General features: G+C 54.6%; 422 protein-coding genes, 9 tRNA genes, 3 rRNA genes, 1 other RNA gene, 8 pseudogenes and 1 other annotated feature (1 of these 444 running past the window's edge). Of the genes and pseudogenes, 271 read left to right on the top strand and 172 right to left on the bottom strand.

The window, feature by feature from the left end; all coding sequences use genetic code 11:
* Positions 1–240 precede the first annotated feature (240 nt).
* The 4 genes from HV242_RS18935 (at position 241) to HV242_RS18920 (ending at position 4,338) form a co-directional block, all read left to right on the top strand.
* The gene (locus tag HV242_RS18935) at positions 241–1,566 is read left to right on the top strand and encodes a PTS sugar transporter subunit IIC (RefSeq protein ID WP_020883770.1); all 1,326 of its coding nucleotides are present in this window, start codon (positions 241–243) and stop codon (positions 1,564–1,566) included.
* A 7-nt stretch (positions 1,567–1,573) separates the two neighbouring features.
* Positions 1,574–3,001, top strand: a complete 1,428-nt coding sequence (locus HV242_RS18930) for a glycoside hydrolase family 1 protein (RefSeq protein WP_050737350.1) — start codon at positions 1,574–1,576, stop codon at positions 2,999–3,001.
* A 90-nt stretch (positions 3,002–3,091) separates the two neighbouring features.
* Positions 3,092–3,865, top strand: a complete 774-nt coding sequence (locus HV242_RS18925) for a GntR family transcriptional regulator (protein ID WP_014171459.1) — start codon at positions 3,092–3,094, stop codon at positions 3,863–3,865.
* Positions 3,862–4,338, top strand: a complete 477-nt coding sequence (locus tag HV242_RS18920) for a GNAT family N-acetyltransferase (RefSeq protein WP_014171458.1) — start codon at positions 3,862–3,864, stop codon at positions 4,336–4,338. The genes HV242_RS18925 and HV242_RS18920 overlap by 4 nt, the downstream gene beginning before the upstream one ends.
* On the opposite strand, the gene galR is transcribed toward HV242_RS18920, so the two are convergent.
* Positions 4,299–5,315: an HTH-type transcriptional regulator GalR gene (galR, locus tag HV242_RS18915; RefSeq protein WP_020883772.1), complete on the bottom strand. Its 1,017-nt coding sequence runs from the start codon at positions 5,313–5,315 to the stop codon at positions 4,299–4,301. The two genes, HV242_RS18920 and galR, sit on opposite strands and share 40 nt — an antisense overlap.
* Positions 5,316–5,739: 424 nt before the next feature.
* On the opposite strand from galR, the gene aas reads away from it, so the two are divergent.
* Both aas and lplT read left to right on the top strand, forming a co-directional pair.
* Entirely contained in the window at positions 5,740–7,899 is a 2,160-nt protein-coding gene (aas, locus tag HV242_RS18910; protein ID WP_020883773.1) for a bifunctional acyl-ACP--phospholipid O-acyltransferase/long-chain-fatty-acid--ACP ligase, read from the top strand.
* On the top strand, positions 7,892–9,085 hold the full coding sequence (lplT, locus tag HV242_RS18905) for a lysophospholipid transporter LplT (RefSeq protein WP_025203340.1): 1,194 nt from the start codon (positions 7,892–7,894) through the stop codon (positions 9,083–9,085). Before aas ends, lplT begins: the two co-directional genes overlap by 8 nt.
* 78 nt (positions 9,086–9,163) lie before the next feature.
* Here lplT and HV242_RS18900 read toward each other — a convergent pair whose 3' ends face one another.
* The 4 genes and pseudogenes from HV242_RS18900 to HV242_RS24355 all read right to left on the bottom strand — a co-directional run.
* Positions 9,164–10,204, bottom strand: a complete 1,041-nt coding sequence (locus HV242_RS18900) for an NADP(H)-dependent aldo-keto reductase (protein ID WP_047956049.1) — start codon at positions 10,202–10,204, stop codon at positions 9,164–9,166.
* A 132-nt stretch (positions 10,205–10,336) separates the two neighbouring features.
* A complete protein-coding gene (locus HV242_RS18895) occupies positions 10,337–10,555 on the bottom strand; it encodes a YgdI/YgdR family lipoprotein (RefSeq protein WP_020883776.1) in 219 nt (72 codons plus the stop codon).
* 128 nt (positions 10,556–10,683) lie between these two features.
* Positions 10,684–11,376 (bottom strand): DNA mismatch repair endonuclease MutH, encoded by a 693-nt coding sequence (gene mutH, locus HV242_RS18890; protein WP_032678891.1) that lies wholly within the window; start codon positions 11,374–11,376, stop codon positions 10,684–10,686.
* Positions 11,377–11,530: 154 nt separating this feature from the next.
* Positions 11,531–11,596, bottom strand: a pseudogene (locus tag HV242_RS24355) (hypothetical protein); the annotation flags it as partial.
* Between the two features lie 463 nt (positions 11,597–12,059).
* On the opposite strand from HV242_RS24355, the gene rppH reads away from it, so the two are divergent.
* From rppH to recD, 12 genes are all read left to right on the top strand, one after another.
* The gene (gene rppH, locus HV242_RS18885; protein ID WP_013098553.1) at positions 12,060–12,590 is read left to right on the top strand and encodes an RNA pyrophosphohydrolase; all 531 of its coding nucleotides are present in this window, start codon (positions 12,060–12,062) and stop codon (positions 12,588–12,590) included.
* A 12-nt stretch (positions 12,591–12,602) separates the two neighbouring features.
* Positions 12,603–14,849, top strand: coding sequence for a phosphoenolpyruvate--protein phosphotransferase (gene ptsP / locus HV242_RS18880; RefSeq protein WP_014171450.1), 2,247 nt, complete (start codon positions 12,603–12,605; stop codon positions 14,847–14,849).
* Positions 14,850–15,062: 213 nt separating this feature from the next.
* Positions 15,063–15,938 (top strand): prolipoprotein diacylglyceryl transferase, encoded by an 876-nt coding sequence (gene lgt, locus HV242_RS18875; RefSeq protein WP_014171449.1) that lies wholly within the window; start codon positions 15,063–15,065, stop codon positions 15,936–15,938.
* A 6-nt stretch (positions 15,939–15,944) separates the two neighbouring features.
* Entirely contained in the window at positions 15,945–16,739 is a 795-nt protein-coding gene (gene thyA, locus HV242_RS18870; protein WP_050737245.1) for a thymidylate synthase, read from the top strand.
* 185 nt (positions 16,740–16,924) lie between these two features.
* Positions 16,925–17,389 (top strand): prepilin peptidase-dependent protein, encoded by a 465-nt coding sequence (locus HV242_RS18865; RefSeq protein ID WP_032680368.1) that lies wholly within the window; start codon positions 16,925–16,927, stop codon positions 17,387–17,389.
* Entirely contained in the window at positions 17,380–17,940 is a 561-nt protein-coding gene (locus tag HV242_RS18860; RefSeq protein ID WP_050737244.1) for a prepilin peptidase-dependent protein, read from the top strand. Before HV242_RS18865 ends, HV242_RS18860 begins: the two co-directional genes overlap by 10 nt.
* Positions 17,937–18,338: a DUF2509 family protein gene (locus tag HV242_RS18855; RefSeq protein ID WP_050737243.1), complete on the top strand. Its 402-nt coding sequence runs from the start codon at positions 17,937–17,939 to the stop codon at positions 18,336–18,338. The genes HV242_RS18860 and HV242_RS18855 overlap by 4 nt, the downstream gene beginning before the upstream one ends.
* Positions 18,323–18,646 (top strand): prepilin-type N-terminal cleavage/methylation domain-containing protein, encoded by a 324-nt coding sequence (locus tag HV242_RS18850; RefSeq protein ID WP_014171443.1) that lies wholly within the window; start codon positions 18,323–18,325, stop codon positions 18,644–18,646. Before HV242_RS18855 ends, HV242_RS18850 begins: the two co-directional genes overlap by 16 nt.
* A 12-nt stretch (positions 18,647–18,658) precedes the next feature.
* Entirely contained in the window at positions 18,659–22,033 is a 3,375-nt protein-coding gene (gene recC / locus HV242_RS18845) for an exodeoxyribonuclease V subunit gamma (RefSeq protein ID WP_050737242.1), read from the top strand.
* 139 nt (positions 22,034–22,172) lie between these two features.
* Positions 22,173–25,055, top strand: a complete 2,883-nt coding sequence (ptrA, locus tag HV242_RS18840) for a pitrilysin (RefSeq protein WP_050737241.1) — start codon at positions 22,173–22,175, stop codon at positions 25,053–25,055.
* Complete coding sequence (gene recB, locus HV242_RS18835) at positions 25,052–28,594, top strand: exodeoxyribonuclease V subunit beta (protein ID WP_050737240.1); 3,543 nt, start codon at positions 25,052–25,054, stop codon at positions 28,592–28,594. The genes ptrA and recB overlap by 4 nt, the downstream gene beginning before the upstream one ends.
* The gene (gene recD / locus HV242_RS18830) at positions 28,591–30,411 is read left to right on the top strand and encodes an exodeoxyribonuclease V subunit alpha (protein ID WP_050737239.1); all 1,821 of its coding nucleotides are present in this window, start codon (positions 28,591–28,593) and stop codon (positions 30,409–30,411) included. The genes recB and recD overlap by 4 nt, the downstream gene beginning before the upstream one ends.
* 34 nt (positions 30,412–30,445) lie before the next feature.
* Here recD and argA read toward each other — a convergent pair whose 3' ends face one another.
* On the bottom strand, positions 30,446–31,777 hold the full coding sequence (argA, locus tag HV242_RS18825) for an amino-acid N-acetyltransferase (protein WP_020883786.1): 1,332 nt from the start codon (positions 31,775–31,777) through the stop codon (positions 30,446–30,448).
* A 227-nt stretch (positions 31,778–32,004) separates the two neighbouring features.
* Here argA and amiC point away from each other — a divergent pair, with 227 nt between their 5' ends.
* Positions 32,005–33,258, top strand: coding sequence for an N-acetylmuramoyl-L-alanine amidase AmiC (gene amiC / locus HV242_RS18820; protein WP_020883787.1), 1,254 nt, complete (start codon positions 32,005–32,007; stop codon positions 33,256–33,258).
* Between the two features lie 88 nt (positions 33,259–33,346).
* Here the strand turns inward: amiC and HV242_RS18815 are convergent.
* The 3 genes from HV242_RS18815 to HV242_RS18805 form a co-directional block, all read right to left on the bottom strand.
* Positions 33,347–33,423, bottom strand: a tRNA-Met gene (locus HV242_RS18815).
* A 44-nt stretch (positions 33,424–33,467) separates the two neighbouring features.
* Positions 33,468–33,544, bottom strand: a tRNA-Met gene (locus tag HV242_RS18810).
* A 44-nt stretch (positions 33,545–33,588) separates the two neighbouring features.
* Positions 33,589–33,665, bottom strand: a tRNA-Met gene (locus HV242_RS18805).
* Positions 33,666–33,874: 209 nt separating this feature from the next.
* Between HV242_RS18805 and mltA the strand changes: the two genes are divergently transcribed.
* Together mltA and tcdA are read left to right on the top strand one after the other, a co-directional pair.
* Positions 33,875–34,972 carry a murein transglycosylase A gene (gene mltA / locus HV242_RS18800; protein WP_050737238.1) on the top strand — a complete coding sequence of 366 codons (1,098 nt, stop codon included), beginning with the start codon at positions 33,875–33,877 and terminating at the stop codon, positions 34,970–34,972.
* A 76-nt stretch (positions 34,973–35,048) separates the two neighbouring features.
* On the top strand, positions 35,049–35,855 hold the full coding sequence (gene tcdA / locus HV242_RS18795; protein ID WP_006811804.1) for a tRNA cyclic N6-threonylcarbamoyladenosine(37) synthase TcdA: 807 nt from the start codon (positions 35,049–35,051) through the stop codon (positions 35,853–35,855).
* Here the strand turns inward: tcdA and csdE are convergent.
* Together csdE and csdA are read right to left on the bottom strand one after the other, a co-directional pair.
* Positions 35,846–36,292 (bottom strand): cysteine desulfurase sulfur acceptor subunit CsdE, encoded by a 447-nt coding sequence (csdE, locus tag HV242_RS18790; protein WP_050737237.1) that lies wholly within the window; start codon positions 36,290–36,292, stop codon positions 35,846–35,848. The two genes, tcdA and csdE, sit on opposite strands and share 10 nt — an antisense overlap.
* Positions 36,292–37,497, bottom strand: a complete 1,206-nt coding sequence (gene csdA / locus HV242_RS18785; protein ID WP_050737236.1) for a cysteine desulfurase CsdA — start codon at positions 37,495–37,497, stop codon at positions 36,292–36,294. Before csdA ends, csdE begins: the two co-directional genes overlap by 1 nt.
* A 202-nt stretch (positions 37,498–37,699) precedes the next feature.
* On the opposite strand from csdA, the gene HV242_RS18780 reads away from it, so the two are divergent.
* From HV242_RS18780 to rlmM, 4 genes are all read left to right on the top strand, one after another.
* Positions 37,700–37,927 carry a YgdI/YgdR family lipoprotein gene (locus HV242_RS18780; protein ID WP_003862759.1) on the top strand — a complete coding sequence of 76 codons (228 nt, stop codon included), beginning with the start codon at positions 37,700–37,702 and terminating at the stop codon, positions 37,925–37,927.
* 349 nt (positions 37,928–38,276) lie between these two features.
* On the top strand, positions 38,277–39,194 hold the full coding sequence (gcvA, locus tag HV242_RS18775) for a glycine cleavage system transcriptional regulator GcvA (protein WP_014171433.1): 918 nt from the start codon (positions 38,277–38,279) through the stop codon (positions 39,192–39,194).
* Between the two features lie 39 nt (positions 39,195–39,233).
* Complete coding sequence (locus HV242_RS18770; RefSeq protein WP_008499646.1) at positions 39,234–39,629, top strand: DUF423 domain-containing protein; 396 nt, start codon at positions 39,234–39,236, stop codon at positions 39,627–39,629.
* Positions 39,622–40,722 (top strand): 23S rRNA (cytidine(2498)-2'-O)-methyltransferase RlmM, encoded by a 1,101-nt coding sequence (gene rlmM / locus HV242_RS18765; protein WP_020883791.1) that lies wholly within the window; start codon positions 39,622–39,624, stop codon positions 40,720–40,722. The genes HV242_RS18770 and rlmM overlap by 8 nt, the downstream gene beginning before the upstream one ends.
* Before the next feature lie 57 nt (positions 40,723–40,779).
* Here rlmM and xni read toward each other — a convergent pair whose 3' ends face one another.
* From xni to queF, 5 genes are all read right to left on the bottom strand, one after another.
* Positions 40,780–41,535 carry a flap endonuclease Xni gene (xni, locus tag HV242_RS18760; protein ID WP_014171431.1) on the bottom strand — a complete coding sequence of 252 codons (756 nt, stop codon included), beginning with the start codon at positions 41,533–41,535 and terminating at the stop codon, positions 40,780–40,782.
* A gap of 112 nt (positions 41,536–41,647) precedes the next feature.
* The gene (locus tag HV242_RS18755; RefSeq protein WP_047356689.1) at positions 41,648–43,015 is read right to left on the bottom strand and encodes an L-serine ammonia-lyase; all 1,368 of its coding nucleotides are present in this window, start codon (positions 43,013–43,015) and stop codon (positions 41,648–41,650) included.
* A gap of 65 nt (positions 43,016–43,080) precedes the next feature.
* Positions 43,081–44,376, bottom strand: coding sequence for an HAAAP family serine/threonine permease (locus HV242_RS18750; RefSeq protein WP_020883794.1), 1,296 nt, complete (start codon positions 44,374–44,376; stop codon positions 43,081–43,083).
* A gap of 514 nt (positions 44,377–44,890) precedes the next feature.
* Positions 44,891–46,255 carry a nucleotide 5'-monophosphate nucleosidase PpnN gene (gene ppnN / locus HV242_RS18745; RefSeq protein WP_014171428.1) on the bottom strand — a complete coding sequence of 455 codons (1,365 nt, stop codon included), beginning with the start codon at positions 46,253–46,255 and terminating at the stop codon, positions 44,891–44,893.
* Positions 46,256–46,371: 116 nt separating this feature from the next.
* On the bottom strand, positions 46,372–47,214 hold the full coding sequence (gene queF, locus HV242_RS18740; RefSeq protein ID WP_020883795.1) for an NADPH-dependent 7-cyano-7-deazaguanine reductase QueF: 843 nt from the start codon (positions 47,212–47,214) through the stop codon (positions 46,372–46,374).
* A gap of 69 nt (positions 47,215–47,283) precedes the next feature.
* On the opposite strand from queF, the gene syd reads away from it, so the two are divergent.
* The 8 genes from syd (at position 47,284) to HV242_RS18700 (ending at position 55,680) form a co-directional block, all read left to right on the top strand.
* Complete coding sequence (syd, locus tag HV242_RS18735) at positions 47,284–47,829, top strand: SecY-interacting protein (RefSeq protein WP_050737235.1); 546 nt, start codon at positions 47,284–47,286, stop codon at positions 47,827–47,829.
* A gap of 630 nt (positions 47,830–48,459) precedes the next feature.
* Positions 48,460–48,789 carry a YqcC family protein gene (locus HV242_RS18730; protein WP_047956040.1) on the top strand — a complete coding sequence of 110 codons (330 nt, stop codon included), beginning with the start codon at positions 48,460–48,462 and terminating at the stop codon, positions 48,787–48,789.
* Positions 48,786–49,571, top strand: coding sequence for a tRNA pseudouridine(65) synthase TruC (gene truC, locus HV242_RS18725; protein ID WP_014171422.1), 786 nt, complete (start codon positions 48,786–48,788; stop codon positions 49,569–49,571). The genes HV242_RS18730 and truC overlap by 4 nt, the downstream gene beginning before the upstream one ends.
* A 15-nt stretch (positions 49,572–49,586) precedes the next feature.
* Positions 49,587–50,036, top strand: a complete 450-nt coding sequence (locus tag HV242_RS18720) for a flavodoxin (RefSeq protein ID WP_014171421.1) — start codon at positions 49,587–49,589, stop codon at positions 50,034–50,036.
* A gap of 372 nt (positions 50,037–50,408) precedes the next feature.
* On the top strand, positions 50,409–51,764 hold the full coding sequence (locus tag HV242_RS18715; RefSeq protein WP_020883799.1) for an MFS transporter: 1,356 nt from the start codon (positions 50,409–50,411) through the stop codon (positions 51,762–51,764).
* Entirely contained in the window at positions 51,764–53,104 is a 1,341-nt protein-coding gene (locus HV242_RS18710) for an enolase C-terminal domain-like protein (RefSeq protein WP_025203355.1), read from the top strand. Before HV242_RS18715 ends, HV242_RS18710 begins: the two co-directional genes overlap by 1 nt.
* A 15-nt stretch (positions 53,105–53,119) precedes the next feature.
* Complete coding sequence (gene gudD, locus HV242_RS18705; protein ID WP_050737234.1) at positions 53,120–54,457, top strand: glucarate dehydratase; 1,338 nt, start codon at positions 53,120–53,122, stop codon at positions 54,455–54,457.
* Between the two features lie 77 nt (positions 54,458–54,534).
* Positions 54,535–55,680, top strand: a complete 1,146-nt coding sequence (locus tag HV242_RS18700) for a glycerate kinase (RefSeq protein ID WP_025203356.1) — start codon at positions 54,535–54,537, stop codon at positions 55,678–55,680.
* Positions 55,681–55,726: 46 nt separating this feature from the next.
* Here the strand turns inward: HV242_RS18700 and barA are convergent, their stop codons facing one another.
* A complete protein-coding gene (gene barA / locus HV242_RS18695; RefSeq protein WP_050737233.1) occupies positions 55,727–58,486 on the bottom strand; it encodes a two-component sensor histidine kinase BarA in 2,760 nt (919 codons plus the stop codon).
* Positions 58,487–58,543: 57 nt separating this feature from the next.
* Between barA and rlmD the strand changes: the two genes are divergently transcribed.
* The 5 genes from rlmD (at position 58,544) to eno (ending at position 66,228) form a co-directional block, all read left to right on the top strand.
* The gene (gene rlmD, locus HV242_RS18690; protein WP_050737232.1) at positions 58,544–59,842 is read left to right on the top strand and encodes a 23S rRNA (uracil(1939)-C(5))-methyltransferase RlmD; all 1,299 of its coding nucleotides are present in this window, start codon (positions 58,544–58,546) and stop codon (positions 59,840–59,842) included.
* Positions 59,843–59,893: 51 nt separating this feature from the next.
* A complete protein-coding gene (relA, locus tag HV242_RS18685; RefSeq protein ID WP_014171414.1) occupies positions 59,894–62,125 on the top strand; it encodes a GTP diphosphokinase in 2,232 nt (743 codons plus the stop codon).
* 69 nt (positions 62,126–62,194) lie between these two features.
* Positions 62,195–62,986, top strand: coding sequence for a nucleoside triphosphate pyrophosphohydrolase (gene mazG, locus HV242_RS18680; protein ID WP_032680388.1), 792 nt, complete (start codon positions 62,195–62,197; stop codon positions 62,984–62,986).
* Between the two features lie 223 nt (positions 62,987–63,209).
* Positions 63,210–64,847 carry a glutamine hydrolyzing CTP synthase gene (gene pyrG / locus HV242_RS18675; protein WP_014171412.1) on the top strand — a complete coding sequence of 546 codons (1,638 nt, stop codon included), beginning with the start codon at positions 63,210–63,212 and terminating at the stop codon, positions 64,845–64,847.
* A gap of 82 nt (positions 64,848–64,929) precedes the next feature.
* On the top strand, positions 64,930–66,228 hold the full coding sequence (gene eno, locus HV242_RS18670) for a phosphopyruvate hydratase (protein WP_014885045.1): 1,299 nt from the start codon (positions 64,930–64,932) through the stop codon (positions 66,226–66,228).
* A gap of 52 nt (positions 66,229–66,280) precedes the next feature.
* On the opposite strand, the gene HV242_RS18665 is transcribed toward eno, so the two are convergent.
* Positions 66,281–67,390 (bottom strand): SDR family oxidoreductase, encoded by a 1,110-nt coding sequence (locus HV242_RS18665; RefSeq protein WP_044857973.1) that lies wholly within the window; start codon positions 67,388–67,390, stop codon positions 66,281–66,283.
* Between the two features lie 359 nt (positions 67,391–67,749).
* On the bottom strand, positions 67,750–68,574 hold the full coding sequence (locus HV242_RS18660; protein ID WP_020883807.1) for a MurR/RpiR family transcriptional regulator: 825 nt from the start codon (positions 68,572–68,574) through the stop codon (positions 67,750–67,752).
* 166 nt (positions 68,575–68,740) lie between these two features.
* Between HV242_RS18660 and HV242_RS18655 the strand changes: the two genes are divergently transcribed.
* Genes HV242_RS18655 through queE form a run of 3 tightly spaced genes read left to right on the top strand, consistent with a single transcriptional unit; the run spans position 68,741 to position 71,733 of the window.
* Positions 68,741–70,300, top strand: coding sequence for a maltose/glucose-specific PTS transporter subunit IIC (locus tag HV242_RS18655; RefSeq protein ID WP_020883808.1), 1,560 nt, complete (start codon positions 68,741–68,743; stop codon positions 70,298–70,300).
* On the top strand, positions 70,300–71,007 hold the full coding sequence (locus HV242_RS18650) for an N-acetylmannosamine-6-phosphate 2-epimerase (protein ID WP_050737230.1): 708 nt from the start codon (positions 70,300–70,302) through the stop codon (positions 71,005–71,007). The genes HV242_RS18655 and HV242_RS18650 overlap by 1 nt, the downstream gene beginning before the upstream one ends.
* 54 nt (positions 71,008–71,061) lie before the next feature.
* Complete coding sequence (gene queE / locus HV242_RS18645) at positions 71,062–71,733, top strand: 7-carboxy-7-deazaguanine synthase QueE (RefSeq protein ID WP_020883810.1); 672 nt, start codon at positions 71,062–71,064, stop codon at positions 71,731–71,733.
* Between the two features lie 28 nt (positions 71,734–71,761).
* On the opposite strand, the gene queD is transcribed toward queE, so the two are convergent.
* Positions 71,762–72,124: a 6-carboxytetrahydropterin synthase QueD gene (gene queD / locus HV242_RS18640; protein WP_014171404.1), complete on the bottom strand. Its 363-nt coding sequence runs from the start codon at positions 72,122–72,124 to the stop codon at positions 71,762–71,764.
* Positions 72,125–72,430: 306 nt separating this feature from the next.
* Between queD and cysJ the strand changes: the two genes are divergently transcribed.
* Genes cysJ through cysH form a run of 3 tightly spaced genes read left to right on the top strand, consistent with a single transcriptional unit; the run spans position 72,431 to position 76,698 of the window.
* A complete protein-coding gene (cysJ, locus tag HV242_RS18635) occupies positions 72,431–74,236 on the top strand; it encodes an NADPH-dependent assimilatory sulfite reductase flavoprotein subunit (protein WP_050737229.1) in 1,806 nt (601 codons plus the stop codon).
* Positions 74,236–75,948 (top strand): assimilatory sulfite reductase (NADPH) hemoprotein subunit, encoded by a 1,713-nt coding sequence (gene cysI / locus HV242_RS18630; protein WP_014171402.1) that lies wholly within the window; start codon positions 74,236–74,238, stop codon positions 75,946–75,948. The genes cysJ and cysI overlap by 1 nt, the downstream gene beginning before the upstream one ends.
* A 15-nt stretch (positions 75,949–75,963) precedes the next feature.
* Positions 75,964–76,698: a phosphoadenosine phosphosulfate reductase gene (cysH, locus tag HV242_RS18625; RefSeq protein ID WP_014171401.1), complete on the top strand. Its 735-nt coding sequence runs from the start codon at positions 75,964–75,966 to the stop codon at positions 76,696–76,698.
* A 54-nt stretch (positions 76,699–76,752) separates the two neighbouring features.
* Here the strand turns inward: cysH and HV242_RS18620 are convergent, their stop codons facing one another.
* Positions 76,753–77,796 (bottom strand): aminopeptidase, encoded by a 1,044-nt coding sequence (locus HV242_RS18620; protein ID WP_063858419.1) that lies wholly within the window; start codon positions 77,794–77,796, stop codon positions 76,753–76,755.
* Positions 77,797–78,042: 246 nt separating this feature from the next.
* Here HV242_RS18620 and cysG point away from each other — a divergent pair, with 246 nt between their 5' ends.
* The 13 genes from cysG to rpoS all read left to right on the top strand — a co-directional run bounded on the left by cysG (position 78,043) and on the right by rpoS (position 89,122).
* On the top strand, positions 78,043–79,392 hold the full coding sequence (cysG, locus tag HV242_RS18615) for a siroheme synthase CysG (RefSeq protein WP_160890560.1): 1,350 nt from the start codon (positions 78,043–78,045) through the stop codon (positions 79,390–79,392).
* A 9-nt stretch (positions 79,393–79,401) separates the two neighbouring features.
* Positions 79,402–80,310, top strand: a complete 909-nt coding sequence (cysD, locus tag HV242_RS18610) for a sulfate adenylyltransferase subunit CysD (RefSeq protein ID WP_006811770.1) — start codon at positions 79,402–79,404, stop codon at positions 80,308–80,310.
* A 9-nt stretch (positions 80,311–80,319) separates the two neighbouring features.
* Complete coding sequence (gene cysN / locus HV242_RS18605) at positions 80,320–81,744, top strand: sulfate adenylyltransferase subunit CysN (RefSeq protein WP_014171398.1); 1,425 nt, start codon at positions 80,320–80,322, stop codon at positions 81,742–81,744.
* A complete protein-coding gene (gene cysC / locus HV242_RS18600) occupies positions 81,744–82,349 on the top strand; it encodes an adenylyl-sulfate kinase (protein WP_014171397.1) in 606 nt (201 codons plus the stop codon). Before cysN ends, cysC begins: the two co-directional genes overlap by 1 nt.
* A 58-nt stretch (positions 82,350–82,407) precedes the next feature.
* Complete coding sequence (locus tag HV242_RS18595) at positions 82,408–82,734, top strand: DUF3561 family protein (RefSeq protein WP_014171396.1); 327 nt, start codon at positions 82,408–82,410, stop codon at positions 82,732–82,734.
* 166 nt (positions 82,735–82,900) lie between these two features.
* Positions 82,901–83,212 carry a cell division protein FtsB gene (gene ftsB / locus HV242_RS18590; protein ID WP_008499609.1) on the top strand — a complete coding sequence of 104 codons (312 nt, stop codon included), beginning with the start codon at positions 82,901–82,903 and terminating at the stop codon, positions 83,210–83,212.
* Positions 83,213–83,231: 19 nt separating this feature from the next.
* Positions 83,232–83,942 carry a 2-C-methyl-D-erythritol 4-phosphate cytidylyltransferase gene (gene ispD / locus HV242_RS18585; protein WP_050737225.1) on the top strand — a complete coding sequence of 237 codons (711 nt, stop codon included), beginning with the start codon at positions 83,232–83,234 and terminating at the stop codon, positions 83,940–83,942.
* A complete protein-coding gene (gene ispF, locus HV242_RS18580; protein WP_014171394.1) occupies positions 83,942–84,421 on the top strand; it encodes a 2-C-methyl-D-erythritol 2,4-cyclodiphosphate synthase in 480 nt (159 codons plus the stop codon). Before ispD ends, ispF begins: the two co-directional genes overlap by 1 nt.
* Positions 84,418–85,467 carry a tRNA pseudouridine(13) synthase TruD gene (gene truD / locus HV242_RS18575; protein WP_014171393.1) on the top strand — a complete coding sequence of 350 codons (1,050 nt, stop codon included), beginning with the start codon at positions 84,418–84,420 and terminating at the stop codon, positions 85,465–85,467. Before ispF ends, truD begins: the two co-directional genes overlap by 4 nt.
* Positions 85,448–86,209 carry a 5'/3'-nucleotidase SurE gene (gene surE / locus HV242_RS18570; RefSeq protein WP_020883819.1) on the top strand — a complete coding sequence of 254 codons (762 nt, stop codon included), beginning with the start codon at positions 85,448–85,450 and terminating at the stop codon, positions 86,207–86,209. The genes truD and surE overlap by 20 nt, the downstream gene beginning before the upstream one ends.
* Positions 86,203–86,829 carry a protein-L-isoaspartate(D-aspartate) O-methyltransferase gene (locus tag HV242_RS18565; protein WP_020883820.1) on the top strand — a complete coding sequence of 209 codons (627 nt, stop codon included), beginning with the start codon at positions 86,203–86,205 and terminating at the stop codon, positions 86,827–86,829. Before surE ends, HV242_RS18565 begins: the two co-directional genes overlap by 7 nt.
* A gap of 116 nt (positions 86,830–86,945) precedes the next feature.
* On the top strand, positions 86,946–88,070 hold the full coding sequence (nlpD, locus tag HV242_RS18560; protein ID WP_020883821.1) for a murein hydrolase activator NlpD: 1,125 nt from the start codon (positions 86,946–86,948) through the stop codon (positions 88,068–88,070).
* Between the two features lie 59 nt (positions 88,071–88,129).
* Positions 88,130–89,122 (top strand): RNA polymerase sigma factor RpoS, encoded by a 993-nt coding sequence (gene rpoS, locus HV242_RS18555; protein WP_013098493.1) that lies wholly within the window; start codon positions 88,130–88,132, stop codon positions 89,120–89,122.
* A 52-nt stretch (positions 89,123–89,174) separates the two neighbouring features.
* Here the strand turns inward: rpoS and HV242_RS18550 are convergent, their stop codons facing one another.
* Both HV242_RS18550 and HV242_RS18545 read right to left on the bottom strand, forming a co-directional pair.
* Positions 89,175–89,552: a DUF4440 domain-containing protein gene (locus HV242_RS18550; protein WP_050737224.1), complete on the bottom strand. Its 378-nt coding sequence runs from the start codon at positions 89,550–89,552 to the stop codon at positions 89,175–89,177.
* Positions 89,549–90,757 (bottom strand): MFS transporter, encoded by a 1,209-nt coding sequence (locus HV242_RS18545; RefSeq protein ID WP_050737223.1) that lies wholly within the window; start codon positions 90,755–90,757, stop codon positions 89,549–89,551. The genes HV242_RS18550 and HV242_RS18545 overlap by 4 nt, the downstream gene beginning before the upstream one ends.
* A 107-nt stretch (positions 90,758–90,864) precedes the next feature.
* Here HV242_RS18545 and HV242_RS18540 point away from each other — a divergent pair, with 107 nt between their 5' ends.
* Entirely contained in the window at positions 90,865–91,752 is an 888-nt protein-coding gene (locus tag HV242_RS18540) for a LysR family transcriptional regulator (RefSeq protein ID WP_032678860.1), read from the top strand.
* Here the strand turns inward: HV242_RS18540 and HV242_RS18535 are convergent.
* Complete coding sequence (locus HV242_RS18535; RefSeq protein WP_020883824.1) at positions 91,749–92,156, bottom strand: MarR family winged helix-turn-helix transcriptional regulator; 408 nt, start codon at positions 92,154–92,156, stop codon at positions 91,749–91,751. The two genes, HV242_RS18540 and HV242_RS18535, sit on opposite strands and share 4 nt — an antisense overlap.
* A gap of 171 nt (positions 92,157–92,327) precedes the next feature.
* Between HV242_RS18535 and HV242_RS18530 the strand changes: the two genes are divergently transcribed.
* The 3 genes from HV242_RS18530 to HV242_RS18520 are packed head-to-tail and all read left to right on the top strand — an operon-like array spanning position 92,328 to position 94,594.
* The gene (locus HV242_RS18530) at positions 92,328–92,930 is read left to right on the top strand and encodes a non-oxidative hydroxyarylic acid decarboxylases subunit B (protein WP_014171383.1); all 603 of its coding nucleotides are present in this window, start codon (positions 92,328–92,330) and stop codon (positions 92,928–92,930) included.
* Positions 92,920–94,347: a non-oxidative hydroxyarylic acid decarboxylases subunit C gene (locus HV242_RS18525; protein WP_014171382.1), complete on the top strand. Its 1,428-nt coding sequence runs from the start codon at positions 92,920–92,922 to the stop codon at positions 94,345–94,347. The genes HV242_RS18530 and HV242_RS18525 overlap by 11 nt, the downstream gene beginning before the upstream one ends.
* 10 nt (positions 94,348–94,357) lie before the next feature.
* Complete coding sequence (locus HV242_RS18520; RefSeq protein WP_014171381.1) at positions 94,358–94,594, top strand: non-oxidative hydroxyarylic acid decarboxylases subunit D; 237 nt, start codon at positions 94,358–94,360, stop codon at positions 94,592–94,594.
* Between the two features lie 97 nt (positions 94,595–94,691).
* Here the strand turns inward: HV242_RS18520 and mutS are convergent, their stop codons facing one another.
* Together mutS and HV242_RS18510 are read right to left on the bottom strand one after the other, a co-directional pair.
* The gene (gene mutS / locus HV242_RS18515; RefSeq protein ID WP_050737222.1) at positions 94,692–97,253 is read right to left on the bottom strand and encodes a DNA mismatch repair protein MutS; all 2,562 of its coding nucleotides are present in this window, start codon (positions 97,251–97,253) and stop codon (positions 94,692–94,694) included.
* A 113-nt stretch (positions 97,254–97,366) separates the two neighbouring features.
* Positions 97,367–97,597: a SymE family type I addiction module toxin gene (locus HV242_RS18510; protein ID WP_032678858.1), complete on the bottom strand. Its 231-nt coding sequence runs from the start codon at positions 97,595–97,597 to the stop codon at positions 97,367–97,369.
* A gap of 174 nt (positions 97,598–97,771) precedes the next feature.
* Between HV242_RS18510 and HV242_RS18505 the strand changes: the two genes are divergently transcribed.
* Positions 97,772–98,116, top strand: coding sequence for a nitrous oxide-stimulated promoter family protein (locus HV242_RS18505; RefSeq protein ID WP_050737221.1), 345 nt, complete (start codon positions 97,772–97,774; stop codon positions 98,114–98,116).
* Positions 98,117–98,182: 66 nt separating this feature from the next.
* On the opposite strand, the gene flhA is transcribed toward HV242_RS18505, so the two are convergent.
* The 6 genes from flhA to hypA all read right to left on the bottom strand — a co-directional run bounded on the left by flhA (position 98,183) and on the right by hypA (position 103,931).
* Positions 98,183–100,255: a formate hydrogenlyase transcriptional activator FlhA gene (gene flhA / locus HV242_RS18500; protein ID WP_020883827.1), complete on the bottom strand. Its 2,073-nt coding sequence runs from the start codon at positions 100,253–100,255 to the stop codon at positions 98,183–98,185.
* Between the two features lie 63 nt (positions 100,256–100,318).
* Complete coding sequence (gene hypE / locus HV242_RS18495) at positions 100,319–101,329, bottom strand: hydrogenase expression/formation protein HypE (protein WP_044865615.1); 1,011 nt, start codon at positions 101,327–101,329, stop codon at positions 100,319–100,321.
* The gene (gene hypD / locus HV242_RS18490; protein WP_020883829.1) at positions 101,326–102,447 is read right to left on the bottom strand and encodes a hydrogenase formation protein HypD; all 1,122 of its coding nucleotides are present in this window, start codon (positions 102,445–102,447) and stop codon (positions 101,326–101,328) included. The genes hypE and hypD overlap by 4 nt, the downstream gene beginning before the upstream one ends.
* A gap of 3 nt (positions 102,448–102,450) precedes the next feature.
* Positions 102,451–102,723 (bottom strand): HypC/HybG/HupF family hydrogenase formation chaperone, encoded by a 273-nt coding sequence (locus HV242_RS18485; RefSeq protein WP_014171373.1) that lies wholly within the window; start codon positions 102,721–102,723, stop codon positions 102,451–102,453.
* Positions 102,714–103,577: a hydrogenase nickel incorporation protein HypB gene (hypB, locus tag HV242_RS18480; protein WP_063858416.1), complete on the bottom strand. Its 864-nt coding sequence runs from the start codon at positions 103,575–103,577 to the stop codon at positions 102,714–102,716. Before hypB ends, HV242_RS18485 begins: the two co-directional genes overlap by 10 nt.
* A 3-nt stretch (positions 103,578–103,580) precedes the next feature.
* Positions 103,581–103,931 carry a hydrogenase maturation nickel metallochaperone HypA gene (hypA, locus tag HV242_RS18475; RefSeq protein ID WP_014171370.1) on the bottom strand — a complete coding sequence of 117 codons (351 nt, stop codon included), beginning with the start codon at positions 103,929–103,931 and terminating at the stop codon, positions 103,581–103,583.
* 210 nt (positions 103,932–104,141) lie between these two features.
* Between hypA and hycA the strand changes: the two genes are divergently transcribed.
* The 9 genes from hycA (at position 104,142) to hycI (ending at position 112,005) form a co-directional block, all read left to right on the top strand.
* Positions 104,142–104,606, top strand: coding sequence for a formate hydrogenlyase regulator HycA (hycA, locus tag HV242_RS18470; protein ID WP_063858415.1), 465 nt, complete (start codon positions 104,142–104,144; stop codon positions 104,604–104,606).
* Positions 104,607–104,676: 70 nt separating this feature from the next.
* Positions 104,677–105,285, top strand: coding sequence for a 4Fe-4S dicluster domain-containing protein (locus tag HV242_RS18465; protein ID WP_014171368.1), 609 nt, complete (start codon positions 104,677–104,679; stop codon positions 105,283–105,285).
* Positions 105,282–107,096, top strand: a complete 1,815-nt coding sequence (gene hycC / locus HV242_RS18460; protein ID WP_063858414.1) for a formate hydrogenlyase subunit 3 — start codon at positions 105,282–105,284, stop codon at positions 107,094–107,096. Before HV242_RS18465 ends, hycC begins: the two co-directional genes overlap by 4 nt.
* 1 nt (position 107,097) lies before the next feature.
* Positions 107,098–108,021 (top strand): respiratory chain complex I subunit 1 family protein, encoded by a 924-nt coding sequence (locus HV242_RS18455; protein ID WP_025203376.1) that lies wholly within the window; start codon positions 107,098–107,100, stop codon positions 108,019–108,021.
* 15 nt (positions 108,022–108,036) lie between these two features.
* Positions 108,037–109,746 carry a hydrogenase large subunit gene (locus HV242_RS18450; RefSeq protein ID WP_014171365.1) on the top strand — a complete coding sequence of 570 codons (1,710 nt, stop codon included), beginning with the start codon at positions 108,037–108,039 and terminating at the stop codon, positions 109,744–109,746.
* A gap of 94 nt (positions 109,747–109,840) precedes the next feature.
* Complete coding sequence (locus HV242_RS18445; RefSeq protein WP_014171363.1) at positions 109,841–110,383, top strand: formate hydrogenlyase complex iron-sulfur subunit; 543 nt, start codon at positions 109,841–109,843, stop codon at positions 110,381–110,383.
* Complete coding sequence (locus HV242_RS18440; protein ID WP_063858413.1) at positions 110,383–111,150, top strand: NADH-quinone oxidoreductase subunit B family protein; 768 nt, start codon at positions 110,383–110,385, stop codon at positions 111,148–111,150. The genes HV242_RS18445 and HV242_RS18440 overlap by 1 nt, the downstream gene beginning before the upstream one ends.
* Positions 111,147–111,557, top strand: a complete 411-nt coding sequence (locus tag HV242_RS18435) for a formate hydrogenlyase maturation HycH family protein (RefSeq protein WP_020883837.1) — start codon at positions 111,147–111,149, stop codon at positions 111,555–111,557. The genes HV242_RS18440 and HV242_RS18435 overlap by 4 nt, the downstream gene beginning before the upstream one ends.
* The gene (gene hycI / locus HV242_RS18430; RefSeq protein WP_063858412.1) at positions 111,550–112,005 is read left to right on the top strand and encodes a hydrogenase maturation peptidase HycI; all 456 of its coding nucleotides are present in this window, start codon (positions 111,550–111,552) and stop codon (positions 112,003–112,005) included. Before HV242_RS18435 ends, hycI begins: the two co-directional genes overlap by 8 nt.
* An 87-nt stretch (positions 112,006–112,092) precedes the next feature.
* On the opposite strand, the gene HV242_RS18425 is transcribed toward hycI, so the two are convergent.
* Positions 112,093–113,517 carry a 6-phospho-beta-glucosidase gene (locus HV242_RS18425; protein WP_063858411.1) on the bottom strand — a complete coding sequence of 475 codons (1,425 nt, stop codon included), beginning with the start codon at positions 113,515–113,517 and terminating at the stop codon, positions 112,093–112,095.
* An 18-nt stretch (positions 113,518–113,535) separates the two neighbouring features.
* A complete protein-coding gene (gene ascF / locus HV242_RS18420; protein WP_063858410.1) occupies positions 113,536–114,987 on the bottom strand; it encodes a PTS cellobiose/arbutin/salicin transporter subunit IIBC in 1,452 nt (483 codons plus the stop codon).
* Between the two features lie 214 nt (positions 114,988–115,201).
* On the opposite strand from ascF, the gene HV242_RS18415 reads away from it, so the two are divergent.
* From HV242_RS18415 to HV242_RS18400, 4 genes are all read left to right on the top strand, one after another.
* Positions 115,202–116,215, top strand: a complete 1,014-nt coding sequence (locus HV242_RS18415; RefSeq protein ID WP_020883840.1) for a LacI family DNA-binding transcriptional regulator — start codon at positions 115,202–115,204, stop codon at positions 116,213–116,215.
* A gap of 134 nt (positions 116,216–116,349) precedes the next feature.
* Positions 116,350–116,895, top strand: a complete 546-nt coding sequence (gene hydN / locus HV242_RS18410) for an electron transport protein HydN (RefSeq protein ID WP_023308960.1) — start codon at positions 116,350–116,352, stop codon at positions 116,893–116,895.
* A 6-nt stretch (positions 116,896–116,901) separates the two neighbouring features.
* Positions 116,902–119,124 (top strand): carbamoyltransferase HypF, encoded by a 2,223-nt coding sequence (gene hypF, locus HV242_RS18405; RefSeq protein ID WP_181616857.1) that lies wholly within the window; start codon positions 116,902–116,904, stop codon positions 119,122–119,124.
* Between the two features lies 1 nt (position 119,125).
* Positions 119,126–120,148: a HoxN/HupN/NixA family nickel/cobalt transporter gene (locus HV242_RS18400; RefSeq protein ID WP_059306139.1), complete on the top strand. Its 1,023-nt coding sequence runs from the start codon at positions 119,126–119,128 to the stop codon at positions 120,146–120,148.
* Between the two features lie 121 nt (positions 120,149–120,269).
* Here HV242_RS18400 and norW read toward each other — a convergent pair whose 3' ends face one another.
* Positions 120,270–121,403 (bottom strand): NADH:flavorubredoxin reductase NorW, encoded by a 1,134-nt coding sequence (gene norW, locus HV242_RS18395; protein ID WP_063858408.1) that lies wholly within the window; start codon positions 121,401–121,403, stop codon positions 120,270–120,272.
* Positions 121,400–122,839, bottom strand: a complete 1,440-nt coding sequence (gene norV, locus HV242_RS18390) for an anaerobic nitric oxide reductase flavorubredoxin (protein WP_063858407.1) — start codon at positions 122,837–122,839, stop codon at positions 121,400–121,402. The genes norW and norV overlap by 4 nt, the downstream gene beginning before the upstream one ends.
* A gap of 187 nt (positions 122,840–123,026) precedes the next feature.
* On the opposite strand from norV, the gene norR reads away from it, so the two are divergent.
* Positions 123,027–124,541 carry a nitric oxide reductase transcriptional regulator NorR gene (gene norR, locus HV242_RS18385; RefSeq protein WP_063858437.1) on the top strand — a complete coding sequence of 505 codons (1,515 nt, stop codon included), beginning with the start codon at positions 123,027–123,029 and terminating at the stop codon, positions 124,539–124,541.
* On the opposite strand, the gene gutQ is transcribed toward norR, so the two are convergent.
* The 7 genes from gutQ to srlA all read right to left on the bottom strand — a co-directional run bounded on the left by gutQ (position 124,538) and on the right by srlA (position 129,443).
* Positions 124,538–125,503 (bottom strand): arabinose-5-phosphate isomerase GutQ, encoded by a 966-nt coding sequence (gene gutQ, locus HV242_RS18380; protein ID WP_020883846.1) that lies wholly within the window; start codon positions 125,501–125,503, stop codon positions 124,538–124,540. The genes norR and gutQ overlap by 4 nt on opposite strands.
* Entirely contained in the window at positions 125,496–126,269 is a 774-nt protein-coding gene (gene srlR / locus HV242_RS18375) for a glucitol operon DNA-binding transcriptional repressor SrlR (RefSeq protein WP_014171348.1), read from the bottom strand. Before srlR ends, gutQ begins: the two co-directional genes overlap by 8 nt.
* Positions 126,270–126,332: 63 nt before the next feature.
* A complete protein-coding gene (gene gutM / locus HV242_RS18370) occupies positions 126,333–126,692 on the bottom strand; it encodes a transcriptional regulator GutM (RefSeq protein WP_020883847.1) in 360 nt (119 codons plus the stop codon).
* 61 nt (positions 126,693–126,753) lie between these two features.
* On the bottom strand, positions 126,754–127,533 hold the full coding sequence (gene srlD / locus HV242_RS18365; protein WP_014171346.1) for a sorbitol-6-phosphate dehydrogenase: 780 nt from the start codon (positions 127,531–127,533) through the stop codon (positions 126,754–126,756).
* Positions 127,534–127,548: 15 nt separating this feature from the next.
* A complete protein-coding gene (gene srlB / locus HV242_RS18360) occupies positions 127,549–127,911 on the bottom strand; it encodes a PTS glucitol/sorbitol transporter subunit IIA (RefSeq protein WP_020883848.1) in 363 nt (120 codons plus the stop codon).
* A gap of 12 nt (positions 127,912–127,923) precedes the next feature.
* Positions 127,924–128,883, bottom strand: coding sequence for a PTS glucitol/sorbitol transporter subunit IIB (srlE, locus tag HV242_RS18355; RefSeq protein WP_014171344.1), 960 nt, complete (start codon positions 128,881–128,883; stop codon positions 127,924–127,926).
* Positions 128,880–129,443, bottom strand: coding sequence for a PTS glucitol/sorbitol transporter subunit IIC (gene srlA / locus HV242_RS18350; protein WP_014171343.1), 564 nt, complete (start codon positions 129,441–129,443; stop codon positions 128,880–128,882). The genes srlE and srlA overlap by 4 nt, the downstream gene beginning before the upstream one ends.
* Positions 129,444–129,717: 274 nt before the next feature.
* On the opposite strand from srlA, the gene mltB reads away from it, so the two are divergent.
* From mltB to HV242_RS18255, 19 genes are all read left to right on the top strand, one after another.
* Positions 129,718–130,818 (top strand): lytic murein transglycosylase B, encoded by a 1,101-nt coding sequence (gene mltB / locus HV242_RS18345; RefSeq protein WP_168769595.1) that lies wholly within the window; start codon positions 129,718–129,720, stop codon positions 130,816–130,818.
* Between the two features lie 242 nt (positions 130,819–131,060).
* On the top strand, positions 131,061–131,714 hold the full coding sequence (locus HV242_RS18340; protein WP_044866114.1) for a metal ABC transporter ATP-binding protein: 654 nt from the start codon (positions 131,061–131,063) through the stop codon (positions 131,712–131,714).
* Positions 131,711–132,571, top strand: coding sequence for a metal ABC transporter permease (locus HV242_RS18335; RefSeq protein WP_025203390.1), 861 nt, complete (start codon positions 131,711–131,713; stop codon positions 132,569–132,571). The genes HV242_RS18340 and HV242_RS18335 overlap by 4 nt, the downstream gene beginning before the upstream one ends.
* A gap of 14 nt (positions 132,572–132,585) precedes the next feature.
* Positions 132,586–133,464, top strand: coding sequence for a metal ABC transporter substrate-binding protein (locus HV242_RS18330; protein ID WP_020883853.1), 879 nt, complete (start codon positions 132,586–132,588; stop codon positions 133,462–133,464).
* Positions 133,465–133,594: 130 nt separating this feature from the next.
* A complete protein-coding gene (pncC, locus tag HV242_RS18325) occupies positions 133,595–134,092 on the top strand; it encodes a nicotinamide-nucleotide amidase (protein ID WP_020883854.1) in 498 nt (165 codons plus the stop codon).
* A gap of 89 nt (positions 134,093–134,181) precedes the next feature.
* Positions 134,182–135,240 (top strand): recombinase RecA, encoded by a 1,059-nt coding sequence (gene recA, locus HV242_RS18320; RefSeq protein ID WP_047366622.1) that lies wholly within the window; start codon positions 134,182–134,184, stop codon positions 135,238–135,240.
* 68 nt (positions 135,241–135,308) lie between these two features.
* Positions 135,309–135,809, top strand: coding sequence for a recombination regulator RecX (recX, locus tag HV242_RS18315; protein WP_014171334.1), 501 nt, complete (start codon positions 135,309–135,311; stop codon positions 135,807–135,809).
* Between the two features lie 131 nt (positions 135,810–135,940).
* Complete coding sequence (gene alaS, locus HV242_RS18310) at positions 135,941–138,568, top strand: alanine--tRNA ligase (protein WP_025203392.1); 2,628 nt, start codon at positions 135,941–135,943, stop codon at positions 138,566–138,568.
* A 241-nt stretch (positions 138,569–138,809) separates the two neighbouring features.
* Entirely contained in the window at positions 138,810–138,995 is a 186-nt protein-coding gene (csrA, locus tag HV242_RS18305) for a carbon storage regulator CsrA (RefSeq protein WP_000906486.1), read from the top strand.
* A gap of 343 nt (positions 138,996–139,338) precedes the next feature.
* A tRNA-Ser gene (locus HV242_RS18300) sits at positions 139,339–139,431 on the top strand.
* A gap of 4 nt (positions 139,432–139,435) precedes the next feature.
* Positions 139,436–139,512: transfer RNA gene (locus HV242_RS18295), tRNA-Arg, on the top strand.
* A 64-nt stretch (positions 139,513–139,576) separates the two neighbouring features.
* Positions 139,577–139,653 (top strand) — tRNA-Arg (locus HV242_RS18290).
* A gap of 161 nt (positions 139,654–139,814) precedes the next feature.
* Positions 139,815–139,891: transfer RNA gene (locus HV242_RS18285), tRNA-Arg, on the top strand.
* A 158-nt stretch (positions 139,892–140,049) separates the two neighbouring features.
* Positions 140,050–140,126 (top strand) — tRNA-Arg (locus tag HV242_RS18280).
* Positions 140,127–140,259: 133 nt separating this feature from the next.
* A complete protein-coding gene (yqaB, locus tag HV242_RS18275) occupies positions 140,260–140,826 on the top strand; it encodes a fructose-1-phosphate/6-phosphogluconate phosphatase (RefSeq protein ID WP_014171331.1) in 567 nt (188 codons plus the stop codon).
* Positions 140,823–141,251 carry a YqaA family protein gene (locus HV242_RS18270; protein WP_032678833.1) on the top strand — a complete coding sequence of 143 codons (429 nt, stop codon included), beginning with the start codon at positions 140,823–140,825 and terminating at the stop codon, positions 141,249–141,251. The genes yqaB and HV242_RS18270 overlap by 4 nt, the downstream gene beginning before the upstream one ends.
* An 83-nt stretch (positions 141,252–141,334) precedes the next feature.
* Complete coding sequence (gene gshA / locus HV242_RS18265; protein ID WP_014171329.1) at positions 141,335–142,879, top strand: glutamate--cysteine ligase; 1,545 nt, start codon at positions 141,335–141,337, stop codon at positions 142,877–142,879.
* A 152-nt stretch (positions 142,880–143,031) separates the two neighbouring features.
* On the top strand, positions 143,032–143,547 hold the full coding sequence (luxS, locus tag HV242_RS18260) for an S-ribosylhomocysteine lyase (protein WP_032680415.1): 516 nt from the start codon (positions 143,032–143,034) through the stop codon (positions 143,545–143,547).
* Positions 143,548–143,601: 54 nt separating this feature from the next.
* Positions 143,602–144,366, top strand: a complete 765-nt coding sequence (locus tag HV242_RS18255; RefSeq protein WP_050737212.1) for an AraC family transcriptional regulator — start codon at positions 143,602–143,604, stop codon at positions 144,364–144,366.
* Here HV242_RS18255 and leuA read toward each other — a convergent pair.
* The 13 genes from leuA to HV242_RS18190 form a co-directional block, all read right to left on the bottom strand.
* Positions 144,363–146,012, bottom strand: a complete 1,650-nt coding sequence (gene leuA, locus HV242_RS18250) for a 2-isopropylmalate synthase (RefSeq protein WP_063858697.1) — start codon at positions 146,010–146,012, stop codon at positions 144,363–144,365. The two genes, HV242_RS18255 and leuA, sit on opposite strands and share 4 nt — an antisense overlap.
* Before the next feature lie 96 nt (positions 146,013–146,108).
* On the bottom strand, positions 146,109–147,656 hold the full coding sequence (emrB, locus tag HV242_RS18245; RefSeq protein WP_020883860.1) for a multidrug efflux MFS transporter permease subunit EmrB: 1,548 nt from the start codon (positions 147,654–147,656) through the stop codon (positions 146,109–146,111).
* 16 nt (positions 147,657–147,672) lie between these two features.
* Complete coding sequence (gene emrA / locus HV242_RS18240) at positions 147,673–148,845, bottom strand: multidrug efflux MFS transporter periplasmic adaptor subunit EmrA (protein WP_020883861.1); 1,173 nt, start codon at positions 148,843–148,845, stop codon at positions 147,673–147,675.
* Positions 148,846–148,972: 127 nt separating this feature from the next.
* Positions 148,973–149,503, bottom strand: coding sequence for a multidrug efflux transporter EmrAB transcriptional repressor EmrR (gene emrR, locus HV242_RS18235; RefSeq protein WP_014171323.1), 531 nt, complete (start codon positions 149,501–149,503; stop codon positions 148,973–148,975).
* A 314-nt stretch (positions 149,504–149,817) separates the two neighbouring features.
* Complete coding sequence (locus HV242_RS18230) at positions 149,818–151,002, bottom strand: MFS transporter (protein WP_014171322.1); 1,185 nt, start codon at positions 151,000–151,002, stop codon at positions 149,818–149,820.
* Between the two features lie 149 nt (positions 151,003–151,151).
* The gene (gene proX / locus HV242_RS18225) at positions 151,152–152,150 is read right to left on the bottom strand and encodes a glycine betaine/L-proline ABC transporter substrate-binding protein ProX (RefSeq protein WP_014171321.1); all 999 of its coding nucleotides are present in this window, start codon (positions 152,148–152,150) and stop codon (positions 151,152–151,154) included.
* Positions 152,151–152,159: 9 nt separating this feature from the next.
* Positions 152,160–153,224 (bottom strand): glycine betaine/L-proline ABC transporter permease ProW, encoded by a 1,065-nt coding sequence (proW, locus tag HV242_RS18220; protein ID WP_014171320.1) that lies wholly within the window; start codon positions 153,222–153,224, stop codon positions 152,160–152,162.
* Positions 153,217–154,419, bottom strand: coding sequence for a glycine betaine/L-proline ABC transporter ATP-binding protein ProV (gene proV / locus HV242_RS18215; RefSeq protein WP_020883862.1), 1,203 nt, complete (start codon positions 154,417–154,419; stop codon positions 153,217–153,219). Before proV ends, proW begins: the two co-directional genes overlap by 8 nt.
* Before the next feature lie 333 nt (positions 154,420–154,752).
* Positions 154,753–155,712, bottom strand: a complete 960-nt coding sequence (gene nrdF, locus HV242_RS18210; protein ID WP_050737210.1) for a class 1b ribonucleoside-diphosphate reductase subunit beta — start codon at positions 155,710–155,712, stop codon at positions 154,753–154,755.
* A gap of 9 nt (positions 155,713–155,721) precedes the next feature.
* Positions 155,722–157,866 (bottom strand): class 1b ribonucleoside-diphosphate reductase subunit alpha, encoded by a 2,145-nt coding sequence (gene nrdE / locus HV242_RS18205; RefSeq protein WP_050737209.1) that lies wholly within the window; start codon positions 157,864–157,866, stop codon positions 155,722–155,724.
* Positions 157,839–158,249 (bottom strand): class Ib ribonucleoside-diphosphate reductase assembly flavoprotein NrdI, encoded by a 411-nt coding sequence (gene nrdI, locus HV242_RS18200; RefSeq protein ID WP_047366128.1) that lies wholly within the window; start codon positions 158,247–158,249, stop codon positions 157,839–157,841. Before nrdI ends, nrdE begins: the two co-directional genes overlap by 28 nt.
* A complete protein-coding gene (nrdH, locus tag HV242_RS18195) occupies positions 158,246–158,485 on the bottom strand; it encodes a glutaredoxin-like protein NrdH (RefSeq protein ID WP_020883865.1) in 240 nt (79 codons plus the stop codon). Before nrdH ends, nrdI begins: the two co-directional genes overlap by 4 nt.
* 252 nt (positions 158,486–158,737) lie before the next feature.
* Complete coding sequence (locus HV242_RS18190; RefSeq protein ID WP_050737208.1) at positions 158,738–159,064, bottom strand: DUF883 domain-containing protein; 327 nt, start codon at positions 159,062–159,064, stop codon at positions 158,738–158,740.
* 160 nt (positions 159,065–159,224) lie between these two features.
* Between HV242_RS18190 and HV242_RS18185 the strand changes: the two genes are divergently transcribed.
* Complete coding sequence (locus HV242_RS18185; protein ID WP_006811693.1) at positions 159,225–159,569, top strand: DUF2002 family protein; 345 nt, start codon at positions 159,225–159,227, stop codon at positions 159,567–159,569.
* 32 nt (positions 159,570–159,601) lie between these two features.
* Here the strand turns inward: HV242_RS18185 and alaE are convergent, their stop codons facing one another.
* Entirely contained in the window at positions 159,602–160,051 is a 450-nt protein-coding gene (gene alaE / locus HV242_RS18180; RefSeq protein ID WP_020883866.1) for an L-alanine exporter AlaE, read from the bottom strand.
* Between the two features lie 493 nt (positions 160,052–160,544).
* Here alaE and stpA point away from each other — a divergent pair, with 493 nt between their 5' ends.
* Positions 160,545–160,949 (top strand): DNA-binding protein StpA, encoded by a 405-nt coding sequence (gene stpA, locus HV242_RS18175; protein ID WP_044858472.1) that lies wholly within the window; start codon positions 160,545–160,547, stop codon positions 160,947–160,949.
* Between the two features lie 38 nt (positions 160,950–160,987).
* On the opposite strand, the gene HV242_RS18170 is transcribed toward stpA, so the two are convergent.
* The 3 genes from HV242_RS18170 to HV242_RS18160 form a co-directional block, all read right to left on the bottom strand.
* Positions 160,988–161,167 (bottom strand): YodC family protein, encoded by a 180-nt coding sequence (locus HV242_RS18170; RefSeq protein WP_014171310.1) that lies wholly within the window; start codon positions 161,165–161,167, stop codon positions 160,988–160,990.
* Between the two features lie 79 nt (positions 161,168–161,246).
* A complete protein-coding gene (locus HV242_RS18165) occupies positions 161,247–161,768 on the bottom strand; it encodes a rhodanese family protein (protein ID WP_014171309.1) in 522 nt (173 codons plus the stop codon).
* 9 nt (positions 161,769–161,777) lie between these two features.
* A complete protein-coding gene (locus tag HV242_RS18160) occupies positions 161,778–162,077 on the bottom strand; it encodes an ArsR/SmtB family transcription factor (RefSeq protein WP_014171308.1) in 300 nt (99 codons plus the stop codon).
* Positions 162,078–162,256: 179 nt separating this feature from the next.
* Between HV242_RS18160 and HV242_RS18155 the strand changes: the two genes are divergently transcribed.
* On the top strand, positions 162,257–162,415 hold the full coding sequence (locus tag HV242_RS18155; RefSeq protein WP_063858695.1) for a YqaE/Pmp3 family membrane protein: 159 nt from the start codon (positions 162,257–162,259) through the stop codon (positions 162,413–162,415).
* On the opposite strand, the gene HV242_RS18150 is transcribed toward HV242_RS18155, so the two are convergent.
* Positions 162,412–163,341: a LysR substrate-binding domain-containing protein gene (locus HV242_RS18150; protein ID WP_050737207.1), complete on the bottom strand. Its 930-nt coding sequence runs from the start codon at positions 163,339–163,341 to the stop codon at positions 162,412–162,414. The genes HV242_RS18155 and HV242_RS18150 overlap by 4 nt on opposite strands.
* A 320-nt stretch (positions 163,342–163,661) precedes the next feature.
* On the opposite strand from HV242_RS18150, the gene HV242_RS18145 reads away from it, so the two are divergent.
* The 6 genes from HV242_RS18145 (at position 163,662) to HV242_RS18120 (ending at position 171,277) form a co-directional block, all read left to right on the top strand.
* Positions 163,662–164,267, top strand: coding sequence for an ankyrin repeat domain-containing protein (locus tag HV242_RS18145; protein ID WP_047366136.1), 606 nt, complete (start codon positions 163,662–163,664; stop codon positions 164,265–164,267).
* A gap of 106 nt (positions 164,268–164,373) precedes the next feature.
* Positions 164,374–165,915 (top strand): acyl-CoA synthetase FdrA, encoded by a 1,542-nt coding sequence (fdrA, locus tag HV242_RS18140; RefSeq protein ID WP_050737206.1) that lies wholly within the window; start codon positions 164,374–164,376, stop codon positions 165,913–165,915.
* Positions 165,915–167,330, top strand: coding sequence for a YlbE family protein (locus tag HV242_RS18135; RefSeq protein WP_050737205.1), 1,416 nt, complete (start codon positions 165,915–165,917; stop codon positions 167,328–167,330). Before fdrA ends, HV242_RS18135 begins: the two co-directional genes overlap by 1 nt.
* A gap of 11 nt (positions 167,331–167,341) precedes the next feature.
* Positions 167,342–168,886 carry a permease family protein gene (locus HV242_RS18130; RefSeq protein WP_050737204.1) on the top strand — a complete coding sequence of 515 codons (1,545 nt, stop codon included), beginning with the start codon at positions 167,342–167,344 and terminating at the stop codon, positions 168,884–168,886.
* A gap of 44 nt (positions 168,887–168,930) precedes the next feature.
* Positions 168,931–169,881 carry a carbamate kinase family protein gene (locus HV242_RS18125; RefSeq protein WP_025203405.1) on the top strand — a complete coding sequence of 317 codons (951 nt, stop codon included), beginning with the start codon at positions 168,931–168,933 and terminating at the stop codon, positions 169,879–169,881.
* Positions 169,882–169,897: 16 nt separating this feature from the next.
* On the top strand, positions 169,898–171,277 hold the full coding sequence (locus HV242_RS18120) for an amidohydrolase family protein (RefSeq protein WP_050737203.1): 1,380 nt from the start codon (positions 169,898–169,900) through the stop codon (positions 171,275–171,277).
* An 18-nt stretch (positions 171,278–171,295) separates the two neighbouring features.
* Here HV242_RS18120 and HV242_RS18115 read toward each other — a convergent pair whose 3' ends face one another.
* On the bottom strand, positions 171,296–172,216 hold the full coding sequence (locus tag HV242_RS18115) for a LysR substrate-binding domain-containing protein (protein ID WP_032680431.1): 921 nt from the start codon (positions 172,214–172,216) through the stop codon (positions 171,296–171,298).
* A gap of 281 nt (positions 172,217–172,497) precedes the next feature.
* Here HV242_RS18115 and HV242_RS18110 point away from each other — a divergent pair, with 281 nt between their 5' ends.
* From HV242_RS18110 to HV242_RS18090, 5 genes are all read left to right on the top strand, one after another.
* Positions 172,498–173,829 carry an MFS transporter gene (locus HV242_RS18110; protein ID WP_050737202.1) on the top strand — a complete coding sequence of 444 codons (1,332 nt, stop codon included), beginning with the start codon at positions 172,498–172,500 and terminating at the stop codon, positions 173,827–173,829.
* A gap of 36 nt (positions 173,830–173,865) precedes the next feature.
* A complete protein-coding gene (locus HV242_RS18105) occupies positions 173,866–174,615 on the top strand; it encodes an SDR family NAD(P)-dependent oxidoreductase (protein ID WP_014171297.1) in 750 nt (249 codons plus the stop codon).
* Between the two features lie 12 nt (positions 174,616–174,627).
* Complete coding sequence (locus HV242_RS18100; protein WP_050737201.1) at positions 174,628–175,473, top strand: transketolase; 846 nt, start codon at positions 174,628–174,630, stop codon at positions 175,471–175,473.
* A complete protein-coding gene (locus tag HV242_RS18095) occupies positions 175,473–176,471 on the top strand; it encodes a transketolase family protein (RefSeq protein ID WP_020883880.1) in 999 nt (332 codons plus the stop codon). The genes HV242_RS18100 and HV242_RS18095 overlap by 1 nt, the downstream gene beginning before the upstream one ends.
* A 73-nt stretch (positions 176,472–176,544) precedes the next feature.
* Positions 176,545–177,279 carry a class I SAM-dependent methyltransferase gene (locus tag HV242_RS18090; protein ID WP_063858694.1) on the top strand — a complete coding sequence of 245 codons (735 nt, stop codon included), beginning with the start codon at positions 176,545–176,547 and terminating at the stop codon, positions 177,277–177,279.
* Here the strand turns inward: HV242_RS18090 and HV242_RS18085 are convergent.
* Positions 177,273–177,875 carry a short chain dehydrogenase gene (locus HV242_RS18085; RefSeq protein WP_025203409.1) on the bottom strand — a complete coding sequence of 201 codons (603 nt, stop codon included), beginning with the start codon at positions 177,873–177,875 and terminating at the stop codon, positions 177,273–177,275. The two genes, HV242_RS18090 and HV242_RS18085, sit on opposite strands and share 7 nt — an antisense overlap.
* Positions 177,876–177,972: 97 nt before the next feature.
* Here HV242_RS18085 and HV242_RS18080 point away from each other — a divergent pair, with 97 nt between their 5' ends.
* From HV242_RS18080 to HV242_RS18070, 3 genes are all read left to right on the top strand, one after another.
* On the top strand, positions 177,973–178,881 hold the full coding sequence (locus tag HV242_RS18080; RefSeq protein WP_050737199.1) for a LysR family transcriptional regulator: 909 nt from the start codon (positions 177,973–177,975) through the stop codon (positions 178,879–178,881).
* Positions 178,882–178,947: 66 nt separating this feature from the next.
* A complete protein-coding gene (locus HV242_RS18075) occupies positions 178,948–180,129 on the top strand; it encodes an aminotransferase-like domain-containing protein (RefSeq protein ID WP_044868553.1) in 1,182 nt (393 codons plus the stop codon).
* Positions 180,130–180,214: 85 nt separating this feature from the next.
* The gene (locus HV242_RS18070; protein WP_063858693.1) at positions 180,215–180,733 is read left to right on the top strand and encodes a DUF6622 family protein; all 519 of its coding nucleotides are present in this window, start codon (positions 180,215–180,217) and stop codon (positions 180,731–180,733) included.
* 2 nt (positions 180,734–180,735) lie between these two features.
* On the opposite strand, the gene HV242_RS18065 is transcribed toward HV242_RS18070, so the two are convergent.
* Positions 180,736–181,155 (bottom strand): hypothetical protein, encoded by a 420-nt coding sequence (locus HV242_RS18065; RefSeq protein ID WP_050737197.1) that lies wholly within the window; start codon positions 181,153–181,155, stop codon positions 180,736–180,738.
* 69 nt (positions 181,156–181,224) lie between these two features.
* On the opposite strand from HV242_RS18065, the gene HV242_RS18060 reads away from it, so the two are divergent.
* Complete coding sequence (locus HV242_RS18060; RefSeq protein ID WP_230941209.1) at positions 181,225–181,983, top strand: AraC family transcriptional regulator; 759 nt, start codon at positions 181,225–181,227, stop codon at positions 181,981–181,983.
* Here HV242_RS18060 and nudI read toward each other — a convergent pair.
* The 5 genes from nudI to HV242_RS18035 all read right to left on the bottom strand — a co-directional run bounded on the left by nudI (position 181,955) and on the right by HV242_RS18035 (position 198,583).
* Positions 181,955–182,380 carry a nucleoside triphosphatase NudI gene (gene nudI, locus HV242_RS18055; protein WP_049023133.1) on the bottom strand — a complete coding sequence of 142 codons (426 nt, stop codon included), beginning with the start codon at positions 182,378–182,380 and terminating at the stop codon, positions 181,955–181,957. The two genes, HV242_RS18060 and nudI, sit on opposite strands and share 29 nt — an antisense overlap.
* 170 nt (positions 182,381–182,550) lie before the next feature.
* Positions 182,551–183,720, bottom strand: a complete 1,170-nt coding sequence (locus HV242_RS18050) for an HlyD family efflux transporter periplasmic adaptor subunit (protein ID WP_086462978.1) — start codon at positions 183,718–183,720, stop codon at positions 182,551–182,553.
* A 10-nt stretch (positions 183,721–183,730) separates the two neighbouring features.
* On the bottom strand, positions 183,731–185,929 hold the full coding sequence (locus HV242_RS18045) for a type I secretion system permease/ATPase (RefSeq protein ID WP_063858692.1): 2,199 nt from the start codon (positions 185,927–185,929) through the stop codon (positions 183,731–183,733).
* A complete protein-coding gene (locus HV242_RS18040) occupies positions 185,926–187,329 on the bottom strand; it encodes a TolC family outer membrane protein (protein ID WP_014171284.1) in 1,404 nt (467 codons plus the stop codon). The genes HV242_RS18045 and HV242_RS18040 overlap by 4 nt, the downstream gene beginning before the upstream one ends.
* 79 nt (positions 187,330–187,408) lie before the next feature.
* Positions 187,409–198,583 (bottom strand): BapA/Bap/LapF family large adhesin, encoded by an 11,175-nt coding sequence (locus HV242_RS18035; RefSeq protein WP_160890555.1) that lies wholly within the window; start codon positions 198,581–198,583, stop codon positions 187,409–187,411.
* A gap of 768 nt (positions 198,584–199,351) precedes the next feature.
* Here HV242_RS18035 and HV242_RS18030 point away from each other — a divergent pair.
* Genes HV242_RS18030 through HV242_RS18020 form a run of 3 tightly spaced genes read left to right on the top strand, consistent with a single transcriptional unit; the run spans position 199,352 to position 201,202 of the window.
* Complete coding sequence (locus tag HV242_RS18030; protein WP_032678808.1) at positions 199,352–199,879, top strand: tetratricopeptide repeat protein; 528 nt, start codon at positions 199,352–199,354, stop codon at positions 199,877–199,879.
* A 7-nt stretch (positions 199,880–199,886) separates the two neighbouring features.
* The gene (locus tag HV242_RS18025; RefSeq protein ID WP_020883892.1) at positions 199,887–200,417 is read left to right on the top strand and encodes a sigma-70 family RNA polymerase sigma factor; all 531 of its coding nucleotides are present in this window, start codon (positions 199,887–199,889) and stop codon (positions 200,415–200,417) included.
* The gene (locus HV242_RS18020) at positions 200,414–201,202 is read left to right on the top strand and encodes an anti-sigma factor family protein (RefSeq protein ID WP_020883893.1); all 789 of its coding nucleotides are present in this window, start codon (positions 200,414–200,416) and stop codon (positions 201,200–201,202) included. Before HV242_RS18025 ends, HV242_RS18020 begins: the two co-directional genes overlap by 4 nt.
* Here the strand turns inward: HV242_RS18020 and HV242_RS18015 are convergent.
* The 4 genes from HV242_RS18015 to HV242_RS18000 form a co-directional block, all read right to left on the bottom strand.
* Positions 201,194–201,751 (bottom strand): YceI family protein, encoded by a 558-nt coding sequence (locus tag HV242_RS18015; RefSeq protein WP_020883894.1) that lies wholly within the window; start codon positions 201,749–201,751, stop codon positions 201,194–201,196. The genes HV242_RS18020 and HV242_RS18015 overlap by 9 nt on opposite strands.
* A 68-nt stretch (positions 201,752–201,819) precedes the next feature.
* Positions 201,820–202,056, bottom strand: a complete 237-nt coding sequence (locus tag HV242_RS18010; protein ID WP_237766312.1) for a cupin domain-containing protein — start codon at positions 202,054–202,056, stop codon at positions 201,820–201,822.
* 195 nt (positions 202,057–202,251) lie between these two features.
* Positions 202,252–202,608 carry a hypothetical protein gene (locus tag HV242_RS18005; RefSeq protein WP_014171277.1) on the bottom strand — a complete coding sequence of 119 codons (357 nt, stop codon included), beginning with the start codon at positions 202,606–202,608 and terminating at the stop codon, positions 202,252–202,254.
* A gap of 220 nt (positions 202,609–202,828) precedes the next feature.
* Complete coding sequence (locus tag HV242_RS18000) at positions 202,829–203,269, bottom strand: transthyretin-like family protein (RefSeq protein ID WP_050737194.1); 441 nt, start codon at positions 203,267–203,269, stop codon at positions 202,829–202,831.
* Positions 203,270–203,715: 446 nt separating this feature from the next.
* On the opposite strand from HV242_RS18000, the pseudogene HV242_RS24425 reads away from it, so the two are divergent.
* The 3 pseudogenes from HV242_RS24425 (at position 203,716) to HV242_RS17985 (ending at position 205,231) form a co-directional block, all read left to right on the top strand.
* Positions 203,716–204,429 (top strand): annotated as a pseudogene (locus HV242_RS24425) (capsid protein).
* 2 nt (positions 204,430–204,431) lie between these two features.
* Positions 204,432–204,649: pseudogene (locus tag HV242_RS17990) on the top strand (ogr/Delta-like zinc finger family protein).
* Positions 204,650–204,677: 28 nt separating this feature from the next.
* Positions 204,678–205,231: pseudogene (locus HV242_RS17985) on the top strand (phage polarity suppression protein).
* A gap of 206 nt (positions 205,232–205,437) precedes the next feature.
* Here HV242_RS17985 and HV242_RS17980 read toward each other — a convergent pair.
* From HV242_RS17980 to HV242_RS17905, 16 genes and pseudogenes are all read right to left on the bottom strand, one after another.
* Entirely contained in the window at positions 205,438–207,213 is a 1,776-nt protein-coding gene (locus HV242_RS17980; protein ID WP_050737192.1) for an ATP-binding protein, read from the bottom strand.
* Positions 207,201–208,355, bottom strand: a complete 1,155-nt coding sequence (locus HV242_RS17975; protein WP_050737349.1) for an SIR2 family protein — start codon at positions 208,353–208,355, stop codon at positions 207,201–207,203. Before HV242_RS17975 ends, HV242_RS17980 begins: the two co-directional genes overlap by 13 nt.
* 4 nt (positions 208,356–208,359) lie before the next feature.
* A pseudogene (locus tag HV242_RS17970) lies at positions 208,360–209,554 on the bottom strand (integrase domain-containing protein).
* Between the two features lie 373 nt (positions 209,555–209,927).
* Complete coding sequence (locus HV242_RS17965) at positions 209,928–210,905, bottom strand: DUF4928 family protein (RefSeq protein ID WP_109262282.1); 978 nt, start codon at positions 210,903–210,905, stop codon at positions 209,928–209,930.
* Positions 210,905–212,269, bottom strand: coding sequence for a DNA cytosine methyltransferase (locus HV242_RS17960; RefSeq protein ID WP_247185028.1), 1,365 nt, complete (start codon positions 212,267–212,269; stop codon positions 210,905–210,907). Before HV242_RS17960 ends, HV242_RS17965 begins: the two co-directional genes overlap by 1 nt.
* A gap of 229 nt (positions 212,270–212,498) precedes the next feature.
* Positions 212,499–212,573 (bottom strand): annotated as a pseudogene (locus tag HV242_RS17955) (type IV toxin-antitoxin system YeeU family antitoxin); the annotation flags it as partial.
* An 18-nt stretch (positions 212,574–212,591) separates the two neighbouring features.
* Positions 212,592–212,813 carry a DUF987 domain-containing protein gene (locus HV242_RS17950; protein ID WP_181616856.1) on the bottom strand — a complete coding sequence of 74 codons (222 nt, stop codon included), beginning with the start codon at positions 212,811–212,813 and terminating at the stop codon, positions 212,592–212,594.
* Positions 212,814–212,821: 8 nt separating this feature from the next.
* The gene (locus HV242_RS17945) at positions 212,822–213,304 is read right to left on the bottom strand and encodes a JAB domain-containing protein (RefSeq protein WP_181616855.1); all 483 of its coding nucleotides are present in this window, start codon (positions 213,302–213,304) and stop codon (positions 212,822–212,824) included.
* 8 nt (positions 213,305–213,312) lie between these two features.
* Positions 213,313–213,771, bottom strand: coding sequence for an antirestriction protein (locus HV242_RS17940; RefSeq protein ID WP_181616854.1), 459 nt, complete (start codon positions 213,769–213,771; stop codon positions 213,313–213,315).
* Between the two features lie 85 nt (positions 213,772–213,856).
* Positions 213,857–214,093, bottom strand: a pseudogene (locus HV242_RS17935) (DUF905 domain-containing protein).
* Between the two features lie 77 nt (positions 214,094–214,170).
* The gene (locus tag HV242_RS17930) at positions 214,171–214,581 is read right to left on the bottom strand and encodes a hypothetical protein (RefSeq protein WP_181616853.1); all 411 of its coding nucleotides are present in this window, start codon (positions 214,579–214,581) and stop codon (positions 214,171–214,173) included.
* Between the two features lie 66 nt (positions 214,582–214,647).
* Positions 214,648–215,085, bottom strand: coding sequence for a hypothetical protein (locus HV242_RS17925; RefSeq protein ID WP_181616852.1), 438 nt, complete (start codon positions 215,083–215,085; stop codon positions 214,648–214,650).
* 41 nt (positions 215,086–215,126) lie between these two features.
* Complete coding sequence (locus HV242_RS17920) at positions 215,127–215,663, bottom strand: DUF4339 domain-containing protein (protein ID WP_181616851.1); 537 nt, start codon at positions 215,661–215,663, stop codon at positions 215,127–215,129.
* A 25-nt stretch (positions 215,664–215,688) separates the two neighbouring features.
* Positions 215,689–216,399 carry a DeoR family transcriptional regulator gene (locus tag HV242_RS17915; RefSeq protein WP_181616850.1) on the bottom strand — a complete coding sequence of 237 codons (711 nt, stop codon included), beginning with the start codon at positions 216,397–216,399 and terminating at the stop codon, positions 215,689–215,691.
* Between the two features lie 208 nt (positions 216,400–216,607).
* Complete coding sequence (locus HV242_RS17910; protein WP_181616937.1) at positions 216,608–217,432, bottom strand: DUF932 domain-containing protein; 825 nt, start codon at positions 217,430–217,432, stop codon at positions 216,608–216,610.
* A 96-nt stretch (positions 217,433–217,528) separates the two neighbouring features.
* Positions 217,529–218,392 carry a GTPase family protein gene (locus HV242_RS17905; RefSeq protein WP_181616849.1) on the bottom strand — a complete coding sequence of 288 codons (864 nt, stop codon included), beginning with the start codon at positions 218,390–218,392 and terminating at the stop codon, positions 217,529–217,531.
* A gap of 404 nt (positions 218,393–218,796) precedes the next feature.
* Between HV242_RS17905 and HV242_RS24560 the strand changes: the two genes are divergently transcribed.
* The 3 genes from HV242_RS24560 (at position 218,797) to HV242_RS17890 (ending at position 225,712) form a co-directional block, all read left to right on the top strand.
* A complete protein-coding gene (locus HV242_RS24560; protein ID WP_019106758.1) occupies positions 218,797–219,021 on the top strand; it encodes a hypothetical protein in 225 nt (74 codons plus the stop codon).
* Position 219,022: 1 nt separating this feature from the next.
* Positions 219,023–224,134, top strand: coding sequence for a hypothetical protein (locus HV242_RS17895; RefSeq protein WP_181616848.1), 5,112 nt, complete (start codon positions 219,023–219,025; stop codon positions 224,132–224,134).
* A 720-nt stretch (positions 224,135–224,854) separates the two neighbouring features.
* Positions 224,855–225,712, top strand: coding sequence for a DUF2971 domain-containing protein (locus HV242_RS17890; protein ID WP_181616847.1), 858 nt, complete (start codon positions 224,855–224,857; stop codon positions 225,710–225,712).
* A 532-nt stretch (positions 225,713–226,244) separates the two neighbouring features.
* Here the strand turns inward: HV242_RS17890 and HV242_RS17885 are convergent.
* Positions 226,245–226,883 carry a poly-gamma-glutamate hydrolase family protein gene (locus HV242_RS17885; protein ID WP_201796831.1) on the bottom strand — a complete coding sequence of 213 codons (639 nt, stop codon included), beginning with the start codon at positions 226,881–226,883 and terminating at the stop codon, positions 226,245–226,247.
* A gap of 122 nt (positions 226,884–227,005) precedes the next feature.
* A complete protein-coding gene (locus HV242_RS17880) occupies positions 227,006–227,974 on the bottom strand; it encodes a hypothetical protein (RefSeq protein ID WP_181616846.1) in 969 nt (322 codons plus the stop codon).
* A gap of 946 nt (positions 227,975–228,920) precedes the next feature.
* Here HV242_RS17880 and HV242_RS17875 point away from each other — a divergent pair.
* The 3 genes from HV242_RS17875 to HV242_RS17870 all read left to right on the top strand — a co-directional run bounded on the left by HV242_RS17875 (position 228,921) and on the right by HV242_RS17870 (position 232,740).
* Positions 228,921–231,596 (top strand): TrlF family AAA-like ATPase, encoded by a 2,676-nt coding sequence (locus tag HV242_RS17875; RefSeq protein ID WP_071701240.1) that lies wholly within the window; start codon positions 228,921–228,923, stop codon positions 231,594–231,596.
* Between the two features lie 298 nt (positions 231,597–231,894).
* Entirely contained in the window at positions 231,895–232,455 is a 561-nt protein-coding gene (locus tag HV242_RS24555) for a DUF6338 family protein (protein ID WP_220131404.1), read from the top strand.
* A gap of 27 nt (positions 232,456–232,482) precedes the next feature.
* Entirely contained in the window at positions 232,483–232,740 is a 258-nt protein-coding gene (locus HV242_RS17870; protein ID WP_181616845.1) for a hypothetical protein, read from the top strand.
* Between the two features lie 268 nt (positions 232,741–233,008).
* Here the strand turns inward: HV242_RS17870 and HV242_RS17865 are convergent, their stop codons facing one another.
* The 3 genes from HV242_RS17865 to HV242_RS17855 form a co-directional block, all read right to left on the bottom strand.
* A complete protein-coding gene (locus HV242_RS17865) occupies positions 233,009–233,707 on the bottom strand; it encodes an inovirus Gp2 family protein (RefSeq protein WP_181616844.1) in 699 nt (232 codons plus the stop codon).
* A gap of 257 nt (positions 233,708–233,964) precedes the next feature.
* Complete coding sequence (locus HV242_RS17860) at positions 233,965–235,479, bottom strand: YfjI family protein (protein ID WP_181616843.1); 1,515 nt, start codon at positions 235,477–235,479, stop codon at positions 233,965–233,967.
* A 26-nt stretch (positions 235,480–235,505) separates the two neighbouring features.
* Positions 235,506–235,718 (bottom strand): AlpA family transcriptional regulator, encoded by a 213-nt coding sequence (locus HV242_RS17855; protein ID WP_013365117.1) that lies wholly within the window; start codon positions 235,716–235,718, stop codon positions 235,506–235,508.
* A 125-nt stretch (positions 235,719–235,843) separates the two neighbouring features.
* Here HV242_RS17855 and HV242_RS17850 point away from each other — a divergent pair, with 125 nt between their 5' ends.
* Positions 235,844–236,725: a hypothetical protein gene (locus HV242_RS17850; protein ID WP_181616842.1), complete on the top strand. Its 882-nt coding sequence runs from the start codon at positions 235,844–235,846 to the stop codon at positions 236,723–236,725.
* Positions 236,726–236,788: 63 nt separating this feature from the next.
* Here HV242_RS17850 and HV242_RS17845 read toward each other — a convergent pair whose 3' ends face one another.
* The 13 genes from HV242_RS17845 to HV242_RS17795 form a co-directional block, all read right to left on the bottom strand.
* Positions 236,789–238,030 (bottom strand): integrase, encoded by a 1,242-nt coding sequence (locus HV242_RS17845; protein WP_181616841.1) that lies wholly within the window; start codon positions 238,028–238,030, stop codon positions 236,789–236,791.
* Between the two features lie 363 nt (positions 238,031–238,393).
* Positions 238,394–239,566, bottom strand: coding sequence for a site-specific integrase (locus HV242_RS17840; protein WP_181616840.1), 1,173 nt, complete (start codon positions 239,564–239,566; stop codon positions 238,394–238,396).
* A complete protein-coding gene (locus HV242_RS24340) occupies positions 239,521–239,730 on the bottom strand; it encodes a hypothetical protein (protein WP_000050710.1) in 210 nt (69 codons plus the stop codon). Before HV242_RS24340 ends, HV242_RS17840 begins: the two co-directional genes overlap by 46 nt.
* Positions 239,720–240,031 carry a hypothetical protein gene (locus HV242_RS17835; RefSeq protein ID WP_181616839.1) on the bottom strand — a complete coding sequence of 104 codons (312 nt, stop codon included), beginning with the start codon at positions 240,029–240,031 and terminating at the stop codon, positions 239,720–239,722. Before HV242_RS17835 ends, HV242_RS24340 begins: the two co-directional genes overlap by 11 nt.
* Positions 240,032–240,134: 103 nt before the next feature.
* Positions 240,135–240,548: a hypothetical protein gene (locus tag HV242_RS17830; RefSeq protein WP_181616838.1), complete on the bottom strand. Its 414-nt coding sequence runs from the start codon at positions 240,546–240,548 to the stop codon at positions 240,135–240,137.
* Positions 240,545–240,712, bottom strand: coding sequence for a ParE family toxin-like protein (locus HV242_RS24550; protein ID WP_458309220.1), 168 nt, complete (start codon positions 240,710–240,712; stop codon positions 240,545–240,547). The genes HV242_RS17830 and HV242_RS24550 overlap by 4 nt, the downstream gene beginning before the upstream one ends.
* Positions 240,713–240,737: 25 nt before the next feature.
* Positions 240,738–240,992, bottom strand: coding sequence for a hypothetical protein (locus HV242_RS17825; protein ID WP_181616837.1), 255 nt, complete (start codon positions 240,990–240,992; stop codon positions 240,738–240,740).
* A complete protein-coding gene (locus HV242_RS17820) occupies positions 240,985–241,350 on the bottom strand; it encodes a hypothetical protein (RefSeq protein ID WP_181616836.1) in 366 nt (121 codons plus the stop codon). Before HV242_RS17820 ends, HV242_RS17825 begins: the two co-directional genes overlap by 8 nt.
* On the bottom strand, positions 241,343–241,534 hold the full coding sequence (locus HV242_RS17815) for a hypothetical protein (RefSeq protein ID WP_181616835.1): 192 nt from the start codon (positions 241,532–241,534) through the stop codon (positions 241,343–241,345). The genes HV242_RS17820 and HV242_RS17815 overlap by 8 nt, the downstream gene beginning before the upstream one ends.
* Before the next feature lie 107 nt (positions 241,535–241,641).
* Positions 241,642–242,028 carry a S24 family peptidase gene (locus tag HV242_RS17810; RefSeq protein ID WP_181616834.1) on the bottom strand — a complete coding sequence of 129 codons (387 nt, stop codon included), beginning with the start codon at positions 242,026–242,028 and terminating at the stop codon, positions 241,642–241,644.
* 62 nt (positions 242,029–242,090) lie between these two features.
* On the bottom strand, positions 242,091–242,309 hold the full coding sequence (locus tag HV242_RS17805; RefSeq protein WP_181616833.1) for a hypothetical protein: 219 nt from the start codon (positions 242,307–242,309) through the stop codon (positions 242,091–242,093).
* The gene (locus tag HV242_RS17800) at positions 242,309–242,521 is read right to left on the bottom strand and encodes a hypothetical protein (RefSeq protein ID WP_181616832.1); all 213 of its coding nucleotides are present in this window, start codon (positions 242,519–242,521) and stop codon (positions 242,309–242,311) included. The genes HV242_RS17805 and HV242_RS17800 overlap by 1 nt, the downstream gene beginning before the upstream one ends.
* A gap of 196 nt (positions 242,522–242,717) precedes the next feature.
* Entirely contained in the window at positions 242,718–243,383 is a 666-nt protein-coding gene (locus tag HV242_RS17795; protein WP_044257027.1) for a LexA family protein, read from the bottom strand.
* Between the two features lie 108 nt (positions 243,384–243,491).
* Between HV242_RS17795 and HV242_RS17790 the strand changes: the two genes are divergently transcribed.
* The 39 genes and pseudogenes from HV242_RS17790 to HV242_RS17605 all read left to right on the top strand — a co-directional run bounded on the left by HV242_RS17790 (position 243,492) and on the right by HV242_RS17605 (position 273,979).
* Entirely contained in the window at positions 243,492–243,719 is a 228-nt protein-coding gene (locus HV242_RS17790; protein WP_181616831.1) for a helix-turn-helix transcriptional regulator, read from the top strand.
* 12 nt (positions 243,720–243,731) lie between these two features.
* Complete coding sequence (locus HV242_RS17785; protein ID WP_181616830.1) at positions 243,732–244,643, top strand: helix-turn-helix domain-containing protein; 912 nt, start codon at positions 243,732–243,734, stop codon at positions 244,641–244,643.
* A 15-nt stretch (positions 244,644–244,658) separates the two neighbouring features.
* Positions 244,659–245,540, top strand: coding sequence for an ATP-binding protein (locus tag HV242_RS17780; protein ID WP_181616829.1), 882 nt, complete (start codon positions 244,659–244,661; stop codon positions 245,538–245,540).
* On the top strand, positions 245,537–246,916 hold the full coding sequence (locus HV242_RS17775) for a replicative DNA helicase (RefSeq protein WP_181616828.1): 1,380 nt from the start codon (positions 245,537–245,539) through the stop codon (positions 246,914–246,916). The genes HV242_RS17780 and HV242_RS17775 overlap by 4 nt, the downstream gene beginning before the upstream one ends.
* 27 nt (positions 246,917–246,943) lie before the next feature.
* A complete protein-coding gene (locus HV242_RS17770; protein WP_181616827.1) occupies positions 246,944–247,726 on the top strand; it encodes an antitermination protein in 783 nt (260 codons plus the stop codon).
* A gap of 273 nt (positions 247,727–247,999) precedes the next feature.
* Positions 248,000–248,425, top strand: a complete 426-nt coding sequence (locus tag HV242_RS17765; RefSeq protein WP_181616826.1) for a tellurite resistance TerB family protein — start codon at positions 248,000–248,002, stop codon at positions 248,423–248,425.
* Positions 248,422–248,577, top strand: a complete 156-nt coding sequence (locus HV242_RS17760) for a DUF3927 family protein (protein ID WP_181616825.1) — start codon at positions 248,422–248,424, stop codon at positions 248,575–248,577. The genes HV242_RS17765 and HV242_RS17760 overlap by 4 nt, the downstream gene beginning before the upstream one ends.
* A 111-nt stretch (positions 248,578–248,688) precedes the next feature.
* Positions 248,689–249,075, top strand: a complete 387-nt coding sequence (locus tag HV242_RS17755) for a phage holin family protein (protein WP_096152268.1) — start codon at positions 248,689–248,691, stop codon at positions 249,073–249,075.
* Complete coding sequence (locus tag HV242_RS17750; RefSeq protein ID WP_116363844.1) at positions 249,062–249,343, top strand: phage holin family protein; 282 nt, start codon at positions 249,062–249,064, stop codon at positions 249,341–249,343. The genes HV242_RS17755 and HV242_RS17750 overlap by 14 nt, the downstream gene beginning before the upstream one ends.
* Positions 249,343–249,972, top strand: a complete 630-nt coding sequence (locus HV242_RS17745; protein WP_181616824.1) for a glycoside hydrolase family 19 protein — start codon at positions 249,343–249,345, stop codon at positions 249,970–249,972. Before HV242_RS17750 ends, HV242_RS17745 begins: the two co-directional genes overlap by 1 nt.
* Positions 249,973–249,979: 7 nt before the next feature.
* Positions 249,980–250,255 carry a hypothetical protein gene (locus HV242_RS17740; RefSeq protein WP_181616823.1) on the top strand — a complete coding sequence of 92 codons (276 nt, stop codon included), beginning with the start codon at positions 249,980–249,982 and terminating at the stop codon, positions 250,253–250,255.
* Positions 250,206–250,397 (top strand): hypothetical protein, encoded by a 192-nt coding sequence (locus tag HV242_RS24330; protein ID WP_249417851.1) that lies wholly within the window; start codon positions 250,206–250,208, stop codon positions 250,395–250,397. The genes HV242_RS17740 and HV242_RS24330 overlap by 50 nt, the downstream gene beginning before the upstream one ends.
* A gap of 32 nt (positions 250,398–250,429) precedes the next feature.
* On the top strand, positions 250,430–250,717 hold the full coding sequence (locus HV242_RS17735) for a hypothetical protein (RefSeq protein ID WP_181616936.1): 288 nt from the start codon (positions 250,430–250,432) through the stop codon (positions 250,715–250,717).
* Between the two features lie 333 nt (positions 250,718–251,050).
* The gene (locus HV242_RS17730; protein WP_181616822.1) at positions 251,051–251,989 is read left to right on the top strand and encodes a hypothetical protein; all 939 of its coding nucleotides are present in this window, start codon (positions 251,051–251,053) and stop codon (positions 251,987–251,989) included.
* 15 nt (positions 251,990–252,004) lie between these two features.
* Positions 252,005–253,462, top strand: coding sequence for a glycosyltransferase family 2 protein (locus tag HV242_RS17725; protein ID WP_181616821.1), 1,458 nt, complete (start codon positions 252,005–252,007; stop codon positions 253,460–253,462).
* Positions 253,444–254,125 (top strand): annotated as a pseudogene (locus HV242_RS17720) (hypothetical protein). Before HV242_RS17725 ends, HV242_RS17720 begins: the two are co-directional and overlap by 19 nt.
* Positions 254,037–254,387: an HNH endonuclease gene (locus tag HV242_RS17715; protein ID WP_181616819.1), complete on the top strand. Its 351-nt coding sequence runs from the start codon at positions 254,037–254,039 to the stop codon at positions 254,385–254,387. The pseudogene HV242_RS17720 and the gene HV242_RS17715 overlap by 89 nt, the downstream one beginning before the upstream one ends.
* A 157-nt stretch (positions 254,388–254,544) precedes the next feature.
* Positions 254,545–255,042 (top strand): phage terminase small subunit P27 family, encoded by a 498-nt coding sequence (locus HV242_RS17710; protein ID WP_181616818.1) that lies wholly within the window; start codon positions 254,545–254,547, stop codon positions 255,040–255,042.
* Entirely contained in the window at positions 255,042–256,778 is a 1,737-nt protein-coding gene (locus HV242_RS17705; protein WP_063624116.1) for a terminase large subunit, read from the top strand. The genes HV242_RS17710 and HV242_RS17705 overlap by 1 nt, the downstream gene beginning before the upstream one ends.
* The gene (locus HV242_RS17700; protein WP_181616817.1) at positions 256,778–258,082 is read left to right on the top strand and encodes a phage portal protein; all 1,305 of its coding nucleotides are present in this window, start codon (positions 256,778–256,780) and stop codon (positions 258,080–258,082) included. The genes HV242_RS17705 and HV242_RS17700 overlap by 1 nt, the downstream gene beginning before the upstream one ends.
* 13 nt (positions 258,083–258,095) lie before the next feature.
* Complete coding sequence (locus HV242_RS17695) at positions 258,096–258,944, top strand: head maturation protease, ClpP-related (protein ID WP_181616816.1); 849 nt, start codon at positions 258,096–258,098, stop codon at positions 258,942–258,944.
* Positions 258,945–258,953: 9 nt separating this feature from the next.
* Entirely contained in the window at positions 258,954–260,165 is a 1,212-nt protein-coding gene (locus HV242_RS17690) for a phage major capsid protein (RefSeq protein WP_181616815.1), read from the top strand.
* Between the two features lie 39 nt (positions 260,166–260,204).
* Complete coding sequence (locus tag HV242_RS17685) at positions 260,205–260,513, top strand: DUF7210 family protein (RefSeq protein ID WP_181616814.1); 309 nt, start codon at positions 260,205–260,207, stop codon at positions 260,511–260,513.
* Entirely contained in the window at positions 260,513–260,839 is a 327-nt protein-coding gene (locus HV242_RS17680) for a head-tail connector protein (RefSeq protein WP_040091735.1), read from the top strand. The genes HV242_RS17685 and HV242_RS17680 overlap by 1 nt, the downstream gene beginning before the upstream one ends.
* 9 nt (positions 260,840–260,848) lie before the next feature.
* Positions 260,849–261,187, top strand: a complete 339-nt coding sequence (locus tag HV242_RS17675; protein ID WP_181616813.1) for a phage head closure protein — start codon at positions 260,849–260,851, stop codon at positions 261,185–261,187.
* Positions 261,184–261,633 carry an HK97-gp10 family putative phage morphogenesis protein gene (locus HV242_RS17670; RefSeq protein ID WP_181616812.1) on the top strand — a complete coding sequence of 150 codons (450 nt, stop codon included), beginning with the start codon at positions 261,184–261,186 and terminating at the stop codon, positions 261,631–261,633. The genes HV242_RS17675 and HV242_RS17670 overlap by 4 nt, the downstream gene beginning before the upstream one ends.
* Complete coding sequence (gene gp17 / locus HV242_RS17665; RefSeq protein ID WP_059290927.1) at positions 261,630–261,977, top strand: tail completion protein gp17; 348 nt, start codon at positions 261,630–261,632, stop codon at positions 261,975–261,977. The genes HV242_RS17670 and gp17 overlap by 4 nt, the downstream gene beginning before the upstream one ends.
* A 53-nt stretch (positions 261,978–262,030) precedes the next feature.
* The gene (locus HV242_RS17660) at positions 262,031–262,501 is read left to right on the top strand and encodes a phage tail tube protein (protein WP_061382656.1); all 471 of its coding nucleotides are present in this window, start codon (positions 262,031–262,033) and stop codon (positions 262,499–262,501) included.
* Positions 262,502–262,555: 54 nt separating this feature from the next.
* Positions 262,556–262,957, top strand: coding sequence for a phage tail assembly chaperone (locus HV242_RS17655; RefSeq protein WP_108647421.1), 402 nt, complete (start codon positions 262,556–262,558; stop codon positions 262,955–262,957).
* A 23-nt stretch (positions 262,958–262,980) separates the two neighbouring features.
* Positions 262,981–263,244: a phage tail assembly protein T gene (locus HV242_RS17650; RefSeq protein WP_181616811.1), complete on the top strand. Its 264-nt coding sequence runs from the start codon at positions 262,981–262,983 to the stop codon at positions 263,242–263,244.
* Between the two features lie 34 nt (positions 263,245–263,278).
* Positions 263,279–266,560, top strand: a complete 3,282-nt coding sequence (locus HV242_RS17645; RefSeq protein WP_181616810.1) for a phage tail tape measure protein — start codon at positions 263,279–263,281, stop codon at positions 266,558–266,560.
* A gap of 2 nt (positions 266,561–266,562) precedes the next feature.
* The gene (locus HV242_RS17640; RefSeq protein WP_181616809.1) at positions 266,563–266,901 is read left to right on the top strand and encodes a phage tail protein; all 339 of its coding nucleotides are present in this window, start codon (positions 266,563–266,565) and stop codon (positions 266,899–266,901) included.
* Positions 266,898–267,656, top strand: coding sequence for a phage minor tail protein L (locus HV242_RS17635; RefSeq protein ID WP_175068057.1), 759 nt, complete (start codon positions 266,898–266,900; stop codon positions 267,654–267,656). The genes HV242_RS17640 and HV242_RS17635 overlap by 4 nt, the downstream gene beginning before the upstream one ends.
* A 1-nt stretch (position 267,657) precedes the next feature.
* Positions 267,658–268,368: a C40 family peptidase gene (locus HV242_RS17630; RefSeq protein WP_181616808.1), complete on the top strand. Its 711-nt coding sequence runs from the start codon at positions 267,658–267,660 to the stop codon at positions 268,366–268,368.
* Between the two features lie 29 nt (positions 268,369–268,397).
* Positions 268,398–268,808 carry a hypothetical protein gene (locus tag HV242_RS17625; RefSeq protein ID WP_220131401.1) on the top strand — a complete coding sequence of 137 codons (411 nt, stop codon included), beginning with the start codon at positions 268,398–268,400 and terminating at the stop codon, positions 268,806–268,808.
* Between the two features lie 56 nt (positions 268,809–268,864).
* Positions 268,865–269,455: a tail assembly protein gene (locus tag HV242_RS17620; RefSeq protein ID WP_181616806.1), complete on the top strand. Its 591-nt coding sequence runs from the start codon at positions 268,865–268,867 to the stop codon at positions 269,453–269,455.
* Between the two features lie 53 nt (positions 269,456–269,508).
* A complete protein-coding gene (locus HV242_RS17615; RefSeq protein ID WP_181616805.1) occupies positions 269,509–273,045 on the top strand; it encodes a TipJ family phage tail tip protein in 3,537 nt (1,178 codons plus the stop codon).
* The gene (locus tag HV242_RS17610) at positions 273,039–273,341 is read left to right on the top strand and encodes a hypothetical protein (protein WP_016042153.1); all 303 of its coding nucleotides are present in this window, start codon (positions 273,039–273,041) and stop codon (positions 273,339–273,341) included. Before HV242_RS17615 ends, HV242_RS17610 begins: the two co-directional genes overlap by 7 nt.
* Positions 273,338–273,979 carry a hypothetical protein gene (locus tag HV242_RS17605; RefSeq protein ID WP_181616804.1) on the top strand — a complete coding sequence of 214 codons (642 nt, stop codon included), beginning with the start codon at positions 273,338–273,340 and terminating at the stop codon, positions 273,977–273,979. Before HV242_RS17610 ends, HV242_RS17605 begins: the two co-directional genes overlap by 4 nt.
* Here the strand turns inward: HV242_RS17605 and HV242_RS17600 are convergent.
* Entirely contained in the window at positions 273,944–274,306 is a 363-nt protein-coding gene (locus HV242_RS17600; protein WP_181616803.1) for a hypothetical protein, read from the bottom strand. The genes HV242_RS17605 and HV242_RS17600 overlap by 36 nt on opposite strands.
* Positions 274,307–274,432: 126 nt before the next feature.
* On the opposite strand from HV242_RS17600, the gene HV242_RS17595 reads away from it, so the two are divergent.
* Positions 274,433–275,719: a phage tail fiber protein gene (locus HV242_RS17595; protein ID WP_181616802.1), complete on the top strand. Its 1,287-nt coding sequence runs from the start codon at positions 274,433–274,435 to the stop codon at positions 275,717–275,719.
* A gap of 29 nt (positions 275,720–275,748) precedes the next feature.
* Positions 275,749–276,552 carry a phage tail fiber protein gene (locus HV242_RS24545; protein ID WP_181616801.1) on the top strand — a complete coding sequence of 268 codons (804 nt, stop codon included), beginning with the start codon at positions 275,749–275,751 and terminating at the stop codon, positions 276,550–276,552.
* On the opposite strand, the gene HV242_RS24540 is transcribed toward HV242_RS24545, so the two are convergent.
* Both HV242_RS24540 and HV242_RS17580 read right to left on the bottom strand, forming a co-directional pair.
* The gene (locus tag HV242_RS24540; protein ID WP_181616800.1) at positions 276,518–277,180 is read right to left on the bottom strand and encodes a phage tail fiber protein; all 663 of its coding nucleotides are present in this window, start codon (positions 277,178–277,180) and stop codon (positions 276,518–276,520) included. The genes HV242_RS24545 and HV242_RS24540 overlap by 35 nt on opposite strands.
* Positions 277,181–277,330: 150 nt before the next feature.
* Positions 277,331–278,056 (bottom strand): tail fiber domain-containing protein, encoded by a 726-nt coding sequence (locus tag HV242_RS17580; RefSeq protein ID WP_181616799.1) that lies wholly within the window; start codon positions 278,054–278,056, stop codon positions 277,331–277,333.
* A gap of 136 nt (positions 278,057–278,192) precedes the next feature.
* Between HV242_RS17580 and HV242_RS17575 the strand changes: the two genes are divergently transcribed.
* A complete protein-coding gene (locus tag HV242_RS17575) occupies positions 278,193–278,747 on the top strand; it encodes a recombinase family protein (RefSeq protein ID WP_181616798.1) in 555 nt (184 codons plus the stop codon).
* A gap of 43 nt (positions 278,748–278,790) precedes the next feature.
* Here the strand turns inward: HV242_RS17575 and HV242_RS17570 are convergent, their stop codons facing one another.
* The 3 genes from HV242_RS17570 to smpB form a co-directional block, all read right to left on the bottom strand.
* Complete coding sequence (locus HV242_RS17570) at positions 278,791–279,054, bottom strand: DinI family protein (RefSeq protein WP_181616797.1); 264 nt, start codon at positions 279,052–279,054, stop codon at positions 278,791–278,793.
* Positions 279,055–279,324: 270 nt separating this feature from the next.
* Positions 279,325–279,688, bottom strand: a transfer-messenger RNA (tmRNA) gene (gene ssrA, locus HV242_RS17565).
* A gap of 89 nt (positions 279,689–279,777) precedes the next feature.
* Positions 279,778–280,260, bottom strand: a complete 483-nt coding sequence (gene smpB, locus HV242_RS17560) for an SsrA-binding protein SmpB (RefSeq protein WP_008502505.1) — start codon at positions 280,258–280,260, stop codon at positions 279,778–279,780.
* Between the two features lie 156 nt (positions 280,261–280,416).
* Here smpB and HV242_RS17555 point away from each other — a divergent pair, with 156 nt between their 5' ends.
* Both HV242_RS17555 and HV242_RS17550 read left to right on the top strand, forming a co-directional pair.
* On the top strand, positions 280,417–280,854 hold the full coding sequence (locus HV242_RS17555) for a type II toxin-antitoxin system RatA family toxin (RefSeq protein WP_024908332.1): 438 nt from the start codon (positions 280,417–280,419) through the stop codon (positions 280,852–280,854).
* Entirely contained in the window at positions 280,844–281,131 is a 288-nt protein-coding gene (locus HV242_RS17550) for an RnfH family protein (protein WP_020883907.1), read from the top strand. Before HV242_RS17555 ends, HV242_RS17550 begins: the two co-directional genes overlap by 11 nt.
* 99 nt (positions 281,132–281,230) lie before the next feature.
* Here the strand turns inward: HV242_RS17550 and bamE are convergent, their stop codons facing one another.
* From bamE to nadK, 3 genes are all read right to left on the bottom strand, one after another.
* The gene (gene bamE / locus HV242_RS17545; RefSeq protein ID WP_014171256.1) at positions 281,231–281,569 is read right to left on the bottom strand and encodes an outer membrane protein assembly factor BamE; all 339 of its coding nucleotides are present in this window, start codon (positions 281,567–281,569) and stop codon (positions 281,231–281,233) included.
* 138 nt (positions 281,570–281,707) lie between these two features.
* A complete protein-coding gene (gene recN / locus HV242_RS17540; RefSeq protein ID WP_063858808.1) occupies positions 281,708–283,369 on the bottom strand; it encodes a DNA repair protein RecN in 1,662 nt (553 codons plus the stop codon).
* A gap of 85 nt (positions 283,370–283,454) precedes the next feature.
* Positions 283,455–284,333, bottom strand: coding sequence for an NAD(+) kinase (gene nadK / locus HV242_RS17535; RefSeq protein ID WP_020883909.1), 879 nt, complete (start codon positions 284,331–284,333; stop codon positions 283,455–283,457).
* Positions 284,334–284,455: 122 nt separating this feature from the next.
* Here nadK and grpE point away from each other — a divergent pair, with 122 nt between their 5' ends.
* Complete coding sequence (gene grpE / locus HV242_RS17530; RefSeq protein WP_020883911.1) at positions 284,456–285,049, top strand: nucleotide exchange factor GrpE; 594 nt, start codon at positions 284,456–284,458, stop codon at positions 285,047–285,049.
* 51 nt (positions 285,050–285,100) lie between these two features.
* Here the strand turns inward: grpE and HV242_RS17525 are convergent, their stop codons facing one another.
* Together HV242_RS17525 and HV242_RS17520 are read right to left on the bottom strand one after the other, a co-directional pair.
* The gene (locus HV242_RS17525) at positions 285,101–286,387 is read right to left on the bottom strand and encodes an HlyC/CorC family transporter (RefSeq protein WP_032670206.1); all 1,287 of its coding nucleotides are present in this window, start codon (positions 286,385–286,387) and stop codon (positions 285,101–285,103) included.
* A gap of 18 nt (positions 286,388–286,405) precedes the next feature.
* Positions 286,406–287,197 carry a cytochrome C assembly family protein gene (locus HV242_RS17520; protein ID WP_003863130.1) on the bottom strand — a complete coding sequence of 264 codons (792 nt, stop codon included), beginning with the start codon at positions 287,195–287,197 and terminating at the stop codon, positions 286,406–286,408.
* A 166-nt stretch (positions 287,198–287,363) separates the two neighbouring features.
* Between HV242_RS17520 and ffh the strand changes: the two genes are divergently transcribed.
* The 7 genes from ffh to HV242_RS17485 all read left to right on the top strand — a co-directional run bounded on the left by ffh (position 287,364) and on the right by HV242_RS17485 (position 292,853).
* Positions 287,364–288,725 carry a signal recognition particle protein gene (ffh, locus tag HV242_RS17515; RefSeq protein WP_014171250.1) on the top strand — a complete coding sequence of 454 codons (1,362 nt, stop codon included), beginning with the start codon at positions 287,364–287,366 and terminating at the stop codon, positions 288,723–288,725.
* A gap of 190 nt (positions 288,726–288,915) precedes the next feature.
* Positions 288,916–289,164: a 30S ribosomal protein S16 gene (gene rpsP, locus HV242_RS17510; RefSeq protein WP_014171249.1), complete on the top strand. Its 249-nt coding sequence runs from the start codon at positions 288,916–288,918 to the stop codon at positions 289,162–289,164.
* A gap of 15 nt (positions 289,165–289,179) precedes the next feature.
* The gene (gene rimM, locus HV242_RS17505; RefSeq protein WP_032670210.1) at positions 289,180–289,719 is read left to right on the top strand and encodes a ribosome maturation factor RimM; all 540 of its coding nucleotides are present in this window, start codon (positions 289,180–289,182) and stop codon (positions 289,717–289,719) included.
* Positions 289,720–289,750: 31 nt separating this feature from the next.
* Positions 289,751–290,518: a tRNA (guanosine(37)-N1)-methyltransferase TrmD gene (gene trmD, locus HV242_RS17500; RefSeq protein ID WP_014171247.1), complete on the top strand. Its 768-nt coding sequence runs from the start codon at positions 289,751–289,753 to the stop codon at positions 290,516–290,518.
* Positions 290,519–290,561: 43 nt separating this feature from the next.
* Positions 290,562–290,909: a 50S ribosomal protein L19 gene (gene rplS / locus HV242_RS17495; RefSeq protein ID WP_002914145.1), complete on the top strand. Its 348-nt coding sequence runs from the start codon at positions 290,562–290,564 to the stop codon at positions 290,907–290,909.
* Between the two features lie 131 nt (positions 290,910–291,040).
* Positions 291,041–291,445 (top strand): DUF2946 domain-containing protein, encoded by a 405-nt coding sequence (locus HV242_RS17490; RefSeq protein ID WP_014171246.1) that lies wholly within the window; start codon positions 291,041–291,043, stop codon positions 291,443–291,445.
* A gap of 37 nt (positions 291,446–291,482) precedes the next feature.
* Entirely contained in the window at positions 291,483–292,853 is a 1,371-nt protein-coding gene (locus HV242_RS17485; RefSeq protein WP_020883915.1) for a PepSY-associated TM helix domain-containing protein, read from the top strand.
* A 2-nt stretch (positions 292,854–292,855) separates the two neighbouring features.
* Here HV242_RS17485 and HV242_RS17480 read toward each other — a convergent pair whose 3' ends face one another.
* From HV242_RS17480 to HV242_RS17465, 4 genes are all read right to left on the bottom strand, one after another.
* Complete coding sequence (locus HV242_RS17480) at positions 292,856–293,341, bottom strand: OmpA family protein (protein ID WP_020883916.1); 486 nt, start codon at positions 293,339–293,341, stop codon at positions 292,856–292,858.
* A gap of 12 nt (positions 293,342–293,353) precedes the next feature.
* Positions 293,354–294,574: a diguanylate cyclase DgcN gene (gene dgcN, locus HV242_RS17475; protein WP_020883917.1), complete on the bottom strand. Its 1,221-nt coding sequence runs from the start codon at positions 294,572–294,574 to the stop codon at positions 293,354–293,356.
* On the bottom strand, positions 294,567–295,055 hold the full coding sequence (locus tag HV242_RS17470; protein ID WP_020883918.1) for a YfiR family protein: 489 nt from the start codon (positions 295,053–295,055) through the stop codon (positions 294,567–294,569). Before HV242_RS17470 ends, dgcN begins: the two co-directional genes overlap by 8 nt.
* A 201-nt stretch (positions 295,056–295,256) precedes the next feature.
* Positions 295,257–295,631: a DUF2799 domain-containing protein gene (locus HV242_RS17465; protein WP_020883919.1), complete on the bottom strand. Its 375-nt coding sequence runs from the start codon at positions 295,629–295,631 to the stop codon at positions 295,257–295,259.
* Between the two features lie 214 nt (positions 295,632–295,845).
* Here HV242_RS17465 and aroF point away from each other — a divergent pair, with 214 nt between their 5' ends.
* The 3 genes from aroF to HV242_RS17450 are packed head-to-tail and all read left to right on the top strand — an operon-like array spanning position 295,846 to position 298,981.
* Complete coding sequence (gene aroF / locus HV242_RS17460) at positions 295,846–296,916, top strand: 3-deoxy-7-phosphoheptulonate synthase AroF (protein ID WP_020883920.1); 1,071 nt, start codon at positions 295,846–295,848, stop codon at positions 296,914–296,916.
* Between the two features lie 10 nt (positions 296,917–296,926).
* Entirely contained in the window at positions 296,927–298,048 is a 1,122-nt protein-coding gene (gene tyrA, locus HV242_RS17455) for a bifunctional chorismate mutase/prephenate dehydrogenase (protein ID WP_014171239.1), read from the top strand.
* 60 nt (positions 298,049–298,108) lie between these two features.
* Entirely contained in the window at positions 298,109–298,981 is an 873-nt protein-coding gene (locus HV242_RS17450; RefSeq protein WP_014171237.1) for an SMP-30/gluconolactonase/LRE family protein, read from the top strand.
* Here the strand turns inward: HV242_RS17450 and pheA are convergent.
* The 4 genes from pheA to bamD form a co-directional block, all read right to left on the bottom strand.
* Positions 298,978–300,138: a bifunctional chorismate mutase/prephenate dehydratase gene (gene pheA / locus HV242_RS17445; protein WP_020883922.1), complete on the bottom strand. Its 1,161-nt coding sequence runs from the start codon at positions 300,136–300,138 to the stop codon at positions 298,978–298,980. The two genes, HV242_RS17450 and pheA, sit on opposite strands and share 4 nt — an antisense overlap.
* A gap of 29 nt (positions 300,139–300,167) precedes the next feature.
* Positions 300,168–300,293, bottom strand: a sequence feature (Phe leader region).
* Positions 300,245–300,292: a pheA operon leader peptide PheL gene (pheL, locus tag HV242_RS17440; RefSeq protein WP_001386991.1), complete on the bottom strand. Its 48-nt coding sequence runs from the start codon at positions 300,290–300,292 to the stop codon at positions 300,245–300,247. Its footprint overlaps the feature before it by 48 nt.
* A gap of 103 nt (positions 300,294–300,396) precedes the next feature.
* The gene (raiA, locus tag HV242_RS17435) at positions 300,397–300,738 is read right to left on the bottom strand and encodes a ribosome-associated translation inhibitor RaiA (RefSeq protein WP_003863162.1); all 342 of its coding nucleotides are present in this window, start codon (positions 300,736–300,738) and stop codon (positions 300,397–300,399) included.
* A 267-nt stretch (positions 300,739–301,005) separates the two neighbouring features.
* Positions 301,006–301,743 (bottom strand): outer membrane protein assembly factor BamD, encoded by a 738-nt coding sequence (bamD, locus tag HV242_RS17430; RefSeq protein ID WP_013098339.1) that lies wholly within the window; start codon positions 301,741–301,743, stop codon positions 301,006–301,008.
* 131 nt (positions 301,744–301,874) lie between these two features.
* On the opposite strand from bamD, the gene rluD reads away from it, so the two are divergent.
* From rluD to HV242_RS17390, 8 genes are all read left to right on the top strand, one after another.
* Positions 301,875–302,855, top strand: coding sequence for a 23S rRNA pseudouridine(1911/1915/1917) synthase RluD (gene rluD / locus HV242_RS17425; RefSeq protein WP_014171235.1), 981 nt, complete (start codon positions 301,875–301,877; stop codon positions 302,853–302,855).
* A complete protein-coding gene (gene yfiH / locus HV242_RS17420; RefSeq protein ID WP_020883923.1) occupies positions 302,852–303,583 on the top strand; it encodes a purine nucleoside phosphorylase YfiH in 732 nt (243 codons plus the stop codon). The genes rluD and yfiH overlap by 4 nt, the downstream gene beginning before the upstream one ends.
* Before the next feature lie 129 nt (positions 303,584–303,712).
* Positions 303,713–306,286 (top strand): ATP-dependent chaperone ClpB, encoded by a 2,574-nt coding sequence (clpB, locus tag HV242_RS17415; protein WP_032680474.1) that lies wholly within the window; start codon positions 303,713–303,715, stop codon positions 306,284–306,286.
* Positions 306,287–306,736: 450 nt separating this feature from the next.
* A 16S ribosomal RNA gene (locus HV242_RS17410) occupies positions 306,737–308,276 on the top strand.
* 85 nt (positions 308,277–308,361) lie between these two features.
* Positions 308,362–308,437 (top strand) — tRNA-Glu (locus tag HV242_RS17405).
* A 192-nt stretch (positions 308,438–308,629) separates the two neighbouring features.
* Positions 308,630–311,535 (top strand): 23S ribosomal RNA (locus HV242_RS17400).
* A 63-nt stretch (positions 311,536–311,598) separates the two neighbouring features.
* A 5S ribosomal RNA gene (rrf, locus tag HV242_RS17395) occupies positions 311,599–311,714 on the top strand.
* Together the 16S, 23S and 5S rRNA genes with 1 tRNA gene alongside form the textbook arrangement of a ribosomal RNA operon.
* A 255-nt stretch (positions 311,715–311,969) precedes the next feature.
* Complete coding sequence (locus tag HV242_RS17390; RefSeq protein WP_020882991.1) at positions 311,970–313,265, top strand: MFS transporter; 1,296 nt, start codon at positions 311,970–311,972, stop codon at positions 313,263–313,265.
* Here HV242_RS17390 and HV242_RS17385 read toward each other — a convergent pair.
* From HV242_RS17385 to trxC, 5 genes are all read right to left on the bottom strand, one after another.
* Entirely contained in the window at positions 313,262–313,585 is a 324-nt protein-coding gene (locus HV242_RS17385; RefSeq protein ID WP_050737176.1) for a YfiM family lipoprotein, read from the bottom strand. The two genes, HV242_RS17390 and HV242_RS17385, sit on opposite strands and share 4 nt — an antisense overlap.
* Positions 313,586–313,630: 45 nt before the next feature.
* Positions 313,631–314,986: a CDP-diacylglycerol--serine O-phosphatidyltransferase gene (gene pssA, locus HV242_RS17380; RefSeq protein WP_020882993.1), complete on the bottom strand. Its 1,356-nt coding sequence runs from the start codon at positions 314,984–314,986 to the stop codon at positions 313,631–313,633.
* 110 nt (positions 314,987–315,096) lie between these two features.
* The gene (locus HV242_RS17375) at positions 315,097–317,760 is read right to left on the bottom strand and encodes a bifunctional acetate--CoA ligase family protein/GNAT family N-acetyltransferase (protein WP_025203442.1); all 2,664 of its coding nucleotides are present in this window, start codon (positions 317,758–317,760) and stop codon (positions 315,097–315,099) included.
* A 35-nt stretch (positions 317,761–317,795) separates the two neighbouring features.
* Entirely contained in the window at positions 317,796–318,494 is a 699-nt protein-coding gene (gene tapT, locus HV242_RS17370; RefSeq protein WP_032680476.1) for a tRNA-uridine aminocarboxypropyltransferase, read from the bottom strand.
* Between the two features lie 69 nt (positions 318,495–318,563).
* The gene (gene trxC / locus HV242_RS17365) at positions 318,564–318,983 is read right to left on the bottom strand and encodes a thioredoxin TrxC (RefSeq protein ID WP_014171226.1); all 420 of its coding nucleotides are present in this window, start codon (positions 318,981–318,983) and stop codon (positions 318,564–318,566) included.
* Between the two features lie 204 nt (positions 318,984–319,187).
* Here trxC and HV242_RS17360 point away from each other — a divergent pair, with 204 nt between their 5' ends.
* Positions 319,188–320,288 (top strand): tRNA/rRNA methyltransferase, encoded by a 1,101-nt coding sequence (locus tag HV242_RS17360; protein ID WP_044867784.1) that lies wholly within the window; start codon positions 319,188–319,190, stop codon positions 320,286–320,288.
* 46 nt (positions 320,289–320,334) lie between these two features.
* On the opposite strand, the gene ung is transcribed toward HV242_RS17360, so the two are convergent.
* On the bottom strand, positions 320,335–321,024 hold the full coding sequence (gene ung / locus HV242_RS17355) for a uracil-DNA glycosylase (RefSeq protein WP_025203444.1): 690 nt from the start codon (positions 321,022–321,024) through the stop codon (positions 320,335–320,337).
* 314 nt (positions 321,025–321,338) lie between these two features.
* Here ung and grcA point away from each other — a divergent pair, with 314 nt between their 5' ends.
* Positions 321,339–321,722 (top strand): autonomous glycyl radical cofactor GrcA, encoded by a 384-nt coding sequence (gene grcA / locus HV242_RS17350; RefSeq protein WP_013098327.1) that lies wholly within the window; start codon positions 321,339–321,341, stop codon positions 321,720–321,722.
* A 52-nt stretch (positions 321,723–321,774) separates the two neighbouring features.
* Here the strand turns inward: grcA and srmB are convergent, their stop codons facing one another.
* Entirely contained in the window at positions 321,775–323,103 is a 1,329-nt protein-coding gene (gene srmB, locus HV242_RS17345; RefSeq protein ID WP_020882998.1) for an ATP-dependent RNA helicase SrmB, read from the bottom strand.
* 132 nt (positions 323,104–323,235) lie between these two features.
* On the opposite strand from srmB, the gene trmN reads away from it, so the two are divergent.
* Positions 323,236–323,973 carry a tRNA(1)(Val) (adenine(37)-N(6))-methyltransferase TrmN gene (gene trmN / locus HV242_RS17340; RefSeq protein ID WP_032680478.1) on the top strand — a complete coding sequence of 246 codons (738 nt, stop codon included), beginning with the start codon at positions 323,236–323,238 and terminating at the stop codon, positions 323,971–323,973.
* Here the strand turns inward: trmN and nadB are convergent.
* The gene (gene nadB / locus HV242_RS17335) at positions 323,958–325,577 is read right to left on the bottom strand and encodes an L-aspartate oxidase (RefSeq protein WP_020883000.1); all 1,620 of its coding nucleotides are present in this window, start codon (positions 325,575–325,577) and stop codon (positions 323,958–323,960) included. The two genes, trmN and nadB, sit on opposite strands and share 16 nt — an antisense overlap.
* A 424-nt stretch (positions 325,578–326,001) precedes the next feature.
* Here nadB and rpoE point away from each other — a divergent pair, with 424 nt between their 5' ends.
* The 11 genes from rpoE to acpS all read left to right on the top strand — a co-directional run bounded on the left by rpoE (position 326,002) and on the right by acpS (position 335,373).
* Positions 326,002–326,577: an RNA polymerase sigma factor RpoE gene (gene rpoE, locus HV242_RS17325; RefSeq protein WP_006176728.1), complete on the top strand. Its 576-nt coding sequence runs from the start codon at positions 326,002–326,004 to the stop codon at positions 326,575–326,577.
* 31 nt (positions 326,578–326,608) lie between these two features.
* On the top strand, positions 326,609–327,259 hold the full coding sequence (gene rseA, locus HV242_RS17320; RefSeq protein WP_025203448.1) for an anti-sigma-E factor RseA: 651 nt from the start codon (positions 326,609–326,611) through the stop codon (positions 327,257–327,259).
* Positions 327,259–328,212, top strand: coding sequence for a sigma-E factor regulatory protein RseB (gene rseB, locus HV242_RS17315; RefSeq protein WP_014171218.1), 954 nt, complete (start codon positions 327,259–327,261; stop codon positions 328,210–328,212). The genes rseA and rseB overlap by 1 nt, the downstream gene beginning before the upstream one ends.
* Positions 328,209–328,685, top strand: a complete 477-nt coding sequence (gene rseC, locus HV242_RS17310) for a SoxR-reducing system protein RseC (protein ID WP_050737175.1) — start codon at positions 328,209–328,211, stop codon at positions 328,683–328,685. Before rseB ends, rseC begins: the two co-directional genes overlap by 4 nt.
* A gap of 185 nt (positions 328,686–328,870) precedes the next feature.
* Positions 328,871–330,670 (top strand): translation elongation factor 4, encoded by a 1,800-nt coding sequence (gene lepA / locus HV242_RS17305; RefSeq protein ID WP_014171216.1) that lies wholly within the window; start codon positions 328,871–328,873, stop codon positions 330,668–330,670.
* Between the two features lie 15 nt (positions 330,671–330,685).
* Positions 330,686–331,660, top strand: coding sequence for a signal peptidase I (gene lepB / locus HV242_RS17300; protein WP_014171215.1), 975 nt, complete (start codon positions 330,686–330,688; stop codon positions 331,658–331,660).
* Positions 331,661–331,882: 222 nt separating this feature from the next.
* Complete coding sequence (rnc, locus tag HV242_RS17295; RefSeq protein ID WP_003860711.1) at positions 331,883–332,563, top strand: ribonuclease III; 681 nt, start codon at positions 331,883–331,885, stop codon at positions 332,561–332,563.
* Positions 332,560–333,465 (top strand): GTPase Era, encoded by a 906-nt coding sequence (gene era, locus HV242_RS17290; RefSeq protein ID WP_014171212.1) that lies wholly within the window; start codon positions 332,560–332,562, stop codon positions 333,463–333,465. The genes rnc and era overlap by 4 nt, the downstream gene beginning before the upstream one ends.
* Before the next feature lie 11 nt (positions 333,466–333,476).
* Entirely contained in the window at positions 333,477–334,184 is a 708-nt protein-coding gene (recO, locus tag HV242_RS17285; RefSeq protein WP_014171211.1) for a DNA repair protein RecO, read from the top strand.
* A 77-nt stretch (positions 334,185–334,261) separates the two neighbouring features.
* Positions 334,262–334,993 (top strand): pyridoxine 5'-phosphate synthase, encoded by a 732-nt coding sequence (gene pdxJ / locus HV242_RS17280; protein WP_014171210.1) that lies wholly within the window; start codon positions 334,262–334,264, stop codon positions 334,991–334,993.
* A complete protein-coding gene (gene acpS, locus HV242_RS17275) occupies positions 334,993–335,373 on the top strand; it encodes a holo-ACP synthase (protein WP_014171209.1) in 381 nt (126 codons plus the stop codon). The genes pdxJ and acpS overlap by 1 nt, the downstream gene beginning before the upstream one ends.
* Here the strand turns inward: acpS and HV242_RS17270 are convergent.
* A complete protein-coding gene (locus HV242_RS17270; RefSeq protein WP_020883006.1) occupies positions 335,370–335,630 on the bottom strand; it encodes a YfhL family 4Fe-4S dicluster ferredoxin in 261 nt (86 codons plus the stop codon). The genes acpS and HV242_RS17270 overlap by 4 nt on opposite strands.
* A 56-nt stretch (positions 335,631–335,686) precedes the next feature.
* The gene (locus tag HV242_RS17265; RefSeq protein WP_014171207.1) at positions 335,687–336,535 is read right to left on the bottom strand and encodes a MurR/RpiR family transcriptional regulator; all 849 of its coding nucleotides are present in this window, start codon (positions 336,533–336,535) and stop codon (positions 335,687–335,689) included.
* A 118-nt stretch (positions 336,536–336,653) separates the two neighbouring features.
* On the opposite strand from HV242_RS17265, the gene murQ reads away from it, so the two are divergent.
* The 4 genes from murQ to tadA are packed head-to-tail and all read left to right on the top strand — an operon-like array spanning position 336,654 to position 340,123.
* Positions 336,654–337,547 (top strand): N-acetylmuramic acid 6-phosphate etherase, encoded by an 894-nt coding sequence (gene murQ / locus HV242_RS17260; protein WP_050737174.1) that lies wholly within the window; start codon positions 336,654–336,656, stop codon positions 337,545–337,547.
* A gap of 11 nt (positions 337,548–337,558) precedes the next feature.
* Positions 337,559–338,920, top strand: a complete 1,362-nt coding sequence (locus HV242_RS17255) for a PTS transporter subunit EIIC (protein WP_050737173.1) — start codon at positions 337,559–337,561, stop codon at positions 338,918–338,920.
* 3 nt (positions 338,921–338,923) lie between these two features.
* On the top strand, positions 338,924–339,559 hold the full coding sequence (gene yfhb / locus HV242_RS17250; protein ID WP_020883009.1) for a phosphatidylglycerophosphatase C: 636 nt from the start codon (positions 338,924–338,926) through the stop codon (positions 339,557–339,559).
* Between the two features lie 24 nt (positions 339,560–339,583).
* Positions 339,584–340,123 carry a tRNA adenosine(34) deaminase TadA gene (tadA, locus tag HV242_RS17245; protein ID WP_020883010.1) on the top strand — a complete coding sequence of 180 codons (540 nt, stop codon included), beginning with the start codon at positions 339,584–339,586 and terminating at the stop codon, positions 340,121–340,123.
* On the opposite strand, the gene mltF is transcribed toward tadA, so the two are convergent.
* Positions 340,011–341,561 carry a membrane-bound lytic murein transglycosylase MltF gene (gene mltF, locus HV242_RS17240; protein ID WP_050737172.1) on the bottom strand — a complete coding sequence of 517 codons (1,551 nt, stop codon included), beginning with the start codon at positions 341,559–341,561 and terminating at the stop codon, positions 340,011–340,013. The two genes, tadA and mltF, sit on opposite strands and share 113 nt — an antisense overlap.
* 267 nt (positions 341,562–341,828) lie before the next feature.
* Between mltF and purL the strand changes: the two genes are divergently transcribed.
* The 5 genes from purL to glnB all read left to right on the top strand — a co-directional run bounded on the left by purL (position 341,829) and on the right by glnB (position 350,182).
* Complete coding sequence (gene purL, locus HV242_RS17235; protein ID WP_050737171.1) at positions 341,829–345,716, top strand: phosphoribosylformylglycinamidine synthase; 3,888 nt, start codon at positions 341,829–341,831, stop codon at positions 345,714–345,716.
* 534 nt (positions 345,717–346,250) lie between these two features.
* Positions 346,251–347,678, top strand: a complete 1,428-nt coding sequence (gene qseE / locus HV242_RS17230; protein WP_025203453.1) for a two component system sensor histidine kinase QseE/GlrK — start codon at positions 346,251–346,253, stop codon at positions 347,676–347,678.
* A 1-nt stretch (position 347,679) separates the two neighbouring features.
* A complete protein-coding gene (qseG, locus tag HV242_RS17225; RefSeq protein WP_050737170.1) occupies positions 347,680–348,429 on the top strand; it encodes a two-component system QseEF-associated lipoprotein QseG in 750 nt (249 codons plus the stop codon).
* Positions 348,426–349,763 (top strand): two-component system response regulator GlrR, encoded by a 1,338-nt coding sequence (gene glrR, locus HV242_RS17220; RefSeq protein ID WP_014171196.1) that lies wholly within the window; start codon positions 348,426–348,428, stop codon positions 349,761–349,763. Before qseG ends, glrR begins: the two co-directional genes overlap by 4 nt.
* Before the next feature lie 80 nt (positions 349,764–349,843).
* Positions 349,844–350,182, top strand: coding sequence for a nitrogen regulatory protein P-II (glnB, locus tag HV242_RS17215; protein WP_003860685.1), 339 nt, complete (start codon positions 349,844–349,846; stop codon positions 350,180–350,182).
* Positions 350,183–350,277: 95 nt separating this feature from the next.
* On the opposite strand, the gene hmpA is transcribed toward glnB, so the two are convergent.
* Positions 350,278–351,468, bottom strand: coding sequence for an NO-inducible flavohemoprotein (hmpA, locus tag HV242_RS17210; protein WP_025203455.1), 1,191 nt, complete (start codon positions 351,466–351,468; stop codon positions 350,278–350,280).
* Positions 351,469–351,772: 304 nt separating this feature from the next.
* Here hmpA and glyA point away from each other — a divergent pair, with 304 nt between their 5' ends.
* Positions 351,773–353,026 (top strand): serine hydroxymethyltransferase, encoded by a 1,254-nt coding sequence (glyA, locus tag HV242_RS17205; RefSeq protein ID WP_020883014.1) that lies wholly within the window; start codon positions 351,773–351,775, stop codon positions 353,024–353,026.
* A gap of 54 nt (positions 353,027–353,080) precedes the next feature.
* Here glyA and HV242_RS17200 read toward each other — a convergent pair whose 3' ends face one another.
* Positions 353,081–353,503, bottom strand: coding sequence for a DoxX family protein (locus tag HV242_RS17200; protein WP_014171191.1), 423 nt, complete (start codon positions 353,501–353,503; stop codon positions 353,081–353,083).
* Positions 353,504–353,676: 173 nt separating this feature from the next.
* Between HV242_RS17200 and HV242_RS17195 the strand changes: the two genes are divergently transcribed.
* On the top strand, positions 353,677–354,816 hold the full coding sequence (locus tag HV242_RS17195; RefSeq protein WP_032678696.1) for a 3-phenylpropionate MFS transporter: 1,140 nt from the start codon (positions 353,677–353,679) through the stop codon (positions 354,814–354,816).
* On the opposite strand, the gene csiE is transcribed toward HV242_RS17195, so the two are convergent.
* On the bottom strand, positions 354,817–356,094 hold the full coding sequence (csiE, locus tag HV242_RS17190) for a stationary phase inducible protein CsiE (RefSeq protein ID WP_014171189.1): 1,278 nt from the start codon (positions 356,092–356,094) through the stop codon (positions 354,817–354,819).
* Between the two features lie 125 nt (positions 356,095–356,219).
* On the opposite strand from csiE, the gene HV242_RS17185 reads away from it, so the two are divergent.
* Entirely contained in the window at positions 356,220–356,858 is a 639-nt protein-coding gene (locus HV242_RS17185) for a DUF1007 family protein (protein ID WP_047955965.1), read from the top strand.
* Entirely contained in the window at positions 356,849–357,829 is a 981-nt protein-coding gene (locus HV242_RS17180; protein WP_025203459.1) for a nickel/cobalt transporter, read from the top strand. The genes HV242_RS17185 and HV242_RS17180 overlap by 10 nt, the downstream gene beginning before the upstream one ends.
* A gap of 52 nt (positions 357,830–357,881) precedes the next feature.
* Here HV242_RS17180 and suhB read toward each other — a convergent pair whose 3' ends face one another.
* Positions 357,882–358,685, bottom strand: a complete 804-nt coding sequence (gene suhB, locus HV242_RS17175) for an inositol-1-monophosphatase (RefSeq protein WP_020883019.1) — start codon at positions 358,683–358,685, stop codon at positions 357,882–357,884.
* 130 nt (positions 358,686–358,815) lie between these two features.
* Between suhB and trmJ the strand changes: the two genes are divergently transcribed.
* The 11 genes from trmJ (at position 358,816) to sseB (ending at position 367,491) form a co-directional block, all read left to right on the top strand.
* A complete protein-coding gene (gene trmJ, locus HV242_RS17170; protein WP_032669904.1) occupies positions 358,816–359,544 on the top strand; it encodes a tRNA (cytosine(32)/uridine(32)-2'-O)-methyltransferase TrmJ in 729 nt (242 codons plus the stop codon).
* 165 nt (positions 359,545–359,709) lie between these two features.
* Positions 359,710–360,201 (top strand): Fe-S cluster assembly transcriptional regulator IscR, encoded by a 492-nt coding sequence (gene iscR, locus HV242_RS17165; RefSeq protein WP_020883021.1) that lies wholly within the window; start codon positions 359,710–359,712, stop codon positions 360,199–360,201.
* Between the two features lie 119 nt (positions 360,202–360,320).
* Positions 360,321–361,535: a cysteine desulfurase gene (gene iscS, locus HV242_RS17160; RefSeq protein WP_020883022.1), complete on the top strand. Its 1,215-nt coding sequence runs from the start codon at positions 360,321–360,323 to the stop codon at positions 361,533–361,535.
* A 23-nt stretch (positions 361,536–361,558) separates the two neighbouring features.
* Positions 361,559–361,945: a Fe-S cluster assembly scaffold IscU gene (iscU, locus tag HV242_RS17155; protein ID WP_003860661.1), complete on the top strand. Its 387-nt coding sequence runs from the start codon at positions 361,559–361,561 to the stop codon at positions 361,943–361,945.
* A gap of 13 nt (positions 361,946–361,958) precedes the next feature.
* Entirely contained in the window at positions 361,959–362,282 is a 324-nt protein-coding gene (gene iscA / locus HV242_RS17150) for an iron-sulfur cluster assembly protein IscA (protein WP_003860659.1), read from the top strand.
* A gap of 76 nt (positions 362,283–362,358) precedes the next feature.
* Positions 362,359–362,874, top strand: a complete 516-nt coding sequence (gene hscB, locus HV242_RS17145) for a co-chaperone HscB (protein WP_050737169.1) — start codon at positions 362,359–362,361, stop codon at positions 362,872–362,874.
* A gap of 14 nt (positions 362,875–362,888) precedes the next feature.
* Complete coding sequence (gene hscA, locus HV242_RS17140) at positions 362,889–364,739, top strand: Fe-S protein assembly chaperone HscA (RefSeq protein ID WP_020883023.1); 1,851 nt, start codon at positions 362,889–362,891, stop codon at positions 364,737–364,739.
* 1 nt (position 364,740) lies between these two features.
* A complete protein-coding gene (gene fdx, locus HV242_RS17135; protein WP_014171179.1) occupies positions 364,741–365,076 on the top strand; it encodes an ISC system 2Fe-2S type ferredoxin in 336 nt (111 codons plus the stop codon).
* 1 nt (position 365,077) lies between these two features.
* A complete protein-coding gene (gene iscX, locus HV242_RS17130; RefSeq protein WP_014171178.1) occupies positions 365,078–365,278 on the top strand; it encodes a Fe-S cluster assembly protein IscX in 201 nt (66 codons plus the stop codon).
* Positions 365,279–365,331: 53 nt separating this feature from the next.
* Positions 365,332–366,618: an aminopeptidase PepB gene (pepB, locus tag HV242_RS17125; protein WP_020883024.1), complete on the top strand. Its 1,287-nt coding sequence runs from the start codon at positions 365,332–365,334 to the stop codon at positions 366,616–366,618.
* A 96-nt stretch (positions 366,619–366,714) separates the two neighbouring features.
* Entirely contained in the window at positions 366,715–367,491 is a 777-nt protein-coding gene (sseB, locus tag HV242_RS17120) for an enhanced serine sensitivity protein SseB (protein WP_050737168.1), read from the top strand.
* 17 nt (positions 367,492–367,508) lie between these two features.
* On the opposite strand, the gene HV242_RS17115 is transcribed toward sseB, so the two are convergent.
* The 4 genes from HV242_RS17115 to HV242_RS17100 all read right to left on the bottom strand — a co-directional run bounded on the left by HV242_RS17115 (position 367,509) and on the right by HV242_RS17100 (position 372,142).
* Positions 367,509–368,279 carry a MurR/RpiR family transcriptional regulator gene (locus HV242_RS17115; RefSeq protein WP_014171175.1) on the bottom strand — a complete coding sequence of 257 codons (771 nt, stop codon included), beginning with the start codon at positions 368,277–368,279 and terminating at the stop codon, positions 367,509–367,511.
* On the bottom strand, positions 368,279–369,127 hold the full coding sequence (gene sseA / locus HV242_RS17110) for a 3-mercaptopyruvate sulfurtransferase (RefSeq protein ID WP_050737167.1): 849 nt from the start codon (positions 369,125–369,127) through the stop codon (positions 368,279–368,281). The genes HV242_RS17115 and sseA overlap by 1 nt, the downstream gene beginning before the upstream one ends.
* A gap of 90 nt (positions 369,128–369,217) precedes the next feature.
* Positions 369,218–370,585, bottom strand: coding sequence for a 6-phospho-alpha-glucosidase (locus HV242_RS17105; protein WP_014171173.1), 1,368 nt, complete (start codon positions 370,583–370,585; stop codon positions 369,218–369,220).
* Between the two features lie 12 nt (positions 370,586–370,597).
* Positions 370,598–372,142, bottom strand: coding sequence for a PTS transporter subunit EIIC (locus HV242_RS17100; protein WP_047743081.1), 1,545 nt, complete (start codon positions 372,140–372,142; stop codon positions 370,598–370,600).
* A gap of 285 nt (positions 372,143–372,427) precedes the next feature.
* Here HV242_RS17100 and HV242_RS17095 point away from each other — a divergent pair, with 285 nt between their 5' ends.
* The 13 genes from HV242_RS17095 (at position 372,428) to HV242_RS17035 (ending at position 392,065) form a co-directional block, all read left to right on the top strand.
* The gene (locus tag HV242_RS17095; RefSeq protein WP_050737166.1) at positions 372,428–377,380 is read left to right on the top strand and encodes an alpha-2-macroglobulin family protein; all 4,953 of its coding nucleotides are present in this window, start codon (positions 372,428–372,430) and stop codon (positions 377,378–377,380) included.
* 1 nt (position 377,381) lies between these two features.
* Positions 377,382–379,706 (top strand): peptidoglycan glycosyltransferase PbpC, encoded by a 2,325-nt coding sequence (pbpC, locus tag HV242_RS17090; RefSeq protein WP_050737165.1) that lies wholly within the window; start codon positions 377,382–377,384, stop codon positions 379,704–379,706.
* A gap of 156 nt (positions 379,707–379,862) precedes the next feature.
* Positions 379,863–380,294: a nucleoside-diphosphate kinase gene (gene ndk, locus HV242_RS17085; RefSeq protein ID WP_003860625.1), complete on the top strand. Its 432-nt coding sequence runs from the start codon at positions 379,863–379,865 to the stop codon at positions 380,292–380,294.
* A 169-nt stretch (positions 380,295–380,463) separates the two neighbouring features.
* A complete protein-coding gene (locus HV242_RS17080; protein ID WP_014171168.1) occupies positions 380,464–381,630 on the top strand; it encodes a bifunctional tRNA (adenosine(37)-C2)-methyltransferase TrmG/ribosomal RNA large subunit methyltransferase RlmN in 1,167 nt (388 codons plus the stop codon).
* Positions 381,631–381,923: 293 nt separating this feature from the next.
* Entirely contained in the window at positions 381,924–382,940 is a 1,017-nt protein-coding gene (gene rodZ / locus HV242_RS17075) for a cytoskeleton protein RodZ (RefSeq protein ID WP_014171167.1), read from the top strand.
* Positions 382,941–382,966: 26 nt separating this feature from the next.
* Positions 382,967–384,085 (top strand): flavodoxin-dependent (E)-4-hydroxy-3-methylbut-2-enyl-diphosphate synthase, encoded by a 1,119-nt coding sequence (gene ispG / locus HV242_RS17070; protein ID WP_014171166.1) that lies wholly within the window; start codon positions 382,967–382,969, stop codon positions 384,083–384,085.
* An 81-nt stretch (positions 384,086–384,166) separates the two neighbouring features.
* The gene (gene hisS / locus HV242_RS17065) at positions 384,167–385,441 is read left to right on the top strand and encodes a histidine--tRNA ligase (protein ID WP_020883031.1); all 1,275 of its coding nucleotides are present in this window, start codon (positions 384,167–384,169) and stop codon (positions 385,439–385,441) included.
* Between the two features lie 13 nt (positions 385,442–385,454).
* Positions 385,455–386,075 (top strand): YfgM family protein, encoded by a 621-nt coding sequence (locus tag HV242_RS17060; RefSeq protein WP_020883032.1) that lies wholly within the window; start codon positions 385,455–385,457, stop codon positions 386,073–386,075.
* Positions 386,076–386,085: 10 nt separating this feature from the next.
* The gene (bamB, locus tag HV242_RS17055) at positions 386,086–387,264 is read left to right on the top strand and encodes an outer membrane protein assembly factor BamB (protein WP_014171163.1); all 1,179 of its coding nucleotides are present in this window, start codon (positions 386,086–386,088) and stop codon (positions 387,262–387,264) included.
* A gap of 112 nt (positions 387,265–387,376) precedes the next feature.
* A complete protein-coding gene (der, locus tag HV242_RS17050; protein WP_020883033.1) occupies positions 387,377–388,849 on the top strand; it encodes a ribosome biogenesis GTPase Der in 1,473 nt (490 codons plus the stop codon).
* Positions 388,850–389,149: 300 nt separating this feature from the next.
* Complete coding sequence (locus tag HV242_RS17045; protein WP_025203468.1) at positions 389,150–390,691, top strand: peptide MFS transporter; 1,542 nt, start codon at positions 389,150–389,152, stop codon at positions 390,689–390,691.
* Positions 390,692–390,756: 65 nt separating this feature from the next.
* Entirely contained in the window at positions 390,757–391,791 is a 1,035-nt protein-coding gene (locus HV242_RS17040; protein WP_047743072.1) for a Gfo/Idh/MocA family oxidoreductase, read from the top strand.
* 52 nt (positions 391,792–391,843) lie between these two features.
* A complete protein-coding gene (locus HV242_RS17035; protein ID WP_025203470.1) occupies positions 391,844–392,065 on the top strand; it encodes a zinc ribbon domain-containing protein in 222 nt (73 codons plus the stop codon).
* On the opposite strand, the gene HV242_RS17030 is transcribed toward HV242_RS17035, so the two are convergent.
* From HV242_RS17030 to xseA, 3 genes are all read right to left on the bottom strand, one after another.
* Entirely contained in the window at positions 392,062–392,412 is a 351-nt protein-coding gene (locus HV242_RS17030; protein ID WP_020883037.1) for a protealysin inhibitor emfourin, read from the bottom strand. The genes HV242_RS17035 and HV242_RS17030 overlap by 4 nt on opposite strands.
* Positions 392,413–393,432, bottom strand: a complete 1,020-nt coding sequence (locus HV242_RS17025) for a M4 family metallopeptidase (protein WP_014171157.1) — start codon at positions 393,430–393,432, stop codon at positions 392,413–392,415.
* A gap of 72 nt (positions 393,433–393,504) precedes the next feature.
* A complete protein-coding gene (gene xseA / locus HV242_RS17020) occupies positions 393,505–394,878 on the bottom strand; it encodes an exodeoxyribonuclease VII large subunit (RefSeq protein ID WP_047743070.1) in 1,374 nt (457 codons plus the stop codon).
* 162 nt (positions 394,879–395,040) lie between these two features.
* On the opposite strand from xseA, the gene guaB reads away from it, so the two are divergent.
* Entirely contained in the window at positions 395,041–396,507 is a 1,467-nt protein-coding gene (guaB, locus tag HV242_RS17015) for an IMP dehydrogenase (RefSeq protein ID WP_020883040.1), read from the top strand.
* Between the two features lie 67 nt (positions 396,508–396,574).
* A complete protein-coding gene (guaA, locus tag HV242_RS17010; RefSeq protein WP_014171154.1) occupies positions 396,575–398,152 on the top strand; it encodes a glutamine-hydrolyzing GMP synthase in 1,578 nt (525 codons plus the stop codon).
* A 57-nt stretch (positions 398,153–398,209) separates the two neighbouring features.
* On the opposite strand, the gene HV242_RS17005 is transcribed toward guaA, so the two are convergent.
* Complete coding sequence (locus HV242_RS17005) at positions 398,210–399,040, bottom strand: MurR/RpiR family transcriptional regulator (RefSeq protein ID WP_044868301.1); 831 nt, start codon at positions 399,038–399,040, stop codon at positions 398,210–398,212.
* Between the two features lie 278 nt (positions 399,041–399,318).
* On the opposite strand from HV242_RS17005, the gene HV242_RS17000 reads away from it, so the two are divergent.
* The 10 genes from HV242_RS17000 to iolB all read left to right on the top strand — a co-directional run bounded on the left by HV242_RS17000 (position 399,319) and on the right by iolB (position 412,437).
* The gene (locus HV242_RS17000) at positions 399,319–400,824 is read left to right on the top strand and encodes a CoA-acylating methylmalonate-semialdehyde dehydrogenase (RefSeq protein ID WP_050737164.1); all 1,506 of its coding nucleotides are present in this window, start codon (positions 399,319–399,321) and stop codon (positions 400,822–400,824) included.
* An 11-nt stretch (positions 400,825–400,835) separates the two neighbouring features.
* A complete protein-coding gene (gene iolD, locus HV242_RS16995; protein ID WP_047356610.1) occupies positions 400,836–402,761 on the top strand; it encodes a 3D-(3,5/4)-trihydroxycyclohexane-1,2-dione acylhydrolase (decyclizing) in 1,926 nt (641 codons plus the stop codon).
* A 300-nt stretch (positions 402,762–403,061) separates the two neighbouring features.
* Entirely contained in the window at positions 403,062–404,048 is a 987-nt protein-coding gene (iolG, locus tag HV242_RS16990; RefSeq protein ID WP_047356609.1) for an inositol 2-dehydrogenase, read from the top strand.
* 31 nt (positions 404,049–404,079) lie between these two features.
* A complete protein-coding gene (locus HV242_RS16985; RefSeq protein WP_020883045.1) occupies positions 404,080–405,009 on the top strand; it encodes a sugar ABC transporter substrate-binding protein in 930 nt (309 codons plus the stop codon).
* 54 nt (positions 405,010–405,063) lie between these two features.
* The gene (locus HV242_RS16980; RefSeq protein ID WP_014171148.1) at positions 405,064–406,611 is read left to right on the top strand and encodes a sugar ABC transporter ATP-binding protein; all 1,548 of its coding nucleotides are present in this window, start codon (positions 405,064–405,066) and stop codon (positions 406,609–406,611) included.
* Between the two features lie 11 nt (positions 406,612–406,622).
* Positions 406,623–407,651 carry an ABC transporter permease gene (locus tag HV242_RS16975; protein ID WP_014171147.1) on the top strand — a complete coding sequence of 343 codons (1,029 nt, stop codon included), beginning with the start codon at positions 406,623–406,625 and terminating at the stop codon, positions 407,649–407,651.
* An 8-nt stretch (positions 407,652–407,659) separates the two neighbouring features.
* Entirely contained in the window at positions 407,660–408,793 is a 1,134-nt protein-coding gene (locus HV242_RS16970; RefSeq protein WP_020883047.1) for a Gfo/Idh/MocA family protein, read from the top strand.
* A gap of 12 nt (positions 408,794–408,805) precedes the next feature.
* Entirely contained in the window at positions 408,806–410,710 is a 1,905-nt protein-coding gene (locus HV242_RS16965; protein WP_032680495.1) for a bifunctional 5-dehydro-2-deoxygluconokinase/5-dehydro-2-deoxyphosphogluconate aldolase, read from the top strand.
* Positions 410,711–410,724: 14 nt separating this feature from the next.
* Positions 410,725–411,615, top strand: coding sequence for a myo-inosose-2 dehydratase (gene iolE / locus HV242_RS16960; RefSeq protein WP_047743065.1), 891 nt, complete (start codon positions 410,725–410,727; stop codon positions 411,613–411,615).
* A gap of 9 nt (positions 411,616–411,624) precedes the next feature.
* On the top strand, positions 411,625–412,437 hold the full coding sequence (iolB, locus tag HV242_RS16955) for a 5-deoxy-glucuronate isomerase (RefSeq protein WP_044867668.1): 813 nt from the start codon (positions 411,625–411,627) through the stop codon (positions 412,435–412,437).
* A gap of 41 nt (positions 412,438–412,478) precedes the next feature.
* Here the strand turns inward: iolB and HV242_RS16950 are convergent, their stop codons facing one another.
* Entirely contained in the window at positions 412,479–413,696 is a 1,218-nt protein-coding gene (locus HV242_RS16950; protein ID WP_047743061.1) for an MFS transporter, read from the bottom strand.
* A gap of 113 nt (positions 413,697–413,809) precedes the next feature.
* On the opposite strand from HV242_RS16950, the gene HV242_RS16945 reads away from it, so the two are divergent.
* Positions 413,810–414,256 carry a winged helix-turn-helix transcriptional regulator gene (locus HV242_RS16945; RefSeq protein ID WP_040018117.1) on the top strand — a complete coding sequence of 149 codons (447 nt, stop codon included), beginning with the start codon at positions 413,810–413,812 and terminating at the stop codon, positions 414,254–414,256.
* A gap of 45 nt (positions 414,257–414,301) precedes the next feature.
* Here the strand turns inward: HV242_RS16945 and HV242_RS16940 are convergent, their stop codons facing one another.
* The 3 genes from HV242_RS16940 to HV242_RS16930 form a co-directional block, all read right to left on the bottom strand.
* Positions 414,302–415,045, bottom strand: a complete 744-nt coding sequence (locus HV242_RS16940) for an alpha/beta fold hydrolase (RefSeq protein ID WP_047743058.1) — start codon at positions 415,043–415,045, stop codon at positions 414,302–414,304.
* An 11-nt stretch (positions 415,046–415,056) separates the two neighbouring features.
* On the bottom strand, positions 415,057–415,524 hold the full coding sequence (locus HV242_RS16935; protein ID WP_020883054.1) for a DUF6130 family protein: 468 nt from the start codon (positions 415,522–415,524) through the stop codon (positions 415,057–415,059).
* A 111-nt stretch (positions 415,525–415,635) separates the two neighbouring features.
* Positions 415,636–416,829 carry an MFS transporter gene (locus tag HV242_RS16930; protein WP_047356604.1) on the bottom strand — a complete coding sequence of 398 codons (1,194 nt, stop codon included), beginning with the start codon at positions 416,827–416,829 and terminating at the stop codon, positions 415,636–415,638.
* 97 nt (positions 416,830–416,926) lie between these two features.
* Here HV242_RS16930 and HV242_RS16925 point away from each other — a divergent pair, with 97 nt between their 5' ends.
* Positions 416,927–417,817, top strand: a complete 891-nt coding sequence (locus tag HV242_RS16925) for a LysR family transcriptional regulator (protein ID WP_044866186.1) — start codon at positions 416,927–416,929, stop codon at positions 417,815–417,817.
* Here the strand turns inward: HV242_RS16925 and HV242_RS16920 are convergent.
* Positions 417,814–417,984 (bottom strand): YfgG family protein, encoded by a 171-nt coding sequence (locus tag HV242_RS16920; RefSeq protein ID WP_020883056.1) that lies wholly within the window; start codon positions 417,982–417,984, stop codon positions 417,814–417,816. The genes HV242_RS16925 and HV242_RS16920 overlap by 4 nt on opposite strands.
* A gap of 370 nt (positions 417,985–418,354) precedes the next feature.
* Here HV242_RS16920 and HV242_RS16915 point away from each other — a divergent pair, with 370 nt between their 5' ends.
* On the top strand, positions 418,355–420,595 hold the full coding sequence (locus tag HV242_RS16915) for an EAL domain-containing protein (protein ID WP_047356603.1): 2,241 nt from the start codon (positions 418,355–418,357) through the stop codon (positions 420,593–420,595).
* Positions 420,596–420,599: 4 nt separating this feature from the next.
* On the opposite strand, the gene ppx is transcribed toward HV242_RS16915, so the two are convergent.
* The 4 genes from ppx to purM all read right to left on the bottom strand — a co-directional run bounded on the left by ppx (position 420,600) and on the right by purM (position 426,107).
* Positions 420,600–422,138: an exopolyphosphatase gene (gene ppx, locus HV242_RS16910; RefSeq protein WP_020883058.1), complete on the bottom strand. Its 1,539-nt coding sequence runs from the start codon at positions 422,136–422,138 to the stop codon at positions 420,600–420,602.
* Between the two features lie 3 nt (positions 422,139–422,141).
* Positions 422,142–424,202: a polyphosphate kinase 1 gene (gene ppk1, locus HV242_RS16905; RefSeq protein ID WP_014171133.1), complete on the bottom strand. Its 2,061-nt coding sequence runs from the start codon at positions 424,200–424,202 to the stop codon at positions 422,142–422,144.
* A gap of 229 nt (positions 424,203–424,431) precedes the next feature.
* Positions 424,432–425,073 (bottom strand): phosphoribosylglycinamide formyltransferase, encoded by a 642-nt coding sequence (gene purN / locus HV242_RS16900; protein WP_014171132.1) that lies wholly within the window; start codon positions 425,071–425,073, stop codon positions 424,432–424,434.
* Positions 425,070–426,107 (bottom strand): phosphoribosylformylglycinamidine cyclo-ligase, encoded by a 1,038-nt coding sequence (gene purM / locus HV242_RS16895; protein ID WP_020883059.1) that lies wholly within the window; start codon positions 426,105–426,107, stop codon positions 425,070–425,072. The genes purN and purM overlap by 4 nt, the downstream gene beginning before the upstream one ends.
* A 266-nt stretch (positions 426,108–426,373) precedes the next feature.
* Between purM and HV242_RS16890 the strand changes: the two genes are divergently transcribed.
* From HV242_RS16890 to HV242_RS16875, 4 genes are all read left to right on the top strand, one after another.
* Positions 426,374–427,804, top strand: coding sequence for a 6-phospho-beta-glucosidase (locus tag HV242_RS16890; RefSeq protein ID WP_020883060.1), 1,431 nt, complete (start codon positions 426,374–426,376; stop codon positions 427,802–427,804).
* A gap of 165 nt (positions 427,805–427,969) precedes the next feature.
* Positions 427,970–428,596: a uracil phosphoribosyltransferase gene (gene upp, locus HV242_RS16885; protein WP_020883061.1), complete on the top strand. Its 627-nt coding sequence runs from the start codon at positions 427,970–427,972 to the stop codon at positions 428,594–428,596.
* An 86-nt stretch (positions 428,597–428,682) separates the two neighbouring features.
* On the top strand, positions 428,683–429,972 hold the full coding sequence (uraA, locus tag HV242_RS16880) for a uracil permease (RefSeq protein WP_014171128.1): 1,290 nt from the start codon (positions 428,683–428,685) through the stop codon (positions 429,970–429,972).
* 95 nt (positions 429,973–430,067) lie between these two features.
* A complete protein-coding gene (locus HV242_RS16875; protein ID WP_212479862.1) occupies positions 430,068–430,769 on the top strand; it encodes a DnaA inactivator Hda in 702 nt (233 codons plus the stop codon).
* A 56-nt stretch (positions 430,770–430,825) separates the two neighbouring features.
* Here HV242_RS16875 and HV242_RS16870 read toward each other — a convergent pair whose 3' ends face one another.
* From HV242_RS16870 to celB, 3 genes are read right to left on the bottom strand one after another with little or no spacing between them, the layout of a single operon-like run.
* Complete coding sequence (locus HV242_RS16870) at positions 430,826–432,247, bottom strand: leucyl aminopeptidase family protein (RefSeq protein WP_050737162.1); 1,422 nt, start codon at positions 432,245–432,247, stop codon at positions 430,826–430,828.
* Positions 432,244–433,203 carry a N(4)-(beta-N-acetylglucosaminyl)-L-asparaginase gene (locus tag HV242_RS16865; RefSeq protein ID WP_063858278.1) on the bottom strand — a complete coding sequence of 320 codons (960 nt, stop codon included), beginning with the start codon at positions 433,201–433,203 and terminating at the stop codon, positions 432,244–432,246. The genes HV242_RS16870 and HV242_RS16865 overlap by 4 nt, the downstream gene beginning before the upstream one ends.
* 3 nt (positions 433,204–433,206) lie before the next feature.
* On the bottom strand, positions 433,207–434,526 hold the full coding sequence (gene celB, locus HV242_RS16860; RefSeq protein ID WP_014171124.1) for a PTS cellobiose transporter subunit IIC: 1,320 nt from the start codon (positions 434,524–434,526) through the stop codon (positions 433,207–433,209).
* A 145-nt stretch (positions 434,527–434,671) separates the two neighbouring features.
* Between celB and HV242_RS16855 the strand changes: the two genes are divergently transcribed.
* Complete coding sequence (locus HV242_RS16855; protein ID WP_050737161.1) at positions 434,672–435,496, top strand: helix-turn-helix domain-containing protein; 825 nt, start codon at positions 434,672–434,674, stop codon at positions 435,494–435,496.
* Here the strand turns inward: HV242_RS16855 and arsC are convergent.
* Positions 435,493–435,849 (bottom strand): arsenate reductase (glutaredoxin), encoded by a 357-nt coding sequence (gene arsC, locus HV242_RS16850; RefSeq protein ID WP_047356597.1) that lies wholly within the window; start codon positions 435,847–435,849, stop codon positions 435,493–435,495. The genes HV242_RS16855 and arsC overlap by 4 nt on opposite strands.
* Before the next feature lie 18 nt (positions 435,850–435,867).
* Positions 435,868–437,331, bottom strand: a complete 1,464-nt coding sequence (gene bepA / locus HV242_RS16845; RefSeq protein WP_020883065.1) for a beta-barrel assembly-enhancing protease — start codon at positions 437,329–437,331, stop codon at positions 435,868–435,870.
* Positions 437,332–437,552: 221 nt separating this feature from the next.
* On the opposite strand from bepA, the gene HV242_RS16840 reads away from it, so the two are divergent.
* A complete protein-coding gene (locus HV242_RS16840; protein WP_047356596.1) occupies positions 437,553–438,614 on the top strand; it encodes an AI-2E family transporter in 1,062 nt (353 codons plus the stop codon).
* Positions 438,615–438,738: 124 nt separating this feature from the next.
* On the opposite strand, the gene bcp is transcribed toward HV242_RS16840, so the two are convergent.
* Both bcp and HV242_RS16830 read right to left on the bottom strand, forming a co-directional pair.
* Positions 438,739–439,209, bottom strand: a complete 471-nt coding sequence (gene bcp, locus HV242_RS16835; protein WP_014171119.1) for a thioredoxin-dependent thiol peroxidase — start codon at positions 439,207–439,209, stop codon at positions 438,739–438,741.
* Complete coding sequence (locus HV242_RS16830; RefSeq protein WP_047356595.1) at positions 439,209–439,778, bottom strand: glycine cleavage system transcriptional repressor; 570 nt, start codon at positions 439,776–439,778, stop codon at positions 439,209–439,211. Before HV242_RS16830 ends, bcp begins: the two co-directional genes overlap by 1 nt.
* A gap of 145 nt (positions 439,779–439,923) precedes the next feature.
* Between HV242_RS16830 and dapA the strand changes: the two genes are divergently transcribed.
* The 6 genes from dapA to ypfH all read left to right on the top strand — a co-directional run bounded on the left by dapA (position 439,924) and on the right by ypfH (position 446,407).
* Positions 439,924–440,802, top strand: coding sequence for a 4-hydroxy-tetrahydrodipicolinate synthase (dapA, locus tag HV242_RS16825; protein WP_014171117.1), 879 nt, complete (start codon positions 439,924–439,926; stop codon positions 440,800–440,802).
* Positions 440,803–440,818: 16 nt separating this feature from the next.
* The gene (gene bamC / locus HV242_RS16820) at positions 440,819–441,853 is read left to right on the top strand and encodes an outer membrane protein assembly factor BamC (protein ID WP_020883067.1); all 1,035 of its coding nucleotides are present in this window, start codon (positions 440,819–440,821) and stop codon (positions 441,851–441,853) included.
* A gap of 109 nt (positions 441,854–441,962) precedes the next feature.
* A complete protein-coding gene (gene purC, locus HV242_RS16815; protein ID WP_008501631.1) occupies positions 441,963–442,676 on the top strand; it encodes a phosphoribosylaminoimidazolesuccinocarboxamide synthase in 714 nt (237 codons plus the stop codon).
* A gap of 119 nt (positions 442,677–442,795) precedes the next feature.
* Positions 442,796–443,665, top strand: a complete 870-nt coding sequence (ypfJ, locus tag HV242_RS16810; protein ID WP_020883068.1) for a KPN_02809 family neutral zinc metallopeptidase — start codon at positions 442,796–442,798, stop codon at positions 443,663–443,665.
* Positions 443,665–445,638: a tRNA(Met) cytidine acetyltransferase TmcA gene (locus tag HV242_RS16805; RefSeq protein ID WP_050737160.1), complete on the top strand. Its 1,974-nt coding sequence runs from the start codon at positions 443,665–443,667 to the stop codon at positions 445,636–445,638. The genes ypfJ and HV242_RS16805 overlap by 1 nt, the downstream gene beginning before the upstream one ends.
* Positions 445,639–445,711: 73 nt before the next feature.
* Positions 445,712–446,407, top strand: coding sequence for an esterase (gene ypfH, locus HV242_RS16800; protein WP_047356593.1), 696 nt, complete (start codon positions 445,712–445,714; stop codon positions 446,405–446,407).
* Positions 446,408–446,443: 36 nt separating this feature from the next.
* Here the strand turns inward: ypfH and HV242_RS16795 are convergent, their stop codons facing one another.
* From HV242_RS16795 to HV242_RS16785, 3 genes are read right to left on the bottom strand one after another with little or no spacing between them, the layout of a single operon-like run.
* A complete protein-coding gene (locus tag HV242_RS16795) occupies positions 446,444–446,641 on the bottom strand; it encodes a YpfN family protein (RefSeq protein ID WP_014171111.1) in 198 nt (65 codons plus the stop codon).
* Between the two features lie 24 nt (positions 446,642–446,665).
* Positions 446,666–447,793 (bottom strand): succinyl-diaminopimelate desuccinylase, encoded by a 1,128-nt coding sequence (gene dapE / locus HV242_RS16790; RefSeq protein WP_047356592.1) that lies wholly within the window; start codon positions 447,791–447,793, stop codon positions 446,666–446,668.
* Between the two features lie 10 nt (positions 447,794–447,803).
* The gene (locus HV242_RS16785) at positions 447,804–448,154 is read right to left on the bottom strand and encodes an ArsC family reductase (RefSeq protein WP_050737159.1); all 351 of its coding nucleotides are present in this window, start codon (positions 448,152–448,154) and stop codon (positions 447,804–447,806) included.
* A 387-nt stretch (positions 448,155–448,541) separates the two neighbouring features.
* On the opposite strand from HV242_RS16785, the gene ypfM reads away from it, so the two are divergent.
* Positions 448,542–448,601, top strand: coding sequence for a protein YpfM (gene ypfM, locus HV242_RS16780; RefSeq protein ID WP_015572204.1), 60 nt, complete (start codon positions 448,542–448,544; stop codon positions 448,599–448,601).
* Between the two features lie 109 nt (positions 448,602–448,710).
* On the opposite strand, the gene acrD is transcribed toward ypfM, so the two are convergent.
* Together acrD and narQ are read right to left on the bottom strand one after the other, a co-directional pair.
* Entirely contained in the window at positions 448,711–451,824 is a 3,114-nt protein-coding gene (gene acrD, locus HV242_RS16775) for a multidrug efflux RND transporter permease AcrD (RefSeq protein ID WP_020883072.1), read from the bottom strand.
* Between the two features lie 142 nt (positions 451,825–451,966).
* Positions 451,967–453,661 (bottom strand): nitrate/nitrite two-component system sensor histidine kinase NarQ, encoded by a 1,695-nt coding sequence (narQ, locus tag HV242_RS16770; protein WP_047356590.1) that lies wholly within the window; start codon positions 453,659–453,661, stop codon positions 451,967–451,969.
* A gap of 152 nt (positions 453,662–453,813) precedes the next feature.
* Between narQ and aegA the strand changes: the two genes are divergently transcribed.
* The 3 genes from aegA to HV242_RS16755 all read left to right on the top strand — a co-directional run bounded on the left by aegA (position 453,814) and on the right by HV242_RS16755 (position 457,600).
* Positions 453,814–455,790 carry a formate-dependent uric acid utilization protein AegA gene (gene aegA, locus HV242_RS16765; RefSeq protein ID WP_047356589.1) on the top strand — a complete coding sequence of 659 codons (1,977 nt, stop codon included), beginning with the start codon at positions 453,814–453,816 and terminating at the stop codon, positions 455,788–455,790.
* Between the two features lie 67 nt (positions 455,791–455,857).
* Positions 455,858–456,448 carry a GDP-mannose pyrophosphatase NudK gene (gene nudK, locus HV242_RS16760; RefSeq protein ID WP_020883075.1) on the top strand — a complete coding sequence of 197 codons (591 nt, stop codon included), beginning with the start codon at positions 455,858–455,860 and terminating at the stop codon, positions 456,446–456,448.
* A 108-nt stretch (positions 456,449–456,556) separates the two neighbouring features.
* Positions 456,557–457,600 (top strand): DUF1176 domain-containing protein, encoded by a 1,044-nt coding sequence (locus tag HV242_RS16755; protein ID WP_020883076.1) that lies wholly within the window; start codon positions 456,557–456,559, stop codon positions 457,598–457,600.
* Here the strand turns inward: HV242_RS16755 and tkt are convergent.
* Positions 457,597–459,585 carry a transketolase gene (gene tkt / locus HV242_RS16750; RefSeq protein WP_025203492.1) on the bottom strand — a complete coding sequence of 663 codons (1,989 nt, stop codon included), beginning with the start codon at positions 459,583–459,585 and terminating at the stop codon, positions 457,597–457,599. The genes HV242_RS16755 and tkt overlap by 4 nt on opposite strands.
* Before the next feature lie 19 nt (positions 459,586–459,604).
* Positions 459,605–460,340, bottom strand: partial view of a transaldolase gene (gene tal, locus HV242_RS16745; RefSeq protein ID WP_014171101.1) — the 3' portion only. Its footprint extends 215 nt past the window's final position; 736 of the gene's 951 nt are visible here — the last part of the coding sequence; its start codon lies beyond the right edge, outside the window; the stop codon is at positions 459,605–459,607.

Here is a 460,340-nt window from a genome sequence, read left to right as displayed (position 1 = left end):
CGATGCGGGAAGGGCAAAACTTCCAGCACGATCACGCTTTTAGGTAACGATCGGTCAGTTCGAAATACCGGGTTTTAAGTGGTATGCCAAAATCGATATAAACCGCATTTTGGAATACCTGTTACGTCGTTGAGAGCTTAATCACAGAACAAAACCCGACATGAAGCTATTTTTGGTATGCCAATAGTATCCGGCTGTACACCTTATCCAATAAAAGCCCTTTTACTGAGGTATTACCCTATGGCATTACAGGAAAAACTGATCGACGCTCTGGGCAGTTTTGCCACAAAATTCAACAGTTATCGCTATATCATGGCGATCAAGTCTGCCTTTATTACCTTAATGCCGGTCATCATCGTTGGGGCATTCTCTGTCTTGATCTCCAATATGGTACTGGATCCGAAAAATGGCCTGGCGAGCTTCCAGTCCCTCTCTTTTCTCGCCACGCTAAAACCCATCACCAGCGCGCTCAATTACGCCACCCTGAATTTCCTTAACATTGGCGCGGTGTTCTTAATCGGTATCGAACTGGGCCGCATCAACGGGATCAAATCCTTATTCCCTGGCCTGCTGGCGGTGATCTGCTTTATCTGCGTGACGCCGACCACCGTCGAGATGCTGGTGGATGGTGAAATGCACGTGGTGAAAGACGTGCTGCTGCGTCAGTTCTCTGATACCCGTAGCCTGTTCCTCGGCATGTTTATCGCGATTCTGTCGGTAGAAATTTACTGCTGGCTGGAAAACCGCAAGGGGCTGAAGATCAGGATGCCGGACACCGTACCGCCAAACGTGGCGGCATCGTTCTCCGCACTGATCCCGGCGATCATCACCACTACCGCGATTGCCACATTGGGTTTCGTCTTCCATCAACTCACCGGCATGTATCTCTATGACGCGGTCTATCAGGTGGTGCAACAGCCGCTGGAGCGCGTGGTGCAAAGCCTGCCGGGCATTCTGCTGCTGATGTTTGTCGCACAGCTTTTCTGGGTGATTGGTATTCACGGCAACCAGATGATCAAGCCGATCCGCGAGCCGCTGCTGTTAGGCGCCATCACCGTTAATATGAGCGCCTTTGAGCAGGGCAAAGAGGTGCCGAATATCATCACCATGCCGTTCTGGGATGTGTACATGAGCATCGGCGGGTCGGGGCTGACCATCGGCCTGCTGATCGCGGTCATGATTGCCACCAAACGCAAAGAGATGAAAGAGATCGCCAAGCTTTCCATTGGTCCGGGGCTCTTTAACATCAACGAGCCGGTGATCTTCGGCATGCCAATCATGCTTAACCCGATCCTCGCCATTCCTTTCATTATCACGCCGCTGGTGACCGGCTCTATCGGTTACTTTGCCACCGTAACCGGCTTTGCCGGTAAAGCCGTGGTGATGGTGCCGTGGACCACGCCGCCGCTGATCAACGCCTGGCTCTCCACTGCCGGATCGATGGGGGCGGTCATCACTCAGCTTATCTGCATTGTGACTGCCGTCATTATCTACCTGCCGTTTGTGAAGATTGCTTCACGACGTGCCGAACAGGCCGCGCTGCAACAGGCGACCGACAATGCATGAGGATGTGATGACGACAAAACAGATAACCATTCCGCAGGATTTCATTCTGGGCGCGGCCGCGTCAGCCTGGCAAACCGAAGGCTGGAGCGGCAAAAAGGCGGGGCAGGATTCGTGGATCGATCTCTGGTACAAAAACGATCGCCACGTCTGGCACAACGGCTATGGCCCGGCGGTGGCGACCGACTTTATCAACCGCTTTCGCGAGGATGTGGCGCTGATGAAGCAGGCGGGGCTGACGCACTACCGAACCTCGATTAACTGGTCACGTTTTTTAACCGACTATGAAAAAGTGACGGTGGACGAGGAGTACGCCGCCTATTACGACGCGTTGTTTGATGAGATGCACCGTCAGGGTATTGAGCCGATGATCTGCCTCGAGCATTACGAGCTGCCGGGCGTGCTGCTTGACACTTACGGCGGCTGGGCTTCAAAGCAGGTTGTCGAGCTGTTTGTCCGCTATGCGGAAAAAGTCTTTGAACGCTACCACGGTAAAGTCACCCGCTGGTTTACCTTCAATGAACCGATCGTGGTACAGACCCGCGTTTATCTCGATGCGCTGCGCTGGCCCTACGAGCAGAATACCGGTAACTGGATGCAGTGGAACCACCATAAGGTTCTGGCGACGGCAAAGGTTGTGCAGCTGTTTCGCGCCAAAGGGTACCCTGGCTCGGTTGGCTGTATTCTCAACCCCGAAGTCACCTATCCCCGCTCGTGCGCGCCGCACGATGTTAACGCCGCAGAGAAGTACGATCTGTTCTATAACCGCGTATTTCTCGATCCGCTGGTGCACGGGCGCTACCCGTCAGAACTGTTTACGCTGCTGGAACAGCATCAGGTGGCGTGGGACTACACCGCAGAAGAGCTGGAACTGATTGCGCAGAACACCGTCGATGAGCTGGGGATAAACCTCTATTACCCGCATCGGGTGAAAGCGCCGTCTCGTGCCTGGCACCCGGAGACACCGTTCCACCCGGCGTACTACTACGAACCGTTCGAACTGCCAGGACGGCGAATGAATAAATCCCGCGGCTGGGAAATCTACCCCCGCATTATCTACGATATGGCGATGCGGATAAAAAATGACTACCGCAACATCGACTGGTTCGTGGCGGAGAGCGGGATGGGCGTGGAGAACGAAGCGCAGTTTCGCAACAGTGACGGGGTCATTGACGACGAGTACCGCATTGCGTTCATTCGCGAGCACCTCTATTACACGCTGCTGGCGCGGGAGGAGGGGGCAAACTGTCATGGCTATATGCTGTGGGCCTTCACGGACAACGTATCGCCGATGAACGCCTTCAAAAACCGCTACGGGCTGATTGAGATCGATCTCGATAACAATCGCGCCAGGCGGGCGAAAAGGTCGGCGAGCTGGTTCCGGCAGCTGCGCGATGCGCGCGTGCTCACGCTCCCGGTCGATGATGAATGGAAGTAAGCGAAAACCATGCTGGTTCTGGTAAAATAGCGCACAAACTGGCCGGGAGGACGCCCGGCCTGCGCATTAACTGAAAAAACAGGTGAAAACGTGGATAAGGCTGTCATCCTGCCGGAAAAAAAACAGTACCAGGAAATTGGCGAGGATTTACGGGCGCAAATTATCCAGGGGCACTATCCCGTAGGTTCCCGTCTGCCGCCCGAGCGAAATATTGCTGAGAAGTACGGCGTAAGCCGTACCATCGTGCGTGAGGCATTGTTGATGCTGGAGCTGCAGGGCACGGTGGATATCCGCCAGGGGTCTGGCGTTTATGTGATGCGCATTCCTGAAGAACACGAAAACGAAGAAGAACGTTTTCTGAACAGCGACGTCGGCCCCTTTGAGATCCTGCAGGCGCGCCAGCTCCTCGAAAGCAACATCGCCGCGTTTGCTGCCAAAATGGCGACACGCGCAGACATCGACAATCTGCGCCGTATTATTGAGCAGGAGCAGCGCGCCATTGCCGCCAACGATAACAGCCAGGACAACAATAAAATGTTTCACCTGGTGCTGGCGGGGGCAACGCAAAACCAGATGCTGCTGGCAACGGTAGAGAGTATCTGGCACCACATGGACAGCAGCCCGCTGTGGCAGCAATTCAATGGGCATATCGCCAGCCGTGCATACCGCCTGAAATGGCTGGGCGACAGGCAAACTATCCTCGCGGCGCTGCGTCGTCGTGACGTGATGGGCGCCTGGCAGGCGATGTTCCAGCATCTGGAAAATGTGAAAAAGAGCTTACTTGAACTCTCCGATGAAGATGCGCCGGATTTTGACGGTTATCTTTTTGAATCTGTGCCCGTGTTTCAGGGGAAGCTGGTGTGACTATTCTGCCTCTCTATGCCGCGCCTCAGTATGCGGAACAGGTAACTGACTGGATCTGGCAGGCGTTCGGTGACGGGCTTACGCGGGCGTTTTTCCAGAGCATCGTTGAACACAGCCAGACGCCGGGCGCGTTACCGTTGACCTTTATTGCTCTGGAGGGCGAACAGCTTCTGGGTACGGTCGGGATCTGGCGCTGCGATTTAATCACCCGACAGGATCTTTGTCCGTGGCTGGCTGCGCTGTACGTTGATGAAGCGGCGCGTGGTAACGGACTGGCGGGAAAACTGCAGCAGCATGTTATCGCCTATGCCGCACAGGCCGGGTATCACGAACTGCATCTGTGGTCTGCCTGCCGCGACTTCTACGAACGTTACGGCTGGCAGTACATTGGCGATGCGCTCGAATACCCGAACAAAACGGTACATCTGTATCGCTATTCCTCTCCCGCTTCTGCTGGCGAACCTACAGAGTGACGGCGGACTAAGGTGGGGCTGAACAGGTGGGTGATATCCGGTGGCTGGCGTTGTTCGGCCAGCGCCAGTGCCAGCTCCGCAGCCTGCGTTGCCATTGTGATAATCGGGTAACGTACGGTGGTCAGGCGGGGACGCACGTAGCGGGACACCAGCACATCATCGAAGCCAATGAGTGAAATTTCTCCCGGCACCTCGATTCCGTTGTCATTTAACACCCCCATTGCCCCGGCGGCCATCGAGTCGTTATAGCTGGCAACCGCCGTGAAATTCCGTCCACGCCCCAGCAGCTCTGTCATTGCCTGTTCGCCGCCACTCTCATCTGGCTCGCCGTAGGCCACCAGCCGGTCATTACACGGCAAACCGTTTTCGCGCAGGGCATCGTAGTAGCCCTGCAGGCGATCTTCGGCATCGGAAATCGGGTGATTGGAGCAGAGATAACCAATGCGGGTATGGCCCTGCTGAATCAAATGGCGGGTAGCAAGCCAGGCGCCGTAGCGGTCGTCGAGTGCCACGCAGCGTTTCTCAAAACCGGGAATAATTCGGTTGATGATCACCATGCCGGGGATCTGCTTCATCAGATGAATGAGTTCAGCATCGGGGATCATTTTGGCGTGAACAACCAGCGCAGCGCAGCGGTGGCGCATCAGCTGTTCGATAGCCTGGCGTTCTTTTTGTTCGTTGTGATAGCCATTGCCGATCAGCAGAAAATTGCCGGTCTGATAAGAAACCTGTTCAACCGCTTTTACCATAGCGCCGAAAAACGGGTCAGACACATCGCCCACCACCAGTCCGATGGTTTCAGTAGACTGTTGGGCAAGGGCGCGGGCGTTGGCATTCGGATGGTAATTCAATGATTCCATGGCGTTTTGCACCGCCTGGCGTGATGCGTCACTGGCTTTAGGGGAGTCGTTAATCACGCGCGAGACGGTCGCCACGGAAACACCAGCCAGACGGGCCACATCCTTTATTGTCGCCATTACATACCTTCTTAGTGGGGGTAAGCGTTTACACACGAAATAGTGTTGCGGAAAAGCGCCGTGCATTCAAGGGGCGCGGGGTTTCGCCCTCCACAAACGTGACGCAGCACAACCCTGGCCGTGTAATCGTTACACGGCCAGTCATGTCTGAATAATGTCAATCTGAACCTTTAGTTACACTTTGCCTCAGGCTGTTGCGATTGTCCGATGGCGAGGATGAGGGGGAGATTGATAGAGTCGAGATCCCAGAGGTATTGATTGGTGAGAATTCTTAGTACGGTTTCGTACTCTTCTCTTGCACCAACCTGCGCGGATGCGCAGGTTTTTTTTCGCCTCAACTTTGCAGTCGCTCCCGTATCACTTCTCGTGTAATCTGCCACCATTTACTATCAACCCTTCACACTGGCTGGCAAAGGGAGTTGAGATGCTTTTTGGGTTCTTCCGTACACTCTTCCGTATTCTCTTTCGCATTCGCGTCACTGGCGATGCTCAGGCGCTTCGCGGCGAACGCGTTCTTATCACACCAAACCATGTTTCCTTTATCGACGGCATTCTGCTGGCGCTATTTCTGCCCGTGCGTCCGGTGTTTGCGGTTTATACCTCCATCAGCCAGCAGTGGTACATGCGCTGGCTCACGCCGCTGATTGATTTTGTGCCGCTCGACCCGACCAAACCGATGATGATTAAACATCTGGTGCGTCTGGTGGAGCAGGGGCGTCCGGTGGTTATTTTCCCGGAAGGGCGCATCTCGGTGACCGGTTCACTGATGAAAATCTACGACGGCGCCGGGTTTGTCGCGGCGAAGTCAAAAGCAACCGTGGTGCCACTGCGTATTGAAGGGGCGGAGCGCTCCTATTTCAGCCGTCTGAAAGGGCTGGTAAAGCAGCGCGTGTTCCCAAAAATTACGTTGCATATCCTGCCGCCAACGTCGTTACCGATGCCTGACGCGCCCCGTGCACGCGATCGCCGTAAAATTGCCGGAGAGATGCTGCACCAGATTATGATGGAAGCGCGTATGGCGGTTCGCCCGCGCGAGACGCTGTATGAATCCCTGCTGTCGGCACAGCACCGCTACGGCGCGAAGAAAAACTGCATCGAAGACATCAACTTTACCCCGGATACCTATCGCAAGCTGCTGACCAAAACATTGTTCGTGGGCCGTATTCTTGAGAAGTACAGTCAGCAGGGCGAAAAGATTGGCCTGATGCTGCCCAACGCAGGCATCAGTGCGGCGGTGATTTTTGGAGCCGTTTCCCGTGGCCGTATTCCGGCGATGATGAACTACACGGCGGGCGTGAAAGGGCTGACCAGCGCCATCACGGCAGCGCAAATCAAAACCGTCTTTACCTCCCGCCAGTTCCTCGACAAAGGCAAACTGTGGCATCTTCCTGAACAGCTTACCCAGGTACGCTGGGTCTTCCTGGAAGATCTTAAAGCGGACGTGACGACAGGCGACAAACTGTGGATTTTTGCTCATCTGCTGATGCCGCGTCTGGCCCAGGTGAAACAGCAGCCGGAAGACGACGCGATTATCCTCTTCACCTCTGGCTCTGAAGGCAACCCGAAAGGCGTCGTCCACAGTCACAAGAGTATTCTGGCGAACGTTGAGCAGATCAAAAGCATTGCCGACTTTACCGCGAAAGACCGGTTTATGTCAGCGCTGCCGCTGTTCCACTCGTTTGGTCTGACGGTGGGGCTTTTCACGCCGCTGCTGACCGGTGCCGAAGTCTTCCTTTATCCAAGCCCGTTGCATTACCGCATTGTGCCGGAGCTGGTGTATGACCGTAACTGTACCGTGTTGTTTGGAACCTCAACCTTCCTCGGGAACTACGCGCGTTTCGCCAATCCGTATGACTTCTTCCGCGTGCGCTACGTGGTTGCTGGCGCGGAAAAACTGCAGGAGAGCACGCGACAGATCTGGCAGGACAAATTTGGTTTGCGCATCCTCGAGGGGTATGGCGTGACAGAGTGTGCGCCGGTGGTCTCTATCAACGTGCCAATGGCGGCGAAACCGGGGACAGTAGGCCGAATTCTGCCTGGGCTGGATGCTCGTCTGCTGGCGGTGCCTGGTATTGAAGACGGCGGCCGTCTGCAGCTGAAAGGGCCAAACGTGATGAACGGCTATCTGCGCGTGGAAAACCCCGGCGTGCTGGAAGCACCGACCGCAGAAAACGTTAATGGCGAGATTGAAACGGGCTGGTACGACACCGGCGATATTGTACGTTTCGATGAGCAAGGCTTTGTGCAGATCCAGGGGCGTGCAAAACGCTTTGCCAAGATTGCGGGTGAAATGGTCTCGCTTGAGATGGTTGAACAGCTGGCATCGGGCGTCTCCGCCGACAAGATGCATGCCACGGTTGTGAAGAGTGATGCAAGTAAAGGCGAGGCGCTGGTGCTGTTCACCACCGACAGCGAGCTTAAGCGCGACCAGTTACTGAGCTATGCCCGCGAGCACGGCATTCCGGAGCTGGCGGTACCTCGTGATATTCGCTACCTGAAACAGCTTCCGGTGCTCGGCAGCGGTAAGCCCGACTTCGTGACCCTCAAGGGCATGGTTGAACAGGCGGAACAACATAATGCGTGAGTCAGTACACACTAACACCTCTCTGCGCTCAAAAGGCATGATGGCGGTGATTGCCGCCCAGTTCCTTTCCGCCTTTGGCGATAACGCGCTGCTGTTTGCCACGCTGGCACTGCTCAAGGCTGAGTTTTACCCCGACTGGAGTCAGCCGGTTCTGCAGATGGTGTTTGTGGGCGCTTACATTATCTTTGCACCGTTTGTCGGACAGGTTGCGGACAGCTTCCCGAAAGGCCGGGTAATGATGTTTGCCAACGGCCTGAAACTGCTGGGAGCCGCCAGCATTTGTTTTGGTTTCAATCCGTTTATTGGCTATACGCTGGTCGGCATTGGTGCCGCAGCCTACTCCCCGGCGAAGTATGGCATCCTCGGGGAGCTGACCACCGGTGATAAGCTGGTGAAAGCCAATGGGCTGATGGAGTCCTCCACCATTGCGGCAATCCTGCTTGGCTCCGTCGCAGGCGGTGTCCTCGCTGACTGGCACGTGCTGGCGGCCCTCGGCGTGTGTGCCGTGGTGTACGGTGGCGCGGTAGTCGCTAACCTGTTTATTCCGAAACTGCCGGTGGCGCGTCCGGGGCAATCCTGGCGCTTTAAGCCGATGACTGGCAGCTTCTTCAATGCCTGCCGCGTACTGTGGCGTAACGGTGAAACGCGATTCTCTCTGATGGGCACCAGCATGTTCTGGGGCGCTGGCGTTACGCTGCGCTTCCTGCTGGTGCTGTGGGTGCCGGTGGCGCTGGGGATCACGGACAACGCGACGCCAACCTACCTTAATGCGATGGTGGCGATCGGGATTGTGGTGGGCGCGGGGGCAGCGGCAAAACTGGTGACGCTCGACACCGTTGCTCGCTGCATGCCGGCAGGGATACTGATTGGCGTTGCGGTGCTTTTTTTCGCGCTGCAACACGCGTTATTGCCAGCCTACGTACTGCTGATCCTGATTGGTATTCTGGGAGGCTTCTTCGTGGTGCCACTGAATGCGCTATTACAGGAGCGTGGCAAGCAGACGGTCGGGGCGGGCAATGCTATTGCGGTGCAAAACCTCGGTGAAAACCTGGCGATGCTGCTGATGCTGGGCCTGTATTCGCTGGCGGTTAAAGCCGGTGCGCCTGTGGTAGGGATTGGCGTCGGGTTCGGTGGATTGTTCGCGCTGGCGATTGCCGGCTTGTGGGTCTGGCAGCGCCGCCGCTGATTCGGGTCGTCTTCAGCGCCTTTTCACAAGCGGGTGCAAACATTAAAAACGGCAACAGAGGTTGCCGTTTTGCTTTTTTTACGGTGCCGGATAGGTATAAACCTGATGCACCGCGTCAATCTCCGCCAGCACGTCCTCGCTCAGGTCCAGATGGAAACTCTCAATGTTGGTTTTCAACTGTTCCATCGTCGTTGCGCCCAGCAGGGTGCTGGCCACAAACGGCTGACGGCGTACGAAGGCCAGTGCCATCTGGGCAGGATCGAGCCCGTGGCGCTTCGCAATATCAACGTAGGCCGCGACGGCTTTCTGCGTCTGCTCGCCGCTATAGCGGGTAAAGCGGCTGAAGAGCGTATTACGCGCGCCGGCTGGCTTCGCACCGTTCAGGTATTTACCCGTCAGCGTACCAAAGCCCAGGCAGGAATAGGCGAGCAGCTCAACCTCTTCATATTGCGTCACTTCGGCCAGACCCACTTCGTAACTGCGGTTGAGCAGGCTGTAGGGGTTCTGGATGGTGACAATGCGCGGCAGATCGTGTTTATCAGCCAGGTGCAGGTAGCGCATAACGCCAAAAGCCGTTTCGTTAGACACGCCGATGTAGCGGATTTTGCCCGCTCGCTGGCATTCGGTCAGTGCTTCCAGCGTTTCAAGCAGCGTAACGGCGGGAGCACTTTCGTTCCAGCTGTAGCCGAGCTTACCAAAGCAGTTGGTTGGACGCTGCGGCCAGTGTACCTGGTAGAGATCAAGATAATCGGTTTGCAGACGCTTCAGGCTGGCATCCAGCGCGGCACGGATATTCTTGCGATCGAGGATCTGGTTTGGGCGGATCCCGGCATCGCTGTTACGCGCAGGGCCGCTGACTTTCGAGGCGACAACCAGTTTTTCGCGATTGCCGCGTTTTGCCAGCCAGTTGCCGACGTAGGTTTCGGTAAGCCCCTGCGTTTCCGGGCGTGGAGGAACAGGGTACATCTCTGCGACATCAATCAGGTTAATGCCCTGGCTGACGGCATAATCGAGTTGTGCATGGGCATCGGCTTCGCTGTTTTGTTCACCAAATGTCATCGTGCCCAACCCCAGTTGGCTTATCTCCAGAGAGCTGTGGGGGATACGGTGATAATGCATAGCCGGCTTCCTTCAATAGACATGTAGACCGCGTCAGGAACCTCCCGACAAAGGAATATAAACATGGCAGAGGGGAAGCAAAAGGGGAAGAAAAAAATCAAAAAGGCCAGCAAGGTACTGACCTCTCTCTGTTTATCGCTCGATAATTTGCGAGACTTCGTCGCGATTGATCTGCATTTTATTCCCGGACTGATCGCGATAGCTGACCAGGCCGGTGTCATCATCGACTTCCGGCTTGCCGTCTGTCAGGATCATCCGGCCATCTTTTGTCGCCATCACGTAATCGCTGCTACAGCCCGATACTGCAAACGCTAATCCGACTGCTGAAATTAACACTGCCCATTTTTTCATCGTTATCGTCCTCACCTGGCTCGTATCAAATCATAGTGTAGTAATAACCCGATATTTCGACAGGAGGAAGCGGTAAAATCTTAAAAACCAGGTGATTATGTTTGAGAGCTCTCAAAATAAGTAAAAAACTACGTTTTGAGTAAGAAATGGCGAGCAAGGAGCGCCCCGGTAAAGTTCTTTTTGAGATAAAAACCACGTGGCAATGTCAGTATCGGCTCGCCCCGGGCACCGATTGCTTCCGTGAGCGCTTTACTGTTCGCCGCCTTTGGCCGCAGCTGTAACACCTCTCCGTGTCGGGCGGTGATGCGCTCAACCTGACCGAGGACAATCATATCCATCAGCTCTTCCCAGTCCAGACGCAGCTGATGCTCTTCATCTTCATCCGGACTCCACAGCAGCGGTGCGCCAACCCGGCGTTCAGCCAGCGGGATCTGACGTTCTCCTTCTACGGGGACCCAAAGCACGCGCTTCAGTTTATGGCGAACGTGACTGGTTTCCCACGTCACACCAGTATTCCCGGTTAACGGTGCAACGCAGACAAATGTCGTTTCCAGGGGCTTCCCAAGGCTATCGATGGGAATGGTTTTTAACTCTACGCCCAGGGCGGCGAAATCCTGCTCCGGTTTACTCCCTGCGCTTGCACCCAACCACAGCTCCAGCAGCATGCCGATCCAGCCTTTATCCCGCTTCAGATCCTGAGGGATCGGCAGGCCAGCCATTGCCGCCAGCTCGCCAAGCGAAAAGCCAGCCAGACGCTGCGCCTGCTGTAGCAACTGGGTTTCGCTGGACGGCGGTGAAAGCAAGGGTAAAAGCGAATGCATGAAGGTAACCTTTTGATTAAAAAATACACTAAGAAATTGTCCCCTGTGGATAGAGTTTAACTTTTTCTGTACGAATATGCCATGTGTATGATTTATAGGTTTTTTTAGCACGCTAAAAATGGATGGCGAAGGACAAAAATTCGGTTGTTCAATTCTGGTCACTGACAATGAACAGGATCTTACACCATGTTATCCACAGAAAAGTGGGATAACTGGGCATAACCCTGACTACTGTTTCAATTTACAGCCTTGACGTGGGACGAAAATCCAATTTTCAAACAAATTGTGCCTAACTTATTGGCACAATCTGTGGATAAAACCGACGCTGTTCGATCTTTCATCAGCACAACGATCCCTGATGTGATGATCGTCACGCTTAAGCGGTGTGGGTCGGTTTTATTACGATTAACTTTATGAAAATAATGATTTTATTTTTTATTGGTAATGGAGGGAGATTGACGGCGGCTGAGGTTGTTCATCGGTAATCAGACACTTCTTCACAACTATATCCACAGAAAAGGTGAATAAAATTCCCCTCAGAGCTGCTCATCTGTTTATAACTCTGCCTGTATTTGTGAGTTATTCAAATGTTATTAGGTTGCAGCCCTGTAAGAGAGTGGTTTACCGCCTCCCTGTAGTGTGAAACAATCATTCATATATAAGGTTTAGTTTGGGGTAGTCCGGTGATTGATGACGATGGCTACCGCCCGAACGTAGGAATAGTAATTTGTAATCGTCAGGGCCAGGTGATGTGGGCCCGTCGATATGGTCAGCACTCCTGGCAGTTCCCGCAAGGCGGGATCAACCCGGGAGAGTCCCCAGAACAAGCGATGTACCGGGAGCTGTTTGAAGAGGTTGGTTTAAGCCGAAAAGATGTTCGCATCCTGGCTTCGACCCGCAACTGGTTGCGTTACAAGTTACCGAAACGTTTGGTGCGTTGGGACACAAAGCCGGTTTGTATCGGCCAGAAACAAAAATGGTTTCTACTGCAGTTGGTGGGCAACGATTCAGATATCAATATGCAAACCAGCAGTACGCCGGAGTTTGATGGCTGGCGTTGGGTGAGCTATTGGTATCCTGTTCGTCAGGTCGTGTCATTTAAACGCGATGTTTACCGTAGGGTGATGAAAGAGTTCGCAAGTGTTGTTATGCAGCTTCAGGAGATCCCGCCTAAGCCGCAGAGCGCACCTGCCTGGCGACGTAAAAGAGGTTAAGCTACGCAAATCATGCTCACCCGCTTGCGAGAAATAGTCGAGAAGGTGGCCAGTGCGCCGCGTCTGAATGAGGCGCTGAACATTCTGGTTACCGACATCTGTCTTGCGATGGAGACCGAAGTCTGTTCGGTGTATCTGGCCGACCACGATCGGCGTTGCTATTACCTGATGGCGACCCGTGGTTTGAAAAAGCCACGTGGACGCACCGTAACGCTCGCGTTTGATGAAGGTATCGTTGGTCTGGTTGGGCGACTCGCCGAACCTATCAACCTTGCCGACGCGCAAAAACACCCCAGCTTTAAATATATCCCCTCCGTAAAAGAAGATCGTTTCCGCGCCTTCCTGGGCGTGCCGATTATTCAGCGCCGTCAGCTGCTTGGTGTGCTGGTGGTACAGCAGCGTGAGTTGCGTCAGTACGATGAAAGCGAAGAGTCTTTCCTCGTCACGCTGGCCACGCAGATGGCCGCGATCCTCTCCCAGTCCCAGTTGACGGCACTGTTTGGTCAGTATCGCCATACGCGTATTCGCGCGCTTCCGGCGTCGCCGGGCGTCGCTATCGCCGAAGGCTGGATGGACGCCACCCTGCCGTTGATGGAGCAGGTGTACGAAGCCTCAACGCTTGATGAAGCGCTTGAGCGTGAGCGTCTCACCGCCGCGCTGGAAGAGGCGTCGAATGAGTTTCGTCGCTACAGCAAGCGCTTTGCCGCTGGGGCGCAAAAAGAGACGGCGGCCATTTTTGACCTTTACTCGCACCTTCTCTCCGATGCACGTCTGCGCCGCGAGCTTTTTGACGAAGTCGACAAAGGTGCGGTTGCGGAGTGGGCGGTTAAAAAGGTCATCGAAAAATTTGCCGAGCAGTTTGCGGCACTGACCGACGGTTACCTGAAAGAGCGGGCCGGTGATTTACGCGCCCTGGGGCAGCGTTTACTGTTCCATCTTGATGACACTATTCAGGGCGCGAATGCCTGGCCAAAACGTTTTGTGCTGGTTGCCGATGAACTCTCCGCGACAACGCTGGCTGAACTGCCTCATGACCGCCTGGCGGGCGTAGTGGTACGCGATGGCGCGGCGAACTCGCACGCGGCCATTATGGTGCGTGCGCTGGGAATTCCCACCGTTATGGGGGCGGATATCCAGCCATCGGTGCTGCACCGACGCACCCTGGTGGTCGACGGTTATCGCGGTGAGCTGTTGGTTGATCCTGAGCCGGTTCTGCTTCAGGAATACCAGCGCCTTATCAGCGAAGAGAATGAATTAAGCAAGCTGGCAGAGGATGACGTTAATCTGCCCGCGCAGCTCAAAAGCGGCGAGCGAATCAAAGTCATGCTCAACGCAGGTTTAAGCCCCGAGCATGAAGAGAAGCTCGGCAGCCGCATCGACGGTATCGGCTTATACCGCACCGAAATCCCGTTCATGCTGCAAAGTGGCTTTCCCTCTGAAGAGGAGCAGGTCGCGCAGTATCAGGGCATGCTGCAGATGTTTAACGACAAACCGGTCACCCTGCGCACCCTTGATGTCGGGGCAGATAAACAGCTGCCGTACATGCCGATCAGTGAGGAAAACCCGTGCCTGGGCTGGCGTGGGATACGCATTACGCTCGATCAGCCTGAGATCTTCCTGATCCAGGTGCGTGCCATGCTGCGCGCGAATGCGGCGACGGGTAACCTCAGCATTTTACTGCCGATGGTCACCAGCATTGATGAGATTGACGAGGCGCGGCGTCTGATTGAGCGTGCCGGTCGTGAAGTCGAAGAGATGATTGGCTATGCGATCCCCAAACCACGAATTGGGGTGATGCTTGAAGTGCCGTCAATGGTCTTTATGCTGCCGCAGCTGGCTAACCGTGTCGACTTTATCTCGGTCGGTACCAATGACCTGACGCAGTATATTCTGGCCGTCGACCGTAACAACACGCGTGTTGCCAGCATCTATGACAGCCTGCACCCTGCGATGATCCGGGCGTTAGCGATGATCGCGCGAGAAGCCGAACAGCACGATATTGATTTGCGCCTGTGTGGTGAAATGGCCGGAGATTCGATGTGCGTTGCAATCCTGATTGGGCTGGGGTACCGCCACCTCTCCATGAACGGCCGTGCGGTTGCCCGCGTGAAGTACCTGCTGCGGCATATCGATATTGAGGATGCCCGCGAGCTGGCTGAACGCAGTCTTGAAGCGCAGCTGGCCGCCGAAGTGCGTCATCAGGTGGCTGCTTTCATGGAGCGACGCGGTATGGGCGGCCTGATTCGCGGCGGTCGCTAATACGTACTTTTCCCCTCACTCCGTCCTCGTCCTTTGTTACAGGGCGGCGGTGAGGATATAACACACTCCTCTATACACATCTTTTACATCTCTGGCGCATCCTCCGCGTCCGCCTTATGCTATGATTCGCAACTTTGGAGCCTCTGCTAACAGCAGAATCGCATTTCTACCGCTGTCCACTTTCAGCGGAATAACAACATCTTGTGGTGACAGATGAACAGTGGTTATCTGCATTTTCCGGAATTTGATCCGGTCATTTTCTCAATAGGACCTGTTTCGCTTCACTGGTACGGTCTGATGTACCTGGTCGGCTTCATTTTTGCCATGTGGCTTGCTGGCCGTCGCGCCAGTCGTCCCGGCAGTGGCTGGACCAAAAACGAAGTCGAGAACCTGCTGTATGCAGGCTTCCTTGGCGTGTTCCTGGGCGGCCGTATTGGGTATGTTCTGTTCTATAACCTCCCGGTATTCCTGAACGATCCACTCTACCTGTTCCGCGTCTGGGATGGCGGCATGTCCTTCCACGGCGGGCTGATTGGTGTGATCCTGGTGATGGTGATTTTTGCCAAACGCACCAAGCGCAACTTCTTCCAGGTGTCAGATTTTATCGCGCCACTGATCCCGTTTGGTCTGGGAGCAGGACGTCTGGGCAACTTTATCAATGGTGAGCTCTGGGGACGTGTCGACCCGAGTGTCTCCTTTACCATGCTGTTCCCGGGTTCGCGTGCAGAGGACATGGCGCTGCTACCGTCTCATCCTGAGTGGCAATCCCTGTTCGATACTTACGGTGTTCTGCCGCGCCATATGTCTCAGCTTTACGAGCTGGCGCTGGAAGGCGTGGTGCTGTTTATCATCCTGAATCTCTTTATCCGTAAACCGCGTCCGATGGGGTCTGTCTCCGGTCTGTTCCTGATTGGCTACGGTGCATTCCGTATCATCGTCGAGTTCTTCCGCCAGCCGGATGCACAGTTCACCGGCGAATGGGTACAGTACATCAGCATGGGGCAGATCCTCTCCATTCCGATGATTGTCGCGGGTGTCATTATGATGATTTGGGCGTATCGTCGTCGTCCACAGCAACAACTTTCCTGAGGAACCATGAAACAGTATCTTGAACTGATGAAAAAAGTGCTCGATGAGGGCACGCCGAAAAATGACCGTACCGGTACCGGCACGCTCTCCATTTTTGGCCACCAGATGCGCTTCAATCTGCAGGAAGGTTTTCCGCTGGTGACGACAAAGCGCTGCCACCTGCGCTCGATCATTCATGAACTGCTCTGGTTCCTGCAAGGCGATACCAACGTTGCGTATCTGCATGAAAACAACGTCTCTATCTGGGACGAATGGGCAGATGAAAACGGCAACCTGGGCCCGGTGTACGGTAAGCAGTGGCGCGCATGGCCTACGCCGGATGGCCGCCATATTGACCAGATCACCACCGTGATGAACCAGTTGAAAAACGATCCGGACTCGCGCCGTATTATTGTTTCCGCCTGGAACGTCGGCGAGCTGGACAAAATGGCACTGGCACCGTGCCATGCGTTCTTCCAGTTCTATGTGGCAGACGGTAAGCTCTCCTGCCAGCTCTATCAGCGCTCCTGCGACGTGTTCCTCGGCCTGCCGTTCAACATTGCCAGCTATGCGCTGTTAGTGCATATGATGGCGCAGCAGTGCGATCTGGAAGTGGGCGATTTCGTCTGGACCGGTGGGGATACCCATCTCTACAGCAACCATATGGAACAGACGCATCTCCAGTTGACCCGCGAACCGCGCGCCTTGCCTAAGCTGATTATCAAACGCAAACCGGAATCCATTTTTGATTACCGCTTTGGCGATTTTGAGATTGAGGGTTATGACCCTCATCCAGGCATCAAAGCGCCCGTCGCTATCTGAGGCCGTCAATCGTGACATAACCGGTGCTGTTTAGCGCCGGTTTTTTTTTCGCCTTCTTCCCGCTTTCCGACGCGTTATCCAGAACGTATGCAACGCACTGCAACCGCTTAACTTTCCTTGATAAGGGCTCGTAAAACGGTCATCCGTAGCTCGTCAATTCCAGGCCATTTCGCCACACTCCCGGCATGAAAAAAGAGAACGGTTTTACGCTTATCGAAACCCTGGTGGCTATCTCGCTGGTGGTCATTCTCAGCGCCTCCGGGCTATATGGCTGGGACAACTGGCAACGGCAGCAACGGCTCTGGCAAACCGCCGGGCAGGTGCGTGATTACCTGGTCTTTCTGCGTAATGACGCAAACCGGCACAACCGTGACCACCAGGTCACACTGCGACGCGACAGGGGCGTCACCTGTCTGATGAGCGCATTCGTGCAGGGCTGTGATAAAGGCAGTCCGTTTGTATTTATTCCCCTGTGGCCGGAGGTCACGGTAAGTGAAATAACGCCGTTATTTGGCTTCTATGGACTCAGGGATACGGCATGGGCAGGGCGAATACGCCTGCAAAGTCGTGCAGGAGAATGGCTCGTCATTGTCTCGAATGGAGGGCGAATCAGGATGTGCAATGTCACAGGAGAAGGTTCATGTCCCTAAACCAGCAGGGTTTCTCACTGATGGAAGTTCTGATTGCCACGGCGATCAGCAGTCTGTTACTGATAAGCGCCTCGCGCTTTTTACCGGGCTTGCAGCGGGCTGTTTTACAGCAGTCCGGTCAGCGGGAGCTTGAGGAGGAGGTGTGGCAACGCCTTTTTTCCCTCGGCAAACAGCTTCAGCGTGCGGGGTATTGCGCCGGAAACTGTGCGGGGCAGGGACTGACGATCGGCAGGCAAGGTCGCTGTGTCATTGTACGATGGGATGCAAACAGTAACGGTAACTGGGATAGCTCGTCTTCGGAAAACGACAGTACAGGTTTTCGTCTGGAATCAGGTGCACTGGAGACCCTGCATGGGGCGACCTCGTGTGAGGGTAAAGGATGGGAGAAACTCACTGACCCCAACAGGCTTCTCATCCAGCACTTTGTGGTGAGTCAAGTTGAGCATGCGGGGTTTGCCCCCCAGCTGAATATTGAAATGACCGCCCTTCGTCAGGGCGAGCAGGGGGGGGCTTGTCAGGCTTTTTATGGCGTAACGGGGTACAACCTGTGAACCGGCAGCGCGGAATGTCCTCGCTGGCGCTGGTATTACTTTTACTGGTGTTGGGCACGCTGATCCTCACCGGCCTCAATCAGCAGCTGACCACGTTTAGCGCACTGGTGGGCGGTGAGAGCCGCTCGGTTCAACAGCAGGCATCCGTGCAGTCAGCGCTTGAATGGGGACGCGTTCAGAGCTGGTTATCTGAGCCTGAGATCCAGTGCAAAAAGGTATCGGCGTGGCGAGTTTGCCTGCGGCTACTGAATGAAACGTGTGTGCTGCTTATCGCCGGGAGTGATGACCTGCTGCTATGGCGCAGAGGCGAAATCATCGACGGTAAGATCCATTTCTCGCCACACGGCTGGAGTGATTTTTGTCCGCTTAAGGAGAGTGCGTTATGCCAGCTGCCGTGAGCAGAGAAAAAGGCTTTAGCATGGTTGAGGTACTACTGGCGATGATGCTGCTGGTGATGATTGTCACGGCACTGTCGGGTTATCAGCGGGCACTGGCGACGCGGTTCTCTATGTTTAATCAGTATCGTCAGCTCTGGCACCATGCCTGGAATCAGTCTCAGCTTTCAACAATTGCTCTCCCGGCAGGCTGGCAGGTCAGTCGGGGGCAGACAACACTCTCTGGATGTGTCAGCATCACGGTTACACTTATTTCTCCTCTGGGGCGGCGCGGCGAGATGACGCGTCTGCATTGCCCGGTTAGCCAGTAGTCGGGAGCGTCTATGTTAAGGGTCTACCACTCAAATCGTCTGGATGTGCTGGAAGCGCTGATGGAATTTATCGTTGAGCGCGAGCGGCTTGACGATCCTTTTGAGCCAGAAATGGTGCTGGTGCAGAGCACCGGTATGGCGCAGTGGCTGCAGATGTCGCTTTCGCGTAAATTCGGCATTGCCGCAAATATCGATTTCCCGCTGCCCGCGAGTTTTATCTGGGAGATGTTTGTCCGCGTGTTGCCGGACATCCCGGAACAGAGTGCCTTCAACAAGCAAAGCATGAGCTGGAAGCTGATGGCATTGTTGCCGGACATGCTGCAGCATGATGAATTCGTCATGCTACGCCACTACCTCAATGACGACACCGATAAACGCAAGCTGTTCCAGCTGGCATCGCGCACCGCCGATCTCTATGACCAGTATCTGGTGTATCGCCCGGAATGGCTGACTCGCTGGGAAGCGGGCGAGCGGGTCGACGGGTTACCGGAGGCGCAAGTCTGGCAGGCACCGCTCTGGAAAGCGCTGGTGGAACACACTGAGAAACTCGGCCAGCCGAAGTGGCACCGTGCAAACCTCTACCAGCGGTTTATCTCCATACTGGAAAACAGCGCTGAGCGACCAGCCCGGCTGCCCTCTCGCGTGTTTATCTGCGGCATCTCGGCGCTGCCACCGGTGTATTTGCAGGCGCTGAGTGCGCTGGGTAAACACATCGACATACATATCCTCTTTACCAATCCGTGTCGCCAGTACTGGGGCGACATTCAGGATGAACGCTGGCTTTCGCGGCTGGTGTCTCGTCAGAGACGACGCCTGTTTGAAGAGCGTACCGTGCCACTGTTTAAAGACAGCGCGTCTGCCGCACAGCTATTTGATGAGCACGGCATTCAAAATCTGCCGAACCCGCTGCTTGCCTCCTGGGGAAAGCTGGGCCGTGACTACATTCACATGCTCTCAGACATCACGTCGTCAGGCGAAGGGGATGTGGATGCCTTCGTCGAGATCGCTCCGGATAGCCTGCTGCATAATATCCAGCTCGACATTCTGGATCTCGAAAACCGCGCCGTCATGGGCGTTACGGCGAAAGAATTTGAACGCAGCGACAGTAAGCGCAAGCTGGACGGCGACGATCGCAGCGTCACGATCCACGTTTGCCACAGCCCGCAGCGCGAGGTTGAAGTCCTTCACGATCAACTGCTGGCGATGCTGCAGGACGATCCTGAGCTGACGCCACGTGACATTGTGGTGATGGTGGCGGATATCGACAGTTACAGTCCCTTTATTCAGGCTGTTTTTGGGAGTGCGACAGGTGAACGCTACCTGCCGTACGCCATTTCTGACCGACGGGCCCGCCAGTCTCATCCGGCCTTGCAGGCCTTTATTACTTTGCTTTCATTACCGGATAGCCGGTTTATCTCCGAAGATGTCCTGGCATTACTGGATGTCCCAGTCCTGGCCGCACGTTTCAATATCAATGAAGAGGGGCTGCGTTACCTTCGTCAGTGGGTTAACGAGTCCGGGGTACGCTGGGGCATTGATGATGACAACGTTCAGGCGTTCGAGCTTCCTCCTACCGGCCAGCACACCTGGCGGTTTGGCCTGACGCGTATGCTGCTGGGCTATGCGATGGAAAGCAGCCAGGGCGAGTGGAATGAAGTCCTGCCCTACGATGAGTCCAGCGGGTTGATCGCTGAGCTGGTCGGTCATTTAGCTTCCCTGCTGATGCAACTTAACCGCTGGCGGCTCGAGTTGATGCAGCCGCGTCCACTGGATGCGTGGCTCCCGATATGCAGGGCGTTGCTCAATGATTTCTTCCTGCCGGACAGTGATACCGAAGCCGCTATGGCGCTCATTGAAACGCAGTGGCAGGCAATCGTCGAAGAGGGCGTGAGTTCCCACTATAACGAGGCTATCCCGTTGTCATTGCTGCGCGATGAGCTGACGCAACGGCTCGATCAGGAGCGAATTAGCCAGCGTTTCCTGGCAGGCCCAATCAATATTTGCACCCTGATGCCAATGCGTTCTATCCCGTTCAAAGTGGTGTGCCTGCTCGGAATGAATGACGGTATATACCCACGCGCCCTGGCGCCGCTGGGTTTTGATCTGATGAGTGCGAATCCAAAGCGGGGCGATCGTAGCCGTCGCGACGATGACCGCTATCTCTTCCTTGAGGCGCTCATTTCGGCTCAACGTCAGCTGTATATCAGCTATATCGGCCGCTCTATCCAGGACAACAGCGAGCGCTTTCCTTCTGTTCTGGTGCAGGAACTGGTGGATTATATCGGGCAGAGCCACTATCTGGCGGGGGATGAAGCCCGTAACTGTGATGAAAGTGCGCAGCGAGTGAAGGCGCATATCACCCGCTTCCATAGCCGCATGCCGTTTGACCCGGTGAACTACGTGGTCAGCGATCATCAGAGCTATGCCCACGAATGGCTGCCTGCGGCGAAAAAAGAGGGGAGAGCGCATACCGATTTCATTCAGGAGCTTGATCCTCGCCCGATAGACACCCTGACCTTTGAACAGCTTCAGCGGTTTTGGGGGCATCCGGTACGCGCTTTCTTCCAGCAACGGTTGCAGGTCAATTTCCGTTCTGAAGAGAGTGAAATTCCTGATGCAGAGCCGTTTACGCTGGAAGGGCTGGAGCGGTATCAGTTAAACCTGCAGTTGCTGAACGCGCTGGTTGAAGAGGAAGATGCCGACAAGCTTTACCGCCGCTACCGTGCTGCGGGGCAGTTACCCTACGGGGCGTTCGGAGAAATTGTCTGGGAGGCGCAGCGCCAGGAGATGGAAGCTCTGGCAGAACGCGTGAGGGAATGCCGGCAACCCGGAACCAGTCTTGAAATCGATCTCAACTGCCAGGGGGTGCAGCTCACGGGCTGGCTAACTCAGGTACAGCCGGATGGGCTCCTGCGCTGGCGTCCTTCCATGCTTAGCGTTTCACAAGGTTTGCAACTCTGGCTCGAACATCTTGTCTACAGTGCTGGCGGCCATAAAGGCGAAAGCCGTATTTTTGTCCGCAAAGAGGGCGAATGGCGCTTTCCGCCGATGGACGCAGAGCAGGCGTTACGTTATTTATCCTTGTACGTTGAAGGCTATCTGCGGGGAATGAATAAACCGCTCCTGCTACTGCCCGAGAGCGGTGGCGCCTGGATAAAAGCTTGTTATGACGCACAGAATGATGCCATGTTAACGGATGACGCTTCACTGCAGAAAGCACGGAGTAAATTCATGCAGGCGTATGAAGGTAACATGATGGTGCGCGGCGAAGGTGAGGATGTCTGGTATCAACGTTTATGGCGAACGCTTGAGCCTGAATACTTCGAGGCTATCACGGAAGAAGCACAACGCTACCTGTTACCGTTGTTCAAATTTAATCAGTCCTGAGTGCTGTATAAAAATTGCGCAGCATGGGGTGTTCATTTATGATGCACTTCTTATCACGGACTGATGTACCCAAAGAAAGAGATGTTGGTGAGTCCAGCACGCAGTTTGTTAATGATGTAGCCGTGATAAAGAGGTCGTAATGCCAGGCAGCACCTTGTTCAAAGCGTTTGTTTTGTTTGTCGCCCTTTGGGCACCTTTCACTCAGGCAGGCTCCGGTTGGCAACCCATTCAGGAAACTATCCGTAAGAGCGAAAAAGATACCCGTCAGTATCAGGCTATTCGCCTTGATAACGGGATGACTGTGCTGCTGGTTTCCGATCCGCAGGCGGTAAAATCCCTGTCGGCACTGGTGGTGCCGGTTGGGTCGCTGGAAGATCCGGAAGCCCACCCTGGGCTTGCACACTATCTGGAACATATGACGCTTATGGGTTCCAAAAAATACCCACAGCCAGATAGCCTGTCCGAATTTCTCAAAATGCATGGCGGCAGCCACAACGCCAGCACGGCGCCGTACCGTACAGCCTTCTATCTCGAAGTTGAGAATGATGCGCTGGGAGGTGCAGTGGATCGTCTGGCGGATTCTATCGCGGCTCCCCTGCTGGATAAAAAATACGCTGACCGCGAACGCAATGCCGTTAATGCTGAACTGACCCTTGCCCGTACGCGAGACGGGATGCGCATGGCGCAGGTGAGTGCAGAAACCATTAACCCGGCGCACCCGGGATCGCGTTTTTCCGGTGGTAACCTGGAGACGCTGAGCGATAAACCGAACAGCCCGGTGCTGGATGCCCTGCATGCTTTTCGCGATAAATACTACTCCGCCAATCTGATGAAAGCGGTCATCTACAGCAACAAACCGTTGCCTGAGCTGGCAAGCATGGCGGCACAGACGTTTGGCCGGGTACCGAATAAAAATATCGACCTGCCGCAGATAAACGTTCCTGTGGTCACGGACGCGCAAAAAGGGATCGTTATCCACTACGTTCCTGCACTGCCGCGTAAAGTGTTACGCGTTGAGTTCCGCATTGATAACAATACGGCGCAGTTTCGCAGCAAAACCGATGAACTGGTCACCTACCTGATTGGCAATCGTAGCCCGGGAACACTTTCTGACTGGCTGCAAAAACAAGGGCTGGTGGAAGGTATCCGTGCCGACTCCGATCCGGTTGTGAACGGCAACAGCGGCGTGCTGGCGATCTCCGCCACCCTGACTGACAAAGGTCTGGCTCACCGTGATGACGTCGTGGCGGCTATCTTCAGCTATCTCTCTTTGCTGCGCGATAAAGGCGTCGATAAACGCTACTTTGATGAACTGGCGCACGTGCTGGATCTCGATTTCCGTTATCCGTCCATTACCCGCGACATGGATTACGTTGAATGGCTGGCGGATACCATGATCCGTGTGCCGGTGGAACATACCCTCGACGCGGTCAATATTGCCGACCAGTATGACGCCGACGCGGTAAAAGCCCGCCTGGCGATGATGACGCCGCAGAATGCCCGCGTCTGGTATATCAGCCCGAACGAACCGCATAACAAAATGGCCTATTTTGTCGATGCCCCTTACCAGGTGGATAAAATCAGTGACCAGACCTTCGCCAACTGGCAGAAAAAGGCCGGTGAGATCGCGCTTAAATTGCCGGAGCTGAACCCCTACATTCCGGATGATTTCTCGCTGATTAAAACCACGAAAGCCTATCCGCACCCGGAACTTATCGTTGATGAGCCGACGCTGCGCGTGGTGTATACGCCAAGCCGCTATTTCGCGAGTGAACCGAAAGCCGATGTGAGCGTGGTTCTGCGTAACCCAAAAGCAATGAACAGCGCTAAAAATCAGGTGATGTTTGCGCTCAATGACTATCTTGCCGGTATCGCACTCGATCAGCTTAGCAATCAGGCGGCCGTCGGCGGGATAAGCTTCTCGACCAACGCCAATAACGGTCTGATGGTCAATGCCAACGGCTACACCCAGCGTCTGCCGCAGCTGTTCCAGGCGTTACTGGAAGGTTATTTCAGCTATACCCCGACGGAAGAGCAACTTGAGCAGGCCAAATCCTGGTATGCGCAGATGATGGATTCTGCCGAGAAGGGTAAAGCGTATGACCTGGCGCTCATGCCGACGCAAATGCTTTCGCAAATTCCCTATTTCCAGCGCGAAGATCGCCGGGCGCTACTGCCCTCTATCACCTTAAAAGATGTGCTGGCGTATCGTGATGCGCTGAAAACGAACACGCGTCCGGAGTTCCTTATCGTCGGAAACATGAGTGACGTACAGGCTAAAACACTGGCAGAAAATGTCCGTACGCAGCTTGGTTCGAAAGGCGACGAGTGGTGCCGCAACCAGGACGTACTGGTTGAGAAAAAACAGAATGTGATTTTTGAAAAGGCGGGTAACAGCACGGATTCTGCCCTGGCCGCTGTGTTTGTACCCACGGGTTATGATGAATTCACCAGTACCGCGCAGAGTGCGGTGCTGGGGCAGATTATTCAGCCGTGGTTCTACAACCAGCTGCGTACAGAAGAGCAGCTTGGTTACGCGGTCTTTGCCTTCTCCATGAACGTGGGTCGCCAGTGGGGGCTGGGCTTCCTGCTGCAAAGCAGTGATAAACAGCCTGCTTATCTCTGGCAGCGTTATCAGGCATTCTTCCCACAGGCGGAAGCGAAGCTGCGGGCGATGAAGCCGGAGGAGTTTGCTCAGATTCAGCAGGCCGTCATCGCGCAGGTGATGCAGCCGCCGCAGACGCTGGGTGAAGAAGCATCACAACTGAGCAAAGATTTTGATCGCGGTAATCTGAAATTTGATTCGCGTGATAAAGTAGTGGCCGAGATAAAACAGCTGACGCCGCAGAAGGTTGCTGATTTCTTCCACCAGGCGGTGGTTAAACCGCAGGGAATGGCGATTCTGTCGCAGATTTCCGGTAGTCAGAACGGGAAAACGGACTACGTTAACCCGAAAGGCTGGACGATCTGGAAGAGCGTCAGCGCCCTGCAGCAATCTATGCCCTGGAGTAAGAAAGAATGACCGATACCGCTGAGCCCCTTAATCCCTTACGTTTACCCCTACAGGGTGAACGATTGATTGAAGCCTCAGCGGGAACGGGAAAAACCTTCACCATCGCCGCGCTCTATCTGCGTCTTCTGTTAGGGCTTGGTGGTAACGCCGCTTTTCCACGTCCGTTAAGCGTGGAAGAGCTGCTGGTGGTCACCTTCACCGAGGCCGCTACCGCTGAGCTGCGCGGTCGTATTCGTGCCAATATTCATGAGCTGCGCATTGCCTGTCTGCGCCAGACCACGGACAACCCTCTCTACGCCAGCCTTCTTGAAGAGATTGCAGATAAGCAGCAGGCCGCCCAGTGGCTGCTTTTGGCGGAACGGCAGATGGACGAAGCGTCCGTTTTCACCATTCATGGTTTTTGTCAGCGCATGCTGAGCCTGAATGCGTTTGAATCCGGAATGCTGTTTGAACAGCAGCTCATTGAAGATGAATCTGTGCTTCGCTATCAGGCCTGTGCGGATTTCTGGCGTCGCCACTGTTACCCTTTATCGCGCGATATCGCTGAAGCGGTCCATGCGTTGTGGAAAGGTCCCGAAGAGCTTCTTCGCGCTATCGACCGTTATCTTCAGGGCGAAGCGCCGGTTATCAAATCTCCGCCACCTGCAGACGAAACGCTGGCTTCACGTCATGAAAAGATTGTCGGAAAAATTGCTGCGCTCAAGCAACAATGGAATGCGTCCGTCGGTGAGATTGAGGCGATCATCGAAAACTCCGGGATCGACCGACGTAAATTTAACCGCGGCAACCAGGGTAAATGGATCGAGAAGATCAGCGCCTGGGCGCAGGAAGAGACGCGCGGTTATCAGCTTCCGGACGCGCTGGAGAAATTCTCGCAGCGTTTTTTGATTGAGCGGACTAAAGCCGACGGCATTGTGCCTGAGCATCCTCTGTTTGTTGCGATTGAATCGCTGCTCGCTGAGCCACTTACGCTCAATGACCTGATGATCACCCGCGCCATGACGGAAATTCGCGAAGCCGTATCACGTGAGAAACGTCGCCGTGGCGAACTGGGTTTTGACGATATGTTGAGCCGCCTTGATGCGGCGCTGTGCAGTGAAAACGGCGAAGCCCTTGCCTGCGCGATCCGTACCCGCTTCCCGGTAGCGATGATTGACGAATTTCAGGATACGGACCCTCAGCAGTACCGTATTTTCCGCCGCATCTGGCGACAACAGCCCGACACCGCGCTGTTGCTAATCGGCGATCCGAAACAGGCCATTTACGCCTTCCGCGGTGCGGATATTTTCACCTACATGAAGGCCCGCAGTGAGGTAGAGGCGCACTATACGCTGGATACCAACTGGCGCTCTTCCCCGGGCATGGTGCAAAGCGTCAATGCGCTGTTTAGCCGCATGGATACGGCGTTTATGTTCCGTGAGATCCCCTTTCAGCCGGTAAAGTTTGCCGCAAAAAATAGCTCGTTGCGTTTCGAATTCAACGGGGTGACGCAGCCAGCCATGAACTTCTGGCTGCTGGACGGTGAAGGCTGTGGCGTCGCGGACTATCAAAATGCCATGGCCCAGCATTGTGCCGCGCAGATCCGTGACTGGCTCAGCGCTGGTGCGCATGGCGAGGCGCTGTTGTGGAAGGAAAATGAGTCAGCCCCCGTGAAGGCGTCTGATATCACGGTGCTGGTGCGCAGTCGTCAGGAGGCGTCGCTGATCCGCGATGCGCTTACCCTGCTGAACATCCCGTCCGTGTACCTCTCAAACCGTGACAGCGTTTTTGAAACCCTGGAAGCACAGGAGATGCTGTGGCTGCTTCAGGCCGTGCTGTCCCCGGAGCGCGAAAGTACGCTTCGCAGCGCACTAGCCAGCGCAATGCTCGGTCTGAACGCCCGTGACATTGATGCACTCAATAATGACGAAGCCGCATGGGATGCGGTGGTCGAAGAGTTTGTTCACTACCGTGAGCGATGGCAGAAGCGCGGTGTGATGGCGATGGTGCGCGAGCTCATGGCGAAGCGACACCTTGCGGAGAATATGCTCGCGACAGCAGGCGGTGAACGCCGTCTGACCGACATTTTACATATCAGTGAGCTGTTGCAGGAGGCGGGCACGCAGCTTGAAAGCGAACATGCTCTGGTGCGCTGGCTGGCGCAACAGATTGCCGACCCAAACAGCAACGCCTCCAGCCAGCAGATGCGTCTTGAGAGTGATAAACATCTGGTACAGATCGTCACGATTCACAAGTCGAAAGGCCTGGAGTATCCGCTGGTCTGGCTGCCGTTTATCGCCAATTACCGTGTGCAGGATCAGGCCTTTTACCACGATCGCGAGTCGTTCGACGCGGTGCTCGATCTCAGTAAAGCGGAGTCCAGCGTTGAGCTGGCCGAGGCCGAACGTCTGGCGGAAGATTTACGCCTGCTCTACGTGGCATTGACCCGTTCGGTCTGGCACTGCAGCCTGGGCGTGGCGCCGCTGTTCCGCCGTCGTGGCGACAAGTCGGGGGAGAGCGATTTCCACCTGAGCGCGCTGGGGCGACTCATTCAGCTCGGCGAGCCCAAAGATGCTGCCGGATTGCGCCAGTGCATCGAGTCGCTGTGCGGCGAGCATGTTGCCCTGCACATTCCGTCGCCACCCGATAACAGCCGCTGGCAGATGCCGGACTGGCGGGAATCTGAACTGGAAGCCCGGCAGATTCTGCGCACCATTGCCGACGACTGGCGCGTTACCAGCTACTCCGGGTTACAGCAGCACGGGCAGAGCATTGCGCAGGACCTGATGCCAAAGCTGGATATTGATGCCGCCGGAGCCGGTAGCGTGCCGGTTGAGCCTGCGCTTACGCCGCATCAATTTCCACGCGGCGCGTCACCGGGAACCTTTTTGCATAGCCTGTTTGAAGAGCTGGATTTTACCCAGCCTGTCTCTGACGAATGGGTCCTGAAGATGTTACAGAGTGGGGGCTATGATGCACAATGGCAGCCGGTCCTCACCGAGTGGATCCGCGCTATTCTGCACGCCCCGCTCACGGCAGAGGGCCTCTCTCTCAGCCAGTTGACCGCCAAAGATAAACAGGTGGAGATGGAGTTTTACCTTCCCATCGCCAGCCCGCTGCGGGCTGACGCGCTTGATGCGGTGATCCGCGAGTATGACCCGTTGTCCGCCGGTTGCCCGCCGCTGAACTTCCGCCAGGTGCAGGGGATGTTAAAAGGCTTTATCGACCTGGTTTTCCGTCACGAAGGGCGCTACTACCTGCTGGATTACAAATCAAACTGGCTGGGTGAGAACAGCGAAGCCTACACCCAGCAGGCGATGGCATCCGCCATGCAAATGCATCGCTACGATCTGCAGTACCAGCTCTACACTCTGGCGTTGCATCGTTATCTGCGCCATCGCATTGCTGAATACCGTTACGAAGAGCACTTTGGTGGGGTGATTTACCTTTTCCTGCGCGGTGTGGATGCGGCTGACCCGCGTTCAGGTATCTTTAGCACACGCCCGCATGCGGCACTGATTGAGAAAATGGATAACTTATTTGCAGCAAACACGGAGGAAGTGGCATGACGATGCAGGAATTGTTGCTGGAAGCGGTAGAACAGCGACTACTGCGCCACCTGGACGTACAGTTCGCCATGATGGTGTCAGGTGATGAGCCTGCCGTGATGCTCGCCGCTGCCATCCTGAGTAAAGACGCAGGGGAAGGGCATGTTTGCCTGCCGCTTTCGCGTCTGGCGATGGATGAGAAAATGCCCGCGACCCTGCAGTCCTGCTTTGCTCTGCTGGGAGAATCCGTGGACTGGCCGACGGTGTTGCACCGTTCGCCTGCCGTCAGCGCAGCCGATAGCCAGACCCCCATGATCCTGACGGGCGATCGTTTGTATCTCAACCGACTGTGGCGTAATGAACTGGCGGTCGCGCGTTTTTTCAGCGAGACCAATGCGCCTCTTCCCTGCGATGAAGACCAACTGCGGCAAACGCTGGATACCTTGTTTACCTCTGTTGAGGCGACAGACTGGCAGAAAGTGGCGGCGGCCGTGGCCTTAACACGGCGGATCTCCGTCATCTCTGGCGGCCCGGGAACCGGTAAAACCACCACCGTGGCCAAACTGCTTGCCGCCCTGATTCAGTTATCAGGTGAGCAAAAGTGCCGTATTCGTCTGGCGGCCCCTACCGGCAAAGCGGCGGCGCGCCTGACCGAGTCGTTAGGTGGTGCGCTGCAGAAGTTGCCACTCACCGGGGAGCAGCTTGCCTTTTTCCCAAACGAAGCCAGCACGCTGCACCGGCTGCTGGGCGCTCAGCCGGGAAGCCAGCGTCTGCGTTATCACGCCGGTAACCCGTTGCACCTGGATGTGCTGGTGGTGGATGAGGCGTCAATGATCGACCTGACGATGATGGCGCGGTTGATTGATGCTCTGCCAGCGCACGCCCGCGTCATTTTCCTGGGCGATCGCGACCAGCTTGCCTCGGTGGAAGCCGGGGCGGTGCTGGGAGATATCTGCACTTATGCAAGCCTGGGATATACCGCTGAACGCGCTGAGGAGCTGTCCCGTCTGACCGGCTGTTCGCTCGCCAGTGAAAACCATTCCCTGGCGGGGGCGCTGCGCGACAGCCTGTGCCTGCTGCAAAAAAGCTACCGTTTCGGCAGCGACTCGGGCATCGGTCAGCTGGCTTCGGCTGTGAACAGAGGCGACCGGCACACGACCTGTGCGGTATTTGACGGTCAATTCACCGATATCGAGAAAAAATCGCTGCAAACCGGGGAAGAGTATCAGGCGATGCTTGATGACGCCCTGCAGGGGTATCAGCGTTTTCTGACGGGTGTACAACAGCAATGCACGCCGGCACAGGCGCTCGCCGCCTTTGGCGAGTATCAGCTACTGTGCGCACTGAGGGAAGGGCCATTTGGCGTAAGCGGTCTGAACGACAGGTTCGAACAGTTGCTGGGCCAGAAACGCAAAATCCACCGCACCCCGCACTCGCGCTGGTATGAGGGACGCCCGGTGATGATCGCCCGCAACGATAGCGCGCTGGGGTTGTTTAACGGGGATATCGGGATTGCCCTCGATCGTGGACTGGGGCTGCGCGTCTGGTTCCAGATGCCGGATGGAAGCGTGAAGTCCGTTCAGCCCAGCCGCCTGCCTGAACATGAAACGGCCTGGGCAATGACGGTGCATAAGTCTCAGGGCTCCGAGTTCAACCATGCGGCGCTGATCCTGCCGACGCAGCTTTCGCCCGTCATTACCCGCGAACTGATTTATACCGCCATTACGCGCGCGCGTCAGCGCCTGTCGCTGTATGCCGATGAACGTGTGCTGCTACAGGCGATTGCCACCCGCACGGAACGTCGAAGCGGCCTGAGCGCGATATTTGAATCCCTTTAAGCGATAGCCCCCACCGGGTGGTGAGGGCTTCGTATTATCCCAGATCGGCCATCAGCACTTTTGACCGGCGCTGATAGTTGTACATCTCTTTCTTACTCTCCGGCAGTGATTCAATGTCCACCGGTGTAAATCCACGCTCCTGGAACCAGTGAATGCTGCGCGTAGTCAGCACGAACAGCTTGTTCAGCCCCATCTGACGCGCCTGAGCCGCCACGCGCTCAAGCAGCATTTCACCCCGTGAAGAGCTCCGGTAGTCAGGATGCACCGCCACGCAGGCCATTTCTCCGATCTGCTCTTCCGGGAACGGGTAGAGAGCGGCGCAGGCAATGGTCAGGTTATCGCGCTGAATAATGGTGAATTTGTCGATCTCCATCTCCAGCTGTTCGCGGGAGCGCCGAACCAGAATGCCCTGCTGTTCCAGTGGGCGAATCAGCTCCAGAATTCCGCCGATATCATTGATGGTGGCGCGACGGATCTGCTCCGCGCTCTCCATCACAATCTGGGTGCCGATACCATCGCGGGAGAACAGTTCCTGCAGCAGGGCACCGTCTTCCTGATAGCTGATCAGGTGGCTACGGCGTACGCCGCTGCGGCAGGCCTTCACGGCACCGCGCAAAAAACGCACGGTACCCGAGTGGTAATCCCCTTCGGCTTCCAGCGCTTCCACGCGAGCCTGGGCCTCATTCGGGAAGAGCTCTGGCACAATCACCCCTTCATCATTCACGACGCCCTGGGAAGAGCAAAACCCAATCATTTTCTCCGCCTTCAGCTTGATGGCCAACTGAGTGGCAATCTCTTCTGAGGTGAGGTTAAAGCTTTCACCGGTTACGGACACTGCCACAGGCCCCATCAGCACGATGGCACCGCTGTCCAGCTGGCGGTGAATGGCCTCTTCATCGATACGACGAATACGTCCGCTATGGCAATAGTCCACGCCATCGTCCACGCCGAGAGGCTGAGCGATGATAAAATTGCCGCTCACAACGTTGATGTGCGCGCCCTGCAGCGGTGTGTTGTTAAGGCTCATCGACAGGCGAGCGGTGATATCCAGCTGCAGCAGACCCGCCGCCTGTTTCACCAGCTCAAGGGTTTTCGCATCCGTGACGCGGGTATGTTTATGGTAAATCGGCTCGTGGTGATGCGCGGCCAGGTTGGCATCAATCTGCGGGCGCGCGCCATACACCACAACCAGGCGGATCCCGAGGCTGTGCAGCAGGCCAATGTCATTGACGATGCTGGAAAAGTTTTCATGCTCAATGGCTTCGCCGCCGAGCATGATGACAAACGTTTTTCCCCGATGGGCGTTGATATAGGGAACAGAATGGCGGAATCCCTGGACCAGTTCGGTTCTACGTTCCTTCACCATGACACAACCCTTAATGAATGTTTATTCGTAATTTCTGTATTTTTATTCGATTGTGGCCGTGTGTGCAAGCCTAAATTTTCTGCGACCCACAGAAATTGATAAGTAATCCGTGCGTTAGCGTATGAATGTTTACCCTTTTATAGATGACAGTTTATGCGTCATTCGTTAAAGTTTTCGGTCAATTTAGCGATTTTGTAAATCAATCACTTTTCTTGCTCGGGAGAAGCATGTCGGGATCCAATTCAGCAATAAGCCGCCGCCGGTTGTTAAAAGGGGCAGGGGCGATGTGGTTGCTTAGCGTCAGCCAGGTGGGTCTTGCCGCCACCAGTCAGGTGGTGGCGGTGCGCGTCTGGCCGTCGTCGACCTATACACGCGTTACGGTAGAATCCAATCGGGTACTGAAATATAAGCAATTTGCTCTCAGCAATCCTGAACGTGTGGTGGTGGATCTCGAAGGTGTTAACCTCAACTCTGTGCTTAAGGGAATGGCGGCGCAGATCCGCGGCGACGATCCGTTTATCAAATCGGCGCGCGTGGGTCAGTTTGATCCGCAAACCGTGCGCATGGTGTTTGAGCTGAAGCAAAACGTTAAACCGCAGCTGTTTGCCCTGGCGCCTGTTGCGACGTTCAAAGAGCGTCTGGTCATGGATCTCTATCCGGCGAATGCGACGGATATTCAGGATCCGCTGCTGGCATTACTGGAAGACTACAACCAGGGCAACCTGGAGAAGCAGGTGCCACCGGCCCAGAGCGGTCCGCAGCCCGGAAAAGCAGGGCGCGATCGCCCGATTGTGATCATGCTGGATCCTGGCCATGGCGGCGAAGACTCGGGCGCAGTGGGGAAATATCGTACCCGGGAAAAAGATGTGGTGCTGCAAATCGCCCGCCGGCTGAAGGCGCTGATCGATAAAGAAGGCAATATGCGCGCCTATATGACGCGAAACGAAGATGTCTTTATTCCACTGAAAGTCCGCGTGGCGAAAGCCCAGAAGCAGCGTGCAGACTTGTTCGTCTCGATCCATGCCGATGCGTTTACCAGCCGCCAGCCGAGCGGTTCGTCGGTGTTTGCGCTCTCGACTAAAGGGGCAACCAGCACCGCCGCAAGATTCCTGGCTGACTCTCAGAACGCCTCGGACCTGATTGGCGGCGTGAGCAAAAGTGGCGACCGCTATGTCGACCACACCATGTTTGATATGGTGCAGTCGCTGACCATCACCGACAGCCTGAAATTTGGTAAAGCGGTGCTGGGCAAGCTAGGCAATGTTAATAAGCTGCACAAAAACAGCGTTGAACAGGCCGGGTTCGCGGTGCTGAAGGCCCCGGATATTCCGTCGATTCTGGTCGAGACCGCGTTTATCAGTAACGTGGAAGAGGAGCGTAAGCTCAGGACGGCAAAATTCCAGCAGGAAGTGGCAGAGTCGATTCTGGCAGGGATCCGGGCGTATTTCTCAGATGGGGCGACGCTGGCAAGGCTTGGGTAGTTGAGTGCGCCGGGTAACCGCCCGGCAGTTTCACACACCGCAGATACAAAAAAACACCCTGAAGGGTGTTTATTGTTTTTAGAAGTGTTGGTTGCGGGGGCCGGATTTGAACCGACGACCTTCGGGTTATGAGCCCGACGAGCTACCAGGCTGCTCCACCCCGCGTCCGTCTTTCTACTCTTGTAGAAACTTACTTCTTCAAATTTGATTGGTTGCGGGGGCCGGATTTGAACCGACGACCTTCGGGTTATGAGCCCGACGAGCTACCAGGCTGCTCCACCCCGCGTCCGTCTTCCTACTGTCGTAGAAGATACTTCATCAAATTTTAATTGGTTGCGGGGGCCGGATTTGAACCGACGACCTTCGGGTTATGAGCCCGACGAGCTACCAGGCTGCTCCACCCCGCGTCCGTGGAAGCGCACTATACTCGGTTAGGTTTGTGATGCAACCCCTTTTTCACATAAATCATTAACTTTGTATGTAAATTGAACGGCGCTGCGATATTTGGACTATTTTTTGCTCAGAATTTGCCAAAGGGCATGTGATTCCGTTTCTTTAGAACAGTGGGTTTGTTATCTTCATCACGCGGTAATGGGCAACTTTAAGACGAGATATAATGAAAGGACGTTGGGCGAAGTATCTAATGACAGGGGCAATGGTAGCCATTCTTGCGGCCTGCTCTTCTAAACCGACCGATCGCGGTCAACAGTATAAAGACGGGAAGCTATCCCAGCCTTTCTCTTTAGTTAATCAACCTGATGCCGTTGGCGCACCGATCAACGCCGGAGACTTTTCCGAGCAGGTTTACCAGATCCGCAACGCGTCGCCACGTCTGTATGGCTCACAGAGTAGCGTTTATAACGCGGTACAGGACTGGCTACGCGCGGGCGGTGATACGCGCAATATGCGCCAGTTTGGTATCGACGCCTGGCAGATGGAAGGGGCGGATAACTATGGCAACGTCCAGTTTACCGGTTACTACACCCCGGTTATCCAGGCGCGACACACGCGTCAGGGCGAGTTCCAGTATCCCATTTACCGAATGCCGCCTAAACGCGGTCGTCTGCCGTCCCGCGCTGAGATCTACTCCGGTGCGCTGGGCGAAAACTACGTTCTGGCCTACAGCAACTCGCTGATGGACAACTTCATCATGGATGTTCAGGGCAGCGGCTATATCGACTTTGGCGATGGCTCCCCCCTGAACTTCTTTAGTTATTCCGGTAAAAACGGTCATGCCTATCGCAGCATTGGTAAAGTGCTGATCGACAGAGGCGAAGTGAAAAAAGAAGACATGTCGATGCAGGCGATCCGCGAGTGGGGTGAAAAACACAGCGAAGCCGAAGTGCGTGAGCTGCTGGAACAGAACCCGTCGTTTGTCTTCTTTAAACCGCAAAACTTTGCGCCAGTGAAAGGGGCGAGTGCCGTTCCACTGATTGGCCGCGCCTCGGTAGCTTCGGATCGTTCTATTATTCCTGCGGGCACCACGCTGCTGGCGGAAGTGCCTCTGCTGGATAACAACGGCAAATTTAACGGTCAGTACGAGCTACGTCTGATGGTCGCGCTGGATGTCGGCGGTGCGATTAAAGGTCAGCACTTCGATATTTATCAGGGCATTGGCCCGGATGCGGGGCACCGTGCAGGCTGGTATAACCACTATGGGCGCGTATGGGTGCTCAAGGCAGCCCCTGGCAGCGGTAACGTATTCAGCGGCTGATTGTGGTATTCTGAGTCGTACTGAATTAACAGAGAAGGGTGAGGAATAACCTCACCCTTTTGACATCTGAGGTTTTATGTCTGTAGTAATCAGCGATGCCTGGCGTCAGCGTTTTGGCGGCACGGCACGTCTATATGGTGAAAAAGCCCTGCAGCTGTTTGCGGATGCGCATGTCTGCGTCGTGGGGATTGGCGGTGTTGGCTCCTGGGCGGCGGAAGCGCTGGCGAGAACCGGCATTGGCGCGATCACGCTGATTGATATGGATGACGTTTGCGTCACCAACACCAACCGTCAAATCCATGCCCTGCGCGATAACGTCGGGCTGGCGAAATCTGAGGTGATGGCGGAGCGTATTCGCCTGATTAACCCGGAATGCCGCGTGACGGTGATCGATGACTTTGTGACGGCAGATAACGTCGCCGAATACATGAGTAAAGGCTACAGCTATGTCATCGACGCTATCGACAGCGTGCGTCCAAAAGCGGCGTTGATTGCCTACTGTCGGCGTTACAAGGTTCCTCTGGTTACCACCGGGGGGGCTGGTGGGCAAATCGATCCCACGCAGATTCAGGTGGCCGATTTGGCAAAGACGATTCAGGACCCGCTGGCGGCCAAGCTGCGCGAGCGCTTAAAAAGCGATTTTAACGTCGTGAAAAACAGCAAAGGCAAGCTGGGCGTTGACTGTGTCTTTTCCACTGAAGCCCTGGTCTACCCGCAGGCTGACGGTTCGGTGTGTGCGATGAAAAGCACGGCGGAAGGGCCAAAAAGGATGGATTGTGCCTCAGGCTTTGGTGCGGCCACCATGGTGACCGCCTCTTTCGGCTTTGTTGCAGTCTCTCACGCCCTGAAGAAAATGATGGCGAAGGCGGAACGTCAGGCCTGAGCCTGACGCGCGGCCTCCTGTACTGCCTCACTGAGTGCGACCAGGCCCTGACCGCGCGAGGCGCTGAGCTGCGCCCGTAGCCCCAGTTCATCGAACAATGCCAGCGGCGAGTGCGTCTGCAGCTCCGCCGCGCTTTTCCCTTCCACGGCGGTTAATAGTACCGCCAGCAGCCCGCGAACGATACGCCCTTCGCTGTCGCCAAAGAAATGCAGTTTTTCACCGGATACCGTGCATCCCAGCCAGACGCGGTTCTCGCAGCCGGAAATCTCTTTCGCCTGCGCTTTGCGTTCGTCTGACAGCGCCGGCAACTGCTTGCCGAGCAGGATCAGCTGGCGATATTTGTCTTCCCATTGTAACAGCGGGGCGAAAGTCTGTTTTAAGGTCTCTTCTGTGATGACCGTGCCAAACGGATGTTCGGCTAACGCTGAACTCGTCATTAATCCACCAGTATTTCAAGGGCGCGGTCAACGGCATCAACCAGCGCATCCACATCGCTTTGCGTATTATACGGCGCAAACGACGCACGCAGCGTACCGCTAACACCCAGCGCGGCCAGTAATGGCTGCGCGCAGTGCTGGCCGGCACGCAGGGCAATGCCATACCCGGCAAGCAGCGTAACCATATCGCTATGATGAACGCCAGCAAAATCAAAGGCCAGCAGGCTTGAGTCCTGCACGCGGAACGATCGAAAACCCGGACGTTTCTGCAGCGCTTCTTCTGCAAGCGTCGCCAGACCCCGGCTCCAGCGTTCTGCCTGAGCGATATCCGTTTCAGCCAGCCATTCAAGCGCGGCACTCAGGCCGATGACGCCTGCGACGTTCGGCGTTCCGGCTTCCAGACGGTAAGGGACATCCTGAGTTTTAAAGCCCTCAAAGGTCACCTCGGTGATCATTTTGCCTCCCCCAAGCCATGGCGTCATTTGCGCCAGCAGGGCCGGTTTTCCGTACAGCACCCCGATCCCGGTTGGGCCATACAGCTTATGTCCTGAGAAGGCATAAAAATCAATATCCAGCTTTTGTACATCAGCGGGGAAATGCACCACGCCCTGGGCACCGTCGACCATCACCACCATGTCGTTAGCGTGGGCCACGTCGATGGCCAGAGCCAGATCCGGGCAACCCCCTGTGACGTTCGACATTTGTCCGAGTGCCAGAATGCGGCTGCGGGGGGTAATGAGCTCAGATAAGCGCGCTACGTCTGGCAGAAGATCTGCACCCAGCGGCAGTTTCACAATGCGCGCGCCCGTTTGCTCAGCCACCATTAGCCACGGAACCAGGTTGGCGTGATGTTCTGCCTCGCTGACAATAATTTCATCGCCGGGCTTAAGCCGCGGGCGCGCATAGCACTGGGCCACCATGTTAATGGCTTCAGTTGTGCCTCGCGTCCAGACGATGTTTTTCCCGCTTTCGGCGTTGATCAGGCGTGCGACCTGATCGCGTGCGGCTTCATAGCGCGCGGTTAATCGCTGTGCTTCGGCAAACTGGCTACGGTGCACGTTCCCGGCGCTCAGGCTGTAGAACTGCTGCGTCGCCTCAATGACTACCTGAGGCTTAAGGGCGGTGGCTGCGCTATCAAGGTAAATACCGGCATCGGCCAGCGCCGGGAACTGTGCGCGAAACTGCGCGGGACTGAAAGCGTTCATGGAATTCCTCATCTCAATAGTGAGATCGTCGCGCAATTTCATCGGCAGGGCAAGGAGGTTGATATCTATCAGATTTGTCTGCTAATCCTCACTTATCCTGGCGACTCTGAAAAAGCAGGTTATGCTAAATAAGGTTAGGTGAATGTTTAAGCCTGTTATAAATCGATGTTTGAATAGCATTAATTGCTAAAGGAGAATAAGCATGAAAAAGACAGCCGCCATTATCTCTGCCTGTGCGTTGACCTTTGCCCTGAGCGCCTGTTCCGGTAACAACTACGTAATGCATACTAACGATGGCCGTTCTATCGTCTCTGAAGGGAAACCGACAACCGATAACGACACCGGTATGATTTCTTATAAAGATGCGAACGGGAACAAGCAGCAGATTAATCGCACTGACGTGAAGGAAATGAAAGAAATCGAGCATTAATCGATCGCAGGCGAAAAAAAAGCACCGCAAATTGGCGGTGCTACATTAATCACTATGGACAGACAGGGTAAATGTACAGGAAGTGAAAAATTGGTAGCGTTGCTACCGTGGTCTGAATCGCAGACCAATTGCAAACACAACAACACAACATCACAACCGTAAGCCAAAAGCCCTTCAGAACACGCATTCCGAAAAAAGCTCTTCGTTCCGGCTCAGGAAGTGCCGCCACTATAGGTATTTGCTGGTAGTTCCTCAACGGACAAATTATAATGGCTCAGATAAAAAAAACTAATAGGTTAAACATTGTTTCCTGTTTGTTAAATCTCGTTAACATCTAAGCCAGATAACCATGTCGAAGCGATTGCCACCCCTAAATGCATTACGTGTTTTTGATGCAGCAGCACGTCACCTGAGTTTCACGCGCGCAGCCGATGAGCTTTTTGTGACACAGGCCGCAGTAAGTCACCAAATCAAGTCTCTGGAGGATTTCCTGGGCCTTAAGCTGTTCCGTCGGCGCAACCGTTCATTACTGTTGACCGAAGAGGGGCAGAGCTATTTTCAGGATATTAAAGAGATTTTTTCCCAGCTCACGGAAGCCACGCGCAAGCTGCAGGCCCGCAGTGCAAAAGGCGCGCTGACGGTAAGTTTATTACCCAGTTTTGCCATTCAGTGGCTGGTGCCAAGACTCACAAGCTTTAACTCAGCTTATCCGGGAATCGACGTTCGAATCCAGGCGGTGGACCGTCAGGAAGACAAGCTGGCCGATGATGTGGACGTCGCCATTTTTTATGGCCGCGGTAACTGGCCAGGCTTGCGTGTCGAAAAATTATACGCAGAATATCTGCTGCCGGTCTGTTCACCGCTGCTCTTAACGGGCGAAAAGGCGCTGAAGACCCCCGCTGACCTGGCGCGACATACGCTTTTACATGATGCTTCTCGCCGTGACTGGCAAACTTATACCCGTCAATTAGGTCTTAATCATATAAACGTGCAGCAGGGCCCCATTTTTAGCCACAGCGCAATGGTGTTACAGGCTGCCATTCACGGGCAAGGCGTGGCGTTGGCGAATAACGTCATGGCGCAGTCCGAAATTGAGGCAGGCCGTCTGGTTTGTCCATTTAATGATGTGCTGGTCAGCAAGAACGCGTTTTATCTGGTTTGTCATGACAGTCAGGCAGAACTGGGTAAAATAGCCGCTTTCCGACAGTGGATTCTGGCGAAAGCGGCGAGTGAGCAAGAAAAATTCCGCTTCAGGTATGAACAGTAACTTTTGTGTGCCGGGCACGCATCACTTTAGGATTTAAACATGACCAGCCGATTCATGCTGATTTTTGCCGCGGTGAGTGGCTTTATTTTTGTTGCACTGGGCGCCTTTGGCGCACATGTATTAAGCAAGTCGTTGGGGGCGGTAGAAATGGGCTGGATCCAGACCGGCCTTGAATACCAGGCATTCCACACGCTGGCGATTTTTGGGCTGGCGGTGGCAATGCAGCGCCGCATCAGCATCTGGTTTTACTGGAGCAGCGTATTCCTGGCGTTAGGCACCGTGTTGTTCAGCGGTAGTCTGTACTGCCTGGCGCTTTCGCATTTACGCCTGTGGGCGTTTGTTACACCTGTTGGCGGCGTCAGCTTCCTGGCAGGTTGGGTATTAATGTTTATCGGAGCCATCCGTCTGAAACGCAAGGGCGTTGTTCATGAATAAGGTTGTTTTATATTGTCGCCCGGGGTTTGAGAAAGAGTGCGCCGCGGAAATTACTGATAAAGCGGCGAAGCGCGAAGTCTTTGGCTTTGCACGCGTTAAAGAAAATGCCGGCTACGTCGTATTCGAGTGCTACCAGCCTGAGGATGCGGATAAACTCGCGCGTGAGCTGCCGTTCAGCTCCCTGATCTTCGCTCGCCAGATGTTTGTCGCCGGTGAACTGCTAAAAGATCTTCCGCCGGAAGACCGCATCACGCCGGTCGTGGGTATGCTGCAGGGCGTCGTGGAAAAGGGTGGCGAGCTGCGTGTTGAAGTCGCGGATACCAACGAAAGCAAAGAGCTGATGAAGTTCTGCCGTAAGTTCACCGTACCGCTGCGCGCTGCACTGCGTGACGCAGGCGTGCTGACAAACTACGAAACGCCAAAACGTCCGGTGGTGCATATATTCTTTATCGCCCCTGGCTGCTGCTACACGGGTTACTCCTACACCAATAACAACTCTCCCTTCTTCATGGGCATTCCGCGTCTGAAATTCCCTTCAGATGCGCCAAGCCGTTCTACCCTGAAGCTGGAAGAGGCGTTCCACGTGTTTATCCCGGCGGATGAGTGGGATGAGCGTCTGGCGAACGGCATGTACGCGGTCGATCTCGGCGCGTGTCCGGGCGGCTGGACCTATCAACTGGTGAAACGCAACATGTGGGTCTCTTCGGTTGATAACGGCCCGATGGCCCAGAGCCTGATGGATACCGGACAGGTCACCTGGCTGCGTGAAGATGGTTTCCGCTATCGTCCCACCCGCAACAACATCTCCTGGATGGTGTGCGATATGGTTGAGAAGCCAGCAAAAGTGGCCGCGCTGATGGCCTCCTGGCTGGTGAACGGCTGGTGCCGTGAGACTATCTTTAACCTCAAGCTGCCGATGAAAAAGCGCTATGAGGAAGTCTCGCAAAACCTGGCCTATATCCAGGCGCAAATGGATGAGCACGGCATTAACGTGGAGATTCAGGCGCGCCAGCTGTATCACGACCGCGAAGAAGTGACGGTGCACATTCGTCGCTGGTGGGCTGCTGTCGGCGGACGTCGCGACGAGCGATAATACGCGTTACATTGCCCGGTGGCGTTTTGCTTGCCGGGCGATTCATCTGAAAACGATTTAACGTTCTAAGCGCAACTGCTGCAAGTTCCCGTCCAGCTGCAAATCCGTCTGTAACGTCGCCACATCCCGGCAGATAAAGGCCATCTCTTTATGCGCCTCCAGCTTTTTGCGCCATTTTTCGGGGACCTCGTCCAGCCTGGCGTAAATCCCTTCCAGACTCTGAAAATCTGTCAGCAGTTGGGCGGCACTTTTCGGCCCGATGCCTGCCACTCCCGGAACCTTCGAGCTGCTTATTCCGGCCAGCCCCCAGTAGTCAGGAAGTTGTTCCGGCGAGACGCCAAACTCACTGGCGATAAAGGGGGCATCAAGCCAGCGCTTCTGGAAGTAATCGCGAATGCGGACGGTGGGCGAAAGCAGCTGGCAGTAGCCTTTATCGGTTGAGACGATGGTGGCCTGATGTCCGGCGCTCGCGACCTTGACGGCTAACGTGGCAGCCAGATCATCGGCTTCATTGCCATGGGCTCCCCAGCAGGGAACGCCGCGCTGTTCAAAGGCGGCGCGAATGGCCGGCATTTCGGCATGCAAATCGTCAGGCATTGGTGCGCGCCCGGCCTTGTAGTCGGGAAGGCGCTGGTGTCGCCAGCCGCTGTTACGCGCTTCGTCATCAAAAACGGCAACCACATGGGTCGGTTCGCTATGGCGGATAAGTTGCTCCAGCGCGTGCAGACACGTGTCCTTACAGGGCGTACCTTGCACCGCATGGATCCGGCGAATGAGGTTGAGCGCATCGACGATAAGCAAATGAACAGCCACAGATAATCTCCCTTCTGTTTAATGGGGGAAGGGTAACATTGTCAGCGGTGGGAAACTATGTGCGGTGGGGAAAACAGGAAGAAGCCTCGCAAAACGAGGCTTCCTGAAAGGCTTAATCGCAGGTCACGATCTTCATCGCCAGGCCGCCGCGAGATGTTTCGCGGTATTTGGCGTTCATATCTTTACCTGTTTCGTACATGGTTTCGATAACTTTATCGAGGCAAACGCGCGGTTCACTGGTACGACGCAGCGCCATACGTGCGGCGTTGACCGCCTTCACGGAGGCGATGGCGTTACGCTCGATGCAAGGCACCTGTACCTGTCCGGCAACCGGGTCGCAGGTCAGACCCAGGTTATGTTCCATGCCGATTTCAGCCGCAATACAGACCTGTGTCGGGCTTGCGCCCAGCAGTTCTGCCAGACCCGCCGCAGCCATGGAGCAGGCGACGCCAACTTCACCCTGACAGCCTACTTCTGCACCGGAAATGGAGGCGTTCATCTTGTACAGTGAACCAATCGCACTGGCGACCAGCAGGTAGCGTGCCAGCGAGTTGGCGTTCACTTCGCGGATAAACTTGTCGTAGTACGCCAGTACCGCCGGAACGATACCGCAGGCGCCGTTAGTCGGTGCTGTCACCACGCGGCCACCCGCAGCGTTCTCTTCGTTTACCGCCAGCGCGAACATATTGATCCAGTCAACGACCGCCATGGGGTCCGTGGTCGTTTTGTCGGTGCTCACGAGCATCCGACGCAGCGCTGCCGCACGGCGTGGTACGCGAAGCTTACCGGGCAGAACGCCTTCGGTAGTGATCCCGCGTTCGATACCGCCGCGCATGACTTCCCAGACGCTGGTGAAGTGCTGCTCCAGCTCCGCTTTGCTGTGCAAGGCCAGCTCGTTTTTCATCATCAGGCCGGAAAGGGAGAGACCCGTTTCCTGGCAGTGACGCTGAAGATCCGCCGCGGTTTTGTACGGATAAGGCACGTCAACGGAGGATGTGCTGGTTTCACCAAAGTGGTCTTCGTCGACGATAAACCCGCCGCCGATAGAGTAGTAAGTCTGGCTGTATACCACTTTGTCGCCTGCCAGTGCGGTAATACGCATCCCGTTTTCGTGCAGTGACAGGTTGTCAGCATGGAAATTCATGCAATGATCAACCGGGAATTCCACTTCATGTTCGCCATTTGCCAGCAGCAGGCGACCGTGGGTATTGACGTCCTGGATGAAACCAGGGATCGCATCAATATCAACGGTATCCGGCAGGTTTCCTGCCAGGCCCATGATAATGGCGATATCGGTATGGTGGCCCTTACCTGTCAGGGAGAGAGAGCCGTACACATCGACAACCACGCGGGTTACGTCGTGCAAAATGCCGCGCGCAATCAAGTCATCCGTGAACTGCTTACCGGCTTTCATTGGTCCGACGGTGTGAGAGCTGGAAGGACCAATACCGATTTTGAAAATATCGAATACGCTAATCATGATGCGTCCATTGCTTTCAGTCAGAGGGGGAGGAGTGCGCCGTCCTGAGACGGCGCGGGTGATAATCAGAACATGGTGTACAGGGAGTAGAAGATTGCGGAGATAGCGATAAGCCCCATGATAACCACGAAGATATTGCTAATCTGACCGCTATACTTGCGCATGGCAGGTACTTTCTGAATCGCGTACATCGGCATCAGGAACAGAATCATCGCGATAACCGGGCCGCCCAGGGTTTCAATCATGCCCAGGATGCTTGGGTTCAGCGTGGCAACTGCCCAGGTGGTGACCAGCATGAACAGCGCGGTCATCTTGTTCAGTTTGTTGACTTCAATGCTCTTGCCTTTACCGCGCAGAGATTTAATCACCATACCGTTGAAGCCTTCACGTGCGCCCAGGTAGTGGCCGAGGAAGGATTTGGTAATGGCGATGATCGCGATGATAGGTGCCATCCACGCGATGACCGGTGCGTTAAAGTGGTTCGCCAGGTAAGACAGAATGGTGATGTTCTGCTCTTTCGCTGCCGCCAGATCCGCCGGGGAGAGGCTCAGTACGCAGCTGAAGACGAAGAACATAACGGTCAGCACCATCATGATGTGTGCACGCGCCAGGATGCTGGAGCATTTCTTCTCTGCACCGTCGCCGTACTCTTCACGCTTCGCCACGGCGAAGGAGGAGATGATCGGTGAGTGGTTAAAGGAGAATACCATCACCGGGATCGCCAGCCACAGGGTCATCAGCAGGCCGTTACCGGTTGCAGATGCGCTGCTCAGGGAGAGCGTTTCCAGCGCGGCACCGTGCCACTGTGGAATCAGATACAGCGCCAGTACCATCAGTGCAGCCACAAACGGGAACACCAGGATGCTCATCGCTTTCACGATCATCTGCTCACCGAAACGGACAATGGTCATCATGCCCACAATCAGGATCAGAGACAGAATGGCACGCGGTGGTGGCGTCATGTGCAGCTGGTGCAGCATGAAGCTTTCAACGGTGTTAGTGATTGCAACGCTGTAAACCAGCAAAATAGGGTAAATCGCGAAGAAGTAGAGCAGGGTAATCAGTTTACCTGCGCCCACGCCGAAATGTTCTTCAACGACTTCAGTAATGTCTTCGCCAGGATTTTTACCGGACAGCACGAAGCGGGTCAGGCCGCGGTGCGCAAAGTAGGTCATCGGGAAGGCAATGATAGCCATGATGATCAGCGGAATCAGACCGCCGACGCCTGCGTTAATAGGAAGGAACAATACACCAGCGCCGATAGCTGTGCCGTAAAGGCCAAGCATCCACATGGTATCTGATTTGCGCCAACCACTTCGGGATTCAATCGAAGCAACGGTGCTGGTTTGAGTGGTTTCCATCTGTATCTCCTGGAGGAAGCAAATTGTCAGGTTTGTAGTCAAATCCGATGAAAAAGTGCCTGACGGTAATATGAAATTCGTTCAGTGACGGTTTTTTAATAATTTTCGCCCGTAACTATTGGCGGGCGGAAAGATACATTCTCGTTATGAATCTATCAGTGATCCCGATCCCAATTGCAATAATCCACTTTTGATGTGGGCATCTTTAGACCATTTATCTATTAAAAAAACATCGAAGAGGATTTACGGGCGCGAAGGCTACCATCAACAACATGTGAGCTAAAAGAGCACCCGCGAAGATAGGTGTCTTACGCTGTAAAGAAATGGGTTTTTAGGATTTTCTGGCAGGTAATTTAGTTTAAGGCTGATAATTTACGGTTGTAAAAACGAGGTAATCGTTTGCGTGGCATCAGAGTTTGTAAAAGGTATAAGCAATATCTATGAGTTGTTTCGGTAATAAAAAAGCCGGGCCCCACAGCATCGTGACCCGGCTTTTATCAGGAGAGTGAAAATGTTACGTGCAGATTTCGTAGCAAGGAATGTACGCTGACCCGGGTAGCTTCATGCGGTGCTGGGCAACAAAGCCCTGCAGCATGTCATCCATGCGGCGCATCATTTCGCGATCGCCATGGATCTTATACGGACCATACTTCTCAATAGCACGGATACCCATCTCTTTCACGTTACCCGCCACGATGCCGGAGAAGGCGCGTCGCAGGTCGGCAGCCAGGACTTCTACCGGCTGGTCCGGGTACAGTTTCAGGTTGGCCATGTTTTCGTGGGATGGTTCGAACGGGATCTGCAGGTCCGGCGCGATGCGGATTGACCAGTTAAAGCTGTAGGCATCTCCGGTATCGCGACGGTTCTCTTTTACCAGCGGCATCGCTTTTTTCATCTGACGCGCCACTTCTGCCGCATCGTCAATGATGATGCGATAGTGACGACGCGCGGTTTCCCCCAGCGTATGCACGATAAACTCGTCCAGTACGCGGAAGTAGTCAGCGCTCTCTTTCGGCCCGGTCAGGATCAACGGCAGAACCTGATCTTTGTTAGCCGGGTTCATCAGAATACCCAGCAGGTAGAGCAGCTCTTCTGCGGTTCCCACGCCGCCCGGGAAGATGATTATCCCGTGGGCGATACGGACAAACGCCTCGAGGCGCTTCTCGATATCCGGCATAATAATCAGTTCGTTAACCAGCGGGTTAGGTGGCTCAGCGGCGATGATCGACGGCTCGGTCATGCCGATAAAGCGCCCTTCTTTGTAACGCTGCTGAGCGTGTCCCACTGCCGCGCCTTTCATTGGCGCTTCCATCGCCCCGGGACCACAGCCGGTACAGATATTCAGCTCACGCAGGCCGAGCTGGTTTCCCACCCGACGGGCATAGAGATATTCGGTTTCGTTAATCGAGTGACCACCCCAGCAGACGACCATATTAGGGGCTTCGCCCACGTGCAGGGCGCGGGCGTTACGTAAAATGGAGAACACCAGATTGGTGATATGTACAGAGCTTTCCAGGTCGAGATGCTGGAAGCGGCCCGCGTTGTGGATCTGCCCGTTAACAAACAGGATGTCACGCAGCACGGCAAACAGGTTGGCCTGAAGGGAGCGAATGATGCGCCCGTCCACAAAGGCCTCTTCCGGCGGGTTGATCACTTCAAGTTTCACGCCACGCTCGCGGCGCAGCACGTTGATATCAAAGCTTTCGAAGCGGGACAGCAGCTCTTTACTGTTGTCGGTCAGGCTTCCGGAGTTCAGTACGGCAAGTGAACAGTTACGAAACAATTGATAAAGATCGCTGCTGGCCGTGCGTTTAAGCATGTCCACTTCCAGCTGCGACAACATATCCATTGAGCCAAGAGGGCTAATATGTGTAATCAAGTGAGCTCCTTACGGGACGATTATCGTCTTTCCCTGTTGATTACAATAGCCCTGGCTTACGACGTTTCACAACCTAAAGCGCGGAATAGACCGCGCATATTGCGAAAATATTTAGGTTACTGGCGTACAAGACGGCCGGTGGCAGGCACAAAGTCCGTGTTGGTGCGCCATGGATTGATATCCAGACCACCACGGCGGGTGTAGCGCGCATAAACGCTTAACGTTTCGGGATGACAGAAACGCTGAATATCATTAAAGATGCGCTCCACGCACTGCTCGTGGAATTCGTTGTGATGGCGGAACGACACCAGGTAGCGCAGCAGTTTTTCCCGGTCAATCTTCGGACCGCGATACTGGATCTGCACGGAGCCCCAGTCCGGCTGATGGGTGATCAGGCAGTTGGATTTCAGTAAATGACTTACCAGCGTCTCTTCAACGGTCTTTCCGCTTGCCGCATTTTCGAGGTAATCGGTACTGAATTCGTAATTATCCACTGCGATATCCTGATCGTCGATGCAGGTGCCGTTGAAGTGGGCAACCGGCTGCCCTTCCAGCTCATTCAGACGATAGAGTGACACGCTCACCTTGCCCTGTGCGCAGGCGCTTAAATCCCGCTCCAGGGTATGCTGAACCTCTTCCTGGCTGTCGAATTTGGTCTGGTTAAAGCTGTTGAGATAGAGCTTAAAGCTTTTGGATTCCACCAGGTTCTGGCTGGCATAATCCAGTTCAACATGGCCCACTGCGACCTGCGGCAGACCGCGGGCGTTGAGCCAGGAAAGCTCGTACAGCGTCCAGATATCACCGCCAACAAACGGCAGCGCGTCAGCGCGCAGGCCCAGAGGATCGCGATTCAGACTGCGCGGTACGCCCTGCAGCAGGCTTGCATCGTAGGTGTCGCGGTAATCGGTCGATTTACCCAGCGTTAAGCCCGTTAACGCCTGATGATTTTCGTAAGACATGTTTCATAGCCACTTTACAGGTACACTTATGGGCTGAGTTTATCCTGTCTTACAAGAAGAGAGAAATCGGTGGACATCGAAACTGCAAATGCCCTCATTGCCTTCACGACCCGCTATTGCGATGCATGGCATGAAACGCACGGCACTTGGCCGCAAAGCACTGACTTATATGGCGTACCTTCGCCGTGTATTATCTCTTCTCCGGATGATTACGTTATCTGGCAACCGCAATCCCCGACGGGTGAGCAAAATGTAAATGCGGTTGAACGGGCAATGGACATTGTGGTACAACCAGCGGTTCACGCGTTTTATACCACGCAATTTGCAGGGGATATGCCTGCGCGATTTGCTGGTATCACGCTGACGCTGTTGCAGACCTGGAGTGAAGACGATCTGCAGCGTGTTCAGGAAAACCTGATTGGTCATCTGGTCACGCAAAAACGCCTTAAGCTTTCTCCGACGCTCTTTATTGCCACGCTGGACAGTGAACTGGACGTTATCTCTGTCTGCAACCTGTCTGGTGAAGTGGTTAAAGAGACCATCGGTACCCGCAATCGCGAGACTCTCGCCCCCTCACTTGCGGAATTCCTTACCCGACTTGAGCCACTTCTGTAATCCACGATGCTATCGCGCGTGTGAGAGATCTCTTACAGAGTTGTGAGAGATCGCTGGATCATTCAGTATTGCCTTATTTAATTAAGATTAACATTACTCTATTTTTCAATATGTTAATGAGGTATCGCCGCATCCGGGGGGGCACGGGACGGCTTACAGCGCTGCCAGCATGGGTTGTAAGACGAAGCAGAATAGCGGATTCTAGTTGTGTCGACAGGACGCCGACACGAGAAACGAACATCAGGATGATGGCGTTTCTCACCAGGAACACGTCAGGATGACGCTGCAGGAAGGCTTCTGGATGAAGCAAAAGGATCGCGCAGGATGCGTAAGGGACACCTCCAGGAAGGGAGAATGAGAGCCGGTCAGGATGGTCGGTGGGTCAGGATGGCCAGGACGTTTCAGGATGAAACAAACACATCAGGACGATGTGAGCAGGATGCGCAAGGTGAAGGATGACCAGGCCTTCGGGCTTCAGGAAAAGTTGTCACGGATGAGCAGGGAGCACGAATTGTAGCTGGATTGCTGCGGAACGAACCGGGAGCACTGTTTTTACAGTGCTCCCTTTTTTTATTTCTGTCTCCTGCAATGCTATGCTGCGCGCCGTTCACTTTTTCAGTTGAGGTTACTATGACGCAACACGATAGCGTTCGTGCCCGGTTGCACGCCATCGAGGCATTATTGCGCCAACATCAGCTGTGGCAGGAGACCGCGCCGCAGCCAGAAGCCTTCGCAAGCACTCAGCCGTTCTGTCTGGATACGCTGGCACCGTTCGAATGGCTCCAGTGGGTATTAATTCCGCGCATGCACGCGCTGCTCGACGGCGGCCACCCGCTGCCGCAGGCGTTCGCTGTTGCGCCTTATTATGAAATGGCGCTGGACGCGACCCACCCTACGCGCGATGTCATGCTGATTGAGCTGGAAAAGCTGGATGCTGTGTTTGCCGGTGAAGATGCATGACGCTTGAGATCCTCTATCAGGATGAGTGGCTGGTCGCGGTAAACAAACCGTCTGGCTGGCTGGTGCACCGAAGCTGGCTGGACCGCGATGAAAAAGTGGTGGTGATGCAAACCGTGCGCGACCAGATTGGTCAGCACGTCTTTACGGCTCATCGTCTCGACAGGCCAACCTCCGGTGTGTTGCTGATGGGGCTTTCCAGCGAAGCGGGCCGCCTGCTGTCGCAGCAGTTTGAACAGCACCAGATCCAGAAACGCTACCACGCGATCGTTCGTGGCTGGCTGACGGAGAGCGCCACGCTCGATTATCCTCTGGTGGAAGAGCTGGACAAAATTGCCGATAAATTTGCCCGCGATGACAAAGGCCCGCAGCCTGCCGTGACGGATTACCGCGGCATGGCGACCACGGAAATGCCGGTGGCAACCAGCAAGTTTCCGACCACCCGCTACAGTCTGGTTGAGCTGTTGCCCAAAACCGGGCGCAAACACCAGCTCCGCCGTCACCTGAAACATCTGCGTCATCCGATTATTGGTGACAGCAAGCACGGCGATTTGCGCCAGAACCGCAGTGCTGCCGAACATTTTGGCTGCGACCGTCTGATGCTGCATGCCAGTGAACTGAGCCTGACGCACCCGTTTACCGGCGAACCGCTGACTCTCCATGCGGGGCTGGACAACGTCTGGATGCAGGCCCTGTCACAGTTTGGCTGGCTGGGGCAACTCCCCGAAAATGAAAGGGTTGAGTTTGTATCGGGCAACGTCCAGGATGAACAGCAAGCGCAATAATCAAGGAAATACATCATGGCTGAAGTGGGCATTTTTGTCGGCACAATGTACGGCAACTCGCTGCTGGTAGCAGAAGAGGCTGAGGCGATACTCGCAGGCCAGGGCCATAAAGCCACGGTCTATGAAGACCCGGAGCTGGCAGACTGGGAAAAGTACAAAGATAAATACATTCTGGTGGTTACCTCCACTACCGGGCAGGGCGATCTGCCGGACAGCATCGTGCCGCTTTTCCAGGCAATCAAGGATCAGCTTGGCTATCAGCCGGATGTTCACTACGGCATCATTGCTCTGGGCGACAGTTCTTACGCCAATTTCTGCGGCGGTGGTAAGCAGTTCGATGCGCTTTTGCAGGAACAGAGCGCGCAACGCGTCGGTGAGATGTTGCTGATTGATGCAGGTGAACACCCTGAGCCAGAGAGTGAATCGAACCCGTGGGTTGAACACTGGGCAACGCTGCTTAAATAACCCTCTGGCCGGGCAGCCCTTCGCATACCCGGGCCCCCGCGCCCACGTGGCGCGAGCGCAAACACAAAACGGTAACGTCGGTTACCGTTTTGCTTTTCTCCCGCCTTCCGGCGAATTCCGTGAACTACCTTCCACTGCTTTGGGCTTATGCCCCAAACAACTTCTCATTGACCCCTCAATGTTGTGTTCATGCACGGTGAGGGACAGAGGCACTTCTCCCTATACTTTTCCGGTCAGTCATCAAAAAGGCAGTGCGCACTATAAAACGGCATCAAGCCGTACCAAAACTGCCAAATACTAACCCTCATTCTGGTTACCCTACCGGTGCTGTACAGAATGAACTGGCGAGAGCCTGGATTCAGGAGTGCAACAATGAGTACATTAAGCCACGCGGCGAGCAGCGCTGAGAAGCGCACAAATGCGCGCTACTGGATAGTGGTGATGCTGTTTATCGTCACATCCTTTAACTATGGTGACCGTGCCACGCTGTCGATTGCCGGTTCTGAAATGGCAAAAGACATTGGTCTTGATCCGGTTGGCATGGGCTACGTTTTCTCCGCATTTTCATGGGCCTACGTTATCGGCCAAATTCCTGGCGGCTGGCTGCTTGATCGTTTTGGCTCCAAACGCGTCTATTTCTGGTCCATCTTCATCTGGTCGGCATTTACCCTATTGCAGGGCTTCGTCGATGTGTTCAACGGATTTGGCATCATCGTTGCGCTCTTCACCCTGCGCTTCCTGGTGGGCTTAGCCGAAGCACCTTCCTTCCCCGGTAACAGCCGTATTGTGGCGGCGTGGTTCCCGGCGCAGGAGAGGGGAACGGCGGTAGCAATTTTTAACTCTGCGCAATACTTTGCGACGGTGATCTTTGCCCCCATTATGGGCTGGCTGACGCATGAAGTGGGCTGGTCACATGTCTTCTTCTTTATGGGTGGGCTTGGGATCATCATTAGCTTCGTCTGGCTGAAAGTGATCCACGAACCGAACCAGCATCCCGGCGTGAATAAAAAAGAGCTGGAGTACATTGCTGAAGGCGGGGCGCTGATCAACATGGATCAGAAATCCGCAAAAGCAAAAGTGCCGTTCAGCCAGAAATGGGCGCAGATCAAGCAGCTCGTCGGCTCGCGCATGATGATCGGCATCTATCTGGGCCAGTATTGCATTAACGCCTTAACTTACTTCTTTATCACCTGGTTCCCGGTTTACCTGGTGCAGGCGCGTGGGATGTCGATCCTGAAAGCGGGCTTTGTGGCCTCAGTCCCGGCTATCTGCGGTTTTGTAGGGGGCGTGCTGGGGGGCGTGATTTCCGACTGGCTGATGCGTCGTACAGGCTCTTTGAATATTGCGCGTAAAACGCCGATTGTGCTCGGCATGCTGCTCTCCATGACCATGGTGTTCTGTAACTACGTCAGCGCTGAGTGGATGATTATTGGCTTTATGGCGATGGCCTTCTTCGGTAAAGGGATCGGTGCCCTCGGCTGGGCAGTCATGGCGGATACCGCACCGAAAGAGATCAGCGGCCTGAGCGGTGGACTGTTCAACATGTTTGGCAACATCTCCGGGATTGTGACCCCCATTGCCATCGGCTACATCGTGGGAACCACCGGCTCCTTCAACGGCGCGCTGATTTACGTTGGCGTACACGCGCTGGTGGCGGTCCTGAGCTACCTGGTTCTGGTGGGTGATATCAAGCGCGTGGAACTTAAACCTGTAGTGGAGCGCGGCTGATGACGACTCAATCAAGCCCGGTGATTACCGACATGAAGGTCATACCGGTGGCCGGACAGGACAGTATGCTGCTCAACATCGGTGGCGCACATAACGCCTGGTTTACCCGCAATATCGTGGTGCTGACGGACTCCGCGGGCCACACCGGCGTTGGGGAAGCGCCGGGTGGCGAGGTTATCCACCAGACGCTGGTAGACGCCATTCCGCTGGTCGTCGGGAAAGAGGTAGCTCGCCTCAATAACGTGGTGCAGCGGGTGCACAAGGGCAATCAGTCGGCAGACTTTGACACGTTCGGCAAAGGCGCCTGGACGTTCGAACTGCGCGTCAACGCTGTCGCCGCGCTGGAGGCTGCGCTGCTTGATTTACTGGGTAAGGCGCTGAAGGTCCCGGTCTGCGAACTGCTGGGGCCAGGAAAACAGCGCGACGCGGTGACGGTGCTCGGTTATCTGTTTTACGTTGGCGATCGCAATAAAACCGACCTGCCTTATCTGGCGCATTCCCCTGGCGACCACGAGTGGTATCACCTGCGTCACCAGGAGGCACTTTCCGGTGAGGCGGTGGTTCGGCTGGCGGAAGCCGCGCAGGATCGCTACGGATTTAAAGATTTCAAGCTGAAAGGCGGCGTATTGCCCGGCGAGCAGGAGATTGAAACTGCCCGCGCGCTCAAAAAACGCTTCCCGGATGCGCGCATCACGGTGGATCCGAACGGTGCATGGCTGCTGGATGAGGCCATTGCCTTATGCAAAGGGCTGGACGACGTGTTGACCTACGCGGAGGACCCGTGCGGGGCTGAGCAGGGCTTCTCTGGCCGTGAAGTAATGGCGGAATTCCGGCGTGCCACCGGTCTACCGGTGGCCACTAATATGATCGCCACCAACTGGCGTGAAATGGGCCACGCGGTGATGCTGAACGCGGTCGATATTCCGCTGGCGGACCCGCATTTCTGGACACTCTCAGGTGCCGTTCGCGTCGCACAGCTCTGCGACGACTGGGGACTGACCTGGGGTTGTCACTCCAACAACCATTTCGACATTTCGCTGGCGATGTTTACGCACGTTGGCGCGGCGGCTCCGGGCAACCCGACCGCCATTGATACCCACTGGATTTGGCAGGAGGGAGAAGCCCGCCTGACGAAAGAACCGCTGGTAATCAAAAATGGCAAGATTGCCGTACCAGATGCACCGGGGCTGGGCGTTGAGCTTGACTGGGATCAGGTTCATCACGCACATGAGGCGTATAAAAAACTGCCAGGTGGCGCGCGTAACGACGCGGGGCCGATGCAGTACCTGATCCCCGGCTGGACATTTGATCGTAAGCGCCCTGTTTTTGGACGTCACTGATAAAAGGATTGAACGATGAGTACTTTTACTACCCCTGTAGTCACTTCCATGCAGATCATTCCGGTCGCCGGCCATGACAGCATGTTGATGAACCTGAGCGGAGCGCATGCGCCGTTTTTCACCCGCAATATTGTCATTATCAACGATAACTCCGGGCATACCGGCGTCGGTGAAATCCCCGGTGGTGAGAAGATCCGCAAAACGCTGGAAGAGGCCGCTCCGCTGGTGGTGGGAAAAACGCTGGGCGAATATAAAAATATCCTCAATACCGTGCGAAGCACCTTCGCTGACCGTGATGCCGGCGGTCGTGGCCTGCAAACCTTCGACCTGCGAACCACCATTCACGTGGTCACCGGTATCGAAGCCGCGATGCTGGATCTGCTGGGCCAACACCTGGGCGTTAACGTTGCGTCGCTGCTGGGCGAAGGTCAGCAGCGCAGTGAAGTGGAAATGCTGGGCTATCTGTTCTTCGTTGGCGACCGCACGCTGACGCCGCTGCCGTACCAGAACCAGGCGGATGAAAAATGTGACTGGTACCGACTCCGCCACGAAGACGCGATGACCCCGGATGCGGTGGTGCGCCTGGCGGAAGCCGCGTACGAAAAATATGGCTTTAACGATTTCAAACTGAAGGGCGGCGTGCTTGCGGGTGAACAGGAGGCGGAAGCCATTACCGCACTGGCAAAACGTTTCCCGCAGGCGCGCGTCACGCTCGACCCGAACGGTGCCTGGTCTCTGGATGAAGCTATCCGCATTGGTAAACAACTGAAAGGCGTGCTGGCGTACGCGGAAGATCCGTGCGGGGCTGAGCAGGGCTTCTCGGGCCGTGAAGTGATGGCGGAATTCCGTCGCGCCACCGGTTTACCCACCGCGACCAATATGATTGCCACCGACTGGCGTCAGATGGGGCACACCCTGTCGTTACAGTCTGTCGATATTCCGCTGGCAGACCCCCACTTCTGGACGATGCAGGGGTCGGTGCGTGTGGCACAGATGTGTCATGAATTTGGCCTGACCTGGGGCTCGCACTCCAATAACCACTTTGATGTCTCGCTGGCGATGTTCACCCACGTGGCCGCTGCCGCACCGGGCACGATCACCGCTATCGATACCCACTGGATCTGGCAGGAAGGTAATCAGCGTCTGACCAGAGAGCCATTTGAGATCAAAGGAGGCATGGTGCAGGTGCCAACCACGCCCGGTCTGGGCATTGAGCTGGATATGGATCAGGTGATGAAAGCCCACGAGCTGTATCAGAAATATGGCCTGGGGGCACGCGACGATGCGATGGCCATGCAATATTTGATACCTGACTGGAAATTCGACAATAAACGTCCGTGCATGGTACGATAAACGCATTGGGACCGCTCCCATGAGCGGTCGTTTACGTGGTGTATGCTTAACGTAATGACTATGCGTAAGGATGGCTTATGAAGATTGTTATCGCACCGGATTCGTATAAGGAAAGCCTGAGTGCCCTTGAGGTAGCCACCGCGATTGAGCAGGGTTTTCGCGAGATTTTCCCCGCAGCTGACTTTGTGAAATTGCCGGTCGCCGATGGTGGAGAAGGTACCGTAGAAGCTATGGTGGCGGCGACGCAGGGGCGCATTGTCCATGCCTCTGTCTCAGGCCCGCTGGGTGAGCCTGTGGACGGGTTCTATGGCATCTCCGGTGACGAACAGAGCGCGTTTATTGAAATGGCGGCGGCAAGCGGTCTGGAGCTGGTCGCGCCTTCGCAACGCAATCCCCTTCTTACCACCTCCTGGGGGACCGGCGAGCTTATCCGGCACGCGCTGGATGCGGGCGTTAAGCATATTATTATTGGTATTGGCGGCAGTGCCACCAATGACGGTGGTGCCGGCATGGTGCAGGCGCTGGGGGTAAAGCTGCTGGATACCAACGAGCAGCCCCTTGGACAGGGGGGCGGCGAGCTGGCAAAACTGGCCCGTATCGACCTGAGCGGGCTGGATAACCGTCTGGCGGAGTGCCGGATTGAAGTCGCCTGTGACGTCACTAATCCGCTCACCGGAGACGAAGGGGCATCCGCGGTCTTTGGCCCGCAAAAAGGCGCCACGCCGGAGATGATTGTGACCCTGGATAACGCCCTGGCGCATTACGCGCAGGTCATTGCCCGGGATCTGGATATCGACGTCATCAACCTTGCCGGCGGCGGTGCGGCGGGTGGGATGGGGGCGGCACTCTACGCTTTCTGCGGTGCGCAGCTTCGTCAGGGGATTGAGATTGTCACCGATGCGCTGCATCTGGCAGAGCAGGTGGCTAACGCCGATCTGGTGATTACGGGAGAAGGGCGCATCGACAGTCAGACGATCCACGGCAAAGTGCCGGTGGGCGTCGCGAAGGTGGCTAAACGCTTTAATAAACCGGTCATCGGTATTGCGGGTAGCCTGACGGCGGATGTCGGGGTGGTACATAATCACGGCATCGACGCGGTATTCAGCGTGATTTATACCATCTGTTCGCTGGAGGACGCGCTGGAAAATGCCAGCGACAATGTGCGGATGGCCGCACGCAATATCGCTGCAGTGCTGAAAGTGGGGCAGGCGTTCAGGCTCTGAACGGCGGGCAATCCTGTTTGCCCTCTCCCGGCGGGAGAGGGCAACGCTAGTTACCTAACACCTTCATGGCTTCCCGCGTCACATTATCCATCTCGTCCAGCAGCTCCAGAAATTCCGGTTCAAGCTCTGTTTCCGGCGTGCCCGCGCGAAGCTGTTGCTCCAGCAACTGGCAGAGATTCTTCAGCCGCGGCACACCGCTGTAGCCGCAGCTACCGTGCAGCTTATGAATGGCTTCCAGCAGATCTTCCGGGTTTTCACCCACCAGCTGCTCTTCGACCTTATTACGAATTTCCGGCAGAAACGCGACCAGCATTTGCAGCATGTCGCGGGCCAAATCAGGCTTACCCGCCGCCTGGCGCAGCGCAAGCTGCCAGTCAAAGGTGGCGTTTTGATTGACGCTGATTTCCACCGGTTCGGACGATACCGTGTACGTTCCGCCGATATGCCCCGGCTTATAGCGTAACAGCAGGCTATGCAGCTTCTCTTCGTCGATAGGTTTGGCCAGATAATCATTCATTCCGGCACTCAGCAGCTTCTCTTTCTGACCGGCCATCGCGTGGGCGGTGACCGCAATCACTGGCGTTTGCTGCTGATGCGGGAGCTGACGGATCAGCTCGCAGGCACGAATGCCATCCATGCCGGGCATCTGAATATCCATCAGAATTAAATCGAACTGCATCTGTTTCGCATGCTCAACCGCCTGCGCACCGCTGGCACACAGCTCTACGTGCTGAACCTGATCTTCAAGCAACACGCCAATCAGCTTCAGGTTGGCCGGATTATCATCCACCGCCATTACGCTCATCGGCAATTTTTGCTCATCGTCAATCAGCGGCAGAGCGTGCTGGCTCAGACGACAGTATTCCGTCAGTGCTGGCAGCAGGCGGGTCGCGGTAAGTGGCTTAAGCAGGCAGGCGGCGGCCCCGTCATTTTTTAACTCTTCTGCATTGATCTGGGCATGACACGGCAGGGCCAGCAGCAGGTAGTCGGTCATCGATGCGGCTTTCGCCAGCCGTTCCTGTTGCATGGTGAGCTCGCCGGTAAAGGTGACCGGGACCCCCAACAGCAGGATGTCGTAATGCTCCACGGCAAGCGCTGAGAAGGTAGGGCTGTAGATCACCTCCAGCGGCGTGGTGCTTAAGATATCAAGCGTACACTGCGCCGCTGCGGCGTTCGGCTCAACGTAGGCAAGGCGCATTCCTTTCAGGCAATTGGTTACCGGACCGTCGGTCAGCACGTTCGGGTTAAGGTCCAGATTAATATGGAACCAGAACGTGGAGCCCCGGTTTGGCTGGCTGTGGAAAGAGATATCTCCCCCCATCTCCTTAACCAGTTTCTGTGTGATAACCAGACCCAGCCCCGTGCCGCCATGACGTCTGGAAATACTTGCATCGGCCTGACGAAACGCCTGGAACAGACGGGACTGATCCCGCTCCGGAATACCGATGCCGGTATCGCGGATCTGAACTTCAATCTGAACCTTGTTATTACTGATGGAGCGCTTTTCCACCAGAATATCAATGTTGCCGCTTTCGGTGAATTTGATGGCGTTACCGACAAGGTTTGTAATCACCTGCTGCAGGCGCAGCGGGTCGCCAATGACGTTATCCGGCACGTCATTTTTAATGTTGAGCGTCAGCTCCAGGCCTTTATCGTGCGACGAGTGTGCGAGCAGCGTCACCACTTCATCGAGCGTGCTGCGCAGCGGGAATGGGATGCTCTCCAGGATCAGCTTGCCGGCTTCCAGCTTGGAGAAGTCCAGCACGTCGTTGATGATCGCCAGCAGGTTGTTGGCCGAGCGCTCAATGGTGTGCAGATGATCGCGCTGGGTTGGGTTCAGCTCGCTTTTTAGCGTCAGACGGGTAAAGCCAATCACGCCATTGAGCGGCGTACGCAGCTCGTGGGACATATTCGCGAGGAACTCGGATTTGATACGTGCGGCTTCCTGCGCGCGTTTTTTCGCCAGATCCAGCTCAACGTTCTGAATCTCCATCTGCTCCAGGGTTTCGCGCAGGTCAGAGGTCGCCTGGTCGACGTTGTGCTGCATCTCTTCGTGATACGCTGCCAGCGACATCGCCATCGAGTTAATGCCGTTTTTGAGCATATCGAGCTCGCCCAGCATAAACCCTTCCACCCGGCTGTCGAGCTGGCCCCGGCGAATGCGGTCGACGGTGTTAACCATGTTGCGAATGGGCCCCGTCACGTCACGCATCAGGCGCCAGCCGAAGATAAGTGCTATCCCGATACAGAACAGCATCATAACGCCGGAGATGAAAATTTCTTTGTATTGCTGCAGACGCACCGACTTGAGATCCAGCTCCAGCGCCACATATCCGAGCATATTGTCGCTGGATTTGGCGTCAGACTGGGCGGATTCATCGGGTGAATAGCTTTCCGAAATAATCGGGGTGCGCAGGATCATGATATCGCCGCGGCGCAGCACGGTGAGGTGGCGCGGGAAGGGCGTACCGTCAGGAATTTTCAGGGCCGCTGGATCCAGATGAAAATTCGAGGTGACAAAGAGGCGGTTATGCTCGTCGTAAACGGAGATGGCACGCACGATATCCGAATGACGGCGGTGCAGCACGCTGATTAACTGACCTATCGATTCGCGGTTTTGCAGGTTCATCCCATACTCACTGGAGACGGCCAGCGGTTCGATAATGCTGGCACCGGCATCTTCCAGTTGCCGCTGCAAATCGTTATAGCGGTGCACCACAAAAAAGATACTCAGCAGCAAACCGATGAGAACGGTGGGGGCGAGGATCAAAATCATCATGCGCGCGCGCAGGCTGTAGTTGGTCATGGCGTTCCGTTATGGGACAATTAGGATAATTATGTTTATGTGAGAAAAATCTCGGCGATGGCGCAATTCTACTCTGCAAAGCGACGCGTGACGACGCGTCAGATCATAACTGTTGAAGCCACTGACCTCGATCCCTTTGGCCAGGGGGTTGCGCGTCATAATGGTAAGACACTGTTTATAACAGGTTTACTGCCAACAGAACGAGCAGAAATTACGCTGACGGAAGATAAACGCCAGTTTGCACGCGGGCAGGTTAAGCAGCGTCATAACGATAGCCCGGACCGCGTGAAGCCTCGCTGCCCGCATTTTGGCGTCTGCGGTGGCTGCCAGCAACAGCATGTCAGCACAGAATTACAGCAAAAAAGTAAAAGCAGCGCCCTGGCCCGCCTGCTTAAGCACGACGTCAACGAGATCATCGCCGACCAGCCCTGGGGCTATCGTCGTCGCGCGCGTTTGAGCCTGAGCTATCAGCCAAAAACTGAGCGGCTGGAGATGGGGTTTCGCAAAGCCAGCTCCAGCGATATCGTCGATATCAGGCAGTGCCCCATTTTGGTGCCCCGTCTTGAGGCATTGCTTCCTGACGTGCATGCCTGCCTCTGCGGACTGGACGGCGTTCGCCACCTCGGGCACGTCGAACTGGTCATGGCCAACAATGGCCCGCTAATGGTGCTGCGCCACACCGCGCCGCTGTCGACAAAAGATCGCGAAAAACTGGAACGCTTTTCGCATTCCCACGAGCTGGCGCTTTTCCTTGCCCCCCAAAGCGAGATACTTGAGCAACTGACAGGCGAAGCGCCCTGGTATGCGTCAAACGGGCTACGCTTAACGTTCAGCCCGCGCGATTTCATTCAGGTAAATGATGGCGTCAATCAGCAAATGATTGAGAAAGCGCTGATATGGCTGGATGTGCAGAAGAGCGATCGGGTACTTGACCTGTTCTGCGGAATGGGCAATTTCACGCTGCCTTTGGCCCGGCAGGCGGCAAGCGTTGTGGGTGTCGAAGGCGTTGAGGCGCTGGTGGCTAAAGGGCAGGAGAACGCACGACAGAACGGCTTGCAAAATGTGACATTCTTTCACCAAAATCTTGAGGAAGATGTGACACAGCAGCCGTGGGCGACGCAGGGATTTGACAAGATTCTTCTCGACCCGGCGCGCGCAGGTGCGCCGGGTGTAATGCAACATATAATTAAACTCGCGCCCAGGCGCGTGGTCTATGTTTCCTGTAACCCGGCAACGCTTGCCCGAGACAGTGAGGCATTAATCCGTGCGGGTTACCAGATTCAGCGTCTGGCAATGCTGGACATGTTCCCGCACACTGGGCATCTGGAATCGATGGTGTTGTTTGAGCACATCTAATTAGTTTGGCTTGTCGACTTCGACAGGCCCTGGTCCCTAAAGGAGAGGACAATGGTTGCGGTAAGAAGTGCACATCTTAATAAAGCTGGGGAGTTTGACCCACAAAAATGGATAGCAAGTCTGGGGATTTCCAGCCAGCAGTCGTGTGAACGCTTAACCGAAACCTGGGCCTACTGTCAGCGCACCACTCTGGGGCATCCTGACGCCGAACTGTTATTGTGGCGCGGCGTGGAGATGGTTGAAATCTTATCCATGCTGAACATGGATATCGAAACGCTGCAGGCCGCGCTTTTGTTCCCTCTTGCCGATGCGGATGTCGTCACTGAAGACGTGCTGCGCGACAGCGTCGGGCAATCCGTCGTGGCGTTGATCCACGGCGTACGGGATATGGCGGCAATCCGCCAGCTCAAAGCCGCACATACCGATTCCGTCTCCTCGGAGCAAGTTGATAACGTTCGCCGGATGCTGCTGGCCATGGTGGACGATTTCCGCTGCGTGGTCATCAAGCTCGCTGAACGCGTTGCCCACCTGCGCGAAGTAAAAGATGCGCCGGAAGACGAGCGCGTACTGGCCGCGAAAGAGTGTACGAACATCTATGCACCGCTGGCGAACCGCTTAGGGATTGGTCAACTGAAATGGGAGCTGGAGGATTACTGCTTCCGTTACCTGCACCCGGCAGAATATAAGCGGATTGCAAAACTCCTGCACGAGCGCCGCATTGACCGCGAGCACTATATTGAGGAGTTCGTCAGCGGATTGCGCCAGTCGATGAAAGAAGAGAATGTGCGGGCCGAAGTCTATGGTCGACCCAAGCACATCTACAGCATCTGGCGCAAAATGCAGAAGAAACATCTCGCCTTTGATGAGCTGTTTGACGTGCGCGCCGTGCGCATCGTTGCGGAGCGTCTGCAGGATTGCTACGCCGCGTTAGGGATAGTACATACTCACTTCCGCCATCTGCCGGATGAGTTCGATGACTATGTCGCGAACCCGAAACCTAACGGCTATCAGTCTATTCATACCGTGGTGCTGGGGCCTGGCGGCAAAACGGTCGAGATTCAAATTCGTACCAAACAGATGCACGAGGACGCTGAGCTTGGCGTCGCGGCGCACTGGAAATACAAAGAGGGGACGTCAGGTGGCGTGCGCTCTGGTCATGAAGACCGCATTGCCTGGCTGCGTAAGCTGATTGCGTGGCAGGAAGAGATGGCGGATTCCGGCGAAATGCTGGATGAAGTGCGAAGCCAGGTCTTTGACGACCGGGTCTACGTCTTTACGCCGAAAGGTGACGTGGTCGACCTGCCAGCAGGCTCCACGCCGCTGGACTTTGCCTATCACATCCACAGTGATGTGGGGCACCGCTGTATCGGGGCGAAAATCGGCGGACGTATCGTACCGTTTACCTATCAGTTGCAGATGGGCGACCAGATTGAAATCATCACGCAGAAGCAGCCTAACCCGAGCCGTGACTGGCTTAACCCGAACCTGGGCTATGTCACCACCAGCCGCGGGCGCTCAAAAATTCACGCCTGGTTCCGTAAGCAGGATCGTGACAAGAACATTCTTGCTGGTCGCCAGATCCTCGACGACGAGCTGGAACATATCGGCATAAGCCTGAAAGAGGCCGAGAAATTCCTGCTGCCACGCTACAACTTCAACGAGCTGGATGAATTGCTGGCGGCGATTGGCGGCGGTGATATCCGTCTTAATCAGATGGTGAACTTCCTGCAGGCGCAGTTCAACAAGCCAAGCGCGGCGGAGCAGGATGCGGCGGCGCTGAAGCAGCTGCAGCAGAAAACCTATGCGCCACAACAGCGCAGCAAAGACAATGGCCGCGTTGTGGTGGAAGGGGTGGGTAATCTGATGCACCACATTGCCCGCTGCTGCCAGCCAATCCCGGGTGATGATATCGTTGGCTTTATCACTCAGGGACGCGGGATTTCCATTCACCGTTCAGACTGCGACCAGCTTGCTGAGCTGCAGTCGCATGCACCGGAACGTATTGTGGAAGCGGTCTGGGGCGAGAGCTACTCGGCGGGGTACTCGCTGGTGGTTCGCGTCACCGCAAACGACCGTAGCGGCCTGCTGCGTGATATTACGACCATTCTCGCGAACGAAAAGGTCAACGTGCTGGGCGTGGCCAGCCGCAGCGATACGCGCGAGCAGCTTGCCACCATCGATATGACCATCGAAATCTACAACCTGCAGGTGCTGGGCCGCGTGCTTGGCAAACTGAACCAGGTCCCGGATGTGATTGACGCACGTCGTCTGCACGGCGGGTAAGCCCACCTTTCTGTAAGCCGGGTAAGGCGTAGCCTTTACCCGGCATTTATTTTTAATCAGGACAGAATTATGACCCAAATTGACCGCCTGCTTGGCATCATGAAACGCCTGCGCGATCCGGAAAACGGCTGCCCGTGGGACAAAGAGCAGACTTTCGCCACCATCGCCCCGTACACCCTCGAAGAGACCTATGAAGTGCTGGACGCCATTTCACGCGAGGATTTTGACGACCTGCGTGGCGAACTGGGTGACCTGCTGTTCCAGGTGGTGTTCTATGCGCAAATGGCGCAGGAAGAGGGGCGTTTTAACTTCGACGACATCTGCGCTGCCATCAGCGACAAACTGGAACGCCGTCATCCGCATATCTTTAGCGATGCCACCGCAGGCGATAGCGCGGAAGTGCTGGCGCGCTGGGAACAGATTAAAAGCGCCGAGCGCGCGGAGAAATCCCAGCACTCGGCACTGGATGACATCCCCCTGAACCTGCCTGCGCTGATGCGGGCGCATAAAATTCAGAAACGCTGCTCCGCGGTTGGCTTTGACTGGACGTCTCTTGGCCCGGTGCTGGAAAAAGTGCATGAAGAGATCGACGAAGTGATGCACGAAGCGCAACAGGCCGTGGTAGATGAAGCAAAGCTTGAAGAAGAGATGGGCGATTTGCTGTTCGCGACCGTCAACCTTTCTCGCCATCTGGGTGTAAAAGCGGAAACCGCCCTGCAAAAAGCCAACATTAAGTTCGAACGACGCTTTCGCGAAGTTGAGCGGATTGTGGCCTCGCGCGGCCTGGAAATGAGCGGAATTGACCTCGATGCGATGGAAGAAGTCTGGCAAGAAGTAAAACGCCAGGAAACTGATCTCTAACGAAATTTTGCGATCAAGCGCAATTTGTGTGATTTTTTAAATGACAAGCGCTTGATTTGCGTCAAAAACATTTACCCAAAAGGGGCTATTTTCTCACTCCTTATGTTTGTCATTGGCTGGACAGGAGACGGAGAATGAAAGTTTGTGGCGCTCGCCGTGTTCGGGTATACTACTTTCCCGTCCTGGTTATTCCATCGTTTCACCCTAACTTCTCAGGTTCAGCATGACAACGAACTATATTTTTGTGACCGGCGGGGTCGTATCCTCTCTGGGTAAAGGCATTGCCGCAGCCTCCCTCGCAGCCATTCTTGAAGCCCGTGGCCTCAATGTGACCATGATGAAACTGGATCCGTACATCAACGTCGATCCGGGCACCATGAGTCCAATCCAACACGGGGAAGTGTTCGTTACTGAAGACGGCGCTGAAACCGATCTGGATCTTGGCCACTACGAGCGTTTCATCCGCACTAAAATGACCCGTCGTAACAACTTCACGACAGGCCGTATCTACTCCGACGTTCTGCGTAAAGAGCGCCGTGGTGATTATCTTGGTGCTACCGTTCAGGTTATCCCACACATCACTAACGCTATCAAAGAACGCATTATTGCGGGCGGCGAAGGCCACGACGTGGTGCTGGTTGAAATCGGCGGTACCGTGGGTGATATCGAATCCCTGCCATTCCTGGAAGCGATTCGTCAGCTGGCGGTTGATATTGGCCGTGAAAACGCGCTGTTCATGCACCTGACGCTGGTGCCTTATATGGCAGCCGCAGGTGAAGTGAAAACCAAACCTACTCAGCACTCCGTTAAAGAGTTGCTCTCCATCGGTATTCAGCCAGACATCCTGGTTTGCCGTTCCGATCGCGCGGTTCCGGCGAACGAACGCGCGAAAATTGCATTGTTCTGTAACGTGCCGGAAAAAGCCGTTATTTCAATGAAAGATGTCGATTCCATTTATAAAATCCCGGGCCTGTTGAAATCACAGGGCCTGGACGATTATATTTGTAAACGATTCAGCTTGAACTGTCCGGAAGCTAACCTGTCTGAATGGGAACAGGTTATTTACGAAGAAGCGAATCCGGCTGGCGAAGTGACTATCGGCATGGTTGGCAAGTACATTGAACTGCCAGATGCCTATAAGTCAGTTATCGAAGCGCTGAAACACGGTGGTCTGAAGAACCGCGTCTCCGTTAACATCAAGCTGATTGATTCGCAGGATGTTGAAACGCGTGGCGTTGAAATTCTGAAAGATCTGGATGCAATCCTTATCCCTGGCGGCTTCGGCTACCGTGGTGTAGAAGGCAAGATCGCCACCGCACGCTATGCGCGTGAAAACAATATTCCATACCTCGGTATCTGCCTGGGTATGCAGGTTGCGCTGATCGAATTTGCGCGCAACGTAGCGGGAATGGAAAACGCGAACTCTACGGAATTTGTGCCAGACTGTAAGTACCCTGTCGTGGCGCTTATCACTGAATGGCGCGACGAAGAAGGTAACGTCGAAGTCCGTACCGAGAAGAGCGACCTGGGTGGCACGATGCGTCTTGGCGCACAGGCCTGCCAGCTGTCTGACGATAGCGTCGTTCGCAAGCTGTATGGCGAGCCGGTTATCACCGAACGTCATCGTCACCGCTATGAAGTCAACAACATGTTGTTGAAACAAATTGAAGCTGCGGGTCTGCGTGTTGCGGGCCGCTCCGGGGATGATCAGTTAGTCGAGATCATCGAAGTGCCAAACCATCCGTGGTTTGTCGCCTGCCAGTTCCACCCGGAATTTACTTCAACGCCACGTGACGGGCATCCGCTGTTTGCAGGCTTTGTGAAAGCCGCCAGCGATTACCAGAAGCGTCAGGCGAAGTAAAAAAAGTTAGAACGGCAACGCGTACCCCTGGTACGCGTTGTTTGTCTGGAGTTTTAGTTTAACTTGTACTGAGGAAAATCTAATGTCCAAAATCGTTAAAGTCATCGGTCGTGAAATCATCGACTCCCGTGGTAACCCGACCGTTGAAGCCGAAGTTCACCTGGAAGGTGGTTTCGTCGGTATGGCAGCTGCTCCGTCAGGTGCTTCTACTGGTTCCCGCGAAGCGCTGGAACTGCGCGATGGCGACAAATCCCGTTTCATGGGCAAAGGCGTACTGAAAGCTGTTGGCGCCGTAAACGGCCCTATTGCTCAGGCAATCATTGGCAAAGACGCTAAAGACCAGGCTGGCATCGACAAGATCATGATCGATCTGGACGGTACTGAAAACAAATCTAACTTCGGTGCTAACGCAATCCTGGCCGTTTCCCTGGCGAACGCCAAAGCTGCAGCGGCTGCTAAAGGTATGCCACTGTTCGAACACATCGCTGAACTGAACGGCACTCCAGGCAAATACTCCATGCCTGTACCGATGATGAACATCATCAACGGTGGTGAGCACGCAGACAACAACGTTGATATTCAGGAATTTATGATTCAGCCAGTTGGCGCGAAATCCCTGAAAGAAGCAGTACGTATGGGTTCTGAAGTGTTCCACAACCTGGCTAAAGTTCTGAAAGCTAAAGGGATGAACACTGCTGTTGGTGACGAAGGTGGCTATGCGCCAAACCTGGGTTCTAACGCAGAAGCACTGGCTGTTATCGCTGAAGCGGTTAAAGCAGCAGGCTACGAGCTGGGCAAAGACATCACTCTGGCGATGGACTGTGCAGCGTCTGAATTCTACAAAGACGGTAAATACGTTCTGGCTGGCGAAGGCAACAAAGCGTTCACCTCTGAAGAGTTCACTCACTTCCTGGAAGACCTGACCAAACAGTACCCAATCGTTTCTATCGAAGACGGTCTGGACGAATCTGACTGGGATGGCTTCGCATACCAGACTAAAGTACTGGGCGACAAAATCCAGCTGGTGGGTGACGACCTGTTCGTAACCAACACCAAGATCCTGAAAGAAGGCATCGAGAAAGGCATCGTTAACTCCATCCTGATCAAATTCAACCAGATCGGTTCTCTGACCGAAACGCTGGCTGCGATCAAAATGGCGAAAGACGCTGGCTACACCGCTGTTATCTCTCACCGTTCTGGCGAAACTGAAGACGCTACCATCGCTGACCTGGCTGTTGGTACCGCGGCTGGCCAGATCAAGACCGGTTCTATGAGCCGTTCTGACCGTGTTGCTAAATACAACCAGCTGATTCGTATCGAAGAAGCACTGGGCGAAAAAGCACCATACAACGGTCGTAAAGAGATCAAAGGCCAGGCATAATCGCTAAGCCTTAAAATGAAAATGCCAGTCGCAAGACTGGCATTTTTTTTGGCTATTTAAAATCGACCGCCATTTGTTCCGGAATGGTCAGCCCCTGAGTGGTTTGCACGCAGCGGGCAATATAGTCCGTAAAGCGGGGTGGCTTAGGCATGCCCATGCTAAGCAGCTTATCATTGCTGAAGCGCACGTTGAGTGTGGCAAAAGCACCGTATAAACGCATTGCTTTCAGCATCAGGCGCTCGTTGCACGGCCCAAAAATATCCTTCAGTTCGCGGCGCATTCTGACCAGCGTTTCGTAACTCACCTGAGCGTATCGATCTCCGACAGGGGCTTTCTCCAGCGCCTGCGCCATTGCCTTATCAATATCAGCAAAGCGAACGCTGTTCTCTTCCCCGGCAGAAATATGTACCACTTCCCCTGAACGTGCATCACTGGTAAGCAGCATTAACAGCGCGTCGGCACAATAGTCCACCGGAACGACATCGATTTTGTCTTCCATCGAACACATGAATTTTTGCAGCATTAACCCCATGCTAAAGACCCAGAAAATACTGCTTGAAGGCGTGCAGCCGTGACGGGTATGGCCGACGACGATGGACGGGCGGGCGATGAGCAGCGGCAGATCAGGACAGTGCTGGCGCATCAGCTGTTCAATGGTGGATTTCGAATAGGTATATTCCACCAGATGCTCGGCGTTCTCTCTGAATTCTGCACTTTCGGCGACCAGCGAATCCTGCTCCGGCGTGCAGGACATCGCCGTGCCAACGTGCAGGAAGCGCTGTAGGGTCGACACCCGTTCCATGCGGCGCGCCAGCGCCAGGGTTCCCTCGACGTTCACCTTCCAGATAAGCGGATTGTTGCCAAATGACGCGACGGCCGCGCAGTTAACGACATGCGTCACCTGTTCAAGGCGCGGATCGTTCAGGAAGGCTTCCGGCTGGCTGAGATCGCCAATGAGGATATTCTCCACGCTCAGCGAGGCCAGTGCATGCTCAGGCACGTTGAACTTACGCATATTCTCCTGCACTCGCGCCAGCCCACCTTGCGGGTCGCTGGCGCGCGCAAGCAGAAGTAAATTTACGGCGCTCTCGCCGGTCAGGATTTTTTCAAGTACTGCACCACCCAGAAATCCGGTCACGCCTGTAATCAGTAAGGTTTTCATTGATACCGTCTCATTATGATTGATGAGGCGGATTGTAGGCGGGCGAAAGTAAACGGCGTTTAAATAAAAAAATGGCCAGCCTTACCGTTTCTTAAGCTTATTTTAAGGTAAGGAATTCAGGGGATGAGATTGGACATTGCAGGAGGGAAGAAAATTCAATTTATCAAGATATTTATTTTAACTTACTGATTTGTATATTATAAACGTGCTTCCTGTGTCGTGGGAATATTAAGTCAAAATGTAATTATAAAAATACTTTGTAACATCATTCATTGATGCGGTAAATAATTTAACGGATGCTTAAGTACACTTAAAATAACGAACTCGCAGGCTATTGATATATAGCCTGCGAAGGTTTTTTACAGCAACAGAGGAAGCGTTGCGCTGGCGGTTTGTTGGCTGACCTCGCCGTAATGACCGTCTATTGCAATAAGGGAGTGGGTAAGCAACTCGACCAGCAGCATAACACCCACTTTGGCATTGAGTGCGCCTGCGCTAAGCGGCCCCTCGGGTTTGGCTGCAACCAGTAGCATATCGCTAAGGGACGCCAGCGGGCTACGCGGCGTATTGCTGAGCGCCAGCACGGGGACGCCACGTTTGCGCGCAAGTTTTACGACGTGAAGTAAATCCCGTGTTGAGCCTGAACTGGAGATGGCTACCACCAGCGACGCTTTAGAGAGGGTGGTCGCATTCATGGCTGCACGGTGCATATCGCTGAAGAGCTGCACAGGTTTGCCCAGGCGCAACAGCTTATAATGCAGATACTCGCCGAGGATCGCACTGGCAGCGACCCCATAAATCTGGACTGACTGCGCCTGATGCAGCGCCTGTGCCGCCTTTTCCAGCAGTGCTCTGTCGAGCAGTCTGGCGGTATCCTGCAGAGCCTGTACAGACTCTTCCACTACGCTATCAATTTCATCGCCGGCCTGACGCTCTGGCTGACCCTGCTGAATGTCCAGCGCAAGCGCCATTTTGAATTCCGTGTACCCCTTACAGCCCAGTGTGCGGCAAAGACGCGTCACGCTGGCCTCGCTGGTATGACTTTCGCGCGCCAGCTCAGTGATCGTCAGGTAAAGCACCCGGGCAGGATCGTTGAGGACAAACTCACCCAGTTTTCGTTGCGTTGGGCTGTACCCGGAAGCCTCCTGGCGTAGCTTCAGCAGCAGGTTTTCATGGTCTGACATGCGAGATCCTTAATGCATTCTTCTGTCGACTAGTGTGGCGGAAAGCGGGGGAAAGATGCCAGTCATTTCGAAAAAGTATGATCGTCCTCCTGGTTATTGATGATAATTTTCACTATTAATGATTAATGTGGTAAAAATTTTCATCCATACACGAGGGGATGAAAAAATGATGCAAATGTTCAGTGGGGCTTCTTCTGGCGGATGGTTTGAGAAAGCGCAGCGCTTTGGCAAATCATTTATGTTGCCCATCGCCGTCTTGCCCGCGGCGGGTTTGTTGCTGGGGATTGGAGGCGCGTTATCAAATCCCAATACCCTCACGGCCTACCCGTTTTTAGATGTTGCGTGGCTGCAGGCCATCTTTACCATTATGAGCAGTGCCGGTTCGATTGTGTTCGCCAACCTCTCGGTGCTGTTTGCTGTCGGGGTCGCCGTCGGGCTGGCAAAAAATGATAAAGGAACCGCAGGGCTGGCGGCATTGCTCGCTTTTCTGGTGATGAATGCCACCATCAATGCGCTGCTGATCCTGACCGGAAAACTGGCACTTGAGAACCCGGGTGCCGTAGGGCAGGGAATGACGCTGGGGATCCAGACGCTGGAAACCGGCGTATTTGGTGGCGTCGTCATCGGGCTTGTGACCTGCGCGTTACATCATCGGTTCAATAAAATCGCGCTTCCGCAGTTCCTGGGTTTCTTTGGCGGTTCACGTTTTGTACCGATCGTCAGCTCGCTGGCGGCAATACTTGTCGGGGCATTAATGACCGTCATCTGGCCGCATTTCCAGAAGCTGATCTTCGGTCTGGGCGGGCTTGTGGATGCCACCGGTTATCTGGGAACGATGCTGTACGGTTTCATTTTGCGCATGCTCGGGCCGTTTGGTTTACACCACATCTTCTATCTTCCCTTCTGGACGACCGCGCTTGGCGGCAGCGAGATCGTTAACGGTCAGCTTGTCGAAGGTACACAGCGGATCTTCTTCGCCCAGCTTGCTGACCCGACAACACGCCAGTTTTATGAAGGCACGTCGCGCTTCATGTCCGGACGCTTCATCACGATGATGTTTGGTCTGCTGGGTGCCTGCCTCGCGATGTACCACACGGCAAAGCCGGAGAACAAAAAACGCGTCGCGGGGCTGTTACTTTCGGCGGCATTGACCTCGTTCCTGACGGGGATTACTGAACCTATTGAGTTCTCATTCCTTTTTGTTGCACCGGTGCTGTACGTCATTCACGCCCTGTTTGACGGGCTGGCGTTTATGCTCGCCCATATTTTACACATCACTATCGGGCAAACCTTCTCAGGCGGTTTTATCGACTTCGTGCTGTTCGGCATTCTCCAGGGCGAGGCCAAAACCCACTGGATGTTCGTACCGCTGGTAGGGGTGCCGTGGTTCTTCCTTTATTACTTTACGTTCCGTTATCTGATTAATCGCTTTGATTTTGCCACGCCGGGGCGTGAGAAAGAGGCGATGGCGGATGAAGTGACCTTTTCGCAGAGCGAGCGTGCCGTTGCAGTGATCGCCGGGTTAGGTGGCAAAGACAATCTCGAAGAGGTGGACTGCTGCGCGACGCGTCTTCGCGTCACGGTGAAGGATGGCAGCAAAGTGAATGAATCGGCGCTGAAAGCGACCGGCGCGCGCGGCGTTATCGTCCGCGGCAACGGTGTTCAGGTCATTTATGGGCCGCATGTCACGATTATTAAAAACGAAGTGGAAGAGATCTTATCGTAATGAAAACTGTACTGGATAACCTGAAGGGAAAATTGGTCGTCTCCTGCCAGGCGCTGGAGAATGAACCTCTGCATAGCGCGTTTATTATGTCACGAATGGCGCTGGCCGCCGCGCAGGGTGGGGCGGCAGCGATCCGTGCCAATAGCGTGGTGGATATCGAAGCCATCAAGCAGCAGGTAGCGCTGCCGGTTATCGGCATCATCAAACGCGATTATCCGGATAGTGAGGTGTTTATCACCGCCACGATGAAAGAAGTGGATGAGCTGATGACGGTTTCTCCGGAAATCATTGCCCTGGATGCGACTGCGCGACAGCGCCCTGGCGGCGAAGACCTGGCGACGCTGGTCGCGCATATTCGCACGCGGTACCCGTCGGTATGCCTGATGGCGGATATTTCCTCAACAGAAGAGGCCGTGACGGCGCAGGCGCTGGGTTTTGATTGTGTGGGGACCACGCTTTACGGTTATACGGCAGAAACCGCAGGCCATGCGCTACCGGACAATGACTGCGCGTTTCTGAAAGAGGTGCTGTCTGCCGTCGACATTCCCGTGGTGGCCGAAGGCAACGTCGACATACCTGAGCGGGCGGCGAGGTGCCTGGAACTTGGTGCCTTTATGGTCGTTGTCGGCGGGGCCATCACCCGTCCACAGCAAATTACTGCGCGGTTTATGGCAGCGATTGGCGCTCAAAGCACCGATGGAGCATGACCATCTGACGGGGATCTGCGATACTTATCGTTTATCCCCTTAACTGAGATGACTATGCAGTACCCGATTAACGAGATGTTCCAGACCCTGCAAGGCGAGGGTTACTTTACCGGCGTTCCCGCCATCTTTATTCGATTACAGGGATGCCCGGTTGGCTGTGCCTGGTGTGATACCAAACATACGTGGGATAAACTCGCAGATCGGGAAGTGTCGCTGTTTAGCATTCTGGCTAAAACCAAAGAGAGCGATAAGTGGGGCGCGGGAAGTGCGGAAGATCTGCTGGCGATCATTGGCCGTCAGGGCTGGACGGCGCGCCATGTGGTGATTACCGGGGGTGAACCCTGCATCCACGACCTGACGCCGCTGACCGAGCTGCTCGAAAAGAACGGCTACAGCTGTCAGATTGAAACCAGCGGCACGCATGAAGTGCGCTGTTCTCACACCACCTGGGTGACGGTTTCGCCGAAAGTTAACATGCGCGGCGGCTACGATGTTCTCTCTCAGGCGCTGGAGCGTGCTGATGAGATTAAACACCCGGTTGGCCGCGTGCGTGATATCGAAGCGCTGGATGAACTGCTCGCCACGCTGACGGATGAAAAGCAGCGGATCATCGCGCTGCAGCCTATCAGCCAGAAAGAGGATGCCACGCGCCTGTGTATTGAAACCTGTATTGCCCGCAACTGGCGGCTGTCGATGCAGACGCACAAGTACCTGAACATCGCCTAAAAAAAAGCCCGGATATTCCGGGCTTTTTTTACTCACCGCGATAGATACAGCCTGCGGTGCAGGTCTCTTTGATCATCACCGCGCTCAGCAGAGGCACCTGCGGTTTCATCTGATCCCAAATCCATTTAGCCAGCACTTCACTGGTCGGGTTTTCAAGGCCCGGGATATCATTCAGATAGTAGTGATCCAGACGATCGTAGGTCGGCTTGAATGCCGCCTTCAGCTCGGCAAAGTCCATGATCCAACCGGTATGCGGATCGACGTCACCGGTTATCTCAAGACGCACCATAAACGAGTGCCCGTGCAGACGGCCACATTTATGCCCTTCAGGAACATGCGGAAGGTGGTGGGCGGCTTCGAAGGTGAAATCTTTAAACAGTGTGGTGGACATTATTGCTCTCAGTAATGCGGAAAAAACCGCCGCATAGTACCGGAAAGCACAATTTTTATCATTAACTAAAACGGCTCTGTTGCCGCAACGTGGTGCATACGAGAAAGGACTACTGTTTTATGATTAAATTTCAATGGGTTAGTTAATCGTTTTTATCGTTAAGAACGATAACTAAAACAGGTTAGTCCATTTGGTTATTTATTATTTCCATCCCTTCTTTAATTGTTATTATCCTCGCCGTTAACCTTATCTTCAGTTTGGATTTATTCGCTTAAAGTCCGCTTGGCTACTGGAACATAACGACGCATGACAACACAGGCCCCACCTTCAAATTTGCTTCCCCTGAACCCGGAGCAACTGGCGCGCCTTCAGGCTGCCACCTCTGATTTTTCTCCCACCCAGCTTGCCTGGGTCTCCGGCTATTTCTGGGGAATGCTTAACCAGCAACCGGGCGCTGTGGCTGCTGCACCGGCAACTGCGGTAGAAATTCCGGCGATTACGCTGATTTCTGCCTCGCAGACGGGCAATGCTCGCCGTGTGGCCGAAGCGCTGCGCGACGACCTGCTGGCCGCCAAACTGAACGTGAACCTGGTGAACGCCGGGGACTATAAATTCAAACAGATCGCGTCCGAAAAACTGCTGGTGGTGGTGGCTTCAACCCAGGGTGAGGGTGAGCCGGCTGAAGAAGCGGTGGCCCTGCATAAATTCCTGTTCTCGAAAAAAGCCCCAAAACTGAACGGGACGGCGTTCGCCGTGTTTGGCCTGGGCGACACCTCCTACGAATTTTTCTGCCAGTCCGGTAAAGATTTCGACAGCAAACTGGCGGAACTGGGCGCTGAGCGCCTGCTGGACCGCGTTGATGCGGATGTGGAATACCAGACCGCCGCCGCTGAATGGCGTGCGCGCATCGTTGACGTGCTGAAAGCGCGCGTGCCGAAAGAGACCCCAGCGCAGGCTGCCGTCACCGCGGCGGGTGCAGTCAATGATATTCACACCAGCCCGTATACCAAAGAGGCACCGCTGGCAGCGAGCCTGGCGGTTAATCAGAAAATTACCGGTCGCGCCTCTGAGAAAGACGTGCGGCATATTGAAATCGATCTCGGTGATTCCGGTCTGCGTTACCAGCCGGGCGATGCACTTGGGATCTGGTACCAGAACGATCCGGCGCTGGTTAAAGAGCTGGTTGAACTGCTGTGGCTGAAAGGCGATGAGCCTGTCACCGTCGACGGTAAAACGCAGCCGCTCTCTGAGGCGCTGCAGTGGCATTTCGAGCTGACGGTCAACACGCCAAACATCGTTGAAAATTACGCCACCTTAACGCGCAGTGAATCGCTGCTGCCTCTGGTGGGGGATAAGGCGAAGCTGCAGCATTACGCCGCGACGACGCCGATTGTCGATATGGTGCGTTTCTCTCCGGCACAGCTGGATGCGGATGCGCTAATTGGCCTGCTGCGTCCGCTGACGCCGCGCCTCTACTCCATTGCCTCTTCGCAGGCCGAAGTGGAGAGCGAAGTGCATATCACCGTGGGCGTGGTGCGTTATGACATCGAAGGCCGTGCCCGTGCGGGCGGGGCATCAAGCTTCCTGGCCGATCGCGTGGAGGAAGACGGTGAAGTGCGCGTGTTTATCGAGCACAACGACAACTTCCGTCTGCCTGCGAACCCGGAAACGCCGGTCATCATGATTGGGCCGGGGACCGGTATTGCGCCATTCCGCGCCTTTATGCAGCAGCGCGCTGCAGATGAGGCGCCGGGTAAAAACTGGTTGTTCTTCGGCAACCCGCACTTTACGGAAGATTTCCTCTACCAGGTTGAGTGGCAGCGTTACGTCAAAGAAGGTGTCCTGACACGCATCGACCTGGCCTGGTCCCGCGATCAGCAAGAAAAAGTATACGTACAAGACAAACTGCGCGAACAGGGCGCAGAGCTGTGGCGCTGGATCAATGACGGTGCCCACATTTATGTCTGCGGCGACGCCAATCGCATGGCGAAAGACGTTGAGCAGGCATTGCTGGAAGTGATTGCCGAATTCGGCGGTATGGATGCCGAAACGGCGGATGAATTTTTAAGTGAGCTGCGCGTTGAGCGCCGTTATCAGCGAGATGTCTACTAATGAGCGAAAAACATCCAGGGCCACTGGTGGTCGAAGGTAAACTGACAGACGCCGAGCGCATGAAGCTGGAAAGCAACTATCTGCGCGGCACCATTGCTGAAGATCTGAATGACGGTCTCACCGGCGGCTTTAAAGGCGACAACTTTCTGCTGATCCGTTTCCACGGTATGTATCAGCAGGACGACCGTGATATCCGCGCCGAACGTGCAGAACAGAAGCTGGAGCCGCGTCATGCGATGCTGCTGCGCTGCCGTCTTCCGGGCGGGGTGATCACCACGAAACAGTGGCAGGCGATCGATAAGTTTGCGGGTGAAAATACCCTTTATGGCAGCATCCGTCTGACCAACCGTCAGACCTTCCAGTTCCACGGCATTCTGAAGAAGAACGTGAAGCCGGTACACCAGATGCTGCACTCTGTCGGGCTGGACGCGCTGGCCACGGCCAACGACATGAACCGTAACGTGCTCTGCACCTCGAACCCGTATGAGTCCGAGCTGCACGCCGAAGCCTATGAGTGGGCGAAGAAGATCTCTGAGCACCTGCTGCCACGCACCCGCGCCTATGCGGAGATCTGGCTCGATCAGGAAAAAGTGGCCACCACCGACGAAGAACCGATCCTCGGCCAGACCTATCTGCCGCGTAAGTTCAAAACCACCGTGGTGATCCCGCCGCAGAACGATATCGATCTGCACGCCAACGACATGAACTTCGTGGCGATTGCCGAAAATGGCAAGCTGGTGGGCTTTAACCTGCTGGTGGGCGGCGGTCTCTCCATCGAACACGGTAACAAGAAAACCTATGCCCGCACCGCAAGCGAGTTTGGTTTCCTGCCGCTGGAGCACACGCTGGCCGTGGCTGAAGCGGTTGTCACCACGCAGCGCGACTGGGGTAACCGTACGGACCGTAAAAACGCGAAAACCAAATACACCCTGGAGCGCGTGGGCGTAGAGACGTTCAAAGCGGAAGTGGAGCGTCGCGCGGGGATTAAGTTTGAGCCGATCCGTCCGTATGAATTTACGGGACGTGGCGATCGTATTGGCTGGGTCAAAGGCATCGACAATAAATGGCATCTGACGCTGTTTATTGAAAACGGCCGTATTCTTGATTATCCGGGCCGCCCGCTGAAAACCGGTCTGCTGGAAATTGCGAAGATCCATAAAGGTGAATTCCGTATCACCGCTAACCAGAACCTGATCGTTGCCGGCGTGCCGGAAAGCCAGAAAGCGAAGATTGAGAAACTGGCGCGCGACCATGGGTTGATGGACGCGGTGAAGCCTCAGCGTGAAAACTCAATGGCCTGCGTGTCGTTCCCGACCTGCCCGCTGGCGATGGCGGAAGCAGAGCGTTTCCTGCCGTCATTCACCGATAAGGTGGAAGCGATTCTGGAAAAACACGGTATTCCGGACGAGCATATTGTTATGCGTGTCACCGGCTGCCCGAACGGCTGTGGCCGTGCGATGCTGGCCGAGCTGGGTCTGGTGGGTAAAGCGCCGGGTCGCTATAACCTGCACCTCGGCGGCAACCGTATCGGAACGCGTATTCCACGCATGTTCCGTGAGAACATCACCGAGCCGGAAATTCTTGATTCTATCGACGAGCTTGTCGGGCGCTGGGCGAAAGAGCGCGAAGCGGGTGAAGGCTTCGGCGACTTTACGGTGCGTGCGGGCATTATTCGCCCGGTGCTCGATCCCGCAAGGGATTTCTGGGAGTAAACACGAGAGGTAATTATGTCCGTACTCGATCTAAACGCCCTAAATGAACTGCCAAAAGTCGATCGCATTCTGGCGCTGGCAGAAACCAATGCGCAGCTTGAAAAGCTCGACGCCGAAGGCCGCGTGGCATGGGCCCTGGAAAACCTGCCGGGTGATTATGTGCTCTCGTCAAGTTTTGGTATTCAGGCTGCGGTGAGTTTGCATCTGGTGAACCAGATTCGTCCGGACATTCCGGTGATCCTGACCGATACCGGCTACCTGTTCCCGGAAACCTACCAGTTTATCGATGAGCTGACGGACAAGCTCGGGCTGAACCTGAAAGTCTACCGCGCGGAGCAAAGCGCGGCCTGGCAGGAGGCGCGGTATGGCAAGCTGTGGGAACAGGGTGTTGAGGGCATTGAGAAATACAATGAGATCAACAAGGTCGAGCCGATGAACCGGGCGCTGAAAGAGCTTAACGCGCAGACCTGGTTTGCGGGGTTACGCCGCGAGCAGTCCGGAAGTCGCGCCACGCTCCCGGTGCTGGCGGTTCAGCGCGGGGTGTTTAAAGTGCTGCCGATCATCGACTGGGATAACCGTACGGTGTACCAGTACCTGCAAAAACACGGACTGAAATACCACCCGCTCTGGGACCAGGGTTATCTGTCCGTGGGCGATACCCATACCACGCGTAAATGGGAACCGGGCATGGCGGAAGAAGAGACGCGATTCTTTGGACTCAAGCGTGAGTGCGGATTGCACGAAGGGTAAATTCTGTTCCCTTTTCCCTCACCCTCTAACAAAGGGTGAGGGAAATGTTCTGTTCTACGCTTTCCCTGCTTTTGCCAGCTCTTTCACCAGCGGCAGCATCACTTTAACCACATCCCGACTGCGGTGTTCAACTCGCTGCGGCAGTGCGCTATCAATATGCTGCTGATTATCCAGTAGCACGTTATGCCAGCTCGTCCCGTCCGGGAAAGCCTTCGATTTCACCCGCTGCTGATAACCGTCTTTCTTACCCAGCATCCAGTTAGTGGCTTCCACGTACAGAACAGGAATGCCCGCTTTATCGAACACTTCACCATCATTACAGCAGCCGGTTCCGCGAGGATAACCGGGATTCCCGCCCGGGTTGCTGGTGGCATACACCCCATGGCTGCGGGCAATCGCCAGCGCGCGGTCGCGCGTCAGTTTACGCACGGTACCCGGCGTACTCTGTCCGCTGTTGAAATAGAGCTTATCGCCGACGATCAGATTATCGAGGTTAATCACCAGCAGCGTATTTTTCCTCTCCTCGGCACTCATGCGTTTCAGGAGATTCTCCGCGCCAAGTTTTCCCTCTTCTTCACCGCTGGTGGCAACGAAACGGATCCCGTATTGGGTTGGAATGTCTTTCATTCGCTCTGCCAGCTCGAGCATCACGCCCAGACCCGCCGCGTTATCGTCCAGTCCCTGTAACGTCAGCCCGCCGAGATTATTGTCGGTATCGGCGTCGCTCATTGGCGCGTAGGTGTCCAGGTGCGCCATGATAATGATCTGTTCCGCCGCGCTACCTTCATGCGCCGCAATGACCGTACTGCCGGTCACGTTATGCCAGTTTTTTGTTTTATTGCGCGAGGTATAGACGTAGCGGCTGTGAAACGATCGGATATCGCTCTGGTAACCCATGTCAGCAAATTGCTGGCGAATATAATCGGCGGAAAGCATTTCCGCTGGCGTGCCGGTCATACGACCCGGAAAGACGGTCGCAATATGCCGCGCCTGCATATTCGCGATTTCACCATAGGGCTGATTTTTTGCCTGGGCCGGAAGGATAAAGCAAACGCCGAGCGCCAGGGCAGCGATACGGTGGCGCGTTGCGGAAAACATAGTGAGTCCTTAAAAACAGAGCAAAATTTTAACCCGCCTAGTATGAAACTGTGATCGACCATACACAATTTGAATTGCTCTTAAATGCCCGAAAATTCGCGTGTTAAGCACTTTTTGATCTTTGCTTTTCCACGGCGTTATTCCATTGAGTAACTACTCATTCCAATTCGTAATTTCATTCGATCTAAGCCGCCCCCTATAGTCCCACTATTCCTTGTTGTTAGTGAGTTGTAGCTTGTGGACTATCTGCCCCTTTTTGCCGCGATAAAAGACAGACCTGTGCTGGTAGTCGGCACCGGTGAGGTTGCCGATCGCAAAATCGCGTTTCTGCAGCGAGCGGGGGCGCAGGTACGGGTAGTCGACGAGGCGGATTTCGACGAGTCGCAAATCGACACCGTGGTGCTGGTGATTGCGGCAACCTATAACCGTGAGCTCAACCGCCGTATTTCAGAGGCGGCTCAGGCCCGTCACCGTCTGGTGAACGTGGTGGACGATCGGCCGCTGTGTTCGTTTATCTTCCCGTCGATTGTTGACCGTTCGCCATTGCTGGTGGCCATCTCCTCCGGCGGGACCGCGCCGGTGCTGGCACGCGTGCTGCGGGAAAAAATTGAAGCGCTTTTGCCTACCAGCCTTGGGCGGATGGCGGAGAAAGCGAGCTTCTGGCGTAACCATCTGAAAACGCGCCTGACCAGCGTGACGGAACGCCGTCGCTTCTGGGAGCGCGTGTTCCGCGGCCGATTTGCCAGCCTGATGCATGCCGGAAATGAAACGGCGGCGCAGCAGATCCTCAAAGATGAGCTGGATAACCCTGGCAGTAGCGGCGGCGAGATCATTCTGGTCGGTGCGGGGCCGGGTGATGCCGGGCTGCTGACCCTGCGCGGCCTGCAGGTGCTTCAGGATGCCGATGTGGTGTTCTACGACCATCTGGTCACCGACGGGGTGCGCGAATTGATTCGCCGTGACGCAGAACAAATCTGCGTTGGCAAACGGGCGGGCGAGCACTCTGTACCGCAGCATGACACCAACCAGATGCTGGTGGCGGCGGCAAAAGCGGGCAAAACGGTGGTGCGGCTTAAAGGTGGCGACCCGTTTATCTTTGGTCGCGGCGGGGAAGAGCTGCAGGCGGCGGCTGAAGCGGGCGTGCCGTTCCAGGTCGTCCCGGGTATCACGGCGGCTTCCGCAGTGACGGCCTACGCCGGTATACCGCTTACTCACCGCGATTATGCCCAGAGCGTGACCTTTGTCACGGGCCATTACAAGGCGGACAGCACCCCGTTTGACTGGTCGCATCTCGCCCAGAGTCGTCAGACGCTGGCTATCTATATGGGCACGATGAAGGCGGCGGACATCAGTGAACAACTTATTCAACACGGTCGAGAGGCAACCACGCCGGTCGCCGTAATTTCTCGCGGCACGCGCGTCGATCAGCATGTGGCTATCGGTACGCTACAGGATCTTGCCACCCTGGCGAAAGAGGCCCCTATGCCCGCGCTTATCGTGGTAGGGGAAGTGGTGCACCTGCACAGCACACTCGCTTGGTTTCAACATACAACAGACTCAGAGGGGTTTGGCTCCTCTGTGGTGAATCTGGCTTAAGGAACGGTTATGGACCAAAAACGACTTACTCACCTGCGGCAGCTCGAAGCGGAAAGTATCCATATTATCCGCGAAGTGGCAGCCGAATTCTCTAACCCGGTGATGATGTATTCCATCGGTAAAGATTCCAGCGTGATGCTACACCTGGCGCGTAAAGCGTTTTACCCGGGTACGCTGCCGTTCCCGCTGCTGCACGTTGATACCGGCTGGAAATTCCGTGAAATGTATGAATTCCGCGACCGTACGGCAAAAGCCTACGGCTGCGAACTGCTGGTGCATAAAAACCCGGAAGGGGTGGCGATGGGCATTAACCCGTTCGTGCACGGTAGTGCCAAACACACTGACATCATGAAAACCGAGGGGCTGAAGCAGGCGCTGAACAAATACGGTTTTGACGCGGCCTTCGGCGGCGCACGCCGTGACGAAGAAAAATCCCGTGCGAAAGAGCGTATCTACTCTTTCCGCGACCGCTTCCACCGCTGGGATCCAAAAAACCAGCGTCCGGAGCTGTGGCATAACTACAACGGACAGATCAACAAGGGCGAAAGCATTCGCGTGTTCCCGCTCTCCAACTGGACCGAGCTGGATATCTGGCAGTACATCTATCTGGAAAATATCGAGATCGTGCCGCTGTACCTGGCCGCTGAACGTCCGGTGCTGGAGCGTGACGGCATGCTGATGATGATCGATGACGATCGCATCGACCTGCAGCCAGGCGAAGTGATCAAAAAACAGATGGTGCGTTTCCGTACCCTCGGCTGCTGGCCATTGACCGGTGCCGTGGAGTCCAGTGCGCAGACGCTGCCGGAGATCATTGAAGAGATGCTGGTGTCGACCACCAGTGAGCGACAGGGCCGCGTGATTGACCGCGACCAGGCAGGCTCCATGGAGCTGAAGAAACGTCAGGGTTATTTCTAAGGAGCCGCCATGAACACGACCATTGCTCAACAAATTGCCAATGAAGGCGGCGTAGAAGCTTATCTGCACGCGCAACAACACAAAAGCCTGCTGCGCTTTCTGACCTGCGGCAGCGTCGATGACGGGAAAAGCACGCTGATCGGCCGTCTGCTGCACGACACGCGACAGATTTACGAAGATCAGCTCTCTTCCCTGCACAACGACAGTAAACGTCATGGTACCCAGGGCGAAAAACTCGACCTGGCGCTGCTGGTGGACGGCCTGCAGGCCGAGCGCGAGCAGGGCATCACTATTGATGTGGCGTATCGCTATTTCTCCACCGAGAAGCGCAAATTTATTATTGCCGACACCCCGGGGCACGAGCAGTACACCCGTAACATGGCGACCGGTGCGTCTACCTGTGAACTGGCGATCCTGCTGATTGATGCCCGTAAAGGGGTACTGGATCAGACTCGTCGCCACAGCTTTATCTCCACGTTGCTGGGGATCAAACACCTGGTGGTGGCGGTCAACAAAATGGATCTGGTGAACTTCAGCGAAGAGAAGTTTGATGAGATCCGCCAGAGTTACCTGACGTTTGCTGAACAGCTGCCGGGTAACCTGGATATTCGCTTTGTGCCGCTCTCTGCGCTGGAAGGCGACAACGTGGCTTCCCAGAGCGCGAACATGCCGTGGTATAGCGGCCCGACGCTGCTCGAAGTGCTGGAAACCGTGGAGATCCAGCGCGTGGTCGACACCCAGCCGATGCGCTTCCCGGTTCAGTACGTTAACCGTCCTAACCTTGATTTCCGCGGTTTCTCCGGCACTCTCGCGTCGGGCACCGTGGCGGTCGGGCAGCGCGTTAAAGTTCTGCCGTCTGGTGTGGAATCCACCATCAGCCGTATCGTCACCTTTGATGGCGATCTGCCGCAAGCCGGCGCGGGTGAAGCGGTCACGCTGGTATTGAAAGATGAAATTGATATCAGCCGCGGCGATCTGCTGGTGGACGCTCAGGAGACGCTGGCAGCGGTGCAGGGGGCTTCCGTTGATGTGGTGTGGATGGCTGAACAACCGCTGACCGCCGGTCAGAGCTACGACATTAAAATCGCGGGTAAGAAAACCCGTGCCCGCGTGGACGGTATCCAGTTCCAGGTGGACATCAATAACCTGACCCAGCGCGATGTCACCGAGCTGCCGCTGAATGGCATTGGTCTGGTCGACGTGACCTTTGACGAGCCGCTGGTGCTGGATCCCTACCAGCAGAACCCGGTAACGGGTGGGCTGATCTTTATCGATCGCCTCTCCAACGTGACCGTGGGTGCCGGTATGGTGCGTGAGCCAAATGAACAGGCTACGGTAGCCTCTGAGTTCAGCGCTTTTGAGCTGGAGCTGAATGCGCTGGTGCGTAAGCACTTCCCGCACTGGGGTGCGCGCGATCTGCTGGGAGGCAAGTAATGGCCGCCCATGATGAGAACGTCGTCTGGCATCCTCATCCGGTCACCGTCGCGCAGCGCGAGAAACTTCACGGTCATCGTGGCGTGGTACTGTGGTTTACCGGGCTATCCGGCTCTGGTAAATCCACGGTAGCGGGCGCGCTGGAAGAGGCGCTACACCAGCAGGGGGTCAGTACCTACCTGCTGGATGGCGACAATGTGCGCCACGGCCTGTGCAGCGATTTGGGCTTCAGCGACGACGATCGTAAAGAGAATATTCGCAGGGTGGGGGAAGTGGCCAGCCTGATGGCGGATGCCGGGTTAGTGGTACTGACCGCGTTTATCTCACCGCATCGTGCCGAACGCCAGATGGTGCGCGAGCGCGTCGGGCAGGATCGCTTTATCGAAGTGTTTGTCGATACGCCGCTGGAAATTTGCGAAGCGCGCGATCCCAAAGGGCTGTATAAGAAAGCGCGTGCGGGAGAGCTGCGAAACTTCACCGGTATTGACTCGGTGTACGAAGCGCCTGAATCGCCTGAAATTCACCTGGAAGGTCAACAATTGGTAACAAATTTAGTAAGCCAATTATTAGACCTGCTCAGACGGGACGATATTATCAGATCCTGAGACGGTATCGTTCGGGAGCTGTCTTCCCGAACGATGAGTCACGGTCACAGGATCAGCTATGCGCAACAGTGAGAACTACATTATTACCACCGGGTCGGAGCCGTTAGCGACCGACGACGAGACGACCTGGTCCTTTCCTGGGGCCATAGTCGGCTTCGTCTCGTGGTTGCTGGCCCTGGGCATCCCTTTTCTTATCTACGGCGGTAATACGCTGTTCTTCTTTCTCTATACCTGGCCTTTCTTCCTGGCGCTGATGCCTGTGGCGGTTGTCGTCGGTATTGCGCTGCACTCGCTGCTTAATGGCAAACTCCTTTACAGTACCGTGGTCACGATTGTGACGGTGGTTCTGATGTTTGGTCTGTTATTTTTGTGGCTCATGGGCTAACTTCAGCCATAATTCAAACCGTAAACAACTGTGTGACGATATTGAGCAAGGCGATTCTGCGGAAAAAATGTGGTACATTTGCCCGCGATGTTGCGGCATCTCTGTTACCCCGGCAAAAAGATCTGGGGGCGTTTTGGGATGATGATGCCGTTTTTCAGGGGGCAGGATGGGTAAACTAACGCTGCTGTTGCTGGCTTTGCTGATCTGGCTGCAATATTCGCTGTGGTTCGGTAAAAACGGACTGCACGACTATAGCCGGGTAAGCGATGACGTCGCGGCTCAGCAGGCAACAAACGCCAAACTTAAGGCGCGAAACGATCAACTCTTTGCTGAAATTGATGACCTCAATGGTGGGCAAGAGGCGATTGAGGAACGCGCACGCAATGAACTCAGTATGACTAAGCCGGGCGAAACTTTTTATCGTCTGGTTCCGGATGCGTCTAAACGCAATCAGGGCTCAGCACAAAACAATCGATAATCAGGCCCAGGATTACGACATGGCAGTAACTTTTTCGGACGTATGCGCCGTGGTGCCGGCTGCGGGTTTTGGCCGGCGCATGCAGACAGAATGTCCCAAGCAATACCTCTCTATTGGCGATAAAACGATCCTCGAACACTCTGTGGCGGCGCTGCTGGCGCATCCGCGGGTGACGCGCGTGATTATCGCTATCAGCCCGGGTGATGCGCGTTTCGCGCAGTTACCGCTGGCAAATCATCCGCAGATTACCGTTGTTGACGGCGGCGCCGAGCGTGCCGATTCCGTGCTGGCGGGCATTCAGGCCGCCGGTGATGCACCATGGGTTCTGGTCCATGACGCTGCCCGTCCGTGCCTGCATCAGGATGACCTTGCGCGCCTGCTGGCGCTTAGCGAAACCAGCCGGGTAGGCGGTATTCTTGCCGCCCCGGTACGCGACACCATGAAGCGCGCTGAGCCGGGCAAGCAAGCTATCGCGCACACCGTTGAGCGCGTCGATTTATGGCACGCGCTGACCCCCCAATTTTTCCCCCGCGAATTACTTCACGACTGCTTAACGCGTGCGCTTAAAGAAGGTGCGACCATCACGGACGAAGCCTCGGCGCTGGAGTATTGCGGTTTCCATCCTGAGCTGGTTGAAGGACGCGCTGATAATATAAAAGTGACGCGTCCGGAAGATTTACAGCTCGCGGAATTTTATCTTACCCGTTCGACCCATCAGGAGAAGGCATAATGCGAATTGGACACGGTTTTGATGTACACGCCTTTGGCGGAGAAGGCCCAATTATCATTGGCGGCGTACGCATTCCTTATGAAAAAGGGCTGCTTGCGCATTCTGATGGCGACGTAGCATTACATGCCCTGACCGATGCATTGCTGGGTGCTGCGGCACTGGGCGATATCGGTAAGCTGTTCCCGGACACTGACCCGGCCTTCAAAGGTGCGGACAGCCGTGCGCTGCTGCGTGAAGCCTGGCGTCGTATTCAGGCGAAAGGCTACACCCTCGGCAACGTGGATGTGACGATCATCGCTCAGGCCCCCAAAATGCTGCCGCATATCCCGCAGATGCGCGTGTTCATTGCAGAAGATCTGGGTTGCCACATGGATGATGTTAACGTCAAAGCGACGACGACAGAGAAACTGGGCTTTACCGGTCGTGGTGAAGGGATTGCCTGTGAGGCCGTGGCGCTGCTGGTGAAGGCAAGCCAATGACGGACTTCGACAACCTGACCTGGCTGCACGGTAAACCGCAGGGGAACGGGCTGCTGAAAGCCAGCCCTGAAGATTTTGTTGTGGTGGAAGACCTGGGATTCGCGCCGGATGGCGAAGGCGAACATATCCTGGTACGCATTCTGAAAAATGGCTGCAATACCCGTTTTGTGGCCGATGCGCTGGCAAAATTCCTCAAAATTCATGCCCGCGAAGTGAGCTTTGCCGGGCAGAAAGATAAACACGCCGTCACCGAACAGTGGCTCTGCGCGCGCGTGCCGGGTAATACGATGCCTGATTTAAGCAAATTTGAGCTTGAGGGCTGTAAGGTACTGGAATACGCACGCCATAAGCGCAAACTGCGTCTGGGCGCGTTGAAGGGCAACCATTTTACGCTGGTACTGCGTGAGATTTCGGACCGTGACGATGTGGAAAAACGCCTGAACGCTATCAATGCGTGCGGCGTACCAAACTATTTTGGCGCACAGCGCTTTGGTATCGGCGGCAGCAACCTGCTCGGCGCACTGCGCTGGGCGCAAAGCGATGCCCCGGTTCGCGACAGGAATAAACGCAGTTTTTGGTTGTCGGCGGCCCGCAGTGCGTTGTTTAATCAGATTGTGAGCGAACGGCTGAAAAAACCGGACGCGAATCAAGTTGTTGTCGGCGATGCGCTACAATTAGCGGGACGCGGGAGCTGGTTTGTGGCAACGGCTGAAGAAATGGCCGATGTGCAGTCGCGCGTGGATACTCAAACGCTGATGATTACCGCAGCCTTGCCCGGCACGGGCGACTGGGGTACGCAGGGCGATGCGCTGGCTGCTGAGCAGTCTGCCGTCGCTGATATGCAGGCATTACAAACACTGCTGGTGCGGGAAAAAGTCGAGGCGGCACGCCGTGCGATGCTGCTCTATCCGCAACAGTTGAGCTGGAACTGGTGGGACGACGTAACCGTCGAGTTACGCTTCTGGCTGCCGGCAGGTAGCTTTGCCACCAGTGTTGTCAGGGAACTTATCAACACGTCGGGTGATTATGCGAATATTGCTGAGTAACGATGACGGGATCCATGCGCCGGGTATACAGACCCTGGCGAAACACCTTCGCGAATTTGCGGAAGTGCAGGTCGTGGCACCCGATCGTAACCGCAGTGGAGCGTCTAACTCTCTGACGCTGGAGTCGTCGCTTCGCACCTTTACCTTTGAAAATGGTGATATCGCCGTCCAGATGGGCACGCCGACCGACTGCGTTTTTCTGGGCGTGAACGCGCTGATGCGCCCGCGCCCGGACATCGTCGTCTCCGGTATTAACGCCGGGCCCAATCTTGGCGACGATGTGATTTACTCCGGAACCGTGGCCGCCGCCATGGAAGGGCGCCATCTGGGGTTCCCTGCGTTGGCCGTTTCGTTAAACGGCCACACGCACTACGACACGGCGGCAGCGGTGACCTGTTCTCTCCTGCGGGCGCTCAATCGCGAGCCGCTGCGTACCGGGCGCATCCTCAATATTAACGTGCCGGATCTGCCGCTGAGTGAAATCAAAGGCATTCGCGTAACGCGTTGCGGAAGCCGACACCCGGCTGACCAGGTGATCCCGCAGCAGGATCCGCGTGGCAATACGCTTTACTGGATTGGTCCTCCTGGCGACAAGTGTGACGCCGGACCGGATACCGACTTTGCCGCCGTTGATGAAGGATATGTCTCGGTTACGCCGCTGCATGTAGATTTAACCGCGTATAGTGCGCATGATGTGGTGTCGGGTTGGCTGGATCGCGCAGGAGTGAACGCGCAATGGTAAGCAAACGTGTACAAACTCTTCTGGAACAGCTACGCGCTCAGGGGATCCGCGACGAGCATGTGCTCGACGCGCTCGCCCAGGTGCCGCGTGAGAAATTTGTAGACGAGGCGTTTGAACACAAAGCGTGGGAAAACGTGGCGCTGCCTATCGGGCAGGGTCAGACGATTTCACAGCCTTACATGGTGGCGCGTATGACGGAGCTGCTGGAGCTCACGCCCCATTCGCGCGTGCTGGAAATTGGCACCGGGTCGGGGTACCAAACCGCGATCCTGGCGCATCTGGTGCACCATGTCTGCTCCGTTGAGCGTATTAAAGGTTTGCAGTGGCAGGCGCGTCGTCGCCTGAAACAACTTGATTTACATAACGTTTCGACACGACACGGTGATGGATGGCAGGGTTGGCAGGCACGCGCCCCGTTTGACGCGATCATCGTGACGGCTGCTCCACCTGAAATTCCCGCTGCTCTGTTATCGCAGCTGGATGAAGGCGGCATTCTTGTTCTGCCTGTCGGGGACGAGCAACAGCTCCTGAAGCGCGTTCGTCGGCGTGGCGGCGAGTTTATTATCGATACCGTGGAAGCCGTGCGCTTTGTTCCTCTGGTAAAGGGGGAGTTGGCCTGAGACTCAGAATTATCCAGGGTTATTAAGGCAAATTCAGCGTATGGTGTGGCGCGAAAGATTCGTGTCATCACGGTAAATTTTAAGTCACTGGTAGTTAACACATTCCTGGGGGATAAATGAGCGCGGGAAGCCCTAAATTCACCATCAGCCGTGTTGCGGCATTATCACTGGTTTCGCTCTGGCTGGCAGGCTGTACAAGTTCTAATAATGCACCTGCGCCCGTCAGTTCCGTGGGGGGATCCAGCAGCTCGGGTAACACGTCCAGCGGAATGTTGATCACGCCTCCGCCTAAAATGGGCACTGCTGCGGCACAACAAAATCCGCCCATTCAGCCAATGCAGCCTCCTGTTACGCAGCCAACACAGGTTCAGCCAGTGGAACACCCTGTGCAGACTCAAAATGGCCGCATAGTGTATAACCGCCAGTATGGGAACATTCCGAAAGGTAGCTATACCGGTGGGAGCACCTATACCGTAAAACGCGGCGACACGCTGTTCTATATTGCGTGGATCACCGGGAACGATTTCCGTGACCTGGCGCAGCGTAATAACGTCCAGGCCCCGTATGGTCTGGAAGTCGGCCAGACGCTCCAGGTGGGCAATGCGACGGGTACGCCGCTCACGCCTGGCAACACCGTTTCAGCGGCCGATGTCACTGCGCAAAATAACAGCGTTAAGCCTGCACAAAAATCCACCACGGTGGTTGCTTCACAACCGGTAATTACGTATTCTGAGGATTCAGGTGATCAGACTGCTAACAAAATGTTGCCGAATAATAAAGGGACTGCGACTGTTGTCACAGCACCGACTACGGCACCTGTGGTTAGCTCTACTGAACCGACTGCCAGCAGTATGACCTCCAGTTCGCCAATTTCTGCATGGCGCTGGCCAACTGACGGCAAGGTTATCGAAAACTTCTCTTCCTCCGAGGGAGGAAATAAAGGGATCGATATCGCAGGGAATAAGGGACAGGCTATTATCGCGACCGCAGACGGTCGTGTTGTATATGCCGGTAACGCTCTGCGCGGTTACGGTAATCTTATTATCATCAAACATAACGATGATTACCTGAGTGCCTACGCCCATAACGACACAATGCTGGTCCGGGAACAACAAGAAGTTAAGGCGGGGCAAAAAATCGCTACCATGGGTAGCACCGGCACCAGTTCTACACGCTTGCATTTTGAAATTCGTTACAAGGGGAAATCCGTAAACCCGCTGCAGTATTTGCCGCAGCGATAAGTTGACGGGGCATGCCAGCCAGGGTGTCTCGTTCAGGGATCACGGGTAGGAGCCACCTTATGAGTCAGAATACGCTGAAAGTTCATGATTTAAATGAAGATGCGGAATTTGATGAGAACGGAGCAGAGGCTTTTGATGAAAAAGCCTTAGTAGAAGAGGAACCCAGTGATAACGATTTGGCTGAAGAAGAGCTGTTATCGCAGGGCGCCACACAGCGTGTACTGGACGCGACTCAGCTTTACCTTGGGGAGATTGGTTACTCCCCACTGTTAACGGCCGAAGAAGAAGTCTATTTCGCACGTCGTGCTTTGCGTGGTGATGTTGCCTCGCGCCGTCGCATGATTGAAAGTAACTTGCGTCTGGTCGTGAAAATTGCCCGTCGTTACGGCAATCGAGGTCTGGCTCTGCTGGATCTGATTGAAGAGGGCAACTTAGGTCTCATCCGCGCAGTTGAGAAGTTTGACCCGGAACGCGGGTTCCGTTTCTCAACCTACGCGACCTGGTGGATTCGTCAGACCATCGAACGGGCGATTATGAACCAAACCCGTACGATTCGCCTGCCGATTCACATCGTCAAAGAGTTGAACGTCTATCTGCGTACTGCGCGCGAGTTGTCCCATAAACTGGACCACGAGCCAAGCGCGGAAGAGATCGCCGAACAACTTGATAAACCGGTTGATGACGTAAGCCGTATGCTGCGTCTCAACGAGCGCATTACCTCCGTTGACACCCCGTTGGGTGGCGACTCCGAAAAAGCGCTGCTGGACATCCTGGCCGATGAAAAAGACAACGGTCCGGAAGACACCACGCAGGACGATGACATGAAACAGAGCATCGTCAAATGGCTGTTCGAACTGAACGCCAAACAGCGTGAAGTGCTGGCACGTCGTTTCGGTTTACTGGGGTATGAAGCTGCAACACTGGAAGACGTCGGCCGCGAAATTGGCCTGACCCGTGAACGTGTTCGTCAGATTCAGGTTGAAGGTCTGCGTCGCCTGCGTGAAATCCTGCAGGGACAAGGTCTGAATATCGAAGCGCTGTTCCGCGAATAAGCAATCTTTCATCAAAAAAGGCCCGTCGTGAGACGGGCCTTTTTCTTTTGCGTTACGGTTGTGCCGTTTCGTGCAGCAAACGCCACGTTATCTTGCCATCCTTCTGATTGAGCACGGCGGTTGACCAGCGCACATTGACGGGCTGATCCGGGCGAGTTTGCGTTTCCCGGTAGTGAAGCACTGCGCCGTTGGCCCACGTCTGTAGCGTCGTTATCTCATCAAGAACAATCTCCAGACCAGGACGGCTGCCGCGCTGAAGGTCCAGGAAACCGACAAGCGCGTTATAGTCAAAATGGACGCCACCTGGGGTGAGCATCATAAAATCCGGCTGAAAGTGGGCAAGCAGGGCGTCAACATCCCCTTCGCCCTTACCCAACCAGTTCTCCAGCTTAATGTGAACGTCGATAATGTCCTGTTCGAAATGGGTCATGGTTTCTCCTGTTGCACCTCTGAAAGCACCTGCGTGTTGTTAAGACGAAAGACGTACACGACGGGCAGTAATGTGATGGCCGCAGCAACACTAAACATCCAGTGCCATGCGGCGAGCGGCGTGAAAAACGCCAGTGTCAGGTTCAGCACCTGCGAGAGCAGGAATGCCCCGGCAAAAAAACTGATCTGACGATTAAGATTCCATAGCGCGCTGGCGTCAGGCATATCGTCGCGCGCCGTCGTTAAAAATGCGCTGCTTTGCGCCGTACTGCTGCAAAGACTGCCGCCCGCGCCCATTAACGTAAACGCGATGCCAGGTAACAACACTGTGGTAGTCGGGCTGACGTTAAGCAGCAGTAAAACGCCCAGCGCCTGTAACAGGCAACCCACGACAATGAGAGGCCGGGGACCCACGCGGTTAAAATAACGTCCGGTCGCGGTGATCGCCATAAACGAGGCCAGAGACCATGGCAGCATCAGCATCCCCGTTGCGGCAGGTGTCATGTGCGCCTCGCTCTGAAGATAATACATCCCCGTGACGTTCACCCCAATAAACATGCCGGGTACGCACAAATAGACAAGCATGGAAAAACGCAGCAGCGGGTCGGCCAGCAGGGGCAGGTTTAACAGCCTGCTCGCTTTCACGGGGGCCCTCTCATTCTTAAGCCACACGCAGGCCAGGAAAAACGTCACGGCGGCGACAGGCGTTGTGGCAAAAAATATCCATCGCCAGCTGAGTGCCTGAACCAGCACTCCCCCCACGGCGGGTGAGCATGCAGGCGCAAGCAATGCAACCAGCATGACCGCTGAGGAGAGCCTGGCACGCTCATGGGGTTTAAACTGTTGCCAGGTCAGCGCCTGTCCGACCGGGATCAGTAACCCCCCTCCCATGCCCTGCAACACTCGCCAGGCAATCATGCTCTCAAGTGAGGATGACAAACCTGCCGCAACGGAGGCGGCGCTAAAGAGAAAAAGCGAAAGCAGAATGACATGCTTCGGCCCGAGCCTGCGCGTCAGCAGGGTGCTGAAGGGGATGACGAGTGTCAGACCGGCAACATAGCCGTTACTGACCCAGGCAAGCGATGAGGGCGTGGCGTTGAACGCCTCAGCCATTGCCGGGAAAGCGACGCTGGCGATAAACATATTAATTAAATCAAGAAAAAAGCCCAGCAGATAGACAACGGCGACTTTGCTGCGATACGACATGGCGGCACCTCCAGTGAGGGGCGTATCGTATCGGGCAGGGAGGTACGGATAAACGTTATAAAGCGCGATATACTGTCAAAAAATTTTTGACAGTAATAGGGCTGACCATGATTAATTTGCAGCGTACCGCGATGTTTGTCGCCGTCGCAGATACCGGCAGTTTCACCGCCGCAGCAGAGGCAATGGGGCTGACAAAAGCGGTGGTCAGCTTCAATATCCGCCAGCTGGAAGATGAACTGGGTGTCACCCTGTTGCTGCGTTCCACCCGTCGACTGACGTTAACCGAGGCAGGGAGGCTTTTCCATCAACGGAGCGTCGCGCTTTTAAAGGACGCGGAACGCCTGAAGGACGACGTCCGTGCAAACCACGCAGGTCTCACGGGGGAGTTGCGGATCACCACCACACCGGAGTACGGCTCGCAGGTTGTGGTCCCGTTACTGGCTGAGTTTAGCCAGCAACACCCGGACCTTCGCGTGCGTCACGTTTCGTCTTCACTGCATGCCGATTTGATTTCAGAGCGCTTTGATGTCGCCATCCGGCTGGGAACCCTTGCCGATTCACGCTATCACGCGGCACTGATAACGCAGTTCACTATTTTCCCCGTAGCGACGCCCGGCTGGCTGCGTAACCATCCTGTAGAATCGCTTGAACAGCTGGCGAAAGCTGACTGGATTATTCATGAGCGCTTAGCCTCGCCGCTGCGCTGGCAGGTGAACGATGCCTGCGGTGAGCCCGCCACGCTGGAAATTAAAAAAGCACCGCGTTTGTTTGCGGACAGTGCTCAGGCGCTGATGGCTTTTGCGCTCGCGGGATGCGGTGTGGCGCTGTTGCCGGAGTGGCTGGTGCGCCATGCGCTTGATGACGGCAAGCTGGTGTCGGTTTTACCGGAATATACCTTTGCGCGGCAGGGCATCTATGCGGTTTATCCCGATGCCCCGCATGTGCCCGCGAAAGTGCGCACCTTTATCGATTTTATGCGCACCCGGGTTAACTAGTCGCGCATCATTTTTTTGACGAGTGCGGAGAATTGCGCCCGCTCGTCGTTGCTCAGCCGCCCTAAAAACGCCTCATCCACGTCATTGCCGAGCGGTTTACAGCTGGCAAGCAGCGCTTCACCTTCCGGCGTCAGAAAGACGAAACGACGGCGCTTGTCCGCCGGATCGTGCTCGCGTTTTACCAGTCCACGCGCCTCCATGCGGCTCAGCATCTCCGCGAGCGTCGCCTTTGTGCTGACCGCCACTTCTGTCAGAGCAACTTGCTCAATCCCCGGATTTTCGGCAATAGACCGCAATACCGCGTACTGCGGTTTGGTCAGTTCCGGCAATGCATGTTGCCAACGGGCAGTATGCTGTTGAAAAAGCTGGCGTAACAGGTGAAACGCCTCTTGTCTCAGTTCCATGAACACTCCGACGAAAAATTCTCTCCCTATGATAGCCGCTCTTGCCCAGGATTTTAACGCGGCAATTTTTAGCAATTAATGTGATCGTGTACGAACAATGTTGTCAGAAACAGGATCCGGGAGTAACGTACCTAACATGTTCGTATGCGAACGAATTAATTGAGGTGCTGAATGAGATTGATAGTTGGAATGACGGGCGCAACGGGCGCGCCGCTGGGCGTAGCGTTGCTGCAGGCATTACGTGACATGCCGGAGGTGGAGACCCATCTGGTCATGTCGAAATGGGCAAAAACCACCATTGAGCTGGAGACACCCTACACCGCACAGGATGTGGCTGCGCTGGCCGATGTTGTCCATAGCCCGGCCGATCAGGCTGCCACTATCTCATCCGGCTCGTTTCGCACCGACGGCATGATCGTCATTCCCTGCAGTATGAAAACTCTGGCAGGCATTCGCGCAGGCTACGCCGAAGGACTGGTGGGCCGTGCGGCAGATGTGGTGCTGAAAGAGGGGCGCAAACTGGTGCTGGTTCCTCGTGAAACCCCGCTCAGCACCATTCATCTCGAGAATATGCTCGCACTGTCCCGTATGGGCGTGGCAATGGTGCCGCCGATGCCCGCGTATTACAACCACCCGCAGACCGCCGACGATATCACCCATCACATTGTGACCCGCGTGCTCGACCAGTTTGGTCTGGAGCACAAAAAAGCGCGCCGCTGGAACGGGTTGCGGGAAGCAAAACATTTTTCACAGGAGAATAAAGATGGCATTTGATGATTTGAGAAGCTTCCTGCAGGCGCTCGATGAGCAAGGGCAACTGCTAAAAATTGAAGAAGAGGTGAATGCAGAACCGGACCTGGCCGCGGCAGCCAATGCCACAGGCCGTATTGGTGACGGCGCACCGGCGCTGTGGTTCGATAATATTCGCGGGTTTACCGATGCCCGGGTGGTAATGAACACCATTGGTTCCTGGCAGAATCACGCCATTTCTATGGGACTGCCCGCGAACACCCCCGTCAAAAAACAGATTGATGAGTTTATTCGCCGCTGGGATAAATTCCCCGTCACGCCAGAGCGCCGTGCAGATCCCGCCTGGGCTCAAAATACGGTGGAGGGTGAAGGCATTAACCTTTTCGACATCCTGCCGCTGTTCCGTCTGAACGACGGTGACGGCGGTTTTTACCTCGACAAAGCGTGCGTCGTTTCGCGCGATCCGCTTGATGCGGATAACTTCGGCAAGCAGAACGTCGGTATCTATCGCATGGAAGTGAAGGGAAAACGCAAGCTGGGTCTGCAACCGGTTCCGATGCACGATATCGCCCTGCATTTGCATAAAGCGGAAGAGCGCGGTGAAGATCTGCCGGTCGCGATTACGCTTGGCAATGATCCGATTATTACACTTATGGGCGCGACGCCGCTGAAATACGATCAATCTGAGTATGAGATGGCCGGTGCGCTGCGCGAAAGCCCCTATCCCATTGCGACGGCACCGCTGACCGGCTTTGATGTACCGTGGGGATCTGAAGTCATTCTGGAAGGGGTGATTGAAGGCCGCAAGCGCGAAATCGAAGGACCCTTTGGTGAGTTTACCGGGCACTACTCTGGTGGCCGTAACATGACGGTGGTGCGTATTGATAAAGTGTCTTACCGCACAAAACCCATTTTTGAATCCCTCTACCTCGGCATGCCGTGGACCGAAATTGACTACCTGATGGGCCCGGCTACCTGTGTACCGCTCTACCAGCAACTGAAAGCAGAATTTCCGGAAGTGCAGGCGGTCAATGCCATGTATACCCACGGTTTGCTGGCGATTATCTCCACCAAAAAACGCTACGGTGGCTTTGCCCGCGCAGTCGGCTTACGTGCTATGACCACGCCGCACGGCCTGGGCTACGTGAAGATGGTGATTATGGTGGATGAAGACGTTGACCCGTTCAACTTGCCGCAGGTGATGTGGGCGCTGTCCTCGAAGGTGAACCCGGCGGGCGATCTGGTGCAGTTGTCGAATATGTCGGTACTTGAACTGGACCCGGGCTCCAGCCCGGCAGGCATTACCGACAAACTGATTATTGATGCCACCACGCCTGTTGCACCCGACAACCGGGGCCACTTCAGCCAGCCGGTGCAGGATTTACCTGAAACCAAGGCCTGGGCCGAAAAACTGACTGCGATGCTGGCTGCACGCCAATAAGGAGGAAAAGATGATATGTCCACGTTGTGCTGATGAGCATATTGAGGTGATGGCAACATCACCGGTGAAAGGGGTCTGGACTGTCTATCAGTGCCAGCATTGTCTGTATACCTGGCGAGACACGGAACCGCTACGCCGGACCCACCGCGATCATTATCCGCAAGCGTTTCGCATGACGCAGAAGGATATCGATGACGCACCACAGGTGCCGACGATCCCGCCGTTACTGGCCGACGATAAGCGCTAAAAAAAGCCGGGAGGCGGTTTCGCCTTACCCGGCCTGTATGTTTAAGATACCGCTACTTCCCGGCAGGCCCGGTAAGCATTGCGCCACCGGGTGCAGACTACACCAGGCTTTTCAGGCGATAAATCCACTCCAGCGCCTGACGCGGTGTGAGCGAGTCCGGATCGAGATTTTCCAGCGCCTCAACGGCCGGTGACGTCTCTTCAGCCGGGGCTAGCAACGACATTTGCGTGCCATCAATCTGCGTGGCCGCGGCATTCGGTGACAGGCTCTCCAGCTCACGCAATTTCTGGCGCGCACGTTTGATCACCTCTTTTGGAACCCCCGCCAGCGCGGCCACGGCCAGGCCATAGCTCTTGCTCGCGGCACCATCCTGTACGGTGTGCATAAAGGCGATGGTATCGCCGTGTTCCAGCGCATCGAGGTGGACGTTTGCCACACCTTCCATCTTTTCTGGCAACTGTGTCAGCTCGAAATAGTGGGTTGCGAACAGCGTCATTGCCTTGATCTTATTGGCAAGGTTTTCAGCGCAGGCCCATGCCAGTGACAGACCATCATAGGTTGATGTTCCGCGCCCGACTTCGTCCATCAACACCAGGCTGTATTCGGTCGCATTATGCAGAATATTGGCGGTTTCGGTCATCTCCACCATAAAGGTTGAGCGACCGCTGGCCAGATCGTCCGCTGCCCCGACACGGGTAAAGATACGGTCGATAGGGCCAATCTCCACTTTTTGCGCAGGAACGTAGCTGCCGATATAGGCGAGCAGAGCGATAAGCGCTGTCTGGCGCATATAGGTACTTTTACCGCCCATGTTTGGACCGGTAATGATCAGCATTCTTCTCTGTGGCGACAGGCTTAGCGGGTTGGCGATGAACGGCTCGTTCAGCACCCGTTCCACAACCGGATGACGGCCTTCGGTGATGCGAATACCGGGTTTATCGGTAAAGGTCGGGCAGGTGTAGTTCAGCGTTTCAGCGCGTTCTGCCAGGTTGACCAGCACGTCCAGCTCTGCCAGCGCACTGGCGCTTGACTGCAGGTCTGCAAGGTGCGGCATCAGCATGTCGAACAGCTCCTCATACAGCTGTTTCTCCAGCGCCAGCGCCTTGCCTTTCGAGGTGAGAACTTTGTCCTCATACTCTTTCAGTTCAGGGATAATGTAACGCTCAGCGTTTTTCAGCGTCTGGCGGCGCACGTAGTGGATGGGGGCCAGATGGCTTTGTCCACGGCTGATCTGAATGTAGTAACCGTGAACCGCGTTATAGCCCACTTTGAGGGTATCGAGCCCAAGGCGTTCGCGCTCGCGAATTTCCAGCTTATCCAGGTAGTCCGTGGCACCGTCGGCCAGCGCACGCCATTCATCCAGCTCTTCGTTGTAGCCCGGGGCAATTACGCCGCCGTCACGCACCAGAACCGGAGGTGCGTCAATAATGGCGCGTTCAAGCAGCTCGCGCAGCTCGCTAAATTCACCCATGGTTTCACGCAGTTTCTGCACCGGCGCGCTATCCACATCGGCGAGCAGGCTGCGCAATTCCGGCAACTGCTGGAAGGCATGACGCATGCGGGCGAGGTCGCGCGGACGCGCCGTACGCAGCGCCAGACGCGCAAGAATACGCTCCAGATCGCCAATCTGGCGCAGCACGGGCTGCAGTTCACTGTAGCGATCCTGCAACGCGGCAATCGTCTGCTGACGACAGGTAAGCGTCCCGGTATCGCGAATGGGCATATGCAGCCAGCGTTTTAACATACGGCTACCCATCGGCGTCACCGTGCTGTCGAGGACAGAAGCGAGGGTGTTTTCCATGCCTCCGGCCAGATTCTGGGTGATCTCCAGATTACGACGCGTCGCGGCATCCATAATGATGCTGTCCTGCTGCCGCTCCATCGTGATCGAGCGGATATGCGGCAGGGTGGTGCGCTGGGTATCTTTGACGTACTGCAGCAGGCAACCCGCGGCACACAGTCCGCGCGGGGCATTTTCCACACCAAAGCCAATCAGATCGCGGGTGCCAAACTGCAGATTCAACTGCTGGCGCGCGGTATCAATTTCGAACTCCCACAGCGGACGACGGCGCAGACCGCGGCGGCCTTCAATCAGCGCCATCTCGGCAAAATCTTCGGCATAGAGCAGTTCTGCCGGGTTCGTGCGCTGTAATTCAGCCGCCATCGTTTCACGATCTGCCGGTTCACTCAGACGAAAACGTCCGGAGCTGATATCCAGCGTCGCATAACCGAAACCTTTGCCGTCCTGCCACAGTGCCGCCAGCAGGTTATCCTGACGCTCCTGCAGCAGGGCTTCGTCGCTGATCGTACCAGGCGTGACGATGCGCACGACTTTGCGCTCAACCGGCCCTTTTGAGGTTGCCGGATCGCCGATCTGTTCGCAGATGGCGACTGACTCACCCTGATTCACCAGTTTCGCAAGGTAGTTTTCTACCGCGTGATGCGGAATACCGGCCATGGGAATGGGCTCGCCTGCAGATGCGCCACGCCGGGTCAGCGAGATGTCGAGCAGCTGCGACGCACGTCTGGCATCGTCATAAAATAGCTCGTAAAAATCGCCCATACGGTAGAACAGCAAGATTTCCGGATGCTGTGCTTTCAGCTTCAGGTACTGCTGCATCATCGGCGTATGTGCGTCGAAATTGTCGATTGTGCTCATGGAGTTATGATGTCCATTTCTTTGAAAATAATACGCTTTGGGCGGCTCAGTGGCCGTTAGTTCCTTCTATTGTCGCATGAAAAAAAGGTACGGCGCAGAAAAATGTCGCGGCATTACGAGGTGCCTTCCTGCACTAACTCAATGACAATTTTTCCATGCTCAACCCCCACTCTGACCTGCGAATGGGTGGTAAACCCCGCTTTTTCAAGCCAGTCGCCCTTTAAGCTCAGCGCCGCATGCACGCTGTAGCGTTTGGGTATCTTGGTGTTACGGTCTTCATGACGCTTTCTGAAATACCCCACTTTCAAATGACGATAGGATTTGGTGATAGCGATCTTGTGCATACGGCCTCCGGACAACGTGGACAAGGGTCATTCCTGATGCTGTATAAAATACCAGTGATTTACTGCAGGTGTGGGCTTAATACTGGAATCAGCCTTCAGAAAACAGAATGCAACACCTGAAATCAGTAGCTGAAAGGCGTATTATAAATGCACTTTATTATCTGGTGAGCCGTTATGTCCGGAAAACGCATTACACGTGAGAAAGAGACGATCGCGAAAATGATCGCGCTGTTTGAAACACAGTGTCCCCAGGCTTCGCAGGAAGAGGGGCATTATCAGGCGCTGAAAGCGTATGCCAATAAGCGCCTGGATAAATGCGTTTTTGGTGAGGAAAAACCCGCCTGTAAACAGTGCCCCGTTCACTGCTATCAGCCTGCCAGGCGCGAAGAGATGAAGCAGGTGATGCGCTGGGCTGGCCCACGTATGTTATGGCGTCATCCCATCCTGACGGTACGCCACCTGATGGATGACCGTCGCCCGGTGCCGGAATTACCGGAAAAGTATCGCCCGAAAAAGTAACCGTTCAGGCGCTTCGCTGACAACCGTATCCCAACGCCTGCATGCGGGATCTCAGCCAGAATGACGCTACACCAGGCTCTCTTTATCAATCCCGAGACGTTTCATGCGCGAGAGCAGCGTGGTGCGTTTTAGCCCCAGTCGCTGGGCGGCACCTTTCGGTCCGGCCACGACACCGTTAGTTTCTTTCAGCACGCGCATGATCAACTGATATTCGTCTTCACCTTCCTGCGCCACGTCGGTGGCTGTAACCGGGGTTTCGGGCAGGGAAACTTCGGGCAGGGAGAGTTGCAGTACGTTACCGCGCGTCAGCAATACCGCACGTTCAATGACGTTTTCCAGTTCACGCACGTTACCCGGCCACTCCATCGAGGAGAGGGTACGTAGCGTCTCGGCGGGGATACTGTCGATGTTGCGGCCCATCCGGCGGGCTATTTTGGCGGTAAACGCTTTGACCAGTAGAGGGATATCTTCCGGCCGTTCACGCAGGGGCGGCAGGCAGATTGGGAAGACGTTCAGGCGATAATAGAGGTCGCTTCGAAACTCGCGGTCGGCGACCATTTTTTTCAGGTCGCGGTTGGTGGCGGCAATGAGCCGCACGTCAGTCTGGATAAGTTTGTTACTGCCAAGACGTTCAAACTCCTGCTCCTGCAGGACGCGAAGCAGTTTGGGCTGCAACTCCAGAGGCATGTCACCCACTTCATCAAGGAACAACGAGCTTTTGTCCGCCAGCTCGAAACGGCCCAGGCGCTGGCTGCTGGCACCGGTAAACGCGCCGCGTTCGTGGCCAAAGAGATCGCTTTCCAGCAGGCCTGCGGGCATAGCGGCGCAGTTCATCTTCACCATGCGGCGGCTGTTACGGTTGCTGAGGTTGTGGATCGCACGGGCAATCAGCTCTTTACCGGTGCCGGTTTCACCGAGGATCAGCACCGTACTGTCACTTTGCGCCACCATCTCCACCTGTTTCAGCACGCTGTACATGGCATCGCTGCGGCCGATGATTTCGCCAAACTCGCTGTCCACGTTGTTAAGCTGTTCCGTCAGCGCCAGGTTTTCATCCACCAGCCGTTCTTTCAGACGGTGGATCTCCTGATAGGCCAGCGCGTTATCCAGTGCGATGGAGATACGCTCGGCAATCTGGCGCAACAGTTTCAGGTTAGCGGTGGTAAAGACGCCCTCTTCACACTGCGCCAGCTTCAGGACACCAAGCATAGTATTGCCGGACATCAGCGGCAGCAGGCACAGCGTCTGGATTTTATTCCCCCAGGTGTTAAACAGCATCCGCTCATAAGGCGCGAGCGCATCCTGCTCGTTGAGGTTGAGCAGCAGGATCTCTTTGCTTTTAAATACCCGCTCAGAGAGCGTGCCCGCCTCATCCACTTCACTCTGTTCGTGGGCGGGGTTTGCCTCATCAAGATAGTGGGTGGAGTAGATGTTCAGCTTGCCTTTCCGGTGCCCCCGGAGCGCAATACTGATGGCGTCGATTTTGAAATAGTGGTGGATCTCTTTTGAGACTTCGCTGACCAGCTCATCCATATCGAGGCGCGAAAGCACCGCGTTGGTGATGGCCACCAGGATCCGGAAATTGTCACGTTCGCGGCTCAGCAGGTCGTAATCCACATTATTGGTGACGCGGCTTTGAATTTGCTCCGCGACCACGGCCACAATCTGGGTGAAGGTGTGCAGACGCTCGTATTCCGCCTCGCTCCACGGCTGGTCGGTGTGACGAATAAACTCGCAGCCGCCGAAGATATGCCCTTCCACCGCCAGTGGCAGCAGGCTGTAGTGGCCGAAAGGCGGGTATAACTGACTCTGCGCCAGCATCGGCCACGCTTCGCGGAATTCCTCAAAATTGCAGTGCAGCGCCTCCGGGCGGGAAAGAATACGTCGGACAGGACCATGAGCGAGGTAGGTTTCATCCTCGTACTCAAACGCTTTGCCATTGTCGCGCGTTGAATAGTAGCTCGCGCGATGGCTTGCGCTATGCCAGAGCACAATTGCGGCGCTGTCTGCCAGCGCTGATTGCCTGACCAGCCGCGTCAGGGCATCGCTCAGCGCGCCAAGATCGGGCTGCTGTAAAAGTGTGCGCGTAATGTCAAACAGGCCCTGCTGTCCAAGATCGCTCATCGGTGTATACGGCATATTGCTTTCCAATAGAAACTGGCAAAAAAGAGAAAGTCAGTGCTGACCGCTTTTGGCGCGGTTCTAGCAAATGCGGGGTAAAGGTTCCGCGTGCGGCAGATCCAGCGTCCGCTTGACGCCATACAGCCCGGTCAGGCGCACCCCTTTGCGCTCAACCACTTCACCAATCAGCGCAGCCTCTTTACCGAAAGGATGTGCCCGCAGCTGTTCGAGTACGGATTCGGCCGCCGCACGCTCCACGCCAATGACCAGCTTGCCTTCATTTGCAAAGTTTAGCGGGTCGAGCCCGAGGAGTTCGCACAAGCCGCGAACGGCAGGCTTAACGGGCAGCGCGCGTTCAGTGAGTTCAATACCCAGACCGCAGCGTGCCGCGAACTCATGTACCACTGCGTTAACCCCGCCGCGTGTCGCATCGCGCAGGGCTTTCACGCCCGGAAGGGAACGCAGGGTCTGGATAAGCGGGGTCAGTACCGCGCAATCACTGCGTAATTCTCCGTCCAGCCCCAGGCCTTCACGCAGGTTCAGGATCGTCGCCCCGTGGCAGCCCAGCGATCCGCTGACGATCAGCACGTCGCCGACGGCAAGCTGCTGCGCGCCCCAGTGAATGTCGGCAGGGATCGCCCCCATGCCAGCGGTATTGATGAACAGTTTGTCGGCTGCGCCACGCTGGACCACTTTGGTGTCGCCGGTGACAATGGCGATACCCGCCTCGCGTGCCGTGTGCGCCATGCTGCTGACGACCGCAGAGAGCGTCTCCATCGGCAGCCCCTCTTCAAGGATAAAGCCGCAGGAGAGAAAGCGCGGAACAGCGCCGCTGACGGCCACGTCGTTTGCTGTGCCGCAGACCGCGAGCTTGCCGATATCGCCGCCCGGGAAGAACAGCGGGTCAATCACGTAGCTGTCGGTGGAAAAGGCCAGCCTGTCGCCCTGCGCGGTCAGGGTGGAGAGGTCAATGCGGGCCTGATCCTCCTGCTCCGCCAGCCAGGGGTTATCAAACGCGTCCATAAACAGACGGTTAATCAGCTGCTGCATCGCCAGGCCGCCGCTGCCGTGTGCCATTTCAACCGTATTCATGCTTCAGACTCCTGATTGCGATACTGATACCACGCGGCACACGCCCCTTCGGAAGAGACCATCAGCGCGCCAAAAGCCGTTTGCGGGTTACAGGTGTTGCCAAATAACGGGCAGTGATGGGGTTTGCATTTGCCGGTGAGCACTTCGCCACAGCGGGCCCGCGGGTCGTCACACACCTGTTGCGGCTGCGGGCGGAAGTGGGCTTCGGCGTCGAACGACCGGTAGGCTGGCGTCAGGCGCACGCCGGACTCTGCAATCAGCCCCAGACCACGCCATTCGCTGTCGCCCTCGACGCTAAATACCTCGGCTATCGCCTGCTGGGCCACCACATTTCCACTGTCGGGGACGACACGGCGGTACTGATTTTCTACTGCACTCTGGGCTGCTATTTTCTGCTCAACCAGCATGGTCACGCCTTGCAGTAGATCAAGAGGTTCGAAACCAGCCACCACTAAAGGCCGTTCGAACTGTTCAGCGATAAAGCCGTAGGCCGCCGTCCCGATAACCATGCTGACATGGCCCGGCGCCAGAAAAGCGTCAATTCCGTTGTCCGGCTCTTCAAGCAGGCTGCGTAACGTCGGGATGAGCGTAATGTGCTGGCAAAAAAAGAAAAAGTTATCAATGTTGCGGGCTTTGGCCTGCTGCAGCGTGATGGCCGTGGCGGGCATGGTGGTTTCAAAACCAAGCCCGAAAAAGACGACTTTGCGGCCGGGGTTATGGGTGGCCAGCGTCAGGGCATCCATCGGCGAGTACACGATCCTGATATCCGCGCCCCGGGCTTTTGCCTGCAGCAGCGAGCCGTTTTTGCCCGGCACGCGCATCGCATCGCCAAAGGTACAGAAAATCACGTCAGGCTGGTGGGCTATCTCAAGGCAGGCGTCGATGCGTCCCATCGGCAGGACGCACACCGGGCAGCCGGGGCCATGGATAAACTCGATGTTTTCCGGCAGAAGCTGGTCGAGGCCAAATTTAAAGATGGCATGCGTATGCCCGCCGCAGACTTCCATAATACGCAGCGGCTTTTCGGCGGTATAGCTCAGCCGTGCCGCCCGTGTTTTCAGATGTTCAATCAGCTGCATCACCTGCTCAGGCGCGCGATATTCATCAACGTAGCGCATGGTTTACCGCTCCTCGCCGTACAGCAATGCCCCGACATCCGGCTCCACGTCGAACATATTCTGAAGGGCATCGAGCGTGTCGCGGGCCTCCGCTTCGTTGATGATGCTCATGGCAAACCCCACGTGCACCAGCACCCACTGACCGAGGCGTGAGGCGCCGGTTTCGTCGGTGCTGCCGACGAGCGTCAGGTCGACGTCGCGCAATATACCGCACACTTCAACGCGGGCCTGATTCCCGTCAATGGCGTGAATTTGTCCGGGGACGCCTATGCACATCGTTCGCTCTCCAGCCAGTTCAGCCAGGCGTCCATCCCGTCGCCGCGGGTGGCGGACACCAGCATGATGTCAATCTCCGGGTTCACTTCACGGGCATAAGCCATGCATTTATCCACGTCGAAATTCAGGTACGACAGCAGGTCAACTTTGTTCAGCAACATCAGCGAAGCGGCGGCAAACATATGCGGATATTTAAGCGGCTTGTCTTCACCTTCGGTCACCGAGAGCACCGCGACCTTATGTCGCTCACCGAGATCGAAGCTGGCCGGACAGACCAGGTTGCCTACGTTCTCAATAAACAGGATGCCGTTGTCCGCCAGCGGCAAGCGCGGCGTGGCGTCGGCAATCATTTGTGCATCCAGATGGCAGCCTTTACCCGTATTAACCTGAATGGCGGGCGTGCCGGTTTCGCGTATACGCGCGGCGTCGTTCACCGTCTGCTGATCGCCTTCGATCACCGCGCAGGAGATGCGCCCGTTCAGGCGGTGGAGCGTTTGTGTCAGCAGCGTGGTTTTGCCGGAGCCGGGGCTGGAGACCAGGTTCAGGACCAGCTGTTTACGCGTGGCAAAGCGGGCGCGGTTGCGTGCTGCAATCTGGTTGTTTTTATCCAGAACGTTGATTTCCACCTCCAGCATCTGACGCTGGCTGAGCCCCGGCGCGTGGGTACCGGCGATGCCATGCCCGTAATGCAGGTCGCCCGCAGCGGAGTGTCGGGGGGCGAAGGTGATACCGGTTAATGCCGCTGCAGGACGAGGGGCAGGTGAAAAGGGTGCGGAGCGAAACGCGGCGTGAGGACGGTGTTCATCCCCTTCTATATACAGGTTGCCTTCAGCGCAACCGCAGGTACTACACATATTTTACTCCTTCTCGATTTCGAGACGTTGGATCTGCATGCCGTCATCCGCCACGATGCGAAGCTCGCTGCTCTGGCACTGCGGACAGCGCTGAACCTTCGATGAAAGCAGAGTGACGTATTGCTGACACTGCGCGCACCAGCACTCCGCCTGCTGTTCTTCAATATGAAGTTCACAGCCTTCCGCCAGCGTGCCGCGGCACACCAGCTCAAAGCAGAAGGTCAGGGCGCTGGTTTCAACGCAGGAAAAGGCCCCGACCTGTAGCCAGACGCCGGTGACGCGTTTTGCATTGTTTGCCCGCGCCTGCTGTTCAATTAACTCGACGGCCCGCTGGCAGAGGGTGATTTCGTGCATGACGCCTCCTTAATGAATTGCCCCGATAATGCAATAACGGTGCCAGCTTGATTTTTGTTAAGGCGTGACGATGTCAATGCTGTCGAAATGACACGTCGACACGGCGCGATTGACACGCTTCTTTTGATTAAAATAGTTAAAAATCAATGCATTAAAAACTGGCATGGAATCTGCTTAATAGCCGCTATCTCCATTAACCGGATACCTTTTATGACTATTTGGGAAATTAGCGAAAAAGCGGATTACATTGCGCAGCGCCATCAGCAGTTACAGGAGCAGTGGCACCTTTACTGCAACTCTCTGGTTCAGGGCATCACCCTGTCAAAAGCCCGTCTTCACCACGCCATGAGCTGTACAGCGCAGGGGGATATGCGCTTTGTGCTCTTCGGCCATTTCACGATAAACGTCACCCTGGCCGACACCTTCAACAGCCACACCATTGAGTACTACGTCGAAACAAAAGAAGGTGAAAAACAGTGTCTTGCGAAGGCGCAGCTGATGGCCGACGGGATGGTCGATGGTCACGTCAGTAACCGCGATCGCCAGCAGGTGCTGGAGCACTATCTGGAAAAAATCGCGCCGGTTTATAACGGCCTGTACGCCGCTGTTGAACACGATCTCCCGGTCAACCTGAAACAGCTGATGGATGGAAATACCTCAGCGAACGTGGCCTGACCATTGCGTGTCGAGAAGTGTCGACAAGACAGTTTTTCGTCAAAAATGACTATCACCAGAGGATGACCCGGTGAACCGTTTTGTAATTGCTGACTCGACGGTCTGTATTGGCTGTCGAACCTGTGAGGCGGCCTGTTCGGAAACGCACCGTCAGCACGGGCTACAGTCCATGCCGCGTCTGCGCGTCATGCGTAATGAAAAAGAGTCTGCGCCGCAGCTCTGCCACCACTGTGAAGATGCCCCCTGCGCGGGAGTCTGTCCTGTTAATGCCATCACCCGTGTCGAGGGGGCGGTGCAGCTGAATGAAAGTCTGTGCGTGAGCTGCAAACTGTGCGGCATTGCCTGTCCGTTCGGCGCGATTGAATTTTCCGGCAGCCGTCCGCTGCATATCCCGGCGAATGCCAACTCCCCGAAAGCGCCGCCAGCGCCACCTGCGCCGGCGAAGGTGAGCACGCTGCTTGACTGGGTTCCCGGCGTGCGTGCCGTTGCGGTCAAATGCGACCTGTGCAGCTTTGATGAACAAGGGCCAGCCTGTGTGCGTACCTGCCCGACGAAGGCGCTGATTCTGGTCAATATTCGCGACATCGTTCGCACCAGTAAACGTAAGCGTGAGCTGACCATTAACAGTGATTTCGGCGATCTTTCTCTACTTCAGGCGCTGAACGAGGGGGCGAAATGAACGCGGTGATGATGATTACCAGCGCGGTGGCCTATTTTGCCGCCGCCGCTGTGTTGGCCTTGATCTTCTCTTTCCATAAAACCCTGAGCGGCTGGATAGCCGGTATCGGCGGGGCGGTTGGCAGCGTGATGACGCTGGTGGCCGGTAGCCTCGTGTTAACAGGCGGACAATCCGTCGAAGCGGTGATGCCGCTGATACGGCACACCGTTGAAATTACGCCGCTGAATGCCATCTGGCTGGTGACCTTTGGTCTGTGCGGCGTGTTTATCAGCCTGTTTAATATTGACTGGCACCGCCATCAGCACACACAGCCCAACGGTCTGCTGGTCAATCTGCTGATGGCCGCGGCGGTCTGTACCGTGACTGCCAGCAACCTCGGCGCGCTGGTGGTGATGGCCGAGATCATGGCGCTGTGCGGCGTATTCCTTACGGGCTGTAGCACCTCCGGCAAACTGTGGTTTGCGCTGGGGCGTCTTGGCACGTTGCTGCTGGCACTGGCCTGCTGGCTGGTGTGGCAGCGCTTCGGCACGCTGGACTTCTCCGCCCTTAACGGTCAGTCGCTCGGGAATGATGTCTGGCTCCTTGGCGTGATCGGCTTTGGCCTGCTGGCCGGGATTATCCCGCTGCACGGCTGGGTGCCACAGGCACATGCCCATGCCTCCGCGCCTGCCGCAGCGCTCTTCTCGACGGTTGTCATGAAGGTTGGTCTGTTCGGCATTCTGACGATAACGCTCACCGGTGGGCAGCCACCGCTGTGGTGGGGCGTTGTGCTGCTGGTCGCCGGGATGATCACCGCCTTCGTCGGCGGCCTGTACGCCCTGATGGAGCACAATATCCAGCGTCTGCTGGCGTACCACACCCTTGAGAACATCGGCATTATCCTGCTGGGGATTGGCGCAGGCGTTACCGGGCTGGCGCTCAATCAACCGGCGCTGATTGCGGCCGGCTTTATCGGCGGCCTGTATCACCTGATCAACCACAGCCTGTTTAAAAGCACCCTGTTCCTCGGGGCCGGTAGCGTCTGGTTCCGCACCGGTCATCGCGATATCGAAAAACTCGGCGGCATCGGCAAAAAAATGCCCGTTATCTCTCTGTGCATGCTGGTGGGGCTGATGGCAATGGCTGCGCTGCCGCCGCTGAACGGCTTTGCCGGCGAGTGGATTATCTATCAGTCCTTCTTCGCACTCGGTCAGAGCGAGGTGTTTATCGCCCGGTTGCTCGGCCCGCTGCTGGCGGTTGGGCTGGCGATAACCGGTGCGCTGGCGGTGATGTGTATGGCTAAAGTCTACGGCGTGACCTTCCTGGGTGCACCGCGCACGCGTGAGGCCGAAAACGCCTGCTGTGCACCGGCATTGATGGGGGCGAGCGTTGTCGCGCTGGCGCTGTGCTGCATCGCGGGCGGGGTGGCCGCCCCGTGGCTTCTGCCGCTGCTGGGTAACGCCATTCCTCTGCCGCTCACCACGGCGCATACCACGGTGTCCCAGCCGATGATTGCGCTGCTGCTGATTGCCGCGCCGCTGCTGCCGTTCGTGCTGATGCTGTTCTTCAGACGCGACCGCCTCTCCTCCCGCGCACGCGGTACCGCCTGGGCTTGCGGTTACGCACACGAGCAATCCATGGTGATCACAGCGCACGGCTTTGCCATGCCGGTCAAAGAGAACTTTGCCGCGGTGCTGAAACTGCGGGACTGGCTTAACCCGGTGGGGTGGGTGCCGGGCTGGCAGAGCGCTGCCGTGCCCGTGCTGTTCCGCCGACTGGCGTTGATCGAGCTGGCGGTACTGGTTGTGATTGTGATTTCACGAGGAGCCTGACATGAGTCTGTTACTGGCAATACTTCAGGCGCTGGTGCTATTTGCCATGGCGCCGCTGCTCTCCGGGGTGAGCCGCGTGGCGCGTGCCCGGATGCATAACCGTCGCGGGCCTGGTGTACTCCAGGAGTACCGTGATTTGTTCAAGCTGATGGGACGTCAGAGCGTTTCCCCGGACGCGGCAGGATGGGTCTTTCGCCTGACACCGTTTGTGCTGGCTGGCGTCATGCTCACCATCGCCACGGCGTTACCGGTCGTCACCGTCGGGTCGCCGCTGCCGGTGCTGGGCGATCTCATTACGCTTATCTACCTCTTCGCCATCGCGCGTTTCTTCTTCGCGATTGCCGGCCTCGATACCGGCAGCCCGTTTACCGGGATTGGTGCCAGCCGCGAGGCCATGCTCGGCGTGCTGGTTGAGCCGATCCTGCTGCTCGGCCTGTGGGTCGCTGCGCAGGTCGCGGGGTCAACCCATATCAGCTTTATCACTCATACCGTGTATCACTGGCCCGTGGACCGTTCCCTTCCGTTGCTTTTGGCGCTCTGCGCCTGCGCATTCGCCACGTTTATCGAGATGGGCAAACTGCCGTTCGACCTCGCGGAAGCGGAGCAGGAGCTGCAGGAAGGTCCGTTGACCGAGTACAGCGGTTACGGCTTTGCGGTGCTGAAATGGGGCATCAGCCTCAAGCAGCTGGTGGTGCTGCAGATGTTTGTCGGTGTCTTCTTCCCGTGGGGGCAGATGACGCACTTTTCCGCGGCCGGCCTGGTGCTGGCGGTGGTCGTTGCAGTGCTCAAGCTACTTGTCGGCGTGCTGGTGATTGCCCTGTTTGAGAACAGCATGGCGCGTCTGCGTTTTGTGGCGACGTCGCGCATCACCTGGGCCGGTTTTGGTTTTGCATTTTTAGCGTTCGTCTCCTTGCTGGTGGCGTGATTAAAGAGAGTTTATATGTCTGAAGAAAAGAAAGGTCAGCAGTATCTCGCCGCGTTGCACCAGGCCTTCCCGGGCGTGGTGCTGGAGGAGTCCTGGCAAACCAAAGACCAGATAACGGTGACCGTGAAAGTGAACTACCTGCCGGAAGTGGTGGAGTTTCTTTACTACCAGCAGGGCGGCTGGCTGTCGGTGTTGTTCGGCAACGACGAGCGTCAGCTGTGCGGAAACTATGCGGTTTACTACGTGATGTCGATGGAGCAGGGCGAGAAGTGCTGGCTCACCGTGCGTGTCGAAGTGGATCCCAACAAACCGGAATACCCGTCTGTCACCCCACGCGTGCCCGCCGCCGTCTGGGGCGAGCGCGAAGTGCGCGATATGTATGGGCTGGTCCCGGTTGGGCTTCCGGATGAGCGCCGTCTGGTGCTGCCGGACGACTGGCCAGACGAACTCTATCCCCTGCGCAAAGACAGCATGGATTACCGTCAGCGTCCGGCTCCGACCACCGACAGCGAGACTTATGCGTTCATCAATGAGCTCGGCAGCAAAAAGAACAACGTGGTGCCGATAGGCCCGCTGCACGTCACGTCTGACGAGCCGGGCCACTTCCGCCTGTTTGTCGACGGCGAGAATATTATTGATGCCGACTACCGCCTGTTCTACGTCCATCGCGGGATGGAAAAGCTGGCGGAAACCCGGATGGGATATAACGAAGTGACGTTCCTCTCTGACCGCGTGTGCGGCATCTGCGGGTTTGCCCACAGTACCGCCTACACCACCTCGGTGGAGAACGGCATGGGGATTGTGGTGCCGGAACGCGCGCAGATGATCCGCGCCATCCTGCTGGAAGTGGAGCGTCTGCACTCGCACCTGCTGAACCTCGGTCTGGCCTGTCACTTTGTCGGTTTTGACTCCGGCTTTATGCAGTTTTTCCGCGTACGTGAAGCCTCCATGAAGATGGCGGAGATCCTGACCGGGGCGCGTAAAACATACGGTCTGAACCTGATCGGCGGGATTCGTCGCGATCTGCTGAAAGATGACATGATCCAGACCCGCCAACTGGCGCAGCAGATGCGTCGCGACGTTCAGGAGCTGGTGGATATGCTGCTCAGCACGCCGAACATTGAGCAGCGTACCGTCGGTATTGGCCGACTGGAGCCGCAAATCGCCCGCGATTTCAGTAACGTTGGCCCCATGGTTCGCGCCAGCGGCCACGCCCGCGATACCCGCGCCGATCATCCGTTCGTCGGCTACGGCCTGCTGCCTATGACCGTGCACAGCGAGCAGGGCTGCGACGTTATTTCGCGTCTGAAGGTGCGTATCAACGAGGTCTTCACCGCGCTGAACATGATCGACTTCGGTCTGGATAATCTGCCGGGCGGTCCGCTGATGGTCGAGGGCTTCACCTACATTCCAAACCGCTTCGCGCTGGGGTTTGCCGAAGCCCCGCGTGGAGACGATATCCACTGGAGCATGACCGGTGACAACCAGAAGCTCTACCGCTGGCGCTGCCGTGCGGCAACCTACGCCAACTGGCCAACCCTGCGCTACATGCTGCGCGGCAATACGGTATCCGATGCGCCGCTGATCATTGGCAGCCTCGATCCGTGCTACTCCTGCACCGACCGCATGACGGTGGTGGATGTGCGCAAGAAGAAAAGCCAGGTAGTGCCGTACAAAGAGCTGGAGCGCTACAGCATCGAGCGTAAGAACTCGCCGCTGAAATAGGGGATTTTGTGCAGGCTGATGCCCTCACCCTGACCCTCTTTTTGATGAGAGATCCGGGGTGCGGAGCACAGGCTGCACATAAGCAGGAGTCAACATGTTTACCTTCATCAAAAAAGTGATCAAAACCGGGACGGTGACCAGTCGCTATCCGCTGGAGCCGATGCCGGTCGATAAAAACTTTCGCGGCAAGCCGGAGCACAACCCGCAGCAGTGCATCGGCTGTGCTGCCTGCGTTAACGCCTGCCCGTCAAATGCCCTGACGGTGGAAACCGATCTGAAAACGGGCGAGCTGGCCTGGCAGTTCAACCTCGGGCGCTGCATTTTCTGCGGCCGCTGCGAGGAGGTTTGCCCGACGGTGGCGATCCGTCTTTCGCAGGAGTACGAGCTGGCGGTCTGGAAGAAAGAGGATTTTCTGCAGCAGTCGCGTTTCGCGCTCTGCAACTGCCGTGTCTGCAAACGCCCGTTTGCCGTACAAAAAGAGATCGACTACGCCATCGCGCTGTTGCAGCACAACGGTGATGCCCGCGCGGAGCATCATCGCGAAAGCTTTGAAACCTGCCCGGACTGCAAACGGCAGAAATGCCTGCTGCCGTCGGACCGCATCGATATTACCCGTCATATGAGAGAGGCCAGCTGATGGAAAACCTGATCGGCCCACGCGACGCTAACGGCATTCCGGTGCCGATGACGGTGGAGGAATCCATCGCCAGCATGAAGGCCTCGCTGCTGAAAAACATTAAACGTTCGGCCTATGTGTACCGCGTGGACTGCGGCGGCTGCAACGGCTGTGAGATTGAGATCTTTGCCACGCTGTCGCCCCTGTTCGACGCCGAACGCTTCGGTATTAAAGTGGTGCCTTCGCCGCGTCATGCGGACATTTTGCTGTTTACCGGTGCCGTTACCCGTGCCATGAGATCGCCAGCATTACGTGCCTGGCAGTCCGCACCGGATCCAAAAATTTGTATCTCTTACGGTGCCTGCGGCAACAGCGGCGGCATCTTCCATGACCTGTACTGCGTCTGGGGTGGCACCGATAAAATTGTTCCGGTGGATGTCTACATTCCCGGTTGTCCGCCAACGCCTGCGGCCACGCTGTACGGTTTTGCCATGGCGCTCGGGCTGCTGGAGCAGAAAATACATGCCCGTGAACCGGGTGAACGCGACAACCAGGCTTCCACAATTCTGCACCCGGATATGGTGCAGCCGCTGCGCGTGAAGGTCGATCGCACAGCGCGCCGGCTCGCGGGGTATCGCTATGGTCGCCAGATTGCCGACGATTATCTGCGTCTGCTGAGCCAGGGCGATCATCAGGTCACGCGCTGGCTGGAGGCGGAAAACGATCCTCGTCTTAATGAGATTGTCGCGAACCTGAATCAGGTGGTGGAAGAGGCGCGTATCCGATGAGTGAAACGGTGGTGTTCAGTCAGCTGAGCCGTAAGTTTATTGATGAGAACGATGCCACGCCGGATGCGGCGCAGCAGGTGGTCTATTACAGCCTGGCCATTGGGCATCACCTCGGGGTGATAGATTGTCTCGAAACGGCATTAAGCTGCCCGTGGCCTGACTATCTGGCGTGGATCGCCACGCTGGAGGAGGGCAGTACGGCGCGCCGCAAAATGGAGGGTGTGCCGAAGTACGGTGAGATCGTTATCGACGCCAACCACATTGCGATGCTCGCCAGTGCTTTCGACGCCGCGCTGAGCGTGCAAACCCCGCAGCAGCAGGCCTGGAGCAAAATTTTGCTCAGCATGCTGCATGATATTCATCAGGAGAGTGCCATCTACCTGATGGTGAGGAGATTACGTGACTGATGTTTTACTGTGTGTCGGCAACAGCATGATGGGCGACGACGGCGCGGGCCCGCTGCTTGCACAAATGTGTGCCGCGCATCCGCAGGGCGAATGGGTGGTTATTGACGGCGGCAGCGCACCGGAAAACGATGTGGTGGCGATCCGTGAGCTGCACCCGGACAGGCTGCTGATTGTGGATGCAACCGATATGGGACTTAATCCGGGGGAAACCCGCCTGATTGATCCCGATGACATCGCCGAGATGTTTATGATGACCACCCACAATATGCCGCTGAACTATCTGGTCGATCAGATTAAAGACGACGTGGGTGAGGTATTGTTTCTGGGTATTCAGCCGGACATCGTTGGGTTTTATTATCCGATGACGCCGCCGGTGAAAGAGGCCGTCGAAGAGGTTTACTCCCGGCTTGCCGGATGGCGTGAGGACGGCGGTTTTTCCCGACTGTGAGCAGTGCCGGGTGGTGGTAGCTTCCACCCGGCCTGGACACCCCCTCGCCCGCATCCTGTGGGAGAGGGCGCGGGAGAGAGCAGCAGGCTACGCCAGATCCGCGCCGTTACTTGCAATGACCTTCTTATACCACCAGAATGATTTCTTACGCGTTCTGTCCAGCGTACCGTTGCCCGCGTCGTCGCGGTCAACATAGACAAACCCGTAGCGTTTGCTCATCTCGCCCGTGGATGCGGCCACCAGGTCAATACAGCCCCAGGTGGTGTAGCCCATCAGCGGCACACCGTCTTCTATGGCATCGCCCATCGCACGAATATGTTCGCGCAGGTAGCTGATACGGTAGTCGTCATTAATCTCACCGTGTTCATCCATGACGTCTTTCGCGCCGAGGCCGTTTTCCACCAGGAACAGCGGCTTCTGATAGCGGTCGTACATCATGTTCATGGTGATGCGCAGCCCCAGTGGGTCGATACCCCAGCCCCATTCGCTGACCTGGATGTGTGGGTTGCGCAGGGATTTCACGATATTCGCCGCATTGGTATTACTGGCGTTCATGTCCGCCGACGCGCAGCGCGAGGCGTAATAGCTGAACGACACAAAATCGACGGTGTTTTTCAGCAGTTCATCGTCGCCAGGGTCTTTGACAATCACCACCCCTTTTTCGCGGAACACGCGGGCAGAATAGGCCGGGTAGCTGCCGCGCGCCTGCACGTCGATAAAGAACAGGTTTTCGCGGTCCTTCTCCAGCGCCATCCACACGTCTTCCGGTTTGCAGGAGTAGGGGTAGAAGTTGCCGCCGGCCAGCATGCAGCCGACCTGGTTTTCCGGGTTGACCTCATGGGCGATTTTGGTCGCCAGCGCGCTTGCCACCAGTTCGTGATGCGCGGCCTGATATTTCACCTGATCTTCGTTCTCACCCTCTTCAAACACCAGCCCCGCGCCGGAGAACGGGCTGTGCAGCATGATGTTGATTTCGTTGAAGGTGAGCCAGTACTTCACCAGACCGTTAAATTCTTCGAAACAGGTACAGGCATAGCGGGCAAAGAAATCGACCATCTTGCGGTTGCGCCAGGATCCATACTCCGTGACCAGATGCATCGGTACGTCGAAATGGCACAGGGTGACCAACGGTTCGATGTTGTATTTTTTGCACTCTTCGAACACTGCGCGGTAGAAGGCAATCCCCTCTTTATTGGGCAGCGGCTCATCGCCGTTCGGGTAGAGGCGGCTCCAGGCAATCGAGGTACGAAATACCGTAAAGCCCATCTCCGCCATCAGGGCGATGTCTTCTTTGTAGCGATGGTAAAAATCAATCGCCTCGTGGCTCGGGTAAAACTCGTCGTCACGCAACGTAAAACGTTTTTCCTTACCGACCTTCACCGCCAGACGATTCGCGCCGTGGGGGATCATATCGACCGTCGTCAGTCCTTTGCCGCCTTCACGGTAAGCCCCTTCACTCTGGTTGGCGGCAAGCGCGCCGCCCCATAAAAATCCTTGTGGAAAAACAGACATCTTTACCTCGCTATAAATTTAGACTTGTGCTGCTTTGGCCTGAACCGGAGCGCTCTGCAGGGCGCGTGCTTTCTCAGCGTCGTCTTCGACCGGGATATCTTCAAAACCTAAAATCAGGGTCAGAACAAACGAGAGCACAACCGCCAGCGCCATGACCCCGAATACCCAGACGATGGTCATTGGGTTGGCCGGATCGAAGAACTGTACGCTGGTAAACAGCCCCGGCGCCGCCATTGAATGGCTGGCAAGACCGGCTATGCCAGCCACTGCCCCGCAGATGAAGCCGCTGATAAGGCTCGCAATCAGCGGGCGTTTCAGGCGTACCGCCACACCATAGAGGGCAGGTTCTGAAATGCCTGCCATGATGGCAGAAGCCGCTGCCGCCAGCGCCGTCTGGCGCAGTTCCGGGTTTTTCGTTTTCCATGCCACCGCCAGCGATGAACCGCCGAGCGACAGGTTGGCTCCGATTTCCGACGGCATAACCATTCCCTCTTTGCCCGTCTCGGCAATGGTCTGAATGATCGTCGGCGTAAATACGCGGTGCATCCCGGTCATCACCAGCAGCGGCCAGAGGGCGCCCATAATGGCCACGGAGAGCCAGCCCAGATAGCCGTGAATAGTGTAGACCAGCGCTGAAATCGCGCTCCCGATCCAGATCCCGAGCGGCCCTATCAGCACAATGGCGAGCGGGGCGGCAATCAGAACGATCAGCATCGGTTTAAGGAAGTTTTTCGTGACCGCCGGCGTAATACGATCAACCCAGCGTTCGATGTACGACAGGCACCAGGTCATCACCAGCGCCGGGATGACCGTGTAGGTGTATTTCACTGCCGTCACCGGAATAAAGGCGAATTCAACGTGCTCGCCCTGTGCGGCTTTCGCCATCAGTTCGATAAAGCCCGGATGTACCAGCACGCCCGCGATGGCAATCGCCAGCGACATGTTGGTTTTGAATTTCACTGCGGCAGAGGCGGCGACCATCAGCGGCAGGAAGAAGAACGCGCCATCGCCAATCAGCGTCAGAAGGGTGAGCGTCGGTGCCCCTTTTTCCAGGACGCCGGTCATCTCCAGGATCATTGCCAGCAGTTTGACCATTGAACCGCCGATGATCGCCGGGATCAGCGGTGACATGGTGCCGATCAGCGCATCGAGGATCCCGGCACCGATGCGGCGCAGGGTCATTTTCTGCGGGCCTTCCGGTACGGCAGGCTGCAGGTCGGTGGGCAGCAGGCTTACCACTTCGCGGTAGGCCTGAGACACGGTGTTGCCAATGATCACCTGGCACTGGTTGTCGTTGCGGACCACGCCGAGCACGCCGTTAATGCTTTTCAGGCGCGGGGCATCGGTGAGGCTTTCGTCTTTGAGGACGAAACGCAGTCGCGTCATGCAGTGGGTGACGGCGACGATGTTGTCTCTGCCGCCGAGCGCGCTGACAACGTCATTCGCCAGCGCAGCGTAATTTTTGGCCATCGGATGTAATCCTGTTATCGTTGTGAGAAATGTAGGAAACCGGTTCCACATAATCATCAATAGTTTCTTTGAATGAAACAAGATCACATTTTGTACATTTTTTCATTTCGTGATGATGATCACCTGGAGGGGTAAAAAGCGTGATATCGCCGCTGCGACAATTTTTCTGCAGTGCAGTACACTGCGCCCTGGTAGTTTCAAATGGAAGATTACGATGACCACGATGCTTGAAGTCGCGAAGCGGGCAGGCGTTTCGAAAGCGACGGTTTCCAGGGTATTGTCGGGCAATGGCTACGTCAGCCAGGAGACCAAAGACCGGGTGTTTCAGGCGATTGAAGAGAGCGGCTATCGCCCGAATTTGCTGGCACGAAATCTGGCGACCAAACGTACCCAGACGCTGGGTCTGGTGGTCACCAACACCCTTTATCACGGCGTCTATTTTAGCGAACTGCTCTTTCACGCCGCCCGCATGACGGAAGAGAAAGGGCGGCAGTTGATCCTGGCGGACGGTAAGCACAGTGCGGATGAAGAGCGCGAGGCCATTCAGTATTTGCTCGATATGCGCTGTGACGCGGTGATCATTTACCCGCGTTTCCTGAGCGTGGATGAGATGGACGACATCGTTGAGAAATGCGAACAGCCGATTATGGTCCTTAACCGCCGCTTACGGAAAAACAGCAGTCACAGCGTCTGGTCAGATCATAAAGCCTCCTGCCAGGACGCCGTGTCGCAGCTGATTCAGAAAGGGCACCGGGAGATTGCGTTTATCACCGGTTCGCTGGATTCCCCCACGGGCGTTGAGCGTCTCTCGGGCTACAAAGACGCCCTGGCACAACACCAGATCCCGCTGCGCCCGTCGCTGATTGCGCAGGGGAAATGGAACCCGGCCAGCGGTGCGGCGGCGGTGTCTGAGCTGCTTTCGCGCGGTGAAACCTTTTCGGCGCTGGTGGCGAGTAATGACGATATGGCGATTGGTGCCATGAAACAGCTGCATGAGCGCGGGATCGCCACCCCGGATGCCGTGTCGGTGATTGGCTTTGACGATGTGGCCATCGCCCCCTACATCGTCCCCTCGCTCTCCAGCGTGCGCATTCCGGTGACGGAGATGATCAAAGAGACCATTAGCCGCCTGATCTTCCTGCTGGATGGCGGTGAGTTTAAGTACCAGCAAACCTTCTCCGGCGAGCTTATCCTGCGTGACTCGGTTACTGACGGGCCTCACCGCTGATGTCGACAGCTGTCATCGTCACTTCTGACGATGACAACCCTGCTGTCATTTTATAAACCGCATAAAATCAACAGGTTAATAATTGGCACGGTTTATGTATATCTCCGCGCAGGACTGTAATGCTGGAGAAGCAGATGAACCGTTTTATTATGGCCGATGCCAGTAAATGCATTGGCTGCCGTACCTGTGAAGTGGCGTGTGTGGTTTCCCATCAGGCGGAGCAGGATTGCGCATCGCTCACCCCTGATACCTTTTTACCGCGGATCCACGTCATTAAAGGCGTGAATATCTCCACGGCCGCTATTTGTCGCCAGTGTGAGGATGCGCCGTGCGCTAACGTCTGCCCAAACGGGGCCATCAAACGTGAGAAAGGATTCGTGCATGTGATGCAGGAGCGCTGCATCGGCTGCAAAACCTGTGTGGTTGCCTGCCCGTACGGTGCGATGGAAGTCGTGGTGCGTCCGGTTGTGCGCAACAGCGGCATGGGGCTGAGCGTTCGCGCGGAAAAAGCGGAAGCCAATAAATGCGACCTCTGCTACCACCGTGATGCCGGCCCGGCCTGTATGGAAGCCTGCCCGACGCACGCCCTGGTCTGCGTGGATCGCGACAAGCTTGAGCAGATGAGCGCGGAAAAACGTCGTCGTGCCGCGTTCGACACGTCATCGTCACTGCTGTTTTAAGTCGCGATGGGCGATAACGGCGTACAGTTGCGGGTGCGCGGCAAGGTGCAGGGGGTAGGGTTTCGTCCCTTCGTCTGGCAACTGGCGCATCAGCTACAGCTGACGGGTGACGTTTGTAATGACGGAGAGGGCGTGCTGGTGCGTCTCGCGGGTAATGGGGGGGCCTTTACCGCGAGGCTGCATCAGGACTGCCCACCGCTGGCACGTATCGATGCTGTCGACAGCCAGCCGTTTACCTGGGCAACGGTGCCGCAGGCGTTCACCATTCGCCATAGCGCGGGCGGAGCGATGGACACCCAGATTGTGCCGGATGCCGCTACCTGCCCGGCGTGCCTGGCTGAAATGCGCGATCCCCGAGCGCGGCGTTATCGCTATCCGTTTATCAACTGTACCCATTGCGGTCCACGTTTTACCATCATTCGCGCCATGCCCTATGACCGCCCGGCCACGTCAATGGCGGCATTTCCCCTCTGTGAGCCGTGTGAAACCGAGTACCGCAATCCCGCTGACCGCCGTTTTCACGCGCAGCCGGTAGCCTGTCCGGATTGTGGACCCGAGCTGGAATGGCGCTCGGGCGAGGCTGTTGCCACCCGCGAGTCTGCGCTGAGTGCGGCGGTCCACATGCTCAAAAATGGCGGGATTGTCGCCATCAAAGGGCTGGGCGGTTTTCACCTTGCCTGTGACGCATCCAACGCGCAGGCGGTGGCAACCCTGCGGGCGCGCAAACAGCGCCCGATGAAGCCACTGGCGGTCATGATCCCGCAGGCGGAGGGACTGCCGGAATCAGTGCAAACGCTGCTGCGCTCGCCTGCAGCGCCCATCGTGCTCACGCCAAAAGCATGGTGTTCTCCGCTTCCTGACGCGATCGCGCCAGGGCTGGACACCGTTGGACTGATGCTGCCCGCTAACCCGCTACAGCATGTGCTGATGATGGACTGTCAGCGCGCACTGGTGATGACCTCCGGCAACCTCAGCGGGCGTCCGCCGGCCATCACCTGCCAGCAGGCACTGGATGAACTGGGCGACATCGCTGACGGATTCCTGCTGCACAACCGCGACATCCTGCAGCGTATGGATGATTCCGTGGTGGATCAGGACGGTATGATGCTGCGCCGCGCGCGCGGTTTTGTGCCGGATGCCATCACGCTGCCCGCCGATTTCAGCGCTGTCCCGGCGATGGTGTGCACCGGTGCTGATATGAAAAATACCTTCTGTCTGGTGCGCGGTAACCAGGCGGTACTGAGTCAGCACTTTGGCGATCTGAGTGACGACGGTGTCGAGGCCCAGTGGCGTTCGGCGCTGTCGATGATGCAGCAGATCTATGCGTTTCAGCCGCAGCGCGTGGTATGCGACGCCCATCCGGGCTATCACGCCCGACAGTGGGCGCAAGCCCAGGCTTTGCCGATCGACACCGTGCTTCACCACCACGCTCACGCGGCGGCATGCATGGCAGAAAACGGCTGGCCGCTTGAGGGCGGAGATGTCATTGCCCTGACGCTGGATGGGATCGGCATGGGCGAAAACGGCGCGCTGTGGGGCGGAGAGTGCCTGCGGGTAAACTATCTCGACTGCGAACGTCTGGGCGGTCTGCCTGCGGTTGCGCTGCCGGGCGGAGACAGGGCTGCCATGCAGCCGTGGCGCAATTTACTTGCCCACTGCCTGGCGTTTGTGCCGGACTGGCAGCAGTACCCGGAAACGCGTGACGTTCAGCGGCAAAACTGGCCGCTGCTGGCTACGGCCATTCAGCGCGGTTTAAACGCGCCGCTGGCCTCATCCTGCGGACGTCTGTTCGACGCGGTGGCCTGCGCGCTCGGCATCACGTCAGAAAACCAGAGCTATGAAGGTGAGGCCGCCTGCCGGCTTGAAGCGCTGGCCGCGCAGTGCCACGACGTTCAACATCCGGTTACGCTTCAGGCCGAAAACCTTACGCGCTTCTGGCAACAGTGGCTGAACTGGCAGGCGGAACCCTGCGAGCGGGCATGGGCGTTTCACGATGCGCTGGCGAAAGGGCTGGCGGAGCTTGTCACCTCCCATGCCCGGCGACTGGGGCTTTCCACCGTATGCTTCAGCGGCGGCGTGTTACATAACCGTCTGCTGCGCGCGCGACTGCGCCATTACCTCTCAGACTTCACGCTGCTTTTTCCTCATCATCTGCCGTCAGGTGACGGCGCTATCTCCTTCGGGCAGGCGGTGGTTGCTGCCGCCCGGTCATGTTCACAAAGGATGTAAAATGTTACGACTCTTACGCAATGAACCCCGCGCGGCGTTTCTGCTGCTGGCTCTGGTAATGGCTAATCTTCTGGCATGGGGCTGGGCATGGCAAACCTTCAGCGGCAGTACGGCGCTGATGGCCGCCAGCCTGCTGGCCTGGTGTTATGGACTCCGTCATGCGGTGGATGCCGACCACATCGCGGCCATTGATACCGTCACGCGTAAGATGATGCAGCAGGGTAAACGCCCTTCCGGCGTGGGGGCGTGGTTCTCTCTGGGACACTCCACCATTGTGGTGCTGGCCTCCATTGCCATTGCGGCCACCGCCACGGCGTTTCAGAAGAATATGGCATGGTTTCATGAAACCGGCAGCCTGATTGGCACCGCCGTTTCTGCAACGTTTCTGCTGGCGATGGCGCTGGTCAATCTGGTGATTTTGCGCGGCGTTTGGCGTAATTTTCAGGCGCTGAAGAACGGTCAGGTCACGCGTGACGATATCCCGCTTCCGGCATCAGGCGGAGTCATGAACTGGCTGTTTGGCGCAACGTTCCGCCTGGTGAACAAGAGCTGGCAGATGTACCTGGTCGGTTTCCTGTTTGGTCTGGGGTTTGATACCGCGACGGAAATCGGTGTGCTTGGGATTTCAGCCGCCAGCGCGTCAAACGGGATGTCAGTCTGGTCCATCATGATCTTCCCGGCGCTGTTTGCCAGCGGTATGGCGCTGGTCGATACCCTCGACAATCTGCTGATGGTCGGTGCTTACGGCTGGGCGTTTAATAAGCCGCAGCGTAAGCTTTACTACAACATGACCATAACCGGCACCTCCGTGGTGGTGGCGCTGTTTATCGGCGGGCTGGAAGCTCTGGGTCTGTTGATGGATAAATTTGCCCTCAGCGGAGGCCTCTGGGATCGCATTGGCGCAGTTAATGACAACCTCGGTAACGCCGGGTTCGTGGTGGTCGGGCTGTTCGTTGCCTGCTGGCTGATTTCCATGATCAACTATCGCTGGCGCGGCTACGATGCGCTTGTCGTGCGTTCCTGACGCGGCGTCTGAACATCATTGTCGTTATCTGGCTAAACGACGTTGAAAAAAAAGCCCCGGGACATCGGGGCTGTGGACCATAAAATCCAAAGGTTACGTTAGCGTGGCAGGCGAATCAGCGTTAAGCGGGTAATGATTTCAGCAGAGCGAAAGCCTCTTTCATCCGGTCTTCGCTCACTACAAAGGCGCGCATCTGTCCTTCGCTGTCGCACCCACGAGCCACCATTCCCTGAGGTTCAATGGTGAGTTGCCAGTGCAGATCCGGACGCTCGGTTTCGCCTGCCAGGTGCAGCGGGAGCGCCGGCGTTTTTACTTTTACCAGCATGGCGGGTAATTTCAGTGGCGCACTGCCGCCAGACAGGTTTTTCGCCAGGTACATGGCGCTCAGTTGAATGGGCTGCAGGAAGGGCAGGACCTGTTCGTTAATTTCAGCGCAGTCACCCAGGGCGTAAATATCGGGCTGCGTGGTTTGCAGGTAGCTGTCTACCTTCACGCCACGGCCTGTTTCCGCACCGGCGCGATGCGCCAGCGCCGTTTCCGGACGCAGGCCCGTGGCGGCAACCACCACATCCACCTCAACGCTGCGGCTGCGGTCGAGCGTTGCATGAATCCCACTCCCGGTTTTCTTCAGGCTTTGCAGCTGGGATTTCAGCAGCAGATGTACGCCCATATCGGTCAGACGATGCTGTAAGCGACTACTTACTTCTGCGGGCATCAGCGCCGACAAAATGCTTGCCGCATGGTCGACCAGGGTGACGGTTTTGCCCGCCCGGCTAAAATCCATCGCCAGCTCTGTGCCAATCAACCCTGCGCCGACAATCATCACCCGCTTCGCGTCACGCAGCAGGGTTTCACTGGCCTGATACGCCTGCTGGCTGTTGAGGGTGATCATCAGTTCCCGGCCTTCCACCGGCGGCACAAAAGCAGACGCCCCTGTCGCCAGTACCAGCTTGTCGTATTGCCAGGTTTTGTCTTTTGCTTTCACCACATGGGCGGCGGCGTCGATGTCGGTTATCCAGGTGTGCGGAAATAACCGCAGACTAAACTGTTCCGCGAACGCCCCCGCGGTCTGGCGGGTGAGGTCTTCGGCTCGCTGATTCTGGCTGATAACGTGGCTTAAATCAGGCTTGTTGTACTCGTCCATGCTGTCGGCGGCAATGAGCGTCAACGGCACGCTGGCGTCTTGTTTGCGAATGTTTTTCACCAGCTGGCGGGCGGCAAAGCCCGAGCCGATGATAACGATACCGTGGTTCATTGTGCCTCCGTCGCCAGTTCGTCAAAGACCTCTTTTCCCAGGGAACATTCCGGGCAGAGGAAATTGTCCGGCACGTCGCACCAGGGTGTACCGGGGGCAACATCCTGCAGCGGCTCGCCCTGTGCCGGGTCGTAAATCCACTGGCAGACGCTGCACTGCATGCGAGGGCCACCGTCAGCGACGGCTGTGGCGCAGGCTTGCTGCGGCGCGGGGTTTTTAGCGTTCATGTCGGGGAGCGGCGCGAGCGCCCACTGACGCGCAATGTCACGGCCATGCTGGCGGCACAATTCAAGCGCGTCGATGTCCGGACGCCATTTCGCCTTCAGGCTCATGGACATCTCGAAACCGGCATCCTGCAAACGCGTGGAGAGCCGGTCTACTGCGCCGCCGCTCCAGCCGTGGGAGCCAAATGCACTGGCCCGTTTATTACGAAAGCGCAGGCCGGTCATCTCTTCCACAAGGCCCGCAATTTTCGGCATCATCACGTTGTTCATCGTGGAGGTGCCCACCAGCACGCCCTTGGAGCGGAAGACGTTGGTCAGGATCTCGTTTTTATCGCTACGCGCCACGTTGAAGATTTTCACCGCCACGTTCGGGTCGACTTCGTTAATACCCTGCGCAATGGCGTCCGCCATCATGCGGGTGTTATTAGACATGGTGTCGTAGAAAAGCGTGATACGGTCTTCCTGATAATCCGCGGCCCATTTGAGGTACAGCTCCACGATCTGGGTGGGGTTTTCGCGCCACACCACGCCGTGAGAGGTGGCAATCATATCCACGGGCAGGTTAAAGCCGAGGATTTCGGTGATTTTTGGCGTCACCAGACGGCTGAACGGCGTCAGGATATTGGCGTAGTAGCGCTGACACTGTTCGAACAGCTCGGTTTGATCCACTTCGTCGTTAAACAGGCGCTCGTCACAATAGTGCTGGCCGAAGGCATCGTTGCTGAACAGCACCGCATCGCCGGTCATGTAGGTCATCATACTGTCGGGCCAGTGCAGCATCGGGGTTTCAACGAAGATCAGCTGTTTGCCATTGCCGATATCCAGCGTGTCGCCGGTTTTGACGGTGTGGAAATTCCACTCCGGGTGGTGATGGTGGCCGTTAATCGAGTCGATGGCGTTGGTGGTGCAGTAAATCGGGGTGTCGGGAATGCAGGACATTAACTCGGTCAGCGCCCCGGCATGATCCTCTTCCGCATGGTTAATGATGATGTAGTCGATATCCGCAAGATCGATTTCACTGCGCAGATTTTGCACGAACTCCCGGCTGAATTTGTGATCGACGGTATCGATGAGCACGTTTTTGCCTTCACGGATGAGATAGCTGTTGTAGCTGCTGCCGCGCAGCGTTTTGTACTCCGTTCCGTGGAAGTCACGCACTTCCCAGTCACGTTGACCAACCCAATGAATGTTATTTTTAACCAGAATAGACATAGCAACCTCAATTAATACGGCGTTTTTCAAATAAGATGTCTAGCCTTTATCAAGTTGCGTGCCAGTTTTTCATGTTGATGTTTTTTATGGTTTTTTAATTTTATCATCCGTAATGGGTAGTCAATATGACTATCTGATTTATGGTCATTGTGACAATATGAATGGTCAAAATGACAGTGAGGCGCAGATGAGCTTTTCCGTGGACGTACTGGCAAAAATTGCCATTGAACTGCAAACCGGTATCGGTCATCAGGACCGTTTTCAGCGGCTGATTTCGACGCTGCGCCAGGTGCTGGCGTGCGATGCGTCGGCACTGCTGCGCTACGACGCCCGGCAGTTTATTCCGCTGGCTATCGACGGGCTGGCGCAGGACGTTCTTGGGCGACGCTTCTCCCTGGAAGGCCATCCGCGTCTGGAAACCATCGCGCGGGCCGGTGACGTGGTGCGCTTTCCGGCGGACAGTGATTTGCCCGACCCTTACGACGGGCTGATCCCGGGGCAGGAGAGCCTGAAAGTTCATGCCTGTATCGGTCTGCCGCTGTTTGCCGGACAAAACCTGATTGGGGCATTAACCCTCGACGGCCTGTCGCCGGATCAGTTCGACACCTTTAGCGATGAAGAGCTGCGGCTGATTGCCGCGCTGGCCGCCGGTGCGCTGAATAACGCGCTACTGATCGAACAGCTGGAGAGCCAGAACATCCTTCCCGGCAGCCCGTCGGCGTTTGAACCGGTGGCACACACGGAGATGATTGGGCTGTCACCGGGGATGGTGCAGCTAAAAAAAGAGATCGATATCGTGGCGGCCTCGGATTTAAACGTGCTGATTTTCGGGGAAACCGGCACCGGTAAAGAGCTGGTGGCGAAGGGCATCCACGAAGCCTCGCCGCGCGCGGTCAACCCGCTGGTGTACCTCAACTGCGCCGCGCTGCCGGAAAGCGTGGCGGAAAGTGAGCTGTTTGGTCACGTCAAAGGGGCGTTTACCGGGGCGATCAGCAACCGCAGCGGCAAATTCGAAATGGCGGATAACGGCACGTTGTTCCTCGATGAAATTGGCGAACTGTCGCTGTCGCTTCAGGCCAAACTGCTGCGCGTCCTGCAGTACGGCGATATTCAGCGCGTCGGCGACGATCGCAGCCTGAGAGTCAACGTGCGTGTGCTGGCGGCAACCAACCGTGACCTGCGCGAAGAGGTGTTGGCCGGGAATTTCCGCGCTGACCTGTACCATCGTCTGAGCGTGTTTCCGCTTACCGTGCCGCCGCTACGCGAGCGCGGCGACGATGTGGTGCTGCTGGCGGGGTTTTTCTGCGAGCAATGTCGGTTACGAATGGGGCTTTCCCGCGTGGTATTAAGCCCCGGCGCGCGAGCCCATCTGATGCGCTACGGCTGGCCGGGAAACGTGCGCGAACTGGAACATGCGATTCACCGCGCCGTGGTGCTGGCGCGGGCGACACGTTCGGGAGATGAGGTGGTGATCCACGCGCGGCATTTCGCATTGCGCGATGATACCGCTTCGTTCGTTACGCCTGCCACGCCGGAAATGGCCCATGAGAACCTGCGGGACGCAACGGAAGCGTTTCAGCGTCAGACTATCGCCCGCGCGCTGGAGCAGAATAACCGCAGCTGGGCGGCGTGCGCGCGAGCGCTGGAAATGGACGTCGCCAACCTGCACCGGCTGGCGAAACGTCTGGGACTCAAAGGTTAAATAATCCCGGCCTGGTAGAAATCCTGCAGGTTGATGGCGCCGCACAGCTTGCCGTGCTCATCCACCACCGGCGCGGCGGTGATTTTGCGCTTCATCAGCACCTCTTTGGCTTCGATGGCGCGGCTCTCGGCGTTCAGGGTCAGCCCGCCCCGGGTCATCGCTTCCGAAACCTGGGATTCCAGCTTGCCGCCGCCCACCAGCCAGCGGCGCAGGTCGCCGTCGGTAAACACGCCTTTAACGCTACCGGTTTCATCGCACACCGCCACCAGACCCAGCCCGGTGCGGCTCAGTTCCAGCATCGCATCCATTACGCTGGTGTTGAGTTTGACCTGCGGAATGGCCTCGTCGGTCCGCATCAGATGATGAACTTTATTGAGCAGTCGCGCTCCGAGCGCACCCGCCGGGTGCGAGCGGGCAAAATCTTCTTCGTTAAAGCCGCGTGCCTGCATTACCGCCATTGCCAGCGCGTCGCCCATCATCAGCGTATTCACGGTGCTGGAGGTGGGGGCGAGGTGCATCGGGCAGGCTTCGCGCTCAACGGAGATATCAAGCGTGGCCTTGGCCGCCAGTGCCAGCGGTGAGCGGGATTTACCGGTCATCGCCAGCAGCGCGACCGATTTTTCCTGCAGACGCGGGATGATGAGATCCAGCTCTTTGGCCGAACCGGAGTAGGAGATAAACAGCATCACGTCGCGGCTTTCAATCATCCCCAGATCGCCGTGCAGCGCTTCGGCGGGATGCACGAAGAACGCCGGTGTGCCGGTGCTGGCAAGCGTAGCGGCAATCTTTTTGCCGATATGACCGGACTTGCCGATCCCGGAGACCACCACTTTACCTTCGCACTGGATAATGGTGTTTGCCGCGCGCACAAAATCCTCGCCCAGACGTTCCGGCAGGCGGCTGGCTTCCTGCAGCTCCAGCATCAGGGTCTGGCGGCCTGCGTTTAACAGAAAATCACTCATCTCTCTCTCCGGTTACAATTACGTCGATCCCTTTCTCTTCCAGCGCTTTTTTGAACGCCGGGTCGATACCTGCGTCGGTAATGAGCTTATCGACGCTTTCAAGGCTGCAGACAATGTTGGGACTTTTACGGCCAAACTTCGACGAGTCTGCCATCAAAATCACTTCGCGCGCGGCGTTGCACATCGCTTTGCTGACGCTGAACACCTCGTTAAAGGTCGTCACGCCGGCGTTCAAATCGATACCGTCCGTGCCCATAAAGAGTTTATCAAAGCTGAAGTGTTCAAAGGCGTTTTCCGCCAGTTGACCGTGAAACGACGCAGATTTTTTACGGAACGTCCCGCCGGGCATCAGAATGGTTTGCTCGCTGTCGAACTCCGACAGGGCGTTGACGATGTGCAGACTGTTGGTCATCACCGTGATGTTGTTAAAGCGGCTGAGCATCGGGATCATCTGCAGCACGGTGCTGCCTGCATCAAGGATAATGGAGTCGCCATCATGGATAAATTTTACGGCGGCCTCGGCAATCAGCGCTTTCTGGTGAGTATTGATCAGCGTTTTGTGATCGATAGGCGGGTCGGCTTCATCTTTGTTGAGCATCACGCCGCCGTAGGTTCGGATGACTGCACCAGAGTTTTCGAGCAATACCAGATCCTTTCGTATTGTCGTGCCGGTGGTGTCAAAGTAGTGGGCCAGTTCTTCTACCGAGCATTTTCCCTGCTTTTGCAGATGCTCCAGAATGGCCGCCTGACGCTGACGTGGTTTCATAGGCGCTCAATTCCTTAGGTTGCGAAATGATAATTTCGCAAGCTTATCGCGTTCACAACGAAATTATCCATGTTTCAGATTAAGCGCTAATGATAGAGCATTCTGACAGAGCGAATCATGGGGAAAGATCACATCGGGTTGTAATTCCTGCAGCGATATCCCGTTAATCGCCTGGATTTTCGCCGGGCGGGCAAAAACGGTCATCCCGCGCATGATGAGGGAATCGCAGACCCTATTGTGTTCGTCCAGCGCAATAGCAACCACCACGCGCGGTTTGAAACGCCCGCCGGAACGCCCGACGCCCACGCGCCCTTTCTGACACAGGGCATCAAACGCGCGGTTAAACTGGCGGATTTGCCAGCCGCCAAAGATCAGCTGGCACATCCAGGCGATGGCGGCGACGGTAATGAGTGCGGTAACCATACGAGCTCCTTGTTGTTCCCTCTCCCGAAGGAGAGGGGGATACGGGCATCAGCGTGTTCGATCAGAACATCACCTGCCCGCCGGTGACATTAATGGACTGCCCGGTGCAGTAAGAGGCTTTGGGGCTGGCATAAAACAGCAGCATGTTCAGCACGTCCTGATAATCGCAGCCGCGCTTCAGCGGCACTTTGTCGATGTAATACTGCTCCACTTCCTCCTCTTTCAGCCCGAGCTTGGTGGCATATTGCGGCAGCAGGGACTGGAACATCGGCGATTTCAGCAGGTTGCCCAGCATCAGCGAGTGAACGGTAATGCCATATTCGGCCAGATCGAGGGCCAGAGATTGCGTCAGCCCAACGCCGCCAAATTTCGCCGCGCTGTAACCGGAGTTGTGTTTGCTGCCCACTTTGCCCGATTTCGAGTTGATCTGGATGATGCGCCCCTGAATGCCATCGCGGATCATCAGACGGGAAAACTCGCGTGCGCAGAGGAAATAGCCCACCAGGTTAACCTGCAGGGAGCGGTCGAAGTCCCCCAGTTCGAAATCGCTGATAAAGGCCGCTTTGGCTATTCCTGCGCTGTATACCAGCAGGTCGGTACGGCCAAAAATCTCGTCCACGCCGCGGGCCAGCGCCATTACGCTCTGCTCGCTGGTGGCATCAGCACCAAATCCGTAGGCCATCCCTTCACCCAATTCGGTGTTGATGGTGTCCGCCACGCGTGCGGCTTTTTCACTCTGAATATCCACTACCGCCACGCGGTAACCCTCTGCAGCAAGCCCACGGCAGAGGAACTCGCCTAAGGTTTGTCCCCCACCAATGACAACGGCAACCTGACTCATATCTTTCTCCTTAAATTACGCAACAAACTTCAACGTGCAGCCTGGGGTGACAGCCTGCGGAACCGGGCCATCCACATGAACCGTGCCGGGATATTCCGCCTGCGGCTGGCCATCAAAACGCAGGGTGATATGGCCGAGCTCCCGCAGGTTTTGTCCGGCCACGTCGCCGACGGCGGTCACGGCGTAGCGCGCGTCACCCAACTCCAGCTGGCTCCCGGCCTTCAGCTCGCCGTTCATCTCGCCGTGACAGTGGATAAAGCAAAACTCTTCGATATCCGCGGGCGCACCTTCGCGGAAGGTAATCAGCATCTTGTCGCTGAGCGCATCGGCCGCGCTCTGGCCAATGCGGGTGATGGTGGTCTGGTAAATTACGGTCATCACAGGAACCTCTTATTGGTAAATAAAGCCGGAGACAAACCAGGCAATCAGCACCGTCGGTGCGCCGGTCAGGAAACGGCTGACCAGTACAGACGGCACGCCAACGCGCACGGTGTCCTGGCGCGCTTCTGCCAGCGACAGCCCGACAGGAATGAAATCACACGCCGCCTGGGCATTAATGGCAAACAGGGCGGGCAGAGCCAGATGCGGGGGAATGTTGCCAAGGCCAATCTGCACGCCAATCAGCACGCCGATAACCTGCGCAATGACCGCGCCTGGGCCGAGAAACGGCGACAGCAGCGGGAAGGAGCAGATCAGCGCCAGCGTCACCAGCCCGAGCGGGTGGCTCGCCAGCGGGGCGAGGCCGTGGGCAATCCAGTCGCCCAGACCCGAGGCCATGATGATGCCGATCAGCGCCGAAACGAATGCCATAAACGGCAGAATGGTTTTCAGCACCGTGTCGATGGTGTCGCGCCCGGACTGGAACAGCACGGCCACGGCAGAGCCCATCCCCATTCCGACTTTTGCCAGCAGGCCGTCACTCTGTTCGGTGATTTTTTTACTCGTGTCGTAATCACGCGGGGCCGCTTTCTGAGGGGCAGCAGACCCCTGTGCCAGGTGAATGTTTTCCTCCTTCACGCCGGAGACGTAAATGTCCTCCAGGATGTACTGCGCCAGCGGACCTGATTTACCGGTAGAGTGAATATTCACGGTAGGAATACGCCGCTTGGGGTAGATGCCGCAGCGCAGCGTGCCGCCGCAGTCAATCACCGCCACGCCAATTTCCGCTTCAGGCGGTTCGCCCTCTTTGAAGCCGTCGACCGCTTCCCAGCCGGTCAGCTCACGCAGTTTGTCGACAATGGCCGGACGTGTGCCTGCGGTGATGTAGACAATTTTTTTGCCTTCAGTGGCGTCGAATTCCAGCGGGCCGCCCCAGCCGCCCGTTCCTTTTTCAATACGAATACGGCTCATGCTGCGGCTCCTGAAAGATGGACTTTCTGTTCAAGCTGGATACCCATTTTCTTCTCGAAAATGGCGGTGGTGAGGTCCGTGACCCAGCCGCGGAAAAAGTTGGTGACCAGACCGACCAGCAGATAACTCACCGCCAGCGGACCGAGCGGCAGGCCAAGCGTGGTCAGGCCGCTGGCAATGCCCAGATAGACAAACAGCTCGCCGGGGTTGATATGCGGGAACAGGCCATTCATGGAGTGGCAGCTGTAGGAGGCTGCGGCGTAATAGCTGGGCTTGTACTTTTCAGGCATAAAGCGGCCGAGGCTCAGCGTCATCGGGTTGCAAAAAACAAACGTACCGATGAAGGGCAGAACCAGGTAACGGGAAAGCGGATTGCCGGCGCAGCGCTGGGCAAAGCGTTCAATGCGTTGCTGGCCAATAAAGTTAATCAGCGCGTTCATGATGACCAGCAGGCTAATCAGCAGGGGCAGGATCCCGGTCACCATGCCGGTGAACACTTCTCCGCCTTTCTGAAACAGCCCGATGAACCACTCGGCGCCGTGGGTGATGGTTTCTATCATTCTTCTCTCCTGTGGGGCTTTTTTGTTTTTGTATAACTGAGGCTAATAATAATCACTTTGAAAGGTTTTAAAGTGTTAATTAGATCTCACAATGAAAGAAAAATGGATTATTTTGAAAGTTAATTGCCAATGGGAGTCTTGTGTGGATGAAAATTGCACAGATTTGCGATGGGGAGCGTAAAGATTTGGTGGGGGAGGTGCGTACCACTTCCTTGAGGTGTTGCGGATGCTTTACCATACTGGGTTCTTATCGAACCCGTTAAATGGATGTCACATGTTCAAGCGTCGTTATGCAGCGTTGTTACCTGCGCTTATTCTGCTGTCTGCCTGTAGTAGCAAACCCAAGACCGAAGCCGTGCAGCAAACGGCTGGCGCGCCTTCCGGAGGATTCCTGCTGGAGCCGCAGCATAATATGATGCAGATGGGCGGCGACTTTGCGAATAACCCGGCGGCCGAGCAGTTCATCGATAAAATGGTGAGCAAACACGGTTTTGACCGCCAGCAACTGCATGAAATTCTGTCGCAGGCGAAGCGACTGGATTATGTTCTGCGTTTGATGGATCGCCAGGCACCGACGGCTCAGGTACCGACCGGGCCAAATGGCGCATGGCTGCGTTATCGCAAACAGTTTATTACGCCGGATAACGTGCAAAATGGCGTGGTCTTCTGGAACCAATATGAAGATGCGCTGAACCGTGCGTGGCAGGTGTATGGCGTACCGCCTGAAATCATCGTCGGGATTATCGGCGTGGAAACCCGCTGGGGCCGCGTGATGGGCAAAACCCGTATCCTCGATGCGCTGGCGACGCTCTCCTTCAACTACCCGCGTCGCGCTGAATATTTCTCGTCTGAGCTGGAAACCTTCCTGCTGATGGCGCGCAATGAACAAGATGACCCGTTAGATCTCAAAGGCTCGTTTGCCGGTGCGATGGGCTACGGCCAGTTTATGCCGTCCTCCTATAAGCAATATGCCGTCGACTTTAACGGAGATGGTCATATCAACCTGTGGGATCCGGTGGATGCCATCGGCAGCGTGGCGAACTACTTTAAAGCGCACGGCTGGGTGCCGGGCGGTCAGGTGGCGGTGCAGGCTAACGGCCAGGCACCAGGGCTTGAGAACGGCTTTAAAACCAACTACAGCGTTTCGCAACTGGCCGCTGCAGGCTTAACGCCAACGCAGCCGCTGGGAAATACGCAACAGGCGAGCCTGCTGCGTCTGGATGTCGGTACGGGTTATCAGTACTGGTACGGGCTGCCTAACTTCTACACCATCACCCGCTATAACCACAGCACTCACTATGCGATGGCCGTATGGCAGCTGGGGCTGGCGGTGTCACAGGCGCGCGTGCCTGCCGTGTCGCCGTTCAGTCAGTAACGCTTGATGTTCGACCCTCTTCCGCCGGGAGAGGGTTGGGCTGATATCCAGAAACATTTCGCCACACTCCCGTTAATCTCCGCTCATTTACATCCGCATTATCTTTCATTATTGTTATGTTATAACATTTGATGTGGTGATGAGATGTCTACTTCCTTTTTTTCTCTGTCTGCGCCGGTCCGGCTTCTGATGGCGCTGATTGTCTTTATCGGGCTGGCCGTGTGCTGGGCGGTGGCATTGCCATGATTGTGATGAGTCAACTCACGGCGGGTTACGACCGCGAGCCGGTCACGCGTCCTCTTTCCGGGGTGATTGAATGCGGGAGCATGACCGCCATCCTCGGGGCCAACGGCTGCGGTAAATCAACGCTTCTGAAAACCCTCGCCGGGTTTATCCCGCCGGTAAGCGGCCGTTTTCACTGGCAGAAAAAACGCCCGGTAATGGGCTGGCTGGCACAGCGTCATGCCCTGGAGGCGCAATTTCCGCTAACCGTGCAGGATGTGGTCAGCATGGGCTGCTGGCCTGAAGCGTCGCTTTTTTCTGGCCTTCGCCGTGAAATGCGGCTGCGCATTGCCGGTGCGCTTGAGCGGGTGGGGCTTGGAACGATGGCGCTAACGACCATTGATGAGCTCTCAGGCGGTCAGTTTCAGCGCATGCTGTTCGCGCGGGTATTAGTGCAGCAGGCGCCGCTGGTCATGCTCGATGAGCCCTTTACCGGCGTTGATGAAGCTACCTGTAATGTGCTGATGGACCTGATGCTGGAAATGTATATGCAGGGGCAAACGGTGCTTGCGGTGTTGCACGACAGCGAGCGTGTATCGCGCCACTTCCCGCAGACGTTACGGCTGGACGCTGACATTCCCCAGTGGAAAACCGAGCGGGTGAGGGTGGCATGATCTGGCATATCTTTTTTCAGCCTTTTATTGAGTATGGCTTTATGCGCCGCGCGCTGGTGGTTTGCCTGGCGTTGTCCGTCAGTACCACTGCTCTGGGCGTTTTCCTTCAGCTGCGCCGGATGAGTCTGATGGGCGATGCCCTCTCTCACGCCATTTTGCCCGGCGTCGCGGTGGGGTATTTGCTCAGCGGTATGTCGCTGCTGGCCATGAGCGTGGGAGGCTTTATTGCCGGTATTACCGTGGCGCTGGTGGCCGGGCTGGTCAGCCGTCGAACGCCGCTTAAAGAGGACGCCAGTTTTGCCGGGTTCTATCTTGGTTCGCTGGCGCTGGGCGTCACGCTGGTATCACTGCGCGGTTCGAACGTCGATCTTCTGCACCTGCTGTTTGGCTCCATCCTGGCGGTGGATAACGATGCCGCGCTGTTTGTGGCAGGCGTTTGCATGTTCACCCTTATCACGCTGGCGATTTTCTACCGTGGGCTGGTGACCGAGGCCTTTGACACCGCCTGGCTGCAGGTAAACGCCCGCCATGTTCCCGGCTTATTACACGGCCTGTTTCTGGCGCTGCTGGTGCTTAACCTCGTTGCCGGTTTTCAGGTGCTTGGCACGTTGATGGCGGTCGGGCTGATGATGCTCCCTGCGGTAGCGGCACGCTGCTGGGCACGCACTTTACCCGGGCTGCTATTGATGGCGGGTATCAGCGGTATTTTCTGCGCGTGGCTCGGACTCAGTCTCTCCTGGGCCGCCAGCCTGCCCGCGGGGCCGTCCATCGTGCTTACCGCCAGCGCGCTGTTCTTTATTTCCATTTTATTTGGCACGCGCAGCAGGCTGGCTGGCAGCCTGCGTGCGCTTTTTTAACGCAAGGGGAAACGATGAAACGTACGGGATTCGTAGTGGCGCTCGCGCTGGGGATGATGTCGCAAACGGTGATGGCGAAAACGCTCAATGTGGTGACCAGCTTTTCCATACTGGGGGATATGACCCGGGAGGTGGGCGGTGACCATGTGAACGTCACGACGCTGGTGGGGCCGGACGGCGATCCGCATACCTTCGAGCCCTCGCCAAAAGATAGCGCGGCGCTAAGCAAGGCAGATGTTGTGGTGGTCAATGGTCTGGGACTGGAAGGGTGGCTGGATCGCCTGGTGAAAGCCTCCGGGTTCAAAGGCCAACTGGTGGTGGCGTCGCGTGGTGTGCAGACGCATACCCTCGAAGAAGAGGGCAAAACCGTCACTGACCCGCACGCCTGGAACAGCGCGGCGAACGGGGCGCTGTACGCGCAAAATATTCTCAACGGGCTGGTGAAAGCCGACCCAGAAGATAAAACCGCGCTGGAAGCGACCGGAAAACCGTACATCGCGCAGCTTAAGCAGCTGGATAGCTGGGCCAAAACGCGTTTTAGCCAGATCCCGCTGGTGAAACGTAAAGTGTTGACCAGCCATGACGCGTTCGGCTATTTCAGCCGCGCCTACGGGGTGACGTTTATGGCGCCCCAGGGGTTGTCGTCAGAGAGCGAGGCCAGCGCGGCACAGGTCGCTGAGATCATTAATCAGATTAAAGCGGACGGCGTGAAAACCTGGTTTATGGAAAACCAGCTCGACCCGCGGCTGGTTAAACAGATTGCTACAGCCACCGGCGCGCAGCCGGGAGGCGAGCTTTACCCGGAAGCGCTCTCGGCAAAAGGGGGCGTGGCAGAGACCTACGTTAAGGCGTTCCGCCACAATGTTGATACCCTCGCTGACAGCATGAAATAATCCTCGCCACCGCCGGTGCGCTCGCATCGGCTTTTTTCTGAAGCCGCCTCGTAAATCCCGCAGCGCATCCCCATATCTGACGAGAAAGTGCTATCTTGTGCTGCATGTTTTTCTAAGGCCTGGAGCGAGAATGACTGACCATGAATTGATGCAGCTTAGCGAAGTGGTGGGGCTGGCGCTTAAGCAACGCGGGGCGACCCTCACCACCGCGGAGTCCTGCACCGGCGGCTGGGTGGCGAAAGCGATTACCGATATTGCCGGCAGTTCCGCCTGGTTTGAACGTGGTTTTGTGACCTACAGTAATGAAGCTAAAGCGCAAATGATCGGCGTGCGGGAATCTACGCTCGAACAGCATGGCGCGGTCAGCGAGCCGGTGGTGATTGAGATGGCTATTGGTGCGCTCAAAGAGGCGCGCGCGGATTATGCAATATCGATTAGCGGCATCGCGGGCCCGGACGGGGGCAGTGACGTGAAGCCTGTCGGCACCGTCTGGTTTGGTTTTGCTACCGCCAGAGGTGAAGGGATCACCCGCCGGGAGTGCTTTAGCGGCGATCGCGAAAGCGTGCGTCGTCAGGCAACCGTTTATGCATTAAAAACGCTCTGGCAACAATTTCTACAAAATACTTGATACTGTATGACCATACAGTATAATTGCACCAACAGAACAGAAATCCACGGTGAAGCACAGTCGCTTCTCCCGGCATGACAGGAGTAATAATGGCTATCGACGAAAACAAACAGAAAGCGTTGGCGGCAGCACTGGGCCAGATCGAAAAGCAATTCGGTAAAGGCTCCATCATGCGCCTGGGTGAAGACCGTTCCATGGATGTGGAAACTATCTCCACCGGTTCGCTTTCTCTGGATATCGCGCTGGGCGCTGGCGGCCTGCCAATGGGCCGTATCGTAGAAATCTACGGGCCCGAGTCCTCAGGTAAAACAACCCTGACGCTGCAGGTTATCGCTGCGGCACAGCGTGAAGGTAAAACCTGTGCGTTTATCGATGCCGAGCACGCGCTGGACCCTGTTTATGCTCGTAAGCTGGGCGTTGATATCGACAACCTGCTGTGTTCTCAGCCGGACACCGGTGAGCAGGCGCTGGAAATTTGTGACGCGCTGGCCCGTTCCGGTGCGGTTGACGTTATCGTGGTCGACTCCGTTGCCGCTCTGACGCCAAAAGCTGAAATCGAAGGCGAAATTGGTGACTCTCATATGGGCCTCGCGGCACGTATGATGAGCCAGGCAATGCGTAAGCTGGCCGGTAACCTGAAGCAGTCCAACACGCTGCTGATTTTCATCAACCAGATCCGTATGAAAATTGGTGTGATGTTCGGTAACCCGGAAACCACTACCGGTGGTAACGCGCTGAAATTCTACGCGTCTGTCCGTCTGGATATCCGCCGTATCGGCGCGGTGAAAGAGGGTGAAAACGTGGTGGGTAGCGAAACCCGCGTGAAGGTTGTGAAGAACAAAATCGCAGCGCCGTTCAAACAGGCTGAATTCCAGATCCTCTACGGTGAAGGCATCAACTTCTACGGCGAACTGGTTGACCTGGGCGTGAAAGAGAAGCTGATTGAAAAAGCGGGCGCATGGTACAGCTACAACGGCGACAAGATTGGTCAGGGTAAAGCAAATGCAATCTCCTGGCTGAAAGAGAACCCGGCTGCGGCGAAAGAAATTGAGAAGAAAGTGCGTGAGCTTCTGCTGAACAACCAGGACGGTACGCCTGATTTCGTGGTGGATAACGCGAGTGCTGAAGAAACCAACGAAGATTTCTAATTCTCTCGTTTAAAGATGAAGGGCTGCTAATGCGGCCCTTTTTGCATTTCTGAATCAGCAGGTTTTTTATGAGTGAATCGACTTCACGCCGCCCTGCCTATGCACGCTTACTGGACCGTGCGGTACGCATTCTTGCCGTCCGTGACCACAGCGAACAGGAGTTGCGGCGAAAACTGTCGGCCCCCGTCATGAGTAAAAACGGGCCGGAAGAGATTGATGCGACTGCGGAAGATTACGACCGCGTCATTGCCTGGTGCTATGAGCACCGCTATCTGGATGACGAGCGTTTCGCTTCCCGGTTTCTTGCCAGCCGTGGCCGCAAAGGATATGGCCCCGCGCGTATCCGCCAGGAGCTGAACCAGAAAGGGGTCGCCCGTGAAACCATTGAAAAGGCCATGCGCGAATGCGACACAGACTGGTGCGCGCTGGCAAAAGAACAGGCCATTCGCAAGTACGGCGAACCCTTGCCACGTGAATTTTCAGAAAAAGTTAAAATCCAGCGCTTTTTGCTCTACCGCGGCTTTCTGATGGAAGATATTCAGGATATCTGGCGTAATTTTGCGGATTGAACGCATGCGGGATTTTACTTCCCACTAAAGAAAACTTATCTTATTCCCACTTTTTCCAGTAGCTGGTCTGTCCAACGTTTTACCGATACAGGCTTGCTACGACATTTCGTTAGCTTGATTTCAGGATAATTATGAGCAAGAGCACCGCTGAGATCCGTCAGGCGTTTCTCGATTTTTTCCATAGTAAGGGACATCAGGTAGTTGCCAGCAGCTCCCTGGTACCGAACAACGATCCGACTCTGCTGTTTACCAACGCCGGGATGAACCAGTTCAAGGATGTGTTCCTTGGTCTCGACAAACGTAATTATTCCCGCGCCACAACCTCACAGCGTTGCGTGCGTGCGGGCGGTAAACACAACGACCTGGAAAACGTCGGTTACACCGCGCGTCACCACACGTTCTTCGAAATGCTGGGTAACTTCAGCTTCGGCGACTACTTCAAACACGATGCCATTCAATATGCGTGGGAACTGCTGACCGGTGAAAACTGGTTCAACCTGCCGAAAGATCGTCTGTGGGTTACCGTCTATGAAACCGATGACGAAGCCTACGAAATCTGGGAAAAAGAGGTTGGTATCCCGCGCGAGCGTATTATTCGCATCGGTGATAACAAAGGCGCACCTTATGCGTCTGACAACTTCTGGCAGATGGGCGATACCGGTCCTTGCGGTCCGTGCACCGAGATCTTCTACGATCACGGCGACCACATCTGGGGTGGTCCTCCAGGCAGCCCGGAAGAAGACGGCGATCGCTACATTGAGATCTGGAACATCGTCTTCATGCAGTTCAACCGTCAGGCTGACGGTACGATGGAGCCGCTGCCGAAACCGTCCGTTGATACCGGTATGGGTCTGGAGCGTATTGCGGCTGTTCTGCAGCACGTTAACTCCAACTACGAAATTGACCTGTTCAGCACTCTGATTAAAGCCGTTGCGCAAGTGACGGGTGCAACCGATCTGAACAACAAATCGCTGCGCGTTATTGCAGACCATATCCGTTCCTGCGCGTTCCTGATTGCCGACGGCGTGATCCCGTCGAATGAAAACCGTGGCTATGTGCTGCGTCGTATCATTCGTCGTGCTATCCGTCACGGCAACATGCTGGGCGCGAAGGACACCTTCTTCTATAAACTCGTTGGGCCACTGATTGGCGTGATGGGCGCAGCCGGTGATGAGCTGAAACGTCAGCAGGCGCAGGTTGAGCAGGTTCTGAAAACGGAAGAAGAGCAGTTTGCTCGTACTCTGGAGCGCGGACTGGCGCTGCTGGATGAAGAGCTGGCGAAACTTCAGGGCGATACGCTGGACGGCGAAACCGCTTTCCGCCTGTATGACACCTACGGTTTCCCGGTTGACCTGACGGCGGACGTTTGCCGTGAGCGCAACATCAAAGTGGACGAAGCAGGCTTTGAAGCCGCAATGGAAGAGCAGCGCCGCCGTGCGCGCGAGTCCAGCGGTTTTGGTGCTGACTACAACGCGATGATTCGTGTTGATGGCGCATCAGAATTCAAAGGCTACGAAAATCTGGAACTGACTGGCAAAGTGACCGCCCTGTTTGTTGACGGTAAAGCCGTAGACAGCATCAACGCGGGTCAGGATGCGGTTGTCATTCTGGACAAAACGCCGTTCTACGCAGAATCCGGCGGCCAGGTTGGCGATAAAGGCGAACTGAAAGGCAACGGTTTCAGCTTCAGCGTAAGCGACACCCAGAAATACGGTCAGGCGATTGGCCATCAGGGCAAACTGACTGCCGGTTCTCTGAAAGTGGGCGAGGGTGTTCAGGCGAACGTTGATGAAGCTCGTCGTGCGCGCATTCGTCTGAACCACTCAGCTACGCACCTGATGCACGCTGCCCTGCGTGAAGTTCTGGGTACGCACGTTGCACAGAAAGGTTCTCTGGTTAACGATAAAGTGCTGCGCTTCGACTTCTCTCATTTTGAAGCGATGAAGCCGTCAGAAATCCGCGCGGTGGAAGATCTGGTGAATGCGCAGATCCGTCGTAACCTGCCAATCGAAACCCATATCATGGATCTCGAGGCGGCGAAGAAGAAAGGCGCGATGGCACTGTTCGGCGAGAAATACGACGACCGCGTTCGCGTGCTGAGCATGGGCGACTTCTCGACTGAACTCTGCGGCGGGACGCATGCCTCCCGTACCGGCGACATTGGTCTGTTCCGCATTGTTTCCGAATCAGGAACGGCGGCGGGCGTGCGTCGTATTGAAGCGGTAACCGGTGAAGGCGCGATTGCCAGCCTGCATGCGCAGAGCGATCAGCTGCACGACATCGCGCAGTTGTTGAAAGGTGATAGCCAGAACCTGGGCGAGAAAGTGCGCGTTGCGCTGGATCGTACGCGTCAGCTGGAAAAAGAGCTGCAGCAGCTGAAAGAGCAGGCTGCGGCGCAGGAGAGTGCAAACCTCTCCAGCAAAGCTGTAGACATTAAGGGCGTCAAACTGCTGGTCAGCGATCTGGCGGGCGTTGAGCCTAAGATGCTGCGTACTATGGTCGACGATCTGAAGAACCAGCTCGGTTCCACAGTTATCGTGCTGGCGACAGTGGCAGAAGGTAAGGTTTCTCTGATTGCGGGCGTCTCTAAGGATGTGACCGACCGCGTAAAAGCAGGGGAACTGATTGGTATGGTCGCCCAGCAGGTGGGCGGTAAGGGTGGCGGTCGTCCGGACATGGCGCAAGCCGGTGGTACGGATGCGGCGGCACTTCCTGCGGCATTGGCCAGTGTTGAAAGCTGGGTGAGCGCGAAACTGTAATAACTACAAAGCACAAGCAGACGCCATAGCGGTAACGTTATGGCGTCTTGTTCACTGCGCTATCGATAACGATAAAGTCAGGTTGAGTTTGTGTATATCGGCTAAACTTACGTTTAACAGAATGTGATGCCGTGACTGCTTACACTTTACGTGTTTGTCATCGCTTACTTTTTGGCGTTATATGATGGATAATGCCGGGATACAAGAGACCCGACTCTTTTAATCTTTCAAGGAGCAAAGAATGCTGATTCTGACTCGTCGAGTTGGTGAGACCCTCATGATTGGGGATGAGGTCACCGTGACAGTTTTAGGGGTAAAGGGTAACCAGGTACGTATTGGTGTAAACGCTCCTAAAGAAGTATCTGTCCACCGTGAAGAGATCTACCAGCGTATCCAGGCTGAAAAATCCCAGCAGTCCAGTTACTGATATTGTCGCGTCTCGCTGTCGGGCGAGACGCAACCTCTCCCGCCATTTTTCCTGCTTAAAGTTACCGTTTAATTTCAATCGCTCTGTTTTTAACCACTCTCTTACCCTTAACTCGCCTCAACATCACTATTCTGTCATCAGTTTTCTGAGAAGATGCCTGCAAAATCCGCTTATAAAACACCCTCTTTGCGGCTTTTGCATGCGAATTGCGTGTGATTTGTGCAAACGATAAAAGCTTTTGGAAAATTGTTTGACTTATAAGTCCCAGAAAGTAATATATGCGCCACGCAGCGACGAGAAGCTCTTAACGAGTTACTCGGAGCACTCGAAAGAGGCGTTGTGTGGTGAGGTGGCCGAGAGGCTGAAGGCGCTCCCCTGCTAAGGGAGTATGCGGTCAAAAGCTGCATCCGGGGTTCGAATCCCCGCCTCACCGCCATTTTGCATCCGTAGCTCAGCTGGATAGAGTACTCGGCTACGAACCGAGCGGTCGGAGGTTCGAATCCTCCCGGATGCACCATCTATTACTTCATATTGCTTTCGAAGTGATATGAATATCGAGTAGTACAATAGTAAATCCCGATGCATCCGTAGCTCAGCTGGATAGAGTACTCGGCTACGAACCGAGCGGTCGGAGGTTCGAATCCTCCCGGATGCACCATCTTCTCCGAGATAACAGCAAGGCTGTTGTTTCAAGGTCTGCGGGTTAGCCGCAAGCACCAGGGAGGATAACGTTGCTTTAGCAACGGCCCGAAGGGCGAGGCGCAGCCGAGTAATCCTCCCGGATGCACCATTTACTATTTCTGAAAGCAGTACCCTGATGCATCCGTAGCTCAGCTGGATAGAGTACTCGGCTACGAACCGAGCGGTCGGAGGTTCGAATCCTCCCGGATGCACCATCTTCTCCGAGATAACAGCAAGGTTGTTGTTTCAAGGTCTGCGGGTTAGCCGCAAGCACCAGGGAGGATAACGTTGCTTAGCAACGGCCCGAAGGGCGAGGCGCAGCCGAGTAATCCTCCCGGATGCACCATTTACTGTTTCAAAAGCATTTCCCGATGCATCCGTAGCTCAGCTGGATAGAGTACTCGGCTACGAACCGAGCGGTCGGAGGTTCGAATCCTCCCGGATGCACCATCTTCTTTTCTGTACCACTCTCTTTCTCCCTGGTTATTCCTTCGACGTTCCGTCAGCAATCATTTCTCTTTGAGCGACAAAAACCACCGTTTACGATAAAGTAATGCTTTGTTAATCGTTTAGCGAGAGCACGATGTACGCACAGTATGACGGTTTGATCTTCGATATGGATGGCACTCTCCTGGATACCGAACCCACGCATCGTCAAGCCTGGACTGATGTCCTTGCTCGTTACGGTATGCGTTTCGATCTTCAGGCGATGATCGCCCTCAACGGAGCCCCAACCTGGCGTATAGCGCAGGCCGTGATTGAACGTAATCATGCCGATCTCGACCCGCACCTTCTGGCCCGTGAAAAAACCGATGCGGTAAAAGCGATGCTTTTAGATACCGTGCGCCCGTTACCGTTAATTGACGTCGTAAAAGCATGGCACGGGCGTCGTCCTATGTCCGTTGGCACGGGCAGTGAAAGCGCTATTGCGGAAGCGCTGCTCACCCATCTTGGCCTGCGCCATTATTTCTCTGCGGTGGTTGCCGCCGATCATGTTCAAAATCACAAGCCCGCACCGGACACCTTCCTGCGTTGTGCAGAATTGATGGGTGTGCCTGCGGTGAAATGTGTTGTGTTCGAAGATGCTGATTTTGGTATTCAGGCCGCGCGCGATGCCGGGATGGATGTTGTGGACGTCCGCTTACTGTGAGTGACGCGCTGTCACTTTTATCATTATTCGCCAGCAGTTTTTTAAGCGCCACGCTCTTGCCGGGAAATTCGGAAGTGGTGCTGGTGGCGATGCTGTTGTCTGGCGTGAGTCAGCCCTGGTTGCTCGTGTTAATAGCAACAATGGGTAATAGCTTTGGAGGGCTGACTAACGTTATTCTTGGGCGTTTCTTTCCGCTGCGTGAAAAATCGCGCTGGCAGGAAAAGGCAGTCGGCTGGCTAAAACGCTATGGCGCTGCCACGCTGTTATTAAGCTGGATGCCTGTAATAGGTGATTTACTGTGCCTGCTGGCGGGATGGATGCGCATCTCCTGGGGGCCAGTGCTCTTTTTTTTGTGCCTTGGCAAGGCGTTGCGCTATGTTCTCGTGGCATGGGCAACACTACAGGGTATGACGTGGTGGCACTAATTGGTGGAATGAATACGCGACCTTCAATCGTCAACCATTACAATTATGCTGAGTAACAATACTTTGACAGGCGGGAGGTCAATTTGATCCCGGACGTATCTCAGGCGCTGGCCTGGCTGGAAAATCACCCTCAGGCACTGAAGGGTATTCAGCGTGGTCTTGAGCGTGAAACGCTGCGCGTTAACGCGGACGGTAGCTTAGCGACAACGGGTCACCCGAAGGCGTTAGGCTCGGCGCTGACACATAAATGGATCACAACCGATTTCGCTGAAGCGCTGCTGGAATTCATCACGCCAGTGGATGGTGATATTGATCATATGCTAACGATTCTGCGCGACATCCATCGCTACACTGCCCGCAATCTGGGTGATGAGCGTATGTGGCCGCTCAGCATGCCGTGCTATATCGAACAAGGCCAGGAGATTGAACTGGCGCAATACGGCACGTCAAATATCGGTCAGCTGAAAACGCTCTATCGTGAGGGGCTGAAAAACCGCTACGGTGCGTTGATGCAGACCATCTCTGGCGTGCATTACAATTTCTCTTTACCCATGGCGTTCTGGCAGGCGAAGTGCGGCGAAACGGATAAAGACGCGATCTCCGCGGGTTATTTCCGCCTGATCCGCAACTACTATCGTTTTGGCTGGGTCATTCCGTATCTGTTTGGGGCATCGCCTGCGATATGCTCGTCATTCCTGCAGGGGAAACCGACCACGCTGCCGTTCGAGAAGACAGAGTGTGGAATGTACTATCTCCCGTACGCCACCTCTCTGCGTCTTAGCGATCTGGGTTATACCAATAAGTCGCAAAGCAATCTCGGTATTACGTTTAACGAATTGCACGAATATGTGGCAGGATTGAAGCGGGCGATCAAAACGCCGTCGGAAGAGTACGAGAAAATCGGCCTCGAAAAAGACGGTAAGCGCCTGCAGATCAACAGCAACGTGCTGCAGATTGAAAATGAACTGTACGCGCCTATTCGTCCGAAGCGCGTTACGCGCAGCGGTGAAACCCCGTCGGATGCACTGCAGCGCGGCGGGATTGAATACATAGAAGTGCGTTCGCTGGATATCAACCCGTTCTCACCCATCGGCGTTGATGAGCAGCAGGTTCGCTTCCTGGATCTGTTTATGGTCTGGTGCGTACTGGCGGATGCGCCGGAAATGAGTTCAGAGGAACTGCTCTGTACCCGTACCAACTGGAACCGCGTGATTCTGGAAGGGCGCAAGCCGGGTCTGACGCTGGGGATTGGCTGCGAGACAGCGCAGTTCCCGCTGACGAAAGTGGGTAAGGATCTGTTCCGCGACCTGAAGCGTGTTGCCCGGACCATGGACAGCATTGACGGTGGGGAAGCCTATCAAAACGTCTGCGACCAGCTGGTTGAATCGTTTGATAACCCGGAACTGACGTTCTCAGCGCGTATTCTGCGTTCTATGATTGATCAGGGTATTGGCGGCACCGGGCGTTCGCTCTCTGCGGAATACCGCGAGATGCTGAAGCAGGAGCCGTTAGAGATTCTGAGTGAAGCCGATTTTGTGGCAGAACGAGACGCGTCTGTCGTGCGTCAGAAAGAGGTTGAAGCGGCGGATACGGAGTCGTTTGAGGCGTTTCTGGCGAAACAGGCTTAACAGAAAAGAAAAAGGCCACATCGCTGTGGCCAAAATATACATCTCTGAATTCAGGGATGATGATAACAAATGCGCGTCTTTCATATACTCAGACGTGCATTTTGTAGAAGAGTTCAGTTTATTTTAAAAAAAATCACTATTGGAGGTGACGTATGCCGTTATTAGATAGCTTTACTGTCGACCATACCCGTATGGAAGCACCTGCAGTACGTGTGGCGAAGACCATGCACACCCCGCACGGCGACACGATCACCGTATTCGATCTGCGCTTCTGCGTGCCCAACAAAGAAGTGATGCCAGAGAAAGGCATTCACACCCTGGAGCACCTGTTTGCCGGGTTTATGCGTGACCACCTGAACGGTAATGGCGTGGAGATCATCGATATCTCTCCGATGGGTTGCCGTACCGGTTTCTACATGAGCCTGATTGGCCAGCCTGAAGAGAAACGCGTCGCGGATGCCTGGAAAGCGGCAATGGAAGATGTGCTGAAGGTGAAAGAGCAGAACCAGATCCCTGAGCTGAACGTATATCAGTGCGGAACTTACCAGATGCACTCTCTGGAAGAAGCCCAGGAGATCGCGCGTCATATCATCGAGCGTGACGTTCGCGTAAACAGCAACGAAGCGCTGGCGCTGCCAAAAGAAAAACTGCAGGAACTGCACATCTAGTGCACCTTTTCCCTCTCCCTCAGGGAGAGGGTAGGGTGAGGGGTGTTTAACCTCATGACCACGACCTCAACCTTCTCCTTTACCCATCGCCCACTTGTTCCTTATGCCCATGATTACCTTCATGGCGACAGCGAGCCGTGGCATCAGCACGACTGCGCGCAATTGCTGCACACCCTGAGTGGGGTGGTGAGAGTCGATACCGCATCAGGTTGTTGGGTGGTGCCGCCCGGACGTGGCGTCTGGTTACCCGCGGGCACTCCGCACTCTTTGCGTATTACCGGTAACGTTGCGGCGCGTACGCTGTTTATCGATCCCCTGGCGCGAGCCGATCTTCCGGCAACCTGTCAGATAGTCCATATCTCCGGTCTGTTACGCGAACTTATCCTCACCTCGCTGACGCTTGAGGCGTCCTACTCGCCTGGCAGTCGTGATGAGCGCGTATATGAGCTCATTCTGGATGAAATCCGCACGTTGCGGGTGCTGCCGTTTCACCTGCCTGAGCCGGAAAGCGAGCCGTTGCGTACCCTTTGCCAGCAGATCCGGCTGTTGCCGGGGGAAAGCTGGGGCAGCATGCAGGCCGCAAACACGCTTGGTATGAGTGAACGTACGATGAACCGCCATTTTAAGCAGCAGACGGGGTTAAGCTACGGTGAGTGGCTAAGAAGGGCGCGCCTGCTGGAAGCGCTGCTGCGCCTGGGACAAGGTCAGCCAGTGCTACGAGTGGCGCTGGATCTGGGCTACGGCAGCCACAGTGCCTTTACGGCGATGTTTCGCCGGGTGATGGGGATATCACCCAGCGATTATTTCAAAGACAGCTAGCTGACAGCATTGAACAGGGCCTGAAGAGACGCGCGGGCCACGTCGCTGTCAATGCCGACGCCCCAGCGACTGCTACCATCCTGAAACAGACAGCGGATATACGCCACCGAGCGGCTGTCGCTGCGCTCCCCAAGCGTATGTTCGTGATAGTCCTTAATCACAAACGGGGTCGTGACCCAGCGGCTTATACCATTGGCCGCTGCGGATAACAGCCCGTTGCCTTGCCCCTCCAGCTGGCGCATCCCGCCCTGCGTCGTGACGCTTGCCGTCAGATGTAACTGCCCGTCCTGCTGGCTGTCGCTACGGTAAGCGTGCAGGGCAAAGTCCGGCGTCTCTACCAGCCCATAACGTGTGCGGAACAGTTGCCACAGCGCATGCTGCGTCATCTCTTTACCGTGCTGGTCGGTTTCCTGCTGTACGTGCTGGCTAAAGTCCTGCTGCAGGGCGCGGGGTAATTTCAGACCATGGTTTTGTTCGATAAGCCACGCGCTGCCGCTTTTTCCTGACTGGCTGTTAACCCGGATCACCGCTTCGTAGGTGCAACCAATATCCTGTGGGTCAACCGGCAGATAGGGCATCTCCCAGCGTTCGTCAGGCTTGCGGGCATCAAAGCCTTTCTTGATGGCATCCTGGTGTGAACCCGAAAATGCGGTATACGCCAGCCGTCCTGCCCACGGATGGCGCGGATGCACCGGCAGCTGGTTGCAGGTTTCTACCACCTCCACCACGTGATTCATGTCGCTAAAGTCCAGATTCGGGCTAATCCCCTGGCTGTAGAGGTTCATTGCCAGCGTGACCAGGCAGACGTTACCGGTTCGTTCTCCGTTACCAAACAGACACCCTTCGACACGGTCTGCACCGGCCATCAGGGCCAGCTCCGCGCTGGCGACACCGGTGCCGCGGTCGTTATGCGGATGGACGCTGATGCAGACATCGCTGCGGCGGCTGAAATGACGGCAGAAATACTCAATCTGATCGGCATAGACATTCGGTGTACTGACCTCAACGGTGGCCGGTAAGTTGATCACCATCGGGCGTTCGGCGCACGGCTGCCAGATGTCTGCCACGGCTTCGCAAATCGCCAGCGCAAAGTCCGGCTCGGTAAAGCAGAAAGTTTCCGGAGAGTATTCGTATTGCCAGCGGGTGGCGGGATTCTCTTCGCACAGCGTGCGGATAAGACGCGTGGAACGGGTCGCCAGCTCAACGATTTGCGCTTTCTCCATACCGAATACCAGGCGGCGGAACAGCGGGGCGGTGGCGTTATACAGGTGTACCGTGGCCTGCTTCGCCCCGCGCAGCGACGCAAAGGTGCGCAGGATAAGGTCTTCACGCGCCTGGGTTAATACCTGAATGGTGACGTCATCCGGAATGCGGTTTTCGTCGATCAACTGACGCACAAAATTGAAGTCCGTCTGCGAGGCGGAGGGGAAAGCGACTTCGATTTCTTTGAATCCGCAACGCAGTAACAACGCCCAGAACTGCAGTTTGCGGTTGCTGTCCATCGGCTCGGCAAGGGCCTGATTACCGTCGCGTAAATCGGTGGAAAGCCAGCGCGGCGCCTGCGTGAGGCGTTGCTCAGGCCAGCGGCGATCGGGCAGGGAAATAGCAGGTTGAGGTTGGTATTTGTCGGAAGGTGTTTTCAGCATGGTGCGCTCCTGTTGTCTTTTCACTATCGTGAATCGATTTCAGGAGCGCTGCTTTATCGTTACTGACAATCGCTGTCGCGATCTGGACACCGCACGTTAGTGCGCACCGCCGCCACCGCCTCCGGCGCCAAACGGTGGTCGGGCAAACCATACCAGTCCCAGCAGGATGATAAAGATCCCCGCCGATATCCAGAATATCTCGTTTGCCGAGATAATCAGGCCCTGGTTGGTGATCTGCTGGGCGATCCAGCCGGACGCCTGCTGCTCCGTCATTCCCATTCCCTGAAGCTGACTGTACATCTGCTGCGAGTTAGGGTTGAACGGGTTCACCGCTTCGGTCAATTGCGCATGGTGCATCGACTCGCGATTGGTCCAAAGGGTCGTGGTGATCGACGTCCCGATGGAGCCTGCCAGCGTACGCGTAAAGTTCGACAGGCTTGATGCCGCCGCCATGCGCTCAGGCGGTAAGCCGGAAAGCGTAATGGTCGTCAGCGGCATAAAGAAGCACGCCACGGCGAAGCCCTGAATGAACTGCGGCCATGCGGATGCGCCAAAGTCCATGCCCGGCTCGAACGTATACGCGCGCCAGTAGAAGCACACCGCGTACATGATAAAGCTGAAGGTCACCAGCCTGCGCATGTCGAGCTTGTGAGCGAAGCGGCCGATAATCGGCGACAGCAGGACTGGAATTAACCCCACTGGCGCAGAAGCCAAACCTGCCCAGGTTGCGGTGTAGCCATATACCTCCTGCAACAGCTGCGGCAGCAGAACGATTGCGCCGAAGTAGAGCATGTAGGCCAGGCTGATACACAGGCAGCCGATGGTGAAGTTTCGCGACTTAAACAGCGAGAGATCGACGATGGGGTTATCATCCGTCAGCTCCCAGACGATCAGGAAGCTCAGCGATATCACCGCCACAACGGTCAGGATGATAATCTCTGTCGAGTTAAACCAGTCCAGCTCTTTACCCTGATCGAGCATCACCTGCAGGCTACCGATCCCGACCACCAGCAGCGCCAGACCAATGGCGTCAATTCGCCGCTGCTCTGTTCGGGTTTCGCGACCGCGCAGCGTTTGCAGGGTCAGCATCACCACCAGCGCACCAATTGGCACGTTGATGAAGAAGATCCAGCCCCAGTGGTAGTTGTCGCTGATATAGCCGCCGAGGATAGGCCCGCAAATCGGTGCGACAATCACCGTCATTGACCACAGCGCCAGCGCGATAGAGCGCTTAGCGGGCGGATAGTTGTTCAGCAGCAAACTCTGCGACAGCGGAATCAGCGGCCCGGCCACAATCCCCTGAATGACGCGGAAGATGATCAGCATCGTCAGGCTGTTGGACATGCCGCATGCCCAAGAGGCGAGCACGAACAATACCGTTGACCACAGGAACAGCTTCACTTCACCGACGCGCTTCGCCAGCCAGCCGGTGATAGGGATGGAGATGGCGTTTGCCACCCCAAACGAGGTAATGACCCAGGTCCCCTGGCTCAGTGACGAGCCAAGGTTACCGGCGATGGTTGGGATCGCCACGTTTGCGATGGTAGAGTCCAGCACCTGCATGAATGTCGCCAGCGACAGCGCAATGGTCATGATAACCAGTTGCGCCCCCTCCAGCGGTTTTTGCGGCTTTTGCTGTTGCATAACGCTCACCTTCGGATTAACCGGCGTTTGCCTTCACGATGTCATCGATCAGTTTATTGACCGGATCGAGGCTAATTTCACGGGCGTTACTTTCATAAGCCGGGGTGCTGCGCACCTGACTTGCCAGGATCTGACCATCGCGGTTGGCGGTATCAACCGTTACCAGCGTAGAGAGGCCAATACGCAGCGGATGGTCCGCCAGCTGTTTTGCATCCAGTTCAATACGTACGGGCAAGCGCTGAACCACTTTGATCCAGTTCCCGGTGGCGTTTTGCGCTGGCAACAGGGAGAAGGCACTGCCGGTCCCCATATCCAGGCCGACCACTTTCCCGGTGTACTTCACGTCATCACCGTAAATATCGCTGATCACCGTCGCGGTCTGGCCGATACGCATATGGGCAAGCTGCGTCTCTTTAAAGTTCGCATCAACCCACAGGTTGTCCGCCGGAACGACCGCCATCAGCGGCGTGGTTGGGCTAATTTGGGCGCCAGGCTGGACGGAACGACGAGAGACGTAGCCGGTCATCGGGCTGACAATTTTAGTACGCTGCAGGGCAAGCCACGCGTTGCGCACGTCGGTGGCAGCCTGTTGCACGGCAGGCTGGTTTTCCAGGCTGGTGCCCAGCACCATCGCCTGGTTGGCGTTGTACTGTTGAATCGCCACGTCCAGCTGCGCCTGTGCGCTGGCAACGGCATCACGCGCGTGCTGCAGCTCTTCACGGCCAATCAGGTTGGCAGTGCCGAGGGGAACGCGACGGTTCAGGTCGCTCTGCGCCTGCGCCAGTGCGGTTTTCTGCACGTCGATGTTGGCCTGCAGCTGCTTGCTGTTGATCATCAGCTGGCGGGTCTGACGGACGCTGGAGGCCAGCGCGGTCTGGGCTTTTTCAAAAGCCTGTTGGGCGTCGGTCGGATCGAGCGTGACCAATACATCCCCTTTTTGCACAAAATCGGTGTTATCAGCCCAGACTTTCGTCACGCTGCCCGATACCTGCGCCATAATTTGTACCTGGTTCCCTGCCACGTATGCATCGTCTGTCTCTTCAGCATGACGCAATACTAAAAACCAATAGATCCCATATGCCACGGCAATAATAATAAAGAGCAATGTCAGTACAATAAGGGCGCTTTTGCGTTTGCCCTTTTTATTGACCGGTTGCTGCGGGGTAGTGCTCTCCGCATTTGCGCTCATTGTTGTTCTCCACGATCTTCTTATTTTCACATCGGCTGAGCCGAGCTGTTGTCAGAAAGGCCAGCAGTGTGACGTGCTGGCCTGTCGGTTTTCTTATGAGTCTGGGATTGTTGAGCGTGTTGTCGCGTTAGCGCAGCGCCTCTAGAACAGCGCCGTCTTCATCCATCTGGTCCAGACGGGTCAGCAGCTTGCGAGTAATGTGCTCAAGCTGGTCGCGCTCGGTGGTGCTGAGGGCAGACCACAGTTGATGCAGGCAATTATGCTGAGGTGGCAGCACCTCACGCAGGAATTGGTGACCTTTGTCGGTCAGCTGCAGATGCAGGCAGCGGCGATCGTTATCGCTTTCACGGCGTTCAATCCAGCCGCGTTTTTCCAGTTCATCGGCAATACGGGTGGCATTAGTACGGGATGAACCCAGCGCGCAGCTCAGCTCTGACGGCTGAATGCTGTGATTTTCCTGAGACTCCAGCGTAATTAACGCCATAAACAACGTCTCGTTAATCCCTTGAGCTTTCAGCATTTTATTACGATTTTCCAGTAGCTTACCCTGCATGTGCATGCACAGGCGGGTCAGCAGGATCTCCTGATACGGGAAGTCCTCATGACGACTGGCGCGGAATTTAAGCATTTGTTCAATGGGCGTAAACGAACTATCCATTTGGGCATAACCTCATTAATTACAGCCGATATAGTAACGATAGTGACAAATAATGTAAATGAATTATTTGTGCGGTTATATCCGCCAAACTTATGTCACCATCAGAAAGCGCCGGGTAAGTCCGTGACCCGGTGAGCACAGAGAGCGTTGGGAGTGAACCCGCGGAAGAGAGGATGTGAGGACGGGGGTCTGAACTATTCATGCCGGTAGAAAATATGTCACCCACATTAAAATTTCTGGGATAAATGATTACGTTTACATTAACAGACTGCAGGGCCCCTTTACACCCTAAGAGGCCCAAAGCAATGTAAAACTTAGTTAATTACGTCCTGGCGATGGTACCCACGCCACCATACTAGCAGATTCAGCGCGGCGACGATTGCCCCTATCCCGCACACGCCTGACCAACCGGCATGCTGCCACGCCGAGGCTGAAATTAACGAACCCGCTGCGCCGCCAATAAAATAGCTGGTCATGTATCCGGCCGTGAGGCGGTTACGCGCCTCTGGCTTCACGCGGTAGATGACGGTCTGGTTAGTGATATGCACGCCCTGCACGGTGAGGTCGAGTACCAGAATACCGACGATCAGCGCCAGTACAGAGGTATGTCCATACCAGATGGCTGCCCAGGAGAGCAGGAGCAGAACCAGCCCGGCAGAGGTCGTCAGATGGGATTTGCCTTTATCCGCCAGTCCGCCCGCCGGACGCGCGCCCAGGGCTCCCGCAGCGCCCGCCAGACCAAACAGACCAATCACCGCTTCGGAATAATTGAACGGCGGCGCGGCCAGCAGAAACGCCATTGAGGTCCATAAGATGCTGAAGTTGGCGAAGGTCAAACAGCCCAGCAACGCACGTGTACGCAGCAGTTTATCGTGTGTGAAGAGGCTGAAAACGGAGGCGAGAAGCTGCGGATAATTAAGGTGATTTTCCTGCTTCACCTTTGGCAGCCCGCGCCACAGGGCAAGCGCCATCACGGCCATCAGTACGCTCGCCACCCAATACACGGTACGCCAGCCACCAAGACTCGCCAGCAGCCCGGCGACGGTCCGCGCCAGCAAAATCCCCAGCAACAGGCCGCTCATGATTGTTCCCACCACCTTGCCGCGCTTTTCCGGTGAGGCGAGAGTGGCGGCGAGCGGAACCAGAATCTGCGCCACGACGGAGAACAGACCCGTTAACGCGGTGCCGATAATCATCATCGTTAACGAGTGGCTGCTGGCGGTGATCAGCATCCCGCCAGCGGCCAGCAAGGTCATGGAGACAATCAGCATCCGACGTTCAAACATATCGCCCAGCGGCACGAGGAAAAGCAGCCCGGCGGCATAGCCAAGCTGCGCGGCGGTGACAATAAAGCCAGCTGAGCTGGCAGAAAGGTTAAATGCGCGGGCGATAGTATCGAGCAGTGGCTGCGCGTAGTAGTTACTGGCGACTGCCAGACCCGTTGCCACGGACATTAAAAGGATGAGTGCCGGGCTAAGCCCTTGAGTTGTTTTAGTCATCAGGTTCAGGAATCGTGAGTTAAGTGATTATTTTTCCGTGAACCATAATAGCGAATGATTGTGAATGTGGTGGGATTGTTACGTGCTGGATCGTGCGGTTTAGGGGAGTTAACCCTCTCCCGTGGGGAGAGGGCAGGTCTGAAGGGCTCTTATGACTTCTGCGCGTCCATCGCTTCTTTTACCCAGCCATCAAACTGCTGCTGGTGGGCTTTGATCCAGCCATCCACGTGGCCTTTGATGTCAGCTTCGGAGGATTTCCCCGCGTGCATCATCGCGTTCTGGGCGTTGATGTCCGCCAGAGGCAGTTTCATCACCGAGAACAGTTTCGCTGCCGCCGGGTTTTTCTCAGCCCAGGCTTTGTTAGCAACGATATGCATCGTGTTGACCGGGAAGCCATAGTTCATGCCGTTTGGCAGTTTGGTGTCGATATCTTTCTGTTCGCCCGGCAGGGAAGAGAAGGGGACCTGCAGCCACACCACGTCTTTCCCCGGCTTTAGCACGTCGCTCACCCAGTACGGTGTCCAGGTGTAATAGATAACCGGTTTACCCTCTTTGAAGCGGGCAATGGTGTCGGCCATCATCGCCGAGTAGTTACCGTGGCTGACGTCGACCGTTTTCGCCAGGTCAAAGGCTTTGTTCTGGTGATTAATCACCGCCTCACAGCCCCAGCCCGGCGAGCAGCCCATCATGTCAGCTTTGCCGTCACCGTTGGTGTCGAACAGTTTGGCAATCTTCGGATCTTTCAGCTGCTCGATATTGGTGATGTGGTACTGGTCAGCTGTTTTCTTGTCGATCAGATACCCCTGGGCCGCACCGGTCACGAAGGTGCCTTCGCGGTAGAATTTCTTATCCCCGCCGGCGGCGGCATACATATCGTCGTGCAGCGGCTGCCAGTTGACGGCAGTAAAGGTGGCGTCACCGGAGGCAATCGAGGTGTAGCCCACGTTGTAATCCACTTCACTTGGGGTGTTGACCGTATAGCCCAGTTTTTCCAGCGCGCGGCTGACTAACAGCGTCTGGAAGGTCTCTTCTGAAATGGTGCTCTGCACCGGTTGCACGGTAATGCCTTTGCCCGGCAGGTCTGCAGCAAACGTGCTGGTGGAGACAAGGGTGGCAAACGCTGTGGCAAAAAGTACGCGATGTCGCATCGTTGTTCCTTATTTTCTGAATGGGCGGGTGATTAACCCGACAGGGCCGGTGCTATACCAGCGACGGTTGCCGCGACTGCGTGAATCACGACCGACAGCCTGCGTCAGGCGGTCAAGGATGATGGCGAGGATCACAATGCCGACGCCGCCCACGGTGGCCAGTCCCATATCAAGACGACCAATGCCGCGCAGCACCATCTGACCCAGCCCGCCGACGGCGATCATTGAGGCAATCACCACCATGGAGAGGGCCAGCATCAGCGTCTGGTTGACACCCGCCATGATGGTTGGCATCGCCAGCGGAAGCTGAACTTTGAACAGCATCTGGCGCGGGCTGGCACCAAATGAACGCGACGCCTCGATAAGATCGGCCGGTACCTGGTTAATCCCGAGTATCGTCAGACGAATGACCGGCGGCAGGGCGAAGATAATGGTCACCACGACGCCCGGCACGTTGCCGATACCAAACAGCATCACGATCGGCACCAGGTAGACAAACGCGGGGGTGGTCTGCATCGCATCCAGCAGCGGACGAATAATCTTCGCCGCCCGCGGACTGCGCGCCAGCCAGATCCCCATCGGCAGGCCGATAGCGACGCAGAAGAGCAGGGCGGTGAGCACCAGCGCTAAGGTGATCATTGCCTGCGACCAGGCGCCAATCGCGCCGATGGCTATCAGTGAGATCAGCGTGGCGACACCCATGCCAGCGCTGCCAAACTGCCAGGCAATCAGGGAGAAGAGCACAATAGCGACCGGCGCGGGCATGCCGAGCATCAGCTGCTGGAAACCGTTCAGGATGTAATCCACCGGTACGCGGATCCCCTGGAAGACCGGACGGAAGTGAGTCACTACCCAGTCGATCCCCTCCGTGACCCAGCTATCCAGCGGGATCAGCGTCTTATGAAACGGATCCATAATATTGAAGTGCTCTGGCGCAGGGGCCGGTGCACTGTTGAGCCAGTCCGCCGCGCCGCCATCGGTTGGCGCAGGCGTGGAAGACCCCCACGCATCGGCAGATTGAGCAGCGCTGTCCGCCGCCTCGGTGGTTCCCCACGGGTTAGATTGATCAGCCATTGTTTGTCCCCTCGCGATCTAAAGCCTGCAGCAACATGCGTTTTGAGATGATGCCGACGTACTGTTGTTCCTCACTGACTACCGGTACGGCACACGGGGCCTGACCAACGTGAGAGAGCAGCTCGCTGAGCGGCGTTTCGGCGTCCACGGCAAGCGGGGAGTCGATAACCGCCGCATCAATGCCCTGGTTTTCGCTGAGTGCGGTTTTCAGGGAGTCGATGGAAACAATGCCAACAAATTTATTACCGCGTTCGATCAGATAACCGTATTCCCGATCTTCATCCTGCAACAGTTTCAGTGCAGAGCGCGGACCAAAGCCCGGTGTTTTGCGGATAAGACCGTTCGGTGAACGACGGGCGATATCTTTCGCACTAAAGACCTGACTAATATCCACGCCGCGGAAGAAGGTGCGCACATAATCATTGGCCGGATTATTCAGAATTTCATCCGGCGTGCCGACCTGCACCACTTCACCATTTTGCATAATGGCAATACGGTCACCAATACGCATGGCTTCATCAAGATCGTGGGAAATAAAAACAATGGTACGTTGATGTTTAGCCTGTAATTTTACCAGCTCATCCTGCATCTCGGTGCGAATTAATGGATCGAGTGCCGAGAAGGCTTCATCCATTAATAAAATGTCTGGGTTAATGGCTAATGCGCGGGCTAATCCGACACGCTGGCGCATCCCGCCGGAAAGCTCATCCGGGTAGGCATGCGCATAATTCTCGAGGCCTACCTGACGTAATGCATCCAGCGCTTTTTCCTGACGTTCATTAGCGGTAACGCCCGCTAATTCCATGCCAAAGGCGGCATTATCCAGAACCGTCATATGCGGCATCAGCGCGAATGACTGGAACACCATTGCAATCTTCTTTCTGCGCACCTCGCGAAGTTCAGCCTCTGATATTCTGGCGATATCAACGCCATCTATCAGCACCTGTCCACGGGTGGGTTCAATCAGGCGATTGAGAAGGCGAACCATAGTGGATTTACCCGAACCGGATAACCCCATGATGACAAAAATCTCGCCTTCTTCAATGGCCAGACTGGCGTCTTTAACGCCAAGCGACAGCCCGGTTTTTTCCAGAATTTGCTCTTTTGAAAGGCCTTTCTCAATATATTTGAATGCGCGCTGAGGATGCTCGCCAAATACTTTATAAAGATTTTTCACTTCTAATTTAATTGCCATGCAATAGAGAGTGTCCTGTTATTTGTTTATGTCGATATCATTACCATGGTAAATAGTTAACTGGCATTACCCTAACATACTGAGAATCTGAGACAACCCTGGGTTTGCTTATGGCAGGAATTTTGCCGTAAGCGAAACGGCTGAATTTCCCATGAGTAAAGGGCTGAGCGTGGTTTGAATTTTTCTGAATTTTTTGCTTTTGCACAGCGAAATTTCGCCTGAATCGGAGTGATTCAGGCGAATATGAACGGGGAATTACAGTGTAGTTGCCCGTGAAATATTAGGGAGGAAATTGTTAGATTTATATTAAATTAATGAACGTTAATCCGCTCATTAAAAATCCCAGTCCTCATCTTCGGTCTCCACCGCTTTGCCCATCACATACGACGAACCAGACCCGGAGAAGAAATCGTGGTTTTCATCGGCGTTGGGTGACAGTGCCGCCAGGATCGCCGGGTTCACGTCGGCCATTTCCGGTGGGAAAAGCGCTTCGTAGCCGAGATTCATCAGCGCTTTATTGGCGTTGTAGCAAAGAAACGCTTTTACCTCCTCCTCCCAACCGGTACCGGCGTACAATTCTTCGGTATAACTCAGTTCGTTCTCGTACAAATCCATCAGCAAATCGAGGGCAAAACCTTTTAACGCTTCGCGCTTTTCTTCGCTGACGTTCTCCAGCCCTTTCTGATATTTATAGCCGATGTAGTACCCGTGTACGGCTTCATCACGAATGATGAGGCGAATTAAATCGGCGGTGTTGGTCAGCTTGCCGCGGCTCGACCAGTACATCGGTAACCAGAAGCCAGAATAGAACAGGAAGGATTCGAGAAACACGCTGGCAATTTTCTTCTTCAGCGGTTCGTCGGCCTGATAATACTCCAGCACCAGGCTGGCCTTTCGCAGCAATGACTCGCTTTCTTCGCTCCAGGTGTACGCCGCGTCCACATCTTTGGTCTGGCACAGCGTCGAAAAAATCGAGCTGTAGGAGCGGGCATGGACCGCCTCCATAAAGCTGATGTTCGACATCACCGCCTCTTCGTGAGGCGTCAGCGCGTCGGCCATCAGCGCAGGGGCACCGACGGTATTTTGAATGGTGTCCAGCAGCGTCAGACCGGTGAACACACGGATCGTCAGCTGCTGTTCGGCGTGGCTGAGGGTTTGCCAGGCCGGAATATCGTTTGAAAGCGGGACTTTTTCCGGCAGCCAGAAGTTGCTGGTCAGGCGGTTCCACACCTCCAGGTCTTTATCATCCTGAATTTTATTCCAGTTAACGGCACTCACGCGTGACAGTTTCATCCTTTCTCCTTACAGCGCGCAGGACACGCAGCCTTCAATTTCGGTGCCTTCCAGCGCACGCTGGCGCAGGCGAATGTAGTAGAGGGTTTTGATCCCTCTCTTCCAGGCGTAAATCTGCGCCCGGTTGATGTCGCGCGTGGTGGCGGTGTCCGGGAAGAAGAGCGTCAGCGACAGCCCCTGATCCACGTGTTTTGTCGCCTCGGCGTAGGTATCAATAATTTTCTCAGGACCAATCTCATACGCGTCCTGATACAGGGCCAGATTGTCGTTGGTCATAAACGGGGCAGGGTAGTAAACGCGCCCGGTCTTACCTTCCTTGCGGATCTCAATCTTCGACACAATCGGGTGGATACTCGACGTGGCGTGGTTAATGTAAGAGATTGACCCGGTTGGCGGTACGGCCTGCAGATTCTGGTTATAGATGCCGTAACGCATCACATCGTCCCGCAGCTGCTGCCACATCTCGCGGGTAGGCAGGAGAACCCCGGCATCGGCAAAAAGCTGGCGCACTTTGTCGGTTTTCGGCTGCCAGTCTCCTTCCAGATATGGCCTGAAGTACTCACCGCTGGCGTAACGCGACTGTTCAAAGCCCGCAAAGCGCTGGTTACGCTCGCGCGCCAGCATCATTGAGGTATGCAGCGCATGCCAGGTAATGGCGTAAAAATAGAGGTTGGTGAAATCCAGTCCTTCCGGGCTACCGTAGGCGATACCTTCCCGCGCCAGATAGCCGTGGAGGTTCATCTGCCCAAGGCCGATGGCGTGCGAGGCGGCATTACCGGCTTCAATGGACGGCACGCTGCGGATGTGGCTCATGTCTGACACCGCGGTCAGCCCGCGAATGGCGGTCTCCACCGTGCGGCCAAAATCGGGGGAATCCATGGTGTGGGCAATATTCAGCGACCCGAGGTTACAGGAGATGTCTTTGCCGATGTCGGCGTAGTCCAGGTTTTCGTCATACGTAGATGCGCTATTCACCTGCAATATCTCCGAGCAGAGGTTGCTCATATTGATTCGCCCGGCAATCGGGTTCGCACGGTTGACCGTATCTTCATACATGATGTACGGATAGCCGGACTCAAACTGAATTTCGGCCAGCGTCTGGAAGAAATCGCGGGCGTTAATGTATTTCTTACGAATGCGATCGTCGGCCACCAGATCGTGATACAGGGCGCTTATCGCCACATCACCAAACGCTTTCCCGTAAATACGCTCAATGTCGTATGGGGAGAAGAGCGCCATCTCGGCATTTTCTTTGGCGAGTGCAAAGGTGATATCCGGAATCACCACCCCAAGCGACAGGGTCTTAATGCGGATTTTTTCATCGGCGTTTTCACGTTTGGTATCCAGGAAGCGCAGGATATCCGGATGGTGCGCATGCAGATAGACTGCCCCCGCGCCCTGACGCGCCCCCAGCTGGTTGGCATACGAGAAAGCATCTTCCAGCATTTTCATGACCGGAATCACGCCGGAGGACTGGTTTTCGATACGCTTAATTGGCGCACCGGCTTCACGCAGGTTCGACAGCAGAAACGCCACACCGCCACCGCGTTTAGAGAGCTGCAGCGCCGAATTCACCGCGCGACCAATCGACTCCATATTGTCTTCGATGCGCAGCAGGAAGCAGGAGACCAGCTCGCCGCGCTGAGCTTTTCCGCAATTGAGAAAGGTCGGTGTGGCGGGCTGGAAACGGCCGGAGAGCATCTCATCCATCAGGCGTTCTGCCAGGGTTTCATCGCCCTGCGCGAGCGTCAGGGCAACCATCACCACGCGGTCCTCGAAGCTTTCAAGATAGCGTTTGCCGTCGAATGTTTTCAGGGTATAGCTGGTGTAAAACTTCCATGCGCCAAGAAACGTCTGGAAACGAAAACCGCGGCTATGGGCTTGCCCGAACAGCGTCTCCACAAAGGCATGATCGTACCGGGCCAGCACGCGCTCTTCGTAATAGCCTTCCTTGACCAGATAATCGAGACGTTCATTCTGGCTTGCAAAGGTCATGCTGTTGGGGCGGACGTGGGTGGCGATAAACGCCTCCACCGCCTCATGATCTTTGCCAAACTGAATGTGCCCCTCACGGTCATAGAGGTTCAGCATTGCGTTTAATGCGTGGTAATCCGGTATCGCCTGAATTACACGTTCTGCGGTTGTCGTTGCCAAAATTCGTTCACTCCTTTACGCACGTTCTCTACGTCCTGCTGTGTCCCCATCAGTTCAAAACGATAGAGATACGGCACGCCGCATTTTTGAGAAATGACATCCCCGGCACGGCCAAAGGCATCGCCGAAATTGCGATTGCCCGCCGCGATAACGCCGCGAATAAGCTGTCGGTTGTGGGGATCGTTGAGAAAGCGGATCACCTGACGAGGCACGGCCCCCGCGGTGCCACCTCCACCATAGCTCGGGACCACCAGAATGTAGGGGGCGTCTGCCCGGATTCGTTCCCGCTCATTAAGCGGGATACGTATCGCAGGCAGCCCGACGCGCTCAATAAAGCGGAGCGTGTTTTCCGAGCTGCTGGAGAAGTAGACCAGCCCACTCATGCCCTGGCGGCCTGGGCGGCGAGGCGGTTAATCATGTCGGGGCGAAAGCCGGACCAGCTGGTCTCCCCGGCGACGACGACCGGCAGCTGGCGAAAACCTTGCGCCCGCAGGGTATCGGCAGCTTCGGGCTGCAGGTCAATGTTCACCATCTCAAAGGCCACTCCACGGCTTTCCATTGCACGTTTTGTCGCGTGGCACTGAACACAATCGTTACGAGTGTAAATAATAATGCTCATGATTCGTATTTCCATTTAAAATGAGAGAGCGGCGCGAATCATCGCGTCAGGTTGTGTGTATCTTGCTAAAGGGAATACTAGATGTAGTTGTCGTAAGATTCAACCATACAAGATATGGGAATTTCAGATTGATATAGCCCCGATGATGAGCACAGCGGGGCAGGGCGGGCTGTACGGCTTTTTCAGGCGCGCAGGCAAAGAAAAGCCCCGGGGGCTGACGCGACCGGGGCGGATACGGACAGGCTGAGACGACTATTTGCGCAGGCTAAGCAGCGCCCCCACGAAGATACCCACCGCGGCTACCGTACCAAGCGTACAGAGGGGTTTTTCGCGAACGAAGGTATTGGCGCAACTGATGGCATCGCAGGCAGCCTGCGTGGTGCGCGAACGCCTATTCATGCGGGCGCGGGTTTCACGTAGCAAAGACTGAGCCTTACGTTTTGCGGCATCCGCTTCGTCCTTCGCACCGGAACCCCAGGATTTCAGCACTTCTTCCAGCGAGTCCGCTAATTGGCTGACATCGTTACGAATATCCTGCGTGTCGTCGTTAATATCGTTTCGGTTCGGTCTGTTAAACATACGATCCTCCGTAATTTTGCGTTCCCGTTTAGTTTAGTCCAGAAATTTAATATCTGAAGCGCGTCACGCGTTATCTGGCAGTTTATGGAATATTCTGAAAGCCCTGCTAATGCTGAATACTGTAAGGTTGCCGGGCAGGAAAAGATAACGAGGAAAAGATATGTATTTACGACCTGATGAGGTGGCGCGCGTTCTTGAAAAAGAGGGATTCACCATGGATGAGGTGACATCAAAAGCGTATGGATATCGCCGTGGCGAGAATTATGTTTACGTTAATCGTGAAGCAAGAATGGGACGTACCGCTCTCATTATTCACCCGACGCTGAAAGACAGAAGTTTGTCATTTGCTGAGCCTGCCTCGGATATTAAAACCTGCGATCATTATCAGCAATTCCCACTGTATTTAGGTGGTGAAACGCATGAACATTATGGTATTCCGCATGGCTTCAGTTCGCGTATGGCGCTGGAGCGGTTTTTGAAGGGACTGTTTGGCGACGTACAGTAAATCTGCGACTGGCATTCGCCAGTCGCCTCACATCATGCTTTGGCCTGGCTGTACTGGCTGACCTTAAACAGGCGGCGACAGTAGTCGAGAAAATAGCCATACACCGCACCCATCAGCATTGAAATCACGATATTTGAACTGACCGCAGCGACGATTTGATGCCAGTCTGCGCCCACTGTCAGCAGAATAGCCACGTAAACCGGCGACTGGAACGTCACGTATGCCAGAACGTCGGCGAGGTTTTTCACCCACCCTGACGGGCTAATACGACGCGCAAAGCGCATGACCGCATCGCGGTATAATCCGTAAGGCCACGCAATAATAATGTTGACCGGAATTGCCACCAGACGAGAAGAAAGTGACTGCTCAAAGGACATTCCGGAGAGGAAAATTTCGATCAGCATGTTCACGACGGAACAGTAAACAACCATCGCGAAGGTATCCGCTACCGCATGGCGCAGGCGAGATTGCGGTGAGAACATGTCTGAACTCCTTGAGAAGAACACAATAGAAACGATTTTCCCTCAGCGGTTAGTGCTTTAGGTTGGTTTGTCAGGCGTGTATAGCGTATATCTCTGCCTTTGAACTAACAACTAGTTATTAATTTTTATTTAGTCGCGTTTTGTCCACAAAATTCTCTAAAATTGCGTGTTTTTTGTTCGGTTCGTTATAATCTGTCCCTGTCGTCAGTTTTTGTATGTAAATCAATCTGTTGATCTTGAGCGTGTCGAAGCGAACGTTCTGCCCGAACGACGGCAGTGCGGCATGCTTTGATTTGGATTAAATCTAACCGTTTATACTGAGATAAAGATTGAATCCGGCGGTATCGACAGTTATCCGCGGATATTATTAAACGCGATATTTTAAAACATTTACATTTTTAGCAAGACGTGCCCGCGGGTAGATATTCCAGGCGAAATGAATTATTCTCTTGTCGATTTTTCGATTTACCCTAAAGAAAAGGTTTTCAAATATATGTCTTTGACGTTACAGAATCTTAATAATATCCGAACTCTGCGTGCGATGGCGCGTGAATTATCCCTGGACGTTCTTGAAGAAATGCTGGAAAAAGTCAGGGTCGTTGCTGAAGAGAAACGGAGTGAGCTGGCGGAATTAGAGCAACAACGCGCTGAGCAGCAGGAAAAAATTAATGCCCTGCTGGAACTGATGAAAGCTGATGGTATTTCACCGTCCGATCTCCTCGGTTCAGATTTGGCGCAGGCCGGTAAGCCAGCGAAAAAACGTAAACCGCGTGAAGCGAAATATCGCTTTATTGATCTCAACGGTGAAGAGAAAACATGGACCGGTCAGGGGCGTACGCCAAAGCCTATTGCCAATGCACTGGCAAACGGTAAATCACTGGATGATTTTCTGATTTAATCCATGAGCCGGGCGGAGGACTCCGCCCGGTTGCCTGTTTAGCAGACGCCGAAATCACCCTCTTCGGTATACAGGGCCAGGTCTGCGGCCTTCAGGGTAAATTTCTCGCCTTGCTCATTGCTGGCCTGAACCGCCACAACGCTATCGCCGTTCACTTCGAGTACTTTCAGTTTTGGGCCGCCTTTACGCGGTTGCACATAATCACCGACAGAAAACATACTACCTCCTCATCGTTTCAATGATCTTCACCTTAGCCCACGTCTGATGCCGGGTACAGCGTATTTCACCGATTACTGCTTACGAGGTACGCCGGTTCCAGGGCATCACTTTCAGCAGTCTCGCCATTCCGCAAAACCCGGTCAGCCCGGCAAACAGCAGCCCGGCCCCCACAAAGCCGCTCAGCAGGAAAAAGCCGCTGGAGAGCGTAAAGCCCAGCACGACCCCGCACAGGGTGAGCAGCCCGGCGGCAATTTGCACCTGACGCATCAACGGCAGCGGCTGTGACGTGTCTTCCTGCGTGATCAACCCGGCCTGCTTCCACCCCTGAATTCCGCCTTCAACGATAAACGCCTGAGCGGGCGCGGCAGCCTGAGCAAGGCGGGCTGCGTTCGAGGATGTCCGGGCGCCAGACTGGCAGTGAAAAATCACCGTTTCGCCCGCGTGCGTCTCAAGCCCGCCGGGTAAGGTGTCCAGCGGCACGGACCGGGCGGCGGGAATATGCTCGCGGGCATATTCGTCGGGATCGCGAATATCGATCAGTTTTGCACCTTCAGCAACGAGCGCATTGGCCTGCTGGGGTGAAATGAGCGGTAGTGACATGGTGGCTCCTTACGGGCAATAGAGGCTTTTCAGGGTGCTGATCAGCTGATGCACCGCATCGTTTTTAATGAAATACAGAATGCGCTGCGCTTCACGGGTGCTGTCGATAAGCCCCTCTTCACGCATACGCGCCAGATGTTGTGACGTGGCGGATGGGCTAAGCCCCGTCGCCCGCGCCAGATCGCCCGCGCTGGTACCCGGTGCACCGCACAGCATGCAGAGGATCAGCAACCGACGCGGATTGCTCATCGCTTTTAACAGGGCTGCGGCCTGTCCGGCGCTGGCCTGAAGTTGTTCGAGTTCAGTCATGTTAGTTTAGTCTTTTCTTAATTAAGTAAACTCTAAACTAATGGGGAGGATTAAGCCAGTGTCAAAAGCGTAAAAGAGGGTAAAAGGGCGATAAAGAGATGGCGCAGGCCGTTAAACTGGCTACGCTTAGAGAATGTTCTCTTTTTTATTTTCAATTGGTTAGCTTGCACGGAGTCGTTATGGGTTTTTGGCGTATTGTCTTTACTATTATCCTGCCACCGCTGGGCGTGCTGCTCGGCAAAGGGTTTGGCTGGGCGTTTATCATTAACATCGTTCTGACCTTAATGGGCTACATCCCTGGTCTTATTCACGCGTTTTGGGTGCAAAGCAAAAACTAAGTGCGCCACAATAGATCGCTGTATATCCCGGTCAGCACGCCCTGTGGACCAAACTGCTGTTTGATCCAGCGCGTGACCTGGCCGGTCGCCGCATGCTGCGTGGCAAGCAGCATGCGTGAATCCTGACGCGGATTATTGATTCGCCGCGTGACCAGCAGCCCGTCCTCCACCGCCTCGCGGGCCATATACTCCGGTAAAAAACCAATCCCGTCCCCAAGGATCTGACACTGGCATTTGGTGTTGAAGTCGGGCACCAGAATCGCCTCCTGGCCGTGCAGCAGCCAGCCGACCTTCTTGTTTATGGTGTGCGCCGTGTCTTCCACCATGATGTTGGGGTACAGACGCAGCTGGCTTTCGGCTATCGGCTCCGGCACGAAGGCCAGCGGGTGTTCCGGCGCGATGGCGAATACCCAACGGATGGCACCGATCTCGGTGTAATCAATGCCGCCGCCGTCGAGCAGCGTATCCGGTGCGCCAATCGCGATATTGGCCTGGTTGTTGATAATGGAGTCCCAGACGCCGTTGTAGACCTCAGTCGTGACGGTGATCTGGCAGGTAGGAAACTGTTTTTTCAGCACCTGCAGCAGCCGTGCCGTATGGCGTGGGGTGTACAAAAGCTGGTTGATGCAGATGCGGACCCGCGCCTCAATGCCCTGCGAAATGGTGTCTATCCCGCGCTTAATGGCATGAAAATCATTCAGCAGGTCGGTCGCTTTACGGTAAAAGTAAAACCCCGACTCGGTCAGCTCAATGCTGCGCGTATTGCGTACAAACAGCACCACATCCAGCCCGGTCTCCATTCGCTTGATGGTGTAACTGATGGCAGAGGTGGTTACGCCAAGCTCGGTGGCGGCTTTGCTGAAGCTGCCAAAGCGTGCCGCCGTGGTGAAGGCCAGCAGGTTCTCTTCAGTAAAGATGGAATTCATATTACGGCTCCTGTTAGCCATCAGTTTTGAACATATTTTAACAGCGCTGTTACAACGCATATGACGGCGGTCACAGTTCTGATTATTTGCGTCGAGCCGCGTCATGTCAGGCTTCATCAGGCATAAGCAGAATGCTGCCTGAGGCGAATAAAAGCGCTAAAACATAAGTAAAAGATTGCACGGCCGCACATTTTGGCTGAATTGTTGAATTTAACTCAATAATGAATTGACTGTCGATGAATGATTTTTAAGCGGATTCTTTTCTCACCAGGCTGTTGCTATTCTCAGGTCATGAGCAATACATCATGGGGAGTCTGAATATGTCTGCGAACGAACTCGTTACTGAATTTTTGCTGGCGGCAGAGCAGGGCAATATTGACGGGCTAAAAGCCTGCCTTGAAAAAGGTGTCGATATTAATGTCACTCAACGCCAGAAAAGAACGGCCGTTATTATTGCCAGCCTGAAAAAGCATTATGACTGCGTGGCATTTTTAATTGCCGCCGGAGCAGATATTGATCAACAGGATCAGACCTGTTTTAATCCCTTCCTGATTAGCTGCCTGACAAATGATTTAACCCTGCTGCGGATAGTTTTACCCGCCAACCCGGATCTTGATCGCCTGACCCGCTTCGGTGGCGTCGGCATTACGCCTGCCAGCGAGAAAGGGCACGTTGAGATTGTGCGCGAGCTGCTGGAGAAAACCGATATTAACGTCAACCACACCAACTTCGTGGGCTGGACGCCGCTACTGGAAGCGATTGTCCTCAACGATGGCGGCGCGAAACAGCAGGAAATTGTAAAACTGTTACTGGATAACGGCGCAAATCCGCACATGACCGATAAATACGGCAAAACCCCGCTCGAACTGGCGCGGGAAAAAGGCTACCACCAGATAGCAGACCTGCTGCTGGCTGCAGGCGCGTAATTCCTTCGGCCAGCCTTTTCCGGCTGGTCGCTCATTCAGACAGTATTTTACCGACGTGCCTATTGCACGACGGCGGCCCCCTTTTATCCTCATTCAGGAGAAAATAATGCCCACCAAAATCGTCATAAAAAAGAATACTTATTTTGACTCGGTGTCATTGATGTCGGTTTCCACGAAGGCCAATAAATTGCCGGGCGTTGAGCAGGCTTTTGTGGCTATGGCGACAGAAATGAACAAAGGCGTATTAAAAAATCTCGGGCTATTAACGCCGGAATTAGCGGATGCCAAAAACGGCGACTTAATAATTGTGATTAAAGGCGAGGCGGCGAATGACGAAACGCTGGCAGCCATCGAAGCGCTTTTCACCCGCAAGGAGAGCTGCGGGAGCCATGAAGCGCGTTATGCCACCCTTGCCAGTGCGAAAACCCATCGTCCTGAGAGCAACCTGGCGGTGATTTCGGTAAACGGCACGTTTGCCGCCCGCGAAGCACGTCAGGCGCTGGAAAACGATCTCAACGTCATGCTCTTCTCCGACAACGTCAGCCTTGATGATGAACTGGCGCTGAAGCAGCTGGCACACCAGAAAGGGCTGCTGATGATGGGGCCGGACTGCGGCACGGCCATTATCAACGGTACCGGGCTGTGCTTCGCCAATGCGGTGCGCCGCGGACCGATCGGTATTATCGGGGCGTCCGGGACCGGCAGCCAGGAGCTGAGCGTGCGGATCCATGAATTCGGCGGCGGCGTGTCGCAGCTGATTGGCACCGGCGGGCGCGATCTGAGCGAAAAGATAGGTGGCCTGATGATGCTGGATGCCATCGCGATGCTGGACGCTGACGACGCCACCCAGGTGATTACCCTCATCTCTAAACCGCCTGCGCCGTCGGTGGCAGAAAAAGTGCTGGCCCGCGCCCGCACCTGCCGCAAACCGGTGGTGGTCTGTTTCCTCGGTCGTCATCAGCCGCCGGCTGATGAAGGCAACCTGCAGTTCGCCCGTGGCACCAAAGAGGCGGCGCTGAAGGCCGTGCTGTTAACGGGGGTGAAAAAAGAGTCTCTTGACCTGCATCCGCTGAACTGGCCACTGATCGAAGAGGTGCGTGCCCGGCTGACACCCCAGCAGAAATACATCCGCGGCCTGTTCTGCGGCGGCACCCTGTGCGATGAGGCCATGTTCGCCGCGCTGGAGAAGTTCGACGACGTCTACAGCAACATTCAACCCGATCCGGCAAAACGGCTGGACGATATCAACGTCAGTAAAGCCCACACCTTCCTTGATTTTGGAGATGACGATTTCACCCACGGCAAACCGCACCCGATGATCGACCCGACCAACCGCATCAGCCGCCTGTTGCAGGAGGCGCGTGACCCCGAGGTGGGCGTGATCGTGATGGACTTTGTCCTGGGCTTTGGCGCGCACGAGGATCCGGTCGGCGTGATGCTTGAGGCCATAAAAGAGGCGCAGGCGACGGCGAAAGCCGATAACCGTCCGCTGGAAATTCTCGGCTATGTGCTCGGAACCGACCAGGACTCACCGTCCCTGGCACAGCAGTGTCAGCTTCTGACCGAGGCAGGGGTGATCTGGGCGAGCAGCAGCACCAACACCGGATTACTGGCACGTGAATTTGTCTTTAAAGGGGAGACTGCCTGATGACGACCTTATTTAACCAGCCGTTGAACGTGATTAACGTCGGTATCGCGCTGTTCAGTGCGGATCTCAAAAAGCAGCATATCCCCGTGACCCAGCTCGACTGGACGCCGCCGGGGCAGGGGAATTTGCAGGTTGTAGAGGCGCTGGATCAGCTGGCCTTTGCGCCACTGGCTGACAAAATCGCCGCCGCCAATAAGATTGCCCTTGAGCGCATTATCCAGTCCCATCCGGTGCTGGTGGGCTACGACCAGGCAATCAACGTCGTGCCGGGCATGACCCGCACCACCATTCTGCACGCCGGTCCGCCCGTCAGCTGGGAAAACATGTGTGGCGCAATGAAAGGGGCCGTGACCGGGGCGCTGGTGTTTGAAGGGCTGGCACGCGATATCGACGACGCGGAGCGCGTGGCGGCGTCAGGGGCGATCACCTTCTCGCCCTGCCACGAGCACGACTGCGTAGGCTCAATGGCGGGCGTCACTTCGGCATCGATGTTTATGCACATCGTTGAGAACAAAACCTACGGCAACCGGGCGTTCACTAACCTTAGCGAGCAGATGGCGAAGATCCTGCGCATGGGCGCCAACGACCAGAGCGTTATTGACCGCCTGAACTGGATGCGTGACGTGCTCGGCCCGATGCTGCGCGATGCCATGAAAATCATTGGTGAAATCGACCTGCGCCTGATGCTGGCCCAGGCGCTGCACATGGGCGACGAGTGCCATAACCGCAACAACGCCGGCACCACGCTGCTGATCCAGGCGTTGACGCCCGGGCTGATTCAGGCCGGGTATCCGGTGGCACAGCAGCGTGAGGTGTTTGAGTTCGTCGCCAGCAGCGATTACTTCTCCGGCCCGACGTGGATGGCGATGTGTAAAGCCGCCATGGATGCCGCACACGGTATTGAGTACAGCACCGTGGTCACCACCATGGCGCGTAACGGCTACAAGTTCGGCCTGCGCATCTCCGGGCTGCCGGGGCAGTGGTTCACCGGCCCGGCGCAGCAGGTGATGGGGCCGATGTTCGCGGGCTACAGGCCGGAAGACTCCGGGCTGGATATTGGCGACAGCGCCATTACCGAAACCTACGGTATCGGTGGTTTTGCGATGGCCACAGCCCCGGCGATCGTGGCACTGGTGGGTGGCACGGTGGATGAAGCCATCGATTTCTCCCGTCAGATGCGCGAGATCACCCTCGGCGAAAACCCGAACGTCACCATTCCGCTGCTCTCGTTTATGGGCATTCCAACCGCCATCGACATCACAAAAGTCGCGGGCAGCGGCATTCTGCCGGTCATTAACACCGCCATTGCCCACAAAGACGCAGGTATTGGCATGATTGGGGCGGGCATCGTTCACCCGCCGTTTAGCTGTTTTGAAAAGGCGCTGTTGACCTTCCGCGATCGCTACTTTTTATAAGGCATGCATCCATGAAAAACATGAAACTGGAGTGGAAAAGAGGTGACTGGGCGGCGTATTTCGGGTTGATGACCAACAACCTGACCAATTTGCTGACCATGATGGGGCTGCTCATTTTTGTCGTCGGCATCCCGAAGGAGATTGTTTATGGACGCATTGCGCCAGCCTTCGGGCTGGCGGTGCTGGTCGCGAGCGTCTGCTACGCGTGGTTTGGCCTGCAGATGGCGCGCCAGACCGGGCGTACGGATGTCACCGCGCTGCCGTCTGGCCCAAGCGCGCCGTCAATTTTCACCGTGACCTTTCTGGTGCTGATGCCGGTCTACCAGCAAACCGGTGATGCGGATTTCGCTATCCAGATTGGTCTGGTGTGGTGCTTCGTGGAGGCGATGATTCTGGCGGGCGGTTCGTTCCTGGGGGAAACCATCCGCAAGATGATCCCGCGTACCGTCCTGTTGTCGTGCCTGTCCGGGCTGGGCCTGCTGCTGCTGGCGATGAACCCGATGCTGCAGGCGTTTGAGGCACCTACCGTGTCGTTCATCGTGCTGCTGCTGATCTTTATTAACTGGTTTGGTAAAAAGCCGATCTTCGCCAAAATCCCGACCGGCCTGCTCTTGCTGATTGCCGGTACCGCGCTGGCGTGGATCTCCGGTCTGCAAAGCCCGGAGGCCATCAAAGCCTCAATGTCGTCGTTTGGCTTTAACCCGCCGGAAGTGCATGTCGACAGCTTTATGCAGGGACTGCCGCACGCATTACCGTACCTGGCTTCTGCCGTCCCGCTGGGTCTGGCGAACTACATTTTTGACCTGGAAAACATCGAAAGCGCCCACGCGGCGGGGGATGAGTACCCGACCCGCAAGGTGATGCTGGCAAACGGGCTGGCCTCCATGCTCGGGGGTCTGATGGGTAACCCGTTCCCGGTGACGGTTTACGTCGGCCACGCGGGCTGGAAAGCGATGGGGGCCAGCATTGGCTACACGCTGGCCTCCGGTGTGACCATGTTTATCGTACCGCTGTTCGGGCTGGGGGCGTTTATGCTCGCCATCATACCGATGACCGCCATCGTGCCGATTCTGGTGTTTATCGGGGTGGTGACCGCCAACCAGGTAGTAAGGGAAACGCCCAAAGTGGAGGTCCCCGTGATCTTCATCTGCCTGTTCCCGTGGATCGCTAACTGGGCGCTGACCATGATGAACAGCGTGATGGGCGCGGCGGGGACCAGTGCGGCGAAAATTGGCACCGACGTGCTGCACAGCAAAGGTATCTACTACCAGGGACTGGTGCATCTGGGTAACGGCGCACCGCTCGCCAGCATGCTGTGGGGCTGCATCGCTATCTTCGCCATCATCAACAAACCGCTGCGCGGAACCGTGGCCGCCGCCGTTGGGGCGTTGCTGGCGCTGTTCGGCGTGATCCACGCGCCAGTGGTTGGCTTTGCCGAAGGCAGTTCGCTGATGTTTGTCACGGCCTACCTGATGATGGGGGGCATGTTTGTGGTGAAGCATTTTCTTGATAGCCGCGACGCGGTGAGCGCGGCAGCGCCGGTTTCGGAGTCCTGATAATGGCTGATGTCCTCACCCCGCACCATTTCAAAGGAAACACTATGAAAGAGCTCATGGTCGTCGCCATTGGCGGCAACAGCATTATCAAAGATAACGCCAGTCAGTCCATTGAACACCAGTCACAGGCCGTGAAATTGGTTGCAGAGTCAGTGCTGGAGATGCTGGCGTCTGACTATGACATCGTGCTCACTCACGGTAATGGCCCCCAGGTGGGGCTGGATCTGCGCCGCGCTGAAATTGCTCACGAGCGGGAAGGGCTACCCCTCACGCCGCTGGCAAACTGCGTGGCGGATACCCAGGGCGGTATCGGCTACCTGATCCAGCAGGCGCTCAATAACCGCATGGCCGCCCACGGCGAGCAAAAAGCGGTCACGGTCGTCACGCAGGTGGAAGTGGATAAACACGATCCAGGTTTCGCCCATCCCACCAAACCTATCGGCGCGTTTTTCAGTGAGACGCAGCGTGATGCGCTCCAGCATGCCCATCCTGACTGGCATTTTGTTGAAGACGCCGGGCGCGGTTATCGCCGGGTGGTGGCCTCACCGCAGCCGCTGCGTATCGTTGAAGCGGAGGCTATCAAGACCCTGACGCAAAAAGGCTTTGTGGTGATCGGGGCGGGCGGTGGTGGTATTCCGGTGGTGCGCACAGCGCAGGGGGATTACCAGAGCGTCGATGCGGTGATTGATAAGGATCTCTCGACCGCGCTGCTGGCCCGCGAGATCCATGCCGACGTGCTGGTGATCACCACCGGGGTGGAGAAAGTGTGCATCAACTTTGGTAAGCCGGACCAGCAGGCGCTGGATACGGTGAATGTGGCGCAGATGAAACGCTACGTGGCGGAGGGGCACTTCCCGGCGGGCAGCATGCTGCCGAAAATCGTCGCCTCGCTGGCGTTTCTGAACGACGGCGGCAAGCGCGTGATCATCACCTCGCCGGACTGCCTGCCTGCGGCGCTGCGCGGTGAGACCGGTACCCACATTGTGAATGCGTAAGTAAAAGGAAGAGAAGATGAGTGAGAATAAAAGCCGACGCGAGTTTATTAGCCAGAGCGGCAAAATGGTTACCGCCTGCGCCCTGTTTGGCACCACTGGCTCCGTCGCGTATGCTGCAGAGACCGCGAAACCACGTTGTGAGACAGGCAAAACCATGAACATTACCGCCAGACACTACTACCTGGATAACGTGCTGCTGGAGGCCGGGTTCAACGTTGACGGCGGCGTGGCGACAAGCACCCGCACCGAACTGAAAACACTCGAAATTAATGACGGCAAAATTGTCGCCCTGCGTGATAACAAAAGCCATGGCGATGCCACGCTGCCACACTATGATGCAGGCAGTAAGCTGATGCTGCCGGCGATGCGCGACATGCATATTCACCTGGATAAAACCTTTTACGGCGGTCCCTGGCATTCCCTTAACCGCCCGGCGGGCACGACCATTCAGGACATGATCCGTCTTGAACAAAAATTGCTGCCAGAGTTACAGCCTTACACGCAGGAGCGTGCGGAAAAGCTTATCGACCTGATCCAGTCGAAAGGCTCCACTCTCGCTCGCAGCCACTGCAATATTGAGCCGACATCCGGCCTGAAGAATCTGGAAAATCTCCAGGCCGTCTTAGCGCGCCGCAAGCCGGGGTTTGACTGTGAAATTGTCGCCTTCCCGCAGCACGGCTTGCTGTTATCGCACTCCGAAACGCTGATGCGCGAGGCCATGCAGGCTGGCGCACACTACGTGGGCGGTCTGGATCCGACTAACGTGGACGGTGCGATGGAAAAATCCCTCGACACCATGTTCCAGATTGCGCTGGATTATGACAAAGGGGTGGACATCCACCTGCATGAAACCAGCCCGGCAGGCGTCGCGGCGGTGAACTACATGGTAGAGACCGTGGAGAAAACGCCCGCGCTGAAGGGGAAACTGACCATCAGCCACGCCTTCGCGCTGGCCACGCTCAACGAGCAGCAGGTCGATGAAATCGCCACCCGCATGGCGGCGCAGCAGGTGACCATTGCCTCTACGGTGCCGATTGGCACCCTGCATATGCCGCTGAAGCAACTCCGTGACAAGGGGGTGTTCGTCATGACCGGCACCGACAGCGTCATTGACCACTGGTCGCCGTATGGGCTGGGCGATATGCTGGAAAAAGCCAATCTTTACGCCCAGCTCTATATTCGCCCGAATGAACAGACGCTCTCCCGCGCGCTGGGTATCGCCACCGGTGATGTGCTGCCGTTGAACGACAAAGGCGAGCGCGTGTGGCCCAAAGCGCAGGACGATGCCAGCTTTGTGCTGGTGGACGCTTCCTGTTCCGCCGAGGCCGTGGCGCGGATTTCACCGCGTACCGCGACCTTCCATAAGGGCCATCTTGTGTGGGGCAGCGTCTCCTGACGCCACGTCGGGGTATTGCTACAGGTGATACCCCGACAGACGCAGCTCGCGATCAATCCACTCAACAAACTGCTGGATCTTCCAGGTGCGCTCGTTCATGTGCGGCATCACCAGATGATGCGCATTAATGGCGATCCCCGTTTCATCTGGTAGCACCTGCACCAGGGAGCCATCGTTCAGGTGATCGGTGGCCATCATCTTGCTTTCCAGAATAAATCCCAGCCCCATGCGCGCGGCTTCAAAGCTCATGTAGGAACGATCAAAACTCAGGCTGAAGTTGAGCCAGGGGCGGTCGATATTGTGCCAGGCAAACCATTTTTCCCAGTTGACGAGGGTGCTGGTCGACGAGATAAGCGCCTGTGAAAGCAGGTCCTGCGGCGTGTTGACGGGATGTGCGTGCAGATATGCCGGTGAGGCCAGCACCACCAGCGCATCGTTTTTAATGGTCATGACCCTGTAAGCGTCCCAGTCCGGGATGCCGTGGCGAATATCAATATCGATGTTATCGCGTGCAAACTGCAGGTTCTCGTAGGAGCAGGAAAGATTGACCGTAATATCCGGGTATTCACTGCGAAATTTGCCGAGCCGGCGCAATAACCACGTCAGGCCAAACGTTGGTGAAGAGTGAACGCGCAATACCGGATTATCGGCCTCTTTCATCACCTGTTCGGTTGCACGGCCGATGGCGCTCATCGCTGCGGAGACGTCGCGCAGATATTTTTCCCCCGTCGGGGTCAAGGTCACGCCTTTGCCGCTGCGGATAAATAACTTCTTCCCCATCCAGGATTCCAGCGAGGCGATCTGATGACTGACGGCTGACGCGGTGACGTTAAGCTGTTCGGCTGCCAGATGGATACTGAGAGAGTTGGCCACGGCGATAAAGGACTGAATATTTCGCAGCGAGGGTATGGGGAGGGTCTGGCGATCCTGCGCGGGCATGGCTCACTCCTTTTAAACGAGACAATTTTAAAAAACATAACATTGCGGCATCGCGTCAGCAATTTTTACCCGGCTGAATGGATTAAACATGATCCTGTTCACAGTGTTTTATCGATGAATATTGATGAGAGTTACATTTTATTTTTATGACCTGCATCGCGTATCAAATTTATCTCAGCAATAAATGAGTTTTATTGAATGGTGTTTCGTTCGATAGCCGATATATTGACGTTGAACGCATAAATAAAACGACTCACGTTGTTCGAATAATGAGGTAAAACATGTCTCGTATAGAACAAGTTGCCCCCTACATAGCGACAAAGAAAACCACTTACCGTTTCGTTGTACTGGCATTAATTTTTATTGTGTATGCCATTAACTATGCCGACCGAACAAATATTGGTGCTGTACTTCCTTTTATCATCGACGAGTTTCATATCAATAATTTCGAAGCCGGTGCGATCGCCAGTATGTTCTTTTTGGGATACGCCCTGAGCCAAATACCGGCGGGCTTTTTTATCGCCAAAAAGGGCATTCGCGGGATGGTGGCGCTGTCGATATTTGGCTTCTCGGCGTTTACCTGGTTGATGGGGACTGCGACCTCAGTGCTGGGCCTGAAGTTTATCCGCCTGGGGCTGGGGTTAACCGAGGGACCATGCCCGGTGGGGTTGGCATCAACGATCAATAACTGGTTTCCACCAAAAGAGAAGGCCACGGCGACCGGCGTCTATATTGCTGCCACCATGTTTGCCCCCATTCTGGTGCCGCCGCTGGCAGTGTGGATTGCCATGACATGGGGCTGGCGCTGGGTCTTTTTCTCTTTTGCTATTCCGGGGCTGGTCATTGCTGTCCTGTGGTATTTACTGGTACGTACCCGGCCTTCCGAGAGCCCTTTCGTGTCAAAGGCCGAACTGGAGACCATTACCGCAGGTCAGGCGACACCGGATGCCAGACGGGAAAATATCGTGATTTCCCCCGGCTTCTCCCGCCTTGACCGTCTGATCCGCGTACGGGATCTGTCGCCCATCAGCACGGTAAAAGGTCTGTTCACATCGAAAAATATTCTCGGTGACTGTGTGGCCTACTTCATGATGGTCAGCGTGCTGTATGGCCTGTTGACCTGGATACCGCTTTATCTGGTGAAAGAAAAAGGCTTTACGTTCATGAGTATGGGCCTCGTCGCGAGTATGCCGTGTATCGGCGGTTTTATCGGCGCGATTTTTGGCGGCTATGTCTCCGATAAATGGCTCGGGCGCAGGCGTAAACCGACCATGATGTTTACAGCCATCAGCACCGTACTGATGATGGTCATCATGCTGAATATCCCGCAAAGCACCGTTGCGGTTTGTGTCGGCCTCTTTTTTGTTGGTCTCTGTCTGAATATAGGCTGGCCCGCCTTCACCGCTTATGGAATGGCCGTCGCGGACAGCAAAACGTATCCCATCGCCGCATCAATTATTAATAGCGGCGGTAATCTCGGCGGATTTGTTTCGCCGATGCTGGCAGGTTATCTGCTGGATAAAACAGGAAGCTTTAATTCTGTCTTTATTTATTTCGGTATTTGCGCAGCAATTGGATTAGTCATGATTATCTTGCTGGAAGAACCGAAATAATAAATAAAACCTCTCTTACAATACTGGAGTAAATATATGCTTCTGAAAGATAAAGTCGCCGTGATTACCGGCGCGGCTTCTGTGCGCGGTTTGGGTTTCGCCACGGCAAAATTATATGCCGAGCAGGGCGCGAAAGTGGTCATTATTGATTTAGATGCCGAGGCCAGCCAGCGTGCGGCTGCATGTCTGGGTGAAGGGCATCTGGGGCTTGCGGCAAACGTCAGCAACGAGTTGCAGGTGAACGCAGCCATTGAGCAGGTTCTGGGTAAATATGGGCGCATCGACATTCTGGTGAATAACGCCGGGATAACCCAGCCGCTCAAACTGATGGATATTAAGCGCGACAATTACGATGCCGTACTGGATGTCAGCCTGCGCGGTACGCTGCTGATGTCCCAGGCGGTGATTCCCACTCTGCGCGCACAGAAGTCCGGCAGCATTGTCTGTATCTCTTCAGTTTCGGCACAGCGCGGCGGCGGTATTTTTGGCGGCCCGCACTACAGCGCTGCAAAAGCTGGCGTGCTGGGGCTGGCCAAAGCCATGGCCCGTGAGCTTGGGCCGGATAATGTGCGCGTGAACTGCATCACCCCGGGGCTTATCCAGACGGACATCACCGCTGGCAAGCTGAGCGATGAGATGAAAACCGCCATTCTGGCGGGTATTCCGCTCAACCGTCTTGGTGATGCACAGGATGTTGCCCGTGCCGCGCTGTTCCTGGGGAGCGATCTCTCTTCTTATTCCACCGGTATCACGCTCGACGTGAACGGCGGCATGCTGATCCATTAAGGGGAGACGAGAATGACGAATACGACAGTTCAACAGGTTGCCGCGGCCGCGTGGCGCATTCGCCGCTACGCGCTGCGAATGGGCGAAGTACAAGGTCAGGGCTATATCGGTCAGGCGCTGGGCTATGCCGACGTGCTGGCAACTGCGTTTGCGCACGGTATGACCTTCAGGGCTCAGGAGCCGGAGTGGGAAGGCCGCGACCGCTTCCTGCTCTCCCACGGACATTACGCCATTGCGTATTATGCGGCGCTGATCGAGGCGGGGATCGTTCCTGAAGAGGAACTTGAAACCTACGGCTCGGATGACAGCCGCCTGCCGATGTCCGGCATGGCAACGTATACACCCGGCATGGAGATCTCCGGCGGTTCTCTGGGGCAGGGACTCAGCATTGGTGTGGGAATGGCGCTGGGGCTGAAACACAAACAGAGCACGGCGTGGGTAATTAACTCCATGTCTGACGGTGAGCTGGACGAAGGTTCGACCTGGGAAGCCGCCATGTCAGCCGCGCATCATGGGCTCTCGAACCTGATTGTGCTGGTGGACATTAACCGGCAACAGGCGGACGGTAATTCACATAACATCCTCGGTTTTGAGCCGCTGGAAGATAAGTGGACCTCCTTTGGCTGGTATGTACAACGCGTTAACGGTAACGATATCCCCGCGCTGGTGTCGGCGTATGATAATGCCAGACGCTATCCCGAACAACAGCCGCGCGTCATCTTGTGCGACACGCTGATGGGCAAGGGCGTACCTTTCCTCGAGCAGCGTGACAAGAACCATTTTATTCGCGTGGATGCCGATGAGTGGCAAAAGGCGCTCGCCGTGCTCGATGCGAATAAACCAGAAGGAGTCCTGTAATGAGCCAGCCCGTCGAAAATAAACCGCGTTTAACCACCTCCGCCATGATTGCCTCGATTGCAGAGGAAGGGCAGGAAACCCGGGCCGCGCCGTTTGGCCACGCGCTGGTGAAACTGGCGGCTCAACGCCAGAACATTGTCGGCATGACGGCAGATTTATCGAAATATACCGACCTGCATATCTTTGCTCAGGCATACCCTGAACGTTTCTTCCAGATGGGAATGGCGGAACAGCTGTTAATGGGGGCGGCAGGTGGGATGGCCAAAGAGGGCTTTATTCCCTTTGCCACCACCTATGCCGTGTTCGCCACCCGCCGTGCCTACGATTTTATTCATCAGGTCATTGCTGAGGAACACCTCAACGTCAAGATTTGCGCCGCGCTACCGGGGTTGACCACCGGCTACGGGCCAAGCCATCAGGCAACGGAAGATATTGCGATCATGCGCGGCATTCCGGGCATGACCATTATCGATCCTTGCGATGCGATTGACACCGAACAGGCGGTGCCTGCCATTGCCAGCCACGAAGGGCCGGTTTATATGCGTTTGTTACGCGGTAAGGTTCCGGTGGTGCTGGATCAGTACAATTACCGGTTTGAAATAGGCAAAGCCGCGCTGCTGGAAGAGGGCAGTGATGTGCTGATTATCGCCTCAGGGCTGATGACCATGCGCGCACTGGAGGCGGCAAAGCAGTTGCGCAAGGATAATGTCAGCGTTGCGGTACTTCACTCGCCCACGATTAAGCCCCTGGATGAAGCGACCATTCTGGCGCAAGCCGCGAAACCTGGACGTCTGGTTATCGTGGCTGAAAACCACAGTAGCGTTGGCGGGCTTTGTGAAGCCGTGGCGTCGCTGTTGATGCGCCATCGCGTTAACGTCGACTTTGACACCGTTGCGTTGCCGGATGCTTTCCTTGATGCGGGTGCGCTACCGACCCTTCACGCGCGTTACGGGATTTCAACTGCCGCCATGGTGGAGAAGATCCGGCGCAGGCTCTGATTTTCAGACGGGTATGTTGTCAACGGGCGAGGGGTGTTTTACCCTCGCCTCTGTTGCGATAAAGGAGTCCGTCATGGCACAAAACATCTACGACAACCCGGCGTTTTTTGAAGGCTATGCCCGGCTACCGCGTTCGGTGCAGGGGCTGGACGGCGCACCGGAATGGCCTGCGCTGAAAAGCATGCTGCCACCGTTATCCGGCAAGTCAGTTATCGATCTTGGCTGCGGTTACGGCTGGTTCTGTCGCGCTGCACGCGCGCTGGGGGCGGCAGAAGTGACCGGCGTTGATCTCTCCGAAAAGATGCTCGCCCGGGCGGCTGAACTGACGGATGACGCGAAAATTCACTATCAGCGCAGCGATCTGGCATCTCTGGCGTTACCTGAGCACAGCGTTGATTTGATCTACAGTTCACTGGCGCTGCACTACCTGCCGGCGCTGGAGACCCTGTTTGATAAAATCCGGCGGGCGCTTAAACCCGGCGGCAGCCTCGTCTTTTCAATGGAACATCCGATTTACACCTGCGCCACACGTCAGGGCTGGCTAACCGACGACAACGGCGAGCGTTTCTGGGGCGTTAATCGCTATCAGGATGAGGGCGAGCGCGTCAGCAACTGGCTGGCGGACGGGGTGATCAAATACCACCGTACGCTGGGTACCACGCTCAATGCACTTATTAAGGCGGGGCTGACAATAACGGAAGTGAACGAATGGGGACCAACGCAGGCACAAATTGATGCCTGGCCCTCGCTGGCCGAAGAGGCGGAACGTCCGATGCTGGTCCTGATTTCTGCCGCTAAGGCTCAGTAACCCACTTTGTACACCCGTCCATTCTGCACCCCTTCCACGCTGCGACGATAGGCCTGCGCCACCGTTGCGGCGGGAACACTTTCAAAGCCCGGGAAGAAGCCTTCGTACGCTTCCGCTGATTCGGTAAGTACCGTCGGGCTAATCAGGTTGATGCGGATCCCGCGCGGCAGTTCACAGGCCGCGGCGCGGACAAACCCTTCCAGGGCGGCGTTCACCGTGGTGGCATTCACCCCCTGAGCGATAGGCTCATGCGCCACGATCCCGCTTATCAGGGTGATGGAGCCACCTTCATTGAGGTAATGCTGGCCGGTCAACGCCAGACGAACCTGTCCCAGCAGCTTATCCTGCAAGCCCTGGTTGAAATCGCTGTCTTTCATGGTCGCGAGCGGGCCGAAGTGCAGGCCGCCACTGGCAGAGACAATCGCATCCACCGCACCGATGTTTTCAAACAATGCCTGCACGCTGGCCTGAGAGGTGATATCCACCTGGTAGTCGCCCTGCGTGCGACCCACGCGGATCACGTCGTGGCGACGGCTCAGCTCTTCTGTTACCGCACGACCGACCGTACCGCTGGCACCAATAATCACGATTTTCATAGCTGACTCCTTAGGTTGTGAGCCTTCATTCTTTAATAAATCAAAACTCAGATAAACTGGGCTAAAGTTAGAGGATTGCTAACCAGAGGTTTGGAATATGGATAAGCTTCGCAGCATGGAGACCTTCATTGCTGTCGTTGAGAGCGGCAGTTTTACCGGCGCGGCAGGCCGCCTGGAGATGTCGGCGGTGATGGTGGGGAAGTACATTGCGTTGCTGGAGTCTCAGCTCGGCACCCGGCTGCTGGAGCGAAATACGCGGCGTCAAAGTCTGACGGACGCCGGGCGGGTCTATTTCGACGAGGCGAAGCGGGTGCTGGAGCAGGTTTCTATCGCCGAAAGCGCGGTTGAGCGACTGCGTGCCGCCCCAGCCGGGACCTTGCGGGTCACGGCGCCCACCTCGTTTGGCGGTTGTGTGATTGCCCCCCTCACCGCGACCTTTTTGCAGCGCTACCCGGACGTGCGCGTGGAGCTGGATCTGACCAACCGGATGGTGGATCTGGTGGATGAAGGGGTCGATCTGGCCATTCGAATTGGTGACATTCATAACGACGATCTGGTGGCGAAATACCTCTGCCCGTATCGAATGGTGATCTGCGCGGCCCCGGCGTATCTGGCGCGTTACGGCACGCCGCGAACGCCTGCCGATCTGGCGGATCATCTCTGCCTGTCACACACGGTGTGGACCGCACGTAACGAATGGCGGCTGCCGGGGGGTGAAGGCGAGATGAGCTGGAAGCGCGATGCCATTCTGCGCTGCAACGATGGCTATGGGCTACGGATGGCGGCGAGAGCGGGGGCGGGATTATTACTGCAACCCGAAGTGCTGGTGGCAGAAGAGCTGGCGAGCGGCAGGCTGGTGCAGGTGCTGGAGAACTACACGCCTGCGCCACGACCGGTACATTTGCTGTGGCGCCAGGATTTACGTCCGCTACCCAAGCTCACGCAATTTGTCGCGCATATTCTGCAGGGCGCGGAATATTTCGGCCATGCAGTTGAAGAAAAGTAATTATCAAAGCCGCAGACTTATGCTACTAAGATTAGGCACATTATAAAAAAAGAAGGTAAGCAAAGAATGTCTGTGAATAAACTCGCCAGCAGCGCACAGGGCCTGCAATCATCTGCCATCCGTGAATTATTAAAACATAGCAAAATGGCCGGGGTGATTTCGCTGGGTGGCGGTATTCCTAACCCTGCACTGTTCGATCATGAAGGCCTGAAAATTGCCGCTGATGCCGTATTATCACAGCATTTTGGTGAAGCTTTTCAGTACGGTCTGACCGAAGGCATCCCGGGGCTGCGTGAAGAAATTAAGCTCATCTGTGAAGGCCGCGGGATCTCCTGCAAGGCCGATGACGTGGTCATTACGTCCGGTTCGCAACAATCTCTCGACGTGCTGGCGCGGGCGTTAATTAACCCGGGCGATACCGTCGTCGTCGAACGTCCAACGTATCTCGCGGCACTGCAGGTATTTGGTCTGGCACAGGCCAAATTTGAATCCGTGGGCACCGATGGCGACGGAATGAAAGTGGATGAACTTGAAGCACTGGTGGCGAATAAAACCATCAAGGCGGTTTATATTGTTCCGACATTTGGTAACCCGGGTGGGGTAACGCTTTCTGAGGTGCGTCGTAAACAGCTGGTGGAATTATCGAAGCGCTATGACTTCGTTATTATCGAAGACGATCCGTACAGCGAAATTAATTATACCGATGAAGTGTTCCGCCCGTTAATTGCCCATGCCAAAGATATCGGCAATGAAGAGAACGTCGTCTATACTTCGACCTTCTCCAAAATCCTCGCGCCGGGCACTCGTGTGGGCTGGGTGCTGGTACCGGAGTGGCTGAAACGCGCGGTGGTTAATCTCAAGCAAACCACCGATCTGCACACCAGCACGCTGTCACAGCTGATGACCTACGAGTACCTGAAAACCGGTCGTCTGGCCGATCAGATTAAAATGATCCGTGAAGCCTACCGCCAGAAATACCAGACCTTTGCAAATGAACTGGAGGCGGAACTGGGTGATGTCATGACGTTCCATAAGCCGAAGGGTGGAATGTTCCTGTGGGCCAAAATGAACAATGGCATCAACACCACGCGCTGGCTGGAAAAAACGTTAAGCAACGGCGTGGTTTTTGTGCCGGGTGAGTTCTTCTATTGCAATGAGCCAGACCATACGACGCTGCGCATGTCGTTTGTCACGCCAACCGATGAAGAGCTGAAAGAGGCGGTTCGTCGCCTGAAAAAATCGCTGTAACAGACCTGCGCATAATGGCACCTGTGTTGTTATGCGCATTACTTGTGCAGTGCGGCCAGCGCCGCAAGCGTTCATGGTGAACCCCATGTTTGAATTTCTGATCGGTATCCTCACGCACACCCCCGTCTGGGTGTGGGTTCTGTTTATCTTTCTCATCTCCCGCGGCCTCAACGCCCGTAAGCCTGCCACCGTTACGCTGGAAAGGCTGGCCATCATTCCTGCCATCTTTCTTATCTGGGATATCTACGATCTGGTGGTCTATCGCGATCTTACTCTCGCGACGGTGGCCCTTTGGGTTGCGGGAATTGTGGCGGGCGCGACGCTGGGGTATGTGCTGATTAAGCAGACGGTCATCACCCGCACCGACGCGCCGCGCACCCTTTATCGCCAGCCGGACTACACGGCACTGCCGTTTATGATGCTGGCATTTGGGGTGAAATACGTGCTGGGGGTGATGAACGCCCTCTCTCCCCAGACGTTGCAACAGCCCGCCATGAGCGCGCTGGCGATAGTCTCCGGCGGGGTATTTGCCGGGGTGTTTATCGGGAAGTTTACGCGCTATGTAGGGGTATATCTCAGCAGCACACCGCAACCGGCTGAGTAACGTTAGCCCGTTGCATGGGCCAGCGCGCGAGCAGAAGCTTCACCGTTGGCTACTCGCGTGACTTCGTGGATCCGGCAGATTTTTCCTGCGCATAGCGTGGCAAACATATAAACCTCTATTTCAGCCTGATGGCCTTCGGGATACGTGACGGTCACGATATGCCGGTCAGCCAGCAGTGTGTCATGACACCCTATCTGTTCCACGCGGAAGGCGATATCGCGGATCTGCGAACGCACGTGCTCCAGGTGCTGAATAAAGCCAGAATAATCAAGCAAATGACCGTCCGTGATCTGCTGATACGCTGGCGAAAAAACGTCTTTCGGATCAATCTCGCCTTTAAACAGGCCGGTCAGCAAACGGGACATTTCCTCACGCAAAATAGCATTGTCAGACTGGGTAAGCAGGCGGGTGATGATGTTCATGATGACTCCTCGTTGCGTTGAGCCGCCATTATCCTTGACAGACAGAGACGTAGTTTCTGTAATAAGCCAATGAATACCGATTTTCGGCCAAATAACGTGGTCAGCTTTGAGACACTTTTGCATCCAGGTGGATACCATACGCCGTGGCATAGCCATCAGGCCGGTCAGCTCTGGCGGATTACGACGGGTCTGCTGGTTGTCGAAACAGCGTCTGGGCGTTCGGTTGTACCGGCGCAACATATCGGCTGGATCCCGCCTGGTCAGGAGCATGCTGCCTTTTCCGGAAGTGCGATTGACGGTCATGCGATCTATCTGGATCCCGCAGGGTGTGAAGCGCTGCCCGGTGAAACGACGCTTTTCGAACCCGACGAGCTCACCAGCGCGTTGTTTTCACGCTTAAACGCTGAAGGAAGCGGGTACGATACGCGAAAGCTCACCCTGCTGCTGGATGAACTGGCGCGGGGCCGTCAGGTGCGCTATCTGCTGCCCATGCCAGCCGATCCCCGATTAAAGAAGGTAGCCAGCCATCTGATGCTACGTGTGGACGACAACCAGACGGTTGAGCACTATGCCTCCCTTGCGGGAATGAGCGTGCGGACATTCCACCGTCGGTTTAGCGCGGAAACGGGAATGAACGTTGTTAACTGGCGGCAACTTGCCCGCGTAATGCGGGCAATGGAGTGGCTGGCAGCAGGTAAACCGGTTGGCTGGATCGCGCTGTCGTGCGGCTACAACAGTATCAGCGCGTTTATTGAGGTTTTCAGAGCCTTTACCGGCAAAACGCCCGGGCAGTGGGCGCTTAAAGAAGCCCCTTCTGTGCGAAGGTAATGCGCGTGGCTTCGTTCAGATCCAGTGCTTTAAGTGCTTCAGGGCGGACCCAGGCAACCTCCTGAAACTCGTCGTTAAACGTTACCTGCCGATTTGTGCTGATGCAGTCGAAAATCAGGTAAATCATATAAATCTCTTCCGTGGTGCCATCGGCATAGGTTTTCACCCGAATGTCATCGCGAAACGCCCAGGGTTTGACCTCCGTGATCTCCAGCGCGTCGCCCAGCTCTTCGCGAATTTCACGGCGCAGCGCCTGCTCCATGGTTTCTCCCGGCTCCATCCCGCCGCCCGATAATGCCCACTGGCCGGGAAATACGCCGCGGTCATCGGCCATTTTGCACAGCAGATACGCCCCGTCGTTCTGAATGATGGGGCAGACAATAGTTCGTTGACGCATGGTTTCTTCCTGAAAAATGAGTTTGGGCTATTTTAACAGAAGGCGGAAAGGGAAAAGGTAAACGAGGTCAGACTTTCGCCGCTGGCTTAAGCGGTATTGTTGCGGGTTATGGATGCCATGACTCCGGCCCTCTTCCACGAGAGAGGGCCGGAGAAACAAACAGCCAGTGATTAGCGCTCTCGCAGCGCCTCTTTCGCCCGGTTGAACGGCTTGATCATGTAATCCAGCACCGTTTTCTCACCGGTTTTAATGTCCACCGTCGCAATCATCCCCGGCACGATTGAGAAGTGCCTGCCTGCTTTATTCACCAGGTAATCCTGGCTGGTGCGGATAAATACCCGGTAATAGAACACCTCCGGCTTGGCTTCGTCCTGAATGGTGTCCGGCGAAATGGTTTCAACCACGCCGTGCAGCCCGCCATAAATGGCGTAATCGTAGGCGGTGATTTTTACCAGCGCTTCCTGATTCGGATGGATAAAGGCGATATCGCGCGGGGAGAGGCGGGTTTCGATCAGCAGGTGATCGTCCACCGGTACAATCTCCATCAGCTCGCCGTTAGGCGGGATGACGCCACCGATGGTGGTGACTTTGATGTTTTTCACGATCCCGCGCACCGGAGATTTCACCGTTAAGCGGGTCACTGAATCCTCGCGGCCTTTGAGGATCGCCGAGACCATATCCACTTCAGCGTTGGCCTTGGATAACGCCTCGCGGGCCTGAACATAGTACTGGGATCGCACGTCGGTGAGTTTCAGCTCCAGATCGCTTTTCTGCCGCTGCAGGCGCAGTACCTCCACGTGGCTGGCGGCGCCGGTTTTCACCAGACGCTGAGTGATCGCCAGCTCCTTATTCGCAAGATCCAATGCCGCACGCAGCTCCCGCTGGGTATCTTCCAGCTGCGCACGGCGTGAATTATAGAGCCGGGTTTCGGCAGCGGTCAGATCGGTCCACTTCGCCAGCGAAGGGGGAAATTTCAGTGGCAGATCGTTTACCTCGGCGTACAGTCGCACGCTGGAGGCCAGCGAGGCACGGTAGCGCGCCGCGCTTTCACCAACGTTAGATTCTGAACGCGTGGGATCGAGTCGCGCCAGCACTTGTCCGGCCTGCACCTGGTCACCCTCATGGACGTTCAGCTCGGTGAGGATCCCCCCGTCGAGCGACTGTAAAACCTGCTCGCGCGAACTGGGGATCACTTTGCCCGTGCCGGTTGAGACTTCATCCAGCACGCCAAACCACGCCCAGACGCCAAGTACCACGAACATCAGTAAAGAGAAGATAACAATCCGCCGCGCACCGGTGTAGCCGCTTTCGGAGTCGAGCGCATTGTCCAGGTCGTCCATTGCGGCGACGTCACGCTGACTGATTTTCATTTTTCCACTCCCGTCCGGTTGCTGCCTGCTGCTGTTGCTGCTGCATGCGGCTGTTGTTCAGTGCCTGTGCTTTCGGCGCGTCCATCACCAGCATTCCCTCTTTGAGCACCACGACGCGCTCCACCAGTTCCAGCACCGGCACGCGATGCGTGGCGACAATCAGGGTGCGGTTGCCAAGCCAGGCGCTCAGACGCTGGATAAATTCCCGCTCGGTGTGCTCATCGAGCGACGCAGTCGGTTCATCCATCAGCACAATATTGGGGTCGCGAAGCAGCATGCGCGCCAGCAGAATGGATTGCCGCTGGCCGCCGGATAACCCCACGCCGTTCTCCATAATTGGGTAGTCCAAACCCTTCGGCAGTTTCTGCACAAAGCCCGCAGCGCCGGTTAACTCCAGCACCTCGAAAATCTCCTCATCGGTGGCGCGCGGCATGCCGAGGGTGATGTTTTCGCGCAGGGTGCCGTAAAAGAGCCGGGCGTTCTGGGTCATAAAGCCGACGTTACGCCGGACATCGGCGACATCGAGGTGCGGGAGGCTGAAGTTATCGAGCCGCAATTCACCGCCGGCGAGATCCATTCCGCCCGCCATCGCCTGCAGCAGGGTCGATTTTCCGGCGCCGTTACGCCCGAGGATCGCCACTTTTTCACCTGGCTTAATCTCCAGACGGTTAATGCGCAGGGCCATGCGCGGATCTTCCGGGTGATAGCGGAACTGTGCCTGCTCGAAAAGATAGTGACCGCGCAGTACGTCCTGGCGGATCGGCGTCTCCTCACGCTGGTTTTCTGTGGGGAGCTGCATAATGCTGTCCAGTCCCTCTTTCGCCGCTTTGACCTGCTGCCAGCGCGCCAGCACGCCGCACAGGGTAGCCATCGGAGCGATCATGCGTGAGGCCAGCATCGAGGCGGCGACCACCGAACCGGTCGTCAGCGTGCCGTCGATCACCATCGGCGCACCGACCACGATCACCCCGGCATAGACCAGGCTCTGAATCGTCATTCCCCAGCTGATCAGATTCTGGGTCAGTTCACGGGTGCGCAGGCCAGATTCAGCGGTGATCTGGATGTAGCTGTTCCACTGCTGCAAAAAGCGGTTTTCCGCCTGCATCAGCTTTATGTCCTCCAGCCCCTGCACGCTCTCCACCAGCACGGCGTTGCGCAGGGTGGATTCATGCGCCGACTGCTTCGCCAGCTCTGCCAGCTTTTTCTGCAGCAGCAGACCGGGCAGGACCATGATCACCGCGGCGACCGGTGCGATCCACGCCAGTTGGGGAGCGATGATCGCCAGCACCACCACGAACAGGAAAAAGAAGGGCAGATCGACAATTGTGGAGATGGTGGAGGAGGTGACCATCTCGCGGATCTGCTCCAGCTCGCGTAGCTGGGAGATAAAGCTGCCGGTCGAGCGAGGAATGGCGCTGTTGCGCAGCCGCAGGGCGTGACCGAAGACCCGATCCGATACGCGCAGATCGGAGCGTTTGCCCAGCAGATCCATAATGTGCCCGCGTGCCACGCGTAGCACAAAGCCAAACAGGGTGGCGATCAGCACGCCGATGGTCAGGACATACAGCGTCGGGTAGGACTGCGCGGGGATCACCCGGTCATACACCTGCATGGAAAAGACAATCCCCGACAGGGACAGGACGTTAATGAACAGCGCGGCGAGCATTACCCAGCTGTAGGGGCGCAAGTCGCGCATCACCAGCCGGTAAAGCCAGTCCGGACGGTATTTCGAAATATAGGCATCCACGCGGCTGTCTTTCAGCGCGGCCAGTGGGCGCAGGGCAATGACGTGGCGGATGGCGGGCAGCATGGCGGTCATCGAAAGCCGGTTGGTGTAGGTCTGATCGTCGAAAAAGCTGACCTCCAGCGTATCGTGGCCATCGAAATGTTCGATCACGCCGATCCTGCCGTCGTTCATTGCCGCCACGACCGGCAGACGCCAGCTGTTGATCGCCTGCTGATCCGCCGTCAGCAGCTGAAACGACAGCCCTGCTTCACGGGCCAGCTGAGTCAGTGCGGGCACCATCGGTTTGCCTTTTAGCCACGGCGCGCCCGCGAGCAGCGCACCGGGGGAGCAGGCGACGCGGTAGCGCGTGGCGACAAAACCAAAGGCCTGCGCCCACTGCGCCAGGGCCTCATCCGTCATGGTCTCACCTTGCGGGATATCGCGTTGCTTCATGGCTGGATCTCCACGGTCTGGATGGTGCGGTTATCAAGATCGAACGCGTGACGCAATTGCCCGGTGTTATAGAGGCAGTTGAGCTGCAGCTGGTGCAACTGTCCGAGGGTCTGCTGCTGGGTAAAACGCGCCTGATAGACCTCCTGCTCGGCGTTAAGCACATCGAGCAGCGGGCGAGAACCCAGATCCAGATATTGCTGCTGATAGAGTTCACGGGTGCGGGCGCTGAGCGCCTCCTGACGGCCCTGAATCTGCAGCGTGCTCAGCAGGCTTAATACCTGGCTGCGCGACTCCAGCAGCTTCTGGCGTACCTCGAGGCGGGTACGCTGAATGGTGGACTGTGCGGCTTCTACCGCGTGGCCTGCGGCATTACGCCGGGCGGTGAGGCCGCCGCCCTGATAGAGCGGCATCTGCACTTTCACCCATGCAGAGTATTGGGTGCGATCCCGCGTTTCGTTACCCGCATAGCGTTCGTTCAGGTAGTGGCGCACCTCCGGCTCCAGCGAGACGGTCGGTGTCATCTGGGCGTCGGCGTAGTCGAGATTGGCCTGGGCAACGTTAGCCTGCGCCCAGGCGGCTAATACTGCCGGGACCAGGCGATCGTCCGGCTCGGCAATGTCGCAGCTGCGGGCCAGCTTTTGTGGAAAATCGTTGCTGATCGTGTTGAGGGTGTTCCAGCCAAGGAAGCTCATCAAAGTAGCACGGGCGCTGTCGAGGCTGGCCTGGTACTGCATCAACTGGGCGCGCGCGCCTTCGATACGTGCATCGGTCTGCACCACGTCAGAGAGTGAGGTGGCGCCTTCGTCATTACGCTGGCGGGTGAGGGTACCAATCGAGGAGAGCGCCTCAAGCTGCTCTTTGGCGGTGTCGACCATTTGCTGCCAGGTTTGCACCTGCACCATCGCGATGGCGGTATCGTGAGCGATAGTGTCGATGCTGACCAGCACGTTGGCCTGCTGCTGGGCGACGCCGGCACTTTCTGCACGCACCTGGCTTGCCACCTTGCCAAAGTCGTACAGCATTTGTGAGAGGGAGAGCACCAGCGACGGAGTAAAGCCATTATCGTCGCCATCATGGGTATAACCGTTATCCATGCCGGCATTAATTTGCGGATAGTATTTCGATTTGGCGACGTCCACCTCTTCGCTTTGTTGGTAGAGTTTCCCCACGGCTTCACTGATGGCCGGGTGCCAGGTGACGGCGCGGTTGACGGCTTCGCCAAGCTGCAGCGTGCCGGGGGCAGCCTTGCCGACGACAGGCGCCACGCGGCCATTCAGAGAGGGGAGTTCCTGCGTTTCACGGAGTTGTCCGGTATTGATCATCGCCGCCGGCGTCGCGGAGAGGGCGGGCACAGATATCAGGCAGCACGAGAGCCACCAGTAAGGCATCTTCATTCCCATGTCTTATCCCTAATAAAAATGTACTGCTTTATTGTTTATGCCCGGGCGCTGTGCGCCCGGGTCATTTGTGCAGGTGCTATCAGGTAACGATGTGTTGCTGGTTCACTAACTCGTCGTAGGTGGTCTGGACGTTATCCAGCGTCACGAGCGTCGTATTAGTGTAGGTGCTCCCTGAACCATCACGGTCGATGGAGATCACGGTATTGCCATTACTATTAGTAACATGCAGATAATTACCGAGCGTTGAGCTGCTCCCGTTCCAGCCCACCAGCAGATCGCCGATATCGATTTTGTCCCCCTGCGTGAGCGAGAAGTTGGTCCAGTGATCGCCGGCAGTGCTGCTGACGTTGCCCGCGGTGGCGTTGCCTGCGGTGGCGTTCAGCACCTGGTAAATCAGGGTGTCGCCGTAGGCGGTGCCGGTAATGACGTCGTTATGTTCCGAGCTGATGAACTGCGGCGCCATATTGATGGTCAGCGTGGCACTGTCTGTTTTCCCGTCGGCATCTGTCAGGGTGTAGTTGAAGGTCTCCTTCGAGGTGATGGTTGAGAGCGACACCCCGGTGTTGAGGGTGTAGGTGTAGTGGCCGTCCGCAGCAATTGCCAGCGTGCCGTAATGGCCGACGACGTTGACCGTTGCGCTGCCGGTGTACGGATCCAGCGTGGTGGTCACGCCGTTGTAGCCGGTCACGCTGAGGCGGGTATCCACTGAGTGCAACTGATCCATCGCCCCGGCAGAGTCGGTGCCATCGAAGATGTTGCCGTCAACGGTGTGGCCGCTGGTAGAGTCGAACTGGGTCAGCGAGTAGGTGGTGCCGTTCACGCTTGGGGTAATGGTAATGTTCCCCACGCTGAGCCCCGGTACGCTACCGGTATAGCTCAGCGTATAGGTTCCGGCATTCAGATCCAGCCCGGAGAGCGCGATGTCGATATTGCCGCCCAACAGCGAACCGCCGCTGAAGGAGCCGCTGCGAACAACATTCGAACCGTCACTGATTGACCAGTTCACCGTCAGGCCGCCCAATGCCAGCAGCGATGCCACGTTAAAGTGCAGCGACACGTTATGCAGCGCGGTGTTCGGATCCACCACGAAGGTTCCGCTCCCGCTGCCCTGGGTTGATGACAGCAGCGCGGTTGTCCAGCTGGCCGTCCCGACGGTGGTATCCGAGTAGGTCGTCGTGTGATGCACTGAGGTGACGTCCATCGCGGTACTGACATCGTTGACCGCATCCATCGCCCGCGCGGTTGGGGTGATGTTGAGCGATGCCGTATCCTTCGCCCCATTTGGTGCGGTGATGGTATAGACGAACGTATCCGGCGTACTGATCGCGTCAGCACCCACACCGGCTTTCAGGGTGTAGGTGTACTGTCCGGACGCATTGATGCTCAGCGTGCCGTATTCCCCCTGGATGTCGGTCAGGCCGCTGCTGTTCACCGCCACGCCGTTCACTTCTGATACCACCGCGCCGGTTGCGACATCGTTATCCAGCACATCTCCGGTGGTGGTCTCGCCCACGCTCGACACGCTGTAGACATGATCTTCCAGCACGTTCAGCGTGTAGGCGGTCAGGGCGGTGATCCCTGCAGCCGTATTCAGCAGGAAGAGGTACTCCCCGGCAGGCAGGTTCAGCGTCAGCTGAGACGAGGTACCGCCCAGCAACGGCGCACGCAGCCAGCCCGGTTCGACGCGCATCTGCTCGAAGGTCTGCGTCGCGTTATTGAACTTGTAGACATACAGGTCGAATACCGACGCCAGCGCCACACCGCCCACGGAAGCCTGAATGGTCATGGTGCGGGTGGTACCTTCCTCCACGTTATAGATGATCGGATTGCTCAGATCGTCCAGCAGGTTCAGCCCCAGCGTGTTGCCGAGATTGATCCCCACCACGGTAAAGCCGCCCTGCGACGAGGTGCCGTTATTGATTTCATGGACCGAGGTGTCAAAGGTCAGCGAGGCCGTGTCATCTACCGCCACAATACCGTTAGCGGTAGTACCGGCACCCAGCGACAGTACCAGGTTCGCCGACGCGCTGACGCCGTTATGGGTGATGGTGTAGGTGAAGCTCTCTGTCCGGCCTACGACCGAGGCGCTGGTGTCGGTCAGGTTGTAGGTGTAGCTGCCATCGCGGTTAATGGTCAGCGTACCGTACTGGCCCTGAACAACCGTGCCGTCGGCGTTCACGCTGGTGGTGACACCCAGCGCGTTGGTGACAGCAGAGACCGTGGTGCCTGCCGGGGCGTTGTCGCTGCCCGCGGTCGGGTCGGCGTCGAGAATTACGTTACCGTTCAGGCTGGTGTCGCCCGTCACGGTACCGGCGCTGGTTTCTTTCACCGCCACATCGAGGCTGGTGTAGGAGCCGGTCGCCAGCAGGTTAGTGTTATAGCTCAGCACCCGGTAGTCGCCGTTCGCCAGCCCGGTCAGGTTTAGCGATACGCCGGTAGCCCCGAGGGTCAGCAGATCGGCAAACTGGGGTTGTCCGGTATCCACCACGGTAGTCCAGGTACCGTTGACGCTGTCCCAGCGCTGTACCACCAGCTCAAGGGTATTGAGCAGGGAGAGCACCGCACCCGTGGCATTGGCGTTCACCACAATATCCGCATTGCCGCCGCTGCCCACCGTGAAGTCCACCTGGGCAGTATCATTACCCAGCAACGTGAGGACGTTGCCTACGGCACCCACCAGCAGGAAGCCATAATCACTGTACTGGCTGTTGGTGACGGTGGCCGTGGTGCTGATATCCAGCTCTTCGACGTTATTGCTGGCGGAGAGCGGGACGACCGGTGCGAGGGCTGAGCCGGGCTGCGACGTATTACCTGCGGCATCGGTGGCGGTGATCTGCAGCGTCTGACCTTCCGTCTGTTTATTGAGGAAGGTATAGCTGTAGGTGCCGTTGCTGCCCGCGATTGTGGTCACCGTGCTGCCATCGCCAAGACGGATAGAGACGGTGCTGCCTGCCTCCGCGTTACCGGTCAATACGCTACCGTCAGCGTTAAAGGTTCCGGTTGGGGCCGTTGGTGCCGTCAGATCGACAATCACGCTGGTGGCGGAAGAGACCGGGCTGGTGCCCGAACTGTTCGTCGCCGTGGCGGTAAAGGCGTGAGAGCCTTCGCTTAACGCCGGGGTGGTGAAGGTCCAGTTGCCTGAACTATCTGCCACTGCCGTTCCCATCGACACGCCGTTGTTATACAGCGTGACGGTGGTGCCTGGCAGGGCTGTACCACTCAGGGTTGGCGTGGTGTCGTCAGTGGTTTTACCGTTGGTCAGGTTACCGGTGACGGTGCCGACGTTATCGTTGATGGTGGTGATAAGCGGTGCGTTCGGCACCGGCGTCGCAGGGGCAATCACCGACGTGCTGACACCTGCGTTACCCGCCTTATCGGTGGCATAGACCAGCAGTGATTCACCGTTGGTTTGGGCCGGCGTGATTGTCGCGTTAAAGTTTCCGCTGCCGTCAGCCGTCGCGGTACCGAGTACTGTTCCGGTACTGGTGGTGATGGTAACGGTGCTACCCGCTTCGGCGGTCCCGGTGACGTGCGTACCGTTGGTGATCACGGCAAGGCTTGCCGGCACGTTCGGTGCAGTCAGATCCACGGTAATGGTGGTGGTGGCCGATGGCGTACTGGTGTTGCCCGCGGCATCGGTGGCGGTGGCGGTGAAGTTATGCGTGCCTTCCGTCAGTGTGGTGGTGGTTTGCGGTAGCGTCCAGTTGCCGTTCGCATCGGCGGTGACCGTGCCGACAAGCGTCGTGCCGTCATAGATGCGCACCGTCGCGTTGGCTTCGGCGGTCCCGTTCAGCGCTGGACGCGCGTCATTAGTCGGGTTATTGCCGGTTACCGGTCCGGTGATGCTGCCGACATCATCGACAACCGCACTGATGACCGGCGCAGCTGGCGCGGCGGCATCCACGTTGATCACATAGGCGGTGGTCGGGGCGCTGGTATTGCCCGCGGCATCGGTGGCGGTAAAGGTCAGGCTGTGTGACCCGTTGCTCAGCGCCGGAGAAGGGGTAAAGCTCCATGCCCCGCCTGTCGCGACCGCGCTACCAATCTGGACGCCGTTATCGAAAATTTTCACCGTGGCGCCCGCTTCCGCCGTACCCGTGAGGGTAGGCTGCGCGTCGTTAGTCAATCCGCCATTGGCAATCGGCGTAGCCGCATTGCCCACATCATCCACAATGCTGCTCAGCACCGGCAGGGCTGGCGGCGTCGTGTCGATAGTCAGGCTAAAGGCCGCTGACGAAACGCTGGTATTACCCGCTGCATCCGTGGCCTGCGCGGTGAAGCTGTGCGCGCCCGTGGCTAAGGTGGTCGTGAGCAAGATACTCCAGTTGCCACTGGCATCCGCGGTGCCCGTTCCGACAAGCGTTGTGCCTTCGTAGATATTCACAGTCGCAAACGGCTCACTGGTCCCGACAAGCCGCGGCACGGTGTCGTCGGTCGTCTGCCCTGAACTGAGCGGGCCGGTGATGCTGCCCGCATCGTCAACGGCCTGGCTGATAACCGGCGCATTGGGTGCGCTGGTATCAACAACCAGCGTAAAGCCAGGCGACGCCGGGCTGACGTTCCCCGCCGCGTCGGTCGCGGTCGCGGTCCAGGTATGACTGCCATTGCTCAGCGCTGATGACGGCGTAAAGCTCCATGCTCCGGTGCCATCCGCCAGCGCGGTGCCGACCGGCTGTCCGTTCTCATAGATGGTCACCGTGGCGTTGGCTGCCGCGGTGCCCGTCAACGTTGGCGTGGTGTCGTCGGTACTTTGCCCGGAAGTCAGCGGCGTCTGTACGCTGCCTGCGTTGTCTCCCGCGGTCGTGATGGCCGGTGCCGCCGGTGGTGCCGTATCCACTGTCAGGTTAAACGGTGCCGTCGTGCTGCCGGTGTTGCCAGCCGCATCGGTGGCATTGAAGGTGATGGCATGAGGCCCGTCACTCAGGGCGGTGTCAGGCGTGTAGGTCCAGTTCCCCTGAGCATTAACCACCGCGGTGCCAATCTCGTTGCCATCCACAATGATATGCACTGTGGCACCCACTTCGCCCGTACCGTTGAAGGTCGGACGCGCGTCGTTGGTGCTGTTGCCGGTAGTGAGCGTACCGGTGACCGGGCCGACGTCGTCAATCACACTGCTGACCAGTGGCGCAGCAGGGCCTGCTGCATCCACGGTAAAGGCAAAGACCGACGAGTTTGCTGACGCATTGCCTGTCGCATCGGTAGCGTAGGCGCGAAGGAGATAGTTGCCGTCGCCCAGCGGCGTGCTCGGGGTAAAGGTCCAGTTACCACTTCCGTCGACGGTCGCAAGGCCAATTTGCGTACCGTTATTCATGATATGGATTGTACTGCCCGGTTGTCCGGTGCCGCCGATCGTCGGGGTGGTGTCGTTGGTGACTTGCCCGCTGGTGAGGTTGCCGGTCACGCCGCCAGGGGCATTGTCGTTAACCGTATCCAGCGTTGGAACCGTTGGCGCCGTCAGGTCAACCACGACGTTCCAGCCGTTAGACACCTGGCTGACGTTGCCCTGTGGGTCGGTGGCGGTAACGGTGAAGGCGTGAGGCCCTTCGCCGAGCGCGGTGTCAGGAGTGAACGTCCAGGCACCGGTGCCGTCAGCCGTGACCACGGCAATCTGGGTACCGCCGTCGAAAATTTTCACCACGCTGTTCGCTTCCGCCGTCCCCGAAAGGGTTGGCGTCGCGTCATTAGTCGGATCGCCGCTCACAATCGTGGTGGCAGCATTGCCCACATTATCCGTTACGTTGGTGATCGCTGGCGTGGTGGAAACCGTATCAACGACGATGGTGAAGCCTGTCGACAGACCACTTTCATTGCCCGCGGGATCGGTCTCGCGGATGGTCAGAACGTTATTGCCCTCCGCCAGCGCAGGCGGTGTGAAGACCCAGGTCCCCGTATTGCCGACCAGTGCGGTACCCAGCAGGTTTCCGTTGCTGTAAACGGAGATGGTATCGCCCACCGTGCCGGAGCCGGTAAGGGTAGGCTGGTTGTCGTTGGTGGTCTGCCCGTTGGTGAGTTGACCAGTGCCAGGGCCGACATCATCAATCACTGAGCCAATGGTTGGCGTGTCCGGTGCGGTGAGGTCAACGGTGACGGTTGCAACCGGCGAGCGGCCGCTGGTCGAGAGCCCGACCGTCGCGGTCACTTCAAAGGTGTGCAGCCCTTCACCCAGCGCAATCAGTGGGGTATAGCTCCAGTTACCGTCCGCATCAGCAATCACGTTGATCAGCGGAACCGCGATGCCGTCCTGGTAGATGGTGATAATGCTGCCCGCTTCGGCCGTACCCACGAGTGTCGGGGTAATGTCGTTGGTGGTTTTGTCTTTCACGTCGCCGGTGACAGGCGTTTCATCATCATTAATCGCCGTAATGATGGGCACATCCGGAAGATTCGGCAGCGTACCGGTGACGGTGTAGGATGCCTCAGGACTGAGGTTGCCCGCGGCATCGGTCGCGGTCACCGTCAGCACAGCGCCATCCGTTTGGGCTGGGCTGAGCGCGATGGAGAAGGTGCCACCGGTGGCTACGCCTGTACCGAGAACATTACCATTGTTATCGGTTACAGTGATGGTAGCTCCCGCTTCGGCGGTGCCGGTCAATGGAGTACCTTGAGCGGCTATGCCAGTAACCGCGGGAGCAGCCGGATCCAGAGTATCGACGTTAACGCTAAGCGGTGCAGAGCTACCGGACGTATTGCCAGCCGGATCGACCGCGGAGACGGTGAAGGTATGCGGGCCTTCCGCCAGCGTGCTGTCGGCGGTCCAGCTCCAGTTGCCGTCCGGCTGTACCGTTACCGGCACCGTGGATGCTGTACCGTCCACAGAGACGATAACGGTGGTACCCGGTTCGCCGGTGCCCGTGAGGGTCGGCGTGCCATCACGGGTATAAAGCACATTGCTTGTGAGCTGGCTGTCAGACACCGCGTTAATCAGCGGGATTTCTGGCGCAGTGGTATCAACGGTGACGGTGAAGACCGGGCTGAGGCCGCTGACGTTACCTGCAGCATCGACTGCCGCAACGGTGATGTTGAGTGGGCCATCAGTCTGGGTCGGAAGATCGAGAGACCACTCGCCATTGCTGCCGATTTCGACGCGTCCTAGTTCAACGCCATTGTTATAAACGATGACCGTTTCGCCCGCAGGGCCGGTACCGCCCACACCGGGGGTCGTATCCGTGGTAACACCACCGTCTGGCTTACCGCCAACGGCGCTAATGACAGGCGTATCAGGTGCCACGGTATCAACGGTGATAGTGATCCCCGGTGACGCCGCCGAAACGTTACCGGCTTCGTCGGTGGCGGTGGCGGTAAATTCGTGGCTTCCCTCATCAATGCTGGCGTCAGGGCGCCAGCTCCAGTTGCCGTTGCTGTCTACGGTGACGCGACCCACTTCGGTGGCAGGCTGACCATTAATGCTGTCATAAATAATAACCACATCGTTCGCCGTGCCGGTGCCGCTCAGGACCGGACGCGGATCGTTCGTGGTTTCCCCGTCGGCAACCGGTCCGGTTATCTGGCTGACGCTGTCCGTAATCACCGGTGCTGCTGGCGTAGCTGGCGGGTCGGTGTCAATGGTGATGGTCACCGGCTGGGACGGGGCGCTTTCGTTGCCCGCGCCGTCCTTGTTGGTGACGGTCAGGGTGATGTCGTAGGTACCGTTGGCCAGTGGGGTATCCGGTGTCCATGTCCAGTTACCGTTGCTGTCCACCTCGGCGTCACCAATTTTGTCTGTGCCGTTGTAGATAGTCACGGTATCGCCCGGATTGCCGGTGCCGCTCAGCGTCGGCGTGGTATCGCGGGTGGTCTCTCCCGGGTTCAGCGGGGTTTCTGTTGTGCCGCCGTCAGGGTTCACGGTGATTTCTGGCGTCTCCGGCGTGGCGGGTGCCACGGTATCGACCACCAGCACAAACGGGCTGGAGACGGTCGTATTCCCGGCGGTATCGGTCGCATGAACCGTCAGAGAGTGCGAGCCGTTGGTGAGCGGGGTGGTAGGGGTGAAGCTCCAGCCGCCGGTACCGTCGAGTGTGGCGGTACCGAGCAGGGTATTGCCATCATAAAGCGTAATAACCGTACCCGCCGGCGCGCTGCCCTGCAGCAACGGTTGCGTGTCATCCGTGGTGTCGCCGCTGGTGAGCGGGCCCTGAACGTCACCGACGTCGTCGGTTACGGTTGTGATGGTCGCCGCCGGTGGCGGGGTGATATCGACCGTAAAGGTGAAGCCGCCTGACGGCAGGCTGATGTTACCTGCCGCGTCGGTGGTGACGGCGGTCAGGGTATGCTCACCGTTACCAATCGGTGTGCCTGGCGTAAATGTCCACGCGCCGCCGCTACCGACCAGCGCGGTGCCGATATCAACACCGTCCAGACGAATGGTGACCGTTGAGCCCGGTTCGGCAGTGCCGTTGAGTGTCGGGGTTGGATCGTTCGTGATGGCACCTGCGGTGAGCGCGCCTGTGCTTCCCTGAACATCGTCCACCACTTGCGAAATTACCGGTACTTCGGGTGCGGTACCGTCAACAGTGATACTCCAGGCATTTGATGGCCCGCTTGGGTTACCGGCGGCGTCAACTGCCGTTGCGGTCAGCACGTGGCCGCCATCAGCAAGTGGCGAGGATGGCGTGATACTCCATACGCCAGATGCCGGAACGAGTACCGTGCCGATGACCGTGCCGCCGCTGGAGAGCGTGATGGTTGTGCCAGGCTCGCCCGTTCCGTTTATGGTTGGCGTTCGGTCATTAGTGAGCCCGTTCTGGGCGACAGGGCCTGTAGTGGCAGAGGCATCATCGTCCACTGAAACGATAACCGGCGTTTGCGCGGCGGTAATATCCGGCGCAATGGCAGGGGTTGTTGGCCCGGTATTGCCGGCGGGATCGGTGGCATCTGCGGTCAGGGTTTCACCGTTGGCTTTTGGTGGGGTCAGCGTGACGGTGAAGCTGCCGTCGTCATTGGCTTTCGCCTCACCAACCGTGACGCCATTTTCACGGATGGTCACGGTGCTGCCTGGCTCTGCGGTACCTGTCACTTTGGTACCGTCATCTGAGACAACAACGTTATCCGGAGCCAGTGGCGCCGTAGTATCTGGTGCATCGGCTGTAGCGGGCAGGCTGGCGTTACCGCTGCCGTCGGTTGACACGACCGTCAGCACTTCACCGTTGGTCTGTGCAGGACTAATAACCGCCGTAAAGGTGCCATCGCTGTTGGCGGTGGTTTCACCGATGACCGCGCCGTTAGGATCTTTAATGGTGACGGTGCTGCCTGGCTCCGCCGTGCCGCTGACGCTCTGGCCGTTATCTGCCACCTGAAGGTTTCCGGGGGCGACAGGAGGGGTTGTGTCCGTAGCCGTGACGGTCGCAGGTGTGCTCTGGTTACCAGCAGCATCAGACGCCACCACGGAGATCTGCTGGCCGTTAGTTTGCGCCGGCGTTAACGTGGCAACGAAGTTGCCGTTGCCGTCCGTTGTCGTCCGCCCAATTATGGTGCCGTCGCTGCTGGTGATGACAATGCTGCTGTTTGGCTCGGCAGTGCCGGTAATCTGCGTGCCTGCCGGATTAAGCGTGATGTCGGGCGTTTCCGGCGGCGTGGTATCGACAATGAAGTTGATTGGCTGCGACAACCCACTCTGATTCCCGGCAGCGTCGGTGACCTGCACCGTTATTGAGTGAGCCCCCTCCGAAAGCGGTTTGTCCGGTGTGATGCTCCAGGTGCCGTTGGGCTGAACTTTAACGGTCGCAATGGGCACGCCGTTATCGAAAATCGTAATTGTCCCACCGGGCTCTCCTCTCCCTGCAAGAACAGGTTTAGCGGCATCAGTGAACAGGCCGGAGGTAATTGCGCCTTTGATGGCACCCGTGTCATCGTTCAGCACGATGGCGGTTGGCGCAGTTGGTGCGGTGAGATCGATGGTAACGGTGAACACCGGGGAAGCCGGTCCGGTGTTACCGGCGGCGTCGGTTGCCCGGACGGTGAGCTGATGCGTGCTTTCGCTGAGATTGATCGAAGGGGTAAACGTCCAGGTGCCGTTGCTGGCAACGACAGCGGTGCCAATCGCGATCCCGCCGTCATAAATGGTGACCGTAGATCCGGCTTCCGCGGTGCCGGTAAGCTGTGGTCGCTGATCGTTGGTGCTACCACCGTTACTGACCGAGCCGGTGACCGGATTGGTATCGTCTGACACGAGCGTGATGGCCGGCGCTGTGGGGGCGACGGTATCCACCACAAAGGTCACGGCGCCGGAGGCTGGGCTGGTGTTACCTGCCGCGTCGGTCGCGGTGGTGGTAATGGAATGGCTTCCGTTAGCGAGATTTGTACCCGGGGTAAAGGTCCAGTTTCCGCTGGCATCAACCTTGGTCGTGCCAATTGGCTGACCATTATCGTACAGGGTGATGGTACTGCCTGCTTCGCCGAAGCCGCTGAAGGTGGGGCGGGCATCATCGGTACGCTGACCGTTAGTCAGCGGTCCGGTTTCTCCGCCAACGTCGTCATTCACAATTACGATATCGGGCGCATCGGGTGCGGTGGTATCCGGTGCTGTAACATGGCCGGCCTGGCTGGTATTGCCTGATGAGTCGGTTGCTGTGGCGGTAAGTTGCTCGCCATTCGTCAGCGGTGTGCCCAGAACAATGGTGAATTTGCCGTCGCTACCGGTTTTACCCGTGCCGACCAGATTGCCGTCCGCGTCTTTCAGCGTAATCGTACTGCCGGGTTCAGCAGTACCTGTGACAGTTTTACCATCTGAGGAGAATTGAAGGTTGGAAGGCGCATTTGGCGGTGTGGTATCCGGATCGGAAGGATTGCCCGGCGTGCCGGGGTTCGTATTGTCATCATCATCGTCGCCACCCCCTCCGCCGCCGCTGCTTGCCGCGACAGCGATCCCGCCTGCGACAGCAAGACCGCCCAGTACCCATGGCCAGATGGCTGCGCCACCGGTATCACCGCCTGAAGCCGCCAGTAATACGTCCGTGGAGGCGATAGATTCGTAGGTAGCAGCCCCGGTAGGATCTTCAATCCACCACAGCGCACCGTCACTCTCTTCCAGGACCAGTTGACTCACCCCCTCCGCGTCGGTGACGTAGAAATTCTTCAGGGTAATGACCTCGCCAGAGTGCAGCGTGACCACCAGATCGTTACCACTGCGGGCGAAGTGGGAGACATCGGCTCGCTCTACATGAAGCTCAACGATAGAGGAATGGCTCAGCGTAACCTGTGTGCCTTCCGTGGTAGTTTCCACGCCAGTGAGTTTCGATATAACAGAGATTTGGCTCATTTAGGTATTACTCCAGCAGAGTTGTCGTGAACGGCGTGCAAGATGCGCCATCTCTGCGGAAGGTAAAGCACGCCCCCGGCGGAGTTGCTGTTATTTACGCAGCACTCACCGTTATTTTTTTTAGAGCGAACGATGCCCGCCATAATCCAGAGTGGCAACATCAGAGCGAATCTAATTACTCATGAGAGAGAATGTCGTGTATTTGTATTTTTGTGTTGTATAAAACCCTGTAATTAATAGAGGTATTGGTTTTGACGATATAAAAATGATATAGCCAGAAAAGTCTGAATGTGCAAATTAAGCATCTGTAAACACTGTGTGAAGCGTTGAAGGGGGCATTAATTCATAGCTGGCTATTATAATTTAAAAAAGATAACTTGTTGTATTTATTGTATTTTTATTTGTTTGTAAATTGCGGTGTTTTATCATTTACCATGAATAAATATTTAGCAGGGGACTTTTTATAGGATGGCGTTAAACGCTATTGTTTATGCCGGCTTAATGTGCGTTTAAGTTAGGGTAACGTTTTTGATATAACATATATTATGTTGGTAATTAATTAAAAATATATTCTTGTGCGGTGCCGGGATTCTGCTACTGAGAGAAAAATAATAACTAACAGGGAGTAAAGATAAAATATCCCGCTCAACATTTAATGGGGATACGACGTCAACATGATTCTGAGAAAAAAAAGAGGGGCCCGGGAATGAATAAAATGCACCGCTCACGCGTTTACTGACGTCATTCCCATTCACCCTGGAGCCTTTTATGAACACGACCTCTGTGCGTTTGATCCCGGTGCTGATTTTTTCCCTGTTGTCTCCTCTCGCGCTGGCGATGGGCGATAATAGTACCGAGAGTAAAACTCCCGACTGTCCGTCCGGACAGGTGTATGACAGTGCAACTCAGAAATGTGTGCCCGATAAGAGCAGCAGCCTTAGCGATCAGGACAAAACCAACTATGCCTATCACCTTGCTAAAAAAGGCGAGTACCAGGCGGCGCTGAACCTTCTTGATTCGTTAAAAAATAACAACACGGCTGAAGCATGGAACTATCGCGGGTATGCCACCCGCAAACTGGGTCGTACGGATGAAGGTATCGGTTACTACCAGCGTGCGCTGGCTATCGCCCCGGATTATGCCAAAGCCCGTGAATACCTGGGCGAGGCGTGGATGGTCAAGGGACGTCCGGATCTGGCCAAAGAGCAACTGAAAGTGATTGCCGGTATTTGCGGCCAGTCCTGTGAAGAGTACCGTGACCTGCAGGCTGCCATTAACGGACATCCGGAATCCTGATTTTCTCGTGGAGGGAAAACACATCGCTACCCGTGAGGTTCGCCAACAGTTAGCCGCACACCTCTCACGTCTCTGGCGTTATGGGCTGGTGTTGTCGCGAAACAGGGATGTCGCCGAAGAGCTGGTTCAGTCCACCTGCGTCCGCGCGCTTGAAAAAAGCAGTCAGTACATGCCCGGTACGCGTATCGACAGGTGGCTGTTTGCGATATTGCACTCCATCTGGATCTCTGAGCTTCGGGCACGCCATGTTCGTCAGGGGCAGGGGTTTGTCGCCAGCGACGAGCTTCTGGCGCCGGATACCCGTGAAGAGGATGAGACGCACCTGCATTACCTGAAGGTGATGCAGCGCGTCAACGCGCTCCCGGAAGCCCAGCGCAACACGGTTTTTTTGGTGTATGTCGAAGGCTTTACCTATCAGGAAGCCGCGAACACCCTGGCGGTGCCGATCGGTACCGTAATGAGCCGACTGGCGACGGCACGGGCAACGCTGGCAGCGTCTGCCGATGCCTTGCCCCCGGTTAAGGAGAAACGCTCTTGAACGCGCACCGTTTTACAGCGCCCTATAACGATGAGGCTATCGTGGCATGGATAGATGGCGAGATGTGTCATGCCGACGCGCAAAAATTTGAAGAAGAGTTGAGACGTGACGAGCGCCTCTCCGGGCGGACCACCGAGTTAATGAAAAGCAATGCGGATTACCCCGGCGCGTTTGCCGCTATGCTGGATGATGCTCCTCTGGAGAAGATGCAGGCCCGGCTGGCGGAACTGCCCGATCCGAAGCCCGCTACCCCGGTTGGCGTAAGCCGGCGCGCACTCATTGCCGCGTCGGTCAGTTTCCTGGTGGTCGGTTCCGGCGTGGGATATGGGTTGCGACCCGCTTTCGCACCGTCTGATGAAAACGCCCATATTCGTGACCTCGAAGCGCAATACATGTCGCTTTACAGCGTCGAGACATTGCTGGATATGGACAGCGCGCCGCATGTTCTGCAGCGTGGGCTGGAACGGGCAGCGCAGGATATCGGCCTGCAACTTCAGGCGTCACAGCTTATCCTGCATGGAGCAGAGCTTAAAATGGTCCGCATGCTGCGCTATGAAACCACCTCTATCGCGCAAATAGCCTGGATAAATGCCGACTACGGCCCAATGGCGCTGTGTATCTCCCCGACAGAGCAGACAACGACAGCCGCTCAACAGGAACAGCGGCACGACATGAACCTGGTGTGGTGGCAGAAAGCGGGATATCAGTTTGTGCTGATCGGCCGCAACCCGCTCCCACAGTTGCGGGGCAGTGCAGAGCAGCTGCAAAGCCTGATTTCAGGATGACGGGATACCGTTAGCCTGAATCGCAATGGTGATGGCAATCCTGTCATCAACGACCAGCGCAAATTTATCCATGCCGTAGGCCGCGCGCGAAATGGTTGTTGTCGCATCCAGCGTAAGGACCGGCGCGTGCGAATCTTTCACGACGGCGTCCAGAATGACCGGGCGGGCAATGTCGCGTACGGTCAATGTTCCGAACACCCGGAACGTTCCTGAACCCTGAGCGACCACGCGTGAGCTGATAAATTCGATAACAGGGTAACGTTCAGATTCAAAAAACATGTCGCTTTTCAGTTGCCAGGTGAGCAGGCTGTTTGAGGCAACCAGGGTAGCCACGGGAAGGGTGACATGAATATGGTCATCGATATCCTTATCCGGGTTAAGCGTTACGGAACCCGTGACGCCACTGAATCTGGCCCAGGAGAGGATCCCCCCGAAGGCGTGCCAGGATAACCGTATGGCGGTGTTTTCAGTATCAATGGTATAGCTCTGCGGGGCGGCCTGCGCCAGCGGACAGAGCAACACGAACAGAATAACCAGGCGTCGCAGCATCTCAGGATCTCTTTAGGGGTGGCAAGGCGTTAACGCGCAACCCCGGGGATCTATTCGGCTTTTAGGCGTCAGGACGTCTTAATAATATCCACCGAGATCTCGACGGCGGTTACCGGACCCCGGTTTTCCAGCCAGTGGACCGTGTTGTGATCTTCCGGCCAGCCGACACCGGGACCGTAATCAGTCGCAATACCGTTACGATGATCGGTGATGGTTCCTTCAAGGATAAATACGGTGCCGGGCCTGTCGATATGATTATGCACCGGACCAAAGACCGCGCCGGGAGCGAGAGTGACTCTGCGCATGCGAAGCTGGCGCCCGGCCATGCCCGCTATTTCCGGACCCAGATCGACGACGGAGAGTAATTCAACGGTAACGCCCTAGGTTTCAGGTGCGGTGTGTTCGCTGTTCATGATGGAGTCCCCCTGAGACAAGTTTAGTCTGCAGGAAGCAGGGCAGGAGGGAATAAAAAAGGCCGCGTCTGCGGCCTTTCGAAGGGATTACTCAGTGACTTTCTTTTCCAGCTCGCTGGCACCTTCTTTGGTTTTATTCCAGCCTTTCTCAGCACCTTCTTTGGTGGCATCCCACCCTTTCTCGGTACCTTCTTTGGTTTTATGCCAGGCTTTCTGGGAATCTTCGCTGACCTTGCTGCCTAAGTTTTCGGTTTTACCCTCTGCAGCATGCTTCTGTTTCAGCTTCAGCTCTTCGCCTTTATTCTGCTCTTCGTGCAGTTTTTGCTTCGCGTCGTTGGCGTTTGCCTTCGCCGCAGCGACGGTATCGTCAGTTGCATGTGTGGTCGCAGCAAATACTGGGGAAGCCAGCAGAACGGCAGATAATGCGATAATTGTTTTTTTCATAATATCCTCATTTAACGTTATCGGTTATGAGCGTGATTCAGCATGGCACAGACGAAGCGGCGTGGCTTTAGGAAAAAACTGTAATGTTATTTTGGCGTTATACCGTGAAGCGTATTTAGTTACGCAGAGGAATTAATTATTTTCAGGTTCAATACCGTGTACCCGGGGCGTGCATATCCCTATTACGGGTGGCTTTTGGCCATGAGTAAAGTTAATTAACTCACTGAGCTTCGCAAAATATATTTTGACTCTCGCCGCTTGTTGGGGAGAGTTCGCAGAACAGTTTCACGCTGTCGCTCCTGGAATAGCCTGAAAAAGGCCCGCCAAAGCGTTGGGATGTGTAAATATCGCGTTTTTGTCCCTGAGGGTCGATTGTTGTCAGTGTCCAGCTACTCAGGCGATCTTGCGGTCCGACGGGTATAAAAACATGCCAGTCACCCTGCGGTACGAAAGAAAAATACCCGTTATTATCCGTTTGTGTCGTGGCAATGTGTTGGTCGAATTCCACTAACGAAACGGTTACCCGGGGCAGCGGTTTTCCTGCGTTATTCAATGTGCCCTCAATACGAGGGGAGGGATAATCATGGTAAACGCAGCCGCTGAGCAAAAACGTGAGAGCCACGATAGCCAGGCTTGCGATGCGGTTTGAGGACGCTGTCATGGGTGCGAATCCTTTTGCGTTCAGGTGTTTTTCGGTGGCGTGAATGCAGTATACGCGGGTGGCGTAATTTCGGAACTGTAGATTCTGTTAAGGATATTGATTTACTGAGTATTTCCAGACTTATGCCTGGATAAATTGAGCGTGTGAATAGACACTGGCACCTCCAGGAGAATGTAGCTTTACGAGTTAAATAATCAGAACCTCAACTGTTCACCTTTTACCTTACTGTATTATCTATATTTTTATTAAAGGTGAGCATTGGTGAATAGTTATAAGTAAATAAACAAATGGAGAGTAAGGTTTTGCCAGGACCTTTCTCTGGTCAGCCGGGTTTTGAGTGCTGCTTGTGCCAGAACTGCCACAACTGCAATGGATCGAGATGTTGTGTGATGAAGGGCAGAATCATTTGAGGTTGAACATAATTAGAACCTGAATATGAAACAGTCATTACCACCCTGCAGAATGTAGCCGCTCAACAGTCCGTAGAGAGCAGCCAGCGCATCACCGACTTTACTGCGGCCAGAGACATGCACGCGGCCAGCATGCAGGTGCTGAAAGAAATTGATACGTCCATTTAACGCTGTAAGTAAGAACGGCAGACCGCCCTCGATGAGAGCGCAGAAGCGGAACAGGACTGGCGTAGCCGCTTCAGTAACCTGCGCGGCAGTCTCACTCCTGAAATGAAAGCTGAGCCCAGCAGGCGTATCGCCAGCCGCGAGCTGGCCGACGAGTTCACCGGCCTGATTGCGGAACTGGAGACCGACCGGACACGCGCCATGCTGAATGCCTGCTCCACCGGCAATAAATATCGCTCTGTGCATGGCGAAGTGTTTACCGCTTACGCCGGGGCGGAATGGGTTAAAGCTATCAACGCTGTTCCCGTCGCGCTTATTCGCGCTTTCCTACTGCGCATTCGCGCCCTGGAAATGAATGGGGAAAGCGCACCGCAATCTGTGACCATCGGTGAACTGCGTGATGCCTTCAACCGTCAGGGCAGTCTGTGTCACTTCGATATCAAATAGGAGCCGGTCTTATCCGTGACGGGTATGCAGCGGCCGCAAATTACCGGCATGGATATGGAACTGTTACGCAGCCCGCTCAAGCGAACCATGCTCGCCAGAAAACTGGCTGAAAATGGCGAGACAAAAGCGGAGGAGTAAGCATGTTTCACTGTCCGTTCTGCAAAACCAGCGCGCATTCCCGCACCAGTCGGTATCTGTCCGATAACGTCAAACAGCGCTATCACCAGTGCATGAACATCGAGTGCTCGGCCACGTTCCGCACGCTTGAATCTATCGACGGGTTATTCATTCACCGGCGACAGAACCGGTTATCCCTGTACCCGCACCGGCGGCCACCGTTAACCGTGCCGGTGCGTAAGCACGGCTAGTTATCAGGAGAAACATACATGACCACACTGACGTTACAGAAAGTCTTTGAGGCCTGTCAGGTAAACAAATCTGCCTGGCTGCAACGCAGGGATGAACTGACGCAGGCCGAACAGGCATACCACGAACAGCTTGCAGGCAGCGGCCGGAGTCTGCAAACACTGCGCGAGATTATTGACGCGAAAAAATGGGAAATTAATCAGGCTGCTGGTCGCTACATCCGCTCGCATGAGGAGGTGCAGCGCATCAGCATCCGCGACCGATTAAATGATTTTATGCAGGCGCACGGCGCGGAGCTAGCCGCCGCCCTTGCCCTGAGCTGATGAATTATTCCGGGCAACATTCCGCGATTCAGCGCTGCGCCATGCAGCACTCACTCGATTATCTACGCGAGGCGCTACAGCTCTGGCTGTCCGCCGGTGAAAAAATTTATTATTCGGCGCAGGATAATGACATTTTAACGGCCATCGGATTCAGGCCTGACGCGGCTTCGCGCGATGATAGTCGTGAAAAATGCACGCCTGCACAGAACCTGAATTACACCCGCCGTCGTGCAGAACTGGCCGTGCAGTAGCCCGCTTAAAAATCTCCGAAAACCCGCCATTTTTACGTATAAAAGCCATGCATGCATAAGGTGCATGATTTTGCATGCGTTTTACCGACACTGGATCCCCTTCCAGCGCCAGCACTGGCGCGCCCTGAGGTCGGTCATGCACCTGCATTAAAAGCGACCCCTTAAGCGGGCAGGCGGGGCGGGGAGAGCATTGCGCGCCAGAATAATTACCAATATGCATCCAAATCAATAGTATCGCTTTCTGGCGCAAGCTCTTTAGATAACCGCTCAATCTGTATTACTACTGGTGTATGGAAAGCTGTACCAGATAGTACACATGCACCTGACGGTAATGAAGGAATTAGGGAGCGAGATGAGCTATCGAGATTATTTAAAGAATTTTTTAATAAGAATATATCGTTATCATTAACTAAACGATGGAGAAAGTAATTATGTATTTGAGATACAATTGTTGGAGATATATCTGCTGGCCTTTGACTGGAGATGGTTATGAAAAATCCAAACTTGCGACCTTCTTTTATTATTTCTTCAAATAGTTCGAGCCTATAATCTTTCCATGTTTCAGACTCTCTAACCGAACTTTCGGAAAGGATGTTGTGTGCTTCATCAATGATTAAATGGAAGCTTCTTGCTTTTTCTTCAAAACGTTTGTGCTCTAAGAAAGAACATTTAGCAATCATCATTGGTATAGTTTTTTTTATGTCTTGATTGCAATTTTTAAGAGAAATAAATGTTAAAGGTGTGGGGTGAATCTCGACATCGGAAATTATTTCAATGACTTTTTCAAGTGATTTTGTCGATGCATTTATTTTACCAATTAAAGGGCTGATATGTTCATATTGAACGTAGTTCCTCGATACTGACTGTATAAGTTGCAATGTTGCACGTACTGACAATTGCTCAAATGCTGTAAGTCGCTCGGGGTTGATAAAGGTACTTCTGAGTAAAGGGGTGTGCACCAAATACTCTTCAGGTGTGTTTGGATAAAAATTCCCTAAATAGTATTTATTACTCTCCCCTCTTGAAAACCAACTGAATGCTGCAAGTTCTGTACCTATGTTTTCCTCATTATCTGGATTGATGATCTTTATTATGCTACGTAAAACACTTATTGTTTCTCTATGTTGGTTCTGACCAAACATAACTTGTAAGGTTTTCTGAAAATAATCATTTAGTTCTTCTCCGTATTCAACTCTATTTCTAACCAATATGTTCAGAAAGGGTTTTTGTGTCTTTTCAGTTGCAGAGAATAGCACTGATAGCAATTCTGCATCCCAAAACTCAGATTGCTTCAAAAGTAGTTTGTCTTTTCCTGCGACAGCATGTGTATCAAGTTCCACATAAGAACTACAATCTTTGAAAATATTATGCATAGTTCGATATTCACCATTGAAATCGATGAACATGAATCTCGAGTTCGCGAATATTCTATCCTTGTAAGAGGTAAGTAACTCTATATAAAGTTTCGCGAGAGTATTAGATTTCCCGCTTCCCGTATTGCCGAAAATACCCAAGTGAGAATTGAATACACCATTTATTGGTATTCTAATAGGTATGTCTTCTAATAATGATCTTCCTATTGTTATAGACTTTGAATCAACTTTGCCACTAAACGTATAAATAGCGCTGATTAACGAATCTGATGCTAAAAATAGACCGTCTTGAATCATGGGTAGATATTTTATTCCGGGTTGGAAGTTATTATCTTGCACGTACCCTATAATTTTAAGATCTATAAATCTATCATATTTATCTGAATTGGGTTGCTCTGAATTATAATTTTTCTTTTCGATTATTTCTTCACCTTCAATTTTCCCAACTATTTCATGATATCCTTTTTTTATTACTATATATTCATTAATAGACACGCCTCGATATAATTTACCATCGTATATATATGTGGTTTGATAAAGGTTAGGGTTTATCAGGGCCCTGACTGATGTTCCTTTGACTGAAGTTACGGCTCCTATTACAAATTGCATGTTAACCCCCGCAATGAATATTCATTTTTCTTTGGGAATATACATGATATAAATCTCTTGAAATCAATGTTGTTTTCATCGGTATAATCACAAGGCGATATGAAGACAATTTTCTTGCTATTGATTATTTTTTTAATATTCTCTTTGTCTTTTAATTTATAACAAAAAATATAGATAACCAGAGAGGGATTGCTTAAAGATCTTTGGATTATTTCTCTTATATGTTCATCCTTGAAAGAGAATCCGAAGCAAATTAAAATTGTTTGCGGCTTTTCGAGTTCATAACTTAACAGTCGTAAAGATTGGTAATAATGTTGCTGGAAGACAGTTTCTCCAAACTTTGCTTTGGTTGGATTAACAATTGCTAGTTTGTCATATTCATTTCTAAATCTTTGTAATTTATCCTCATCTTCTCGAGAAAGCTCAATAGCGCTTTTAGCGCCATCAAAGAAATATAATTCATCTACCTTTCCTATTGTCTCTTCTATGTTTAAGTAGTGATCTGTTTCAATAGTAAGTTCATCAGGAAGGTTGTCGAGGTAGCGTATGCTAATAGTATCTTCGTTAACTTTATTCCACGATATTGAACCATGCATTTTTATGAGGTTGATAGTAGGTATTTCAAATTTATAAAGGTCATTAGTTCCTTGATGCCATGTGGATGTATGGAAATTACTTATATTAAGGTGACGCGTGTGCAGACCTCTACCTCCATCATTAAATATAAAACTAGTGTTATTCTTTAAAAGTAAGTCAGATGATTTTTCTAAAAAAAGATCATAGTTTGTTGTAAATATGTTTGCTCTGCGTATTTGGTTAGCGCTTTTTTTATCAACCAAAGAAGAAAGGTTTTTAATGAATTTAAGGTAATTGATAAATGTCTTTTTAAATTTTAACTTTTCTTTAAAATTAACTGGGCTTATACAATAACTTTTTGATAAAATGTCAGTGTAGTAAGAGTGATAAATGACGTTTTCGATTTCTTGATATTTTTCGTTGGTAAGTACATCTTCGTACGATATATCCTCCTTAATCCATAAAGTCGGTATATAGCCTGCTGATGCACCAGAGCCAATAAGAAAATTAATATTTTTATCAACTAAATCTGAAGCTTTAAATGCTGTTAGAATATCGTTATTCATATATTCAATTTCCATGTTTATTTTCACAAAAACTTCCCCACCACTTCATCATATCAACTCGATGATCAAGATAAGTTGACCTGTTATAAGCTCTTCTAATCTCATTTTTATCAGTGTGGGCAAGAGCTGCTTCGATTACATCTGCATTGAATCCATGTTCATTAAGAGCTGTACTCGCGATGGCACGTAGGCCATGAGCTACTAATTTACCACCATAGCCAATCCGTTTTAAAGCGGCATTAGCAGTCTGGCTATTCATAGGTTGTTTTGGATCGTTCCTACTAGGGAAAACATGTTCTCGATGACTACTAACTTGTTTAATCACTTCAAGAATATCTAATGCCTGAGGAGACAAAGGAACAATGTGCTCGCGTTTAGCCTTCATTCGCTCGGCAGGAATCGTCCAGAGTTTTGCATCAAAGTCGATCTCTGTCCAGCGAGTGCCAGAAGCCTCCGAAGGGCGAACAAGCGTCAGGAGTTGCCATTCAATCAGACAACGAGTCGAAACAGAGAGATTCGACATCACCAAAGAGCGCTTTAGCTTCGGTAATTCTTCTGGCCGCAGTGTCGGCATATTTTGCTTCTTGGGTTTCTCAAAGGCCATACTTACACCAGATGCAGGGTTAGCATCTATCAGACCGGTGTTAACCGCATAAATCATTATTTCGTTAATGCGCTGCACCAGGCGTCGAACAGTCTCTAGTGCCCCTCGTGCTTTGATTGGCTCAAGTGCTTCAACCAATGTTCGGGCTTTGATTTGCTGAACGGGGATCTCACCAATGGCAGGTAATACATCTTTCTCCAGTGAGCGCCGAATGTCTTTTGCGTAATCAGGGGTAACGCTTTTGCTTTTGAGTTGGAACCAGTTAGCGGCGACCGTTGAAAAAATACTGTCCAGCGCAATTTGCTGCTGTTCCTCTGCAACTTCAGTTTGAACTTGGGGGTCGATGCCATTAGCTAACAAGGCAATCCGCTCTTAACCCTCGGGCATCAGCAAGCGAAAGAGCAGGGAAGGCACCGAGCCCCATCATTGTCCGCTGTTTTGTTACCGGGCGTTGATAACGGAAACGCCAGAGCTTTTTCCCGCTGGTTTTCACTACCAGGAAAAGCCCATCGCCTTCATGAAGCGTTAGATCCTTCTCTAGCGCCTTTGCGCGCAGAACTTCGGCGTTGGTCAGGGGGCGTGTTGTCCGTGCCACTGTGGCCGCTCCTTCCTGAATTGGTATACGTTTTTAGATATACATCCTATGGTATACCTAAACGTATACCAATAATCACCGGATTTAGCCGGATGTTCTCGGACAACGATAGACACAAAAAAGCCCGCAGGGCTTGCGCCATGCGGGCTCTCAGGACTTCATCGGATGACTCTGGTAATCACCGATGGAGAATTTTGGTGGGCTGGCGGAGTCTGAATTGGTTGTGTAATTCTTTGTTTTTTATTGTTTTCTCTTCAATTCAACTTTGCGAAGGGGCCTATAAAGGGGCCTAAAAGAAATTATCATGTATCTGGGGGGAGCGGAGCCATATGAAAATTGGCTCCGAGTGTTAAGGTTCTGTCAGGATAGAGGGCTACTTTTCCCCTAACTCGATCTTCATGCTGAGATCATATTCCACTGTTTCAATGATACGGTTGTAAGCCTCAATAATTTTACTGAGTGAGGCTTTACGACCAGCGGCATTAAACCTTCCAAGTTCAATGACGTTTGATGCTATAAACTGTTCAAACTCCAAGATATCTACACGGCCATCGTATACGCCATTACAAAAATTCTCGAGTAATGTTTCTAATACAAATGCACCCTTAGACGACGTAATTACGAGTGGCTTATAACCTCCTTCCAGGTTTGCGATACACTTGCTCAGCAATGCTTCTGTTGGTAGGTTGGTAACATGTAACACCATGTCTTCATAGTCAAAATCACCACTGCGACTGGAGCCTGAATCGTTCTGATTCGAATGATGATGGGTGACTTTCCCTTCTCCAAGGAGTACATCCAATTTGGCTCCAACCATATGCTGCATCAGTGTACCTACAAATCTGGTACCAGCACCTTCATTTTGTCTATTTTGCGCTTGAGTCAGCAAATGGCGAATAGCTCGACGAACTCCCCATTGGGGATCGATGCTTAAAACAAATGGGCGTCTTTCAAAATACTCTTTGGCCTTATTAATCCAGAAGCATTCACACCGAAATAGATCTATAGAACCGTTGATTTGGTGATAATTATTTAACAACTCAATGTATCCCAGCATGAGTTGCATACTACCACGACTAGTGCGACCACCTTCGCTGGCTAATATTCTTTCAATTCCATGATCAGCCAACACTTTTTGCGTCGCCGGACCCCCTAGCCCTTTTACCTGGCCTTGTTTGCCAGTCTTCCAGTCATCACTATTTAAAGGCCATACTAGGGTTCCGGCCTTTTGCTTCTCAAGTGCATGTCTGTTAATAACCAACAGAGCTGCAATAGGTCCTTTATTCCCATTTACCGAGTTACTTACAGAAAATGCTTCCAGTGCTGAGTCAATTGCAGATGTTGAATTCATTACGCAACCTTTTTCTGAGTCAATACAGCATTGTACGACTCTGAAAGGATTGGTTCAAAGATGAATCTAGAAAGATGGCTAACAACAGGCACAACAACGCCATCTCCAGCAATATGATAAGCATCGTTATAGTTTTCCGGGAGTTTGTAGGTATCAGGCAACCCCATCAAGCGAGCCGCCTCTCTCGGGGAGAGGAGACGTGAGCGAACCTGATCCCCCTCTACGACCAAGATGCTCTGGCGGCTAGAACCGCCCGCAGGTGTACGTAAACATCCGGCAATACCATCGAATCGGACTTCTGCTCGTTGCGCTTTTATACCGTTATCATCTATGCGGGTGCGTTTATAAAGGCCGCCAACTATACGCTGCCCTGACTTCATAGCAGCTTTAACTTTACTGAGATTTGCTTCAGTCATCATTGATAGTAAAAGCTTGGTTTTCTCAGGAGAGTCCCATTTTACCCCTACAGGCTCTTCATCGATTATGTCAGTAAATGTGATTAACCGCTTATCTGGTAGGGGTAAATTCCACCATAACCATAATTCCTGAGCTTTCGCTGATAGTCCGTTGAAAGCCGTAACCATCCGTTCTGGGTGCCATGGAGTTAATGGCGTTTGAGATACGAGTTGTTGTGATAATTCTACTGTCGGATGAACAGCCACAATGAAAACTCGAGGGCGTGACTGGGGTACGAAATGGACAGCATCAATCATCATCGCACCAAAGCGATAACCAGCATCAGATAAAACAGTACCTATTGAGGCGAAATCCTTCCCCTTATTTGACGTCAAAACACCATAGACATTTTCAAGCACAATTATTCTAGGTGCTCTATTTTCTGTCATTAGACTACGCATGAGTCGCCAGAAAGGCCAGAATGTTCCTGAACGGGTTTGAGTCTGGTCATCTTCGCCACCAATACCTTTATATCCGCCTGCGAGAGAGAGGTCCTGGCAAGGGAAAGAAGCCCATACCAAGTCAGCCTGGTCAGGAAGTTGTTTGCTGGTAATCTTATTTATATCTTCAACTAATAAATCTAACCCACCGTGCCAGTTGTTCCTGTAAGCATGTCCTTTCATTGGGCTAAAATCATTAGCAAAGAGGCAATTCCAATGTTCACCCAAACCAGCCCGAGCCATGCCACCTCCGGCAAAAAACTCGTAAAAAGAGGGACCGGATTGATTCATCTGGTCTGGAATAGCTTTCGCGTTTTCCATATCACGTTGAATCTTTTCGTTAATGGCCTCAGTAATCCATGCACTCATCTTGATCTTTCCGCCATCAAGTTGGCATAAACGAGATATGTCATTGTATTGCTCGTTTGTAAGACGGAGACTGGTACGATAGTTTGTTGAGGTGCTCATAAAGTATCCTAATTTTGGCGCCAAATTTTGGCTCCTTCCCTAAAGCATATCGAACTGAGAGAATCTGTCAATTTGAAATGATTCCCTGAACCAATGGCTAAATTTTCGACTAACGTAGCAAAAACAAAATCGCCTACCGCTCCCGGCAGGCGCAGTATGCGATAAATTAAAGAAAAGGAAAGTTCAGAAAGGTGAATCAGGAAGACGGCTCGCAAGATTGAGTAGTGTGGTTCCCCTCCTGCACCAGACGTGCTCCCAGGCGCGGCGAGATATCCCGCTGCAGGCCCCAAGTGATGTTACTCATTACAGTTCTCCACTATTGTCAGTTCGGGGTGATACTCATCAGACAGGTATAAGGTCCGTTGCGGTCTTGGCGGCGTTCGGCGTATACCGCCAGCACGCCGGGAATGTCAGGAACGACCTTACCGGTGTAATGACAGACACTGCCGTACCACTCGTATCTGCCGGTGCAGTATCGAAAAATGCGGGAGGCCGGATGCTGACGGTAAATCGTCATCGCCCGGCGTTTACTGATAATTTTCATGTCATACCTCAAAGCAGACCATGTTCAGCGAACGACAATATCTGCGTACCACCGACGATGAGGTGGTCAGGCACTCGGATATCAACGAGCTGAAGCGCCTGCACCAGACGCTGCGTTATGGTCTTATCTGCCCGGCTGGGCATGGTGTCGCCGGAGGGGTGGTTATGCGCCAGAATCACGGCTGCTGCATTGAAATACAGGGCGCGTTTGACCACCTCACGGGGATGTACCTCGGTGCTGCTGATGGAACCGGCAAACAGGGTTTCGTGGGCAATTAACTGGTTCTGCTGGTTAAGGTACAGCACCATAAACTCTTCGCGCTCCAGCCCAGCCATTTTCAGTTTCAGCCAGTCACGGGCTGCCTGAGTGGAGGTGAATGCCACGCCTGTTTCGCGCAGGTGTCGGTCAAGCAGTGTTAAAGCGCGTTTTATCGTGCGTTGTGCGGTCAGTGGAAGTACCGGAGTCAGTGGGATAAGTGACTGTTCCATCATGAGTATCCTTAATCAATAATGCGCAAAATGGCGCTGGATTCAGGGTGCTGTCGGGCGTAATCCCGCAGGCGGTAATAGTGCTCAGTCATGGCATCGCATTCGGTGCGACAGGCGTGATGGCTGTATTCAATCAGGCAGACAGCGACACCTGCGGCTTCCACACTCATTTCCGCATCATTTCCATTCATGGCGTTGAACAGATGCCATTTTTCGTTACCGTCAGCATCAGGGGCCATAAACGCGCCGCCATTGCTGAGCGTGTAAAAGGACCAGATACCACCGCTGTACTCATCACAGAAGCGCTCCATCCAGGCGAAAATATGGGGTTCCAGCGTGATCCACTGCGGAATAGCACCAAAGTACAGCGGCCAGAAATCGAGACGCTGCTCGTCAGGTACTGGTGTTGCAGTAAGGTCAAATTGAGGTTCATTAGCGGACATCAATTCGCATTGCGTTTGTGTCGTCATGGATATTCTCCGTCAATAAAAACGCCAGCGACGATGGCTGGCGTATGGGAAATAAAGGACATAGAGGGATGATGAATAGGTGTGGTCAGGAGGAGGATGCTCTGAGGATGCCGTACTGTCGGATATAACGGTTAAGCCCTTCACCGGCATCCGGTTCAAAGCACCACGCCCGCCAGATCATTCGACCTTGAGAGTCACGAACCACCAGGCGGAAGTGGCTACCCTAGTCGTCTTCAATGCTGATGTTGTGATACCGGCGGGTAACCGCTTCGGCCTGCTGTCGAGTAAAAGGACCCGGTGGCAGCATGTGAGATTCAGGCATTCGTTGTACCTTAAAAACAAAAGCCCCTGACGCTGATGCGTCAGGGGCTGTGGGAGTTTGCATGTGTAGGGGGATTGTCAGTAACCGGTTTGCACCTTATACAGCCGCAGGGTTTTACTGCCCCGGACAATTTTCACATACAGGGCATTATCTTTCGTGCCTCGCATAAAACCGGCCTGCACATCGCCCTTACAGTCACCACCGTCGTAAGGAATATTGACACCGGTCTGGCGCACCAGGTCGATAACCCCGAAGCTTAAGTCCTCACAGGCCGGGCCCGGCAGGTCCTGAATCAGGGCAAATTTATGGTCGTCGCTGACACCGGTCAGTGAGCACATGGAGGTGTTGATGTCGTTTCCCTGGCACCAGTACTCCTGGCCGGGATTGTCTTTATCCATCAGGCTTGCCGGAAGCTGAGCGGCACCGGCACTGAAGGCGGCAAGTGACAGAATGAGGGCGGGTACAGCAGAGGTCATTATTTTCAGCATGGTTTTCTTCCTGAATTAATCCTGCCCGCTGTCGGGCAAAATGAGGGAGGTTGATATCGGGTGTTATCAGAAGCGCCGGTAGCGAAACAGCTCTTTGCCCTGGTAAAGTGCCACCAGGTCGTCATATTCCGGCTTCTTCTGGTTGGGCTTAAAGGTCACTATCGTGCCCGGACGGCACAGGTCTTTTACGGTGAGCCCAAATTTCTTGTCCGGAGTAATGGTGAATCCCTTCGACACATCGTTGTGCATGATGGTTATCCAGCCCCACAAACCGCCTTCGCAGTCTTTAAAGGGTGAGGAACGCACCGTGACCATCCCGCCCGGACGGTCAACAGACATGGCTTCGCATTTTCCGGTAACCTGACGATGCGCATCACACCAGAAAATGTTCCCTTTGTTATCATTGACGACTGCGGGTAGCGTCCGGTTATAAGGCTGAGCCTGAGCTCCTGTACAGAGTAGAAGGCTGCCGGTAATGCCCAGTATTTTAATCAGTGTTTTCATTACGTTGTTCCTTTTCGGAGTAAGTATCAGATAACGGTGATTCAGGCCCAGACGGTCAGACCCAGCATCACAAGCCATACCCAGAAGTAAGCCGGTTTCTGACCGAGAGTTTTCGCCCGTCGCCACAAATAGAACGGCACCAGCCAGGCCAGTTTGCCGAACGTGGTGGTGTCCACTCCGGCCTTACGAAGGCGTCGTTCATCGAGATACCCCAGAGCGATATTGAGCAGCAGCGTCATAAACCAGTACTGCCCGCCCGAGACGGCCTCATATGCCTCGTCAAAAGACATTCCGTTCAGCCCTGCAGTCCACAGCTCGAGCGCATAACCAATGAAGGGAGCAAATGCCAGCGTCCATACCACTCCACCAGGAATGCAGTTCCCCGGCAGCGCTGGCGGTGTGGTGCTCCGGAGCAGCGCCGAAGCCAGCGGAGTAGCGGAGACCGGCTGCCACTCTGCCATTCCCTGTCGCCACACCAAAGTGGATGCAGTCAGTTCACCGCGCATAATCAGGCTGGTGATGTCGTCTTCGGTCACATTGTCGTGACGTATGCCATTTTTCTCGTAATGCCAGGTCATTGTTTTTCCTTCTTAACAGAGGTAATTAAATCAGTGTGTTGCCCGGCTCCTCCTCAGAGGGCCCAGGAGACAGGACTTCACGGATACAGCTGAAGTGCGGAAGGGCCCGGATAAAGCCCGTCTGTGTGGTTAACTGGCTGAGACGATTTATCGGGGTGAACGTTGTGTTGAGGACTGTCACCGCATGGATGGTCGCCAGAGGATGCACTGTGATATACCCGTTAAGTTCACCAGTGAGGTACCAGCAGCCGTTGAGTGATATCAGGCGGTACGGGGCCAGCCCGTCACAGCGCTCTCCCTCGGCCAGCAGCAGTACCCGCTGGTAGGCGGTAATGGCACTGACGAGACGGTAGAAGACCAGTGAGCTGGCCGGTGACACAGACTGTGGCGGCTGCCATACCAGACACGGCATCCCTCCCGCAGCGAGCAACATGCCCGCCAGACGCCGGTCCAGCCCCGGAAAAATATCGGCCAGTCCGGCCCGGTGCGCGAAGGTCAATGCATCGAGTTCCCCCTGCACGCCTCCACCGGCGCTGCGCAGGCGGCATTGCCCCCGTCGATACTCAAGGTCGAGGTACATCAGCCGTTCACGAAAATCCCGTCGCAGGGTACGGACTGACACACCAAACTCTGCAGCAAGCCGCGTCATGTTCAGCGTTTCACCCGCAACCAGGCGGCTGATTATCAGTGACAGCCTGACAGCCAGCCGGTCGTGACGGCGCTCTGCCTGTGTCATCTCGGATCTCCGTAATAATTAACTGACTGAATATGAAATGATTCTAAAGAGGGGGGCGGACAGGGTATGGACATGGAATGAACTATTTTTTATCTGCCACCGGAGGCAGGCCCGACGCGGTACTCCGTGGAATGCGGTGATAAAACACTCAATCCAATGGAGGTAAAACGGACAGGGAATGTCCCTTCCCAACATGTTGATAACAAGCTCAGGACTGAAACCCACTCAGCATCGCTTCCGCCATCACCCAGAGAGCCCGGTTGAGCTTCACATCACCGTCAATACCGCGCACCGCACGGGTATGCGTTCGTCCGCCTTTCGCACTCCGTCCACTGAGCCCGCCCTTAATCAGGTTCTCCTGAATACGCTGGTATGTGGTCCACAGATCATTGCTCTCATCCTGCCAGCGGCGTGGGGAGAGTATCTGAGGTGCAGTCACCGGCTGGCGGTCCTCACCGAAACGGTACGTCAGTGCAGCCTGTGCCAGAGCCTGTTGTGCAGGCGGGGGCAGTATCAGCGACTGCATGGCATCACGTTTTTCTTCCACACGGTCAAAGATCCCCAGTACTTCATACGCCCCCTCAATCACCTGACTCACGACATCTCCTTTGTGCGGCACCCGCACCTCGCCAAACGACTCACCGCAGACGAGTCCGTTCTGGCACACCGCACGGAATAATCCCGGCAGCATCTGATACGAGCTGGTGCCGTCATGAGAGTTGAGCAGAATGATTTCCGGGACTTGCTTGCCGGTAATTTGCCCCTCCCGACGCAGGCGCAGCATGTGCTTTGTGTGCTCGCGGCGACCTGGGTCACGCACTCTGGTCTGACAGGCAAAGAAGGGCTGAAAGCCTTCACGCTGTAGACTGTCGAGGAGAGAAATCGTGGGTATATATGTGTATCGTTCACTGCGAGATTCGTGTTTGTCTTCGCTGAAAACACTGGGCACTACACGAAATAGCTCTTCGCGGGTTAACGGACGGTCACGACGGATAAGATTTGATGCGCCAAAGCGCGAAGCCAGACGGGTGATAAGCAGACTCCTCATGATGGGAAAATAAAGACAGAAAAGCCCTGCCGCTCAATCGCGACAGGGCTCAGGAAACTACGGGTTAGAAGGGTTAAGTGTTCAGAAGAAGAAATTCCAGACAGCACGAGCGACCGATACCACGATGTCACGTACAGAGTGGATGACTGTCCGAACCGGGGCCGGTATCAGGGGTATGGAACTTACTGTGTCCAACACCGAGCCAACCGTCTCACCAAAATCGTCGCAGGCTTTTTTATTAACGGCATCGGTACGAAGTGGCGCACTGAGCTGTACCGCTACCGGACTACTGGCCTCACGCGGAAGGCAACGAATCATCCGCTCCGCCATGACCCGCAGCCCCCATTGCAAACGTACCGACACCGCGCAGACAGGGTTTACAGGTTGGAACAGCTCATGCAGCAGACAGATTTTGCGGCTGATATTTTGTTTCTGCACTGTAGACAGCTTTTCACCACCGCAAGTGGGTTCAACCTTGTCGGACTGACTGATAACAAACAGCACCTTGTGCCGGTATGTCTCACCAATCACCTGACGGTAAAAGTGTTCATCCACTGCTAGCGCCCGGTCATCGGCCTTAATCAGCCACAGCACCAGGTCGAGCCGGGGAAGTTGTTCACGGTAGAGTGCGGTATATTCAGTATCCCGTAGTTCGGACTCTCCAGCACCGGGTAGGTCCATAATTGTCATATAGCGGTCGCCAACCTGCAGACGAAAGCGCAGAGGTTCACGGGTACAGGCCGCCACATCGCTGACCGGCGATACTTCGCCGACAAACAGGGCATTGCACAGACTACTCTTTCCCGCCCCGGTTTTGCCCATAATGCCGATCACTGGCTCGTAATTTGTGAGCTGCTTTATCTGCTGCAGAATACGCTCTGATACCCACTGTGGCAGGCCAGAAAGCGATTGCTGCAACGACTGAAAACCTTCAGATTTTTTCATCACTGCTCCTCTGAAATGAAAACAAAAACGGCAGAATCATGGGGTTCTGCCGTTAATGGGGTATGTTCAGTTGAATGATATATATCTGAATATTTTTAGAATGCTGATAGGCCGTTCTGTGCAAGAAGCGAACCTTTTTAGACCGTCATTCAATCTTTCAGAGAGCTCAATTCTTCAGAGAGCCATTGTCTTAGAATGTTTATTTTAAATGCTGAACGGCAGACTAAATCGTATCCTCGCTCAGCCTTAAGTTTGTACTGTGGAAACGCAACAACAAGCCTTCCTGCAGCCACATCATCCGCAATCCGAGATCAAAAGCGCTTGTGACAACGCCAAACGAGCACTGTCGGGCGGACTGGTGAAAATCAAAGAGCAGACGAACAAAGAGGCCCGAAAAGCTTCAGGTGGAGGTAGATCGCCTCAAGGCCGAGCTAGAGGCCTACAAGGGAAAGGAAGAACAATGGTTACGCCGCTGGCAGCAAATCGCCTTTCATGTGCGGCAGAAAGGCATACAGATGGCTAGTGTGGATAAAACCTCTACTCAAAGGGCTGAGCTGCCTTATAATACTGAAACCGCGCAGATACTCCGGCCTTTTGATAAAGAAATTCCACCTTCAGGGAGAACATAAAATGAGTCTAGAAATAAAAAAACAAAGTAACCCGTTTTCTACTGGCGGTGGAGGAGTTAATTTCGAAACAAGAGTTCAAGCAGCTTTCGCACTATCCTTATTGACTAAATCTTGTGTTCCTTGTTTGAGTAACTACATGAGGGCTAAAGAGTTAAAATTCCAGAACAAATATGATGGTGTAAATACTGATGATTTTGTATTGACTGCCACAGACAATTCAAATAATGAAAGTAAGATCTTTGCTCAGATTAAACATGAAATAACTATTAGTGGCTCATCAAACTCAGTATTTGCAGAAGTTATAAATAGTGCTTGGGCGGACTTTAAAAGTGTGGGCTTTAAGTCAGAAAGAGATTCTATCGCGTTAATAACAGGTAACTTACCCAAAACTGACATAAATAATACTTTGCCGTTACTTGAATGGGCTAAGTTTTCATCGAACTCAGAAGATTTTATAAAGAAATCTCAAACCCAAGGATTTACCAGCGAAGCAAAACTCGAAAGGTTAGGAATATTTAGAGATCAACTTACTCATGCGAATAACGGGGTGGCTATCTCAGAAGAAGAATTGTGGTCTTTCTTAAAATCGTTTCAGATTTTACCTTTTGACTTAGACGCAGAACATTCAATCGTAGCAAACTTACTTTGTTCATTGATTCAGTGTTACTCAGATGTATTACCTTCTCTAGTCTTAGCTAGACTTGTTTCCTGCGTTCAAAGTTTCAACCAGAATGCGGGGGTTTTAACTCAAAGTAATATACCAGAAGACGTTAAAGGATTATTTAATAAATCAAGCCACTTATATTTCGAGAATGACTTGATAAAGCTTTATGAGCGCAGCAAACATATTTTTGAAGGTATTTCTACAACTATAAATGGACTCCACGTTGATAGGGCAGAACAACTAGCAGCACTATCTAACTGCTATAGAGATAGTGAATTTGTATTTGTTACCGGTGCAAGAGGGGCTGGAAAGTCAGGCGTTGTTAAAGATTTTATCACAACAAAAAATTTAGATGTTCCAGTATTCTACTTAAGAGCTGAAGATTTAGATAAAAGTAACTTAAATGAAGTTTTCACTTCCATGGGAATTACATCTTCTTTGGGAGAAATTGAAAGTCATTTCTCATTGCTTCACGAAAAAGTACTCGTAATAGAGTCCCTAGAAAAAGTTTTAGAACTAAATTATCCAAATACTTTTGTTGAGTTATTGCAATACATTAGAAAACAGTCTGGTTGGACTATCATTGCAACTGGCCGGGACTATGCTTATCAACAATTGTCATTTAATTTCCTACAGCCTTGCTCTATAAATTTTAGCAGCATGAATATTGAAGGGCTTGAAGATAGTCAAGTCGAGCAAGTTTGCGAGCATATTCCAGAGCTAAAATCTTTAGTATCTAATAACTCATTAGTAGAACTACTAAGAATACCATTTTTTATTGAGATTGCTGTAAGAGCTATAAAAAATGGCGCTCAATTTGGGATTGGAGATACTGAAGAAGACTTTAGGGATACAGTGTGGCGGACTGTCGTTGCAAAAGAAGCTGATAGAAAATCAGGGATGCCAGATAGAAGAAGAACAACCTTTATTAAAATAGCAATAGAGAGAGCTAAAAAGATGCTTTTTGGTGTCAGAGCAAGCGGTTTTGACCCGGAAGTAATCGCAAAGTTGGAAGAAGACCATTTGATCTACAGGGATCAAAAATCATCTTGTGTAAGTCCTATGCATGATGTTTTGGAAGATTGGGCTTTAGAAGAGTTCATCGATATAGAGTATTTTGATAATTCTAATAATATTGCAAGCTTTTTGTTAAATATAGGAAATGAACCTGCGATAAGTAGGGCATTCAGGTTATGGCTGTATAGGAAGCTAAAATTTGATGATACAACTAATGAATTCGTAGAAGGTTTATTATCTTCGGACGAGATAGAGAGTTATTGGAAGGACGAGGCAATTTCTGCAATCATGCAGCATGACTCTCCCGGGATATTTCTTAATTCACTCAAGCGTCAGCTTCTTAAAGATGATTGTGCTCTTTTGACACGGTTTTGTTTTATTCTCAGAATAACGTGTCAAAGGCCAATATCTCTACATAACGGACTATTGATAAAAGATAAAAAATCGGGATTGCTCAAATCCCTTTTCCTGAAACCATATGGAGAAGGTTGGGAAGCACTATTCCATTTTATTTATGAGGAAAAAGATAATTTGAGTAGTCCTGTGCGCGCTCAAGTTATTGAATTGATAGATGAATGGACTGGTCTCATTAATATACATGATGAGTTGCCAAAAGCGTCTGAAAAGGTTGGTTTGTTAAGTTTATGGCTCCTTGAAAGGGTTAAAGATTCATATCGTGGTGAGGGGCAAAGAAAAAAAATATTAAATTCTTTATTAAAAGTTTCAACGGCTATTAAAGATGATTTTGATGAATTGATGAAACAGGACGTTTTCACCTCAAAGATAAAGCCTGGACGATTAAGTTATGTTGATGAACTGAGTAGTTTGGCACTTATAGGCTTCAATGTTCCTATGTTGTGTAAGTTTTATCCTGACTTCGTAGTTAAACTTTCAATGCATGAGTGGCTGTTGGAAAAATCCGAAGAGAACGATTATGGCTACGGGTCATATCGTGTAGACGTAGAGGAATCATTTGGGCTAGATACAAAACGAGATTTTTTCCCTGCAAGCGGTGCCAAAGGCCCTTTCAAATATCTTCTTCAATTCAAGCCAAGGCTAGGCTTGGATTTCATTATTAGATTGTGCAATTTGACAGCACAAAAATATTCAGAATCGGATTTTTCTAAAACTCAAGACAATGAAGAAGACACTATTTACGCCTTCGAAACAGTAGCTAAACAAGTCGATATAACCCTGAATGATGGCACAGTAGTTAAACAGTATGCATCTCCCCACCTCTGGAAGGGATATAGAGGGCAGTCTACGTTGCCCTACTTATTACAGAGTGCTCTTATGGCATTGGAGAACTGGTTAGTTGAGCACGTTGAAAATTGTGGTAAGAATAATGAAATAGATTGGATTTTTGATTATGTTCTTCGCTCTAGTAATTCAGTAATGCCTACGTCTGTTTTATCTTCTGTGGCCACAGGCTTCCCTAATAAAGTAGGTAAAGCCGCCTTTCCTTTACTTAAAACTGCTGATTTATACCATTTAGATTTGATTCGAATGACACAAGAAATGGGTGGAAATGAGATGCATTTCTTTGGTTTTAATAGGGATGCAATGTCGAAAATATACCTAGAAGAGAGAAGAGAAGCAGCACTTCGACCATGGAGAAAAGAGTCATTAGAAACCTTATTAACAAGGCTTCAGTTCGTAAATGAGTTAAGGGATGATATTTTAAAAATTGTTGATGAACTGAAAAATGAAGCTACTGCAAGTAATGAAAAAAATCTTCGGTATATGGTGCACAGAGTCGATACAAGGACTTGGGAAGTAGTTGAAGACAAAGAAAATGACAGAGTATTGTTTCAAAGCTCATCAGAGCTTCCGGAAGATTTAAAGCTGGATCAACAAGAATTTAATGTAAAGCACGCAATGGATAACACCGTAACTAGTTTAAAGTTATGGGGTAAAAAACTATTCGATGAGAAATTACTAGAAGAAAAATACTTCTCTTCATATCAGGATGCGTTAATAGCTACTAAGGGATTGCTCAGCGCCCTCCAAAAAGGTGAAGTACACAACTTTGCTGATATGGCGGTTGGCGCAATCACAACTGTTGCAGCGGTTTGTGTTCGTGATGTTCTTTTAGAATTGAGCTACGAAGATAAAAAGTGGTGCTTAGAAATCATCCTAGAATCAATATTCATGCACGCAGACAATATGAATGGGACAGCTGCACATGATAAGACTGATTATTATGGCTCTGGAGCATGCGCATTTGTCTTACCTAAGTTATTTGATTTAGATCTAGATTCAGAACAAATAGAATATTTGAAGTTTGCGTTAGCTACAGCATTAACGCATGAGAACCTGAACGTTAGTGCTTGTGCTGCTAAGGGAGTAAGAGAGTTTCTTTGGTCTAGAGACGCTGAATTAGCATCCCGTTGTATAGGTGGAATAGTTGAGTATGCCAGATTACGAAGGGAAGATAGTGAGGTACGTAGGTTTTATCATTTACAAGGTGCTGAATTGCAAGCCGCACTCGAAAAATGGAATGATCTTTTAACGACTTTTCGTAACGACTTGATTGAGGGAAAGTTTAAGCTTTCAGTTAACGATATATCTTTGGAAAGCCACTGTTCGTGGTTTATTCATTTACCAATGCTAATGGTTCCTTACTGTACTAAGGATGAGATGCAAATTCAGTTGGTCAATAGGTTAATGAGTTTTGTATTTGATACGGAGTATCAAAACCATCGTTCGAGTGATGATGAAAAGATAAATTATGAAATTAAAAAGCAGATTCAAGACTGTCTCTCTGAACATGTTGTTTCTTCAAGAAACAATAACTTCATGCCCTTTAAAGATCTATTGGTGTTAGGGTGTACAAAAGCTCCCGGCTTCATTTATTCTTTAACACTCTCCTATCATGTCGCTGTAGAAAAAGAAGGTGATTATGATGCTATATGGGCACTTTGGTGCCTGTTAGCACCAGAAGCGCACAAGATAGCTTTGAATGATGTTAATGATCGTTATATCGGTTTACAGAATGACCTAAATCAGCTCCTGCGTGGAATGATGTATGCGGATTGCCCTTGGCAAGGACATGAGAATGAAGAGAAAGATATGAAGCGAGGTGCTAAATATTTGCTCGGTTTTGCTAGGCAATCTGCACATAATAGCCATGTGTTTGAAGCCTTGTCTTCATTGATTTATAACTTCTACAACGTATTCTTCGAAGAAGGCATTCTGATTTTAGCTGAGCATTATAGTGCCAATCGACATATTATCGGGAAGCAAGTCAATACAGCATTTTATATAGAAATGGTGGTTGGAAGATTTTTGCAGATAGAAAATCGCGGAACTCTCAGTAGAAGAATGTACGATATATGCCTGCTTCTCTTAACAGGAATTGTAGAAACTGGCTCTGCTAGAGCTTATTACTTACGTGAAGAATTGATTCGTTCTCGAAAGATTTTAGCCTAGAGGGTAACAGTGACAATTTTTTAAAAGATGGTGATGGCTCAGCTGAGTATAAAGAAGCGATTCTTCGATCTTTTATTAGTAAATGACTAGATCAAAAGTTCAGTATGCTCAGACAGATAGGTTCATTGAGCTTTGATGGATTTGCACTGGAAAAGAGGCAAGTCCATCACATCAATGGCCAATGGTATCTCAATAACCACCAAACTGTATCGAGATTAAGGTGATGAGCGAAATTCTGACCTTCGGTTTGATGGTAGGCCAACCGGCATTGCGTAACCTGTGCCTCGCGGGTTCACCTAGAACGCTGTTAGCAATGTCCGCTCCTCGCTCATAACCGTCATACAAATTTTACGATGGCTTAACTCTCTGCTTGAATGTGAACAGCTCAGTCTGAGCACCTTAGCCACCCAAAACCACTGAGCAGGCTCAGGCCAGATTTTGGGCTTTGAGATAAGAGTGTCACCCGGGGTGAAGAGTGGTGAAGAGTCACGGTCTAACTGATCACCGATTAAGCTATTGAAATTTATTACACAAATAGCAAAGGTGAATAGGGTGAACACTTTTCTACAAAATCATTTTTCTATGCTATGTGTTCAACGTTCTGCTTAGAAGAATGATCTCACCCAAATTGCTTGTGTGTAGGAAGGATTTTTGTTTGTTAAATTTACAATAAAAACATATGATTAAGTTGTTTTCATCACTCCTGTGCTAGGTAAAGCTATGTCGTTGATTTTTAAGTATAGAAAGCTATATGACTCTGCAACTATGGAGTTGGATAAATACACGCTAGATATATTGATGAATAATCGAATATTTTTTTCAAAGGCAGAAAATTTTAATGATCCGTATGACTTTTTACCCACAATTAATTTAGCTCCTGAGGCAATCGAACGATATTGCAATGAAGTATTACCGCTTGAAGTTGGAGAAGGTTTTAAGAAGGCTATAGCTTCAACTTCTGAGCAAGAAATTGAAAAGTTGTTTATTGAAAAATTTCGAGATAATTTCGCAGTATTCTGTGCTACGAGAGATCATAAAAATTTTTTAATGTGGTCTCATTACGGTGATAATCATAAAGGAATATGTATCGCATTAAAAACATATAAAAATATCGAAAATAATGACGTGTTGCATGTGGAAACAGACCAGTTTAAAAAAGTCAGGGCCAGGAGTAATGAGACATACTTTCCATTGTTTCCGGTACGGTATAGTAATGTGCGACCACCACAATTCGATTTTGTAGAAAATGTTATTGATAAAAAAGTGCCTGGTTTCACATTGACCAAGTCAAAAGTTTGGGAGTATGAGGATGAAGTTCGTGCAGTTATGTTGATCTCTAATACAGATACCCAATTGGTAAAATTAAAGAAAAACCAAATTGCTGAAGTATTTATCGGTAGTCAAGTACCGAAAGAAATAAAAAATAAGTTAATTGAAAAGCTTGAAGGTAAAGGCATAATTATTAACGAAATGAGGTTATCTCCAACTACTTATGATTTAAGAACGATCGAGATAATAACAAAGTTAGATTGTGAAGGTATTTTGAAACTAATTGAGTATGGGACCGAAGACACCTAACAAAAAATTTAAGAGTGATTCAGCACTCTTGGCATTTTTGTTTTGGGTTGGTTTCAGTGTTTACTGTAATCAAATTGAGTTTCGTGGTTGCGTGCTTCACACCTTAATTGGGCGTTAATGTCCGCTTTTCGCTCAGAGCGGACGGTCTGATTCTTTTGTATACTGTCTGCGGAAACTGTCAGTTCGAGTCCGAGCTAATACACTTAAAGACTATCTCTCAATCTATCGACCTGGAGTTCCCACGGCAGCCCAATCGATTCGCTATTGGGCCTGTGGAACTTCGTACATCACCTCAAGCTTAGTGAGATCGATCACGACAAGATAGTCATAGCCTGTGTTGGCATGCTGGTGATGGTTGAATCGTGTCTGCACTGGTGCCCGAAAGCAATGGATTTTTTGGCTGCTCACAGACGAACGAAGATTTGCCGACAGCCCTATAGCGATTGCTCGCAATCCACAGCAGGGTTTCAGTACATGGTAAGATGGAGAGACTCTAATCGATTTCTTATCCAGGTGAGGCAGAAAATACAAATTAATGACCACATTGACGTAATGCGGATCTTATTGCAAGACCGAAACGCTTCATTTCAGATATATCAGAAATTATCTTATTTCTAAGTCCACGAGATATTTCTAGCTGAACTCCTTGTTTCGAAGATCCACGATTGCAGATATTGTCCTTATCTAAACCTTGAAGCGAACGGTCAGCTTGCCGTTCTGCAAAATATCCGCCTTTAATGAGAGACTCAATTACTACCTGGCAGAGATCACTTGCTAAACCACCAACATTGACGAATAACCCTTCACCAGACTGTCCATGGAAAGTTATAATAAAGCGGGCGGATTCAGCTATAGCTAAACCTTGTGGTTCATCAAATCGCGAACTAGTAATGTGAAGATCAGAATTATTACTTAGTTTAGCTCCTTCGAATAGATAGTAGGTAAGATCATCTCCAGCAATATATCTACAAATTTCTGATGTGCCAGGTTCAATTTTTCCAGCGTGAGGAGCAATCAAAGCTATCGATGAACCATTTTGTCGAAGCTCAATTCGATACGCCCCTCTGGACTCTGATGATGAAAGTTGTTGAAAATTCATATACTTGTCTGCCACGATATAGCGTCTCCTAGATAAATGCCATTGCCACGGTCTAAGCTCCTGAATGACCATGAAACTACCTGAACTTTACACCCACTACTAGCAAAATGAAAAAAAGCGCAAAGAAAAACCACTCACAATTAAAATATACACATCATCGTTAAAAATAGATATATTACGCATCAAATCAGACCTTACTCTTCAAATACTGGTGGAAGTACTGCATGTTTAGTATAAAGAAGCACCGGAAAGTGAGAAATAATAAACTCACAGTCGGAATATCCTTGACTTCTTAATCCTTTTTTTATGAAAGGATAATTCTTGTAAAGTATTGAATTATATGCGGGTTTTAATACATTTATCAATGCAGCCTCAAATTCATTAGTATGCTCTGCATTAATCTTATCTAGATCATAAATACGTTCAAAATTAGAAAGGTCATGATAAATTGGTTTTTTTAGGTTAGAGGAAAAAAAACCATTTGAATCAAAAATACTAGCTACTTCAAGCGATTCAACAGATAAGAGCATTAGTGATATTTCAAATGGTGCATGAGGTAGTAAAGCGTCTAAAGGTCTCTGTAGTGTCATTATTTTTTGAAGTTTCTCATGACCTGTTAGCCTTTGCCATATTTCTTGCTCGAAAGACTGACCAATATAATGGACTTCATAATCTATATATTTGTGGAGTTCCCCATTAATTCTGGCAATTATTTTTTTATTAAAATAAAAATAAAGAAAACGTTGCGGACTAAGATAAAAAACCGTACCTCCTTTATTATCAAGGAGTTCAATCGCAGCAATGTCTTCATTTTTCTTCAGTAACATATCATTATTTTCGAAATAATGAGGTCGAAGCATCACATCATCATCTACCAAGCAATCTTCGATGTTAAAAAGAACAAAGCATTTTAATGGTTCATTATTCGAGTTATCGTAGATTTCAAAGTACACCTCAGAATCATTTTTATCATTATTCTCTACTATAGCAACGTTTCTTATTTTTAATAGTGGTCGCTGTGCAATAATATATAATGAACTTGGCTCGATAATTCTTTGAAAAGATTCATCCTTCCTTATGAATTCAAATTCATAAGCACTAATTATAGGATGCGATAGTCGTGCATGTAACGACGCTTTTTGTAAGAACCCTTCTTTTTTCATTATATATCCTTTAGATACGGCGTTAAAATATCTGCTTCAATCTCAGGCACCGACAAACATTTATTTTTCTTGAAACAGTACAGATAAAATACTTGATTCTTCTGGGCTGTCTAGTTGTTGCAATTTTAAAAGCGGTGAAATCCCCATTATTACGCACAAAAAATACAATCATATCTATGAAACTCAATAAATGATAAGACTAATTATAACGCTTTGTAATGGAGTAAATTCGCTAACGCCAGTGAAACCTGCCCTCCCGCGCTCCGTGAACCTATTCTAACCATTAGCGGCTCCAAGTTTAAGGAAATTTTTCACAACTACTAATTAAGGGCCTTCCCACATTTTGGAGCTTCATCTAAGGCTCTATGATGGGCTCACTTGTGAATCCTTTAACGTCGAACTTATCGCCATCAAACAGCTGAAAAATATCAAGTTCTTGCGGCTTATCAACAACTCTATTCAAAGTAAAATCCAACAGTTTTGATCTGTTCTGTAAGAACACATCACTACTTTTAGAAGCTATCAGCTTTCTTTGGACAAACTTCAGGTGTGGTAAAGATTCCTCATTGCTCTCTCTGGCTTCGCTTACCTTTCAGGAAAACGGCAGTAACCAGTAAGCGCATACCCTGAATCACTTCAAAGTGTAATTCTCAGGGTGCGAATGATTATACTTCGCTCATGAGGGATAACCATACTCAGACCTCCTGCAATGTGGGAGGTCTGAGTATGAACAAGGCTCCATGGAACAAAGGTCGTATCATCGGCCAAAAAAGACCACTTCAGATATCTTATCTCTGGAACACGGGTTACTTCATGTCTCTGCCCTCAGTAAATGATAAAAGCGCGCCGGATCAAATCTGCTCCACGTGAGTGCGTTAATCCCGTAGCCGTGACGTTTTAACTCCATTAAGATGGCGGATACACTTTCTGTATGAAGGAGCCGCCAGTGATTGGCTCACAATGGAATAAATGGGATTTACACATCCACAGTCCTCTGACGTGGCTGGCAAACAACTATCCTCCCGACGATATTGAAAATTATGTTCGCACGCTGGGGGAGCATCAACTTTCCCTCATCGCCGTAACGAACTACTTTTATTTCCGACAGAACGAACTGGAAATCATCCGGGAAGAGGTTGCCCGGCAGGGGCTGGAGATAACGGTACTAGCCAACGTGGAGTTTCGTCTCGATCAGCAGAACCGGGATGACCAGTTTATTAACATCCATATTCTTTTTTCTGAAAAGCTATCAACCGAGCGCATCAATGAAGCCCTTTCCCGCCTTCCGATCAGGCTGACGGACGGCGGGGGGAAGAATGTCTATTGCTGTGAGAAAAGCGTTGGCGACAGCGGACACGCTGTCGATACCATCACGGTTGCACTGGCAGAGCTGACTTCTCATCTTAATTCCGCGCTGCGTCCATTCCAGGATTTTCTGATTGCCGTGTGCCCCAACGGCTACGGCGGATATCGTCCGGGGTCCACCGGACGGTCCGCAGCCGCCGCGACTGAGATTGACCGCCAAGGACAGATAATTTTCGGTGGTGCCGCCGATCGTGCATTTTATCTGCGAAGCGACCGTTATCCCGGTGCCACAATCAAACCCGTTTTTCTATGTTCGGACGCGCACAGCGTGGCACAGATTGGTGGGCGTTATACGTGGGTAAAGGCGATGCCTACCTTTGAGGGGCTCCGGCAGGCTCTGCTTGAACCCGAGTCGCGGCTGAGGATAGGTGATGACTGGCTGGCTACCCGCACACCCAAGGCCCACTTCAGTAAGATCGAGGTGGAAGGGACAATATTTGATGGGCAAGAGATCCGTTTCCGGCAACTGGCAATCCCCCTGAGCCAGGACATGGTCGCTATTATCGGAGGCCGGGGAACCGGAAAAAGTCTGCTCCTAGATGCGCTTCGTTCCCGGTTTGCCGGAGCCGCCGCTAGGGGAAGTGAGCAACGTGCGGTGAATGTGCAGAATCTCTGCGTTGAACTGGACAAGGCTAACGGGGAAAAGGTGCGCTTTGATGCACATTCAGAAGGGTATGAATACCTCCATGTATCGCAGGGCGAAATCAAAAAACTCTGCCAAGAGCCCGGTCTTATCAGCGATGAGATTAAAAAAATGCTGCGACTGTCTCCTCATCATGAGGCTGGCAGTACGGGCATTCAGTTGAACGAAAACCTCAGTGCCTGGCGCGCATGGCGTGAGTTTCTTACTTTTAAAAATGAGCGTGATGAGTCAATCAATACACGAGCATTTCAGGAAGCATTGGCGAGAACGGCCCGTGAAAAAATTGATGTCCTGACCAGCACCCGTAACAGGGAGCTGATCGCGCAGTTTCGTGACAACAGCGGCCAGCAGGCTACCTTGGCACAGGCCAGAAAACACACCACCGGGCTGCAAACAGCAATTGAGACTGCCGCCCGGGATCTGATTACAAAGATTGACGCCGTCAATGCTGCCGTCGATGACGGCACAGTTATCCCGTACCCTGATCTGTCATTGCTGGCCGCCGCTGTCGGGGCAAAGCAGGCTAGCATTGACGAGCATACTGCCCGGCTTGCCGAGGATAATCACCGTATTATTGCGTCGTTTCAGGAGCAGGGGCTGGGTCAAGATATCCCGGGATTGCTGGAGAAGGTGCAGGAATATCAGTTGCAGGCGGATCGGGCTGAGGAACACCTAGGGACTATCGACGCCCGGGAGACACAATATCAGCAGGAGTTACTCCAGCGAGGCGAACTGGCTACCGCGTTTATTGACACGCTGCTGGCAAGGCAGGCGGTTATCGATGCTGCCTATGCCTCGCTGGCTACCAGACAGCACCTGACCCACGATCAACAAGCGCTAATCCAGGATATTCTGACGGACATTCGTATTTATGGCCGGCCTCATTTTGATGTGGCGGCGTTTTACAATGGCATGCTGGATCATATGAACCGCGGCCGGTTCAGGGCTTCTACTGAACAGACGTCTGTTGAACGGCTGCGCGATGTGTTCCGGGTACAAACCATTGCAGATTTACATGCACTGCTCTCTAATACTCCCGTAATTGCACTACCGGAATGCCCCGACAGGAAACTATCCATTGAAGAATTTCTGTGGCGCAGTGAGTATTTTAATAGTCAGGGGCCGTATGCTCTCCTGAACTTCCTCTTTAGTCCGGAACATATCCAGCAATACCTGAGCGTCAGGGCGGAGTTTGAATACAAGGGAAAAACCGTCGAGAAACTGTCTGCCGGTCAGCGCGGAACCTTTTATGTCTGCCTCAAACTGGCTACGGATGCGTTTGGCTCACCTTTTGTCTTTGACCAGCCGGAGGATGATCTGGATAACGATTTCATCATGCACAATCTGGTGCCGTTATTTCGGAAAATCAAACAGTATCGTCAGGTCATCATAGTGACTCATAATGCTAACCTGGTGGTGAACTGTGATGCAGAACAGGTGATCATTGCCACAAACGATGAAGAGGTGATCAGTTACCGGGCCGGGGCACTGGAGTACGGCGATCATGACGCACCAAACAGCATGCGCAGGGCAATCTGCGATGTGCTTGAAGGGGGGCGCCACGCATTTGAGGCCCGGGAGCAGAAATACGGTATGCTCTGGCTCAATCCCTAGATAGGAAGATTATCCCGGGTCTCTGAAGGGCATTTTACAATGGCCTGCAGAGATCCGACTTCGCATGAAGCACGCGTCGCTGTGAAATCATAGTATTGTGATATCAGCCATTATCTACGCTAGCTGCATTTCGGTGTTACCGGCCTAAAGTCCTCTCCACTTCAGAATGTCAATTTCGTTATTGATGATAAGATCTTGGTATGGGCGACAAAAAAATTTGATCATCTCTATACCTGTAAGTGTACAATGCTTAAAAAATGATAGGGGTGAGTATGGATATCTGGGATTTTAATAAGCTATTTATTTTTATTCTTTTTGTTGTGCCAGGTTTGTTAGTATTAAGGTTTATGAGGCGCTTCATCCATCTGTTAAAAAAGACTCATCTAAAATAATTATCGATGCTGTAGCCTATAGCTGCATTAATTACGCGCTTTGGTTTTTGCCAGTCTATTTTTCTGAAAAGAATGACTTGTTTAATTATTCTCCTTTTTTATACTATTCATTGTACCTTTTTGTTTTTTTAATATCCCCTTTACTACTGCCAGTGACTCTGCATAAATTGAAGCTGTCACAGTTTTTTAGAAAAAGATTACCACATCCAGTGGGTAGGCCGTGGGATTTTTTCTTTAGCAATGCACCTGCCTGCTGGGTGATTATTACCCTTAAAGATGGAAAAAGAATCGGGGGACTATACTCTGGGAATGCATTCGCCTCAAGTAGTCCGGAGCCAGAGCAAATTTTTTTGAGTGAAAGTTGGCACGTTAATGAAGATGGGGGATTCGAACGACGTAAAGAGCGGACCTTAGGAGTACTAGTTCTGACCACAGATATTCTTACGATAGAGTTTTACTCTATTTAATTTAAACACAGCAAAAGGTGACATAAATTGACTGATATTAAAAAAACAAATAATGAGCAGCTAAACACAGATGGCTATCAACCGATGATGGAAGGCTACCAACCTAGAATTTCTGGTGAACACCTTGCCATCAATGGCTATCAACCACAAAATCACGGTAGTGCAGGTTTTTTTAACTCACCGATAACTATGCAGCAGCAATCAAGCCTTCCAGAACCAGAGAAACATGGCTACCAACCCCCGTCACAGACCCGTCCGGTAGCACCTCCCCCTCAAAAACCATAATCTAAATTATAGCGTGGGTGCCCACGCTATAATATTCCCTCTAGTTTTTTAACCTATCCAGCACCATTTAGAACATTAGTTCTACGCTGTGGCGTACCTGTAGCTATTAGCCCAAAAATGTACGCCCTGATCTCTGAAGGCTGCTACAACCTGCTACATGTAGCAGGTTGTAGCAGGGTCCTGAGGCATATTATCTTATTTTTTGCTGGGGGATGTGAGGGTTATACTACTGAGTTGGTAGGGGGAGCAGCCCCTACCAGAAGATCCATTAGCAAGTAAATCTTCCTAATCGTAAGCAATGGCTTGTGCCAAAGTTACGGTAACCGCTGTAGGTATCTTTGGTCCTGGTTTTCGCCAGATACGCCAGTCGAATCAGGAAATCCCAGTAGACTGGGCTACGATCCAAGGCGTCGAATCGGCTAAACCTATAAACAGCATTGGGAGGAAATTCAGCTAATGTTGCGTAATCTTCGTGGGCAAGCCCTACAGCACTGCACCAGGCTTTCTGTATCCGGGTAGACATGTTATCACCATTGCGGTCTTTGTAATTGCCAAGATACCTGTAGACATCTCCGTTGAACAACAACATCAGGTGATAATGGGGATGTTCGCTTGTATCGCGTTCCCTGCACCATCCATAAGATGGCAATGTCGGATCTCCCGGTCTTCTGGACCGGTTGTGATCCGCCCGTAGTTGGCTTTTCAGTGACTCTGTGAAGCGGGTGATTGCCTGCATATCATCTCGCTGGAAGCACAGCGGTAAGTCAGGCTCTCCAGTTACATGAGACTGTGCGAATCTCAGGTCAGTACGAACAGCCATTATTCGCTTATGCTTTTCCAGCGCATCGTAGACCATGTTCAGTAATTCGTTGAGTATATAGCTATCAATGGGTGAATCATACAGTCTGGAAGATTCCGTCGTAAGTATGACGATTTCTTCATTGGTAAGTGAATAATGTGATTCCATAATAATCCTTAAGTTTGTAAATAATAATCTTTGGATAATGGGTAGCCCTCACGCTACCCATGTGATGTTGGATATAACCCCTGACGGGAGTTAGTATTATTAAGTAATAATTAGGCATGGAACCTTAGCTAAGATATATTACATATACCACTTTAAAATCATGAATTGCCCTCCTTAATAATTTAAACCCAGGTCGCAGAGTTACAGGGCTTTGAAATAAATCAATATTATCTAGAAAGACTTCAGCTACTCTGAAGTTATTCGTTTCTTGGTAGTTTATTAAAGCCAATAGATCCAGATGAAATTAACGGTATGTTTAATGCTTTAGCTAAATCACCATATTTCACTTCTGAACCAGTGAATTTCACATAGTCAATGCCATCCTCTTTAAATAACTGCACCTTTTCATCTTTTTCAAGTTCCTTTAAAACGGGTATCAGGCGCTCTATGCTTCTAAGAGAGCTTGGACCATCTCTACGAATAGTGTGCCTCCTGAAATCGTAAGATTTATTACTGATAACATGTTCCTCAAGCCAAAATAGCAACTTTTCTTTCTCACTAGGTTTTCTGGTAGAATCTACTTTTAAAATTAAATGGGTAATACACCATTCACTTATTTTAGCTGCTGACAGAAAAGTATCCCTAGTAATTATTGGTGAGTCGGGTGTAATAAACATTTGCATTACTGCTGCGATTCGCGTAGCTTGCTCCATAATTCTGGAACCAAAATCATCATAGTGATGCAACTCACCTCCTGGTTGCATAAGTTCCCTGATTCGCTTATTTTGTGTTTCCCATAGCGCTTTTGCCTCTTCAGATAAAGTAATACAGATACGTTCTTCATTGTTTTCTCTACGCTGTATGCCGTCTTGCAAATGCTTAACAAGAATAGAGAAAAAGCCATCAAGCCCTGGCTCATCAGACCATGAACATATATCAGGGATATCGCATGGTTTAGGTATTTGCTCCAGATTAATTAGTAATAAACGGGCTAAGAACCCTGAGTTTCTTAATTTGTTTCCTTGCTTTCCTAGAAAATCGTTAAATATTGCAGGTTGCAGTAACAGCAATATGGTCAGGCGGACATCATCAACATCATAGCTGTCACGAGATGCTCTGCTGTCTGAAATTCTCCCTTCTCCCCAAAGAGAGTTGAGAACTGATATATCGCGAAAAAGGCTACTGTCAAACACACCTCCGGCTTCATCAGAACAGAGCATCAATGACGGAGATCCCAGAGCTAATGTCTTTTTAAGTCCCTCACTTGTTGAATCATTTTTAGTAAGATACTTTCTAACCGGTGCTATCGGTCCACTTTTCTGACATTCCTCCAGTGCTTCGCGTGTTTCAGCTACATCAACCTTCTGGCGAACAGCTTTGCTAAATTGCTTTTTAAGTTCTTTTAATTCCGTATCCCAAGATACTTTTTTCAGTTCATAAAGTTTTTCCTTTTCCAGAAAGATATTCTTCAGTTCTTTTTCCATTTGATGGATTATTTCCATCAGTGCTTTGAATACCGTTGACTTCCTGCTACCTGATCGTGCTAATAAAAGGAGGTAAAGTGATGTAAATGTTCTCCCATTTTTAAGCTGAACATCAAATTTATCCTGGCAGGAAAATGCCATTACCCCAATTGATACTATTAAAATTAGCTCAGCGGGAGCTCCTGTTTTGTAATGTATGTAACTTATCAATCGCTGTGCAAAAGTGGGAAGCGTCTGGAAGTTTAGTACTAATTCTTTATTTTGCGTTGAACTGTTTTTTTTAGACATACATCCGATCTAACTCCTCTTTAGAATTAATTAATAAGACTACGATGTAACAACCACTCATCAATTTCTGATTCAAGCCATCCAACTGATTGTGTTCCAAGCTTTCTTTTCTTTGGGAACGTTGGATCATAGCGTGGCGATCTCGGGTTCAACCAGTCATAGATCGTGGCTCGTGAGATACCAGTTTTATGGATAACAGCAGGTAAGCGGAGTATCCTGACTGCTGATGAAGTGTTCATACTAGTTTGCCTCTTGTTAGCTCAGTTTGGTTCCAGCAAAGAATAGCTGCAAGGATTCTTCGAAAAAATACGGCTAGCAAAGGTTTATTTTTAACAGGTTTAACTTGTTGATATTGTGGGGCTAAATGTTTTCTATTAAAGTTTTTAGTGAAGAAATTAGTCGAAAACGCAGTGCTCTCTCCAGTGAGATGAAAGACTGTGAATGGAGCAAGCATGCCCAAATTCTGGATGAAAAACATACAGGTATGCAGGCTGAGTTGACTATGATGAAAGAGCGGGTCTGGAACTCCAAGAAGTTTGGTCCCGGAATATTATTGTATTCATCATCTTATTTGAAGGAGCATAGCTACAGTGACTCTCATAAGGACTTTCCATCAAATGAGAAAAGCATCGAGTTAGCTAAGCTTATTGAACGTTATTGGAGTACATTGGAGGCTGAACTTCTGAGAGATAATGTTGCTGTCATTATTCCTGAATATATCTCTATGGATGAGCTTTTTAAATTTCACCTTAGGTATGCACAGAAGTGCTATAAATGGGGTGAATTAGTTATATCAGACAATGAGGATGTTGCATTTGAAGCATTTAAAAAAGCATCTGAGTTATTTGATAAAAGCATGGGGATGGTTTGGTATAAGATCTCTGTAGATAAACAAACTAAACTTTTATCTACCAGGAATAGATCAGGAAGAAACGGTGGAATAAAAAAATCTGAAATGTATCGACCTATTCAGGAAAAACTGGTGGAACTTATCAATGATTTGGCTCCTGAAGAAGGATGGAGAAGTAAAGCTGCAGCGGTGAATGTTCTCATTGAACCTTTGTGGCTATTTATAGAGGAGTCAAAATTGAATGTTAATAAGCAGGATAAAAAATACCGAATGCCAACTACCAGTCAGGAAGCCTTAGCCGATACTATTTTGAAATCATGGTCTACAAATGTTGAAAGTGTGAGGCAGGCTTTCGAGGACACTGTAAGCAGAAAAAAAAGAACTAGTCAGTTGTAGTAATCTTTTATGTGAATTTGGATAATAAGAATAAGCGCTCCCTATGAAGCGCTTATTCGTGTATTAGCCGACAAGCCTTATACCTCGAATGCCATCTCCAATCATATTTCCGTGATCAGCAGCCATAACGAAATCAGCCCACCATTGCATCATTGGACGACGCTGCTCCAGGTAATCGCTGCGGTTATAAGCGCGACGAACTTCATTCTTGTCTACATGGGCAAGTGCTGCCTCAATGACATCAGGCGGAAAGCCTTGTTCATTAAGGGCTGTACTGGCGATAGATCGCAGGCCGTGTGAAACGAGCACCCCACCAAAACCTGCGCGTTTTAGCGATGCGTTTACGGTCTGACTGTTCATCGGCTGGTTTGGCTTGATGCGGCTGGGAAAGATAAATTCTCGATTTCCACTTAACGGCTTCATCATCTCCAGTATCGCAATTGCTTCATCTGACAATGGAACAGTATGGTCGCGGTTCATTTTCATGCGTGCTGCAGGGATCTTCCACTCTCGCGCTTCTATGTCTACCTCTTCCCAGAGAGCTTTAGCCGCTTCGGCAGGGCGCGTAATAGTAAGAAGTTGCCACATGAACAGGCAGCGTGTGGAAAGGCTAATGCTGGCTGTTCGCATTGTCTGCATCAGTTGAGGTAGCTGATCCGGTTGAATGCTGGGCATGTTCTTTTTCTGAGGCTTCTCGAAGGCTTTACCGATATTAACGCTGGGAACAGCATCAATCAGCCCTGTGTTTTGGGCATAGATCATGACCTCATTAATGCGTTGGCACAGGCGACGAACGGTTTCCAGTGCTCCTCTGGCCTGAACTGGTTGGACGGCCTGAACCAGTGTGTGAGCTTTAATATCTGTAACGCTAACGTCGCCAATTGCAGGAAAGACATCTCTTTCAAGAGAGCGCCATATATCGTCGGCATAGTCCTCTGTCACGCTGGCTTTCTTCACATCCCACCATCGTTCAGCCACGAGTTGGAAAGTATTGGTTTTAGCTTCAAGCGAACTACGAAGTTGTTCTTGCTGATGTTCCTGTGGATCGATTTGTTTCGCCAGGAGAGAGCGTGACTCTGCCCGGTAGTTTCTGGCATCGGCAAGCGTAACTGACGGGTAGGGGCCTATGCTCTTCTTCGCACGTTTCTTGGTGACAGGGCGAATGTAGCGAAACTGCCAGATTTTACTCCCGCTGGATTTGATAAGTAGCTCAAGGCCATCGCCATCATAGAGAACGTAGTCCGCTTCCTTGGGTTTAGCAGATTCGATTTCTTTAACGGATAGAGGTTTGGTTTGTCTTGCCATTGCTGGGTTTCCATAGTTTTAGGCACCTCAAAAACAATAAAGCTTTATGAGGTGCCTAACAAGGTGCCTAAAAGGTTCGGATTTAATTAGTTGGCATCAGACTTCGCGGGACAAATTCAGGGCACAAAAAAGCCCGCAGGGCTTGCGCCGTGCGGGCTCTTAGGACTTCATCGGATGACTCTGGTAATCACCGATGGAGAATTTTGGTGGAGCTGGCGGGAGTTGAACCCGTGTCTGAATAATACCTAACCTATTGAATATTAATGCTTTGTCTTTTTTGAAAGGCCTCAAGTGCATTTTACGTGCATATCGTGGTCCCTCTAACGTCCTGATTCCGTCCAACATTTTGAAATATTCACCACGCTACAGAGCTGCAGAAATGGCGGTTTTTCCGTCGTATTCAGCCAGGTATTTACCGTAATTACGGAACAGCATTTCCGGCCCTTTATGCCCCATCTGCCCGGCAAGCCAGAAAAGGTTTACGCCCTGGCTAATGTGTCTAGTGGCGAATGTGTGGCGGGTCTGGTACGGGTTACGGTATCGAACGCCAGCTTTTTTTAGGGTTGGCACCCATGCTTTTTTTCGTATTGCGTCGGCGTTCGCCCAGGGCTCACCCGTTTTAGGATCGCTGAAAATAAACTCGCTTTTCATGAAAGTGAATTGTTTCTGCGCCTGCAGCGCGGTCAGTGCCTCGCTGTTTAATTCTACTTTACGGGTACCGGCTTTTGTTTTGGTACCTTTCAGAACGCCAACAACGCTTGCCGCCTGAACGTGAGCTGTTTTAGCGATATGGTCGAGATCAGGCCAGCGCAGAGCACACAACTCAGAACTGCGTAAACCTGTATTGAATGCGAAACGGAACAGGTTTTCCCATTCCGGATATCTGCAGCTTTGGTAAATAGCGCTGATTTCCGCTGGTGTGAACGGATCAACTTCGTAATCGTCACTATTCGGGCTACTGTCGATCACGTGGTATCGACTCGCGCTAACTAGGGTTACCGGGTTGATTGTCAGCAGGCCGTCTGTCACCGCTTCATCTATGGCACTGCGCAGAAACGAGAGGTTATTCCTGATCGTTTTCAGCTTTGTTTTTCTGCTGGCGATCCAGTTTTTGAGGACCGCAGGGGTCAGTTCCGATACATGCATTTTGTGCAGCGCAGATAGCGCAGACAGGCACTTTTCATAACCGCCAATGGTGGACGGCGATAGATTGCGGTTCTGGCAGATTTTCAGATACTCGTCCAGGTAGGACTTAATATTTTTGGTTTTCTTCACTACCCCGAACAGCTCCAGTTTTTTGGAGGTGGGGAAGTATTTCGCATAATCGAATGTGCCGCCGGCGATCTGGTTCTGTATCTCCCCCAGCAGGCGCTCGGCATACTTCACGCCGCGCGCGTTTGCTTCCATTCTGGAAAGGGGCTCCCGGCAGAGAACCCCTTTGTAGGTGAATGTGATCACCAGAGTATCGCCAGTTTTATGCTGACGAATGGTTACTCCTCTTGGGAGAGATAATGATCCTTGTTCTTTCTTGCCCACTTTGAAACCTCCGTTAAGTCTATCCAGCGTTCTTTAACGCCATCGACTTTTAATACATGGACACCCTCTTTCCATAACCCCCTTTGTATCCGTTTGTTAACGGCTTCAACCGTTTCCCCCGCGTCCCTGCAGTACGTAGAAAGGGGTACACAGTCAAGACTCATGGCTGACCTCCCGCCCGAAAGCTTGGGCATTTTCCAGTTCATTAGCTGCATAAATCAGGGCATTGTGATGAGCACGAAAACCACCATCGAGTTCGCGAGCAGCTCTGTCGCGCAAGATGTCGATCGCTGCCTGATAGTCGTTCTGGCAATCGGCGGACTTTTCCGCCGAACTGGCTGGCAGTTCCCCCAGCACCATCAACATGTTTTCCGGGTCGATGGGAATGGTGGCGAGCCCCAACTCTTTGGCCTCCGTTGCCAGACGGGTCCAACGATTAATAATTTCTAAAACTGGCTTATTCATTGAGCGCCTCGCTACCTCACCAAAAATTTATATTCAATCATCGCGCCGATAACGGTGGCCGCCAGCAGCAAGGAAACAATGATGCTGAAAATGAATAGCTTCATCATTTCACCCCGTCAGGTTTGCAGGACTGAAGGGCCTCAACATCTTTTACGTAGCGGTCGTGCATCGCGTCCCATTTCTCACACCATTTCTCCATTTCTCGCTTACGCGTCAGGATGCGACGCAGACGGCGAACACAACGCTCGTGGGCGGCCAGATATTCAGCCTTTGTTTCCCCGTCTCGCCATACCTCCATGTCATCGCGATCAATACGTACCCGCGGGTGACGCTGTGGAAAACCTGAACGTTCAAAAGCCTCGGTGGTCATGAAGAAAGCCAGATAGCGGATCGCCGTATCTCGCGTGAAGCATTTTTTGATACGACCGTGGCGTACTGCCACGAACAGTGGGCCAACTGGCGTATCGTGTTTCTGTAATGCCAGGTCAATCATGCTTACGGTGCGTTTATCGTTCATTTCCGGTCCTTAACTTTGCTGTATCGTTCGTGACTCATTACTTCCCAGTTCTTTCCTCCATCGCGGGAGAGTAGCCGCCAGCGGTGATTAACCTTGAGGCTCAAATTACCGGAGCCGTGCATACGGCATGGGTGAATGCGCCTTGCCCTGAACTGGCTTAACACGTGGGCTGCTTTGAGGTGAACCCACTCAGGAATTCGTATCGCTGTCAGTGCCACCAGCTACCTCCTCAATTCTTAGCTCCATTTCGCGTGCCATTTCGATAAACGTGGCCAGTGAGCAAATGTGCTCGTCGTCGAACAGCCGGCGGTCGCATATCACCCTCCCGTTCTCGATGTGCAGGACTACCCGACCGGTAAAATCAGGGAGAACATGCAGATCCACGTTCAACACGGGGCGGGAAATCTCCACACCCTGATAAAGCATTGTTAGTTGGTTAGCCATTGCCGATCTCCGCATTAACTGGTTTCTGCTTTTTGACGAACTCCACCAACTCAGAAATAAGCTCGTCTATTAATTCCTTCCCGCTATCCGTAAGAAACTCACCACTGCCATTAACATCGACAGCGCTGCTGTAAATTCCCTTAATAGCTTTTACGCCTTCGACATTCCCGTACTCACTAATCGCGAGTCTTTCGAATTTTCGTAATAATCCATCAAGAAGAATCTCTGTTAACTCGACTGTGTTAATGCCGCCTTTGTTGAGCTTAATAACAAGGCAGCTACTGCCTGTTTTACGCTGGTGGCGCAATAACGCTGCCTTTAAAATTCTGCGTCGATAAGTATTAATTAAATTATTCACGGCGCTTTTCCTCTGCTTCACACCAGAACAATAAATTAGCCGAAGCGGTTAGAGCCATTCCTAGCAAGGAGTCCTTTTGCTTTTTGTTCAATTCTTTATTGCTGGTGACTATTTCCAGAATGGTATTAAGATTTTCTGCTTCTAAAAGAATTTCATCTATCCCGGCCGTTTTTGAGTTCCACATGTTCTATCTCCCATATGCTTTCTTTAAGTAAAGCCGGGCAATGATCTCGTAACCACAGGCGGCATAAAGACAAGCTGTTCTGTATGCTGATTTATCAATGATGAAAGTCATACGAATCTCCTCACAGCTAAAGAAGCGACTACTCGACCGTGAATTAAGATATCTTTCTGTTCATCAGCGTTGAGAGTGAAAGTTTCGTAATGATGGTTGTCAGAAATAATTTTCAATGCACCTCCTGCTAAAGGCTCTATTCTCTTAATGAATAGGCAAGGGCGACCGAAAGCATCCATCGTATAAACATAAATGCCAGGGGTAAGCGCACGGCCACCGCAATCAACGAAAGCCACTACCTCACAGGGTTCGATGGTTGGCTGCATTGAGTCACCTTCCATCCTGCAGCTCTGAACGCGGTTGCCAAAGTCATTAATGTTGTCAGAGCCGAACAGCATTTGAGGCGTTTTAATTGGCTGATTAATTGCGACGGCATTAGTCATTTTCTTTTCCTTAGGGTAAGGTTGCTCCCACCAATAAAGGTGTTTATTAATTCAATGTTTATTTAAAGTTTATAGGTATCGAAGTCAGCGATGCTCTCGTTTAATTTCTCTAATGTCTCAACGACCAAAGTAATTAGAGCGTGCTCTCTTTCTTCTTCAATGCTCGTCATTTTCTCCAAAAGAATCCATAAAGCACATGAGCAGCAACGCACATCATGCGACCAGTCTAAAATTGTTCTGCTGGTTTCTTCTTTATTCAAAGTAACGGTTTTATTATCCATTATTTATTCTCCGGCCAGTCATAACCCAATTCGTGGTTTATCGTGGAGAGATTTTTTTTAAGTTGATTGATGCAAATTTTAATCAATGCCGCGGGTTTGTAAGCAACCTCTGGATCTGATTCTGCGTATTCAAGAGCATTAATGACACGGTCAATATCCATAGCTAACTGATGGATAGTGCCGTTTTCTGATTTAAGCGTTTCTATATTCATATCATGGCTCCGTTATTTGCCGTTGAATGAATACTACAAAACGTACATGAATGTGTCTATACGCAATGTACATTATTTTTGTGATTTTGTACGAAGTGTATGAATGTTAAGAGAAAATAAGTTACAGCTTGTACGTAAATTTTTAGTGGGCAAAAAAAAAGACCGCATAGTTGCGGCCTTTAATAGCGTGGTATGTTTAATCAAAAGTATCTTCTGGCCATTGGGCTTTAACTACCCTGCCAATTATCCTGCAGTTCTCGTTACAAGGAATGCTTTGATATCGAGGGTTTGGGTTTAGCGGCTCTAGCCATGGCTGGCCGTCTTCTCGAACGAAACGCTTAAAAGTAACCTCTGAATCATTATGTATACCGGCCACACAAAAATCTCCAGGTTCAACATCCTCAGATGGATCAACCAAAATCAGCATGCCTTCAGGGAAACTTGGTCTCGTTCCTGGTGGGGCGGTCATGGAATGCCCGCTTACCTCAAGCCAAAAGGAGTCCGGTCCGGCTTTTCTGGTTGTAGGGACCCATTGCAATGCATCGCGTTCAGTAAAAGTTCCGACGTCAGCAAATTGACCAGCCTGCACTGTAGTGAAAAGTGGGTATTCATACTGTTGCTTTACAGGCGGTAAGGTTAGGTCCTCTGAAACAGTAAAGGTCCCATCTGGGTTTATTGAAGCTCCTGATATTCCGAGAATTTGGAATATTGCGCCAACTTCTGCCAGCGAAGGACTTCTCCGACCATTAAGCCAATGCCCCATAGCCCCCTGAGTTACGCCCATCTTCTCAGAGAGTTCTGCTTGGGTCATACCAAGCGCCGCTAGTCTGGTTTTAGCCAGTTCGTTCCAGTGTTTTTTCATGACCTAAATAATACACCTTGTGTAGTTTTCCTCAATGCACAATATGTACAATTTGTTTGCTTGTGTAAACTACATAATGTACATTTGATTCTCCTGTGAGGAGGAACCATGAACAACCTAAGAAAATTAAGAAAATCGCTTCATCTCACCCAGCGGGGATTGGCTGAGGAAATTGGTCAAACGATTAGTTCTATTGGCCATTACGAATCCGGAAGGCGCTCTCCTGATATTAAAACATGCCACCAGCTGGTAGAGGCATTAAGCAAAAATGGAACAAAATTGTCTATCGAGGATATTTTCCCTCCTACCTCAGGAGCGGGACATGTTACCGATTAGCGTGGAGGCAAGATGAGCAGCAAAATTCTCGGAAACGTCTGGGACGCATGCGCCGCGCATGACATCAAGGGGGCTAAGTTGGTGATTATGGCTCGCCTGGCTGACTACTCGAATGATGATGGTGTCAGCTATCCAAGTGTTGAGACCATTTGCCGCCAATTGGGGCTGGGGGAAAGCACGGTCAGAACCGCTATTGCAGAACTTGAGTCTGCCGGTTGGCTGCGTCGTGAATCCCGCCGTAAAGGTAATCGCAACACGTCAAACCTTTATTACCTGAATGCCGATCGCCTCGAAGCTCTGGCGCGCGTTGAGAGGGACAAGGTCGCAGCGCTGAAACAGCAACGCAGAGCTAACGCTTTTCACCCTTCAGAATCTGACCCTTCAAAATCTGAACCGTCAAATTATGGATGTTCAAACGCTTTTCACCCGTCAGAATCTGACAAAAATGGTGTTTTCACCCGTCAGAATCTGACCCCAGATCCGCAAGTAAATTCAAAACATGATCCACAAGTAAATTCAAAACAAGAATCACAAGATATTGGCGCACGTGGGAAAGCCCCTTCTGAAAACCGCTCTTCCAAAGAGAACTATTCCAACGAGTTCGAGCAGGCATGGCAGGCATATCCAAAACGTGCTGGTGGTAACTCCAAGGCCGCTGCCTGGAAAGCCTGGAAAGCTCGAATCAAAGACGGTGTTACCACTGAGGCAATGCTGGCTGGCGTAAGCCGTTATGCCGGGTATGTCCGCGCCACAGGTAGCGAGGGGACTCAGTTCGTCAAACAAGCAGCAACGTTCTTCGGTCCTGATCGGCACTTCGAAGAGGTATGGCAGCCTCCCGCAGGCAAAAGCAACGTACGAACCGGAATGCTCCCTGTATCAGGGTTCAGTGAACAAGATTACGGCCAGTCAGACTGCAACTGGTAAGCAGGAGAAATCACAATGCTGAGTATTAAACAACGCGAAGAAAGGGATGCTCTGGTGGCGAAGCGCGAAGGGCTTCGTGAAGAACTGGCGTTCGCTGTAGAGCATAAAAAACCATGGCAGTGGGGAAGTGGGGAATCTGGCGAAGTACGCGCTGCCACCTGTGAAAAGCATGGTGACTATCAACGCATTTCCCTCACTGGAAAAGCCTATCGTGGCGTTGACAATGTTAAACATTCCCAGTGCCCGGAGTGTGTGAAAGCGGAGCTTATGGACATCGAATCCAGCCTGCGTGCATTACGTGTGGCCGACCTGCTGGACAATGCGGGGATCGCACGACGTTTCGATGCATGTGAATTCGATAACTATCAAGCTATCAATCAGGATGCTGCCAAAAATCTCGCGTCCTGTCAGCGTTACACAGACAGCTGGCCTGAGCGTCTGAAAGCCGGAACCGGGTTAGTCATGACCGGAAATTGCGGTACTGGTAAAAACCACCTGGCAGTTTCTATTGCGAAAAAAATCATTCGCGATCATCTCGCTAAAGTGGAAATCACCGACGTTATGCGCCTCACCCGGGCTGTGAAAAGCACGTGGCGCCACAATGCTGATGTGACCGAGGAAGATGTCATTGAGCGCTTTGCTTCACTGGATCTGCTGATTATCGACGAAGTGGGGGTTCAGTTCGGTAGCCCGACTGAAATGACCATCTTGCAGGAAATCATCAATGCCCGGTACGAAAGCATTTTGCCAACAATCCTGATCAGCAATCTCACCTTCGACCAGCTGAAAGAGACGATTGGTGAGCGAATTGTGGATAGGGTTACTGATGGTGGCCGCAACCGTCTGGCATTTGGCTGGGGAAGTTTCCGCGCTATCGCGTCAGGAGTTGTAGCATGACGCCTGTCTGGAAAAATGAAGATCTGGAAGGTGCGGTAATCGGCGCGATTTTTCTGCGTGGTGCCGACCCTGAGGTACTGGATATTCTCTCCAGAGTTCCGGCCAGCGCCTTCTCGGTACCACAGTATCGGGAAATCTACACTGGGATCTGCCGTCAGGCGCGAGGGGCCGGTGTTATCGACCCTGTATTGCTCTGCGAAAGCATGCCAAAGCACAGCGCAATCATTCTGGACTCAAGCCGTATCGCATGGGCTAAGTCGGCGCTTGTGTCCTACGTTTCGACGCTGGAGCGTAATGCAGCTGTTCGCGATGCCGAAGCTGTAATTGAAAGGGCGCTGGCAGATCTCCGGAGTGCTCACAATGGAGATGCGGCTTTATCGGCATTCAGGGCTGCACAGAACAGCATTGCCGCAATTTCTCTCGAAGAAAAGACTGTTCAGCCAGTTCATATCGACGACATTCTTCCTGCTGTAGTGGATCGGGTAGATGCACGCAACCGCGGGCTCGAAGAAGCCAGAAGCCTCATGACGGGTATTGAAGAGCTTGATGCAAAGACTGGCGGCATTGAACCAACAGACCTGGTGTTTATCGCTGCGCGGCCGTCGATGGGTAAAACAGAGCTGGCTCTGGATATCATCGACAAAGTTTCCGAGCAGGGCCGTGGTGTCCTGTTCTTCAGCATGGAAATGCCAAATATCCAGATCGGTGAGCGGATGGTATCCGCTGCCGGCGGCATGTCGGTTTCACGCCTGAAAAAGGCCGCTGATTTTGACGATGAAGACTGGGCCAGGCTGACCAATGGTGTAGAGCGCTTGACGGGCAGAAGTATCTGGATGGTTGATTCCACCGATCTGACGGTAGATCAGATTCAACAAATTGCGACCCGCTTACAACTGGCTCATCCGGAAATAGCGCTGGTGGTAGTGGACTACCTGGCGCTCATCAAAATTGAAAGCACTGCACGATATGACCTTGCCGTCGGTGAGGTGTCAAAAGGGCTTAAGCGCCTGGCTAAATCCAACAAAACGCCAGTTCTTGCTCTGAGCCAGCTTTCTCGTGGTGTCGAAACTCGGCCAAATAAACGGCCAATGAACTCCGATCTTAAAAACTCAGGTGAGATTGAGGCAGATGCTGATCTCATCATGATGCTTTACCGCGATGAAGTTTATAACCCTGAGTCGCCAGCAAAGGGGATAGCGGAAATTAACGTGACCAAACAGCGCAACGGTGAGCTGGGCACGATCTACCGTCGATTCTATAACGGGCACTTCCTCCCAATTGACCAGGAGTTAGCGAAGCAACGTTCGGCTCCACAGCAGAAAGCCCAGACCAGACGTTACTCAAAAGAAAGGCATTCCAGCAATGCAGACTATTAAAACCATCAAGGCAGCGGGGGCAACCGTATGAAACTGGAAGCATCACTCAAACATTTCAGCCCTCAGGGCATGCACATCAGCGACGACGTGAAAGGAACCTCTCCGGACCGCCTTACAGGAACAGATGTAATGGCGGCGATTGGCACCACCAGCAGCCGTGCACGCTTCGGCCTGGCGGCCTTCTTCGGTAAAGCGGGAATCAGCAAAACGGATGAACAGCTCGCAGTTCAGGCGCTGATGCGTTATGCGATGGACGTCGCGCCGAAAAATGTTCGTAAAGCAGCTGGTGGCCATTTCGGATGGTGCATGCAGATGCTGGCACAATTTGCCTTTGCCGAATACTCCCGTTCGGCGGCCACCAGCGTGACGTGTCACAGCTGCAGTGGTACCGGGTTTATCTCCGGGAATGAGGATGTGGTTAAACACCCTGGTATTTTCGACGCTGACGGTGCTGCAGTGGTGGCCCCGAAGATTAAAAATGAGCTGGTGAAAAGGGTTTGCGGAACATGCGGAGGAAAGAAATTGATCCTTGCCCGATGCAGGTGTGGCGGTAAAGGCGAAGTGTTGGACCGCAAAGCCTCTAAAGACCGCGGCGCACCGGTTTTCAAAACGTGTGAACGTTGCTCTGGCAATGGATTCTCTGCTATCTCCTCGGCGACGGTACACCGCGCCATTCTGAAGCGTCTCCCGGACCTCCATCAGTCCTCATGGTCACGCAACTGGAAACCCTTCTATGAAATGCTGGTGGACACTTTGCGCCAGGGTGAGCGTCATGCTGCTGCAGAATTCGAGAAGGCAACAACTTATTGATGTGATCGGAACAAATGGCGACATTTTTTTGCGCGTTAGGGTTGACTTTGCATAAAACTGTCCTGTATGCTTTCCATCGTGGGATATTACGCCTACACGACATCAAACCCGCCTCAGCGCGGGTTTTTTTATGCCTGCAATTCTTCGCGCCACGCTCGGCGCAATTCAACCACAGAGCCTTTCAGGGGTGAGCCATAGGGAACGGTCGGTGTGACTGTCTCTGTGGGCTGATCATTCCTGAGCGCTGGCTCACCCGCTAAAAGGAAAGTCACTATGTTCAACATCTTCAGAAAGAAAGCACGTAAAGCCGTTGTTGAAGTTAAAAAAATGGAAAACCGCGATGCGGTTGAGGCGACGGTATGGGGGGCTTACTCCATTGCGTATGCCGATGGTACCTGCGACGCGAAAGAAATCGCCACGCTGGAAAAAACCATTTCTGCGCTGCCAGCCTTCGCGCCGTTCGCCGGTGAGATCGCACAAATGAGCAGCAATATTCGTGCTCGTTACGAAGCTTCCCCGCGCTCTGCCAACGCTCAGGCTCTGCGCGAGCTGGCTGATGTTGCGGGTACAAATGACGCTGTTGATGTTCTTTGCCTGTGTCTCGATGTTGCTGACAACGACGGTATCGGTGAAGAAGAAGAGAAACAGCTGAAGAAAATCGCTCAGGCCCTGCAGCTTCCACTGGATCAGTACCTGTGATCGGAAAACTGCGCTGGGCAGCCGCCGGGATTTTGTTGTTCCTGGTGGTTGCTATCGACTTCACCAGCAAAATGATGTCCATCCTTGCTGATGGCGTGCTGGTGGCCGGAGTGATTGCGCTGCTCTGTCCGCTGATTAATTCCAGTAAATAACACTGTGCAAAAGGTCATCAAGATGGCCTTTGACAGAGTGATACATATCGCCGTTTCGACGGCATTTCTTTCCCCTCATATTGAGAGGATTCACAGCATTGAGGGGGACCGATGTCCGATCCAATTTCCGGCACGGGGTTAGCTGGTTTAACTTTGACCGGGGCGAGCGTCTACGGCTTATTGACCGGTACTGATTACGGTGTTGTTTTTGGCGCTTTCGCTGGCGCCGTATTCTACATTGCGACAGCCGCTGACCTGAGCGTGTTGCGTCGGCTGGCCTACTTCGTCGTGTCGTATATCGTCGGCATTCTTGGTTCTGGCCTGGTTGGATCTAAACTCGCATCCTGGACGGAATATAGCGATAAGCCGTTGGATGCCATCGGTGCCGTAATTGTCTCTGCGCTGGCCGTCCAAATCCTTACGTTTCTGAACAAACAGGATATCGGCTCGCTGGTGGCGCTGATAACGCGCCGGGGAGGTTCAGGTGGTACTAAATGATCCAACTGCAACATTAAACGCTCTGCTATGCGCCGGGGTGGTGATTACCCTGATGTTTTATCGCCGTGGTGATTCACGCCACCGTCCGTGGGTTTCACGTTTAGCCTGGCTGATTACGGTCACGTACAGTGCTGTGCCGCTGGCCTATCTGTGCGGCATTTATCCTCATTCCTCATGGGCCACTATTGCGGCCAACATTATTTTCCTTTCCGTGCTGGTGGCCGTCAGAGGCAACGTTGCGCGCCTGGTTGATCATCTGAGGCACTAATGAATCAAACACAATTTCAAAAGGCGGCTGGCATTAGCGCCGGGCTCGCTTCGCGCTGGTTTTCACATATCGATGGTGCCATGAAGGAATTCGGCATCACGGCACCGCTCGATCAGGCCATGTTCATCGCACAGATGGGGCATGAGTCCGGCGGGTATACCCGGTTGGTGGAAAGCCTGAACTATGCGGCGGAAAACCTCGTCCCCAACTTCGGAAGCCACCGCATTACCCAGCAGCAGGCCGCCGCACTCGGCAGAACGGCAGCACAACCGGCAAATCAGAAAGCGATAGCCAATCTGGTTTACGGCGGTGAGTGGGGCAAAAAGAATCTTGGCAACCAGGCTGCTGGTGATGGCTGGAAATATCGCGGTCGCGGCCTGAAGCAAATCACCGGGCTCAGTAATTACCGTAACTGTGGCCACGCGCTGAAGTTGGACCTTGTAACCCAGCCTGAATTGCTGGAACAGGATGAATATGCTGCTCGCTCAGCTGCATGGTTCTATGTCTCTCACGGCTGTCTGCTTCATTCCGGAGACGTGGAGCGCGTCACGCTGCTTATCAATGGCGGACGTAACGGCCTGGATAAACGCCGCGCGCTGTTTAACCTGGCGAAATCAGTGCTGGTGTGAGGTCACTATGGGATTTGAAACGGTAATTGGGATTGTTGCAGCAGTAATTGCTGCCATCGCCGGCGCTTTCGGCCTGGGACATATTCGCGGCTCAAGCAAAGCAGAAGCGAAAGCAGATCAGCAGCGCACCGAAGAGAACGCAGCGGCGACCGTTGCGGTGGCAGAACGTAAAGCTGAAGTCACTAAAGAGGCCAGTAATGCCCAGCAAACTGTTAATCACATGCCTGATAACGATGTTGATCGCGAGCTGCGCGAAAACTTCACCCGCCCCGGTAGTAGTTGATACGGGCTGCCTGTGGACTCGGATTATCTACCTGACTAATCACGACATCGACGTTCTTGACCGTCAGACGAAGAAAGACATCCTGGCGCATAACAAAGCGTGGCAGGCGAACTGCCAGAAAGAAACCAGAGCCTCGCAATAGCGGGGCTTTTTAATGCAACAAAGGTAAAGACGATGGATGAAGAGTATCGTAAAGACCTGCAACTGTGGTTTGGCCTGACATATGCGTCATTCTGCGTGATGCCACGAGTATTCATGGAGGCGATGTCACCAGAATGGCAAGAAAAAATGGCTGAGTTGCTTTTTGAGTATGATGACACGATTAAAACCAATGTCTGTGGCGTTCATAGTTGTTTTGTTACTGCCAAAGACAGCAATAACCGCTTTATGAAAATGCCAGACGATATTCTGAATTATCGTCATCCACGGCGTGAGTTTATCGAATCCTTCCTGAAGAAGTAGCCATTACAAAGCTCACCCGCTGGTGGGCTTGATAATGGTTATCTCCACCAGCGGATAAAACAATCCATATACCCACCAGAGGATAAGGACATGTGTAGTGCATCTTTAATTTTTTACTCATTGCCCACCGCGTTCCTTAGCTTGCTGGTGGTGTCAATTACCCTCAACGGCTGCATGCTCTGGGCCCGCCTCAAAAACAAATAGCCACTCTGCAATACATCTGCGCATCGCACGCGCACATCAAAGAAAGTCTTTCAGCTGTGAGCCTGGGCAAACCGTTAACTTTCGGCGGCTTTGCCGTGCGACAGGCTCACGCCTAAAAGGAAATACCTCATGAAATATTTATCGCTGCAGCAGGCGATGCTGGGTATGCGCGTAACAATGACCGACGACGGACTGATTCTCAAAAGTCCTGCAGGTAGCGCACACTACGACTTGAAAGGCCGCCGCCATACAGTTTGGGGGGATGCTTCTTTCTTCCCTGAACATCTGCGCGTGAAAGATAAGCGCAAACCGAAAGGTGGCCACGTCAGTTACGGTAATGGCGAAATCGTTGGTCATCGGGCTGATGGTTCTGTGGCCTGGCGAATGGGGAAGATCGAAGAACCTACAAAAACGCCTGATGCTGCATTAGGTGAGCTGTCGGCTGTTTACACTCTTCCGCGATACAAAATTGGTAGCGATATGAAGAGGCAGGAGCTGATTGCTAATGCTCTTGATGAAGCAAAGCAGAGGTCTAAGGAAGTATTTGGCGGATTTCCAGCAGATAAAACAGCGGTGGTTTTCTTGGCTGATCGCTGGGTAGCTATTGAAGGAGGCTATACGCCAGATGAAATTCGCGATGCTGTTGAACACATCAAGCACAGACGTCTGACGAAGGAATTTGGCAAGGCGCTTGCTGATTTATCCCCATTTACCATGAAGGGTGGACGGGTATTTATCAAGGATGCTTTCATTCAACCAGACACTGCCGTTAGCGCAAAAGTCGATACTGATACCGGCGGCCACATTAAGTACAACTGCAACATGCGTATCAATGTTGATGGAGCGGATAAAACAATTCGCGAAAAAGTTCATGCTGTAGTTTCCAGTTATCTTACCCCTGAGGCAACAGAGTACACCGAGGAGATGGTGGATGAATTAATGTCTCTCAAGGTGCCAGCCATTTGCGATGAGACAGTATTAGGCCGCCTTATTAGCGAAAAAATCGAACAGTATTTGCGGAAAGAAGTGCGTCCCGGCGGTTCTATTCACAATGCAATAAAGCGTTAAATGGCTGGAGGTTTTATGCAGGTCACTATTGATGGTGTCCCATACGCTCCAGCCAGTGTCGTTTCTTCACGGATCGGCATTGCCATTTCAACACATCAGCGCGCAGACGTTTTAAAACGTGCACTCGAGCAGCACATGAAGCATCTTCCCGCCGGCGCGCTGGTGGTGGTTGTAGATGATGGTTCAAAACCTGCAGCGGTAGTTCCCCACGGCGTGCAGCTGCTTCGCCATGAAACTTCACTCGGCATTGTTGCTTCGAAGAACGCCAGCCTGTCAGCCCTGATGGATGCCGGGTGCGAGCATCTTTTTCTGTGGGATGATGATGCCTGGCCCATCGCCGACAACTGGCATCTTCCCTACATCGAATCACCCGAGCCACACCTGGCTTACCAGTTTCTCGATCTGGCTGGTCGCAATAAGCTGAATGACCTTTCGGTGCTTTACCGTGACGATCAGCATGTGGCGTACACCGGACAGCGCGGCGTGATGCTGTATTACCACCGTAGCGCCATCGAGAGGGTGGGCGGATTCGATCCGGTTTATGGTCGCGGCATGTACGAACACAGCGACCTCGCCTTGCGCATCCATAACGCTGGACTGACTACGTGGGCTTACGCTGATGTCCTCGGTTCAGACAAGCTGATTCATTCCCTCGATGAGCATGAAGCAGTGGAGCGTTCAGTGCCGAAACCTGACCGTGTTGCGCTGGTGGAACGTAACGTGAAGATCCACAACGAACGACGCGATGCCGGGTATACCGGTTACGTTGAATACCGGAAGCAACTCGATGTGGTAATCACAACGTTGCTCACCAGTCAGCCGGACCCGCAACGGGGCACCAAACTGACGGCCTCCCCTGACATGCTGGCTAAATGGGCCGCATCACTCCGGCAGTGTGGACGTATCGCGCTGGTGGATGAACTGCAGACAGTCCCGGCAGATGTTGAACTTCATCGCGTCCCTGACGTGAAGATGAATGTCTATTTCCGGCGCTGGCTGCATATCTGGCAACACCTGCGCGATCACCCTGAATACCGGTTCGTCTGGTGTACCGATGGTACCGATGTCGAAATGCTTCGCTCGCCGTGGGAAGAAATGCAGCCCGGAAAGGTATATGTCGGTTCTGAACCGAAGACATACGCCGACACCTGGGCGAAACAGAATCATCCTGAGCGTATCTATCAGGAATTCATTGAAGCGCACCACGGCGATGTGATGCTTAACGCTGGTCTGCTGGGTGGCACCCGCGCTGATGTAATGGCGTTCGCTCACGGCATCATCCGTCTTTACTACCGGATCGAGAGTTATCGTTTCTGGAAGAAAGAACAGGCTGGCGCCGCGGTGGGTGACATGCTGGCGTTCGGTATTGTCGCGCAGTCATTCGCTGACAGGCTGGTCACCGGCCCTCTGGTACATACCGTTTTCAAAACTGATGGTATCGGTAAGGAGGCCGCATGGTGGAAACACAAGTGAAGTTTGTTGTGGTTGGCCATCACTCTCGCTTAGGGCATGCGCAACGGCTTGCTGCGATGCTGAATGCTCATGTGCTGATTGATGACGGTGACCATGGCGCGAACTGGAATCATCGACGCGCGCTTGAGTGGGCAGCAGAACAAACATGCCGGGTAATTGTTGTTGAAGATGATGCTCAGCCTTCAAGCAGTCTTACTGAGCAGGTGATTGGTCACTGGCTAAACCGCTTCCCTGATTCTCTGGTGAGTTTTTATCTCGGTACAGGCCGACCACCGCAGTATCAAATGCAGATAGCCGAGCGGCTGATTGTTGCTGATAAAACTCAGGCTGACTACATCACTCTGCCGCGACTGATACACGGGGTGTGCTATAGCGTACCTCCGCAACATATCAACCGCGTGCTGTCTCGATGGGATAACAGTAAGCCCGCTGATTATGCCGTGGGTGATGCCTGGGGCGGTGCAGTGGTCTATCCGTGTTACTCGCTGGTGGACCATGCAGACTTTGAATCAGTCGAGTGTCACCCTGACTCAGCACCACGAACAGAACGCCGCAGGGCGTGGAGATTGGCCTGATGCCTGCGTTAATACCGAGAGCATGCCGGAAGCGTGGCTGTCCTGGAACAACCACAGACCGATCTGGCTATTGTCACAAGCATCTTAACGAAGGCTGGCAGCAGCATCAGCGAGGACAGAGCAGGCACCAGCGCGGTTATGGCAGTAAGTGGGACAGGCTGCGCCCAATCGTACTCGACAGGGATAAACACCTCTGTCAGGAATGCCTGCGAAATGGAAGGTATACACCCGCTGAGACGGTGGACCACATCACCGCCAAAGCAAATGGGGGGACCGATGACCTGTCCAACCTTGAAAGCCTCTGCAAGCCCTGCCACAGGGCGAAAACAGCTGTCGAAAGACTCAAATGACATCAATTCTCATTTGAATCGACCGAGGGGGAGGGCGGGTTGAAAGTTCAGGAACGACGCGCCAAAGGACCGCCGCCTAACCTCTTTTCACATCGCCGCAGGTTAGAAAACTTTTTTATGGGGTCCCCCATTCGATGATTAATAGGAGTTTTCGATTATGTCTGGACCACCGAAAACCCCGACCCATCTACGTTTGGTGAGGGGTAACCCATCAAAACGCCCGATCAACGAAAACGAACCAAAGCCCGCTGCTGGGGTACCCCCAACGCCGAAGTATTTCGACAAGCAGGGTAAATACTGGTTCAGGCGTATGGCTGAAGAGCTCGATGCGCTTGGCGTCATGTCGCAGCTTGACGCGAGAGCGCTTGAGCTTCTGGTTGAGGTTTACACCGAGTACCGGCATCACTGCGATACGCTGGAGAGAGAAGGCTACACCTACGCCGTTTATAGCGACGAAGAGCCAGACGAAGGCAAAGAGCGAGAGATTCGCATGATCAAGGCTCACCCGGCCGCCATCATGAAAGCTGATGCCTGGAAACGTCTGCGCGCCATGCTCGGTGAGTTCGGCATGACGCCAGCCAGCCGCTCTAAAGTGAATGCAAAAGGTCCTGATGCGGTTGACCCGCTGGCCGAGTTTATGAAAGCGAGGGATTAATGGCTAAGGTTGCAGAAGGCATCCGCTACGCCGAGAGGGTCGTGGCGGGGGAAATAATTGCCTGTGAGTTTGTGCGCCTTGCCTGTCAGCGTTTTCTTGACGATCTGGCACACGGCGAAGAGCGCGGAATTTTCTTTAGTGAGCCGCGCGCGCAGCACATCCTGAATTTCTATAAGTTTGTGCCTCACGTAAAGGGCGCGCTGGCAGGCCAGCCTATTGAGCTGATGGACTGGCATGTTTTCATCCTGATTAATATTTTTGGTTTTGTTATCCCGCTGGTTAACGAAGAAACGGGAGAAACCGTCCTGCGTAACGACGGCAGCGGTCGTCCGGTGATGGTTCGGCGCTTCCGTACTGCAGATGTTGAGGTGGCCCGTAAAAATGCCAAATCAACACTTTGCTCAGGCGTTGGGCTGTATATGGCTGGGGCCGACGGCGAGGGCGGTGCGGAGGTTTATTCCGCCGCTACCACCCGTGACCAGGCGAGAATTGTTTTTGAAGATGCGAAGAATATGGTCAAGAAGGCGAAAGCCACTCTTGGGCGGCTCTTCGAATTCAACAAGCTCGCTATCTACCAGGAGCAAACGGCCTCCAAATTCGAGCCATTATCATCAGATGCGAACAACCTCGACGGCCTGAACATCCACTGCGCCATTGTCGACGAGCTGCATGCACATAAAACCCGTGATGTATGGGACGTTCTGGAGACGGCAACTGGCGCGCGCCTGCAGTCGTTGCTTTTCGGTATCACCACCGCCGGCTTTAACAAAGAGGGTATCTGCTACGAACTGCGTGATTACGCCATCAAGGTTCTGCGTGGGCTGGTAAAAGACGATACGTTTTTTGCCATCATCTACACATTAGATGAAGGTGACGACCCCTTTGATGAAAAAGTCTGGCAGAAGGCGAATCCGGGGCTGGGTATCTGTAAGCGCTGGGATGATCTGCGCCGCCTGGCTAAAAAGGCGAAAGAGCAGGTTTCGGCCAGGATTAACTTTTTCACCAAGCACATGAATATCTGGGTTACGGCTGAGTCTGCCTGGATGGACATGATGAAATGGGAGAAATGCGAGTTTATCGCTCCGCAGCACGAACTTAAAACCTATCCCTCCTGGGTGGGCGTAGACCTTTCAAACAAAATTGATATCTGTGCGGCCGCCAAAGTATGGCGCGCGCCAGGTGGACACGTTCATGCGGATTTCAAATTCTGGCTGCCGGAGGGACGCCTTGAGAAATGTTCACGCCAGATGGCAGAGCTTTATCGTAAGTGGGCTGAGCTGGACAAACTGATCCTTACCGACGGGGATGTAATCGACCATGCTCAGATTAAGGAAGAGCTGCAACAGTGGGTTGCTGGTGAGAGTCTGAAAGAAATTGGCTTCGACCCGTGGAGTGCCACGCAGTTCAGCCTCGCGCTGGCAGAAGAAGGGTTGCCGCTGGTGGAAGTGCCGCAGACGGTTCGCAATTTCTCTGAGGCGATGAAAGAGGTCGAAGCACTGGTATACGGTGGCCGCTTCCATCACAGCGATCACCCGGTAATGAACTGGATGATGTCAAACGTAACCGTCAAACCTGACCGGAACGAGAACATTTTCCCGAACAAGTCCACACCAGAGGCCAAGATTGATGGCCCGGCGGCATTGTTCACAGCAATGAGCCGCGTTCTGGTTAACGGTGGCAACGACCAGCAGGATCTCTCCGGATTCTTCAATAATCCCATCATGGTAGGTTTCTGATGAAAAAAAACAAACAGCCAGGCAGGGTGAAAAGCGCTCTGCTTAACTGGCTCGGTGTGCCTATCAGCCTGACTACCGGCACGTTCTGGGAGGAATGGTTTGGCACCAGCAGCAGCGGGAAGGTGGTAACAGCCGATAAAGCCATCCAGCTATCGGCTGTGTGGGCATGCGTAAGACTGTTGAGCGAGTCTATTTCAACCCTTCCGCTGAAAATATACATACGACAGCCTGACGGTTCACGAAAAGTAGCAACCGACCATCCGGCCTATTCGATACTGTGCCGCCGACCCAATTCAGAAATGACACCATCCCGCTTTATGCTGATGGTGGTCGCCAGTATCTGCCTGCGCGGGAATGCCTTCATTGAGAAGAAATTCATCGCGAATCGCCTGGTTTCCCTGGTGCCTTTGCTGCCGCAGAACATGGTGGTTAAACGTCTTACTACCGGGGCGCTGGAATACAAATACACTGAAAATGGCAACGAGCGCGTTATTCCGGTCAAAAACATCATGCACATTCGCGGGTTCGGTCTGGATGGCGTTTGCGGCATGATGCCGATGAAGACAGGCCGGGATGTGATCGGTTCAGCAATGGCGGTTGAAGAGTCCGCGGCGAAGATATTCGAACAGGGCCTGCAGAGTTCAGGATTCCTCTCTTCTGATAAAGCTCTGGATGACACCCAACGTGAAAAACTTCGCGGTTACATGGCGGCGTTTACCGGTTCGAAAAATGCCGGGAAGATCATGGTGCTTGAGGGTGGCTTAACGTACCAGGGCGTGACCATGAACCCGGAAGATGCTCAGATGCTCGAAAGCCGCGCATTTAGCATTGAGGAAATCTGCCGCTGGTTTCGCGTGCCGCCTTTCATGGTTGGCCACACCACAAAACAAAGCAGCTGGGCATCAAGCCTGGAAGGTATGAACCTGCAGTTTCTGACTCATACACTTCGACCGCTGCTGGTGAATATTGAGCAGGAAATTGGCCGGTGCTTACTCGACAGCGATGACGAAGTGTTTGCGGAATTCTCCGTTGAAGGTCTACTGAGAGCCGATAGTGCCGGTCGCGCGGCATACTATACCAGCGCGCTTCAAAATGGCTGGATGTCCCGTAATGACGTTCGTCGTCTTGAGAACATGCCGCCGATTGAAGGGGGCGACATTTACACTGTTCAGCTCAACCTGACGCAACTGAAAAATCTCGAAAGCAGCAACCCTGCTGTTCAGGCCCTTGCCCTGCGAGAGCTGCATAACCACGTATTCCCTGACATTTCCTTTGAACAATCTCCGCTGAAACAGGCCGCTTAGGAGCACTTTCCTGATGAGCAAAAAACAACTTCCGGTAGCACCGGCGGGTCGCCCCTGCGCGCGCGTTACCTGTGAAACATTACCGTCTGCACTGGACCGCTGGGACGGCGGGATCAAGGCGGCGGCCACCGACGATAACAGCATTTCTGTTTTTGATGTTATCGGCCAGGACTACTGGGGCGAGGGTGTGACGGCGAAACGCATTGCCGGTGCGCTTCGGGCAATGAACGGTGCCGACGTTACGGTGAATATCAACTCCCCGGGCGGCGACATGTTTGAAGGCCTGGCAATTTACAACCTTCTCCGCGAATACGAAGGCCGTGTGACGGTGAAGGTACTTGGCATTGCCGCCAGTGCCGCCTCAATAATTGCGATGGCCGGGGATGATATTCAGATTGGCCGTGGTGCCTTCCTGATGATCCACAACTGCTGGGTATACGCGATGGGAAACCGCCATGACTTTGCTGAACTGGCACAGTCACTGGAGCCCTTCGATACCGCTATGGCTGATATCTACGCGGCGCGCTCAGGCCTTGATATAGCCGCCGTTCAGAAACTGATGGACGCCGAAAGTTATATCGGTGGCAGTGATGCTGTGGCGAAGGGACTGGCAGACAGTCTGCTTTCTGCTGATGCAGTCAGCGACGGCGATGAATCTCCAGCAGCAGCGCTTCGGAAACTTGATGCCCTGCTGGCCAAGACCAATACCCCGCGCTCTGAGCGCAGAAAACTCATTAAAGCCTTATCCGGTGGCATGCCTGGCGCTGTCACCACCAACGACGGTACGCCGGGCGCTGCCGAAGACATCAAACCTGAAACCATCAATTCACTTGAAAACGCCCTGGCGGCGCTAGTCAAATAAGGACCCTTTATGTCTGAAGTAAACGATATTCTGAAAAAAGTCACTGCCAGCATTGAAGAGGCAACCGGCAAGTTCAACGCGAAAGCAGAAGACGCACTCAAAGAGGCGCAGAAATCCGGCAAGCTGTCAGAAGAAACAAAGGCAGCCGTTGATAAAATGGCTTCTGAGTTCAATGCCCTGCGCGAAGCAGAAAAAACGCTTAAGGCGGCGATGGGGGATCTGGAGCAACATGTTGCCCAGATGCCGCTGGCTAATGCGAAGCATGTTGTGGAATCAATCGGCCAGCAGGTGATCTCTGCTGAAGCGCTGAAAACCTTTGCTGCCGGCGTTGAAGGCGGCAAACGTATCAGCATCCCTGTGAAGGCCGCACTGACTTCTGCAGATGTGCCTGATGGCGTCGTCGAACCCCAGCGCATTCCGGGCATCGATACGGCACCAAAACAGCGCCTGTTCATTCGCGATCTGATAGCGCCTGGCCGCACTTCCTCCCCGGCTATTTTCTGGGTGCAGCAGACAGGCTTTACCAACAACGCGAAAGTGGTTCCTGAAAATACGCAGAAACCATACAGCGACATTGAGTTTACGCCGAAAATCACTGGCGTAAGCACCATCGCCCACCTGTTCAAAGCCTCCAAGCAGATCCTGGATGACTTCGCACAGCTGCAGTCAACCGTTGATGCCGAAATGCGCTACGGGCTGAAGTACGCGGAAGAGCAGGAAATTCTCTTCGGCGACGGTACCGGTGTACATCTGCATGGCATCGTTCCTCAGGCGTCAGCGTTTGATCCTGCTTTCACTGTTGAACAGCAGAGCGGCATTGACGATCTGCGTCTGGCAATGCTGCAGGCGCAGTTGGCGCGCTTCCCGGCGTCAGGTCATGTCCTTCATTTCATTGACTGGGCGCGGATCGAGCTGACAAAAGACAGCCTGGGCCGCTATATCCTGGCTAACCCGGCAGCGCTGACTGGACCTACTCTGTGGGGCCTGCCGGTTGTTGCCACCGAAGCGGCTGCCTTCCAGGGTAAATTCCTGACCGGTGCTTTCAACGCAGGCGCGCAAATCTTCGACCGCGAAGATGCGAACGTGGTGATCTCCACAGAGAACGCCGACGACTTCGAGAAAAACATGCTCACCATCCGTTGTGAAGAACGTCTGGCGCTGGCTGTTAAACGCCCCGAAGCGTTCGTGTACGGTGCATTCCGCACTGGCGCTGGTAGCTGATGAAACAGCGGCCTTCGGGCCGCTTTTACAGGTGGGAAAATGAAACTGATTGCACTCAAACCGATTTATTTCGGCGGTACCGTCGTTACTGAAGGGCTTCCGCTGGAAACTCTGGAACAGCACGGACGCGAGCTCATCAAAAAAGGCTATGCGATGCTCGATGAATCAGAAAATCCTGCAGAGCAGGAACAGCAGCAGGAACAGCAGCAGGAACAGCAGCAGGAACAGCAGCAGGAACAGCAGCAGGAACAGCAGCAGGAACAGCAGCAGGAACAGCAGCAGGAACAGCAGCAGGAACAGCAGCAGGAACAGCCCGAAGTAAAAGCGGAAAAAAAGGCGAAAAAATAATGGTCGATCTTGATGTGGTGAAACAGCACTGCCGCATTGATACCGATTTTTCCGGAGACGATGCCCTGCTGACTTTATACACCGGTGCGGCAGCCCGGTACGTCCAGACATGGACAAGGCGAACGCTCTATGAAAATCAAAGCTCCCCTGGCTACGCAGACGACCCAGACCCGATTCTTCTTAATGACGATGTGAAGGCGGCCATGTTACTGCTGATAGGTCACTGGTATGCCAACAGAGAATCAGTGGCCGTCGGTCAGACCGTTGCAGAGGTTCCGTTTGCTGTTGAAGCCTTGCTGCAGCCATACCGAATTTACGGGGTATAGGAGGACTTTATGCAAGCCGGAAGACTGAGAGACAGGGTGGTGGTTCAGAACATCACAACATCCAGAGATCCTTCTGGCCAGCCTGTTGAAATATGGCATGACGGCGCAGAAACCTGGGCAGAAGTAAAGGGCATCAGCGGGCGCGAGCTGGTAGCCGCTGGTGCTGAAACCGCAGTCGCCACTATCAGGGTATGGACTCGATTTCGTAGCGATATAACTGCTGCGTCCAGACTCAGGGTTATGACTGGCCCGTTCAAGGGGGCCGTTTTGAATATCGTTGGTCCGCCAATCCCTGATTCTCGTGGTATTCAGCTCGAAATTCTTTGCAAACAGGGTACCGAAAAATGATTGAGACGAGCCTCGATTTTTCCGGTTTGAATGACATCGCAAAGGACCTGGAGGCACTTAGCCGCGCTGAAAACAACAAGGTTCTGCGTGATGCTACGCGCGCCGGGGCAGAAGTGCTAAAGGAAGAAGTGATTGCACGCGCTCCTGAGAGAACTGGAAAGCTGAAGAAAAACGTGGTCGTTTTGACTCAGCGCTCACGCCGCCGCGGGGAAATTTCTTCCGGTGTCCATATTCGTGGTCGCAACATGCGAACCGGTAATAGCGACAACACAATGAAAGCCAGCGATCCGCGAAACGCCTTTTACTGGCGGTTTGTTGAAATGGGGACGGTGAATATGCCGCCTCATCCGTTTGTGCGTCCTGCGTTCGATGTTCGCCAGGAGCAGGCGACGGAGGTCGCGATCAAACGCATGAACCAGGCGATTGATGAGGCATTAAGCAAATGACGGAAGACGATCTCTATCCACTGCTCGCGCCGCTGGCTGGAGGGCAGGTTTATCCCTACGTTGCGCCGCTCGGTAGTGACGGGAAGCCTTCAGTCTCGCCGCCCTGGGTAATTTTCTCGATTATTACCGACGTGGCCGCTGACGTTCTCTGCGGTCAGGCTGAATCAGCCGTTTCCGTGCAGGTTGATGTGTATTCCAGCACCATCACTGAAGCGCGCACGATCAGAAATATGGCGCTTGATGCCCTGCAGGTGCTGAAGCCGGAAAGCATTGTTAAAACGCCAGGCTATGAGCCTGATCTGCGATATCACCGGGCGACGCTCGAATTTCAGGTAACCGTTTAACCTTACCCACCACAACAGACCGCTCAGGCGGTCTTTTTTTATCTGGAGAAATCATGACCAGTAAGTATGAAGTCACAAAGGGGATGACCTTTGCCGTCTCCGACGCGCCCGTAACCGCTGAGGATTTTAACTCCTCAACCTTCCCGGGTGCTGGCATTACCTGGCTGGAAGCGGCCTGTGCAACAAAGGAAATCACCTTCACGGGCGGTCAAAAAGGGGATATCGACGTAACCACGCTTTGCTCGACGGAACAGGAGCAAACCAATGGCCTCGCCGCGCCTGCTGAAATGAGCATTACCCGTAACTGGGTTGGCGATGAAGCAGCACAGGAGGCACTGCAGACCGCTTACGAAAATGACGAACTCCGTGCGCTGCGCGTGGTATTCCCGTCTGGCAACGGTTTTTACGTGCTGGTGGAAGTACGCCAGAGCTCGTGGTCTGCAGCAACCTCTTCCGTTGTTGGCGCTACCTATTCTCTGCGTGTACGCGGCAAACCTAAGCGCATCTATGCGTCTGGTTCCTGAGCGGCTTCGGCCGCTTTTTTTATCCCTCCGACCATGTAACAAGAGAAAAATGAAATGGCGCAAAAAACATCACAGAATTCATTACGCAACGTGGCGCTTACAGCATCGAAAGCCTATCGCACCAAAGAAGGTATCACGGTCCCTGAATGGGATGGCGCAAGGGTAACGCTGCGTGAACCCTCTGGCGATGCCTGGGTGAAATTCCGGGAGATCGTTAATCCCCAGCTCGCCGAGGGCGAAGAGGCACCGACGCTGACGGAGGCGGAAAAGTTTCTGCGTAACAAAAAGGCTGATGTGGTTCTGTTTATTGACGTTCTGCTGGATGAAAACGGCGAGCGCGTATTCAGCGACGAGGATCAGGAGCTGGTATCTAAAATTTATGGTCCCGTACACTCCCGCCTGCTGGCTCAGGCCCTCAACCTCGGCATGAGTCAGGAAGAAGCGGGAAAGCCGTAAAGCAGCCGCTGACCTTCTTCCTGATGTCGCTCGCGCTCCGGATGGGGCGCACTCTCCACGAACTGCGCCAGACCATTACCGCCAGTGAGCTAAAAATGTGGATAGAGTTCGACCGCATCAGTCCTGTGGGTGACTGGCGCGCCGATGCACAGGCGGCGCAGATCTCCGTTGCAATGCTGAACTCTCAGGGCGGGAAGTTCACTATCCCTGATGTGATGCTGAAATGGGGTGAGCAGGAAGGGGTCGCAGAAGTCTCAGAACTCGAAAAATGGATATCCGGTCTTTGACGCCCGCGGCTGCGGGCTTTTTTATGGGTGAAATATGGCAACGCTGCGTGAGCTAATCATCAAAATTTCGGCGAACTCTTCTTCTTTCCAGTCTGAGATCGCCAGAGCGTCCCGCATGGGAACCGATTACTACCGCACTATGGAACAGGGCGGAAAAAAAGCTGCAGCGGCCACGCGTGAAACTCAGCGGTCTTTGGCTGACCTGAATTCTCAGCTTGCAACCGTGCGATCTTCTGCTGCCGGGCTTGCCGGTGCGTGGGCTGGTGCATTTGCAACGCATCAGCTGATTCAGTTTGCCGATACATGGAACCAGTTGAATGGACGTCTTCGCCTGGCATCGTCGTCCAGTGAGGATTACGTGCAATCCCAGCGCGTGCTGATGGAGATCAGCCAGCGCACCGGAACATCACTCGAAGCAAACAGCAACCTTTACAGCCGTATTGCCCAGTCACTGCGTGATGCCGGTTACGCTTCCGCTGACGTCGCAAAAGTTACAGAAACCGTTGCAACCTCACTGAAGCTGTCTGGTGCCAGCACCGAAGAGGCGAGCTCTGTTATCACCCAGCTTAGCCAGGCGCTTGGCTCAGGCGTTTTGCGAGGTGAAGAATTTAACTCCATCATGGAGAACGGCGGCCGCCTGGCTAAACTGCTGGCTGATGGCCTGGGTACCACTGTCGGTGGCCTGCGTAACATGGCCAACAACGGCGAGCTGACGACCAACAAGATCGTCCCATTACTGACCAACGTCGAGATCCTCCGTAAAGAGTTCGACACCCTTCCTGCATCCATCAGCGGATCTGCACAGAAAGTGCAAAACGCCTTTCTCGCATGGGTTGGCGGGGCGAATGATGCTGTCGGCGCATCATCCACGCTTTCTGGCGTGCTGGATGGTCTGGCGAATAACATCGATGATGTGGCAAATACAGCCGGTCTTCTGGTTGGTGTTGGCCTCGCCCGTTATTTCGGCAATATGGTTGGCAGCGTCGCTCAGTCAACCCGGGCAGTGCTCGCTAATACGGCCGCCGAGGTCGCGCTGGCGCAGGCTCAGGTTCGCGGCGCTCAGGTTAGCGTTGCTGCTGGTCGCCAGGCTGTATACCGTGCTCAACAGGCGCGCGCAGCGGCGACGAGTATTGAGGCTCAGATTGTCGCTGAGCGTAATCTTGCTGCAGCTCAGGCATCACTGAATACGGCGCTGGCTGGCAGGACCTCAGCAGCTAACAACCTCACCAATACAGCCTCGGTAATGTCACGGCTGGGTAGTGGGGTGCTGGGTATTCTCGGTGGATGGCCGGGAGTGATTATTGGTGCCGGCGCTGCGATGTATGGCCTTTATCAGCATACCCAGCAGGTGCACCGTGAGGCGGTAGGTTTTGCCAACAACCTTGATGAGATCAACACCAAGCTCCAGCAGATGTCGGTGCTTGGCCTGCGTTCGACCGCGGCTGATGCCCGTACATCTTTACAGGCGCAAAAACAGGACCTGGCCGACCTCGACTCTCAGATCGCGAAGGTGAAAGACAGCCTTAAGGCGGTTGACCAAATCCAGCAGGACTACAACCGCCATCCGACGCTGACCCTGATCAACACCTTCATGGACCAGGCCGACATCACGGCCAAAAACATCGAGCTGACTGATAAGCTAAACCAGCTGGAGTACCAGCGCGAACAGGCAGCTTCAAAAGTCGAGCAAACGCAGAAGCTGGTTAACCAGGCCAGTGATCTTGCCGCACAAAAGGCTATCGAGCAGGCTGGCGCCGTCTCTATCCTGAAAGGTGCGTATGACCTGCTTAACCGCTCAATGTCAGCGACCGCTGGCGCCAAGCCGCCACAATATGCCGGGCCCGTCGTTTCACTGGCGAACGCAACACCGCAACAGCAAACCGCACTGGAGCGCTCGCGCCGCGATAATGAGCTGGCCAGCTTAAGTGGATTAGAGAAACTCCATCAGCAGCACGTGTATGAAGCAGAAGACCTGAAGCTGACGGGGGCGCTTTATACCCAGTATATCTACAACAAGGATCAGGCCGCCAAAAAGGATGCGGCAGCAGCTGAGGCCAAAAAGACCTCCACGGCTGCTTCAAAAGCGCAGAGTAAAGCCGAGCGTGAGGCGGCCAGCACCGCCGAACAGTATTCCCGGAAAATGGCCGATCTGAGCGTGGCTATCGACGTGCAGCGCGTCAGGGCTACAGAAGGCGAAAAAGCCTCTGAGCTTTATGCGGCGTCACATCAGGCAGGCACTAAATGGACCGACGAGCAACGCAGGGCAATTCAGGCATCATCAGCAGAACTGGCGAAATGGACGCAAAAGGCCGATGAGAACGTGCGTAAGCAGCGCGAACAGGCTGATGCCCTGAAGGACTTAACTGAAGCGGCCAGAAAGTTCAGGGATGAGGCGACGCTGACAACCGAAACCGCAGGCATGAGTGATCGCCAGCGCGGACGGTTCGACGAGACTCAACAGATCGACCGTGTTTTTGCTAAAACGGACGGTGGCACCAAGGCCATAGCAGAGCGCGCAGCTGCCCTCGATGCTCTGGATAAGAAATACAAGGCTATAGCTGCAGCTGAAGCGGACTGGATGTCCGGAGTATCGCGGGGCTATGCCAACTGGTTTGATGAAATCAGTAACGTATCCGGCACGGTTTCTGACGGGGTAAAAACCACATTCGACAGCGCATTTGGTAATGTCACCTCAATGCTCGAAGGAAATAAAGTTAGCTGGAAATCGTGGGGTATTTCTGTCCTGCAGATCATCGAAAAAGTGGCTCTGCAGATGGCGGTGGTTAGCGCGATGGGCGGGGCATCTTCCGGATCTGGCATCTTTGGCTCACTCATCGGCAGTGTAGGCAGCTTCTTCGGGGGCGGGGCGGGAGCATCAGCCAGTACCGGCACGGCAATTTCCAGTTACGGATCGAACTTCCAGTTTAACGCCAAAGGCGGCGTTTATGACTCTCCATCCCTGAGTGCTTTCAGTAATGGGATCGTCAGAAACCCTACCATGTTTGCTTTCGCAAAAGGCGGAGCCGGAATCATGGGCGAGGCTGGGCCGGAGGCGATCATGCCGCTGACGCGCGCGCCGGATGGTTCTCTCGGTGTTCGGGCGGTCGGAGGTGGCGGAGGTCAGTCTGTATCTTCGGCGCCACAGGTTTATATCACCATCGATGGCAACGGCAACACTCAAACTCAGACCTCGCCAGGCCTTGAGCAATTTGGTGCTGAGGTCGGGGAATTTGTTGATCGCCGATATAAGCAGAATGTGATGCGTGATATCCGTCCCGGCGGTGACATCTGGAACGCAATGAAAGGAACCCGATAATTATGGCCATCGAAACTTTCACCTGGTGCCCACGAATTAACGCGGAGGCTGATACAAATTTCCGCGTCAGGAAAGCACAGTTTGGTGATGGGTATGAGCAGGTTTCAGGGGATGGATTGAACACCAGAGCTCAGCAGTGGACGCTTAACTTTACTGGCAACGAAACCTACATTTTAGCCATTAAGTCTTTCCTCGACAGGCATCAAGGAACGAAAGCCTTTCAGTGGAAGCCACCGCTCGAACCTTTGGGTTTGTATCGTTGCGAAACGTTTAAACCCACCGGGCTGGGCGCGGGGAAATTCAACCTTGAAGCAACATTCATCCAGGCATTTAAACCATGAGCTTAAACGCAGATTATCAGAAGCTGGAATCCGGAAACGATGTTCGTCTGATTGAGGTGGACGGTTCTTCATTTGGGCTAACGGACGTTCTCCGCTTTCACAATTACAGCATTCCCCACACAGAAGCGGAAATCATCGCCGCTGGTGGGGATGAGTCCAAGCTTCCGGCGAAACCAATCTGGTGGCAGGGAAATGAATACGCCGCCTGGCCGTATCAGCTGGAAGGTCTGGAGAAATCAACCAGTGGGAGCAGTGCAACGCCATCACTGACGGTTGCGAACATCGAAAGCTCCATTTCTGCTCTGTGTCTTGCGTATGACGATCTGCTGCAGGCGAAAGTCACTATTCACGACACAAAAGAGAAATATCTCGATGCCAGGAATTTCGCAGACGGTAACCCTACAGCAGATCCGACTCAGGAAAAGCTGCAGGTCTGGTATATCGACGGGAAAACGGGCGAGCTTGCCGGTGAAACCGTTGAATTTGTTCTGTCCAGCCCGATGGACCTGCAGGGGCAAATGATCCCGACGCGACAGCTTCATTCCCTGTGTACCTGGTGCATCCGGAATAAATATCGCACTGGCGACGGCTGCGACTATGCCGGAACCCGCTATTTCGATAAAAACAACAACCCGGTAAGCGATCCGTCGCTGGATGAATGCAACGGCACGCTGACGGCCTGCAAACTGCGATTCGGCGAAAATAACGAACTCTCGTTTGGTGGCTTCCCGGGCACGTCTTTGATCAGGAGTTGATATGCGTCAGAAAACCATCGATGCGATTATGGCGCATGCTGCAGCTGAATATCCTCGCGAGTGTTGCGGCGTGGTGGCGCAGAAAAGCCGTGTTGAACGTTATTTCCCGTGCCGGAATCTTGCCGCGGCGCCGGAGGATAATTTTGCACTTTGCCCCGAAGACTACGCAGCTGCTGAGGACTGGGGAACGGTGATCGCCATCGTTCACAGTCACCCTGACGCCACGACACAACCGAGCGAACTGGATAAAGCGCAATGCGACGCAACGCTTTTACCCTGGCATATTGTTAGCTGGCCGGAGGGAGATTTACGTACCATCCAACCGCGTGGAGAACTGCCGCTGCTGGAGCGCCCGTTTGTGCTTGGTCACTTTGACTGCTGGGGGCTGGTAATGAGCTATTTCCGGCAAACGCATGGTATCGAGCTCCACGATTACCGGGTGGATTATCCCTGGTGGGAAAATGATTATGCGGATAATTTCTATCAGGATTGCTGGTATGAGTGCGGATTCCGTGAATTCGACGGGCCACCGAAACCCGGCGATATGGTGATCATGCAGGTCCAGGCTGATAAGTGGAATCACGCGGGAATTCTGCTGGAGGGAAATATGCTGCTGCACCACCTGTACGGACATCTGAGCCAGCGCGTACCGTATGGTGGCTACTGGCAAGAAAGGACGATGAAGATTCTACGTTACAAATCTCTGTGCTAACCTTTTGCAAAACTAAAGGGGATAGGGATATGAAAAAAACATTATTGGCCTTTTCTTTGTTAATTATGGCTGGCTGTTCTACAGAGCCAGTTCTCCCGCAATATGCAAAAGAAGTGTCAGCACCAAAAGAATTTCAACAGAAAACAAACACAACTGCCGTAACTATCATTCGCGATAAAGGTTTCGTCGCTGGTGGATGCGCTATAACAGCCTATGTCAATGGTAAATATTTGGCGGAACTTGATACAGGGGAAAAAGTCACTGCTTTCCTTAACCCTGGCGATGTGTTGATAGGGGCAGGATTTGCCGGGAAAGGCCTATGCAATGGTGCGCCTAAAAAAGAGCGTGAATTTTCAATTAAAGAAAATACTCCACGAGTTTTACGGATATTTATCGATCAGAGTGGGAATGTTGACATACTCCCGATGTCGATAAACTAGAGTTAATTTTAATAGACAAAGGCCACCTCCGGGTGGCTTTTTTATTGGGGTGATTCATGTCAGATGTAATGACTCGCATTGAGCTAGGCGGCGTGCTTGGAAAGACTTTTGGTAAAACGCATCAGCGCTCAATAAGCACAACTCAAGAAGCTTGCAAAGCCTTAGCTGCTACGATTAATGGTTTCGAAAAATTCATGAATACGAGTAAGCAAAGGGGGCTTTCTTATGCAGTTTTTCGCGGGAAGAAAAATATAGGCATTGATGAATTAGGGTTTCCTGTCAAGGGCGAGGTAATAAGAATAATACCTGTGCCTATTGGAAGTAAAAAAGCAGGTGTATTACAAACTATTTTAGGCGCGGTATTGGTGGCCGTCGGGGTGGTTTTAAATTTTACGCCATTTGCTGGAGCATCACCATTTTTCTATCAAGCTGGTGGAGCGTTGATCCTGGGCGGGGTTGTCCAAATGCTATCACCTCAACCAACCGGATTAGCCAGCAAACAAAGTGCAGATAACCGCGCATCATACGCGTTCGGCGGAGTAACCAATACCGCTGCGCAAGGCTACCCGGTACCGCTCCTTTATGGCCGCCGGCGGATAGGCGGAGCGATTATCTCAGCCGGAATTTATGTCGAAGATCAGCAGTAGATAACAATCCTCTTTTCAGGCCACCTTCGGGTGGCTTTTTTTATGGGCGCAATATGGCTACAGAAAAAGTGTTGAAGGGCCGCAAGGGCGGCAGCTCCAGTTCACGAACCCCTACCGAACAGCCTGATGATCTGCAATCTGTAGCGAAGGCCAAAATCCTCGTTGCGCTTGGGGAAGGGGAGTTTGCAGGGCAGCTAACCGGCAAAGATATCTACCTGGACGGAACGGCCCTGGAGAATGCAGACGGCTCCCAAAACTTCAGCGGCGTGACGTGGGAGTTTCGCGCGGGAACGCAGGCGCAAAAGTATATACAGGGTATTCCCGGCACCGAAAACGAGATCAGCGTGGGAACTGAGGTATCAAGCGCCACAGCCTGGACGCGAACGTTTACCAATACTCAGCTTTCAGCAGTTCGCCTGCGTCTGAAATGGCCATCGCTTTTCAAACAGGAAGACGATGGTGATCTGGTCGGTTACTCGGTTAATTATGCGATTGACCTGCAGACGGACGGCGGCACATGGCAGACGGTACTCAATACCAGCGTGACCGGCAAAACGACGTCTGGTTATGAGCGCAGCCACCGTATCGATTTACCGCAGGCTGGCAGCACCTGGACAATCAGACTGCGTAAAATTACCTCTGATGCCAACAGCGCGAAGATCGGCGACACGATGACGCTGCAGAGCTTCACTGAGGTGATTGACGCCAAGTTACGCTATCCCAACACAGCGCTACTCTACATCGAATTCGATTCCAGCCAGTTTAACGGTTCTATCCCGCAGATCTCCTGCGAGCCCCGCGGCCGTGTTATCCGCGTTCCAGATACCTATGACCCTGAAACCCGTACTTATAGCGGTACATGGACCGGTGCGTTTAAGTGGGCATGGACGGATAACCCTGCGTGGATTTTTTACGATCTGGTTGTTTCTGACCGGTTCGGCCTCGGGCACCGTTTGACTGCTGCGAATATTGATAAATGGACGCTTTATCAGGTTGCTCAGTATTGTGATCAGATGGTACCAGACGGCAAAGGGGGTAACGGTACCGAACCACGTTATACCTGCAACGTGTACATTCAGGACCGGAACGACGCCTACACAGTCCTGCGTGATTTTGCTGCTATCTTCCGTGGCATGACTTACTGGGGCGGGGATCAGATCGTGGCCCTGGCTGACATGCCGCGCGATGTTGATTACAGCTACACGCGCGCTAACGTTGTAGGCGGTCGCTTCACCTATTCGAGCAGCACCACGAAAAGCCGCTACACCACAGCGCTGGTTTCATGGTCAGATCCCGGCAATGCCTATGCCGACGCGATGGAGCCGGTATTTGAGCAGGCGCTGGTGGCGCGGTACGGCTTCAATCAGCTGGAAATGACAGCCATCGGCTGCACCAGACAGTCAGAAGCGAACCGAAAGGGACGCTGGGGTATTCTCACCAACAACAAGGATCGCGTTGTTTCGTTTGATGTCGGGCTGGACGGAAACATTCCGCAGCCGGGCTACATCATCGCCGTGGCAGACGAGTTGCTTTCCGGAAAGGTTATGGGCGGCCGTATCAGCGCCGTTAACGGTCGCGTTATCAAACTTGACCGTGTGGCAGATGCAGCAGCAGGTGATCGCCTTATTCTCAACCTGCCATCCGGAGCGTCGCAGAGCAGGACCATTCAGGCTGTAAACGGGGAATCTGTCACAGTCACCACGGCATACAGTGAGACGCCAGAGGCCGAAGCTGTTTGGGTGGTTGAATCGGACGAGCTCTACGCACAGCAGTATCGTGTTGTCAGCGTCTCCGATAACGATGATGGCACTTTCTCGATTACCGGCGCATGGCACGACCCGGATAAATATGCCCGTATTGATACCGGAGCCATCATTGACCAGCGGCCGGTGAGTGTGATCCCGCCAGGTAACCAGTCGCCGCCTGCGAACATCGTAATCAGCTCGTTTTCAGTGGTTCAGCAAAATATCAGCGTCGAAACGATGCGCGTGAGCTGGGACCAGGCGCAGAACGCTATCGCCTATGAAGCGCAATGGCGACGCAACGACGGGAACTGGGTTAACGTGCCGCGCAGCTCCACCACGTCGTTCGACGTCCCGGGGATTTATGCCGGGCGCTACCTGGTGCGCGTGCGCGCAATCAATGCCGCAGAAATATCATCCGGATGGGGCTATTCAGAAGAGAAAACGCTAACGGGTAAAGTGGGCAATCCACCGAAGCCGGTTGGCTTCATCGCTTCTGAAAACGTGGTATTCGGTATCGAACTGAACTGGGGATTCCCGGCGAATACCGGCGACACGCTGAAGACGGAAATTCAGTATAGCCTCACCGGTACCGAAGACGATGCGATGCTGCTGGCCGATGTGCCATACCCGCAGCGCAAATATCAGCAGATGGGCCTTAAGGCTGGGCAGATTTTCTGGTACCGCGCGCAGCTGGTGGACCGCAGCGGAAACGAATCAGGGTACACAGAATGGGTGCGAGGGCAGGCCAGTATCGATGTCTCCGACATCACCGATGTGATCCTGGAGGAAATTAAAGACTCCGATACCTTCAAAGACCTGATCGAGAACGCGGTGGACAGCAATGAAAAAATTGCTGGCATGGCTGACGACATCAAACAGGCCAACGATGAACTTGAGCTGCAGGCGCAGGAAATCGCCAAAAATGCGCAGGACATCGGGCAGGTTCAGACCAGCGTTAATGAACTTTCGAGCACGGTTGGTGAAGTGTCGTCCTCTCTCTCTGAGCTTGAGCAGACCGTGGCGACGGCTGATACCGCGCTGGGCCAGAGAATCGACAGCATCAGTGTGTCTATGGACGGCATGACGGGTGGGGTGAAAAACTCGGCAATCGCTATTATCCAGAACGGGCTGGCGCAGGTGGCCACACGTAAAAGGCTATCCGCAACGGTCGCCGGTAACAGCGCGCAGCTGGATCGTATTGATGAGGTAATTGTTAACGAGAAGGAGGCAACGGCACGATCGCTGCTGAGCCTGCAGACGGACGTCAACGGTAACAAGGCATCCATCAATAGCCTGAATCAGACGTTCTCCGACTATCAGCAGGCAACGGCCACGCAGATAAACGGCATAACGGCGACGGTGAACGGGCATACCTCAGCCATCACAACTAACGCTCAGGCGATAGCGAACGTAAATGGCGACCTCAGCGCGATGTATAACATCAAGGTTGGCGTTTCCAGCAATGGGCAGTATTACGCCGCGGGGATGGGGATCGGCGTGGAGAATACGCCATCCGGCATGCAGTCGCAGGTTATCTTCCTGGCTGATCGCTTCGCCGTCACCACGGCAGCCGGAAACAGCGTGGCTTTGCCGTTCGTGATCCAGAACGGGCAGACATTCATCCGGGCCAGCTTCATCCAGGACGGCACCATTGAGAACGCCAAAATCGGCAACTATATCCAGTCGAATAACTATGTGGCTGGTTCTGCAGGCTGGAAGCTTGATAAGGGTGGAACGTTCGAAATTAACGGCGTGGCCGGTGGCGGGAGGATGCTGATATCCAGCACCCTCATTCGCATCTACGACAGCAACAACGTGCTGCGTGTCAGAATGGGGTTATGGTAATGCCACAGGGTTTGCAATGCTGGGATAGTGCAGGGCGGGTTGCGGTGGATTTAAGCGATTACGCGATCCGTTACATGGGCAGCGCAACGGTTTCGCTTGCTTCAGGAGAGACGTCAAAAAATGTCGCTTTTTCTGGCGCAACGCAGGACGGGACGTTTGTCACAATTGTTTCAACTGGAGTGACTGTAAACGAGTATTTTTGCCGCGCTTATAACGGCGGCTTTACTCTCTACTATCTCCCCACGGGTGGAAGTGCCGCAATCACTCTCAATGTTGAGGTTTATAACTTTCAATGAGCGGATTCGAAGTTTACAACAGCGCCGGGAAACTGCTGGTGGACTCGCAAAACAGGTCGACCTTGTTTTACGATCAGCGCGCGCTGGGGGCCGTAACAGACAAAGGCGCTTACCGCGTTAACAGTCCGTTTGGTGATGGCAGTACGCTCGGCTTTACACAGCAGTCATTCTGGAATGACGGCCGTTTAAGGTGGCTGCAGCTGGGCACGAACAAATACGGTTTTCCTGGTGCTGATATGCTTGAAGATAATGCTGGAAGCATGATCCGAACTGCGCGAAATATAGGCTTACAGAGTGGTTATCTCGATGTGTTTGATAGTGCCGGAAGCCTTATATGGAGTGCTGCATCAGCCTCTAAGATGCCGAGAGTAGTTGGGTTTTTTGACGTACCAGCGAACTATGACCTGCAGAACAATACCTTTTCAGTCAGTTTAGGCTTCAACCCCTGGATTCTGGTAAACAACTGCCCAGGAAACCTTAGCGATGATGGTACGGTTGTCGGGTATTCAGGCGTGGTGCTCAAATGGACTGGCTCGCAGCTCCAGGGTAGATACATTTCAAATAATCAGCGCAACTGGAGCCAGACGTTTCAGGGGCGGGGCTTAAGAATCCCCATCGCTCAGTTTGTTGGAATTTGACACGGGAGGAACGCGCGGATAATGAGTCGCAATCATATCTTGTTTCACGCCCTTTGCTGAATTAAAGCGATAAATCACATTCAGCTTATCCGTTTTTTTATAGCAAATATTACTTAACCGTTTATTAATATGGCGGCTGAATATTCCATTGCTACTGTCTGAAATAACATCCACCTCCCTGGTGGCACAGTCGATATTTACGTGAATATCACCACCCAGCGATAAACGAGCGGCATCAACCGGGTAATCCATCTGGAATGTGTTATCTGTGTGTTTGTTCGTACATCCAGCCAACAGCAAAAGCGCTGCAGCAAATAAAAGTTTCATTTCAACATTCCTGTTTATGCGGGAACTTCCATTTTATTTGAGTTTAAAAAATAGTCAGATTGATATGAGCGATCAATTTTACACGATTGATCGCTTTTAACGATCGTTATTATCGTGAGGTAGTTCATGCTTTATAACACCGGCACCATCGCAATTAACGGAAATACCGCAACCGGCACCGGCACGAACTGGACGGCACCCGCCAGTCAGGTCCGCGCTGGCCAGACGATTATCGTCATGTCTAACCCGGTGCAGCTGTTCCAGATTTCATCTGTGAACAGCGCCACGTCAATGACGGTTACGCCTGCTGCTTCCCCTGCGCTCAGCGGCCAGAAGTATGGAATTCTTGTGTCGGACATTATCTCGGTTGATGGGCTGGCACAGGCCATGTCGCAGCTCATCAAAGAGTACGACGAGAACATTGGCGCGTGGGAGACGTTCGCCACCACCTCAGCAAACCAGAGCATCACCGTTACCATCAACGGCACCGCTGTTACGATCCCCGGCATCGGCAAACTGGCGCAGAAAGGGAGTAACGGTGCGCTGGCTGTTGCTGACGGCGGTACCGGGGCAACAACGGCAGAAGGCAGTCGCACAAACCTCGGTTTAGGAAGTAGTGCGTTGAAGAATTTGCAAAGCACAACCGAGGACAAAACATCTGGAGCTGTTTTGCAGGTTGGAGCCTTCGGATTGGGTGCAGAGGCACCCACAATCCCTGCTAATGATGCGAATCAGATTGTTGGCTATAACGGTTTTGTTTCCGGTGCTGGGGCGCCGGGAACGAACTGGGTAAACGTGTACGGTCCCATGCTCGTTATGAGGAGAATCAGCGCGGTTGCTCAGGTCCAGGTAAACTCTGTCGGTGGATTGGCATCACGCTACGGTCTGGTTACGGATATGACCGTTAACAATGGCGGTGCATGGTGTGTTCACTGGCATGACAGAAACACAACGGTGGACTCAAGCGGGTTCATAAAACGGGCTTCGCCTATCGTTAAGTTGTTTTTTGATGGAAGTTACGAAACAAATGATGAATCTGAGGGGTGCACAGTACGCCGTATAGACACAGGCCAATATCTCATAGAAGGATGTCATGGCCTGAATGCTGAGGCTATTTGGGGCGGGGTTGATGGTGGTTTTGAGATCCCATCAGACCGTAATAAACAACCGCTGGTATGGCTGGACTATGAGGTAAATGCTGACGGTTCGGTGCTGGTGAAAACTTATCATCGCGCACATCCTGAAGCGCCGACGTTCGCCAGGAACGAACTGGAAGGAGTGAGCGACGGCGAGCCTGTAGACATTCCCCGCGATCAGTTTGTATCCGTGCGCGTCGAAATGCCTGGCGATTCTCTGTACAACCAGAAACTCAGAGCCGTAGAGCTGATCCTTGCTGCTGATGAAGGTGAATAAAGGTCGGTTTAGGAAGTGGCGCAACGGCGATGTTCCAGACATCAGTTACCGATGCTACTGCAGGACGATTGCTGGTTGTCGGTGGGTTCGGTATCGGGGAGGGAAATACAGCTTCAGGAACACCTGTTTCAGGCGGCATTAACTATTTTTCTGAGCCCACAGGACTGTGGCAGACAACAGCTGATACAACGGGGGATTTTCCGGCCGACACATCGAAATATGGCCAGTTTTTCAGAATGCGTGGCAGCAAGAATTCGGTTACGCAGATATACGCGACAAATCTTGGTGTGGCTAAAGGCGGGCGTATCTGGTACCGAACTCAGGCAGAAAATGTAGCCACGCCGGGTTGGCAGGAATTTTACACCACGTATAACACCACAAAGGCCAGCGATGGCACCCTGAAGGCTGCATCCCCAGTAGTTAAATTATTCTCTGACGGCTCGTTTGAAACTAACGATGAATCGGAGGGCTGCACCGTAAAGCGTCTGGCCACAGGTGAATATCTGATTGAAGGATGCCAGGGTCTGAACTCAGATGCGGCATGGGGCGGCATCGATGGCGGTTTTGACATCCCCACCGACCGCAACAAGCAACCGCTCATCTGGCTTGATTATGAGGTTAACGCTGACGGTACGGTGCTGGTGAAGACTTATCACCGCACGCATCCTGACGCGCCAGAGTTCGCCAGAAATGAATTGGATGGCATGAGTGATGGCGATCCGGTTGATATCCCTGCAGATCAGTTTGTCAGCGTTCGTGTTGAGATGCCGCAATGCAGCATCTGGAATCAACGCGCAGCTACGGCTGAAATACCTGATTCATCCGCCGGTTAAACAGGGAATCTTCAGGCATATCCAGGCGAACATCGATCCAGCTGTTCGCCGGTACGTCCATCGGTTTACCTTTGGTTTTGATGATCTCACCTTCATCGCTCAACATGTATTTGCGCTTGAACAGGCGGATTACCAGTTCGCCCTTGTCGGTTTGCTCTGCCTCAACCAGGCCCAGCTCCCCCATGCCGCCTGGGTCCATTGGCGGCAGTAGCTGCCACCCCTCTGACGCCAGCCCTGCCGAACCGGTCAGCACGTAAACCCCCGCATCGAGGCGAGAAAGAGTAATTCCTTCCGCCTCAGCGTTCGCCGTACCGCAGCCGCACCATGAAAAACCATCCTCAGCAATATCTGAGCGCAGGCATGCATCAGCACTCGCAACAATACGAGCGACCGGAGATGCTGCTTTCAGGGTTCCATCAGAAGCAGTGGTGGTATTGGCTGTGGTGTATACCTTTTTCCAAGTGTATTGGCCTCCTTGATTGTGAGTAGTCTGAATATATGCTTGGCCATCATTAGACCAAACGAACCATGAAAAAGATGGGGCACCATCATACTGCAACTGCAGCCCGACTCCTCCACCTCCGGGGGAGTTGATCGTTGATGTTGTATACCTACCAAATCCAAGCACACTCGTATCTGAAAAGTTTTCAATATGTCGCGGATTTCCCAGTCCAATAGCTCCTACAGTAGGGAGAGTATTGTGGCCAATGCCCGGAGAGATTTTATCGCTGGTTACTCCCCTTGTGGCCGCATCTCCTAAACCGACATTTAAAATATTTCACGATCCAGACTGCTGGGTCAGCTCCCCATCTGCGTTAACCCCTTTATCACTGCTTAAATTTTCTGCATCCATAATTACGTCTATCTGCATTTTTAATCCTTTAACGGCAGCAATAAGGTATCCTATCAGCCCCATATAATCGGCTACGAGATAATCCGAAGCCTCATCACGGATCACCAGGTCGGGAATTACTAAATCGAGATCTTGCGCCAGTGCCCCAGCGGTGAGTCTCTTTGATTCAGCATCCTTATAGCGGAATGTATAACCGTCCAGTGCAGCGATCTTCTCAAGAGCTTCTGCCGGTTCGATGATGTTAACTTCCTCTTTTGCGTTCCAGTCTGACGTAAGCGTAACGCCGTTGGCCTGAACCGCCCCTTTCGCATTAATCGTTCCATTTCGTGTATTGATATACACGGCCGGCTTGCCTTCCTGAACACCATTGGTTGGTGATGTGTACGCGGTGCAGAACCCAATCCCATACCATGAATAAAGGTTGATGTTAGATGCATTGTCAAAGTTGGCTGAGTCTGCGCCTGCAGAAATACCGCGCACACCAGGACCCGATGGGGCTGTCGCTGATGCAATATTAGGGATAGTAATTGAGCCAGAGGAAAGGGCTACAGGGCAGTTAAAAAGAGCACGTAGTGACGCAGAGTTAAAAACATGTTCCCCACCGGAGCCTGCATTGTAACGTACGCTCCCTGTAGTTGACTGTATTGTCATATCCCCGGTCGTTGCGGTAACACCTGCAAGCAACACTGTATCCGATATTCCTAAACCGACGTTTTATAGATTGCCCTTTGGTGGCTTGGTCGATAACGTCACCTGATTTTTTCGTACAAAAAGGTGACTAAAAAACATGCAATATGGGTATGCAAGGGTATCAACTTTTGACCAAAATCTTGAATTACAGTTAGAGGCGCTAAATCGGTCAGAATGTGACCAGATATTTGAGGATAAAATATCCGGAGCGAAGTCAAAACGTCCTGGCCTGGATAAGATGATGAAGTTATTGCGGCCAGGTGACACCGTCATCGTCTGGAAGCTAGACCGGCTCGGTCGATCACTCATACACCTCGTCGATTTACTGCGCTATTTCCGGGCTAATAATATTGAATTTGTCTCAATCACTGAAGGAATAAGGATCAGCACGTCAATCGGCAGATTCGCATACACAATGCTGAGTGCTGCGGCTGAGATGGAAAGAGAAAATATTATTGAAAGAACGAGGGCAGGTTTAGCCGTGGCGAGGGCAAAAGGGAGAATAGGTGGGAGGCGTCCAAAGTTAACAGCAGAACAATGGGAGCAGGCTGGGAGATTAATAACAAACGGCGTGGACAGAAAGCAGGTGGCAATAATTTATGATGTGGCTGTGTGCACGCTTTACAAAAAATTCCCGGTGGGTCAATCCTAAATAATTGAAGGGCAGCTGTTGAAAAAGGCTGCCCCTCGCCGTTTTATACATTTTGCCGGACGGTCGGGAATTCAGACGTCAGCCACATGTCGGATTCATCAAACATTTCCTCCAGCATGCGGTTCAGCTTTTCCCGATCACTTTTGCTGGCGTCGCTATTTAAAGCGTTCGCCTGCATCGGCTTCACCTTCACTTCGGCATCAGGGAAAATCTGGTGTACCCGTTTCGTCAACTCGGTCAGGATAATCTCTCTGGCACCAGCCAAACCTTCAACATTACGCTTGTCATAAACCAGTTCAACGAACATAAAAGCCTCCGGAAACCACTGTGATTGTATACAGTATTTTTACTGTAAACATAGACAGTGTCAAGGCGAGTGGAGCGCGAAAGGTGGATGTGTTTTTGTTACCCTTAGTTACAAATAGAAAAACCCCAGACCACGAGATCTGGGGTTCTTTTAAAGTGCACGTGCATTTCACGTGCATTTTTTTGTCTTTTCTCGGTCTGCGCTCTGTCTGGTCAGAGTCCGTAAGTGGCTGTTTTTATTGCCGCTGTCCGGTTGCAGTCCTATCAAAAGTGGTGGAGCTGGCGGGAGTTGAACCCGCGTCCGAAATTTCTACATCCTCGGTACTACATGCTTAGTTTGTCTTTACATTCGCACGCCAGCTGCGAACAAACACGCCACTAACGTACTAGCCTGATTAGTTTTAACGCTTCAACCCCAGGCAGGGCTTCCACGCGATCTCTTTTGGGTTTGACCTCTCTTGAATCCCCGTCTTAAGAGCGGAAGCTAGGGAGAGAGGGCTCAGAGCAGGTTATTAAGCTGCTAAAGCGTAGTTTTCGTCGTTTGCGACTATTTTTTTGCGGCTTTTTACGAGGCAAACCGCCCCTCGGCATGCACCTTGGGTTTCGCAAATCCCGTCGAATCCAGAATCAGCCCCAATAGTGTTGAACTGAGTATACCAGATTTTAGATCCTGGATACCAGCCCGGAACGCTAACTTATTGAATAGTACAATAAGTGCGCAGAATCAACGTCCTGCGTTTTTCATAATACGTGCTTTGTCGAGCTGCCATTCGCGCTCTTTCAGATCGGTACGTTTGTCGTGCTGTTTTTTACCCTTCGCGACGCCAACTTTCACTTTGCACCAGGCATTTTTCCAGTACAGCGACAGGGCAACCACGGTGAAGCCTTCACGGTTAATGCGCCCATAAAGGGACTCCAGTTCACGCTTGTTCAGCAGCAGCTTACGGGTACGCGTTGGGTCACACACGTAGTGTGACGAGGCGACGGTCAGCGGCGTGAAGTTGGCACCGAACAGGAAGGCTTCGCCATCTTTCAGGATCACGTAGCTATCACCGATATTGGCTTTCCCGGCGCGCAGCGATTTTACTTCCCAGCCCTGCAATGCAAGGCCAGCTTCGAATTCTTCTTCAATAAAATACTCGTGGCGAGCACGCTTGTTGAGCGCAATGGTCGCCGAGCCTGGTTTATGTGCTTTTTTCTTCGTCATAAGTATCGTAAAGCCATCGGTAATCTGATTTCAAAAAGTCACCTCATTGCGTCCTGTGAGGTCTAACGCGCTATATTAGCACGAGATGAGGCTTAGCGTTTTTTTAACAGGTGATAAATGTTATTATTTGTCGGTTGTGTGACCATGGGAAATGCTATGCCTCAGATTAGCCGTACTGCGCTTGTTCCATACAGCGCGGAACAAATGTATCAGTTAGTGAACGACGTTCAGTCTTATCCAGAATTTATTCCGGGATGTACCGGGAGCCGCGTGCTGGAGTCTGGTCCGACGCAGATGACGGCGGCGGTCGATGTCTCCAAAGCGGGGATCAGCAAGACGTTCACCACCCGCAATACGCTGACGAGCAATCAGAGTATTTTGATGCATCTGGTAGATGGTCCGTTTAAAACCCTGATGGGTGGCTGGAAGTTTACCCCCCTCAGCGCTGATGCCTGTCGCATCGAGTTCCAGCTGGACTTTGAGTTTACCAATAAACTGATTGAGCTGGCGTTTGGCCGCATCTTTAAAGAGCTGGCCTCGAATATGGTTCAGGCGTTCACGACCCGCGCCAAAGAGGTTTACAGTGTCGCATAAGATAGCTGTCGAGGTGGTGTATGCGCTGCCGGAGAAGCAATATCTGCAGCGTGTGATGCTGGACGAAGGTGCGACCGTTGAGGCGGCTATTCGCGCTTCTGGCATCCTTGAGCTTCGTCGTGACATCGACCTGGCGAAAAATAAAGTCGGCATTTACAGCCGTCCGGTCAAACTGGCTGATGTGGTGAATGAGGGTGACAGGGTCGAAATTTATCGCCCGCTGATTGCCGACCCGAAAGAGCTGCGTCGCCAGCGTGCGGAGAAATCGGGTAAGTAGTTCGCTCTTCACCTTTAGCCTGATCTCAAAGGGGCGAGGGGGATGAAGGAAGACAAAAAAGGTGCTCATTGAGCACCTTTTTGCATCTCTGACACCTGATTATTTGGTCAGGGCAGGCTTGTTGTCGATGTTGGTCAACACACCGGCGCTGCTGAAGGTCAGCGTCAGGGTCTGCTGGGACGCGTCTTCATGGCCCGGCTGCTGACGGAATACATAGAACCAGGTGTTTGTGCCGAACGGATCGGACATCATTGGGGTTCCAAGTGCATAAGCGACCTGCTGTTGTGTCATCCCCACACGGATTTTGGACACATCGTTAGGGGTAAGGTAGTTCCCCTGGTTGATGTCAGGACGGTAAACCACTTTCTCCAGAGTGGAACAGCCTGCGGTCAACATCAGAAGAACCGCTGCGGCAGCGGTCAGCATTTTACAACGCATAGTGATTTGATTCCTTTTCGGGCCCGAGCAGAACGCGGCTCATATGTTATATGCCGATGATAATAGACCTTGCCCCACTTTGAAACCGGTCTGGCGGCGTTTTTGTTGTTCTCTATGACCCTGAGATCCCGAAAAAGTTTATGCCGCCAGCAGTTCTTTCGCGTTCGCGAGCGTATTTCGCGTGACTTCACTGCCGCCCAGCAGGCGTGCCAGCTCCTGCAGACGTGCGCGTTTATCCAGTGGCTTCATGTGCGTTTCCGTCATTTCACCGTCAGTTTCTTTGCTGACGATAAAGTGATGATGACCACACCCGGCCACCTGCGGCAGGTGGGTAACACACATGACCTGCGTTGATTCACCCAACTGGCGCAACAGTTTGCCGACGACCGCCGCCGTAGGGCCGCTGATCCCCACGTCTACTTCATCGAAAATCAGCGCCGGGGTTTCCATTTTACGTGCGGTAATCACCTGAATCGCCAGCGCGATACGCGACAGTTCACCGCCGGAAGCAACTTTAGAGATGGGCTGCAACGGCTGCCCCGGGTTGGTGGTGACGCGGAATTCGATACGGTCCGCACCTTCCGCCGTCAGATGGTTCTCTTCGAAACGGACATCGATGGTGAATACGCCGTGCGGCATCGCCAGCGTGTGCATGCTGTCGGTGATGTGCTGGCTCAGTTCCTGGGCGTAATGTTGACGGATCTCATGCAGCTGTTTCGCCGTCGTCAGCGCCTGTTCATGGTGCAGGTTCACCGCCAGTGACAGGGTTTCCAGCGAGTCAGCCTGATCGTCAAGCTGCTGTTGTTCATCAAGCAGAGACTGATAGTAGCCAGGCAGCTCCTCTGGCGTAACGTGGTGCTTACGCGCCAGCGAGATCTGACGGGAGATGCGTTGCTCCAGCTCAAACAGACGGTTCGGGTCGAGATCCAGACGTTCACAGTAGTGGCGCAGTTCGTCACTGGCTTCTGAAATCTGAATCGCGGCCTCTTCCAGCATATCCAGTACGCCAGAGAGTTTGCTGTCCATGCCGGCCAGCTCGGTGATGAGCTGACGAACATTATACAGCTGGCTCTGCAGGTTCACGTCTTCACCGTCAGCCAGCATGTTAAGGGCATTCTGGCTGGTTGAGAGCAGGTGACCGCTGTTAGCCAGGCGCTTGTACTCTTCGTCGATAAGCTCAAATTCACCAGTCTGCGGGCTAAATTCGTTGAGTTCTTTAAGCTGGTATTCCAGAAGCTCAGCGCGGGCGGCACGCTCCTGGCTTTGCTGCTGGTGCTGGGCAAGCTCACGGCAGCTTTGATGCCACTGGCGATAGTGCTCCGCCATGCGCTGAGTAAGTGCGTACTCACCTGCATAGCCATCAAGCAGCGCTTTCTGCTGCTCCGGTTTAATGAGTTGCTGGTGCGCGTGCTGGCCGTGGATCTGAATGAGTAACTGGCCGAGCTCGCGAAGCTGAGAAAGCGGGACTGCAGTGCCGTTGATAAAGCCGCGGGAACGACCATCGCTGCTGATAACGCGACGAAGTAAACACTCACGTCCGTCTTCCAGCTGGTTCTCTTCCAGCCAGCGCAGGGCGGCAGGGGTATCTTTCAGGGAGAAGCGAGCGCAGAGATCGGCACGGTTTGCGCCCCTGCGCACCATGTCACCTTCTGCACGGCCGCCGAGGCACAAGCCGAGGGCATCTATGGCAATGGATTTACCCGCACCGGTTTCCCCGGTGATCGCCGTCATGCCGCTGTGGAAATCGATCTCAAGCTCACGAACTATGGCAAAGTTGCTGATGGTCAGTTGTGCCAGCATAATTGTTTTCCTGTATGAAAAACCATAACTGTGTTTTCATACAGTATAAACTGGTTTTATATACAGTAAAGTGCTGGATGCAAAATCAGAACAATTTTTTTGACCAGCCAAGCTTCGAGCTTAATGTATTGAAATAGCTGTAATCTTTTGGGTGAATAAGATTCAGGTGGTAATCACACCGACGAATGAGAACATCTTCACCTTCCTGAATAGGCAGCGCAATCTGGCTGTCGCAGCTGATCTCCAGATCGTTACGGCGGTGCGAGAAACGCAGACGAATGGTGCTGCTGCTGTTGATCACCAGCGGACGCGCCGAGAGCGTGTGCGGGAACATCGGTACCAGGGTGATGGCATCCAGTGAAGGGGTGAGGATCGGACCACCCGCAGAGAGCGAGTAGGCAGTCGACCCTGTCGGCGTGGAGATAATCAACCCGTCAGAACGCTGCGAGAAGGCGAAGATTTCGTCGATATAGACTTCGAACTCAATCATGTGCGCTACTTTGCCGGGGTGGAGCACCACTTCGTTAATCGCGGTGCTGATGCGCTTCTGGCAGTCCTGCTGACACACCTGCGCTTCCAGCAAAAAGCGTTTTTCGCTGATATAATGACCTTCCAGCACGTCGGCCAGCTGCTGCTGGGCGTTGTCCGGATCGAGGTCGGTCAGAAAGCCGAGATTGCCGCGGTTGATACCAATGACCTTGATGTCATAACGCGCAAGCGTTCGGGCCGCGCCGAGCATATTGCCGTCGCCACCGACCACCACGGCGAGATCCGCCTGCTGGCCAATTTCCGCCAGCGTGCCGGTTTTGACACTCTTCAGCTGCAGCTCCTGGGCAATCTGCTGCTCGACCATCACTTCATAGCCTTTGCTACACAGCCAGCGATACAACATTTCATGTGTCGTCAATGCGGTAGGGTGACGCGGATGCCCGACGATCCCAATACACCTGAAATGATTATTCATTTTCTGGAGGTCCTTGTGCCTGATGAATGATGACAATCTGTCTTGTTCCCTTGAATCCCGGAAACTGATCCCCATAATAAGCGAAGTTAGCGATATGAATGCAGAAAAACGCGGAGAAATTCATGAGTAGTAAAGAACAGAAAACGCCTGAGGGGCAAGCCCCTGAAGAAATTATCACGGAACAGCACGATGATGTTGAGGCTGTAGAGCCGGACGCATCTGCTGAGCAGGTGGACCCGCGCGATGAAAAAATTGCGAATCTGGAAGCTCAGCTGGTAGAAGCACAGAATCGCGAACGCGACAGTGTTCTGCGCATCAAGGCGGAAATGGAAAACCTGCGCCGTCGTACCGAGCAGGACGTTGAGAAGGCGCATAAATTTGCGCTGGAGAAATTTATCAACGAACTGCTGCCGGTGATTGATAGCCTGGATCGCGCACTGGAAGTGGCTGATAAAGCTAACCCGGACAACACCGCGATGATCGAAGGTATCGAACTGACGCTGAAATCCATGCTGGATGTGGTACGTAAGTTTGGCGTGGAAGTGGTTGGCGATACCAACGTTCCGCTGGATCCAAACGTGCACCAGGCGATTGCGATGGTGGAATCAGAAGACGTTGAAGCCGGTAAAGTGCTTGGCGTGATGCAGAAAGGTTATACCCTGAACGGTCGTACCATTCGTGCTGCAATGGTTACCGTGGCGAAAGCGAAAGCGTAATTTGCCATCTGTAGTGCCGGGTGGCGGCTTGCGCCGTACCCGGCCTACTCTCTACTCAGCAATACTTTCCCGAATCGGTTTTACCGGCAGGACTTTCACCTGCTTAATCATATTGTCCTGCACGTCCAGGATATCAATATCGTATTGCTCAATGCGCACCCGCGTGCCCGCCGCCGGGATCTCTTCCAGTGCTTCCAGAATCATCCCGTTTATGGTGCGTGCTTCATCTTCCGGTAAATGCCAGTTAAAGGCTTTATTGAGCTCGCGAATGTTCGCGCTACCGTCGATCAGCACCGAGCCGTCGTTTTGCGGGGTGACTTCTTCCGCAAGGGAAGGGGACATTGAGGTGGTAAAGTCCCCGACAATCTCTTCCAGAATATCTTCAACCGTCACCAGCCCCTGAATATCCCCGTACTCATTGACCACCAGGCCGACCTTCTTCTTGTTACGCTGGAACTTCACCAGCTGGGTGCTGAGCGGCGTTCCTTCCGGCACGTAATAAATTTCGTCGGCGGCGCGGAGCATCACCTCTTTGGTGAACTCTTTTTTCTCGGTCATCAGACGATAAGCTTCACGCACGCGCAGCATGCTGATGGCATCGTCCAGAGAGTCGCGGTACAGCACGATACGCCCGTGCGGGGAATGCGTCAGCTGGCGGACGATGGCTTTCCAGTCGTCATTGATATCAATGCCGACGATCTCGTTACGCGGCACCATGATGTCGTTAACGCTGACCTTTTCCAGATCCAGTACCGACAGCAGCATGTCCTGATTACGCCGGGAGATCTGCGAGCGTGATTCATGCACGATGGTGCGCAGCTCTTCTTTGCTGAGCGCGCTGCTGATGGTGACGTCTGCTTTGATACCGATCATCCGCATCAGAACACGCGTCACCATGTTCAGTAACCAGACCAGCGGCATCATCAGGATCAGCAGCGGTGCCAGCAGGAAGCTGCTGGGGTAGGCCACTTTTTCCGGGTAGAGCGCGGCGATGGTTTTAGGCAGCACTTCTGCAAACACCAGCACCACAAACGTCAGCACACCGGTGGCAATGGCGACGCCGGCGTTGCCGTACAGGCGCATCCCGACGATGGTACCGAGCGCAGAGGCAAGAATGTTGACGAGGTTGTTACCGATGAGCACCAGACTGATCAGACGATCCGGTTGACGCAGCAGTTTTTCGACGCGACGGGCGGCACGGTTACCCTGCTTAGCACGATGACGTAACCGGTAGCGGTTTAAGGTCATCATGCCGGTTTCCGAGCCGGAGAAATAGGCGGAGATGACCACCATGACGATCAGCGTAATGATCAGCGTGGTGGTAGAGATGTGTTCCAGGGGGAACTCCTTTGTTACTTAGCCAGCAAATTGCTGTATGAAGCGGCTGCCAAAATAGGCAAGGGTGAGAATGCCCGCGCCCGCGACGTTGAACCAGACCACGCGACGACCGCGCCAGCCTTCATGATAATGGCCCCATAACAGGACAATATAGACAAACCACGCGATGATGGAGAGGACCGCTTTATCGATATTCTCCACGCTGAACAGGTTTTTCATATAAAACAGGCCCGTGCACAGCGTTAACGTCAGCAGCACGACACCGACCTGCGTGATGTGGAACATCTTACGCTCAATCACCATCAGCGGCGGCATCTCATGGTTAAAGGCCAGCTTTTTGTTTTTCAGCTGATAGTCAATCCAGGCGAGCTGCATGGCATAGAGCGCGGCGATAATGAGCGTTGCATAAGCGAAGAGTGACAGGCCGATATGCACCAGCATTCCCGGCGTCGCTTCCAGATGCGTAATAAACTCATTGGGCATAAACGTGGCCAGGGCCAGGTTGATCAGCGCGAAGGCATACACAATCGGCAGTAGCAGCCAGCCGCGGTTTTTAGAGGCGACAATGGTCATCACCGTACAGATCATCAGGCTGACCAGCGAGCCGACGTTGAGCACGCTCAGGTTCTGTACGCTGCCATCGCCGGGGATAATGCGCGATTCCAGCGCGAACGCATGGCTTATCAGTGCGATCACCGCCGAAAGAATAGCCATGCGTCGCCAGCCGCTGTTTTTTTGCAGCAGTCCAGGAATGATCAGCGCGAGGCTGACAGAGTAGGCAACAAGGGCGATCAGTGCGAAAACAGGCATATAGGCATCGACAGTTGTCTTAATAAGAAAGAGAAGCAGTATAACGTTACGTGACGCCTGCTCCAACCGTTGCATAACAACAAAGCCGCCTTCATGTTATACTCCGGCAAAATTCTGTGTATGTGTCGCTGCCAGCGACCCAACGTTTCTACTCAGGCGAGAGACAATGTTTGATAATTTAACCGATCGTTTGTCGCGCACGCTGCGCAACATCAGCGGCCGCGGACGCCTTACCGAAGACAACATCAAGGAAACGCTGCGCGAAGTGCGCATGGCGCTGCTGGAAGCAGACGTCGCGTTGCCGGTTGTTCGTGATTTTATCAACCGCGTTAAAGAGAAGGCGGTTGGTCATGAAGTTAACAAGAGCCTGACCCCGGGTCAGGAGTTCGTCAAAATCGTCCGTAACGAACTGGTTTCGGCGATGGGCGAAGAGAACCAGGTGCTTAACCTGGCGGCACAGCCGCCGGCCGTCGTGCTGATGGCGGGCCTGCAGGGTGCGGGTAAAACCACCAGTGTGGGTAAGCTGGGTAAATTCCTGCGTGAAAAGCACAAGAAAAAAGTGCTGGTCGTTTCTGCGGACGTCTATCGCCCGGCGGCGATTAAACAGCTGGAAACCCTGGCGCAGCAGGTCAGCGTGGATTTCTTCCCGTCTGACGTTGCCCAGAAGCCTGTCGACATCGTTAACGCGGCGCTGAAAGAGGCGAAGCTGAAATTCTACGACGTGCTGCTGGTGGATACCGCCGGTCGTTTGCACGTTGACGAAGCGATGATGGATGAGATCAAACAGGTGCATGCCGCTATCAATCCGGTAGAGACCCTGTTTGTTGTTGACGCCATGACCGGTCAGGATGCGGCGAACACTGCGAAAGCGTTTAACGAAGCGCTGCCGTTAACCGGCGTAGTGCTGACCAAAGTGGACGGTGACGCCCGCGGCGGTGCGGCGCTTTCGATTCGTCATATCACCGGCAAGCCGATTAAATTCCTCGGTGTGGGTGAGAAAACCGAAGCGCTGGAGCCGTTCCACCCGGACCGTATCGCCTCCCGTATCCTCGGCATGGGCGACGTGCTGTCGCTTATCGAAGATATCGAGAGCAAGGTTGACCGCGCCCAGGCTGAGAAGTTGGCCAGCAAGCTGAAAAAAGGCGACGGCTTTGACCTGACCGATTTCCTTGAGCAGCTGCGTCAGATGAAAAACATGGGCGGCATGGCAAGCCTGATGGGCAAACTGCCGGGCATGGGCCAGATCCCTGACAACGTAAAAGCGCAGATGGATGACAAGGTGCTGGTGCGTATGGAGGCGATCATCAACTCGATGACCCTCAAGGAACGTGCTAACCCGGACATCATCAAAGGGTCCCGCAAACGCCGTATCGCAGCCGGTTGCGGCATGCAGGTGCAGGACGTAAACCGCCTTCTGAAACAGTTCGACGACATGCAGCGCATGATGAAGAAAATGAAGAAAGGCGGCATGGCGAAGATGATGCGTGGCATGAAGGGCATGATGCCGCCAGGATTCCCTGGCCGTTAATCGCCTGGCAGCTGGCTATTTTGATGCCAGGGTGTGCCCGAAAAGCACACCCTGGCCGTGTTTTGCAGCAGAGTTTTAACTGCTGATTGCATTTTCCCCAGAAATCAGTAAAATTTTCGGGCTTTTAATATGACACCCGGGCTCCGTTCCTCGATGGAGCCCGGTTGTTTTATTCACACAAGAGGATGTTATGGTAACTATTCGTTTAGCACGTCACGGCGCTAAAAAGCGTCCGTTCTACCAGGTTGTTGTTACTGACAGCCGTAATGCACGCAACGGTCGCTTCATTGAGCGCGTTGGTTTCTTCAACCCGATCGCTTCTGGTTCTGAAGAAGAAACCCGTCTGGATCTGGATCGTATCGCTCACTGGGTTGGCCAGGGCGCTACTGTTTCCGATCGCGTTGCTACGCTGATCAAAGCAGCAAACAAAGCAGCTTAATCTGTCACGGTGGTCATGATGAGCAATAAAGCACCTGTTGAACCGATTGTATTGGGCAAAATGGGTTCTTGCTACGGTATTCGTGGTTGGCTCAGAGTGTTTTCCTCCACTGAAGACGCTGATAGCATTTTTAATTACCAGCCCTGGTTTATCCAGAAAGCCGGTAAGTGGGAAGAGGTCGAGCTGGAAAGCTGGCGTCACCACAATCAGGACATCATCATCAAGCTGAAAGGCATTGACGATCGTGATGCCGCGAATGCACTGACTAATTGTGAAATTATCGTGGATTCGTCGCAGTTGCCGCAGCTGGAAGAGGGCGACTACTACTGGAAAGACCTTATGGGTTGCCAGGTGGTCACCACTGAAGGTTATAGCCTGGGGAAAGTCATCGACATGATGGAAACCGGGTCAAATGACGTTCTCGTCATTAGGGCAAACCTGAAAGATGCATTTGGCATCAAGGAGCGGTTGGTTCCGTTCCTCGATGGACAGGTTATCAAGAAAGTCGATCTCGCTACTCAAACGATTGAAGTAGATTGGGATCCTGGTTTTTAAATTCTCCGGATAAACGGTAAAAGACGGCGCTATGTGGATTGGCATAATTAGCCTGTTTCCTGAAATGTTCCGCGCGATTACCGATTACGGGGTAACTGGCCGGGCAGTAAAGAATGGCCTGCTGAACATCCAGAGCTGGAGTCCTCGTGACTTTACGCATGACCGGCACCGTACCGTGGACGATCGTCCTTACGGCGGCGGACCGGGGATGTTAATGATGGTGCAACCCTTACGGGACGCCATTCACACAGCAAAAGCCGCGGCAGGTGAAGGCGCGAAGGTGATTTATCTGTCACCTCAGGGACGCAAGCTTGATCAAGCGGGCGTCAGCGAACTGGCGACGAATCAAAAATTGATTCTGGTCTGTGGTCGCTACGAAGGGATAGATGAGCGCGTAATTCAAACCGAGATTGACGAAGAATGGTCTATCGGCGATTACGTACTCAGCGGTGGTGAGTTACCAGCGATGACGCTGATTGACTCCGTTGCCCGGTTCATTCCGGGTGTACTGGGCCATGAAGCTTCGGCAACGGAAGATTCCTTTGCTGATGGGTTGCTGGACTGTCCACACTATACTCGTCCTGAAGTGTTAGAAGGGATGGAAGTACCGGCGGTGTTACTGTCAGGAAACCATGCTGAGATACGTCGCTGGCGTTTGAAGCAGTCGCTGGGCCGAACCTGGCTTAGAAGACCTGAACTTCTGGAAAACCTGGCTCTGACTGAAGAGCAAGCAAAGTTGCTGGCCGAGTTCAAAAAAGAACACGCGCAACAGCAGCATGAACATGATGGGAATGCGTAATACGCTCCCGAATATCAGTTTACCCAGGATAAGAGATTAAATTATGAGCAACATTATTAAGCAACTTGAACAAGAGCAGATGAAGCAGGACGTACCTTCCTTCCGTCCAGGTGACACCGTGGAAGTGAAAGTATGGGTTGTTGAAGGTTCCAAAAAACGTCTGCAGGCATTCGAGGGCGTGGTTATCGCTATTCGTAACCGCGGTCTGCACTCTGCATTCACTGTTCGTAAAATTTCCAACGGCGAAGGCGTTGAGCGTGTCTTCCAGACTCACTCTCCGGTAGTTGACAGCATTGCTGTTAAACGTCGTGGTGCTGTACGTAAAGCTAAACTGTACTACCTGCGTGAGCGTACTGGTAAGTCTGCTCGTATTAAAGAGCGTCTGAACTAAGATTCGCTTAAGCGACATCCTGTTAAAAAGGGCTGGCCGAAAGGCTGGCCCTTTTTTATTCCATCGCACCTCTCGCATTAACCCTTTCGTCATAAATCATTTACAATGCTGGCCTCTTAACGGGAGGGAAAGTGGATAACGTACTGCATCGGCATAACTGGAAACGCGCAGCGGCTTTGACCGCGCTGTTTGCGATCCTGCTGATCGTGGTTGCGCCGCTTATCTCCATCTCGCTGCAAAAAGATCCCATGAGCGCCATGCCGGGAATGCATCATGACATGAGCATGATGTCGATGGATGAGCACCATGGCGATATGCCGCACTCGATGCCCGTCGACCATGCGGAAGCGTGTGGCTACTGTGTACTGTTAGCGCATGTGCCGGGCATGATGCTGGCGCTGATTGTACTGCTCAGTGTGGTACTGCAAAGGAGTCGCGTTACACCGCCGCAACCGCCGGTCAGCCACTGGCACTTTTTCCCCTGGCTCTTTCCTGATACCCGCGCGCCGCCGCGGCAGTCTGCTTTTTCCCTTTAAAAAAAATCGATAACTTTTTGCCTTAAAAAGGAAAAGTATGACTACCTGCACTCCGCGCGCGGCATGGGGAAACCTGCTGCGTCGACTCCATTTCTATGTCGGGCTGTTTGTTGGCCCGTTTATCTTCTTCGCCGCGCTGACCGGTACGCTGTATGTGGCGACGCCGCAGCTGGAAAACACGCTTTACCGGCACGCGTTGCACACGGATTCGGTGGGAGAGGCGCAGCCTCTGGCCGAGCAGATTGCCGTGGCGGAAAACGCCGTGGGTTCAGATCTGCGCCTGCATGCCGTTCGTCCGGGGCTGGTTGACGGTGATACTACCCGCGTAATGTTCGCTGACCCGGCGCTTGGCCCCTCGGAGAACCGCGCTATCTTTGTGGATCCCGTGAGCCTTGAGGTGCGGGGCGATATGACGGTGTACGGCACGAGTGGCATTCTGCCGTTGCGCCAGACCATCGATTATCTGCACACCTCGTTGATGCTTGGCGATGTCGGGCGTCTCTATAGCGAGCTGGCCGCCTCCTGGATGTGGGTTGCCGCGCTGGGTGGAATCGCCCTGTGGTTTTACACCCGACCAAAACGTCGGATGGACAACCGTTTCCAGAACCGCCGTCGTGTGCATGTGGCACTGGGCTGGGTGTTACTGGGGGGAATGTTATTGTTCTCAGCGACAGGCCTGACGTGGTCTCAGTGGGCGGGCGGTAACGTGGATACACTGCGTGCCCGGATGAACTGGCTTACGCCGCAGGTCAATACTACGCTCTCCGGTGTGCCTGCCATCATGGACGAGCACGCTGAGCACCGTGGGCATCATAGCGGGATGATGATGCCCGGGATGGTGATGGATCCGACGCTTTTTGATGACGTCCTGCATGCCGCCCGTACGGCGGGTATAGATGCCAGCAAGCTCGAAATCCGCCCGGCGAAAACGGCTGAACAGGCCTGGACCGTGACGGAAATCGATCGTAGCTGGCCGACTCAGGTCGATGCGGTGGCGGTCGATCCGCACGCCATGCACATTCTGGACAGAACCCGGTTTGAAGATTTCCCGTTAATGGCAAAACTGACCCGCTGGGGCGTGGATTTCCACATGGGGATCTTGTTTGGGCTGGCCAATCAGCTGTTGCTGATCGCGTTCGGTATTGCCCTGTGCGTGCTGATCGTCTGGGGATACCGGATGTGGTGGATGCGTCGTCCGGCGCAATCGGTCGTGAACCCGGTTCAGACGCTCTGTCAGAGCTGGCTGGCGCTATCGGGATGGGGAAGAGCCGTCACGGCGATAGTGAGTGTCCTGCTGGGGCTGGCGATGCCGGTGATGGGTGTGAGTCTGGCCCTGTTTGTGCTGGTCGACTGGCTGCGCTGGCGAGCGGCAACAGGCGTGTCGCTCGCAGAATCATCGGTTAAATAACCTTATGGCGTGCTGATCACCACCGCAACCCGGCGGTTTTCAGCGCGCCCTTTTGCAGTACTGTTGTTCGCAACAGGGTATTTTTTGCCTAACCCCTGCGTGGAGAGGTTGCTGCGTGGGATATTGGCTCCCTTCGCCCAGGCGTCGGCTACCGCATTTGCACGTTTCAATGACAGCGCTTCGTTGTAGCGCTCTTCGCCGTAGTTGTCCGTGTGACCGTCCATACGCGCGTGGTTCAGGCCGGTTGCCGCGAGGCGAGAGGCCATAGTCTTGATCTGCGTTTCACTTTCCGCACGCAGCCTGGCGTCATTTTTATCAAACAGGATGGTATCTGACAGGCCAAGAGACCAGTCGCCGTTCAGTTCGTTAAAACCGTAAGACTTCATCGCCGCAATCTGCTCAGGAGTGAACTTGCCTTGCGGCGGTGACTGGCAACCTGCCAGCACGACTGAGGCTAATAACAACGGCGCGAAGTATCGCTTTAACATATCGTTTCCCTTCTAATTTATCGTTTTTGTACGCTGGTTTTTAACCTGGTACATATTGCGGTCGGCTTTCTCCAGTAATGCTTCCACAGAACCATTTTCCCACGCCAGAGCAAAGCCAATACTGAGTGACATTGATGCTTTTTGCCCGTTATGCAATTCGAACGGGCGGATAAACTGCTGCGATAAGGCAGCACAAAGATGTTGAACCTCAGGCTCTGAATGGACGCCGTACAGCACCATGGCAAACTCGTCGCCGCCAAGGCGGTATGACTGATGGCGCTTATCACCGAACTCGACCATTCTTCTGGCGACTTCAATCAGCACACAGTCTCCTGCCGCGTGTCCCCAGGTGTCATTAATAAACTTAAAATTATCACCGTCGAGGAAGAGCAGGGCCGAGTTTGTTTTTGCTGAGGGGTCATTCATTAATGCCGCGATGCTGTTACGAAACGCCGCACGGTTGGCAAGACCCGTCAGCGGGTCGTGCATGGCGGTGCGTAATAGCTGGGCGTTTTTCGCCTGCAGTTTAAGCTGCCACTCCTCCATTTCATCCAGAAGGCTGTTGAAGTCCTCGCCAAACTGGTGAAATTCTTCAATGCGCCCGTCTTTCACCCGTCGGGAGAAGTTACGGTTAGTGCGTACGTCATGAACGACGTCAGTAATGTTTTGCAGCGCTGTAACCATGCCGTGATGCAAGGATTGCGTAATGGTCAGTGCGACCACCGTCGCAAACAGAATACAGCCGGTGAGAACGGCAAACGACATCCAGATGAAGTGGCTTATCAGGCTGTCACGCGCGGTAAGGCGTATTTCGCCAATCGTTGAGCCGTTATGGAATACGGGCTGGGAAATCGGCTCGGGGAAAAGCCAGCGGCTGACCAGTGCGCCCAGGGTGTCGTTGTTATCCGCCGGGTTCCACGACCAGTACGCAAAGCGTTTTTTGTGCACGTTGAGGACTTCAGCCACGGCAAACTGGCCCTGTTTGCCAAGGGCGGCAAGCGTTTCATTGGCTGCCACTGAATCGTTGAACACCAGGGAGGCTTCAAGGCTGTGGCTCATGGTGGCGCCGGTTAATTCGAGATTCTTTTGTGCGTATTGCTTTAATGTCACGACGGAGGCAAAACAGAGGAGCAGCCATATTAATGTCATCGTGATGATGACGCTTATCATGCTGATTCGTCTGAGTGTTCTTTTAAACGTCGGACGTGGCGCTGAAGTGAAATCTTTATCCATGCTGCTTATTCCGTGCGAGCATTAATACATCCGGATTGACTCTCACGCCACTGCGAGTCAGCGCATCCAGATTGACGGAAAACCGGACATGGTTGCGATCAATTATCAGGCAAAAGGCGCTGCCAATAATACATTCCGGATTTTGCTCTGAGATTAATAGCAATGCTCTGCCCTGATACTGACTTATTAATTCACGTTGTTTTACGGGGGATTCCGCCCCGAAATAAATAGCATCACACGTCGCGGACAGGGCTTCCTGATCGTTACGCACAATAACGGGGGTATAAGGTAATTCGCTTTGCCCGTCCTTGCTGGTGAGTGCATGCGTGTAGTGAGAAGAAGCATAAACACAGAGTTTTGGCTGGCCGGAAAGTGACGGCCATCGGGTGTAGCTCACAATACCTGAAACGATCGAACGTACCGATTTATCGGTTTCGGTGAACGTGCCTGCCGCCGCTGCGCCCACCATAAGGAACAGCATTAGCACCAGAGTGAGTCGGAAAAAAGAGATCAAGGATAAATTTCTCACCAGAATCCGCCACTTCGCTCCGGAAATAGATGTCCTTAAGAGTTGTGGGCAGAATACCATTGTTTACCAAAGCCGTCATTATGTCAGAATTTTCCCTGCCTCGACCTAAGCTAAATCCTACACTTTGTTATATTCCGGTGAATAAAAAGAGGCTTAATTAAGTCTGCTGGAGCGCATGCTTTCATCCATGCCTTTTTGCCATGACTCGTGCAGTTTTGCTGCATTTTCAGCAGTATCGCAGCTGGCAGGAAAAGATTTGCCCGCTAATCCCCAGGCGTGGAGAAAACCTTCTTCACACACTTTCTTCTGTCCGTCTGCATATCCCCGGAGATATTCACTACGATCAACATGCGGATCATTAAAATTATCGGCCAGCGTCTGGTTATCTTTAACCGGCAGACCATTCATGGCGTCTTCTTTACCTGCATCAAACCAGCTGGGGCTGGTCCAGTCCGGGTGGAAGGTATAAGGATTGATTTGGCAACCCGATAAAATGAGCGACAACAGCACCAGAGCAATTGAACGCATAGCCATTCTCCTTTTTTCTTCAGCATAGCCTGGTAACGGAAAGTAAGGGTGTAATTTAAAGTTTACGGTTCTGGCGGCTGATTTTTGCAATAAATTGGCGATCGTAAAGAAAAGTGTACGTATTTTGGATTGAAATCTTTACTTGTTATGGTATCGTTGTTTCACCTCTTCGAGGAAAACAACTATCGCAAACGAGCTTTACAGGATCGCAATCATGCAAAAAGACGCGCTGAACAACGTACACATCACTGACGAACAGATTTTGATTACTCCGGATCAACTGAAAGCGGAATTCCCGCTGAGCATCGCGCAGGAGGCTCAAATTGAGCACTCGCGTCAGACCATTTCAGACATTATCGCTGGCCGCGATCCGCGCCTGCTGGTGGTATGTGGTCCTTGTTCTATTCACGATCCTGAAGCCGCCATTGAGTACGCTCGTCGATTTAAAACATTAGCGGAGGAGGTCAGCGATAGCCTCTATCTGGTAATGCGCGTCTATTTTGAGAAGCCACGTACCACCGTTGGCTGGAAAGGGTTGATTAACGATCCGCACATGGATGGCTCGTTTGATGTGGAAGCAGGACTGAAAATTGCGCGTCGTCTGCTGGTGGAGCTGGTCAGCATGGGGCTGCCGCTGGCCACTGAAGCGCTGGATCCGAACAGCCCGCAGTACCTGGGCGACCTGTTTAGCTGGTCTGCCATTGGGGCACGTACCACGGAATCACAAACCCACCGCGAGATGGCGTCTGGCCTGTCGATGCCGGTTGGTTTTAAAAACGGTACCGATGGCAGCCTGGCCACTGCAATTAACGCCATGCGTGCCGCGGCAATGCCGCACCGTTTTGTTGGCATTAACCAGGCGGGGCAGGTTTGCCTCCTGCAAACGCAGGGTAACCCGGATGGTCACGTGATCCTGCGCGGTGGTAAAGCACCGAACTACAGCCCGGCAGATGTGGCACAGTGTGAAAAAGAGATGGAGCAGGCGGGACTGCGCCCGGCACTGATGGTAGATTGCAGTCATGGTAATTCGAATAAAGATTACCGTCGTCAGCCTGCGGTTGCGGAATCTGTGGTGGCACAGATAAAAGACGGCAACCGTTCTATTATCGGTCTGATGATTGAGAGCAATATTCATGAAGGCAATCAGTCATCTGAACAACCGCGCAGCGCAATGAAGCACGGCGTATCCGTCACGGATGCCTGCATCAGCTGGGAAACCACCGACGCGCTGCTGCGTGAGATCCATAAAGATTTAAGCGGCCAGCTGGCGACGCGTCTGGCTTAAGAGGGTAGTTATGGTTGCTGAATTGACCGCGTTACGCGATCAAATTGATGAAGTAGATAAGGCGTTGCTGGACCTGCTGGCGCGCCGTATGGCTCTGGTTGCCGAAGTGGGTGAGGTAAAAAGCAAATACGGCCTGCCGATTTACGTCCCGGAGCGTGAGGCATCCATGCTGGCCTCGCGGCGCAAAGAGGCCCAGGCGCTGGGCGTCTCGCCGGATCTGATTGAAGATGTCTTGCGTCGCGTAATGCGGGAATCCTATTCCAGCGAAAACGATAAGGGCTTCAAAACCCTCTGTCCGTCCTTGCGCCCGGTGGTTATTGTGGGTGGTGCGGGCCAGATGGGGCGCCTGTTTGAAAAAATGCTGACGCTTTCTGGTTATCAGGTTCGCATTCTGGAAAAAGAGGACTGGGAACACGCGCCAGCGCTGATGGCCGATGCGGGGATGGTTATCGTCAGCGTGCCTATCCACGTGACGGAGCAGATCATCGGCAAGCTTCCACCGTTGCCGAAAGATTGCATCCTGGTTGACCTTGCATCGGTCAAAAATGGCCCCCTGCAGGCGATGCTGGCGGCGCATACTGGCCCGGTGCTTGGCCTGCACCCGATGTTTGGTCCGGACAGTGGCAGCCTGGCGAAGCAGGTTGTGGTGTACTGCGATGGTCGTCAGCCGGAGGCCTATCAGTGGTTCCTGGAACAGATTCAGGTATGGGGTGCCAGGTTGCACCGGATCAGCGCGGTAGAGCACGATCAGAACATGGCGTTCATTCAGGCGCTGCGCCATTTTGCGACCTTTGCCTACGGTTTGCATCTGGCGGAAGAGAATGTGCAGCTTGAACAGCTGCTGGCGCTCTCTTCGCCGATCTATCGCCTGGAGTTGGCGATGGTCGGGCGTTTGTTCGCTCAGGATCCGCAGCTTTACGCCGACATTATTATGTCCTCTGAGAACAACCTGGCGCTTATCAAACGTTATTACCAGCGGTTTGGTGAAGCGATCACCTTGCTGGAGCATGGCGATAAGCAGGCGTTTATCGACAGCTTCCGTAAAGTCGAGCACTGGTTTGGCGATTATGCGCAACGTTTTCAGAGTGAGAGCCGCACGCTTTTGCGTCAGGCAAATGACAGTCGCCAGTAATGCGATGATGTATATACTAAAAGCCAGCAATGCTGGCTTTTTTCATTTTGGGGAACTGTTATGGCCGAACCGCAGCCGCTGTTGAATTACACCGGGCATCTGCCCGAATGTCCGACGTGGAGTGCCGAAGAGCATGCGCTCTACTGGGCAGATATTCTGGAGGGGGAGATCCACCGTTATCATCTGCCCACCGCGGAACACACGGTACTCTCTTTCCATGAAGAAGTAGGCTGTTTCGCTCTGCGTGAGCGTGGCGGCTTTATCGTCGCGATGCGCAATGGCATCTGGCTTGCTGACAAGCACGGCCTGCTCCAGCGCAAGGTGTGTGATAACCCCTCTAACCCGCAACTGGCGCGTTTTAATGATGGAGGTACCGATCATCATGGACGGTTCTATGCGGGAACCTTCTGGGGACCTGGGGATTACAACGGCGCCATGCTGATGCGTATCGATAATGACCTGACGCCGAAAGTGATCCAGTGTGATATTCACGGGCACAACGGTCTGGCATTCAGCCCGGACAAACAGTGGATGTTCACCTCTGACACGCCAAATGGCGTTATCTACCGCACGCCGCTTGATGAGCAAGGTGAGCCGGGGAAACGCGAGATATTCCGCCGCTTTAAAGAGGGGGAGGGCATACCCGACGGTGCTGCGATGGATGAAGAAGGCTGCTACTGGAGCGCAATGTTTGATGGCTGGCGTATCGCACGCTTTTCACCGCAAGGGGAACAACTGGAAGAGCATCGCATGCCGGTTCGTTGTCCGACGATGGTCTGCTTTGGCGGCGAGGATATGAAGACCCTGTTTATCACGACCACGCGGGAAAATATGGATGCGGATGAAGTGGCGCAGTATCCGCTCTCCGGCGCCATCTTCACCCTGCCCGTCAGCGTGGCAGGGATGAAGAAAAGCCGCTTTATCGAACGTTAAGCGGGGTCAACCGGCACGACGTTTTCGCTCGGATAGCAGCCAAGCACTTTCATTGAGCGGGTGATTTCACCCAGTTCACGCAGGGCTTTCTGCATGGATGCAGATTCCAGGTTGGCCTGGATATCCAGATAGAACATCTCTTCCCACGGATTACCATGAATCGGGCGAGATTCCAGCTTCGTCATGATCAGGTTGTGGTTACGCAGTACCAGCAGGGCCTCAACCAGCGCACCCGCCTGCTGCCCGGTCGCCATCAGCAGTGTCGTTTTAGCCGGAACCTGCTCAGAGACATTGATGGCTTTACGGGCCAGTACCACGAAGCGGGTGATATTTTGCGTCTGGTTCGCCAGGTTGCGTTCCAGTACCTGCAGGCCATACAGCGCTCCGCCCGCCTCGCTGCCAAGCGCGGCCACCGTCGGGGAATTTGCCTGCATCACTTTTTCCATCGCCGCAGAAGTGCTTTCGGTGTACTCAATTTTCCAGTTCGGATAACGGTTGAGGAATTGACTGCACTGCTGGAACGGTTGTGGGTGACTGTACACCGTCTCGATTTGGCTCAGGTCGGTTGAGCCAGAGACCAGTACGCAGTGATCGATAGGGATGGTCATCTCGCCAACCAGCGACAGCGTAGTGTGCTGCAGAAGATCGTACACGTCGTTAATGGCGCCTGAGCTGGTGTTTTCAATCGGTACGACGGCGTAATCCGCCTGTCCGGTTTCGACCTGATTGAAAATATCAGCAAATTTTGCGCAGCCGCTTTCAATAAACTCTTCGAAATGACGCGCTGCGTACTGGCGTGCGGCAAGGTGAGAGTAAGAGCCTTTTGGGCCGAGGAAGGCGACACGTGCAGAGTGCGGGTTCGTTTTATTCAGATGCTGCTGGAGTAGCGCTTGCTGGGTCAGAACGGAGTCTTCGATGATGAGCTGGAACAAACGGGTGATGTAATGGGCGTCGAGGTGGTGCGCTTTGCCTAGCTGAATCAGGCGTTCCAGCAGGTCGCGTTCACGGTCAATATCACGCACCGGCCGATGGGAGTCCAGCTTGGCTTTTCCCACTTCGATGGCGAGTGTGCGACGTTCTGCCAGCAGGGCCAGTAATTTTTCGTCCAGTGCGCTGATTTTCACTCGCAGGTCCAGTAACGGGTTTTCCGGTGTCATAGTGTTGCCTGTCTCGTTTATCGTTATTAATAAAAAAGGCCTCCCGGTGTGGGAGGCCTTGTTGTTCGTCTTCGAATTCTTTATCACACGACGAAACGCCTCCCAATCAGGGGAAGGTAAAAAAGAATGCGAAGAAAAACGGTGTGTGTTTCATGAAATCATCCTGTCGTTGATACCGTTAAAGTACCCGTACTGTTTTCACGCTGTCAATAAAAAACGCGCCCGAAGGCGCGTTGGCGGTAAACTCAATTTAAAGGATTACTCTTCTTCAACTTCTTCCGCGAAGCTGGCGTCTTTCACCGACGTTGCGGCGCGACGGGCTTCACCTTTGTGTTGCACTTTATTGAGCTGCCGTTCCAGCTTGTTGATCAAATCGTTAATAGCGGTGTACATATCCTCATGTTTTGCGCTGGCGACCAGATGGCCGTTTGGAGTATTGATAGTTGCGTCAGCGATGAAACCTTGCGGCTCCTTGGACAGGATGATATGTGGGTTAATCAAATGTGTTTGCCATTTATCCAGTTTGGCGAGACGGTCTGCGACGTGTTGGCGGATTGCCGGAGTAATTTCCATTTGTTTACTGGTAATGTTCATTGTCATAAATTTTACCTCTTGTCTTTCCGTCTTGGTGATTCCAGCATACCTGTCCTAATGTCAAAATGTGTGATTTAGATCACGTTATTTTGTCGGTTTTTGTCAGGGAATGTTTTTTGTGAGGCAGGGCAGGAAGAGGTGATATTTACCTTGTGGAAGGCCCGATTTGCGGTCATAGTTGATAGGATGTGTTGAGGCTAAACCGCTTCAGCTGATCTCTGAACGCATAAAAAAACGGCAGCCCGAAGGCTGCCGTTTTGCTTTGAGGCAATATCAGGTGTTGCTGCTGTTCGCGGCGATGATTTTCGCCACTTTGTCAGCCTGTGCGGTCATCTGCATCTGACGGTAAGCATTTTCCATCAGCTTCAGGCCATCACGCGTTGCCTGTGTATCCGGGTAATCACGCAACATACCTTCTACACGATTAACCACGGCAACCCATGCGCCACGGCGGGTATAGTATTCCGCAACGGAGTATTCGTATTTCGCCAGACGATCTTTCAGGAACACCAGACGTTTGGTCGCGTCAGTGACGTACTGGCTGTTCGGGTAGCCGCGCACCAGTTTAGAGAAGTCGTTGAAAGCATCACGCGCATGCTGCGGGTCACGGTCAGAACGATCCACACCGAAGAAACCTTGCAGGGCACTGTCGTCCAGCGCCATGTTGGTAAGACCGCGCATGTACATGACGTAATCGATGTTAGGATGAGTCGGGTTCAGACGCATGAAACGATCGATGGTTGCCTGAGCCAGCGGCAGATCGGCATTTTTATAGTAGGCATAGATGAGATCTAACTGTACCTGCTGCGAATACGGACCAAATGGATAGCGATTATCCAACGCTTCCAGTTGCGTTATCGCTTGTTTCCAGTTACCGTCCTGCAACTTTTGTTGTGCAGTCGCATAGATTTCATTCGGCGGATTGTCAGGGACCTGTTCATTTGAACCGGAGCAGCCCACCAAAGCCAGGCTCAACGTGGCCGCTGCCACCAGATATTTCATGCGCGTCATGACGTTTTGACTTTCCTCAAATGTTTGTCCGGGAGAAACTCTGTTCCTGCTCCCGATTAAGACCAGCTACAATAGCACACTATATTAAACGGCAAAGCCGTAAAACCCAACGTTAAACGAAGAAGCAGTTTATGGCACAACGAGTAGAACTCACCGCAACAGTCTCCGAAAATCAGCTCGGTCAACGCTTAGATCAGGCTTTGGCCGAATTGTTCCCTGATTATTCGCGTTCACGCATAAAAGAATGGATCCTTGACCAGCGCGTGCTGGTAAACGGCAAGATCTGGGACAAACCAAAAGAGAAAGTGTTAGGTGGGGAAGCCGTCGCCATCAATGCTGAAATCGAAGAGGATATCCGCTTCGAGCCGCAGGATATCCCGCTGAACATCGTCTATGAAGATGATGACATCCTGGTGATCAACAAGCCACGTGACCTGGTTGTTCATCCGGGCGCGGGGAATCCTGATGGCACGGTCCTTAACGCACTTCTCCATTATTACCCGCCTATCGTGGATGTTCCGCGCGCCGGCATCGTTCACCGTCTGGATAAAGACACCACGGGTCTGATGGTGGTGGCAAAGACCGTTCCAGCTCAGACACGTCTGGTGGAATCTCTGCAGCTGCGTGAAATCACCCGCGAATATGAAGCGGTGGCCATTGGTCATATGACCGCTGGCGGTACGGTGGAAGAACCTATCAGCCGTCACCCAACCAAACGTACCCATATGTCGGTGCACCCGATGGGTAAGCCAGCGGTGACGCACTACCGCATTATGGAACATTTCCGCATTCATACGCGTCTGCGTCTGCGTCTGGAAACCGGTCGTACTCACCAGATCCGTGTTCATATGGCGCACATTACCCATCCGCTGGTGGGCGATCAGGTCTACGGTGGTCGTCCGCGTCCGCCAAAAGGTGCATCGGATGAGTTCATTAGCGTACTGCGTAAGTTTGATCGCCAGGCGCTGCACGCAACGATGCTGCGTCTTTACCATCCTATCACCGGTATTCAGATGGAATGGCACGCGCCGATCCCACAGGATATGGTCGACCTTATTGACGCCATGCGTGTTGATTTTGAAGAACATAAAGATCAAGTGGACTGGTTATGACCAAACTGATTGTCCCGGAGTGGCCACTGCCTGAGGGCGTGGCTGCCTGCAGTTCAACCCGTATCGGCGGTGTGAGCCAGGGCGCGTGGGAATCTTTGAATCTCGGCGCACACTGTGGTGACAACCTGGAGCACGTTGAAGAAAACCGCAAACGCCTGTTTGCTGCCGGGAATTTACCGTCGAAACCGGTCTGGCTGGAACAGGTTCACGGTAAAACGGTACTGCCGTTAACGGGCGAACCCTATGCGTCTAAACGGGCCGATGCGTCTTACAGTGATACCCCGGGAACGGTATGTGCGGTAATGACTGCCGATTGCCTGCCGGTTCTGTTCTGTAACCGTGCCGGTACCGAGGTAGCAGCAGCGCATGCAGGCTGGCGTGGTCTGTGTGAAGGTGTGCTCGAAGAGACCGTCGCCTGCTTTAAAGATGACCCTGCGAATATCATGGCCTGGCTCGGCCCGGCCATTGGTCCTCGTGCGTTTGAAGTGGGGCCCGAGGTCCGCGAAGCTTTTATGGAGAAAGATCTGCAAGCCGCGGATGCTTTCCTTCCTGCCGGTGAAAAATATCTGGCCGATATTTACCTGTTGGCCCGCCAGCGCCTGAATAATGTCGGCGTGACGCAGATCTTCGGCGGCGATCGCTGTACCTTCACCGAAAAGGGTGATTTTTTCTCTTATCGCCGCGACAAGACGACAGGTCGTATGGCAAGTTTTATTTGGCTGATATAACCTAAAGAATCAAGACGATCCGGAACGTGCCGTTTTCTTTTCACATAATTCAGGTCATTAACCTTGAATAATTGAGGGATGACCTCATTTAATCTCCAGTAGCAAATTTGACCTGTTATGGGAGGAGTTATGCGTCTGGATCGTCTTACTAATAAATTCCAGCTTGCTCTCGCCGATGCCCAGTCCCTTGCACTGGGGCACGACAACCAATTCATCGAACCTCTTCATTTAATGAGCGCCTTGTTGAATCAGGAAGGGGGATCGGTACGTCCGTTATTAACGTCTGCCGGCATTAATGCTGGCCAGTTACGCACCGCCATCGATCAGGCCTTGAGCCGTTTACCCCAGGTAGAAGGTACCGGTGGCGACGTTCAGCCGTCTCAGGATCTGGTGCGTGTGCTGAATCTTTGCGACAAGCTGGCGCAAAAACGTGGGGACAACTTTATTTCGTCAGAACTTTTCGTTCTGGCGGCGCTTGAATCACGCGGTACCTTGACCGACCTGCTGAAATCTGCCGGCGCAACCACCGCCAATGTGACTCAGGCGATTGAGAAAATGCGCGGAGGTGAAAGCGTGAACGATCAGGGAGCCGAAGACCAACGTCAGGCTTTGAAAAAATTTACGGTCGACCTGACCGAGCGTGCCGAGCAGGGCAAGCTTGACCCGGTGATCGGCCGTGATGAAGAGATTCGCCGTACTATCCAGGTACTGCAGCGTCGTACCAAAAACAACCCGGTGCTGATTGGTGAGCCGGGGGTCGGTAAAACCGCCATCGTCGAAGGTCTGGCGCAGCGCATTGTGAACGGTGAAGTGCCGGAAGGGCTGAAAGGTCGTCGTGTACTGGCGCTCGACATGGGGGCGCTGGTGGCCGGGGCGAAATACCGCGGTGAGTTCGAAGAGCGTCTGAAAGGCGTGCTTAACGACCTGGCGAAACAGGAAGGCAACGTCATCCTGTTTATTGACGAACTGCACACCATGGTCGGCGCAGGTAAAGCGGACGGCGCGATGGATGCCGGTAACATGCTGAAACCAGCCCTGGCTCGTGGGGAGCTTCACTGCGTAGGGGCTACCACGCTGGATGAGTACCGTCAGTATATCGAAAAAGATGCTGCGCTGGAGCGTCGTTTCCAGAAAGTGTTTGTTGCTGAGCCAAGCGTTGAAGATACCATCGCGATTTTGCGTGGGCTGAAAGAACGTTATGAACTGCACCACCATGTGCAGATTACTGACCCGGCGATTGTTGCAGCGGCCACGCTTTCGCATCGTTATATCGCTGACCGTCAATTGCCCGATAAAGCAATCGACCTTATTGATGAAGCGGCCTCGAGCATTCGTATGCAGATTGACTCGAAACCGGAAGAGCTGGACAGGCTTGACCGTCGCATTATCCAGCTCAAACTGGAACAGCAGGCACTGAAGAAAGAGTCTGATGAAGCCAGTAAGAAACGGCTGGATATGCTCAACGAAGAACTGGACGATAAAGAGCGTCAGTACTCTGAGCTGGAAGAAGAGTGGAAAGCGGAGAAAGCATCACTCTCGGGTACTCAGACAATTAAAGCTGAACTGGAACAGGCGAAAATTGCCATTGAGCAAGCGCGTCGTGTGGGTGACCTGGCGCGAATGTCTGAACTGCAGTACGGCAAAATTCCTGAGCTTGAGAAACAGCTTGAGATCGCCACGCAATCGGAAGGCAAAACGATGCGTCTGTTACGAAACAAAGTAACGGATGAGGAGATCGCTGAAGTGCTGGCTCGCTGGACCGGTATTCCGGTTGCGCGCATGATGGAAAGCGAACGCGACAAACTGCTGCGCATGGAGCAGGATCTGCATCAGCGCGTGATTGGTCAGAACGAGGCGGTTGAAGCGGTCTCTAATGCCATTCGCCGTAGCCGTGCAGGGTTGTCTGATCCTAATCGTCCAATCGGTTCGTTCCTGTTCTTGGGGCCTACGGGGGTCGGTAAAACCGAACTGTGTAAGGCGCTGGCTAACTTCATGTTTGACAGCGATGACGCGATGGTCCGTATCGATATGTCCGAGTTTATGGAGAAACACTCCGTTTCGCGACTGGTTGGTGCGCCTCCAGGATATGTGGGTTATGAAGAAGGTGGCTACCTGACAGAAGCGGTGCGCCGTCGTCCTTATTCCGTCATCCTGCTGGATGAAGTGGAAAAAGCGCATCCGGATGTGTTCAACATTCTGCTGCAGGTTCTTGACGATGGACGGCTGACTGACGGACAGGGGAGAACGGTCGACTTCCGTAACACGGTAGTGATCATGACCTCGAACCTGGGTTCCGATTTGATTCAGGAACGTTTCGGTGAACTGGACTACGGCCATATGAAGGATCTGGTGATGGGTGTGGTAAGCCATAGCTTCCGTCCAGAGTTCATTAACCGTATTGATGAAGTGGTAGTGTTCCATCCTCTGGGTGAGAAACATATTGCGTCGATTGCGCAGATTCAGCTGCAGCGTCTGTATAAACGTCTGGAAGAGCGTGGATATGAAATTCACATCTCCGATGATGCGCTGAAGCTCTTGAGCGCAAATGGGTACGATCCGGTTTATGGGGCGCGTCCGCTGAAACGCGCAATCCAGCAACAGATCGAAAACCCACTGGCGCAGCAGATACTCTCCGGGGAGCTGATTCCGGGCAAAGTTATCCGTCTGGAAGCCAACGACGACAAAATTGTGGCAGTGCAGTAAGTCACAAAACGCAAAAACGGGCCGCTTGCGGCTCGTTTTTGTTTAAAAACCAGGCCAGAATTGAGGTCTGGGATGCAAATTGCCTGGAAAGTGAGCAGTCAGTAAATAATTTTCACTTTATCCTTGCAGCTTCAGAATTACCCCCTATAATGCGCCTCCACTGACACGGAACAACGGCACACACGCCGCCGGGTTAGCGGGGTTCAGAGATGAACACCAACAGAGATAAGCGAAAATAAATGCTTGACTCTGAAGCGGGAAAGCGTAATATGCACACCCCGCGCCGCAGCGAAAGCGAAGCGGCACTGCTCTTTAACAATTTATCAGACAATCTGTGTGGGCACTCAAAGTGACATGGATTCTTAACGTCCTCGGACGAAAAATGAATACCAAGTCTCTGAGTGAACATACGTAATTCATTACGAAGTTTAATTCACGAGCATCAAACTTAAATTGAAGAGTTTGATCATGGCTCAGATTGAACGCTGGCGGCAGGCCTAACACATGCAAGTCGAACGGTAGCACAGAGAGCTTGCTCTCGGGTGACGAGTGGCGGACGGGTGAGTAATGTCTGGGAAACTGCCTGATGGAGGGGGATAACTACTGGAAACGGTAGCTAATACCGCATAACGTCGCAAGACCAAAGAGGGGGACCTTCGGGCCTCTTGCCATCAGATGTGCCCAGATGGGATTAGCTAGTAGGTGGGGTAACGGCTCACCTAGGCGACGATCCCTAGCTGGTCTGAGAGGATGACCAGCCACACTGGAACTGAGACACGGTCCAGACTCCTACGGGAGGCAGCAGTGGGGAATATTGCACAATGGGCGCAAGCCTGATGCAGCCATGCCGCGTGTATGAAGAAGGCCTTCGGGTTGTAAAGTACTTTCAGCGGGGAGGAAGGTGTTGTGGTTAATAACCGCAGCAATTGACGTTACCCGCAGAAGAAGCACCGGCTAACTCCGTGCCAGCAGCCGCGGTAATACGGAGGGTGCAAGCGTTAATCGGAATTACTGGGCGTAAAGCGCACGCAGGCGGTCTGTCAAGTCGGATGTGAAATCCCCGGGCTCAACCTGGGAACTGCATTCGAAACTGGCAGGCTAGAGTCTTGTAGAGGGGGGTAGAATTCCAGGTGTAGCGGTGAAATGCGTAGAGATCTGGAGGAATACCGGTGGCGAAGGCGGCCCCCTGGACAAAGACTGACGCTCAGGTGCGAAAGCGTGGGGAGCAAACAGGATTAGATACCCTGGTAGTCCACGCCGTAAACGATGTCGACTTGGAGGTTGTGCCCTTGAGGCGTGGCTTCCGGAGCTAACGCGTTAAGTCGACCGCCTGGGGAGTACGGCCGCAAGGTTAAAACTCAAATGAATTGACGGGGGCCCGCACAAGCGGTGGAGCATGTGGTTTAATTCGATGCAACGCGAAGAACCTTACCTACTCTTGACATCCAGAGAACTTAGCAGAGATGCTTTGGTGCCTTCGGGAACTCTGAGACAGGTGCTGCATGGCTGTCGTCAGCTCGTGTTGTGAAATGTTGGGTTAAGTCCCGCAACGAGCGCAACCCTTATCCTTTGTTGCCAGCGGTCCGGCCGGGAACTCAAAGGAGACTGCCAGTGATAAACTGGAGGAAGGTGGGGATGACGTCAAGTCATCATGGCCCTTACGAGTAGGGCTACACACGTGCTACAATGGCGCATACAAAGAGAAGCGAACTCGCGAGAGCAAGCGGACCTCATAAAGTGCGTCGTAGTCCGGATTGGAGTCTGCAACTCGACTCCATGAAGTCGGAATCGCTAGTAATCGTAGATCAGAATGCTACGGTGAATACGTTCCCGGGCCTTGTACACACCGCCCGTCACACCATGGGAGTGGGTTGCAAAAGAAGTAGGTAGCTTAACCTTCGGGAGGGCGCTTACCACTTTGTGATTCATGACTGGGGTGAAGTCGTAACAAGGTAACCGTAGGGGAACCTGCGGTTGGATCACCTCCTTACCTTAAAGAACCTGCCTTTGTAGTGCTCACACAGATTGTCTGATGAAAAGTAAATAGCAAGGCGTCTTGCGATTGAGACTTCAGTGTCCCCTTCGTCTAGAGGCCCAGGACACCGCCCTTTCACGGCGGTAACAGGGGTTCGAATCCCCTAGGGGACGCCACTTGCTGGTTCGTGAGTGAAAGTCACCTGCCGACATATCTCAAAACTCATCTTCGGGTGACGTTTGAGATATTTGCTCTTTAAAAATCTGGATCAAGCTGAAAATTGAAACGACACACAGTTAATGTGTGTTCGAGTCTCTCAAATTTTCGCAAACCGGTGATGAATCGAAAGAAACATCTTCGGGTTGTGAGGTTAAGCGACTAAGCGTACACGGTGGATGCCCTGGCAGTCAGAGGCGATGAAGGACGTGCTAATCTGCGAAAAGCGCCGGCGAGGTGATATGAACCTTTGACCCGGCGATGTCCGAATGGGGAAACCCAGTGTGATCCGTCACACTATCGTTAACTGAATACATAGGTTAACGAGGCGAACCGGGGGAACTGAAACATCTAAGTACCCCGAGGAAAAGAAATCAACCGAGATTCCCCCAGTAGCGGCGAGCGAACGGGGAGCAGCCCAGAGTCTGAATCAGCTTGTGTGTTAGTGGAAGCGTCTGGAAAGTCGCACGGTACAGGGTGACAGTCCCGTACACGAAAGCACACAGGCTGTGAACTCGAAGAGTAGGGCGGGACACGTGGTATCCTGTCTGAATATGGGGGGACCATCCTCCAAGGCTAAATACTCCTGACTGACCGATAGTGAACCAGTACCGTGAGGGAAAGGCGAAAAGAACCCCGGCGAGGGGAGTGAAAAAGAACCTGAAACCGTGTACGTACAAGCAGTGGGAGCCTCTTTTATGGGGTGACTGCGTACCTTTTGTATAATGGGTCAGCGACTTATATTCTGTAGCAAGGTTAACCGTATAGGGGAGCCGAAGGGAAACCGAGTCTTAACTGGGCGTTAAGTTGCAGGGTATAGACCCGAAACCCGGTGATCTAGCCATGGGCAGGTTGAAGGTTGGGTAACACTAACTGGAGGACCGAACCGACTAATGTTGAAAAATTAGCGGATGACTTGTGGCTGGGGGTGAAAGGCCAATCAAACCGGGAGATAGCTGGTTCTCCCCGAAAGCTATTTAGGTAGCGCCTCGTGAATTCATCTTCGGGGGTAGAGCACTGTTTCGGCTAGGGGGCCATCCCGGCTTACCAACCCGATGCAAACTACGAATACCGAAGAATGTTATCACGGGAGACACACGGCGGGTGCTAACGTCCGTCGTGAAGAGGGAAACAACCCAGACCGCCAGCTAAGGTCCCAAAGTCATGGTTAAGTGGGAAACGATGTGGGAAGGCACAGACAGCCAGGATGTTGGCTTAGAAGCAGCCATCATTTAAAGAAAGCGTAATAGCTCACTGGTCGAGTCGGCCTGCGCGGAAGATGTAACGGGGCTAAACCATGCACCGAAGCTGCGGCAGCGACACTATGTGTTGTTGGGTAGGGGAGCGTTCTGTAAGCCGTTGAAGGTGTCCTGTGAGGGGTGCTGGAGGTATCAGAAGTGCGAATGCTGACATAAGTAACGATAAAGCGGGTGAAAAGCCCGCTCGCCGGAAGACCAAGGGTTCCTGTCCAACGTTAATCGGGGCAGGGTGAGTCGACCCCTAAGGCGAGGCCGAAAGGCGTAGTCGATGGGAAACAGGTTAATATTCCTGTACTTGGTGTTACTGCGAAGGGGGGACGGAGAAGGCTATGTTAGCCGGGCGACGGTTGTCCCGGTTTAAGCATGTAGGCGGAGGTTCCAGGTAAATCCGGTTCCTTGTTAACGCTGAGGTGTGATGACGAGGCACTACGGTGCTGAAGTAACAAATGCCCTGCTTCCAGGAAAAGCCTCTAAGCATCAGGTAACATCAAATCGTACCCCAAACCGACACAGGTGGTCAGGTAGAGAATACCAAGGCGCTTGAGAGAACTCGGGTGAAGGAACTAGGCAAAATGGTGCCGTAACTTCGGGAGAAGGCACGCTGATATGTAGGTGAAGCCCCTGCGGGTGGAGCTGAAATCAGTCGAAGATACCAGCTGGCTGCAACTGTTTATTAAAAACACAGCACTGTGCAAACACGAAAGTGGACGTATACGGTGTGACGCCTGCCCGGTGCCGGAAGGTTAATTGATGGGGTTAGCGGCAACGCGAAGCTCTTGATCGAAGCCCCGGTAAACGGCGGCCGTAACTATAACGGTCCTAAGGTAGCGAAATTCCTTGTCGGGTAAGTTCCGACCTGCACGAATGGCGTAATGATGGCCAGGCTGTCTCCACCCGAGACTCAGTGAAATTGAACTCGCTGTGAAGATGCAGTGTACCCGCGGCAAGACGGAAAGACCCCGTGAACCTTTACTATAGCTTGACACTGAACACTGGTCCTTGATGTGTAGGATAGGTGGGAGGCTTTGAAGCGTGGACGCCAGTCTGCGTGGAGCCAACCTTGAAATACCACCCTTTAATGGCTGGTGTTCTAACGTAGACCCGTGATCCGGGTTGCGGACAGTGTCTGGTGGGTAGTTTGACTGGGGCGGTCTCCTCCCAAAGAGTAACGGAGGAGCACGAAGGTTAGCTAATCCTGGTCGGACATCAGGAGGTTAGTGCAATGGCATAAGCTAGCTTGACTGCGAGAGTGACGGCTCGAGCAGGTGCGAAAGCAGGTCATAGTGATCCGGTGGTTCTGAATGGAAGGGCCATCGCTCAACGGATAAAAGGTACTCCGGGGATAACAGGCTGATACCGCCCAAGAGTTCATATCGACGGCGGTGTTTGGCACCTCGATGTCGGCTCATCACATCCTGGGGCTGAAGTAGGTCCCAAGGGTATGGCTGTTCGCCATTTAAAGTGGTACGCGAGCTGGGTTTAGAACGTCGTGAGACAGTTCGGTCCCTATCTGCCGTGGGCGCTGGAGAATTGAGGGGGGCTGCTCCTAGTACGAGAGGACCGGAGTGGACGCATCACTGGTGTTCGGGTTGTCATGCCAATGGCACTGCCCGGTAGCTAAATGCGGAAGAGATAAGTGCTGAAAGCATCTAAGCACGAAACTTGCCCCGAGATGAGTTCTCCCTGAGACTTTAAGTCTCCTGAAGGAACGTTGAAGACTACGACGTTGATAGGTCGGGTGTGTAAGCGCAGCGATGCGTTGAGCTAACCGATACTAATGAACCGTGAGGCTTAACCTTACAACGCCGAAGATGTTTTGGCGGTGAGAGACGATTTTCAGCTGATACAGATTACAGAATTTGCCTGGCGGCTTTAGCGCGGTGGTCCCACCTGACCCCATGCCGAACTCAGAAGTGAAACGCCGTAGCGCCGATGGTAGTGTGGGGTCTCCCCATGCGAGAGTAGGGAACTGCCAGGCATCAATTAAAAGAACCCCGTACCGTATGGTGCGGGGTTTTTTGCTTTAGGTTTTTCCCGCCACCGGAGATGGCATCAGACTGCACACCACCACACCAGCCAACTACCCTTAGTCTTTATCCTATAACTTACCTTGCTAACAGAAAATGTGATCTTACTCTCAATGTTATTTATAACAAAATAATAACATTTGCTTTACAAGATCGTGAGTTCTCAGGACTCAGCATGCCGTTTTTATGGCAGGAGCATAATCACAATGACAGAAAGCATAACATCGAACGGGACGCTGGCTGCCAGTGATTCCCGTAGAAGGGTATGGGCAATCGTCAGTGCCTCTTCAGGGAACCTGGTGGAATGGTTCGACTTTTACGTCTACTCATTCTGTTCACTTTACTTCGCACATATCTTCTTCCCGTCCGGCAACACCACCACACAGCTTCTGCAAACGGCGGGCGTATTTGCTGCGGGCTTCTTAATGCGCCCCATTGGTGGATGGTTGTTTGGACGGATCGCAGACCGTCGAGGACGTAAGGCATCCATGCTGATTTCGGTCTGCATGATGTGCTTTGGCTCGCTGGTGATCGCCTGTCTCCCCGGTTATGACGCTATCGGGACATGGGCGCCGGCTCTTTTGCTACTGGCTCGTCTGTTCCAGGGACTTTCTGTTGGAGGAGAATACGGTACCAGCGCCACTTACATGAGTGAAATTGCCCTTGAGGGCCGGAAAGGGTTTTACGCCTCTTTCCAGTACGTCACGCTTATTGGTGGCCAGCTTCTGGCCATTCTGGTGGTGGTTATTCTGCAGCAGGTCCTTACCGACAGCCAGCTTCATGAGTGGGGATGGCGAATTCCTTTCGCGATGGGCGCTGTACTGGCGGTCGTCGCACTCTGGTTGCGTCGTCAGTTGGATGAAACCTCGCAAAAAGAGGTCCGGGCGCTGAAGGAGGCGGGGTCGTTTAAAGGGCTGTGGCGTAACCGCAAAGCTTTCCTGATGGTTCTCGGGTTCACCGCGGGCGGTTCTCTCAGCTTTTACACCTTCACCACCTACATGCAAAAATATCTGGTGAACACCACGGGCATGCACGCCAACGTCGCCAGCGCTATCATGACCGTCGCGTTGTTCGTCTTTATGCTGATTCAGCCACTTATTGGCGCGCTCTCCGATAAAATAGGGCGTCGCACATCAATGCTGATCTTTGGCGGCATGTCCGCGTTATGTACTGTTCCCATTTTAACTGCGCTTCAGCACGTTTCCTCACCGTATGCCGCCTTTGGTCTGGTCATGCTGGCGATGGTCATTGTCAGTTTTTACACATCGATCAGTGGGATCCTGAAGGCTGAGATGTTCCCGGCACAGGTACGCGCTTTGGGGGTAGGGCTTTCTTATGCGGTCGCCAATGCGCTGTTCGGTGGCTCTGCGGAGTACGTCGCGCTGTCGCTTAAATCATGGGGAACGGAAACAACCTTCTTCTGGTACGTGACGGTGATGGGGGCACTGGCCTTTATTGTCTCCCTGATGTTGCATCGAAAGGGTAAAGGTATTCGTCTCTAATAGCGAGCCATCTGCCACACGGCATAGCCGGTCGTGGCACCGGCTACGTCCCAGGCAAAGTCTTTCCAGCTCCAGCCGCTCCCCGCGGGGCGGCTATCCCACAGTTCTTTTGAAGCCCCAAGGCTTACAGAGAACATCAGGCCGATTGCCGCACTACGATCCCGACTGTACCCCTGATGTTGTGCATACTCATTACCGGCAGCGGACAACATCACGGAGGCGAGAAAGTGTTGCGCTTTATCCTGCCCGGACCAGCTATCGTTAGCCATATGGCTACAGCCACTGAGAAAGAGAGCACTCAGCAAGAGAAGAATACGCATTAGCGGACTCCAAAAAAAAGCCCTGTCGCTGACAGGGCCTGGACATCACAGAATACGGCTGATAAGTCTGTCAATACGGATTCGACGCAGGCGACGAATAAGCTTGCGGACCTTCACCGGGTAATCGGCAATGCTCTGCAGTTCACGGTAATGCTGAACCACAGTGGTATGCGTGCGAATAAGCTCGAGCTCACGTTCACGACTGGTCGCTAACTCATGTTTCGGGTCATGGATCAGGATGGCATTTTCGAGATCCAGACGCCAGGCGCGAGGGTTGAGGTTATTGCCCGTAAGCAGCATCCATTCATCGTCGACCCACATCCCTTTCAGATGATAACTGTTGTCTTCATCTTTCCACAGACGCACGACCAGCTGGTCAGTGTTAACGTAATACTGTAAACGGCTCAGGAAACGGCGCAGGTTAATCTCATAGAGATAAGGTAGGGCACCGATAATCTTGAACGGTTGATCTTCAGGAATAAAGAAGTCGTTAGCCGTTTTGTCACCGACGATAATTTCAACTTTTTTACCATCACGCAGCAACTGAATGATATTACGCACCAGCACGGCGGGAAGGTTGAAGTAAGGGGTGCAGATGATGAGTTTCTGCTCCGCACACGGCATCAGGTGGAAAATCGTTTTGTTCAGCAGGCTTGATTTGCCTAACCCCACCAGCGGTGTAACGGATAGCTCTTCGTTATTGGCATCGCCCTGGAAATGGTAGACCGCATCACGCAGTTCCTGGCGGAACGCGCGGATATCATTTTTAATTTCCGGGCTTTTAGGACGGTGTGGATCGTCAAGACGATTTACGCCGCGACCCTGCACTAAGTTCTTATCAACCCAGTTAAACATGATATCCGCCATCTGCGGATTACGAACCAGATGGTAACGGTCATATCGATATTTATCGAGCTGATGAAGGTAAACATCATTCAGGCTCGCGCCGCTGTACAGCACGCTATCATCAATGATGAACCCTTTGAAATGAAGGACGCCGAGCGCTTCTCGGGTATTTACAGGTACGCCGTAAACGGGCACATCGACGCCAGGATTTTCCTGCGCCGTGCGGCAATACCAGTCAGCATTGGTGTTTGAAGCAGCAGCGCCTATACGGCCACGCTGAGCGCGGTGCCAGTCGACCAGCACGCGAACATCCAGTTCCGGACGTTGACGCTTGGCTTCATAGAGCGCATTTAAGATCGCGCGCCCACCTTCATCTTGTTCAAGATACAGGGCCACAATGCAAATGCGACGCGTAGCGCCGGCAATCTTTTCCAGAAGCGTCTCCCGAAAATGGGCGGGAGCGTAAAAGAACTCTACATCATCAACTGACTGAGAAATCTTCGGTAGTTGAGCAAGGTGTTGTTGATGTTTATTACGCTTAAATTTTGACAACATCACAGTGCGTTTCTTCTCTGTTCATTGAAGGGTTGTCTGTACCATGCAAACAACATAAGCGGACAATGATACCACCAGTCCCGTCCAAAGTGGGTAACATTTCCAGTAGCTTACTCGGCTTTATCCGCTGATATCAGGCTCAGGGATAAGGCCACAATACCTTCGTCCAGCTGAATATCAACGTCAAATCCAAGTTTTCGCGCCAGGGTCACCATACCGCGATTGTTAGGCATAGTAATGCCATTGAGGCGTAACAATCCGTGATCTCGCGTATAACTGATGAGTTTTTCCAGCAGCCGTCGCCCCAGACCCAACCCTTTCAGATCGGAGCGCACCAGCACAGCAAACTCCGCATCAACATTATCCGGGTCGGAAATAGCACGCGTAACGCCGAGGATCTCATCGCCCTTATCGGAACGACGAACGGCGACAAATGCCATTTCTCGATCGTAGTCGATCTGGGTCATATTGGCTAAATCATCGTGGGTAAATTCGTTGATTTCGCTAAAATAGCGATAGTAAAGATCCTCTTTCGTTACCTGAGAGATGAACGTGCGCAGCTGCGGTTCATCTTCCGGCAGGATAGGGCGGAACAACGCGCGCTCTCCGTTTTTCATCTCCACCCACTCCTCCAGCTGCAGAGGATACGGGCGGATCGCAAGGCGGCTCTCTCTGTCACCCTCGAAAGGCGCGATATCCAGCGTGACGTCCAGGGCCGTAAACTCACTACCGGAGGCGAGCAGCGGGTGGATGTCCAGCCGCTGGATCTCCGCGCAATCAACAATCAGGTTAGACACCTGCACCAGGAACTGACTCAACCCGGCGATATCAAGAGGGCGCAGCGCGCTTCGGCCCCGGATTTTTTTGCTTTTGATGGCCTGGATGATCAGATAGCGTGCCAGGTTCATGTTCAGTGGTGGCAAAGCCACGACCGCCTGCTCCTCAGGACGCCACTCGACGCCACCTTCCCCCAGCATGATAAGCGGGCCAAAGACAGGATCGTATTCAACCACCACGCGCAGCTCCTGAGCGCCCGCGCGATTAGCCATGCTTTGCACCAGCAACCCGTGGATCCGCGCCTGAGGCCAGGCCATTTTGACCCGGTCGAATATGGCATCAGCGGCTTGCTGTACCTCGGTCGCAGTCCGCAGATATAACATCACCCCCTGGACATCAGACTTATGCGGGATGTCCGGTGAGCGAAGCTTGAGGGCAACGGGATAGCCAATCTGTTCGGCAATATGCACGGCTTCGGCGCTGTCGCCGGCAATCCAGGTGGGCAGGGTTTGCATCCCGTAACTGCCCAGAATCGGCTGCACTTCGTGCGTATCAAGCGAGGTGGCTCCCTCTTCGATAGCCTGCTGTAAAAGCCGGTGAACATCCGCCGTGTTCGCCGTCAGGTTCCCCGGTAAAGCCGGGGTTTCACGGAGCTGCTTCTGGTTGCGGCGATACTCCACCATATGCATGAACGCCGTAATCGTGCCTTCCGGAGTGCGGTAGGTGGGCAGACCGGCTTCACTGAACAGGCGTCGTGCCTCCTGGGAAGAGAACTCACCGCACCAGTTGGTCAGCAGGGTGACATATTTACCACGAGGATGGTTCCGGACAGCGTCAATCAGTGCGCGCGCGCTTTCACTCCCGGGAGCGACCGCGCTGGGGGAGTGAATAATCATCAGCGCGTCGAAATCCTGGCTATCCAGTAAAAGGGAGATCGCCCTGATATAGTGATCGCTACTGGCATCATCGCGCAAATCGAGGGGATTGCCCGGGCTAACGCTTGCCGGCAGTGCCTCTTTCAGGCGTTGTAGCGTCTCCTCACCCAGGGTGGCCAGCTTGCCATTGCGCAGCCACAGTTCATCCAGTGCAAGTGCGGCAGGAGCCGCGCCATTACTGACAATCATTAACTTCTCACCGCGTAACGGACGCATATGGCTTAACGTCTCGACGGCGGAAAAAAGCTCGTGTGTATCCTGAACCCGCAGCAAACCCGCGCGTTGAATCGCGGCATCCCAGGCGGGATCCATGCCGGAATGCGACTGCAGCAGACGCTGGGCGGCGGGGCTACGCCCGCTTTTGATCACCAGAATCGGTTTGTTACGGGACGCGCTACGGGAAGCTGACACAAAACGACGGGCATCGCTCAGGTGCTCAAGATAAAGAAGAATGGCGCTGGTTTTGCTGTCGCGAGCCAGAAAATCGAGCAGTTCATCAACGTCGATGTCCAGGCTGTCACCCAGAGCAATGAAGTAGGAAAACCCCATCTCACGCTGTTGCGCCCAGTCGAGGATCGTGTTCGATACCGCAGCCGATTGCGAAATAAAAGCGAGTTTGCCTTTGCGGATAGGGACCGGGGAGAAGCTGGCATTCAGCCCCTGCCACGGGGCGAGCAGGCCCAGACTGTTTGGCCCAAGAATGCGCATCTGGTAGCGACTGGCGCACGCCAGAAGCTCCGGCTGCTGTTCGGGCGGAGACGAGAGAATAATGCAGGTTTTACATCCTTTCCTGCCGAGCGACTCCAGCAGGGCTGGATTACGTTTCGCATTTGTACACAGGATGGCAAGGTCCGGTATGAAAGGCAGGCTCTGCACGTCCGGCCATGCCAGCACCCCCTGAACAGCCTTATAGGCAGGCGTCACGGGCATGACGGGGCCATTAAATCCGCCGGCCAGCAGGTTACGCATCATCAGATAGCCTGCGCGGTCCGGTTTCATTGATGCGCCGATAACGGCAATGGATTTAGGACGAAGTAGCGCTTCTAACCCTCGCTGGCTCATGCAGGCCTCCTGTGAATGCAAGCGACCTGATGATTTTAAACGTTTTCTGTCTCCGTTGCTGTGACGCTGCCCTTATGAACGGTTTTTCCTGCCAGGTAACGTTCACGAAAGCGGGAGAAATGGCTCCCCAGCGCACCTGCCGCGACGGTATCTCCCGCTAAATCCAGAAGGGCAATCGCCACTTCAGCGGTACAGTACTGCCCGTCAGCATGCGCTTCTCGCAGGCGGTAAGCCGAGACGCGGGAAAGGTCGACCGAAATCACCGGCAATGAATCGAGATAAGGACTTTTGCGGAACATTTTTCGCGCTTCGGTCCAGGTTCCGTCCAGCATAATAAACAGCGGCGGTTTACCAGATGGCGGTGCCGAAAGCACCTGGCGATCTTCGCCAGCATACGAGGCCGGAAATACGACCATTGGCTGATAGTCCGGGTTTGCCACTAAGTCGAGCAGGGCTTGAGGCGGTTCCGTGCGTGACCACTGAAATGCCGCGGTATCCGGCAGAATGTCGGCAATAAGGCGTCCGGTATTGCTGGGTTTCATTGGTTCGGTATCGAACATGACCAGGCAAAAACGACTCTTCGCGGTGCTCGGCGCAAGGGTCTCGCACAGACAAACTTTTAGCGGCAGCAGACAACGCTGACAGCGGCGAATACGATTGCCGCGGGCAAGAAAAGGGCGAGTCGCGCGGGCCAGGCGTGCGGCGCGCAGTTGAAGAACAGCGTTATCAGTCATGGGCGAAGTGCAGGAAAAACCCTATTTTCGCAGAGGAAGGAACGGGGCACAAGATGCGCCCCGTTAATGTTACAGCGATTCGTTTAACCAGCTATCAAACGGTGCTTTAGGAACAGCACCGTTAAGCATGTCGATCACTTCACCATTTTTGAAAATCATGATGGTTGGGATGCTGCGAATGCGAAAGCGTGCGCTTAACTCACGTTCTGCTTCGGTATTGACCTTAACAAAACGCATTTTGCCGCTACGTTCTTCGGCAACATCTTCGAAGACTGGCGCGAAGCTACGGCACGGACCACACCACGGTGCCCAAAAATCGACAACCACCGGAAGATCGTCCTTGAGGAGTTTGTCCAGCGTAGCACCCGTAGCGTTGATAACATCGCCATCAAACAGTTCATGACCACAACGCCCGCATTTCGCACCATCTTCAATCCGATCGTCCGGAATGCGATTAAGAGCCTGACAGTTGGCACATACGGTATTCATAACTAACCTCTGATAGAGCCGTGGGACAGCGGCAGAATGCCGATAATGTTTCTAATATGTTACATATTATCATTCAGCCTGTTTGAAACGACAATGCGTTTTATTCAATGAGAACAATAGTCACAGGCTTTTGTACGAATTTATGGCTATGAGCTTGCACATCGGGTAATCTGCGCGCTTCGCGCAGCGCTGGTGGAGAAAAGCATGAACGACGAAATGAAAAACAAAAGCGGCAAGGTCAAAGTGATGTATGTCCGCAGTGATGATGACTCTGATAAACGCACCCAAAATCCGCGTACCGGAAAAGGTGGCGGGCGTCCGGCGTCTTCTCGTGCAGACGGTGGCCGTCGCCCCGCCCGCGATGACAGAAATAACCGCGGTGATGACCGCAAACGTGATGACCGCAAGCGTGACGATCGCAAGCGTGACGATCGCAAACGCGATGATTTCTCGCGCGAGGGTTCATCCCCCTGGCGTACCGTTTCTCGCGCCCCTGGTGATGAGGCGCCTGAAAAAGCCGATCACGGCGGCATCAGCGGGAAAAGCTTTATTGACCCGGAAGTGCTGCGCCGTCAGCGTGCAGAAGAGACCCGAGTCTATGGCGAGAACGCCTGCCAGGCGCTGTTCCAGAGCCGTCCTGAGTGCATCGTTCGCGCATGGTTTATCCAGAGCGTAACCCCGCGCTTTAAAGAAGCGCTGCGCTGGATGGCGGCAAACCGTAAAGCCTACCATGTGGTGGATGACGCTGAGCTGACGAAAGCATCAGGCACTGAACACCACGGTGGCGTGTGCTTCCTGATCAAAAAACGTAACGGGACTACCGTACAGCAGTGGGTTAGCCAGGCGGAAGCCGATGACTGCGTGCTGGCGCTTGAAGATGTGGGCAACCCGCATAATCTGGGTGCAATGATGCGTAGCTGCGCGCACTTTGGCGTGAAAGGCGTGCTGTTACAGGATGCCGCGCTGCTGGAATCGGGTGCCGCGATCCGTACCGCAGAGGGCGGGGCAGAGCATGTTCAGCCGATCACCGGCGACAGCGTTCTGGATGCTATTGAGCAGTTCCGTAATGCGGGATATGCCATCGTCACGACCTCCAGCCATGCCGCTACGCCGCTGTTTAAAGCAACACTGCCGCGTAAAATGGTGCTGGTGCTGGGTCAGGAGCGTGATGGCCTGTCGGATGCTGCGCTTTCCAGCGCGGATCTGAGCGTCTCTATCGACGGTACAGGCAATGTTGAAAGTCTGAACGTTTCCGTTGCGACTGGCGTACTGCTGGCGGAATGGTGGCGTCAGAATAAAGCATAATACTGTGCGTCGGATGTGCCCGCTAAAAACGGGCACATCCGCTGCGTTACTCACTCTCAGCCGGTAACACTGGCATCCAGTCAATTGGCGTTTCGCCACGTTTTTCCAGCCACTCGTTCGCCAGAACAAAATGATTACAACCAAAGAAACCACGATGCGCTGACAGCGGTGACGGATGCGGTGCCTTCAGGACATGATGACGCTGCCTGTCGATAATCGCCCCTTTCTTCTGCGCGTGGGAACCCCACAGTAAAAACACCACCCCTTCACGATGCTCGTTGATAAGGCTGATGACTTTATCGGTAAAGGTTTCCCAGCCCAGGCTGGCGTGAGAATGTGCCTGACCGGCACGTACGGTGAGTACCGTATTCAGTAACAGCACGCCCTGGCGCGCCCAGCTTTCCAGATAACCATGAGTGGGCCGGGTAAACCCGGGCACGGTCTTTTCGAGTTCTTTGTACATGTTCAGAAGCGAAGGGGGGATAGCAACCCCAGGACGTACAGAGAAAGCAAGCCCGTGAGCCTGTCCCGGTCCGTGGTAAGGATCCTGACCGAGGATAACAACTTTCACATCGCTGAGTTCGGTATAGCGAAACGCGTTGAAAACATCTTTTTGTGGCGGATAAATCGTCTGGCCAGACTGCCGCTCTGCCGCAACGGTGCTGAGGGTGTTAATAAAATAGGGCTGCTGTTTCTCTTCTGCCAGCACATCGTGCCAGGTCAACGGTGTCGTCATCTCGCTCTCCTGCGAATCACATTCTGCGCCTAGCTTAACCGCTAAAACCCGGGGTGCAAAATCCCAGGCATAAAATCACCGTAAGTCATTCAATTTATTTTGAATAGATGCGAAAGGAGTTGAGCTGGCAAAGCAATGAAATTGATCTGGAACAATAAAATCAAACCACACTCTTTGTGTGGTTGGTGTTTTTGTTGATTTAAATCAATAAATGACCGGGGTGCGAGTGATATATATACACACAAGAAACAATGGTTTTACCAATTGGCCGCGCGAGGCCGACACCAGTTAATGTAGCCTAAGGGAGGCAACACATGATTACAGGTATCCAGATTACTAAAGCTGCAAATGACGACCTGCTCAACTCTTTCTGGCTGCTGGACAGCGAGAAAAATGAAGCGCGCTGTGTAGTAGCGAAAGCGGGTTTTGCTGAAGATGAAATCGTTCCAGTGAACAAATTGGGCGAAATCGAATACCGTGAAATCCCAATGGAAGTAAAACCGGAAGTGCGCGTTGAAGGTGGTCAGCACCTGAACGTGAACGTGCTGCGTCGTGAAACGCTGGAAGATGCGGTTAAGCACCCGGAAAAATATCCACAGCTGACCATTCGTGTATCAGGTTATGCAGTACGTTTTAACTCTCTGACCCCGGAACAGCAGCGCGACGTTATTGCGCGTACCTTTACTGAAAGCCTGTAAGGTTTCAGTCTCGGGGGGGAATAAAAAAGCCGGGGTTTTCCCCGGCTTTTTTTTACTCTTCAGTTTTCGTCTCTGGTGCGGCAGAGCTTGGTTTACGGCGTTTACCAATATTCTTGGTATCGCGGTGGCGCTGCTTCACGCGCGGCTTCTCTTTTTCTTTCTCTTTTTTCTCAGCACGTTTTGCGAGCGCTTTTTTAGACGGTTTGCCCGTCATTTTTTCACTCGGTGCACGTGTGGTCGGGCGAAGCTCATCAATAACGCGTGCTTTCAGTGGCTCATCAACGTAGCGGCCAATTTTCTGCAGCAGCAGGTAGTCATGCGCTTCGACCAGAGAGATCGCGATACCTTTGCGTCCGGCACGGCCGGTACGGCCAATGCGGTGCAGATAGGTGTCGCCGCTGCGTGGCATATCGAAGTTAATGACGTGACTGACGTCCGGAATGTCGATCCCGCGTGCAGCAACGTCTGTTGCGACCAGCACGTTCACGCGACCATCAGTCAGACGTTTAATCCCTTCGGTACGCTTAACCTGCGCCATCTCGCCTTCGAGATAGCAGTTATTGATTCCGGCATTACGCAGCATTTCAGCCAGTTCATGCACACGCTCGCGCTTACGCACAAAGACGATGGTACGGGTGGCATCGTCCTGCTTCAGCAGGTGCTTAAGTAACTCAACCTTGTGTTCAAGGTTATCTGCACGGTAATACCACTGGTGGATCTTCTTGCGCTCGCGCGTGGACGGCGTCGCGGAAACTTCCACCGGATCTTCCAGCAGGCGCTCTGCGAAGTCTTTGATCGCGTCCCCTTCAAGGGTGGCAGAGAACAGCATCGTCTGGTTACGCCAGCGTGTCTCACCCGCGATATGTTCGATATCCTGCGCGAAGCCCATGTCCAGCATGCGGTCAGCTTCATCCAGAATCAGTGTTTCTACCGCGCGGCAGTCGAAGTTCTCTTCTTTAATGTACTGCAGCAGGCGACCGGTCGTCGCAACGACGATGTCCTGATTTTCGCTGAACACTTCGGCGTGGTTCATATACGCAACGCCGCCAGTGATCGTGGCGATATCCAGATGGGTATTGGCCGCCAGCTCGCGGGCGTGATCGGCAACCTGCATCGCCAGCTCGCGCGTCGGCGTCAGGATCAAAATACGCGGCGGGCCTGATTTTTTACGTGGAAAATCGAGCAGATGCTGCAACACAGGCAGCAAGTAAGCCGCTGTCTTCCCCGTGCCGGTTGGCGCAGAACCGAGCACATCGCGGCCCTCAAGCGCAGGCGGAATGGCCGCTGCCTGAATGGCGGTCGGGCGTGTAAAGCCTTTGCTCTCAAGTGCATTGAGCAGGCTTTCATCGAGTTCAAGTTCGGAAAAAGTCGTTACAGTCATGTTCTACCTCTGTGTGGGGCGCTGATTATAGACGTTACGGCTGTAATCTTCATCTGTTTGTATGGATATCGCTTTGCGGCCACTTCGCTTTCCCCTATGCTACTCCAGTTTCACTTAGAAGGTTGCCCTGACATGTCTCAACTCAAAGCGCAGTTGCGCCGCGATGGTTTTACGTTTAAACAATTTTTTGTCGCTCACGATCGCTGTGCCATGAAAGTCGGTACAGACGGTATTTTACTGGGTGCCTGGGCACCTGTCGCAGGTGTAAAGCGTATTCTGGATATTGGGACGGGCAGCGGGCTGTTGGCGCTGATGCTGGCGCAACGTACCGAAGCGCATGTCACCATAGATGCGGTGGAGCTGGATGCGCAGGCGGCAGAGCAGGCGAGTGAAAATGCGGCTGAATCTCCGTGGGCCGCCCGGATTAACGTTGAATGTGCAGATGTGCTCGACTGGACGCCGGAGCAAACCGCGCGTTACGACCTGATTGTCAGCAATCCTCCCTACTACGCGCCCGGAGTTGAGTGCGGAACGCCTGAGCGTGAACAGGCCCGTTATACCGGCTCCCTCGACCATAAGGCGCTGCTGATCAGTGCCGCAGAGCTTATTTCAGAAGAGGGGTTTTTCTGCGTGGTTCTGCCAGAAAGCACCGGCAATGCGTTTATTGGTATAGCGCAAGAGATTGGCTGGAAATTACGTTTACGCACCGATATTGCAGATACCGAAGGGCGATTGCCGCACCGCGTGCTGCTGGCGCTCTCACCCAAAGAAGGTGAATGCTTTAACGACCGAATGGTGATCCGTGGGCCAGACCAGCGTTATTCCGAAGATTACACCGCTCTGACCCAGGCGTTTTATCTGTTTATGTGAACCTGCGGGGAGAGGATCGACGGGCCGGACTCGGCCAACTGATCGGGGTAGTCGAGGGTATAGTGCAAACCGCGGCTCTCTTTGCGCATCATCGCGCAGCGAACAATCAATTCGGCAACCTGAACCAGATTGCGCAGCTCCAGCAGATTATTGGATACGCGGAAATTGGCATAATATTCATCGATTTCCTGCTGCAGCATCGTGATACGGCGTAATGCGCGTTCAAGACGTTTCGTGGTCCGCACAATCCCGACGTAGTCCCACATAAACAGCCGCAGTTCGTGCCAGTTATGCTGAATAACGACCAGCTCATCCGGGTTCTCCACGCGGCTTTCATCCCAGGCAGGCAGATTTTCTGTCTGACGGGCGTAAGGCATGCGCTTCGTGATATCTTCCGCGGCAGACCAGCCGTAAACCAGACACTCCAGCAGTGAGTTCGACGCCATCCGGTTCGCGCCATGAAGCCCGGTATAACTTACTTCACCGATAGCATACAGGCCATCCACGTCGGTGCGACCGTGATCGTCAACCATTACGCCCCCGCAGGTATAGTGGGCGGCAGGCACGATTGGCACCGAATCGCGGGTTAAATCAATCCCCAGACCCAGCAGCTTTTCGTAGATCATCGGGAAATGCTGGCGGATAAACTCTGCCGGCTTATGGCTGATGTCCAGATACATGCAGTCCACGCCAAGACGCTTCATTTCATGGTCGATGGCGCGGGCAACGATATCACGCGGTGCCAGCTCGCCTCTGGGGTCAAAGTCCGGCATAAAGCGGGAGCCGTCAGGGCGTTTCAGGTATGCGCCTTCACCGCGCAGGGCTTCCGTCAGCAGGAAATTACGCGCCTGAGGATGGAACAGGGCGGTCGGGTGAAACTGGTTGAATTCAAGGTTTGCCACGCGACAACCGGCGCGCCAGGCCATGGCGATCCCGTCTCCGGAGGCAATATCGGGGTTGGTGGTATACTGATACACTTTGGATGCACCGCCAGTCGCCAGCACCACGGCCTTCGCCTGACAGGTCTCAACCTTCTCTTTATTGCGATTCCAGACCCAGGCACCCACGACACGACGTGTACCCGGAAGGCCAATCTTGTCGGAAATAATCAGGTCAACGGCATTGCTGCGCTCAAGGACCCGAATGTTAGGATGGCTGAGGGCTTTGCTGACCAGCGTGGTTTCGACTTCTTTACCGGTAGCGTCTGCGGCATGCAGGATACGGCGGTGGCTATGCCCGCCTTCGCGGGTCAGGTGGTAGCTCTCTTCACCGTTTGGCTGCACCTGTGTATCAAATAATACGCCCTGATCGATCAACCACTGCACGCAATGACGGGCATTACTGGCCACAAACTCTGCGGCATGCGCATCCACGATCCCGGCCCCGGCAATCAGCGTATCGTCGACATGCGACGCAATGCTGTCTGTCTCATCAAACACGGCGGCAATACCGCCCTGGGCATAAAACGTAGAACCTTCACTTATCGGCCCTTTGCTCAGAACGATTACGCTCTGATGTTCGGCCAGACGCAATGCCAGGGAGAGACCGGCAGCGCCGCTACCGATGATCAGTACATCACAATGCAGTTCAGGTGTTGTGTTCATGATTTTTGTTTAATTTACTAAACAGTGTTTGGTCAGAATAGCATCCGAATGCGAGATATCGCACGTTTTTTTTGATGTTAGTTGTAACCGCTAAACTCGAGGCGGAGGATTAAAACCACGTAAAAGAAAGAAAATATTTTGCGAAGCAGATCGTTAGCGTCAGATTTTGTGGTGAAATAAAGACTGGGTTGCGTTACTCTTCTGGCGGGAAAAGAGATGTTTCTTGTCATAAAGTGGTGCGTATCGTGAACAGACTTATAATGAGAGAAAATGAACAGTCTGCGGCGCGATGAACAAAAACAAAGGCGTTACGGAACTTATTGAAGATCAGACACTCTAATTCGGTGCTTGCTCAAAGTGCGGTTTTTTAAGAGTGGCGTTTCGATAACGCGTGGAATTTAGGTTTGGGGAGACATTACCTCGGATGAGCGAGCAGTTAACGGACCAGGTCCTGGTTGAACGGGTCCAGAAGGGAGATCAGAAAGCCTTTAACTTACTGGTGGTGCGCTACCAGCATAAGGTGGCGAGCCTGGTTTCCCGCTATGTACCGTCAGGCGATGTGCCTGATGTAGTACAAGAGTCTTTTATTAAGGCCTATCGCGCGCTGGATTCATTCCGGGGAGATAGTGCTTTTTATACCTGGCTGTACCGTATTGCGGTCAATACGGCAAAGAATTATCTGGTCGCTCAGGGTCGCCGTCCGCCTTCAAGTGATGTGGACGCAATCGACGCCGAAAACTTTGAAAGTGGCGGTGCGCTGAAAGAAATTTCGAACCCTGAGAACTTAATGTTGTCAGAAGAACTGAGACAAATCGTTTTTCGCACGATCGAGTCGCTCCCGGAAGATTTACGCATGGCAATTACGTTACGGGAGTTGGATGGTCTGAGCTATGAAGAGATAGCCGCCATCATGGATTGTCCGGTCGGCACGGTACGTTCACGTATTTTCCGTGCGCGAGAAGCAATTGATAATAAAGTTCAACCGCTTATCAGGCGTTGACGATAGCGGGATACTGGAAAAGGTATTAGGCATGCAGAAAGAAAAACTTTCCGCTTTAATGGATGGTGAAACGCTGGATAGTGAGCTGCTCAACGAGCTGTCTCATTCTCCCGAAATGCAAGAGACCTGGGAGAGTTACCATCTCATCCGTGACACCCTTCGCGGTGACACCGGCGAGGTTCTCCATTTCGATATCTCAGCTCGCGTGATGGCGGCCATTGAAAATGAGCCTGTCCGTCAGACCACTCCGCTGATTCCTGAAGCTCAACCTGCGCCTCACCAGTGGCAGAAAATGCCGTTCTGGCACAAGGTGCGTCCGTGGGCCAGCCAGCTCACCCAAATGGGTGTGGCTGCATGCGTATCGCTTGCAGTTATCGTTGGCGTCCAGCACTATAATACTCAGTCTGAAACTAATCAGCAGCCAGAAGCGCCAGTGTTCAACACACTGCCGATGATGGGCAAAGCCAGCCCGGTAAGTTTGGGTGTTCCGGCTGATGCATCCGCCAGCGGCGGCCAGCAACAGCAGGTTCAGGAGCAACGCCGTCGCATTAATGCGATGTTGCAGGATTACGAGTTGCAGCGTCGTCTGCACTCTGAACAGCTTCAGTTTGAGCAGGCACAAACCCAGCAAGCGGCTGTGCAGGTGCCCGGAAACCAAACTTTAGGAACGCAATCGCAGTAATGAAGCAACTTTGGTTCGCCATGTCTCTGATGGCGGGTAGCCTGTTCTTCTCTGCCAACGCCTCGGCTGATGTTTCATCCGGGGCGTTGTTGCAGCAAATGAATCTGGCCAGCCAGTCACTCAATTACGAGTTGGCATTTATCAGTATCAATAAGCAGGGCGTCGAGTCGTTACGATACCGCCATGCCCGTCTTGATAACCAGCCGCTCGCCCAGCTTTTACAGATGGATGGCCCGCGTCGGGAAGTTGTCCAGCGTGGTAACGAAATCAGTTATTTCGAACCCGGTCTGGAGCCTTTCACGCTGAATGGCGATTATATCGTCGATTCTCTGCCATCGCTTATCTACACCGACTTCAAACGTCTTGCGCCTTACTATGATTTCATTTCAGTAGGGCGTACGCGCATTGCGGACAGACTGTGTGAGGTGATCCGCGTTGTTGCCCGTGACGGAACGCGCTACAGCTATATCGTCTGGATTGACGCCGAAACCAAGCTGCCAATGCGTGTAGACCTGCTTGACCGTGATGGTGAAACGCTGGAACAGTTCCGCGTTATCTCCTTTAGTGTGAACAATCAGGTGGGTAATAGCATGCAGAATCTGGCGAAAGCCAGCCTGCCGCCGTTGCTTTCGGTACCGGCGGGTGATTCCGTCAACTTCAACTGGGTTCCTTCCTGGATCCCGCAAGGGTTTAGCGAAGTCTCCAGCAGCCGCCGACAACTGCCAACCATTGAAACACCGGTTGAATCGCGTCTTTATTCCGATGGTTTGTTCAGTTTCTCGGTGAACATTAACCGCGCATCGGCAAACAGTTCTGAACAAATGCTTCGTACCGGACGCAGGACGGTCAGCACCACGGTTCGCGATAATGCAGAGATCACCATTGTGGGTGAATTACCGCCACAAACGGCGAAGCGTATTTCCGACAGCATTAAATTCAGGGCTGCACAATGATTAAAGAGTGGGCTACGGTCGTATCGTGGCAGAATGGCATTGCGCTGGTGAGTTGTGATGTTAAGGCCTCATGCAATAGCTGTGCTTCCAGAGCCGGTTGCGGTAGCCGCGTGCTGAATAAGCTCGGGCCGCAAACCTCGCATACCATTTCCGTGCCAAGCGATCGGCCGCTGAAGGTGGGGCAAAAGGTGGAGCTGGGAATTGCAGAAGGTAGCCTGCTCACGTCCGCCATACTGGTTTATCTCTCTCCGCTGGTGGGGCTGTTTGTTATGGGCGGCGTATTCCAGATGCTGTTTGGTACCGATGTGGCCGCCATGTGTGGTGCTGCATTGGGCGGCGTAGGGGGATTCTGGCTGGCCAAAGCTCTTTCCCCGAAGCTTGCCGCACGCGAAGAATGGCAGCCTGTTATTCTCAGCGTAGGGCTAGCACCCGACCAGCTTCGTGTTGAGACGCTCTCTTCTGAGGCCCGGTGATCCATCGGGCTTTGTCCTTTTTTACGTCCTAAAACAGAAAACGCCATTTCTTCACGCTATACCTGGCGCTAAGTACATTTCCAGGTAACGGGGATGTAGTGTAGAATGCGGCGTTTTCGCACTGAAAAACGTCAGGCTAAGAACAGCGGCCTCCAGGAATTCGTAAGGCATAATTATTTAACTATATGAAGAACATACGTAACTTTTCGATCATTGCTCACATTGACCACGGTAAGTCGACGCTGTCTGACCGTATTATCCAGATTTGCGGTGGCCTGTCTGATCGTGAAATGGAAGCCCAGGTTCTGGACTCCATGGACCTGGAACGCGAACGCGGTATCACCATCAAAGCGCAGAGCGTTACGCTTGATTACAAAGCGGCTGATGGCGAAATCTACCAGCTGAACTTTATCGACACCCCAGGCCACGTTGACTTCTCCTATGAAGTTTCACGCTCGCTGGCGGCCTGTGAAGGCGCGCTGCTGGTTGTGGATGCCGGGCAGGGCGTTGAAGCCCAGACCCTGGCAAACTGCTACACCGCGATGGAAATGGATCTCGAGGTTGTGCCGGTTCTGAACAAAATTGACCTGCCAGCTGCCGATCCTGAGCGCGTAGCGGAAGAGATTGAAGATATTGTCGGCATCGACGCGACCGATGCGGTGCGCTGCTCCGCTAAAACGGGCGTGGGCGTGACCGACGTGCTGGAACGCCTGGTGCGTGATATCCCGGCACCAGAAGGTGACCCGGATGCCCCGCTGCAGGCGCTGATCATCGACTCCTGGTTTGATAACTACCTGGGCGTTGTCTCGCTGGTGCGTATTAAAAACGGCACCATGCGTAAAGGCGACAAAATCAAGGTAATGAGTACTGGCCAGGTTTACAACGCTGACCGTCTGGGTATCTTCACGCCAAAACAGGTTGACCGTACCGAGCTGAAATGTGGCGAAGTAGGCTGGTTGGTCTGCGCCATTAAAGACATCCTCGGCGCGCCAGTGGGTGATACCCTGACCGGTGCACGTAACCCGGCAGACAAAGCGCTGCCAGGCTTTAAAAAGGTTAAACCGCAGGTTTACGCGGGTCTGTTCCCGGTCAGCTCTGACGACTATGAAAACTTCCGCGATGCGCTCGGCAAGCTGAGCCTCAACGATGCTTCCCTGTTCTATGAACCAGAAAGCTCCACGGCGCTGGGCTTCGGCTTCCGCTGCGGCTTCCTTGGTCTGCTGCACATGGAGATCATCCAGGAGCGTCTGGAGCGTGAATACGATCTGGATCTGATCACCACGGCACCGACCGTTGTGTACGAAGTGCAGACCACCAACAAAGAGATCGTCTACGTCGATAGCCCGTCCAAGCTGCCGCCGCTGAACAATATCGAAGAACTGCGCGAGCCCATTGCAGAGTGTCATATGCTGCTGCCGCAGGAGTTCCTGGGTAACGTTATTACGCTGTGTATTGAGAAGCGTGGCGTACAGACCAACATGGTGTACCACGGTAATCAGGTTGCGCTGACGTACGAAATCCCTATGGCGGAAGTGGTCCTCGACTTCTTCGATCGCCTGAAGTCTACCTCTCGTGGCTATGCGTCACTGGATTACAACTTCAAACGCTTCCAGGCGTCTAACATGGTGCGTGTGGACGTGCTGATCAACGGCGAGCGTGTGGATGCGCTGGCACTGATCACTCACAACGACAATGCGCCATACCGTGGCCGTGAGCTGGTTGAGAAGATGAAAGAGCTGATCCCGCGTCAGCAGTTTGATATCGCGATTCAGGCCGCCATCGGTAACCACATTATTGCCCGTTCTACTGTGAAACAGCTGCGTAAAAACGTTCTGGCGAAATGCTACGGCGGTGACGTCAGCCGTAAGAAAAAGCTGCTGCAGAAACAGAAAGAAGGTAAGAAGCGTATGAAGCAGGTCGGTAACGTCGAACTGCCGCAGGAAGCATTCCTTGCCATCCTTCATGTTGGTAAAGACGGCAAATAACCCTAAGGAGTTGGCATGGCGAACATGTTTGCCCTGATTCTGGTCATTGCTACCCTGGTGACAGGTTTGTTGTGGTGTCTGGATAAGTTTATTTTCGCCCCAAAACGCCATGAACGTCAGGCTGCTGCACAGGCAGCCACTGGCGATGGGCTGGACGCGAAAACCCTGAAGAAAGTCGGCCCGAAACCGGGCTGGCTGGAAACCGGGGCATCGGTATTTCCGGTGCTGGCGATTGTGCTGGTTGTCCGCTCGTTTATTTACGAGCCGTTCCAGATCCCGTCTGGTTCAATGATGCCAACGCTGCTGATTGGCGATTTTATTCTGGTTGAGAAGTTTGCCTACGGGATTAAAGATCCGATCTACCAGAAAACGCTGATCGAAACCGGTCATCCAAAACGTGGCGACATCGTGGTGTTTAAATACCCGGAAGATCCGCGTCTGGATTACATCAAGCGTGCCGTGGGACTGCCGGGTGACAAAGTCACCTACGATCCGGTGGCGAAAGAAGTTACCGTTCAGCCTGGCTGCAGCTCCGGTACCGCGTGTGAAAACGCGCTGCCAATCACTTACTCAAACGTTGAGCCAAGTGATTTTGTGCAGACCTTTGCTCGCCGTAACGGCGGTGAAGCGACCAGCGGTTTCTTCCAGGTGCCCAAAGGCGAGACCAAAGAGGACGGTATTCGCCTGGTAGAACGTAAAGAGACGCTGGGTGATGTGACCCACCGTATCCTCACCGTGCCAATCGCGCAGGATCAAGTGGGGATGTACTACCGGCAGCCTGGCCAACAGCTTGCCAGCTGGATCGTACCACCGGGACACTACTTCATGATGGGTGATAACCGCGATAATTCCGCGGACAGCCGTTACTGGGGCTTTGTGCCGGAAGCGAATCTGGTAGGTAAAGCGACCGCTATCTGGATGAGTTTTGAGAAGCAGGAAGGCGAATGGCCGACCGGCGTTCGCCTGAATCGTATCGGCGGGATCCATTAATTCTCATTAAATGAACGCGTAGCCGCGTTAATTAGCGGCTACGTGAATTATTTCAGCGATAAATCTCTTTGGACTAACGACATCCCCTGTCGTTGTGTATAGAATATTCCCCCGAAGTTTAAGGTTGGCCCTGCAAGGGTGCCACGGCACACGAAACCGCGTTGGTCTTCTCAGGTCGGTTTCGTGTGCTGCATTTTTGACGCATTCATTTACTGGTATCGCATGAACCCCATCGTAATTAATCGGCTTCAACGGAAGCTGGGCTACACTTTTCATCATCAGGAGTTGTTGCAACAGGCATTAACCCACCGCAGTGCCAGCAGCAAGCATAATGAGCGCCTCGAGTTCCTGGGTGACTCTATTTTAAGTTTCGTGATCGCGAATGCGCTTTATCACCGTTTCCCACGTGTGGACGAAGGTGATATGAGCCGCATGCGCGCGACGCTGGTTCGGGGTAATACCCTGGCGGAAATCGCTCGTGAATTTGAACTGGGCGAATGTCTGCGACTTGGGCCGGGTGAACTGAAAAGCGGCGGCTTCCGTCGTGAATCTATTCTTGCCGACACGGTCGAAGCATTAATTGGTGGTGTGTTCCTGGACAGCGATATTCAGACCGTAGAAAAGCTGATCCTTAACTGGTATCAAACCCGTCTGGACGAAATCAGTCCGGGCGATAAACAAAAAGATCCGAAAACGCGTCTGCAGGAATATTTGCAGGGTCGCCACCTCCCGCTGCCATCCTATCTGGTGGTGCAGGTGCGGGGTGAAGCGCACGATCAGGAATTTACCATCCATTGCCAGGTCAGTGGCCTGAGTGAACCGGTGGTCGGCACAGGTTCTAGCCGTCGTAAGGCTGAACAGGCTGCCGCCGAACAGGCGTTAAAAATGCTGGAGCTGGAATGAGCGAAGAAAAAACGTATTGCGGGTTTATTGCCATCGTCGGACGTCCGAACGTTGGCAAATCTACCCTGTTGAATAATCTGCTTGGGCAGAAAATTTCCATTACTTCCCGTAAGGCGCAGACCACGCGTCACCGCATCGTCGGTATCCACACGGAAGGCGCCTATCAGGCGATCTACGTTGATACCCCGGGCCTGCACATGGAAGAGAAGCGCGCCATCAACCGCCTGATGAACAAGGCGGCGAGCAGCTCGATTGGCGACGTAGAGCTGGTGATTTTCGTGGTGGAAGGCACCCGCTGGACGCCTGACGACGAAATGGTGCTGAACAAACTGCGCGACGGTAAAACGCCGGTGATCCTTGCGGTCAACAAAGTGGACAACGTGCAGGAAAAAGCCGATCTGCTGCCGCACCTGCAGTGGCTGGGAAGCCAGATGAACTTCCTTGATATCGTCCCGCTGTCTGCCGAGACCGGTCTGAACGTCGATACCATCGCAGGCATCGTGCGCAAACATCTGCCGGAAGCGATTCATCACTTCCCGGAAGATTACATCACCGATCGTTCTCAGCGCTTTATGGCCTCTGAGATCATCCGTGAAAAACTGATGCGTTTCCTTGGCGCGGAACTGCCGTACTCCGTAACGGTTGAGATTGAACGTTTTCAGACCAACGAACGCGGCGGCTATGACATCAACGGCCTGATCCTCGTTGAGCGCGAAGGGCAGAAGAAGATGGTGATCGGCAACAAAGGTGCCAAGATCAAAACCATCGGCATTGAAGCGCGCAGAGACATGCAGGACATGTTTGAAGCCCCGGTTCACCTTGAACTGTGGGTGAAGGTGAAATCAGGCTGGGCCGATGATGAGCGTGCATTGCGCAGCCTCGGTTACGGCGACGACGTCTAAGACTGAACATCGTGGATGGATGGCAGCGTGCCTTTGTCCTCCATAGCCGTCCGTGGAGCGAGACCAGCCTTATGCTGGACGTTTTCACGGAAGAGTCGGGCCGTGTGCGCCTTGTTGCTAAAGGCGCACGTTCCAAACGCTCCGGCCTGAAGGGCGCCTTACAGCCTTTCACTCCGCTGCTGGTACGCTTCGGCGGGCGTGGGGAAGTCAAAACCCTGCGCAGTGCCGAAGCCGTCTCTCTGGCGCTCCCCCTTTCTGGTATCACGCTGTACAGCGGTCTCTATGTCAACGAACTCATCTCACGTGTTCTGGAGCATGAGACTCGCTTCTCTGAACTTTTCTTTGATTACCTGCACTGTATCCAGGCGCTGGCCGGCGCTACCGGTACGCCCGAACCTGCCCTGCGTCGTTTTGAACTGGCGCTGCTCGGACACCTGGGCTACGGGGTCGATTTTTTGCATTGTGCAGGGAGCGGAGACGAGGTAGAGGATGCGATGACCTATCGCTACCGTGAAGAAAAAGGCTTTATCGCCAGCGTCGTGATAGATAACAGCACCTTTACCGGGCGACAGCTTAGAGCGCTGTATGCGCGCGAGTTTCCCGATCAGGATACCCTTCGCGCAGCAAAACGCTTTACCCGAATTGCGCTCAAGCCGTATCTTGGCGGCAAGCCCTTAAAGAGCCGCGAATTGTTCAGGCAGTTTATGCCGAAACGTTAACGTATCAGACCCTCGCTCCAGCCCTCTCACTGAGGGAGAGGGAGGCAGGGACACGAACTAAAATACCGAGGATTGTCATGGCTGAATTACTGTTAGGCGTCAACATTGATCACATCGCCACGCTGCGTAATGCACGCGGCACGGCTTATCCCGATCCGGTTCAGGCGGCGTTCATCGCTGAGCAGGCTGGCGCCGATGGCATTACCGTTCACCTGCGTGAAGACCGCCGTCATATTACCGACCGCGATGTGCGCATTTTGCGTCAGACGCTGGACACCCGCATGAACCTGGAGATGGCGGTCACGGAAGAGATGCTGACGATTGCCTGCGAGACGAAGCCGCATTTCTGCTGCCTGGTACCGGAAAAACGTCAGGAAGTGACCACCGAAGGGGGCCTGGACGTGGCGGGTCAACGCGACAAAATGCGTGATGCCTGCAAGCGTCTGGCTGAGGCAGGTATCCTGGTCTCTCTGTTCATCGACGCCGATGTAGCACAGATCAAAGCGGCTGCCGAAGTGGGCGCGCCCTATATTGAAATTCATACCGGCTGTTACGCTGATGCGAAAGACGAAACTACGCAGGCCAAAGAGCTGGAGCGTATCGCCAATGCGGCCACCTATGCCGCGAGCCTGGGTCTGAAAGTTAACGCCGGGCATGGCCTGACCTACCATAACGTCAAGGCTATTGCAGCCCTGCCAGAAATGCATGAGCTGAATATCGGCCACGCTATTATTGGCCGTGCGGTAATGAGTGGCCTGAAAGAGGCGGTCTCAGAAATGAAACGCCTGATGCTGGAAGCGCGTCAGTAATGGCTATTCTGGGCTTAGGCACCGATATCGTTGAAATAGCCCGCATTGAAGCGGTGATCGCCCGTAGCGGCGATCGCCTGGCACGACGCGTGTTGAGCGATAACGAATGGGCCATCTGGGAGACGCATCAGCAGCCGGTACGTTTTCTGGCCAAGCGCTTTGCCGTCAAAGAGGCGGCAGCCAAAGCCTTCGGCACCGGTATTCGTAACGGTCTGGCGTTTAACCAGTTTGAAGTGTTTAACGATGAGCTGGGTAAACCGCGCCTGCGTTTATGGGGTGAGGCGCAAACGCTGGCAGAGAAACTCGGCGTAAATCACATGCATGTTACGCTCGCCGATGAACGCCACTACGCCTGCGCGACGGTGATTATCGAAAGTTAAAGTTTGTCCGCGTGATGCAGCAGGACAAATTTATCCCAAAGCTGCTCTTCGCTCTCGACGTGTGCCGGATCTTTCAGGATGGTATTGGGGATTGGGCACACTTTCTGACAGGTCGGCGTTTCGTAGTGGCCGATGCATTCAGTGCAGCGGTCGCTGTTAATCTCATAAATGCTCTCGCCCATCGAAATCGCCTGGTTCGGGCATTCCGGTTCGCACATATCGCAATTGATGCATTTTTTGGTGATTAACAGCGCCATCAGGAAATTCTCAGAAACAACACAAACAGGGCGGGCATTATACGCTCATTACCTGTTCAAACCAGTTTTTTTACCAGCTCTTCACTGTGCCGGATACGCTCTGGCGCGTGTTCCAGATCCTGTTGCACCAGGGCCATAAACAGCAGGTCGGTCAACATCATTTGCGCACTTGTCGAGGAGATCGCCGCGCTGCGCGTGGCCTGCTCTTCCGCGATAGTATATAAACAGCGCGTAGCCCGCTGCTGCAGCGCGTTGGGAGTAAACCCGGTGATGGCCAGAATCTTACCGCCTACGCGTAAGGCTTCATCGGTAGCCATATTGATCTCGCGGCGTTCGCCGGAATAGGAGATCGCCAGCAGCAGATCGTTAGCATCCATCGCCTGCACGGTCGCCAGCAGGGCGTGCATATCCTGCTCGACAATGGCGTTGTAACCTATTTTTGTCAGCTTCCAGCCAAAGTTACGTGCCACCAGTCCGGACGCGCCTATCCCGGTCAAAATAATACGTCGCGCTGCACGCAACATCGCCACGCTTTCCAGTAATTTTTCTTCGGTATTCACATCAAGGGTGGCATGCATGGCCGCGACATTCTCTTTGATGAGCTTCTCTCCCACCAGACGCATCGGGTCATCGCCACGAATCTGATTATGCACCGGCATCGACTGCGGATTGGGGTTACTCACCAGCGCTTCGCTAATCGCCAGTTTGAGAGCCGGGAAGCCTTTAAAGCCAATCTTCTGGGCAAATTTCACCACGCTCGACTGACTCACTCCGGCCTCACTCGCCAGCTGCTGCGAGCTGAGATGGCGGGCATGGTCGGGCTGAGAGAGCAGAAAATCCGCCAGCTTTTTATCGCTTTGAGCAAAGCCTGCATAACGCTGGCGAATGCGAATTAAACAGTTCATAGGTTCTCCTGGCGAAATTGTGATTGTCTGCGCAAATACGAATTTTGCTCGCCTGAATGAATTTTATATTCCATTATAGTGAGATTATTATGAATTAAAAATTCTTGAGGTACAAAAGATGAATCTTGGCTCACTTGTTTCTGAAGCGCGTAACCCACAAACCATGGATCTGGATGCGCTCAGCACCCTGGAGCTGGTTAACCGTTTTAATCAACAGGATACGCTGGTCGCGCAGGCAGTGAAAGAGACATTACCGGAGGTGGCGAAAGCCGTCGATGCGGCGGCGGAAGCACTGAAGGCCGGTGGTCGCATTATCTACATGGGCGCCGGAACCAGCGGGCGTCTTGGTGTGCTGGATGCCTCTGAATGCCCGCCAACGTTTGGTGTGCCGCACGGTCTGGTGGTCGGGTTGATTGCTGGCGGCCCTGGCGCGCTGCTGAAAGCCGTGGAAGGAGCGGAAGACAACAAACAGCTCGGCGAGGATGACCTGAAGGGGCTAAATCTGACCGCTCAGGATCTGGTTGTTGGGCTGGCGGCCTCCGGGCGTACGCCGTACGTTATCGGCGGTCTGGAGTATGCCAACAAGATGGGCTGCACCACGGTGGCGATTTCCTGTAATCCTGGCTCGCCGATTGCGCAGGTCGCTGCTATCGCTATCTCTCCGGTTGTCGGCCCGGAAGCGTTAACCGGCTCTACGCGCCTGAAATCCGGCACCGCGCAAAAGCTGGTGCTCAACATGATCTCCACTGGCGCGATGGTGAAGTTTGGCAAGGTTTATCAGAACCTGATGGTGGATATGCAAGCGACCAATGTCAAGCTGGTGGACAGAGCCTGCCGTATGGTCATGGAGGCGACGGGAGCAAGCCGCGAAGAGGCGGAAGCGGTACTGAAACAAACCGATCACGATGTTAAACCGGCCATTCTGATGATCCTGAGCGGACTGGACGCTGCGGCCGCCAGAGCAAGGCTCAATGCCCATAACGGGTTCTTACGGGCGGCATTAGAAAACTAACAGAGGCGTGTATGGACAAAACAGCAGCGCTCGCCAGCGATATCCTGCAGGGGATCGGTGGGGAAAAAAATATTCAGCGTCTGGAAAACTGCATGACGCGCGTGCGCGTCGAGGTGCATAACGACGAGCAGCTTGATGTGCCGCGTCTGAAGCAGCTTTCCGGCGTGAGTGGTTACGTTAAACAGGGGCAACAGCATCAGCTGATTGTCGGGCCGGGAAAGGCGGCGCAGGTTGTGGAAGCCATGCGTGCGCTGATGGTCGGCGGCGAGAGCGTGGCGATCGATGACGTCGAACGTACGAAGGCGCAGGCAAAGGCCCGATACAAAGCCCCCATGAGCGATGCGCTGCGACAACTGGCCAACGTCTTTATTCCGCTGATCCCGGCGTTTATTGCCTCTGGCTTAATCACGGGGATCATCAATATTCTTAAGCGTCCGGATATCGTAGGGGACTTCGCGACCCAGTATCCTAATTTATTAGGCATTCTCGGGATTTTCGGCAGCGCCGTGTTTGCCATCATGAACATTCTGGTGGGGGTCAACACCGCGAAGGTCTTTGGCGGCTCGCTGGCCATGGGCGGGGTGATGGCAGGTATTCTGTCCAGTCCACAGCTGGCGCAGATAACCCTGTTTGGTGAGGCGCTCCAGCCTGGCCGCGGCGGGGTGATTGCCGTGCTGCTGGTGGTCATCCTGATGTGCTGGATCGAGAAGAAACTGCGCACCCTCCTGCCTGGATCAATTGAGCTGATCCTCAATCCACTGCTAACGACATTGATCACCGGCAGCGTGGCTATTGTGGCGTTGCAACCGCTAGGTGGCTGGATCTCTGAGGCCATCGCCCATGGCGCATCGCTGGCTATCGATCGCGGCGGTCTGTTAGTGGGTGCCGTGCTGTCAGGCACCTTCTTGCCGCTGGTACTGACCGGTCTGCATCAGGGGCTGGTGCCGATCCACGTCGAGCTGGTGCAGGCGCACGGTTACAACGCGCTGCTGCCCATCCTGTCGATGGCTGGCGTGGGGCAGGTCGGGGCGGCGATTGCCGTACTGATGAAAACCCGCAACGCGCGGCTGAAAAAAGTGATCAAAGGTGCGTTGCCGGTCGGATTACTCGGAATTGGCGAGCCGCTGATTTTCGGCGTCACGCTGCCGCTGGGGAAACCGTTCCTCGGTGCCTGCCTGGGAGGGGCGGTAGGCGGAGCGCTGATCAGCTACTGGAAAGTGGCAACGGTGATCACCTTCGGGATCTCCGGGCTGCCGCTGGCGCTCACCATCGTGACCGGAAAAGTTATGCTCTATCTGTTAGGCTATCTGGTAGCGGTGATCGCCGGGTTCCTGTTTACCTGGCTGTTAGGATTCAACGATCCAGAGGAGTAAGGTTTGGCAAATCACGAGCGTCGCGTTGTTTTTTTCGACCTGGACGGTACGCTGCATCAGCAGGATATGTTTGGTACGTTTATGCGCTACCTGCTGCGGCGTCAGCCTTTGAATGCGCTGCTCGTATTACCTCTCTTACCCGTAATTGGCATTGCGCTGCTGCTAAAAGGTCGGGCAGCGCGCTGGCCAATGAGCCTGTTGCTCTGGGGCTGTACCTTTGGACGCAGCGAAGCGCGGCTTAAACAGCTTCAGCAGGATTTTGTGCACTGGTTTCGCGGACATGTGACCGCGTTTCCGGTTGTTCAGGCAAGGCTCACCAGCTATCTCGACGCGAACGATGCCGACATCTGGTTGATTACCGGATCCCCGCAAGCGCTGGTGGAACAGGTCTATTATGATACCCCGTGGCTGCCGCGGGTGAATCTTATCGCCACGCAAATTACCCGCGGGTACGGTGGATGGGTACTGACCATGCGCTGCCTGGGACATGAAAAGGTGGTGCAACTGGAGAAGCGAATCGGTACGCCACTGCGTCTTTACAGCGGCTACAGCGACAGCAAGCAGGACAACCCGCTGCTCTATTTTTGCCAGCATCGCTGGCGCGTCACGCCCGCAGGCGAACTTCAGCAACTCGAATAGTCTTATCTATAGCGGGTGTGTATAATGCCGCCCGCTTTTAGACTGGAGTATCAACCGTTGTGCAACCCTGAACGCGATCATGAATACTGGATGCGCCATGCGCTTACGCTTGCCCAGCGCGCCTGGGACGAGGGGGAAGTGCCCGTGGGTGCTGTGCTTGTCCACAATAACCAGGTGATAGGGGAAGGGTGGAACCGCCCGATTGGCCGTCACGATCCGACTGCGCACGCTGAAATCATGGCCCTTCGTCAGGGCGGAATGGTGCTGCAAAACTATCGTCTGCTTGATACCACGCTGTATGTCACGCTTGAGCCGTGCGTTATGTGTTCCGGCGCGATGGTGCATAGCCGTATCGGCACGCTGGTCTTTGGCGCGCGGGATGAAAAAACCGGAGCGGCCGGTTCGCTGATGGACGTACTGGGACACCCGGGAATGAACCACCAGGTGCAGACTATCGGTGGGGTACTTGCACCAGAGTGTGCGGGGCTATTAAGTGATTTCTTTCGAATGCGCCGTCAGCAGAAAAAGCAACAAAAGGCAGAATTGAAGTTGTCGGGCGAGTAAGTTCGTCCGGTGCCACCACCGGATAACTCTGGGCCAGCTGATTTGCCTCTGCCGCCTCTTTTTCCTTCTCCAGCAGATAACCCACCAGGCTAATCTGATATTTACGGATATTTTCCACGTAGGCGTAGGCTTCATGCCCGCGCGCGTAACCGTAGGTCAGCTTGTTGTACCACGGCTTCTGGCTCAGCAGCGGCAGGCGCTGTTTTACGTCTGACCAGCTGTCCGGGTTACCTTTCGTTTTCGCCGTCAGCGCGCGCGCGTCAAGCATGTGTGCGTAACCCATGTTGTAGGCTGCCAGTGCAAACCAGATCCGTTCCTCTTCAGGTACCGTCTCCGGCACTTTGCCCATCATATCCTGCAGATACCGTGCGCCGCCGCTGATGCTCTGTTCTGCATCGGTACGGTCGGTCAGCCCAAGGCTCTGAGCGGTATTTTTAGTGAGCATCATTAAGCCGCGAACGCCAGTGGGCGAGGTGGCCTGAGTATCCCAGTGGGATTCCTGATAAGAGATCGCTGCCAGTAATCGCCAGTCGATCTCCTGGGCATACTTCTCAAATAACGGCTGCAGGTCTGGCAGCACGCTATCGACCGCGCGCAAGAAGCTTCGGGTATCGACGTAATCAAAATCGTCACCGTGGCCGAGGTATTTCTCTTCCAGACGCGCCAGCGTACCGTCTTCATTGATGGTGTTGAAGAAATCGAGCATCGCCGCAGAGAGGGTCTGATCGTCATCAAGCTGGCTAAACCAGGTCACCGGCTGTTCGTCTGTCACGTCCAGCGCCACCGCGATTTCGGGGTGCACGCGCTGGAAAAGGCTGATCGCGACCGAATCAGCGATGGTGTAGGGCAGTTTTTTATCTTTTACCTGGTCCAGCAGCTCAGTCGTACCGAGCTTAGGATCAACCGTCCAGCTCAGGTCCGGGAATTTCTTCTCCTTGAGCTCACGCAGATCTTCAATCACGACGTGACCCGGGGCGATGGTCAGCTGTTGTGCATTAATCGCGGCCAGCGTTCGCGGGCGCAGGCTCCCGACCCGGTAGACCAGCTGTTGCGAAACGGAGTAGTAGGTTGGGCCTGGCTGATAGTTCTTGCTGCGCTCGCTGTTGTACACCAGCCCGGCCGCAAGGATATCGGCATCGTTGTTATCCAGGTCATCAAACAGCTGGCTGATATTCTGACGGACGGTAATTTTGAGCTTCACGCCAAGATAGTCGGCAAACTGCTGCGCCAGTTCATAATCCAGGCCAATCGTTTTGCCGTTAATGTCGCTGTAAATCAGCGGCGAGTTGAGGGTACTGACGCGCAATTCCCCCCGCTCCTGTATGGCGGCGATACGGTTTTCGGCTTTACCGAACCAGGGGATGGAAGGCCAGAGGGCCACTGCCAGCAGCAACGTTACAATGCCGATGAGCAGATAATTAATCTTTAATTTTTTCAATTAGTTAATTCTCTGCGACGCCGGGTGCCTCAGTATGCTGTAGCCATGTTAAGAATAAGGTTTGCCATTGAATGAGCGGCATTTTGCGTAAAGTTACGCCACTTGGCAACAAATTAGAGAGAGAGGTCACATCTATTGTTAAACGTAAACGTTGATTTTATTTCGACGCAAACGGTTTCGTCGACGCTCAGGATTCTCTATAATGACGCCCGTTTTCCCCCCTTGCGCACACTGTAAGCGCCCCGGCGCTTCGAAGACGAGAGACTTATGATGGAAATTCTGCGTGGTTCGCCTGCACTGTCTGCCTTCCGTATCAATAAACTGCTGGCACGTTTTCAGGCAGCCGACCTTCCGGTAAGCAATATTTACGCTGAGTATGTCCATTTTGCTGACCTGAATGCACCCCTGAATGCAGAGGAGCGAGTACAGCTGGAACGCCTGCTCAAATATGGTCCAAGCCTGAGCAGCCATACGCCAACCGGCAAACTGATCCTTGCGACGCCTCGTCCAGGCACCATCTCCCCCTGGTCTTCCAAAGCCACCGACATCGCCCACAACTGTGGTCTGAACCAGATTAACCGTCTGGAGCGCGGCGTGGCGTACTACGTTGAAGCCTCTACCCTGACCGATGCGCAGTGGCAAACCGTTGCCGCTGAGCTGCACGACCGCATGATGGAGAGTGTCTTTGCCTCTCTGGACGATGCGCAGAAACTCTTCTCCCACCATCAGCCTGCGCCGGTACAGAGCGTCGATTTGCTGGGGCAGGGCCGTCAGGCGCTGATTGACGCCAACCTGCGTCTCGGTCTGGCACTGGCTGAAGACGAAATTGACTACCTGCAGGATGCGTTTGTTAAGCTGAACCGCAACCCGAACGACATCGAACTTTACATGTTCGCTCAGGCAAACTCTGAGCACTGCCGTCACAAGATTTTCAACGCCGACTGGATTATCGACGGTGAAGAGCAGCCGAAGTCGCTGTTCAAAATGATCAAAAACACCATGGAAAAAACGCCTGACCACGTGCTGTCTGCCTACAAAGACAACGCCGCGGTGATGGAAGGTTCTGACGTGGGCCGCTTCTTCGCCGATCGCGAAGCAGGGCGCTATGATTTCCATCAGGAGCCGGCGCATATCCTGATGAAAGTCGAAACGCATAACCACCCGACGGCGATCTCGCCGTGGCCGGGTGCGGCGACCGGGTCTGGCGGGGAAATCCGCGACGAAGGCGCAACCGGACGGGGTGCTAAACCAAAAGCCGGTCTGGTCGGTTTCTCCGTCTCCAACCTGCGCATCCCGGGCTTTGAACAGCCGTGGGAAGAGGATTTCGGCAAGCCGGAACGTATTGTGACCGCGCTGGATATCATGACCGAAGGCCCACTGGGCGGGGCGGCGTTCAACAATGAATTTGGACGTCCTGCGCTGAACGGTTACTTCCGTACCTACGAAGAGAAAGTGGAGAGCCACAACGGCGAAGAGCTGCGCGGCTATCACAAACCGATCATGCTGGCTGGCGGGATCGGTAACATTCGCGCCGATCACGTGCAAAAAGGCGAGATCGTAGTCGGTGCGAAGCTGATCGTTCTGGGTGGCCCGGCAATGAACATCGGCCTGGGCGGTGGGGCTGCATCCTCTATGACCTCCGGTCAGTCTGATGCGGATCTCGATTTTGCATCCGTACAGCGTGATAACCCGGAGATGGAACGCCGTTGCCAGGAGGTCATTGACCGCTGCTGGCAGTTGGGTGATGCCAACCCCATCCTCTTTATTCACGACGTAGGCGCGGGCGGTCTGTCCAACGCCATGCCGGAGCTGGTCAGTGACGGTGGTCGTGGCGGTCGTTTCAACCTGCGCGACATCCTGAGTGATGAGCCAGGCATGAGCCCGCTGGAAATCTGGTGTAACGAATCCCAGGAACGTTATGTTCTGGCCGTCGCTGCCGATCAGTTGCCGCTGTTTGACGAGCTGTGCCGCCGCGAGCGTGCCCCGTATGCCGTCATCGGTGAAGCGACCGAAGCGCTGCACCTGTCCCTGAGCGACACCCATTTCGACAACCAGCCGATCGATCTGCCGCTGGACGTGCTGCTCGGCAAAACGCCGAAGATGACCCGCGACGTTGAGACCCGTAAAGCAGCTGGCAAAGCGCTGGATCGTCAGGGCATTACCGTGGCTGAGGCGGTCAATCGCGTTCTGCACCTGCCGGCCGTGGCGGAGAAAACCTTCCTGGTCACCATCGGCGACCGTACCGTGACCGGTATGGTGTCGCGCGATCAGATGGTTGGCCCGTGGCAGATCCCGGTGGCTAACTGTGCCGTCACCACCGCGAGTCTCGACAGCTACTACGGTGAAGCGATGGCGCTGGGCGAACGTACCCCGGTCGCTCTGCTGGACTTCGCCGCGTCTGCTCGTCTGGCCGTTGGTGAAGCACTGACCAACATTGCCGCAACGCAGATTGGCGACATTAAACGTATCAAACTTTCCGCGAACTGGATGGCCGCAGCGGGCCACCCGGGCGAAGATGCGGGCCTGTATGAAGCCGTGAAGGCGGTGGGTGAAGAGCTCTGCCCGGCACTTGGCCTGACCATTCCGGTGGGTAAAGACTCCATGTCGATGAAGACCCGCTGGCAGGAGGGTAACGAGCAGCGCGAGATGACCTCTCCGCTGTCGCTGATCATCTCCGCGTTTGCCCGCGTAGAAGACGTGCGCCATACCGTGACGCCACAGCTGGTGACTGAAGATAACGCCCTGCTGCTGATTGACCTGGGTAAAGGCCATAACGCGCTGGGAGCGACCGCGCTGGCGCAGGTTTATCGTCAGCTGGGTGATAAGCCGGCAGATGTGCGTGATGTGGCGCAGTTAAAAGGTTTCTACGACGCCATCCAGGCCCTGGTGGCACAGCGTAAACTGCTGGCCTACCACGACCGTTCCGACGGTGGCCTGCTGGTTACTCTGGCTGAGATGGCCTTCACCGGCCACTGCGGCGTCGAAGCGAACATCGCGACGCTGGGCGAGGATCGTCTGGCGGCGCTGTTTAACGAAGAACTGGGCGCGGTGATTCAGGTGCGTGCCGCAGATCGTGACGCGGTTGAAAGCGTACTGGCTCAGCACGGCCTGGCAGATTGCGTGCATTATCTGGGTAAAGCCGTGCAGGGCGACCGCTTTGTCATTGAAGCGGATGGCCACGCGGTGTTCAGCGAGAGCCGTTCTACCCTGCGTATGTGGTGGGCTGAAACTACCTGGCAGATGCAGCGCCTGCGTGACAACCCGGAGTGTGCCGATCAGGAACACAACGCGAAGGCTAACGACAACGATCCTGGCCTGAACGTGAAGCTCTCCTTCGACATCAACGAAGATATCGCCGCGCCGTACATTGCGACCGGCGCGCGTCCGAAAGTGGCCGTACTGCGTGAGCAGGGCGTCAACTCCCACGTTGAGATGGCTGCTGCCTTCTACCGTGCGGGCTTTGATGCCATCGACGTTCACATGAGCGACCTGCTGGCCGGGCGTACCGGTCTGGAAGATTTCCAGGCGCTGGTCGCCTGCGGTGGTTTCTCTTACGGTGACGTGCTGGGTGCAGGTGAGGGTTGGGCGAAGTCCATCCTCTTCAACAGCCGTGTCCGCGACGAGTTTGAAACCTTCTTCCACCGTCCGCAAACGCTGGCGCTGGGCGTATGTAATGGCTGTCAGATGATGTCCAACCTGCGCGAGCTGATCCCCGGTAGCGAAGCCTGGCCGCGCTTTGTGCGTAACCAGTCCGACCGCTTTGAAGCGCGTTTCAGCCTCGTGGAAGTGACCCAAAGCCCGTCTCTGCTGCTGCAGGGCATGGTAGGGTCGCAGATGCCAATCGCCGTTTCCCATGGCGAAGGCCAGGTTGAAGTGCGCGATGCAGCTCATCTGGCTCAGCTTGAAAGCAAAGGTCTGGTGGCGCTGCGCTTTGTCGATAACTTCGGCAAGGTGACAGAATCCTACCCGGCTAACCCGAACGGTTCGGTGAACGGTATCACTGCGGTGACCAGCGAAAGCGGTCGTGCGACCATTATGATGCCGCACCCGGAACGAGTGTTCCGTACCGTGAGCAACTCCTGGCACCCGGAAAACTGGGGCGAGGACAGCCCGTGGATGCGTATCTTCCGTAATGCGCGTAAACAGCTAGGTTAAGCGTACCGCTACTCCCACAGCAGGCCCGGTGCGCGAAAACGCCACCGGGCTTTTTTGTGCCTGTCGCAAAACCGCGACAATCCGCTATTCGTGGTGTCTCCAAAAGGAGACATTTAACTCATTGAATTGTATAGGGTGTGGTGGGTTGTCGTTAAGGTGTTGCTTTTTAGCGACACTTAGCCTGGAAATCATTCAGCGGGAAATTAACGGCATAATTGCATAAAATACATAAATATCAACAAGATAATTTATTGTTTTGCATTATGGCACGAGTGTTGCATAATATTAATCAGTGGCTCATTCACCTTCTTATGTCAGCCCCTTCGGGACGTGCTACATAAACTTCGAATGACGCACAAAAAGGTGCCTGCCGTCCAACTACTGATCATAGCGTTGCTTTATCAGGCCAGGGCGAAACGTCGAGTTAGGCACCGCCTCATTCCATGACAAAGCCGGGTTTTTACCCGGCTTTGTTGTATCTGAAGGGCAGACTCAGTTACGCTCTCCTTAAACCCCGATAAAGAGAGTAATGCGTTGAAACGCTGGCCCGTTTTTCCTCGTTCCCTGCGACAGCTTGTCATGATGGCCTTTCTGCTGATCCTGCTGCCTTTGCTGATCCTGGCATGGCAGGCGTGGCAGAGTCTCAACGCGCTCAGTGCGCAGGCGGCACTGACTAACCGCACGACGCTGATCGACGCCCGACGCAGTGAAGCGATGACTAACGCCGCGCTGGAGATGGAACGCAGCTATCGCCAGTACTGCGTGCTCGACGATCCTACTCTGGAAAAGGTCTATCAGAATCAACGTAAACGCTACAGTGAAATGCTGGACGCCCATGCAGGGGTGCTGCCGGACGATAAGCTTTATCAGGCGTTACGTCAGGATTTGAACGATCTGGCGCAACTGCAGTGTAAGAACAGTGGCCCGGATGCCGCAGCGGCTGCCCGTCTGGAAGCCTTTGCGAATGCCAATACCGAGATGGTGCAGTCTACCCGCACGGTTATCTTCTCTCGCGGGCAACAGCTGCAGCAGGAGATTGCGGAACGTGGCCAGTTCTTTGGCTGGCAGGCGCTGGTGCTGTTCCTCGTCAGCCTCGGTCTGGTTCTGCTCTTTACCCGCATGATCATCGGCCCGGTGAAGGGTATCCAGCGCATGATTAACCGCCTGGGCGAGGGGAAGTCTCTCGGGGATACGGTCGCCTTTAAAGGCCCGCGCGAGTTGCGCTCTGTTGGCCAGCGCATTATCTGGCTTTCTGAACGTCTGGCATGGCTGGAATCCCAGCGCCATCAGTTCTTGCGCCATATTTCCCATGAGCTTAAAACGCCTCTTGCCAGCATGCGCGAAGGAACGGAACTGCTGGCGGATGAAGTGGCGGGGCCGCTTACGCCCGAACAGAAAGAGATTGTCGACATCCTGGATGCCAGCAGCCGCAATCTGCAAAAGCTGATTGAGCAATTGCTGGACTACAACCGCAAGCTGGCGGATGGCGCGGTGGTGCTGGAAAACGTCGATATTGCGCCGCTGGTGGATATGGTGATCTCCGCCCATAGCTTGCCAGCAAGAGCTAAAATGATGCATACCGGGGTGGAGCTCAGTGAGCCAACCTGCCTCGCGGAACCGATGCTGTTGATGAGCGTTCTGGATAATCTTTACTCCAATGCGGTGCACTATGGTACTGAATCCGGTAACATTTATATCCGAAGTTATACGAATGGTTCACGGGTGTTTATTGACGTCGCTAACACCGGCACTCCAATCCCTGATGACGAAAAAACCATGATCTTTGAACCCTTTTTCCAGGGAAGTCATCAGCGGAAAGGGGCGGTAAAAGGAAGTGGGCTGGGCCTGAGTATTGCCCGGGACTGCATACGACGCATGCAGGGTGAGCTGAAAATTGCCACGGACGAACGGTCAGATGTTTGCTTCCGTATTGAACTGCCCCTGAGCCGGAAAAATCAATGAAATGAATCTATGCATGGTGAGTATGTCACACGTCTTTTCCCGCGCCGTGCGCGCGGTGTTTTCCAGCAATATGTTTCGCCTGAGCCTGCCCTGTTTATTTCTGGCGGGCTGTGTTTCCCATGTGCCACAAAGTGCGATTAGCGATAAACAACAAGATAAATGGCCAGATAATCAGCTGGCAGATTTTCTGTCGACCCGCTGTGACGACATCTGGAATCTGTCGGGGCATGACGTCGAGAGCAATCCGCTGTTCTGGCTACGTGGAATAGATTGCGCCCAGCGTCTGGCGCCGGTCGAGGCGCGCTCGCAAGCGGCGATGCTCAATGACGATACCTGGCAGGACGCGTTCAAGCGTGGAATTTTACTCGCGGATGCGAAAATCACCCCCGTTGAGCGTCGCACTAACGTCACGCGGCTGGACACGTTTGTCGGAAATCTTCCGGCGCAGGTGCGCCCGGTGTATCAGCTCTGGCGTGATGGTCAGGCGTTGCAACTGCAGTTGTCTGAAGAGCGTTTTCGCTACAGCAAATTACAGCAATCCACCGACAGCGAGCTTGATACGCTGCGCCAGCAGGAGCAGCACTTGCGTGCTCAACTGGATACCACGACGCGCAAGCTTGAAAACCTGACCGACATCGAAAGACAGCTCTCGACGCGTAAACCGGCCGGAAATTATCTGCCTGATGCGCCAAAAGGGTCAGCCGCGACGCCAGACGGTGATGCGCAGAAACAAGAGGATGTGAAGCCATGACAAGCCGAAAACCTGCCCATCTCTTACTGGTGGATGACGATCCGGGGCTGTTAAAGCTGCTGGGGATGCGTCTGGTCAGTGAAGGCTACAGCGTGGTGACGGCGGAAAGCGGGCAGGAGGGGCTGAAAGTCCTGAGCCGCGAGAAGGTTGATCTGGTGATTAGCGACCTGCGAATGGATGAAATGGATGGCCTGCAGCTGTTCGCGGAGATCCAGAAGCAGCAGCCTGGCATGCCGGTGATCATCCTGACGGCGCACGGATCGATTCCGGATGCCGTTGCCGCGACGCAGCAGGGGGTATTCAGCTTCCTGACCAAGCCGGTAGATAAAGATGCCCTCTATAAGGCTATCGACAGCGCGCTTGAGCACGCGGCTCCGTCGAATGATGAAGCGTGGCGGGAGTCTATCGTCACCCGAAGCCCGATTATGCTGCGTCTGCTCGAACAGGCCCGGATGGTGGCACAGTCAGACGTTAGCGTGCTGATTAACGGCCAGAGCGGTACCGGGAAAGAGATCCTTGCCCAGGCTATCCATAACGCCAGCCCGCGCAGCAAAAACGCCTTTATCGCGATTAACTGTGGTGCGCTTCCTGAACAACTGCTTGAGTCTGAACTGTTTGGTCATGCCCGCGGGGCGTTCACCGGGGCGGTGAGCAGCCGGGAAGGGCTTTTCCAGGCGGCAGAAGGCGGCACACTTTTCCTGGACGAGATTGGCGATATGCCGGCACCGCTGCAGGTCAAATTGCTGCGTGTTTTGCAGGAGCGAAAAGTGCGCCCCCTCGGCAGTAACCGCGATATCGATATTAACGTGCGTATCATTTCGGCCACGCACCGCGATTTACCAAAAGTCATGGCGCGCAACGAGTTTCGTGAAGATCTCTACTACCGTCTGAACGTGGTGAACCTGAAAATTCCGGCACTGGCCGAGCGGGCGGAAGATATTCCGCTGCTGGCAAACCATCTTTTGCGCCAGGCGGCCGATCGGCATAAGCCTTTTGTCCGGGCGTTTTCCACCGATGCGATGAAACGGCTGATGGCCGCAAGCTGGCCGGGCAACGTGCGCCAGCTGGTGAACGTTATTGAACAGTGCGTGGCGCTGACCTCGTCACCCGTCATTAGCGACGCACTGGTGGAGCAGGCGCTGGAAGGGGAAAACACCGCGCTGCCGACGTTTGCAGAAGCGCGTAATCAGTTCGAACTGAACTATCTGCGCAAGCTCCTGCAGATAACCAAAGGCAACGTAACCCATGCGGCGCGTATGGCCGGGCGCAACCGTACCGAGTTCTACAAGCTGCTCTCCCGCCATGAGCTGGAAGCAAACGATTTTAAAGAGTAGTACCGCAAAATCTGAATGAGTATGATACTGTGAGCAACCGATTACGAAGCAGCTTACAGGCAAGAGTTTAAGGACCCACCATGAAAAAGATTGATGCGATTATTAAACCTTTCAAACTGGATGATGTGCGTGAAGCGCTGGCGGAAGTGGGCATCACCGGGATGACAGTGACGGAAGTGAAAGGTTTTGGTCGCCAGAAGGGCCACACCGAACTTTACCGTGGCGCAGAGTACATGGTGGACTTTCTGCCAAAAGTGAAAATTGAAATCGTGGTGAGCGACGATATCGTGGATACCTGTGTGGATACCATTATCCGTACGGCGCAGACCGGCAAAATTGGCGACGGTAAAATCTTCGTCTTTGATGTGGCACGCGTGATCCGTATCCGTACCGGTGAAGAAGACGACGCCGCGATTTAATCGTCAGTACCTGATTCCTGATTCAGCCGGGTGGCGCTATGCTTACCCGGCCTGCAAAACCTCACCGGCCGGGAAAGTGTAGCGCCATCGGGCGATTACAGTACTTTATGCGGCCCGAAACATTCGTAATGAATGTTGTCTTTATTCACACCCAACTCCACCAGCTGCTTCGCGGCATACTGCATAAACGCTACCGGTCCGCAGACGTAAAACTGCATCTCCGGCGCGCTGAATGCCCCTTCGTGCTGACTCAAATTCATCAGACCTTCGCTGTCAAAGCGTGCGGCTGCACGGTCGGCATCCGTCGGCAGACGATACCAGGTATGGGCGGTAAAGCGTGGCAGACCGGAAGCCAGCGCATTCACTTCATCGGCAAACGCGTGCACTTCACCGTTCTCGGCGGCGTGGAACCAGTTTACCTGCGCGCTGTGGTTTGATTTAGCGAGGGTATCGAGCATCGCCAGCATTGGCGTCTGACCCACCCCGGCTGAGATCAGGGTAACCGGCGTATTCGCCTCAACCGCCATAAAGAAGTCGCCCGCAGGCGCGGCCAGATGAACCACATCACCCACGTTAGCCTCGTTATGCAGCCAGTTTGATACCTGGCCGCCATCTTCGCGTTTTACGGCAATGCGATAACGTTTACCGTCTGGTTTGCGGGTCAGGGAGTACTGGCGAATCTCCTGGTGCGGAAAACCTTCAGGCTTCAGCCACACGCCCAGATACTGCCCCGGCTGATAATCAGCGACCGGCTTGCCATCCACCGGCTCGAACTCAAAACTGGTGATGAGCTGGCTGCGCGGCGTTTTCTCGACGATGCGGAAAGCGCGGGTACCTTCCCAGCCGCCAGCCTTACTGGCGTTTTCGCTGTAGATCTGTGCTTCACGGTTAATGAACACGTTTGCCAGCACGCCGTAGGCTTTTCCCCACGCGTCCAGCACCTCCTGACCCGGGCTAAACATCTCATCCAGTGTGGCCAGCAGATGGCCGCCGACGATGTTGTACTGCTCCGGTTTGATCTGGAAGCTGGTGTGCTTCTGCGCAATTTTTTCCACGGCAGGCAGCAACGCCGCCAGATTTTCGATATTACTGGCGTAGGCTGCGATGGCGTTGAACAGGGCTTCGCGCTGATCGCCGTTACGCTGGTTGCTCATGTTGAAAATCTCTTTCAACTCCGGGTTATGCGTAAACATACGATCATAGAAATGGGCGGTGAGTTTCGGGCCGGTTTCGACCAGCAGGGGAATAGTGGCTTTAACTGTGGCGATGGTTTGAGCGTCGAGCATAGCAGCGTCCTTCAGTGGTGTTTTTAATGATGTATTTTAAATGCATCTTATAAAAAATACCCCTGCGTTGTAAATGGTTCTTTGCAACGTGAAAAATATGCATCACAAACCTGAAAAGAAATCCGTTGAAAATGATGAGGGCTTTATTCCTCAAACCCTTGCGTGGCGGGTAGGAAAACGTTTGCGTAAAATCGTTTGTCAAGACCTGTTATCACAGAACTAATCAGTTATACTGTTGCCCGTCGTCCAACAGGACTGCCTTTTCAGGCCAAAATTTTATTGTTAGCTGAGTCAGGAGATGCGGATGTTAAAGCGTGAAATGAACATTGCCGATTATGATGCCGAACTGTGGCAGGCTATGGAGCAGGAAAAAGTACGTCAGGAAGAGCACATCGAACTGATCGCCTCCGAAAACTACACCAGCCCGCGCGTAATGCAGGCGCAGGGTTCTCAGCTGACCAACAAATACGCTGAAGGTTACCCGGGCAAACGCTACTACGGCGGTTGCGAGTACGTTGATATCGTTGAGCAACTGGCCATCGATCGCGCTAAAGAACTGTTTGGCGCCGACTACGCTAACGTACAGCCGCACTCTGGCTCTCAGGCTAACTTCGCGGTCTACACCGCGCTGCTGCAACCGGGCGATACCGTTCTGGGTATGAACCTGGCGCAAGGCGGCCACCTGACTCACGGCTCTCCGGTTAACTTCTCAGGCAAACTGTACAACATCATTCCTTACGGCATTGATGAGTCCGGTAAAATTGACTACGAAGACATGGCGAAGCAGGCGCAGACCCACAAACCGAAGATGATTATCGGCGGTTTCTCTGCTTACTCCGGTATCGTTGACTGGGCAAAAATGCGTGAAATCGCAGACAGCATCGGTGCTTACCTGTTCGTTGACATGGCGCACGTTGCCGGCCTGATTGCTGCAGGCGTTTATCCGAACCCGGTTCCGCATGCTCACGTTGTGACCACCACCACGCACAAAACCCTGGCGGGCCCACGCGGTGGTTTGATTCTGGCAAAAGGTGGCGATGAAGAGCTGTACAAAAAGCTGAACTCTGCCGTATTCCCAAGCGCGCAGGGCGGCCCACTGATGCACGTTATCGCGGCGAAAGCGGTGGCGCTGAAAGAAGCGATGGAGCCAGAGTTTAAAGTTTACCAGCAGCAGGTTGCTAAAAACGCCAAAGCGATGGTGGAAGTCTTCCTGAACCGCGGTTACAAAGTGGTTTCCGGTGGTACTGAGAACCACCTGTTCCTGCTGGACCTGGTTGATAAAAACCTGACCGGTAAAGAAGCTGACGCTGCCCTTGGCCGCGCCAACATCACCGTGAACAAAAACAGCGTGCCAAACGATCCGAAGAGCCCATTCGTGACCTCCGGTATCCGTATCGGTTCTCCGGCTGTTACTCGCCGCGGCTTTAAAGAAGCGGAAGTGAAAGAGCTGGCAGGCTGGATGTGTGACGTTCTGGACAATATCAATGACGAAGCGGTTATCGAGCGCGTTAAAGGTAAAGTTCTGGAAATCTGCGCACGCTTCCCGGTATACGCATAATCTTTCTGTTTTGCAGAAATAAAAAAGGCCGCGATTGCGGCCTTTTTTTATGGGTTAACGCCGGTCAAGGGAGAGTGCTCCCGGTCCCACTATCGCCAGTAAAATAAACGCTCCGGCAATACTGATATTCTTGTAGAAGTTAATCATATTCGGCATGACGGCATCACCGGTCATATCCCAGTAGTGGTGGCCGATAATCGCGGTACCCAGCGTGTAAAATACAAAGAGTACGGCAACAGGGCGGGTGAAAAAGCCCAGCACGATCAGGATGGCGGCAGGTACCTCCATTACCACCGCAATAATGGCCGCCAGCATGGGCATGGGTGTACCCAGCGACGTCATATATTGTACGGTCCCGCTAAACCCCGTCAGTTTTGGATAGCCGAAGATAATAAACAGTACGACAAGCGCGATACGACCTATTAACAGCAACAGGTGACGTGCCTGGCCGAAATCTAAATAGCGAAGTGAGTTCATGGCAGAAATACCTCTGCAAGTGGAGTAATTTAAACGTAATACACATTTTCATTCCCTGCCATAAGTCAGATGACTGCACAGTATGTTAAATTTTCGTTAATTTATAGCAGGCTATCGACTTGCTTAATTTTTGTATTCTCGCCAGACTATGGCCTCCATTTCGGGAGGGATTCATGGTCTTGCATTCCACGCGCTGGCTGGCGCTCAGTTATTTCACCTATTTCTTTAGCTACGGTATTTTTCTGCCTTTCTGGAGCGTCTGGCTCAAGGGGATCGGCCTGACGCCCGAGACCATAGGTATCCTGCTTGGCGCTGGTCTGGTGGCACGTTTCCTGGGAAGCCTGCTGATCGCACCGCGCGTCAGCGATCCCTCCTTGCTGATTAAGGCGGTACGCATTCTGGCGCTGTTGACGCTGGTCTTTGTCGCCTGTTTCTGGGTGAGCCACCAGTTTGCATGGCTGATGGTGGTGATGGTCGGTTTTAACCTCTTTTTCTCGCCGCTGGTTCCGCTGACGGATGCCCTGGCAAACACCTGGCAAAAACAGATAACGATGGATTATGGCCGCGTGCGGCTGTGGGGCTCAATTGCCTTTGTCATCGGCTCTGCACTGGTGGGTAAACTGGTTAGCCTTTACGATTACCGTGCGATCCTTGCGCTGCTGAGTATCGGCATTGCCTCCATGCTGCTGGGGATGCTGTTGCGTCCATCGGTAATGCCGCAAGGTGAGAGCCGTCATCAGGAAAGCGCCGGCTGGCCGGCCTGGCGAAGCCTGGTGGCACAAAGCTGGCGTTTCCTGGCCTGCGTCTGTCTGCTGCAGGGCGCGCACGCGGCGTACTATGGTTTCAGCGCCATCTACTGGCAGGGGGCTGGGTACTCCGCATCTGCAGTGGGTTACCTGTGGTCGCTCGGTGTGGTCGCTGAGGTGATTATCTTCGCGCTGAGCAAAAAGCTGTTCCGGCGCTTCGGCGCGCGCGATCTGCTCCTGCTTTCTGCAGTCTGTGGTGTCGTACGGTGGGGCATTATGGGCTGGACGACGGAACTGCCGTGGCTGATCGTGGCGCAAATTCTGCACTGCGGCACCTTCACGGTATGTCACCTGGCGGCCATGCGCTATATCGCCGCGCGTGAAGGCGGGGATGTCATTCGGTTGCAGTCGGTTTATTCGGCGGTGGCGATGGGCGGCAGCATTGCGGTGATGACGGTCTTTGCGGGCTTCCTTTACCAGCATCTGGGACACGGGGTCTTCTGGGTCATGGCGCTTGTCGCCCTACCGGCGATGTTCGTTCGTCCTAAAGTCGCCGCGCGCGCGTAGCTACGATTCCAGCATGGCGCGAATATGTTCTTGCTGCTGCGTGTTCAGCGTCTCAACGGCGTGGATCAGCGGTGGTGAGAACAGGGGCAGGGCGGTCGGATAAGGGGTGATGACCAGCGCCGCTTCGCGCGGTGCCCCCTCTTTCTGATAGGCCTGCAGCGTCTGATATCGAATGTTGAGCGGCAGCAACGTCAATTCGCGCAGTTGCTGCTCTATCACGTCCTCACAGGATTTATCCTCTCCCGTCAATAACACCACCTGCTTCTCATGCAGATCGGTCTCCTGCATCAGCCAGGCGCCGAAAATGACCGCCACCAGGCTCATCTCTTCATCAGAAAAACGCAGCCCGAATTCCGCTTCCAGCTCAAACAACGCCTCTTTGGTGGTGCGTAACAGGCGGGGGTAGAGACGATGGATCTCTTCCGGCAGGCTATTGTCGATGCCTATCTCAAACAGCGAACGGTCCAGCGCCTGGGCCAGATGAATATAAAGCTGATCGGTCAGCCCCTGTTCATCGCTGAAGTTCATCCCGGTTTGCGCCCGAAAACGGGCGACCATGCGCACAATTGCCCGGCGCAGACGCTGATCCTGCTGATGCTTATCAAGCACAGGGTCAGGAGTGCGCAGCATCATAAACAGCAGCGCGAGAAAAAGTTGTTCATCGCTGTGGGTCCCTTGTGGCACACGGCGTTTCCAGTGACGAACAATCTCCTGAGCGGTGAAATATTCCCCTCTTGATTGCGTCCAGTTACGCTGCACCGATGAAAACTGCGGGGTATTCCCCAGATGATGCTGCATCAGGCAATACTGCAGATAGAGCTGCAAAAACTGTACGTCCCGGCAATCAAACGGGCGCTGAAGCTTGCGCGAGCAGAAGCTGATCAACGCCCGCAGGTTGGTATCGTCATAGAGAGGCCGGGCAATGCCCTGCTGTTTAAGCGCGGTTTTCAGCGCGGGGGTAAACTGATGCGAAACGAATTGCGGACACAGCCGCATAGCCCTGCGCAGCCAGTGCAGCAGGCATAAACGTTGATTCAGGGCTGAGCCTTCAATCCGGTAGCTGCCGTCATGGTACGTGACGATGTCGAGCCGGTGATAGCGCTGGATTTCATCGCGCGTCTCGGCTATATCTTGCCGTGCCATAGCGTCGTCCACGCCATTGGCAGCGATAATGCTCTGTGCGGTAACGGCAGCATCGGGCAGGTAAAGCATTAAAAGCACCTGGCAGCGGCGCTGCGAACTGGAAAGCACAGATGGAATTTCAAGCGTCGTCATCATCTGTCGGGTATCCAGTGGGAATGTTTGATAAGAATAGCTAAAGGATGGGCGCTGAAAAGCGCGCCGGCAGGCCTTTCACTCAGGATTGCTGGCGAACATCACAGAATTTATGACGTGAGGAATTGATGCAAACAGTTAAACAAAGCGCAATGGCGTTATTTTTGACGGTGATCCCCTTTGCTGTCGTCGCGCATCCTCACAGTTTTATCAGCCTGAAAACCGAGCTGGTAACGGACGGAACGCAGCTCAGTGGCCTGAAAATGCGCTGGACGATGGATGAAATCACCTCGGCTGACCTGCTGTACGATGCCGGGAATGCAAAACCCGGGGATGAAATCTGGAAAAAGCTGGCGGCGGAAGTGATGGCCAACGTGCTTGGTCAGCACTATTTCACCGAGTTCTGGCATAACGGACAAAAAGTGAAATTTATGAATCGGCCGACGGAATATGGCATGACCCGCGACGGACATCAGGCGGTACTGACGTTTGTCCTGCCGCTGGCGCATCCGCAACCGCTGGCTGGGCAGACCTATACGTTTTCCACCTTTGATCCCACTTACTATGTCGATATGCATTACGCAGAGGGGAGTGATGTGACGCTACCGGCAGCCCTGCAAAAAACCTGCAAGATGGCAATGCACACGCCAAAACCGAGCGAAGAGACGCTCAATTTTGCGGTCTCTCTCGATAAAGAAGATGCACCACCCGAAGACATGGAGCTGGGTAAACAGTTCGCACAGCAGGTGACGTTGCAATGTCAGTGATCGCGTCTCCGGCACGAAAATCACGCCGCTGGCTTCATCTCTGGCCGCTGGCGCTCTTTTTGCTGCTGGCCGTGTGCGGCGCGTTGTGGCTATGGCACGCCTGGCCGCAGGTGATGATGAAAAGCATTGTCTGGCAGCGCGAGGTCAACCAGCAGATGAGTGGCTTACTGAAGGCGGTGGCGGAAAACCCGACGAAGGCAGGCGGTTCTCTTCTGGCCTTCAGTTTTCTCTACGGTGTCCTGCATGCGCTGGGGCCGGGACACGGCAAAATCGTGATCGCGACCTGGCTTGCGACCCATCCGTCCAGGCTCAAATCAAGCATCGGGTTGACCCTCGCATCTTCGCTGCTTCAGGGCGGCGTGGCGATTGCGCTGGTGGTGGTCGTCCTGTCGTTATTACGCCTTCCTGCTCGTCAGCTGCATATCAGCAGTTTCTGGCTGGAGAAGGGGAGTTATGCGCTGGTCGGTGTGCTGGGTCTGCTCTTGTGCTGGCGGGCACTGAAAAAACTGCGGGCTTTGCTGCACAAACCCCAGTTCAGAGCTTTTACGCCGCACCATGAACACACTGCAAACTGCGGCTGTGGACATCAGCATCTGCCGACGCAGGCGCAGCTGCAGAACGGTGATGACTGGCGAGCGCGGCTGATGGTTGTGCTCTCAATGGGCATGCGTCCGTGTTCAGGGGCAATCATGGTGCTGCTGTTCAGTAAGGTGATGGGTGTATTTGGCTGGGGAATGCTCTCGGCATTGGCCATGGCGGCCGGGACGTCACTCACGATTTCGTCACTGGCACTGCTGGTGCACAGTTTCCGTCAACTGGCGGTCAAACTCAGCGGCAATAAAACGCCGGTGCTGTGGCGGCAGGTCGGATGGACAACGCTCGCGCTGGCGGGCGGGATGATTCTGCTGGTGGCTGCGGTAACGATGTGGATGAGCGCGGTGCCGGTGGGAAGGGGATTAAGGCCGTTTTAGTCAGGTACAGCATGGTGCCCTTTCCCGGCGGGAGAGGGCACCGCAGGCTGGATTAACGCTTCAGCGCGTCGCTCAGCTCATCACGCATGTTTGCCAGCATGGCTTTAACAACACGTGGGTTACCTGCAACGATGTTGCCGGTCGTCAGATGGTTGTGGCCGCCGGTGAAATCGCAAACAATGGCGCCTGATTCACGCGCGATCAGCTCGCCCGCTGCAAAATCCCACGGCTTCAGTGACAGCTCAAAGTAACCGTCAACGCGACCGGTAGCCACATAGGCCAGGTCCAGCGCGGCAGAACCGGTGCGACGGAAGTCCGCGCATTCGGTGAACAGTTTGCCCAGAATATTCATGTAAGTGGTTGCGTGCTGCTTCGCCTTGAACGGGAAGCCGGTCGCCAGAATGGTACCGTCGAGGTCGCGTGCATTGCTGCAGCGCAGACGGTAGCCGTTCAGCTGCGCGCCCTGACCGCGGGTTGCGGTGAACAGTTCGTTACGCATTGGATCGTAAACCACGGCGACTTCAGTACGGCCTTTAATGCGTACTGCGATAGACACGGAGAAGTGTGGCAGACGTTTGACGAAGTTGGTGGTGCCATCCAGTGGATCGATAACCCATTGAACATCCTGATCGGTACCTTCAAGTTCACCGCTTTCTTCGGTGATGATGGTGTGCTGCGGGTAAGATTTGCGGATGGTATCGATAATAATCGCTTCAGCGGCTTTATCGACGTTGGTTACGAAATCATTGCTGCCTTTCTGGCTGGTTTCAACAGAATCTGGCGTTTCGTAGTGTTTGGCAATTACATTACCCGCCTTGCGCGCTGCGCGCACGGCGATGGTCAGCATCGGATGCATCGGTCTCTCTCACTGGATGTTAAAGAACGGGAAAATCGGCGCAGAGTATAGCAGCGAGATCGGAATATGTCTCTCGTTTATGATAATATGGCCGAATATTCTTCAGACACAGAATCCAGACATTAAAACTATGCTGCAAAACATTCGAATCGTGCTGGTCGAAACATCGCACACTGGCAATATGGGCTCCGTAGCCCGCGCTATGAAAACCATGGGCTTAACGAACCTGTGGCTGGTTAACCCACTGGTGAAACCCGACTCACAGGCTATCGCTCTGGCTGCGGGCGCCAGCGATGTCATTGGTAACGCGCAGATCGTGGATACTCTGGACGAAGCCCTGGCAGGGTGCAGTCTGGTGGTCGGGACTAGCGCCCGCTCCCGTACACTGCCGTGGCCGATGCTGGATCCGCGTGAATGCGGTCTGAAAAGCGTCTCTGAAGCCGAACAGGCTCCTGTAGCGCTGGTGTTTGGCCGTGAACGCGTGGGCCTGACCAACGATGAACTGCAGAAGTGCCATTACCACGTGGCCATTGCCGCTAACCCGGAATACAGCTCCCTGAACCTGGCAATGGCCGTTCAGGTGATTGCCTATGAAGTGCGTATGGCGTGGCTGGCGACGCAGGAAAAAGCAACCGCAGAGCCGCAGGAAGAGGCCGTCTACCCGCTGGTGGACGATCTGGAGCGCTTCTATGGTCACCTGGAGCAGACCCTGCTCTCTACCGGTTTCATCCGTGAAGGTCACCCGGGGCAGGTAATGAACAAGCTGCGCCGCCTGTTTACCCGTGCACGTCCGGAAAGCCAGGAACTGAACATTCTGCGCGGGATTCTGGCGTCGATTGAGCAAAAGAATAAAGAGTAGTGCCCATCCTGGTGATACGGCACGGAAGGTTAAATACCTGACTAAAACAGTCAAGTAAATAGTTGACCATTTTAGTCAGGAATGTCAGACTTGGCCCTGCTATGCAATACCCCCATTTTACTATAAAAAACCCCGGGCAGGGGCGAGTTTGAGGTTAAGTAAGACATGAGACTGACATCTAAAGGGCGTTATGCCGTGACCGCGATGCTGGACGTTGCGCTCAACTCCGAAGCGGGCCCGGTTCCGTTGGCTGATATTTCTGAACGACAAGGGATCTCCCTCTCCTATCTGGAGCAGCTGTTCTCCAGACTGCGTAAAAATGGACTGGTTTCCAGCGTTCGTGGCCCAGGCGGCGGTTATCTGCTGGGTAAAGACGCGGGCAGTATTGCAGTTGGCGAAGTGATCAGTGCCGTTGACGAATCCGTTGATGCGACCCGTTGCCAGGGTAAAGGCGGCTGCCAGGGCGGCGATAAGTGCCTGACCCACGCGCTCTGGCGCGACCTGAGCGATCGTCTGACCGGCTTCCTGAACAACATCACCTTAGGTGAGCTGGTAAATAACCAGGAAGTTCTGGATGTCTCTGGCCGTCAGCACAGCCAGGACTCCCAACGCAGCACCCGCGGGCAGGACGCGATCGACGTCAAATTACGCGCGTAATAAAAAGATAAGTATTTCAGAATCAGGCCGGAGCGTTCGCTCGCTCCGTGTACTCGGTCGTACATCCAGCCGGTTGCCTGATTCCTTGCATTGAAGCGATGTACGGAGTTTATAGAGCAATGAAATTACCGATTTATCTCGACTACTCCGCAACCACGCCGGTGGACCCGCGTGTTGCCGAGAAAATGATGCAGTGTCTGACCCTGGACGGAAACTTTGGTAACCCAGCTTCCCGTTCACACCGTTTTGGCTGGCATGCTGAAGAGGCGGTAGATATCGCCCGTAATCAGATTGCTGACCTGGTGGGTGCCGACCCGCGTGAGATTGTATTCACCTCCGGTGCGACCGAATCCGATAACCTGGCGATCAAAGGTGCGGCCAACTTTTATCAGAAAAAAGGCAAGCACATCATCACCAGCAAAACCGAACACAAAGCCGTGCTGGATACCTGCCGTCAGCTCGAGCGTGAAGGTTTCGACGTGACTTACCTGGCACCACAGAGCAACGGTATCATCGACCTGAAAGAGCTCGAAGCGGCCATGCGTGATGACACCATTCTGGTCTCCATCATGCACGTAAACAACGAAATTGGCGTTGTGCAAGATATCGCGACCATCGGCGAAATGTGCCGTGCGCGCGGCATCATCTACCACGTAGACGCCACCCAGAGCGTGGGCAAACTGCCTATCGATCTGAGCCAGCTGAAAGTGGACCTGATGTCCTTCTCCGGCCACAAAATCTATGGCCCGAAAGGTATTGGTGCACTGTACGTTCGTCGTAAACCGCGTATCCGCATCGAAGCACAGATGCACGGTGGCGGTCACGAGCGCGGTATGCGTTCCGGTACGCTGCCTGTTCACCAGATCGTGGGTATGGGCGAAGCTTACCGTATTGCGAAAGAAGAGATGGAAACCGAGATGGCGCGCCTGCGCACGCTGCGTAACCGTCTGTGGGATGGCGTGAAAGATATGGAAGAAGTGTATCTGAACGGCGATCTCGAACAGGGCGCACCAAACATTCTCAACGTCAGCTTCAACTATGTTGAAGGTGAATCGCTGATTATGGCGCTGAAAGACCTGGCGGTTTCTTCCGGTTCTGCCTGTACGTCTGCAAGCCTGGAGCCATCCTATGTGCTGCGCGCACTGGGCATGACTGACGAGCTGGCACACAGCTCTATCCGTTTCTCTTTAGGTCGTTTCACTACCGAAGAAGAGATTGACTACACCATCAAGCTGGTTCGCAACTCCATCGGTCGTCTGCGTGACCTTTCTCCACTGTGGGAAATGTTCAAGCAGGGCGTGGATCTGAACAGCATTGAATGGTCACATCACTAATCGGTACATAAGGAGAATTCAACATGGCATACAGCGAAAAAGTTATTGATCATTACGAGAACCCGCGCAACGTTGGCTCTTTTGACAACAGCGACGAAAGCGTAGGTAGCGGTATGGTCGGTGCGCCAGCGTGTGGCGACGTGATGAAGCTGCAGATTAAAGTCAACAATGAAGGTATCATTGAAGACGCGCGCTTCAAGACCTACGGCTGCGGTTCTGCTATCGCCTCCAGCTCGCTGGTCACCGAATGGGTGAAGGGCAAGTCTCTGGACGAAGCACAGGCAATCAAGAACACGGATATTGCTGAAGAACTCGAACTGCCACCCGTGAAAATTCACTGTTCTATCCTGGCAGAAGACGCGATCAAAGCCGCCATTGCGGATTACAAAAGCAAACGTGAAGCAAAATAATTGAGGTTTGAGTATGTCGATTACCCTTAGCGACAGCGCTGCCGCGCGAGTAAGCTCTTTTCTGGCGAACCGTGGTAAAGGCTTTGGCCTGCGACTGGGCGTACGTACCTCCGGCTGTTCTGGTATGGCTTACGTACTGGAGTTTGTTGACGAACCGGCGTCTGATGACACCGTATTTGAAGACAAGGGCGTGAAGGTGGTGGTCGATGGCAAAAGCCTGCAATTCCTCAATGGCACTCAGCTGGACTTTGTAAAAGAAGGCCTGAACGAAGGGTTCAAATTCACGAACCCGAACGTCAAAGACGAGTGTGGTTGCGGCGAAAGCTTCCACGTTTAACCGCGCGTCATCCGAAACCCCACCGCAGGACTCCTGTGCGTGGGGTTTGTTCTAACAGGCTACCCCTGAGATTGTTATGGATTACTTCACTCTCTTCGGACTACCCGCTCAATACCCGATTGATCTGCAGGCGCTGACGATCCGCTTCCAGGATCTGCAGCGTCAGTATCATCCGGATAAATTCGCCAGTGGTACTCAGTCAGAGCAATTGGCTGCGGTATCGCAATCTGCGACCATCAATCAGGCCTGGCAGACGCTGCGCCATCCACTGTCTCGCGCTGAGTATCTGCTCTCGATTCATGGGTTTGATCTGGCGAGTGAACAGCACACCGTGCGTGATACGGCGTTTTTGATGGAACAGCTGGAACTGCGTGAAGAGCTGGATGAGATTGAACAGGCCAAAGATGAAGCGCGTCTGGAAAGCTTCATCAAGCGCGTAAAAGGCATGTTCGATACCCGCCATCAACTGATGGTTGAGCAACTGAACAACGAGACCTGGGATGTGGCGGCAGACACTGTGCGCAAACTCCGTTTTCTCGATAAACTGCGAAGCAGTGCTGAACAACTCGAAGAAAAGCTGCTCGATTTTTAATTTCGGAAGCAATTATGGCCTTATTACAAATTAGTGAGCCTGGCTTAAGTGCCGCACCGCACCAGCGTCGTCTGGCGGTAGGTATTGATCTGGGCACCACCAATTCTCTCGTGGCGACCGTGCGAAGCGGCCAGGCGGAAACGTTGGCTGACGAGCAGGGCCGTCATCTGCTGCCTTCCGTGGTCCACTACCAACAGCAGGGCCACGCGGTTGGCTACGACGCACGCGCGAACGCCGCGCGCGATCCGGCGAACACCATCAGTTCCGTAAAACGCATGATGGGCCGCTCCCTCGCCGATATTCAGACCCGTTATCCGCATCTGCCGTATCAGCTGCAGGCCAGTGAAAACGGCCTGCCAATGATTGCCACGGCAGCGGGGCTGCTGAACCCTATCCGCGTTTCTGCTGATATCCTCAAAGCGCTGGCGGCGCGTGCTACGGCAACGCTCGGCGGCGATCTCGATGGCGTGGTCATTACCGTTCCGGCCTACTTTGATGATGCACAGCGTCAGGGCACCAAAGACGCGGCGCGTCTGGCGGGACTGCACGTTCTGCGCCTGCTGAACGAACCGACGGCGGCCGCCATTGCCTACGGCCTGGACTCCGGTCAGGAAGGGGTGATTGCGGTTTACGATCTGGGTGGCGGGACCTTTGATATTTCTATCCTGCGCTTAAGCCGTGGGGTGTTTGAAGTGCTGGCTACCGGCGGTGATTCTGCGCTGGGTGGCGATGACTTCGACCATCTGCTGGCCGATTTCATTCGCGAGCAGGCGGGTATTCCCGATCGCAGCGATGCACGCGTGCAGCGTGAACTGCTGGACGTGGCCATCGACGCGAAAATCGCGCTGAGCGATGCGCAGTCTGTCACCGTCAACGTGGCGGGCTGGCAGGGGGAAATCACCCGGGAACAGTTTAACGACCTGATCGCGCCTTTGGTGAAACGCACCCTGCTGGCCTGCCGTCGCGCACTGAAAGATGCGGGCGTTGAGGCTGACGAGGTGCTGGAAGTGGTCATGGTTGGCGGCTCCACGCGCGTACCGCTGGTGCGTGAACGGGTGGGTGAATTCTTTGGCCGCACGCCGCTGACGTCCATCGACCCGGATAAAGTGGTTGCCGTGGGCGCGGCTATCCAGGCGGATATTCTGGTCGGCAACAAGCCGGACAGCGAGATGTTGCTGCTGGATGTTATTCCGCTCTCCCTGGGTTTAGAAACCATGGGAGGACTGGTGGAGAAAGTCATTCCGCGTAACACCACCATTCCGGTGGCGCGCGCGCAGGAATTCACCACCTTCAAAGACGGCCAGACCGCGATGTCCATCCATGTGATGCAGGGCGAGCGCGAGCTGGTGCAGGACTGTCGTTCACTGGCGCGCTTTGCGCTGCGCGGTATTCCTGCGCTGCCTGCGGGCGGTGCGCATATTCGCGTTACCTTCCAGGTGGATGCGGACGGCCTGCTGAGCGTCACGGCGATGGAGAAATCCACCGGCGTTGAGTCGTCTATCCAGGTGAAGCCGTCCTACGGCCTGACCGATGGTGAGATCGCCTCCATGATTCAGGATTCAATGAGCTACGCCGAACAGGATGTGAAGGCGCGTATGCTGGCAGAACAGAAAGTTGAAGCCGCACGCGTGCTGGAAAGTCTGAACGGTGCGCTCGCTGCCGACGCCGCGCTGTTAAGCGCCGCTGAGCGTCAGGTGATTGACGAGGCTGCCGCGCGCTTAAGCGCAGTGGCCGAAGGCAATGATGCTGATGCAATAGAAGAAGCCATTAAAAACGTTGATAAACAAACCCAGGACTTTGCTGCTCGCCGCATGGACAAATCTGTCCGCGTCGCGCTGAAAGGCCAGTCCGTGGACGAGGTTTAATATGCCAAAGATTGTTATTTTGCCTCATGCGGACCTCTGTCCGGATGGTGCTGTTCTGGAAGCGAAGACCGGTGAGACCATTCTCGATGTTGCCCTGCGTAACGGTATCGAAGTGGAACACGCCTGTGAAAAATCCTGTGCCTGCACAACCTGCCACTGCATCGTGCGTGAAGGTTTTGACTCTCTGGCCGAGAGCACCGAAGATGAAGACGACATGCTGGATAAAGCATGGGGTCTGGAGCCAGACAGCCGTTTGAGCTGCCAGGCTCTGGTGACCGATGAAGATCTGGTCGTGGAATTCCCACGCTACACCATCAACCACGCACGCGAGCACTGATATGGGACTGAAGTGGACTGACAGCCGTGAAATCGGCGAAGCGCTCTACGACGCTAACCCGGATCTCGATCCTAAAACCGTACGCTTCACTGATATGCATCAGTGGATCTGCGATTTAGACGATTTTGACGACGATCCAAACGCATCCAATGAAAAAATTCTGGAGGCGATTCTGTTAGTCTGGTTAGATGAAGCAGAATAAATCACCTTACGGGCTGCCTTCAGGCGGCCCGTTTGCTAATAAGGATAAATAAAATGACCGAAGCGATGAAGATTACGATCTCGAATCAGCCTGCTGACGCGCGCTGGGGCGAGAAAGCCACCTACAGTATCAACAACGACGGTATTACCCTGCACCTGACTGGCAACGATGATTTGGGTCTGATCCAGCGCGCGGCGCGCAAAATTGATGGTCTGGGCATTAAACATGTCACCCTTGACGGCGAAGGTTGGGATATCGACCGCAGCTGGGCATTCTGGGCGGGTTACAAAGGACCGAAAGGCAGCCGTAAAATCGAGTGGGCGACGCTCGACGAAGCGGGTCAGAAAGAGCTGGAAAGCCGTCTGACCATTATCGACTGGGTGCGCGATACCATTAACGCCCCGGCAGAAGAACTGGGTCCTGAACAACTTGCGCAGCGCGCCGTTGACCTGCTGTGCGGCGTGGCGGGCGACAAAATGTCTTACCGCATCACCAAAGGTGAAGACCTGCGCGAGCAGAACTATATGGGGATCCACACCGTGGGTCGCGGTTCCGAGCGTCCTCCGGTATTGCTGGCGCTGGATTACAACCCAACCGGTGATAAAGCAGCACCGGTATTTGCCTGCCTGGTCGGGAAAGGCATCACGTTCGATACCGGCGGTTACAGCCTGAAGCAGAGCGCGTTCATGGACTCCATGAAGTCCGATATGGGCGGCGCGGCAACCATCACCGGCGCGCTGGCGTTTGCCATTACGCGCGGTCTGAACAAGCGCGTGAAGCTTTACCTGTGCTGTGCGGACAACATGGTGAGCGGTAATGCCTTTAAGCTCGGCGACATCATTCGCTACCGTAACGGTAAAAACGTGGAAGTCATGAACACCGATGCGGAAGGTCGTCTGGTGCTGGCCGATGGTCTCATCGACGCGTCTGCGCAGAAGCCAGAGCTGATTATCGACATGGCGACCCTGACCGGTGCGGCGAAAACCGCGCTGGGCAACGACTACCATGCGCTGTTCAGCTTTGACGACAAACTGGCAGCCCGTCTGCTGGCAAGCGCGGCCGCGGAGAACGAACCGTTCTGGCGTCTGCCGCTGGCCGAATTCCACCGCAGCCAGCTGCCGTCTAACTTCGCCGAACTGAACAATACCGCGAGCGCAGCCTATCCGGCGGGTGCGAGCACGGCGGCCGGCTTCCTGTCTCACTTCGTTGAGAACTATCACGAGGGCTGGCTGCACATCGACTGCTCCGCAACCTACCGTAAAGCGGCCGTTGAGCAGTGGTCTGCAGGGGCAACGGGACTGGGCGTGCGTACTATCGCGAACCTGCTGACTGCCGAGTAATTGTCTTTGTCCGGCGGCGCTGTGCTTGTCCGGGCCTATGGTTTTGTAGGCCTGTTAGCCTTGCGCCAGCCGACATTATGTTGAAGTAACCAAACTATGTCTGAAACGAAAAACGAATTAGAAACTCTGCTGGAACAGGCGGCGAGCGAGCCCGCCCACCGTCCGGCATTTTTCCGCACGTTGCTGGAGTCCACCGTCTGGGTTCCGGGTACCGCAGTGGAAGGCGAACAGGTTGTTGAAGACAGCGCGCTGGACCTGCTCCACTGGGAGAAAGACGACGGCACGTCGGTGATCCCGTTCTTCACTTCGCTGGAAGCGCTGCAGCAGGCTGTTGAAGACGAGCAGGCGTTCGTGGTGATGCCGGTGCGCACTCTGTTCGAAATGACGCTGGGCCAGACCTTGTTCCTCAACGCCAAACTGCCAACCGGGAAAGAGTTCACCCCGCGTGAAATCAACCATCTGATTGGCGAGGAGGGCAACCCGCTCAGTACGCAGGAAGTGCTGGAAGGGGGCGAAACGCTGCTGTTGTCTGAAGTAGCCGACCCCCCTGCGCAGATGATTGATTCGCTGACCACGCTGTTCAAAACCCTCAAACCCGTGAGGCGCGCGTTCCTCTGCTCTGTTAAAGAGAGCACGGATGAACAGCCGGTACTGCTGATTGGCATTGAAGCAGACGGCGATATCGAGGAGATTATTCAGGCTACGGGCAGTGTTGCCACCGATACGCTGCCGGGTGATGAGCCGATCGATATCTGTCAGGTGAAGAAGGATGAGAAGGGCATCAGCCACTTTATTACCGAACACATCACGCCGTTTTACGAGCGTCGCTGGGGCGGATTCCTGCGCGATCTCAAAACCACCCGCATTATCTGATTACGCGGGGTGATTTTTCACCCCGTCGCTTCCAGCAGCAATAAATCCATCAGCAGGACCAGATTCGACTCAAACGACGTCACGCCAGCGGCTTCTGCGGCGTAATGTACCGCCTCGTCATATAAGGCAAAGTGCAGGTCTGCCATTCCCGCCAGCGTATTGGCCGAAGCGCGCGTAAAAGCCACGACCGTCATCCCCACGTTTTTCGCGATCCGCGCTTTATCCAGCACCTGTTCGGTTTCACCGCTGCGTGAGACGGCGATAAACACCTGATACCGCGCAGCGTTGCTGAGGAAAATGTTTCGGCTATCGCCCGGCCCGGAAATAAACGCCGTTTTACCCAGCACCTGCAATTTCTTGGTGAGGTACTCGGCGAAGAGATAAGAGAAGCCGGCGCCATAAAGAAAGAAGCTCTCTTTCTGGCGCAGTAACGTCGAAAATTGCGCGCGCTTCTCCTGCGTTACCCACTGAAAGGTTTGCTGATAGTTCGCGATAAATTGACTGAAAAGCGCCGGCAGTTCGGGGCGCTGTTGTGCCTGCGCAGCGATATACGGCGTCTCGGTTAACAGCTGTTTGCAGTGCCAGATAAATTCGCTGAAACCGCTGAAGCCTAATTTCTGACACAGACGCATAATGGTGGCGGTTGAGACGAACGTCGCCTGCGCCAGTTCGCGCACCGTAATATTGCCCACCAGCAGAGGATGCTCTGTGAGGTGGGCCAGCACGCGATATTCCGCGCGGGTCAGTGACGCCCCGCGCGTTAACAGCGTGGCCAGACGGTTATCCATTATTTGGCCGGTTCAACGGGCAAATCGTCTCGTGCACCCCATTCACTCCAGGCGCCATCATAGAGCGTCACGTCGTTTACACCGAGTGTGGCGAGCGCCAGAATCACCACGCAGGCCGTGACGCCGGACCCGCAGCTGGCAATAACGGGACGATGCACATCCACGCCCTGACGATCAAAAATGGCGCGCAGCTCATCGGTCGTTTTTAATTCACCTTCAAACACCAGATCGCCCCACGGCACATTCAACGCGCCGGGAATATGGCCGCGCTTCAGCCCCGGACGTGGTTCATCCGCCTGGGCGTTAAAGCGCGCTGCAGGGCGGGCATCGACAATTTGCGCCGTTTTTTCATGGCTGACCACCAGCACGTCGGTCAGACGTTTTACCTGATGCGCATCAAACGTCGCGTCGAACTCGCCTTCCGGCAGCGTCACGTCGCCCTGCTGTAATGGCAGTTCATCACGCTTCCAGCCCGCGAGGCCGCCTGCCAGAATTGAGACTTTCTCCACGCCAAAGTTTTTCAGCATCCACCAGGCGCGCGGTGCGGAGAAGAGGTTACCTTCATCGTAAACCACGAGGTGTTTGTCACGATTAACGCCAAGTTCGCGCATCGCCACGGAGAACGCTTCCGGGCGCGGCAGCATGTGCGGGAGAGGGGAGTTATGGTCGGACAGGGCTTCAATATCAAAAAATACCGCGCCCGGCAAATGCCCTGCGCGGTATTCTGCGACCATATCGCGAAGGTGTTCCTGCCCGGCAGGTGCCATACGCGCGTCAATAATCTGTACTTCCGGATCGTCACCGTGCTCAATCAGCCAGTCGGCGGCGACAAAATATGAGGTGGACATGGGTTGCCTCCATTCTTTTCCGTAAAAAAGGATTGTCGGTGTTTTTTCTGACACCGACAAGCAAACCACATTCAACTCGCGAGCACGACCCTATTTTTTCACCGCTTCACCGTTCTGCCAGGCTTTTTGCAGCGCAGGCCAGTAGTCACGGTTGGCGTCAATCATGTCATCGAGAATCGCTTTTGCGTGCTCCATGGTAGGCACGGTACGGTTCAGGGTGAACGCCTGCAGTGCTTTTTCGTAGCTGCCTTCAATGGTCGCTTCCACCAGCAGCTGTTCAGAGGCGAGCTGCTGCTGAAGCAGCGTCTGATGGAACAGCGGGACCCGACCCACGCGGATCGGCTCTGGCCCTTCAGAGGTGATGTAGGCCGGGACTTCCACCACCGCATCGTACGGCAGATTGGTTATCGCCCCGCGGTTTTCCACCATTACCAGATGGCGCTGACGCAGGTTAAATGCCAGCGAGCAGGCGACATCGACAATAAACTCGCCGTGGACGCCCACGTGGAAGGCATCCGGTAAAATCCCGGTACGCTTATACTCTTCTGCGGCGGCAAACAGCTTTTTCTCACGCCCGTTCATCACTTCGTTCGCGCGGGTGTAGTCCGGATTCTGATGTTCCACAATCTGGTTTGGCATCAGGTAGTACTGCAGATAGGGGTTTGGCAGATATTCCGGGAAGTTATCCATGATGGGCTTGATGTTGCGCCAGGTTTTCACCCACGACGGATCCGAGTGCTGCGGGTCGGTTTTGGCCGCATCTTCCGTCAGCAGGCCGAACCTCGCGATATGCCGACGCAGTTCCGGCAGCTTGTCCTCGCCGTCCACCCGCACGCGGGTAAACCAGCCGAAGTGGTTCAGACCAAAGTAGTCCACCTCCAGCTTGTGGCGGTCCACACCCAAAATGGCCCCCATGTTACGCATCGCCGCCACTGGCATATCGCAGATATTAAGCACGCGGGCGTCCGGTCGCAGGCGGCGCACCCCTTCCGCAACGATCGCTGCCGGGTTGGAATAGTTCACGATCCAGGCTTTTTCATGCGCGTAGCGATCCACCAGATCGATCAGCTCGACCATCGGCAGGATCGTGCGCAGGCCGTATGCCAGCCCGCCAGGACCGCAGGTTTCCTGGCCCACCACGCCGTGGCGTAGCGGAATCTTCTCATCCTGCTCACGCATCCTGTACTGGCCGACACGCATCTGGGCGAAGACAAAGTGCGCCCCGCTGAACGCGACTTCCGGGTCTGTGGTCACGGTGAAGGTAATGCTCTGGCTATGGTCGCGAATGACCTTCTCCACCACCGGTGCAATGGTGTTCTGGCGTGCTTCGTCGATATCGTAGAGGCGAATCTCGGCCAGCGGGAAGTCCTGCAGGCGTACCATCAGGCTTTTCACGATACCTGGCGTATAGGTGCTGCCGCCACCGGCAATCGACAGAATAAAAGGGGGTGTAAACATCTTTAGCTCCTCTCAGAGAAACGTCTCAACGGCTTCTCGCATTTTTTTGACATGCAGCCCGTAGACCACCTGAACGTTGTTACCTTGTTTGATAATCCCTTTCGCGCCGGTCGCTTTAAGACGCGGCTCGTCGATGATGGAGACATCCTTCACCGTGACGCGTAAGCGGGTGTAGCAGTTATCCACTACCTCAATGTTTTCCCGGCCTCCCAGTCCCACCACGATGGATTCACCCAGCCCGTCATTGTTCCCCTTCGCCTGATACTCCTGTTTGCTGTACAGGCGCGTCTCCTGATCGTCATCCTCGCGTCCAGGCGTCTTCATGTTGAAGCGCAGGATCAGGAAGCGGAACACCACAAAATAGAGCGCGAACATGATGAGCCCGACCACGATGTACATCGGCCAGTTGGACTTCTCCGTGCCGAGCGGCAGGTTATAAAGAATAAAATCGATAATTCCGTTAGCGCCGATGGCATGAACACCGAACAGGGAGAAAAGCATCATGCCGATGCCGGTCAGCGCCGCATGTACCACAAACAGCAGCGGAGCGACGAACAGAAACGAAAACTCAATCGGCTCGGTAACGCCCACCAGCAGAGAGGTTAACGCTGCCGGGATCAGGATGGCTTTGGCTGCCGCTTTGCGCTCCGGCCTGGCGGTCATGTACATCGCCAGCGCCGCCGCGGGCAGGCCAAACATTTTGCTGATGCCGCGCGCGTCCCACACTACCGTGCTGCTCAACTGCTTCACTTCCGGACAAGCCATTTCGGCGAAATAGATATTGCGTGCGCCCTGATAAACCGTGCCGCATACCTCTTGCGTCCCCCCAAGTTCGGTATACAGGAAGGGGGTATAGACCAGATGATGCAGGCCGGTCGGCACCAGAATGCGTTCCAGGAAGCCGTAAATGGCCACCCCAAAAGGCCCGGAACCTTTGATCGCCAGCGCCAGTGCGCTGATGCCATGCTGGGCAAATGGCCACAGTTCGCTCATCACGACGCCGAGCAGCATTGAGACAGGAAGCATGACGATGGCGACGAAACAGTGGCCGGAATAGATGGCCATCGCGCCGTTAAACTGTACGCCGGAGTATTTGTTGTACAGGTATCCGGACAGCGCCCCGGTCAGGATCCCGGCGAAAACGCCCATCTCCAGCACCTGCACGCCCAGCACCATACTTTGCCCGGCGGCTTTCATCTGGTCAGCGGGGGCCAGTTCGCCCTGGAGCTGCAGCGTAACGTTCATCGCGTTAATGAAAACAACAAAGGTCACCAGGCCGATCAGGGCCGCATAGCCTTTATCACGCGTGGCCAGGCCAATCGGTATCCCGACGGCAAACACCAGCGCCAGGTTAACCAGTACTGACACGGCCGATTTCGCGATAAGCTGACCAACATGCTGAATCAGCGGATGGCCGAGAAACGGCACATACTCTGCGAGGTTACCGTTCCCCAGGACGTTACCAAATGCGATAAACAGACCGACGATCGGTAAGATAAGTACCGGTCCGTACAACGATTTTCCGAAATTTTGTAGGGCGTTCACGGCTCGTTTCATGACTGTCTCTCTTAGTGAACCGCGCACTCGGGGTGCGTCTTGAGCTTAAAGCTAGCAGGCTAAAGGCGAGGTAATCCAGCTATCTTCTTGTTTTAAAAACAAATGACGTAAAAGGTAACATGTGACGTTTGCGACTGTGATCGGCATAGCAGTGCCTGAGTAAAGGCGTCGTCGCTCTGCGAGGTGCTTTCCAGATTCTAAAATTAGACTTTTTGTATTAATGAAACTTGCGGATAATACTTATCCGGAAGACGACCAACAGGCTCCATGGGCCAGGGACAAAGGATGACACCGTTTCGCTTAGCCGCGATTTCTCTCGCGCTGCTTACCACATTTTCGCTTGTCGGCTGTGATAACAGCGACGATAACTCTCAGGTTGCGGCTCCCGCAGCATCCACAGCAACGACACCGAAAGCACCGGAAAAGCCGGACGCTGAAAAGCTGGCAACGCTGGCGGCACAGAGTCAGGGCAAAGCGCTCACCCTGCTGGATACCTCAGAGGTGCAGCTTGATGGCGCGGCCACGCTGGTGCTGACCTTCTCTGTTCCGCTCAATCCCGATCAGGATTTCGCCAAAACAGTGCATGTGGTGGATAAAAAAAGCGGCAAGGTTGACGGGGCGTGGGAACTCGCACCTAACCTGAAAGAGCTACGCCTGCGCCATCTGGAGCCCAACCGCAATCTGGTTGTCACCGTTGAACGTGATTTGCAGGCGCTGAACAAAGCGACATTTGGTATCGATTACGAAAAAGCCCTGACTACCCGGGATGTTGAACCGACGGTCGGTTTTGCCAGCCGTGGCTCGCTGCTGCCGGGCAAGGTGGTGGAAGGTCTGCCGGTAATGGCGCTCAACGTCAACAATGTTGACGTGAATTTCTACCGCGTGAAGCCTGAATCCCTGGCCTCCTTTGTCAGCCAGTGGGAGTACCGTAACTCCCTGACCAATTGGGAGTCCGATAATCTGCTCAAAATGGCGGACCTGGTGTATACCGGCCGGTTTGACCTCAATCCGGCACGCAACACCCGTGAAAAACTGCTGTTGCCGCTGCGGGATATTAAGCCGCTCCAGCAGTCAGGCGTGTACATCGCGGTCATGAATCAGGCCGGGCACTATAACTACAGCAATGCCGCGACGCTCTTTACCTTAAGTGATATTGGGTTGTCCGCTCACCGTTATCATAATCGTCTGGATATTTTCACCCAGAGCCTGGAAGATGGCGCGGCGCAATCCGGCGTTACCGTCACCCTGTTGAATGATAAAGGGCAGACGCTTGCCGAAGCGAACAGCGATGCTGACGGCCACGCAAAACTTGAGACTGACAAAGAAGCCGCGCTGATTCTGGCCAGCAAAGACGGACAGACCACGCTGCTTGACCTCAAGCTTCCGGCCCTCGATCTGGCGGAGTTTGATATCGCAGGTAGCCCTGGCTACAGCAAGCAATTCTTTATGTTTGGCCCGCGCGATCTCTATCGCCCTGGCGAAACGGTGATCCTCAATGGTTTGCTGCGCGACAGCGACGGTAAACCGCTTCCTGCCCAGCCGGTTAAACTCGACGTACTGCGCCCGGACGGACAGGTGGCGCGCACGGTTGTCGTCCAGCCTGAGAACGGCCTCTATCGCTTCAATTATTCCCTGGACGGCGGGGCGCAGACCGGTATGTGGCATATCCGCGCCAATACCGGCGATAACCAACAGCGCCTGTGGGATTTCCACGTTGAAGATTTTATGCCGGAGCGTATGGCGCTTAATCTGACGGGACAAAAAGCGCCGGTTTCCACCGAGGATAACGTCGATTTTAACATTGCGGGTTATTACCTGTATGGCGCACCTGCCAACGGAAATTCCCTGCAAGGCCAGCTTTTCCTGCGACCGCTGCGCGAAGCCGTCGCTGCACTGCCGGGCTTCCAGTTTGGTGATATCGCCGAAGAGAACCTGAGCCGCAGCCTGGATGAAGTTCAGCTAACCCTTGATGAACAGGGGCGCGGACAGGTCTCGACCGAAAGCCAGTGGAAAGAGGCGCATTCACCGCTGCAGCTGATCCTGCAGGCCAGCCTTCTGGAATCGGGCGGTCGCCCGGTGACGCGCCGTGCTGAGCAGGCCATCTGGCCGGCGGCTGATCTGCCGGGTATCCGTCCTCAGTTTGCCAGTAAGGCCGTTTATGACTACCGCACTGACACCACCGTCAACCAGCCGATCGTGGATGAAAACGGCAATGCCAGCTTTGATATCGTCTATGCCGATGCCAGCGGGGCAAAAAAGGCGGTTTCCGGGTTACAGGTTCGCCTGATCCGTGAGCGCCGTGACTACTACTGGAACTGGTCAGAGAGCGATGGCTGGCAGTCACAGTTTGATCAGAAAGACCTGGTTGAGGGCGAGCAGGAGCTGACCCTTAAGGCCGATGAAACCGGTAAAGTGACCTTCCCGGTGGAGTGGGGCTCGTACCGTCTGGAGGTCAAAGCGCCGGACGACATGGTCAGCAGCGTGCGCTTCTGGGCCGGCTACAGCTGGCAGGATAATAGCGACGGCACCGGTGCCGCTCGCCCCGACCGTGTGACCATGAAACTGGACAAGCCTTCCTATCAGCCGGGAGATACCATCCAGCTGCATATCGCTGCTCCGGCGGCGGGTAAAGGCTATGCAATGATCGAGTCCAGCGAAGGGCCGCTGTGGTGGAAAGAGATCGACGTACCGGCCAACGGACTCGATCTCTCAATCCCGGTGGATAAGGCCTGGAAACGTCACGATCTCTATCTCAGCACGCTGGTGGTACGCCCTGGCGATAAATCCAAATCAGCGACGCCGAAACGTGCCGTCGGGTTACTGCATCTGCCGATGGGCGATGAGAATCGCCGCCTGAATGTCGCGCTGGAAAATCCGCAGAAAATGCGGCCAAACCAGACGCTGTCCGTGAAGGTGAAGGCCAGCGTCAAAGAAGGCGCCGTTCCGCAGAAAGTGAATGTGCTGATCTCGGCAGTGGACAGCGGCGTGTTGAACATCACCGATTACGTTACCCCGGATCCGTGGGAAGCGTTCTTCGGTCAGAAGCGCTACGGCGCGGATATCTACGATATTTACGGTCAGGTCATTGAAGGGCAGGGCCGCATGGCTGCACTGCGCTTTGGTGGTGACGGCGATGAGCTTAAGCGCGGCGGTAAACCACCGGTGAACCACGTGACTATCATTGCCCAGCAGGCGCAGCCGGTCGAGCTCGATGCTAACGGTGAAGGGACCGTGACGCTGCCCATTGGAGACTTCAACGGCGAGCTGCGTCTGATGGCGCAGGCCTGGACGGAAGATGATTTCGGCAGCAGCGAAGGTAAAGTAATTGTCGCCGCCCCAATCATTACCGAACTGAACACGCCGCGCTTCCTGGCAAGTGGCGATACCTCACGCCTGACGCTGGATGTGACCAACCTGACGGACCAGCCGCAAACGCTGAACGTTGCCTTTACCGCTACCGGCAAGCTGTCGCTTGAGGGCGCACAGCCGCAGCCCGTGAAGTTACCGCCGGGCGCGCGCAGCACCCTGTTTATCCCGGTACGTGCGCTGGATGGCTACGGTGATGGTGAAGTGACCGCTCAGGTGACCGGCCTGCAGCTGCCGGGCGAGACTTTCGCTGCACAACAGAAGAGCTGGAAAATCGGCGTTCGTCCGGCATTCCCGGCGCAGACCGTTAATACCGGTGCCATGCTGAATCCTGGTGAGTCGTGGAGTGCACCGGCGCAGCACCTTAATGGCTTCTCTCCAGCCACGCTACAGGGACAATTGCTGCTGAGCGGGAAACCGCCTCTGAATCTGGCGCGCTATATTCGTGAGCTGCAGGCATACCCGTATGGCTGTCTGGAGCAAACCACCAGTGGTCTGTTCCCGTCGCTCTACACCAACGCGGCGCAGTTGACCGCGCTTGGCATCAAAGGGGATACGGATGACAAGCGCCGTGCGGCCATTGATATCGGAATCTCCCGTCTGCTGCAGATGCAGCGTGATGACGGAGGTTTCGCGCTTTGGGATAAAAACGGTCCGGAGGAGTACTGGCTCACCGCCTATGTCACTGACTTCCTGGTTCGTGCAGGCGAGCAGGGCTACAGCGTGCCTGCTGAGGCGGTTAACAATGCCAACAGCCGCTTGCTGCGTTACCTGCAGGACCCAGGTATGATGTCCATCCGCTACAGCGATGATACCCAGGCCAGTAAATTTGCGGTGCAGGCCTATGCCGCGCTGGTGCTGGCTCGCCAGCAAAAGGCCCCGCTTGGTGCGTTGCGTGAAATCTGGGAACGTCACGGACAGGCCGCTTCCGGGCTGCCGCTGATGCAGCTGGGGATGGCGCTAAAATTGATGGGCGACGCACCGCGCAGCCAGCAGGCACTGGGTCTGGCCATCAAAACGCCGCGTAACGACAGCAAAAACTGGATGGCCGATTATGGCAGTGCGCTTCGTGATAATGCGCTGATGCTCTCTCTGCTTGAGGAGTACAAGCTTCTGCCGGATGCGCAAAATACGCTGCTGAACGCCTTGTCGGAACAAGCTTTCAGCCAGCGCTGGCTCTCGACCCAGGAGAGTAACGCCCTGTTCTTGGCCGGACGCTCGCTGCAAACTTTATCCGGCGCATGGCAGGCGCAAACGTCTCTGGCGGATACTGCATCAGGCGGTGATAAAGCCCAGGTACAGAATGTGAACGGCGACCAGCTTGGCGCGCTGCAGGTGACCAATACCGGTAGCACACCGCTGTGGGTACGACTTGATAGCACCGGTTATCCGGCATCTGCACCTCAGCCATCGTCTAACGTGCTGCAGATTGAGCGCCATATTCTGGCAACCGACGGCAGTACAAAGTCGCTCACGTCACTGAAGAGCGGCGAGCTGGTGCTGGTATGGCTTGAAGTGAAGGCCAGCCAGAACGTGCCGGATGCGCTGGTTGTCGATCTCCTCCCGGCGGGGCTGGAACTGGAAAACCAGAACCTGGCGAGCAGCAGCGCCAGCCTGCAGGACAGCGGCAGCGAAGTGCAGAACCTGCTCAGTCAAATGCAGCAGGCGGATATTCAGCATATGGAATTCCGCGACGATCGCTTTGTGGCGGCGGTGCCGGTTAACGAAGGGCAGCCGGTCACGCTGGTTTATCTGGCGCGCGCCGTGACGCCGGGAACCTATGAGGTGCCGGTCCCGATGGTGGAGTCCATGTATGTTCCGCAGTGGCGGGCAACAGGTGCGGCCAGTGGCCCGCTGATTGTTGTACCGTAATATGCGGCTTGTACGTCTGATACGCTCCCGCTGGCTGTGGCTGGCGGGAGCGCTTCTCGTTTTATGGGGGCTGATCCTGGCCGCTGATCGCCTGTGGCCGTTGCCTCTGAAAGAGGTCAACCCCGCACGGGTGGTGGTGGACGAAAAAGGCGCACCGCTCTGGCGTTTTGCCGACAGCGAAGGGATCTGGCGCTATCCGGTCACTCTCGAAGAGGTTTCTCCCCGCTATCTTGAAGCCTTGATCCAGTATGAAGATCGCTGGTTCTGGGACCATCCAGGCGTGAATCCGTTCTCTGTGCTGCGCGCCGCCTGGCAGGATCTTACCTCCGGGAGGGTTGTCTCAGGCGGCAGCACGCTCACCATGCAGGTGGCGCGCCTGCTGGATCCGCATCCGCGCACTTTTGGTGGCAAAATTCGTCAGCTCTGGCGAGCCATGCAGCTTGAGTGGCACCTCTCTAAGCGCGACATCCTCACGCTTTATCTTAACCGCGCCCCGTTTGGCGGTACGCTGCAGGGGATTGGTGCGGCAAGCTGGACCTACCTCGGCAAACCGCCTTCGCAGCTCAGCTATTCCGAAGCGGCGCTGCTCGCCGTATTGCCGCAGGCGCCAAGCCGGTTGCGTCCTGACCGCTGGCCGGAACGTGCAGAAGCGGCACGCAACAAAGTGCTCGACCGGATGGTGACGCAGGGCGTCTGGTCGGCAAGCCAGGTTAAGGAGTCCCGTGAAGAAGCGGTATGGCTGGCGCCCCGGCAAATGCCGCAGCTGGCACCGCTCTTTTCGCGCATGATGCTCAGCAAAAGTCGTGATACTAAAATTGTGACTACCCTGGATGCGTCCCTGCAGCGGCAGCTTGAAGAACTGGCGATGAACTGGAAATCCCGTCTGCCGGCTCGCAGTTCGCTGGCAATGATCGTCGTCGATCATACGGATATGAAAGTGCGTGGCTGGGTGGGATCGGTCGACATTAACGATGACACCCGGTTTAGCCATGTGGATATGGTGAATGCGATCCGATCGCCGGGATCGGTGCTCAAGCCCTTTATCTACGGTATGGCGCTGGACGACGGTTTGATCCACCCGGCATCGCTGCTCCAGGATGTTCCAAGAAAAACGGGGGATTATCGCCCGGGTAATTTCGACAGTGGGTTTCATGGGCCGGTGAGTATGAGTGAAGCGCTGGTACGTTCCCTTAATCTGCCCGCCGTGCAGGTGCTCGAGGCATACGGACCAAAACGTTTTGCTGCGATGTTAAGTAATGCAGGTTTGCCGCTGATTTTACCTGCTGGCGCACAGCCGAATTTATCGCTGATCCTGGGCGGGGCAGGGGCGCGGCTGGCCGATATTACCGCGGCCTATAGCGCGTTCGCCCGACACGGTAAAGCGGGCCGGCTGCGCTTACAGCCAGGCGATCCCCTGTCAGAGCGGCCGTTGCTATCCCAGGGGGCGGCGTGGATCATTCGCCGTATTCTGGCCAATGAGGCGCAGCCGCTGCCGGACAATGCGCTGCCGCAGGTGGTACCTCTGGCATGGAAAACGGGAACCAGCTATGGCTACCGTGACGCATGGGCGGTAGGGCTGAATGCCCGTTACGTTATTGGGATCTGGACCGGACGACCGGACGGCACGCCTGTGGCGGGTCAGTTTGGGTTTGCGAGCGCGGTACCTCTGCTTAACCAGGTGAATAATGTTCTGCAGTCTGGTTCAACGCTCGATCAGGCGCGTCTGCCACGCGACCCGCGTCCTGACGGTGTGGGACGCGGCGTCATCTGTTGGCCGGGCGGCCAGTCGCTGCCGGAAGGGAGCGAAAATTGCCGTCGTCGCCTGGCGACCTGGCTGCTGGACGGCAGCGAGCCGCCGACATTGCTCCTACCGGAACAGGAAGGTATTCGCGGGATCCGTTTCCCGGTCTGGCTGGATAAAGAGGGCAAACGCGTGGCGGCAGACTGCCCGGATGCGACCGAGAAAGTTCTGGATGTCTGGCCGCTGCCGCTGGAACCCTGGCTGCCTGCAGCCGAGCGGCGCTCAGCACGGATCCCTTCGCCATCGGCTACCTGTCCGCCCTTATCGCAGGACTCACCTGCACCGCTGATGTTGACTGGCGTGCGTGAAGGCGCGGTTATCAAGCGTCTGCCGGGGGAGTCCCGCGTCTCGTTACCGCTACAGGCCACCGGCAATAGCGGTGAACGCTGGTGGTTTTTGAATGGCGAACCGCTGGCGGTGAAGAGCCGGGTTTACACCTTACAGCTTGATAAATCAGGCGATTATCAGGTGCTGGTGATGGATGAAGCGGGGCAGGTGGCGACGGTGAATTTCACGCTGCAGTAGCGTTAAACGTCTCTTCTGCTGTGAGCTGTTGCTAATCTTCGTCTCATTTTAAAAAAATGTTACCTGAATCCATAGGCAATGGCGCTATTGCTCATTATAATCCGCGCCACACCATACTCAGGTATGAAAAACAACAGAACATTTACAGAGGTTATCATGGCTATTGAACGTACTTTTTCCATCATCAAACCAAACGCGGTGGCAAAAAACGTTATTGGCAGCATCTTTGCTCGCTTTGAATCAGCAGGGTTCAAAATCGTTGGCACCAAAATGCTGCACCTGACCGTTGAGCAGGCTCGCGGTTTCTACGCTGAGCACGAAGGTCGTCCATTCTTCGACGGTCTGGTTGAGTTCATGACTTCTGGCCCGATCGTTGTATCCGTACTGGAAGGCGAAAACGCAGTACAGCGTCACCGTGACCTGCTGGGTGCGACCAACCCGGATAACGCACTGGCTGGTACCCTGCGCGCTGACTATGCAGACAGCTTCACCGAGAACGGCACCCACGGTTCCGATTCTGTTGAATCTGCCGCTCGTGAAATCGCGTTCTTCTTCGCTGAAGGCGAAGTGTGTCCACGTACCCGTTAATTTAACGGTTTCGTTTACACATTATTTTCGTAAATGCCGCGTGCAGACGTGGCATCCCTGCGCCAGACTTTGTACAATGCAACGCCCCGGACGAGCAGACTGCTTTCCGGGGCGTTTCTTTTCAACCCTCCATGGGCCATAACGTGTAACAACGAGGCCGGAAAAAATTATGTCTGAATTAGTGAATACCTCCGAAGTCGCCATTCCTGCGGTTCCAAATAAAAATGGAAAAATTAACCTGCTGGATCTGAACCGTCAGCAGATGCGCGAGTTCTTTAAAGAGATGGGCGAGAAGCCGTTTCGTGCCGATCAGGTCATGAAATGGATGTACCACTATTGCAGCGACAACTTTGATGACATGACTGACATCAACAAAGTGCTGCGCAATAAGCTCAAAGAAGTGGCTGAAATCCGTGCACCAGAAGTGGTGGAGGAGCAGCGCTCTGCCGATGGCACCATCAAATGGGCGATTGCCGTTGGCGATCAGCGCGTTGAAACCGTCTACATCCCGGAAGAAGACCGCGCCACGCTGTGCGTCTCCTCTCAGGTAGGCTGTGCGCTGGAGTGCAAGTTCTGCTCAACCGCTCAGCAAGGATTCAACCGTAACCTGCGCGTGTCTGAAATTATCGGCCAGGTGTGGCGTGCGGCGAAAATCGTCGGTGCGGCGAAAGTGACCGGGACCCGTCCAATCACCAACGTAGTGATGATGGGCATGGGCGAGCCACTGCTGAACCTGACCAACGTCGTTCCGGCGATGGAAATCATGCTGGATGACTTCGGCTTTGGTCTGTCCAAGCGTCGCGTAACGCTGTCGACGTCAGGCGTAGTGCCTGCACTGGACAAGCTGGGCGACATGATTGACGTTGCGCTGGCGATCTCACTGCATGCACCGAACGACGAAATCCGTGACGAAATTGTACCCATCAACAAAAAGTACAATATCGAAACTTTCCTCGCCGCCGTGCGTCGCTACCTGGAGAAATCCAACGCGAACCAGGGCCGCGTGACGATCGAGTATGTCATGCTCGATCACGTAAACGACGGTACCGAGCATGCGCATCAACTGGCTGAACTGCTGAAAGATACGCCGTGCAAAATCAACCTGATTCCATGGAACCCGTTCCCGGGCGCACCTTATGGCCGTAGCTCGAACAGCCGTATCGACCGTTTCTCCAAGGTGCTGATGGAGTATGGTTTCACCACTATCGTGCGTAAAACCCGTGGTGATGATATCGATGCTGCATGCGGACAGCTGGCAGGTGATGTGATTGACCGTACCAAACGTACCCTGCGTAAACGTATGCAGGGCGAGACGATTGCGGTCAAAGCTGTTTGATTCTTATGCACTCACGGCGCATTATTTGCGCCGTGAAGCATAATCTTACTGAATAATCAGTCAGATTCGTGATGACTGATCAATAATTACGGTGCGTTTCATCCGACTTTCGGGCAGTATGTAACGACGTAACAACAGTTTATCCTGACGGGCAGGGCTGTGCTGTCATCTCCGGGCTGACAGTCTTATACTGTCTGTTCAAGGTTAACTGATCAGAACTTTCGCGGTGCGGGTGGCATTGTGACTTACCGGCACCTGAACCCTTTTTTTTCACGTACCAGTAGTTGTAGCGAATGAATACTGAAGCCACTCACGACCAACATGAAGCACTCTCCACTGGCGTTCGTCTTCGCAACGCCCGTGAACAACTCGGACTCAGCCAGCAAGCCGTTGCAGAACGCTTATGTCTGAAGGTTTCCACGGTTCGCGATATTGAAGAAGATAAGGCTCCGGCCGATCTGGCTTCAACATTTCTGCGTGGTTACATCCGCTCTTATGCAAAACTGGTGCATATCCCTGAAGAAGAATTACTGCCAATGATGGAGAAGCAGGCACCGGTCCGCGCAGCAAAAGTTGCGCCGATGCAGACCTTCTCCCTGGGAAAACGTCGTAAAAAACGTGATGGCTGGCTGATGAGCTTTACCTGGCTGGTGCTGTTTGTGGTAATCGGCCTGACGGGCGCATGGTGGTGGCAAAACCACAAGGCGCAGCAGGAAGAGATCACCACCATGGCCGATCAATCCTCCGCCGAGCTCAATCAGTCCGGCAATGACAACGCTCAGAGCGTGCCGCTGAATACCGAAGGTGCTGCCACCTCCAGCGAGCCGCAGACTGCCGCGACCGATGCGCCTGCAACCGATGCCGGGCAGGCGCCCGCCGCAACGGCTAATACCCCTGCGCCTCAGGCTCAGGATCCAAACGCGGTGGTTGCCCCTTCTCAGGCAAACGTGGATACCGCGACCAACGCGCCAGCGGCCACTCAGCCTGCGGACAACGGTGCTGCGTCACTGCCAACCAACCCGGCCGGAACGGCTGCGCCGGCGGCGGACCCAAATGCGCTGGTGATGAACTTCTCTGCTGACTGCTGGCTGGAAGTGACCGATGCAACAGGTAAAAAACTGTTCAGCGGTCTGCAGCGTAAAGATGGCACGTTAAACCTAACCGGCCAGGCACCGTATAAACTTAAAATCGGCGCTCCGGCAGCAGTTCAGATCCAGTATCAAGGAAAACCTGTCGACCTGAGCCGCTTTATCAGAACTAACCAGGTTGCGCGTCTTACCGTTAATGCCGAACAATCAGCAGCACAGTAACAGACGGGCAACGCGGGAGATTTTTCATGCATAACCAGGCTCCGATTCAACGTAGAAAATCGAAACGGATTTACGTTGGTAATGTGCCAATCGGCGATGGGGCTCCTATCGCCGTCCAGTCGATGACCAACACGCGTACCACAGACGTGGAAGCGACGGTCAATCAGATCAAAGCGTTAGAACGTGTAGGCGCGGACATTGTTCGCGTCTCCGTGCCGACAATGGATGCCGCAGAGGCGTTCAAACTGATCAAACAGCAGGTCAGCGTTCCGCTGGTTGCTGATATCCACTTCGATTACCGCATTGCGCTGAAAGTTGCTGAATATGGCGTCGACTGCCTGCGTATAAACCCGGGCAACATCGGTAACGAAGAGCGTATCCGCATGGTGGTGGATTGCGCCCGCGATAAAAATATTCCTATCCGTATCGGCGTTAACGCCGGTTCCCTGGAAAAAGATCTGCAGGAAAAATACGGTGAGCCAACGCCGCAGGCGCTGCTTGAATCCGCGATGCGTCACGTTGATCATCTTGATCGTCTGAACTTCGATCAGTTCAAAGTCAGCGTAAAAGCCTCAGATGTGTTCCTGGCAGTAGAGTCTTATCGCCTGCTGGCAAAACAGATCGATCAGCCTTTGCACCTCGGGATTACGGAAGCCGGTGGCCTTCGTAGCGGTTCCGTTAAATCGGCGATCGGTCTGGGGCTGCTGCTCTCGGAAGGGATCGGTGACACCCTGCGCGTTTCGCTGGCGGCCGATCCGGTAGAAGAGATCAAAGTTGGTTTCGATATCCTCAAATCACTGCGTATCCGCGCACGTGGGATCAACTTCATTGCCTGTCCAACCTGTTCACGTCAGGAATTTGACGTGATTGGCACGGTGAATGCGCTTGAGCAACGTCTGGAAGATATCATCACCCCGATGGACGTCTCCATCATCGGATGCGTGGTGAACGGTCCGGGTGAAGCCCTGGTGTCAACGCTCGGCGTCACCGGCGGTAACAAGAAAAGTGGTCTCTATGAAGATGGCGTGCGTAAAGATCGTCTGGATAATAGTGATATGATCGACCAGCTTGAAGCCCGCATCCGTGCCAAAGCAACAATGATGGATGAAGCGCAGCGCATCAGCATTCAGCAGGTTGAAAAATAACGTGATGGGAAGCGTGGCGCTTCCCATGTATGATTGAACCCATTCTTTGGGTTCTTTTTTGTATATAGAAAGAGAATAAACGTGGCAAAAAACATTCAAGCCATCCGCGGCATGAACGATTATCTGCCTGGCGAAACCGCCATCTGGCAGCGCATTGAAGGCACACTCAAACAGGTGCTCGGCAGCTACGGTTACAGCGAAATCCGTTTGCCGATTGTAGAGCAGACCCCGTTATTCAAACGCGCGATCGGCGAAGTGACCGACGTGGTTGAAAAAGAGATGTACACCTTTGAGGACCGCAACGGCGACAGCCTGACACTGCGTCCGGAAGGTACGGCGGGCTGCGTACGCGCCGGCATCGAACATGGTCTCCTGTACAATCAGGAGCAGCGCCTGTGGTATATCGGCCCGATGTTCCGCCACGAACGTCCACAGAAAGGTCGTTATCGCCAGTTCAACCAGTTGGGTGTGGAAGTCTTTGGCCTGCAGGGCCCGGACATTGACGCCGAACTGATTATGTTGACTGCCCGCTGGTGGCGTGCGCTCGGCATTGCTGAGCACGTCTCACTGGAACTGAACTCCATCGGTTCTCTGGAAGCACGCGCGAACTACCGTGACGCACTGGTTGCGTTCCTGGAGCAGCACAAAGAGAAGCTGGACGAAGACTGCAAACGTCGTATGTACAGCAACCCACTGCGCGTGCTGGATTCCAAAAACCCTGACGTACAGGCGCTGTTGAACGATGCTCCTGCATTGGGCGACTACCTGGACGAAGCGTCACGTGAGCACTTTGCGGGTCTGTGCAAACTGCTGGAAGCCGCGGGCATTGCTTATACCGTGAACCAGCGTCTGGTGCGCGGTCTGGACTACTACAACCGCACCGTGTTCGAGTGGGTGACATCCAGCCTCGGTTCCCAGGGCACCGTGTGTGCCGGCGGTCGTTATGACGGTCTGGTTGAGCAGCTTGGTGGTCGTCCAGCCCCTGGCGTTGGCTTCGCCATGGGTCTTGAGCGACTTGTTTTGCTGGTTCAGGCAGTTAATCCGGAATTTAAAGCAGATTCCGTTGTCGATATATACCTGGTAGCCTCAGGCGCGGAAACGCAGCCTGCGGCAATGCAGCTTGCGGAACGTGTGCGTGATGCACTGCCGGACGTGAAGCTGATGACCAACCATGGCGGCGGCAACTTCAAAAAACAGTTTGCTCGTGCCGATAAATGGGGCGCAAGTATTGCACTGGTGCTGGGCGAGTCCGAAGTGGCTAACGGCGAAGTGGTTGTGAAAGACCTGCGCTCGGGTGAGCAGACAACGGTAACGCAGGACGGCGTTGCGGCGCACTTGCGCACTCTATTGGGCTAAGGAGAAGGACTGCGTGGAAATTTACGAGAACGAACACGATCAGGTCGACGCGATTAAACGCTTCTTTGTCGAAAACGGCAAGGCGCTGGTTGTTGGGGTTATTTTAGGTGTCGGTGCGCTGGTAGGCTGGCGTTACTGGAACAGTCATCAGGCGGACTCCGCGCGTGACGCGTCGCTGTCGTATGAAAATACCGTTAGCGCAATCCGTGCCGATCAGCCGCAAACGCTGACGGCGGCAGAGAAATTTGCCGCTGACAACAAAAACACCTACGGTGCGCTGGCCGCACTGGAAGTGGCGCAGCAGTACGTTGATAAGAACGAGCTGGATAAAGCCGCTAGCCTGCTGTCACAAGGGCTAACCGCCGCCAGTGATGAAAATCTGAAAGCGGTAATCAATCTGCGCCTGGCTCGTATTCAGGTTCAGCAGAAAAAAGCTGACGATGCGCTGAAAACGCTCGATACCATCAAAGGCGAAGGTTTTGCTGCCATTGTTGCCGATCTGCGCGGTGAAGCACTGCTGAGCAAAGGTGACAAAGCGGGCGCGCGTAAAGCGTGGCAAGCTGGCGTAGAGAGCAAAGCTTCACCTGCGCTGAGCGAAATGATGCAGATGAAAATAAATAATTTGTCCGTCTGAGAGGGACCCGATGCAATTGCGTAAATTACTTCTGCCAGGACTGCTTTCTGTTACGTTATTGAGTGGCTGTTCACTGTTCAGTGGCGAAGAAGACGTTGTGAAAATGTCCCCACTGCCGACTGTTGAAAACCAGTTTACCCCGTCCACTGCGTGGAGCACCTCCGTGGGCGATGGTATTGGTGATTTTTATTCCAACCTGCACCCGGCTTTTGCCGACAGCGTTATCTATGCGGCTGACCGCAAAGGTACCGTGAAGGCGGTTAACGCCGATGACGGGAAAGAAGTGTGGTCGGTTAACCTGGCGGAAAAAGACGGCTGGTTCTCTCGTAAACCGGCACTGCTTTCTGGCGGTCTGACCGTTGCCGGTGGGCATGTGTATGTGGGTAGCGAAAAAGCCCAGGTCTATGCTCTCAACACCAGCGATGGTTCTGTTGCATGGCAAACCTCCGTGGCCGGTGAGTCTCTGTCTCGTCCGGTCGTGAGCGACGGCATGGTACTGATCCACACCAGCAACGGCCAGCTGCAGGCGCTGAACGAAGCCGATGGTCTGGTGAAATGGACCGTGAACCTGGATATGCCTTCCTTGTCCCTGCGCGGTGAATCTGCGCCGGCTACCGCCTTTGGTGCTGCCATTGTTGGCGGTGACAACGGTCGTGTAAGCGCGGTACTGATGCAGCAAGGCCAGATGATCTGGCAGCAGCGTATTTCTCAGGCGACAGGCTCAACGGAAATCGATCGTCTGAGCGATGTCGACACGACCCCGGTTATCGTTGACGGTGTGGTTTACGCACTGGCCTATAACGGTAACCTGACCGCGCTGGATCTGCGCAGCGGCCAGGTCATGTGGAAACGTGAACTGGGCTCGGTAAATGATTTCGTGGTTGATGGCAACCGTATCTATATGGTCGATCAGAACGACCGTCTGCTGGCGCTCAGCACCGAAGGTGGTGTTACGCTGTGGACGCAAAGCGATCTGCTGCACCGTCTGCTGACCGCACCAGCACTGTACAACGGTAGTCTGGTGGTGGGTGATAGCGAAGGGTATATGCACTGGATTGACCCGGACAACGGTCGTTTTGTTGCTCAGCAAAAAGTCGACAGCTCAGGTTTCCTGACGGAACCGGTCGTGGCTGACGGCAAACTGCTGATTCAGGCAAAAGACGGCACGCTGTACGCGATCACGCGTTAATTACCCAGCGGTTGTAGTATACTAAACGGCTCCTGTTCACTCAGGAGCCGTTTTGACATTTTTAAAAACGCCGCAAATGCGACGTTTATTTGAATTTTATGAGGCTTCAAACATGGTACCTGTGGTCGCGCTTGTCGGGCGCCCTAACGTTGGAAAATCCACTCTTTTTAACCGTTTAACACGCACCCGTGATGCGCTGGTTGCGGATTTCCCGGGGCTGACGCGTGACCGTAAGTACGGTCGTGCAGAAGTAGAAGGACGCGAGTTCATCTGTATTGATACCGGTGGTATTGACGGGACAGAAGATGGTGTTGAAACCCGCATGGCGGAACAGTCGCTGCTGGCGATTGAAGAAGCTGACGTGGTTCTGTTTATGGTGGACGCTCGCGCAGGCCTGATGCCGGCGGACTCCGCTATTGCGAAACATCTGCGCTCGCGTGAAAAACCCACTTTCCTGGTGGCGAACAAAACTGACGGTATTGATGCAGACCAGGCGGTTGCGGATTTCTGGTCCTTAGGTCTGGGCGAAATCTACCCGATTGCGGCATCTCATGGTCGTGGCGTGACCAGCCTGCTGGAAACCGTTTTGCTGCCGTGGGTTGATGAAGTTAACCCGCCGGAAGAGATCGATGAAGACGCCGAATATTGGGCGCAGTTCGAAGACGGCGAAGCGGGCGAGGAAGAGCCTGAAGACGACTTCAACCCGCAGGATCTGCCGATCAAACTGGCTATCGTGGGCCGTCCAAACGTAGGTAAGTCTACACTTACTAACCGTATCCTCGGCGAAGAGCGTGTGGTCGTTTACGACATGCCGGGCACCACCCGCGACAGTATTTATATCCCGATGCAGCGCGATGAGCGTGAGTATGTGCTCATTGACACCGCAGGCGTACGTAAGCGCGGGAAAATCACCGATGTGGTGGAAAAATTCTCCGTTATCAAGACTCTGCAGGCGATTGAAGATGCCAACGTGGTCATGCTGGTCATCGATGCGCGTGAAGGTATCTCCGATCAGGACCTTTCTCTGCTCGGCTTCATTCTGAATAGTGGGCGCTCACTCGTTATCGTGGTCAACAAATGGGATGGCCTGAGTAATGAGGTGAGAGAGCAGGTGAAAGAGACGCTCGACTTCCGTCTGGGCTTTATCGACTTTGCCCGCGTGCACTTTATCTCTGCGTTACACGGCAGCGGTGTAGGTAATCTGTTTGAGTCCGTGCGTGAAGCGTACGACAGCTCCACCCGTCGTCAGAGCACCGCCATGCTGACCCGTATCATGAACATGGCAGCAGAAGACCATCAGCCGCCGCTGGTGCGTGGTCGTCGCGTGAAGCTGAAATATGCTCACGCCGGGGGTTATAACCCACCAATCGTGGTGATTCACGGCAACCAGGTTAAAGACCTGCCGGATTCCTACAAGCGCTATCTGATGAACTACTTCCGTAAATCACTGGACGTAATGGGCACGCCAATCCGTATCCAGTTCAAGGAAGGGGAGAACCCGTTCGCCAACAAGCGCAATACCCTGACGCCAAACCAGATGCGTAAGCGTAAGCGTTTAATTAAACACATTAAGAAAAGCAAATAAGCGTTGCCGTTCTTTCTGAAGCCCGCGTTGATCGCGGGCTTTTTTTCGCCCGCTCATACCGCCAGTCCTCTCTGTGTGATGTCAATCACTATTCACTTTTAACCAAGTTTAAATCTAAGAAAGTAGACAATCATCGAATTTTCATCTTAAAGTCCAGGGCCCGGTACTAGACAAAACTAGCGACTGGTTATCAAATGGTTAACTAACTTTTCGCCGCATGTAAAAAATCGGTCAGATACGTAACTGGCCGGCGTACATGCTGGTGTTTACAAGCACGACACATACCTTCCTGGGAGAATTATGCAATCCTCTGTTAATCAAAAAGAAAGCCGAACGTTCTTCGGCCACCCTTATCCGCTCGGTTCGCTGTTCTTTACCGAGATGTGGGAACGTTTCTCGTTTTACGGCATTCGCCCATTATTGATCCTGTTTATGGCCGCCACCGTGTATGACGGCGGGATGGGGCTGGCACGTGAAAACGCGTCGGCAATTGTGGGCATCTTTGCCGGCACCATGTACCTGGCCGCACTGCCGGGTGGCTGGCTGGCGGATAACTGGCTCGGCCAGCAGAAAGCCGTCTGGTACGGATCCATCCTGATTGCGCTCGGCCACCTGTCGATTGCGCTCTCGGCCATCATGGGCGATAACCTGTTCTTTATCGGCCTGATGTTCATCGTGCTCGGTTCTGGTCTGTTTAAGACCTGTATCTCGGTCATGGTGGGGACGCTGTATAAAAAAGGCGATGCGCGTCGTGACGGCGGTTTCTCGCTGTTCTACATGGGCATCAACATGGGCTCGTTTATCGCGCCGCTGATTTCCGGCTGGCTGATTAAATCTCACGGCTGGCACTGGGGCTTCGGCATTGGTGGCATCGGGATGCTGGTTGCCCTGATCATCTTCCGCGTGTTTGCCGTTCCGGCAATGAAACGCTATGACAGCGAAGTGGGGCTGGACTCGACCTGGAATAGCCCGGTGGTGAAAAGAAACGGCGTGGGCGCATGGTTGCTGGCGCTGGCTGTGGGTGTGGCGGTTATCGTTACGCTGATCGCGCAGGGTGTGATTGTGATTAACCCGGTTGCGGTAGCCAGCGTGCTGGTTTACGTGATTGCGGCGTCCGTTGCCCTCTACTTTATCTACCTGTTCCTTTTTGCGGGCCTGAATCGTAAAGAGCGTGCCAGACTTCTGGTCTGTTTTATTCTGCTGGTCTCCGCTGCGTTCTTCTGGTCCGCCTTCGAGCAGAAGCCAACGTCATTCAACCTCTTTGCCAACGACTACACTAACCGCATGATCGGTGATTTCGAAATCCCGGCGGTATGGTTCCAGTCGATTAACGCTCTGTTCATCATCCTGTTGGCACCGGTATTCAGCTGGGCCTGGCCGAAACTTGCCAGCATGAACATTCGTCCGAGCAGTATCACCAAGTTTGTTATTGGTATTTTGTGTGCCGCCGCAGGCTTTGGTCTGATGATGCTGGCTGCGCAGAACGTACTGAATAACGGTGGCGCGGGCGTGTCGCCATTCTGGCTGGTGGGCAGCATCCTGATGCTGACGCTGGGGGAACTGTGCCTGAGCCCGATTGGTCTGGCGACCATGACGCTGCTGGCACCGGAAAGAATGCGTGGGCAGATGATGGGCCTGTGGTTCTGCGCAAGTGCGCTGGGCAACCTGGCGGCAGGTCTGATTGGCGGTCACGTGAAGGCCGACCAGCTGGATATGCTGCCGGATCTCTTCGCACGTTGCTCCATCGCGCTGCTGATTTGTGCCGCGGTGCTGATCGTCCTCATTGTTCCGGTACGTCGCATGCTGGAAAATGCGCAGACTAAACCGGCCGCTAACGCCTGATAACGCCTTGCTCGTCAATACCGGGGCAGGCGTTTGCCCCGGTAATTTACTCGACGAGGTAGAAGATGCTGTTAGGGTTTGTTGGTCTTGGCGCGGTGGTGGAAACCGCGTACTTACCCGCACTACACAATCTGTATGGCGATTCACTGCACTGCCTGGGTTTTGATGTTCAGCCAGGCAGACACCCTGAAGGCGTAACGCGCTGCGCCTCTCTCACCGAACTTCTCTCGCATCCTCTTGATACCCTGTTTATTACCACGGCTTCTCTGCAGCATCTTGAGGTGCTGGAGCACGCCCTGGCGTCTCCTGTGGTGCGGATCGTGGTTGAAAAACCCATCGTCGCCACGCTCGCGCAGCTCGAAAAACTGAACAGACTGCTGGCGTTGCCCGGTGCGGCGTCCCGTGTGCTCGCACTTGACCACTGGATGGCGCGCCTCGCAACGGTTCAGCTTGGGCTGATCGGGACTTTTGCTGATATCGCCAGAATTGACGGTTTTTTGCAGGAACCGAGCGGGTTTAACGCAAAAGGAGAACCTGTCGCGCTTAACTTCGCGACGGGTGAAGTGGACACCCGCACGCTTCGCCATCCTGACGGCGTTATCCTGGACATCGGCACGCATGTGCTGGCGATGCTGCGTGAAACGGTGCGTTATCTGGGGGGCGGGGATGATATGACGCTGCAGGTGGTGGCCGCTACTGACCGGCTTGGGCGTGAGATCAAACAGGGCGATCTCACCACGGCAGAGGGCCGCGCTCATCTTCGCGGGCAGCTTAGTGGCATTCCGGTGGAGATTTGGCTCAACAAATATGCGGGACCGTCAGGCGGGCAAAAAGGGTTACGGCTGTATCTGCATGACGGGCGCGTCATAAGCCACGATCGTCACGGAGCAGAAGATGTGCTCGTGCTGACGGACGGCGATCGGGTTCAGCGCTGGCATATTCCAGGCACGATTTATATGCACTGCCTGGCAGAGCGCATTCTGGGGCAGAAAAGTCTTTTCGAATGTGACCCGGAAGAAGTGAGCCGGACGACACGCCGTCGAATGGCGGAAGTAGAACTGCTGCTGACCTTACAGCAACAGCTGCGTGGCCCGCACTGAGTGCTGCGTGTTAATATCAACGTATTACAGAATGCCCAGCAAAGGAGTCATCATGTCGATTACCTGCCCGGATTGCCACGCAGAGCTTGAAGTGCAAAATGGCGTCGCCCACTGTGAGCACTGCGATAAGGATATCGCGCTCGAAGCCCGCTGCCCGGAGTGTCATCAGCCACTCCAGGTCTTAAAAGCCTGCGGTGCGGTGGATTATTTCTGCCAGAACGGCCACGGCCTGATTTCGAAAAAGCGCGTGGAGTTTGTCCCGGCTGAAGCTTAATCACACACGCAGCCTTCGCCTTTCTGCCATAGCTCGACCAGCGACTCAGGGGCTTCCTGCTCAGGCACCAGCACAATCATATCGGTGTACTGGGCCTGATTGTGCTGAGTCCAGATTATCTGGATGCGAAAATAACGCTGATCGCCACTCCCCGGCGAGGTGGGTTCACCCGGCGGCTGGCCGCGTGGAAATGCCTGCTCCAGGATGCTTACCACGCGCTGACGCTGGGCCTCATTGAGTGAAGAAAGCGTAATGGTGCGTTGGCCGCTTAGCTTAGGGATAAAAGCGACGCCGCCTTCCCGGGCCAGCTCAACGACGGCGTCATCTGTGAGTTCCGGAACCTGCATTTACAGCACTCCCACCTGTTCCCAGGCTTGTTTTATCGCAGCTGCCACGTCACCACCGGACCGTTTCTCGCCGTGGGCAACCGTCAGTTTTGCGAAGGCCTCAAAATCGGCATCTTGCGCCAGGTGACGGTCGCAAACTGTGTCGTACCAGGCATATCCCGCTTTTTCCCAGGCATGACCCCCAATCGCCTTCGCGGCCAGATAAAACGCCCGGTTGGGAATACCTGAATTCAGGTGTACGCCGCCGTTGTCTTCGCGCGTTTTGATAAAGTCTTTCATGTGCCCAGGCTGCGGGTCTTTACCGAGCAGAGGATCGTCATAGGCGGTGCCGGGCGCTGACATGGAGCGCAGCCCTTTGCCGTTAATACCGTCTGCCAGAAGCCCCTCACCAATCAGCCAGTCGGCTTCATCGGCGGTCTGTTTGAGGTGGTACTGTTTGACCAGCGAGCCAAACACATCTGACAATGATTCATTCAGTGCGCCAGACTGCTCAAAATAGATAAGCCCGGCTTCGGTCTCGGTGACACCGTGGCTTAGCTCGTGGGCCACGACGTCAATGGCAATGGTAAAGCGGTTAAATATTTCGCCATCGCCATCGCCAAAGACCATCTGCTGACCATTCCAGAAGGCGTTCTGATATTCCCGGCCATAGTGCACGGTACCGGTCAGGATGAGGCCTTTATTATCAAGCGAATCGCGCTGATACATTTTCCAGAAGAAATCATGGGTGACCCCCAAATAATTGTAGGCTTCATCAACGGCCACATCGCCATTTGACGGCTGGCCCTCATAACGCACCTGAGTACCCGGCAGCTCCTGCGTCTGTCTGGCATCGTAAATATCACGCTCCAGTTGACCGGCTTTATTGACGTGCGGCGCGGCGGGTTTGCCCGGCATATGCGCCATGAGCGTTTGCACATGCGTTAATGTCTGACGGGCGCAGCGCTGCTGCGGCTCAGAGCCACTTTCGATAATGCGACGAAGAATATAGGGGGGAATGACGCTGTGAAGATAAGACATGCTGCTCTCCTTAGTTCGGGCAAGGCCAGATAAAAGGGAATAGCAGCAGTATAGTTTGTAACCGACGAAGAATTATCCGGTTTTTCGCTGGCGCGTTTTTTTCACCGGTTTAATCTCTTTCACTTCGCTCTCCACCCAGCCGTCTGACAGACGGGTGGTGAGAACATCTCCGGCTTTCACCTGCTTCGTTTGCTTCAGCACTTTACCGTCGGTGGCGGTCGTTACGCTATAGCCTCGTGCCAGCGTCGAGAGCGGGCTGACCGCCTCGAGGTGGGTCACGGCGTTGCCAAAGCGTTCACGTGTGGTGCTAAGACGTGCGCGGATAGTGTCTGCCAGTCGATACTCAAGCTGTTGGATACGCGTTTGCGCGCGATAAATCTTTGGCTGTGGGTTCTGCTGGTTCAGGCGCTGAGTAATACGCTGCTGGCGCGAGACCGCGCGCTTGAGCTGAATATCCAGTGCGACGTTCATTCGCTGACGCAGACGCTCCAGCACGGTTTGCTGACGGGCCAGCCGCAATTGCGGATGCTGCTGTTGCAGGCGATGATGAAGCTGGGTAAACCGGCGCGTCCGGTTGGCCAGAAAATAGTCCATCGCCATTTCCAGACGTTGCCGACCATTCTGCAGCTGACGCAGCAGCTCCAGCTGATTGCGGCTCACCACTTCCGCGGCTGCGGAGGGCGTTGGCGCGCGTAAATCCGCCACAAAATCAGCTATTGTCACGTCCGTTTCGTGGCCGACGGCGCTGACGACCGGGATCTGGCTTGCGAAAATGGCCCGTGCCACGCGTTCGTCGTTAAAGCTCCACAGGTCTTCCAGCGAACCGCCGCCACGCCCGACAATCAGCACGTCGCACTCCTGACGTGCGTTTGCAAGTTCAATGGCGCGGACAATCTGACCCGGTGCGTCATCACCCTGAACAGCGGTCGGGTAGATGATAACGGGCAGGGACGGGTCGCGGCGTTTGAGGACATGAAGAATATCGTGCAGTGCCGCCCCGGTTTTTGACGTAATCACCCCAACGCAGTGGGCAGGTGAGGGGAGCGGTTTTTTGAACTGCTGATCGAACAGACCCTCTTGCGAGAGTTTGTCTTTTAGCTGCTCGTACTTCTGCTGCAACACACCTTCGCCCGCAGGCTGCATACTTTCGACGATGATTTGGTAATCGCCGCGCGGCTCATACAGGGTGATATTGGCACGAACCAGAACCTGCTGACCATGCTGAGGGCGAAACGTCACGCGGCGGTTGCTGTTGCGGAACATTGCACAGCGCACCTGAGCGGTGTCGTCTTTTAACGTGAAGTACCAGTGACCAGATGAAGGCTGCGTGAAGTTAGAGATTTCACCGCTGATCCAGACCTGCCCCATTTCCTGCTCAAGCAGCAAACGAACCGTCTGATTAAGGCGGCTGACAGTAAAAATTGAGGGGGATTGAGTGGATAACATGTGAGCGGGATCAAATTCTAAATCAGCAAGTTATTCAGTCGATAGTAACCTGCTGAGAGGGGAGTGCAAGGTTTTTTTATAAAAAAGTGTGGATGCAATCGGTTACGCTCTGTATAATGCCACGGCAATATTTAACCACCCACCAGGTCAGAGATATTGCCCATGCTACGTATCGCTAAAGAAGCACTGACGTTTGACGACGTCCTCCTCGTTCCCGCTCATTCCACCGTTCTGCCGAATACTGCCGATCTCAGCACGCAGTTGACGAAAACGATTCGCCTGAACATTCCTATGCTCTCTGCGGCAATGGACACCGTGACTGAAGCGCGCCTGGCTATCGCCCTGGCACAGGAAGGTGGCATCGGCTTTATTCATAAAAACATGTCTATCGAGCGTCAGGCTGAAGAAGTTCGCCGCGTGAAGAAACATGAATCCGGCATCGTGTCTGACCCACAGACCGTTCTGCCAACCACCACCCTGCACGAAGTGAAAGCCTTGACCGAACGTAACGGTTTCGCCGGTTACCCGGTTGTCACCGAAGATAACGAACTGGTGGGTATCATCACCGGCCGTGACGTGCGTTTCGTGACTGACCTGAACCAGCCTGTCAGCGTATACATGACCCCGAAAGAGCGTCTGGTGACCGTCCGTGAAGGCGAAACCCGTGACGTCGTGCTGGCTAAAATGCACGAGAAGCGCGTTGAGAAAGCACTGGTTGTGGACGCGAACTTCCACCTGCTGGGCATGATCACCGTTAAAGATTTCCAGAAAGCAGAACGTAAACCTAACGCCTGTAAAGACGAGCATGGCCGTCTGCGCGTAGGTGCTGCCGTTGGCGCGGGTGCAGGTAACGAAGAGCGTGTTGACGCGCTGGTGGCTGCGGGCGTTGACGTACTGCTGATTGACTCCTCTCACGGCCACTCCGAAGGCGTTCTGCAACGTATTCGTGAAACCCGTGCGAAATACCCAGACCTGCAGATCATCGGCGGTAACGTTGCAACGGGCGCAGGCGCTCGCGCACTGGCTGAAGCAGGCTGCAGCGCGGTGAAAGTCGGTATCGGTCCTGGCTCTATTTGTACCACCCGTATCGTGACTGGCGTAGGCGTTCCGCAGATCACCGCGGTATCCGACGCGGTTGAAGCGCTGGAAGGCACCGGTATTCCGGTTATCGCTGACGGCGGTATCCGCTTCTCTGGCGACATCGCGAAAGCGATCGCTGCAGGTGCTGCAGCCGTCATGGTTGGCTCCATGCTGGCCGGTACTGAAGAATCCCCGGGCGAAATCGAACTCTACCAGGGCCGTTCTTACAAATCATACCGTGGTATGGGCTCCCTGGGCGCGATGTCCAAAGGCTCTTCCGACCGTTACTTCCAGAGCGATAACGCCGCTGACAAACTGGTACCGGAAGGTATCGAAGGCCGCGTTGCCTATAAAGGCCGCCTGAAAGAGATCATTCACCAGCAGATGGGCGGCCTGCGCTCCTGTATGGGGCTGACCGGCTGTGGTACCATCGACCTGCTGCGTACTAAAGCGGAATTCGTACGCATCAGCGGTGCGGGTATCCAGGAGAGCCACGTTCACGACGTGACGATCACCAAAGAGTCCCCGAACTACCGTCTGGGCTCCTGATAAATTTCCGCGCCCGGCTCATGCCGGGCGCTCTGTATTTGTTTCACTTGCCTCGGAATTAGCGTCAATGACGGAAAACATTCATAAACATCGCATTCTCATCCTGGACTTTGGTTCTCAGTACACTCAACTGGTGGCACGTCGCGTGCGTGAACTGGGCGTTTACTGTGAACTGTGGGCATGGGATGTCACGGAAGCACAGATTCGCGAATTCAATCCAAGCGGCATCATCCTGTCCGGCGGCCCGGAAAGCACCACCGAAGAGAACAGCCCACGCGCACCGCAGTACGTGTTTGAAGCGGGCGTGCCGGTATTCGGCGTTTGCTACGGTATGCAGACCATGGCCATGCAGTTGGGCGGCCACGTAGAAGGGTCTAACGAGCGTGAGTTTGGTTACGCGCAGGTTGAAGTCGTCACCGACAGCGCGCTGGTTCGCGGTATCGAAGACTCCCTGACCGCAGACGGCAAACCGCTGCTGGACGTGTGGATGAGCCACGGCGACAAAGTCACCGCCATCCCGTCTGACTTTGTGACCGTTGCCAGCACCGATAACTGCCCGTTTGCGATTATGGCGAACGAAGAAAAACGCTTCTACGGTGTGCAGTTCCACCCGGAAGTGACCCACACCCGTCAGGGTATGCGCATGCTGGAACGCTTCGTGCGTGATATCTGCCAGTGTGAAGCACTGTGGACGCCAGCAAAAATCATCGACGACGCCGTTGAGCGTATCCGCCAGCAGGTTGGCAATGACAAAGTGATCCTCGGCCTGTCCGGCGGTGTTGACTCCTCTGTCACCGCGATGCTGCTGCACCGCGCAATCGGCAAAAACCTGACCTGTGTATTCGTGGACAACGGTCTGCTGCGTCTGAATGAAGCACAGCAGGTTATGGATATGTTCGGCGACCACTTCGGTCTGAACATCATTCACGTGGAAGGCGAGAAGCGCTTCCTCGACGCGCTGGCCGGCGAGAACGATCCGGAAGCGAAACGTAAAATCATCGGTCGCGTCTTCGTTGAAGTGTTCGACGAAGAAGCGCTGAAGCTGGAAGACGTTAAATGGCTGGCACAGGGCACCATCTACCCTGACGTGATTGAATCTGCGGCTTCCGCAACCGGTAAAGCACACGTTATCAAATCTCACCACAACGTGGGCGGCCTGCCGAAAGAGATGAAGATGGGCCTGGTTGAACCGCTGCGTGAGCTGTTCAAAGATGAAGTACGTAAGATCGGCCTGGAACTGGGTCTGCCATACGACATGCTCTACCGTCACCCGTTCCCGGGTCCAGGTCTGGGCGTGCGTGTGCTGGGCGAAGTGAAGAAAGAGTACTGCGACCTGCTGCGTCGTGCGGACGCTATCTTCATTGAAGAGCTGCACAAAGCTGACCTGTACAATAAAGTGAGCCAGGCGTTCACCGTGTTCCTGCCGGTGCGCTCTGTCGGCGTGATGGGCGATGGCCGTAAGTACGACTGGGTTGTTTCCCTGCGTGCGGTAGAAACCATCGACTTCATGACCGCGCACTGGGCGCACCTGCCGTACGACTTCCTGGGCCGCGTCTCTAACCGCATTATCAACGAAGTGAACGGTATCTCCCGCGTGGTGTATGACATCAGCGGTAAGCCACCGGCTACGATTGAGTGGGAATGATTTTCCCCTGATATCACCCCAAACCCTCTGCTTGCGCAGGGGGTTTTTTATTCTCCGTTACTTCCCTTCGCCCAGCCGATATGCCAGCGCTACCACCAGCGACTGCACCAGGCACAGCGTCGCCGACTGCGAGCGAAACGCGTCAACCTGCGCCTCTTTCACCACAAAACAGAGATCGCTGAAGGTGGCCAGCGGGCTTATCTGACTGTCGGTGATCACAATCTGCCGCGCGCCGACGCTGGCGGCGGTTTCGCTGACCATCACCGTCTCTTCCGCATACGGCGAGAAGCTGATCGATACCACGATGTCCTGCGCCTTGATGCGGTTGATCTGCTCACGCAGCATCCCCCCCATTCCGTCGAGCAGAATAGGGCGGCACTCCAGGTGGCTCAGGGCGTAGGTCAGATAGGCGGCGACGCTAAACGAGCGGCGTAACCCGGCGATATAGATTGTGTCGGCGTCGGCCAGCAACTGCACGGCGCGCTCCAGCATCTCCGGCTCGGCGCGGGCAGCCAGCTGCTGGAGGGCCTGCGCATTTGAACGGGCGAACTCCTGCAAAATATCAAGCGGAGTTTCCGGGACGGCCTGACTTTCCATTTCGCGAAACAGCCGGGCGCGGTCACTGTAGCTGGCGGTCTCTTCCACCAGGTTCATGCGAAACAGCTGTTTCATCTCGTTGAAACCGGTGAAGTCAAAAGCATTGGCAAAACGGATCAGCGTTGACGGCGGCACATCGGCACGCTCGGCAATGACGGCGACCGTATCAAAGGCCACGCTGTTGGTATTATCCAGCACATAGCGGGAGACCTGCTGCAGCCTCTTGCTCAGGCTATCGTAGCGATCGCGGATTTGCTGCTGCAGCTCATTCAGGCTGGTTGCTGTGGTCATTTTACCCCCTATGCATAGTTTTATGATTCTAAACGCAAAACCGCGTCTTTTAAATGCCGGCCGTCCATCTGGCCTCAAAAATGAAACAGAAGCTTCACGCATTTCAACGCCTGAAATGCCTTAATAGCGCAGGCTGCACCGGTGATGGTGGCTGTTAACATAAAAATCCATCCTTGATCACAATAATCATCATTTATTTTATTTCAACTTAAAATGGAATATTTGTTTCATATATAGTGTGCAGGTAACAGTCACGTATCAACAGCGAGAGGTTAAGGATGGAGACGGTAGCGAATTTTATTCACGGCGAGTGTGTCACCGGTTCAGGCCAGCGCGTTCAGGCAATCTTCAACCCGGCCACCGGAGAGCAGATCCGCCAGGTGGTGATGAGTACGGCACAGGAAACCGAACAGGCGATTGCCGCAGCACAGCAGGCATTTCCTGGCTGGGCGCGTCATTCTCCACTTAAACGCGCACGCGTGATGTTCCGCTTCAAAGCGCTGCTGGAAGAGAACATGGAGCGCCTGGCCCGCATCATCAGCGAAGAGCATGGCAAAGTCTTCTCCGACTCGGTGGGCGAGCTGACCCGTGGCCTGGAAGTGGTGGAGTTTGCCTGCGGCATCCCGCATCTGCAAAAAGGTGAGCACTCCGCTAACGTTGGCACCGGTGTCGACAGCCACTCGTTGATGCAGCCGCTCGGCGTCTGTGCCGGGATCACGCCGTTTAATTTCCCGGCAATGGTGCCGATGTGGATGTTCCCGATTGCGCTGGCCACCGGCAACACGTTCGTGCTGAAGCCGTCGGAAAAAGATCCCTCTCTGGCGCTCGCGCTGGCAAAACTGCTGAAAGACGCCGGCCTGCCAGACGGCGTGTTTAACGTGGTGCAGGGCGATAAAGAGTCGGTTGACGTGCTGCTGACTGACCCACGCGTGCAGGCTGTGAGCTTTGTCGGTTCAACGCCGATCGCCCAATACATTTACGAGACCGCCTCCGCCCACGGTAAACGCTGTCAGGCGCTGGGCGGGGCAAAAAACCACTGCATCTTAATGCCGGATGCCGATATGGATATGGCGACGAACGCGATTATGGGCGCTGCCTTCGGCGCGGCGGGAGAACGTTGCATGGCACTGTCGGTGGTGCTGGCGGTGGGGGATAACACCGCTGATGAACTCTGTTCCCGGCTGGAAAAACAGATTGCCGCGCTGCGCGTCGGGCCGGGTCTGGACCAGACGCCCGAGAACGAAATGGGGCCGCTTATCTCCTCGGCACACCGTAACAAAGTGCTGGGTTATATCGACAGCGGGGAAACTCAGGGAGCCCGCCTGCGCGTGGATGGCCGTGGGTTCAGCGTGAAAGGCCACGAGCAGGGCTATTTTGTCGGACCAACGCTGTTCGATAACGTCACGCCGGAGATGACCATCTATAAAGAAGAGATTTTCGGGCCGGTACTTTCTGTGGTGCGTGTTGCAGATTACAGCAGCGCGGTGGACCTGATTAACCGGCATGAATATGGTAATGGCTCGGCAATATTTACCCGTGACGGTGGCTGCGCGCGCCGCTTCTGCGAAGAGGTGCAGGCGGGGATGGTTGGGGTGAACGTGCCGATCCCGGTGCCGATGGCGTTCCACAGTTTTGGTGGCTGGAAGCGTTCGATCTTTGGTGCGCTGAATGTCCACGGCAACGACGGCGTGCGTTTCTACACCCGAATGAAAACCATCACCGCACGCTGGCCGGAAATGCAGCAGGAGACTGGCGCTGCGTTCTCCATGCCGACGCTGGGCTGACAGGAGGTTTTATGCAAACCGAACGTATGACCATGGCTCAGGCCCTGGTCAGATTCCTTAATCAACAGTATGTCTCCATTGATGGGCACGAAACGCCCTTCGTGGAGGGCGTGGCGACCATTTTTGGTCACGGTAACGTGCTGGGTATAGGCCAGGCACTGGAGCAGGATCCTGGCCACCTGCAGGTGATGCAGGGGTGTAACGAACAGGGCATCGCCCATATGGCGACCGGATTCGCTAAACAGCATCGCCGTCGGCGCATTTTTGCCGTCACCTCATCCGTCGGGCCCGGCGCGGCTAATATGGTGACGGCCGCGGCGACCGCCACCGCGAACCGCATTCCGCTCCTGCTGTTACCGGGGGATATCTATGCCAGCCGCCAGCCCGATCCGGTTTTGCAGCAAATCGAGCAGTACCACGATCTCAGTATCAGCACCAACGACTGCTTCCGTCCCGTTTCACGCTACTGGGACCGCATTAACCGTCCGGAACAGTTAATGAGCGCGATGTTAAATGCGATGCGAACGCTTACTGACCCCGCAGCGACGGGGGCAGTGACCATTTGCCTGCCGCAGGACGTGCAGGGCGAAGCCTGGGATTATCCCCTGAGCTTCTTTGCGCGTCGCGTGCATCACATTGAACGCCGTCCGCCTGACCCCCAGCGTCTGGCCCAGGCACAGGCGTTGATTGCCCGTAAACGCCGTCCGCTGGTGGTGTGTGGCGGGGGCGTGCGTTATTCCGGCGCGCATGAGGCATTTCGGGAATTTGTCGAGACGCTGCAACTGCCGTTTGCCGAAACCCAGGCCGGAAAGGGGGCGCTGGTAAGCGATCATCCCCTTAATCTGGGAGGGATCGGTGTGACGGGCGGAATGGCCGCTAACCAGCTTGCACCCAGGGCGGATTTGGTGATTGGCATCGGCACGCGCCTGACGGACTTTACCACCGGCTCCAAAGCGCTCTTTTCCCATCCGGACGTCGAGTTCCTGCTTTTGAACGTCGCCGAGTTTGATGCCCTGAAACTGGATGCCACGGCGCTGATTGCCGATGCGCAAACCGGGCTGCACGCTTTAACGCAGGCGCTCCCGGCGTACCGAAGCCACTGGGGAGAGGAGATCGCTCAGGCGAAATCTGCCTGGCATGCGGAGTGCCAGCGCTTATGGGGCCGTCAGTGGCATCCCGACGATGCGCCTGAAGTGGCAGGGCACCTTGATGCGCAGCTGGCGGAATACGGTGAGGGGCTCAATACCCGCCTGACCCAGACGCGGGTGCTGGGGCTTATCAATCAACATATCGAAGATAACGCCATCGTTGTGGGCGCGGCCGGATCGCTGCCCGGGGATTTACAGCGCCTCTGGCAGGTGAAGACGCCGGACAGTTATCACCTGGAGTACGGCTACTCCTGCATGGGGTATGAGATTGCGGCGGCGATAGGCGCGAAGCTTGCCAGCCCGCATCAGCCGGTTTACGCCATGGTGGGGGATGGCTCCTACATGATGCTGCACTCCGAGCTACAAACCGCGGTGCAGGAGGGGATCAACGTCACCGTTTTGCTGTTTGATAACGCCAGCTTCGGCTGCATTAATAACCTGCAGATGGGGCACGGGATGGGGAGCTTCGGTACGGAAAACCGTCATCGAAACCCAGATTCAGGCCGGCTTGACGGGCCGCTGGTGAAAGTCGATTTCGCCCAGAACGCGGAAAGCTACGGCTGTCGCGCGTGGCGGGTCCACGACGAGCAGAGTCTGCTGGCGGCGCTGGAGGCGTCGCGGGCGCATCCTGGCCCAACGCTGCTGGATATCAAAGTGCTGCCAAAAACCATGACCCATGATTACGCGTCATGGTGGCGAACCGGTGATGCGCAGGTCGCGGGATCGTCTGCGGTGCGCAAAGCCGCCGAGCAAACCCAGGCGCAGCTGAAAAAAGCACGCCAGTATTAAGTTTTCCCGCCGTAACGAAATTTTCATTTCATTTTCCCCTCACCCTAACCCTCTCCCCAAAGGGGAGAGGGGATGGTGTAGTGCACTCTTTTCTCCCTCGCCCCTTTGGGGAGAGGGCAGGGGTGAGGGGTTAGTAGCACCTTCTTCCATGTTGTGAGATTGATAACAAAATTTATCTCAATCATCTCAAAAGTGTTAACCCGCACTCAAAAATATAATTTTCACTATTTATAAAAATGAAATAAATGTTTTATTTAAGGGGTCGTTAGTTCACAGCATTCACCAACACCGGGAGCCGTTATGTTTAACATTGCTTTACTGGGCGCTGGCCGAATTGGCCAGGTACATGCAGCTAACATCGCCAGCCACAGTGAGACCACGCTCTGGTCTGTGGTCGACCCGAATCAGGAATTTGCCACCCGCCTCGCCGCGCAATATCAGGCTCGTCTGCAGAGCCTGGAGGACGCGATGAGCGACCCAAACGTTCATGCCGTACTGATCGCGTCTGCGACGGACACCCACGCGGATCTGATTGAGATGGCCGCCCGCCACGGCAAAGCGATCTTCTGTGAAAAGCCGGTACACCTGGATCTTGCCCGCGTGCGCGACTGCCTGAAAGAGGTTAACGAGTACAACGTACCGCTGTTTATCGGTTTTAACCGCCGCTTTGACCCGCAGTTTCGCCGGGTCAAAACCGAGGTGCAGGCCGGGCGGATCGGTAAGCCCGAATCGCTGCTGATTATCTCCCGCGACCCGTCCCCGCCACCGGCGCAATATGTGCGCGTTTCCGGCGGTATGTTCCGCGACATGACCATTCACGATTTTGATATGGCGCGCTTCATCATGGGCGAAGAGCCGGTGTCGGTGTATGCCCAGGGCAGCAATCTGGTGGATCCGGCGATTGGCGAGGCGGGGGATATCGATACCGCGTTTATCGTACTGAAGTATGCCTCCGGCGCGATGGCAACCATCGTCAACAGCCGCCGCTCTTCTTACGGCTACGACCAGCGCCTGGAGCTGCACGGCTCAGAGGGCCTGCTGTGCGCGGGCAATATTCTTGAAAATCAGGTGCAGCACTACGGCAAACAGGGCTGCACCGGCGCGCTGCCGGAACACTTCTTCCTGCAGCGCTACAAATCCGCTTACGCCGCGGAATGGGAACACTTTGTTGCGGTGCTGCGCGGCGAAGCGACGCCTGACTGTAGCGGCGATGATGGTGAACGTGCGCTGTACCTGGCGGATAAAGCGCTGGAATCCCTGCGTAGCCAGCGTGAGATCGTCCTCTAAACACAACCACCCTACACAGAGAGACATAATAATGAAAAAACTGATCTTAGCCGCCCTTATCGCCATGACCGCCGGGGCAGCAATGGCCGAAAACGAGCAAATAGTTTTCAGTACACCAAACCTGGCGATGCCGTTTGAAGTTCACATGCAGCGTACCGCGGTAAAAGCCGCAAAAGAGATGGGCGTAAAGCTTCAGGTTCTGGACGGGCAGGGCAGCTCGCCGAAACAGGTCGCTGACCTGGAAAACGCCATCACCCGTGGTGCGCAGGGGTTCATCGTCTCCCCGAATGACGTCAATGCCGTCTCCAGCGCGGTGGATGAAATTCAGGATGCGAATCTGCCCGTTGTGACGCTTGACCGCTCCGTCGACAGCCAGAAGAAGGTGCCGCATTTTGGTGCCAACAACTACAAAGGCGGCCAGGCGATTGGCGACTTCGTTAAAAGCAAATTCCCCAACGGGGCAGACATTATTCTGCTCACCGGCCAGCCAGGTTCCTCCTCCAACATTGAACGTACCAAAGGGATCCGCGACAGCCTGAAGGCGGGCGGGGACAAGTACAAGATCGTTGCCGATCAGACCGGCAACTGGATGCGTTCTGAAGGGATGCGCATTGTGGAAAGCGTTCTGCCGTCACTGCCGAAACGCCCACAGGTGATCCTCTCCGCCAATGACGACATGGCACTGGGCGCAATTGAAGCGCTGCAGGGCCAGGGCGTGAAGCCAGGTGAAATTCTGGTGACCGGCTTTGATGCGGTCCCTGAGGCGCTGGCGCGCGTGCGCGACGGCTGGCTGGCGGTCACGGCGGATCAGCGCCCGGGCTTCGCGGTACAAACGGCGATGAGCCAGCTGGTGGCCAACGTGCGTGAGAAGAAAGCCATCACCGGCGCGGACTACCCGCCAACGCTTATCACCAAAGAAAATCTGCAGCAGGCTGAGCGCATCAGTGAGGCCGGTAACTGATTTATCCGGAGCCGCCGCGCAGGTGGCGGCTCACAATTAAGGAGGAGCAGACCGATGTCGCAACCCTTACTGAAAGTGACCGACCTGGCAAAAAGCTTTTCTGGCGTCTGGGCGCTGAGCAGCGCACAGCTCACCGTCGGTGCCGGGGAGATCCACGCGCTGCTGGGTGAGAACGGAGCGGGGAAATCCACGCTGTTGAAAGCCCTGGCGGGCGCACAGCCGCAAACGCGCGGGGATATCTGGTTCAACGGCGACACGCTGCCGGTGGATGATTCACCGGTTGAGCGGCAGAACAAGGGCATTATCACTATCTATCAGGAATTTAACCTGCTGCCCAATATGACCGTCGCGGAAAACATGTTTCTCGGGCGCGAGCCGCGTAAACGTAACCTGATTGTCGACGAAAAAGCGGTGAACCAGGAGGCGCAGGTGATCCTCGATTATCTGCAGTTGAACGTTGCGCCAACCACGCCTGTCGCCCGTCTGAGCGTAGCCCAGCAGCAGATGGTCGAGATTGCCCGGGCGCTGACGCTGAACGCCAGGCTGATCATCATGGATGAACCCTCCGCGGCGCTGAGCGACAGCGAGGTGGAAAGCCTCCACCGCGTGGTGCGCGAGCTGAAAAACCGGGGGGTGAGCATTATTTACGTTACCCACCGACTGCACGAAGTTTTCCAGCTTTGCGATCGCTTTACCGTTTTCCAGGACGGCCGTTTCACCGGCAGTGGCGCCGTGGCGCAAACCAATGTCGAGCAGCTGATCCGTCTGATGGTGGGGCGTGACGTGGCCTTTAATCGTCGTCCCGCCAGCGAAACCCATCATGAAAACAAGCCGGTCCGCCTGGCAGTAAAAGGGCTGAGCCGCGAAAAACCGCCGCTGGATCCGCACGGCATTGCCCTGCATGACATCAGCTTCCATGTCCACGCCGGAGAAGTACTGGGCATTGCCGGCCTGGTGGGTGCAGGGCGCACCGAAGTGGCGCGCTGCCTGTTCGGGGCGGATGCCTTTACCTCGGGCAGCTTTGAGCTGGACGGCGTCCCGTATCAACCGCGCGACCCGATGTACGCCCTTGAGCAGGGCATCGCGCTGGTCCCGGAAGATCGCAAGAAAGAGGGGGCGGTGCTGGGGTTATCGATTCGCGACAACCTGTCGCTCTCCAGTCTCTCTTCTCTGATGCAGTGGCGCTGGTTTGTGAATACCCGCAAAGAGGACGATCTGATTGAGTCCTACCGCAAGGCGCTGCAGATCAAAATGGTCAACAGCGCGCAGGAGGTGCGCAAGCTCTCCGGCGGTAACCAGCAGAAAGTTATCCTGGCGCGCTGCATGGCGCTGAACCCTCGGGTGCTGATTGTCGATGAGCCGACGCGCGGTATCGACGTGGGCACCAAGTCGGAAGTGCACCAGGTGCTGTTTGATATGGCCAAACAGGGCGTGGCGGTGATCGTGATCTCCTCCGATCTGCCTGAAGTGATGGCGGTATCCGATCGGATCATCACGCTCAGTGAAGGCCGGGTGACTGGTGAGATCCACGGCGACGACGCTAACGAAGAGCGGCTGATGACGATGATGGCCATCAACCACAACGCCCTCAACGCGGCATAACGGAGTTTTCCATGACGCAGATGATTTCTAAAACGCAGGTTCCGGTGAAACGCAGCGGACGCCTCGATCCCATCGCCTTCTTCGAGCGCTTCGGGGTACTGATTTTCATGATCCTGCTGCTGATTTTCTTTCAGTCGCAGAACAGCAATTTTTTCTCTGAACGCAATATTTTCAACATCCTGACCGAGGTGTCTATCTACGGGATCATGGCCGTGGGGATGACCTTCGTTATTCTGACTGCCGGTATCGATCTTTCTGTCGGCTCCATCCTGGCGGTCTGCGCCATGACCGCCGCATACGTGATTAAGGGCGACAACTTCACCACCGTTGATCCGAACGCCTGGGGCGGCATGAGCTGGCTGATTGGGCTGGGGATTTGTCTGGCGATGGGCACGGCGATTGGCTTCCTGCACGGCCTGGGCGTAACCCGCCTGCGCCTGCCGCCGTTTATCGTCACGCTCGGCGGGATGACCATCTGGCGTGGCCTGACGCTGGTGATCAACGACGGCGCGCCCATTGCAGGTTTCGACCCGGGTTACCGCTGGTGGGGACGCGGGGAGCTGCTTGGCATCTCCATTCCAATCTGGATTTTCGCCATCGTGGCGCTTGGCGGGTACCTGGCGCTGCATAAAACCCGCTGGGGACGCTTCGTCTATGCCATCGGCGGTAACCCGGAGGCAGCGCGCCTGGCGGGGGTCAACGTGAAACGCGTGCTGGTGAGTGTCTATGTGCTGATTGGCTGTCTGGCGGGACTGGCGGGCTTCATTCTCAGCGCTCGTCTTGGCAGTGCGGAAGCGGTCGCCGGGATCTCCTTTGAACTGCGCGTTATCGCCTCGGTGGTCATCGGCGGCACTTCGCTGATGGGCGGCTATGGACGCATCGGCGGCACCATCATTGGTTCCATCATTATGGGGATCCTGATTAACGGTCTGGTGCTGATGAACGTCTCGGCCTATTACCAGCAAATAATCACCGGATTAATTATCGTTCTGGCGGTGGCATTCGACACCTATGCCAAGAGCCGTCGCGGCGCATTGTGAGGATCAGGATGAAAGAGGTTCGTATTGGATTGATTGGCACCGGGTATATCGGCAAGGCGCATGCCATCGCCTATGCCCAGGCGCCGACGGTATTTACCCTGCGCGGCAAACTGGTGCGCGAGATGGTTGCGGAAGTGACGCCCGCGCTGGCGGCAGAGCGGGCGCAGGCCTTTGGCTTCAACCGCTCAACCGGCGACTGGCGGGCACTGGTGGCTGACCCGGCGATTGATGTCGTGGATATATGCTCGCCCAACCATCTGCATAAAGAGATGGCGCTGGAGGCCATTCGCCACGGTAAGCATGTCTACTCGGAAAAGCCGCTGGCGCTGAATGCCCATGACGCACGTGAAATGGTGGACGCCGCGAAGCGGGCAGGGGTGAAAACGCTGGTGGGTTTTAACTACATGAAAAACCCGACGGCACAGCTGGCGAAAGAGATCATCGCCCGCGGCGAGATTGGCGAGGTGATCCACTTCTACGGTACCCACAACGAAGATTATATGGCCGACCCGCTTTCTCCCATTCACTGGCACTGTTTTAAAGAGACCGCCGGGCTGGGTGCACTGGGGGACCTGGCGGCGCATATCGTCAACATGGCGCAGTATCTGGTCGGGGACATTCAGCAGGTCTGCGGTGATTTAAAAATTGTTGTGCCTGAACGCCCGGCGCAGGCCGGTTCGTCGCAAAACGTTGCGGTTGAAAACGAAGATCAGGCGCACGCGATGGTCCGTTTCGCCGGCGGAGCACAAGGGGTGATTGAAACGTCCCGCGTCGCCTGCGGGCGCAAGATGGGACTGTCGTATGTGATAACCGGCACCAAAGGGGCCATCAGTTTTACCCAGGAGCGGATGGCGGAACTGAAGCTCTATCTGCATGACGACCCGGTAAACCGCCAGGGATTCCGCACGCTGCTTGTGGGTCCGTCACATCCGGACTATGGCGCGTTTTGCATGGGAGCGGGCCATGGTATCGGTTTTAACGATCAAAAAACGGTGGAAGTACGCGACCTGGTCGACGGTATTGCCGCTGATGTGCCGATGTGGCCGGACTTTGAAGAGGGCTGGAAGGTTTCGCGGGTGCTGGATGCCATCGCACTCTCACACCAGGAAGGCCGCTGGCTGAACGTGAACGACATTGTCTGATGAGGTATCAACGTGGAAAAGCAGTTTGATGTGATATGCATGGGCCGCGTGGCGGTAGACCTCTACAGTCAGCAAATTGGTGCCCGTCTTGAAGATGTGTCGAGCTTCGCGAAATATCTCGGCGGCTCGTCCGGCAACGTGGCCTACGGGACGGCGCGTCAGGGGCTGCGCTCATCGATGCTGGCACGCGTCGGTGATGAACATATGGGACGCTTCCTGCGAGAAGAATTACACCAGGTGGGCTGCGATACCAGCCATCTGATCACCGACAAAGAACGCCTGACGGCGCTGGTGCTCCTCGGCATTAAAGACCGGGACACCTTTCCACTGATTTTTTATCGCGATAACTGCGCGGATATGGCCATCACGGCCAGCGATGTGGATGAACGCTACATTGCCTCCGCACGGTGCCTTGCCATCACCGGGACCCATCTCTCGCACCCTCAGACCCGTGACGCGGTGTTGACGGCGCTTAACTATGCCCGCCGTCACGGTGTTCGTACGGTGCTGGATATCGACTACCGGCCGGTACTGTGGGGGCTGACCTCATTAGGGGACGGGGAGACGCGCTTTATTGCCGCAGAAAACGTGACCCGTGAACTGCAGGAGGTGCTGCACCTTTTCGACGTCATTGTCGGCACCGAAGAAGAGTTCCACATTGCAGGTGGCAGTACCGATACCCTGCAGGCGCTGGGTCGCGTGCGCGCCGTGAGTAACGCTACGCTGGTTTGCAAGCGTGGCGCGCTTGGCTGTTCGGTGTATACCGACGCTATACCACCCCGGCTGGATGAGGGTCTGACGGTGACCGGCGTGCGCGTTGAGGTGCTGAACGTGCTCGGTGCGGGCGACGCGTTTATGTCAGGCCTGCTGCGCGGCTACCTTAACGACGAAGGCTGGGAGCAGGCCTGCCGCTATGCCAACGCGTGTGGTGCGCTGGTGGTGTCCCGCCACGGCTGTGCCCCGGCGATGCCGAGCAAGGCTGAGCTGGACGACTACCTGTCGCGTGCGGCGTCGGTGCCGCGTCCCGATCTTGATGCGCGCCTGAACCATCTGCACCGCGTCACCACCCGCCGCCGTGAGTGGCCGGAGCTGTGCGTGATGGCCTTCGATCATCGCAGCCAGCTGGAAGATATGGCGTTGCAGTGCGGGGCATCCCTGAAGCGCATCCCAGCGCTGAAGCAGCTTATTCTGCAGGCCAGCCGTGAGGCGGCCAGCAGCGCAGGGCTTGAGGGCAAAGCCGGTCTGCTGTGTGACGGCACTTTTGGTCAGGACGCCCTGAACGCGATTACCGGTGAAGGGTGGTGGATAGGCCGCCCTATTGAGCTGCCGGGCTCCCGGCCGCTGGAGATGGAGCACGGTAACATCGGCACGCAGCTCATCAGCTGGCCGCAGGAGCATGTGGTGAAATGCCTGGTCTTTTTCCATCCGGAAGATGCGCACGGCCTGCGTCTGGAGCAGGAGCAGAAAATCGCAGAGGTCTACCACGCCTGCTGCCAGTCCGGTCATGAACTGCTGCTGGAGGTGATCCTGCCTGCCAGCATGCCGCGCAGCGATGAGCTTTACCTGCGCGCCATCTCGCGTTTTTACAACCTGGGGATTTATCCCGACTGGTGGAAACTGCCGCCGCTCTCTGCCGATGGCTGGACGGCGCTGAGCGAGATTATTGAACGTCGGGATCCACACTGTCGTGGCGTGGTGATCCTCGGGCTGGACGCCCCGGCTGAGCAGCTTCGTGCTGATTTTAAAGCCGCCTCGGGACACGCGCTGGTGAAGGGCTTTGCCGTAGGACGCACGCTGTTTGGCGATGCGTCCCGTGCATGGCTGAAACACGATATTGACGATGCGCAGCTGGTGGCACGCATCCGGGACAATTACCTGCAGCTTATCGCCTGGTGGCGCGAGCGCGGACACGCATAATTCAGGAGACGACAATGAGTGTGCAATTAGGCATTAACCCGCTGACATGGACGAACGACGATCTGCCTTCACTCGGCGCGGAGACGCCGCTGGATACCTGTCTGAGCGAAGGGAAAGAGGCCGGTTTTGCCGGTTTCGAACTGGGCAATAAATTCCCGCGTGAGGCGCGCCTGCTTGGCCCCATTTTGCAGCGCCACGATCTGCAGCTGGTATCCGGCTGGTATTCAGGGCGTCTGCTGGAGCGTAGCGTGGAGGAGGAGATTGCCGCCGTGCAGTCCCACCTGACGCTGCTGCGCGAACTGGGGGCAAAGGTGCTGGTATTCGCCGAAGTGAGCGGCTGTATTCACGGCGAGCAACAGACGCCGGTTCATCTTCGCCCGCGCTTCCCGCACGGGCGCTGGAAAGAGTACGGTGAGAAGCTGACCGCTTTTGCCCGCTACACGCAGCAGCAGGGGGTGCAGATTGCCTACCATCACCATATGGGAACGGTCATTGAGTCCGCTGAAGATGTCGATAACCTGATGACCCATACCGGTGAAGAGGTGGGCCTGCTGCTGGACACGGGCCATCTGACCTTTGCCGGGGCTGATCCGCTGGCGGTGGCCCAGCGCTGGGCATCGCGCATTAACCATGTTCACTGCAAAGACGTGCGCGCCGACGTGCTGGCGGACGTCAAAAACCGCAAAACCAGCTTCCTTGATGCGGTGCTGAGTGGGGTCTTCACCGTACCGGGTGACGGCTGCGTGGACTATCCGCCCATCATGCGACTGCTGAAGGCGCAGGATTATCACGGCTGGCTGGTGGTGGAGGCGGAGCAGGATCCTGCTATCGCTCACCCGCTGACCTACGCCCGTCTGGGGTATAACAACCTGAGCCGCATGGCGCGCGACGCCGGGCTTATCTGAGGAGGTGACATGTCACGTCTGTTATCACGCTGGCAACCGCCGAGTGCGGAGGGCCGCACCCAGTCCGTCACGCCGGAACGCGCGGGCTGGGGATACGTTGGCTTTGAAGCGTATGAACTGCAGGAGGGGCAGACGCTGACGCTGCCCGCCGTCAGCGAAGAGCGCTGTCTGGTGCTGGTGGCCGGACGGGCCTCTATCAGCACACCTACCGCGCAGTTTACTGACATCGGCGAGCGGATGAGCCCGTTTGAGCGTATAAAGCCCTGGGCGGTCTACGTCACGCCGCAAGAGACGGTGCAGATTAAGGCGCTGACGACGCTGGAGCTGGCGGTCTGTGCCGCACCCGGCAAAGGGACCTTCCCGACACGGCTTATCGCTCCGCAGGATATCGACGCGCAGGCGCGCGGCAAAGGCCATAACCAGCGCTACGTGCACAACATTCTGCCGGAAGATCAACCCGCCGACAGCCTGCTGGTGGTTGAGGTCTGGACCCACGAAGGCTGCACCAGTTCATACCCGAGCCATAAGCACGATACGGATAATCCACCGCAGGAAACCTACCTGGAGGAGACCTACTATCATCGCCTCAATCCCGGGCAGGGGTTCTGCATGCAGCGGGTCTATACCGACGACAGGTCGCTGGATGAGTGTATGGCCGTTTATAACCGCGACGTGGTGATGGTGCCGAAGGGGTACCATCCGGTGGCGACGCTGGCTGGTTATGACAGCTACTATCTCAACGTGATGGCCGGTCCGGTGCGAAAATGGATGTTCACCTGGGAAGACGATCACGCGTGGATCAACCGCGACTATCCACGTTGACGTTGCAGAAGCCCGCACCCCGCGGGCTTTTTTTATCAACATTATCCTGTCTTGCGCGTTACCCACCAGAACACCAGCGCCACCAGGCTCACCGCTGCGCCAGTCAGGCAGACGCCCTGCCAGCCCGCGATGGCATACGTCATCGTGGTGCTCAGCGCGCCCAGACCGCTGCCGACGGCATAAAACAGCATGTAAAGCCCGACCAGCCGGCTATGCGCCTCGGGGCGGGCACGAAAGATCAGGCTCTGGTTGGTGACATGCAGCGCCTGCCCGCCCAAATCGAGCAGCACGATGCCAATGAGCAAAATGCCGAGCGAACGGTCCATCAGTGAAATCGGCCACCACGCCAGGAGTAACATGACCAGTGCAGCCGCGCTGGTGCGCCGGGCATATCCTCGATCGGCCCACTCTCCGGCCCGGGTTGCCGCTAACGCGCCTGCCATTCCGGCCAGGCCAAAAGCACCAATGGCGGTATGCGATAAGTTATAGGGTGGGGCACTTAACGGCAGCACCAGAGCGCTCCAGAAAATATTGAACGCAGCGAACATCAGTAAAGCCAGTACGCCGCGCACCTGCAGGACTTTTTCTTCCCGCAGCAGGGTCAGCATTGAGTGAATCAGGCGCGGGTAACTCATCGTTTCAGGCACCGCAGGCAAGCGGGGCAGCCTCCACCACAGCGGAAACGCAATAATGACCATCAGCCCGGCGGCAGAGAGATACACGCCGCGCCAGCCCGCGATATCACTGATGCCTCCGGAGACGACGCGGGCCACTAACAGGCCCATAAATACCCCGCCTTGTGCCGCACCAATAACGCGGCCTTGCTCATGCGGCGACGCGGCGTTGGCCGCATAGGCGATAAGCCCTTGCGTCATGGCCGTTCCTGCCATGCCGGTGGCGAGCATACCCGCCAGCAGCATCGTTGACGTCTGCGCCATGCTGACCGTGACCAGTGCGGCGACCAGTACGACAAGCTGTAGCGCCATCAGACGCCGGCGATCCACTTTATCCCCCAGAGGAACCACGAACAGCAGAGCCAGAGCACAGCCAATCTGCGTGGCGGTGACCACGCCGCCAATGGCACCATGGCTGATGCCAAAGTCTCTGGACAACGCGTCAAGCAACGGCTGTGCGTAATAGACGTTGGCCACGCTTAAGCCGCTGGCGAGGGCGAACAGCCACACCAGGCTACGCGGCATGTCGCCTGAGCGGACGTGCCCGGTTTTTCGATCTGACGGTAGTGGTGACGCGTGTGACATGTTCAAATCCTCGCCCTGGGTAAAGTGGTTTTAAAAAGAAACCAGTTGAAGGCTAGGCTATGCAGTTTTAAAATGCAACCAGTTATTGTTGACTGACCTGCCGGGGTAACGCTGTGCCGTCTCGTAAACCGATTGAACAGGAATTCTGTCCCGTTGCCCGCAGCGTCGATCTGATTGGCGATCGCTGGTCGCTTCTGATTGTGCGTAATGCTTTTGACGGCATGCGCCGTTTCGGGGATTTTCAGCGGGATCTCGGGGTTGCGCGTAACATTCTGGCTGACCGGCTGCGCAAGCTGGTCGACGCGGGCATTCTCGCGATGCAGGGGGCGTCGGACGGTACGTCGTATCAGGAATATGTCCTGACGGACAAAGGCGAAAGCCTGTTTCCCATCGTCGTTGCGCTTCGCCAGTGGGGAGAGCAGCATCTGTTTGAACGCGGGGAGCGCCACTCGCTGTTGATCGACAGGCGTACCGGCAAGCCGGTTCCCCTGATGGCGCCAGCAGCGCAGGATGGAACGGCGCTGAAGGCGCAAGATACTGACGTGCAGAAAGTGACGTAACCCGACGCTCTGCAAGCCCGCGCTACGCGGGCTGTTGTGTCATTCTTAATGGTTTGTGATTGCCTGCTCAATCGTGCGGGCAATATCATCCGGTTGACTCACCATCGACACGTGGCTTGCTGCCACTTCCGTGGTTTTCGCGTGGATCGTTTTCGCCATCGCACGTTCAAGCTCCGGGTTAATCATCCGGTCATTTTTGCTGACCACAAACCAGCTTGGCTTTTCATGCCAGGCCGCATGGCTCACTTTTTCCGCAAACGCGTCGGCCTTGATCGGCCCCTGAGTGGCTGCAATCGTCTGCTGTTCAACGGCGCCTGCATCCGGTGCGAAGTCTTTCATCACGGCTTCTGGCGGGAGATACAAATACCCGTCTGCCGTTTTTGCGATATCCGCACTCCCCGCTGGCGGTGGGTAACTTCCCGCCAGGTCCGCCGTCGACTGGCCGGAATCAGGCGCAAAGGCCGCTACGTACACCAGGGATTTTACCCGTGCATCGTTGCCCGCTTCGCTGATCACCGTTCCGCCCCAGGAATGACCTACCAGCACCACATCGCCATGCGCCCGTGCAATGGCGCGCCGGGTGGCGGCAACGTCATCTTTAAGCGACGTGAGCGGCAGCTGGACGGCGATCACCTCGGTATGCTGTTTTTGCAGCCGGGTAATGACCTTGTTCCAGCTGCTGCCATCGGCAAACGCGCCATGGACCAGCACCACGCTGGTTTTGCTCTCAGCAAAGGCGCTGGCGGAAAGCGCCAGCAGACCCGCCGTCAGTACAGAGCGTGCTTTCATTGTCTGGCTCCTTAAAAATGATGGACCGTTGCGTGAGGCGGTACGGTGAATTCAATGGTTTTATGGTCGATGGGTTTATGCGTGGGGTCGGCCAGAATTATGGTCACTTTATGCTTCCCGGCGGGTAACCCAACCAGAATGATTGGCTCTCCGCTGGTATCTGCCCAGTGCCAGGGGGCGTCATCGACCACGACATGGATATGGCCGATACGTGGCGTGACCTTCAGCGCATCGGGCCCGAATACCGGCTCGATGCGCAGGTTTTCAGCCCGGTATTGAATAAAGACCGCCCCTTTGCTCAGCGGGCCGGCAAGCGGTGGATCGACAATCAGCTTAGCGGCCGGCTGTGGACGTTCCAGCGGGGCAACAGCGGCAGGGCCGTTGACGTCGGCAGCGCTGAGGTTATCCAGTGGTGCGGCCCAGGAGCAGGTTGCTGACGCCAGAACAAGTGCAGGGAGCAGTAAATAACGACGGATCATCTGAGTCTCTCCTCAATCGGTTTCAAATTCGGTTTTAAACAATGACAGACACAGAAAACCATTTTTATGTATCCGGGATGTTTGCGGGGAACGGCGTTTTGTACCGGCTTGTCAGCGTGGCGCTCCGGATACAGTGGGATACATTTCATCATTTCGCGCGGGGTCGGCACTGCGCACAATCGCTATCGCCAGCCCGGCAATCACCAGCGTCAGCGCGGTGGAAACCCACATTGCGCCGGCGATCCCCAGCGTTTTATTTAGCCATGCATAGGCAAACGGCGATGCCGCGGCCATAAGCTGTGCGGGAATGAGCAGCATGCCGGTACGGCGGGCATAGCTTTCGGCGCTGAAAAGCGTCAGCGGCAGGGTGGCTTTTACTATCGTCATCAGCCCGTTGATGGCGCCGTAGCCCAGCACAAAACCGGCGGCACACCCGACAAACAGTGAGCTGCTTAACCCGATAACAAAGCAGAGCGGCATGGCGAGGGCGGTCAGGAGCGTGAGGTTGAGCGGGGTTAAGCGTGCACCCGCCAGCACCTCCGTGGCGCGTGCGCCCGTCTGGCCAACTCCCCACAGCATGCCGATGGCGACCGGCAGGCCAAAACTGGCAATGAACTCTGGCAGATGGGTGGACGTGCCGTTAGAGACAAAGGTCATGAGGGCAATAAACGTGGCATACCGCCAGCCGTTACGCCGTTCCTGGCGCACGGGCGGCGCGGTAACGTGCGGGGGGGCCGCCAGCCGCTGGTGGGGAAGCGTGCGAATCAGCACCGCACTCAGAAGGCCAAAGAGGGCGTAGATCTGCAATGCGTGTTGCCAGCTCATCACTTTCAGCAGCCCCTCACCCAGCGGCCAAAAAACCGCTGAGGCCAGCCCGCCTGCGAGCGTGATGCGCGAGATCGTTCTGCGTGCCTGCTGGCCGTACAGGTTCACCAGCGCGGCGAACAGCGCATCATACAGCGACAGCCGCATCCCGATACCGGCAACCAGCCAGGCACCGTACCAGCCGAACAGCGTCTGCGTATATGCCATGCCCGCGCAGCTTGCAGCAATCAGTAACGTTCCGCTCATCACCACGTTCTGCCCGCCAGCGTACGCCAGCAGTCGGGCGACAAAAGGGGAGACCATCGCCATTACCAGCATCGCCAGCGTCAGGCCGAGGTAGAGCTGCGGTGATGACCACCCCCGGTCGGCCACAATGGCCTGGGCAAAGGTCCCGGGCATATAAAACGAGATCCCCCAGTTGATAAGCTGATGACAACCTGCCCGGCGGGCGAGGTGACGGGGAAGGACAGGTGTTTTCATTGTTTTTCATTCCGTTATGCAGTTGTCCTGAGCATAGCGAGCGCGCTATTGTGCTGGCAGGTCAGCCACCTTATGCGCTGTATAAGAGAAACTTTGAATGACAACGCTCAACCTGGGCTATCTCGCGACGTTCCGTCTGGTTATCCAGCGCGGCAGTTTTTCCGCGGCGGCGGACCTGCTGGGCATTTCCCAGCCGGCCGTCAGCCTGCAAATCCGCCAGCTGGAGCAGTTTCTGCAAACCCGGCTGGTAGAGCGTACCGGGCGGGGCATCAAACCCACGGCTGCCGGGCAGGCATTGCTGGTGCACGGGGAGCGTATTCAGCAGGCGGTGGATGAAGCCATTCGGTCCGTGAGTGAGTTCAGCCATGATGTGAGTGGCACCATTACGCTTGGCACGGGCGCAACGGCCTGCATTCATCTTCTGCCGCCGCTGTTGCAGCAGCTCGGACGTGACTATCCGCTTCTCAGAGTGGGCGTGACGACCGGCAATACGCTCGACATCGTCCGGGCAATTGAAGAAAACCGACTTGATATGGGGCTGGTGACGCTACCGGTGAGCGGAAGAGCGCTCGACGTTACGCCGGTGATGGACGAAGAGTTTGTTTTTATCGCGTCGCTGGACCAGCAGAACGGTTTTCAGTCGTTGACGCCGGCTGCGTTGCACGCGCAGCCATTCATTGCTTTTGAATCAGGCAGCGGCACCCGGGCGCTGATCGACGGCTGGTTTGCGGCCGAGGGGCGAATCCTCACGCCGGTGATGCAACTGGGCAGCATCGAGGCGATCAAGCGGATGGTACGTGCGGGGCTTGGCTACAGTATCGTGCCGCGTATGGCCGTAGACCTGGCGGCTGACCGCGAAGGGCTATGCGTGATGTCGCTCACACCCGTGCTGCAGCGACAGCTGGCTGTGGTGATGCGCCAGGATAAAATCCTGAGCAAAGGAATAGCAGGGATAATTCGGATATTACAAAATCCTTCGACGCGTTAGCGATCGGCTGAATCAACGGTCAGGCTGGATTGCTGTGACTGAGCCTTGTCCTGATGGTGATACCAGGCGCCAATAGAGGAGTAAACGAAGCGGCCGAAGAAAAACAGGAAGCTGATAAGCAGTATGATGCGGGTCATCCGGGTGTTGAACTGATGTCGTTTTCGCATACGCGTGACCTGACTCACTGTGTTTTTCCTGGGCATGCCCTTTTGGGCGACAGGGATATTAAGGCACAGCGGGAAGAGAGGGTCAATTCGCAAATGTGTAAATAACCGTCAACAGTTACATTAATTAATGTTATTGAAATTAATAATTGCATTTACCATATTGATAATATGAAGAAAACTATTTCAAAAAAAATGTAAGAAAGGATCGTTTGAGTAAATTAGTTTGATTTAAGTCAACGGTTTCCCTGGCCTGGTATTTAAAATCCCACCTCCATGCTGTTCGCCCCGCACATTGTCGGGCGGCAGGTACGTCAGGTTGGATGCCTGTCTTCATTTCCCTCTGGAGCGAAAGGGGTTTAAACGGGCATCTATGAACATTATTTCTTTCCTGAAAAACAATAAAGACCGCTGGTGGGCTTTACCGCTTATTTTACCGGTGGGTTTACTGCCTGTATTAAGCGTTGCCAATACCTTTACCCGATTGGGCGATGGTCTGGTGGCACTCTATTATTTACCTCTCTCCTTTCTGCTTTCAGTGATGATGTTTTTTGGTCTGGAAGCGCTGCCCGGCATCGTATTGTCACTGTTCATCCGCTACTACCCGTCGGTTGGGTTGTTCGAAACCATCGCCGGCATTTTTCATTTTATTGTCCCTGTTGTGCTCAGCTGGGGGGGGTATCGGGTGTTTGCGCCCAGACGCAGCATGACGGCTTACGGGGATGTCAGACTGATGGCGCAGCGTATCTTCTGGCAGGCCTTTTGCCCCGCGACGCTGTTTCTGGTGCTGTTCCAGTTTGCCCTCTATCTGGGTGTGTATGAGAGCCGTCAGAGCCTCGAGGGGTTGACCCCGCTTAATATTCGTACGCTGATTAACTATCAGGCGCTGCTGGTCAGTGGGCTGACGGGCGTGCCGTTAAGCTATTTACTGATCCGTCTGATTCGTCATCCGCGGTATATCAGAAGTCTTGTCTCGCAGGTGCGAATGCAGATAGACAAAAAGGTGACGGTCATTGAATTTCTGCTGTGGGCCATTGCGCTTGGCGGGCTGCTTACCCTGCTGCTGCTCCCGATGAACGAAAACAGCTCGATTTTCACCACCAACTACACCCTGTCGTTGCTGATGCCGGTGATGTTGTGGGGAGCGATGCGGTTTGGCTATAAGCTGATGTCGCTTATCTGGACCCCGGTGCTGCTGGTGTCCATCCACTATTTTTATCGTTATATCCCTCAACAGTCCGGGTATGACATTCAGCTGGCAATTACCTCTTCCAGCTATCTGGTCTTTTCGTTTGTGGTGATTTACATGTCGATGCTGGCCACCTGCCAGCGCGCCGCAAATAAACGTTCCCGCAGGCTGGCGCTACTCGACCCGGTTGTCCATATGCCGAACCTGCGGGCCTTGTCGCGCGATCTTGCCAAAAACCCGTGGTCGGCGCTCTGTTTGCTGCGCATTCCGGAGCTGGAGGTGCTGGGCCGAAATTACGGGGTATTGTTGCGGATCCTGTATAAACAGCAGCTGGCGCAATGGGTCAATGGCACCTTGCAGCCCAGCGAGCGGGTCTATCACCTCACCGGCTGTGACCTGGCGGTTCGCCTTAACGCGGAATCGCACCAGCAACGCATTGAGGCGCTGGACGAGCATATTAAACAGTTCCGCTTTGTCTGGGATGGGATGCCGCTGCAGCCTCAGGTGGGCGTGAGCTACTGCTATGTGCGCTCACCGGTGACCCACCTCTATCTGGTCCTCGGTGAGCTGGGGGTGATTGCCGATCTGTCGATTTCGACCAACCATCCGGAAAATCTGCAGCAGCGCGGTGCTGTCCATCTCCAGCGTAGCCTGAAGGACAAGGTTGCGATGATGAGCCGTCTGCAAAGTGCGCTCGACAGTAACGCGTTTACTCTGCTGGTCCAGCCGGTTTGCGGCGTGCGGGGCGATTGCTACCACGAGGTGTTGCTGCGGATGTCGGATGCAAACGGGGCGTTGCTCTCTCCCTTGCAATTCCTGCCCGTCGCCCAGGAGTTTGGCCTGTCGTCGCGGGTTGATTTGTGGGTACTGGAGAACACGCTACGCTTCCTGGCAGAGCATCGGGTACATCTGCCCGGCCAGCGTTTTGCCATTAATCTGGGCCCTTCCACCGTGTGCCGTGCGCAGTTCCCGGCTGAGGTGAGTCGTCTGCTGGCGAAATACGCCGTCGAACCCTGGCAGCTGATATTTGAAGTGACCGAGTGCAGCACCTTTGGCAGTGGTGAACAGGCGTTACATACCCTCAGGCAGTTGCAAAAAATGGGGGTACGCATTGCGATTGATGATTTCGGTACCGGCTATGCGAGCTACGCGCGGCTGAAAAGCGTGGACGCCGATATCCTTAAGATAGACGGAAGCTTTATCCGCAATATCGTCAACAACAGTCTGGACTATCAGATAGTGGCCTCGATTTGCCATCTGGCGCGAATGAAGAAAATGCTGGTGGTCGCGGAGTATGTCGAAACAGAAGAGATACGTAGCGCGGTCCACGCGCTAGGTATCGATTATGTGCAGGGTTATCTGATTGGCAGACCGGTGGCGCTTGAGTCACTGCTGGAAGCAGAGGCGTCGCCGGTCAAGACCTGAGCCGTTACGCCGCGACGTCTGAGCTCTCTTCTTCGATTTTGAGTAGCCAGCCGGTGACCGCTTCCCAGTACTGCTGCTCTTTTTCCAGATCCAGCAGCACCAGCGCATTCTGGCTAAACCAGTCTGGCGGGAAGCTCAGGGTCCAGTGGTTGTCATCCGTTTTGAGCTTCAGCGTGGGCGGGGTAGTCGTGGCCTGACGCTGGTTATTGAGCAGGACGCCGAGACGCAGCAGTTGGATAAGCGGCAGGAATTGCTTCTTCTTAAACAGCGTGAAGCGCGGCAGATCGTCAAGCTTGATGGCTTTACGATGGTAGCGCACCAGGGTCGCCATCATGGTTTGCTGCTCCTGGTTGAAGCCAGGCAGATCGCTGTTTTGCAGGATATAGGCTGAGTGGCGGTGCATTCCGCTGTGGTTAATATTCAGTCCCACTTCGTGCAGCATCGCTGCCCATTTCAGCAGGGCGGCAAGCTGCGGATGCGCCAGCTTAGGGTTCTGCTCCTGCCACTGGTCGTATATCTGAACGGTTGTTTCCAGCACGCGCTTCGCCTGTTCGCGGTCGATATTGTACTGGTTTGCCAGGCTTTGCGCGGTGCGGCTACGAATATCCTGGTGGCGGAAACGGCCTTCCATTTCATACAGCACACCTTCACGCAGCGCGCCGTCGGAAAGACGCAGCTCTTTAATTGCCAGCGCATCAAATACGCCGCACAGGATAGCCAGCCCCGGTACGAATACCGCTTTGCGCTCGTCGGAAAGACCCGGCAGGCTTAAGGCGTCAAAGCTTTTATGTTTCAGCACCTCTTCGGTCAGCAAGGTCAGGCGCTCTGGGGTGATAAACCCATCTTTTTCACCCATCGCCAGCAGCACTTCATGTGCCGCTTTGATGGTGCCCGATGCGCCCAGCGCTACGTTCCAGCCCTGAATACGGTACTGCCAGGCCAGGTTCTCCAGTTTCTGGATAGCGGCCATGCGCGCGCGCTGGAAGTTTTCGCGGCTGATTGCGCCACCCGGGAAATACATCTGCGCAAAGCTGACGCAGCCCATACGACGGCTTTCGACCAGACGCGGCTCAAAATCTTCGCCGATCACCAGTTCCGTAGAGCCGCCGCCGATGTCGATGACCAGCTTGCGTCCTTTTTCCGGCTGAGTGTGTTCAACACCCATGAAAATCAGACGGGCTTCCTCGTTACCGGAGATGATCTCAATGGGGTAGGGGATCACTTTTTCGGCCCGCTTGAGGAATTCCGGCGCGTTCAGCGCCTGGCGCAACGTGTGGGTGCCTACAATGCATACGCTGGAGGGCGAGAAGCCCTGCAGGCGTTCAGCAAATAGCGACAGGCAGTTTAAGCCTCGCTCCATTGCCTCTTCGCTGAGCATGCTGCGCTCATCAAGACCATCCGCCAGGTGTACACGCTGCTTCAGACGACCGATGATCTGCAATGCGCCATCCACCTCACGGGCGATGACCATGTGGAAACTGTTAGAACCAAGATCGACCGCGGCGAATTCCTGCGGGCGTGGGGTCTTATCATTTATCGGCATAGGTTAATCGGGTTGCTCGAGTGATTTGATATAGTCGTAAATCGCCAGTTGCGACCGCACTTTACGGCGATTGCCGCGCGGTACATAGCGGTTACTGAGTTCTTTGTCGATATAGCGTGCTTTCACCGTATCGCTGAACAGAATCTCGATGATATCGAGGATCTGCTGCTTCAGCCGCGGATCCAGGAGCGGTGTCGCGACTTCAATTCGGTAGTCAATATTGCGCGTCATCCAGTCTGCAGATGAGAGATAGACCTGTTTATCACCCGCATTATCGAAAATATAGACCCGATCGTGTTCCAGGTAGCGGTCAACAATGCTGATCACGCGAATATTGTCGCTGATGCCTTCGAGTTCAGGGATCAGTGAGCACATACCGCGTATCAACAGATTGACCGGAACGCCGGAGCTGGACGCCGCATACAGACGATCCACCAGCCCTTTGTCGACCAGGTTGTTGAGTTTCAGCGTAATGCCCGACGACAGCCCTTTCTGGGCATTGGCGATCTCTTTATCGATCATGTCGTACAGCAGGCGGCGTGAGTTCTGCGGCGAGACCAGCAGATAATCGAAGCTGACCGGGCGGTACGGGTTCTCAATAAAGTTGAACACCCGGCGAACCTCGTTAGTGATGCGCGCATCGGCAGTCAGCAGCGAGTAGTCGGTATAAATTCGCGCGGTTTTTTCGTTAAAGTTTCCGGTTCCGATGTGGGCATAACGCACCACGTCCTCCCCCTCTTTACGGGAGATAAGGAACAGCTTGGCGTGAATTTTCAGCCCGGGTGCTGAGAAGATAACGTGGACACCGGCTTCCGTCAGACGGCGCGCCCAGTGAATGTTTGCCTCTTCGTCGAAGCGTGCCTGCAGCTCAACCACCACGGTCACTTTTTTGCCGTTGTGCGCCGCATGGATCATCGCATCGATGATGCGGGAATCTTTTGCCACACGGTAGATGTTGATTTTGATCGCCAGTACGTTCGGGTCGAACGAAGCCTGACGCAGCAGTTCCAGCACGTGTTCAAACGTATGATACGGATAGTAGAGCAGGACATCGCGCTCGCGAATGGCGTCGAAACCGTTGCGGAATTTATCGAACCAGAGATGGCGCAGACGCGGCAGCGGTTTGTTCACCAGATTGGCCTTGCCGACGTTCGGGAAGCCAATAAAGTCTTTAAAGTTATGGTAACGACCGCCCGGCACGATGGAGTCATAGCGAGAAATGGTCAGCTTGTCGCGCAGCATTTCCACCATGGCATCTGGCATATCGCGCTGATAAACAAAGCGCACCGGCTCCGCCGTCAGGCGCTGTTTCAGGCTGGATGACATCAGCTCCATCAGACTGGCTTCCATCTCGTGCACCAGATCGTATTCGGCGTCACGGGTCATCTTCATGGAGTAGGCGTTTAACGCGTCGTAATCGAAGAAGCCCTTGAAGATGTCGTCCAGGCAGTAACGCAGGATGTTATCGAGCAGGATCATTGGCTTGCGTCTGCGCGGGGTTTCCGGCGGCAGGTTCACAAAGCGCGGCACCTTATCGGACGGGATCTCAAGCAATGCGTAACGAATCGTGTCGCCACGAATAATTTCCACCGCGAGGTAGGTGTAGTCATCTTTCAGGAACTGCACCAGATCGGTTTCGCGGTTGATCAGAATAGGGGTAATGTGCTGGCGCAGGTAATGTTTGAAATAGTGACGCAGCCAGGTTTGTTGGTTAACAGAAAGCTGACGTTCGTTAATCAGGAAGATTTGATTGCGTGCCATTTCCAGCAGCAGTTCGTTATACAGGCCGTCAAACTCCTGATCGGCTTTCAATACGCGCGACTGAATTTTGCCCAGCAGATGGCGCGAGTGAGAGTTTAAGCCCTGTTCTTCGCTGATGATGATTCGCCGTTTCAGTTCGGCAAAGCGAACCTTGTAGAACTCATCCAGGTTGTTGGAATAAATCCCCAGAAAACGCATACGCTCGATAAGCGGGTTACTTTTGTCTGCCGCTTCCTGGAGTACACGTTCGTTGAATGCTAACCAGCTTAGCTCTTTCTCGATATATAACTTTTCCTGACCCATTACAGCTCACACTCCAGTTCAATCACAGGACGTGGTAAATCCGTCTCGTCCTTATTATGGCGAGCATTTCCACGATATGTCCAACAGTGCCAGAAAAGTATGACAGTTATTTTTTTTCTGGGGGATTTTAGAGGGTTGGGGGAAGGGCATGTCGGGAAGCGCGGTGCTCACCCGACAGTGAAGACCACAGGCCCGTGCAGGCGTCGCGCCGCCGGGCACATCAAACAAACTACTCGTCAGCGGCATAACCCTGTGCAGGGAGCCTGACGCCGTCCAGCCAGGCGGCACCGTCGCGCATCTGAAGACGCCCGTCAACAAACCAGCTTACCACCAGAGGATAAATGGCGTGTTCCTGCGTCTGCACGCGTTCGGTAACATCGTCTTCGCTGTCACCTTCAAAGACCGGCACCTTTGCCTGCAGGATCACCGGCCCGCCGTCCAGCTCGTCGGTAACGAAATGCACGGAGGTACCGTGCTCTTCATCGCCGTTTTCCAGAACCTGACGATGGGTGTGCAGGCCGGGATACTTCGGCAGGAGGGAAGGGTGGATATTCAGCAGACGACCAGCGTAGTGCCCGACAAAGGCCGGGCTCAGGATACGCATATACCCCGCCAGCACGACAACGTCAGGCGCGTAGGCATCAATCTCCTGAACCAGTTCCCGGTCAAACGCTTCACGTCCGGAGAACTGGCTGGCTTCCAGCGCGTGCGCGGGAATGTTCTCTTCCCGGGCACGTTCAAGGCCGAACGCGTCGGCCTTATTGCTGAATACTGCCCGAATGGTGCCGTTGATTTTCTTCTGTTTGCAGGCGTCAATTATCGCCTGCAAATTGCTTCCGTTACCGGAAATGAGCACCACAATGTTTTTCATTCAATGACCACACGCTGTTCGGAATCGGATGCTTTGATAATACCGATTTTCCACGCGTTTTCACCTTTGTCGGTCAGCAGTTTAATCGCCTTATCCGCTTCGCTTGCTGGCAGCGCGATAACCATGCCCACGCCACAGTTAAAGGTGCGGTACATCTCGTGTGAGCTCACGTTGCCCGCAGTCTGCAGCCAGTTAAAGACGGACGGCCACTGCCAGGACGATTCGTCAATCACCGCCTGAGTGTTGTCCGGCAGTACGCGCGGAATGTTTTCCCAGAAGCCGCCACCGGTCAGGTGGGCAATGGCGTGAACGTCAACCTTCTCAATCAGCTCCAGCACGTTTTTCACGTAGATGCGGGTCGGCGCCAGCAGATGGTCAGCCAGTGGCTTGCCATCAAGCTCGGTGGTCAGTGGATCGCTGCCGCTCACGTCGAGGATTTTACGCACCAGAGAGTAGCCGTTCGAGTGCGGGCCGCTGGAGGCCAACGCGATCAGCACATCACCATCAGCCACTTTACTGCCGTCGATAATTTCTGATTTTTCTACTACGCCAACGCAGAAGCCTGCGACGTCATAATCTTCGCCGTGATACATACCGGGCATTTCGGCGGTTTCACCACCGACCAGCGCACAGCCAGACTGCAGACACCCTTCGGCAATGCCGTTAATGACGCTTGCTGCGGTATCCACGTCCAGTTTCCCAGTCGCGTAGTAATCCAGGAAGAACAGCGGCTCTGCGCCCTGAACCACCAGGTCGTTAACACACATCGCGACCAGATCGATACCGATCGTGTCGTGACGTTTTAAATCCATCGCCAGGCGCAGTTTCGTCCCTACACCATCAGTACCCGAGACCAGAACAGGTTCACGATATTTTTGCGGCAGCGCGCACAATGCGCCGAATCCACCCAGACCACCCATCACTTCCGGGCGGCGGGTTTTTTTCACCACACCTTTGATTCGGTCAACCAGCGCATTACCTGCGTCAATATCAACACCGGCATCTTTGTAGCTGAGAGAAGTTTTGTTGGTCACGGCTCAAGTCCCCACGCGATTGCATAGCTAGTAAGAAAAATCGGCGCAATTCTAACAGTCCAGGCAAACGTTTGCGAGCCTATTCTCGGCGAGAGGATTTTTTTTTCAGCAGGCCCTGCGAATGCGCCTAAAGTTGAGTCTGTTCACGAAAATGAAACCGGTTTCGGTTTTCTCCTTGCAACAGAAAGCCCCTTTGCACATCATCAGAATGAAACCGGTTTCTGTAATTGTTTTTGCAGAAAATAACGCAGAATGAGGGAAAGTGTATGTCAGGATTCAAAGCAGATTTTCTGTGGGGCGGTGCGGTCGCAGCGCATCAGCTGGAAGGGGGCTGGAACGAGGGCGGTAAGGGGATCAGCGTTGCCGATGTGATGACTGCCGGCGCGCACGGCGTGCCGCGTGAAATCACCAACGGCGTGCTGCCAGGGAAAAATTACCCTAACCATGAAGCCATCGATTTCTACCATCGCTATAAAGAGGACATCAAACTCTTTGCCGAGATGGGCTTCAAATGCTTCCGTACCTCCATCGCCTGGACGCGTATCTTCCCGAAAGGGGACGAGCTGGAGCCTAACGAAGCTGGCCTGAAATTCTATGACGACCTGTTTGACGAGTGCCTGAAGTATGGCATCGAGCCGGTTATTACCCTTTCCCATTTCGAGATGCCGTTCCACCTTGTCACCGAATACGGTGGCTGGCGCAACCGTAAGCTGATCGACTTCTTTGTTCGCTTTGCGGAGGTTGTGTTCAGACGTTACCAGCATAAAGTGAAGTACTGGATGACCTTTAACGAGATCAATAACCAGGCCAACTTCCACGAAGACTTTGCACCGTTTACCAACTCCGGTCTGAAGTACGAGCCGGGCGAAGACCGCGAGCCGGTGATGTTCCAGGCGGCACACTATGAGCTGGTGGCCAGCGCCCTGGCGGTGAAGGCCGGGCGCGACATTAACCCGTCGCTGCGGATCGGCTGCATGATTGCCATGTGTCCAATCTATCCGCTGACCTGTGCCCCGGACGATATGATGATGGCGATGAACGCCATGCACCGTCGCTACTGGTTCACCGATGTCCACGTGCGCGGCAAGTACCCACAGCATCTGCTTAACTACTTTGCTCGTCGCGGTTTCACGCTGGATATCACAGAAGAAGATAACGCGGCGCTGACGCAGGGGTGTGTCGATTACATTGGCTTTAGCTATTACATGTCTTTCGCCACCAAAGCGACGGCGGATAACCCGGAGCTGGATTACGACGAAAGTAAGAGCCTGGTCTCCAACCCGTACGTGCAGAAATCTGACTGGGGCTGGCAGATTGATCCGGTGGGCCTGCGTTACTCCCTGAACTGGTTCTGGGATCACTATCAGCTGCCCCTGTTCATCGTGGAGAACGGCTTTGGCGCCATCGACGTGCAGGAGAGCGACGGTTCGGTAAATGACCAGTACCGTATTGATTACCTTGCCGCGCACATCCGCGAAATGAAAAAAGCGGTGGTCGAAGATGGCGTTGATCTGATGGGGTATACCCCGTGGGGCTGTATCGACCTGGTGTCTGCCGGAACGGGTGAAATGAAAAAACGCTACGGCTTTATCTTTGTCGACAAAGACAATGAAGGTAACGGTACCCTGAACCGCAGTAAGAAGAAGTCGTTTGACTGGTATAAGCAGGTGATAGCCAGCAACGGCGACACTCTTTAATTCCAGCAGAGTAAAAACGCAAAAAGCCGGAGCTTGCCCTCCGGCTTTTTTGCCTCTAAAACACTTTGCTTGATGTACGTCAAGCAAGTTGGGTATGGTGCAATCCGAAAAAAGCGGTATAATCCCGCGATTTTTTTGCGGTTGCCCCCTCAGAGGAGAAAGAGAATGAAGATTGTGGAAGTGAAGCACCCACTCGTTAAACACAAGCTGGGCCTGATGCGTGAGCATGACATCAGCACGAAGCGTTTTCGCGAACTGGCTTCTGAAGTCGGCAGCCTGCTGACCTATGAAGCGACCTCTGACCTGGAAACGGAAAAAGTGACCATCGAGGGCTGGAACGGCCCGGTTCAGGTTGAGCAGATCAAAGGTAAGAAAATTACCGTTGTGCCCATCCTGCGTGCCGGCCTCGGCATGATGGAAGGCGTGCTGGAGCACGTGCCAAGCGCGCGCATCAGCGTGGTCGGGGTCTACCGCGACGAAGAGACCCTGGAGCCGGTACCGTACTTCCAGAAGCTGGTGTCTAACATCGACGAGCGTATGGCCCTGGTGGTTGACCCGATGCTGGCGACCGGCGGTTCAATGATTGCCACCATCGACCTGCTGAAAAAAGCCGGTTGCAGCAGCATCAAAGTGCTGGTGCTGGTTGCTGCACCAGAAGGTATCGCGGCGCTGGAAAAAGCGCACCCGGACATCGAACTCTATACCGCGTCTATCGACCAGGGGCTAAATGAGCACGGGTACATCATCCCGGGGCTTGGCGATGCCGGCGATAAGATTTTTGGTACTAAATAATCGAATAACGATAATGAAGCCGACTTTGATAGTCGGCTTTTTTTTGAATAAAACGCCAACAACAATACTACTCAGAGGAAAACACTATGACGCGCCGTGCTATCGGGGTGAGTGAAAGACCGCCGCTTTTACAGACAATCCCGCTTAGTCTGCAGCACCTGTTCGCCATGTTTGGCGCAACCGTGCTGGTGCCAATCCTGTTTCACATTAACCCGGCTACCGTGCTGTTGTTCAACGGTGTAGGTACGCTGCTTTACCTCTTTATCTGTAAAGGCAAAATCCCTGCCTATCTCGGCTCAAGCTTCGCCTTTATTTCACCGGTTCTGCTGTTGCTGCCGCTGGGGTATGAAGTGGCGCTGGGCGGCTTCATTATGTGTGGCGTCCTGTTCTGCCTGGTCTCTTTCATTGTGAAGAAGGCCGGTACCGGCTGGCTGGACGTTATGTTCCCGCCTGCCGCAATGGGGGCCATTGTCGCCGTCATCGGTCTGGAGCTGGCGGGCGTGGCGGCCAATATGGCTGGCCTGCTGCCTGCTGACGGGCAGTCACCGGATTCCAAAACCATCATTATCTCGATGGTGACACTGGGCGTAACGGTATTTGGTTCCGTGCTGTTCCGCGGTTTTATGGCGATTATCCCGATCCTGATCGGTGTGCTGGCGGGGTATGCGCTCTCCTTCGTGATGGGCGTTGTTGATACCACGCCCATTGCTGAAGCGCACTGGTTCGCACTGCCAACCTTCTATACCCCGCGCTTTGAATGGTTTGCCATTTTCACGATCCTGCCCGCGGCGCTGGTGGTTATTGCTGAGCACGTAGGTCACCTGGTGGTGACGGCAAACATCGTTAAACGTGACCTGATCCGCGACCCGGGTCTGCACCGCTCGATGTTCGCTAACGGCCTCTCTACCATTATCTCCGGTTTCTTTGGTTCTACGCCTAACACCACCTACGGTGAGAACATCGGCGTGATGGCGATTACCCGTGTCTACAGTACCTGGGTTATTGGCGGCGCGGCAATCATCGCCATCCTGCTCTCCTGCGTGGGCAAACTGGCGGCGGCTATCCAGATCATTCCGGTACCGGTAATGGGAGGCGTCTCTCTGCTGCTGTACGGTGTGATCGGCGCGTCCGGTATTCGCGTGCTGATTGAATCTAAAGTGGACTACAGCAAAGCGCAAAACCTGATCCTCACCTCCGTGATCCTGATCATCGGCGTGAGCGGCGCGAAGGTGCACATCGGTGCGGCTGAACTGAAAGGCATGGCACTGGCGACCATCGTGGGTGTGGGCCTGAGCCTGATCTTCAAACTGATCTCCGTCCTGCGCCCGGAAGAAGTGGTGCTGGATGCTGAAGACAGCGAAAAAGCGTCACATTGATCGTAAAACCGGGCGGACGATCCGCCCGGTTCTCTCCTTGCACGTTCCGTGCTAAACTCACCGCCGATTTTATGTAAGATCTGGTTGAGGTACTTCTGAACGGACCGGCACAGCTCTCTCTGCCACTCTATCTCCCTGACGACGAAACTTTTGCGAGTTTCTGGCCGGGTGATAACCCCTCTTTACTGGCTGCACTGCAAAACGTGCTGCGTCAGGAACACAGCGGATACATCTATATCTGGTCACGCGAAGGCGCGGGGCGCAGCCACCTGTTGCATGCCGCCTGTGCGGAGCTTTCCGCGCGGGGTGATGCGGTAGGCTATGTGCCGCTGGATAAACGTACCTGGTTTGTGCCTGAAGTCATGGAGGGAATGGAACATCTCTCACTGGTCTGCATCGATAATATCGAATGTGTGGCGGGGGATGAGCCGTGGGAAATGGCGATCTTTAACCTCTATAACCGCATTCTGGAGTCGGGGAAAACCCGGCTGCTGATCACCGGCGATCGTCCGCCGCGCCAGTTGAATCTGGGGCTGCCGGATCTGGCTTCCCGTCTGGACTGGGGGCAAATCTACAAGCTGCAGCCGCTGTCGGATGAAGACAAACTTCAGGCGTTACAGCTGCGCGCAAGATTGCGCGGCTTTGAACTCCCGGAAGACGTGGGGCGTTTCTTGCTCAAGCGCCTGGACCGGGAAATGCGCACGCTCTTTGATACGCTCGATCAGCTCGATCGCGCTTCGATTACCGCGCAGCGCAAGCTGACCATTCCTTTTGTGAAAGATATTCTGAAGCTGTGATGCGCTTTTCTCCCTCTGCCTGGCGCAGAGGGAGAACCAGTGCCACTGGCTAAAACTCACCTGTCTTCCAGCAAATGCTCAACCAGAAGTGGAATGGGTCTGCCCGAGGCCACGCTTTTTCCGTTCTCACGCCACAGCGCCGTGCCGCTAATATCCAGATGGGCCCATGGAATGGTCGGCGGGCAAAAATGGTGTAACAGCCAGGCCGCCGATGCGCTGATCGCCGCATTATTGGGTGGGGTATTGCACAGGTCGGCGATGGCGCTGTCGGTCTGTTTTTTTAACCGTGCATCCAGTGGCAGGGACCACACCTCATCACCGCTCCGTTTCCCCGCGCGGGTGAGCGCCTGACGCAGCGCTTCGTCCTGCGTCATTAACCCACTCAGCTCGTACCCCAGCGCTTTCACGACGGCACCGGTTAAGGTCGCCATATCAATAATATAGCGAGCCTGCGGATGACGCTGGCTGGCCCAGGCGATCGCATCCGCCAGTACCAGCCGGCCTTCGGCATCGGTATTGTTGATTTCAACCGTGATACCGTTGCAGGCGCTGGCCACCGTGCCCGGCTGCATTGCATCCGGTCCTATGGCGTTTTCCGCCAGCGCCAGTACGCCCATAATACGAACCGGCAGGCCGAGTTCTGCCACGCTCAGCATTAACCCGAGCACGTTCGCTGCCCCGCACATGTCATATTTCATGGTGTACATGCCCGCGCCTTCCTTCAGCCACAGGCCACCGGTATCAAACGTTATGCCTTTGCCCACGTAACAGCGTACCGGGCCATCAGCGATGCCGTTATAGTGAATGGCCAGCAGCCGCGGTGGACAGGTCGCGCCTTTACCGACGGCATGCAGAAGCCCCAGTCCCTGTTCAATAATTTGCTTTTCATCAAGCACTTCACACCGCAGGGCGGGGAAGGCGGCGCACAGCTTTTGCGCTTCGTCGACGACATACTGCGGCGTACAGCGATCGGACGGCATATCCGCCAGACGTCGCGCGGCGACCATTCCTCGGGCAATGGCCTGCTGTCGCTGGAAGAGAGCGTCCAGCCTTTCACGCTGTTGCGGATGACACAGGGCGGTGACATGGCGAAGGCGAACGCTTCTGCCATCGGCTTTCTTAAGCTGCAGATCGCGAAGGTCATACGCCTGGTTAAAGAGAAAACGCAGAACCTGCGTCAGCACCACCTCGTCAATATCCGTGACATCCAGTACCACATCGGCGCTGACCGGCGCTGCCAGCAGTGGACGGAGGGCGGTGAGTAACCCTTCTGTCAGACTGTCCTGCCAGAGCGTATCCGGCAGCAGCGTGATTCTGGCAAACGGAGCACAGCCAAAGCGGGTATCCGCGACGGCGTTTTGTTCACGCATTTCAGCGATGAGTGCGGTGTCCGGCAGTAACGCGCAGGCGGCCCGGGCAATAAGATGACTCTGGGGCTTTGCGTCTGCAAGGGCGGTGATAAGCTCAAAGGTAATCATTGTGACTTCTCAACTGGCGCGCGGATCCGCGCGGCATAGGCCTGCATCCATTCCTCATCCACGGGCTGATAGTGCGTTTTTTCCCGCAGGCGCTCGGCGCGAAATACGGTGAGAGGCTGGCGGGCCGTTGCCACCACAAATGAGAAGGTTTTGATGTTGGTTGCGGCGCCGAATTCGCCTTTATTATTCATGCACACCACCGAGAGATCGCCCGCGCGGCCAAAGCGTGACATCAGTTTGTCTTCCAGTTCGAAGACCACCGAGTCCGCCGCCTGCTGCGGTGACATGCCCTGTGCCATGCGGCGAACAATCTCGTAGCTGGTGCAGCCTTTCATCAGGTCTTCCCCCACGCCGGTGGCGGTGGCGGCACCGGTTTCACTGTCGCAGTAAAAGCCGGAGCCGATAATCGGCGAGTCGCCAATACGGCCGCGCTTTTTCATAAACAGACCGCTGGTGGAGGTCGCCACGCTCATCGACCCCATTTTGTCGAGGCCAATAATCCCGACGGTGTCATGCCCATCGTACGGGCTTAAGCCTTTGTCCAGCGTCTCCCGGCAGCGCTTACGGTAATGCTGCATCGCGCGGTCGGTAAGCATGGTTTTGTTGGCAAACCCCTGACTCAGCGCCCATTCGCGCGCGCCCTGGCCGACCAGCAGGCTGTTATAGCGCTGGCGGCTTAGCGCATGGGCGACACGCACCGGGTTCGCAATATCAACCAGATCTCCCACGGCCCCAAACGCAAGCGTATCGCCATCCATATACGCCGCGTCCAGTTCGACTTCGCCATTTTCGGTTGGCAGCCCGCCGTAGCCGACGGATTTATACAACGGGAAGTCCTCGACGGCAGCAACGGCATCGACCACCGCTTCTGCTACCGGTTTCCCCGCAGCCAGCGCAGACGCAGACTCCGTGACCCCTTCAAGCGCCATTCGCCAGGTTGCGATAATTCCCCACATGCTTTACTCCTGTTTTGCAAGGGTTGGGTCGGTTTGCGTCACGGTGGCAATCTCCGCGGCGCGGTATTGTTTATCCACGATACGCATGAAAGGCAGATACAGCATGGCGCCAATCAGCAGGTTGATAAGCTGCATCACGCTGCCGCTGAGATGCCCCGTGACGATAAACCCGCTGATCACCGGCGGTAACGTCCAGGGGATAAACACCCCGGTGGTCACAGCGACGGCACCCATTTTCATCGCAGCATATTGCACGGTAACCAGGACCAGCGGCACCAGATTGAACGGGATCAGCATGATGGGGTTCATGATAACCGGCAGGCCAAACAGAATCGGCTCGTTGATGTTAAACACCGAGGCCCCCGCGCCGAGACGCGCCACCTCGCGCATGTTTTTGCTGCGGGCAAAAATCAGCATCGCAATCACCAGCGAGAGCGTTGCCCCTGCGCCACCCATCCAGATCATGTCAAAAAACTGTTCGGTGATAATGTGCGGTGGCGTCGTACCCGCCTGAATGGCGGCGATGTTATCGGTCTGGTTCTCCATCCACAGCGGGCGAATGATGCCGTTGATCATTGAGCCGGAGTTAATGCCCACAGACCACAGAATGGTGATGCTGAACACCGTCATCAGCGCGCCGAAATAGGAGGTCCCGTAGTGGCGAACCGGCGTGGCGACCACCTCGTAAATAAACTGGTGAATGGTGTTGTAGTGGGTGTTTTCGAAAATGATGCGGATAATAAGCACCAGAATCATTACCAGCAGGGCCGGGATCAGCGCGGCGAACGACTCCTGCACCGCCGGCGGCACGCCATCAGGCATTCTGATGACCAGCTTTTTGCGCTTCAGCCAGCAGAACAGCTCCGTCCACAGCAGAGAGCCAATCATCGCCACGAACAACCCTTTGCTGCCAATCCACTCCACCGGCATGACCGTGATACCGCCGTTTTCGGCCACTTTGATAAAAGGTGTCAGGATTAAAAAGGCGACCAGAGCCAGAATGCCGCAGGAGATGCGATCTTCGCCGTAGTGTTCAGCCAGGCGAAACGCCACCAGGAAGCTGATAAACAGCGACATGGTTGAGAACACCGCGTTGAACGGAATTTCAATGATGGCACTCCAGCTTTCACCAAATGCCTGAGACATAAACTGCTGATAGGTTTGGTTCGGAAAAGAGGAGATGACCAGCAGAATCGAGCCGACGATGATAAACGGCATGAAGGAAACATAGGCCCCGCGTATGGCGCCCAGATGCCGCTGTTGCGCGGTTTTGGCCGCCAGCGGCATCAGTTTTGCTTCAAGAAATCCCAGAACATTGTTCATTGTGAACTCCGTACAAGATTGAGGGGTGTTGTTATGTTATGTCTGTGGATTATCAGTGAAGCGCGGTGGCTGAAAGGTGAAACAGGTCACAAAGCACTCGCTAAGATATTATAAATCTCATGAGATTGGTTATGGAGTTACAGCGATGGAAATCAAATTGCACGCCAATGCCACCACCACACCGCGGGTCCGTCGCTATCTGCAACAATCCGACAAAAGCGACAGAGAGCTGGCTGCGGAGCTGGGTATTTCCGTGACGACCGTGCGGCGATGGCGCAATCGCGATCGGGTTTCTGACAACCATACGACCCCAAAAGTGATACACAAAGTGATGAGACAAGAGCAGGTTGACCTCGTTAATGCCCTGCGTGATATCACGGGCGCACCGCTGGATGAACTCCTGCTGCTGGTTAATGCGGTGCTGGGGATTTCCGTTTCGCGGGCGACGCTGAACCGTTATCTCCGTCCCGCTTCTGCGAAACGCAAAGGCGTTGAACTTCAGGGGAAAAAAGCTCTAAAGGCAGGCGTTTTACCCACAAAACTGCTGGTGCATCACCAGCCTTTATCGCTGCATATGGATGATGGCGGGGAGCAGCATCTGCTGTGGGGGCGCGAACCGGTGAGCGGCTGGTGTTATGCCCGGCTCTATGCGGGAATTTCATCACAGCTGCTGAATAACTGGATGTGTGAGTTGCTGAACGCCTGTCCGGCTGATATCCAATCTGTTGAGACTTTCGGTTTTGAACCCGACTTACCCGCGGGTGAACCTGTCGTAAAAGTACAGCCGACCAGGCACAAGGCCGTGCAGGTTGCGGTACCGCTCGGCGACATCATTCCACGAGTGAATGCTGTTCCGTTAGGGCAGGTGTTGATCGAGATGTGCGAGTTTTACAATCGGGGCAAAGCGCAGAAAAAGCTGGGAGAGAGCACGCCGCAGGCCTTTCTGGAAGCGCTGCGGCGTAAGGATTAGAGAATCTCGAGCACATCTTCCGGCGGGCGTCCAATACGCGCCTGACCGTTTGCGACCACAATGGGGCGCTCAATCAGTTTCGGATTTTCAACCATCGCCTGAATCAGCTCAGCCTCGGTTAGACGACTGTCATTCAGATTGAGCGACGTATAAAGGTCCTCTTTCTGGCGCATTAGCTCTCTGGCACTGCCCATTCCCAGCATGTGCAGCAGCTGACGAAGCGTCTGTGCATCTGGCGGTGTCTCCAGATACAGCACCACTTCCGGGTCAATGCCGTTCGACTTCAGCAGGCTAAGGGTGTCGCGGCTCTTCGAGCAGCGTGGGTTGTGGTAGATTTTTACCGCGTCTGTCATGACCTGAATTCTCCTTTATTACATCTTCTCGTACGGCTTAAAGCGCTGCTGCAGACCGCGAAGCTGATCGATACGCGCATCGTAACGGGCCTGCTGCAGACTGCCGAGCTTAACCTGTGAACTGGCACTGCTCAGGAGGGAAATCGCCTGATCAAGACGTCCCACCAGGGCAAAGCCTTCGGCGCGTGCCGCAAGCTCCTGATCGCGGTTGCCCAGCTGCGCTTCTGCCTGGGCAAGCAGATCCCAGCCGTTCTGATCGTCTTTATTGTTAAAGGTGTAGCGGTTCAGAATGTTCGCCGCTTCAGCAGGCTGACCACCCTGTAAGTAAGCATTCGCCAGGTTAAGCTGCAGCACCGGGTTAGTCCGCACCTCTTTTGCCCCTTTCAGGCGATTAATCGCATCGGTGGCTTTTTTCTGCCCCAGATCGATATCTGTGGCCAGATCGAGATACCACGGGTTATTCGGATCGGCGGCGAGAAGTGGCTGCAGCGTTTTACGCGCTTCGTCATATTTGCTGGCTTCCATCGCCTGTAACGCCTGGCCATACTGAGCCGCGTTTTTCTCACGCACGTTGCCTTTCGCCAGCGCATCCAGCAGGTCGCTGGTCAGCTGGTTACGCCCGGAATTGTACATGCCAAGCGTTCGCACTTTTGCCATGTAGAAATCCTGCGACGACTGAACCACGACCGGGCGCATCTGGTTGGCACGGTTACGCGCATCCGACAGACGGCTTTCCGGTAAGGGGTGCGTCAGCAAAATTTCCGGTGGACGGGAGGAGTAGCGCGCCTGGTCGAGCAGCTTTTCGAGGAAGCTCGGCATGGCCTGCGGGTCAAAGCCCGAACGTTGCAGCACCTGAATGCCAATACGATCCGCTTCCTGTTCGTTTTGCTGGGTGAAACTGATCATCCCCTGACGTGTTCCCGCCAGCGTACCGGTTAACGCCGCCATCCCGGCCTGCGGGCTGGCCATTGCCAGCAGAATGGAACCCAATGCGCCAACCCAGGTCAGCGGAGCGTTACGCTTCTGGTCTTCCATTGCGCGGGCAAGGTGGCGCTGGGTGACGTGAGAGATTTCGTGCGCCATGACCGAGGCCAGCTGACTTTCATTATCAGAGTAACGGAATAACGCCGAATGCAGCACCACGTTGCCGCCAAAGAAGGCGAAGGCGTTGATTTCGTCATTATTGATTAAATAGAAGTGGAAGGGGGTTTTTACCGAGTTGGCGTGCGCGACCAGGCGCATGCCCAGCCCGTTAATGTACTGAACCAGCAACGGGTCGTTAATCAGTGGCGCGCTGCCACGCAGCTGACGAACGTAATAATCCCCCATCTGCATTTCCTGCCCAATGGAGAGCGTGCTTCCTGCTGTAGTGCCCATGTCCGGCAATGAATCGGACGAGTCAGCGAAAGCTGGCAACACCTGACCGACCGTCAGTGCGGCAATCAGTGTCGCAACCAGTGTTTTTCTCAACTGCCTGAACATAACCACTGTCCTGTATTTGGGATGTGCTAATTTGACCGATGAACCGGCATATCGTTCATCTCCACTGCCCTGCGAGTGTAGCCGTGTTAAGGCATGAAGAAAATCCCATTCATCAGGGTTTTGCGGATCGTGGCAGGGAGACAAAAAGCGAAAGTCTTTTTTGTGACAGTTAGATACAATTCACGTTCTCACTCCCGCCATCCGATTCAGGGAAGGGTTGTATGCTCGAAATGTTAATGCAGTGGTACCGCCGTCGGTTTAGCGACCCGGAAGCCATTGCTTTGTTGGTTATTCTGGTCGCCGGGTTCGGCATTCTGTTCTTCTTCAGCGGTCTTCTCGCCCCCCTGCTGGTCGCGATTGTGCTGGCGTACCTGCTGGAGTGGCCAACGGCGCGTCTGGAAAATATAGGCTGTTCCCGTCGCTGGGCGACCAGTATCGTCCTGGTGCTGTTTGTCGGCATTCTGCTGTTAATGTCGTTTGTCGTTATGCCTGTGGCCTGGCAACAGGGGATTTACCTTATCCGCGATATGCCCGGCATGCTGAATAAGCTTTCTGATTTTGCCGCCACGTTGCCGCGCCGATATCCCGCCCTGATGGATGCCGGGATCATTGATGCGATGGCCGAAAACATGCGCGCCCGCATCATGACAATGGGCGATTCCGTGGTGAAATATTCCCTGGCGTCGCTGGTAGGGTTGCTCACGCTGGCCGTCTACCTTGTCCTCGTTCCGTTAATGGTTTTCTTCCTCGTCAAAGATAAAGAGCAGATGCTGAACGCGGTGCGGCGCATTCTGCCGCGTAATCGCGGGCTGGCCGGGCAGGTGTGGGAAGAGATGAACCAGCAGATCACCAACTACATTCGCGGCAAAGTGCTGGAGATGATTGTGGTGGGTGTGGCTACCTGGATTGGTTTTTTAATTTTCGGGCTTAACTACTCGCTGCTGCTGGCGGTGCTGGTGGGGCTGTCGGTGCTCATTCCCTACATCGGTGCCTTTGTGGTGACCATTCCGGTTGTCGGCGTTGCGCTGTTCCAGTTTGGTCTGGGGACCGAGTTCTGGAGCTGCTTCGCGGTGTACCTGATCATTCAGGGACTGGATGGCAACCTGCTGGTGCCGGTGCTGTTCTCCGAAGCGGTGAACCTGCATCCGTTGGTGATTATCTTATCCGTGGTGATTTTCGGCGGGCTGTGGGGATTTTGGGGCGTGTTCTTTGCCATTCCGCTGGCAACGCTGATCAAAGCAGTGGTTCACGCGTGGCCGGATGTGCCCGCGGTTGAGGATTAGTAGATAGTTGTGCGGCCTGATACCCTCTCCCGTGGGGAGAGGGGCAAATATCAAAAACGGTAACCTGCGTTACCGTATTGCATTTACCGCGTAGGTCGGGTCAGGCGAAGCCGCGGCCCAACGATCAGGCGCTTTGTTTGAGCCAGTTCAGCACCACGTCGTGGTGGTTGCTGGTTTTGAAGTCATCAAACACATGTTCAACTTTACCGTCAGCGTCAATCAGGAAGCTGATACGGTGAATGCCGTCGTAGGTTTTGCCCATAAAGGTCTTCTCGCCCCAGACGCCAAACTGCTCGCATACCTGGTGGTCTTCGTCAGAAAGCAGCGTGAAGTTAAGCAGCTCCTTTTCAGCAAATCGTGACAGCTTTTCTGGCTTATCGGTGCTGATACCCAGCACTTCCACGCCGACTTTTTTCAACTCGTCCATGTTGTCGCGTAAGCCGCAGGCCTGTACGGTGCAGCCCGGGGTCATGGCTTTCGGGTAAAAATAGACCAGAACACGCTGTCCCTGGAAGTCGGTCAAATTTACTTGCTCACCATCCTGGTCAGGTAAGCTAAATTTCGGTGCGATGTCACCGGCTTTCAGTGGGTTCATTACTCAACTCCATCCTGTTCATGCTGCGAATAATTGACGACGCTTATACTGCCTTGCGCGTTTAATTCTGTACAGAGGGCTTTGAACGCTTGCTCGATATTTGACGCATCCTGCGAGGCAGGGCTGTGCGCGGTAATCTGAATAAAAAGGGTGGGAATGGCGCTGCCGTCACCCGGCTGCGTTCGGGAAACGAGTTCGGCAATATTCATCTCATGGCTGTCAAATAACGCGGTGAAGCGCTCAATCAGATGGGGGGAATCGGGGACTTCAACCTGCACCCAGACGGTCGCGGGCAGGGCCGGACGTGGGCGAGCAGTGGTGCGTTTCATCACGATCAGCAAATCCAGCTCCGCACCTTTGAGCGGCAGGGTCGATTCGATAAGGGTAATGGCATTCCATGTCCCGGACAGCAGCATAATAAACGTGAACTCTTCGCCCAGCATAGCCAGACGGCTGTCCTCGATATTACAGCCGCAGCTGCTCACATGGCGGGTGATGGTGTTCACGATACCCGGCCTGTCAGCACCCAGCGCAGTGATAACCAGGTAATGTTGTGATGAGGTTGTCAAACCTGTTCTTCCTTTGCATGGTTAAGTCTTCCTAAGGAAAGCATAAAAAAAACATGCATACAACCGCCTGAGGGCCTCAGGTCGCTTGCTTTTATTACAGTTCCAAACGTACCATTGAGGCTCTTGTTCGCACAGAGGATGGCTCATGTTCACGGGAAGTATTGTCGCGCTTGTTACACCGATGGATGAAAAAGGTAATGTCTGCCGGTCAAGCATGAAGAAGCTGATTGATTACCATGTCGCCAATGGAACCTCGGCGATCGTTTCGGTAGGGACTACCGGTGAATCTGCAACGCTAAGCCACGAAGAGCACGGCGATGTGGTGATGCTGACCCTGGAACTGGCTGACGGGCGTATCCCGGTCATCGCAGGGACAGGCGCTAACGCCACGGCAGAAGCTATCAGTTTGACCAAACGTTTTAACGACAGCGGCATCGTGGGCTGTCTGACGGTGACCCCTTATTACAACCGTCCTACTCAGGAAGGTCTGTTCCAGCATTTCAAAGCCATCGCAGAACATACTGACTTGCCACAAATTCTGTATAATGTGCCGTCCCGTACTGGCTGCGATATGCTGCCGGAAACCGTTGGTCGTCTCTCGAAAGTAAAAAATATTATCGGGATTAAAGAGGCGACAGGGAACTTAAGCCGCGTTCATCAGATCAAAGAGCTGGTTTCAGACGACTTTATCCTGTTGAGCGGCGATGATGCGACCGCACTGGACTTTATGCAGCTCGGTGGCCATGGCGTGATCTCCGTAACGGCGAACGTTGCGGCCCGCGATATGGCTGAAATGTGCAAACTGGCGGCTGCCGGTCACTTTGATGAAGCTCGCGTGATTAATCAGCGTCTGATGCCGTTGCATAATAAATTATTTGTCGAACCCAATCCGATCCCCGTGAAATGGGCGTGTAAGGAGTTGGGACTTGTAGCAACCGATACGCTGCGTCTGCCAATGACACCGATTACCGACCACGGTCGTGAAATTGTCACAGCAGCGCTGAAGCATGCCGGTTTGCTGTAGAGTTTAGGGAGATTTGATGGCTTATTCAGTACAGAAGTCGCGCCTGGCGAAGGTTGCGAGTGTTTCGCTTGTTATGCTGCTCGCTGCCTGTAGTTCAGACTCGCGCTACAAGCGCCAGGTGAGCGGTGATGAATCCTATCTGGATGCGACCCCGCTTGCTGAACTTCACGCACCGGCTGGTATGATCCTGCCGATTCAGAACGGCGATTACAATATTCCCGTGACCAACGGCAGCGGCCTGGTCGGTAAAGCGCTCGATATTCGTCCGCCAGCACAGCCTCTGGCGCTGGTGAGCGGGGCGCGTACCCAGTTCACCGGTGATACGGCGTCGCTGCTGGTTGAAAGCGCCCGCGGTACCACCCTGTGGCCGCAGGTTGTGAGCGTCATTCAGGCGAAAAACTACACCATCGATAAACGCGATGATGCCAGCCAGACCTTAACCACCGACTGGATCGAGTGGAACCGTCTGGACGAAGATCAGCAGTACCGTGGGCGTTATCAAGTCTCCGTTAAACCTCAGGGTTATCAGCAGGCGGTTACCGTTAAGCTGTTGAACCTGGAGCAGGCGGGTAAACCGGTTGCGGATGCCGCATCAATGCAGCGTTACAGCACTGAAATGCTGAACGTGATTGCCGCGGGTCTGGATAAGAACGCCAGCGACGCCGCTAACGCAGCGCAGAGCCGCAACGGCGCGACGTTTGACGTTCAGAGCGGTGCGGATGACACCGGTCTGCCAATGCTGGTTGTGCGTGCACCGTTTAACCAGACCTGGCAGCGCCTGCCAGCGACGCTGGAAAAAGTGGGCATGAAAGTGACCGACAGCACCCGTTCAACCGGTAGCATGACGGCAACCTATAAGCCGCTGTCTGACAGTGCATGGCAGGAACTGGGCGCCACCGATCCACAGCTGGCTTCCGGCGACTACAAGATTCAGGTAGGTGACCTCGATAACCGCAGCAGTCTGCAGTTTATCGATCCGAAAGGCCACACGCTGACCCAGTCGCAGAACGATGCGCTGGTGGCCGTCTTCCAGGCTGCATTCAGCAAATAAATACGAGGGCTGGTTAATCCAGCCCTTTTTATTTTCGTGCTACGCAAACGTGTGCGTGGCATAATATCCCCAGTTTTGAACACCAATCATCACACCAGGAGTAATGAAGATGCAGAAGCAAGCTGAGTTGTATCGTGGCAAAGCGAAGACCGTATACAGCACGGAAAACCCGGATCTGTTGGTGCTCGAGTTCCGCAATGATACGTCAGCAGGGGATGGCGCACGCATTGAGCAGTTCGATCGTAAAGGCATGGTGAACAACAAGTTCAACCACTTCATTATGACCAAACTGGCCGAAGCGGGTATCCCAACCCAGATGGAAGCGCTGTTGTCCGATACGGAATGTCTGGTGAAAAAACTGGATATGGTTCCGGTTGAGTGCGTCATTCGTAACCGCGCAGCAGGCTCCCTGGTGAAGCGTCTTGGTATTGAAGAAGGTATTGAGCTGAATCCACCGCTTTTTGACCTGTTCCTGAAAAACGATGCCATGCACGATCCGATGGTCAATGACTCTTACTGCGAAACCTTCGGCTGGGTGAATAAAGAGAACCTGGCGCGCATGAAAGAGCTGACCTACAAAGCCAACGACGTGCTGAAAAAACTGTTTGATGACGCGGGTCTGATCCTCGTGGACTTCAAACTGGAGTTCGGCCTGTTCAAAGGCGAAGTGGTTCTGGGTGATGAGTTCTCTCCGGATGGCAGCCGTCTGTGGGATAAAGAAACGCTGGATAAAATGGACAAAGACCGTTTCCGTCAGAGCCTGGGTGGCCTGATTGAAGCGTACGAAGCGGTTGCTCACCGTTTAGGCGTTAAGCTCGACTAACTCCCTCATCGCCAAAGGATATGTATATCCTTTGGCGTCTTACCCTTGTTTCCTATGGTAATCTTGCCGTTAACCGCCTACGATCATAGCTATTATTAATGGAATAGTTCGAGGTGGTTATGCGCTGGCAAGGGCGTCGTGAAAGTGACAATGTAGAAGACAGGCGCAGCGATAGCGGCGGCGGTCCTTCAATGGGTGGGCCTGGCTTCCGGTTACCCAGCGGAAAGGGCGGTATTATTCTGCTGATTGTGGTGCTGGTCGCGGGGTACTACGGTGTCGATCTGACCGGTTTAATGACCGGCCAGCCTCTGCAGCAACAGCAGCATTCTGAGCGCTCAATCAGCCCGAACGAGGATGAAGCGGCCAAATTTACCTCCGTTATTCTCGCCACCACAGAAGAAACCTGGGGTCAGCTGTTCGAGAAAATGGGGCGTACCTATCAGCAACCCAAGCTGGTGATGTACCGTGGCGCCACCCGTACCGGATGCGGCACCGGACAGTCGGTGATGGGGCCGTTCTACTGTCCAGCAGACAGCACCGTCTATATCGATCTCTCTTTCTATGATGACATGAAACGCAAGCTTGGCGCTGACGGCGATTTTGCCCAGGGCTACGTCATTGCGCATGAAGTCGGGCATCATGTGCAAAAACTGCTGGGGATAGAACCCAAAGTACGCCAGCTTCAGCAAAACGCCTCTCAGGCTGAGGTAAACCGTCTTTCCGTACGCATGGAACTGCAGGCGGACTGCTTCGCGGGCGTCTGGGGGCACAACATGCAGCAGCAGGGCGTACTGGAATCCGGTGACCTGGAAGAGGCGCTCAATGCCGCGCAGGCTATCGGTGACGATCGTCTTCAGCAGCAGAGCCAGGGCCGCGTCGTGCCGGACAGCTTTACTCACGGCACGTCACAACAACGATACAGCTGGTTCAAACGCGGTTTCGACAGCGGTGACCCGGCGCAGTGTAATACCTTCGGCAAAGCCATGTAATGGTGGCGTGTGAACATCTGATTCGCGAGCTTGAGCACAAAGGTCATCGTCGGCTGGTGGTGCTCAGCGGCGATGAGCAGTGGACATTCACGCAGGCATCAGCCCTGCGTGATGCCTTGCCCGGAGACTGGCTGTGGCTGGCGGATAACGCGTCCAGAGCCATCAGCGGGCTGCTGGGACGCGAGTTCCGGCACGCAATTTTTGATGCCCGCGCCGGGTTTGACGTCTCAGCCTTTGCGGCCCTGAGCGGGACGCTGCGTGCCGGTAGCCTTCTGGTGCTGCTGGCACCGCCCCCTGGCGTGTGGGCGGAGCAACCTGACAGCGATTCTTTGCGCTGGAGTGACAGCGCCGAACCCATCGCCACACCAAATTTTATTCACCACTTTTGCCGGACGATTGCCGAGGATCCTGAGGCGATAGTCTGGCTTCAGCACCAGCCTTTATCGCTCCCTGCACGATCCGACGCCCCTGACTGGCAGCCTGCCAGCGGTGCGCCGCAGCGCGAGCAGGCTGAGATCCTGGCAGCACTCCTGGCCATGAAACGCGGCGTTGTGGCCGTTACGGCCCCGCGCGGACGCGGAAAGTCTGCGCTGGCGGGAATGCTGCTGAGCAGCACGCAGGGCAGTGCCATTGTCACCGCGCCATCAAAAGGTGCGACGGAGGTTATCGCCCGTTTTGCCGGCGAACGTTTTCACTTTATGGCCCCGGACGCGCTGCTGGCCTCTGAAGAGCAGGCCGACTGGCTGATTGTCGACGAAGCCGCTGCCATCCCCGGACCGCTGCTTGAAAAGCTGGTCGACCGTTTCCCGCGCGTCCTGCTGACCACAACGGTGCAGGGTTACGAAGGAACAGGAAGAGGCTTTCTGCTTAAATTCTGTAGCCGGTTCAGCGGGTTGCAGCGGTATACCTTATCAACCCCGGTACGCTGGGCTGCAGGATGTCCTCTTGAGCGGGTCGTTGCCAGCGCACTGCTGTTTGACGATACGCTTATCGATCGCAGCCCAACAGGCGCCATACAGTTGACCTCTCTGGCCCCGGAAGCCTGGGCGAGCAACCCGGCGCTGGCGGCGAGTGTGTATGAGCTGCTTTGTGCGGCACATTACCGCACCTCACCGCTTGATTTACGCCGCATGATGGACGCGCCCGGCCAGCACTTCGCCGTCGCCCAAACGGACTCTGTCATTGCCGGGGCGCTCTGGCTGGTGGAAGAGGGGGGATTAACGGCGCAGCTCAGCCGTGCCGTCTGGGCGGGGTTCCGCCGCCCTCGCGGGAACCTGGTGGCGCAGTCCCTTGCCGCGCATGGCGGCTCCCCGCTGGCGGCAACGCTCAAAGGCCGACGGGTGACCCGAATAGCGGTACATCCTCGTCGTCAACGGGAAGGCATCGGACAGGCACTGATCCGCAACGCAAGCGGCGAGGATTACCTGTCGGTGAGCTTTGGCTATACCGATGAACTGTGGCGTTTCTGGCAGCGATGCGGCTTTGTGCTGGTGCGCATGGGCAGCCATCGCGAAGCCAGCAGCGGCTGTTATACCGCAATGGCCTTGCTGCCGCTCAGCGACGCGGGGCGACAGCTGTGTGAGCAGGCACATCAGCGACTGCGCCGCGATGCGCGCGTGTTATCGGCCCTGAACGGTGAAAAGATCCCGGTGGACGATGGCTGGGAGGCTACCCTTAATAGTGACGACTGGCTGGAGCTGGCGGGCTTTGCCTTTGCCTACCGCGCGTTTTCTACCTCCGTCGCGGCGTTAACACGGTTGCTGCTAAGCGTGGACATGCCGCTGCCCGCCCTGCGCGGGAAAGTGGAGGCGAGAAGTGATGACGCCCGGCTCAGCGCTGAACTGCTTCTTTCGGGGCGAAAAGCGTTACTGGCCAGGCTTCGCAGTGAAACGGCGCAAGCGCTTGAAAGCCTTGAACCTGCACGCTGTCAGCAGCTGAAAGACGACATTTTGCAATGGCAATTTTTTCAATGACTTCTTCAGTAAAGTGGCATGGTCATTCCTCCTGAGAGGCGTAGAATCCAGGCCATCAAATAAGGAGACCGCCATGAAACACGATCATTTTGTTGTTCAAAGCCCTGATAAACCGGCTAAACAGTTACTGCTTCTGTTTCATGGTGTTGGCGATAACGCCGTCAATATGGGCCAGATTGGCAGCTGGTTTGCCCCGATATTTCCGCAAGCGCTGATTGTCAGTATTGGCGGAGTGGAGCCGTGTGGTCCGAACGGACGGCAGTGGTTCTCCGTTCAGGGCGTTACGGAAGAGAACCGTCAGGCACGTATTGACGCCGTCATGCCTGTCTTTATCGACACCGTGCGTTACTGGCAGCAGCAGAGCGGCGTTGGTGCCGATGCGACCGCGCTGATTGGCTTTTCGCAGGGGTCTATCATGTCCCTGGAGAGCGTAAAAGCGCAGCCAGGCCTGGTGTCGCGTGTGATTGCTTTTAACGGGCGCTTTGCGACGTTACCGCAACGCGCGACGACGCAGACCACGATCCATCTGATCCACGGTGGTGAAGACCGCGTGATTGAACTTTCGCATGCGGTTGCCGCGCAGGAAGCGCTGATCCGCGAAGGCGGGGATGTGACGCTGGATATTGTAGACGATCTGGGGCACGCGATTGATGACCGCTGCATGCAGTTTGCGCTCGATCATCTGCGTTATACCGTACCGAAGCACTACTTTGATGAAGCGCTCAGCGGTGGCAAGCCAAATGACGATGATATCGTCGAGTTTATGTGATGTAGCCCCCTCTCCCACAGGAGAGGGGACAGAGAATCACTTCTTCTGGTCTTTCTTCGGCCAGTCGTCATCATCGTCCCACTTATCGTTAAAATCACGATGCGGTGGAAGATCCGGTTTGTTGGCGAGAAACTTTTTGTGATCAACGCGCTTAAGATCTTTAATGACGTTAAGTAACACGCCGACCAGAAACACTAACACCAGAATCCACCAGTACTTTGAAAGCCAGTCCATTCGCTATTCCTCTCAGAGCGTTCGTCAGGCGACGAGTTGCTCCATAATTCGTTGATACATACGGGCCAGCAGCTGCAAATCAGCAGCATTCACACATTCATTTATTTTATGAATGGTTGAGTTCACCGGCCCCAGTTCGACAACCTGGGCCCCCATCCGGGCAATAAAGCGTCCGTCTGAGGTGCCACCTGTCGTCAGCAGTTGTGGCTTAATTTCATTATAGTGCTCGATGGCGTTCACTACCGCATCCACCAGTTTGCCGCGCTGGGTCAGGAACGGCTGGCCAGAAAGCCACCAGTCCACGGTGTAACGCAGATTGTATTTTTCCAGCAGCGCGATAACGCGCGCTTTGATCATCTCATCGGTCAGTTCAGTGCTGAAGCGGAAGTTAAACTGGACAAAGAAATCACCCGGGATCACGTTGTTGCTGCCGGTACCGGCCTTCAGGTTTGCAATCTGCATGCTGGTCGGCGGGAAGAACTCATTGCCTTTATCCCACTCGATGGTCACCAGTTCATTCAGCATCGGTGCCGCGCGATGGACCGGGTTATCGGCCAGGTGTGGATAGGCAACGTGCCCCTGAACGCCATGAAGGGTCAAATTGCAGGTCAGCGAACCACGGCGACCATTTTTGACGACGTCTCCCACCACTTCCGTACTGGACGGCTCGCCGACCAGGCAGTAGTCGAGACGCTCATTGCGGGCCATCAGCGCCTCAACGACCTTCACGGTGCCGTTATGGGCGCTGGCTTCTTCGTCAGAGGTGATCAGAAACGCGAGGCGGTTTCTGTGGTTCGGATGTTGGGCAACGAAGCGCTCTGCCGCCACGACCATCGCCGCCAGCGAGCCTTTCATGTCTGCCGCACCGCGCCCGAACAACATGCCATCGCGGATGGTCGGTTCAAACGGCGGGTTGATCCAGCGATCCGCATCACCTGCGGGAACGACGTCGGTATGTCCGGCAAAGGCCAGCGTTTCGCCCTGACCGCGCCACGCCCAGAAGTTCTGGGTGTCGCCAACGTCCATGCGTTCAACGGTGAAACCGATGGCACGCAGGCGCTCAATCATTAATGCCTGACAACCTGCGTCGTCCGGGCTAAGGGAGGGACGGCGAATAAGCTGCTGAGTCAGCTCAATGACCGGGCATGACATAAACTACACCTCAACGAAAAAAGTCGGAATAAAGGGTTTCACTGAAACCCAGCAGCATAGGCTGCCCGGGCGCGCAGAGCAATGGGCGTTTGATGATTGCCGGCATTTCGAGCATCAGTTTGGCGGCACTGTCGGCGTCGGTGATGCCAGCCCGGACGGCTTCATCCAGTTTACGCCAGGTGGTACCACGGGTATTCAGCAGCGCCTCCCAACCCAGTTCCTTGATAGCGGTATGCAGAAATTCTGCATCAAGCCCGTCAACGCGATAGTCATGGAAACGGTACTCCACGTTGTTTGCTTCCAGCCAGCGGCGTGCTTTTTTGATGGTGTCGCAATTTTTAATGCCGTACATCACAACCATGGTGAATCCTTTTGTTCTTATGATGATTAAATGTTCAGTAATTTCGAAGATATATCCTTAAGTGGAATATAACACATTCAGGAATTGTCTTGATTTACACTTCTTCTTAATTCAACTCACAACTGTACGCTGAATATTCTTTCATCATTTAAGCATAGATGTCCATAAGACCGAAAATGCTAATGAACTCAGGCGGTAATTTAAATCTCACCTGCCTGTATGGTTATTTCAAAATATTGCTGAGCGTCACACAAAATTTAAGGCCCTGCGTTCATATTTATCATAAATCCCTGACAGTAGCGGGGTACAATCACAGCGATAGGTTAGACGGTCTTCACAATGATGATACGTTTTCGTAGAATGCGCATAATAATAAGAGAGGTAGTTATGATTGAACGTGAACTGGGGAACTGGAAAGATTTTATCGAAGGCATGCTTCGTAAATGACATTCAGTAAGAATTGCAAGAGCACTTAAATAAGTAAAATAACCATAGTGTGAATTAATCACACACCCTAAAAGGCGGCCCTGAGAGCCGCCTTTTTTATTACGCACTATTATTCAGGACGTTCCTTTAGCGGGAAGCGGCGACGCACCAGCACAAAGAACAGCGGCACAAAATAAATGGCCAGGACGGTTGCCGAAATCATGCCCCCCATCACCCCTGTACCTACCGCATGCTGGCTGCTGGAGCCCGCACCGGTGCTGGTTGCCATCGGTAATACCCCAAAGACAAATGCCAACGACGTCATCAGGATCGGACGCAAGCGCTGACGGCAGGCGTGCAGTGTGGCCGCCATCAGCTCGTGGCCTTTGGCATTCATCTCGTTGGCAAACTCAACAATCAGGATCGCGTTTTTCGCCGACAGGCCGATCACGGTGAGCAGCCCTACCTGGAAGTACACATCATTCTCCAGACCGCGCATCCAGGTCGCCAGCAGCGCACCGATGACGCCAAGCGGCACCACCAGCATGACCGAGAACGGAACGGACCAGCTTTCATACAGCGCGGCAAGACAGAGGAAGACCACCAGCAGGGAAAGCGCGTAAAGCGCAGGCGCCTGTGCCCCGGAGAGCCGCTCCTGATAAGACATCGCCGTCCACTCCAGCCCAAATCCGGCAGGCAGCTGTTGCACCAGTTTCTCCATGGTGTCCATGGCGGTACCGGTACTGACGCCCGGCGCGGCTTCACCGACGATTTCTACCGCCGAATAGCCGTTATAGCGTTCCAGACGCGGCGAACCACTCTCCCAGTGCGACGAGGCGAACGCCGAGAACGGCACCATCCCGCCTGCGTTATTACGAACAAACCAGCGGTTAATATCATTCGGCAACATACGGAACGGCGCGGCGGACTGGACATACACTTTTTTCACACGCCCACGATCCATAAAGTCATTCACATAGCTTGAGCCCCAGGCCGTCTGCAGGGTGTCGTTAATGTCGTCGATGGAAACACCCAGAGCCTGCGCCTTACGCTGATCAATATCCACCTGCAGCTGCGGGCTGTCATCCAGGCCGTTATGACGAACGCGGGTCAGGTCAGCGTCTTTGCCCGCCAGCGCTAACAGCTTATCGCGCGCCGCCATCAGCGCCGTGTGGCCTGCACCGGCGTGATCCTGCAGCTCCATGTCAAACCCGGCAGAACTGCCCAGCCCGCTAATGGCCGGTGGGCTGCTGGCAAAGACGCGCGCTTCGTTGATCTTAGTAAAAGCGTGGGTTGCGCGTTCAATGATGGCCGACGCGGTCCCCGTTTTTGTGTCGCGCTCGTCCCAGTCCTTCAGGCGTACAAACATACGGGCAACGTTCTGCCCGTTACCGCCCGGGCCAGAGCCCACGGTGGAGAAGACCGACACCACATTATCTTTCTCCTGGGTGAAGAAGTACTGTTCGACTTTTTCGACCACTTTCAGCGTCTGCTGCTGCGTCGCGCCGCTCGGAAGTTGCACGGAGGTGGTGAACATTCCCCGGTCCTCCATTGGCAGGAACGAGGTAGGCAGATGCAGGAATAGCCAGACCATTCCACCCAGCAGCACTACGTAAATCAGCATCCAGCGCAGGCTGCGGTGCAACACTTTACCGACGGCGGATTCATAACGCGCGGCATTGCGGTTAAACATGCGGTTAAACCAGCCGAAGAACCCTTTCTGACCATGCTGCTCGCCTTTGTGCAAAGGCTTAAGAAGGGTAGAGCAGAGCGCAGGGGTCAGGATCAGCGCCACCAGTACCGAAAGCACCATTGCCGAGACGATGGTTATCGAGAACTGGCGGTAAATGGCGCCGGTTGTGCCGCCAAAGAAGGCCATCGGGATAAAGACCGCCGAAAGCACCATGGCGATGCCGACTAACGCGCCCTGTATTTGCCCCATCGATTTACGCGTGGCCTGGCGCGGGGAAAGGCCTTCCTCGCTCATGATGCGCTCGACGTTTTCAACCACCACGATGGCGTCATCCACCAGAAGGCCAATTGCCAGCACCATTGCAAACATCGTCAGCGTGTTGATGCTGTAGCCAAACGCGTAAAGCACCGCGAAGGTGCCCAGCAGGACCACGGGGACGGCTATGGTCGGGATCAGCGTCGCCCGGAAGTTTTGCAGGAACAGGTACATGACCAGGAAGACCAGCGCGATGGCTTCCAGCAGGGTCTTCACCACATCCTCAATCGACGCTTTAACGAAGGAGGTGGTTTCGTAGGCGACTTTGTATTCAAGGCCGTGAGGGAAATAGTTCGACAGCTCGTCCAGGCGGTCTAACACCAGTTTCGCCGTCGCCATTTCATTTGCGCCGGAGGCCAGTTTAATCCCCAGGCCGGAGGCGGGATTACCGTTAAAGCGGCTCAGGTAGTCGTACTTTTCCGCGCCCATTTCCACCGTGGCGACATCGCCCAGCCGCACTTCTGAACCGTCCTGATTCACGCGCAGGGTGATGTTGCGGAACTGGTCCGGAGTCTGAAGCAGCGATTGCGAGTTAATGGTGGCATTCAGGGCTTGTTTTTCGACGGAAGGCGTTCCTCCCAGCTGCCCTACGGCAATCTGGGCGTTCTGCGACTTGATGGCGTCCGTCACGTCAGTCGCCGTCATCTGGAAGCTGTTCAGCTTGTCAGGATCGAGCCAGATGCGCATTGAATATTGTGACCCGTAGGCGTCGATATCCCCTACGCCGTTAATACGGCTGAGCGGGTCCTGAATGTTACTGGCAACGTAGTCCGCAATATCCTGCTTATCCATGGAACCATCAGTGGAGACAAACGCGATGGTCAAAATATTGGTATCCCCCGTTTTACGTACGGTAACGCCCTGATTTTGCACTGCCTGCGGCAGTTTTCGCATGGCTGACTGCAGCTGATTTTGTACCTGCTGCACCGCTTCGTCCGGGTCAGTCCCGGCCGTAAAGCTCAGGGTCACCGTTGCCTGGCCCGTGGCACTGCTTTGTGAGGACATGTACATCAGGTTATCCAGACCCGTCATGTTCTGCTCGATAACCTGCGTCACGGTATTTTCCAGCGTCTGTGCCGAGGCGCCGGGATAGTTTGCTGTGACACGCACGTTAGGAGGTGCCAGATCGGGGTATTGCTCAACGGGAAGTGAAGTAATGGCCAGGACACCTGTCAGACACAACAGAATGGCAAGTACCCAGGCAAAAATGGGGCGATCGATGAAAAAATTCGCCATGAAAAATTGACCTCGTTTTGCTGCACGTCATTATTGTTTATTGCCCGCACCACTTTAGCGGCAAGACGAAGACCAAACGTGGAGAAATAAAGGAGATAATGTAAATTATCATGCGCGTTTCTCTGCGCTGCCCCCTTTACGGTTATTTACCTGTTAACGCCAGCGACGAAGGGAATGTCACGCTCACCTGCGTTCCCCCATTTTGTGGCTGCGAAAAGTGCAGGGTACCGCCGAGCCGTTCCGCGCGTTCACGCATAATATTCAGCCCGTAATGTCCCGGCGGCTCGCTGGCTTCGCCAATCCCGATGCCATTGTCGCGAATGCTCACGCTGTGCGTGCCGTCCACGGCGGTGATACAGCTTACGGTGATCTCGCTGGCCTGCGCGTGCTTGATTGCGTTCAACACCGCTTCACGCACGATCTGCAGCAGATGCACCTGCTTTTGTGCGTCAAGGGCCAGCGAGGAGAGGCGACAGTCAAGATGCAGCTTTGCCTGCGTCTGGCTCTGCAGGCCGTCGAGTGACTCCTGAAGGGCTGCCGGCAGGTTAGCGTGGTTGAGCGTCAGGCGGAAGGTGGTGAGCAGCTCGCGAAGCTGATGCCAGGCATTGTTAAGCTCGCGGGAGAAGTCGGTGATGATGGTCTGCGCCGGGGCATTCTCTTGCGGTACGGCACGCTTAAGCAGCGCAAGCTGGATCCGCAAATACGACAACACCTGCGCGAGGGAATCATGCAGTTCGCGGGCAATCGTCGCGCGCTCTTCCATCAGCAGCAACTGCTGGTAATGCTTTTGTGCCTGGTTGAAGTAAAGCCCGCGCCCGAGCATTGTCGCCACGCTTCTCATCAGCGGAAGCGGGACGCTGTCCGTCTCGCTCTGCCAGCGCAGCTCGCCGTAGAGCGTGTCCTGCATCAGCACCGGCAGGTTTTGCAGCGGCATGTCGGCTGCCTCACTCCCTTCACACAGACGCCAGTCGTCGCTGGTCCGTAACTCCAGATAATTCATCCGGGTGTATTCATGGACGATTTGCAATATATGCCGGAAACAGTGGCTGTCTATCTGTCCGGTGTTGAGCGCCTGCGAACATTTGAACAGCATTTCGAGCTGCTGATGCGCCTCGTTCAGGTGCCGGGTCTTTTCCGCAACCGAATCTTCAAGCGAGCGATAGAGGGTGTGTAACTCCGCCGACATATGGTTAAAGGCGCGGGACAGCTGACCGAGTTCATTCGGCAAAGCGGTATCCGGTGCCGGGGTATCAAATTGTCCCCGTTCAACGCGTTCGCTTGCGGCGACCAGATTGTTGAGCGGCAAGACCACCTGGCGACGGATGCGTCGCAGGGTAAACACCGTCAGCAGCAGGATCCCCAGCGCGCCAGCCAGAGAGAGCAGGGTCACCGTCTGAATTTTATGTTCGGTATAGTGCTGAAGGGCGAGCACAAAGGCATCAATACGGCCAACAAAATCTTCGATATGGGTTTGATACCACACGAGATCGCCGTGGGCGATGTGCGTATCCATCTCCTGCCAGGCCAGATGCAGCTGCTGGTAGCGCTGTTTGACATCGTCCGGCACGTACCAGCGGTTCAGCTTTTGGAGTGCAGGTGCGCTCAGGGTGTGTTGCCAGTGTTGGCGATGCTGTGTCAGGGAAGGGCTATTGCGCTGCATCTCATAGCCCAGCCGGTAACTCTGCATACGCAGTGAACCCGCAATATTGATGGCTTCGGCGTCACGCTGGCTGCTGGCAAGCGTCAGCAGCGCGACGGTGCTGGTCAGAACGGATAACACAATCATCGAAAAGAAAGCCCAGGCCAGGCTTGCGGAAACAGGGCGTTTAACGGTCACAGAACGGCTTCCTGAATAAAATTGATCTGCCACAGGTTCACTGGAAATAGTTTGGCATTCCGGGCAATTGAACATTGCCTGACGACGCTGTGATGAGTAAATACCATATTCATACAAAGAATAAGGTTATTGAACCAAAAACAGGTGTCGTTATGAATCGTTTTATTATGGCTAACAGCCAGCAATGTATTGGGTGCCATGCCTGCGAAGTTGCCTGCGTAATGGCGCATAATGATGAGCAACATGTCCTGAGCGAGCGCCATTTCCATCCCCGTATTACGGTCCTTAACTCTGGCGCGCAGAACAGCCCCGTCACCTGTCACCACTGTGAAAATGCCCCGTGTGCACTCAGTTGCCCGAACGGCGCCATCAGCAAACGCGATGACAGCGTACAGGTGAATCAACAAAAATGCATCGGTTGTAAAGCCTGCGTGGTTGCCTGTCCCTTCGGCACAATGGAGATTATCGTTACGCCGCTCGACAACGGCAGTGCAAAAGCCGCGGCGTATAAATGCGATCTCTGCCTGACCCGCCCGCAGGGCCCGGCCTGTATTGAAAATTGCCCGGCAGATGTGCTGACGCTGGCGACGCCTGACGTGCTGGATAACCTGGCAAAATCGCGCCGTCAGCGCACCGCCAGGCTGGAGGCGCAACCCTGGCACAGTGAGGCAGTCAGCGAGGAGACGGCACCCACCAAACTGCAGCAGATGCACAACACACCGCCACGCGGCGAGCCCGACAAACTGGCTGCCGAAGAGCGGGTTGGCCATTTCAATGAAATATACCTGCCGTTTCGGACCGAACAGGCCAGACGCGAGGCATCGCGCTGCCTGAAATGCGGGGAGCACAGCATATGTGAATGGACCTGCCCGCTGCACAACCACATTCCGCAGTGGATTGAACGGATTAACGCCGGTGACATCCTCGGCGCGGTTGAACTTTCTCATCAGACCAACTGTTTACCTGAAATTACTGGCCGGGTCTGCCCGCAGGACAGGTTATGTGAAGGTGCCTGCACCGTGCGCGATGCGTCAGGGTCAGTGACCATTGGCAACATCGAGCGCTACATCTCTGACCAGGCGCTGGCGCTGGGCTGGCGACCGGATATGTCTGGCGTTTCTTCGGTGGGAAAACGCGTCGCGATTATCGGCGCGGGGCCTGCCGGACTGGCATGCGCGGATGTGCTGGTGCGCAGCGGGGTGAGCGTAACGGTCTATGACAGGCATCCCGAAATCGGCGGCTTGCTGACCTTCGGCATTCCGGCCTTTAAGCTGGATAAATCCCTGCTCGCACGACGCAGAGAGATTTTTACTGCGATGGGGGTTCACTTCGAGCTGAACTGCGACGTGGGCAGCGATGTATCGTTGTCTCAGTTGCAAACAGATTACGACGCCCTGTTCATTGGCGTGGGAACCTATCGTTCGATGAAAGCGGGCATCCCCCATGAAGATGCGCCGGGCGTCTACGATGCACTGCCGTTCCTGGTGGGGAACACGCGCCACGTCATGGGGCTGGACGCGACGGCCAACGAACCGTTTATCGACACCCGTGGGCTCAACGTGGTGGTGCTGGGCGGGGGCGATACCGCAATGGACTGCGTGCGCACCGCGTTACGTCACGGCGCGGCAAAAGTCACCTGCGCCTATCGCCGGGATGAAGCCAATATGCCGGGCTCGAAAAAAGAGGTGAAGAATGCGAAAGAAGAGGGAGCCGCATTTGAATTTAACGTCCAGCCCGTTGAATTGACCCTTGCTGCTGACGGCAAGGTTAACGGCATCCGGATGCTGCGCACCCGGATGGGAGAGCCGGATACGCAGGGGCGTCGTCGACCCGTCCCGGTGGAGGGCAGCGAGTTTGCCATGCCGGCCGATGCGGTGATTATGGCTTTTGGTTTTAACCCACATGCCATGCCCTGGCTGGAGAGTCAGGGCGTCAACACCGATGACTGGGGGCGAATCATTGCCTCGGTGGAAAGCCGCTATCGTTACCAGACGTCTAACCCGCAAATTTTCGCCGGCGGTGATGCGGTGCGCGGCGCTGATCTGGTGGTGACGGCGATGGCGGAAGGGCGTCATGCGGCGCGGGGGATCCTCGACTGGCTTGAGGTCAGTGTGCCGAAAACGCACTAAACCAGGCGGGCGACAAAGCGGGTTTCACGGCGTACTATAGGAAGACTCATTGTGTCGTGGAGCCCGTATGACCCTGAAAATTGACGTTATCAAAGACAAAATCCTTTCTGAAAACTACTTTGTCCTGCGTAACATCACTTACGATTTAACCCGTAATAACGGTGAAGTGATCCGCCATAAACGCGAGGTCTATGACCGCGGCAATGGTGCCACCATTTTGCTCTATAACCGTGAAAAGCAGAGTGTGGTGCTGATCCGTCAGTTCAGGGTAGCAACATGGGTCAATGGCAACCCTGACGGAAGGTTGATTGAAACCTGTGCGGGCCTGCTTGATGACGACGAGCCGGAAGTGTGTATCCGCAAAGAGGCCGTCGAAGAGACTGGCTTTGAAGTGGGAGAGGTCAAAAAGGTCTTCGAGCTGTTTATGTCTCCTGGCGGCGTGACGGAAATCGTCCACTTCTTCATCGCGGAATACAGCGATGCGCAGCGTACTCACCGCGGCGGTGGCGTGGAAGATGAAGATATTGAAGTGCTGGAGTTGCCGTTTTCCCGGGCGCTGGAGATGATGCATGCCGGGGAAATCAGGGATGGTAAAGCTGTGATATTACTACAGTATCTTCAAACGACCGGGCTGATGAACGCCTCTTTCGAACGGTGATAGATTGTATTTCGGATAAATCTATCCGATAAATCCGATTGAGCAACCCGGGCGGGAACACGAAGATACAGCCCAGTTAAGCGTTTTCGTTCCGGGATTGTGCCATTCATGCGCTATTGCGTCTCTCTTCTCTGCCTGTTTTGCGTGCTCACCTCCTCGCAGGTGTGGGCTGCGCCTGCCCAGCAATTATTTTCTGACTGGCAGGTGACCTGCAATAACCAGAATTTTTGCCTCGCACGCAATACCGGTGAACACCGGGGGCTGGTCATGACGCTCAGCCGCAGTGCCGGCGCGAAAACCGACGCTACGCTGCGTATCGATCTTGGCGGCCTTGCTGACCCTGCCGTGAAAGAAGCGGATATTGCGCCACGGTTGTTGCTGGATAAGGTTCCTCTCAAGCTGGATCGTCAGCACTGGCAGTTAACCCCGTGGCATCTGAAAAGTGATGATGCCGCCACCATCACGGCGTTTCTGAAAAATATCCAGGAAGGAAAAGCCCTGACCTTGCGCGGCGGTGACCAGGTTATCTCTCTGAACGGCCTGAAAGCCGCGCTGTTGTTTATTGACGCGCAGCAGAAACGTGTCGGGAGTGAAACGGCCTGGATTAAAAAAGGTGACGATCCGCCGTTAAGCGTGCCGCCTGCACCCGCCTTAAAAAAGGTGGCGGTAGTCAATCCGACGCCGACGCCGCTCTCCCACGCCGAATTGAACGACCTGCTGGATTATGGCACCTGGCGGATGAACAACAGCCAGTGCTCGCTCGATCCTAACCGCCGTGAAGTGCGCGTCACCGCGTTAACCGATGAAAAAGCATTGCTGATTATTAGCTGTGAGGCGGGGGCGTATAACACGGTCGATCTGGCCTGGCTGGTATCGCGCAAAAAGCCGTTTTCTTCCCGCAGCGTAAGGCTGCGTCTGCCTTTCACCCCTGCAGACGATAGCAGTGAAATCGAATTGATGAATGCCCGCTTTGATGAGAAAACGCGCGAGCTGACGACGCTCGCGCTGGGTCGCGGTATTGGCGATTGTGGGGTCCAGACGCGCTGGCGTTTTGACGGCCAGCGTTTCCGCCTGGTGCGTTATGCAGAAGAGCCCAGCTGCGATAACTGGAATGGGCCAGATGCCTGGCCCACGTTGTGGATCACGCGCTAAATTACGCTCAGCGCCTTCTCAACCACATTCTCAACGGTAAAGCCAAAATACGGGAACAGCTTGTCGGCAGGCGCCGACTCGCCGTACCCACGCATCCCGACGATGGCACCTTTCAGCCCGACATATTTGTACCAGTAGTCGGCGATACCCGCCTCGACGGCCACACGGGCTGCGACGTTAGAGGGCAGGACCGATTCACGGTAGGCCTCATCCTGAGCATCAAAAATGTCGGTGGACGGCAGGGATACCACGCGTACCGCATGACCTTCGGCGGTCAGTTTTTCCGCGGCCTTCACGGTAATTTCCACCTCAGAACCGGTAGCAATCAGGATGACATCCGGTTTGCCGCCGCTGTCTTTCAGGATGTACCCGCCGCGGGCGATATTTTTTACCTGCTCCGGCGTGCGTTCAATCTGGGCCAGGTTTTGCCGCGACAGAATTAATGCCGTTGGCCCCGTGTGGCGCTCAACCGCCAGCTTCCAGCCAACCGCCGCTTCGACCTGATCGCACGGACGCCAGGTGCTGAAGTTTGGCGTCAAACGCAGGCTCGCCAGCTGCTCAACGGCCTGGTGCGTGGGACCGTCTTCACCCAGACCAATCGAATCGTGGGTGTAGACCATGATCTGCCGCGCTTTCATTAATGCCGCCATACGCGCCGCGTTACGGGCGTACTCAACGAACATCAGGAAGGTAGCAGTGTAGGGCACAAACCCGCCGTGATGGGCAATGCCGTTGGCAATGGCGGTCATCCCGAACTCACGCACCCCGTAGTGGATATAGTTCCCGGCAATATCCTCTTTCAGCGATTTTGAGCCAGACCAGATGGTCAGGTTACTTGGAGCCAGATCCGCGGAGCCGCCCAGCAGTTCAGGCAGGAGGGGGCCGATGGCGTTGAGAGTGTTTTGCGAGGCCTTACGGGTGGCAATTTTTGCCGGGTTAGACTGCAGATTTTCAATCAGCGCCTGGGTTTTCGCATCCCAGTCCTCCGGCAGGCCACCGCTCATGCGGCGCGAGAATTCAGCGGCCAGTTCCGGGTGGGCTTTTTGATAGGCGGCAAATTTTTCATTCCACGCGTGCTGGGCTTTTTCACCCTCTTCGCGGGCGTCCCACTCTCGGTAGATCTCTTTCGGGATCTCAAACGGCGGGTATTTCCAGCCCAGCTTCTGCCGGGTCAGCGCCACTTCTTCTTCACCCAGCGCCGCACCGTGGGCTTCCTCTTTACCCGCTTTGTTCGGTGAGCCGAAACCGATGGTGGTGCGACAGATGATCAGGGACGGTTTGTCCTTCACGCTTTGCGCTTCCTGAATCGCTTTTTTCACCGCTTCTGGGTCGTGGCCGTCAATTTCATGCACTACGTGCCAGTGGTAGGCCTCAAACCGTTTTGCCGTGTCGTCGGTAAACCAGCCTTTGGTCTCCCCGTCGATGGAGATACCGTTGTGATCGTAAAATCCGATCAGCTTGCCCAGCCCCAGCGTGCCCGCCAGCGAACAGACTTCGTGAGAAATCCCCTCCATCAGACAGCCGTCGCCCATAAACACATAAGTGTAGTGATCGACAATCTCGTGGTCTGGCTGGTTAAACTGCGCCGCCAGCGTGCGTTCGGCAATCGCCAGCCCGACCGCGTTGGCTAACCCCTGGCCGAGCGGCCCGGTGGTGGTCTCCACACCCGGCGTATAGCCTATCTCCGGGTGGCCCGGCGTTTTTGAGTGCAGCTGGCGGAAGTTTTTTAACTCGGATAGCGGCAGGTCGTAGCCGGAAAGGTGCAGCAGGCTGTAGAGCAGCATGGAGGCGTGGCCGTTAGAGAGAATAAAACGGTCGCGATCGTACCAGCTGGGATCGTTCGGGTTGTGCTTCAGGAAATCATTCCACAGCACTTCGGCAATGTCAGCCATGCCCATGGGGGCGCCAGGGTGGCCGGAATTGGCTTTCTGCACGGCATCCATGCTGAGGGCGCGAATGGCATTGGCTAGCTCTTTACGGGACATAATTCACTCCGTGGCAAGGTTAAAGTTTGGCGGCAAGAAGATCTTCAAGTTTGCGCTGGTCGACGGCGAACAGGCGGATGCCTTCCGCCAGTTTTTCGACGGCCATTGCGTCCTGATTGTGCTCCCAGCGGAATTCCGCTTCGGTCATGGCTTTAGGTTTGGGGAGGACGGTTGATGTGGGCACCAGTTTGCGGATAACCGTCTCCTCTTTGTCCTGCAGCTCTTTAAGCAGGTTAGGGGAGATGGTCAGGCGGTCACAGCCTGCCAGGGCGAGGATCTGCTCGGTACGGCGGAAGCTGGCGCCCATCACGATGGTTTCGTAGCGGTGCTGTTTGTAATAGTCGTAGATATTACGCACCGATTTCACGCCCGGGTCCTCATCCACCACGTACGGATCCATCGGCTGTTTAGCCTGATACCAGTCATAGATTCGCCCGACGAACGGAGATACCAGGAAGACGCCGGCTTCGGCACAGGCGCGCGCCTGCGCAAAGGAGAACAGCAGCGTCAGGTTGCAATGGATCCCCTCTTTTTCCAGAACTTCCGCCGCACGGATCCCTTCCCAGGTTGAGGCCAGCTTAATCAGAATGCGCGATTTATCGATGCCCTGCTCCTGGTAGAGCTCAACCAGGCGGCGGGCTTTCGTGATGCTCTTCTCCTGGTCGAAGGAGAGGCGGGCGTCCACTTCGGTAGAGACGCGTCCCGGGATGCTTTTCAGAATTTCCGCACCGAAATTAACGGCCAGCTTGTCGCTC

It is taken from the genome of Enterobacter sp. RHBSTW-00593 (assembly GCF_013784105.1).
Taxonomy (GTDB): domain Bacteria; phylum Pseudomonadota; class Gammaproteobacteria; order Enterobacterales; family Enterobacteriaceae; genus Enterobacter; species Enterobacter ludwigii.
The sequence above is the reverse complement of the archived record's forward strand: the minus strand, read 5'-3'. Positions and strand labels throughout refer to the sequence as shown.

What these genes read in the sequence shown, in the direction of transcription:
- HV242_RS18935 (WP_020883770.1), top strand. Translation starts at nt 241, where the DNA reads ATGGCATTACAGGAAAAACTGATCGACGCTCTGGGCAGTTTTGCCACA.
- HV242_RS18930 (WP_050737350.1), top strand. Translation starts at nt 1,574, where the DNA reads ATGACGACAAAACAGATAACCATTCCGCAGGATTTCATTCTGGGCGCG.
- galR (WP_020883772.1), bottom strand. Translation starts at nt 5,315, where the DNA reads ATGGCGACAATAAAGGATGTGGCCCGTCTGGCTGGTGTTTCCGTGGCG.
- aas (WP_020883773.1), top strand. Translation starts at nt 5,740, where the DNA reads ATGCTTTTTGGGTTCTTCCGTACACTCTTCCGTATTCTCTTTCGCATT.
- lplT (WP_025203340.1), top strand. Translation starts at nt 7,892, where the DNA reads ATGCGTGAGTCAGTACACACTAACACCTCTCTGCGCTCAAAAGGCATG.
- HV242_RS18900 (WP_047956049.1), bottom strand. Translation starts at nt 10,204, where the DNA reads ATGCATTATCACCGTATCCCCCACAGCTCTCTGGAGATAAGCCAACTG.
- HV242_RS18895 (WP_020883776.1), bottom strand. Translation starts at nt 10,555, where the DNA reads ATGAAAAAATGGGCAGTGTTAATTTCAGCAGTCGGATTAGCGTTTGCA.
- mutH (WP_032678891.1), bottom strand. Translation starts at nt 11,376, where the DNA reads ATGCATTCGCTTTTACCCTTGCTTTCACCGCCGTCCAGCGAAACCCAG.
- ptsP (WP_014171450.1), top strand. Translation starts at nt 12,603, where the DNA reads ATGCTCACCCGCTTGCGAGAAATAGTCGAGAAGGTGGCCAGTGCGCCG.
- lgt (WP_014171449.1), top strand. Translation starts at nt 15,063, where the DNA reads ATGAACAGTGGTTATCTGCATTTTCCGGAATTTGATCCGGTCATTTTC.
- thyA (WP_050737245.1), top strand. Translation starts at nt 15,945, where the DNA reads ATGAAACAGTATCTTGAACTGATGAAAAAAGTGCTCGATGAGGGCACG.
- HV242_RS18865 (WP_032680368.1), top strand. Translation starts at nt 16,925, where the DNA reads ATGAAAAAAGAGAACGGTTTTACGCTTATCGAAACCCTGGTGGCTATC.
- HV242_RS18860 (WP_050737244.1), top strand. Translation starts at nt 17,380, where the DNA reads ATGTCCCTAAACCAGCAGGGTTTCTCACTGATGGAAGTTCTGATTGCC.
- HV242_RS18850 (WP_014171443.1), top strand. Translation starts at nt 18,323, where the DNA reads ATGCCAGCTGCCGTGAGCAGAGAAAAAGGCTTTAGCATGGTTGAGGTA.
- recC (WP_050737242.1), top strand. Translation starts at nt 18,659, where the DNA reads ATGTTAAGGGTCTACCACTCAAATCGTCTGGATGTGCTGGAAGCGCTG.
- ptrA (WP_050737241.1), top strand. Translation starts at nt 22,173, where the DNA reads ATGCCAGGCAGCACCTTGTTCAAAGCGTTTGTTTTGTTTGTCGCCCTT.
- recB (WP_050737240.1), top strand. Translation starts at nt 25,052, where the DNA reads ATGACCGATACCGCTGAGCCCCTTAATCCCTTACGTTTACCCCTACAG.
- recD (WP_050737239.1), top strand. Translation starts at nt 28,591, where the DNA reads ATGACGATGCAGGAATTGTTGCTGGAAGCGGTAGAACAGCGACTACTG.
- argA (WP_020883786.1), bottom strand. Translation starts at nt 31,777, where the DNA reads ATGGTGAAGGAACGTAGAACCGAACTGGTCCAGGGATTCCGCCATTCT.
- amiC (WP_020883787.1), top strand. Translation starts at nt 32,005, where the DNA reads ATGTCGGGATCCAATTCAGCAATAAGCCGCCGCCGGTTGTTAAAAGGG.
- mltA (WP_050737238.1), top strand. Translation starts at nt 33,875, where the DNA reads ATGAAAGGACGTTGGGCGAAGTATCTAATGACAGGGGCAATGGTAGCC.
- tcdA (WP_006811804.1), top strand. Translation starts at nt 35,049, where the DNA reads ATGTCTGTAGTAATCAGCGATGCCTGGCGTCAGCGTTTTGGCGGCACG.
- csdE (WP_050737237.1), bottom strand. Translation starts at nt 36,292, where the DNA reads ATGACGAGTTCAGCGTTAGCCGAACATCCGTTTGGCACGGTCATCACA.
- csdA (WP_050737236.1), bottom strand. Translation starts at nt 37,497, where the DNA reads ATGAACGCTTTCAGTCCCGCGCAGTTTCGCGCACAGTTCCCGGCGCTG.
- HV242_RS18780 (WP_003862759.1), top strand. Translation starts at nt 37,700, where the DNA reads ATGAAAAAGACAGCCGCCATTATCTCTGCCTGTGCGTTGACCTTTGCC.
- gcvA (WP_014171433.1), top strand. Translation starts at nt 38,277, where the DNA reads ATGTCGAAGCGATTGCCACCCCTAAATGCATTACGTGTTTTTGATGCA.
- HV242_RS18770 (WP_008499646.1), top strand. Translation starts at nt 39,234, where the DNA reads ATGACCAGCCGATTCATGCTGATTTTTGCCGCGGTGAGTGGCTTTATT.
- rlmM (WP_020883791.1), top strand. Translation starts at nt 39,622, where the DNA reads ATGAATAAGGTTGTTTTATATTGTCGCCCGGGGTTTGAGAAAGAGTGC.
- HV242_RS18755 (WP_047356689.1), bottom strand. Translation starts at nt 43,015, where the DNA reads ATGATTAGCGTATTCGATATTTTCAAAATCGGTATTGGTCCTTCCAGC.
- HV242_RS18750 (WP_020883794.1), bottom strand. Translation starts at nt 44,376, where the DNA reads ATGGAAACCACTCAAACCAGCACCGTTGCTTCGATTGAATCCCGAAGT.
- queF (WP_020883795.1), bottom strand. Translation starts at nt 47,214, where the DNA reads ATGTCTTACGAAAATCATCAGGCGTTAACGGGCTTAACGCTGGGTAAA.
- HV242_RS18730 (WP_047956040.1), top strand. Translation starts at nt 48,460, where the DNA reads ATGACGCAACACGATAGCGTTCGTGCCCGGTTGCACGCCATCGAGGCA.
- truC (WP_014171422.1), top strand. Translation starts at nt 48,786, where the DNA reads ATGACGCTTGAGATCCTCTATCAGGATGAGTGGCTGGTCGCGGTAAAC.
- HV242_RS18720 (WP_014171421.1), top strand. Translation starts at nt 49,587, where the DNA reads ATGGCTGAAGTGGGCATTTTTGTCGGCACAATGTACGGCAACTCGCTG.
- HV242_RS18715 (WP_020883799.1), top strand. Translation starts at nt 50,409, where the DNA reads ATGAGTACATTAAGCCACGCGGCGAGCAGCGCTGAGAAGCGCACAAAT.
- HV242_RS18710 (WP_025203355.1), top strand. Translation starts at nt 51,764, where the DNA reads ATGACGACTCAATCAAGCCCGGTGATTACCGACATGAAGGTCATACCG.
- gudD (WP_050737234.1), top strand. Translation starts at nt 53,120, where the DNA reads ATGAGTACTTTTACTACCCCTGTAGTCACTTCCATGCAGATCATTCCG.
- HV242_RS18700 (WP_025203356.1), top strand. Translation starts at nt 54,535, where the DNA reads ATGAAGATTGTTATCGCACCGGATTCGTATAAGGAAAGCCTGAGTGCC.
- barA (WP_050737233.1), bottom strand. Translation starts at nt 58,486, where the DNA reads ATGACCAACTACAGCCTGCGCGCGCGCATGATGATTTTGATCCTCGCC.
- rlmD (WP_050737232.1), top strand. Translation starts at nt 58,544, where the DNA reads ATGGCGCAATTCTACTCTGCAAAGCGACGCGTGACGACGCGTCAGATC.
- relA (WP_014171414.1), top strand. Translation starts at nt 59,894, where the DNA reads ATGGTTGCGGTAAGAAGTGCACATCTTAATAAAGCTGGGGAGTTTGAC.
- mazG (WP_032680388.1), top strand. Translation starts at nt 62,195, where the DNA reads ATGACCCAAATTGACCGCCTGCTTGGCATCATGAAACGCCTGCGCGAT.
- pyrG (WP_014171412.1), top strand. Translation starts at nt 63,210, where the DNA reads ATGACAACGAACTATATTTTTGTGACCGGCGGGGTCGTATCCTCTCTG.
- eno (WP_014885045.1), top strand. Translation starts at nt 64,930, where the DNA reads ATGTCCAAAATCGTTAAAGTCATCGGTCGTGAAATCATCGACTCCCGT.
- HV242_RS18665 (WP_044857973.1), bottom strand. Translation starts at nt 67,390, where the DNA reads ATGAAAACCTTACTGATTACAGGCGTGACCGGATTTCTGGGTGGTGCA.
- HV242_RS18660 (WP_020883807.1), bottom strand. Translation starts at nt 68,574, where the DNA reads ATGTCAGACCATGAAAACCTGCTGCTGAAGCTACGCCAGGAGGCTTCC.
- HV242_RS18655 (WP_020883808.1), top strand. Translation starts at nt 68,741, where the DNA reads ATGATGCAAATGTTCAGTGGGGCTTCTTCTGGCGGATGGTTTGAGAAA.
- HV242_RS18650 (WP_050737230.1), top strand. Translation starts at nt 70,300, where the DNA reads ATGAAAACTGTACTGGATAACCTGAAGGGAAAATTGGTCGTCTCCTGC.
- queE (WP_020883810.1), top strand. Translation starts at nt 71,062, where the DNA reads ATGCAGTACCCGATTAACGAGATGTTCCAGACCCTGCAAGGCGAGGGT.
- queD (WP_014171404.1), bottom strand. Translation starts at nt 72,124, where the DNA reads ATGTCCACCACACTGTTTAAAGATTTCACCTTCGAAGCCGCCCACCAC.
- cysJ (WP_050737229.1), top strand. Translation starts at nt 72,431, where the DNA reads ATGACAACACAGGCCCCACCTTCAAATTTGCTTCCCCTGAACCCGGAG.
- cysI (WP_014171402.1), top strand. Translation starts at nt 74,236, where the DNA reads ATGAGCGAAAAACATCCAGGGCCACTGGTGGTCGAAGGTAAACTGACA.
- cysH (WP_014171401.1), top strand. Translation starts at nt 75,964, where the DNA reads ATGTCCGTACTCGATCTAAACGCCCTAAATGAACTGCCAAAAGTCGAT.
- HV242_RS18620 (WP_063858419.1), bottom strand. Translation starts at nt 77,796, where the DNA reads ATGTTTTCCGCAACGCGCCACCGTATCGCTGCCCTGGCGCTCGGCGTT.
- cysD (WP_006811770.1), top strand. Translation starts at nt 79,402, where the DNA reads ATGGACCAAAAACGACTTACTCACCTGCGGCAGCTCGAAGCGGAAAGT.
- cysN (WP_014171398.1), top strand. Translation starts at nt 80,320, where the DNA reads ATGAACACGACCATTGCTCAACAAATTGCCAATGAAGGCGGCGTAGAA.
- cysC (WP_014171397.1), top strand. Translation starts at nt 81,744, where the DNA reads ATGGCCGCCCATGATGAGAACGTCGTCTGGCATCCTCATCCGGTCACC.
- HV242_RS18595 (WP_014171396.1), top strand. Translation starts at nt 82,408, where the DNA reads ATGCGCAACAGTGAGAACTACATTATTACCACCGGGTCGGAGCCGTTA.
- ftsB (WP_008499609.1), top strand. Translation starts at nt 82,901, where the DNA reads ATGGGTAAACTAACGCTGCTGTTGCTGGCTTTGCTGATCTGGCTGCAA.
- ispD (WP_050737225.1), top strand. Translation starts at nt 83,232, where the DNA reads ATGGCAGTAACTTTTTCGGACGTATGCGCCGTGGTGCCGGCTGCGGGT.
- ispF (WP_014171394.1), top strand. Translation starts at nt 83,942, where the DNA reads ATGCGAATTGGACACGGTTTTGATGTACACGCCTTTGGCGGAGAAGGC.
- truD (WP_014171393.1), top strand. Translation starts at nt 84,418, where the DNA reads ATGACGGACTTCGACAACCTGACCTGGCTGCACGGTAAACCGCAGGGG.
- surE (WP_020883819.1), top strand. Translation starts at nt 85,448, where the DNA reads ATGCGAATATTGCTGAGTAACGATGACGGGATCCATGCGCCGGGTATA.
- HV242_RS18565 (WP_020883820.1), top strand. Translation starts at nt 86,203, where the DNA reads ATGGTAAGCAAACGTGTACAAACTCTTCTGGAACAGCTACGCGCTCAG.
- nlpD (WP_020883821.1), top strand. Translation starts at nt 86,946, where the DNA reads ATGAGCGCGGGAAGCCCTAAATTCACCATCAGCCGTGTTGCGGCATTA.
- rpoS (WP_013098493.1), top strand. Translation starts at nt 88,130, where the DNA reads ATGAGTCAGAATACGCTGAAAGTTCATGATTTAAATGAAGATGCGGAA.
- HV242_RS18550 (WP_050737224.1), bottom strand. Translation starts at nt 89,552, where the DNA reads ATGACCCATTTCGAACAGGACATTATCGACGTTCACATTAAGCTGGAG.
- HV242_RS18545 (WP_050737223.1), bottom strand. Translation starts at nt 90,757, where the DNA reads ATGTCGTATCGCAGCAAAGTCGCCGTTGTCTATCTGCTGGGCTTTTTT.
- HV242_RS18540 (WP_032678860.1), top strand. Translation starts at nt 90,865, where the DNA reads ATGATTAATTTGCAGCGTACCGCGATGTTTGTCGCCGTCGCAGATACC.
- HV242_RS18535 (WP_020883824.1), bottom strand. Translation starts at nt 92,156, where the DNA reads ATGGAACTGAGACAAGAGGCGTTTCACCTGTTACGCCAGCTTTTTCAA.
- HV242_RS18530 (WP_014171383.1), top strand. Translation starts at nt 92,328, where the DNA reads ATGAGATTGATAGTTGGAATGACGGGCGCAACGGGCGCGCCGCTGGGC.
- HV242_RS18525 (WP_014171382.1), top strand. Translation starts at nt 92,920, where the DNA reads ATGGCATTTGATGATTTGAGAAGCTTCCTGCAGGCGCTCGATGAGCAA.
- HV242_RS18520 (WP_014171381.1), top strand. Translation starts at nt 94,358, where the DNA reads ATGATATGTCCACGTTGTGCTGATGAGCATATTGAGGTGATGGCAACA.
- mutS (WP_050737222.1), bottom strand. Translation starts at nt 97,253, where the DNA reads ATGAGCACAATCGACAATTTCGACGCACATACGCCGATGATGCAGCAG.
- HV242_RS18510 (WP_032678858.1), bottom strand. Translation starts at nt 97,597, where the DNA reads ATGCACAAGATCGCTATCACCAAATCCTATCGTCATTTGAAAGTGGGG.
- HV242_RS18505 (WP_050737221.1), top strand. Translation starts at nt 97,772, where the DNA reads ATGTCCGGAAAACGCATTACACGTGAGAAAGAGACGATCGCGAAAATG.
- flhA (WP_020883827.1), bottom strand. Translation starts at nt 100,255, where the DNA reads ATGCCGTATACACCGATGAGCGATCTTGGACAGCAGGGCCTGTTTGAC.
- hypE (WP_044865615.1), bottom strand. Translation starts at nt 101,329, where the DNA reads ATGAATACGGTTGAAATGGCACACGGCAGCGGCGGCCTGGCGATGCAG.
- hypD (WP_020883829.1), bottom strand. Translation starts at nt 102,447, where the DNA reads ATGCGCTACGTTGATGAATATCGCGCGCCTGAGCAGGTGATGCAGCTG.
- HV242_RS18485 (WP_014171373.1), bottom strand. Translation starts at nt 102,723, where the DNA reads ATGTGCATAGGCGTCCCCGGACAAATTCACGCCATTGACGGGAATCAG.
- hypB (WP_063858416.1), bottom strand. Translation starts at nt 103,577, where the DNA reads ATGTGTAGTACCTGCGGTTGCGCTGAAGGCAACCTGTATATAGAAGGG.
- hypA (WP_014171370.1), bottom strand. Translation starts at nt 103,931, where the DNA reads ATGCACGAAATCACCCTCTGCCAGCGGGCCGTCGAGTTAATTGAACAG.
- hycA (WP_063858415.1), top strand. Translation starts at nt 104,142, where the DNA reads ATGACTATTTGGGAAATTAGCGAAAAAGCGGATTACATTGCGCAGCGC.
- hycC (WP_063858414.1), top strand. Translation starts at nt 105,282, where the DNA reads ATGAACGCGGTGATGATGATTACCAGCGCGGTGGCCTATTTTGCCGCC.
- HV242_RS18455 (WP_025203376.1), top strand. Translation starts at nt 107,098, where the DNA reads ATGAGTCTGTTACTGGCAATACTTCAGGCGCTGGTGCTATTTGCCATG.
- HV242_RS18450 (WP_014171365.1), top strand. Translation starts at nt 108,037, where the DNA reads ATGTCTGAAGAAAAGAAAGGTCAGCAGTATCTCGCCGCGTTGCACCAG.
- HV242_RS18445 (WP_014171363.1), top strand. Translation starts at nt 109,841, where the DNA reads ATGTTTACCTTCATCAAAAAAGTGATCAAAACCGGGACGGTGACCAGT.
- HV242_RS18440 (WP_063858413.1), top strand. Translation starts at nt 110,383, where the DNA reads ATGGAAAACCTGATCGGCCCACGCGACGCTAACGGCATTCCGGTGCCG.
- HV242_RS18435 (WP_020883837.1), top strand. Translation starts at nt 111,147, where the DNA reads ATGAGTGAAACGGTGGTGTTCAGTCAGCTGAGCCGTAAGTTTATTGAT.
- HV242_RS18425 (WP_063858411.1), bottom strand. Translation starts at nt 113,517, where the DNA reads ATGTCTGTTTTTCCACAAGGATTTTTATGGGGCGGCGCGCTTGCCGCC.
- ascF (WP_063858410.1), bottom strand. Translation starts at nt 114,987, where the DNA reads ATGGCCAAAAATTACGCTGCGCTGGCGAATGACGTTGTCAGCGCGCTC.
- HV242_RS18415 (WP_020883840.1), top strand. Translation starts at nt 115,202, where the DNA reads ATGACCACGATGCTTGAAGTCGCGAAGCGGGCAGGCGTTTCGAAAGCG.
- hydN (WP_023308960.1), top strand. Translation starts at nt 116,350, where the DNA reads ATGAACCGTTTTATTATGGCCGATGCCAGTAAATGCATTGGCTGCCGT.
- hypF (WP_181616857.1), top strand. Translation starts at nt 116,902, where the DNA reads ATGGGCGATAACGGCGTACAGTTGCGGGTGCGCGGCAAGGTGCAGGGG.
- HV242_RS18400 (WP_059306139.1), top strand. Translation starts at nt 119,126, where the DNA reads ATGTTACGACTCTTACGCAATGAACCCCGCGCGGCGTTTCTGCTGCTG.
- norW (WP_063858408.1), bottom strand. Translation starts at nt 121,403, where the DNA reads ATGAACCACGGTATCGTTATCATCGGCTCGGGCTTTGCCGCCCGCCAG.
- norV (WP_063858407.1), bottom strand. Translation starts at nt 122,839, where the DNA reads ATGTCTATTCTGGTTAAAAATAACATTCATTGGGTTGGTCAACGTGAC.
- norR (WP_063858437.1), top strand. Translation starts at nt 123,027, where the DNA reads ATGAGCTTTTCCGTGGACGTACTGGCAAAAATTGCCATTGAACTGCAA.
- gutQ (WP_020883846.1), bottom strand. Translation starts at nt 125,503, where the DNA reads ATGAGTGATTTTCTGTTAAACGCAGGCCGCCAGACCCTGATGCTGGAG.
- srlR (WP_014171348.1), bottom strand. Translation starts at nt 126,269, where the DNA reads ATGAAACCACGTCAGCGTCAGGCGGCCATTCTGGAGCATCTGCAAAAG.
- gutM (WP_020883847.1), bottom strand. Translation starts at nt 126,692, where the DNA reads ATGGTTACCGCACTCATTACCGTCGCCGCCATCGCCTGGATGTGCCAG.
- srlD (WP_014171346.1), bottom strand. Translation starts at nt 127,533, where the DNA reads ATGAGTCAGGTTGCCGTTGTCATTGGTGGGGGACAAACCTTAGGCGAG.
- srlB (WP_020883848.1), bottom strand. Translation starts at nt 127,911, where the DNA reads ATGACCGTAATTTACCAGACCACCATCACCCGCATTGGCCAGAGCGCG.
- srlE (WP_014171344.1), bottom strand. Translation starts at nt 128,883, where the DNA reads ATGAGCCGTATTCGTATTGAAAAAGGAACGGGCGGCTGGGGCGGCCCG.
- srlA (WP_014171343.1), bottom strand. Translation starts at nt 129,443, where the DNA reads ATGATAGAAACCATCACCCACGGCGCCGAGTGGTTCATCGGGCTGTTT.
- mltB (WP_168769595.1), top strand. Translation starts at nt 129,718, where the DNA reads ATGTTCAAGCGTCGTTATGCAGCGTTGTTACCTGCGCTTATTCTGCTG.
- HV242_RS18340 (WP_044866114.1), top strand. Translation starts at nt 131,061, where the DNA reads ATGATTGTGATGAGTCAACTCACGGCGGGTTACGACCGCGAGCCGGTC.
- HV242_RS18335 (WP_025203390.1), top strand. Translation starts at nt 131,711, where the DNA reads ATGATCTGGCATATCTTTTTTCAGCCTTTTATTGAGTATGGCTTTATG.
- HV242_RS18330 (WP_020883853.1), top strand. Translation starts at nt 132,586, where the DNA reads ATGAAACGTACGGGATTCGTAGTGGCGCTCGCGCTGGGGATGATGTCG.
- pncC (WP_020883854.1), top strand. Translation starts at nt 133,595, where the DNA reads ATGACTGACCATGAATTGATGCAGCTTAGCGAAGTGGTGGGGCTGGCG.
- recA (WP_047366622.1), top strand. Translation starts at nt 134,182, where the DNA reads ATGGCTATCGACGAAAACAAACAGAAAGCGTTGGCGGCAGCACTGGGC.
- recX (WP_014171334.1), top strand. Translation starts at nt 135,309, where the DNA reads ATGAGTGAATCGACTTCACGCCGCCCTGCCTATGCACGCTTACTGGAC.
- alaS (WP_025203392.1), top strand. Translation starts at nt 135,941, where the DNA reads ATGAGCAAGAGCACCGCTGAGATCCGTCAGGCGTTTCTCGATTTTTTC.
- csrA (WP_000906486.1), top strand. Translation starts at nt 138,810, where the DNA reads ATGCTGATTCTGACTCGTCGAGTTGGTGAGACCCTCATGATTGGGGAT.
- yqaB (WP_014171331.1), top strand. Translation starts at nt 140,260, where the DNA reads ATGTACGCACAGTATGACGGTTTGATCTTCGATATGGATGGCACTCTC.
- luxS (WP_032680415.1), top strand. Translation starts at nt 143,032, where the DNA reads ATGCCGTTATTAGATAGCTTTACTGTCGACCATACCCGTATGGAAGCA.
- HV242_RS18255 (WP_050737212.1), top strand. Translation starts at nt 143,602, where the DNA reads ATGACCACGACCTCAACCTTCTCCTTTACCCATCGCCCACTTGTTCCT.
- leuA (WP_063858697.1), bottom strand. Translation starts at nt 146,012, where the DNA reads ATGCTGAAAACACCTTCCGACAAATACCAACCTCAACCTGCTATTTCC.
- emrB (WP_020883860.1), bottom strand. Translation starts at nt 147,656, where the DNA reads ATGCAACAGCAAAAGCCGCAAAAACCGCTGGAGGGGGCGCAACTGGTT.
- emrA (WP_020883861.1), bottom strand. Translation starts at nt 148,845, where the DNA reads ATGAGCGCAAATGCGGAGAGCACTACCCCGCAGCAACCGGTCAATAAA.
- emrR (WP_014171323.1), bottom strand. Translation starts at nt 149,503, where the DNA reads ATGGATAGTTCGTTTACGCCCATTGAACAAATGCTTAAATTCCGCGCC.
- HV242_RS18230 (WP_014171322.1), bottom strand. Translation starts at nt 151,002, where the DNA reads ATGACTAAAACAACTCAAGGGCTTAGCCCGGCACTCATCCTTTTAATG.
- proX (WP_014171321.1), bottom strand. Translation starts at nt 152,150, where the DNA reads ATGCGACATCGCGTACTTTTTGCCACAGCGTTTGCCACCCTTGTCTCC.
- proW (WP_014171320.1), bottom strand. Translation starts at nt 153,224, where the DNA reads ATGGCTGATCAATCTAACCCGTGGGGAACCACCGAGGCGGCGGACAGC.
- proV (WP_020883862.1), bottom strand. Translation starts at nt 154,419, where the DNA reads ATGGCAATTAAATTAGAAGTGAAAAATCTTTATAAAGTATTTGGCGAG.
- nrdF (WP_050737210.1), bottom strand. Translation starts at nt 155,712, where the DNA reads ATGAAACTGTCACGCGTGAGTGCCGTTAACTGGAATAAAATTCAGGAT.
- nrdI (WP_047366128.1), bottom strand. Translation starts at nt 158,249, where the DNA reads ATGAGTGGGCTGGTCTACTTCTCCAGCAGCTCGGAAAACACGCTCCGC.
- nrdH (WP_020883865.1), bottom strand. Translation starts at nt 158,485, where the DNA reads ATGAGCATTATTATTTACACTCGTAACGATTGTGTTCAGTGCCACGCG.
- HV242_RS18190 (WP_050737208.1), bottom strand. Translation starts at nt 159,064, where the DNA reads ATGTTTAACAGACCGAACCGAAACGATATTAACGACGACACGCAGGAT.
- HV242_RS18185 (WP_006811693.1), top strand. Translation starts at nt 159,225, where the DNA reads ATGTATTTACGACCTGATGAGGTGGCGCGCGTTCTTGAAAAAGAGGGA.
- alaE (WP_020883866.1), bottom strand. Translation starts at nt 160,051, where the DNA reads ATGTTCTCACCGCAATCTCGCCTGCGCCATGCGGTAGCGGATACCTTC.
- stpA (WP_044858472.1), top strand. Translation starts at nt 160,545, where the DNA reads ATGTCTTTGACGTTACAGAATCTTAATAATATCCGAACTCTGCGTGCG.
- HV242_RS18170 (WP_014171310.1), bottom strand. Translation starts at nt 161,167, where the DNA reads ATGTTTTCTGTCGGTGATTATGTGCAACCGCGTAAAGGCGGCCCAAAA.
- HV242_RS18165 (WP_014171309.1), bottom strand. Translation starts at nt 161,768, where the DNA reads ATGTCACTACCGCTCATTTCACCCCAGCAGGCCAATGCGCTCGTTGCT.
- HV242_RS18160 (WP_014171308.1), bottom strand. Translation starts at nt 162,077, where the DNA reads ATGACTGAACTCGAACAACTTCAGGCCAGCGCCGGACAGGCCGCAGCC.
- HV242_RS18155 (WP_063858695.1), top strand. Translation starts at nt 162,257, where the DNA reads ATGGGTTTTTGGCGTATTGTCTTTACTATTATCCTGCCACCGCTGGGC.
- HV242_RS18150 (WP_050737207.1), bottom strand. Translation starts at nt 163,341, where the DNA reads ATGAATTCCATCTTTACTGAAGAGAACCTGCTGGCCTTCACCACGGCG.
- HV242_RS18145 (WP_047366136.1), top strand. Translation starts at nt 163,662, where the DNA reads ATGTCTGCGAACGAACTCGTTACTGAATTTTTGCTGGCGGCAGAGCAG.
- fdrA (WP_050737206.1), top strand. Translation starts at nt 164,374, where the DNA reads ATGCCCACCAAAATCGTCATAAAAAAGAATACTTATTTTGACTCGGTG.
- HV242_RS18135 (WP_050737205.1), top strand. Translation starts at nt 165,915, where the DNA reads ATGACGACCTTATTTAACCAGCCGTTGAACGTGATTAACGTCGGTATC.
- HV242_RS18130 (WP_050737204.1), top strand. Translation starts at nt 167,342, where the DNA reads ATGAAAAACATGAAACTGGAGTGGAAAAGAGGTGACTGGGCGGCGTAT.
- HV242_RS18125 (WP_025203405.1), top strand. Translation starts at nt 168,931, where the DNA reads ATGAAAGAGCTCATGGTCGTCGCCATTGGCGGCAACAGCATTATCAAA.
- HV242_RS18120 (WP_050737203.1), top strand. Translation starts at nt 169,898, where the DNA reads ATGAGTGAGAATAAAAGCCGACGCGAGTTTATTAGCCAGAGCGGCAAA.
- HV242_RS18115 (WP_032680431.1), bottom strand. Translation starts at nt 172,216, where the DNA reads ATGCCCGCGCAGGATCGCCAGACCCTCCCCATACCCTCGCTGCGAAAT.
- HV242_RS18110 (WP_050737202.1), top strand. Translation starts at nt 172,498, where the DNA reads ATGTCTCGTATAGAACAAGTTGCCCCCTACATAGCGACAAAGAAAACC.
- HV242_RS18105 (WP_014171297.1), top strand. Translation starts at nt 173,866, where the DNA reads ATGCTTCTGAAAGATAAAGTCGCCGTGATTACCGGCGCGGCTTCTGTG.
- HV242_RS18100 (WP_050737201.1), top strand. Translation starts at nt 174,628, where the DNA reads ATGACGAATACGACAGTTCAACAGGTTGCCGCGGCCGCGTGGCGCATT.
- HV242_RS18095 (WP_020883880.1), top strand. Translation starts at nt 175,473, where the DNA reads ATGAGCCAGCCCGTCGAAAATAAACCGCGTTTAACCACCTCCGCCATG.
- HV242_RS18090 (WP_063858694.1), top strand. Translation starts at nt 176,545, where the DNA reads ATGGCACAAAACATCTACGACAACCCGGCGTTTTTTGAAGGCTATGCC.
- HV242_RS18085 (WP_025203409.1), bottom strand. Translation starts at nt 177,875, where the DNA reads ATGAAAATCGTGATTATTGGTGCCAGCGGTACGGTCGGTCGTGCGGTA.
- HV242_RS18080 (WP_050737199.1), top strand. Translation starts at nt 177,973, where the DNA reads ATGGATAAGCTTCGCAGCATGGAGACCTTCATTGCTGTCGTTGAGAGC.
- HV242_RS18075 (WP_044868553.1), top strand. Translation starts at nt 178,948, where the DNA reads ATGTCTGTGAATAAACTCGCCAGCAGCGCACAGGGCCTGCAATCATCT.
- HV242_RS18070 (WP_063858693.1), top strand. Translation starts at nt 180,215, where the DNA reads ATGTTTGAATTTCTGATCGGTATCCTCACGCACACCCCCGTCTGGGTG.
- HV242_RS18065 (WP_050737197.1), bottom strand. Translation starts at nt 181,155, where the DNA reads ATGAACATCATCACCCGCCTGCTTACCCAGTCTGACAATGCTATTTTG.
- HV242_RS18060 (WP_230941209.1), top strand. Translation starts at nt 181,225, where the DNA reads ATGAATACCGATTTTCGGCCAAATAACGTGGTCAGCTTTGAGACACTT.
- nudI (WP_049023133.1), bottom strand. Translation starts at nt 182,380, where the DNA reads ATGCGTCAACGAACTATTGTCTGCCCCATCATTCAGAACGACGGGGCG.
- HV242_RS18050 (WP_086462978.1), bottom strand. Translation starts at nt 183,720, where the DNA reads ATGGACGACCTGGACAATGCGCTCGACTCCGAAAGCGGCTACACCGGT.
- HV242_RS18045 (WP_063858692.1), bottom strand. Translation starts at nt 185,929, where the DNA reads ATGAAGCAACGCGATATCCCGCAAGGTGAGACCATGACGGATGAGGCC.
- HV242_RS18040 (WP_014171284.1), bottom strand. Translation starts at nt 187,329, where the DNA reads ATGGGAATGAAGATGCCTTACTGGTGGCTCTCGTGCTGCCTGATATCT.
- HV242_RS18035 (WP_160890555.1), bottom strand. Translation starts at nt 198,583, where the DNA reads ATGAGCCAAATCTCTGTTATATCGAAACTCACTGGCGTGGAAACTACC.
- HV242_RS18030 (WP_032678808.1), top strand. Translation starts at nt 199,352, where the DNA reads ATGAACACGACCTCTGTGCGTTTGATCCCGGTGCTGATTTTTTCCCTG.
- HV242_RS18015 (WP_020883894.1), bottom strand. Translation starts at nt 201,751, where the DNA reads ATGCTGCGACGCCTGGTTATTCTGTTCGTGTTGCTCTGTCCGCTGGCG.
- HV242_RS18010 (WP_237766312.1), bottom strand. Translation starts at nt 202,056, where the DNA reads ATGCGCAGAGTCACTCTCGCTCCCGGCGCGGTCTTTGGTCCGGTGCAT.
- HV242_RS18005 (WP_014171277.1), bottom strand. Translation starts at nt 202,608, where the DNA reads ATGAAAAAAACAATTATCGCATTATCTGCCGTTCTGCTGGCTTCCCCA.
- HV242_RS18000 (WP_050737194.1), bottom strand. Translation starts at nt 203,269, where the DNA reads ATGACAGCGTCCTCAAACCGCATCGCAAGCCTGGCTATCGTGGCTCTC.
- HV242_RS17980 (WP_050737192.1), bottom strand. Translation starts at nt 207,213, where the DNA reads ATGCAATTTGTAATAGGAGCCGTAACTTCAGTCAAAGGAACATCAGTC.
- HV242_RS17975 (WP_050737349.1), bottom strand. Translation starts at nt 208,355, where the DNA reads ATGAATAACGATATTCTAACAGCATTTAAAGCTTCAGATTTAGTTGAT.
- HV242_RS17965 (WP_109262282.1), bottom strand. Translation starts at nt 210,905, where the DNA reads ATGAATTCAACATCTGCAATTGACTCAGCACTGGAAGCATTTTCTGTA.
- HV242_RS17960 (WP_247185028.1), bottom strand. Translation starts at nt 212,269, where the DNA reads ATGAGCACCTCAACAAACTATCGTACCAGTCTCCGTCTTACAAACGAG.
- HV242_RS17950 (WP_181616856.1), bottom strand. Translation starts at nt 212,813, where the DNA reads ATGAAAATTATCAGTAAACGCCGGGCGATGACGATTTACCGTCAGCAT.
- HV242_RS17945 (WP_181616855.1), bottom strand. Translation starts at nt 213,304, where the DNA reads ATGATGGAACAGTCACTTATCCCACTGACTCCGGTACTTCCACTGACC.
- HV242_RS17940 (WP_181616854.1), bottom strand. Translation starts at nt 213,771, where the DNA reads ATGACGACACAAACGCAATGCGAATTGATGTCCGCTAATGAACCTCAA.
- HV242_RS17930 (WP_181616853.1), bottom strand. Translation starts at nt 214,581, where the DNA reads ATGCTGAAAATAATGACCTCTGCTGTACCCGCCCTCATTCTGTCACTT.
- HV242_RS17925 (WP_181616852.1), bottom strand. Translation starts at nt 215,085, where the DNA reads ATGAAAACACTGATTAAAATACTGGGCATTACCGGCAGCCTTCTACTC.
- HV242_RS17920 (WP_181616851.1), bottom strand. Translation starts at nt 215,663, where the DNA reads ATGACCTGGCATTACGAGAAAAATGGCATACGTCACGACAATGTGACC.
- HV242_RS17915 (WP_181616850.1), bottom strand. Translation starts at nt 216,399, where the DNA reads ATGACACAGGCAGAGCGCCGTCACGACCGGCTGGCTGTCAGGCTGTCA.
- HV242_RS17905 (WP_181616849.1), bottom strand. Translation starts at nt 218,392, where the DNA reads ATGAAAAAATCTGAAGGTTTTCAGTCGTTGCAGCAATCGCTTTCTGGC.
- HV242_RS17895 (WP_181616848.1), top strand. Translation starts at nt 219,023, where the DNA reads ATGAGTCTAGAAATAAAAAAACAAAGTAACCCGTTTTCTACTGGCGGT.
- HV242_RS17890 (WP_181616847.1), top strand. Translation starts at nt 224,855, where the DNA reads ATGTCGTTGATTTTTAAGTATAGAAAGCTATATGACTCTGCAACTATG.
- HV242_RS17885 (WP_201796831.1), bottom strand. Translation starts at nt 226,883, where the DNA reads ATGGTCATTCAGGAGCTTAGACCGTGGCAATGGCATTTATCTAGGAGA.
- HV242_RS17880 (WP_181616846.1), bottom strand. Translation starts at nt 227,974, where the DNA reads ATGAAAAAAGAAGGGTTCTTACAAAAAGCGTCGTTACATGCACGACTA.
- HV242_RS17865 (WP_181616844.1), bottom strand. Translation starts at nt 233,707, where the DNA reads ATGGAATCACATTATTCACTTACCAATGAAGAAATCGTCATACTTACG.
- HV242_RS17860 (WP_181616843.1), bottom strand. Translation starts at nt 235,479, where the DNA reads ATGTCTAAAAAAAACAGTTCAACGCAAAATAAAGAATTAGTACTAAAC.
- HV242_RS17855 (WP_013365117.1), bottom strand. Translation starts at nt 235,718, where the DNA reads ATGAACACTTCATCAGCAGTCAGGATACTCCGCTTACCTGCTGTTATC.
- HV242_RS17850 (WP_181616842.1), top strand. Translation starts at nt 235,844, where the DNA reads ATGTTTTCTATTAAAGTTTTTAGTGAAGAAATTAGTCGAAAACGCAGT.
- HV242_RS17845 (WP_181616841.1), bottom strand. Translation starts at nt 238,030, where the DNA reads ATGGCAAGACAAACCAAACCTCTATCCGTTAAAGAAATCGAATCTGCT.
- HV242_RS24340 (WP_000050710.1), bottom strand. Translation starts at nt 239,730, where the DNA reads ATGAGTCTTGACTGTGTACCCCTTTCTACGTACTGCAGGGACGCGGGG.
- HV242_RS17835 (WP_181616839.1), bottom strand. Translation starts at nt 240,031, where the DNA reads ATGAATAAGCCAGTTTTAGAAATTATTAATCGTTGGACCCGTCTGGCA.
- HV242_RS17830 (WP_181616838.1), bottom strand. Translation starts at nt 240,548, where the DNA reads ATGAACGATAAACGCACCGTAAGCATGATTGACCTGGCATTACAGAAA.
- HV242_RS17825 (WP_181616837.1), bottom strand. Translation starts at nt 240,992, where the DNA reads ATGGCTAACCAACTAACAATGCTTTATCAGGGTGTGGAGATTTCCCGC.
- HV242_RS17815 (WP_181616835.1), bottom strand. Translation starts at nt 241,534, where the DNA reads ATGTGGAACTCAAAAACGGCCGGGATAGATGAAATTCTTTTAGAAGCA.
- HV242_RS17810 (WP_181616834.1), bottom strand. Translation starts at nt 242,028, where the DNA reads ATGACTAATGCCGTCGCAATTAATCAGCCAATTAAAACGCCTCAAATG.
- HV242_RS17805 (WP_181616833.1), bottom strand. Translation starts at nt 242,309, where the DNA reads ATGGATAATAAAACCGTTACTTTGAATAAAGAAGAAACCAGCAGAACA.
- HV242_RS17800 (WP_181616832.1), bottom strand. Translation starts at nt 242,521, where the DNA reads ATGAATATAGAAACGCTTAAATCAGAAAACGGCACTATCCATCAGTTA.
- HV242_RS17795 (WP_044257027.1), bottom strand. Translation starts at nt 243,383, where the DNA reads ATGAAAAAACACTGGAACGAACTGGCTAAAACCAGACTAGCGGCGCTT.
- HV242_RS17790 (WP_181616831.1), top strand. Translation starts at nt 243,492, where the DNA reads ATGAACAACCTAAGAAAATTAAGAAAATCGCTTCATCTCACCCAGCGG.
- HV242_RS17785 (WP_181616830.1), top strand. Translation starts at nt 243,732, where the DNA reads ATGAGCAGCAAAATTCTCGGAAACGTCTGGGACGCATGCGCCGCGCAT.
- HV242_RS17780 (WP_181616829.1), top strand. Translation starts at nt 244,659, where the DNA reads ATGCTGAGTATTAAACAACGCGAAGAAAGGGATGCTCTGGTGGCGAAG.
- HV242_RS17775 (WP_181616828.1), top strand. Translation starts at nt 245,537, where the DNA reads ATGACGCCTGTCTGGAAAAATGAAGATCTGGAAGGTGCGGTAATCGGC.
- HV242_RS17770 (WP_181616827.1), top strand. Translation starts at nt 246,944, where the DNA reads ATGAAACTGGAAGCATCACTCAAACATTTCAGCCCTCAGGGCATGCAC.
- HV242_RS17765 (WP_181616826.1), top strand. Translation starts at nt 248,000, where the DNA reads ATGTTCAACATCTTCAGAAAGAAAGCACGTAAAGCCGTTGTTGAAGTT.
- HV242_RS17755 (WP_096152268.1), top strand. Translation starts at nt 248,689, where the DNA reads ATGTCCGATCCAATTTCCGGCACGGGGTTAGCTGGTTTAACTTTGACC.
- HV242_RS17745 (WP_181616824.1), top strand. Translation starts at nt 249,343, where the DNA reads ATGAATCAAACACAATTTCAAAAGGCGGCTGGCATTAGCGCCGGGCTC.
- HV242_RS17740 (WP_181616823.1), top strand. Translation starts at nt 249,980, where the DNA reads ATGGGATTTGAAACGGTAATTGGGATTGTTGCAGCAGTAATTGCTGCC.
- HV242_RS24330 (WP_249417851.1), top strand. Translation starts at nt 250,206, where the DNA reads ATGTTGATCGCGAGCTGCGCGAAAACTTCACCCGCCCCGGTAGTAGTT.
- HV242_RS17735 (WP_181616936.1), top strand. Translation starts at nt 250,430, where the DNA reads ATGGATGAAGAGTATCGTAAAGACCTGCAACTGTGGTTTGGCCTGACA.
- HV242_RS17730 (WP_181616822.1), top strand. Translation starts at nt 251,051, where the DNA reads ATGAAATATTTATCGCTGCAGCAGGCGATGCTGGGTATGCGCGTAACA.
- HV242_RS17725 (WP_181616821.1), top strand. Translation starts at nt 252,005, where the DNA reads ATGCAGGTCACTATTGATGGTGTCCCATACGCTCCAGCCAGTGTCGTT.
- HV242_RS17715 (WP_181616819.1), top strand. Translation starts at nt 254,037, where the DNA reads ATGCCTGCGTTAATACCGAGAGCATGCCGGAAGCGTGGCTGTCCTGGA.
- HV242_RS17710 (WP_181616818.1), top strand. Translation starts at nt 254,545, where the DNA reads ATGTCTGGACCACCGAAAACCCCGACCCATCTACGTTTGGTGAGGGGT.
- HV242_RS17705 (WP_063624116.1), top strand. Translation starts at nt 255,042, where the DNA reads ATGGCTAAGGTTGCAGAAGGCATCCGCTACGCCGAGAGGGTCGTGGCG.
- HV242_RS17700 (WP_181616817.1), top strand. Translation starts at nt 256,778, where the DNA reads ATGAAAAAAAACAAACAGCCAGGCAGGGTGAAAAGCGCTCTGCTTAAC.
- HV242_RS17695 (WP_181616816.1), top strand. Translation starts at nt 258,096, where the DNA reads ATGAGCAAAAAACAACTTCCGGTAGCACCGGCGGGTCGCCCCTGCGCG.
- HV242_RS17690 (WP_181616815.1), top strand. Translation starts at nt 258,954, where the DNA reads ATGTCTGAAGTAAACGATATTCTGAAAAAAGTCACTGCCAGCATTGAA.
- HV242_RS17685 (WP_181616814.1), top strand. Translation starts at nt 260,205, where the DNA reads ATGAAACTGATTGCACTCAAACCGATTTATTTCGGCGGTACCGTCGTT.
- HV242_RS17680 (WP_040091735.1), top strand. Translation starts at nt 260,513, where the DNA reads ATGGTCGATCTTGATGTGGTGAAACAGCACTGCCGCATTGATACCGAT.
- HV242_RS17675 (WP_181616813.1), top strand. Translation starts at nt 260,849, where the DNA reads ATGCAAGCCGGAAGACTGAGAGACAGGGTGGTGGTTCAGAACATCACA.
- HV242_RS17670 (WP_181616812.1), top strand. Translation starts at nt 261,184, where the DNA reads ATGATTGAGACGAGCCTCGATTTTTCCGGTTTGAATGACATCGCAAAG.
- gp17 (WP_059290927.1), top strand. Translation starts at nt 261,630, where the DNA reads ATGACGGAAGACGATCTCTATCCACTGCTCGCGCCGCTGGCTGGAGGG.
- HV242_RS17660 (WP_061382656.1), top strand. Translation starts at nt 262,031, where the DNA reads ATGACCAGTAAGTATGAAGTCACAAAGGGGATGACCTTTGCCGTCTCC.
- HV242_RS17655 (WP_108647421.1), top strand. Translation starts at nt 262,556, where the DNA reads ATGGCGCAAAAAACATCACAGAATTCATTACGCAACGTGGCGCTTACA.
- HV242_RS17650 (WP_181616811.1), top strand. Translation starts at nt 262,981, where the DNA reads ATGTCGCTCGCGCTCCGGATGGGGCGCACTCTCCACGAACTGCGCCAG.
- HV242_RS17645 (WP_181616810.1), top strand. Translation starts at nt 263,279, where the DNA reads ATGGCAACGCTGCGTGAGCTAATCATCAAAATTTCGGCGAACTCTTCT.
- HV242_RS17640 (WP_181616809.1), top strand. Translation starts at nt 266,563, where the DNA reads ATGGCCATCGAAACTTTCACCTGGTGCCCACGAATTAACGCGGAGGCT.
- HV242_RS17635 (WP_175068057.1), top strand. Translation starts at nt 266,898, where the DNA reads ATGAGCTTAAACGCAGATTATCAGAAGCTGGAATCCGGAAACGATGTT.
- HV242_RS17630 (WP_181616808.1), top strand. Translation starts at nt 267,658, where the DNA reads ATGCGTCAGAAAACCATCGATGCGATTATGGCGCATGCTGCAGCTGAA.
- HV242_RS17625 (WP_220131401.1), top strand. Translation starts at nt 268,398, where the DNA reads ATGAAAAAAACATTATTGGCCTTTTCTTTGTTAATTATGGCTGGCTGT.
- HV242_RS17620 (WP_181616806.1), top strand. Translation starts at nt 268,865, where the DNA reads ATGTCAGATGTAATGACTCGCATTGAGCTAGGCGGCGTGCTTGGAAAG.
- HV242_RS17615 (WP_181616805.1), top strand. Translation starts at nt 269,509, where the DNA reads ATGGCTACAGAAAAAGTGTTGAAGGGCCGCAAGGGCGGCAGCTCCAGT.
- HV242_RS17610 (WP_016042153.1), top strand. Translation starts at nt 273,039, where the DNA reads ATGGTAATGCCACAGGGTTTGCAATGCTGGGATAGTGCAGGGCGGGTT.
- HV242_RS17605 (WP_181616804.1), top strand. Translation starts at nt 273,338, where the DNA reads ATGAGCGGATTCGAAGTTTACAACAGCGCCGGGAAACTGCTGGTGGAC.
- HV242_RS17600 (WP_181616803.1), bottom strand. Translation starts at nt 274,306, where the DNA reads ATGAAACTTTTATTTGCTGCAGCGCTTTTGCTGTTGGCTGGATGTACG.
- HV242_RS17595 (WP_181616802.1), top strand. Translation starts at nt 274,433, where the DNA reads ATGCTTTATAACACCGGCACCATCGCAATTAACGGAAATACCGCAACC.
- HV242_RS24545 (WP_181616801.1), top strand. Translation starts at nt 275,749, where the DNA reads ATGTTCCAGACATCAGTTACCGATGCTACTGCAGGACGATTGCTGGTT.
- HV242_RS17580 (WP_181616799.1), bottom strand. Translation starts at nt 278,056, where the DNA reads ATGACAATACAGTCAACTACAGGGAGCGTACGTTACAATGCAGGCTCC.
- HV242_RS17575 (WP_181616798.1), top strand. Translation starts at nt 278,193, where the DNA reads ATGCAATATGGGTATGCAAGGGTATCAACTTTTGACCAAAATCTTGAA.
- HV242_RS17570 (WP_181616797.1), bottom strand. Translation starts at nt 279,054, where the DNA reads ATGTTCGTTGAACTGGTTTATGACAAGCGTAATGTTGAAGGTTTGGCT.
- smpB (WP_008502505.1), bottom strand. Translation starts at nt 280,260, where the DNA reads ATGACGAAGAAAAAAGCACATAAACCAGGCTCGGCGACCATTGCGCTC.
- HV242_RS17555 (WP_024908332.1), top strand. Translation starts at nt 280,417, where the DNA reads ATGCCTCAGATTAGCCGTACTGCGCTTGTTCCATACAGCGCGGAACAA.
- bamE (WP_014171256.1), bottom strand. Translation starts at nt 281,569, where the DNA reads ATGCGTTGTAAAATGCTGACCGCTGCCGCAGCGGTTCTTCTGATGTTG.
- recN (WP_063858808.1), bottom strand. Translation starts at nt 283,369, where the DNA reads ATGCTGGCACAACTGACCATCAGCAACTTTGCCATAGTTCGTGAGCTT.
- nadK (WP_020883909.1), bottom strand. Translation starts at nt 284,333, where the DNA reads ATGAATAATCATTTCAGGTGTATTGGGATCGTCGGGCATCCGCGTCAC.
- grpE (WP_020883911.1), top strand. Translation starts at nt 284,456, where the DNA reads ATGAGTAGTAAAGAACAGAAAACGCCTGAGGGGCAAGCCCCTGAAGAA.
- HV242_RS17520 (WP_003863130.1), bottom strand. Translation starts at nt 287,197, where the DNA reads ATGCCTGTTTTCGCACTGATCGCCCTTGTTGCCTACTCTGTCAGCCTC.
- ffh (WP_014171250.1), top strand. Translation starts at nt 287,364, where the DNA reads ATGTTTGATAATTTAACCGATCGTTTGTCGCGCACGCTGCGCAACATC.
- rpsP (WP_014171249.1), top strand. Translation starts at nt 288,916, where the DNA reads ATGGTAACTATTCGTTTAGCACGTCACGGCGCTAAAAAGCGTCCGTTC.
- rimM (WP_032670210.1), top strand. Translation starts at nt 289,180, where the DNA reads ATGATGAGCAATAAAGCACCTGTTGAACCGATTGTATTGGGCAAAATG.
- trmD (WP_014171247.1), top strand. Translation starts at nt 289,751, where the DNA reads ATGTGGATTGGCATAATTAGCCTGTTTCCTGAAATGTTCCGCGCGATT.
- rplS (WP_002914145.1), top strand. Translation starts at nt 290,562, where the DNA reads ATGAGCAACATTATTAAGCAACTTGAACAAGAGCAGATGAAGCAGGAC.
- HV242_RS17485 (WP_020883915.1), top strand. Translation starts at nt 291,483, where the DNA reads ATGACTACCTGCACTCCGCGCGCGGCATGGGGAAACCTGCTGCGTCGA.
- HV242_RS17480 (WP_020883916.1), bottom strand. Translation starts at nt 293,341, where the DNA reads ATGTTAAAGCGATACTTCGCGCCGTTGTTATTAGCCTCAGTCGTGCTG.
- dgcN (WP_020883917.1), bottom strand. Translation starts at nt 294,574, where the DNA reads ATGGATAAAGATTTCACTTCAGCGCCACGTCCGACGTTTAAAAGAACA.
- HV242_RS17470 (WP_020883918.1), bottom strand. Translation starts at nt 295,055, where the DNA reads ATGCTGTTCCTTATGGTGGGCGCAGCGGCGGCAGGCACGTTCACCGAA.
- HV242_RS17465 (WP_020883919.1), bottom strand. Translation starts at nt 295,631, where the DNA reads ATGCGTTCAATTGCTCTGGTGCTGTTGTCGCTCATTTTATCGGGTTGC.
- aroF (WP_020883920.1), top strand. Translation starts at nt 295,846, where the DNA reads ATGCAAAAAGACGCGCTGAACAACGTACACATCACTGACGAACAGATT.
- tyrA (WP_014171239.1), top strand. Translation starts at nt 296,927, where the DNA reads ATGGTTGCTGAATTGACCGCGTTACGCGATCAAATTGATGAAGTAGAT.
- HV242_RS17450 (WP_014171237.1), top strand. Translation starts at nt 298,109, where the DNA reads ATGGCCGAACCGCAGCCGCTGTTGAATTACACCGGGCATCTGCCCGAA.
- pheA (WP_020883922.1), bottom strand. Translation starts at nt 300,138, where the DNA reads ATGACACCGGAAAACCCGTTACTGGACCTGCGAGTGAAAATCAGCGCA.
- raiA (WP_003863162.1), bottom strand. Translation starts at nt 300,738, where the DNA reads ATGACAATGAACATTACCAGTAAACAAATGGAAATTACTCCGGCAATC.
- bamD (WP_013098339.1), bottom strand. Translation starts at nt 301,743, where the DNA reads ATGACGCGCATGAAATATCTGGTGGCAGCGGCCACGTTGAGCCTGGCT.
- rluD (WP_014171235.1), top strand. Translation starts at nt 301,875, where the DNA reads ATGGCACAACGAGTAGAACTCACCGCAACAGTCTCCGAAAATCAGCTC.
- yfiH (WP_020883923.1), top strand. Translation starts at nt 302,852, where the DNA reads ATGACCAAACTGATTGTCCCGGAGTGGCCACTGCCTGAGGGCGTGGCT.
- clpB (WP_032680474.1), top strand. Translation starts at nt 303,713, where the DNA reads ATGCGTCTGGATCGTCTTACTAATAAATTCCAGCTTGCTCTCGCCGAT.
- HV242_RS17390 (WP_020882991.1), top strand. Translation starts at nt 311,970, where the DNA reads ATGACAGAAAGCATAACATCGAACGGGACGCTGGCTGCCAGTGATTCC.
- HV242_RS17385 (WP_050737176.1), bottom strand. Translation starts at nt 313,585, where the DNA reads ATGCGTATTCTTCTCTTGCTGAGTGCTCTCTTTCTCAGTGGCTGTAGC.
- pssA (WP_020882993.1), bottom strand. Translation starts at nt 314,986, where the DNA reads ATGTTGTCAAAATTTAAGCGTAATAAACATCAACAACACCTTGCTCAA.
- HV242_RS17375 (WP_025203442.1), bottom strand. Translation starts at nt 317,760, where the DNA reads ATGAGCCAGCGAGGGTTAGAAGCGCTACTTCGTCCTAAATCCATTGCC.
- tapT (WP_032680476.1), bottom strand. Translation starts at nt 318,494, where the DNA reads ATGACTGATAACGCTGTTCTTCAACTGCGCGCCGCACGCCTGGCCCGC.
- trxC (WP_014171226.1), bottom strand. Translation starts at nt 318,983, where the DNA reads ATGAATACCGTATGTGCCAACTGTCAGGCTCTTAATCGCATTCCGGAC.
- HV242_RS17360 (WP_044867784.1), top strand. Translation starts at nt 319,188, where the DNA reads ATGAACGACGAAATGAAAAACAAAAGCGGCAAGGTCAAAGTGATGTAT.
- ung (WP_025203444.1), bottom strand. Translation starts at nt 321,024, where the DNA reads ATGACGACACCGTTGACCTGGCACGATGTGCTGGCAGAAGAGAAACAG.
- grcA (WP_013098327.1), top strand. Translation starts at nt 321,339, where the DNA reads ATGATTACAGGTATCCAGATTACTAAAGCTGCAAATGACGACCTGCTC.
- srmB (WP_020882998.1), bottom strand. Translation starts at nt 323,103, where the DNA reads ATGACTGTAACGACTTTTTCCGAACTTGAACTCGATGAAAGCCTGCTC.
- trmN (WP_032680478.1), top strand. Translation starts at nt 323,236, where the DNA reads ATGTCTCAACTCAAAGCGCAGTTGCGCCGCGATGGTTTTACGTTTAAA.
- nadB (WP_020883000.1), bottom strand. Translation starts at nt 325,577, where the DNA reads ATGAACACAACACCTGAACTGCATTGTGATGTACTGATCATCGGTAGC.
- rpoE (WP_006176728.1), top strand. Translation starts at nt 326,002, where the DNA reads ATGAGCGAGCAGTTAACGGACCAGGTCCTGGTTGAACGGGTCCAGAAG.
- rseA (WP_025203448.1), top strand. Translation starts at nt 326,609, where the DNA reads ATGCAGAAAGAAAAACTTTCCGCTTTAATGGATGGTGAAACGCTGGAT.
- rseB (WP_014171218.1), top strand. Translation starts at nt 327,259, where the DNA reads ATGAAGCAACTTTGGTTCGCCATGTCTCTGATGGCGGGTAGCCTGTTC.
- rseC (WP_050737175.1), top strand. Translation starts at nt 328,209, where the DNA reads ATGATTAAAGAGTGGGCTACGGTCGTATCGTGGCAGAATGGCATTGCG.
- lepA (WP_014171216.1), top strand. Translation starts at nt 328,871, where the DNA reads ATGAAGAACATACGTAACTTTTCGATCATTGCTCACATTGACCACGGT.
- lepB (WP_014171215.1), top strand. Translation starts at nt 330,686, where the DNA reads ATGGCGAACATGTTTGCCCTGATTCTGGTCATTGCTACCCTGGTGACA.
- rnc (WP_003860711.1), top strand. Translation starts at nt 331,883, where the DNA reads ATGAACCCCATCGTAATTAATCGGCTTCAACGGAAGCTGGGCTACACT.
- era (WP_014171212.1), top strand. Translation starts at nt 332,560, where the DNA reads ATGAGCGAAGAAAAAACGTATTGCGGGTTTATTGCCATCGTCGGACGT.
- pdxJ (WP_014171210.1), top strand. Translation starts at nt 334,262, where the DNA reads ATGGCTGAATTACTGTTAGGCGTCAACATTGATCACATCGCCACGCTG.
- acpS (WP_014171209.1), top strand. Translation starts at nt 334,993, where the DNA reads ATGGCTATTCTGGGCTTAGGCACCGATATCGTTGAAATAGCCCGCATT.
- HV242_RS17270 (WP_020883006.1), bottom strand. Translation starts at nt 335,630, where the DNA reads ATGGCGCTGTTAATCACCAAAAAATGCATCAATTGCGATATGTGCGAA.
- HV242_RS17265 (WP_014171207.1), bottom strand. Translation starts at nt 336,535, where the DNA reads ATGAACTGTTTAATTCGCATTCGCCAGCGTTATGCAGGCTTTGCTCAA.
- murQ (WP_050737174.1), top strand. Translation starts at nt 336,654, where the DNA reads ATGAATCTTGGCTCACTTGTTTCTGAAGCGCGTAACCCACAAACCATG.
- HV242_RS17255 (WP_050737173.1), top strand. Translation starts at nt 337,559, where the DNA reads ATGGACAAAACAGCAGCGCTCGCCAGCGATATCCTGCAGGGGATCGGT.
- tadA (WP_020883010.1), top strand. Translation starts at nt 339,584, where the DNA reads ATGCCGCCCGCTTTTAGACTGGAGTATCAACCGTTGTGCAACCCTGAA.
- purL (WP_050737171.1), top strand. Translation starts at nt 341,829, where the DNA reads ATGATGGAAATTCTGCGTGGTTCGCCTGCACTGTCTGCCTTCCGTATC.
- qseG (WP_050737170.1), top strand. Translation starts at nt 347,680, where the DNA reads ATGAATCTATGCATGGTGAGTATGTCACACGTCTTTTCCCGCGCCGTG.
- glrR (WP_014171196.1), top strand. Translation starts at nt 348,426, where the DNA reads ATGACAAGCCGAAAACCTGCCCATCTCTTACTGGTGGATGACGATCCG.
- glnB (WP_003860685.1), top strand. Translation starts at nt 349,844, where the DNA reads ATGAAAAAGATTGATGCGATTATTAAACCTTTCAAACTGGATGATGTG.
- hmpA (WP_025203455.1), bottom strand. Translation starts at nt 351,468, where the DNA reads ATGCTCGACGCTCAAACCATCGCCACAGTTAAAGCCACTATTCCCCTG.
- glyA (WP_020883014.1), top strand. Translation starts at nt 351,773, where the DNA reads ATGTTAAAGCGTGAAATGAACATTGCCGATTATGATGCCGAACTGTGG.
- HV242_RS17200 (WP_014171191.1), bottom strand. Translation starts at nt 353,503, where the DNA reads ATGAACTCACTTCGCTATTTAGATTTCGGCCAGGCACGTCACCTGTTG.
- HV242_RS17195 (WP_032678696.1), top strand. Translation starts at nt 353,677, where the DNA reads ATGGTCTTGCATTCCACGCGCTGGCTGGCGCTCAGTTATTTCACCTAT.
- csiE (WP_014171189.1), bottom strand. Translation starts at nt 356,094, where the DNA reads ATGATGACGACGCTTGAAATTCCATCTGTGCTTTCCAGTTCGCAGCGC.
- HV242_RS17185 (WP_047955965.1), top strand. Translation starts at nt 356,220, where the DNA reads ATGCAAACAGTTAAACAAAGCGCAATGGCGTTATTTTTGACGGTGATC.
- HV242_RS17180 (WP_025203459.1), top strand. Translation starts at nt 356,849, where the DNA reads ATGTCAGTGATCGCGTCTCCGGCACGAAAATCACGCCGCTGGCTTCAT.
- suhB (WP_020883019.1), bottom strand. Translation starts at nt 358,685, where the DNA reads ATGCATCCGATGCTGACCATCGCCGTGCGCGCAGCGCGCAAGGCGGGT.
- trmJ (WP_032669904.1), top strand. Translation starts at nt 358,816, where the DNA reads ATGCTGCAAAACATTCGAATCGTGCTGGTCGAAACATCGCACACTGGC.
- iscR (WP_020883021.1), top strand. Translation starts at nt 359,710, where the DNA reads ATGAGACTGACATCTAAAGGGCGTTATGCCGTGACCGCGATGCTGGAC.
- iscS (WP_020883022.1), top strand. Translation starts at nt 360,321, where the DNA reads ATGAAATTACCGATTTATCTCGACTACTCCGCAACCACGCCGGTGGAC.
- iscU (WP_003860661.1), top strand. Translation starts at nt 361,559, where the DNA reads ATGGCATACAGCGAAAAAGTTATTGATCATTACGAGAACCCGCGCAAC.
- iscA (WP_003860659.1), top strand. Translation starts at nt 361,959, where the DNA reads ATGTCGATTACCCTTAGCGACAGCGCTGCCGCGCGAGTAAGCTCTTTT.
- hscB (WP_050737169.1), top strand. Translation starts at nt 362,359, where the DNA reads ATGGATTACTTCACTCTCTTCGGACTACCCGCTCAATACCCGATTGAT.
- hscA (WP_020883023.1), top strand. Translation starts at nt 362,889, where the DNA reads ATGGCCTTATTACAAATTAGTGAGCCTGGCTTAAGTGCCGCACCGCAC.
- fdx (WP_014171179.1), top strand. Translation starts at nt 364,741, where the DNA reads ATGCCAAAGATTGTTATTTTGCCTCATGCGGACCTCTGTCCGGATGGT.
- iscX (WP_014171178.1), top strand. Translation starts at nt 365,078, where the DNA reads ATGGGACTGAAGTGGACTGACAGCCGTGAAATCGGCGAAGCGCTCTAC.
- pepB (WP_020883024.1), top strand. Translation starts at nt 365,332, where the DNA reads ATGACCGAAGCGATGAAGATTACGATCTCGAATCAGCCTGCTGACGCG.
- sseB (WP_050737168.1), top strand. Translation starts at nt 366,715, where the DNA reads ATGTCTGAAACGAAAAACGAATTAGAAACTCTGCTGGAACAGGCGGCG.
- HV242_RS17115 (WP_014171175.1), bottom strand. Translation starts at nt 368,279, where the DNA reads ATGGATAACCGTCTGGCCACGCTGTTAACGCGCGGGGCGTCACTGACC.
- sseA (WP_050737167.1), bottom strand. Translation starts at nt 369,127, where the DNA reads ATGTCCACCTCATATTTTGTCGCCGCCGACTGGCTGATTGAGCACGGT.
- HV242_RS17105 (WP_014171173.1), bottom strand. Translation starts at nt 370,585, where the DNA reads ATGTTTACACCCCCTTTTATTCTGTCGATTGCCGGTGGCGGCAGCACC.
- HV242_RS17100 (WP_047743081.1), bottom strand. Translation starts at nt 372,142, where the DNA reads ATGAAACGAGCCGTGAACGCCCTACAAAATTTCGGAAAATCGTTGTAC.
- HV242_RS17095 (WP_050737166.1), top strand. Translation starts at nt 372,428, where the DNA reads ATGACACCGTTTCGCTTAGCCGCGATTTCTCTCGCGCTGCTTACCACA.
- pbpC (WP_050737165.1), top strand. Translation starts at nt 377,382, where the DNA reads ATGCGGCTTGTACGTCTGATACGCTCCCGCTGGCTGTGGCTGGCGGGA.
- ndk (WP_003860625.1), top strand. Translation starts at nt 379,863, where the DNA reads ATGGCTATTGAACGTACTTTTTCCATCATCAAACCAAACGCGGTGGCA.
- HV242_RS17080 (WP_014171168.1), top strand. Translation starts at nt 380,464, where the DNA reads ATGTCTGAATTAGTGAATACCTCCGAAGTCGCCATTCCTGCGGTTCCA.
- rodZ (WP_014171167.1), top strand. Translation starts at nt 381,924, where the DNA reads ATGAATACTGAAGCCACTCACGACCAACATGAAGCACTCTCCACTGGC.
- ispG (WP_014171166.1), top strand. Translation starts at nt 382,967, where the DNA reads ATGCATAACCAGGCTCCGATTCAACGTAGAAAATCGAAACGGATTTAC.
- bamB (WP_014171163.1), top strand. Translation starts at nt 386,086, where the DNA reads ATGCAATTGCGTAAATTACTTCTGCCAGGACTGCTTTCTGTTACGTTA.
- der (WP_020883033.1), top strand. Translation starts at nt 387,377, where the DNA reads ATGGTACCTGTGGTCGCGCTTGTCGGGCGCCCTAACGTTGGAAAATCC.
- HV242_RS17045 (WP_025203468.1), top strand. Translation starts at nt 389,150, where the DNA reads ATGCAATCCTCTGTTAATCAAAAAGAAAGCCGAACGTTCTTCGGCCAC.
- HV242_RS17040 (WP_047743072.1), top strand. Translation starts at nt 390,757, where the DNA reads ATGCTGTTAGGGTTTGTTGGTCTTGGCGCGGTGGTGGAAACCGCGTAC.
- HV242_RS17035 (WP_025203470.1), top strand. Translation starts at nt 391,844, where the DNA reads ATGTCGATTACCTGCCCGGATTGCCACGCAGAGCTTGAAGTGCAAAAT.
- HV242_RS17030 (WP_020883037.1), bottom strand. Translation starts at nt 392,412, where the DNA reads ATGCAGGTTCCGGAACTCACAGATGACGCCGTCGTTGAGCTGGCCCGG.
- HV242_RS17025 (WP_014171157.1), bottom strand. Translation starts at nt 393,432, where the DNA reads ATGTCTTATCTTCACAGCGTCATTCCCCCCTATATTCTTCGTCGCATT.
- xseA (WP_047743070.1), bottom strand. Translation starts at nt 394,878, where the DNA reads ATGTTATCCACTCAATCCCCCTCAATTTTTACTGTCAGCCGCCTTAAT.
- guaB (WP_020883040.1), top strand. Translation starts at nt 395,041, where the DNA reads ATGCTACGTATCGCTAAAGAAGCACTGACGTTTGACGACGTCCTCCTC.
- guaA (WP_014171154.1), top strand. Translation starts at nt 396,575, where the DNA reads ATGACGGAAAACATTCATAAACATCGCATTCTCATCCTGGACTTTGGT.
- HV242_RS17005 (WP_044868301.1), bottom strand. Translation starts at nt 399,040, where the DNA reads ATGACCACAGCAACCAGCCTGAATGAGCTGCAGCAGCAAATCCGCGAT.
- HV242_RS17000 (WP_050737164.1), top strand. Translation starts at nt 399,319, where the DNA reads ATGGAGACGGTAGCGAATTTTATTCACGGCGAGTGTGTCACCGGTTCA.
- iolD (WP_047356610.1), top strand. Translation starts at nt 400,836, where the DNA reads ATGCAAACCGAACGTATGACCATGGCTCAGGCCCTGGTCAGATTCCTT.
- iolG (WP_047356609.1), top strand. Translation starts at nt 403,062, where the DNA reads ATGTTTAACATTGCTTTACTGGGCGCTGGCCGAATTGGCCAGGTACAT.
- HV242_RS16985 (WP_020883045.1), top strand. Translation starts at nt 404,080, where the DNA reads ATGAAAAAACTGATCTTAGCCGCCCTTATCGCCATGACCGCCGGGGCA.
- HV242_RS16980 (WP_014171148.1), top strand. Translation starts at nt 405,064, where the DNA reads ATGTCGCAACCCTTACTGAAAGTGACCGACCTGGCAAAAAGCTTTTCT.
- HV242_RS16975 (WP_014171147.1), top strand. Translation starts at nt 406,623, where the DNA reads ATGACGCAGATGATTTCTAAAACGCAGGTTCCGGTGAAACGCAGCGGA.
- HV242_RS16970 (WP_020883047.1), top strand. Translation starts at nt 407,660, where the DNA reads ATGAAAGAGGTTCGTATTGGATTGATTGGCACCGGGTATATCGGCAAG.
- iolE (WP_047743065.1), top strand. Translation starts at nt 410,725, where the DNA reads ATGAGTGTGCAATTAGGCATTAACCCGCTGACATGGACGAACGACGAT.
- iolB (WP_044867668.1), top strand. Translation starts at nt 411,625, where the DNA reads ATGTCACGTCTGTTATCACGCTGGCAACCGCCGAGTGCGGAGGGCCGC.
- HV242_RS16950 (WP_047743061.1), bottom strand. Translation starts at nt 413,696, where the DNA reads ATGTCACACGCGTCACCACTACCGTCAGATCGAAAAACCGGGCACGTC.
- HV242_RS16940 (WP_047743058.1), bottom strand. Translation starts at nt 415,045, where the DNA reads ATGAAAGCACGCTCTGTACTGACGGCGGGTCTGCTGGCGCTTTCCGCC.
- HV242_RS16935 (WP_020883054.1), bottom strand. Translation starts at nt 415,524, where the DNA reads ATGATCCGTCGTTATTTACTGCTCCCTGCACTTGTTCTGGCGTCAGCA.
- HV242_RS16930 (WP_047356604.1), bottom strand. Translation starts at nt 416,829, where the DNA reads ATGAAAACACCTGTCCTTCCCCGTCACCTCGCCCGCCGGGCAGGTTGT.
- HV242_RS16925 (WP_044866186.1), top strand. Translation starts at nt 416,927, where the DNA reads ATGACAACGCTCAACCTGGGCTATCTCGCGACGTTCCGTCTGGTTATC.
- HV242_RS16920 (WP_020883056.1), bottom strand. Translation starts at nt 417,984, where the DNA reads ATGCGAAAACGACATCAGTTCAACACCCGGATGACCCGCATCATACTG.
- HV242_RS16915 (WP_047356603.1), top strand. Translation starts at nt 418,355, where the DNA reads ATGAACATTATTTCTTTCCTGAAAAACAATAAAGACCGCTGGTGGGCT.
- ppx (WP_020883058.1), bottom strand. Translation starts at nt 422,138, where the DNA reads ATGCCGATAAATGATAAGACCCCACGCCCGCAGGAATTCGCCGCGGTC.
- ppk1 (WP_014171133.1), bottom strand. Translation starts at nt 424,202, where the DNA reads ATGGGTCAGGAAAAGTTATATATCGAGAAAGAGCTAAGCTGGTTAGCA.
- purN (WP_014171132.1), bottom strand. Translation starts at nt 425,073, where the DNA reads ATGAAAAACATTGTGGTGCTCATTTCCGGTAACGGAAGCAATTTGCAG.
- HV242_RS16890 (WP_020883060.1), top strand. Translation starts at nt 426,374, where the DNA reads ATGTCAGGATTCAAAGCAGATTTTCTGTGGGGCGGTGCGGTCGCAGCG.
- upp (WP_020883061.1), top strand. Translation starts at nt 427,970, where the DNA reads ATGAAGATTGTGGAAGTGAAGCACCCACTCGTTAAACACAAGCTGGGC.
- uraA (WP_014171128.1), top strand. Translation starts at nt 428,683, where the DNA reads ATGACGCGCCGTGCTATCGGGGTGAGTGAAAGACCGCCGCTTTTACAG.
- HV242_RS16870 (WP_050737162.1), bottom strand. Translation starts at nt 432,247, where the DNA reads ATGATTACCTTTGAGCTTATCACCGCCCTTGCAGACGCAAAGCCCCAG.
- HV242_RS16865 (WP_063858278.1), bottom strand. Translation starts at nt 433,203, where the DNA reads ATGTGGGGAATTATCGCAACCTGGCGAATGGCGCTTGAAGGGGTCACG.
- celB (WP_014171124.1), bottom strand. Translation starts at nt 434,526, where the DNA reads ATGAACAATGTTCTGGGATTTCTTGAAGCAAAACTGATGCCGCTGGCG.
- HV242_RS16855 (WP_050737161.1), top strand. Translation starts at nt 434,672, where the DNA reads ATGGAAATCAAATTGCACGCCAATGCCACCACCACACCGCGGGTCCGT.
- arsC (WP_047356597.1), bottom strand. Translation starts at nt 435,849, where the DNA reads ATGACAGACGCGGTAAAAATCTACCACAACCCACGCTGCTCGAAGAGC.
- bepA (WP_020883065.1), bottom strand. Translation starts at nt 437,331, where the DNA reads ATGTTCAGGCAGTTGAGAAAAACACTGGTTGCGACACTGATTGCCGCA.
- HV242_RS16840 (WP_047356596.1), top strand. Translation starts at nt 437,553, where the DNA reads ATGCTCGAAATGTTAATGCAGTGGTACCGCCGTCGGTTTAGCGACCCG.
- bcp (WP_014171119.1), bottom strand. Translation starts at nt 439,209, where the DNA reads ATGAACCCACTGAAAGCCGGTGACATCGCACCGAAATTTAGCTTACCT.
- dapA (WP_014171117.1), top strand. Translation starts at nt 439,924, where the DNA reads ATGTTCACGGGAAGTATTGTCGCGCTTGTTACACCGATGGATGAAAAA.
- bamC (WP_020883067.1), top strand. Translation starts at nt 440,819, where the DNA reads ATGGCTTATTCAGTACAGAAGTCGCGCCTGGCGAAGGTTGCGAGTGTT.
- purC (WP_008501631.1), top strand. Translation starts at nt 441,963, where the DNA reads ATGCAGAAGCAAGCTGAGTTGTATCGTGGCAAAGCGAAGACCGTATAC.
- ypfJ (WP_020883068.1), top strand. Translation starts at nt 442,796, where the DNA reads ATGCGCTGGCAAGGGCGTCGTGAAAGTGACAATGTAGAAGACAGGCGC.
- HV242_RS16805 (WP_050737160.1), top strand. Translation starts at nt 443,665, where the DNA reads ATGGTGGCGTGTGAACATCTGATTCGCGAGCTTGAGCACAAAGGTCAT.
- ypfH (WP_047356593.1), top strand. Translation starts at nt 445,712, where the DNA reads ATGAAACACGATCATTTTGTTGTTCAAAGCCCTGATAAACCGGCTAAA.
- HV242_RS16795 (WP_014171111.1), bottom strand. Translation starts at nt 446,641, where the DNA reads ATGGACTGGCTTTCAAAGTACTGGTGGATTCTGGTGTTAGTGTTTCTG.
- dapE (WP_047356592.1), bottom strand. Translation starts at nt 447,793, where the DNA reads ATGTCATGCCCGGTCATTGAGCTGACTCAGCAGCTTATTCGCCGTCCC.
- HV242_RS16785 (WP_050737159.1), bottom strand. Translation starts at nt 448,154, where the DNA reads ATGGTTGTGATGTACGGCATTAAAAATTGCGACACCATCAAAAAAGCA.
- acrD (WP_020883072.1), bottom strand. Translation starts at nt 451,824, where the DNA reads ATGGCGAATTTTTTCATCGATCGCCCCATTTTTGCCTGGGTACTTGCC.
- aegA (WP_047356589.1), top strand. Translation starts at nt 453,814, where the DNA reads ATGAATCGTTTTATTATGGCTAACAGCCAGCAATGTATTGGGTGCCAT.
- nudK (WP_020883075.1), top strand. Translation starts at nt 455,858, where the DNA reads ATGACCCTGAAAATTGACGTTATCAAAGACAAAATCCTTTCTGAAAAC.
- HV242_RS16755 (WP_020883076.1), top strand. Translation starts at nt 456,557, where the DNA reads ATGCGCTATTGCGTCTCTCTTCTCTGCCTGTTTTGCGTGCTCACCTCC.
- tkt (WP_025203492.1), bottom strand. Translation starts at nt 459,585, where the DNA reads ATGTCCCGTAAAGAGCTAGCCAATGCCATTCGCGCCCTCAGCATGGAT.